The organism is Geobacillus zalihae, from assembly GCF_030414215.1.
GTDB classification, from domain to species: domain Bacteria; phylum Bacillota; class Bacilli; order Bacillales; family Anoxybacillaceae; genus Geobacillus; species Geobacillus zalihae.
The window spans coordinates 1,834,113-2,295,485 of record NZ_CP129217.1 but is presented as its reverse complement, the minus strand read 5'-3'; the positions used below and the strand labels follow the sequence as shown (position 1 = coordinate 2,295,485).

The 461,373-nt window shown below is 50.7% G+C and carries 425 protein-coding genes, 6 tRNA genes, 2 rRNA genes, 10 pseudogenes and 2 CRISPR repeat arrays (2 of these 445 running past the window's edge); of the genes and pseudogenes, 365 read left to right on the top strand and 78 right to left on the bottom strand.

Going from position 1 to position 461,373, the window contains the following annotated elements:
- From QWV57_RS11545 to QWV57_RS11485, 13 genes are all read left to right on the top strand, one after another.
- Window positions 1-1,135, top strand: the 3' portion of a protein-coding gene (locus QWV57_RS11545) for an adenosylcobinamide amidohydrolase (protein WP_020754604.1). Its footprint begins 338 nt before the window's first position; the window shows 1,135 of its 1,473 coding nt (coding positions 339-1,473); its start codon lies beyond the left edge, outside the window; the stop codon is at window positions 1,133-1,135.
- Window positions 1,132-2,103, top strand: coding sequence for an adenosylcobinamide-phosphate synthase CbiB (gene cbiB / locus QWV57_RS11540; protein ID WP_020754603.1), 972 nt, complete (start codon window positions 1,132-1,134; stop codon window positions 2,101-2,103). Before QWV57_RS11545 ends, cbiB begins: the two co-directional genes overlap by 4 nt.
- On the top strand, window positions 2,060-3,130 hold the full coding sequence (gene cobD, locus QWV57_RS11535) for a threonine-phosphate decarboxylase CobD (protein WP_081132539.1): 1,071 nt from the start codon (window positions 2,060-2,062) through the stop codon (window positions 3,128-3,130). Before cbiB ends, cobD begins: the two co-directional genes overlap by 44 nt.
- Window positions 3,127-3,675 (top strand): bifunctional adenosylcobinamide kinase/adenosylcobinamide-phosphate guanylyltransferase, encoded by a 549-nt coding sequence (locus tag QWV57_RS11530; RefSeq protein ID WP_081132540.1) that lies wholly within the window; start codon window positions 3,127-3,129, stop codon window positions 3,673-3,675. Before cobD ends, QWV57_RS11530 begins: the two co-directional genes overlap by 4 nt.
- A complete protein-coding gene (locus QWV57_RS11525) occupies window positions 3,672-4,457 on the top strand; it encodes an adenosylcobinamide-GDP ribazoletransferase (RefSeq protein WP_129447293.1) in 786 nt (261 codons plus the stop codon). The genes QWV57_RS11530 and QWV57_RS11525 overlap by 4 nt, the downstream gene beginning before the upstream one ends.
- Entirely contained in the window at window positions 4,415-5,065 is a 651-nt protein-coding gene (locus tag QWV57_RS11520) for a histidine phosphatase family protein (protein WP_081212529.1), read from the top strand. Before QWV57_RS11525 ends, QWV57_RS11520 begins: the two co-directional genes overlap by 43 nt.
- Entirely contained in the window at window positions 4,999-5,415 is a 417-nt protein-coding gene (locus QWV57_RS11515; protein ID WP_060788833.1) for a bifunctional adenosylcobinamide kinase/adenosylcobinamide-phosphate guanylyltransferase, read from the top strand. The genes QWV57_RS11520 and QWV57_RS11515 overlap by 67 nt, the downstream gene beginning before the upstream one ends.
- 14 nt (window positions 5,416-5,429) lie before the next feature.
- Window positions 5,430-6,008: a cob(I)yrinic acid a,c-diamide adenosyltransferase gene (locus QWV57_RS11510; protein WP_081132543.1), complete on the top strand. Its 579-nt coding sequence runs from the start codon at window positions 5,430-5,432 to the stop codon at window positions 6,006-6,008.
- The gene (locus QWV57_RS11505) at window positions 6,005-6,487 is read left to right on the top strand and encodes an ECF transporter S component (RefSeq protein WP_081132544.1); all 483 of its coding nucleotides are present in this window, start codon (window positions 6,005-6,007) and stop codon (window positions 6,485-6,487) included. Before QWV57_RS11510 ends, QWV57_RS11505 begins: the two co-directional genes overlap by 4 nt.
- Window positions 6,480-7,196 carry an AIR synthase related protein gene (locus QWV57_RS11500; RefSeq protein WP_060788832.1) on the top strand — a complete coding sequence of 239 codons (717 nt, stop codon included), beginning with the start codon at window positions 6,480-6,482 and terminating at the stop codon, window positions 7,194-7,196. The genes QWV57_RS11505 and QWV57_RS11500 overlap by 8 nt, the downstream gene beginning before the upstream one ends.
- 128 nt (window positions 7,197-7,324) lie before the next feature.
- Window positions 7,325-7,867: an RNA polymerase sigma factor SigX gene (gene sigX / locus QWV57_RS11495; RefSeq protein WP_033005303.1), complete on the top strand. Its 543-nt coding sequence runs from the start codon at window positions 7,325-7,327 to the stop codon at window positions 7,865-7,867.
- On the top strand, window positions 7,845-8,945 hold the full coding sequence (locus QWV57_RS11490; RefSeq protein WP_129447295.1) for an RsiX family anti-sigma factor: 1,101 nt from the start codon (window positions 7,845-7,847) through the stop codon (window positions 8,943-8,945). Before sigX ends, QWV57_RS11490 begins: the two co-directional genes overlap by 23 nt.
- 273 nt (window positions 8,946-9,218) lie before the next feature.
- A complete protein-coding gene (locus QWV57_RS11485) occupies window positions 9,219-10,031 on the top strand; it encodes a histidinol-phosphatase (RefSeq protein WP_020754670.1) in 813 nt (270 codons plus the stop codon).
- A 128-nt stretch (window positions 10,032-10,159) separates the two neighbouring features.
- Here the strand turns inward: QWV57_RS11485 and serA are convergent, their stop codons facing one another.
- From serA to QWV57_RS11470, 3 genes are all read right to left on the bottom strand, one after another.
- Window positions 10,160-11,734: a phosphoglycerate dehydrogenase gene (gene serA / locus QWV57_RS11480; RefSeq protein WP_060788830.1), complete on the bottom strand. Its 1,575-nt coding sequence runs from the start codon at window positions 11,732-11,734 to the stop codon at window positions 10,160-10,162.
- Between the two features lie 221 nt (window positions 11,735-11,955).
- Entirely contained in the window at window positions 11,956-12,459 is a 504-nt protein-coding gene (locus tag QWV57_RS11475; RefSeq protein WP_020754674.1) for an inorganic diphosphatase, read from the bottom strand.
- Between the two features lie 176 nt (window positions 12,460-12,635).
- Window positions 12,636-12,884 (bottom strand): ferredoxin, encoded by a 249-nt coding sequence (locus tag QWV57_RS11470; protein ID WP_008879661.1) that lies wholly within the window; start codon window positions 12,882-12,884, stop codon window positions 12,636-12,638.
- Window positions 12,885-13,117: 233 nt separating this feature from the next.
- Between QWV57_RS11470 and QWV57_RS11465 the strand changes: the two genes are divergently transcribed.
- The 5 genes from QWV57_RS11465 (at window position 13,118) to QWV57_RS11445 (ending at window position 17,313) form a co-directional block, all read left to right on the top strand.
- Window positions 13,118-14,164 (top strand): YpbB family protein, encoded by a 1,047-nt coding sequence (locus QWV57_RS11465; RefSeq protein WP_129447296.1) that lies wholly within the window; start codon window positions 13,118-13,120, stop codon window positions 14,162-14,164.
- Window positions 14,152-15,675: a RecQ family ATP-dependent DNA helicase gene (locus QWV57_RS11460; RefSeq protein ID WP_060788379.1), complete on the top strand. Its 1,524-nt coding sequence runs from the start codon at window positions 14,152-14,154 to the stop codon at window positions 15,673-15,675. Before QWV57_RS11465 ends, QWV57_RS11460 begins: the two co-directional genes overlap by 13 nt.
- Window positions 15,659-16,246 (top strand): CPBP family intramembrane glutamic endopeptidase, encoded by a 588-nt coding sequence (locus tag QWV57_RS11455; protein WP_060788378.1) that lies wholly within the window; start codon window positions 15,659-15,661, stop codon window positions 16,244-16,246. Before QWV57_RS11460 ends, QWV57_RS11455 begins: the two co-directional genes overlap by 17 nt.
- 4 nt (window positions 16,247-16,250) lie before the next feature.
- Entirely contained in the window at window positions 16,251-16,757 is a 507-nt protein-coding gene (locus QWV57_RS11450) for a LysM peptidoglycan-binding domain-containing protein (RefSeq protein ID WP_033004833.1), read from the top strand.
- Window positions 16,758-16,866: 109 nt separating this feature from the next.
- Complete coding sequence (locus tag QWV57_RS11445) at window positions 16,867-17,313, top strand: YpbF family protein (RefSeq protein WP_020754064.1); 447 nt, start codon at window positions 16,867-16,869, stop codon at window positions 17,311-17,313.
- Window positions 17,314-17,341: 28 nt separating this feature from the next.
- On the opposite strand, the gene QWV57_RS11440 is transcribed toward QWV57_RS11445, so the two are convergent.
- Genes QWV57_RS11440 through QWV57_RS11430 form a run of 3 tightly spaced genes read right to left on the bottom strand, consistent with a single transcriptional unit; the run spans window position 17,342 to window position 18,432 of the window.
- Entirely contained in the window at window positions 17,342-17,911 is a 570-nt protein-coding gene (locus tag QWV57_RS11440; RefSeq protein ID WP_020754065.1) for a manganese catalase family protein, read from the bottom strand.
- A 33-nt stretch (window positions 17,912-17,944) separates the two neighbouring features.
- Window positions 17,945-18,205: a spore coat protein CotJB gene (locus tag QWV57_RS11435; RefSeq protein ID WP_012820739.1), complete on the bottom strand. Its 261-nt coding sequence runs from the start codon at window positions 18,203-18,205 to the stop codon at window positions 17,945-17,947.
- Window positions 18,202-18,432: a spore coat associated protein CotJA gene (locus QWV57_RS11430; protein ID WP_012820740.1), complete on the bottom strand. Its 231-nt coding sequence runs from the start codon at window positions 18,430-18,432 to the stop codon at window positions 18,202-18,204. Before QWV57_RS11430 ends, QWV57_RS11435 begins: the two co-directional genes overlap by 4 nt.
- Window positions 18,433-18,539: 107 nt before the next feature.
- Here QWV57_RS11430 and QWV57_RS11425 point away from each other — a divergent pair, with 107 nt between their 5' ends.
- The 14 genes from QWV57_RS11425 to rpsA all read left to right on the top strand — a co-directional run bounded on the left by QWV57_RS11425 (window position 18,540) and on the right by rpsA (window position 31,065).
- Window positions 18,540-18,932 (top strand): hypothetical protein, encoded by a 393-nt coding sequence (locus QWV57_RS11425; RefSeq protein WP_033004836.1) that lies wholly within the window; start codon window positions 18,540-18,542, stop codon window positions 18,930-18,932.
- 11 nt (window positions 18,933-18,943) lie between these two features.
- The gene (locus tag QWV57_RS11420) at window positions 18,944-19,747 is read left to right on the top strand and encodes a metallophosphoesterase (protein WP_060788377.1); all 804 of its coding nucleotides are present in this window, start codon (window positions 18,944-18,946) and stop codon (window positions 19,745-19,747) included.
- Window positions 19,748-19,834: 87 nt separating this feature from the next.
- Window positions 19,835-20,425 (top strand): genetic competence negative regulator, encoded by a 591-nt coding sequence (locus QWV57_RS11415; protein WP_033004838.1) that lies wholly within the window; start codon window positions 19,835-19,837, stop codon window positions 20,423-20,425.
- Window positions 20,426-20,597: 172 nt separating this feature from the next.
- Entirely contained in the window at window positions 20,598-21,869 is a 1,272-nt protein-coding gene (locus QWV57_RS11410; RefSeq protein WP_015375281.1) for a Glu/Leu/Phe/Val family dehydrogenase, read from the top strand.
- Window positions 21,870-21,958: 89 nt separating this feature from the next.
- Window positions 21,959-22,951, top strand: a complete 993-nt coding sequence (locus QWV57_RS11405; RefSeq protein WP_015375280.1) for a YpdA family putative bacillithiol disulfide reductase — start codon at window positions 21,959-21,961, stop codon at window positions 22,949-22,951.
- Between the two features lie 370 nt (window positions 22,952-23,321).
- A complete protein-coding gene (locus QWV57_RS11400; protein ID WP_012820743.1) occupies window positions 23,322-24,293 on the top strand; it encodes an asparaginase in 972 nt (323 codons plus the stop codon).
- 88 nt (window positions 24,294-24,381) lie between these two features.
- On the top strand, window positions 24,382-25,059 hold the full coding sequence (gene prsW, locus QWV57_RS11395) for a glutamic-type intramembrane protease PrsW (protein ID WP_015375279.1): 678 nt from the start codon (window positions 24,382-24,384) through the stop codon (window positions 25,057-25,059).
- A 91-nt stretch (window positions 25,060-25,150) separates the two neighbouring features.
- Complete coding sequence (gene sleB / locus QWV57_RS11390) at window positions 25,151-25,945, top strand: spore cortex-lytic enzyme (RefSeq protein ID WP_015375278.1); 795 nt, start codon at window positions 25,151-25,153, stop codon at window positions 25,943-25,945.
- A gap of 15 nt (window positions 25,946-25,960) precedes the next feature.
- On the top strand, window positions 25,961-27,304 hold the full coding sequence (ypeB, locus tag QWV57_RS11385; protein WP_060788375.1) for a germination protein YpeB: 1,344 nt from the start codon (window positions 25,961-25,963) through the stop codon (window positions 27,302-27,304).
- Between the two features lie 154 nt (window positions 27,305-27,458).
- Complete coding sequence (locus tag QWV57_RS11380) at window positions 27,459-28,127, top strand: flagellar brake protein (RefSeq protein WP_013144878.1); 669 nt, start codon at window positions 27,459-27,461, stop codon at window positions 28,125-28,127.
- 52 nt (window positions 28,128-28,179) lie between these two features.
- Complete coding sequence (locus tag QWV57_RS11375; RefSeq protein WP_020754079.1) at window positions 28,180-28,359, top strand: YpfB family protein; 180 nt, start codon at window positions 28,180-28,182, stop codon at window positions 28,357-28,359.
- A 98-nt stretch (window positions 28,360-28,457) separates the two neighbouring features.
- Window positions 28,458-29,132, top strand: a complete 675-nt coding sequence (cmk, locus tag QWV57_RS11370) for a (d)CMP kinase (protein WP_033004840.1) — start codon at window positions 28,458-28,460, stop codon at window positions 29,130-29,132.
- Window positions 29,129-29,722, top strand: a complete 594-nt coding sequence (locus QWV57_RS11365) for a lysophospholipid acyltransferase family protein (protein ID WP_053414682.1) — start codon at window positions 29,129-29,131, stop codon at window positions 29,720-29,722. Before cmk ends, QWV57_RS11365 begins: the two co-directional genes overlap by 4 nt.
- Before the next feature lie 179 nt (window positions 29,723-29,901).
- Window positions 29,902-31,065, top strand: coding sequence for a 30S ribosomal protein S1 (gene rpsA / locus QWV57_RS11360; protein WP_081132666.1), 1,164 nt, complete (start codon window positions 29,902-29,904; stop codon window positions 31,063-31,065).
- 177 nt (window positions 31,066-31,242) lie between these two features.
- On the opposite strand, the gene QWV57_RS11355 is transcribed toward rpsA, so the two are convergent.
- The gene (locus QWV57_RS11355; RefSeq protein ID WP_013144883.1) at window positions 31,243-31,377 is read right to left on the bottom strand and encodes a YpzI family protein; all 135 of its coding nucleotides are present in this window, start codon (window positions 31,375-31,377) and stop codon (window positions 31,243-31,245) included.
- 125 nt (window positions 31,378-31,502) lie between these two features.
- Between QWV57_RS11355 and QWV57_RS11350 the strand changes: the two genes are divergently transcribed.
- The 36 genes from QWV57_RS11350 to ypjB all read left to right on the top strand — a co-directional run bounded on the left by QWV57_RS11350 (window position 31,503) and on the right by ypjB (window position 64,196).
- Window positions 31,503-32,099, top strand: a complete 597-nt coding sequence (locus QWV57_RS11350; protein WP_033004841.1) for a YphA family membrane protein — start codon at window positions 31,503-31,505, stop codon at window positions 32,097-32,099.
- Window positions 32,096-32,998 (top strand): YIEGIA family protein, encoded by a 903-nt coding sequence (locus QWV57_RS11345; RefSeq protein ID WP_020754085.1) that lies wholly within the window; start codon window positions 32,096-32,098, stop codon window positions 32,996-32,998. The genes QWV57_RS11350 and QWV57_RS11345 overlap by 4 nt, the downstream gene beginning before the upstream one ends.
- A complete protein-coding gene (locus QWV57_RS11340) occupies window positions 32,988-33,173 on the top strand; it encodes a capping complex subunit for YIEGIA (RefSeq protein WP_020754086.1) in 186 nt (61 codons plus the stop codon). The genes QWV57_RS11345 and QWV57_RS11340 overlap by 11 nt, the downstream gene beginning before the upstream one ends.
- Window positions 33,174-33,381: 208 nt before the next feature.
- Window positions 33,382-34,692: a ribosome biogenesis GTPase Der gene (der, locus tag QWV57_RS11335; protein ID WP_013144887.1), complete on the top strand. Its 1,311-nt coding sequence runs from the start codon at window positions 33,382-33,384 to the stop codon at window positions 34,690-34,692.
- Between the two features lie 209 nt (window positions 34,693-34,901).
- Window positions 34,902-35,936: an NAD(P)H-dependent glycerol-3-phosphate dehydrogenase gene (locus tag QWV57_RS11330; protein ID WP_020756800.1), complete on the top strand. Its 1,035-nt coding sequence runs from the start codon at window positions 34,902-34,904 to the stop codon at window positions 35,934-35,936.
- Between the two features lie 180 nt (window positions 35,937-36,116).
- Window positions 36,117-36,320 (top strand): DUF2768 domain-containing protein, encoded by a 204-nt coding sequence (locus tag QWV57_RS11325; protein WP_011231703.1) that lies wholly within the window; start codon window positions 36,117-36,119, stop codon window positions 36,318-36,320.
- 17 nt (window positions 36,321-36,337) lie between these two features.
- Window positions 36,338-37,060 (top strand): YphF family lipoprotein, encoded by a 723-nt coding sequence (locus QWV57_RS11320; protein WP_011231702.1) that lies wholly within the window; start codon window positions 36,338-36,340, stop codon window positions 37,058-37,060.
- 156 nt (window positions 37,061-37,216) lie between these two features.
- On the top strand, window positions 37,217-38,695 hold the full coding sequence (spoIVA, locus tag QWV57_RS11315; protein ID WP_011231701.1) for a stage IV sporulation protein A: 1,479 nt from the start codon (window positions 37,217-37,219) through the stop codon (window positions 38,693-38,695).
- Between the two features lie 774 nt (window positions 38,696-39,469).
- Entirely contained in the window at window positions 39,470-39,742 is a 273-nt protein-coding gene (locus tag QWV57_RS11310) for an HU family DNA-binding protein (RefSeq protein WP_008879623.1), read from the top strand.
- 128 nt (window positions 39,743-39,870) lie between these two features.
- Window positions 39,871-40,437 carry a GTP cyclohydrolase I FolE gene (gene folE, locus QWV57_RS11305; RefSeq protein ID WP_013144889.1) on the top strand — a complete coding sequence of 189 codons (567 nt, stop codon included), beginning with the start codon at window positions 39,871-39,873 and terminating at the stop codon, window positions 40,435-40,437.
- Between the two features lie 12 nt (window positions 40,438-40,449).
- Window positions 40,450-40,674: a trp RNA-binding attenuation protein MtrB gene (gene mtrB / locus QWV57_RS11300; RefSeq protein WP_011231698.1), complete on the top strand. Its 225-nt coding sequence runs from the start codon at window positions 40,450-40,452 to the stop codon at window positions 40,672-40,674.
- Between the two features lie 115 nt (window positions 40,675-40,789).
- Window positions 40,790-41,569 (top strand): heptaprenyl diphosphate synthase component 1, encoded by a 780-nt coding sequence (locus QWV57_RS11295; RefSeq protein WP_081132682.1) that lies wholly within the window; start codon window positions 40,790-40,792, stop codon window positions 41,567-41,569.
- Window positions 41,570-41,573: 4 nt separating this feature from the next.
- A complete protein-coding gene (gene menG, locus QWV57_RS11290; protein ID WP_015375273.1) occupies window positions 41,574-42,278 on the top strand; it encodes a demethylmenaquinone methyltransferase in 705 nt (234 codons plus the stop codon).
- Between the two features lie 15 nt (window positions 42,279-42,293).
- Complete coding sequence (gene hepT, locus QWV57_RS11285; RefSeq protein WP_129447306.1) at window positions 42,294-43,256, top strand: heptaprenyl diphosphate synthase component II; 963 nt, start codon at window positions 42,294-42,296, stop codon at window positions 43,254-43,256.
- A 98-nt stretch (window positions 43,257-43,354) separates the two neighbouring features.
- Window positions 43,355-43,804, top strand: a complete 450-nt coding sequence (gene ndk, locus QWV57_RS11280; protein ID WP_013524132.1) for a nucleoside-diphosphate kinase — start codon at window positions 43,355-43,357, stop codon at window positions 43,802-43,804.
- Between the two features lie 72 nt (window positions 43,805-43,876).
- Window positions 43,877-44,647, top strand: a complete 771-nt coding sequence (locus QWV57_RS11275; RefSeq protein ID WP_015375271.1) for a CheR family methyltransferase — start codon at window positions 43,877-43,879, stop codon at window positions 44,645-44,647.
- A gap of 100 nt (window positions 44,648-44,747) precedes the next feature.
- Entirely contained in the window at window positions 44,748-45,914 is a 1,167-nt protein-coding gene (gene aroC, locus QWV57_RS11270; RefSeq protein ID WP_011231692.1) for a chorismate synthase, read from the top strand.
- 2 nt (window positions 45,915-45,916) lie between these two features.
- Window positions 45,917-47,017 carry a 3-dehydroquinate synthase gene (gene aroB, locus QWV57_RS11265; RefSeq protein WP_013144895.1) on the top strand — a complete coding sequence of 367 codons (1,101 nt, stop codon included), beginning with the start codon at window positions 45,917-45,919 and terminating at the stop codon, window positions 47,015-47,017.
- Window positions 47,014-47,394 (top strand): chorismate mutase, encoded by a 381-nt coding sequence (aroH, locus tag QWV57_RS11260; protein ID WP_013144896.1) that lies wholly within the window; start codon window positions 47,014-47,016, stop codon window positions 47,392-47,394. Before aroB ends, aroH begins: the two co-directional genes overlap by 4 nt.
- Window positions 47,395-47,626: 232 nt before the next feature.
- Window positions 47,627-49,153, top strand: coding sequence for an anthranilate synthase component I (gene trpE, locus QWV57_RS11255; RefSeq protein WP_011231689.1), 1,527 nt, complete (start codon window positions 47,627-47,629; stop codon window positions 49,151-49,153).
- Window positions 49,147-50,166, top strand: coding sequence for an anthranilate phosphoribosyltransferase (trpD, locus tag QWV57_RS11250; RefSeq protein ID WP_015375268.1), 1,020 nt, complete (start codon window positions 49,147-49,149; stop codon window positions 50,164-50,166). Before trpE ends, trpD begins: the two co-directional genes overlap by 7 nt.
- Entirely contained in the window at window positions 50,159-50,935 is a 777-nt protein-coding gene (gene trpC, locus QWV57_RS11245) for an indole-3-glycerol phosphate synthase TrpC (RefSeq protein WP_033005824.1), read from the top strand. The genes trpD and trpC overlap by 8 nt, the downstream gene beginning before the upstream one ends.
- A complete protein-coding gene (locus tag QWV57_RS11240) occupies window positions 50,922-51,566 on the top strand; it encodes a phosphoribosylanthranilate isomerase (RefSeq protein ID WP_011231686.1) in 645 nt (214 codons plus the stop codon). Before trpC ends, QWV57_RS11240 begins: the two co-directional genes overlap by 14 nt.
- A 349-nt stretch (window positions 51,567-51,915) precedes the next feature.
- Window positions 51,916-53,130, top strand: a complete 1,215-nt coding sequence (gene trpB, locus QWV57_RS11235) for a tryptophan synthase subunit beta (RefSeq protein WP_015375266.1) — start codon at window positions 51,916-51,918, stop codon at window positions 53,128-53,130.
- On the top strand, window positions 53,114-53,920 hold the full coding sequence (trpA, locus tag QWV57_RS11230) for a tryptophan synthase subunit alpha (protein WP_015375265.1): 807 nt from the start codon (window positions 53,114-53,116) through the stop codon (window positions 53,918-53,920). The genes trpB (QWV57_RS11235) and trpA overlap by 17 nt, the downstream gene beginning before the upstream one ends.
- A gap of 31 nt (window positions 53,921-53,951) precedes the next feature.
- A complete protein-coding gene (hisC, locus tag QWV57_RS11225) occupies window positions 53,952-55,049 on the top strand; it encodes a histidinol-phosphate transaminase (RefSeq protein WP_081212530.1) in 1,098 nt (365 codons plus the stop codon).
- 87 nt (window positions 55,050-55,136) lie between these two features.
- Entirely contained in the window at window positions 55,137-56,240 is a 1,104-nt protein-coding gene (locus QWV57_RS11220; protein ID WP_129447297.1) for a prephenate dehydrogenase, read from the top strand.
- Between the two features lie 27 nt (window positions 56,241-56,267).
- Entirely contained in the window at window positions 56,268-57,551 is a 1,284-nt protein-coding gene (gene aroA, locus QWV57_RS11215) for a 3-phosphoshikimate 1-carboxyvinyltransferase (RefSeq protein WP_015375263.1), read from the top strand.
- A 270-nt stretch (window positions 57,552-57,821) separates the two neighbouring features.
- Window positions 57,822-59,078, top strand: a complete 1,257-nt coding sequence (locus QWV57_RS11210; RefSeq protein WP_301099915.1) for a tetratricopeptide repeat protein — start codon at window positions 57,822-57,824, stop codon at window positions 59,076-59,078.
- A 56-nt stretch (window positions 59,079-59,134) separates the two neighbouring features.
- Window positions 59,135-59,668 carry a ReoY family proteolytic degradation factor gene (locus QWV57_RS11205; RefSeq protein WP_013144907.1) on the top strand — a complete coding sequence of 178 codons (534 nt, stop codon included), beginning with the start codon at window positions 59,135-59,137 and terminating at the stop codon, window positions 59,666-59,668.
- Between the two features lie 88 nt (window positions 59,669-59,756).
- Window positions 59,757-60,212, top strand: coding sequence for a YpiF family protein (locus tag QWV57_RS11200; protein WP_020278315.1), 456 nt, complete (start codon window positions 59,757-59,759; stop codon window positions 60,210-60,212).
- Window positions 60,213-60,356: 144 nt separating this feature from the next.
- The gene (locus QWV57_RS11195) at window positions 60,357-60,866 is read left to right on the top strand and encodes a Rieske (2Fe-2S) protein (RefSeq protein WP_011231677.1); all 510 of its coding nucleotides are present in this window, start codon (window positions 60,357-60,359) and stop codon (window positions 60,864-60,866) included.
- A 3-nt stretch (window positions 60,867-60,869) separates the two neighbouring features.
- Window positions 60,870-61,544: a menaquinol-cytochrome c reductase cytochrome b subunit gene (gene qcrB, locus QWV57_RS11190; RefSeq protein WP_011231676.1), complete on the top strand. Its 675-nt coding sequence runs from the start codon at window positions 60,870-60,872 to the stop codon at window positions 61,542-61,544.
- 49 nt (window positions 61,545-61,593) lie between these two features.
- The gene (locus QWV57_RS11185) at window positions 61,594-62,358 is read left to right on the top strand and encodes a menaquinol-cytochrome c reductase cytochrome b/c subunit (RefSeq protein WP_020755346.1); all 765 of its coding nucleotides are present in this window, start codon (window positions 61,594-61,596) and stop codon (window positions 62,356-62,358) included.
- Between the two features lie 78 nt (window positions 62,359-62,436).
- Entirely contained in the window at window positions 62,437-63,057 is a 621-nt protein-coding gene (gene lhaT / locus QWV57_RS11180; RefSeq protein ID WP_060788465.1) for a lipoprotein heptaprenylglyceryl N-acetyltransferase LhaT, read from the top strand.
- A 350-nt stretch (window positions 63,058-63,407) separates the two neighbouring features.
- On the top strand, window positions 63,408-64,196 hold the full coding sequence (ypjB, locus tag QWV57_RS11175) for a sporulation protein YpjB (RefSeq protein WP_013524124.1): 789 nt from the start codon (window positions 63,408-63,410) through the stop codon (window positions 64,194-64,196).
- 137 nt (window positions 64,197-64,333) lie between these two features.
- On the opposite strand, the gene QWV57_RS11170 is transcribed toward ypjB, so the two are convergent.
- Window positions 64,334-65,206, bottom strand: coding sequence for a YitT family protein (locus QWV57_RS11170; RefSeq protein WP_011231672.1), 873 nt, complete (start codon window positions 65,204-65,206; stop codon window positions 64,334-64,336).
- 160 nt (window positions 65,207-65,366) lie between these two features.
- Here QWV57_RS11170 and QWV57_RS11165 point away from each other — a divergent pair, with 160 nt between their 5' ends.
- The 18 genes from QWV57_RS11165 (at window position 65,367) to nth (ending at window position 81,375) form a co-directional block, all read left to right on the top strand.
- Window positions 65,367-65,702 (top strand): nucleotide pyrophosphohydrolase, encoded by a 336-nt coding sequence (locus QWV57_RS11165; RefSeq protein WP_011231671.1) that lies wholly within the window; start codon window positions 65,367-65,369, stop codon window positions 65,700-65,702.
- Window positions 65,699-66,496, top strand: a complete 798-nt coding sequence (gene dapB / locus QWV57_RS11160; RefSeq protein ID WP_013524123.1) for a 4-hydroxy-tetrahydrodipicolinate reductase — start codon at window positions 65,699-65,701, stop codon at window positions 66,494-66,496. Before QWV57_RS11165 ends, dapB begins: the two co-directional genes overlap by 4 nt.
- Before the next feature lie 31 nt (window positions 66,497-66,527).
- Window positions 66,528-66,962: a methylglyoxal synthase gene (locus QWV57_RS11155; RefSeq protein WP_011231669.1), complete on the top strand. Its 435-nt coding sequence runs from the start codon at window positions 66,528-66,530 to the stop codon at window positions 66,960-66,962.
- A gap of 5 nt (window positions 66,963-66,967) precedes the next feature.
- A complete protein-coding gene (bshB1, locus tag QWV57_RS11150) occupies window positions 66,968-67,678 on the top strand; it encodes a bacillithiol biosynthesis deacetylase BshB1 (protein ID WP_081132670.1) in 711 nt (236 codons plus the stop codon).
- On the top strand, window positions 67,675-68,811 hold the full coding sequence (gene bshA / locus QWV57_RS11145; RefSeq protein WP_011231667.1) for an N-acetyl-alpha-D-glucosaminyl L-malate synthase BshA: 1,137 nt from the start codon (window positions 67,675-67,677) through the stop codon (window positions 68,809-68,811). The genes bshB1 and bshA overlap by 4 nt, the downstream gene beginning before the upstream one ends.
- The gene (locus QWV57_RS11140; protein ID WP_081132671.1) at window positions 68,808-70,022 is read left to right on the top strand and encodes a CCA tRNA nucleotidyltransferase; all 1,215 of its coding nucleotides are present in this window, start codon (window positions 68,808-68,810) and stop codon (window positions 70,020-70,022) included. The genes bshA and QWV57_RS11140 overlap by 4 nt, the downstream gene beginning before the upstream one ends.
- A complete protein-coding gene (locus QWV57_RS11135; protein WP_013144917.1) occupies window positions 69,980-70,969 on the top strand; it encodes a bifunctional biotin--[acetyl-CoA-carboxylase] synthetase/biotin operon repressor in 990 nt (329 codons plus the stop codon). Before QWV57_RS11140 ends, QWV57_RS11135 begins: the two co-directional genes overlap by 43 nt.
- 266 nt (window positions 70,970-71,235) lie before the next feature.
- The gene (gene panB, locus QWV57_RS11130; protein ID WP_011231664.1) at window positions 71,236-72,075 is read left to right on the top strand and encodes a 3-methyl-2-oxobutanoate hydroxymethyltransferase; all 840 of its coding nucleotides are present in this window, start codon (window positions 71,236-71,238) and stop codon (window positions 72,073-72,075) included.
- Window positions 72,072-72,974 carry a pantoate--beta-alanine ligase gene (gene panC, locus QWV57_RS11125; protein ID WP_011231663.1) on the top strand — a complete coding sequence of 301 codons (903 nt, stop codon included), beginning with the start codon at window positions 72,072-72,074 and terminating at the stop codon, window positions 72,972-72,974. The genes panB and panC overlap by 4 nt, the downstream gene beginning before the upstream one ends.
- Window positions 72,956-73,339 carry an aspartate 1-decarboxylase gene (gene panD / locus QWV57_RS11120; RefSeq protein ID WP_011231662.1) on the top strand — a complete coding sequence of 128 codons (384 nt, stop codon included), beginning with the start codon at window positions 72,956-72,958 and terminating at the stop codon, window positions 73,337-73,339. Before panC ends, panD begins: the two co-directional genes overlap by 19 nt.
- Before the next feature lie 47 nt (window positions 73,340-73,386).
- On the top strand, window positions 73,387-76,116 hold the full coding sequence (gene dinG / locus QWV57_RS11115) for an ATP-dependent DNA helicase DinG (RefSeq protein WP_301099914.1): 2,730 nt from the start codon (window positions 73,387-73,389) through the stop codon (window positions 76,114-76,116).
- A 336-nt stretch (window positions 76,117-76,452) separates the two neighbouring features.
- Window positions 76,453-76,623 carry a YpmA family protein gene (locus tag QWV57_RS11110; RefSeq protein ID WP_011231659.1) on the top strand — a complete coding sequence of 57 codons (171 nt, stop codon included), beginning with the start codon at window positions 76,453-76,455 and terminating at the stop codon, window positions 76,621-76,623.
- Between the two features lie 5 nt (window positions 76,624-76,628).
- Entirely contained in the window at window positions 76,629-77,105 is a 477-nt protein-coding gene (locus QWV57_RS11105; RefSeq protein ID WP_013144922.1) for a cell wall elongation regulator TseB-like domain-containing protein, read from the top strand.
- 21 nt (window positions 77,106-77,126) lie between these two features.
- Window positions 77,127-78,308, top strand: coding sequence for a pyridoxal phosphate-dependent aminotransferase (locus QWV57_RS11100; protein WP_020755739.1), 1,182 nt, complete (start codon window positions 77,127-77,129; stop codon window positions 78,306-78,308).
- Between the two features lie 16 nt (window positions 78,309-78,324).
- Complete coding sequence (locus QWV57_RS11095) at window positions 78,325-78,474, top strand: hypothetical protein (RefSeq protein ID WP_014196185.1); 150 nt, start codon at window positions 78,325-78,327, stop codon at window positions 78,472-78,474.
- A gap of 61 nt (window positions 78,475-78,535) precedes the next feature.
- Window positions 78,536-79,831, top strand: a complete 1,296-nt coding sequence (asnS, locus tag QWV57_RS11090; protein ID WP_011231656.1) for an asparagine--tRNA ligase — start codon at window positions 78,536-78,538, stop codon at window positions 79,829-79,831.
- A gap of 67 nt (window positions 79,832-79,898) precedes the next feature.
- Window positions 79,899-80,600 carry a DnaD domain-containing protein gene (locus QWV57_RS11085; RefSeq protein WP_011231655.1) on the top strand — a complete coding sequence of 234 codons (702 nt, stop codon included), beginning with the start codon at window positions 79,899-79,901 and terminating at the stop codon, window positions 80,598-80,600.
- A 103-nt stretch (window positions 80,601-80,703) separates the two neighbouring features.
- The gene (nth, locus tag QWV57_RS11080) at window positions 80,704-81,375 is read left to right on the top strand and encodes an endonuclease III (protein ID WP_011231654.1); all 672 of its coding nucleotides are present in this window, start codon (window positions 80,704-80,706) and stop codon (window positions 81,373-81,375) included.
- A 103-nt stretch (window positions 81,376-81,478) separates the two neighbouring features.
- On the opposite strand, the gene QWV57_RS11075 is transcribed toward nth, so the two are convergent.
- On the bottom strand, window positions 81,479-84,169 hold the full coding sequence (locus QWV57_RS11075; protein ID WP_301099913.1) for a PBP1A family penicillin-binding protein: 2,691 nt from the start codon (window positions 84,167-84,169) through the stop codon (window positions 81,479-81,481).
- Window positions 84,170-84,202: 33 nt separating this feature from the next.
- Entirely contained in the window at window positions 84,203-84,805 is a 603-nt protein-coding gene (recU, locus tag QWV57_RS11070; RefSeq protein WP_011231652.1) for a Holliday junction resolvase RecU, read from the bottom strand.
- A 224-nt stretch (window positions 84,806-85,029) separates the two neighbouring features.
- Between recU and QWV57_RS11065 the strand changes: the two genes are divergently transcribed.
- A complete protein-coding gene (locus tag QWV57_RS11065; RefSeq protein ID WP_013144928.1) occupies window positions 85,030-85,272 on the top strand; it encodes a hypothetical protein in 243 nt (80 codons plus the stop codon).
- A 116-nt stretch (window positions 85,273-85,388) separates the two neighbouring features.
- Window positions 85,389-85,772, top strand: coding sequence for a YppE family protein (locus QWV57_RS11060; RefSeq protein WP_081132673.1), 384 nt, complete (start codon window positions 85,389-85,391; stop codon window positions 85,770-85,772).
- Window positions 85,773-85,853: 81 nt separating this feature from the next.
- On the opposite strand, the gene QWV57_RS11055 is transcribed toward QWV57_RS11060, so the two are convergent.
- Window positions 85,854-86,024 (bottom strand): hypothetical protein, encoded by a 171-nt coding sequence (locus QWV57_RS11055; protein WP_013144930.1) that lies wholly within the window; start codon window positions 86,022-86,024, stop codon window positions 85,854-85,856.
- 119 nt (window positions 86,025-86,143) lie between these two features.
- Window positions 86,144-86,344: a YppF family protein gene (locus QWV57_RS11050; protein ID WP_011231648.1), complete on the bottom strand. Its 201-nt coding sequence runs from the start codon at window positions 86,342-86,344 to the stop codon at window positions 86,144-86,146.
- A 192-nt stretch (window positions 86,345-86,536) separates the two neighbouring features.
- On the opposite strand from QWV57_RS11050, the gene QWV57_RS11045 reads away from it, so the two are divergent.
- On the top strand, window positions 86,537-86,881 hold the full coding sequence (locus QWV57_RS11045; RefSeq protein ID WP_013144931.1) for a YppG family protein: 345 nt from the start codon (window positions 86,537-86,539) through the stop codon (window positions 86,879-86,881).
- A gap of 83 nt (window positions 86,882-86,964) precedes the next feature.
- Here the strand turns inward: QWV57_RS11045 and QWV57_RS11040 are convergent, their stop codons facing one another.
- Together QWV57_RS11040 and QWV57_RS11035 are read right to left on the bottom strand one after the other, a co-directional pair.
- Complete coding sequence (locus tag QWV57_RS11040) at window positions 86,965-87,219, bottom strand: sigma-G-dependent sporulation-specific acid-soluble spore protein CsgA (protein ID WP_015375250.1); 255 nt, start codon at window positions 87,217-87,219, stop codon at window positions 86,965-86,967.
- Window positions 87,219-87,404, bottom strand: a complete 186-nt coding sequence (locus QWV57_RS11035; protein ID WP_011231645.1) for a hypothetical protein — start codon at window positions 87,402-87,404, stop codon at window positions 87,219-87,221. The genes QWV57_RS11040 and QWV57_RS11035 overlap by 1 nt, the downstream gene beginning before the upstream one ends.
- 83 nt (window positions 87,405-87,487) lie before the next feature.
- On the opposite strand from QWV57_RS11035, the gene QWV57_RS11030 reads away from it, so the two are divergent.
- The gene (locus QWV57_RS11030) at window positions 87,488-87,649 is read left to right on the top strand and encodes a hypothetical protein (RefSeq protein ID WP_015375249.1); all 162 of its coding nucleotides are present in this window, start codon (window positions 87,488-87,490) and stop codon (window positions 87,647-87,649) included.
- Between the two features lie 115 nt (window positions 87,650-87,764).
- On the opposite strand, the gene QWV57_RS11025 is transcribed toward QWV57_RS11030, so the two are convergent.
- Entirely contained in the window at window positions 87,765-88,229 is a 465-nt protein-coding gene (locus QWV57_RS11025) for an Hsp20/alpha crystallin family protein (protein ID WP_011231644.1), read from the bottom strand.
- 231 nt (window positions 88,230-88,460) lie between these two features.
- Here QWV57_RS11025 and QWV57_RS11020 point away from each other — a divergent pair, with 231 nt between their 5' ends.
- The 7 genes from QWV57_RS11020 (at window position 88,461) to QWV57_RS10990 (ending at window position 95,674) form a co-directional block, all read left to right on the top strand.
- On the top strand, window positions 88,461-88,583 hold the full coding sequence (locus QWV57_RS11020) for a hypothetical protein (RefSeq protein ID WP_013524106.1): 123 nt from the start codon (window positions 88,461-88,463) through the stop codon (window positions 88,581-88,583).
- A 167-nt stretch (window positions 88,584-88,750) separates the two neighbouring features.
- Window positions 88,751-89,425 carry a response regulator transcription factor gene (locus tag QWV57_RS11015; protein WP_013144934.1) on the top strand — a complete coding sequence of 225 codons (675 nt, stop codon included), beginning with the start codon at window positions 88,751-88,753 and terminating at the stop codon, window positions 89,423-89,425.
- A complete protein-coding gene (locus QWV57_RS11010; RefSeq protein WP_020755752.1) occupies window positions 89,422-90,819 on the top strand; it encodes a HAMP domain-containing sensor histidine kinase in 1,398 nt (465 codons plus the stop codon). The genes QWV57_RS11015 and QWV57_RS11010 overlap by 4 nt, the downstream gene beginning before the upstream one ends.
- Before the next feature lie 16 nt (window positions 90,820-90,835).
- Window positions 90,836-90,991: a hypothetical protein gene (locus QWV57_RS11005; protein ID WP_164832333.1), complete on the top strand. Its 156-nt coding sequence runs from the start codon at window positions 90,836-90,838 to the stop codon at window positions 90,989-90,991.
- Between the two features lie 15 nt (window positions 90,992-91,006).
- The gene (locus QWV57_RS11000) at window positions 91,007-91,561 is read left to right on the top strand and encodes a glycerol-3-phosphate responsive antiterminator (RefSeq protein ID WP_020755754.1); all 555 of its coding nucleotides are present in this window, start codon (window positions 91,007-91,009) and stop codon (window positions 91,559-91,561) included.
- Window positions 91,562-91,720: 159 nt separating this feature from the next.
- Window positions 91,721-93,379 carry a glycerol-3-phosphate dehydrogenase/oxidase gene (locus QWV57_RS10995; protein WP_301099912.1) on the top strand — a complete coding sequence of 553 codons (1,659 nt, stop codon included), beginning with the start codon at window positions 91,721-91,723 and terminating at the stop codon, window positions 93,377-93,379.
- A 108-nt stretch (window positions 93,380-93,487) separates the two neighbouring features.
- Window positions 93,488-95,674: an alpha-galactosidase gene (locus QWV57_RS10990; protein WP_301099911.1), complete on the top strand. Its 2,187-nt coding sequence runs from the start codon at window positions 93,488-93,490 to the stop codon at window positions 95,672-95,674.
- Between the two features lie 64 nt (window positions 95,675-95,738).
- On the opposite strand, the gene QWV57_RS10985 is transcribed toward QWV57_RS10990, so the two are convergent.
- Window positions 95,739-96,521, bottom strand: a complete 783-nt coding sequence (locus QWV57_RS10985; RefSeq protein ID WP_081132678.1) for an EcsC family protein — start codon at window positions 96,519-96,521, stop codon at window positions 95,739-95,741.
- 141 nt (window positions 96,522-96,662) lie between these two features.
- Between QWV57_RS10985 and QWV57_RS10980 the strand changes: the two genes are divergently transcribed.
- Genes QWV57_RS10980 through QWV57_RS10965 form a run of 4 tightly spaced genes read left to right on the top strand, consistent with a single transcriptional unit; the run spans window position 96,663 to window position 101,439 of the window.
- Complete coding sequence (locus tag QWV57_RS10980; protein WP_129447304.1) at window positions 96,663-97,847, top strand: galactokinase; 1,185 nt, start codon at window positions 96,663-96,665, stop codon at window positions 97,845-97,847.
- Window positions 97,844-98,830 (top strand): UDP-glucose 4-epimerase GalE, encoded by a 987-nt coding sequence (gene galE / locus QWV57_RS10975; RefSeq protein ID WP_020756378.1) that lies wholly within the window; start codon window positions 97,844-97,846, stop codon window positions 98,828-98,830. The genes QWV57_RS10980 and galE overlap by 4 nt, the downstream gene beginning before the upstream one ends.
- Window positions 98,831-98,833: 3 nt before the next feature.
- Window positions 98,834-100,360, top strand: a complete 1,527-nt coding sequence (gene galT, locus QWV57_RS10970) for a UDP-glucose--hexose-1-phosphate uridylyltransferase (protein WP_129447305.1) — start codon at window positions 98,834-98,836, stop codon at window positions 100,358-100,360.
- 56 nt (window positions 100,361-100,416) lie between these two features.
- Window positions 100,417-101,439: a LacI family DNA-binding transcriptional regulator gene (locus QWV57_RS10965; RefSeq protein WP_020756380.1), complete on the top strand. Its 1,023-nt coding sequence runs from the start codon at window positions 100,417-100,419 to the stop codon at window positions 101,437-101,439.
- A gap of 16 nt (window positions 101,440-101,455) precedes the next feature.
- On the opposite strand, the gene QWV57_RS10960 is transcribed toward QWV57_RS10965, so the two are convergent.
- Entirely contained in the window at window positions 101,456-101,899 is a 444-nt protein-coding gene (locus QWV57_RS10960) for an Hsp20/alpha crystallin family protein (RefSeq protein WP_033006456.1), read from the bottom strand.
- A 64-nt stretch (window positions 101,900-101,963) separates the two neighbouring features.
- Window positions 101,964-102,254: a protein YoyC gene (gene yoyC / locus QWV57_RS10955; RefSeq protein WP_081212822.1), complete on the bottom strand. Its 291-nt coding sequence runs from the start codon at window positions 102,252-102,254 to the stop codon at window positions 101,964-101,966.
- Between the two features lie 576 nt (window positions 102,255-102,830).
- Between yoyC and QWV57_RS10950 the strand changes: the two genes are divergently transcribed.
- From QWV57_RS10950 to QWV57_RS10915, 8 genes are all read left to right on the top strand, one after another.
- Window positions 102,831-104,389, top strand: a 16S ribosomal RNA gene (locus tag QWV57_RS10950).
- Window positions 104,390-104,651: 262 nt separating this feature from the next.
- A 23S ribosomal RNA gene (locus QWV57_RS10945) occupies window positions 104,652-107,580 on the top strand.
- The 16S and 23S rRNA genes sit together here with 5 tRNA genes alongside, the layout of an rRNA operon.
- Window positions 107,581-107,636: 56 nt before the next feature.
- A tRNA-Gly gene (locus tag QWV57_RS10940) sits at window positions 107,637-107,708 on the top strand.
- A gap of 10 nt (window positions 107,709-107,718) precedes the next feature.
- Window positions 107,719-107,792 (top strand) — tRNA-Arg (locus tag QWV57_RS10935).
- Window positions 107,793-107,894: 102 nt separating this feature from the next.
- A tRNA-Gly gene (locus QWV57_RS10930) sits at window positions 107,895-107,965 on the top strand.
- Between the two features lie 327 nt (window positions 107,966-108,292).
- Window positions 108,293-108,369, top strand: a tRNA-Arg gene (locus QWV57_RS10925).
- A gap of 274 nt (window positions 108,370-108,643) precedes the next feature.
- Window positions 108,644-108,720, top strand: a tRNA-Arg gene (locus QWV57_RS10920).
- 833 nt (window positions 108,721-109,553) lie between these two features.
- Window positions 109,554-112,367 (top strand): tetratricopeptide repeat protein, encoded by a 2,814-nt coding sequence (locus QWV57_RS10915; RefSeq protein ID WP_301099910.1) that lies wholly within the window; start codon window positions 109,554-109,556, stop codon window positions 112,365-112,367.
- Window positions 112,368-112,470: 103 nt separating this feature from the next.
- On the opposite strand, the gene QWV57_RS10910 is transcribed toward QWV57_RS10915, so the two are convergent.
- On the bottom strand, window positions 112,471-113,712 hold the full coding sequence (locus QWV57_RS10910) for an aminopeptidase (RefSeq protein ID WP_013144957.1): 1,242 nt from the start codon (window positions 113,710-113,712) through the stop codon (window positions 112,471-112,473).
- A 349-nt stretch (window positions 113,713-114,061) separates the two neighbouring features.
- Between QWV57_RS10910 and QWV57_RS10905 the strand changes: the two genes are divergently transcribed.
- Entirely contained in the window at window positions 114,062-115,498 is a 1,437-nt protein-coding gene (locus QWV57_RS10905; protein ID WP_129447207.1) for a sodium/proline symporter, read from the top strand.
- Between the two features lie 56 nt (window positions 115,499-115,554).
- Here QWV57_RS10905 and hpaB read toward each other — a convergent pair whose 3' ends face one another.
- Window positions 115,555-117,000, bottom strand: a complete 1,446-nt coding sequence (hpaB, locus tag QWV57_RS10900; RefSeq protein ID WP_033005087.1) for a 4-hydroxyphenylacetate 3-monooxygenase, oxygenase component — start codon at window positions 116,998-117,000, stop codon at window positions 115,555-115,557.
- A gap of 72 nt (window positions 117,001-117,072) precedes the next feature.
- Complete coding sequence (locus QWV57_RS10895) at window positions 117,073-117,573, bottom strand: diguanylate cyclase (RefSeq protein ID WP_015375232.1); 501 nt, start codon at window positions 117,571-117,573, stop codon at window positions 117,073-117,075.
- A 181-nt stretch (window positions 117,574-117,754) separates the two neighbouring features.
- Here QWV57_RS10895 and QWV57_RS10890 point away from each other — a divergent pair, with 181 nt between their 5' ends.
- From QWV57_RS10890 to QWV57_RS10855, 8 genes are all read left to right on the top strand, one after another.
- The gene (locus QWV57_RS10890; RefSeq protein ID WP_015375231.1) at window positions 117,755-118,270 is read left to right on the top strand and encodes a DoxX family protein; all 516 of its coding nucleotides are present in this window, start codon (window positions 117,755-117,757) and stop codon (window positions 118,268-118,270) included.
- Between the two features lie 253 nt (window positions 118,271-118,523).
- Window positions 118,524-120,179, top strand: coding sequence for a class I adenylate-forming enzyme family protein (locus QWV57_RS10885; protein WP_129447208.1), 1,656 nt, complete (start codon window positions 118,524-118,526; stop codon window positions 120,177-120,179).
- Between the two features lie 61 nt (window positions 120,180-120,240).
- Window positions 120,241-121,788 carry an acyl-CoA carboxylase subunit beta gene (locus QWV57_RS10880; RefSeq protein ID WP_015375229.1) on the top strand — a complete coding sequence of 516 codons (1,548 nt, stop codon included), beginning with the start codon at window positions 120,241-120,243 and terminating at the stop codon, window positions 121,786-121,788.
- Window positions 121,789-122,119: 331 nt separating this feature from the next.
- Entirely contained in the window at window positions 122,120-122,404 is a 285-nt protein-coding gene (locus tag QWV57_RS10875) for an autorepressor SdpR family transcription factor (protein WP_015375228.1), read from the top strand.
- Entirely contained in the window at window positions 122,391-123,038 is a 648-nt protein-coding gene (locus tag QWV57_RS10870; RefSeq protein WP_015375227.1) for an SdpI family protein, read from the top strand. Before QWV57_RS10875 ends, QWV57_RS10870 begins: the two co-directional genes overlap by 14 nt.
- A gap of 24 nt (window positions 123,039-123,062) precedes the next feature.
- The gene (locus QWV57_RS10865; protein WP_015375226.1) at window positions 123,063-123,845 is read left to right on the top strand and encodes a YhfC family intramembrane metalloprotease; all 783 of its coding nucleotides are present in this window, start codon (window positions 123,063-123,065) and stop codon (window positions 123,843-123,845) included.
- A complete protein-coding gene (locus tag QWV57_RS10860) occupies window positions 123,842-124,210 on the top strand; it encodes a VOC family protein (protein WP_015375225.1) in 369 nt (122 codons plus the stop codon). Before QWV57_RS10865 ends, QWV57_RS10860 begins: the two co-directional genes overlap by 4 nt.
- A gap of 92 nt (window positions 124,211-124,302) precedes the next feature.
- Window positions 124,303-124,440 (top strand): hypothetical protein, encoded by a 138-nt coding sequence (locus QWV57_RS10855; protein WP_015375224.1) that lies wholly within the window; start codon window positions 124,303-124,305, stop codon window positions 124,438-124,440.
- A gap of 46 nt (window positions 124,441-124,486) precedes the next feature.
- Here the strand turns inward: QWV57_RS10855 and QWV57_RS10850 are convergent, their stop codons facing one another.
- Window positions 124,487-124,669: a small acid-soluble spore protein H gene (locus QWV57_RS10850; protein WP_011231614.1), complete on the bottom strand. Its 183-nt coding sequence runs from the start codon at window positions 124,667-124,669 to the stop codon at window positions 124,487-124,489.
- 207 nt (window positions 124,670-124,876) lie between these two features.
- Here QWV57_RS10850 and bioF point away from each other — a divergent pair, with 207 nt between their 5' ends.
- Window positions 124,877-126,049, top strand: a complete 1,173-nt coding sequence (gene bioF / locus QWV57_RS10845) for an 8-amino-7-oxononanoate synthase (protein ID WP_301099905.1) — start codon at window positions 124,877-124,879, stop codon at window positions 126,047-126,049.
- A gap of 80 nt (window positions 126,050-126,129) precedes the next feature.
- Here the strand turns inward: bioF and QWV57_RS10840 are convergent.
- Both QWV57_RS10840 and QWV57_RS10835 read right to left on the bottom strand, forming a co-directional pair.
- Window positions 126,130-126,203: transfer RNA gene (locus tag QWV57_RS10840), tRNA-Pro, on the bottom strand.
- A 367-nt stretch (window positions 126,204-126,570) separates the two neighbouring features.
- Window positions 126,571-127,032 carry a Uma2 family endonuclease gene (locus QWV57_RS10835; protein ID WP_301099904.1) on the bottom strand — a complete coding sequence of 154 codons (462 nt, stop codon included), beginning with the start codon at window positions 127,030-127,032 and terminating at the stop codon, window positions 126,571-126,573.
- Between the two features lie 135 nt (window positions 127,033-127,167).
- Between QWV57_RS10835 and QWV57_RS10830 the strand changes: the two genes are divergently transcribed.
- The 8 genes from QWV57_RS10830 (at window position 127,168) to QWV57_RS10795 (ending at window position 135,483) form a co-directional block, all read left to right on the top strand.
- The gene (locus QWV57_RS10830; RefSeq protein WP_060788203.1) at window positions 127,168-127,743 is read left to right on the top strand and encodes a Uma2 family endonuclease; all 576 of its coding nucleotides are present in this window, start codon (window positions 127,168-127,170) and stop codon (window positions 127,741-127,743) included.
- Between the two features lie 174 nt (window positions 127,744-127,917).
- Window positions 127,918-128,844 carry a glutaminase A gene (glsA, locus tag QWV57_RS10825; RefSeq protein ID WP_041470525.1) on the top strand — a complete coding sequence of 309 codons (927 nt, stop codon included), beginning with the start codon at window positions 127,918-127,920 and terminating at the stop codon, window positions 128,842-128,844.
- Window positions 128,845-128,857: 13 nt separating this feature from the next.
- Window positions 128,858-129,262: a hypothetical protein gene (locus QWV57_RS10820; protein ID WP_015375219.1), complete on the top strand. Its 405-nt coding sequence runs from the start codon at window positions 128,858-128,860 to the stop codon at window positions 129,260-129,262.
- A 424-nt stretch (window positions 129,263-129,686) separates the two neighbouring features.
- Window positions 129,687-131,003, top strand: a complete 1,317-nt coding sequence (locus QWV57_RS10815; RefSeq protein ID WP_301099901.1) for an ABC transporter substrate-binding protein — start codon at window positions 129,687-129,689, stop codon at window positions 131,001-131,003.
- Between the two features lie 184 nt (window positions 131,004-131,187).
- A complete protein-coding gene (locus QWV57_RS10810; RefSeq protein WP_301099900.1) occupies window positions 131,188-132,495 on the top strand; it encodes a carbohydrate ABC transporter permease in 1,308 nt (435 codons plus the stop codon).
- Window positions 132,496-132,508: 13 nt separating this feature from the next.
- The gene (locus QWV57_RS10805) at window positions 132,509-133,336 is read left to right on the top strand and encodes a carbohydrate ABC transporter permease (protein ID WP_020754412.1); all 828 of its coding nucleotides are present in this window, start codon (window positions 132,509-132,511) and stop codon (window positions 133,334-133,336) included.
- A gap of 245 nt (window positions 133,337-133,581) precedes the next feature.
- Window positions 133,582-134,028 carry a MaoC/PaaZ C-terminal domain-containing protein gene (locus QWV57_RS10800; protein WP_301099899.1) on the top strand — a complete coding sequence of 149 codons (447 nt, stop codon included), beginning with the start codon at window positions 133,582-133,584 and terminating at the stop codon, window positions 134,026-134,028.
- A 159-nt stretch (window positions 134,029-134,187) separates the two neighbouring features.
- The gene (locus QWV57_RS10795; RefSeq protein ID WP_015375214.1) at window positions 134,188-135,483 is read left to right on the top strand and encodes an MFS transporter; all 1,296 of its coding nucleotides are present in this window, start codon (window positions 134,188-134,190) and stop codon (window positions 135,481-135,483) included.
- A gap of 100 nt (window positions 135,484-135,583) precedes the next feature.
- Here the strand turns inward: QWV57_RS10795 and QWV57_RS10790 are convergent, their stop codons facing one another.
- The gene (locus tag QWV57_RS10790; RefSeq protein ID WP_015375213.1) at window positions 135,584-136,021 is read right to left on the bottom strand and encodes a GNAT family N-acetyltransferase; all 438 of its coding nucleotides are present in this window, start codon (window positions 136,019-136,021) and stop codon (window positions 135,584-135,586) included.
- A gap of 204 nt (window positions 136,022-136,225) precedes the next feature.
- The gene (locus tag QWV57_RS10785; RefSeq protein WP_301099898.1) at window positions 136,226-137,122 is read right to left on the bottom strand and encodes an Rpn family recombination-promoting nuclease/putative transposase; all 897 of its coding nucleotides are present in this window, start codon (window positions 137,120-137,122) and stop codon (window positions 136,226-136,228) included.
- A gap of 531 nt (window positions 137,123-137,653) precedes the next feature.
- On the opposite strand from QWV57_RS10785, the gene QWV57_RS10780 reads away from it, so the two are divergent.
- The 5 genes from QWV57_RS10780 to QWV57_RS10760 all read left to right on the top strand — a co-directional run bounded on the left by QWV57_RS10780 (window position 137,654) and on the right by QWV57_RS10760 (window position 142,977).
- Window positions 137,654-138,658: a LacI family DNA-binding transcriptional regulator gene (locus tag QWV57_RS10780; protein WP_301099897.1), complete on the top strand. Its 1,005-nt coding sequence runs from the start codon at window positions 137,654-137,656 to the stop codon at window positions 138,656-138,658.
- Window positions 138,659-138,798: 140 nt separating this feature from the next.
- Window positions 138,799-139,878 (top strand): Gfo/Idh/MocA family protein, encoded by a 1,080-nt coding sequence (locus QWV57_RS10775; protein ID WP_301099896.1) that lies wholly within the window; start codon window positions 138,799-138,801, stop codon window positions 139,876-139,878.
- Window positions 139,879-139,971: 93 nt separating this feature from the next.
- Window positions 139,972-140,721, top strand: coding sequence for a ThuA domain-containing protein (locus tag QWV57_RS10770; protein ID WP_301099895.1), 750 nt, complete (start codon window positions 139,972-139,974; stop codon window positions 140,719-140,721).
- Complete coding sequence (locus QWV57_RS10765; RefSeq protein WP_301099894.1) at window positions 140,718-141,872, top strand: Gfo/Idh/MocA family protein; 1,155 nt, start codon at window positions 140,718-140,720, stop codon at window positions 141,870-141,872. The genes QWV57_RS10770 and QWV57_RS10765 overlap by 4 nt, the downstream gene beginning before the upstream one ends.
- Window positions 141,873-142,005: 133 nt before the next feature.
- Window positions 142,006-142,977 carry a sugar phosphate isomerase/epimerase family protein gene (locus QWV57_RS10760; RefSeq protein ID WP_033017215.1) on the top strand — a complete coding sequence of 324 codons (972 nt, stop codon included), beginning with the start codon at window positions 142,006-142,008 and terminating at the stop codon, window positions 142,975-142,977.
- A 96-nt stretch (window positions 142,978-143,073) separates the two neighbouring features.
- Here the strand turns inward: QWV57_RS10760 and QWV57_RS10755 are convergent, their stop codons facing one another.
- Together QWV57_RS10755 and QWV57_RS10750 are read right to left on the bottom strand one after the other, a co-directional pair.
- Window positions 143,074-143,406: a hypothetical protein gene (locus tag QWV57_RS10755; RefSeq protein ID WP_061580956.1), complete on the bottom strand. Its 333-nt coding sequence runs from the start codon at window positions 143,404-143,406 to the stop codon at window positions 143,074-143,076.
- 69 nt (window positions 143,407-143,475) lie between these two features.
- Entirely contained in the window at window positions 143,476-143,934 is a 459-nt protein-coding gene (locus tag QWV57_RS10750) for a CBO0543 family protein (protein ID WP_301099893.1), read from the bottom strand.
- A gap of 227 nt (window positions 143,935-144,161) precedes the next feature.
- Between QWV57_RS10750 and QWV57_RS10745 the strand changes: the two genes are divergently transcribed.
- Entirely contained in the window at window positions 144,162-145,259 is a 1,098-nt protein-coding gene (locus QWV57_RS10745) for a nuclease-related domain-containing protein (RefSeq protein WP_301099892.1), read from the top strand.
- 2 nt (window positions 145,260-145,261) lie between these two features.
- On the opposite strand, the gene QWV57_RS10740 is transcribed toward QWV57_RS10745, so the two are convergent.
- Entirely contained in the window at window positions 145,262-147,322 is a 2,061-nt protein-coding gene (locus QWV57_RS10740; RefSeq protein WP_301099890.1) for a UvrD-helicase domain-containing protein, read from the bottom strand.
- Window positions 147,323-147,325: 3 nt separating this feature from the next.
- Window positions 147,326-150,160 (bottom strand): PD-(D/E)XK nuclease family protein, encoded by a 2,835-nt coding sequence (locus tag QWV57_RS10735; protein WP_301099888.1) that lies wholly within the window; start codon window positions 150,158-150,160, stop codon window positions 147,326-147,328.
- Between the two features lie 163 nt (window positions 150,161-150,323).
- Here QWV57_RS10735 and QWV57_RS10730 point away from each other — a divergent pair, with 163 nt between their 5' ends.
- The 3 genes from QWV57_RS10730 to QWV57_RS10720 are packed head-to-tail and all read left to right on the top strand — an operon-like array spanning window position 150,324 to window position 152,896.
- Window positions 150,324-150,497, top strand: a complete 174-nt coding sequence (locus tag QWV57_RS10730) for a DNA modification system-associated small protein (RefSeq protein WP_164978015.1) — start codon at window positions 150,324-150,326, stop codon at window positions 150,495-150,497.
- Window positions 150,498-150,512: 15 nt separating this feature from the next.
- Window positions 150,513-152,528 carry a DNA sulfur modification protein DndD gene (dndD, locus tag QWV57_RS10725; RefSeq protein ID WP_301099886.1) on the top strand — a complete coding sequence of 672 codons (2,016 nt, stop codon included), beginning with the start codon at window positions 150,513-150,515 and terminating at the stop codon, window positions 152,526-152,528.
- Window positions 152,525-152,896, top strand: coding sequence for a DndE family protein (locus tag QWV57_RS10720; RefSeq protein WP_231578614.1), 372 nt, complete (start codon window positions 152,525-152,527; stop codon window positions 152,894-152,896). The genes dndD (QWV57_RS10725) and QWV57_RS10720 overlap by 4 nt, the downstream gene beginning before the upstream one ends.
- A gap of 75 nt (window positions 152,897-152,971) precedes the next feature.
- Here QWV57_RS10720 and QWV57_RS10715 read toward each other — a convergent pair whose 3' ends face one another.
- Genes QWV57_RS10715 through dndC form a run of 4 tightly spaced genes read right to left on the bottom strand, consistent with a single transcriptional unit; the run spans window position 152,972 to window position 157,900 of the window.
- Window positions 152,972-154,120 carry a cysteine desulfurase family protein gene (locus tag QWV57_RS10715; protein WP_129447535.1) on the bottom strand — a complete coding sequence of 383 codons (1,149 nt, stop codon included), beginning with the start codon at window positions 154,118-154,120 and terminating at the stop codon, window positions 152,972-152,974.
- On the bottom strand, window positions 154,117-154,470 hold the full coding sequence (locus QWV57_RS10710; protein WP_236612566.1) for a DndE family protein: 354 nt from the start codon (window positions 154,468-154,470) through the stop codon (window positions 154,117-154,119). The genes QWV57_RS10715 and QWV57_RS10710 overlap by 4 nt, the downstream gene beginning before the upstream one ends.
- A 36-nt stretch (window positions 154,471-154,506) precedes the next feature.
- Window positions 154,507-156,528 carry a DNA sulfur modification protein DndD gene (gene dndD, locus QWV57_RS10705; RefSeq protein ID WP_301099885.1) on the bottom strand — a complete coding sequence of 674 codons (2,022 nt, stop codon included), beginning with the start codon at window positions 156,526-156,528 and terminating at the stop codon, window positions 154,507-154,509.
- Complete coding sequence (dndC, locus tag QWV57_RS10700; RefSeq protein ID WP_301099884.1) at window positions 156,518-157,900, bottom strand: DNA phosphorothioation system sulfurtransferase DndC; 1,383 nt, start codon at window positions 157,898-157,900, stop codon at window positions 156,518-156,520. Before dndC ends, dndD (QWV57_RS10705) begins: the two co-directional genes overlap by 11 nt.
- Window positions 157,901-158,304: 404 nt before the next feature.
- Here dndC and trpB (QWV57_RS10695) point away from each other — a divergent pair, with 404 nt between their 5' ends.
- Both trpB (QWV57_RS10695) and tnpB read left to right on the top strand, forming a co-directional pair.
- Window positions 158,305-159,468: a tryptophan synthase subunit beta gene (gene trpB / locus QWV57_RS10695; protein WP_033015484.1), complete on the top strand. Its 1,164-nt coding sequence runs from the start codon at window positions 158,305-158,307 to the stop codon at window positions 159,466-159,468.
- Between the two features lie 209 nt (window positions 159,469-159,677).
- Window positions 159,678-160,790, top strand: a complete 1,113-nt coding sequence (gene tnpB / locus QWV57_RS10690) for an IS200/IS605 family element RNA-guided endonuclease TnpB (protein WP_023633446.1) — start codon at window positions 159,678-159,680, stop codon at window positions 160,788-160,790.
- A gap of 197 nt (window positions 160,791-160,987) precedes the next feature.
- Here the strand turns inward: tnpB and QWV57_RS10685 are convergent, their stop codons facing one another.
- Window positions 160,988-162,190 carry a glycosyltransferase gene (locus tag QWV57_RS10685; protein WP_301099883.1) on the bottom strand — a complete coding sequence of 401 codons (1,203 nt, stop codon included), beginning with the start codon at window positions 162,188-162,190 and terminating at the stop codon, window positions 160,988-160,990.
- Between the two features lie 212 nt (window positions 162,191-162,402).
- Window positions 162,403-164,136 (bottom strand): adenine deaminase, encoded by a 1,734-nt coding sequence (ade, locus tag QWV57_RS10680; protein ID WP_301099882.1) that lies wholly within the window; start codon window positions 164,134-164,136, stop codon window positions 162,403-162,405.
- A gap of 196 nt (window positions 164,137-164,332) precedes the next feature.
- Here ade and QWV57_RS10675 point away from each other — a divergent pair.
- From QWV57_RS10675 to hxlB, 3 genes and pseudogenes are all read left to right on the top strand, one after another.
- Window positions 164,333-164,404: pseudogene (locus QWV57_RS10675) on the top strand (DUF4004 family protein); the annotation flags it as partial.
- A gap of 413 nt (window positions 164,405-164,817) precedes the next feature.
- The gene (gene hxlA / locus QWV57_RS10670; RefSeq protein WP_015375155.1) at window positions 164,818-165,453 is read left to right on the top strand and encodes a 3-hexulose-6-phosphate synthase; all 636 of its coding nucleotides are present in this window, start codon (window positions 164,818-164,820) and stop codon (window positions 165,451-165,453) included.
- Window positions 165,454-165,456: 3 nt separating this feature from the next.
- A complete protein-coding gene (gene hxlB, locus QWV57_RS10665; RefSeq protein ID WP_015375154.1) occupies window positions 165,457-166,014 on the top strand; it encodes a 6-phospho-3-hexuloisomerase in 558 nt (185 codons plus the stop codon).
- Window positions 166,015-166,525: 511 nt separating this feature from the next.
- On the opposite strand, the gene QWV57_RS10660 is transcribed toward hxlB, so the two are convergent.
- Window positions 166,526-167,140 carry a bis-aminopropyl spermidine synthase family protein gene (locus QWV57_RS10660; RefSeq protein ID WP_301099881.1) on the bottom strand — a complete coding sequence of 205 codons (615 nt, stop codon included), beginning with the start codon at window positions 167,138-167,140 and terminating at the stop codon, window positions 166,526-166,528.
- Between the two features lie 159 nt (window positions 167,141-167,299).
- On the opposite strand from QWV57_RS10660, the gene QWV57_RS10655 reads away from it, so the two are divergent.
- Window positions 167,300-168,958, top strand: a complete 1,659-nt coding sequence (locus tag QWV57_RS10655) for an IS1634 family transposase (protein ID WP_160268838.1) — start codon at window positions 167,300-167,302, stop codon at window positions 168,956-168,958.
- 67 nt (window positions 168,959-169,025) lie between these two features.
- Here the strand turns inward: QWV57_RS10655 and QWV57_RS10650 are convergent, their stop codons facing one another.
- The 4 genes from QWV57_RS10650 to hxlR all read right to left on the bottom strand — a co-directional run bounded on the left by QWV57_RS10650 (window position 169,026) and on the right by hxlR (window position 172,000).
- Window positions 169,026-169,463, bottom strand: coding sequence for a hypothetical protein (locus tag QWV57_RS10650; protein ID WP_301099880.1), 438 nt, complete (start codon window positions 169,461-169,463; stop codon window positions 169,026-169,028).
- 287 nt (window positions 169,464-169,750) lie between these two features.
- The gene (locus QWV57_RS10645; protein ID WP_090950147.1) at window positions 169,751-170,422 is read right to left on the bottom strand and encodes a GNAT family N-acetyltransferase; all 672 of its coding nucleotides are present in this window, start codon (window positions 170,420-170,422) and stop codon (window positions 169,751-169,753) included.
- Between the two features lie 15 nt (window positions 170,423-170,437).
- Window positions 170,438-171,112: a GNAT family N-acetyltransferase gene (locus tag QWV57_RS10640; RefSeq protein WP_015375151.1), complete on the bottom strand. Its 675-nt coding sequence runs from the start codon at window positions 171,110-171,112 to the stop codon at window positions 170,438-170,440.
- Window positions 171,113-171,634: 522 nt separating this feature from the next.
- Window positions 171,635-172,000, bottom strand: coding sequence for a transcriptional activator HxlR (hxlR, locus tag QWV57_RS10635; RefSeq protein WP_003252445.1), 366 nt, complete (start codon window positions 171,998-172,000; stop codon window positions 171,635-171,637).
- A 303-nt stretch (window positions 172,001-172,303) separates the two neighbouring features.
- Here hxlR and QWV57_RS10630 point away from each other — a divergent pair, with 303 nt between their 5' ends.
- The 19 genes and pseudogenes from QWV57_RS10630 (at window position 172,304) to QWV57_RS10540 (ending at window position 188,004) form a co-directional block, all read left to right on the top strand.
- Window positions 172,304-173,470, top strand: a complete 1,167-nt coding sequence (locus tag QWV57_RS10630) for an iron-containing alcohol dehydrogenase (RefSeq protein ID WP_015375150.1) — start codon at window positions 172,304-172,306, stop codon at window positions 173,468-173,470.
- 338 nt (window positions 173,471-173,808) lie between these two features.
- Window positions 173,809-175,266 carry a glucose-6-phosphate dehydrogenase gene (gene zwf / locus QWV57_RS10625; protein WP_033006070.1) on the top strand — a complete coding sequence of 486 codons (1,458 nt, stop codon included), beginning with the start codon at window positions 173,809-173,811 and terminating at the stop codon, window positions 175,264-175,266.
- 107 nt (window positions 175,267-175,373) lie between these two features.
- Window positions 175,374-176,276 (top strand): phosphogluconate dehydrogenase (NAD(+)-dependent, decarboxylating), encoded by a 903-nt coding sequence (gnd, locus tag QWV57_RS10620; RefSeq protein ID WP_129447526.1) that lies wholly within the window; start codon window positions 175,374-175,376, stop codon window positions 176,274-176,276.
- Window positions 176,277-176,348: 72 nt separating this feature from the next.
- On the top strand, window positions 176,349-177,686 hold the full coding sequence (locus QWV57_RS10615; RefSeq protein ID WP_033006072.1) for a glucose-6-phosphate isomerase: 1,338 nt from the start codon (window positions 176,349-176,351) through the stop codon (window positions 177,684-177,686).
- Between the two features lie 381 nt (window positions 177,687-178,067).
- Window positions 178,068-179,246, top strand: coding sequence for an RNA-guided endonuclease InsQ/TnpB family protein (locus tag QWV57_RS10610; RefSeq protein ID WP_050367409.1), 1,179 nt, complete (start codon window positions 178,068-178,070; stop codon window positions 179,244-179,246).
- Between the two features lie 499 nt (window positions 179,247-179,745).
- On the top strand, window positions 179,746-181,008 hold the full coding sequence (locus QWV57_RS10605; protein WP_015375143.1) for a glycoside hydrolase family 18 protein: 1,263 nt from the start codon (window positions 179,746-179,748) through the stop codon (window positions 181,006-181,008).
- 274 nt (window positions 181,009-181,282) lie between these two features.
- A complete protein-coding gene (locus QWV57_RS10600) occupies window positions 181,283-181,672 on the top strand; it encodes a DsrE/DsrF/DrsH-like family protein (RefSeq protein ID WP_011231562.1) in 390 nt (129 codons plus the stop codon).
- Window positions 181,673-181,695: 23 nt separating this feature from the next.
- Window positions 181,696-181,809 (top strand): annotated as a pseudogene (locus QWV57_RS18015) (glutaredoxin family protein); the annotation flags it as partial.
- Window positions 181,810-181,999: 190 nt separating this feature from the next.
- The gene (locus QWV57_RS10590; RefSeq protein WP_301099879.1) at window positions 182,000-182,569 is read left to right on the top strand and encodes a class I SAM-dependent methyltransferase; all 570 of its coding nucleotides are present in this window, start codon (window positions 182,000-182,002) and stop codon (window positions 182,567-182,569) included.
- An 89-nt stretch (window positions 182,570-182,658) separates the two neighbouring features.
- On the top strand, window positions 182,659-183,051 hold the full coding sequence (locus tag QWV57_RS10585; RefSeq protein ID WP_060788959.1) for a hypothetical protein: 393 nt from the start codon (window positions 182,659-182,661) through the stop codon (window positions 183,049-183,051).
- Window positions 183,018-183,278, top strand: coding sequence for a metal-sensitive transcriptional regulator (locus QWV57_RS10580; protein WP_013145015.1), 261 nt, complete (start codon window positions 183,018-183,020; stop codon window positions 183,276-183,278). The genes QWV57_RS10585 and QWV57_RS10580 overlap by 34 nt, the downstream gene beginning before the upstream one ends.
- A gap of 103 nt (window positions 183,279-183,381) precedes the next feature.
- Complete coding sequence (locus QWV57_RS10575) at window positions 183,382-183,609, top strand: sulfurtransferase TusA family protein (protein WP_061580947.1); 228 nt, start codon at window positions 183,382-183,384, stop codon at window positions 183,607-183,609.
- Window positions 183,610-183,662: 53 nt separating this feature from the next.
- Window positions 183,663-184,145, top strand: coding sequence for a DsrE/DsrF/DrsH-like family protein (locus tag QWV57_RS10570; protein ID WP_020278578.1), 483 nt, complete (start codon window positions 183,663-183,665; stop codon window positions 184,143-184,145).
- A 17-nt stretch (window positions 184,146-184,162) separates the two neighbouring features.
- Window positions 184,163-184,528, top strand: a complete 366-nt coding sequence (locus QWV57_RS10565) for a rhodanese-like domain-containing protein (protein WP_301099878.1) — start codon at window positions 184,163-184,165, stop codon at window positions 184,526-184,528.
- 12 nt (window positions 184,529-184,540) lie between these two features.
- The gene (locus QWV57_RS10560; RefSeq protein ID WP_033015463.1) at window positions 184,541-184,837 is read left to right on the top strand and encodes a rhodanese-like domain-containing protein; all 297 of its coding nucleotides are present in this window, start codon (window positions 184,541-184,543) and stop codon (window positions 184,835-184,837) included.
- A gap of 21 nt (window positions 184,838-184,858) precedes the next feature.
- Complete coding sequence (locus QWV57_RS10555; protein WP_050367405.1) at window positions 184,859-185,428, top strand: sulfurtransferase TusA family protein; 570 nt, start codon at window positions 184,859-184,861, stop codon at window positions 185,426-185,428.
- 48 nt (window positions 185,429-185,476) lie between these two features.
- Window positions 185,477-186,613 (top strand): MBL fold metallo-hydrolase, encoded by a 1,137-nt coding sequence (locus QWV57_RS10550; protein WP_301099877.1) that lies wholly within the window; start codon window positions 185,477-185,479, stop codon window positions 186,611-186,613.
- Window positions 186,614-186,685: 72 nt separating this feature from the next.
- Window positions 186,686-187,468 carry a sulfite exporter TauE/SafE family protein gene (locus QWV57_RS10545; protein WP_301099876.1) on the top strand — a complete coding sequence of 261 codons (783 nt, stop codon included), beginning with the start codon at window positions 186,686-186,688 and terminating at the stop codon, window positions 187,466-187,468.
- A gap of 149 nt (window positions 187,469-187,617) precedes the next feature.
- Window positions 187,618-188,004 carry a DUF302 domain-containing protein gene (locus tag QWV57_RS10540; RefSeq protein ID WP_301099875.1) on the top strand — a complete coding sequence of 129 codons (387 nt, stop codon included), beginning with the start codon at window positions 187,618-187,620 and terminating at the stop codon, window positions 188,002-188,004.
- A 168-nt stretch (window positions 188,005-188,172) separates the two neighbouring features.
- Here QWV57_RS10540 and desB read toward each other — a convergent pair whose 3' ends face one another.
- On the bottom strand, window positions 188,173-189,291 hold the full coding sequence (gene desB / locus QWV57_RS10535) for a Delta(10) desaturase DesB (RefSeq protein WP_301099874.1): 1,119 nt from the start codon (window positions 189,289-189,291) through the stop codon (window positions 188,173-188,175).
- A gap of 280 nt (window positions 189,292-189,571) precedes the next feature.
- Window positions 189,572-189,985 carry an EamA family transporter gene (locus QWV57_RS10530; protein ID WP_301099872.1) on the bottom strand — a complete coding sequence of 138 codons (414 nt, stop codon included), beginning with the start codon at window positions 189,983-189,985 and terminating at the stop codon, window positions 189,572-189,574.
- Window positions 189,986-190,114: 129 nt separating this feature from the next.
- Between QWV57_RS10530 and QWV57_RS10525 the strand changes: the two genes are divergently transcribed.
- The 11 genes from QWV57_RS10525 (at window position 190,115) to QWV57_RS10475 (ending at window position 203,898) form a co-directional block, all read left to right on the top strand.
- Entirely contained in the window at window positions 190,115-191,680 is a 1,566-nt protein-coding gene (locus QWV57_RS10525) for a plasmid pRiA4b ORF-3 family protein (protein ID WP_014196111.1), read from the top strand.
- 294 nt (window positions 191,681-191,974) lie between these two features.
- The gene (locus QWV57_RS10520; RefSeq protein WP_129447015.1) at window positions 191,975-192,826 is read left to right on the top strand and encodes an HAD family hydrolase; all 852 of its coding nucleotides are present in this window, start codon (window positions 191,975-191,977) and stop codon (window positions 192,824-192,826) included.
- A 185-nt stretch (window positions 192,827-193,011) separates the two neighbouring features.
- On the top strand, window positions 193,012-194,406 hold the full coding sequence (locus tag QWV57_RS10515; protein WP_050572318.1) for a hypothetical protein: 1,395 nt from the start codon (window positions 193,012-193,014) through the stop codon (window positions 194,404-194,406).
- Between the two features lie 318 nt (window positions 194,407-194,724).
- Window positions 194,725-195,567 carry a citryl-CoA lyase gene (locus QWV57_RS10510; protein ID WP_014196107.1) on the top strand — a complete coding sequence of 281 codons (843 nt, stop codon included), beginning with the start codon at window positions 194,725-194,727 and terminating at the stop codon, window positions 195,565-195,567.
- A gap of 9 nt (window positions 195,568-195,576) precedes the next feature.
- Window positions 195,577-197,004: an aldehyde dehydrogenase family protein gene (locus QWV57_RS10505; RefSeq protein ID WP_033006417.1), complete on the top strand. Its 1,428-nt coding sequence runs from the start codon at window positions 195,577-195,579 to the stop codon at window positions 197,002-197,004.
- A 17-nt stretch (window positions 197,005-197,021) separates the two neighbouring features.
- The gene (locus tag QWV57_RS10500; protein ID WP_129447016.1) at window positions 197,022-198,020 is read left to right on the top strand and encodes a zinc-dependent alcohol dehydrogenase; all 999 of its coding nucleotides are present in this window, start codon (window positions 197,022-197,024) and stop codon (window positions 198,018-198,020) included.
- On the top strand, window positions 198,017-199,780 hold the full coding sequence (locus tag QWV57_RS10495; RefSeq protein ID WP_013145031.1) for a thiamine pyrophosphate-binding protein: 1,764 nt from the start codon (window positions 198,017-198,019) through the stop codon (window positions 199,778-199,780). The genes QWV57_RS10500 and QWV57_RS10495 overlap by 4 nt, the downstream gene beginning before the upstream one ends.
- 35 nt (window positions 199,781-199,815) lie before the next feature.
- Complete coding sequence (locus QWV57_RS10490) at window positions 199,816-200,652, top strand: sugar phosphate isomerase/epimerase family protein (RefSeq protein WP_020756275.1); 837 nt, start codon at window positions 199,816-199,818, stop codon at window positions 200,650-200,652.
- Window positions 200,653-200,927: 275 nt separating this feature from the next.
- Window positions 200,928-201,944, top strand: coding sequence for a TRAP transporter substrate-binding protein (locus QWV57_RS10485; RefSeq protein WP_129447017.1), 1,017 nt, complete (start codon window positions 200,928-200,930; stop codon window positions 201,942-201,944).
- A 79-nt stretch (window positions 201,945-202,023) separates the two neighbouring features.
- Window positions 202,024-202,614 carry a TRAP transporter small permease gene (locus QWV57_RS10480; RefSeq protein WP_081132633.1) on the top strand — a complete coding sequence of 197 codons (591 nt, stop codon included), beginning with the start codon at window positions 202,024-202,026 and terminating at the stop codon, window positions 202,612-202,614.
- Window positions 202,615-203,898, top strand: coding sequence for a TRAP transporter large permease subunit (locus tag QWV57_RS10475; protein WP_081132634.1), 1,284 nt, complete (start codon window positions 202,615-202,617; stop codon window positions 203,896-203,898). It begins immediately after the preceding gene.
- A gap of 102 nt (window positions 203,899-204,000) precedes the next feature.
- On the opposite strand, the gene QWV57_RS10470 is transcribed toward QWV57_RS10475, so the two are convergent.
- Complete coding sequence (locus tag QWV57_RS10470) at window positions 204,001-205,317, bottom strand: MFS transporter (protein WP_020756270.1); 1,317 nt, start codon at window positions 205,315-205,317, stop codon at window positions 204,001-204,003.
- Between the two features lie 482 nt (window positions 205,318-205,799).
- Here QWV57_RS10470 and QWV57_RS10465 point away from each other — a divergent pair, with 482 nt between their 5' ends.
- The 6 genes and pseudogenes from QWV57_RS10465 to QWV57_RS10440 form a co-directional block, all read left to right on the top strand.
- Entirely contained in the window at window positions 205,800-206,558 is a 759-nt protein-coding gene (locus tag QWV57_RS10465; protein ID WP_060788389.1) for an IclR family transcriptional regulator, read from the top strand.
- 12 nt (window positions 206,559-206,570) lie between these two features.
- Window positions 206,571-207,344, top strand: coding sequence for a type I 3-dehydroquinate dehydratase (gene aroD, locus QWV57_RS10460; protein ID WP_020755987.1), 774 nt, complete (start codon window positions 206,571-206,573; stop codon window positions 207,342-207,344).
- A gap of 27 nt (window positions 207,345-207,371) precedes the next feature.
- A complete protein-coding gene (locus tag QWV57_RS10455) occupies window positions 207,372-208,571 on the top strand; it encodes a CaiB/BaiF CoA transferase family protein (protein ID WP_301099852.1) in 1,200 nt (399 codons plus the stop codon).
- A 174-nt stretch (window positions 208,572-208,745) separates the two neighbouring features.
- Window positions 208,746-209,783: a LacI family DNA-binding transcriptional regulator gene (locus QWV57_RS10450; RefSeq protein WP_015375118.1), complete on the top strand. Its 1,038-nt coding sequence runs from the start codon at window positions 208,746-208,748 to the stop codon at window positions 209,781-209,783.
- 6 nt (window positions 209,784-209,789) lie between these two features.
- Window positions 209,790-210,356 carry a shikimate kinase gene (locus tag QWV57_RS10445; RefSeq protein ID WP_015375117.1) on the top strand — a complete coding sequence of 189 codons (567 nt, stop codon included), beginning with the start codon at window positions 209,790-209,792 and terminating at the stop codon, window positions 210,354-210,356.
- 45 nt (window positions 210,357-210,401) lie between these two features.
- Window positions 210,402-212,516 (top strand): annotated as a pseudogene (locus tag QWV57_RS10440) (hypothetical protein); the annotation flags it as partial.
- A gap of 135 nt (window positions 212,517-212,651) precedes the next feature.
- Here the strand turns inward: QWV57_RS10440 and QWV57_RS10435 are convergent.
- Window positions 212,652-213,062, bottom strand: coding sequence for a hypothetical protein (locus QWV57_RS10435; protein WP_060788390.1), 411 nt, complete (start codon window positions 213,060-213,062; stop codon window positions 212,652-212,654).
- Between the two features lie 153 nt (window positions 213,063-213,215).
- On the opposite strand from QWV57_RS10435, the pseudogene QWV57_RS10430 reads away from it, so the two are divergent.
- From QWV57_RS10430 to QWV57_RS10420, 3 genes and pseudogenes are all read left to right on the top strand, one after another.
- Window positions 213,216-213,587 (top strand): annotated as a pseudogene (locus tag QWV57_RS10430) (ArnT family glycosyltransferase); the annotation flags it as partial.
- Window positions 213,580-214,074: pseudogene (locus QWV57_RS10425) on the top strand (glycosyltransferase); the annotation flags it as partial. The pseudogenes QWV57_RS10430 and QWV57_RS10425, both read left to right, overlap by 8 nt.
- On the top strand, window positions 214,046-214,450 hold the full coding sequence (locus tag QWV57_RS10420; protein ID WP_015375112.1) for a GtrA family protein: 405 nt from the start codon (window positions 214,046-214,048) through the stop codon (window positions 214,448-214,450). The pseudogene QWV57_RS10425 and the gene QWV57_RS10420, both read left to right, overlap by 29 nt.
- Window positions 214,451-214,541: 91 nt before the next feature.
- On the opposite strand, the gene QWV57_RS10415 is transcribed toward QWV57_RS10420, so the two are convergent.
- Together QWV57_RS10415 and proB are read right to left on the bottom strand one after the other, a co-directional pair.
- Window positions 214,542-215,786: a glutamate-5-semialdehyde dehydrogenase gene (locus QWV57_RS10415; protein WP_015375111.1), complete on the bottom strand. Its 1,245-nt coding sequence runs from the start codon at window positions 215,784-215,786 to the stop codon at window positions 214,542-214,544.
- Window positions 215,783-216,907, bottom strand: a complete 1,125-nt coding sequence (gene proB, locus QWV57_RS10410) for a glutamate 5-kinase (RefSeq protein ID WP_301099841.1) — start codon at window positions 216,905-216,907, stop codon at window positions 215,783-215,785. Before proB ends, QWV57_RS10415 begins: the two co-directional genes overlap by 4 nt.
- A gap of 520 nt (window positions 216,908-217,427) precedes the next feature.
- On the opposite strand from proB, the gene ilvD reads away from it, so the two are divergent.
- The 26 genes and pseudogenes from ilvD (at window position 217,428) to QWV57_RS10280 (ending at window position 242,196) form a co-directional block, all read left to right on the top strand.
- Window positions 217,428-219,107: a dihydroxy-acid dehydratase gene (ilvD, locus tag QWV57_RS10405; RefSeq protein WP_301099839.1), complete on the top strand. Its 1,680-nt coding sequence runs from the start codon at window positions 217,428-217,430 to the stop codon at window positions 219,105-219,107.
- A 248-nt stretch (window positions 219,108-219,355) separates the two neighbouring features.
- The gene (locus QWV57_RS10400) at window positions 219,356-220,411 is read left to right on the top strand and encodes a zinc-dependent alcohol dehydrogenase family protein (protein WP_301099837.1); all 1,056 of its coding nucleotides are present in this window, start codon (window positions 219,356-219,358) and stop codon (window positions 220,409-220,411) included.
- 135 nt (window positions 220,412-220,546) lie between these two features.
- A complete protein-coding gene (locus QWV57_RS10395; RefSeq protein ID WP_301099835.1) occupies window positions 220,547-222,013 on the top strand; it encodes an aldehyde dehydrogenase family protein in 1,467 nt (488 codons plus the stop codon).
- A 265-nt stretch (window positions 222,014-222,278) separates the two neighbouring features.
- Window positions 222,279-223,610: a phenylacetate--CoA ligase PaaK gene (gene paaK, locus QWV57_RS10390; protein WP_074043196.1), complete on the top strand. Its 1,332-nt coding sequence runs from the start codon at window positions 222,279-222,281 to the stop codon at window positions 223,608-223,610.
- A 94-nt stretch (window positions 223,611-223,704) separates the two neighbouring features.
- Window positions 223,705-224,673: a 1,2-phenylacetyl-CoA epoxidase subunit PaaA gene (paaA, locus tag QWV57_RS10385; RefSeq protein WP_301099832.1), complete on the top strand. Its 969-nt coding sequence runs from the start codon at window positions 223,705-223,707 to the stop codon at window positions 224,671-224,673.
- Window positions 224,674-224,685: 12 nt separating this feature from the next.
- Window positions 224,686-225,039, top strand: a complete 354-nt coding sequence (gene paaB, locus QWV57_RS10380) for a 1,2-phenylacetyl-CoA epoxidase subunit PaaB (protein WP_011231529.1) — start codon at window positions 224,686-224,688, stop codon at window positions 225,037-225,039.
- Window positions 225,015-225,848, top strand: a complete 834-nt coding sequence (paaC, locus tag QWV57_RS10375) for a 1,2-phenylacetyl-CoA epoxidase subunit PaaC (RefSeq protein ID WP_011231528.1) — start codon at window positions 225,015-225,017, stop codon at window positions 225,846-225,848. Before paaB ends, paaC begins: the two co-directional genes overlap by 25 nt.
- A gap of 155 nt (window positions 225,849-226,003) precedes the next feature.
- Complete coding sequence (gene paaD / locus QWV57_RS10370) at window positions 226,004-226,480, top strand: 1,2-phenylacetyl-CoA epoxidase subunit PaaD (RefSeq protein ID WP_074043193.1); 477 nt, start codon at window positions 226,004-226,006, stop codon at window positions 226,478-226,480.
- Between the two features lie 24 nt (window positions 226,481-226,504).
- Complete coding sequence (locus QWV57_RS10365; protein ID WP_011231526.1) at window positions 226,505-226,816, top strand: EthD family reductase; 312 nt, start codon at window positions 226,505-226,507, stop codon at window positions 226,814-226,816.
- On the top strand, window positions 226,809-227,585 hold the full coding sequence (locus QWV57_RS10360; RefSeq protein ID WP_074043192.1) for an enoyl-CoA hydratase/isomerase family protein: 777 nt from the start codon (window positions 226,809-226,811) through the stop codon (window positions 227,583-227,585). Before QWV57_RS10365 ends, QWV57_RS10360 begins: the two co-directional genes overlap by 8 nt.
- Window positions 227,586-227,597: 12 nt before the next feature.
- Window positions 227,598-228,371 carry an enoyl-CoA hydratase-related protein gene (locus tag QWV57_RS10355; RefSeq protein WP_074043191.1) on the top strand — a complete coding sequence of 258 codons (774 nt, stop codon included), beginning with the start codon at window positions 227,598-227,600 and terminating at the stop codon, window positions 228,369-228,371.
- Between the two features lie 17 nt (window positions 228,372-228,388).
- Window positions 228,389-229,906 (top strand): aldehyde dehydrogenase family protein, encoded by a 1,518-nt coding sequence (locus tag QWV57_RS10350; RefSeq protein ID WP_301099815.1) that lies wholly within the window; start codon window positions 228,389-228,391, stop codon window positions 229,904-229,906.
- Window positions 229,907-230,156: 250 nt separating this feature from the next.
- On the top strand, window positions 230,157-231,020 hold the full coding sequence (locus QWV57_RS10345) for a 3-hydroxyacyl-CoA dehydrogenase (protein WP_301099813.1): 864 nt from the start codon (window positions 230,157-230,159) through the stop codon (window positions 231,018-231,020).
- Window positions 231,021-231,046: 26 nt separating this feature from the next.
- Window positions 231,047-232,258 carry a thiolase family protein gene (locus tag QWV57_RS10340; protein WP_301099812.1) on the top strand — a complete coding sequence of 404 codons (1,212 nt, stop codon included), beginning with the start codon at window positions 231,047-231,049 and terminating at the stop codon, window positions 232,256-232,258.
- A gap of 209 nt (window positions 232,259-232,467) precedes the next feature.
- The gene (gene paaX / locus QWV57_RS10335) at window positions 232,468-233,325 is read left to right on the top strand and encodes a phenylacetic acid degradation operon negative regulatory protein PaaX (RefSeq protein WP_301099810.1); all 858 of its coding nucleotides are present in this window, start codon (window positions 232,468-232,470) and stop codon (window positions 233,323-233,325) included.
- A 95-nt stretch (window positions 233,326-233,420) separates the two neighbouring features.
- Complete coding sequence (locus QWV57_RS10330) at window positions 233,421-233,672, top strand: IS200/IS605 family accessory protein TnpB-related protein (RefSeq protein WP_080729534.1); 252 nt, start codon at window positions 233,421-233,423, stop codon at window positions 233,670-233,672.
- A gap of 33 nt (window positions 233,673-233,705) precedes the next feature.
- A complete protein-coding gene (locus QWV57_RS10325; protein ID WP_232722165.1) occupies window positions 233,706-233,822 on the top strand; it encodes a transposase in 117 nt (38 codons plus the stop codon).
- Between the two features lie 398 nt (window positions 233,823-234,220).
- The gene (locus QWV57_RS10320) at window positions 234,221-234,580 is read left to right on the top strand and encodes a DUF3221 domain-containing protein (RefSeq protein ID WP_033008036.1); all 360 of its coding nucleotides are present in this window, start codon (window positions 234,221-234,223) and stop codon (window positions 234,578-234,580) included.
- Between the two features lie 57 nt (window positions 234,581-234,637).
- Window positions 234,638-235,645: a trypsin-like serine peptidase gene (locus tag QWV57_RS10315; protein ID WP_100664314.1), complete on the top strand. Its 1,008-nt coding sequence runs from the start codon at window positions 234,638-234,640 to the stop codon at window positions 235,643-235,645.
- 49 nt (window positions 235,646-235,694) lie between these two features.
- On the top strand, window positions 235,695-236,645 hold the full coding sequence (locus QWV57_RS10310) for an NAD(P)H-dependent flavin oxidoreductase (RefSeq protein ID WP_301099798.1): 951 nt from the start codon (window positions 235,695-235,697) through the stop codon (window positions 236,643-236,645).
- A 186-nt stretch (window positions 236,646-236,831) separates the two neighbouring features.
- Window positions 236,832-237,974: a Glu/Leu/Phe/Val dehydrogenase dimerization domain-containing protein gene (locus QWV57_RS10305; RefSeq protein WP_301099796.1), complete on the top strand. Its 1,143-nt coding sequence runs from the start codon at window positions 236,832-236,834 to the stop codon at window positions 237,972-237,974.
- Window positions 237,975-238,204: 230 nt separating this feature from the next.
- Window positions 238,205-238,318: pseudogene (locus QWV57_RS10300) on the top strand (ABC transporter substrate-binding protein); the annotation flags it as partial.
- A 14-nt stretch (window positions 238,319-238,332) separates the two neighbouring features.
- On the top strand, window positions 238,333-239,325 hold the full coding sequence (locus QWV57_RS10295; protein WP_301099794.1) for an ABC transporter permease: 993 nt from the start codon (window positions 238,333-238,335) through the stop codon (window positions 239,323-239,325).
- Entirely contained in the window at window positions 239,300-240,094 is a 795-nt protein-coding gene (locus QWV57_RS10290; protein ID WP_301099792.1) for an ABC transporter ATP-binding protein, read from the top strand. Before QWV57_RS10295 ends, QWV57_RS10290 begins: the two co-directional genes overlap by 26 nt.
- A 39-nt stretch (window positions 240,095-240,133) precedes the next feature.
- Entirely contained in the window at window positions 240,134-241,204 is a 1,071-nt protein-coding gene (gene pdhA / locus QWV57_RS10285; protein ID WP_301099791.1) for a pyruvate dehydrogenase (acetyl-transferring) E1 component subunit alpha, read from the top strand.
- On the top strand, window positions 241,201-242,196 hold the full coding sequence (locus QWV57_RS10280; protein ID WP_301099789.1) for an alpha-ketoacid dehydrogenase subunit beta: 996 nt from the start codon (window positions 241,201-241,203) through the stop codon (window positions 242,194-242,196). The genes pdhA and QWV57_RS10280 overlap by 4 nt, the downstream gene beginning before the upstream one ends.
- 139 nt (window positions 242,197-242,335) lie before the next feature.
- Here the strand turns inward: QWV57_RS10280 and QWV57_RS10275 are convergent, their stop codons facing one another.
- The gene (locus QWV57_RS10275; RefSeq protein ID WP_033006227.1) at window positions 242,336-242,860 is read right to left on the bottom strand and encodes a gamma carbonic anhydrase family protein; all 525 of its coding nucleotides are present in this window, start codon (window positions 242,858-242,860) and stop codon (window positions 242,336-242,338) included.
- A 398-nt stretch (window positions 242,861-243,258) separates the two neighbouring features.
- Between QWV57_RS10275 and QWV57_RS10270 the strand changes: the two genes are divergently transcribed.
- From QWV57_RS10270 to QWV57_RS10250, 5 genes are all read left to right on the top strand, one after another.
- Window positions 243,259-244,749, top strand: a complete 1,491-nt coding sequence (locus tag QWV57_RS10270) for a peptide MFS transporter (RefSeq protein WP_033006228.1) — start codon at window positions 243,259-243,261, stop codon at window positions 244,747-244,749.
- A 195-nt stretch (window positions 244,750-244,944) separates the two neighbouring features.
- The gene (locus tag QWV57_RS10265) at window positions 244,945-246,048 is read left to right on the top strand and encodes an ABC transporter ATP-binding protein (protein WP_301099785.1); all 1,104 of its coding nucleotides are present in this window, start codon (window positions 244,945-244,947) and stop codon (window positions 246,046-246,048) included.
- Window positions 246,045-246,989 carry a carbohydrate ABC transporter permease gene (locus QWV57_RS10260; protein ID WP_301099783.1) on the top strand — a complete coding sequence of 315 codons (945 nt, stop codon included), beginning with the start codon at window positions 246,045-246,047 and terminating at the stop codon, window positions 246,987-246,989. The genes QWV57_RS10265 and QWV57_RS10260 overlap by 4 nt, the downstream gene beginning before the upstream one ends.
- A complete protein-coding gene (locus QWV57_RS10255) occupies window positions 246,986-247,798 on the top strand; it encodes a carbohydrate ABC transporter permease (protein WP_020756023.1) in 813 nt (270 codons plus the stop codon). Before QWV57_RS10260 ends, QWV57_RS10255 begins: the two co-directional genes overlap by 4 nt.
- 17 nt (window positions 247,799-247,815) lie before the next feature.
- The gene (locus QWV57_RS10250) at window positions 247,816-249,135 is read left to right on the top strand and encodes an ABC transporter substrate-binding protein (RefSeq protein WP_301099777.1); all 1,320 of its coding nucleotides are present in this window, start codon (window positions 247,816-247,818) and stop codon (window positions 249,133-249,135) included.
- A 338-nt stretch (window positions 249,136-249,473) separates the two neighbouring features.
- On the opposite strand, the gene QWV57_RS10245 is transcribed toward QWV57_RS10250, so the two are convergent.
- Window positions 249,474-250,661, bottom strand: coding sequence for an IS701 family transposase (locus QWV57_RS10245; protein ID WP_081133251.1), 1,188 nt, complete (start codon window positions 250,659-250,661; stop codon window positions 249,474-249,476).
- A gap of 280 nt (window positions 250,662-250,941) precedes the next feature.
- On the opposite strand from QWV57_RS10245, the gene QWV57_RS10240 reads away from it, so the two are divergent.
- A complete protein-coding gene (locus QWV57_RS10240; RefSeq protein ID WP_014195799.1) occupies window positions 250,942-252,189 on the top strand; it encodes an RNA-guided endonuclease InsQ/TnpB family protein in 1,248 nt (415 codons plus the stop codon).
- Between the two features lie 312 nt (window positions 252,190-252,501).
- Here the strand turns inward: QWV57_RS10240 and QWV57_RS10235 are convergent, their stop codons facing one another.
- Entirely contained in the window at window positions 252,502-252,954 is a 453-nt protein-coding gene (locus QWV57_RS10235) for a hypothetical protein (protein ID WP_020754266.1), read from the bottom strand.
- 235 nt (window positions 252,955-253,189) lie between these two features.
- Here QWV57_RS10235 and QWV57_RS10230 point away from each other — a divergent pair, with 235 nt between their 5' ends.
- Window positions 253,190-254,347 carry a CapA family protein gene (locus QWV57_RS10230; protein WP_060788993.1) on the top strand — a complete coding sequence of 386 codons (1,158 nt, stop codon included), beginning with the start codon at window positions 253,190-253,192 and terminating at the stop codon, window positions 254,345-254,347.
- Window positions 254,348-254,392: 45 nt separating this feature from the next.
- Here QWV57_RS10230 and srtD read toward each other — a convergent pair whose 3' ends face one another.
- Together srtD and QWV57_RS10220 are read right to left on the bottom strand one after the other, a co-directional pair.
- Window positions 254,393-254,986: a class D sortase, LPxTATN-specific gene (gene srtD / locus QWV57_RS10225; RefSeq protein ID WP_068895656.1), complete on the bottom strand. Its 594-nt coding sequence runs from the start codon at window positions 254,984-254,986 to the stop codon at window positions 254,393-254,395.
- Complete coding sequence (locus QWV57_RS10220) at window positions 254,987-256,300, bottom strand: processed acidic surface protein (RefSeq protein WP_301099760.1); 1,314 nt, start codon at window positions 256,298-256,300, stop codon at window positions 254,987-254,989.
- Between the two features lie 199 nt (window positions 256,301-256,499).
- Between QWV57_RS10220 and QWV57_RS10215 the strand changes: the two genes are divergently transcribed.
- Window positions 256,500-256,820 (top strand): hypothetical protein, encoded by a 321-nt coding sequence (locus tag QWV57_RS10215; protein WP_015375079.1) that lies wholly within the window; start codon window positions 256,500-256,502, stop codon window positions 256,818-256,820.
- Between the two features lie 205 nt (window positions 256,821-257,025).
- On the opposite strand, the gene QWV57_RS10210 is transcribed toward QWV57_RS10215, so the two are convergent.
- Window positions 257,026-257,904: an IS982-like element ISGsp1 family transposase gene (locus tag QWV57_RS10210; protein WP_014195983.1), complete on the bottom strand. Its 879-nt coding sequence runs from the start codon at window positions 257,902-257,904 to the stop codon at window positions 257,026-257,028.
- 180 nt (window positions 257,905-258,084) lie between these two features.
- On the opposite strand from QWV57_RS10210, the gene QWV57_RS10205 reads away from it, so the two are divergent.
- Complete coding sequence (locus tag QWV57_RS10205; RefSeq protein WP_020754271.1) at window positions 258,085-259,059, top strand: MBL fold metallo-hydrolase; 975 nt, start codon at window positions 258,085-258,087, stop codon at window positions 259,057-259,059.
- 154 nt (window positions 259,060-259,213) lie between these two features.
- Complete coding sequence (locus tag QWV57_RS10200; protein ID WP_081133183.1) at window positions 259,214-260,191, top strand: bile acid:sodium symporter family protein; 978 nt, start codon at window positions 259,214-259,216, stop codon at window positions 260,189-260,191.
- A 160-nt stretch (window positions 260,192-260,351) separates the two neighbouring features.
- On the opposite strand, the gene QWV57_RS10195 is transcribed toward QWV57_RS10200, so the two are convergent.
- From QWV57_RS10195 to QWV57_RS10185, 3 genes are all read right to left on the bottom strand, one after another.
- Window positions 260,352-261,170 (bottom strand): rhamnogalacturonan acetylesterase, encoded by an 819-nt coding sequence (locus tag QWV57_RS10195; protein WP_081133178.1) that lies wholly within the window; start codon window positions 261,168-261,170, stop codon window positions 260,352-260,354.
- Window positions 261,171-261,260: 90 nt separating this feature from the next.
- On the bottom strand, window positions 261,261-261,653 hold the full coding sequence (locus QWV57_RS10190; RefSeq protein WP_015375075.1) for a CBO0543 family protein: 393 nt from the start codon (window positions 261,651-261,653) through the stop codon (window positions 261,261-261,263).
- Window positions 261,643-262,794: a DUF2515 domain-containing protein gene (locus tag QWV57_RS10185; RefSeq protein WP_060788779.1), complete on the bottom strand. Its 1,152-nt coding sequence runs from the start codon at window positions 262,792-262,794 to the stop codon at window positions 261,643-261,645. The genes QWV57_RS10190 and QWV57_RS10185 overlap by 11 nt, the downstream gene beginning before the upstream one ends.
- Before the next feature lie 85 nt (window positions 262,795-262,879).
- Between QWV57_RS10185 and shc the strand changes: the two genes are divergently transcribed.
- From shc to phaZ, 18 genes are all read left to right on the top strand, one after another.
- On the top strand, window positions 262,880-264,736 hold the full coding sequence (gene shc, locus QWV57_RS10180) for a squalene--hopene cyclase (RefSeq protein WP_060788778.1): 1,857 nt from the start codon (window positions 262,880-262,882) through the stop codon (window positions 264,734-264,736).
- A gap of 230 nt (window positions 264,737-264,966) precedes the next feature.
- Complete coding sequence (locus QWV57_RS10175; RefSeq protein WP_033004998.1) at window positions 264,967-266,217, top strand: esterase/lipase family protein; 1,251 nt, start codon at window positions 264,967-264,969, stop codon at window positions 266,215-266,217.
- 344 nt (window positions 266,218-266,561) lie between these two features.
- Window positions 266,562-267,149 carry a Uma2 family endonuclease gene (locus QWV57_RS10170; RefSeq protein ID WP_033005000.1) on the top strand — a complete coding sequence of 196 codons (588 nt, stop codon included), beginning with the start codon at window positions 266,562-266,564 and terminating at the stop codon, window positions 267,147-267,149.
- 2 nt (window positions 267,150-267,151) lie between these two features.
- On the top strand, window positions 267,152-267,442 hold the full coding sequence (locus QWV57_RS10165) for a 4a-hydroxytetrahydrobiopterin dehydratase (RefSeq protein ID WP_081133181.1): 291 nt from the start codon (window positions 267,152-267,154) through the stop codon (window positions 267,440-267,442).
- Window positions 267,443-267,544: 102 nt separating this feature from the next.
- Window positions 267,545-268,918 (top strand): sigma-54 interaction domain-containing protein, encoded by a 1,374-nt coding sequence (locus QWV57_RS10160; RefSeq protein ID WP_423219847.1) that lies wholly within the window; start codon window positions 267,545-267,547, stop codon window positions 268,916-268,918.
- Window positions 268,919-269,172: 254 nt separating this feature from the next.
- Entirely contained in the window at window positions 269,173-269,859 is a 687-nt protein-coding gene (locus QWV57_RS10155) for a CoA transferase subunit A (protein WP_015375068.1), read from the top strand.
- A 29-nt stretch (window positions 269,860-269,888) separates the two neighbouring features.
- Window positions 269,889-270,548, top strand: coding sequence for a CoA transferase subunit B (locus QWV57_RS10150; RefSeq protein ID WP_041470504.1), 660 nt, complete (start codon window positions 269,889-269,891; stop codon window positions 270,546-270,548).
- A 22-nt stretch (window positions 270,549-270,570) separates the two neighbouring features.
- Window positions 270,571-271,890, top strand: a complete 1,320-nt coding sequence (locus QWV57_RS10145) for a GntP family permease (protein ID WP_020279038.1) — start codon at window positions 270,571-270,573, stop codon at window positions 271,888-271,890.
- A gap of 240 nt (window positions 271,891-272,130) precedes the next feature.
- On the top strand, window positions 272,131-272,910 hold the full coding sequence (locus tag QWV57_RS10140) for a 3-hydroxybutyrate dehydrogenase (RefSeq protein ID WP_015375065.1): 780 nt from the start codon (window positions 272,131-272,133) through the stop codon (window positions 272,908-272,910).
- 34 nt (window positions 272,911-272,944) lie between these two features.
- Window positions 272,945-274,120 carry a thiolase family protein gene (locus tag QWV57_RS10135; protein ID WP_015375064.1) on the top strand — a complete coding sequence of 392 codons (1,176 nt, stop codon included), beginning with the start codon at window positions 272,945-272,947 and terminating at the stop codon, window positions 274,118-274,120.
- A gap of 244 nt (window positions 274,121-274,364) precedes the next feature.
- The gene (locus tag QWV57_RS10130) at window positions 274,365-277,604 is read left to right on the top strand and encodes a BTAD domain-containing putative transcriptional regulator (RefSeq protein WP_015375063.1); all 3,240 of its coding nucleotides are present in this window, start codon (window positions 274,365-274,367) and stop codon (window positions 277,602-277,604) included.
- A gap of 394 nt (window positions 277,605-277,998) precedes the next feature.
- Window positions 277,999-279,243, top strand: a complete 1,245-nt coding sequence (locus QWV57_RS10125) for a substrate-binding domain-containing protein (protein WP_015375062.1) — start codon at window positions 277,999-278,001, stop codon at window positions 279,241-279,243.
- Window positions 279,244-279,331: 88 nt separating this feature from the next.
- Window positions 279,332-280,081, top strand: a complete 750-nt coding sequence (locus QWV57_RS10120) for an ABC transporter ATP-binding protein (RefSeq protein ID WP_015375061.1) — start codon at window positions 279,332-279,334, stop codon at window positions 280,079-280,081.
- Window positions 280,082-280,786, top strand: coding sequence for an ABC transporter ATP-binding protein (locus QWV57_RS10115; protein ID WP_015375060.1), 705 nt, complete (start codon window positions 280,082-280,084; stop codon window positions 280,784-280,786).
- A gap of 18 nt (window positions 280,787-280,804) precedes the next feature.
- Window positions 280,805-281,671 carry a branched-chain amino acid ABC transporter permease gene (locus QWV57_RS10110; RefSeq protein ID WP_015375059.1) on the top strand — a complete coding sequence of 289 codons (867 nt, stop codon included), beginning with the start codon at window positions 280,805-280,807 and terminating at the stop codon, window positions 281,669-281,671.
- 32 nt (window positions 281,672-281,703) lie between these two features.
- Entirely contained in the window at window positions 281,704-282,681 is a 978-nt protein-coding gene (locus QWV57_RS10105) for a branched-chain amino acid ABC transporter permease (RefSeq protein WP_081132892.1), read from the top strand.
- A 35-nt stretch (window positions 282,682-282,716) separates the two neighbouring features.
- Window positions 282,717-283,583 carry an alpha/beta fold hydrolase gene (locus QWV57_RS10100; protein WP_015375057.1) on the top strand — a complete coding sequence of 289 codons (867 nt, stop codon included), beginning with the start codon at window positions 282,717-282,719 and terminating at the stop codon, window positions 283,581-283,583.
- Between the two features lie 14 nt (window positions 283,584-283,597).
- A complete protein-coding gene (gene phaZ, locus QWV57_RS10095) occupies window positions 283,598-284,491 on the top strand; it encodes an intracellular short-chain-length polyhydroxyalkanoate depolymerase (RefSeq protein ID WP_081132893.1) in 894 nt (297 codons plus the stop codon).
- A 254-nt stretch (window positions 284,492-284,745) separates the two neighbouring features.
- Here phaZ and QWV57_RS10090 read toward each other — a convergent pair whose 3' ends face one another.
- Entirely contained in the window at window positions 284,746-285,273 is a 528-nt protein-coding gene (locus QWV57_RS10090) for a YceI family protein (protein WP_015375055.1), read from the bottom strand.
- Window positions 285,274-285,430: 157 nt separating this feature from the next.
- On the opposite strand from QWV57_RS10090, the gene QWV57_RS10085 reads away from it, so the two are divergent.
- The gene (locus QWV57_RS10085; RefSeq protein WP_015375054.1) at window positions 285,431-285,802 is read left to right on the top strand and encodes a MurR/RpiR family transcriptional regulator; all 372 of its coding nucleotides are present in this window, start codon (window positions 285,431-285,433) and stop codon (window positions 285,800-285,802) included.
- 23 nt (window positions 285,803-285,825) lie between these two features.
- Here QWV57_RS10085 and QWV57_RS10080 read toward each other — a convergent pair whose 3' ends face one another.
- The 6 genes from QWV57_RS10080 to QWV57_RS10055 form a co-directional block, all read right to left on the bottom strand.
- A complete protein-coding gene (locus QWV57_RS10080) occupies window positions 285,826-286,725 on the bottom strand; it encodes a response regulator (RefSeq protein ID WP_060788777.1) in 900 nt (299 codons plus the stop codon).
- 29 nt (window positions 286,726-286,754) lie between these two features.
- Complete coding sequence (locus QWV57_RS10075; RefSeq protein ID WP_223813679.1) at window positions 286,755-288,011, bottom strand: sensor histidine kinase; 1,257 nt, start codon at window positions 288,009-288,011, stop codon at window positions 286,755-286,757.
- Window positions 288,012-288,301: 290 nt separating this feature from the next.
- Window positions 288,302-288,952: an amino acid ABC transporter permease gene (locus QWV57_RS10070; RefSeq protein ID WP_015375051.1), complete on the bottom strand. Its 651-nt coding sequence runs from the start codon at window positions 288,950-288,952 to the stop codon at window positions 288,302-288,304.
- Window positions 288,953-288,968: 16 nt separating this feature from the next.
- Window positions 288,969-289,622: an amino acid ABC transporter permease gene (locus QWV57_RS10065; protein WP_014196037.1), complete on the bottom strand. Its 654-nt coding sequence runs from the start codon at window positions 289,620-289,622 to the stop codon at window positions 288,969-288,971.
- Window positions 289,623-289,710: 88 nt separating this feature from the next.
- Complete coding sequence (locus QWV57_RS10060; RefSeq protein WP_081132894.1) at window positions 289,711-290,556, bottom strand: glutamate ABC transporter substrate-binding protein; 846 nt, start codon at window positions 290,554-290,556, stop codon at window positions 289,711-289,713.
- Window positions 290,557-290,584: 28 nt separating this feature from the next.
- A complete protein-coding gene (locus tag QWV57_RS10055; RefSeq protein ID WP_013145090.1) occupies window positions 290,585-291,313 on the bottom strand; it encodes an amino acid ABC transporter ATP-binding protein in 729 nt (242 codons plus the stop codon).
- Between the two features lie 248 nt (window positions 291,314-291,561).
- Here QWV57_RS10055 and QWV57_RS10050 point away from each other — a divergent pair, with 248 nt between their 5' ends.
- The 35 genes from QWV57_RS10050 to QWV57_RS09880 all read left to right on the top strand — a co-directional run bounded on the left by QWV57_RS10050 (window position 291,562) and on the right by QWV57_RS09880 (window position 332,778).
- The gene (locus QWV57_RS10050) at window positions 291,562-292,509 is read left to right on the top strand and encodes an aldo/keto reductase family protein (protein WP_013523972.1); all 948 of its coding nucleotides are present in this window, start codon (window positions 291,562-291,564) and stop codon (window positions 292,507-292,509) included.
- 388 nt (window positions 292,510-292,897) lie between these two features.
- The gene (locus tag QWV57_RS10045; RefSeq protein WP_062898677.1) at window positions 292,898-294,607 is read left to right on the top strand and encodes a sigma 54-interacting transcriptional regulator; all 1,710 of its coding nucleotides are present in this window, start codon (window positions 292,898-292,900) and stop codon (window positions 294,605-294,607) included.
- A gap of 198 nt (window positions 294,608-294,805) precedes the next feature.
- Window positions 294,806-295,993 carry an iron-containing alcohol dehydrogenase gene (locus tag QWV57_RS10040; RefSeq protein WP_081132895.1) on the top strand — a complete coding sequence of 396 codons (1,188 nt, stop codon included), beginning with the start codon at window positions 294,806-294,808 and terminating at the stop codon, window positions 295,991-295,993.
- 201 nt (window positions 295,994-296,194) lie between these two features.
- Window positions 296,195-297,655, top strand: coding sequence for a CoA-acylating methylmalonate-semialdehyde dehydrogenase (locus QWV57_RS10035; protein ID WP_081132896.1), 1,461 nt, complete (start codon window positions 296,195-296,197; stop codon window positions 297,653-297,655).
- A gap of 509 nt (window positions 297,656-298,164) precedes the next feature.
- Window positions 298,165-298,440, top strand: a complete 276-nt coding sequence (locus QWV57_RS10030) for a UPF0175 family protein (protein ID WP_223813678.1) — start codon at window positions 298,165-298,167, stop codon at window positions 298,438-298,440.
- The gene (locus QWV57_RS10025) at window positions 298,433-298,936 is read left to right on the top strand and encodes a PIN domain-containing protein (RefSeq protein WP_081132897.1); all 504 of its coding nucleotides are present in this window, start codon (window positions 298,433-298,435) and stop codon (window positions 298,934-298,936) included. Before QWV57_RS10030 ends, QWV57_RS10025 begins: the two co-directional genes overlap by 8 nt.
- Window positions 298,937-299,076: 140 nt before the next feature.
- Window positions 299,077-300,528 carry a PTS mannitol transporter subunit IIBC gene (locus QWV57_RS10020; protein WP_081132898.1) on the top strand — a complete coding sequence of 484 codons (1,452 nt, stop codon included), beginning with the start codon at window positions 299,077-299,079 and terminating at the stop codon, window positions 300,526-300,528.
- 268 nt (window positions 300,529-300,796) lie between these two features.
- Window positions 300,797-302,887, top strand: coding sequence for a BglG family transcription antiterminator (locus QWV57_RS10015; RefSeq protein WP_301099751.1), 2,091 nt, complete (start codon window positions 300,797-300,799; stop codon window positions 302,885-302,887).
- Between the two features lie 5 nt (window positions 302,888-302,892).
- A complete protein-coding gene (locus tag QWV57_RS10010) occupies window positions 302,893-303,336 on the top strand; it encodes a PTS mannitol transporter subunit IIA (RefSeq protein ID WP_081132901.1) in 444 nt (147 codons plus the stop codon).
- The gene (locus QWV57_RS10005) at window positions 303,336-304,496 is read left to right on the top strand and encodes a mannitol-1-phosphate 5-dehydrogenase (RefSeq protein WP_081132902.1); all 1,161 of its coding nucleotides are present in this window, start codon (window positions 303,336-303,338) and stop codon (window positions 304,494-304,496) included. Before QWV57_RS10010 ends, QWV57_RS10005 begins: the two co-directional genes overlap by 1 nt.
- A 180-nt stretch (window positions 304,497-304,676) precedes the next feature.
- Window positions 304,677-305,373: a CRISPR direct-repeat array (repeat unit 30 nt; unit sequence GTTTTTATCGTACCTATGAGGGATTGAAAC).
- A 100-nt stretch (window positions 305,374-305,473) separates the two neighbouring features.
- Window positions 305,474-306,322 carry an Rpn family recombination-promoting nuclease/putative transposase gene (locus tag QWV57_RS10000; protein WP_081132903.1) on the top strand — a complete coding sequence of 283 codons (849 nt, stop codon included), beginning with the start codon at window positions 305,474-305,476 and terminating at the stop codon, window positions 306,320-306,322.
- Between the two features lie 541 nt (window positions 306,323-306,863).
- On the top strand, window positions 306,864-307,904 hold the full coding sequence (locus QWV57_RS09995) for a Bug family tripartite tricarboxylate transporter substrate binding protein (RefSeq protein ID WP_081132908.1): 1,041 nt from the start codon (window positions 306,864-306,866) through the stop codon (window positions 307,902-307,904).
- A gap of 54 nt (window positions 307,905-307,958) precedes the next feature.
- Entirely contained in the window at window positions 307,959-308,414 is a 456-nt protein-coding gene (locus QWV57_RS09990; protein WP_020756975.1) for a tripartite tricarboxylate transporter TctB family protein, read from the top strand.
- Window positions 308,415-308,427: 13 nt separating this feature from the next.
- On the top strand, window positions 308,428-309,954 hold the full coding sequence (locus QWV57_RS09985; protein WP_301099750.1) for a tripartite tricarboxylate transporter permease: 1,527 nt from the start codon (window positions 308,428-308,430) through the stop codon (window positions 309,952-309,954).
- Window positions 309,955-310,030: 76 nt separating this feature from the next.
- Window positions 310,031-311,641 carry an ATP-binding protein gene (locus QWV57_RS09980; protein ID WP_301099749.1) on the top strand — a complete coding sequence of 537 codons (1,611 nt, stop codon included), beginning with the start codon at window positions 310,031-310,033 and terminating at the stop codon, window positions 311,639-311,641.
- A gap of 13 nt (window positions 311,642-311,654) precedes the next feature.
- A complete protein-coding gene (locus tag QWV57_RS09975) occupies window positions 311,655-312,347 on the top strand; it encodes a response regulator (RefSeq protein ID WP_301099748.1) in 693 nt (230 codons plus the stop codon).
- A 59-nt stretch (window positions 312,348-312,406) separates the two neighbouring features.
- Complete coding sequence (locus tag QWV57_RS09970; protein ID WP_060788327.1) at window positions 312,407-313,342, top strand: AEC family transporter; 936 nt, start codon at window positions 312,407-312,409, stop codon at window positions 313,340-313,342.
- 182 nt (window positions 313,343-313,524) lie between these two features.
- Window positions 313,525-314,353: direct repeats of the CRISPR family, unit length 30 nt; unit sequence GTTTTTATCGTACCTATGAGGGATTGAAAC.
- A gap of 182 nt (window positions 314,354-314,535) precedes the next feature.
- A complete protein-coding gene (locus QWV57_RS09965) occupies window positions 314,536-315,438 on the top strand; it encodes an Rpn family recombination-promoting nuclease/putative transposase (protein WP_301099747.1) in 903 nt (300 codons plus the stop codon).
- Window positions 315,439-316,450: 1,012 nt separating this feature from the next.
- Window positions 316,451-317,467, top strand: coding sequence for a LacI family DNA-binding transcriptional regulator (locus tag QWV57_RS09960; RefSeq protein ID WP_301099746.1), 1,017 nt, complete (start codon window positions 316,451-316,453; stop codon window positions 317,465-317,467).
- 17 nt (window positions 317,468-317,484) lie between these two features.
- Window positions 317,485-319,056, top strand: a complete 1,572-nt coding sequence (gene gntK, locus QWV57_RS09955; protein WP_301099745.1) for a gluconokinase — start codon at window positions 317,485-317,487, stop codon at window positions 319,054-319,056.
- Between the two features lie 114 nt (window positions 319,057-319,170).
- Window positions 319,171-320,520, top strand: a complete 1,350-nt coding sequence (locus QWV57_RS09950; RefSeq protein ID WP_301099744.1) for a GntP family permease — start codon at window positions 319,171-319,173, stop codon at window positions 320,518-320,520.
- A gap of 205 nt (window positions 320,521-320,725) precedes the next feature.
- Window positions 320,726-322,036, top strand: a complete 1,311-nt coding sequence (locus QWV57_RS09945) for a methyl-accepting chemotaxis protein (RefSeq protein ID WP_301099743.1) — start codon at window positions 320,726-320,728, stop codon at window positions 322,034-322,036.
- Window positions 322,037-322,354: 318 nt separating this feature from the next.
- Window positions 322,355-323,611, top strand: coding sequence for an urea ABC transporter substrate-binding protein (gene urtA, locus QWV57_RS09940; RefSeq protein WP_081133148.1), 1,257 nt, complete (start codon window positions 322,355-322,357; stop codon window positions 323,609-323,611).
- Between the two features lie 56 nt (window positions 323,612-323,667).
- Complete coding sequence (gene urtB, locus QWV57_RS09935; RefSeq protein WP_060788316.1) at window positions 323,668-324,567, top strand: urea ABC transporter permease subunit UrtB; 900 nt, start codon at window positions 323,668-323,670, stop codon at window positions 324,565-324,567.
- Between the two features lie 10 nt (window positions 324,568-324,577).
- On the top strand, window positions 324,578-325,636 hold the full coding sequence (urtC, locus tag QWV57_RS09930; RefSeq protein WP_301099742.1) for an urea ABC transporter permease subunit UrtC: 1,059 nt from the start codon (window positions 324,578-324,580) through the stop codon (window positions 325,634-325,636).
- The gene (gene urtD, locus QWV57_RS09925; protein ID WP_301099741.1) at window positions 325,611-326,375 is read left to right on the top strand and encodes an urea ABC transporter ATP-binding protein UrtD; all 765 of its coding nucleotides are present in this window, start codon (window positions 325,611-325,613) and stop codon (window positions 326,373-326,375) included. The genes urtC and urtD overlap by 26 nt, the downstream gene beginning before the upstream one ends.
- A complete protein-coding gene (urtE, locus tag QWV57_RS09920; RefSeq protein WP_301099740.1) occupies window positions 326,354-327,055 on the top strand; it encodes an urea ABC transporter ATP-binding subunit UrtE in 702 nt (233 codons plus the stop codon). The genes urtD and urtE overlap by 22 nt, the downstream gene beginning before the upstream one ends.
- Window positions 327,056-327,139: 84 nt before the next feature.
- Complete coding sequence (gene ureA / locus QWV57_RS09915; protein ID WP_025950867.1) at window positions 327,140-327,445, top strand: urease subunit gamma; 306 nt, start codon at window positions 327,140-327,142, stop codon at window positions 327,443-327,445.
- A 44-nt stretch (window positions 327,446-327,489) separates the two neighbouring features.
- On the top strand, window positions 327,490-327,825 hold the full coding sequence (locus QWV57_RS09910) for an urease subunit beta (RefSeq protein ID WP_301099739.1): 336 nt from the start codon (window positions 327,490-327,492) through the stop codon (window positions 327,823-327,825).
- On the top strand, window positions 327,822-329,531 hold the full coding sequence (ureC, locus tag QWV57_RS09905; RefSeq protein ID WP_301099738.1) for an urease subunit alpha: 1,710 nt from the start codon (window positions 327,822-327,824) through the stop codon (window positions 329,529-329,531). Before QWV57_RS09910 ends, ureC begins: the two co-directional genes overlap by 4 nt.
- A gap of 10 nt (window positions 329,532-329,541) precedes the next feature.
- Complete coding sequence (gene ureE, locus QWV57_RS09900; RefSeq protein WP_095859457.1) at window positions 329,542-329,988, top strand: urease accessory protein UreE; 447 nt, start codon at window positions 329,542-329,544, stop codon at window positions 329,986-329,988.
- Complete coding sequence (locus tag QWV57_RS09895) at window positions 329,981-330,658, top strand: urease accessory protein UreF (RefSeq protein WP_033025553.1); 678 nt, start codon at window positions 329,981-329,983, stop codon at window positions 330,656-330,658. Before ureE ends, QWV57_RS09895 begins: the two co-directional genes overlap by 8 nt.
- 49 nt (window positions 330,659-330,707) lie before the next feature.
- Window positions 330,708-331,322, top strand: a complete 615-nt coding sequence (gene ureG, locus QWV57_RS09890; protein ID WP_011231413.1) for an urease accessory protein UreG — start codon at window positions 330,708-330,710, stop codon at window positions 331,320-331,322.
- Window positions 331,319-332,134 carry an urease accessory protein UreD gene (locus QWV57_RS09885; protein ID WP_011231412.1) on the top strand — a complete coding sequence of 272 codons (816 nt, stop codon included), beginning with the start codon at window positions 331,319-331,321 and terminating at the stop codon, window positions 332,132-332,134. Before ureG ends, QWV57_RS09885 begins: the two co-directional genes overlap by 4 nt.
- Before the next feature lie 20 nt (window positions 332,135-332,154).
- Window positions 332,155-332,778: an urease accessory protein UreH gene (locus tag QWV57_RS09880; RefSeq protein ID WP_047818471.1), complete on the top strand. Its 624-nt coding sequence runs from the start codon at window positions 332,155-332,157 to the stop codon at window positions 332,776-332,778.
- A 109-nt stretch (window positions 332,779-332,887) separates the two neighbouring features.
- On the opposite strand, the gene QWV57_RS09875 is transcribed toward QWV57_RS09880, so the two are convergent.
- Complete coding sequence (locus QWV57_RS09875; RefSeq protein ID WP_074044497.1) at window positions 332,888-333,367, bottom strand: GNAT family N-acetyltransferase; 480 nt, start codon at window positions 333,365-333,367, stop codon at window positions 332,888-332,890.
- Between the two features lie 325 nt (window positions 333,368-333,692).
- A complete protein-coding gene (locus tag QWV57_RS09870; protein WP_301102062.1) occupies window positions 333,693-334,862 on the bottom strand; it encodes an MFS transporter in 1,170 nt (389 codons plus the stop codon).
- A 270-nt stretch (window positions 334,863-335,132) separates the two neighbouring features.
- Between QWV57_RS09870 and dsdA the strand changes: the two genes are divergently transcribed.
- Both dsdA and QWV57_RS09860 read left to right on the top strand, forming a co-directional pair.
- Entirely contained in the window at window positions 335,133-336,512 is a 1,380-nt protein-coding gene (dsdA, locus tag QWV57_RS09865) for a D-serine ammonia-lyase (protein ID WP_301099731.1), read from the top strand.
- Between the two features lie 56 nt (window positions 336,513-336,568).
- On the top strand, window positions 336,569-337,126 hold the full coding sequence (locus QWV57_RS09860; protein ID WP_301099729.1) for a sugar O-acetyltransferase: 558 nt from the start codon (window positions 336,569-336,571) through the stop codon (window positions 337,124-337,126).
- A gap of 59 nt (window positions 337,127-337,185) precedes the next feature.
- Here QWV57_RS09860 and QWV57_RS09855 read toward each other — a convergent pair whose 3' ends face one another.
- The 6 genes from QWV57_RS09855 to QWV57_RS09830 form a co-directional block, all read right to left on the bottom strand.
- Complete coding sequence (locus tag QWV57_RS09855; protein ID WP_301099727.1) at window positions 337,186-337,836, bottom strand: cyclase family protein; 651 nt, start codon at window positions 337,834-337,836, stop codon at window positions 337,186-337,188.
- Between the two features lie 7 nt (window positions 337,837-337,843).
- Window positions 337,844-338,665, bottom strand: coding sequence for a carbon-nitrogen hydrolase family protein (locus tag QWV57_RS09850; RefSeq protein ID WP_301099725.1), 822 nt, complete (start codon window positions 338,663-338,665; stop codon window positions 337,844-337,846).
- Window position 338,666: 1 nt separating this feature from the next.
- The gene (locus tag QWV57_RS09845) at window positions 338,667-340,040 is read right to left on the bottom strand and encodes a purine-cytosine permease family protein (protein ID WP_301099723.1); all 1,374 of its coding nucleotides are present in this window, start codon (window positions 340,038-340,040) and stop codon (window positions 338,667-338,669) included.
- 78 nt (window positions 340,041-340,118) lie between these two features.
- A complete protein-coding gene (locus QWV57_RS09840; RefSeq protein WP_015375007.1) occupies window positions 340,119-341,567 on the bottom strand; it encodes an aldehyde dehydrogenase family protein in 1,449 nt (482 codons plus the stop codon).
- A 30-nt stretch (window positions 341,568-341,597) separates the two neighbouring features.
- Window positions 341,598-342,572 carry an agmatinase gene (speB, locus tag QWV57_RS09835; RefSeq protein ID WP_013523934.1) on the bottom strand — a complete coding sequence of 325 codons (975 nt, stop codon included), beginning with the start codon at window positions 342,570-342,572 and terminating at the stop codon, window positions 341,598-341,600.
- 164 nt (window positions 342,573-342,736) lie between these two features.
- Window positions 342,737-344,125 carry a sigma-54 interaction domain-containing protein gene (locus QWV57_RS09830; protein WP_013523933.1) on the bottom strand — a complete coding sequence of 463 codons (1,389 nt, stop codon included), beginning with the start codon at window positions 344,123-344,125 and terminating at the stop codon, window positions 342,737-342,739.
- Window positions 344,126-344,285: 160 nt separating this feature from the next.
- On the opposite strand from QWV57_RS09830, the gene gabT reads away from it, so the two are divergent.
- The 4 genes from gabT (at window position 344,286) to QWV57_RS09810 (ending at window position 350,391) form a co-directional block, all read left to right on the top strand.
- The gene (gene gabT, locus QWV57_RS09825; RefSeq protein WP_015375006.1) at window positions 344,286-345,632 is read left to right on the top strand and encodes a 4-aminobutyrate--2-oxoglutarate transaminase; all 1,347 of its coding nucleotides are present in this window, start codon (window positions 344,286-344,288) and stop codon (window positions 345,630-345,632) included.
- A 322-nt stretch (window positions 345,633-345,954) separates the two neighbouring features.
- On the top strand, window positions 345,955-347,292 hold the full coding sequence (locus QWV57_RS09820) for an aspartate aminotransferase family protein (RefSeq protein WP_015375005.1): 1,338 nt from the start codon (window positions 345,955-345,957) through the stop codon (window positions 347,290-347,292).
- 146 nt (window positions 347,293-347,438) lie between these two features.
- The gene (locus QWV57_RS09815; protein ID WP_041470498.1) at window positions 347,439-348,857 is read left to right on the top strand and encodes a sodium:solute symporter family protein; all 1,419 of its coding nucleotides are present in this window, start codon (window positions 347,439-347,441) and stop codon (window positions 348,855-348,857) included.
- Between the two features lie 106 nt (window positions 348,858-348,963).
- Window positions 348,964-350,391: an aldehyde dehydrogenase family protein gene (locus tag QWV57_RS09810; RefSeq protein ID WP_301099715.1), complete on the top strand. Its 1,428-nt coding sequence runs from the start codon at window positions 348,964-348,966 to the stop codon at window positions 350,389-350,391.
- Window positions 350,392-350,486: 95 nt separating this feature from the next.
- Here QWV57_RS09810 and QWV57_RS09805 read toward each other — a convergent pair whose 3' ends face one another.
- Window positions 350,487-351,944: an ArnT family glycosyltransferase gene (locus QWV57_RS09805; protein ID WP_063192734.1), complete on the bottom strand. Its 1,458-nt coding sequence runs from the start codon at window positions 351,942-351,944 to the stop codon at window positions 350,487-350,489.
- 188 nt (window positions 351,945-352,132) lie between these two features.
- On the opposite strand from QWV57_RS09805, the gene QWV57_RS09800 reads away from it, so the two are divergent.
- A complete protein-coding gene (locus tag QWV57_RS09800; protein ID WP_301099714.1) occupies window positions 352,133-352,897 on the top strand; it encodes an enoyl-CoA hydratase in 765 nt (254 codons plus the stop codon).
- A 99-nt stretch (window positions 352,898-352,996) separates the two neighbouring features.
- Here the strand turns inward: QWV57_RS09800 and QWV57_RS09795 are convergent, their stop codons facing one another.
- Complete coding sequence (locus QWV57_RS09795; protein WP_301099712.1) at window positions 352,997-354,094, bottom strand: GntR family transcriptional regulator; 1,098 nt, start codon at window positions 354,092-354,094, stop codon at window positions 352,997-352,999.
- A gap of 356 nt (window positions 354,095-354,450) precedes the next feature.
- Here QWV57_RS09795 and QWV57_RS09790 point away from each other — a divergent pair, with 356 nt between their 5' ends.
- The 23 genes and pseudogenes from QWV57_RS09790 (at window position 354,451) to QWV57_RS17970 (ending at window position 381,251) form a co-directional block, all read left to right on the top strand.
- Window positions 354,451-355,842 carry an extracellular solute-binding protein gene (locus QWV57_RS09790; protein WP_435817515.1) on the top strand — a complete coding sequence of 464 codons (1,392 nt, stop codon included), beginning with the start codon at window positions 354,451-354,453 and terminating at the stop codon, window positions 355,840-355,842.
- A 305-nt stretch (window positions 355,843-356,147) separates the two neighbouring features.
- A complete protein-coding gene (locus QWV57_RS09785) occupies window positions 356,148-357,317 on the top strand; it encodes an IS256 family transposase (RefSeq protein ID WP_301099710.1) in 1,170 nt (389 codons plus the stop codon).
- A 173-nt stretch (window positions 357,318-357,490) separates the two neighbouring features.
- Window positions 357,491-358,306 (top strand): carbohydrate ABC transporter permease, encoded by an 816-nt coding sequence (locus QWV57_RS09780; protein ID WP_301099708.1) that lies wholly within the window; start codon window positions 357,491-357,493, stop codon window positions 358,304-358,306.
- Between the two features lie 21 nt (window positions 358,307-358,327).
- On the top strand, window positions 358,328-359,152 hold the full coding sequence (locus QWV57_RS09775; RefSeq protein ID WP_128578077.1) for a carbohydrate ABC transporter permease: 825 nt from the start codon (window positions 358,328-358,330) through the stop codon (window positions 359,150-359,152).
- A 39-nt stretch (window positions 359,153-359,191) separates the two neighbouring features.
- Window positions 359,192-362,326 carry an alpha-mannosidase gene (locus tag QWV57_RS09770; protein WP_301099706.1) on the top strand — a complete coding sequence of 1,045 codons (3,135 nt, stop codon included), beginning with the start codon at window positions 359,192-359,194 and terminating at the stop codon, window positions 362,324-362,326.
- Window positions 362,327-362,520: 194 nt separating this feature from the next.
- Entirely contained in the window at window positions 362,521-363,537 is a 1,017-nt protein-coding gene (locus QWV57_RS09765; protein WP_042380736.1) for a LacI family DNA-binding transcriptional regulator, read from the top strand.
- Window positions 363,538-363,845: 308 nt separating this feature from the next.
- Window positions 363,846-364,868 carry a Gfo/Idh/MocA family protein gene (locus QWV57_RS09760; protein ID WP_301099701.1) on the top strand — a complete coding sequence of 341 codons (1,023 nt, stop codon included), beginning with the start codon at window positions 363,846-363,848 and terminating at the stop codon, window positions 364,866-364,868.
- Window positions 364,869-365,322: 454 nt separating this feature from the next.
- Window positions 365,323-366,720 carry a sugar ABC transporter substrate-binding protein gene (locus QWV57_RS09755; protein WP_301099699.1) on the top strand — a complete coding sequence of 466 codons (1,398 nt, stop codon included), beginning with the start codon at window positions 365,323-365,325 and terminating at the stop codon, window positions 366,718-366,720.
- Between the two features lie 153 nt (window positions 366,721-366,873).
- Window positions 366,874-367,731, top strand: coding sequence for a carbohydrate ABC transporter permease (locus QWV57_RS09750; RefSeq protein WP_435817514.1), 858 nt, complete (start codon window positions 366,874-366,876; stop codon window positions 367,729-367,731).
- A gap of 12 nt (window positions 367,732-367,743) precedes the next feature.
- Window positions 367,744-368,640, top strand: coding sequence for a carbohydrate ABC transporter permease (locus QWV57_RS09745; protein WP_129446864.1), 897 nt, complete (start codon window positions 367,744-367,746; stop codon window positions 368,638-368,640).
- Window positions 368,637-369,749, top strand: coding sequence for an ABC transporter ATP-binding protein (locus QWV57_RS09740; protein ID WP_301099691.1), 1,113 nt, complete (start codon window positions 368,637-368,639; stop codon window positions 369,747-369,749). The genes QWV57_RS09745 and QWV57_RS09740 overlap by 4 nt, the downstream gene beginning before the upstream one ends.
- A gap of 17 nt (window positions 369,750-369,766) precedes the next feature.
- A complete protein-coding gene (locus tag QWV57_RS09735; RefSeq protein ID WP_081157693.1) occupies window positions 369,767-370,591 on the top strand; it encodes an inositol monophosphatase family protein in 825 nt (274 codons plus the stop codon).
- 16 nt (window positions 370,592-370,607) lie between these two features.
- On the top strand, window positions 370,608-371,330 hold the full coding sequence (locus QWV57_RS09730; RefSeq protein WP_301099687.1) for a glycerophosphodiester phosphodiesterase: 723 nt from the start codon (window positions 370,608-370,610) through the stop codon (window positions 371,328-371,330).
- A 26-nt stretch (window positions 371,331-371,356) separates the two neighbouring features.
- Window positions 371,357-372,268, top strand: coding sequence for a hypothetical protein (locus QWV57_RS09725; RefSeq protein ID WP_171355670.1), 912 nt, complete (start codon window positions 371,357-371,359; stop codon window positions 372,266-372,268).
- Window positions 372,269-372,424: 156 nt separating this feature from the next.
- The gene (locus QWV57_RS09720) at window positions 372,425-373,165 is read left to right on the top strand and encodes an MgtC/SapB family protein (protein WP_164977976.1); all 741 of its coding nucleotides are present in this window, start codon (window positions 372,425-372,427) and stop codon (window positions 373,163-373,165) included.
- A gap of 24 nt (window positions 373,166-373,189) precedes the next feature.
- Entirely contained in the window at window positions 373,190-375,124 is a 1,935-nt protein-coding gene (gene iolD, locus QWV57_RS09715; protein ID WP_081157479.1) for a 3D-(3,5/4)-trihydroxycyclohexane-1,2-dione acylhydrolase (decyclizing), read from the top strand.
- An 18-nt stretch (window positions 375,125-375,142) separates the two neighbouring features.
- On the top strand, window positions 375,143-376,069 hold the full coding sequence (gene iolE / locus QWV57_RS09710) for a myo-inosose-2 dehydratase (RefSeq protein ID WP_011231380.1): 927 nt from the start codon (window positions 375,143-375,145) through the stop codon (window positions 376,067-376,069).
- Between the two features lie 18 nt (window positions 376,070-376,087).
- On the top strand, window positions 376,088-376,912 hold the full coding sequence (gene iolB / locus QWV57_RS09705; RefSeq protein WP_301099674.1) for a 5-deoxy-glucuronate isomerase: 825 nt from the start codon (window positions 376,088-376,090) through the stop codon (window positions 376,910-376,912).
- A 37-nt stretch (window positions 376,913-376,949) separates the two neighbouring features.
- On the top strand, window positions 376,950-377,960 hold the full coding sequence (gene iolC / locus QWV57_RS09700) for a 5-dehydro-2-deoxygluconokinase (RefSeq protein ID WP_029761229.1): 1,011 nt from the start codon (window positions 376,950-376,952) through the stop codon (window positions 377,958-377,960).
- A gap of 20 nt (window positions 377,961-377,980) precedes the next feature.
- Window positions 377,981-379,441: a CoA-acylating methylmalonate-semialdehyde dehydrogenase gene (locus tag QWV57_RS09695; protein WP_008880031.1), complete on the top strand. Its 1,461-nt coding sequence runs from the start codon at window positions 377,981-377,983 to the stop codon at window positions 379,439-379,441.
- Window positions 379,442-379,519: 78 nt separating this feature from the next.
- Entirely contained in the window at window positions 379,520-380,407 is an 888-nt protein-coding gene (gene fba, locus QWV57_RS09690; RefSeq protein ID WP_008880032.1) for a class II fructose-1,6-bisphosphate aldolase, read from the top strand.
- 17 nt (window positions 380,408-380,424) lie between these two features.
- Window positions 380,425-380,921, top strand: a pseudogene (locus QWV57_RS18010) (RNA-guided endonuclease TnpB family protein); the annotation flags it as partial.
- A 99-nt stretch (window positions 380,922-381,020) separates the two neighbouring features.
- Window positions 381,021-381,251: a hypothetical protein gene (locus QWV57_RS17970; RefSeq protein WP_356948122.1), complete on the top strand. Its 231-nt coding sequence runs from the start codon at window positions 381,021-381,023 to the stop codon at window positions 381,249-381,251.
- Window positions 381,252-381,511: 260 nt separating this feature from the next.
- Here the strand turns inward: QWV57_RS17970 and QWV57_RS18005 are convergent.
- Window positions 381,512-381,776 (bottom strand): annotated as a pseudogene (locus QWV57_RS18005) (IS1634 family transposase); the annotation flags it as partial.
- A gap of 352 nt (window positions 381,777-382,128) precedes the next feature.
- Between QWV57_RS18005 and QWV57_RS09680 the strand changes: the two are divergent.
- The 14 genes from QWV57_RS09680 to QWV57_RS09615 all read left to right on the top strand — a co-directional run bounded on the left by QWV57_RS09680 (window position 382,129) and on the right by QWV57_RS09615 (window position 401,001).
- Window positions 382,129-383,130, top strand: coding sequence for a substrate-binding domain-containing protein (locus tag QWV57_RS09680; protein ID WP_008880034.1), 1,002 nt, complete (start codon window positions 382,129-382,131; stop codon window positions 383,128-383,130).
- An 18-nt stretch (window positions 383,131-383,148) separates the two neighbouring features.
- The gene (locus QWV57_RS09675) at window positions 383,149-384,936 is read left to right on the top strand and encodes a cache domain-containing sensor histidine kinase (RefSeq protein ID WP_029761232.1); all 1,788 of its coding nucleotides are present in this window, start codon (window positions 383,149-383,151) and stop codon (window positions 384,934-384,936) included.
- Window positions 384,937-384,949: 13 nt separating this feature from the next.
- Window positions 384,950-386,152 carry a response regulator transcription factor gene (locus QWV57_RS09670; protein WP_011887529.1) on the top strand — a complete coding sequence of 401 codons (1,203 nt, stop codon included), beginning with the start codon at window positions 384,950-384,952 and terminating at the stop codon, window positions 386,150-386,152.
- A 284-nt stretch (window positions 386,153-386,436) separates the two neighbouring features.
- Window positions 386,437-387,513, top strand: coding sequence for a multiple monosaccharide ABC transporter substrate-binding protein (gene chvE, locus QWV57_RS09665; protein WP_008880038.1), 1,077 nt, complete (start codon window positions 386,437-386,439; stop codon window positions 387,511-387,513).
- A gap of 73 nt (window positions 387,514-387,586) precedes the next feature.
- Window positions 387,587-389,128, top strand: a complete 1,542-nt coding sequence (gene mmsA / locus QWV57_RS09660; protein WP_011887528.1) for a multiple monosaccharide ABC transporter ATP-binding protein — start codon at window positions 387,587-387,589, stop codon at window positions 389,126-389,128.
- A 1-nt stretch (window position 389,129) separates the two neighbouring features.
- On the top strand, window positions 389,130-390,353 hold the full coding sequence (mmsB, locus tag QWV57_RS09655; RefSeq protein WP_011887527.1) for a multiple monosaccharide ABC transporter permease: 1,224 nt from the start codon (window positions 389,130-389,132) through the stop codon (window positions 390,351-390,353).
- A 119-nt stretch (window positions 390,354-390,472) separates the two neighbouring features.
- Complete coding sequence (locus tag QWV57_RS09650; protein ID WP_011887526.1) at window positions 390,473-391,567, top strand: GntR family transcriptional regulator; 1,095 nt, start codon at window positions 390,473-390,475, stop codon at window positions 391,565-391,567.
- Between the two features lie 91 nt (window positions 391,568-391,658).
- Complete coding sequence (gene araD, locus QWV57_RS09645; protein ID WP_060788488.1) at window positions 391,659-392,345, top strand: L-ribulose-5-phosphate 4-epimerase; 687 nt, start codon at window positions 391,659-391,661, stop codon at window positions 392,343-392,345.
- Between the two features lie 16 nt (window positions 392,346-392,361).
- The gene (locus tag QWV57_RS09640; protein ID WP_060788487.1) at window positions 392,362-394,056 is read left to right on the top strand and encodes a ribulokinase; all 1,695 of its coding nucleotides are present in this window, start codon (window positions 392,362-392,364) and stop codon (window positions 394,054-394,056) included.
- Window positions 394,057-394,072: 16 nt separating this feature from the next.
- Entirely contained in the window at window positions 394,073-395,563 is a 1,491-nt protein-coding gene (gene araA, locus QWV57_RS09635; protein ID WP_060788486.1) for an L-arabinose isomerase, read from the top strand.
- 306 nt (window positions 395,564-395,869) lie between these two features.
- Window positions 395,870-397,192, top strand: coding sequence for an ABC transporter substrate-binding protein (locus QWV57_RS09630; RefSeq protein WP_015374995.1), 1,323 nt, complete (start codon window positions 395,870-395,872; stop codon window positions 397,190-397,192).
- Window positions 397,193-397,314: 122 nt separating this feature from the next.
- Complete coding sequence (locus QWV57_RS09625; RefSeq protein ID WP_041470711.1) at window positions 397,315-398,193, top strand: carbohydrate ABC transporter permease; 879 nt, start codon at window positions 397,315-397,317, stop codon at window positions 398,191-398,193.
- 15 nt (window positions 398,194-398,208) lie between these two features.
- A complete protein-coding gene (locus QWV57_RS09620) occupies window positions 398,209-399,033 on the top strand; it encodes a carbohydrate ABC transporter permease (protein WP_015374993.1) in 825 nt (274 codons plus the stop codon).
- 36 nt (window positions 399,034-399,069) lie between these two features.
- Window positions 399,070-401,001, top strand: coding sequence for a glycoside hydrolase family 127 protein (locus QWV57_RS09615; RefSeq protein WP_015374992.1), 1,932 nt, complete (start codon window positions 399,070-399,072; stop codon window positions 400,999-401,001).
- 300 nt (window positions 401,002-401,301) lie between these two features.
- Here the strand turns inward: QWV57_RS09615 and QWV57_RS09610 are convergent.
- Window positions 401,302-402,158, bottom strand: a pseudogene (locus QWV57_RS09610) (transposase); the annotation flags it as partial.
- Between the two features lie 417 nt (window positions 402,159-402,575).
- Here QWV57_RS09610 and arfA point away from each other — a divergent pair.
- From arfA to QWV57_RS09475, 27 genes are all read left to right on the top strand, one after another.
- Window positions 402,576-404,081 (top strand): arabinosylfuranosidase ArfA, encoded by a 1,506-nt coding sequence (gene arfA / locus QWV57_RS09605; RefSeq protein ID WP_301099648.1) that lies wholly within the window; start codon window positions 402,576-402,578, stop codon window positions 404,079-404,081.
- 65 nt (window positions 404,082-404,146) lie between these two features.
- Window positions 404,147-405,142, top strand: a complete 996-nt coding sequence (locus QWV57_RS09600; RefSeq protein ID WP_301099646.1) for a Gfo/Idh/MocA family protein — start codon at window positions 404,147-404,149, stop codon at window positions 405,140-405,142.
- A 22-nt stretch (window positions 405,143-405,164) separates the two neighbouring features.
- A complete protein-coding gene (locus QWV57_RS09595) occupies window positions 405,165-406,217 on the top strand; it encodes an aldose epimerase family protein (RefSeq protein WP_301099644.1) in 1,053 nt (350 codons plus the stop codon).
- Window positions 406,218-406,242: 25 nt separating this feature from the next.
- On the top strand, window positions 406,243-407,043 hold the full coding sequence (locus tag QWV57_RS09590; RefSeq protein ID WP_015374988.1) for an HAD-IIA family hydrolase: 801 nt from the start codon (window positions 406,243-406,245) through the stop codon (window positions 407,041-407,043).
- Window positions 407,040-408,251, top strand: coding sequence for a sn-glycerol-1-phosphate dehydrogenase (locus QWV57_RS09585; protein ID WP_020755797.1), 1,212 nt, complete (start codon window positions 407,040-407,042; stop codon window positions 408,249-408,251). Before QWV57_RS09590 ends, QWV57_RS09585 begins: the two co-directional genes overlap by 4 nt.
- Window positions 408,248-410,188, top strand: coding sequence for a glycoside hydrolase family 127 protein (locus QWV57_RS09580; RefSeq protein ID WP_301099641.1), 1,941 nt, complete (start codon window positions 408,248-408,250; stop codon window positions 410,186-410,188). The genes QWV57_RS09585 and QWV57_RS09580 overlap by 4 nt, the downstream gene beginning before the upstream one ends.
- 225 nt (window positions 410,189-410,413) lie before the next feature.
- Complete coding sequence (locus QWV57_RS09575) at window positions 410,414-412,135, top strand: sensor histidine kinase (protein ID WP_015374985.1); 1,722 nt, start codon at window positions 410,414-410,416, stop codon at window positions 412,133-412,135.
- Window positions 412,135-412,914: a response regulator transcription factor gene (locus QWV57_RS09570; RefSeq protein WP_041470710.1), complete on the top strand. Its 780-nt coding sequence runs from the start codon at window positions 412,135-412,137 to the stop codon at window positions 412,912-412,914. Before QWV57_RS09575 ends, QWV57_RS09570 begins: the two co-directional genes overlap by 1 nt.
- 104 nt (window positions 412,915-413,018) lie before the next feature.
- Complete coding sequence (locus QWV57_RS09565) at window positions 413,019-414,344, top strand: extracellular solute-binding protein (RefSeq protein ID WP_015374983.1); 1,326 nt, start codon at window positions 413,019-413,021, stop codon at window positions 414,342-414,344.
- A gap of 62 nt (window positions 414,345-414,406) precedes the next feature.
- Window positions 414,407-415,276 (top strand): carbohydrate ABC transporter permease, encoded by an 870-nt coding sequence (locus tag QWV57_RS09560; protein ID WP_301099637.1) that lies wholly within the window; start codon window positions 414,407-414,409, stop codon window positions 415,274-415,276.
- Window positions 415,277-415,290: 14 nt separating this feature from the next.
- Window positions 415,291-416,157, top strand: coding sequence for a carbohydrate ABC transporter permease (locus QWV57_RS09555; protein ID WP_044731453.1), 867 nt, complete (start codon window positions 415,291-415,293; stop codon window positions 416,155-416,157).
- A gap of 115 nt (window positions 416,158-416,272) precedes the next feature.
- On the top strand, window positions 416,273-417,319 hold the full coding sequence (locus QWV57_RS09550) for an aldose epimerase family protein (RefSeq protein ID WP_301099634.1): 1,047 nt from the start codon (window positions 416,273-416,275) through the stop codon (window positions 417,317-417,319).
- Window positions 417,320-417,342: 23 nt separating this feature from the next.
- Window positions 417,343-417,957: a polysaccharide deacetylase family protein gene (locus tag QWV57_RS09545; protein ID WP_015374980.1), complete on the top strand. Its 615-nt coding sequence runs from the start codon at window positions 417,343-417,345 to the stop codon at window positions 417,955-417,957.
- Window positions 417,958-418,029: 72 nt separating this feature from the next.
- Window positions 418,030-420,147, top strand: coding sequence for a glycoside hydrolase family 52 protein (locus QWV57_RS09540; RefSeq protein ID WP_301099631.1), 2,118 nt, complete (start codon window positions 418,030-418,032; stop codon window positions 420,145-420,147).
- 2 nt (window positions 420,148-420,149) lie between these two features.
- Complete coding sequence (locus QWV57_RS09535; RefSeq protein WP_033008791.1) at window positions 420,150-421,145, top strand: endo-1,4-beta-xylanase; 996 nt, start codon at window positions 420,150-420,152, stop codon at window positions 421,143-421,145.
- Window positions 421,146-421,615: 470 nt separating this feature from the next.
- The gene (locus tag QWV57_RS09530) at window positions 421,616-423,265 is read left to right on the top strand and encodes an extracellular solute-binding protein (protein WP_301099626.1); all 1,650 of its coding nucleotides are present in this window, start codon (window positions 421,616-421,618) and stop codon (window positions 423,263-423,265) included.
- 110 nt (window positions 423,266-423,375) lie between these two features.
- Window positions 423,376-424,323, top strand: a complete 948-nt coding sequence (locus QWV57_RS09525) for an ABC transporter permease (protein ID WP_013145187.1) — start codon at window positions 423,376-423,378, stop codon at window positions 424,321-424,323.
- A 14-nt stretch (window positions 424,324-424,337) separates the two neighbouring features.
- Window positions 424,338-425,228, top strand: coding sequence for a carbohydrate ABC transporter permease (locus tag QWV57_RS09520; protein ID WP_015374977.1), 891 nt, complete (start codon window positions 424,338-424,340; stop codon window positions 425,226-425,228).
- 17 nt (window positions 425,229-425,245) lie between these two features.
- Window positions 425,246-427,285, top strand: coding sequence for an alpha-glucuronidase family glycosyl hydrolase (locus QWV57_RS09515; protein ID WP_301099625.1), 2,040 nt, complete (start codon window positions 425,246-425,248; stop codon window positions 427,283-427,285).
- Between the two features lie 15 nt (window positions 427,286-427,300).
- The gene (locus QWV57_RS09510; protein WP_301099624.1) at window positions 427,301-428,812 is read left to right on the top strand and encodes a GH39 family glycosyl hydrolase; all 1,512 of its coding nucleotides are present in this window, start codon (window positions 427,301-427,303) and stop codon (window positions 428,810-428,812) included.
- Window positions 428,813-428,843: 31 nt separating this feature from the next.
- On the top strand, window positions 428,844-429,797 hold the full coding sequence (locus QWV57_RS09505; protein ID WP_020755812.1) for a sugar kinase: 954 nt from the start codon (window positions 428,844-428,846) through the stop codon (window positions 429,795-429,797).
- 15 nt (window positions 429,798-429,812) lie between these two features.
- On the top strand, window positions 429,813-430,463 hold the full coding sequence (locus QWV57_RS09500; protein WP_015374973.1) for a bifunctional 4-hydroxy-2-oxoglutarate aldolase/2-dehydro-3-deoxy-phosphogluconate aldolase: 651 nt from the start codon (window positions 429,813-429,815) through the stop codon (window positions 430,461-430,463).
- 115 nt (window positions 430,464-430,578) lie between these two features.
- On the top strand, window positions 430,579-431,277 hold the full coding sequence (locus tag QWV57_RS09495) for a GntR family transcriptional regulator (RefSeq protein ID WP_013145193.1): 699 nt from the start codon (window positions 430,579-430,581) through the stop codon (window positions 431,275-431,277).
- A 36-nt stretch (window positions 431,278-431,313) separates the two neighbouring features.
- Entirely contained in the window at window positions 431,314-432,729 is a 1,416-nt protein-coding gene (gene uxaC, locus QWV57_RS09490) for a glucuronate isomerase (protein ID WP_301099623.1), read from the top strand.
- Window positions 432,730-432,736: 7 nt separating this feature from the next.
- Entirely contained in the window at window positions 432,737-433,852 is a 1,116-nt protein-coding gene (gene uxuA / locus QWV57_RS09485) for a mannonate dehydratase (RefSeq protein ID WP_301099622.1), read from the top strand.
- On the top strand, window positions 433,828-434,673 hold the full coding sequence (locus QWV57_RS09480; protein ID WP_044731440.1) for an SDR family oxidoreductase: 846 nt from the start codon (window positions 433,828-433,830) through the stop codon (window positions 434,671-434,673). Before uxuA ends, QWV57_RS09480 begins: the two co-directional genes overlap by 25 nt.
- 85 nt (window positions 434,674-434,758) lie before the next feature.
- Window positions 434,759-435,400, top strand: coding sequence for a YesL family protein (locus tag QWV57_RS09475; RefSeq protein WP_021321583.1), 642 nt, complete (start codon window positions 434,759-434,761; stop codon window positions 435,398-435,400).
- 248 nt (window positions 435,401-435,648) lie between these two features.
- Here QWV57_RS09475 and QWV57_RS09470 read toward each other — a convergent pair.
- Window positions 435,649-435,873, bottom strand: a pseudogene (locus QWV57_RS09470) (endo-1,4-beta-xylanase); the annotation flags it as partial.
- A 352-nt stretch (window positions 435,874-436,225) separates the two neighbouring features.
- On the opposite strand from QWV57_RS09470, the gene QWV57_RS09465 reads away from it, so the two are divergent.
- From QWV57_RS09465 to QWV57_RS09400, 14 genes are all read left to right on the top strand, one after another.
- Window positions 436,226-437,020: a Nif3-like dinuclear metal center hexameric protein gene (locus QWV57_RS09465; RefSeq protein ID WP_020755819.1), complete on the top strand. Its 795-nt coding sequence runs from the start codon at window positions 436,226-436,228 to the stop codon at window positions 437,018-437,020.
- Window positions 437,021-437,067: 47 nt separating this feature from the next.
- Window positions 437,068-437,727, top strand: coding sequence for an SGNH/GDSL hydrolase family protein (locus QWV57_RS09460; protein WP_033006097.1), 660 nt, complete (start codon window positions 437,068-437,070; stop codon window positions 437,725-437,727).
- Between the two features lie 44 nt (window positions 437,728-437,771).
- The gene (locus tag QWV57_RS09455; RefSeq protein ID WP_301099621.1) at window positions 437,772-439,379 is read left to right on the top strand and encodes a glycoside hydrolase family 43 protein; all 1,608 of its coding nucleotides are present in this window, start codon (window positions 437,772-437,774) and stop codon (window positions 439,377-439,379) included.
- 92 nt (window positions 439,380-439,471) lie between these two features.
- Window positions 439,472-440,809 (top strand): xylose isomerase, encoded by a 1,338-nt coding sequence (gene xylA, locus QWV57_RS09450; RefSeq protein ID WP_301099620.1) that lies wholly within the window; start codon window positions 439,472-439,474, stop codon window positions 440,807-440,809.
- A gap of 13 nt (window positions 440,810-440,822) precedes the next feature.
- Window positions 440,823-442,322: a xylulokinase gene (gene xylB, locus QWV57_RS09445; RefSeq protein ID WP_301099619.1), complete on the top strand. Its 1,500-nt coding sequence runs from the start codon at window positions 440,823-440,825 to the stop codon at window positions 442,320-442,322.
- 112 nt (window positions 442,323-442,434) lie between these two features.
- Window positions 442,435-442,737, top strand: a complete 303-nt coding sequence (locus QWV57_RS09440) for a hypothetical protein (RefSeq protein WP_060787916.1) — start codon at window positions 442,435-442,437, stop codon at window positions 442,735-442,737.
- Between the two features lie 294 nt (window positions 442,738-443,031).
- Window positions 443,032-444,066, top strand: a complete 1,035-nt coding sequence (locus QWV57_RS09435) for a nitronate monooxygenase (RefSeq protein WP_301099617.1) — start codon at window positions 443,032-443,034, stop codon at window positions 444,064-444,066.
- Window positions 444,067-444,141: 75 nt separating this feature from the next.
- A complete protein-coding gene (locus QWV57_RS09430) occupies window positions 444,142-445,329 on the top strand; it encodes an iron-containing alcohol dehydrogenase (RefSeq protein WP_301099614.1) in 1,188 nt (395 codons plus the stop codon).
- A gap of 221 nt (window positions 445,330-445,550) precedes the next feature.
- Window positions 445,551-445,952 carry an acyl-CoA thioesterase gene (locus QWV57_RS09425; RefSeq protein ID WP_015374955.1) on the top strand — a complete coding sequence of 134 codons (402 nt, stop codon included), beginning with the start codon at window positions 445,551-445,553 and terminating at the stop codon, window positions 445,950-445,952.
- 18 nt (window positions 445,953-445,970) lie between these two features.
- Window positions 445,971-446,375: a DnaA N-terminal domain-containing protein gene (locus QWV57_RS09420; protein WP_301099612.1), complete on the top strand. Its 405-nt coding sequence runs from the start codon at window positions 445,971-445,973 to the stop codon at window positions 446,373-446,375.
- 337 nt (window positions 446,376-446,712) lie between these two features.
- Complete coding sequence (nirB, locus tag QWV57_RS09415; protein WP_301099610.1) at window positions 446,713-449,139, top strand: nitrite reductase large subunit NirB; 2,427 nt, start codon at window positions 446,713-446,715, stop codon at window positions 449,137-449,139.
- A gap of 221 nt (window positions 449,140-449,360) precedes the next feature.
- Complete coding sequence (gene nirD, locus QWV57_RS09410; protein WP_301099608.1) at window positions 449,361-449,663, top strand: nitrite reductase small subunit NirD; 303 nt, start codon at window positions 449,361-449,363, stop codon at window positions 449,661-449,663.
- A gap of 11 nt (window positions 449,664-449,674) precedes the next feature.
- The gene (gene nasC / locus QWV57_RS09405; RefSeq protein ID WP_015374952.1) at window positions 449,675-451,822 is read left to right on the top strand and encodes an assimilatory nitrate reductase catalytic subunit NasC; all 2,148 of its coding nucleotides are present in this window, start codon (window positions 449,675-449,677) and stop codon (window positions 451,820-451,822) included.
- Window positions 451,823-452,021: 199 nt separating this feature from the next.
- The gene (locus QWV57_RS09400; protein WP_060787911.1) at window positions 452,022-453,224 is read left to right on the top strand and encodes a nitrate/nitrite transporter; all 1,203 of its coding nucleotides are present in this window, start codon (window positions 452,022-452,024) and stop codon (window positions 453,222-453,224) included.
- 225 nt (window positions 453,225-453,449) lie between these two features.
- Here the strand turns inward: QWV57_RS09400 and ykzB are convergent, their stop codons facing one another.
- Window positions 453,450-453,587 carry a protein YkzB gene (gene ykzB / locus QWV57_RS09395; protein WP_015374950.1) on the bottom strand — a complete coding sequence of 46 codons (138 nt, stop codon included), beginning with the start codon at window positions 453,585-453,587 and terminating at the stop codon, window positions 453,450-453,452.
- Window positions 453,547-453,762, bottom strand: a complete 216-nt coding sequence (locus QWV57_RS09390; RefSeq protein WP_015374949.1) for a Fur-regulated basic protein FbpA — start codon at window positions 453,760-453,762, stop codon at window positions 453,547-453,549. Before QWV57_RS09390 ends, ykzB begins: the two co-directional genes overlap by 41 nt.
- Window positions 453,763-453,942: 180 nt before the next feature.
- On the opposite strand from QWV57_RS09390, the gene QWV57_RS09385 reads away from it, so the two are divergent.
- From QWV57_RS09385 to QWV57_RS09345, 9 genes are all read left to right on the top strand, one after another.
- Complete coding sequence (locus QWV57_RS09385) at window positions 453,943-454,248, top strand: MerR family transcriptional regulator (protein ID WP_081133016.1); 306 nt, start codon at window positions 453,943-453,945, stop codon at window positions 454,246-454,248.
- Between the two features lie 432 nt (window positions 454,249-454,680).
- Entirely contained in the window at window positions 454,681-454,992 is a 312-nt protein-coding gene (locus QWV57_RS09380; RefSeq protein ID WP_013145220.1) for a PTS sugar transporter subunit IIB, read from the top strand.
- A 1-nt stretch (window position 454,993) separates the two neighbouring features.
- A complete protein-coding gene (locus tag QWV57_RS09375; protein WP_301099596.1) occupies window positions 454,994-455,326 on the top strand; it encodes a PTS sugar transporter subunit IIA in 333 nt (110 codons plus the stop codon).
- 15 nt (window positions 455,327-455,341) lie between these two features.
- Window positions 455,342-456,661, top strand: a complete 1,320-nt coding sequence (gene celB / locus QWV57_RS09370) for a PTS cellobiose transporter subunit IIC (RefSeq protein ID WP_020755838.1) — start codon at window positions 455,342-455,344, stop codon at window positions 456,659-456,661.
- A 26-nt stretch (window positions 456,662-456,687) separates the two neighbouring features.
- Entirely contained in the window at window positions 456,688-458,100 is a 1,413-nt protein-coding gene (locus QWV57_RS09365) for a glycoside hydrolase family 1 protein (protein WP_060787910.1), read from the top strand.
- A gap of 153 nt (window positions 458,101-458,253) precedes the next feature.
- Entirely contained in the window at window positions 458,254-458,967 is a 714-nt protein-coding gene (locus tag QWV57_RS09360; protein WP_033006105.1) for a GntR family transcriptional regulator, read from the top strand.
- 745 nt (window positions 458,968-459,712) lie between these two features.
- A complete protein-coding gene (locus tag QWV57_RS09355) occupies window positions 459,713-460,288 on the top strand; it encodes a YkoP family protein (RefSeq protein WP_033006121.1) in 576 nt (191 codons plus the stop codon).
- A 60-nt stretch (window positions 460,289-460,348) separates the two neighbouring features.
- Window positions 460,349-461,197, top strand: a complete 849-nt coding sequence (locus QWV57_RS09350) for a metallophosphoesterase (protein ID WP_033006112.1) — start codon at window positions 460,349-460,351, stop codon at window positions 461,195-461,197.
- Between the two features lie 171 nt (window positions 461,198-461,368).
- A protein-coding gene (locus QWV57_RS09345) for a Na+/H+ antiporter NhaC family protein (protein ID WP_015374941.1) crosses the window boundary here: on the top strand, window positions 461,369-461,373 show its beginning. It continues 1,501 nt past the right edge of the window; 5 of the gene's 1,506 nt are visible here — the first part of the coding sequence; the start codon lies at window positions 461,369-461,371; its stop codon lies off the right edge, out of view.

The window sequence follows — 461,373 nt, the reverse complement described above, 5'->3', positions numbered from 1 at the left end:
GACGGAGGACGATGAAGCCGCCCTCCGAGACGCGCTTGCGGCCGTCGGCCTGACGGGGAAAATCGATGAACCGCTCGAACGATTGAGCGGCGGCGAGCGGCAGCGCGCCTATTTGGCCCGCGCACTCGCCCAAGAGCCCAAGCTGCTCTTGCTCGATGAGCCGACGAACCATATGGATGTGAGCGGCCAAGTCCGGCTTTTGGACCGGCTCGCCGAAGCGGCGCACGCCCGCGGCTTGACGGTCGTCGCCGTTTTCCACGATATGAATGCGGCGAGCTTGTATTGCGATCGGGTGCTCGTGCTGAACAAAGGGAAAATAGCCGCGCTCGGCGCCCCTGCGGATGTCATGACGCCGGCGTTGCTTGAGGAAGTGTTTGCCGCGCCGATTGTGCGTCTGGCCCATCCGGCGTCGGCAACGCCGATGTTTTCGTTCATGCCGAACAAGAAGCAAGGGGAATCGCCGGTCGGCGGGCTGCGGCTTTCCTTTCTTGATGACGCCGCTGTGCTTACTGCGGCCGCGCCGCTTCGCGTCCTGTCCTCGGCATTGATCGGCGCCGGATTTCAATGGGCGACCCATTTTGTCAACCGCCAAGTCGGGTTGGATTACGATTGCAGTGATGCGGAAGGAGACATGCGCCGCTATTTGGAGCAGCACGGGTTTCCGCCGGAACGAACGGTCGGCATGATGACGGCGGTTGATGTCCGGGATGCTGTTTGGCTTCAGAAAGAAGGGGAAGCGTTTTCGGTTGCGGTCATGGCGACCGCTGGCGTCGGCAATGCCGTCGATGCCGCTCGGGCGTGGCAGCATCAGCCGCTAGCGGCAAGACCGGGGACGATCAACATGGTGGTGGTCATTGACGGAGTGCTGACGGAAGCAGCGTTTGTCCAGGCGGTGATGACAGCGACAGAAGCGAAGGCAAAAGCGCTCGCCGACTGTTCGGTTTGCGACCCGGAAACCGGGACGCTTGCCACCGGTACGTCGACCGATTCGCTCGCTGTGGCGGCGACGCAAACCGGGCAGGTCTTTGCCTATGCCGGAACGGCGACGGAGCTTGGCCGGGCGCTCGGCCGGCTTGTGTATGAGGCAACAGTTGAGGCGCTTGGCCGCTGGGAGAAGCGGAGGAAACGGCGATGACCCATTTGGCCGCATTGACGTTGGCGCTGTTTCTCGATGCCCTCGTGGGCGATCCGCGCTGGCTGCCGCATCCGGTGCGCGGGATGGGAATGATGATTGCGTGGCTTGATCGCCGCTGGAATCAAGGAACAAAGCGGCGGACGAAAGGGGCGGCGGCCGTGGCGGTCGTGTTGGCCGCTGTTTACGGGATATCGGCGTTCATCGTTTATGTGGGCTACGCGCTGTCCGTATACGTAGGGGTGGCGATCGAGGCGGCCCTCATTTTCACCGCCATTGCGACGAAAAGCCTCGCTGAGGCGGCTGAGGATGTGCGCCGGCCGCTGGAAGCAGGCGATCTTCCTGCGGCGCGCCGCGCGCTGTCCATGATCGTCGGCCGCGACACCGAGCGGCTCGATGAAGCCGGCATCACCCGCGCCTGCGTGGAGACGGTGGCGGAAAACACGAGCGACGGCATCACCGCTCCGCTCTTTTATGCGGCCTTGGGCGGTGCGCCGCTCGCGTTATTGTACCGGGCGGTGAACACGTGTGATTCCATGATTGGCTACAAAAATGAGAAGTATCGCGAATTTGGCTGGGCGGCCGCGCGGCTGGACGATGCGCTCAACTACATTCCAGCGCGGCTGACGGCGCTTGTGATGGTGTTGGTCTTTGGCGGCCGCCGCTTTCGTTTGGCGCTGTCGATCTTATTTCGCGATGCCCGCCGCCACCCAAGCCCGAACAGCGGCTGGCTTGAGGCGGCGATGGCCGGGCTGCTTGGGGTGCAGCTCGGCGGAACGAATACATACGGCGGCGTGGTCTCGAGGAGGCCGACGCTCGGTGACCCGGCCGCCCCGCTTCGCGCCGCCCACATTCGCCAAGCGGTCCGCATCATGATTGGAACGGTGCTAGTGTTTACATTATTGCTATGGATTGGGGGGATAATCGTTGCGTTGGCCGGCGCATGGGGCGAATCCGCGCGCGTTGTATGAGCAATGCGGATTGGCCCCTCCAGACGAATACATTGATTTCAGCGTCAATACGAATCCGTACCGGCTGCCGCCGTCAGCTTGGCCGAGCGGTGAGGAGTGGATTCGCTGGGCCGGGGAGTATCCGGATTCGGAAGCGAAGGCGCTCAGGGAGCTCGTTGCCAAGCAGGAGCAGATTCGACCCGGACAAGTGCTGATGACGAACGGGGCAGCGGAGGCGATTTATTTGTTGGCCGCGCTATTTGCCGGTCGGCGCGTCGGCATCTTGGAGCCGACGTTTTCCGAGTATCGGCGCGCCTGTCTCGCTTATGGATGCGATGTGGAGGGATTCGCGGCCGATGAAGCGCGGGGCTTTTCTTATGACTTGGATGAAGCGACTGCCTGGGCAGGCAAGCAAGACATTATCTTTTTATGCCATCCGAACAATCCGACGGGGACGGTGATGGAGGAGGGTGAATTGAGATCACTGGTGGACGCGGCGCACACGGCTGGCACCTATGTAATCATCGATGAAGCATTTTATCCGTTTTGGCGCGGCGGGTTTACGGCGATGCGCTGGTTGGGACGCTATCCGCGCCTCATTGTGCTTCGATCGTTGACGAAAATCCATCACCTGGCCGGCGCGCGCCTTGGTTATGTCGCTGCTGACGAGGCGGTGATCGCTTCGCTGAAAACGCATCAGCCGCCATGGAGCACAAACGGCATCGCCCAACAATTGGCGCTTCGTTTCATGGCGATGGAATCGTTTGTCAAGTGGACGAAAGAACGGATCGCCGCCGAGCGGGAGCGCGTGTTTCGGTCGCTGCCGGCCGGCCGGTATGCCGTCTCGCCATCGGTCGTGAACTTTTATTTGTTGCGTCCGCGTTCAGGGCGGACAGAGGAGCTGTTTTTTCATTTGTTGAAGGAAGGGGTTGTGCCGCGCCATACGATGAATTTCCCGGGGCTTGACGGCCGCTACATCCGGCTCGCCGTCAAAACGCAGGTGGAGAATGACCGGCTGCTTGAGGCGCTTGCGAGGTGGGATGGATGATCGTGTTTGTGAGCGGCGCGGTGCGCAGCGGCAAAAGTGAAGCGGCAGAGGTGTGCGCCATCCGGCTGGCCGCTGGCGAGATGCTTCATTATGTTGCCACTGCCCGGGCCGTCGATGCGGAAATGAAAGAGCGCATTCGCCGCCATCAAGAGCGACGCATGAGGATGGCGGCGTCTTGGGTGGTGTGGGAAGCGCCTGATCAGTTGTTGGCGGCGCTTCGTCCGTCTGATGTTGTCCTTCTCGACTGCTTGACTATGTGGTGGGCGAATGTGTTATTTGCCGGAGATGAATGGAAAACAGAGGAAGGAGCGTTCGCCGCTGCCCGTTGCTTGCTCGACCAAGTGCAGATGTGGGCGGCGGTGTGCCGCGCTGTTGTCATTGTGTCCAATGAGTTGTTTTCTGGCGGCGTGCCGGATGACCTCGGCACGTTCCGCTACATGAAAACGCTCGGCTGGCTTCATCAACAGTTGGTCGCGGAAGCAGAAGCCGCCGCTATGGTGGAATGCGGTCTTCTTCGTGTGAAGAAAGGACAGTGGCCGCAATGAAGCGGGCATGGAATGGCTGGCTGCTGGCGCTGCAGCTGTTTACGATCATTCCGGTCCGGCGTTCGATTGAATGGAATGCCCCACATGTCCGCTGGCTTGTGCGCACCATGCCGTTGGCTGGAGCGCTGCTCGGGGCGCTGGCTGCCTTGGTGTACGGCGTCTGTGCGGCGCTTTCGTTCGGCCCGCCTTCTTTTTTGGCTCTCCTTCTTCTTTGGATTGGCATTTGGCTTGCCGGCGGGCTGCACGCCGACGGCTTTATGGATGTGAGTGACGCCTTTTTTTCGTACCGGGACGCCAAGCGGCGGCAAGAGATCATGTCCGATTCGCGCGTCGGCGCGTTCGCCGTGTTGTCGCTCGTTTGTTTGTTATCGTTCCGCTGGCTGTTTTTGCATGAAGCGATCAAAGCGGGCATTTCCCCTACCCTGTTTATTGCCATTCCACTGCTGTCAAGAGCTGGGGCTGTCTGGCTTCTTTCCGCCGGCAAGCTGGCGAAGCCGACAGGAATGGCGTCAGCGCTTCGCGAATATAGTTCATGGCGCGATGCAGCATGGGCGCTGGGATTGACATGCCTTGTGCTTTTGCTTCTTCCGGCGGCGGGCGTTCCGCTGGCGGTGGTTGCAGTGCTGGCCGCGGTGATGGCGCTTTGTTCCCTCGCGGCAAAGCCGTGGGCGGAAAAGCAGTTTGGCGGCGTGAGCGGCGATGTGCTCGGGGCGTTCATCGAAGGGGGAGAGACGGTGCTATGGGGCGTCATTTGGCTGTTACACTCATCCGCCATGGGATGACGGAACAAAACAGACGCCGAGCGTATATCGGCTGGACGGACGCACCGCTTTCGCCTGAGGAGCATCGCCGGCTGCGCGGCTTGCGGATCGAGTGGCCATGTCCGGTTGATTGTCTCGTGGCAAGCGATCTGCGCCGCTGCCAAGAAACGGCCGCCTTGCTGTTTGACGGCCGCAGGGCGGATTGGTGTACGAGCCGTTGGCGCGAACTTCACTTTGGCGCTTGGGAAGGAAAAACGTTTGCCGAGCTGGAAGCGGAGCCCGCCTACCGCCAATGGCTTGCGTCGCCGTTTTCCGCGGCGCCGCCCGGCGGGGAGCGTTATGCCGACTTCCGAGCGCGCATCGAACAAGCGCTGGCGGAGACGATTGCGTTCGCTGGGCGGATGGGCGCCCGCCATGTGGCGATCGTCACCCACAGCGGCCCGATCCGTTTCGTGCTTGAACAATATGCGCCGGACGTTCGCCCGTTTTGGGAATGGGAGGCGCCGTTTGCCGGCGGGTATACGCTGGAATCGACGATCGAGCGCTGGAAAGGGGGAGAACGGTGCATTTCGTTGTCGGCGGTGCGTTCCAAGGAAAGCGAAAATGGGTGCGGGAACGGTACGGAATAAGCGACGGTGTTCATATCGTATGGCATGACGGCTATCAGGATTCATACGGGTGGCCGGATGGCGCCAAGACGGCGAAAACAGTTGTCTTGGATGGGCTCGAAGCCGCCATCCGCCGCCTTCCGGACCCAGAGGAATGGGAGCGGTTTTTCTGCGCTTGGAAGCAGTGGGAGGAAGGAGCGGCCGGCCGCACGGTCGTCTGGATTGGCACCGATGTGACGCAAGGCGTTGTTCCGGTTGATCCACAAGAACGGCGCTGGCGCGACGCCGTGGGAATGTGCTACCAGCGACTAGCTTCCTTGTGCTGCCGCGTCGACCGCATTTGGTGCGGACTGGCGGAACGATTGAAATAAGGGGGAGAGGAAAAGTGAAATTGTATACGCGAACAGGAGACCAAGGAAAAACGAGTTTAGTCGGCGGGCGCGTCGATAAAGATCATTTGCGCGTCGAGGCGTATGGGACGATCGATGAGGCGAACTCGTTCATCGGCTGGGCGCTGGCCCTGCTCGCTGACGATGAACGGTTTCGCGATCTTTGCGCCGAATTGCAAAAAATTCAGCATGAACTGTTTGACTGCGGCGGCGACTTGGCCATCGTCAACGGCAAGCTGCCGTATAAAGCGACCGAGGAGATGGTTGCCTTTTTGGAGCAGCGCATTGACGCCTATGTCCAAGAGGCGCCGCCGCTTGAGAAGTTTATTTTGCCGGGCGGATCGAAGGCCGCTGCCGCGCTTCATCTGGCGCGCACGGTGACGAGAAGGGCGGAGCGCTGCATCGTTTCGTTGCAAAAAGCGGAGCCGATCAACGACGTTGTTCTGAAATATATGAACCGCCTGTCCGACTATTTGTTCGCTGCCGCCCGGGTTGTGAACGCCCGCTTAGGGGTGAAGGATGTCGAATATGAGCGGAGCGCCATTGTGTTCCGCGACAAGGAGGAGAAGCAATGAGCCGCCGCCTGGCTTGGATGGCTGTTTGTTTGGCGCTTTCGGTCGCCGGGTCGTTCATCAAGCTGCCGACGTTTGTCGGCAGCATCGCGTTAGACAGCGCTCCGGCGCTCGTTGCCGCCGCCATCCTTGGTCCGCGCGCCGGAGCGGCGGTTGCAGGGCTGGGGCACCTTATTTCGGCGGTGGTCGGCGGGTGGCCGCTCGGCCCGTTCCATTGGCTTGTCGCATTGGAAATGGCCGGGCTTGGCGCGCTGTTCGCCGTGCTGCATCAGCGGGGATGGAAAATGGGCAGCGCCGCCGCCTTTTTCATCGGCAATGCGTTGTTAGCACCGCTGCCGCTTGCGGTTTCGTTCGGCTGGCCGTTTGTCCTTGCCGTCATTCCGCCGCTTTCCGCCGCCGCTTTGGCCAACGTGTTGATCGCGCTGGCCGTTGCCCCGGCGGCTGCCCGTTTGATGACGAAGGCGGGGGCGCCGCATGCGTGATGTGCTCTTCCTTCCATTGACTGACGGCAGAGAGCTCGCCATTGCCGCAGACGGCTCGGCGGCGGTCGGGGAGAAGCCGGGCGATGCGGTATATGCTCCCGCGGAGACGGTCGCATATTTTGCCGCCCGCGTCGCCTTGATGGAGCTGCTGAGCGTCGGGGCGGAAGCGAGCGCCGTCATCTTGCAAAACTTCGTGGCTGATGACCGATGGGAAGCGCTTTGCCGCGGCATTGAACGAGCGTGCCATGAACTTTCCCTTCGCCTTCCGGTCACCGGCAGCACGGAATCGAATTTTTCCACCGTCCAGTCAGCGCTTGGCGTGATGGCGGTCGGAACGGTGGCGGCCGAACGGAAGCGGATCGGCGTCACGCCGGAGGGAGCGAAGTTTGCCGTCATCGGCCGCCCGCTCGTCGGCCCGGCTGTGCTGGCGCATCCTCAATGGGTCGCGCCGCTTTCGCTGTTTGTTGAGCTTCTCGCCTCTCCGTCTGTTTATGAGCTCGTTCCGATCGGTTCCAAAGGCATTTACTACGAATGGATGCAGCTGTTGGCCGCCAACGGCCGCCAAGGGCGGGCTTGCGCCTGCCCGCTGCCGCTTTTTGCTTCTGGCGGCCCGGCGACGTCGTTTTTGATCAGCTATGACCGGGCGGCAGAGGGCGCATTGCGGAAGCAAGCCGGCCGCCTCTTTTTTCCGCTCTTTGCCGAGCGATAGCCGGTTCGCTCGGCCGTCTTCCTTTTTCGTCCAAAAAAATGGTTCCCTTTTTGTATGGAACCCGTTATCATGAAGATAACGGAATGGTTCGGCTTTGGTCCATGGAAACGAATAGGGGGAGAGACACGATGGACCCCGTTTTTGAACAGTTGTACGAACAATATCACGATGATTTGTTTAATTTTTTGTTTTACATGGTGCGAAATCGAGAGCATGCCGAAGATTTAGTGCAAGAAGTGTATGTGAAAGTGCTGCGTTCGTACAAACGGTTTAAAGGGCAATGCAGTGAAAAGACGTGGCTGCTGTCCATTGCGCGCCATGTGGCGATCGATTTTTTTCGCAAGCAAAAACGGCGCCAGTGGGTGAAGGCATCGGAGTGGAGCGAGGAGCAGCTCGGCGCCGACGAGCCGATGCCGGAGGAAATCGCGATTCAAAACGAGGAAATTCAACTCATGTACCGCTGCTTGGCGCGCTGCACGGTCGACCAACAGCTTGTGCTCGTCCTCCGGTTCATCCAGTCGCTGTCGATTGCTGAAACGGCGGCTGCGCTCGGCTGGACGGAAAGCAAAGTGAAAACAACGCAGCATCGCGCGTTGAAGGCGCTGAAACAATATATGGAGGAAGAGGCCGAACGGGAGGAGTGGCGGCATGAAAAAATTTCCCTGGAATGAGCGATGCATCGAACATAACCTTGAGCAGCTGCCCTTGGTGAAAGACCGGCGCACAAAAGAGGCTGTTTACGAACGGCTTCAGCGCGCCCAGCGCAAGATGCGCTGGAGACGGCGCTGGCTTCCGGCGGCGTCGATGGCCCTCTTTCTTGCAGTTGTTGCCGTCGGGATGAATGCGGCCGTTCCGGAGCGCGCGGAACAGCAGCAGCGATCCTCGACCGTCAAAATGCTGCGAGCCGGGAGCGCTTCCCCCCAAGTCGAGACGATAATGGCCGCTGATGCGGCGCCGGCACAGGAAGATGCCGGCGTCATGGTGGTCGGCTTGCCTGATGAGGCAAACGGCCGTGTGGTGCCAGTGGCGGTTCCGCTCAGCGGCCGATTGGCCCCCGAAGAGCGGTTCACGGCAGCGCTGCGCGTGCTTGGGCGCTCTCCGCTGCGGGCGGCGTCCGCTTGGTTTAATGGAGTGGTCATTCAGCCGGCCGCCGGGGGGACGGGAGAATGGATGGTGCACGTCCCGGCTCATCACCGCGTGTTTTCGGCCAGCCGCAAAGAGCAGAAGCTGTTTGTCGACGCTCTCGTCGAAACAGCGCGGCAAATGGGGGAGCGGCGCCTCCGCTTTTTCACCGGAGAGAAGGAAGGGCTTGAGTTGCCGGCGCTCGGAATGGTAAAAGCGACAAAAATCAAGGAGCGGCAGCGAATGTATTATAAAAACAGCGCTTCGTTCGGCTATACAGTGCTCGTCCCGGCGCCGGTCAGCGCCCACACGTTTCCGGAGGCGCTGAAGCAGATGAAAACATCGACGATCCGCGGGCTCGAGCCGGCCATTCCGCCGGGAGTGAAAGTGGAGCTGGCTGATATGGATGCGCGGCATGCGACGGTCCGGATTCAGCTGGCCGCTCAGCCGCGTGCGGAGGACGCGGCGCGCATGGCGGAGGCTGTGCTGCTGACAGCGAAAGAGTTTGGCTTCCGTGAGGTGACGTTCGCGGCTGACGGTTTGTCGAACTTGGGCCCGTACCCGGTTGGAACGCGAATCCGCGTGCCGGCCGGGCCGAACGCTCTGTTGATGGCGGCCGGCCGGTAGCCGCCGTTTGCGTCGTTTTGTTACGATCTTCACTTTGTTGTTCTATCGGGGATGATGTTGGCATAAGACATATATGGCGCAAAGAAGGCAAGGAGGGGTGGCAGATGGATGATCTCATGACACGGCTCTTGGCGGTCGCCGGCGTCGCGGTATGCGTCGGGCTGTTGTTTCTCGTCGGCGCGAACGGATGATTGGATGACGATTCGCCAAATGGTTGTCCTTTCTTGCGGTGATGCGTTATAATGAAAAAAACAGCAGGAGGGGAGAAACACTGTGCTGACTGATTATCACAACCATTTGGAGCGGGGGACGCTGACGCTCGATTATTTGCGCCAGTTCACTGATGAGGCTGCGAAAAAAGGCATTCAGCATTTTGGCATTTCCGAGCATGCGTACCATTTTTACCAAACGAAAAACATTTTGTCCAACCCGTGGGTGGAGGCGCGCCGGTGCTACGATATGGCCGACTATGTCCGCCTGTTCCATGAAGCGTGGGATGCCGGAATCGACGTGAAAATGTCGATTGAAATGGATTACACCCCCGGCAAACATGAGGAAATGGCCGCGTTTATCCGCTCGTACGAGTTTGACTATGTCATCGGTTCGATCCATTGGGTCGACGATTTCGGCATCGACTTAGTCGAGTTCCGCCGTGAATGGGAACGGCGCGATTTGTATGATACATATCGCAAATACTTCGATCAAGTCGTAACGCTCGCCGAGTCGAACTTATTTGATATTATCGGCCATTTGGATTTGGTGAAAATTTTTAAATACGTTCCGGAAGATGAAGAGTTTTTGCTTGAGCAATACGACCGGGCGACGACAGCGCTCGCCAATTCGAAAACATGCGTTGAGATCAGCACCGCCGGGCTGCGCAAGCCGGTCGGCGAACTGTATCCCGACCCGCGGCTGTTGAAAATGTGCTACGACAAAGGCATTCCGATCGTGCTGTCATCCGATGCGCACGTGCCGGGCGATGTCGGCGCCGACTTTGACAAGGCGGTCGAACTTGCCCGCAGCGTCGGCTATACCGAACTCATGACGTTCTCGAAAGGCGAGCGGAAAGCGGTGCCGCTCGGTTAAGCGGAATGGACGGCGGAAACAGGCCGCCATGCACAGAAGGCAGCCACAGCGCCTGTTGCAAGGCGCTGCGCCGCCAACGATGAAAAAAGCAGGCTTCCCGTTTGGGAACCCTGCTTGTTTTGTTTTCGTTACGCTTCGAGCCGTTTGACGGTTTCAATATCGTCAATTTGCGCCAGCGCTTGTAATACCGCGTCATCGACCGGTTTGTCGAGCGATAGGATCATCATGGCTTTTCCGCCCGCTTCTTGGCGGCCGACTTGCATCGTGGCGATGTTGACGTTATGCGCCCCGAGCACGTTCCCGACTTTCCCGATCATCCCCGGGCGGTCGTGGTGCTGAATGTAAAGGAGATGGCCTTCCGGCGCGAAATCGATCGTGACGCCGTCAAAATGGACGATGCGGTCGCCGTAGTTCGGCACGTGCGTTCCTTTGATCGTAAACGTTTTGTTCTCGCCATGGACAGTGAGCGAAATGCAGTTTGCATAGCCGTGCGTCTCATCAGAGAATTTTTCGCCGTACGTGATGCCGCGCTCTTTGGCGACCATGGCGGCGTTTACCTCATTGACGGTGGAAGCGACGCGCGGCCGCAGGAAGCCGGCAAGCAAGCTGCGAGTGATGTACGTCGTTTCCAAATCGGCGACCGTGCCGGCGTAGGTGACCGACAACTCTTGAACCGGGATGTTCATAAACTGCGAAGCAATTAAACCGAGCTTTCGGCCTAAATGATAGAATGCTTGAATTTTCTCATAGACGTCTTTCGACAGCGCCGGCAGGTTGATCGATGATGTGACCGGTTGCCCTTCAAAAAAGTGGAGCAGCTCTTCAGCGACTTGGGTGGCGACGTTCAGTTGCGCTTCGACGGTCGACGCCCCTAAATGCGGCGTAACGATGACATTATCAAACGCCAGCAGCGGGTGGTCGCCCGGCGGCTCCTGTTCAAAGACGTCGAGGGCGACGCCGGCGACATGGCCGCTTTCCAAAAACGGAATGAGCGCCTGCTCATCGATAATGCCGCCGCGAGCACAGTTGATTAAGTATACCCCTTTTTTCGTCTTCGCCAAATTTTCCGTGCCAAGCAAGCCTCTTGTTTCTTTCGTCAGCGGTGTATGAACGGTGATGATGTCGGCGGCTGCCAGCACCTCATCAAGTGAATGGATGGAGACGCCGAGCTTCTCCGCCCGCTCTTTCGTCAAAAACGGATCGTAGACGTGCACGGTCATGCCGAACGCCCGCGCCCGCTTTGCTACTTCTGATCCGATGCGGCCGAAGCCGATGATGCCCAATTTCTTGCCGAACAGCTCGTTGCCGACAAACGCCGAGCGGTTCCATTCCCGCGATTTGACCGAAATGTGCGCTTGCGGGATGCGGCGGACGAGCGCAGCCATCATGGCAAACGTATGCTCTGCGGCGGAAATCGTATTGCCGTTCGGCGCGTTAATGACGACGATGCCGCGTTTCGTCGCGGCGTCGACGTCAATGTTGTCGACGCCGACCCCGGCGCGGCCGACAATTTTCAGCTTCGGCATTTTCGCCAACAGTTCTTCCGTCACTTTCGTTGCGCTGCGCACAAGCAAGGCGTCAAACGTGTGCAATTCGTCCTCCGCTTCGCTCACGTTTTTTTGAACGATGTCGATGTGCGCCGATGTGCGGAGCGGCGCCAAGCCTTCTTCGCTAATGGCGTCGGAAACGAGTACGCGAACCACAGCAGGTGCCCCTTTCTGTTTCGAAGATGTTAAATTTCTGATAATTTAACATAGCAAAGCGCTTTCTGTCAATGGAAAGCGAAGAAGTCATACCAATGACAACGCTTTCTGTTTTGGGGAATGTTCGTGTTTCCAAAAGAAAACCGCCCATATCCAAAGATATAGGCGGGATTGTTCGGAAATAGCTGAGGTTCGCGTTGGATGTACAACGCTTCAGGCGATTATTTTTTGTTTTGTTCGTTGTAGCGGGCGATGCACTCATCGATCAATTTCGCCGCAGCTTCCGGCCCTTCCCATGTGCCGATTTCCGTCCGCTTGCCTTGCAAGTCTTTGTACCGTTCAAAGAAGTGGGCGATTTCTTTCAGCTTGTGCTGCGGCAGGTCTTCAATCGAGCGGACTTCATCAAAGCGCGGGTCTTCGACTGGCACGCCGATGAGCTTGGCGTCCTCCTCGCCGCTGTCGACCATGTTCAAAAAGCCGATGACGCGTGTATCGATGACGCAGCCCGGGAATGTCGGATTCGTTGTGATGACCAAAATGTCGAGCGGGTCGCCATCGAGCGCCAACGTATTTTGCAAGTAGCCGTACTCAGCCGGGTAAAACATCGGGGAGTACAAGACGCGGTCGAGTTTGAAAACGCCCCGCTCTTTGTCGAACTCGTATTTGTTTTGGCTGCCGGTTGGAATTTCGATAAACGCTTCGACAATTTTATTTTCGAATGCCACAACCCGTTCCTCCTTTTTTGGTTGTTATGTACGCATGAAAACTCGCCCGCCGGCGCGCAGGGCGGGCAAGACAATCTTATTGTAGCATGTTCCCTTGCGGCGCGCCACTTGTCAAATGGCATTTTTTCACGCTTTCGTCAAAAAACCCTCTTGCCGATTCGGCAAGAGGGGAGATTTCAGTCGAATTTATTTGGATCGCCGTCAAACGGCTCGTCAGCGACTTTGATCGACTCGGTCGGGCAGCCTTCAAACGCATCCATCATATCGTCGATTAAAATGTCCGGCACTTCGACAATCCCTTGGTTGTCGTCAAGCGTGACGTAGGCAATGCCGTCCTCGTCATAATCGTAAATGTCCGGAGCTGCCGCGCCGCATGCTCCGCAGGCAATACATGTTTCTTTATCGACAATCGTATACTTTGGCATAAAAATCGAACCTCCCCAATTTTTTGGAAACGGACGGGTCATCTCCGTGTTGCCTGCTCGGAAATGAACTTTTCACTTTTATAATAAGACCGTTCGCCCCGCTTTTCAACTAAAAAATTGTTCTCCTGTATTTTTACACATATGCCCCTTGTTTATTTTTGTTCCAAAATCGTTTTTTCATTGCAAACGGCTTGTGCGATTTTTGTTACAATAGAGGCGGGGAGGAATCAAAGATGCGGCACGGTTACGCCTCGTTTTTGCTTGCCCACTGCTTGCGCCGCCTAAACGGTGAACGGACGCTGGCAGCGGTGTACCATTTGTTGTCTGGAAAAAAATCAGCCCAGACGCTGCAAGACTGCAAATGGTTTCAACTTGCGCCGTTTTTCGGCACATGGAAAGACGTGACGATGGACCGATTGGAGGAGGCGGCTCTCGTGCTCGTTCGGAAGCAGCGGGCCGCGCCCGTCCATGACCGGACATATATATTGACGGAAAAAGGGCGGCATTGGCTCGATGAACAGGCGGCATGGTTCCCCCGCTATGTGAACGGCTGGCGCTACCATGAGATCGAGCCGCTTTTTTGGCAGCGGCTGTCGCTCATTGGGCAGACGCTGTCCAACCTCTCCCATGGACAGCGTTTTATCCCCATTTGCCGCGACGAGCGGACGCTGTTATGGGTGAAGCAGTATTTGCTGGGCAAGGGATCGCGCCAAACGTTGGCGCGGGCGCTTTATGACGAGCTCACCCGGCTGCTTGCGGCTGTTTCTGAAGAAGCGGCGACGGTGTTTGTGCTCCGGTTGACAAGCGCCCGCCGCATCGGCTGGACGGCGGAGCAAATTGCCGCTTGGCTGCAAAAAGATGTGCTGTATGTGCAGTTTCAGTTTCGCAACGCGCTTCATTATATGATGGCTGAAGCCGAAGCCGGGCGCGCCCCGGTGATGGCCGAGCTGATGGCCGGGCTGGCGCCGGTGCAGCTGACGCAATCGGCGCAAAAAACGTACGAATGGCTGCAAAAAGGAAAGACGATCGACGAAATCGCCGCCCTTCGGCGCTTGAAAAAAAGTACAATCGAGGATCATGTCGTCGAGTTGGCCGCCAATGTGCCCGATTTTTCGATCGCCCCGTTTGTCGCCGCCGAAAGGGCGGCGGCGATCCAGGCCGCGGCGCGGGCGCTCGGGACGCGCAAGCTGAAGCGTATTCGCGAGGCGCTTGGCGGAATAGCGAGTTATTTTGAAATTCGGCTCGTGTTGGCAAAGGAAGTGGGACGTTGGATGAATTAACGAAAACATTGCATGAGCGGTTCGGGCACGCGTCGTTTCGGCCCGGACAGCGCGATGTGATCGAAGACGTGCTCAGCGGGCGCGATGTGCTGGCGATGCTGCCGACTGGAAGCGGCAAATCGCTTTGCTATCAGCTGCCGGCGTATTTCCTCCCGGGGAGCGTGCTCATTGTCTCGCCGCTCGTCTCCTTAATGGAAGATCAAGTCGAGCAGCTGCGCCGGCGCGGTGAAAAGCGCGTTGTCGCGTTCCATAGTTTGCTTGATGCGGAAGAAAAATGGCACGCCCTCACCTCGCTTCCAGATTTTCGCTTTATTTATGCCTCACCGGAAATGCTGCAATCTGAAACGTTTTTGGCGGCGCTCCGGCGCGTGCGTGTTTCGTTGTTTGTCGTCGATGAGGCGCATTGCATTTCACAGTGGGGTTATGATTTTCGCCCGGACTTTTTGAAGCTCGGAGCGGTCCGCCATGCGCTCGGTTCGCCGCCGTGTCTGGCGCTGACGGCGACGGCTACGCCGGAAGTGCAGGAGGACATCATCCGCACGCTCGGGATGGAGCGGGCGCGTCGCCATATTTATTCCGTCGACCGCCCGAACATCGCCTTGGCGGTGGAACGTTGCTTATCGGTTGAGGACAAAGCTGCGCGCTTGGCCGAATGCGCGAAACGGCTCCGAGGACCGGGGATCGTGTACTTTTCAAGCCGGCAGTGGGCTGAAGAAATGGCGCGCCGGCTGGCGCAAAACGGGGCGGGGCGGGTCGCCTATTACCACGCCGGCATGGATGGGGAACAACGGCTGCTTGTGCAGCAACAGTTTTTATATGACGAGCTCGACATTGTTTGTTGCACAAGCGCGTTCGGCATGGGGGTGGACAAAGGAAACGTCCGTTTTGTGCTTCACTTTCATATGCCGGCCCAGCTTGAGGCGTATGTGCAGGAAATCGGGCGCGCCGGGCGTGACGGGGCGCCAAGCCTTGCTGTATTGTTTTACGCGGACGGCGACCGGGCGATCGCCCAGGCGGTCGCCGAAGCGGAGCTTCCCGACTCGGCTGCGCTCCGCGAGTGGTGCCGGCGGCTGCCGGAAGACGCCGTCCGTGGCGGATGGCGCGCTGCGGTTGATGCCGGCGGATTTACGGACATACAAAAACGGCTGTTGGCGTACTTTTTAGAATGGGGACAAACAGCGGCGCCCGAACAGCTGACGGCCGCGGCGAAGGAGCGGCTGTATGAACGGATGGCCGCTGCCATCGAGGCGCGGCGGCGTTGGAAGCGGAAAAAATTGCGCGAAATGGAGGAATGGGTGCACGCCTTTTCATGCCGGCGCGCGGCGATTGTCCGCGCGTTCGGGGAGGAGCTATCGGACAAACCGGATGCTTGCTGCGACAACTGCGGCCTGGAGACGGACCGTTTCATGACGGACGGCCGCCGTCCCGAGGCGGCGCCCGTCCGGCCTTGGCGCGAGGAGCTATGGCATATGTTTTTCGGCGGGAGGCGGCACGATGAGGCGGCAAAGTGAACAAATCAAACAGATGACAGACCGCGAAGTGCTCATCCATCTTTATATTACGCAAGGGTTGCTGCTGCTTTTGGCCGGCGGCAGCTCGCTGTTTTTATTTGCTCGGGAGGAGTGGCGTCGGCTTTGGCAGTTTGAGTTGCGCGATGTGCTCGTGTACGGAGCCGGCGGGGCGGCGTTCGTGCTCGCTGCCGAGTTTTTGGCGATGCGCTATTTGCCGGACGACTGGCATGATGACGGCGGCGTCAATGAAAAAATATTCCGCGGCCGCTCGATTCCGCATCTCTTTTTTTTATGCGCATTCATCGCGGTGACAGAAGAATGGCTGTTTCGCGGCATTGTGCAGACGCATTGGGGGCTCTGGGCGGCAAGCGCCATTTTTGCCGTGCTGCACGTCCGTTATTTGGAAAAATGGTTTTTGTTTATGGTCGTCGTGCTGCTCAGTCTCTTTCTCGGCGTCCTTTACGAACAGACTGACAGCTTATGGGCCGCCATCACCGCTCACTTTTTGATCGATTTTGTGCTTGCTTTACATGTGCGGCTCAAACGGGGGGCAGAGGAAGAAAGGGAGTGAAGCGATGGAAGAAGCATCGGGGCGCCTGGCGCGGAAAAAACGTCCACCGTCAAGCACGGGGGCGCCGCCATCGCGCCTAAAACGGCGGCGGCAAAAAGAGGAGCAAAAACGAAAATACATTCCCGCCCGTTTGCTCGCGTTTTTGTTTTTCACGCTGCCGGCTGCGGTGACGGCTGTTTACTATGCCCAGTCAAAGCCTGGAACGGTCACAGTCGTCCGCCATGAGGAAAGCGGCAGCCGGGAGACGGTGCGCATTATTCAAGAAGATGGCGCGAAGGCGGAACGAACATCAGAGCCGAAGCGCGCCGCGGGTGACGAGGCAAAAAGCGAATCCGACGCGCAGACCATCACCCATGTGGTGGCGGCGAACGAAACGCTTTATAGCATTGCGATGAAATATTACGGCACGCCTACCGCCATGGAGATCATCAAAAAAGAAAACGGCTTGTCAACGAGCCGGCTCGAGCCGGGGCAAACGCTGCGCATTCCACTCCCCGCTCAGACGGAATAAGCGGTTGCGCCCGCCGGCCGAAAAAATGGCCGCGCGCGTTCCCCTTTGTTCTAATCTGTCTGTTGCCCGCATATGATGGACAATAGAATACGGACAAGGGGAGAGCGCCATGACCCGGTTTCCGGATGAATTTTCCCTCGATGAAGTGACAAAAGAAATGTTGCTTGCCGTCATTGAAAAAAAGAAAAAATGGGAGCGGCTTGAAAAGCGGTCGACGCTTTTGCAGGCGGCCGCGTTGGCCGGCTTGGCCGCGTTCCTTCTTTATATCATTGCCAACGCTGCAGCGATCACGGCGTGGAGCGAACGATTCGCCTGGTTTTTTGCCGCCCCGGCCCACATTTTCATCTTGCTCCTGTTATGCACGGTGTATTGGCTGGCTGTTTATTATAAAGGAAAAAGTGAAAAGGCGGAAGACGACTTTCATGCCCTCCGCTGCGAAATTATCCAGAAAAGCATCGATTTATGGAAAAATGAAGAACAATGGAATGGGCGCCACCGGCTGTTTGAATGGCTGAAGCGGGAGTACGACATCAACCTATATTATGAAAACAGCTGAATGGAGGGTCCATCCAGCTGTGTTTTGTTTAGAATATTTTTTTCTGGCTGCGCTCTTCTTTCAAAATTTCCACTGCTTCGCGGAATCGTTGCGCATGGATGATTTCCCGCTCGCGCAAAAAGCGGAGCCCATCGTTTAAATCCGGATCGTCGCTCATGTTGATGATCCATTGGTAGGTGGCGCGCGCTTTCTCTTCAGCGGCGATGTCTTCGTACAAGTCGGTGATAGGGTCGCCTTTTGCTTGAATATACGTCGCCGTAAACGGGTTGCCGGCGGCGTTATGGTAAAAGAGGGCGCGCTCATGATCGACGTAATGAGGCTCAAGGCCGGCTTCTTTCAGCTGCTCCGGTGTCGCGTCTTTCGTCAGTTTGTACACCATTGTCGCGATCATTTCCAAATGAGCGAGTTCTTCGGTGCCGATGTCGTTAAGCAGCCCGATCACTTTCGGGGGCAGCGTATAACGTTGGTTTAAGTAACGGAGCGCAGCAGCGAGCTCCCCGTCCGCTCCGCCGTACTGTTCGATCAAATATTTTGCCAGCCTCGGGTTGCACGTGCTGACGCGGACCGGGTACTGCAATTTTTTTTCATAAATCCACATGATCCGTTCCTCCTTGCGCTCGTGATGGATCAGCTACACTTGCCAAGGCCACGGCGTGTCGTCCCAATTCCACGGGTAGTTCGAATAGCTATGGCCGAACTGCTCAAGCGGGCCGTAGGCGGCTTCAAACTGTTTTTTCAGCTGCTTCCGCTTTTGCGCGAGTTGGTTAAATTGTTGAATCGCCTGGTAATCGGTTGGATGGGTGTCTAAATAAAGCGTGAGCTCAACGAGGGCAAAGTCGACAGCCTGCAGCTCCTCGAGCTGCTCATAATACTCCTTTGGCATTTGTTTCATGAGCCATCACCTTTTGTCTTCGTTTCGTAAGGGCTGTAATACGGGTCGTAAAACACTTGCCAAAGCGTTCCTTTCATTAATGCTTCGCGAAGCGGAAATTGCGGCAAGTTTGGCGGCTGGAATCCGACGTACAAGTTCGGCGCGGTGACGTACGTTTTGACACGGATCGGCGGGCACGGGTCAAACGGGCTGATGTACGGCTCATATTGTTTGCGGGTCGTAAACATAAAACCCCCCCTTTTTTGGCAAAGTTCAGTCTATATGTATGATGGAGCCATGTCGTTCATGCCTGTTTGCCATGACGAATAATGAGGATCGGGTTAAGGAGGAAACCATGGGCCGTCTATCGATGACCGCCATGGCCGCTATTTTGTGCACGTATTTGTTTTTTCGCTGGCTGCCGCCGCTTGAGCCGTTCTCGCTGGAGCGATTTTTGACCGATTTGCTGTTTGCCCCACTGCGGACATGGCTTGCGCTCGTTTGCTTTTGGTTCGGGGCGGCTGCCAACGGGGCGCTCATCCGCGCGGTAGTCGGCGGGACGGTGCGCCTGTTGTCCGGCCGGCGGCTCCGCTTAGGCCAATGGTTGTTCAGCTTGGCGGCGCTCGGCCATTTTTATTGGGCGTTTCGGTTTCATTGGCGGTTGGCGGCGCTTTTTTTCGTTTTTTCCTTTTTTTATGGTATGATGACGATGAGAGACCGCCGGTTGACGAAAGATGACCGGCTTTAGCAGGAGGAAGTATGGTCATCGGGGGAATGATCACGAGTTTTCTTGTTTTGCTTGGTTATATGTGGAAAGAAGCGCACAGCAACCGGGTTCGTCATGTGACGCTGTCATTTCCTCATTTTCCCGACCATTGCCCGCCGCTTACAATTTTTTTTATTTCTGATATTCATCGGCGGGTCGTTTCGTTTCGCATGCTTGAGGAAGTGAGGAGAAAGGCTCACCTCGTCGTGATTGGCGGGGACTTAGTTGAAAAAGGGGTGCCGGAAGCGCGCGTCCGCGAAAATGTGCGCCGGTTGCAAGCGGTCGCTCCCGTTTATTTTGTCTGGGGAAACAATGATGACGAGGTCGACTACGATCTTCAATCATTGCTCGAGGAAGAGCGCGTCCATATGCTCAAAAACAAAGCGAAAGTATGGGAGCACGGCGGTGTGCCGGTCGCGCTCATCGGCGTCGGCGACGTAAGCCGGAAGGAGGCGGATATCGATCGGGCGCTTGAACACGTTCCGCCTCAATCATTTCGTATATTAGCCTGCCATAACCCAGCGATCGTCGCTCGCCTAAGAGAGGAGCAGCACATTTCACTCGTGCTGAGCGGCCATACGCATGGAGGACAAATTCGCTTCTTTTCCATTGGGTTTTATGAAAAAGGAGGGCTCAAATGGCAGGGCAGCACGGCGGTGTTGACGAGTAACGGCTACGGGACGACCGGGGTGCCGCTTCGCCTCGGAGCGCCGGCAGAGACTCATCTCATCACGATTGTGCCCGGAAAACCGACACTCGAGAAAAAATGCTTGTCTAAAACGGGGAAAACGATGTAAACTCATTAATAACAACAAACGAACCAATTGCCGATTGCGTCATACAATAACGGTAAGAGATGGCTCTGTAGGTAAGGAGGGGTGCCGATGCGTCTTGAGCGCTTGACCCACAACAAAATTAAAATTTTCTTGACGTTTGACGATTTGCTGGACCGCGGGTTGACGAAAGACGATTTGTGGAAGGACACGTTTAAAGTCCATCAGCTGTTCCGCGACATGATCGAGGAAGCGAGCGAAGAGCTCGGCTTTGAAGTGAACGGATCGATCGCGGTCGAAGTCTACTCTTTACCGGCACAGGGCATGGTCGTTATCGTCACGAATGAAGGCGACTACGACGACATCGAAGAAGAATTCGCCGACGACTATATCGAAATGCAAGTAACGCTCGATGAGAGCGATGACATATTTTACGAATTCCAAACGTTCGAAGATGTCATCCAGCTCGCTCATCGCCTGCATGCGGTCGGCTGCCTCGACGGCACGCTTTATTCGTACCAAGGCCGCTTTTACTTGCACGTCGCCGAGGAACCGCCGATTCCGCTCGACAACTTTGTCGCCTTGCTGGCCGAGTTTGGCAACCCGGCCACGATAACGATACACCGTGTGCAAGAATATGGGAAACAGTTGATCGAACGGCGCGCCATTGCGCAGCTCGTTCACTATTTCCGGGCCAACTAGGGCGCAGCCAAGACTCCTTTATATGGACAAGGAGTCTATTTTTTCGCGCGAAAGGCTTCCATAAAGCGGTTCGCGCGTTTCATCATTTTTCCTTTGCAGATGCCGACAGAAGGTGTATACTATGACATGGAAGGCGACAAACTATTACAGCGAGCTTATAGGAGGTTTACGTATGGCAGCCGATAAGCATACGGAAGAGAAGGGGCAACAATACGACGTGCTGGCGTCGACACAAATTGTTATACATAGAGCGTTGGAAAAGCTCGGCTATCCGGAAGAGGTGTATGAGCTCTTGAAAGAGCCGATCCGCGTGCTGACCGTTCGCATTCCGGTGCGCATGGACGACGGATCGGTGAAAATTTTTACCGGCTACCGGGCGCAGCATAACGATGCGGTCGGTCCGACGAAAGGCGGCGTGCGTTTCCATCCTGATGTGACGGAACGAGAAGTGAAAGCGCTGTCGATTTGGATGAGCTTAAAGTGCGGCATCGTTGACTTGCCATACGGCGGCGGCAAAGGCGGCATCGTCTGCGACCCGCGCACGATGTCGTTCCGCGAGCTTGAGCGGCTAAGCCGCGGTTATGTGCGAGCCATCAGCCAAATCGTCGGACCGACAAAAGACATTCCGGCGCCGGATGTGTTTACGAACTCGCAAATTATGGCGTGGATGATGGATGAGTACAGCCGAATTCGCGAGTTTGATTCGCCAGGGTTTATCACCGGGAAGCCGCTTGTCCTCGGCGGTTCGCACGGCCGGGAAACGGCGACGGCCAAAGGAGTGACCATTTGCATCCGCGAGGCGGCGAAAAAACGCGGCTTGTCGCTCAAGGGGGCGCGCGTCGTCGTTCAAGGGTTCGGCAACGCCGGCAGCTATTTGGCCAAATTTATGCACGACGCCGGGGCGAAAGTCGTCGGCATTTCCGATGTGTACGGCGCGCTGTACGACCCGAACGGGCTCGACATCGACTATTTGCTTGAACGGCGCGACAGCTTTGGCACGGTGACGAAGCTGTTTAAAAATACGATTTCGAATCAAGAGCTGCTTGAGCTTGATTGCGATATTTTGGTGCCGGCGGCCATCGAAAACCAAATTACGGCCGAAAACGCTCCGCGCATTAAGGCGAGCATCGTCGTCGAGGCGGCGAACGGGCCGACGACGCTTGAGGCGACGGAAATTTTGACGCAGCGCGGCATTTTGCTCGTTCCGGACGTGCTTGCAAGCGCTGGGGGCGTGACGGTGTCGTACTTCGAATGGGTGCAAAACAACCAAGGTTACTATTGGACGGAAGAAGAAGTGGAACAGCGGCTTGAAAAAGTGATGGTCAAAGCGTTCAACAACGTGTATGAAATGGCGCAGACGCGCCGCGTCGACATGCGCCTTGCCGCCTACATGGTCGGCGTCCGCAAAATGGCGGAAGCGTGCCGGTTCCGCGGCTGGGTGTGAGGCGAGCAAGCAGTGATATTTGCAAGCTTTGGTGAAATCCCCTATCATAAGATAGGGGATTTTTTGCTTCATGCGAGGTGGCAAAAACGATGAAAGAGGAGAAAATCATTATTGTCGGCGGCGGTCCGTGCGGGCTGGCGGCGGCGATTGCTTTGCAAGACGCCGGATTTTCGCCGCTGGTGATCGAGAAAGGAAACATCGTCCATTCGATTTATCGGTTTCCGACGCATCAGACGTTTTTCAGCACGAGCGACCGGCTCGAGATCGGCGGGGTGCCGTTTATTACGGAAAACCGGAAGCCGACGAGAAACCAGGCGCTTGCGTATTATCGTGAAGTCGTTGTCCGCAAACAGCTTCGCATCAATACGTTCGAAGAAGTGAAAGCTATTAAGCGCCAGGAAGACGGGACGTTTCTCGTTGAAACCTCAAAAGCGCTATATCGGGCCCGATACGTGGTCGTGGCCACCGGCTATTACGACCATCCGAACTATATGAACGTGCCGGGGGAAGAGCTGCCGAAAGTGATGCATTACTTTAAAGAAGCGCATCCGTACTTCAACACCGACTGCGTTGTCATCGGCGGCAAAAACTCGAGCGTCGACGCGGCGATGGAGCTCGTCAAAGCTGGGGCGCGCGTGACGGTCCTCTACCGGGGCGGGGAATATTCCAAAAGCATTAAGCCGTGGATTTTGCCGGAATTTGATGCCCTTGTGAAAAAAGGCGTCATTCGCATGGAGTTTCATGCCCATGTGAAAGAGATCACGGAAGATGCGGTCATTTACGAAGTGAACGGGGAGACGAAAACGATCAAAAATGATTTCGTGTTCGCCATGACCGGCTACCATCCGGACCATCGCTTCTTGATGAACATCGGGGTGCAGATCGACCCGGAAAGCGGCCGGCCGCATTATGATCCGGAGACGATGGAAACAAACGTGCCGGGGGTGTTTATCGCCGGGGTGATCGCCGCTGGCAACGATGCGAATGAAATTTTTATCGAAAACGGCCGCTTCCATGGAGACGCTATTGCCGCCTGCATCGCCAAGCGCGAACGGGAGGGGTCAGCCAAGCAGCTGCAGTAGCGCTTCTTGGCCAATACATCGACTGGGCATATGACGGCATGCCCTCCTCGAACAATGAACGCTTTGCGGGCAAATGACATTTGCCCGCCGGCGTTCTTGTTCGAGGGAAGAGACAGAAAAGCTTGTGTTCAGCCATATCATTCTTTGGCTCTTCACCAAAAGTTGTACTTGATTTTTTCTGAACATACCCTATTTACGCTTGTGAGGGAAAATCAACAAATCCGTGATTTTGGCACATCTTTGTGCAGGAAACCGCATTGCTTGTCAAGTACATGTTGTGGTGAAGAGCCCATTCTTTGTTTTTTAGTAAAATAATGGATCATCAACACTCGTGTCATGATGCGAAAGCGAGAAAGCGAGGGTGGCTTGCGTGACGAAACGGAAAGTGGTGCTCCTGACAACCGGCGGCACGATTGCGAGCAAGCGAAACGAACGTTCCGGCCGCCTGCGGGCTGGGGCGCTAAGCGGTGAAGAACTCGCGGCGATGTGCCATTTGCCGAAAGAAATTGAAATCATCGTGGAAAGCGTATTTCAATTGCCAAGCATGCATTTGACGTTTTCGCATTGGCTTGAGCTGAAAAAACGGATTGAGGCGCATTTCACCGATCCATCCGTTGATGGCATCGTCGTCACTCACGGAACCGATGCGCTCGAAGAAACGGCCTATTTCCTTGATTTGACGATCGATGACCCGCGGACGATCGTCGTCACCGGTTCGCAGCGGGCGCCGTCTGATTTGGGCAGCGATGTGTACATCAACATCCGCCATGCCATTTACGCCGCGTGCGCCGAGCCGTTGCGTGGGGCGGGGACGGTCGTTGTGTTCAATGAACGCATTTTTGCCGCGAAATACGTGAAAAAAGAACACGCCTCGAACATTCAAGGATTCAACGCTTTCGGCTTCGGCTATTTAGGCATCATTGACAACGATGAGGTGTACGTGTACCAAAAGCCGATCCGACGCGAATATTACAAGCTTGTGCGCCCGCTTCCGCCGGTGGACATTGTGAAATGCTACTTGGAGGCGGACGGCAAGTTCATTAAAGCGGCTCGAGAAAGCGGCGTCGCTGGCATTGTGCTCGAAGGGGTCGGCCGCGGGCAAGTGGCGCCAAAAATGGTCGATGAAATCGTCAAAGCCATCGAAGCGGGGATCAAAGTCGTGGTGACGACGAGCGCCGAGGAAGGGGCGGTGTATACAACGTACGATTACCCCGGCAGCGCCTACGATTTGCATAAGAAAGGGGTTATTCTTGGCAGCGACTATGACGCGAAAAAAGCGCGCATCAAGCTCGCTGTCGCTCTTGCTGCCGACGCCGCCGTTGATGGCTTGTTCGCTTATTAGGCAACAAGCGGCCCAGCAATTCCTCTTTTTTTCTCCCCTGTTTCGTGGTACGATGAAGGTAAAAATGCCAAAGAAACGGGGATCGAGGATGTTTTCGTTGATTTCCGCCGGCGTCGCCCCCGGGGTGGCGCTGCTTAGTTATTTTTATTTAAAGGACGAGTATGAAGCTGAGCCGCTTTCGTTTGTGTTGCGCATGTTTTTGTTCGGCGTCTTGCTTGTGTTTCCGATCATGTTCATCCAATACGTGCTGTCGGCAGAAGGGATCGTCGCGTCGCCGGCAGCCGAGGCGTTTCTTTCCGCTGCGCTCCTTGAGGAGTTTGTCAAATGGTTTGTCGTTTATTTTTTTGTGTATGACCACGACGAATTTGACGAGCCGTATGACGGCATTGTGTACAGCGCCAGCGTCTCGCTTGGATTCGCGACGCTGGAAAACATTTTGTACTTGTTGGCCAACGGAGTGGAGACGGCCATTGCCCGGGCGCTTTTGCCGGTGTCCAGTCATGCGCTCTTTTCCGTCATCATGGGGTTTTATTTCGGCAAGGCGAAGTTTGCCGTAAAAAAGCGCCGCTATTATTTATGGGCGTCGTTTTTGTTGCCGTTTTTCCTTCATGGCGTCTATGACTGGCTGCTGCTCGCCAAAGAGCGTTGGGGCTATTACATGGGTTTGTTTATGCTCGCCTTATGGTGGGCGGCGTTGCGCAAAGTAAAACAAGCGAAAGGATACGCCCGCCCTCAAGCGGTGCCGCCTGTGAAAAGCCAAGCGTAAAAGCTTTGGCTTTTTTCTTTTTTTCGCATAAAAAAGGGAAACGGAAGGAAAATAGGGGTAAAAACGGTGATTGTTGACGGGAGGTTCACATATGGCAAGAAAATGGGTTCTATTCATCGCATTGGCTGTTTGGACATGCATTTACCCATCAGGCCATGCTTTCGCGTTTTCCCCGCAAGTGATTCAGCGTGGAGCAGTTGGCGATGATGTCATTGAACTGCAGGCGCGGCTGCAATACCTTGGGTTTTACAACGGCAAAATTGACGGCGTGTTTGGCTGGCGAACGTATTGGGCGCTGCGCAATTTCCAATACGAATACGGCTTGCCGGTCGATGGACTAGCCGGATCGGAGACGAAACGGAAGCTTGTGAACGCTTCAAAATATTACGAGCAGTTTGTGAAAGAGCAAATCCGCCAAGGAAACGATTTCACCCATTACGGCGGCATTCCGCTCAGCCAGCAGGTGAAAAAACGCGGCGGAGGCGGCGGGCGAACGGTGAAAACGACAGCATCCAATGTGCCGAAAGGGTTTTCGCAAAACGACATTCGGCTCATGGCGAACGCTGTCTACGGCGAGGCGCGCGGCGAGCCGTACATCGGGCAAGTGGCGGTTGCCGCCGTTATTTTAAATCGGCTGGAGCATCCGTCGTTTCCGGATACGGTCGCTGGGGTGATTTTTCAGCCCGGCGCGTTTACCGCGGTCGCCGATGGGCAAATTTGGCTGACGCCGAATGAAACGGCGAAAAAAGCGGTGTTGGATGCGATCAACGGCTGGGACCCGACCGGCGGAGCGATTTACTACTTTAACCCAGCCACGGCGACGAGCGCTTGGATTTGGAGCCGCCCGCAAATCAAGCGGATTGGAAACCATATTTTTTGCAAATAAAAGGAGGGAGACGAGATGGTGCGAAACTTACTGATTGCAGCGCTTGTCGTCGCTGTCGTCGGCACTGGCTACTGGGGCTACCGCGAGCATCAGGAAAAAAACGCGATCTTAATTCATGCGGAAAACAATTACCAGCGCGCGTTTCACGATTTAGCCTATCAGATCGATTTGCTGCATGACAAGCTTGGAGCGACGCTGGCAATGAATTCGCACGCTTCATTGTCGCCGGCGCTCGCCGAAGTGTGGAAAATCGCGTCTGAAGCCCATTCTGATGTCGGCCAACTGCCGCTGTCTCTTTTGCCGTTTAACAAGACGCAAGAGTTTTTATCGAAAATCGGCGAGTTCAGCTACCGGACGGCCGTGCGCGATTTGGAAAAAGAACCATTGACGAAAGAAGAGTATAAGACGCTCGAGGCGCTGTACAAAAGCGCTGGCGCGATCCGCCAAGAGTTGCGCAACGTGCAGCATTTAGTGCTGGAAAACAATTTGCGCTGGATGGACGTCGAACTGGCGCTGGCGACGAACGACGAAAAAGGCGACAACATCATTATTGACGGCTTGAAAGCAGTGGAGAAAAATGTTGATACATTCTCAAGTTCGTCCGAGTTCGGCCCGTCGTTCATCGGCCTCGCCAATGAGGAAAAAGGCTTTGTCCGCGCGAAAGGGCGCCCGATTTCCAAAGACGAGGCGAAACGGATCGCCCGCGAGTTTCTCGGCTTAAAAGGAACAGAGAAAATCAAGGTGACGGACAGCGGCAATGGGGCGGATGAGCGTTTTTACAGTTTAACGATTCACGATCCGAAAACAAAGGGCGACATTTATATGGATGTGACGAAAAACGGCGGATATCCGATTTGGGCGTTAAACAGCCGGCCAATCGGCAAGCCGAAGATCAGCTTGCATGAGGCGGCCAACCGTGGGATGGCGTTTTTGCGACGGCATCAATTCACCGGCTTTGAATTGTACGACAGCACGCAATACGATAATGTCGCCGTGCTGACATTTGTCAAAAGCGAAAACGGCGTCCGCATTTACCCGGAAGCGATCCAAATGAAAGTGGCGCTTGACAACGGCCATGTCGTCGGCTTTACGGCGCGCGACTATTTGTCATCGTCCATTCCGCGTCCGTTGCCCAAACCGACGCTCACCGTCGAGGCGGTGAAGAAAAAGGTAAACCCACATTTGAAAGTGATGGAAGAGCGCCAGGCGGTCATTATGAACGATTTGCAAAAACCGGTGCTTTGCTATGAGTTTTTAGGAACGCTTGGCGATGAAACGTATCAACTGTTCATTAACGCCGCAACCGGCCTTGAAGAAAAAGTCGAGAAGCTTGAAAGCGTGGAGCCGAATTACAGATGAAAACAAAGGGAGGAAAAGCTGGGGCTGTCGGCTTTTCCTCTTTTTTTGGTCAAAGGCAGCCGGACGGTATGGTATAATCGTCATGGGACATCATGCGGGTCAGCGAAACGATCGCCGGTTCGGCAGCTGACTGAAAAGGGGAAAAGGAACCATGATGATCAAAATCGGAGATTCGATCCGGCTTGAGCCGTCGGACGGCTCAGCGCGGCAATACCGAAGCAAAGCGCTCGCCGTTGCTGACGGGGCGGTTCATATCAGCTATCCGATCGATGAACAGAGTGGAAAAACCGTTTATTTGTTGAACGGGATGCAGTTTAAAGCGACTTTTGTCGGGCAAGACGGCGGTTTATACATGTTTGATACCGAAGTGAAGGGAAAAATCCGCGATCCGTTGCCGATGGTCGTCTTGGCTTACCCGGGCGAGGAATACGTCGTGCGCATCCAGCGCCGCCGTTATGTGCGGGTGAAAGCGAATGTCGATGCGGCCGTCCATCCGTCTGACAGCGAGTTCGCTCCGTTTGTGACGATGACGGTGGATATCAGCGCCGGCGGCGCCGCCCTCCTTGTGCCGCCGGCGCACGCTCCGCTTCTTCGCCCCGGCATGGCGGTCGAGCTTTGGCTCGTGTTGGCGATGCGCTCCGGCGAATACCATTACGTGCAAACGAAGGCGTCGATTGTGCGCATGGCTGATGACGAGCGCGGCATGGCGAAAATGTCGGTGGAGTTCACAGACCTCGCCCCCCAAGACCGCGTCCGGCTCATTCGCTACAGCTTTGAACGGCAGCTTGAGGAGAGAAAATGGGAGAACGAACAGAATAAATGAGCTGGGCGCGTGGAATACTGCTAGAAAAAATGGGAAGCAGGAGGCTTGCGCCATGAAACGGATCGAACAGCTGTTGTGGAAGCTTGTCGTCATCCAGGCGATTTGTTTGCTAGTCGCCCAATGGCTTGTGTTGTACACGAAAGCGCCCTTGTATATCGGCAAGGTGTACGAATACGAAGGGGTAGCCAAGCCGGAAAAAACGAAAACAGTTGAAACGGCCGTCGACCGTTGACGGCGGATATGGTACAATGAACATGGAAACATGCAGGGTTTTCCTGCATTTTTCTTTGTGCACTCATCAAGCGATTTTCGGTAAAGCAGGAGGAAATGATGAAACGACGAATCAGCATCGCGATCGACGGACCCGCCGCGGCGGGAAAAAGCACGGTCGCCAAACGGATCGCTAGGCGGCTTTCCTACGTATACATCGATACCGGCGCCATGTATCGCGCGCTGACGTACCGGGCGCTTGCATGCGGCGTCGACATCCATGATGAGCAGGCGCTCCTGTCGCTGCTTCGCGATACATCGATTGAGTTGAAACCGTCGCCGCATGGACAGATCGTCCTAGTCAATGGCGACGATGTGACCGACATCATCCGCGGTGAGGCGGTGACGAATGCGGTGTCGCTTGTCGCGAAGCATCCGCTTGTGCGCGAGGAGATGGTCGCCCGCCAACGCGCCTTGGCGGAAGGGGGCGGCGTCGTCATGGACGGGCGCGATATCGGAACGCATGTGCTGCCGAACGCCGAAGTGAAAATTTTCCTGAAAGCGTCGGTCGAGGAGCGGGCGCGGCGCCGGCATGAGGAAAATCTTGCGCGCGGCTTTCCATCCGATCTTGAAAAGCTGAAAGAAGAGATCGCCCGCCGCGACCGGCTCGATTCGGAACGGGAGACAGCGCCGCTTCGCAAGGCGCCGGATGCGGTGGAAATCGATACGACATCGCTGTCGGTTGAGGAAGTGGTGGAGCGGATTATGGAGATTGTCAACGAAAGGATTGGATGACGGTGGACTTTTATTCATTCGCCAAGGGGATCGTCAAGGGAGTGCTCACCCCTTTTTACCGCATTCAAACGATCGGGATTGAACAATTTCCAAAGGAAGGCGGCGTGCTTCTTTGCGCCAACCATATCAGCAACCTAGATCCGCCGGTCATCGGCATTACGGCGCCGCGGCCGATTCGGTTTATGGCGAAAGAAGAGCTGTTTCGTGCTCCGGTCGTGAAAACGCTCGTCAAAAGCTTGCATGCCTTTCCTGTCAAGCGCGGCATGAACGACCGCCAGGCGCTGCGCACGGGGCTTGAGGTGCTGAAGCAAGGCGAAGTGCTCGGCATTTTTCCGGAAGGGACGCGCAGCAAAGACGGCCGGCTGAAAAAGGCGCTGCCCGGCGTTGGCTTTTTCGCTTTACGCACCGATGCCGCCGTTGTCCCGTGCGCCATTGTCGGCCCGTACCGTCCGTTTGTGCCGCTTAAGGTTGTGTACGGAGCGCCGGTCGATATGGCGCCGCTGCGCGCGCGGAAAGCGAGCCCAGAAGAAGCGGCCGATTACATTATGGATCATATCCGCCGGCTGCTGGAAGAGCATCAGCGGGCATGAAAGGAACAGGCTGTTTGAGGCATCCCTTCCGCCGCCTCAATGAGCATTATAGTACATGTTGATTGAGAAAATATGGTATACTAACTAGAAAAGCGTCCTTATTTTGCCGACAGCCGGCCGCGGCCTCGGCGCGAGGCGCGCTTTTGACAGTTGTCAGTCGATGAAGGAGGGTTTTTGCGATGACAGAAGAGATGAATGTGCAAGTCAATGTGTATGAAGTGGGCGATATCGTCCGCGGCAAAGTGGTGAAGCTTGAGGACAAGCAAGTGCTGGTCGAGGTGGAAAACAGCAAGCAAAGCGGCATCATTCCGATCAGCGAGCTGTCGAACTTGCATATTGAAAAACCGAGCGATGCCGTCGCTGTCGGCGATGAAGTGACGGCCAAAGTCAAAAAAGTGGAAGAAGGAAAAGACGGGGAAGAAGGGTTGCTCATTTTATCGAAAAGAGCGGTGGACGCCGAGCGGGCGTGGGAAGATCTTGAGCGCAAATTTGCAAGCGGCGAAACATTTGAAACAGTCATTAAAGACATCGTCAAAGGCGGTCTTGTCGCCGATGTCGGAGTGCGCGGCTTCATCCCGGCGTCGCTTGTCGAGCCGCATTACGTCGAAGATTTTTCCGATTATAAAGGAAAAACGCTCGCCGTGAAAGTCGTCGAGCTTGACCGCGAGAAAAACCGCGTCATTTTGTCGCATCGGGCGGTCGTTGAGGAAGAACAAGCGCGGCAGCAAAAAGAACTGCTCTCCCGCCTTGAGCCGGGGCAAGTGTTGGATGGCGTCGTCCGCCGCATTGCCGATTTCGGCGTCTTTGTCGATGTCGGCGGGTTTGATGGGCTCGTACATATTTCCCAGCTTTCCCATACGCGCGTCGCTCATCCGTCGGAAGTGGTGAAAGAAGGCGATGTGGTGAAAGTGAAAGTGTTGGCCGTCGATCCGGAGAACGGGCGCCTGTCGCTGTCGATCAAAGAAGCGCTGCCGGGCCCATGGGAAGGCCTCAGCGAAAAAGTGAAACCGGGTGATGTCGTCACCGGGACGGTGAAACGGCTCGCTTCGTTCGGCGCGTTTGTGGAAGTCTTCCCAGGCGTCGAAGGATTGGTGCATGTTTCGCAAATCGCCAACCGCCGCATCGGCTCGCCGCATGAAGTGCTGAAAGAAGGCGACGTGGTGAAGGCGAAAGTGCTCGACGTCAACGAAGCGGATCACCGCCTTTCCCTCAGCATCCGCGCGCTGCTTGAGGAAGAGGCGGCCGCGCCGGCCGAGGATTACAGCCAATACACAAGAACGTCGGAAACGCGCGGCTTTCAGCTCGGCGAAGTGATTGGCGAGCAGCTGAAAAAATTAAAGTAATGCAGAGCCGCAAGATCAACTAGCTGGCAAAACAAAGCGAAAGCTCCCTTCTGTCCGATGGCTTGAGCCATCTGGACGGAGGGAGCTTTTTTGCTTGATTCATTGCAACGGAATTGTGCGGCTGTTGCTCGCATCGGGACAAGGGCGGCCGCAAGGGAAGAGAAGGACCGCTTTTTCTTAATGGCGGTTCCGTTCCCGCGCTTCCTCCGGCGTGTCGAGCCGAGCCGCTCCTTTATAGGAGAGGGACTGATCCCGATCTGACTCGACGCGCCGCGATTGCTTCAGCTTTTTTTCCTGTCGATCTTTTCCCATTTCGCCATGGCTCCTTTCTGCTTCGGTACAGCGATCATTTTTACTATGAACGAATGCTGTTTTTTCTATACAGGAATGAACGTTCATAAAAGATGACATAATGAACATAATAAGGAGTGGAAAAGATGGAAGGAGCTTATTTTTATTTCTTTTTTTGGGCGTTATGGATTGCAGCGACATTTTTGATGAAAAAGACCGTCGAGCGGACGAAGCTGGCTGCATTTTCGCTTTTCATGATCAGTTCGGCCTCGATGACGGTGAAGATCAGTCCCATTCATATGGCGGCGTCCTTTTTTGTGCTTTTTTTCTTCTCTTGTTACGCGGCGGTCACACAGCGGCCATGCGGATGGCTGCGGATGGCGCTGTCAGCGTCCGGCTTGGCGTTTGCCTATGCCGCTTTTCGTCTGCTTGCCTTGTTTGATCCGGTCTGGATTTGGCTTGATGGCCAATGGATGCTTGGCTGGTGGATGGCCTTGATCAGCAGTCTGTTCCACCGCCGCATATCCGCCCGCCTTCTTTGTCTGGCGCTCGGCGGCTGTCAAGGGGAAGTGGTGTACGCCATGTCTATCTTGCGCATGGCGCCGGGTTATGTGCTTGGGTCGTTTTCCTTTTTGGATGCGCTCGCCATTAGCGCATCATCTTTGCTCGTTTGGGAATCGATCCGCTTCTTCTCGCTGCAGCTTGAGGAAAAACGGCCTGTAAGGAGGACGAGGCAGCCGTGAACGAATACACGTTTCCGATTTTATACGGTGTTGCCGCTGGGGTGTTGACGCGGCTTTATTTGTTGCGCACCGATTACCGGCAATATCCGACGTATTTGCACGGTCGGACGATCCATATCGCCTTAGGGGCCATTGCCGCCGGCCTGGGAACGGTCGCCGTGCCGGCGATTATGGAAAAAGAGTTCGCAGCGATCACGTTTTTGGCCTTGGCCGCCTCACAATTTCGCGACGTACGCAATATGGAGCGCAATACGTTGAACGAGTTGGATCAGTATGAGCTGGTGCCGAGAGGAAAAACATACATCGAAGGCATCGCGATTGTGTTTGAAGGGCGGAACTATTTAGTCATTTTCGTCTCCTTTTTATCGACGCTCTTTTATTTAGTATGGGACATTTGGGCCGCGCTTGCCGCCAGTATCATCGGCCTTATGACGGCGCGGCGGTTTATGAGCGGAAGCCGGCTGAAAGACATTGCCGAGGTCCAATATGTCAAGCCGCATTTTGAAGGGGCAGGGCTGTATGTTGACAACATCTATATCATGAACATCGGCTTGCCGGCGCGGCGCGAAGAAATTTTGCGCTATGGAATGGGGTTTATTTTAACGCCGAAAAATTTCAACGCCCGCACGACGATCGCCAATCTTGGGCAGCGGCAGGCGATTTTGCATGATGTATCGACCGCCCTCGGCATTTACCGCGACTCGGGAACGCCGGCGCTCGTGCCGCTCGCCAAGCGCGATTTGAATGACGGACGCGTCGGCATTTTTATTTTGCCGCAAGTCGAGGATGTCGAGAAGGCGAAGGCTGTCATCGAAAACGTGCCGGTGCTTGAGAGCGCCATCCGCATGCCGAAGAAACGGCGTTGGAAGCGGAAGGGGTGGAGCGGCGATGACGCATGAAAAAATAATTTTGGCCGTCATTACGATGAACGGCGGGCGCGTCGCCGGCGGTGCGCCGATCTTTATTTGCCAAACGAAAGAGGAAATGGAACAGATCGCCGCGAATTTAGAGGCGATTTTGGATGGCATCGCCCATGAATTGAGCGAGGGGCTTCTTATTATCGTCAAACATTAGTTGTTGAGCGTTTCGCTTTTTGATAAAATAAAGCAGTTGTAGCCTACCCTGGTTCATCGCTAAAAGATGCACTTGATTGGCAAAAAGTCATTTCCTTCCTAGCCTCGCAGTCAAGTGCCCTTGGCGTTGATGGACCGATGCCCTTCCGAAAAGGGCGTTTTTTTTCAGCGACAAAGGTAAGGAGAAAACGAAGATAAAGGGTGGTAGCATGGCAAATCCAGTCGTGGCCATTGTCGGCCGTCCAAATGTAGGAAAATCGACGATTTTCAACCGCATTGTCGGGGAACGCATTTCCATCGTCGAAGACGTGCCTGGAGTGACGCGCGACCGCATTTACAGCCGAGCCGAATGGCTGAACCATTCGTTTTATTTGATCGATACCGGCGGCATTGACATTGGCGACGAGCCGCTGCTTGTGCAAATTCGCCAGCAGGCGGAAATCGCCATCGATGAGGCGGATGTCATCATCTTTATGACGAACGGCCGGGACGGTGTGACTGCGGCTGATGAAGAGGTGGCCAAGCTGCTCCGCCGGTCGAATAAGCCGGTTGTGCTCGCGGTGAACAAAATCGACAATCCGGAAATGCGTGATTTGATTTACGACTTTTACGCTCTGGGCTTTGGGGAGCCGTATCCGATTTCCGGAGCTCATGGGACAGGGCTTGGCGATTTGCTTGATGCTGTTGTCCGTCATTTTCCAAAGGGCGGTGGACAAGAGTATGAAGAAGACGTCATTAAGTTTTGCCTCATTGGCCGGCCGAATGTCGGCAAATCGTCGCTTGTCAACGCCATTTTAGGTGAGGAGCGGGTCATCGTCAGCGACATCGCCGGTACGACGAGGGACGCCGTCGACACCTCATTTGTGCGCGAAGGGCAGGAATATGTTATCATTGATACGGCAGGGATGCGCAAACGAGGAAAAATTTACGAAAGCACGGAAAAATATAGCGTCTTGCGCGCGTTAAGGGCCATTGAGCGCTCGGACGTCGTGCTTGTTGTGTTAAACGCTGAGGAAGGCATCATCGAGCAGGACAAAAAAATCGCCGGATACGCGCATGAAGCGGGTCGCGGTGTCATTTTGGTCGTCAATAAATGGGATGCGATTGAAAAGGACGACAAAACGATGGTCGAATTTGAGCGGAAGATTCGCGACCATTTTCCGTTTTTGGACTATGCGCCGATTTTGTTCGTATCGGCGAAAACGAAGCAGCGGCTGCATAAGCTCTTGCCGCTCGTCCGGCTTGTGAGCGACAATCATGCGATGCGCGTCCAGACAAATGTGCTCAATGAAGTCATCATGGATGCGGTGGCGATGAATCCGACGCCGACGCATAACGGGCGGCGTCTGAAAGTTTATTACATGACGCAAGTCGCCGTCAAACCGCCCACGTTTGTCGCGTTTGTCAACGACCCGGAACTGATGCATTTTTCATATGAACGGTTTTTGGAAAACCGCATCCGCGATGCATTCGGTTTTGAAGGCACGCCGATTAAAATCATCGCCCGCCCGCGGAAATAAGAAAAGCGGAGGCCGCGCGCCCATCAGCGACACGCGCTGCGGGGCCGGCGAAGAGGCTCGAACCAAGGAAAGCTTGGTTCTGCGTGGGTGGTGTCACAGGAGCGTAAGCCATGTGTCGCCGCCGCGAAAGTCGGACGAACAGGAGCGAAGAGGCGGCGCGATTGCTATTTTTCAAGGTTGCGACAATCGGATAAAGGAAGTGGAAAACGATGGAGAACATCGCCGTATTGGGGGCTGGAAGCTGGGGGACGGCGTTGGCGCTCGTGCTGGCTGACAATGGGCACCACGTCCGGCTCTGGGGTCATCGGACCGAGCAGATCAACGAAATCAACGAAAAGCGGACAAATGAAAAATATTTGCCAGGCGTTCGCCTGCCGGACGCCATTATCGGCTATGACGACCTTTGCGCTGCGCTTGACGACGTTGCGATCGTTGTGCTCGCCGTGCCGACGAAAGCGATCCGTACGGTGCTTGCGGACGTGCGCGCCTGCTTGGCCAAGCCGATCACCATTGTTGCCGTCAGCAAAGGAATCGAACCAGGGACGCATAAGCGGGTGTCGGAAATGGTCGCCGAGGAAATGGGGGAATGGCTTGCAGATGTTGTCGTTCTCTCCGGGCCGAGCCATGCCGAGGAAGTTGTGCTCCGCCACCCGACGACCGTGGCGGTATCGTCGCCCAATATGGAAGCGGCGCGCCGCATTCAAGACATCTTTATGAACCATCACTATTTTCGCGTGTATACGAACCCGGATTTAATCGGCGTCGAAGTCGGCGGGGCGCTGAAAAATATCATCGCCTTGGCCGCCGGCATCAGCGACGGGCTTGGCTACGGGGATAACGCCAAAGCGGCCCTCATTACGCGCGGGCTCGCCGAGATTGCCCGCCTCGGCTGCGCCCTCGGCGCCAATCCGTTGACATTCGCTGGTTTGACGGGAGTCGGCGATTTGATTGTCACGTGCACGAGCGCTCATTCCCGCAACTGGCGAGCCGGCTACATGCTTGGCCAAGGAAAAAAGCTGGACGAGGTGCTTGAGAGCATGGGGATGGTCGTCGAAGGGGTGCGAACGACAAAAGCCGCCTATGAGCTGGCGAAAGAGCTTGGTGTGAAGATGCCGATCACCGAAGCTCTCTATGACGTATTGTTTGCGGGAAAAGACCCGAAAGAGGCGGTCGATTCGCTCATGGCGCGCGGAAAAAAAGAAGAAATGGATGACTTAAACAACATTTTTGCCGAACAAGAATGATGAAAATAGGCCAATGGCGGTACAAGTCGTCTTCGTTCTGCATACAATATGGCGAACCATCATCGGCTTGAGCTTCCGGAAGGGTATGAGGGGATGCTGAAGTAAAGAAAGCCCCGCTTTACTTCAGCTTTTTTTTGCCAATGCTATAATGATAGTTGTCGAAAAAAAGGAGGAGCGTCCATGTCACCGGCGTTAGCGAAAATGTGGATCGCCATCGCCTCGATGGTGTTTATGTTTATTTCCGTCGGCTTCATTTACTTAAGCCGCTACAAAGTCAAGATGAAATGGCTTCGCTTTCTGTTGGCGCTCGTCGCCTACATTCTTTTGATTTTCGCCGGCATCATCATCATTTTCGTCGTATTCAGCGGACCGACACCGCAATAGGCAAAAAGGTGGGAAAGATGAAACGAATCGCTCGCTTGTTGTTGTCATGTATATGTTTGGCGCTGCTTTCCGGCTGCTTGTATCCACAAGAGCGGCTGAAACAAAACCAAATTCCTTACAAAGACCAAGTGGCGGCCGTCCAATCGGCGGTGGATGAGTACCGGAAGGCGACCGGCGGGCTTCTGCCGATTAAAACACGCGACATGAACACGCCGATGTATTTGAAGTATCCAGTCGATTTTCAAAAGCTCGTTCCCCGCTATATGCAGGAGCCGCCGGGAAACGCCTATGAAAGCGGGGGCGTCTTCCAGTATATGATCATCGATGCGGAAACGAACCCGACGGTCAAGCTGCTTGATCTGCGCTTAGCCGAACGCATCCGCGATCTGAAGCTGCGGCTTAGCATGTACACGGACAAGCATAAATATCCGCCGTTTCAAGACGTCGTTGCGCCGGGCGTATTTACGCTCGATTACAAAAAGCTCGGCTATAAAGAGCCGCCTTATGTCGTCAGCCCGTTTTCCGGCAACAACTTGCCGTTTGTCATCGACGGGAATGGAGAAATTTACATTGACTACCGTTCTGATTTGTATGCGGCGTTGAAAAAATATCCGCACCACTACAAGCCGGGTGACGATATTCGCCCGATTTTGACCGACCATTCGCTGTTTGTGCCGGCGTATTCGTTGCCCTATACGATCGACGCCAAGACGAATGAACCGATTTTTTTCACAAAATGAGTCATCTTCCCTTCTCTAGGAAAATACATTCTAGAGAAGGGATTTTTTCTATTTTAGTCATAACCGAATCGGACAACATCATATGCATATAGTGTCCGACTATGCTAGCTCATTCCACTGTTTCTTATAACGACCGAAGGACTGGAGGGGAGTCATTTGGAAAAGGTCGATATTTTTAAAGATATCGCCGAGCGGACCGGCGGCGACATTTATTTAGGGGTTGTCGGCGCCGTCCGCACCGGAAAATCGACGTTTATTAAACGGTTTATGGAGTTGGTCGTGATTCCGAACATTAAAAACGAAGCCGATAAAGCGCGCGCCCAAGATGAACTGCCGCAAAGCGCCGCCGGCAAGACGATCATGACGACAGAACCGAAGTTCGTGCCAAACCAGGCGGTGACGGTGAAAGTTGATGAGGGTCTTGAAGTCAACATCCGTCTTGTCGACTGCGTCGGCTACGCCGTGCCCGGCGCAAAAGGATATGAAGACGAAAACGGGCCGCGGATGATCCACACGCCTTGGTATGAAGAGCCGATCCCGTTCCAAGAGGCGGCGGAAATCGGGACAAGAAAAGTCATCCAAGAACATTCGACGATTGGAGTTGTCATTACGACGGACGGCACGATCGGGGAAATTCCGCGCCAAGACTATGTCGAAGCGGAAGAACGGGTCATTAGCGAGCTCAAAGAAGTCGGCAAGCCGTTCATTATGATCGTCAACACCGTTCGGCCACACCATCCGGAAACCGAGGCGCTTCGCCGCGAGCTCGCCGAAAAGTACGACATTCCGGTGCTCGCCATGAGCGTGGAAAGCATGCGCGAAGCCGACGTGTATAACGTGCTTCGCGAAGCATTATATGAATTCCCGGTGCTTGAAGTGAACGTCAACTTGCCGAGCTGGGTGATGGTGCTGCGCGAAGATCATTGGCTGCGCGAAAGCTACCAAGAAGCGGTGCGCGACACCGTCAAAGACATCAAACGGCTGCGCGACGTCGACCGGGTTGTGCAGCAGTTTGCCGAGTACGATTTCATCGAAAAAGCGGCGCTTGCCGGCATCGAAATGGGGCAAGGGATCGCCGAAATTGACTTGTATGCACCGGATGAGCTGTACGATCAAATTTTAAAAGAAATCGTCGGCGTCGAGATTCGCGGCAAAGACCATCTGCTTCAGCTCATGCAAGACTTCGCCCATGCGAAAGCGGAATATGACCAAATCGCCGACGCGCTGAAAATGGTCAAACAAACCGGCTACGGCATCGCTGCGCCCGCTTTGTCTGACATGAGTCTTGACGAACCGGAAATCATCCGCCAAGGGTCGCGCTTTGGCGTCCGTTTGAAAGCCGTTGCGCCGTCGATTCATATGATCAAAGTTGACGTCGAATCGGAGTTTGCCCCGATCATTGGCACGGAAAAGCAAAGCGAAGAGCTCGTCCGCTATTTAATGCAAGACTTCGAAGACGATCCGCTGTCGATTTGGAACTCTGACATTTTCGGCCGCTCGCTCAGCTCCATCGTCCGTGAAGGCATTCAGGCGAAACTCGCGCTCATGCCGGAAAACGCCCGCTACAAGCTGAAAGAAACGCTTGAGCGCATCATCAACGAAGGCTCTGGCGGCCTCATCGCGATTATTTTATAGAAAAGCGGAGGCCGCGCGCCAAGCTCCCGAGGCAAAATGTTCTCCGCCCGCAGAAGTGCTTGCACTTCGAGGGCGGAGGTTATTTTGCGGAAGGGAGCTAGCGGCCGCAGCTAGACAATAAGAAAAGCGGAGGCGCCGAGATTAGCTCTCGAAGCCAAATGTTCTTCACCCGCAGGGGGTGCTTGCACCCCGAGGGGGAAGGTTATTTGGCAGAAGAGAGCTAGGCGCCGCAGCTAGACAGAAAGAAAAGCGGAGGCCGCGCGCCAAGCTCCCGACAAGGGAGCTTTTTTGATGCCATTTTTTCAGTTGCTAAGTGGCAAAGGGAAAAAATCGCCAAAACCCTTGAGAAATCAGGATTGGCACTTGATTATGGGCATGGCGTTATGGTAATCTTTTATCTGAAATCGTTGTTTTGGTGAAATATGCCTAAAATTGGCCGTTTTTGCGAAAAAAGATGTTGAATTTCCGCGGTCAATTGGTTAAGATTAGGCATGTCACCGCCTGTTGGCGGGAAGAAGGCGGTTTTCCTCGCCCTTGGCTTCGTTTGCGCCCGGCGAAAACAGGAGGAGCCCAAACTGTTGGGAAGGGGCTTCAGCCGGCGGCATAGACGCATCTTAGGCGGACTGTCGCGGGGCAAACATAGAATGATTGGCTGCGCCGGCGCGGCGCGCGGGCCTTCTTGCCGCTGGAATTGGATGTCTATGTATAGAAAAGCAGAAAAGTGTGCACAAATGGTAGTAAACAAGACCAGCCCCTTGGGAGGAGGTGAATGGCATGAACAAAACGGAATTGATCAACGCAGTCGCTGAAACAAGCGGTCTTTCCAAAAAAGATGCGACAAAAGCCGTTGATGCGGTGTTTGATTCGATTACAGAAGCGCTGCGAAAAGGCGATAAAGTGCAATTAATCGGTTTTGGAAACTTTGAAGTGCGCGAGCGCGCCGCCCGGAAAGGACGCAACCCGCAAACGGGCGAAGAAATGGAAATTCCGGCAAGCAAAGTTCCTGCATTCAAACCGGGCAAAGCATTGAAAGATGCCGTCAAGTAAGCCTACATAGCAGGAGCGCAGGAGGGAAGGGCAGGTGATCCACCGGCCCTTCTTTTTTGTTTTTTTTGGCTCCCTATGCTAGAATCGGATTACATGCAGCTTTTATGATGCAGGAGGATGTTGTTTGTATGCCAGAGATCAATTTTGCGCAAATTGAATATGCGGTCCGCCTCATTCTTGAGGCGATCGGGGAAGATCCAAACCGCGAAGGGCTCGTCGATACGCCGAAGAGGGTGGCGAAAATGTATGCCGAGGTGTTCGCTGGGCTGCAGGAAGACCCGAAGCAACACTTTCAAACCGTATTCAGCGAGGAACATGAGGAGCTTGTGCTCGTCAAAGATATTCCGTTTTATTCGATGTGCGAACACCATTTAGTGCCGTTTTTTGGCGCTGCCCACGTCGCCTATATTCCGCGGGAAGGGAAAGTGACCGGGCTGAGCAAGCTCGCTCGAGCCGTTGAGGCGGTGGCGCGCCGCCCGCAGCTGCAAGAGCGCATCACGGCAACGATCGCTGATTCGATCGTCGAGGCGCTTGAGCCGCATGGGGTGATGGTCGTTGTTGAGGCGGAGCATATGTGCATGACGATGCGCGGGGTGAAAAAACCGGGAGCCAAAACAGTGACAACAGCGGTGCGCGGCGTGTTTGAAACAGATGCCAACGCCCGCGCTGAAGTGCTTTCGTTAATCAAAGCGTAAGGAGGGAAGAGGATGTACACAAACAGTGATTTTGTCGTCATTAAAGCGCTCGAAGACGGGGTGAACGTCATCGGGCTGACGCGCGGCGCGGACACAAGATTTCACCATTCGGAAAAGCTTGACAAAGGCGAAGTGTTGATTGCTCAGTTCACGGAACATACGTCGGCGATCAAAGTGAGAGGAAAAGCGTATATTCAAACGCGCCACGGTGTGGTTGAATCGGAAGGGAAAAAGTAAACCGGCAAATTTCTAGCAAACTAGAGCGTTTTCGACAAAATTATGTTATAATGGAGTCCGTCATGGCGGTGCGGATATTTTTTGGGGGACAAGGGTGAGAAGAGTGAATGACATCATGGTGAAATTGGCGTCATTGAAGGAACAAATCGAACGGCTGCTTGACCATTCGTATTTGCGCGCGCATGTGCCGGCGCCGGCTGTTGATGAAGACCGGCTGCTGCTTTCGCTGTCGATGATGATGGATGCTCCGGCGGCGCCAAATGAGCCGGACCGGTGCATCATCGCCATGATGCTCATGCAAATCGCCCTTGACACCCATGATCAGGTGACAGACCGCGGCGGCGATTTGCGGACGCGGCAGCTTGTCGTTTTGGCCGGCGACTTGTACAGCGGGCTTTATTACGACTTGCTGGCGCGCTCGGGCGATGTTGCGCTCATCCGTTTGTTCGCCGAAGCGGTCCGCGAGATGAATGAGCAAAAAGTGCGGCTGTATGAAAAAAAGGTGGAGCGGATCGAGACGCTGTTCGCCGCGGTCGGCACGATCGAGTCGGCGTTGCTTGCGAAGCTTGCCGAGCGCATCGGGGCGCCGCAATGGGGGGGATTTTCCGGCCATTACTTGCTGTTGCGGCGCTTGCTGCTTGAGCAGGAAGCGTTCGTCCGCACTGGGTCATCGATGCTGTTTGAGCAAATGGCGCATATCGCCTTTCCATGGGCCAAAGGGCTGACGAAAGAACAAAAGCGGCATTTGCTTCGCCTTTGCGAGCGTTATATTGACCATTGCAAGGAAGCGCTGCTGGCGGCGAATTTGCCGATGAACGACCTGCTGCGGTTTCGCATGGCGGAACTTGCCGGCGGATTTCAAGCCATCGTCAAAAAGTCGGTGGAAGAAGGGTAGAACGATGCATCAATCGAAAGAAGAGCGAGTCCATCGCGTATTTGAAAACATTTCTGCACATTATGACCGGATGAATTCTGTCATCAGCTTCCGCCGCCATTTGAAATGGCGCGAAGACGTCATGCGGAGGATGAATGTGCAAAAAGGGAAAAGGGCGCTCGACGTTTGCTGCGGAACGGCCGACTGGGCGATCGCGCTGGCTGAGGCGGTCGGGCCGGAGGGGGAAGTGTACGGCCTTGACTTCAGCGAAAACATGCTGAAAGTCGGCGAACAAAAGGTGAAGGCGCGCGGCCTCGGCAATGTCAAGCTCATTCACGGCAACGCCATGCAGCTGCCGTTTCCCGACAATTCGTTCGATTATGTGACGATCGGCTTTGGCTTGCGCAACGTTCCTGATTATATGACGGTGCTTAAGGAAATGCACCGCGTCACCAAGCCGGGCGGCATGACCGTCTGTCTGGAAACGTCGCAGCCGACGTTGTTTGGTTTCCGCCAGCTTTACTATTTTTATTTTCGGTTTATTATGCCGCTGTTTGGCAAGCTGTTGGCGAAAAGCTATGAGGAATACTCGTGGCTGCAGGAATCGGCGCGCGAATTTCCAGGGCGGGACGAGCTGGCCGAGATGTTCCGCGAAGCCGGTTTCGTCGATGTCGAGGTCAAACCGTACACGTTCGGCGTAGCGGCCATGCATTTAGGCTATAAACGATGAGTCAAGGTGAACACCATGAAGTTAAAGGCGATGTATTCGTTTTTAAGCGATGATTTGGCGGCGGTCGAAGAGGAGCTGGAGCGGACGGTCCGATCCGAATACGGGCCGCTCGGGGAAGCGGCGCTCCATTTATTGCAAGCGGGCGGAAAGCGCATCCGTCCCGTTTTTGTCTTGCTGTCCGCCCGCTTTGGCCATTATGATTTCGAACGGATTAAACATGTAGCCGTAGCGCTCGAACTCATCCATATGGCATCGCTCGTTCACGACGATGTCATCGATGACGCCGACGTGCGGCGCGGCCGGCCGACGATCAAGGCGAGATGGAGCAACCGCTTTGCCATGTATACAGGCGATTACCTCTTCGCCCGTTCGCTTGAGCGGATGGCGGAGCTTGACAGCCCCCGCGCTCATCAAGTGCTGGCGAAAACGATCGTTGAAGTGTGCCACGGGGAAATCGAGCAAATCAAGGATAAATACCGATTTGATCAGCCGCTTCGCACGTACTTGCGGCGCATCCGCCGAAAAACGGCGCTATTGATCGCCGCCAGCTGCCAGCTTGGCGCCCTTGCCGCCGGCGTGCCGGAGGCGGTGGCCAACCGGCTGTATTGGTTCGGCCATTACGTCGGCATGTCGTTTCAAATTACCGATGACATTCTCGATTTCACCGGCACGGAAGAGCAGCTCGGCAAGCCGGCCGGAAGCGACTTGCAGCAAGGAAACGTCACCCTCCCCGTGCTGTATGCCCTTTGTGATGAACAGGTGCGGGCAAAAATTACGGCCGTCAACGCGGACACGGATGCCGAGGAGATGGCGGCGGTGCTAGCGGCCATTAAACAGACAGACGCCATCGAACGATCGTATGCGCTAAGCGACCGCTATTTGGAAAAGGCGCTTCGCCTGCTTGGCGAGCTGCCGGCCAACGAAGCGCGCACGCTGCTTCATGATCTCGCCCTCTACATTGGGAAAAGGGATTATTAGCGCTTTCAAGGACGCTGTTGCCAACGGCGGAAAACAATGATACTATGATGGGTGGGAATCCGTTTCCCAGTACATACGACAGTAGAGGTGGAGAGCGAATGGCAGAACGGACATTCATCATGGTAAAACCGGACGGGGTTCAGCGCAATTTGATCGGCGAGATTGTCGCCCGTTTTGAAAAAAAAGGCTTCCAGCTTGTCGGCGCGAAGCTGATGCAAGTGTCGCGCGAACTCGCCGAGCAACATTACGCTGAACATAAGGAGCGCCCGTTTTTCGGCGAGCTTGTCGACTTTATCACCTCGGGGCCAGTGTTTGCCATGGTGTGGGAGGGCGAGAACGTGATCGCCGCCGCCCGGCAAATGATGGGGAAAACGAATCCGCAGGAGGCTGCTCCTGGCACGATCCGCGGCGATTTCGGCTTGACGGTCGGCAAAAACGTTATCCACGGCTCCGACTCGCCGCAAAGCGCCGAACGCGAAATCAGCTTGTTCTTTAAAGAAGAAGAGCTCGTCAGCTATTCGAAACAGATCAATGCATGGCTGTACTGATGCGAAGACCGGCCGCCATTCGGCCGGTTTTTGCCGTTTTTGTACATTGACAGGGGAGAGGGACAGGCGACGATGGACGATTATGCGCAGTTCATTGCCAAAGTAAAGCGAAAAACAGGCATTGACTTATCGCTATATAAGGAAGCCCAAATGAAGCGGCGTTTGGCGTCGTTGTACATGAAAAAAGGGCTAAAAAGCTTTGCCGAGCTGTTTGCAGCGATGGAGAAAGAGCCGGCGCTATGGCATGAATGCTTGGATCGGATGACGATCAACGTCTCGGAGTTTTACCGGAACGCCAAGCGTTGGGAGGTGCTTGAGCACACCATTTTGCCGCGGCTATTGGCGGAAAACCCGCGCCCGAACGTGTGGAGCGCTGCCTGCTCAACCGGCGAGGAGCCGTATACGCTCGCGATGGTGCTCGCAAAACGATTGCCGCTTCACCGCGTGTCGGTGTTGGCGACCGACATTGACGATAATGCGCTCGCCCGCGCGCGCCTCGGTTTGTACAGCGAACGGTCGCTTGTAGAGCTGCCCGAGGAAATGAGAAAAAAGTTTTTTACGAAAGAAGGCGAATATTATAAAATAGACGAAAAGATTAAACAAACGGTCAAGTTTCAAAAGCACAACTTGCTCGCAGATCCGTTTCCGCGCAACATGGATTTGATCGTCTGCCGCAACGTGCTCATTTATTTTACGGAAGAGGCGAAGCGGATGCTGTATCGCAAATTTCACGACGCGCTCCGGACGGGAGGCGTGCTGTTTGTCGGCAGCACCGAGCAGATTTTCAATCCCGGCCTGTACGGTTTTGAAGTCGAAGAGACGTTTTTTTACCGAAAAAAATAGCTCCGCGCCGGCTTCTTTTTTTCCTGAAACTATTTTCATTTTTCGAATTTATGATATATTTTTACTTAAACGCGTTAAAGACCTGAAGGGAGAGACAAACATGCGGTATTTGACGGCAGGGGAATCGCATGGGCCGCAATTGACGGCCATTTTGGAAGGAGTGCCGGCCGGGCTTGAGCTGCGCGCCGAGCACATCAATAAAGAGCTGGCGCGCCGGCAAAAAGGATACGGACGCGGCCGCCGCATGCAGATTGAAAAAGATGAAGTGAAAATCACAGGCGGCGTTCGGCACGGGAAAACGCTCGGCTCGCCGATTGCGCTCGTTGTCGAGAATCGTGATTTTAAACATTGGCAAACGATTATGGCGGTTGAGCCGATTGATGACGAAGCGGAAGTGAAGCGGAAAGTGACGCGTCCGCGCCCAGGGCATGCCGATTTAAACGGCGCCCTGAAATACGGACATCGCGATATGCGCAACGTGCTGGAGCGCTCGTCGGCGCGTGAAACGACGGTGCGCGTGGCGGCTGGAGCGGTGGCAAAACGCATTTTGGAGGAGGTCGGCATCCGCGTCGCCGGTCATGTCATCGAAATCGGCGGCGTGCGCGCAAAGAAGCTCGATTATCGTTCGCTTGAAGAATTGCAGGCAGTGACGGAAGAATCACCGGTGCGCTGCTTTGACCCGGAGGCGGGGCAAAAAATGATGGAAGCGATCGATTGGGCGAAGAAAAACGGTGATTCGATCGGCGGCATCGTTGAAGTGATCGTTGAAGGTGTTCCGGCCGGAGTGGGCAGCTACGTCCATTACGACCGAAAGCTTGATGCGAAAATCGCGGCCGCGATCGTCAGCATCAACGCGTTTAAAGGCGTTGAATTCGGGATCGGCTTTGAGGCGGCGCGCCGCCCGGGAAGCGAAGTGCACGATGAAATCATTTGGAGCCCAGAACAAGGCTTTTCGCGCCGGACGAACCGGGCGGGCGGCTTTGAAGGCGGGGTGACGACCGGGATGCCGATCGTCGTGCGCGGAGTGATGAAGCCGATCCCGACGCTGTACAAGCCGCTTCAAAGCGTGGATATCGAGACGAAAGAGCCGTTTGCGGCAAGCATTGAGCGATCGGACAGCTGCGCCGTGCCGGCGGCGAGCGTTGTCGCTGAGGCCGTTGTCGCCTGGGAAGTGGCGGCGGCGATCGTTGAGCAGTTTGGGCAGGATCGGATGGACTTGATTAAGGAAAATGTGGAACGCGCCCGCCGCTATGCAAAGGAGTTTTGACGATGATCGAACGGACGATTGAAACGGCGACGAAGCGCTATCCGCTTCTTTTGGGCGATGGGGCGGCCCGCGTGTTGCCAAGCTTGCTTCGGTCGCTCTCCTGTCCGCCAGGGACAAAACTTTTCATCGTTACCGACGATACTGTGGCGCCTCTTTATTTGGATGAGGTGCGGGCGTTGCTTGCCGCCGCTGAGTATGACGTGTACGCCTACGTCATTCCAAGCGGGGAGGCGGCCAAGTCATTTGATCATTATTACGCTTGCCAGACAGCGGCATTGCAGTGCGGCCTCGACCGCCGCTCGGTTATCATTGCGCTTGGCGGCGGCGTTGTCGGCGATTTGGCTGGGTTTGTCGCCGCCACCTATATGCGCGGCATCCGTTACATTCAAATGCCGACGACACTCTTGGCCCATGACAGCGCCGTCGGCGGCAAAGTCGCCATCAACCATCCGCTCGGCAAAAATATGATCGGCGCCTTCCATCAGCCGGAAGCAGTTGTGTATGACACCTCCTTTTTGCGCACGCTGCCCGAGCGCGAGCTTCGGTCCGGGTTTGCCGAGGTGATCAAACATGCGCTGATCCGCGACCGCCGCTTTTACGACTGGCTGCGCGCGGAAATCAAGACGCTCGCCGACTTGCGCGGCGAGAAACTCGCCTATTGCATTGAAAAGGGCATTGACATTAAGGCGTCCGTCGTGCGTGAGGATGAAAAAGAAACCGGGGTGCGCGCCCATTTGAATTTCGGCCATACGCTCGGCCATGCGCTGGAAAGCGAGTTAGGCTACGGCGCGCTCACTCACGGGGAGGCGGTTGCGGTTGGCATGCTGTTTGCCGTCTTTGTCAGCGAACGGTTTTACGGCCGGTCGTTCGCTGAGCATCGATTGGCCGACTGGTTCGCCGGATACGGCTTCCCGGTGTCGCTGCCGACAACGGTTCAGACGCGCCGCCTGCTTGAGAAGATGAAAGGCGACAAAAAAGCGTACGCCGGAACAGTGCGGATGGTGCTTCTCTGTGAGATCGGCGACGTGGAAGTGGTGGAACTCGAAGACGACAACCTGCTCACGTGGCTGGACGAGTTTTCCAGACAGGGGGGGAAAGGATGATTCGCGGCATTCGCGGAGCGATTACAGTGGATCGAAATGACGCCGAGGAAATCGTGGCGGCAACGGAAACGTTGCTTCGTGAAATGATCCGCGCAAACGATGTCGCCGCTTCTGATGTGTCGTTTGTGCTCATTTCCGTCACCGACGACATCACCGCCGCGTTTCCGGCGCAGGCGCTGCGCCGTTTGGACGGCTGGACATATGTGCCGGTCATGTGCACGAGGGAAATTCCGGTGCCCGGTTCATTGCCGCGCTGCATTCGCGTCATGATGACGGTGGCGACTGAGAAACAGCAAGAAGAGATCTGCCACGTGTATTTAAAAGGGGCGGTCGTGTTGCGCCCGGATTTGTCGTTGACAAAAAAAACAGAAATGTAATATAGTGAAAATAACCTCTTTGCCCCTGAGACATCGGGGGCGTTAGAAGTGGAGCGAGAGTGGAGAGCGAGCGTAGGGTAGATGAGAATGAGCGAGTTTAGCTGAGGTGAGCGTTTTTTCATTCGCCGACATCTGCCCAAAGACGGTCGTCTTTGGGCGTTTCTTTTCCCTCTCTTTTTTCGCCTCATAAACCCTCATTCTCCGCCCGCTGATCATGAAGGGAGGAGAAGTGATGTCTGCTGATGGGCTGGCCGCTTTTTTGACGGAAGCGAACGAATTTCGAACCATCCCGATTGTGCGCAAATTTGTAGCCGATGTCATTGAGCCGCTCGGCGTGTTTGCCAATTTGCGCGAGGAAGCCGTGTTTTTGCTTGAAAGCAAGGATGACGAATCACCGTGGGCGCGCTATTCGTTCATCGGTGTGGCGCCGTTTTTGACGCTGGAGAGCGAAACCGGCGAAACGTTTTCGGTGAAGGACGAAAACGGGAACGAACAAATCACCGCACCGACGCTGAAAGAAGCGTTTCAATGGGTCGAGCGGACGCTTGCCGTCAAGCCGCTTGCCGAGACGGTGCCGTTTACAGGCGGTGCAGTTGGGTTTTTAGGTTACGATTTCATTTCCGCCATCGAAAAAGTGCCGCGCCACAAAAACCGCGATGTGCCGATGAAGACGGCCTATTTCGTATTTTGTGAATCGCTGTTTGCGTTTGACCAAAAAAAGCGTGAGTTGCTCGTCATTCACTATATTCGGTTGAGCGGCAACGAAACGGAGGAAGAGAAAATCGAAGCGTACCGCGCGGCCGAACGGCGCATGGCCGATCTCGCGGCGAAAGCGGCCCGCCCTCAAGCCGAGCAGCCGCTCTTGCCGGCGGAAAGCGAATCGGGGCGGACCGCCTCGTTTGCCAAAGCGGTGTCCAACTATGACAAAAAACAGTTTTTGCGCGATGTGGAGGCCGTGAAACGGTACATCGCGGCCGGCGATGTGTTTCAAGCGGTTCTGTCGCAGCGTTTCTGCGTGCCGGTTCAAGCCGGAGGCTTTGCCATTTATCGGCTGCTCCGATACATCAACCCGTCGCCGTACATGTTTTATTTCCAGCTTGATGGTGTGGAAATTGTCGGCAGTTCGCCGGAAAAACTGATTCAAGTGCACCGTCGGCGCGTTGAAATCGATCCGATTGCCGGCACACGGCGGCGCGGCCGATCGCCGGAGGAAGACGAGAGGCTGGCTGATGAGCTGTACCACGACCCGAAAGAACGGGCTGAGCATTATATGCTTGTCGATTTGGCGCGCAACGACATCGGCCGGGTCGCCAAGTACGGAACGGTCGAGGTGCCGGTGTTGCTTCAGATCGGCAAATTTTCACACGTGATGCACTTAATTTCCAAAGTCGTCGGTGAACTGGACGACAACGTCCACCCGATCGATGCACTCCTTGCCGCCTTTCCGGCTGGAACGGTGAGCGGGGCGCCGAAAGTGCGGGCGATGCAAATTTTGCAGGAACTCGAGCCGACAGCAAGGGGGCTGTATGCCGGAGCGATTGCCTATATCGGGTTTGATGGCAACATCGATTCGTGCATCGCCATCCGGACAGCGGTCGTGAAAGACGGCTATGCCTATGTGCAAGCCGGCGCCGGCATTGTCGCCGACTCCGTTCCGGAACTGGAGTGGAAAGAGACGCGCAATAAGGCGAGCGCCTTGATGAATGCGATTGAACAAGCGGAACGACTATTTGCGAAAGGGGAGAGGGCCGTATGTTGAAGCAGCTGCTTGTAAAATGTGCGGAAGGGAAAGCGTTGACGGAAGACGAAGCGTATGCGGCGATGAATATCATCATGTCCGGCGAGGCGACGGACAGTCAAATCGCAAGTCTGTTGTCCATGCTCCGCCTGCGCGGAGAGACAGTCGATGAGCTCGTCGGATTTGTGCGGGCGATGCGCGACCGGATGACTGCCATTGAGGCTAGTGATGATGTTATCGATACGTGCGGCACGGGCGGCGATGGGGCGGCGACATTCAACGTTTCCACCGCCGCGGCGATCGTCATTTCATCGCTTGGCGTCAAAGTCGCCAAGCACGGCAACCGCGCTGTTTCGTCAAAAAGCGGCAGCGCTGATGTGCTCGAGCGGCTCGGCATCGACATTCAAACGTCGCCGTCGGCCGCCAAACAGGCGTTGGAAACGAAAGGGCTGGCGTTTTTGTTCGCCCCGCTCTATCACGCGGCGATGAAACACGCCGCCGGGCCGCGGAAGGAAATCGGTTTCCGCACCGTTTTCAACTTGATCGGCCCGCTCGCCAATCCGGCGCGCTGCAAGCGGCAAGTCGTCGGCGTCTATTCGACCTGCTACGCTGAGAAATTGGCGGAGGCGATGCGCCGCCTCGGCTCGGAACATGTGTTGTTTGTCACCGGGCGCGATGGGCTTGATGAATGCAGCATCGCTGCAGAAACGGATGTCGTGGAGTTGAAAGACGGTGCGATCCGCCGCTTTGTCATCGCACCAGAAGACGCCGGCTTGCCGCGCGGCGAGCTTGCCGATGTGCAAGTGCGCGATCCGGAAGAGAGCGCCGCGCTTCTTGAGGCGGTGATGGCGGGAACAGCGCCGGAGAGCGCCATCAATATCGTTGCGCTGAACGCCGGCGCCGCCCTGTATGCCGCCGGCAAAGCTGAAACGATTGCCGAAGGAGTGGCGATGGCGAAAGAGGCCATTTTGTCCAAAACCGCATACGAACAACTGCAACGCCTGCGGGCGAAGGAAGTGATTCATGATGCTTGAGCAAATTTTAGCAGCCAAACGGGAAGAAGTGGAAACGTTGACGCTGCCGGCGCCATTGCCAGAGCGAAAGCGCCGGCCATTTGCGGCGGCGCTCCGTCGGCCGCGGCGGATGCTTGGCTTGATCGCTGAGGTGAAAAAAGCGTCGCCGTCAAAAGGCATCATTCGCCCGGATTTTGACCCGGTGGCCATCGCGAAAGCATATGAGCGCGCCGGTGCCGACGCGATCAGCGTGCTGACGGATGAACGGTATTTCCAAGGGCATCGCCGCTATTTGCGAGCGGTGAAAGAAGCGGTTAACGTTCCCGTGCTGCGCAAAGATTTCATCATCGATCGGCGGCAAGTCGAGGAAAGCGTCCGACTCGGGGCGGATGCGATTTTATTGATCGGCGAGGCGCTCCCGCCGGAAACGCTCGAGGAGCTCTATCATGAAGCGTACAGCTTGGGGCTCGAATGTTTGGTCGAGGTGCATGCGAAAGAGACGCTCGAGCGGATTTTCGATCGGTTTACGCCGGAGATCGTCGGCATCAACAACCGCGACTTGCATACCTTTGTGACAACACTTGAGGCGACCAAAACGCTCGCTCCGCTCATCCCGCCATCGTGCGTCATCGTCAGCGAAAGCGGGATCGGTTCCTTCAATGATGTGAAGACGGTCAAATCGTACGGAGCGCAGGCCATGCTCGTCGGCGAGTCGCTCATGCGCCAAGATGATGTGGAGCGAGCGGTCTACCGGCTGTTTGGGGAGGAAGATGGGGATGATTCGAATTAAATATTGCGGCAACCGTTCGGCTGAAGACGTGCAGGCCGCTATCGCGAGCGGGGCTGATTACCTCGGCTTTATTTTCGCCGAAAGCAGGCGGAACGTCTCTCCGAGTGAAGTGCAGCAATGGCTTGAGCCCCATAAGCTTGGCGCAAAGCAACTTGTCGGCGTCTTTGTCAACGCCCCTGTTAGGCGGATCGCCGCTGTCGCCGCCGAGCTGCCGCTTCATGTCATCCAATGCCACGGCCGTGAAACGCCGGCGGAGCTGGCGGCGGTGAAAGAGGCGGTGCCGCTTTCCGTCTGGAAGGCGATCCACCATGGCGACGGTGCGCTTGCGGCGATGAGGCAGTACGCTGGCATTGCCGATGGCTACGTCGTTGACAGCCGCGCCGCCGGCGCCTGGGGGGGGACGGGCGTCGCTTTTGATTGGGAGGCGGTGCCGCACTATTTGGAAGAGGCGGCCCGCCAAGGCGTGCCGTGCTTCATCGCCGGCGGCATCACTCCGGACAATATCGAGCGGCTGCTTGTCTACCGCCCGGATGGCATCGATATCAGCAGCGGCATTGAAACGGACGGACGCAAAGATCCAACGAAGATGAAACAAATCGAAGAAAAAATAAAACATCACGGGTGTCGATGATCCGTTATGTACGAAAAAACACAGAATGATATGGCTGAACACAATTTTCTGCCTCTTCCCTCGAACAAGAACGCCGGCGGGCGAATGACATTTGCCCGCAAAGCGTTCATTGTTCGAGGAGGGCATGCGGCAGCATGAGCGAGCCGCTTGCCGACTACGGCAGAAAAGCTCGGACTAGAGCCTTCTCAACAGACTTTTTATTGGTTCATCAACACACCTGATAAAAAAATAACAAAGCGAAGGGCCAAAAGACGGCGCTGACGCTCGGACGGTTAACAAACACAGGCACTTTGAAGAAATGCGGCTCTTCGTCTTTCAACTTTTATGAAGGAGAAGGTGGGGTTAGATGATGGAACGCGTTCCGAATGAATACGGCCGGTTTGGCGATTTCGGCGGCAAGTTTGTCCCTGAGACGCTCATGCTTCCGCTTGAGGAAATCGAAGCGGAGCTTGACAAAGCGCTTGCCGATGAATCGTTCAAACAAGAATACATCCGCATTTTGCAGCATTACTCCGGTCGCCCGACCCCGCTCACGTTCGCGCCAAATTTGACACGGCAAGTCGGCGGCGCGAAAATGTATTTAAAGCGCGAAGATTTAAACCATACGGGCGCCCATAAAATCAACAACGCGATCGGCCAGGCGCTTTTGGCAAAACGGATGGGCAAGAAAAAGCTGATCGCTGAAACCGGAGCCGGCCAGCACGGCGTCGCCGCGGCGACGGTGGCCGCCCATTTCGGCATGGATTGCATCGTTTTTATGGGCGAAGAAGACATCAAGCGGCAGGAGCTGAACGTGTTTCGCATGAAGCTGTTGGGCGCCGAAGTCGTGCCGGTGTCAAGCGGCAACCGAACGTTGAAAGATGCGACGAACGAAGCAATTCGCTATTGGGTCGCCCACTGCGACGACCATTTTTACATGATCGGCTCGGTCGTCGGTCCGCATCCGTACCCGAAAATGGTGCGCGAGTTTCAGCGCGTGATTGGCGATGAAGCGAAAGAACAGTTTCTCGCCCGTGAAGGGAAGCTGCCGGATGTCATCGTTGCCTGCGTCGGCGGCGGCAGCAACGCCATCGGCATGTTTTACCCGTTTTTGCAAGATGACGTCCGCCTCGTCGGCGTCGAGGCGGCCGGCAAAGGGATCGACACTCCGCACCATGCGGCGACCATCACAAAAGGGACGAAAGGGGTCATACACGGGGCGATGACCTACCTGTTGCAAGACGAGTACGGACAAATTCTCGAACCGTATTCGATCTCAGCCGGCCTTGATTACCCCGGCGTCGGCCCGGAACATGCGTATTTGGCGAGCATTGGCCGCGTCCGCTACGAAAGCGCGACCGATGCCGAGGCCGTCGCTGCGTTTCAATTGTTGGCGCAAACGGAAGGCATCATTCCGGCCATCGAGTCGGCCCATGCGGTGGCGAAAGCCGTCGAGCTCGCCCGCGAGATGCCGCCGGATGAAACGGTGCTCATTTGCCTGTCCGGCCGCGGAGATAAAGATGTGCAAACGATGATGCGCCATCTTGGTGCGAGGGAAGGTGAAGACATTGCCACTGTCCGTTAATCCGCCGCTATTTATCCCGTTTATCGTTGCCGGTGATCCGGCTCCCGATGTGACGATCGATCTCGCCTTGGCGCTTGAGGAGGCCGGCGCTGACATATTGGAGCTTGGCGTGCCGTACTCCGACCCGCTCGCTGACGGACCGACGATTCAACGCGCCGCCGCAAGGGCGCTTGACGGGGGCATGACGCTGCCGAAAGCCATTCAGCTTATTGGCGAGATGCGAAAAAAAGGGGTAAACATTCCGATTATTCTCTTTACGTATTACAATCCTGTGTTACAATTAGGAGAAGAATCCTTTTTTGCTTTAGCGCGGGAAAATGGCGCCGACGGCGTGCTCATTCCCGATTTGCCGTTTGAGGAAAGCGGTCCGCTCCGCGAACTTGGCGAACGGTTTGGTCTCCCGCTCATTTCGCTTGTTGCGCCGACGTCGAAGCAGCGGATCGAGCGGATCGCTTCGGCGGCGCAAGGGTTTTTGTATTGCGTCTCCTCGCTAGGCGTTACAGGCGTGCGTGAGACGCTGCCGGAGACGCTCGGCGATTTCCTCCGCGAAGTGAAGCGGCATAGCCGCGTCCCGGTCGCCGTCGGCTTTGGCATTTCGGCGCCGGAGCAAGTCGCGATGTTGAAAGAGGTGTGCGACGGCGTTGTCGTCGGCAGCGCGCTCGTGCAAAAAGTCGAGCAGCTGGCTCCGAGGTTGCAGGCGCCGGACGAAAGGGAAGCGGCCGTCGCCGAGTTTGCTGCCTACGCCCGTTCGCTTGCCGCGCCGCTTCGAGAAGCCTATTCTTCGCGCTAAAAGTTCCGAATTGAAGGAGTTGGCGACAATCATGCAAGTAAAGGAATCGCTCCGGGGTCTTTCTCCGTACCAGCCGGGAAAATCGATCGAAGAAGTCAAACGGCAATATGGCTTGCCTGAGATTATTAAACTTGCTTCTAACGAGAATCCGTACGGTTCGTCGCCATCGGCAAAAGCGGCCATCGCCGCTGAGCTTGACCGCCTCGCCGTCTATCCGGACGGCTGCGCCCGCACGTTGCGCGAAAAGGTGGCGAAGCATCTTGGCGTCAAGGAAACACAGCTTCTGTTTGGCAACGGTTCGGATGAGGTGGTGCAAATTCTTTGCCGCGCCTTTTTAGAGCCGGGGGCGAATACAGTGATGGCGGCGCCGACATTCCCGCAATACCGGCACAATGCCATCATCGAGCGGGCCGAGGTGCGCGAAGTGCCGCTTGTTGATGGGCGTCATGATTTGGAGGCGATGCTTGCTGTGATCGATGAAAACACGCGCATCGTCTGGATTTGCAATCCGAACAACCCGACGGGCACGTATGTGAATGACACCGAGCTGCGCGCCTTTTTGGATCGCGTGCCGCGTCATGTGCTTGTCGTCGTGGACGAAGCGTACTACGAATATGCGACGGCGCCCGACTACCCGCAAACGGTGCCGCTTTTAAACGAGTACGAGCAGCTTGTCGTCATGCGCACGTTCTCGAAAGCATACGGGCTCGCTGCGCTCCGCGTCGGCTACGGCGTGGCGAGTGAGACGCTCATCCGCGCCGTCGAGCCGGCGCGCGAGCCGTTTAACACGTCGACCATCGCCCAAGCGGCCGCGGCGGCCGCACTTGACGATCAAGCGTTCATCCGCGCCTGCGTCGAACGAAATCGCGCCGAGCTTGAGCGGTATTATCGCTTTTGCGAGGAGAACGGCCTGAAGTATTACCCGTCGCAGACAAACTTTTTGTTCATTGATTTCGGGTTGGATGGCGACGAAGTGTTCCGCTATTTGCTGGAGCGCGGCGTCATTGTCCGCTCGGGCCAAGCGCTTGGGCTGCCGACCGGCGTGCGTGTGACGGTTGGCACGAAAGAGCAAAACGACCGGGTGTTGGAACTCGTTTCGCAACTGCTTCGGGAAAAACAGCTCGCCTGACCGTTCAGCGGCGGGATGGATAGAAAAGATCGGCCCGTTGCTTTTCAAAAGCAGCGGGCGCACGTTTACATAAAGTAGGTGGGACGATTGGAAGGAAAAGTGTTCATTGTCGGCCTCGGCTTGATCGGCGGATCGATTGCATTGGCGATTAAAAAAGCGCATCCGGAGGCGATGATCATCGGCTACGACGTCAATGAGCGGCAGCTCGGCTTGGCGCGTTCGCTCAAGGTGATCGACGAAGCCGCCCATTCGCCCGAAGACGGATACGGACAGGCGGATTTGATCGTTCTGGCCGTTCCGGTCATGCAGACGGAGGCGCTGCTTTCATCGATGCCGCTCGAGCGGTTGAAGCGCGGCGTGATCGTGACCGATGTCGGCAGCACGAAGCAGCGCATCGTCCAAGGCGCCCGCCGCCTGTTGGATCATGGCGTAGCGTTCATCGGCGGCCATCCGATGGCCGGGTCGCATAAAAGCGGTGTGGCGGCGGCAAGGGCTCATCTGTTTGAAAACGCCTTTTACATTTTGACGCCGACGGACGATGTGCCGCCGCAGCAAGTCGAGGCGTTGAAACAGTGGCTTGCGGGAACGAAAGCGCAGTTTGTCATCTTAACGCCCAAAGAGCATGACCGCATCACTGGCGTAATCAGCCATTTTCCGCATTTGATTGCGGCGAGCCTCGTTCATCAGGCGCGCGAATACGAGTGCGAAAACGCCCTCGTCAGCCGGCTGGCGGCCGGCGGCTTCCGCGACATCACCCGCATCGCGTCGAGCAATCCGGAAATGTGGCGCGATATTTTTATCCATAACAAGCATGAACTGCTTGCGCTCTTTGACCGCTGGATCGCCGAAATGGAGCGGCTGCGTTCGTTTGTCGAAGAAGAAAACAGCATCGCGATTTACCATTACTTTTTGGAGGCGAAACAGTTTCGCGACGGGCTGCCGTCGAGAACGAAAGGAGCGATTCCGTCGTTTTACGATTTGTATGTCGACGTGCCGGATTATCCGGGCGTCATCTCCGAAGTGACCGGCTATTTGGCCGAAGAAAACATCAGCATCACGAACATCCGCATCATTGAGACGCGCGAAGAAATTTACGGCGTGCTCCGCCTCAGCTTCCAAAGCGAAGACGATCGGGCGCGGGCGAAAGCGTGCCTCGCCAAACATACGAACTATGCCACCTATGAAGGGTAGCAAGGAAAAACAATGGAGGGATTTTGCATGCAGTTGCCAACCAACGTGTCGTCGCTCCGAGGAATGATCGAAGTCCCTGGCGACAAATCGATTTCCCATCGCGCCGTCATGCTCGGGGCGCTTGCTTCTGGACGGACGGTGATTGACCATTTTTTGCCTGGGGCGGACTGTTTAAGCACGATCGACTGTTTCCGGAAACTCGGCGTTGACATTCGCCAGGACGGGACGACAGTCGTTGTCGAAGGAGCCGGCCCCGGCGGGCTGCGCGAGCCGGCTGCGGTGCTTGATGTCGGCAACTCGGGAACGACGGCGCGCCTGCTTTTGGGCATTTTGGCCGGCCAGCCGTTTCACGCCTGCCTTGTCGGCGATGAATCGATCGCCAAGCGACCGATGGGGCGGGTGACGAAACCGCTTCGCGAAATGGGAGCGCGTATTGACGGGCGTGAGGGCGGCAATTATACGCCGCTTTCCATCCGCGGCGGCGCGCTTCGCCCGCTTTGCTACACTTCGCCGGTGGCGAGCGCGCAAGTAAAATCGGCCATTTTGCTCGCCGGCTTATTCGCTGACGGCGTGACGTCTGTTGCTGAGCCGCACCGCTCGCGCGACCATACCGAGCGGATGGTTCGGTTGTTTGGCGGTGAAGTGAATGTGGATGGCTTGACCGTCTCGGTGGCCGGTCCGCAACGCTTGCGCGGGACGCACATTTACGTTCCCGGCGATATTTCGTCAGCCGCCTTTTTCCTTGTCGCCGGCGCCATTGTGCCAAACAGCGAAATTACGCTGAAAAACGTCGGCTTAAATCCAACGCGGACCGGCATCATCGATGTGCTTACACAAATGGGGGCGGATATTGCGATTGACAACGTCCGCAACGAGGAAACCGAGCCGGTCGGTGATATTACGGTCCGCACGTCGACGCTTCGGGCGGTCGAAATCGGCGGGGATCTGATTCCAAGATTGATCGACGAAATTCCGATCATTGCCTTGCTCGCGACGCAGGCGGAAGGAACGACCGTCATCAAAGACGCGAGCGAACTGAAGGTGAAAGAGACGAATCGGATCCATACGGTCGTCACCGAGTTGAAAAAACTCGGCGCTGACATCGAAGCAACCGACGACGGCATGATGATCCGCGGCAAAACGCCGCTTTATGCCGACGGGATTGTTGTCGACAGCCATGGCGACCACCGCATCGGCATGATGCTCGCCGTTGCTGCCTGCATCGCCAAAGGGACGGTCCGCCTCGAGCGTTCGGAAGCGGTCGCCGTTTCCTATCCGGCGTTTTTTGCCGACCTCCGTTCGCTGCTGTAAAAGGCCTCCCGCCCCAAGCGGGCGGGCGGTCATATTTTGCGTTGTTCGTTCATATATTGTCAGTGAGAGGAAGGGCTCCGTATTTTTTGAAAGCGGATACATTTCCTGTTTCTGGATGAAAAAACGACGCACCTTCCAGACGGCGAGCGGTTTGGTTGCGGAAACGGCCATGATCGATTATCATCATTCATGTTCCCATTGTAACAGTACATAACGATTTGAATGGCAAAGGCGGATGGCCGCCTGCCGCAAGAGAGGGCTGACGAAACGATGACACGCGTCGAACAAATCATTCGCTTAGTGGAAAACGGAAACGTCGACCAAGCGTTGGCGCTCGTGCCGAAAGTGAAAAAATATGGAAGTGATGAAGAAAAATACGCGCTTGCCGACTGCTTGTACGGATGGGGAATGCCGGAAGAGGCGAAGGAGCTGCTTGAGGAGCTGGCTGCCCGCTATCCGGATGACGGCGACATTCGCCTGTTTTTGGCGGAAGTGTATACGGAGCTTGAAGCCGAAGAGGAAGCGCTCGCCATTTTGTCGGAGATCGACGAAGACGATCCGCAGTTTGTCCGCGCGTGCCTTCTTGCCGCCGATTTGTACGAAATGCAAGGGCTGGCGGAAGTGAGCGAGCGGAAGCTGCGTCAAGCGTACGAGAAAGCTCCAGATGAGCCGATCGTGCAGTTTGCGTTGGCTGAGTTGTATTTTTCGCACGGGGAATACTCAAAAAGCGTGCTGCTTTATGAACAGGTGCGGAAGACGAATAAGGAGATGGCCGGCGTCTTGATCACTGAGCGGATCGCTGAGGCGCTCAGCCGTTCCGGGGAATTCGAGGCGGCGCTTCCGTATTATGAGGAGGCGCTCAATGAAAAAATGGACAGTCGGACGCTGTTCGCCTACGGATTCACCGCGTTGCAGGCCGGCTATACACAAACGGCCATCGATAAGCTCAGCGCTTTAAAAGAGCTCGATCCGGACTACACTCCGCTTTACCTTTATTTGGCGAAAGCGTATGAACAAGAAGGACGGCTCGTGCAAAGCTATGAGACGGCGCTTGAGGGCATCGGCGTCGACGAATGGAACAAAGAGCTCCGCCTTTACGCAGGCAAGCTGGCGCTCAAGCTGAACAAGCCGGAGGAGGCAGAGGAACATTTGAAAAAAGCGCTTGAGATCGATGGCGGGTACATCGAGGCGCTCACGGTTTTATCGGCGCTTTGGCTAAATGAACAGCGCTATGAGGATGTCGTAGCGCTTCTTGAGCAGGCGATGGCCGATGGCGAGTACGATCCGCAGTTTGAATGGGACCTTGGGCGCGCCAAACATCGGCTTGAGATGTACGACGATGCATTAAATCATTACGGCGAGGCATATAATTTCTTTAAGCACAATGTCGAGTTCCTCGAAGAGTACGGATATTTTCTCATCGAGGAAGGAAATCGGGCGGCGGCGAAAGAAATATTTCAACAGATCGTCCGTCTCGACCCAACCCATACGGAGGCGGCGGAGATGCTGCTTGAGCTCGAAGAGTAGGGGAGAAGCGGTGGCCCAACCTCTTTCTTGGAAACCGATCGAGGGGGAAGCGCACAATGACGCACGTATCCGTCAATGAGAAAAAAGAGTTTATCCGTTGGTTTTTAAGCCACTATCAGTTGAAGCGGCGCGAGTGTGTCTGGATTTTAAACTATTTGATGAGCCATGACCAGCTCATGCAAAAGGTGCATTTTGTCGAGAATGCCCAATATTGCCCGCGCGGCATCATTATGTCGACTCACTGCGTCGACGATGTGCCGTTCCGTTTTTACAAAGGCAATGTGATGACAACCGATGCAGAGAAATCGTTCCATGACATCCGTTTAAACCGCGACGAAGATATTTACATTCAACTGAATTTCCGCGCTTCTTTTCACTCGCCGCAATATGTCGCTGTGCTTGAGGAAAACCCGTATGCGCCGAAGCAGGCGCAAGTGAGCGAAAACGACCAGCGCCTCGCCGAGCAGTTTTTGGAACGCTCCATTTACGAATTCCGGCGCGGGCGGCTCATGAAGCTGATCGATGAGGCGCTTGACCGCCATGATGAAGAGGCGTTCCGCCGCCTGACCGATGAATTAAACAAATTGTAAAAACCTTGCCGCCGGCAAGGTTTTTCTTTTGCCGAAAAATATGGTATGGTGATGAAGGGAAGAAACTTTAAGGAAAAGGAGAGTACGAATGAAGTGGACAGGCGAGGACGTCGCCCTCTATGAACGAGAGCGCGACTACATCGACACGGCGCTCCTTCCGCTTTTGCCGGTGGCTTTCGGCCAAGGAGCGAAGCGGCTCGCTTCCGGCGGGGAGCTTGTCGGGCTCATCGCGGCCGAGGTCGAGCGGCAGCTGAAGGGCCGGTTGTTTTTGATGCCGTCGTTTGTGTATTTTGCCGATGAGCCGCGGGCGCTGCTTACCGAAAGGCTGGCGGATTGGACCAACCGGCTTAGGCGGGAAGGAATGAAGCATCTGTTTTATGTGACGTGCGACCGTGCGTGGCAAGAGGGCGAAGAAGCTGACCGCGTTTGGTTCATTCCGGTTGTTCCGCTCGAGAGCATGGGTGAATCGTACAAGCACGAGCTTGTCAGAGAGCAGACCGCCGAGCTGCTCCGCTTTCTCATCGGTCGATGGGCGCAAGAGTAGATGCGGCAAAGTCCGACGTTTTGCCGCCTGCGATATTGACCTTGTCCAGCAATTGAGCTATCATTAGAATGTCCTAGTTTTCCGTATGTGTTATACATACAATCGTCCGGTGCGGACTTGACTTTGCATAGAGGGGGGAAGACGATGAGCGACAACAAACATCGTGTAACGAGACGTCAATTTTTAAACTACACGCTGACCGGGGTCGGCGGCTTTATGGCAGCAGGGATGCTCATGCCGATGCTCCGTTTTGCTTTCGATCCGATCTTGAAGGATGAAGCAGGGACGGAGATGGTCGCGGTAGCAGACGTCAAAGAGATTACGACCGAACCGAAGCGCTTCGACTTTAAAGTGAAGGTGAAAGACGCTTGGTACGAGTCGGAAGAGCCAAAATCAGCATGGGTGTATAAAACGGACAAAGGGGAGATCATCGCCCTTTCGCCGATCTGCAAACACCTTGGCTGTACGGTCGACTGGAACACGGACAAAGAGCATCCGAACCAGTTTTTCTGCCCATGCCACTATGGGCGCTATGAGAAGGACGGCACGAACGTTCCGGGGACGCCGCCGCAAGCTCCGCTTGACCGTTACGAGTACAAAGTGAAAGACGGCAAGCTGTATTTAGGCAAGGCGAAACCAAGAAAGGAGGCGTAATGCGTGTTAAACAAGCTGTATGACTGGGTCGATGAACGCTTAGATATTACGCCTTTATGGCGGGATATCGCCGATCACGAAGTTCCGGAGCACGTCAACCCCGCCCATCACTTTTCCGCCTTTGTCTATTGTTTCGGCGGGCTGACGTTTTTTGTCACGGTCATTCAAATTTTGTCGGGCATGTTTTTGACGATGTACTACGTCCCGGATATTAAAAACGCGTGGGAATCGGTGTATTACTTGCAAAACGAAGTGGCGTTCGGCCAAATTGTGCGCGGCATGCACCACTGGGGGGCGAGCCTTGTCATCGTCATGATGTTTTTACATACGCTGCGCGTCTTTTTCCAAGGGGCTTATAAAAAGCCGCGCGAAATGAACTGGATCGTCGGCGTATTGATCTTTATGGTGATGATGGGTCTTGGCTTCACCGGCTACTTGTTGCCGTGGGATATGAAAGCGCTGTTTGCGACGAAAGTTGGTTTGCAAATCGCGGAAGCGACGCCACTCATTGGCCCGGCCATTAAGACGCTGTTAGCTGGGGACCCAGAAATTGTCGGCGCGCAAACGTTGACGCGCTTCTTTGCCATTCACGTCTTCTTCTTGCCGGCCGCTTTACTCGGCTTAATGGCAGCGCACTTTTTAATGATTCGCAGACAAGGCATTTCCGGTCCGCTATGATCGGTCGGCCCGCGTTTAGAGGTGATAGAAAAAAGGAGGGAACCACGCAATGCATCGCGGAAAAGGAATGAAATTCGTCGGCGATTCCCGTGTTCCCGCGGTGAGAAAACCGAATATTCCAAAGGACTATTCGGAATATCCCGGGAAAACGGAAGTGTTTTGGCCGAACTTCCTGCTTAAGGAATGGTTGGTCGGATCGGTCTTTCTCGTCGGTTTCTTATGCTTGACGGTCGCCCATCCGTCGCCGCTTGAGCGGATCGCCGACCCGACGGACACGACGTACGTGCCGCTGCCTGACTGGTATTTCTTGTTCTTATACCAATTGCTCAAATATTCGTATGCGTCTGGTCCGTATACGGTCGTCGGCGCGATCATCATCCCAGGGTTGGCGTTCGGCGCGCTCTTGTTGGCGCCGTTTTTGGACCGCGGCCCAGAGCGCCGTCCTTGGAAGCGTCCGGTCGCGACCGGGATGATGCTGTTGGCGCTTGCGGCGATGATTTATTTGACATGGGAAGCGGTCGTCACACACGACTGGAAAAAAGCGGCTGAACAAGGGAAAATTCGGGCGGAAGTGAAAATTGACACGAACGCGGAAGGCTATAAAATCGCTCAAGCGAACACATGTACATCGTGCCACGGACAAAACTTGTCCGGCGGCGCTGGTCCGTCGCTCATCGGCACCGGCTTGAAGCCGGAAGAAATCGCGAAGATTGCCAAGGAAGGGAAAGGCAACATGCCGGCTGGCGTCTTTAAAGGAACGGATGAAGAGCTGAAAAAGCTGTCCGAATTTATTGCCGGACTGAAAGCGGAATAATCGTTTCGACACGAAAAAGCTGACTCGCGTTAGTCAGCTTTTTTCGTGCCAACATGAAACCGAGGCGAGGTGCAGATGATGGCATGGCTTTATGCGCTGTTGGCTTCCCGGCCGGTTGTTTGGCTGCTCTTGTTCGTCAACGCGGCCGGCACCATCTATGGATATTATTGGTATCGTTATCAACTTGCCGATACGCCGCCCGTCTTTTTGCCGTTTGTTCCTGACAGTCCGACGGCGAGCCTTTTTTTTCTTGTCGTCCTTGTGGCATGGCTTTTCGGCAGGTCGGCGCCGCTTTTTGAAGCGTTGGCTTTGGTGACGCTTGTGAAGTATGGAATTTGGGCGGTCGTGATGAATGTGCTCGTTTGGCGCGTTACCGGCACGCTGGATTGGGCCGGCTGGATGCTCATCGTTTCGCACGGGGCGATGGCGATCGAAGGAATGCTGTACGCCCGGTTTTATCGATTCCGCTTCCTTCACCTTATGCTGGCGGCCGTGTGGACGCTGCATAACGATATCATCGACTACGTTTTTGGCATGATGCCGCGCTATAGTGTGCTGGCTGACTACGCCAACGAAATCGGCTATTTTACGTTTTGGTTGAGCATCGCATCGATTGCCGCTGCGTATCAGCTTGGCGTCCGCCTCCGGCGCCAGCCGCTTCTGCCGGGCGGCATGTCTTTCCGGCAGGCATCAGAGTAGAGCGTGGAACACAAGGAGGAACGTTGGGCGGCAGCTTTCTATATAGATGCAACGAAGGAGTTTCACATATCCTTGACGGAAAAGCGGTTTGTCCATTTTCGACTGTCGAAGGCAAGCCACAGGCTTGCCTCCGTCACGCCTTGGCGTGACGGAAGACCGAACAACCGCCTGCCCCCCCTAGACCCATATATGGGTCTGGAAGCGGCGTTGTTCGGTCCCCCGACAGTCGATCAAATACTCGGTAAAAGGTGCAAATGGCAAAGCTTCGAATTGCATCTATATAGCAGTTGCCTGGTCTACTCTTGTCCACTCCTTCATACATTGTACTAGTGGATGAGGGAGGGACGATGATGAAGCGAATCGGGCTAGCCATGTTGTTGTCGCTCGCCTTTTTATGGCCAGCGCCCATTGGCGCGGCTGGACAAACAAACGGTTGGGAGCAGTTGGACGATATTTCCGACGAGGCGCTGCAATTGGCGAAAAACGGTCGTTTTGCCGAAGCAAAAGAAGTGCTCCGCTATTTTTCCGAGCGGTTTTTCGCCCTTGGGGCAAAAGAACGGTTGAAATCGGCCGATGAATTGCGGGCGGTGACCGTGACGCACGAGCAGGCAGTCAAGGCGATGACGGCGCCGATCTCCGCGGAAGACAAAGTGGCGGCGATCACCCAGTTTCGCCTTGTTGTTGACGCCATCCATTCGACATACCAGCCGCTTTGGACGGAGATGGAGCCGGCTGTCATGGAGGCGTTTGCCGCGGTCGAAAAGGCGGCACAACAAGGCGAGCAGAAAGCGTATGCCGCTGCCCTCCGCCAGTTGCTTGACCGCTATACATTGATCGAGCCGAGTGTGAAAATCGACGTGCCGCCGGATATCGCGACAAAGGTCGATGATGATCTTGAGGCGTTGCAGGCCGCCGCGTTTTGGCAACGCGGCGAAGACGAGCAGCGCGAGCAACTCGCCGATGCGCGTCAAGATCTTGAAGCGCTGTTTGCCGGGGTGAAAAAGGACGAAGCTGATCCGTCGCTGATTTGGGTGATGATTTCCACTGGCGGAGTGATCGTGTTGACGCTGACGTACGTTGGCTGGCGGAAGTACAAAGGAGAAAAGGAAGAGAAGCGGGCGCGGCAGCCGGAAGACTAAGCACCGGCGCTTTTTGCGAGGGGGAAACGTTTCCCCCTCTTTTTTGTTTTCCCGTCGCTTTGTGCAAGCACCGCCCCGGCACTTTCAAGCGGCGCTTGCCGGGCTTGTCCCGGTTGGGCTTTCGCGCCAGCGGCTTTTCATGGTTCCAGCGGCCGCTTTTGTTCATCGAGCGTAAACCCTTCGCCGAGCACATCATGCACATCGGTGACGGCGACGAACGCATGCGGATCAACGGATATAATGACACTTTTTAAGCGCGGCAGTTCGTTTTTGGCGACGACGCAATACAAGACGTCGCGGTCGCGCTTCGTATACGAGCCGCGCCCTTTGAGCACAGTGACGCCGCGCTCCATCTCTGTCAAGATCCGGTTGGCGATCTCTTCGCTTTTTTCTGAGATGATGGTCGCCCCTTTTGCCGCATAGCCGCCTTCCTGCAGAAAATCAATGACCCGGGCGGCGATAAAGACGGCGACCAACGTATACATCGCCTCGCGGTATGACAGGTAAAGAAGAAGCGACAACGTGATGACGGTGGCGTCAAAGGCAAACATCGTTTTGCCCATGCTGATGCCTTTATATTTATGGACGAGGCGGGCGATAATATCGACGCCTCCGGTTGTGCCGCCGTAGCGGAAAATAATGCCGAGGCCGACGCCGATAAAGACGCCGGCAAACAAGGCGGCGAGCGTCATGTCATGTCGAAGCGGCATATGAATCATGTAGCGTTGAAAGATGGACAAAAAGACGGAAACGGCGACCGTGCCGATGACGGTATAGAGAAACGTCTGGCGGCCGAGCAGCTTCCAGCCGATGAAAAAGAGCGGAATGTTGAGCGCCAAGTTGGTGATCGCTGGATCCAGTCCGAACAAAAAATAAAGAAGAAGCGTAATGCCGGTAAACCCGCCTTCCGCCAAATTGTTTTGCATGTTGAAATGAACGAGCCCGAAGGCGAAAATGGCGGCGCCAAGCAAAATAAACAGGCAGTTTTTGATCTTTAGTCCAAAAATCATACCGTCCCTCCGTCCGCAAAAATAGTCGGCGCCCTTAATTATAGAGGAACTTGTCCATATAGGCAATGACGAGCGAAAACGGACGGAATTGACAGCGGGCGAAAACATTTGTCAAATGCGCCGCTTTTCGCTAACATGAAAACAGGCGAGGTGACAAGCCATGCAGGAGAAAACGATGAAACAAATGCAACAGGAAGTGGATGACTATATCAGTCAATTCAAAGAAGGCTATTTCAGCCCGCTCGCCATGCTGGCGCGGCTGACGGAAGAGCTCGGCGAGCTGGCGCGCGAGGTGAACCATTACTACGGGGAAAAACCGAAAAAGGCGACCGAACAAGAAAAAACGGTGGAAGAAGAGCTGGGCGATTTGCTGTTTGTGCTCATTTGCTTCGCCAATTCGCTCGGCATTGATTTGCAGGCGGCGCACGACCGGGTGATGGACAAGTTTCGCACCCGCGACCGCGACCGCTGGACGCGGAAGGAGGAAGGATCATGACGATTCGCATTGTCATCGCGGGGCCGCGCGGCCGCATGGGCCGAGAAGCGGTTGCGCTCGTGCAGCAAACCGATCACTTTGAACTGGCTGCGGTCATCGACCGCCGTTACGATGGACAAAATTTAGCGGAGATCGACGGATTTTCCGGCGTCAACGCCCCGATTTACACCGATGCGGCCCGCTGTTTTGCCGAGGTGAAGCCGGATGTATTGATCGATTTGACAACGCCGGAAGCCGGAAAGCGGCACACCGAGCTGGCGCTGCGTTACGGCGTTCGTCCGGTCGTCGGCACGACTGGATTTACGCCGGAAGATATCGAGCGGCTCACCAAGCTGGCGGAAGAGAAAGAAATCGGCGCCATCATTGCGCCGAACTTTGCCGTCGGAGCGGTGTTGATGATGAAATTCGCCCGCATGGCGGCCAAATATTTCACTGATGTGGAAATCATTGAATTGCACCATGATCAAAAGCTTGACGCACCGTCCGGAACGGCGTTGAAGACGGCGCAGCTCATTGCCGAAGTGCGACCGTCGAAAAAGCAAGGCCACCCGAACGAAAAGGAAACGCTTGCTGGCGCGCGCGGCGCGGAATATGACGGCATCCCGATCCACAGCGTCCGTCTGCCGGGCTTTGTCGCTCATCAAGAAGTGATTTTCGGCGGCAACGGCCAGACGTTGACGATCCGCCACGATTCGTTCGACCGCCGCTCGTTTATGTCCGGGGTGAAGCTGGCAGTGGAAACGGTGATGCATTTACATACGCTTGTCTATGGGCTGGAGCATATTTTGGAATAGTGTGCAAACTGCGCAAACGGGGGAGAATGGAATGAAAATCGCGTTAATTGCCCATGACCAAAAAAAGGAAGAGATGGTCGCATTTGCGACCGCCTATGCGCCTGTGCTTGCCAACCATGAATTGTACGCCACCGGCACGACCGGCTTGCGCATCCAGGAGGCGACCGGTCTTCCCGTTCATCGCTTCCAATCAGGGCCGTACGGAGGCGACCAAGAAATCGGGGCGATGATCGCCCGCAATGAAATGGATCTGGTCATTTTTTTCCGCGATCCGCTCACCGCCCAGCCGCATGAGCCGGACATCAGCGCATTGATGCGGCTTTGCGACGTCTATGCCGTGCCGTTGGCGACGAACATCGGCACGGCCGAGCTGCTCATCCGCGCGTTGGAGCGCGGCGATTTGGCATGGCGCAGCATTGTGCGCGGCCAAACAAAAGGCGGGGAGGAATCGAAAACAGAAAGGTGACAGCGATGAAGGAAACGTGTGACTTGTTGGCGTTCGGCGCCCATCCGGATGATGTCGAAATCGGCATGGGAGGGACGATCGCCAAATACGTACGCCGTGGGTACCGTATTGTCATTTGCGACTTGACGCAAGCCGAGCTGTCGTCCAACGGCACGGTCGACGAGCGGCAGAGAGAGGCGGCCGAGGCGGCCCGCCGGCTCGGTGTATCCGAGCGGTTCAATCTTGGGCTGCCTGACCGCGGCCTTTATGTCGAGGAAGAGGCGATCCGCCAGATCACAGCGGTCATCCGCCGCTATCGGCCGCGCCTTGTATTCGCCCCCTATTGGGAAGATCGACATCCGGATCACGGGCGATGCGCCCGCCTTGTCGAGGAAGCGGTCTTTTCCGCCGGCATCCGCCGCTATGGCGCCGGAGAGCTTGGCGATGCGCACCGCGTTCGGGCGGTGTATTATTATATGATCAATGCCTTTTGCCGCCCGCATTTTCTCATCGATATTAGCGAAACGATCGATGACAAGCTGGACAGCCTGCGCGCGTACGAAAGCCAGTTTCAAAAACGGCCTGGCTCGGTTGACACCCCGCTGACCAACGGCTACATCGAGATGATTGAAAGCCGCGAGCGCTGGTTCGGTCAACAAATCGGCGCGGCGTATGCGGAAGGGTTTTTGACGAAAACGCCGATTCATCTTTCCAATTTGTTTGAGGAGGAGCGATGAAGCTGAAAATCGGGATTGTTTGCTATCCGACGGTCGGGGGCTCCGGAGTGGTCGCCACTGAGCTTGGCAAGCTGCTGGCGGAGCGGGGGCATGAGATTCACTTTATCTCATCGAGCATGCCGTTTCGTTTGAATAAAGTGTACGGCAACATTTATTATCATGAAGTCAGTGTCAACCAATATTCCGTCTTTCAATACCCGCCGTACGATTTGGCATTGGCAAGCAAAATTGCTGAGGTGGCAAAGCGGGAACGGCTCGATGTGCTTCATGCCCATTACGCCGTTCCTCATGCCGTCTGTGCGGTGTTGGCGCGGCAAATGGTCGGCGAGCTGCCGATCATCACGACGCTGCACGGCACGGATATCACCGTGTTAGGCTATGACCCGTCGCTTTCCGATATGATCAAATTTGGCATCGAGCAGTCGGATATCGTTACGGCGGTGTCTGACGCCCTTGCCCGGCAGACGTATGAACTGCTCGATGTGCAAGCGACGATCCATACCGTCTACAATTTTGTCGATGAACGCGTCTACCGTCGTCGGGAAGCGGGCCATTTACGGCGCGAGTACGGCATTCGCGACGATGAACGAGTTGTGATCCATGTCTCGAATTTCCGGAAAGTGAAGCGTGTGCCTGATGTAGTGCGAGCGTTTGCCATCGTGCGCCGGCACGTGCCAGCCAAGCTCTTGCTTGTCGGCGACGGTCCGGAAATGACCGTCGTCTGCCGGCTTGTGAAAGAGCTTGGGCTGCAAGATGATGTCCGCTTTTTAGGAAAACAGGATAAACTCGAAGAGCTGTATTCGATCAGTGATGTGATGATGCTTTTGTCGGAAAAAGAAAGCTTCGGGCTCGTATTGCTTGAAGCGATGGCGTGCGGCGTTCCGTGCATCGGCACGGCCATCGGCGGGATTCCGGAAGTGATTGAGGATGGGAAAACCGGGTTTTTATGCCCGCTTGGCGATGTCAAAGAGGCAGCAAGACAGGCGATGGCGCTGTTGACAGACTGCCGGTTGCACGCTGAGATGGCAAGACAGGCGGTGCAAACGGTTGAGCGCAAGTTCCGCTCGGCCGACATCGTCGGCCAGTATGAACAGCTGTACGCTTCGCTTGCGGCAAGGAAGGTGAAACGATGAAACCGCCGTTTGAACAGGCGCTCGGCATTATCCGACAATTGAAGCGGCATGGCTATGAGGCGTATTTTGTCGGCGGCGCGGTGCGCGACTTGTTGATCGGGCGTCCAATTGGCGACGTCGATATTGCGACAAGCGCTCTGCCGGAAGAAGTGATGCGCTTGTTTCCGAAAACGATCGACGTCGGTTCGAAACACGGCACGGTCGTCGTCGTGCATGAAGGAACGGCGTACGAAGTGACGACATTCCGCACGGACGGCGATTATGAAGACCATCGCCGTCCGGAGTCGGTGACGTTCGTTCGTTCGCTTGAGGAAGACTTAAAGCGCCGCGATTTCACGATGAACGCCATCGCCATGGATGAACGCGGAACGATCATTGATCCGTTTGGCGGACAAGAGGCGATCGAGCGGCGGCTCATTTGCACGGTCGGGGCGGCGGACGAACGGTTTCGCGAAGATGCGCTCCGTATGATGCGGGCTGTTCGCTTCGTCAGCCAGCTCGGATTTGCGCTCTCTGAGGATACGAAGAGCGCGATTGTCCAAAACGCACCGCTTATGGCCCACATTTCTGTCGAACGGATGACCATGGAAATGGAAAAACTGCTCGCCGGTCCGTTCGTTGCCGAGGCGCTGCCGCTGTTGGCCGATACCGGGCTGTTCGCTTATTTGCCTGGGCTGGCCGCAAAAGAGCAGCTGCTGCGCTCGGCCGCCGCCTTTCGCTGGCCGTGGCTTACAAAGCGCGAAGAGCGCTGGGCGCTTCTTTGCCGCGCGCTTGATGTCAAAGACATCCGTCCGTTTTTGCGCGCCTGGAAGCTTCCCAACAAAGTAATCGATGAAGCTGGCGCCATTTTGGCGGCGCTCGATGATGTCCCTAGGCCGGAGGCGTGGACGAACGAACAGTTGTTTTCAGCCGGCCTCGAGCGGGCGCTATCGGTTGAAGCGGTGCGCGCCGCGCTTTGCGGCGCGCCGTCTGAACCGCATCATGAGGAGCTCCGCCGCCGCTTTGCGGCGCTGCCGATCAAAACGAAAGGGGAGCTTGCCGTCAACGGGAAAGACGTCATTCGCTGGGCTGGAAAACCGGCCGGTCCGTGGGTGAAAGAGACGCTGGATGCCATCTGGCGGGCGGTCGTCAGCAGCGAAGTCGAAAATGAGAAGGAGCGGATTTACGCATGGCTCATGGAGCGCAATCGGACACACGAAAAAAACTGTTAGAGTTGTTTGCCGAAGCGAACGGCGAGTTTTTGTCCGGGCAAAAAATCAGCGAACAGCTCGGCTGTTCGCGGGCGGCGGTATGGAAGCATATCGAGGAGCTGCGCAAAGAAGGATTTGAACTCGAAGCAGTGCGCCGCCTTGGCTACCGGATTATCAGCACGCCGGATAAAGTGACGGCCAACGAAATCCAGCTCGGCTTAAAAACGGAAAAACTTGGCCACACGATCCACTTTTTTGACGAAGTCGATTCGACGCAGCGCATTGCGGCAAGGCTCGCGTATGAAGGGGCGCCGGAAGGAACGCTCGTCGTCGCGGAAGAGCAAAAGGCCGGGCGCGGGCGTTTGGATCGGAAATGGTTTTCCCCAAAAGGGACGGGCATTTGGATGAGCCTCATTTTGCGGCCGGCCATCCCGCCGCAGCGGGCGCCGCAGCTGACGCTGCTTGCCGCGGTGGCCGTCAGCCAGGCGATTCAGGAAGTGACCGGGCTTGTCCCAGACATTAAATGGCCGAATGACATTTTGCTTGACGGCAGAAAGTGCGTCGGCATTTTAACAGAGCTGCAAGCCGACCCTGACCGCGTCCATTCGGTCATCATCGGTATCGGCATCAACGTCAACCAAACGATCGAGCAGTTTCCGGAGGATATCCGGGCCATCGCGACATCGCTGGCCATTGAAAAGGGCGGGCCCGTAAAGCGCGCCCCGCTCATTCAGGAAATTTTGTTCCGGCTTGAGCGGCTGTATGAGCAATATTTGGCGCATGGCTTCCGTCCGATTAAGCTTCTTTGGGAAGGGTACGCCGTTTCGATCGGCAAGCCGGTGACAGCGAGAACGCTGAACGGCGTGATTCACGGCATCGCCCGCGGCATCACCGACGACGGGCTGCTCATCCTTGAAGATGAGCAAAAGAACATCCATTACATCCATTCTGCCGATATTCAGTTCTAATTTGCCACTAGAAAAATTGTAACAATTTTGTTAAAATACAAAGCGAGGAAAAGGGCAGTATCTTTCGCAAGAAGAACTGCACCGAGGCCGACAGCACGAATAGGTGAAGGAAATGATCTGCCTTGATCCTTTTTTGAAGGACTAGGACAGAGGGATGAACGAAACCGACGGCGGTTTTATGGCGTCCTTCTTTCTCAAGGCGGGAAAGAAGGACGTTTTGTTTCGGGCGGTTCATCTCCTCTGCAGTCAAAGAGGAGGGAACGAAAATGAAAGCGAAAACCGATTTTTTCCACATGAAGCAGGCGGGTGAGCCGATCGTGATGGTGACCGCCTACGATTTTCCGTCCGCGAAGCTTGCCGAGCAAGCCGGCGTCGACATGATTTTGGTCGGCGATTCGCTCGGCATGGTTGTGCTCGGGTATGATTCAACGATCCCGGTGACGGTCGATGATATGATCCACCATACGAAGGCGGTTCGCCGCGGTGCGCCGAACACGTTTATTGTCACCGATATGCCGTTTATGTCGTACCATGCGTCCAAAGAAGAGGCGCTGCAAAACGCCCGCCGCATCATGCAAGAGTCAGGGGCGAACGCCGTTAAAGTCGAAGGAGCGGATGAAGTCGTCGATATGATTGCCGCGCTGACGAAAGCCGGCGTGCCGGTCGTTGCCCATCTCGGGTTGACGCCGCAATCGGTCGGCGTTCTTGGCGGCTATAAAGTGCAAGGCAAAGATGCCGAAAGTGCGAAAAAGCTGCTCGATGATGCGAAACAATGCGAGCAGGCGGGAGCGATCGCCCTTGTCTTAGAGTGTGTTCCGAAGCAGCTCGGGGCGGCCATGGCCCGGGAACTCACCATTCCCGTCATCGGCATCGGCGCCGGGGCGGAAGTCGACGGCCAAGTGCTCGTGTATCACGATTTGCTTGGCTACGGTGTCACCCGCGTGCCGAAGTTTGTGAAACAATACGCGTCCATCCAAGAGACGATCGTTGAGGCGTTAGCCAACTACGTCGCTGATGTCAAACTGCGCCAGTTCCCGGAGCCGGCGCACACGTTTACGATGAAGGAAGAAGAATGGGTGGCGCTTTACGGAGGAAAGCAAGGATGATCGTGATGGATCAGATTGCAGCGATGCAGGCGCTCATGCGCCAATATCGCCGTGAAGGAAAGACGATCGGGTTCGTTCCGACGATGGGCTATTTGCATGAAGGGCATACCTCCCTCATCGATCGGGCGCGCGCGGAAAACGACATCGTCGTCCTAAGCGTTTTCGTCAACCCGCTTCAGTTCGGACCGAACGAAGACTTTGCCCGTTATCCGCGCGATTTCGAGCGCGACCGGCGCATCGCCGAACAGCATGGAGTCGACGTCTTGTTCCATCCGGAAGCGGACGAGATGTATCCGGAGCCGCTTACCGTACGAGCGATCGTTCAAGCGCGCGCCGACGTGCTGTGCGGACGGTCGCGCCCCGGCCATTTTGACGGCGTGGCGACGGTGCTCATGAAGCTGTTCAACATTGTGATGCCCGACCGCGCGTACTTTGGGATGAAAGATGCCCAACAGGTGGCGGTCGTCGACGGCTTGATCCGCGATCTCAATTTTCCGATCGAGCTCGTGCCGGTGCCGACGGTCCGCGAGGCGGACGGGCTGGCGAAAAGCTCGCGCAACGTCTATTTGTCGCCGCAAGAACGGAGTGAGGCGCCGGCGCTGTATGCAGCGCTTCAAGCAGCCGCTTCCGCCGTCGAACGAGGGGAGCGGAGCGCAGCGGCCATCCGCCGGATGGTTAGAGAGCATATTGAAGCGCATACGCACGCTGAGATCGATTATGTCGAAGTATGTTCATATCCGGACTTGACGCCGCTTGAGACGCTCGCCGGGACAGTGCTGATCGCTGTCGCCGTCCGATTTGCGAGCGCCCGGTTGATCGACAATATCATGATTGAGTTGCCCAAAACCGGCGAACAAGGGGATGGAAAGGGGGAGCAAGCATGTTTCGCACGCTCATGAACGCCAAAATTCACCGCGCTCGTGTAACAGAGGCCAATCTCGATTACGTCGGCAGCATCACGATCGATGAAGATATTTTGGATGCCGTCGGCATTGTGGCGAATGAAAAAGTACAGGTAGTGAACAATCATAATGGAGCCCGTTTTGAAACATACGTCATCCCCGGTGAGCGCGGCAGCGGTGTCTTTTGCCTAAACGGCGCCGCCGCCCGCCTTGTGCAAAAAGGGGACGTTATTATCGTCATCTCATATGTGCTCGTTCCAGAGGAAAAAATCGCCGCCCATCGACCGAAAATCGCGATTATGGACGAAAACAACCGAATTGTGCAGCTCATCGCCGAAGAGCCGGCGCATACGGTTTTATGAGGGCAAAAAGGGGCTTTCCGCCCCTTTTCGTTTTGAGGTGATCGTTTATGGCAACGCGCTTTGTCATCATTGACTTGGAGACAACCGGAAATGGGCCGAAAAAAGGCGATCGGATCATCCAGCTCGGCATGGCGGTCGTCGAAGATGGCCTGATTGTCGAACGGTTTGCCAGCTTTTTTAACCCGGAACAGCCCATTCCGCTGTTCATTCAGCAGCTGACGAACATCAACGAACAGATGGTCGAAGGAGCGCCGCTGTTTGCTGACAAGGCGGGCGAGATCGCCGCCTTGATGCACGGTGCTTACTTTGTCGCCCATAACGTCGACTTTGATTTGCCGTTTTTGCAGGCCGAGCTTGAACGGGCTGGCTGGCCGCCGTTTGCCGGTCCGACGATCGATACGGTCGAGCTCGCCCGCATCGTGTTGCCGACTGCCGAAAGCTATAAGCTCGGCGATTTGGCGAGGCAGCTCGGCCTTCACCACGATCGTCCGCATCAAGCGGACAGCGATGCGGAAGTGACCGCCAAGCTGTTCATTGCCTTGCTCAAGCGGCTCTCCCGTCTGCCGCTTATGACGCTTGAGCAACTGCGCGGTCTTGCCCGCCACTTGAAAAGCGATATTTACTTGCTCCTTGATGCGGTCATCGCCAAAAAGCGGAACAAGGCGCCGGCCGACCGCGCTGTCGCCGTATACCGCGGCATTGCGTTGAAACAACCGGCGCCGGAGCCAGATGAGAGCGATCGGCGCCCCGCTTTGGCTTCGTTCGCTGCCTTTTGCGAACAGGAGCCGCCCCTTCCGCTTCCCGGCTACAAGCGGCGCGCGGGGCAGTGGGAGATGATGCGGCTCGTTTATGAGGCGCTGTCGACGTCCCAGCACGCGCTCATTGAAGCAGGGACCGGACTTGGCAAATCGCTCGCCTATTTGATTCCCGCTGCTTTTTTTGCCTGTGAGCAGCAAGAGCGGGTCGTCATCAGCACGCATACCCTCCAGCTGCAGGAGCAGCTCATTCGCCGCGATTGGCCGGTATTGCGGCAAATCGCGCCGTTTCCGCTCCGCGTTGCCGTTTTGAAAGGAAAGCAAAATTACTTATCCCTTGACAAGTTCGCTTCGTTTTTGTCGGAGCCGTCTGACACGTACGATGCGGCGCTCTTGAAATGCCAGGTGCTCGTTTGGTTGCTTGAGACCGACAGCGGCGACTTGGACGAATTGAATGTGTCATCCGGCGCCCGTCTCCTATTGTCCGCGCTTGCCATCGGCGAAGAGGAAGACGGCGGGCGGCATCATTTTTTCGCCCGGGCGAAAGAGCGCTCCGAACGGGCGGATGTGGTCATTACCAACCATGCGCTTTTGCTTCATGATTTGACCGGCCCGGCGCCGCTTTTGCCGCCGTTTCGCCATCTGATCATCGATGAGGCGCATCGGCTTGAAGATGCCGCCGCCCGGTGTTTTGGCGAGCAGATTGGCTATGTGTCGTTTCGCCTGCTGACCGCCAAAATCGCGCAGACGATCGCGAAATGGCAAGAAGCAGAACAGGACGCACCGAATGGGGCTCTTGTCCGTTGCCAGCAGCGTCTTGAGGAGCTGCAGTTTGAAGGGGGCGAGCTGTTCCGCCTGTTGCGCCGCTATGCGTTGGACAAAAAGCCAGCTCGCGCTGGACGTTGCCGCTATCGCTTTTCGCCGACGGACGAACAGAGCCGGGCGTGGCAGGCGGCGGTGGAGTTATGCTGGCGCCTGCGCGATTTGGCGGCGGCGCTATCCGCTGAAGCGAAGCCGCTTCTATCCGCTGATACGAGTGGCGATTTCCCACCATCCGCCTTGCTGTCGGCTGATTTGGCGGCTCTCAACCGGCAAATGGCTGCGCTCGTGCGTTTGCTGACCGAAAAGGAGCCGGGTGTCGTCCGGTGGATCGAAGCGGACGAAAAAGGGGCGGCGAACGCTGTCCGCCTTTACTCGCAGCCGGTTGACCTTGCTGACTTTTTCGCCGATCAACTGTTTATGAAAAAACGGAGCGTCGTTTTGACGTCGGCGACGCTCACTGTCCGCGGCCGGTTCACGTATATGGCGGCGCGTCTCGGTCTTGAGGATTTTTATCCACTTTGCCGCTCGTTTCCGTCGCCGTTTCGTTACGAGGAGCAGGCCGCGCTCTTCGTGCCGGCGGACATGCCGCTCGTTTCTGCCGTGCCGCTTGAAGATTACGCCGAAGCGGTCGCCGCTTCGGTGCTTGCGATCGCCCGACGCCTCGGACGGCGGGTGCTTGTGTTGTTCCCTTCGTATGAACTGTTGAAACTGACGGTTGATGCGTTGAAGACGGAGGAAGAAGGCGAGCCGTTTGTTTTGATCGCTCAAGGGGTGCAAAGCGGCAGTCCGGCAAAGCTCTTGCGGACGTTTTTGCAGTTTGAGCATGCGGTGTTGTTTGGGACGAGCAGCTTTTGGGAAGGGGTCGATCTGCCAGGTTCAGCGCTCGATGTGCTTGTCATCGCCCGCTTGCCGTTTGCGCCCCCGGACGATCCCGTGATGGAGGCAAAAAGCGAGCGCATTCGCCTAGAAGGCGGCGATCCGTTTTCCGAGCTGGCGCTTCCTGAGGCGGTGCTTCGTTTTAAGCAAGGGTTTGGCCGCCTCATTCGCACTGAAGACGACAAAGGAGCCGTATTTGTGCTGGATCGGCGGCTTTTGGCTTCCCCGTACGGCGCGGATTTTCTCGCTTCCTTGCCGCCGCTTTCGATGCATGAAGGCGCGCTTTCTGAGCTGCTCGACAAGGCGGAAACTTGGCTTTCTTAAAGCGCGCTTTATGTTTCATAAAGATGGACGAAACGGCGCAATCTAAAGGTGTCAGGCGGCAAAAAACCCCGCATGAAGCGGGGGCAAAGAAGCAAATTGGCGTTGACGGTGTAGGCGGGCAAATTTGTTATGAAATGATCGGACAAACCTGCTATAATAGGGAAGAAGCACAACTGCGATGACAGTTTGCGCCTTGCCGTTTGGATTTGTCGGCTTGGCCGCAGAGGTGCGAAGAAGCACGCCTTTGATGTCACCTTCGCTGTATTTGTATTGTTGCCGGAGCCGCCGGCGTGTATAAGTAACAAAATTTGCGCCGCACAGGAGGAAACGACGAAAATGGAAAGCAAAATCGAAGTGCTCGCTACCGTCAAAGTTCAGCACTCCGACGACTTGTACAAAATTGTCGACTGCTTGAACCGAACGCTGAAGCGCGACAATTTGATGTTTGGCCTTGCCTTGGATGAAAACGACAAGCGCCAGGCCATCTTTACGATTTATCGGACGTGATCACGATGAAAAAGTGGGGTTGGTTCACTCTGCTTTTTTTTGGATTCCTCATTTGGCAGGCATGGTCGATTTATGACGAGGCGATGGCGCCCAAACGGCTGATGGTGGAACATGCGTTGGCGCGGGCGAAGGAAGCCGCCGGGCTTGCTGATGTGAAGAAAGTCTATACATATTATGGCGACGAAGCGTGCACCGTATTCATCGGAAGAACAAAACAAGGGAAAGCGGTCGTCGTTTGGGTGCCTGAAAAAGAGGAGAATGTCGTCGTCAAGGGCGTGGACAGCGGCATCAGCGAGGCGGAAGCGCGCGCCATTTTGCAACGCGACCGCCGACCGCGGCGCATCATCGACGCGACGCTTGGCATGGAAAAAGGCGTGCCTCTTTGGGAGTTGACATATATTGATGCGGAAGGAAGGTATTCGTTTTATTACCTTCACTTTGCGGATGGGGCCTTCCTGAAGAGGTACAGTTTTCAACAGTGAGGACGTGAGGGGGAAGAAGCGATGAAACTGGCAAAACGGGTGGCGTCGCTGACGCCATCGGCGACATTGGCCATTACGGCGAAAGCAAAGGAACTGAAAGCGGCCGGATACGACGTGATCGGCCTTGGGGCCGGCGAACCGGATTTCAACACGCCCCAGCACATTATCGCGGCGGCCATCAAGGCGATGAATGAAGGGCATACGAAATATACGCCATCAGGCGGGTTGCCGGCACTGAAAGAGGAAATCATCAAAAAGTTTGCCCGCGATCAAGGGCTTTCGTACGAGCCGGCGGAAATCATCGTCTGTGTCGGGGCGAAGCATGCGCTTTATACGCTCTTTCAAGTGCTGCTTGATGAAGGCGATGAGGTCATCATTCCGACGCCGTATTGGGTGAGCTACCCGGAACAAGTGAAGCTGGCTGGCGGCGTTCCGGTTTACGTTGAAGGGCTGGAAGAAAACGACTTTAAAATGACGCCAGATCAGCTGAAACAGGCGATTACCCCGAGGACGAAGGCGGTGATTATCAACTCCCCGAGCAATCCGACCGGCATGATTTATACGGCCGAGGAGCTGAAAGCGCTCGGGGAAGTATGCTTGGCGCATGGCGTGTTGATCATTTCGGACGAAATTTATGAAAAATTGATTTACGGCGGGGCGAAACATGTGTCGATCGCCGAACTGTCGCCGGAGCTGAAGGAGCAGACGATCATCATCAACGGCGTATCGAAATCACACTCGATGACAGGGTGGCGCATCGGCTACGCGGCTGGACCGAAAGACATCATTCAAGCGATGACCGATTTAGCAAGCCATAGCACATCGAATCCGACATCGATCGCTCAATATGCGGCCATTGCCGCCTACAGCGGGCCGCAGGAGCCGGTCGAACAAATGCGCCAAGCGTTTGAAAAGCGGCTTGACATCATTTATGACAAGCTTGTGCAAATTCCAGGCTTCACTTGCGTCAAACCGCAAGGAGCGTTTTATTTGTTCCCGAACGCCCGAAAGGCGGCGGATATGGCCGGATGCCGCACGGTCGACGAGTTCGTCGCCGCCTTGTTGGAGGAAGCGAAAGTCGCGCTCGTGCCTGGTTCTGGGTTTGGGGCGCCGGATTACGTCCGCTTGTCGTACGCGACCTCGCTTGAGGCGCTCGAGACAGCGATCGAACGCATCCGCCGGTTTATGGAGGCGCGGGCCTAAGGCGCTTTGCGCCAAGGTGTCAGAGTGGAAAGAAAAAGGGCGGCTTTGTTTGGCGCAAAGCCGCTTTTTCCGCGTCGGTCTGTCGGCTGGCTCCGGGCGGCTGCGCCGAAGGGCGATTGGTGGGGGCAGCATCGTTTTGCGCTGCTTTGGCTGGTCGTTGCCGTGACGCCGACGGAACGGTATAATAGCGAATGATGGACGTGTCGATTATTGGAGGGAATCAGTGCGTGAAAACGACGACGATTGCGGAAGTGAATCAATACGTAGGACAACAAGTGACGATCGGCGCTTGGCTGGCGAACAAGCGCTCAAGCGGGAAAATCGTCTTTTTGCAGCTGCGCGACGGCACTGGCTTTATTCAAGGCGTCGTCGAAAAGGCGAACGTCTCGGAAGAGGTGTTTCAACGCGCAAAAACATTGACGCAAGAAACGTCGCTCTATGTGACGGGCACGGTGCGCATCGACGAGCGCTCCCCATTTGGCTACGAGCTGTCGGTTGCCGATTTGCAAGTCATTCAAGAAGCAGTTGACTATCCGATTACGCCGAAAGAGCATGGCGTCGAATTTTTGATGGACCATCGCCACCTTTGGCTTCGGTCGCGGCGCCAGCACGCGATCATGAAAATTCGCAACGAAATCATCCGGGCGACGTATGAGTTTTTCAACGACCGTGGGTTTGTGAAAGTCGACGCCCCGATTTTGACTGGCAGCGCACCGGAAGGAACGACCGAACTGTTTCATACGAAATATTTTGATGAGGATGCCTATTTGTCGCAAAGCGGCCAGCTCTACATGGAAGCGGCGGCGATGGCGCTCGGCAAAGTGTTCTCATTCGGCCCGACGTTCCGCGCCGAAAAATCGAAAACACGCCGCCATTTGATCGAGTTTTGGATGGTGGAGCCGGAAATGGCGTTTTATGAGTTTGAAGACAATTTGCGGCTGCAAGAAGAGTACGTCTCCTACCTTGTGCAGTCGGTGCTCGAGCGCTGCCGGCTTGAACTCGGGCGGCTCGGGCGCGACGTGTCGAAGCTTGAGCTGGTCAAACCGCCGTTTCCGCGCCTAACGTATGATGAGGCGATCAAGCTGCTTCATGAAAAAGGATTGACTGACATCGAGTGGGGCGATGACTTCGGTGCGCCGCATGAGACGGCCATCGCCGAAAGTTTTGACAAACCGGTGTTCATCACCCACTATCCGACCTCTTTGAAGCCGTTTTATATGCAGCCGGACCCGAACCGCCCCGACGTTGTGCTATGCGCCGATTTGATTGCGCCGGAAGGATACGGGGAAATCATTGGCGGCTCGGAACGGATTCACGATTATGAGCTGCTCAAGCGCCGCCTTGAAGAGCACCATTTGCCGCTTGAAGCGTATGAATGGTATTTGGATTTGCGCAAATACGGTTCTGTGCCGCATTCAGGGTTCGGGCTCGGCTTGGAGCGCACTGTCGCTTGGATTTGCGGCGTCGAACATGTGCGCGAGACGATTCCGTTCCCGCGGCTGCTCAACCGGCTTTATCCGTAAAAAACCCCCTGCAAAAAGGGGGTTTTTTCGCCGCCGTCATGTTATACTATAGTTGAGGTGCATCGGCATGGAAAAGAAAAAGGTGGCCGAATGGCTGGCGCAAGGAAGCATCGCCGTCCCGAAGCTGCTGCTTGGCCACTACAAGCAGCTTGGGTTGGGCGAGGGGGAGCTCGTCTTGCTTTTGCATATGCAGTCGTTTTTCGAAGAAGGCGTCTTGTTTCCGACGCCGGCCGAGCTGGCCGAAAGAATGACGGTCTCGGCAGCGGAATGCATGGAGATGGTGCGTCGGCTCTTGCAAAAAGGGATGATCGCGATTGAAGAGCATACGGATGAACAAGGCATTCGCAACGAAAAATATACGCTTGAACCGCTTTGGGAGAAGCTCGTGCATCATTTGTACACCCAGGCGGCTCAACAGGGGGAACTCGGCCGGCAGGAGGAAGAGGAGAGCTTATACACCGTTTTTGAGCAGGAGTTTGGCCGCCCGCTCTCCCCGTTCGAGTGTGAAACGCTTGCGATGTGGATCGATCAAGACGGTCATGAGCCGGCCATCATTAAAGCGGCGCTGCGCGAAGCGGTGCTGTCGGGGAAGTTGAATTTCCGCTACATCGATCGCATCTTGTTTGAATGGAAAAAGAACGGCATTCGCACGATTGAACAGGCGCACGATTACGGCAAAAAGTTTCGCAAGCCGTCCTCCCGTTCCGCGAGACAGACGGCGGGAGAATTTAAACAGACGATCCCGTTTTTCAATTGGCTCGACTCGTAACGAGAGGCGCTGTCTCTCGTTTTTGTTTGTCCAAAAATGGCCAATCGAACCGGTAAAAGGCGTCGTTTTGTTCGGGCCAATATGGCAATAAGGAGGAGACAAGGTGCTGACAAAGCAACAAATCCGCTACTGTTTGGATGAGATGGCCAAAATGTTTCCAGATGCGCATTGCGAGCTGGTGCACCGCAATCCGTTTGAGCTGCTGATTGCGGTTGTTTTGTCGGCGCAATGCACCGATGCGCTCGTCAACAAGGTGACGAAACGGCTGTTTGAAAAATATCGGACGCCGCACGATTATATTGCGGTGCCGCTTGAGGAGCTCGAGCAAGATATCCGCTCAATCGGCTTATATCGGAACAAAGCGCGAAACATTCAAAAGCTGTGCGCGATGTTGATTGACAAGTACAACGGCGAAGTGCCGCGCGACCGCGATGAGTTGATGAAGCTGCCGGGCGTCGGGCGGAAGACGGCGAACGTCGTTGTGTCCGTTGCGTTCGGCGTGCCGGCCATCGCGGTTGATACTCACGTCGAGCGCGTCAGCAAACGGCTTGGCTTTTGCCGCTGGGACGACTCGGTTTTGGAAGTCGAGAAGACGCTGATGAAAATCATTCCAAAAGAAGAATGGTCGATCACCCACCACCGAATGATTTTTTTCGGCCGCTACCATTGCAAGGCGCAGTCTCCGCAATGTCCGTCATGTCCTCTTCTTCATTTATGCCGTGAAGGAAAAAAACGGATGCGAAAACGGGAGGAAAAAGCGGCAAATCAGAAGTGAACGGAACCGCGAAAGGGCTTGGTGAAGAAGGGCCAGCAGCATGCCGGTCGGTCATGAAAAAACGGATGGCGCAAAAGCCATCCGTTTTTTGGGAATGCAGCTGTTATGGACGGGTGCCAAGACCCGCTCCGGATCCGTTTTTTAACGGCGGGGAGACAGGCGGCGTTCCGCTGTTTGCACCCGTTCCACTGTTCGTTCCGTTCGTTTGGCCGCTGTTGTTCGTTCCTTGGTTGTTTGTTCCATCCGTTTGGCCATTGTTTTGGTTGGCCCCGCCGCTGTTGCCATTTTCTTGTCCGCCGCTTGCGCCGCCGTTTTGTTCATTGTTGTTTCCCTGACCGTTTTCGTTTCCGTTATTCCCGCTGTTGCCTTGATCGGTGCCGCCGTTTTGCCCGCCGCTGCCTTGGCTGTCATCCCCCGGTTGTTGTGGCACGGGAGTTTGATCTTCTCCGCCGGGGACATGAACGCTGGCTATGGCCGGTTTGCTCATTCGTTCGCCGTCTTTTGCGTACACGGCGATTGTGTACGTCCATCCTGGCGTCGGATTGGAAATCGTGATCGAACGGTCTTTTGTGGTGATCGTATTCGTTTGACCTTGGCCATCTTTGACGCGCACCTCGAAGATCGTCTCATCGGTTTGCTCATCGTATGACCACGAAACCGAGATGGCGTTCGCCGCTTGGTCGTACACAGCGGTCAACCCTTTCACCGCCGGCAGTTCTTCCGGCACGTCGTTCGCCGTCTCCGTCGGCTCAGTGCCGCGCACGAACAATTCATACGTAATTTCGCTTTCCGGCGTGTATTTGCCGGCAAGTTTCGGCGGGTTCGTGCCTTTTTTGATCGGCAGTCTGACGACGCTCTCCGGCTGCTTGAAGCTTCCGCTGCCGTCATCGATGTGGGACATTAAGTTTTTCAACAAGTATTTCGGGATTTTTTGTTCCTCTATACTAAGCTTTGCCGTGCTGCTTCGCTTGCTGAAGCCGACCCAAATGGCCGCCGTATAGTTTGGCGTATAGCCGACAATCCAGCTGTCCGGCACATCGTCCCGGTCAAGGCCGAATTTTGCTCCATCTTTCCCATAGTTCGTCGTCCCTGTTTTGCCTGCGAGCTCAAGTCCTGGAACATTGGCCAATTGACCTGTTCCGGAGCGGATGACAGACTTCAGCACGTCCGTGATCATGTAGGCGGTATAATCATGCATCACCCGTTTCGGTTTCGGCTGCAAATCCATTTCCGTGCCGTCCGGGAAGACGATTTTTGTCACGGCATATGGCTTCGTATAGACGCCGTTATTACCAAAAGCAGTGTACGCTCCAGCCATTTGCAGCACCGATACGTAGCGGGATACTCCGCCGATAGCGTAAGGCTCATATACTTCATCAAAGCCCATGCCGAGTCGGTTAGCGAACTCCATCGCCCGCTCTTTGCCGACGGCTTGGAACGTTTTTAATGCCGGGATGTTGCGTGATTTTGCCAGTGCCGTCCGCAAGGTGATCGGCCCCATATATCCCCCGCCGGCGTTGCGGATCGGCGTGCCGTCCGAATACGTATACGGCTCGTCAACAAGAATGTGCGCGGTTGACCATTTTAAATATTCAATCGCCGGGCCATAGTCCAAAATCGGCTTGATCGTTGAACCGGGCTGGCCGACCGGTTGGATTGCGTAGTTGAAGCCGAATTCGATATTGTCGCGATGGCGACCGCCGCCTAACGCGCGAATGGCGCCTGTTTTGGTGTCGACGACGGCGATGCCGGATTGCAAATCCTTCTTATTGGTAAAGTATTTGTCAGAGTTTAATAGCTTTTCTACGTATGTTTGAACGTTTTGATCGAGCGTTGTATAAATTTTCAGCCCATCTTCAAAGACGTTGACGTTCGCCTTATCTGTCACTTCTTTGATCACTTCATCAATGAAGGCGTCATATGGTACGTCATTTTGCGTTTTTTTCCGTTTCGCCAACATCGATTGAATGGGCACTTGTTTCGCTTTTTCCGCTTCTTCTTCGCTGATGAAGCCGTGTTTCGCCATAAGCGACAATACGGTGTCACGCCGTTTTTTCGCTGCTTCCGGATGGTCGTACGGATTATACCGGTTTGGGGCCTGGGGCATGCCAGCGAGCAAAGCTGCTTCCGGAAGAGTGAGTTTTTTCAAGTCTGTCTTGCCAAAATAATATTCGGCGGCGCGAGCGACGCCATAAATGCCGTCTGAATAATAAATTTTGTTCAAGTACATTTCCAAAATTTCATGCTTCGAATATTTTTGTTCCAGCTGCAGCGCGAGCCACGCTTCTTGCGCTTTCCGTTCCAACGTTTTCTTTGATGAAAGGAATGTCATTTTCACGACTTGCTGGGTGATCGTGCTGCCGCCTTCTGCACCAAATCCTTCCTTGATGTTGGCGAGGACGGCGCCGGCCAAGCGGACGATGTCGATCCCGTGGTGTTCATAAAAGCGGGCGTCCTCTGTTGCCAAGACGGCATCTTCAAGCACTTTCGGCACGTCTTTATACGAAATGTACGTTCGCTTGTAGCCGCCAAGCTCCGCTACTTGTTTTCCATTCATATCGTACAAGACGGAAGAAAGCGGATCTTTAATTTTGGCCTCATCCAGCGGAGGAGCGTCCTTAACGAAATAGGCGAAAGTGGCAATACCCCCGATGGCGCCAAGGACCATCATCAGCAATATCGCAATGGCGACGGTTTTCAACCATGACCTTCCTCGTTTCGTTTTCGCTTTCTTCTGTTTGGTCTGTTTCGCTGCCTGCTTTCGTTCTACGCGAGAACGATATTCACCAGACATAAGCAAATCCTGCCTTTCTTACAAGTTTTCACTTCAACGGGTGAAGTACACGTTGTCTACTACACTAATATAATCAATTCTCGGTTGGTAGCCAAGCGGAATGGAATGTCCATGCCGTTCGATCTCTTGTTTCGGAATCGACTTTCGTCCGCCGGCTTCCTGTTTGTTCCACCAAGCGATCAAATGAGAGGCGTCAAGCAAATACGTTTCATTGAGCAAAGAAAAACGCAAAATCGCAAAACAAATGCCGCCGTGGGCGACGACTTGCTCCATATGGCGGATTTGATGAGCGTGGAAATTTTTCAGCGGAAACGCCGTTTTGTTTTTTGTCTCTTTCGCCTCAAAGTCAATGTACTTGCCGCGGTACACACCGTTGTAGTCGGTCGTCGACGCTTGCCGGAAGTAGGCTTCGGTAATGACGGCGGCGCTCCGTTTCGGATAGTCGACGCGCACGATTTGCACCGGGGTCGGCTTTTTATGGATGACCGCGATGCCGCGTTCCCGGTAATATTCATTCGTCGCGTTTAAGTCGTCTTCGAGCGTCATGCCGCGATTGGCATAATCGGCCGCCGGCCGGCGCGCGGCGTTCGGCTTGTTTCCGCGATACTCTTTTCCGCTCGGGTATTTGAGTGCCATCGCGTTCATCTCCTTTGAATGGTTTTTATTATACCATACGCTCCGGTCATATGCGCTCTTTTTCTTTTCCTCCTTTCGACTGAAGGCAAGCGAAGGAGGTCAATGTCGAATGGCGGCTGCTTGCCACTTTCTTTGCCGAATTCGTTCTACTTTTGTCGCCGCAGCAGGAGTCGTCCTTCCCGCCGCGAATGGAATATCATCATGCGAGAAATGGGGGAGAGGGAATGGAAAAACGGCTCGTGAAAAAAGAGGAGATCGAAAAGCAGCTGCAGGAAATAGTTGCACTCATCGAGCAGGTCGATGCGAAAATGGAAAAAGTGATCGCCGATGTCATCGAAGAGCGTTATGCGCAAAATCAAGCGCAGCTCGGGCGCCTTGAAGGGCAGATCGCCGGCGTGGAACAGCGGCTTGAGAAGGAGAAGCAGAGCGCTGCACTTCCGCTTTCGTCGAAATTGTATTTCGTGTAAGCCGGCCGATATGGTATCATCAAACAGAAGCGCATCGCGGCAAAACGCATCCGTTCTCCGGGCCATAGGGCACAGGGCAAACCGGATTTGCCGGCATGGATAAAGGAGGAGGCGCCATGGAAAAAGAGCTTAAGGCGTTGACGAAGCGCCTGCAACAATACAACGAACAGTTGCTTTTGATCGCCCGGCGCGCCCACGAGCAGAACGAGGAGCCGGATTTTTTTGGCGACGTGAAACCGATGGCCGAAGAGGTGCAGGCCGTTGCCGAACGGTGGAAGGACGCCGCTTCCCGCTGGGTCCGCCATGCGCGGCCGAAATATGTCCATGAGCGGCAAATTGAGGCCGCCGCCGACCATATGGCGAAGCTGTGCGTTGAGGCCTTTTATCCATCCGTCCCTGAGCGCCGCATCAAGCAATACAGCCAGGCCGTCGCTTATACGCTGGCGCTTGTCAAGGAACGGCTTGACGACACGAGCGAAGCAGGCAAGGAGAGGTTTTGACGGGGCAGGAGAAAGCGGCCGCACGGAAAAAGGGGCTGACCCAAAACGCGAGTGCGTTTTGGATTAGCCCCCTTTTTTGTTTTATGTGTCTTTGCCTGTTGTGATCGAGACAGGGCCGCCTTCTGCAGTAGCGACGGTGTTGATCTCGTATTCGACCCGCTCCGTATGCTTGGGCGGCGCTGGTTTTCCATGTTTCGGCTTTTCATGGTCATGGCCTTTCAATTTATGGTTAAAGTGGACGCCTCGACCCATCGCCAATCCCCCCTTGTACGACAATTCCTCTCGCCTCTTTAGGGTGGGAAGAAACATCGTTTTTTATGCGTCTTGAGGAACAGGGGCAAAAAAAAGAAGGGAAAAGCTCCCTCATCGTCCTACAGCCCAGCGTATTCCCCTGCTTCATCCGGCTGAGAGGCGCCGGCTTTTTCGAGCTCACGCACGAGATCGCGGTACTCGGCGAGCGAAATTTCCCCGCGCAAATACAGACGGCGGGCAAAATCAAGCAGTTCGTTCGCCTCAGCCGGTTCGCAATGTTTGACCGCCATAAACTTATGCTTTAACTCCGTCACGTTCATTGATGCTTTTCCCCCTTCCCCTTTTTTACATCGTACCATGAAAATAGGGAGAAAGAATGATTTCGGAAAATTAAAACTTCCGACAAGAGGTGACATGTCCGCACACGTCGTCAGGCGTTTGCACATATACTAGTGGCAGCTCGCCTCCTTAGCCTAGGGGGAATCGATTATCAAACATGGGGGAGAGGAGACATGCACCGTTATCCGCGCCCAGTTTCGCCGCCGGTTTATGGACCATACGGCTCAGGCGGCCATTATAGTCCTTATTTTCACTATGGGGTTTCATCCTTCCCATCGGCGCCGGTTCACTGGCCTCATCTTCCGTCCGGCCATGCCGCGCCTCCCTCGTATCCGATGCCGTATCCAAAGCCAGGACCGCTTTTGCCGCCGCCGCGCCCGTCGTTTCTCGCCCAGTTTAAAAACAGCGACGGAACGTACGATATCAACAAAATGATGAGTACCGTGGGGCAAATGATCAATACGGTCAATCAAGTGAATGGCGTGTTGAAAGGATTGCTCGGTACGTTTAAAAAATGAAACCGCGTCATGGCGCGACGGTCGAGCGCGCTTGAAAAAGGGAAACCGCTCCGCCGTTTGCACGGGGAGCGGTTGTCACGTTGTCAAATGAGCAACTCATACACTTCATTGAGCTGATACACGCGCTCATAATCGCGCTCATCCATCGCATAGCGGATTTCATGGGGCAAAATGCGGTCCAAAAAGGCGCTTTCTTCTTGCGTTAAGTCGCGGACAAATTCCCCTTCGCCTCGGTATGGTTTGCTGATCAGTTTTTTGTAAATGCGTTTTGGGGTGTCGCTGTGGTGATCCAAATAGTTGGACAGCACTTCGCGCAAGTAAGCGAGTGTTTGTTCCATCATCGTCCGCCCCCTTCAAAAAAAGAGACAAACTCTTTGCTTGTGTTTGTGCGGCCTTGGACGTACGGATTTTCTTCCGTCACGCGGTCCGGGTCGAGGTTTGTTTTGATGACAAGCATCGGCTCATCCGACGGCTCGTTGATCAGTCGGTCGTTCAATTGTTTGAAATCGGGCAGTTTCGCCATTCGTTTTGCACCTCCTATCAGTAGCGTAGCTTGTCAGCCGAGAAAGTATGTATGCATCGTTTTGACCGCGGCAAGGCAAGCAAATGGCAAACAATAAGGGGGCGGCGGTGACAGACTGCAACGACAACTGGAAGCGGAAAAACAAATACACGAACAACCGTGAGGAAATCGCCAATGAATGGGTGATCAAAAAAGGAACGCCGGAAGAGGGCGAACGTTCCGGAAATTCACTCCATAAACAATAGAAGATGGACAAGAAACAAGCCGCTCCCCATGCAGGGAACGGCTTGTTTCACGCCCAAGCGCGGCGCTGGCCGTTGCCAAAATGGTTTTTGAACGCACACACAGGCTGGATCGTCTTCAATCGATATCGATATATTTCCGTTTTTGCGGCAGCTGGATGGTGAGCGTCCCATTTTGAAACGAGGCTTTCACCTCATGCTCAGCGACCGGATACGGAAACGGAATCAGCCGCGCCACGCGCCGCCGTGCGTGGCGGCGTTCGTATACATGGCCGTGATGATCTGCCGATTCAATGGTTTCATTGTGATCGACGATCAGCTGCAGCCCATCTTCCTGCCATTGCAAGCTGATTTGTTCCCTTTTGATGTCAGGCAGCCGGACAATGATTTGGTAATCGTGCTTCGTCTCTTTCACCTCGATCGGAATGTACGCGGCAGCAAACGTTTGTGCGAAATAGTCATCGAGCGTTTCAAACAGTTTTTGCAGCGGCCGTTCATCAAACCATTGATTCATCATTTTCCGCAAATGATGGAACGGGTGATGGCCTCCCCCATTGGCTGGTGGTTGAAACGATTCATTCATTGCGCTTCCCTCCCTTTTTTCAAAACAGCGAAATGACTCTGTCGGGACGCTGCCGATTGGCAAGGCGATTCACTGTCAATGTATGTACGGAGCGAAAAAAAAGCTACTCCGTACTTTTTTAGGGAGTTTTCATCTTGTTTTAACCCAGATGGAATATAATGACACCACCATCCATGTGATGCACATCAATAACGCTGTCGGTTGCCCGGCGGCGGGAGGAGGGATGGCGCGATGCATTGGGTTCATTGGTTGGTGACATTGTTTTTTTCTGGAACAGCCGTGTCGCTTCTTTCCTATCAAGCGTTGGAAATCGTTCAAGCCATTGTCGATTGGATCGTTGACCGCCACTCGTAAACAGCTGCCTGCGCCGCTTTTGGCCGATTCATTTTTGAGGGCGTCTCGAACAGGCGCCCCATTCCTTTTTTGACTGCTGGCTGTCCGTTGGCGGTGGACGATTTGTTGTGTATAGTGAAAGATGTATAAAATGAAAGCAAACAGCCGCAATGGAGGAGGAGCAGCTGATGAACGGACGTATTTTATTGATTGAAGATGAAGCCGGGCTCGCCCGGTTTTTGGAGCTTGACTTAAAGCACGAAGGCTTTGACGTGCATGTATGCGCCGATGGACGCGAAGGGCTCGAGCTCGCTCTTTCGGAGCAGTGGGATCTCATTTTGCTTGATGTGATGCTGCCGAGTCTCAATGGCATGGAAGTATGCCGCCGCATCCGGGCGGCGAAATCGACGCCGATCATGATGATCACAGCGCGCGATAGCGTGTTTGACCGCGTCATGGGACTCGATAACGGGGCCGATGACTACATCGTCAAACCGTTTGCCATTGAAGAGCTGCTCGCCCGCATCCGCGCCTTGTTCCGCCGCGTTCATCCGGAAGCGAACGCCCAAGTGTTGACGTTTAAAGATTTAGTCGTTGACGTGCAGGCGCGCACCGTGAAAAAAGGAGACGAATTTATTGAGCTGACGAAGCGGGAATACGACTTGCTCGTCGCCTTTATGCAAAACATCAATGTCGTCTTGACGCGTGATGCGCTCCTTGACAAAGTGTGGGGATTTGACGCCGAAGTCGAGACGAACGTCGTTGACGTCTATGTCCGCTACTTGCGGCAAAAGCTTGACGAACACGATAAAGAGCGGTATATCCAAACGGTGCGCGGCACGGGATATGTGATGCGGCCATGAAGAGGGAGGCGATTCGCCGGCTTTCGCTGAAAGGGAAGCTGACCGTTTTGTCGGCCGGGGCGATTTTCATTACGTATTTTGTGTTTACGTTTTTGCAATATCATATGGTCAAACAATGGCTGCTGAAGGAAGAAGAAAAAACGATGGAACAAACGGTGGCGGAAATTGAAACCTATTACGAGGAAAAACGTAATCTATCATGGGAAGGGATTCGCCGCAGCCGCGCGTTTTTGGAAAGGTTGAATGAACGATACCAACTCATTCGCGTCACGGATGAGAAAGGAAACGTCATCGTCTCCGTTTCAAATGGGGCAGCGGTGTCGCTATCGCCGAGCGAGATGCCCGACAAGCGGAAAATGGATGAGCATTTCATCAACAATGAACGGTTTTTGCTGCTCCGTCAGCCGATTCATATCAGCAACTTGCATGGAACGATCGAAATCGCCCGCCGGCTGGCGAGGTTCCAGCAAGTGACCAACACGCTCTTTCTCATCATGACGGCGATCGGCTTTTTGGCCATGGCCGCAAGCGCTGTCGCCGGCCGGTTCGTGGCGCAAAGCTTCGTCCGGCCGTTGCAAACGCTGGCCAAAACGATGGCCGACATCAAAAACAACGGGCTGAAACGGCGCATTGATGTGCCTCCGGCGCGCGATGAAATTGCGGAACTGATGGTGATGTTCAACGGCATGATGGATGAAATTGAGCGGTCGTTCGCCATGCAGCGGCAATTTGTCGAGGATGCGTCCCATGAACTGCGCACGCCGCTCGCCATTTTGCAAGGCCATCTTTCGTTGCTGCAACGGTGGGGGAAGCACAACCCGGAGATTTTGGAAGAATCGCTTGAGGCGGCGATGAAAGAGGCGGAGCGGCTGAAGCGGCTCGTTCTCGAGCTTCTGGACTTGTCGCGCGCCGAGGCGATCACGGTGCCGGATGAGGTCGCGCCGATGGATGCCGCGGCGGCTGTCGGACAAGTCGTCAAAAATTTCCGCGTCTTGCACCCGGACTTCCAATTTCTGATTGACCAGCCGGATAAGCCGATTGCGCGCGCGGCGATGGCGAAGCATCATTTTGAACAATTGCTGTTCATTTTGCTTGACAATGCGGTAAAATATTCTCAGCGAGTGAAACAAATCGCGATTTCCTTGCGCGAGGAAGGGCCGTTTGTGACGGTCGCCGTCCGCGACCATGGCATTGGCATTCCGAAAGACGAGCTGAAAAACGTTTTTTTGCGCTTTTATCGCGTCGACAAGGCGCGCAGCCGCGAACAAGGCGGCGCCGGGCTCGGGCTTTCGATCGCCAAGGAAATCATCGATAAATACGGCGGGCAAATTACAGTGGAAAGCGAGATCGATCAAGGAACGACGGTCGAACTGGCCATTCCGAAAGCGGAATAGGAGGAGAGTGAGAGACATGGGACATTCCCATGGCGAAGAGACGGCAGGCAAAAAAGCGATTCATCACGTCGTCGAGAAGTTCCGCAAGCGCGGGGTGAAAATCGCGACATGCAAACCGCGGACGATGATGTCACTGTCATGCTTAGATGAGATCGACAAAATGAGAGGATGAATCGAAGAAAAGAAAATGGAAGCGAAACAGCGCATCATTCCGGCCATTAAAACGATGAAGCAATTTGACGCCTTTTTGTCAAGCGGTTACACGGTCGGCGTGTTGCTTGAGGTGCATATTGCCCAGTTAAAAAGCATCTTTGCCTATGCGCGCCGGCATGGCAAGGAGTTGATCATTCACGTCGACTTGGTGCAAGGGCTGAGCCATGATGAACATGCGGCGGAATACCTTTGCCAAGAGTTCCGCCCGCATGGCCTCATTTCCACGAAAGCGGGCGTCATTATGAAGGCGCGGCAAAAACGAGTCTTGGCCGTGCAACGCATCTTTTTGCTCGATTCTCATGCGTTGGAGAAAAGCTATCAGCTGATCGCCAAAACGAATCCGGACTGCATCGAAGTCATCCCGGGCGCCATGCCGCACATCATCCGCGAAGTGAAAGAACGGACGGGAAAACCGATTTACGCCGGCGGCCTCATCCGCACGGTCGACGATGTCGAGCGGGCGCTGGAAGCCGGCGCGGCATCGGTGACGACGTCAAATGAAACGCTTTGGCGCCACTACAATGGATAATGCGTTGAGCTGGTCAAATCGGCCGCCGTCTGCTACAATAAAGGTAACAAGTTAATCATCAGTCAGGAGACAAGGAGAGACCACGCATGCATGGTAGGCGTCATGCTTATCGTGTTTGCAATGGTCTCTTTTTGTCTTTTTCAAAAGGAGGAATCATGCATGACGTTCTCAAGCAAACAGCGGAGCGATGTTCTTCAAACGATGAGCGAAAAACAATATGATCTTCTCGTCATCGGCGGGGGGATCACCGGCTCTGGCATCGCCCTTGATGCCATCTCGCGCGGCATGACGGTCGCGCTTGTCGAGATGCAAGATTTCGCCGCCGGCACGTCAAGCCGGTCGACGAAGCTTGTTCACGGCGGCTTGCGCTACTTAAAGCAGTTCGAGGTGAAGCTTGTCGCGGAAGTCGGGCGCGAACGGGCGATTGTGTATGAAAACGGCCCGCACGTCACCACACCGGAGTGGATGCTGCTGCCCATTTACCGCGGCGGAACGTTCGGCAAGTGGAGCACGTCGATCGGCCTTTGGTTGTATGACCGGCTGGCCGGCGTCAAGCAAAGCGAGCGGCGCACGATGCTTAATGCCCGGCAGACGTTGGAAAAAGAGCCGCTCTTAAAGCGCGACGGCCTGATTGGCGGCGGCTATTACGTCGAGTATCGGACCGACGATGCCCGCTTGACGATCGAGGTGGTCAAAAAAGCGGTCGAGCTTGGCGTCGACGCCGTCAACTACGTCAAAGCCGAACAGTTTTTATACGACGAGCGCGGCCGCATCACCGGCGCCCGCTGCCGCGACATGATCGGCGGACGAGTGTATGACATCCGCGCCAAAAAAGTCGTCAATGCTGCTGGACCATGGGTTGATGCGCTGCGCGACAAAGACGGTTCGAAAACCGGCAAACGCCTCCAACTGACCAAAGGCGTCCACATCGTCATCGACCAAAAGCGGTTTCCGCTCAAGCAAGCCGTTTATTTTGACACCCCGGACGGCCGGATGGTGTTTGCCATTCCCCGCGACGGGAAAACGTATGTCGGCACGACCGATACATTTTATGACGATGATCCCGCTCATCCGGCCATGACCGAAGAAGACCGTGATTACTTATTGCAAGCGATTCACTACATGTTCCCGTCTGTCGGCGTCACTGCCGACGATGTCGAGTCGAGTTGGGCCGGCGTCCGCCCGCTCATCTATGAAGAAGGGAAAGACCCATCGGAAATTTCCCGCAAAGACGAGATTTGGACATCGCCATCCGGCCTCATTACGATCGCTGGCGGCAAACTGACCGGCTACCGGAAAATGGCGGAAACCGTCGTCGACCTCGTCGCCAAACAATTGGAAAAAGAAGAGGGAAACACGTTCCGCCCGTGCCAAACGAAACAGCTGCCAATTTCCGGCGGTGATGTCGGCGGCTCGCACCGGCTGCCGGTCTTCATCGCCGAAAAGGCGAAGGAAGCGGCGCGCTATGGGCTGACAGAAGAACAAGGGGCGCGGCTGGCAAAACAGTACGGCACAAATGTCGACCGCCTCTTTGCCTTAAGCAACGAGTACGACCGCTCGTCCGGCTTAACGCGCGAAACGTTCGTCCGCCTCGTCTACGCCATCGAGGAAGAAATGGCGGTCAAACCAGTCGACTACTTCATCCGCCGCACCGGAGCGCTGTTGTTTGATATTGATTCGGTCCGGCGTGAGAAAGAGGCGGTTGTTGCGTTTATGGCGCGGTATTTTGGGTGGACCGAGGAAGAGCGGGACATGTATGGGAAGGAACTCGATCAGGAACTGCGGCGTGCTGTGTTGGCGGAGGAAGGAGAGGAGTGAATGATCCTTTGAAGGAAATGATGAGCGCCTGAATCCAGGGCGCTTTTTTGATGGATTTTTTCGTAAAAATTAAGTAAAATTTAAACAAAAACAAAGCGGGGGAAGAGAATGTCAGTTGCATACAATCCGCAAACGAAGCAGTTTCATTTGCGGGCGGGAAAGGCGAGCTACGTGATGCAGCTTTTCCGCTCCGGCTATTTGGCGCATGTCTATTGGGGAAAAGCGGTGCGCGATGTTCGAGGCGCGCGGGCGTTTCCGCGGCTCGATCGCGCGTTTTCCCCTAACCCCGACCCATCCGACCGCACGTTTTCGCTCGATACGCTGCCACAAGAATATCCAGCCTATGGGAATACCGATTTCCGGGCTCCGGCGTATCAAGTGCAGCTTGAGAATGGCTCGACCGTGACCGATTTGCGCTACAAAACGCATCGCATTTTCAAGGGGAAGCCAAAGCTTGATGGGCTTCCGGCGACGTATGTTGAGCACGAACAAGAAGCGGAGACGCTTGAAATGGTTCTTGAAGATGCGCTGATTGGCCTAGAGGTCACGCTGCAGTATACGGCGTATGAAAAATGGAACGTCATCACGCGCGCGGCCCGTTTTGAAAACAAAGGCGGCGAGCGGTTGAAACTGCTGCGTGCGCTCAGTATGAGCGTTGATTTCCCAACTGCTGACTATGATTGGATCCATCTCCCCGGAGCGTGGGGGCGCGAGCGCTGGATCGAGCGGCTCCCGCTTCTGACCGGCGTGCAAGCGGCGGAAAGCCGCCGCGGCGCGAGCAGCCACCAACAAAACCCGTTTATTGCGCTCGCTGCCAAAAACGCCGATGAACACCAAGGCGAAGTGTACGGGTTCAGCTTGGTGTACAGCGGCAATTTCCTCGCCCAAATCGAGGTGGACCAGTTCCGCACTGCCCGCGTCTCGATGGGCATCAATCCGTTTGATTTTACGTGGCTATTGGAACCGGGCGAGTCGTTCCAAACGCCGGAAGTCGTTATGGTCTACTCCGATCAAGGGTTAAACGGAATGTCGCAAACGTACCACGAACTGTACCGCACCCGCCTAGCGCGCGGCGCGTTCCGCGACCGCGAACGTCCGATCTTGATCAATAACTGGGAAGCAACGTATTTTGACTTCAAAGAGGAAAAGATGATGAATATCGCCCGAACGGCGGCGGAGCTTGGCATCGAACTGGTTGTGCTGGACGACGGCTGGTTTGGCGAGCGCGATGACGACCGCCGTTCGCTCGGCGATTGGATCGTCAACCGGCGCAAGCTTCCAAACGGCTTGGACGGGCTGGCAAAACAAATAAACGAACTTGGACTCCAGTTCGGCTTATGGGTCGAACCGGAAATGGTGTCGCCAAACAGCGAACTGTACCGGAAACATCCCGACTGGTGCCTCCATGTGCCCAACCGCCCGCGCTCTGAAGGACGGAACCAGCTTGTGCTCGATTATTCCCGCCAAGACGTGTGCGACTATATGATTGAAACGATCTCGAACGTGCTTGCGAGCGCCCCCATCACTTATGTGAAATGGGACATGAACCGCCATATGACGGAAATCGGTTCGGCCGCCCTGCCGCCCGAGCGCCAGCGCGAAACGGCGCACCGCTATATGCTTGGGCTCTATCGGGTGATGGACGAGATCACCTCGCGCTTTCCGCACATTTTGTTTGAAAGCTGTTCGGGAGGCGGAGGGCGGTTTGACCCGGGGATTCTCTATTATATGCCGCAAACATGGACGAGCGACAACACTGACGCTGTCTCGCGCCTGAAAATCCAGTACGGTACAAGCCTCGTTTACCCAGTGAGCGCCATGGGCGCCCACGTCTCGGCCGTGCCGAACCACCAAGTCGGGCGGGTGACGTCGCTCAAGACGCGCGGTCATGTCGCGATGTCAGGCAACTTCGGCTATGAGCTCGATATCACGAAATTGACGGAAACAGAAAAACAAATCATCAAGGAACAAGTCGCGTTTTACAAAGATGTGCGCCGCCTCGTCCAGTTCGGCACGTTTTATCGGCTGCTCAGCCCGTTTGAAGGCAACGAGGCGGCGTGGATGTTCGTCTCGGAAGATCAGTCGGAAGCGCTCGTCGCCTACTTCCGTGTTCTGGCGGAAGCGAACGCGCCGCTGTCATACTTGCGGCTCAAAGGGCTTGACCCGAATCAAGACTATGAAATCGAAGGCCTTGGCGTCTACGGCGGCGACGAGCTGATGTATGCCGGAGTGGCCTTGCCGCACCGCTTGGGCGATTTTATCAGCATGATGTGGCGATTGAAAGCCGTTCGATGATAGGGGGAATGATGCGGCCTGAGCGGATGCATCAGCGCGAAACAAACGAATCGAACCCGGCATGTTAGATGCCGGGTTCAAACTGTTTGAGCTTCTCGATGATGCGCCGCTTCCGATAAAGCATCTTCCCGGTTTCGGCGATGTCTTCCATAAACGATTTGTTAAACAGCGAACCGAAAATGACGCCGATGATCGGCACGGCTTGAAACAGCTTTTTCCATCCGTACTGGTCGCGGAACGTCATCATCACTTCCCGCCATCCTTGCAGTTCGGAAAAGACGCGCCCGCGTTCATGGGAGAACGACGAAAGTTCGTCCAAAATCGCTTTTTTCCCGACGATGTCCGCCGCGGCAAACTGCAGGCATTTGACGACAAACACGCGCTCCTCTTTTTCCTTCGGGTCATATCCGTACACGATGGCGATCTCTTGCAGCGTTTTCAGCGCTAAGCCGAGAAGCGCTGGGATGTCCACCGCCAGCGTCAGCGCCCCGCCCATTCCAGTCGCCGCCCCTTGCAGCTGGGCGAACGTGACGCGCGCATCGATCAACTCGTCGCAAACGCGGTCCATCGTCTCGAGCGGCAAGTGCGGCACTTCGGCCAACGACGATACGCCAAGCTTGTCCAATACCTTTCCTTCATTCACCAAATATTGCCCGCCGCTTTGAATATAGCTGCCCAATTCATCAAGCAGCTGCCCGAGTTTTCGATGGATGATTTTGGGGGTCAGTTTATCGAGCACTTGAAATGGCAAGCGGCCGAGCTTTTCCCAAAACCATAGGTCTTTTTGGGAGTGTTCCCAGTGGGTGATGGTTTGGAGTTCTTGTTTCAACATCTGTCGCGTTTCCATCTCCGCTCCGCCTCCTTCCTATATTAAGGTGAATAAATGTTCAAACGATTATACGTATTAAAAAAGATTTCGTTTCGCCGTTGATCTTTAGTAAAATATTAAGTAAAATATTTACTATAAAGACTTGAAGGAGGCCCTTCCATGATCCCTACCTTAAAACAGCAATTTATCGAACTTTTCGGCGGCTTGGGCGAAGGCATCCGCACCTTTTTCGCCCCCGGCCGCGTCAATTTGATCGGTGAGCATACGGATTACAACGGCGGGCATGTGCTGCCGTGCGCGCTCGAGATCGGCACGTATGCGCTTGTCCGGCAAACGGATGAGCCGTTTGTCCGCCTTTACTCCCAAAACTTCCCGGAAACGGGAGTGATCACGGTCTCTTACGATGACTTGTCATACCGGAGCGAGCACGGCTGGGCGAATTACCCGAAAGGGATCTTGGCTGCGTTTCAAGCGTTACGTCCGCTTGAGACCGGATTGGACATTTTGTATTATGGAACGATCCCGAACGGCGCAGGACTGTCGTCATCCGCGTCGATTGAGCTCGTGACCGCGGTCATGCTCAACGAACTGTTCAGGCGCGGGCTTGACCAACTAGAACTTGTGAAAATGAGCCAAACCGTAGAAAATAAATACGTTGGCGTCAATTGCGGCATTATGGATCAGTTCGCCGTCGGCATGGGGAAACAAGATTGCGCCATCCTGTTAAACTGCCAGACGCTCGAGTACCGCTATTTGCCGCTCGTGCTCAACGATTGTTCGATTGTCATCGCGAACACAAACAAAAAGCGCGGCCTGGCGAACTCGGCGTACAACGAGCGGCGGGCGACGTGCGAGGCGGCTCTTGCGAAGCTGCAAAGCGTGCGGAACATCGCCTCGCTCGGCGAGCTGACAAGCGCGGAACTGGCCCGTTATGCACATCTTCTTTCCCCGCTTGAACAAAAACGGGCCCGCCATGCGGTGACGGAAAACGAGCGGACGCTTGAAGCCGCCCGGGCGCTTGAGCGCGGGGATCTCGTCCGCTTTGGCGAGTTGATGAAACAGTCACATTTGTCGCTGCGCAATGATTACGAAGTGACAGGCGTTGAACTCGACACGCTCGTTGAAGCGGCATGGTCGCACGAAGGAACGGTCGGGGCGCGCATGACTGGGGCAGGATTCGGCGGCTGCACGGTGAACATTGTGAAAAAGGCATGCGTTCAAGATTTCATTGAACGGGTCGGAAACGCGTATGCCGAAAAAATCGGTTATGAAGCAAGCTTTTATGTCGTTGAAGTTGGTGACGGGGCGAGAGAACTCACGGGACTGGAGGAGATGAGCCGATGATTTTGGTTTGCGGAGGGGCAGGGTATATCGGCAGCCATGCGGTGTACCGTCTGCTTGAAAAAGGGGAGCGCGTGGTCGTGGTGGATAACTTGCAGACGGGGCACCGGGAGGCGGTTCACCCTGATGCGGTGTTTTGCCAAGGCGATATTCGCGACCGCGATTTTTTGCGCGAGGTGTTTCGCCAGCACGACATTGAGGCGGTCATTCATTTTGCGGCGAACTCATTGGTCGGCGAAAGCATGGAAGAGCCGCTGAAATATTACGACAACAATGTGTACGGCACACAAGTGTTGCTTGAAGTGATGAAGGAATTTGGCGTCAAGCAAATCGTCTTTTCTTCAACTGCCGCGGTGTATGGGGAGCCGAAACAAATCCCGATCGTCGAAACCGACCCGACGGAACCGACGAACGCGTATGGAGAAACGAAGCTGGCGATGGAAAAAATGATGAAATGGGCGGACCGCGCCTATGGCATCCGCTCGATTTCGCTCCGCTACTTTAATGTCGCCGGGGCGTACGGCACGACAATCGGTGAGGACCACAACCCGGAGACGCATCTGATTCCATTGATTTTAAAAGTGCCGCTTGGCCAGCGCGAGGAAATCTACATTTTCGGCGATGACTACGACACGCCCGACGGCACGTGCATCCGCGACTACATTCATGTGCTTGATCTCGTCGATGCCCATTGGCTGGCGCTCGAGAAATTACGGAGCGGGGCAGACAGCGATGTATACAATTTAGGCAACGGCAACGGCTTCAGCGTCAAAGAAGTGATCGAAGCGGCGCGGCAAGTGACCGGACACCCGATCCCTGCCCGCGTCGTGGCGCGGCGGCCGGGCGACCCGGCGCGGCTTGTCGCTTCATCGGAAAAAGCAAAGCGCGAGCTCGGCTGGGAGCCGAAATACTTGTCCATTACGGATATCGTCGCCTCGGCGTGGGAGTGGCACAAAGCGCGGCCAAACGGCTATCGGGGTGTGTGAGCGATGGAACGAATTTGGACGGCGATTGAACAACTGATCCGTTATGCCGAGCAACGCGGCCTTTTAGCGCCGGAAGATGTGGTGTACGCGCGCAACCGCCTGCTGGCAACGCTCCGACTCACGGAATGGCAGCCGGCCGAGGTCAAGGACGTTCCCTTGGCCTCGCCGGCCCCGGTATTGGACGCTATGATTGATTGGGCGTATGAACAAGGATTGTTGGAAACGAATACCACGACCGAGCGCGATATATGGGATGCGAGACTGATGGACTGCGTCATGCCGCGGCCGTCGGAAGTGATCCGCGCCTTTTACGAGCGGTACCGCCGCAGCCCGCAGGAGGCGACGGACTGGTTTTATTCGTTGAGCCAAGCGTCCAATTACATTCAAACGGCGCGCATCGCCAACAATCAGCACTGGAAAGTGTCAACCATCTATGGAGAATTGGATATCACCATTAACTTGGCGAAGCCGGAAAAAGACCCGAAGGAAATCGCCAAATTAAAAGAGATGCCGTCATCCTCGTATCCAAAATGTGTATTATGCAAAGAAAACGAAGGGTATGAAGGAACGTGGCGTCATCCCGCCCGTTCCAATCACCGTGTCATCCCGATCACGTTATTGGATGAACAGTGGTATTTCCAATATTCTCCCTACGTGTACTATCATGAACATTGCATCGTCTTTTCCGCCGAACATGTGCCGATGAAAATGGAGCGGAAGACGCTTGAGCGCTTGCTCGATTTCGTCGAAAAGTTCCCGCACTATTTCATTGGCTCGAACGCCGACTTGCCGATTGTCGGCGGCTCGATTTTAGTGCATGACCATTTCCAAGGAGGGCGTTATCCGTTTGCGATGGAAAAGGCGGAGATCGAAGAGTGTATCCCGCTGCCATCGTTTCCGTCGGTCACAGCCGGCATTGTGCGCTGGCCGATGTCCGTCATCCGTTTGACTGGACCAAAAGAGGACGTGTTGGATGCGGCTGCCTTTTTGTATGAAACATGGCGGACGTACAGCGACCCAAGCGTCGAGATTATGGCCTACAGCGGCGATGTTCCGCACAACACGATCACCCCGATCGCCCGGCGGTGCGGCGATTTGTTTGAGTTGGACATCGTGTTGCGCAACAACCGGACGTCAGCGGAACATCCGTACGGCATTTTCCATCCGCATGAAGAATTGCATCATATTAAAAAAGAAAATATCGGCTTGATCGAAGTGATGGGGCTGGCGGTGCTGCCGGCACGGCTTGCCGTGGAACTGGAGACGCTGGCCGATTATCTCGTGCATCGGACAAAAAAAGAAGACTGGGACGAGTCGATGCATAAACATTGGGATTGGTGCGAAGCCATTCACTCGGCCTATCCGGACATCACGAAGGACAACGTCCATGACATTTTGCGGCACGAAGTCGGACAACGGTTTGTGACCGTGTTGGAACATGCCGGGGTGTTTAAGCGGGACAAGCGAGGGAAGGATGCGTTTCGCCGCTTTCTGCAGCACGCTGTGGAGCGCATGTCGTCTCTTGTTTAAATGCGGCGAAAAAACGCGTTTCATATGAAACATAAGGAAGGGATCGCAAACAGACGATGGCTACGTTAAAAGAAATCGCGGAAAAAGTCGGCGTTTCGGTCGCGACGGTGTCGCGCGTGCTTAATTACGATGCAACGCTGTCCGTTTCCGATGAAACGAGAAGGCGCATTTTTGAAGTCGCCCAAGAGCTGAACTACAAAACATTGCGGGAGCGAAGCCAGCAAGCGCGCGAATCGTTTCGCTTCGGGCTCATTCACTGGTATTCGGAGCGCCAGGAAATCGATGACCCGTATTATATGGCGATTCGCCTCGGAGTGGAAAAAGAGTGTTTTGACCGCGGCATCGAACTCGTCAAATTGTTTAAACAAAACGGTGCCTATCCGATTGAACGGATGGAGGCGCTCGATGGCATCATCGCTGTCGGAAAATTCGGGCCGAAGGAAGTCGAGGTTTTTGCCGCCGGGGCCAAACAAATTGTGTTTGTCGACTGTTCGCCTGATGAGCATCGGTTTGATTCAGTCGTCATCGACTTGCGTCAAGCGACGGTGACAGTGCTTGATTATTTGCTTCGGTTGGGGCATACGAAAATTGGTTATATCGGCGGCCGTGAATATGTCGACGAGGAAACGCCGATCCGCGATGAGCGCGAAGCGGCGTTTTACGAATATTTGTATGTCAAAGGGCTGTATGATTCCCGCTATGTATGGATCGGTGCCTTCACGGCTGAAGATGGCTATCGGCTGATGAAAGAGGCTGTTTCAGGCGGCGACTTGCCGACGGCGTTTTTCATTGCCAGCGACTCGATGGCGATCGGCGCCCTGCGTGCGCTGCATGAAGCCGGGATCGCTGTTCCGGAAGAGGCGGCGATTGTCGGATTCAATGATATTCCGACGGCAGCATTTCTTCACCCGCCGCTTTCGACGGTGAAAGTATACACAGAATTTATGGGTGAAACAGCGGTTGAGCTGCTCATCGAACGGTTGACGACGAAACGAGCGATTTGCAAAAAGGTCGTCGTGCCGACAGAGCTCGTCATCCGCTCAAGCAGCGAGGGCAACGAAAAGGGGAGCGGTCGATAAGCCGCTCCCTTCCGCATTAATGGAACTCGATATCAACGCGTTTTTTCGTTCCTGTCGTTGTTTTCGGGATATGAATGTCAAGCACACCGTTTTTGTACGTCGCGCGAATGTTTTCCGTCGCCGCATCCGCCGGCAGGGTGATCGAACGCTGGAAGCGACCAAAGAAGCGTTCGCGCCGGTGCATATGTTCTTCTCTTACATCGTGGTGGCGTTGAATCGTGCCGCTGATGGTCAACATGTTGTTCTGCACGTCAATGTGCACATCCTCTTTCCGCTCCAGCCCCGGTAAATCGCACGAAACGACGTATTCGTTGGCCGTTTCATGCATGTCGATGCGCGGCATCCAGTGCTGCTCATCCATATGAGTGAACAGCGATGGAAAATCACTAGCAAAAAAGCGGTTCATATCCCGGCGAATCGATTCCAAGTGCCGGAACGGGTCATACGGAATTAACGCCATAACTGCCATCCTCCTTAACAAGAAATGTTTGTTCGCTCAGTAGTGTGAACCGAATTCGTCTGTTTTATGTATGATTGGCTTGCAATTGTTCCATCACCGTCAAATACGCTTGAATGAGTGCTACTTTCATGCCATCCGGCAAGTCAGAAGCGGCCACCCGCTTAACGGCGTAATAAAACTTCACTTCGGACGATTGCCGCACGCGCGGATGCGTCCATTCATCGCGCAGCTCTTGCCTTATCGTTTCATACAAAAGAGTTTGGCTTTCTTGTTCATCAAGCGGTCCGGTCGTCAGCGATCGGTTCGGCCAAAGGCGGCGGTAGCCGTCAAGCAGTGCAGAAAATGGATAGGTCACGGCTGCTTCCCTCCTTAAAAAATATACATAGCGATCCTCGAGGTCTGCTCCTTGCAACATATTCTTTTTAAGAAATTATATCATACAGCAGTCGAAGCGATTCGGGAGGCCAAGTCGAATGTAGATAGTGGGGGCTGGTTTCGTTTGCTGTCGTTGTAAGGCAGTCGAACCGTGGGACGCACGAGGATGGATTGGTTGACAGCCTGCCGTGGGGCGGGTGTTCCCAAAAATCTCCCACCTCTAAGCGTTAGCGTAGGTGGGAGAGCGTTCAACCTAAAAAAGTAGTTGACATAAGGTGAGATAGTGTATAAAATAAAAATCGCGCTTCGACGGAATGTCGGAGTGCAACGATCGAACAATCATGAAATAAAAAAACTATTGACAAATAGTTAACACTGCGTATAATGAATAATTGCCGCGACGAAATGAACGCGGTAATAATTAGAAGAGAATCAGTAGTTGACATTTTTGAAAGATTGTTTATAATAGTAACTGTCGTTCCTTGAAAACTGAACGAAACGAAGCGCGACGAAAAGCGGAGGTCCGCATGGGCCGAAGCAAAAGCCAATCAACTTTCTTTTGGAGAGTTTGATCCTGGCTCAGGACGAACGCTGGCGGCGTGCCTAATACATGCAAGTCGAGCGGACCGGATTGGGGCTTGCCTTGATTCGGTCAGCGGCGGACGGGTGAGTAACACGTGGGCAACCTGCCCGCAAGACCGGGATAACTCCGGGAAACCGGAGCTAATACCGGATAACACCGAAGACCGCATGGTCTTCGGTTGAAAGGCGGCCTTTGGGCTGTCACTTGCGGATGGGCCCGCGGCGCATTAGCTAGTTGGTGAGGTAACGGCTCACCAAGGCGACGATGCGTAGCCGGCCTGAGAGGGTGACCGGCCACACTGGGACTGAGACACGGCCCAGACTCCTACGGGAGGCAGCAGTAGGGAATCTTCCGCAATGGGCGAAAGCCTGACGGAGCGACGCCGCGTGAGCGAAGAAGGCCTTCGGGTCGTAAAGCTCTGTTGTGAGGGACGAAGGAGCGCCGTTCGAAGAGGGCGGCGCGGTGACGGTACCTCACGAGAAAGCCCCGGCTAACTACGTGCCAGCAGCCGCGGTAATACGTAGGGGGCGAGCGTTGTCCGGAATTATTGGGCGTAAAGCGCGCGCAGGCGGTCTCTTAAGTCTGATGTGAAAGCCCACGGCTCAACCGTGGAGGGTCATTGGAAACTGGGGGACTTGAGGGCAGGAGAGGAGAGCGGAATTCCACGTGTAGCGGTGAAATGCGTAGAGATGTGGAGGAACACCAGTGGCGAAGGCGGCTCTCTGGCCTGCACCTGACGCTGAGGCGCGAAAGCGTGGGGAGCAAACAGGATTAGATACCCTGGTAGTCCACGCCGTAAACGATGAGTGCTAAGTGTTAGAGGGGTCACACCCTTTAGTGCTGCAGCTAACGCGATAAGCACTCCGCCTGGGGAGTACGGCCGCAAGGCTGAAACTCAAAGGAATTGACGGGGGCCCGCACAAGCGGTGGAGCATGTGGTTTAATTCGAAGCAACGCGAAGAACCTTACCAGGTCTTGACATCCCCTGACAACCCAAGAGATTGGGCGTTCCCCCTTCGGGGGGACAGGGTGACAGGTGGTGCATGGTTGTCGTCAGCTCGTGTCGTGAGATGTTGGGTTAAGTCCCGCAACGAGCGCAACCCTCGCCTCTAGTTGCCAGCATTCAGTTGGGCACTCTAGAGGGACTGCCGGCGACAAGTCGGAGGAAGGTGGGGATGACGTCAAATCATCATGCCCCTTATGACCTGGGCTACACACGTGCTACAATGGGCGGTACAAAGGGCTGCGAACCCGCGAGGGGGAGCGAATCCCAAAAAGCCGCTCTCAGTTCGGATTGCAGGCTGCAACTCGCCTGCATGAAGCCGGAATCGCTAGTAATCGCGGATCAGCATGCCGCGGTGAATACGTTCCCGGGCCTTGTACACACCGCCCGTCACACCACGAGAGCTTGCAACACCCGAAGTCGGTGAGGTAACCCGCAAGGGAGCCAGCCGCCGAAGGTGGGGCAAGTGATTGGGGTGAAGTCGTAACAAGGTAGCCGTACCGGAAGGTGCGGCTGGATCACCTCCTTTCTAAGGACGAAAAGCGGAGGCTCGCGGGTCGCCGCGATGGGCAAATGTTCTTCGCCTGCAAGGGTGCTTGCACCCGGAAGGCGAAGGTTATTTGACTCCGAGCGGCGGCGAGCCGGAGCTGGACATCAGTCGTTATTCAAAGCAAATCGCGCTTCTGTTTCGTTCAGTTTTGAGGGAACGAGTCATGTTCTCTCAATGACAAAAATCGTTCCTTGAAAACTAGATAACCGGAAACGCAAAGGAAGAAGCCGAGAGCGCTGTAGGTTAAGCTAGAAAGGGCGCACGGTGGATGCCTTGGCACTAGGAGCCGATGAAGGACGGGGCAAACGCCGAAACGCTCCGGGGAGCTGTAAGCAAGCGTTGATCCGGAGATGTCCGAATGGGGGAACCCACTGTCCGTAATGGGGCAGTATCCATGCCTGAATCCATAGGGCATGGAGGGCACACCCGGGGAACTGAAACATCTTAGTACCCGGAGGAGAAGAAAGCAAACGCGATTCCCTGAGTAGCGGCGAGCGAAACGGGAACAGCCCAAACCAAGAGGCATGTCCTCTTGGGGTTGTAGGACCGCTCATTGTGGGAGTGAGAAAGGAACGGGGTAGACGAACCGGTCTGGAACGGCCGGCCAGAGAAGGTGACAGCCCTGTAGTCGAAACTTCGTTCCCTCCCGAGCGGATCCTGAGTACGGCGGGACACGGGAAATCCCGTCGGAAGCAGGGAGGACCATCTCCCAAGGCTAAATACTCCCTAGTGACCGATAGTGCACCAGTACCGTGAGGGAAAGGTGAAAAGCACCCCGGAAGGGGAGTGAAAGAGAACCTGAAACCGTGTGCCTACAAGTAGTCAGAGCGCGTTCATGCGTGATGGCGTGCCTTTTGTAGAATGAACCGGCGAGTGACGATGGCGTGCGAGGTTAAGCCGAAGAGGCGGAGCCGCAGCGAAAGCGAGTCTGAACAGGGCGAAAAGTACGTCGTCGTCGACCCGAAACCAGGTGATCTACCCATGTCCAGGGTGAAGGCCGGGTAACACCGGCTGGAGGCCCGAACCCACGCACGTTGAAAAGTGCGGGGATGAGGTGTGGGTAGGGGTGAAATGCCAATCGAACTTGGAGATAGCTGGTTCTCCCCGAAATAGCTTTAGGGCTAGCCTCGGGATGGAGAGTGTTGGAGGTAGAGCACTGATTGGGCTAGGGGCCCTCATCGGGTTACCGAACCCAGTCAAACTCCGAATGCCAACGACTTATGCCCGGGAGTCAGACTGCGAGTGATAAGATCCGTGGTCGAGAGGGAAACAGCCCAGATCGCCAGCTAAGGCCCCAAAGTGCACGTTCAGTGGAAAAGGATGTGGAGTTGCAAAGACAACCAGGATGTTGGCTTAGAAGCAGCCACCATTTAAAGAGTGCGTAATAGCTCACTGGTCGAGTGACTCTGCGCCGAAAATGTACCGGGGCTAAACGTGCCGCCGAAGCTGCGGGATGACCGTTGGTCATCGGTAGGGGAGCGTTCTAAGGGCGTTGAAGCCAGACCGGAAGGACTGGTGGAGCGCTTAGAAGTGAGAATGCCGGTATGAGTAGCGAAAACAGAGGTGAGAATCCTCTGCGCCGAAAGCCTAAGGGTTCCTGAGGAAGGTTCGTCCGCTCAGGGTTAGTCGGGACCTAAGCCGAGGCCGAAAGGCGTAGGTGATGGACAACAGGTTGAGATTCCTGTACCACCTCCTTCCCGTTTGAGCGATGGGGGGACGCAGGAGGATAGGGCGAGCAGGCGGCTGGAAGAGCCTGTCCAAGCCGCAAGGCTGATCCGTAGGCAAATCCGCGGATTGTAAGGCCAAGCGGTGATGGCGACGGAGTCATCCGGAAGTCCCCGATTTCACACTGCCAAGAAAAGCCTCTAGCGAGGGAAGAGGTGCCCGTACCGCAAACCGACACAGGTAGGCGAGGAGAGAATCCTAAGGCGCGCGGGAGAACTCTCGTTAAGGAACTCGGCAAAATGACCCCGTAACTTCGGGAGAAGGGGTGCTCGTTTGGGTGAAGAGCCCGAACGAGCCGCAGTGAAAAGGCCCAAGCGACTGTTTATCAAAAACACAGGTCTCTGCGAAGCCGAAAGGCGACGTATAGGGGCTGACACCTGCCCGGTGCTGGAAGGTTAAGGGGAGCGCTTAGCGGAAGCGAAGGTGCGAACCGAAGCCCCAGTAAACGGCGGCCGTAACTATAACGGTCCTAAGGTAGCGAAATTCCTTGTCGGGTAAGTTCCGACCCGCACGAAAGGTGTAACGACTTGGGCGCTGTCTCAACGAGAGACCCGGTGAAATTATACTACCTGTGAAGATGCAGGTTACCCGCGACAGGACGGAAAGACCCCGTGGAGCTTTACTGCAGCCTGATATGGAATTTTGGTATCGCTTGTACAGGATAGGTGGGAGCCTGGGAAGCCGGAGCGCCAGCTTCGGTGGAGGCGGCGGTGGGATACCACCCTGGCGGTATTGAAATTCTAACCCGCACCCCTTAGCGGGGTGGGAGACAGTGTCAGGCGGGCAGTTTGACTGGGGCGGTCGCCTCCCAAAAGGTAACGGAGGCGCCCAAAGGTTCCCTCAGAATGGTTGGAAATCATTCGGAGAGTGCAAAGGCACAAGGGAGCTTGACTGCGAGACGGACAGGTCGAGCAGGGACGAAAGTCGGGCTTAGTGATCCGGTGGTTCCGCATGGAAGGGCCATCGCTCAACGGATAAAAGCTACCCCGGGGATAACAGGCTGATCTCCCCCAAGAGTCCACATCGACGGGGAGGTTTGGCACCTCGATGTCGGCTCATCGCATCCTGGGGCTGTAGTCGGTCCCAAGGGTTGGGCTGTTCGCCCATTAAAGCGGTACGCGAGCTGGGTTCAGAACGTCGTGAGACAGTTCGGTCCCTATCCGTCGCGGGCGCAGGAAATTTGAGAGGAGCTGTCCTTAGTACGAGAGGACCGGGATGGACGCACCGCTGGTGTACCAGTTGTCCCGCCAGGGGCACCGCTGGGTAGCTATGTGCGGACGGGATAAGCGCTGAAAGCATCTAAGCGTGAAGCCCCCCTCAAGATGAGATTTCCCACCGCGTCAGGCGGGTAAGATCCCTCGAAGATGACGAGGTCGATAGGTCCGAGGTGGAAGCGTGGCGACACGTGGAGCTGACGGATACTAATCGATCGAGGGCTTGACCTATAAGCGGCTTCTTCCGACGGTTATCTAGTTTTGAAGGAATGAATTCTTCTCATGATGCGGAAGTAGTTCAGTGGTAGAACACCACCTTGCCAAGGTGGGGGTCGCGGGTTCGAGTCCCGTCTTCCGCTTTTCCATCATGCGCTCGTAGCTCAATTGGATAGAGCATCTGACTACGGATCAGAAGGTTAGGGGTTCGAATCCTCTCGAGCGCGTTTATTAACTAACTTCAAAAAAAGATATTGACAAAAAAAACAATTAGCGATTATATTTTTATTGCAGTCGTTTCTAAGACAAGTCCTAATGATATTGATCATGCGGGTGTAGTTTAATGGTAAAACCTCAGCTTCCCAAGCTGAAGTCGTGGGTTCGATTCCCATCACCCGCTTTCCTTTATTTTATCGTGAATATTGTGGAGTATGCTCTGTTGATGATGCTCCAGCAACTTGGCAGGATCGAGCAACGAGCAATAGCTTCTTTGGAACAACTATGAGTTGCCCCGACGCATCGGGCTTCTTCGAGTAAGCTTGTAGAGGAAGGGGCAGCGGAAATAATGAGAGTGTCGTGATTGCTATGTCCCAGTAGCTCAGGAGGATAGAGCAACGAGCAAAGGCTTCTATGAAACAGCTGCGAGTTGTCCCGACGCATCAAGCTTCCTTGAGTAGGCTTGTAGAGGAAGGGACAGCGAGGATATTGGAGTTTCCTAATGGATTGTGTCCCAGTAGCTCAGTAGGATAGAGCAGCGGCCTTCTAAGCCGTCGGTCGGGAGTTCGAGTCTCTCCTGGGACGCCATTTCCATACGAAAAGAACGCGCAAAAGGGCGCTGGAACGAAGTTCCCTGATCGCTAAGTCTATGTGCGAGAGGGGAATTTTTTATTTGGCTAGGGAGCAGACAGCAAGGGATATGGGAGTGTTCTTATTGATGATGTTCCAGTAGCTCAGTAGGATAGAGCAACGAGCAAAGGCTTCTATGAAAAGGCTGCGAGTTGCCCCGACGCATCGGGCTTCTTCGAATCGGCTTGTAGAGGAAGGGGCAGCGGAATAATGAGAGTGTCATGATTGCTATGTCCCAGTAGCTCAGTAGGATAGAGCAGCGGCCTTCTAAGCCGTCGGTCGGGAGTTCGAGTCTCTCCTGGGACGCCATTTCCATACGAAAAGAACGCGCAAAAGGCGCTGGAACGAAGTTCTCCGATCGCCAGGGAAGAAGATTGATTCCATGTGCGAGAGGGGAATTTTTTATTTGGTTATAAGAGCCGACAGTGGGAATATTGGCGTGTTCTGTCGATGATGTCCCAGCAGCTCAGTAGGATAGAGCAACGAGCAAAGGCTTCTATGAAACAGCTGCGAGTTGCCCCGACGCATCGGGCTTCTTCGAATCGGCTTGTAGAGGAAGGGGCAGCGGAATAATGAGAGTGTCATGATTGGTATGTCCCAGCAGCTCAGCAGGATAGAGCAACGAGCAAAGTCATCTTCGAAATGGCTCCGAGTTGCCCCGACGCATCCATCTTCTTCGAGTAAGCTTGTAGAGGAAGGGGCATCGGCCCTAAGCCGTCGGTCGGGAGTTCGAGTCTCTCCTGGGACGCCATTTACATACGGAAGGAACGCACGAAGTAGCGTGAAAAAAAGTCTCCTATTGCGAGCGCCGGATCAGAGGGCGCTGTGATAGGAGACTTTCGTTTTTTGATTAAACATATACGGCGAAATCGCACGGAAATCAATCTCCTATCGCGGTTTAGCTGAATTGTGATGGGAGATTTTTTTCTTCCGTACGCAATAGAACCTCTATTTGTCTGGGCCGGGCTTGCCGACCTTTCTCTCTTTTGGCATCGCACGCTTACTGCGATCGCAGAAGCATTTTCTCGTTAATGGAACAGCTGTGTTTTGTCTCGCAAATGAAAACAAATTGAAACGTTCCTTTCGGCGAAAGTTTGTTAAAATGTATAGGATAGAAATAAAATTCGAAAACGTGCCATACAATGAACATGCATGGCAAATATACGAGTCAGGTGATCGACATGGGGTTTGAACAGCAACTTGTTCATAAAACATTTTACGAGACGCTCGTCGAGGCGGGGGAACGCGACGTTGTCAGCGCGCTTGGCGATATGTTTTTCACGGCGCATCGGGATGGCGCGGATTTGTCGTCGATTCGCTTTGCCCAAGGGGAAGTGTATTTCCACCGCCGCGACTATGAAGCGGCCATTTTTAAATGGGAACAAGTCCATCACGACGATTTGCGCCCGTGGGCGCAAAAAAATATCGCCGACAGCTACTATGAGCTTGGACGGCTCGAGCTGGCCGAGGAGCTGTACCGTTCGATTGAGACGGAAAGCGAAACGTTGCATGCGGAAATCATTTTGCGCCTGTTTTCGCTCTACCGTGAGTTGGGGGAAAACGCGAAAGCGGATGATATGATTAAGCGCGGCGTGACGTTGTATCCGGATTATCCGAACATGACCGAATGGGCGCGCGCCTTTTTCGAGGAGCAAGGTGATTGGGAAAGCGCCCTCGAGCTTGCTTTAGGAGAGGCGGTGCGGACGTCGGCGCGCCGCTGGGCGGACATCTTGACCGGTTATGTGGAACAAGGACATGCGAGAGTGATGGCGCCTGCGCGGTTTTCACGCTGCCTGGCGCTGTTGTACGAAACGGATCGGGTGAAGTTTGAACGGCTTGTGCAGGCGCTATGGAACGGTTATCGGGATGGTGACCTCTATTTTTCGTGGCTCGCAGAGTGGAACCGCCTCTATGATGAGTTGTCGATCGGCCGCGACTACGACTGGAAGCGAATTCCCGGCCTTTTAGGGGAAGCCTATGCAGGATTGATGAAAGGGCCGTACCGATTGAAAGAGTTGGTGGAAGTGGTGCCACCGCTTGTCAAAAGCTGGGTGAGTTTAGCCGACGGTCCGGAGACAGCGGTGGCCGCGGCTGCCTTGTTGGCGTGGAGCGAGAAATTTCCTGAGGCGTTTGAAGAAGAGATGGTCAACGACGCCGCTAAGCGGCTCGTCCATGCGAAACGGCAAGCTGGGGAAGCGGGTGTGTCGCTATTTGAAGAAATTGCCGATTGGGCGGAAGAGCAGCGGGCGGGCTCGCATTTCCGCTTCCGCTGGTTCGTGCGGCAACTGTCCGATTCGCGGACGCATTTCGTTTTGGTCGCTGGGGCGTCGCGCCATGAGCGGCTGGCGTTTTTGCGGACGTTGGTCGGCGAGGCAGCGTTGGCGGCGCCATCTGCGCCGGTGCTGGCGTGGAGAAACGGCGGGGAGATGGAAGTGGCGAAAATCAGCGACGACCAGTTTACCGTTTTTTCGAGCATTGACGAATTTCAACAGGCAACGGGCGGCCGCGGAAGCCGATTCTCCGATGACGCTGTCATTGAATGCACGGCGCCGTTTTCACTCGTGCCGCAAGGGATTGTCTTGTTGGATATCGGCCCGCTCGGTGGACGCGCTTCATCCGACCATGAAGCGCTTGTGTCGTTTTCGCTTGCTGACAGCATTCTTTTTCTTCTCAACGGTGAGGATCCGTTTTCCAGCGCCGATGAACAGTTGATGCTGCAGCTTCGCGAGCGGGCGCCGTCTGCGCCGATGTGCGTTTTGCTTCCTCCGGGCGATGGGATGGTGGATGAAGAGGAGACGGCGAGAATCGTTGAGGAAGTGGAAGCGCACGTTCGTACGATCGTTCCGGAAGCCAATGTCATGGTCTATTCGCCGCATGCGCCAAGCCGCAAGCAACAGCAAGCCCTCGTCGGCTGGCTTGAGGAGATGCGCCGATGCGTGTCCCCTGTCCGCCGCGAGGAAGCGATTTTAACGACGATCCGCCAGTTCATCGCTCATTTGTTCCGGCAGCGAGCCGAGGCGGAAAGTCGACTGGAGGAGCTGGTCGTATGGAAAAAAGAAATGGCGGCCAAACTGAGCGGCGCCATTCATCAGCTTGGCGACCTGCAAGAGGAGAAAACGGCCAAAACGGCAAAGTCGTTCCACACCGTCTTGGCGGAAATGCGGGGCGAGCTGTTGACGGCGATTCCCGATCTGTTGCGCAGCATGGCGGATCTTGTGAGCGAAGAAAGCGATTTTTCCCGCTTGCATCTTGAATTGAACGACAAAGCGAACGAACGGCTTCGCGCTTACCTTGATGAAGAGGCGCTGCCAAAGCTGCGCCGCGCCATGGAACAGTGGATTGCAGCGACGGAAGACGAATTCAACGAATGCCAGGTGTTTTTGCATGAAATGGGCGAAGGGTTTAACGCCATGTTCGGCCAGGAACGGCTCAAGCTCGAATGCGATTTTCGCATTCTCGCCGATTGGCGGCGCGATACGGATCGGTTGATCAACGGGGTGCAAGTGGGCAAGGTGAACGTTTTCTTGCGGAGAACGCCAAGCCAGCTGCTGTTGAAAGGGGCGGGCAAACTGCTCGGCGCCTTTGCGCAAAACAAGGCGATGCTGGCGCAAAAGTATAAGCAGTTGATCCAGACGCAAGATTACGCTGAGGCGGTGGAGGCGATCATCCAGCAGTTGCTGCTGCCGTTTGAATGGTTTGCCAAATCGCTTGAGCGTGATGTCACTCAATTTTTCCATGCGCCATTGACGGCGCTCGATGAAACGTTGAAACGGCTGGAGCTGGAGATCGCTGCCCAGGAAGGCGAGCTCAAACATATGCGCAAAAACCCTGAGGCGTACCGCGACCCGCTCGTGCTCTTTGGCATTCGTTTGCGGCAATGCGAGCAGCTGGCGCAGGCGGCATCTGCCGCTGTGCAATTGCTGCAGGACGAAAACAAACCAATCAGTTCGGTCTAATGGTTCCGTGCAAAACCGTGCTTGAACGGAATAAGGCTGCGCCAACGGTCGGGTCTGGCCGCTCGTTTGGCGCAGCCTTATTGTTTAGAGCTGGTGAAACCGATTACGCCAGTTCGAATGCCCAGTTGCCGCTGCGGAAAATCGGCTCGCGCTTCCCGTCTTTCGTCACGCCGTCAATGTTCAGATCAGCTGAGCCGATCATAAAGTCGACGTGGACGAGGCTGTCGTTGACGCCGCGGCGGTCGAGTTCGTCTTTGGACAATGAAGCGCCGCTCTTGATATTGGTCGGATACGCCTTGCCGAGCGCCAAATGGCAAGCGGCGTTTTCATCAAACAGCGTGTTGTAAAAAATGAGATTGGACAGCGACACCGGCGATTGGTGCGGCACGAGGGCGACTTCCCCGAGGCGGCGCGCGCCGTCATCGGTGTCAAGCAAGTGCTTAAGCGTCTCATATCCTTGTTCGGCGCTGAAGTCGACGACTTGACCGTCTTTGAACGTGAGCGTAAACCCATCGATCACGTTGCCGTTGTAATTGAGCGGCTTCGTGTTGCGCACCGTGCCGTTGACGCCGTCTTTATGCGGCATGGTAAACACTTCTTCGGTCGGGATGTTGGGATTGAAGCGCACGCCGCTTTGACTCGTCGCCGCGCCGCCGTGCCAGACGTGCCCGTCGACGAGCTCGACTGTGAGATTGGTGCCGGGCGCTTCGTAAACGAGTTGTTTGTATTGCTTGTTGTTTAAGTAATCGACGATGCGGGCGAGCCGGTCGTTATGTTCGCGCCAGGCAGCGATCGGATCGTCATGATCGATGCGGGTGATGCGGAAAATCGCTTCCCATAATTTGTCGATGGCTTCTTCATCGCGCAGATCGCCAAATACTTTTTGCGCCCACGCCGGTGTGGGGACGGAAATGAGCGACCAGCAGTTCCGGTCGGCCATAATGGCGCTCCGATAGTTGGCGAGCGCTTGCGCCGCTGTTTTATTGGCGGTCGCGATCCGCTTTGGATCGACGTCTTTTAACAAGTCCGGATTCGGGGCGTAAATGGATAAAAAGGCAGCGCCTTGTTCGGCGAGTTCTTCCATCGCTCTTGCCCGCCACATCGGATATTCGGAAAACGCTTCCTCTGGGGCGTGGTGAAATTTAATGTATGTAAGCGCCTCGTCGTTCCACTCGACATACACATGCTTTGCCCCGGTTTCGTACGCCGTTTTGGCGATTTTGCGGACGAGCGGCGCCGCCTCGAGCGGGGCGTTGACGAACAGCGTCTGCCCGGGCTGAATGTTCACCCCGACTTTCACCGCCAGTTCGGCGTATTTGTCCAATTCCTTCTCCCAACGGTTCATCTTCCTCACTCCTTTTTTGGACTGACTCATCTCCACTTTATTATAATTCCCACCGCCTCGCAACTTAGGGAGCTTTACATGTGGATGCTGTCCGGACGAGAGCGAAACGTTCCGATGTAGGACGCGCCTCATATTGGAATAATAGGATGGGTTGACACATATGTAAAGAGTAAAGAAGGTTCCATGGTGAAGACCACCAACTGTCGTTGTCACCGGCACTATCGTCGCAGCCTGATGATAGTGCCATTTTTATGAAAAGGGGGTGGGATGGCGGAGCAAAAAGAGAGGGACGGACTGACAGATCAGGTGTGCGCCTGTGCAAAACCATACCAAACAGGGAGGAACAGCGATGAATGGCATCATCTTGGCGGAACTCGTGCTGTATTGTCTTGTGATGGCGGCGCTTGGCTATTGGTATGGGAAAAAGGAGATGAGCCATTCCGACTTTTTGCTTGGTGGAAAAAAACTTCCCGGTTGGGCGCTCGCGTTTTCCGAGCGGGCGACAGGCGAATCGGCATGGCTGCTGCTTGGCTACACCGGATTCGTGTTTGCGAGCGGCCTTTCTGCCATTTGGGTGGCTGTCGGTATTGTCATCGGCATTGTGTGCGCCTGGCTCTTTTTAGCCGATCGTTTCCGCCAAGAGGCGGAGCGGTACGGAGCGCTGACCTTGCCGGGCTATTTGGCCAAGCGGTTCGGCGCTCACGGGCGGACGATTTTGTGGCTTTCGACGGTCCTTATTTTCAGTTTTATGATGTTTTACTTCAGCGCGCAAATTGCGGGAGCGGGCAAGACGCTGTTTGCGGTGTTTCATATCGACCCGAAGCTTGGGATGGTCATCAGTGTGGCGATTGTCATCATTTTGTCGTACACCGGTGGATTTGTCAGCGTCGTCTGGACGGATATGATTCAAAGTGTGCTCATGTTGGCCACGCTCGTCATTTTGCCCATTGTGGCGCTCGTGGAAATTTATAGCGGCGGGTTGTCGATCAGTGAAGCGCTCCATCACGCGAAACCGGGCCTCGACTCATGGACGGGGGGAGTGACCGGTGTTGCGCTTGGGCTATTGTTGTTTAACAATTTCGCCTGGTTTTTCGGCTACCTTGGCGGCCAGCCGCAACTAAGCGTCCGCTTCATGGCGTTAAAAGACGCCCGCGAAGCGAAAACGGCGAAGACGGTCGCCATCATCTGGACGCTGTTGGCGTATGGCGGCGCCTTTTTGATTGGTCTGGCGGCGGTCGCGCTTTATCAAAATCAATCTTTCGCCGATGTTGAAACGGTGTTGCCGCACATGGCGCTCGATTTATTGCCGCCGTGGCTCGCGGGAGTGCTTTTGTCGGGTATTTTGGCCGCCATCGTGACAACGGCCGATTCGCAGCTGCTGGTGATCACGAGCTCCATCAGCGAAGATATTGTCCGCCGCTCGCTGCGCCTCCGCCTGTCGGAAAGGCAGCTTGTCGCGCTTTCCCGCGCGGTGGTGGTCATCGCCGGGCTGCTTGGCTTGGTGCTGGCGATGACATCTGAGTCGCTTGTGTATTTCATTGTCAGTTGGGCATGGGCAGGGATCGGCTGCACGTTGTCGCCGGCGATTTTGCTCTCTTTCTTCTGGAAGCGGTATTCCGGCGTCGGCGTCATCGCAACGATTGTGGCCGGTTTTGTCAGCACGGTCATTTGGATTTCTTCTCCGCTTGAGGCCATCGTTAGCTCGCGGTTTACGACATTTGCCATTGCGCTGGCGGCCGGGGTGCTGTTTAGCCTGTTGTTCCCTGACCGGCAACGGACGAAGTAGCCTGCCACGCGGCTGATACGGATGCCTCCCCCGCGCGTCAGGGGGAGGCATCGCCGTCATGGCTGTTCGCTGTCCAAAAACTGACGCACGATCTCGGCGCATGCCTCTCGGTCGTACCGGTGGTAGAACGTCGTTGCAAACCGAGCCGGATCGCCGAAGAAAAACCGCTCATACAGCGTTTGCCGCGTCCCGAAGGCGCTCATCGCCATATCCCAGGCGAAGCGGAACAGCCGCACCCGTTGTTCGGCGGGAAGCGTCGCCGCTTGCAAGTACCGATCCAAATCTGGACGGAGCGGGGAAGAAAAGTCCGCTTCCGTCGGCAGGCAGACAAGCCCGCTGGCGCCAAGCAGCTGAATGATGTCGGCAAAGCGTGGATACAGGCGCTGGTATAAAAAGGCAGCAGCGTAAAGCGGGGCGGCGTCCGGCACCATTGTGCCGCGCCGGTCTGGTTTGGCATGGAGTTCCGAGGCAAGGAGCATTCCCCTGAGCGCCTCCAAAGCAGCGGCGATTTCTCCGATTTTTTCCTGCACATGCTGGTACCCGCCGATTTGGATCGCCTCGCTAAGCAGTTCCACCGCCCCAAGGAAAAACTCGGTTTTGACAATGCGCCGCGCCAACACTTGATGCAGCAGCATAATGGACAGGTGGGTTTCCTCATCCAGTTCTTTGGCAAGCCAGGCGTTTTTGTAGAAAAATACCCGGTCCCAGGGCACAAGCACTTCATCGAATACGACCATGGCATCGATTTCATCAAAGCGCGAGCCAAGAGGGGCGTCAAACGACGAAGTTCCTGCAGCCAACGGCGGCCGGCAAACGAACTTCAGCCCCGGCGTATTGCTCGGGATGGAAAAGGCGTACATGTATTCATCGCCAAGAAGCGTCCCGCCGGCCGGCAAAACGAGCAGTTCATCGGTCATGCCGCCTTGGGTGGCGAGCAGGCGGGCGCCTTTGATGAGGAGTCCGTCCGCTGTTTCACGGACGACTTTGGCGGCGATCGGCCCGCCGTCTTCTTCCATATAGCCGAGGGAGCGGTTCACTTGCGGATTGACGAACGTATGGGTAAAGGACAAGTCATTGGCGACCGCCCGCTCATATAGACGCTCGATATGCTCGGCATAGGACGGGTGCTGCTGTCCAAAAAAGTCAGCCGCAGAGGCAAGTGCCATCACCGCGGTATTCATGTAATCAGGAGAGCGCCCCATCATCCCGGCGGTCAGGCGTGCCCATTCCTGAAACGCCAAGCGCCGGTGTTCGAGATCTTCTTTTGTCATCGGCCGCAAAAACGATGCGCCGGCCAGTTCCCCCGTTGATGTGTGGAATGTCAGCACCGGCTGCTTCGTTGGGTCGTGCTGGGCATCGTATAGACGCGCCTGGCTTCGGATCGCGCCGGCGAAGGCCGGGTGCTCCGACAACTTTCCCACGACCCGCTCGCCGTTGATCCATACATTGGACCGAAGATGGTCAATGCGCTCGATATATTGGGTTCCGTTAATAATGGCCATAGTTTCCATCCCCTTTTTCCGTAAAAGCCGTTTATGACCATTGTATGCGCGCCTAGGAAAAAGGGGAGGGATTCATTCACGGACGAAACAGGCTACTTCCGTCCGGTTGCGCCCGTTTTGCTTGGCCCGATAAAGCGCCTGATCGGCAAGGGAAAGAAGGGACTCCGCGCCTTCATTTGGCTGTGGGACGGCGACGGCGGCTCCGACGCTGACCGTAACAACACAAGCAGCAGGGGAGGAATCGTGCGGAATGGCGAGCCGTTCGACGTTTGCCCGCACCGCCTCAGCGGCAGCCGCTGCTTCGGACGGCGAAGTGTGCGGCAAAATGACGGCAAATTCCTCACCCCCATAGCGCGCTGCCGTCCCGCCGTATTGCTTGGCTGTTTGTTCAAGCGACAAGGCGACTTTGCGCAAACAGTCGTCCCCGCATTGATGGCCGTACGTGTCGTTGAACCGTTTGAACGCATCGATGTCGACCATCATGACGGCAAACGGCGCTTTCTGCCGCTTTGTGCGTTCCCACTCGCTGGCGAGGCGCTCATCGAATGAACGGCGGTTGGCGATGCCGGTCAATCCGTTTTCCTATGGATAAAGACCTAATGCTTAATATTGTGAATGGATCTCGTAGTCATAATTCCACCATAACTTTTTGAATATATTGTGAAATGGTGAGCAAATATGCTCCGCCAGACGAAAAAAACGATTAAGATAAAAGTGTAAAGAACATTTTCTAAAACGAAAGGGGAGAAATACGATGGTTGTCAAATGGTTGCGCGAGCACGTCACAGCGTCGTGGTTGATGATGGTGTTCCGGTTGTATTTAGGGTATGAGTGGGTAATGGCGGGATGGGGGAAAATCACGCAAGGGTTTGACGCCACCGGATTTTTAAAAGGAGCGTTGGCGAAAGCCGCTGGGGAACATCCGGCCGTGCAAAGCTGGTGGGCGGCGTTTATCGAACACGTGGCGTTGCCGAATGTCGGATTGTTCAACGTTCTTGTGCCATGGGGTGAATTTCTCGTCGGGATCGCGCTCATTCTCGGATTGTTTACGACGTTTGCCGCCCTCATGGGAGCTGTGATGAACTTCGCCTTCATGTTCTCAGGCACGACGAGCACGAACCCGCAAATGGTGCTTCTTACCGTCTTTCTCCTCGTCGCCGGGGCCAATGCGGGACGCTGCGGTTTGGACCGTTGGGTGTTGCCATATCTCCGCCATTGGTGGATAAATAAAACGCATCGTCCACACCGTCCGGCTACGGCGCATCAATGACCGCCATCAAGCCGCGTAAGCTGCGCCGGGCTTTCCTCCTTTTCCGAACGGCCGCTCCTTCTCCAACGTGGAAGGGGGTGGTCGTTTGCCGCGTCGGATAAAATGATTGGCTGTTCGAGAAAGGAATTTGGCGAATGACGGCGAAATGATATGCATATGGATGAAGCAGGAGACATGAACAAGTATTTGAAAGCGTTTTCTGCAAGGTAACATACTAACCGTTCAGTATTTTTTATAAGGGATGGTGAAACGAATGAATGAAACACGCCCATACTGGCCGAGCGGGCTGCCGAAGGAACTCCGCTATGAGCTCGGCGAACAGCCGCTCTATGGCTATTTGCGCCATCGCGGCGAACGCGAGGAAAACGAGCCGGCGTACATTTTCTATAACAAGGTGATCACGTGGGGAACCTTGCTCGATCACGTTCACCGTTTTGCCCGCTATTTGCGGGAAAAAGGGGTGGGGAAAGGAAGCTATGTCGCTTTGTACATGCAAAACTGCCCGCAATACATCATCGCTCACTTTGCCGTTCAGCAGCTCGGCGGCATTGTCGTCCCGCTCAACCCGATGTACCGCGAATCCGAGCTCGCCTATTTTTTCGCTGAAGTGCCGCTTGCCGGCATCATCGCCGGAGAGGAAGGAGTGCCGCGCGTTCGACAAGCGGAACAACAAACAGCGCCGTTGTCGTTTACCGTATCGTGCCATTACGGCGAGTACCCTGATCCATCTGGAGAGATCCCACTTTGCGAGGAGGTGCTGCAACCGAAGCAGGCGTGTGAAGGCGTGGATGAGTTCGCCGCCATCATCGCCGCTTATTTGCCGTTTGATGAAGCCGCCCCTATTGACTTATGGAACGATGTCGGGCTGATCATTTTTACCTCAGGGACGACCGGACGGCCGAAAGGAGCGATGCTGACATACGGCAACGCGCTGTTTAAGACGGCTACATCCGCGCAGGCGAACCGGCTGACGGAAAAAGCGGAAGTGCTGATGGCCCATTCGCCGCTTTGCCATATTGCCGGGATGGTGATGGGGTTGAATACCCCGGTGTATACCGGCCACCCGTGCGTGCTGTTCACCCGCTTTGACCCGTTGGCGACGATCAAGGCCATCGAAACGTACAAGGTGACCGCCTGGTACAGCATCGCGCCGATGAACGCTGCTATATTGCAAGTGCTGCCTACGACTTCGGCTGATGTGTCAAGTTTAAAGCGCAATTTGGCCACCAGCTTCGGTCTGCCGGTGACGAAAGACCTTGCCGAGCGGTGGGCGGAAGCGACCGGCGGCTGCCTGTTGTACGAAGCCGCCTACGGGTTGAGCGAGACGCATACGTGCGACACGTTTATGCCGGATGACCGTGTGAAATTTGGATCGTGCGGCATCCCGACATATGAGACGGACATTCGCATCATCGACCCGGAAACGAAACGGGAGCTTGGGCCTGGGCAGTCGGGGGAAATTGTCGTCAAAAATCCAGGTGTCTTTAAAGGCTACTTCCGGCGCGATGACGCGACGAACGAGACGCTGAAAGACGGGTGGGTGTACACGGGCGATATCGGGTATGTTGATGAAGACGGCTATTTGTATTTCCAAGGGCGGTTGAAAGAAATGATCAAAGTGTCCGGCTACAGCGTCTTTCCGGAAGACGTCGAGGCGCTGTTGAACGAACATCCGGCCGTCAAGCAATGTGCGGTCATCGGCGTGCCTGACCCGATGAAAGGGGAAGTGCCGAAAGCGTTTGTCGTGCTTCATGATTCGCGCAAAGGAAAGGTGGCGCCGTCTGAGTTGATCGAATGGGCGAAAGCGCATATGGCGGCGTTCAAGTATCCGCGTTATATCGAATTCATCGATGAATTGCCGGCGACGCCGTCAGGCAAAGTATTGCGAAAGCTGCTTCCAAGAGAATAAATATAGCGGCGGAGTTTGGCGCGGGCCGCCCCGCCTTTTCCGAAAAAAAGGGGGGATCACGGTGGACAATTTGCGGCAATTAACAGACGAACTGATGGCGAAAAAAGCGCGCGCCGTGTTGGGCGGCGGCGAAGAGAAAATCGCCAGGCAACATGAAAAAGGGCTGCTGACGGCCAGGGAGCGGATCAGCTTGCTTGTGGATGCAGGAACTTTTATCGAGTTCGGACAGCTGAACACATCCGATCAGCCCGGCTTGGAAGAAACGACGTACGGGGATGGACTTGTCGCCGGCATCGGCAAAGTGGACGGCCGCCCGGCGGTCATCATCGCCGGGGATAAGACGGTGCTCGCGGGAACGGAGGGGAGCGTTCATTTGCGCAAGTCGCGGCAAATGCATGCGCTGGCCGTAAGAAACGGCTTGCCGATGTTTTTTCTCCATGAAGGCGGCGGGTTGCGCATGCCGGATGGGATGGGCTCGGACGGGATCAGCGACAAATTGTTTCCTCGCGAGCTGCTCACCCACCACCGGCAAGTGCCGACGATGGCGGCAATTTTGGGGGACAGCTACGGCGGGCCGACATGGACGGCGGTCAGCTGCGACTTTGTCACGCAGCTGAAGGGGACGTGCATGGCGATCGCTGGACCGCGCATGCTTGAGTTGGCCAACGGGCAGCGCGTCGCGCCGGAAGAGCTCGGCGGCGTCGACATCCACCATCAATACACCGGACAGATTGACGCCGATGGCAAGACAGAGGCAGAATGCATTGGGCAACTAAAAAGGTTTTTTTCGTACATGCCGCAAAACGCGAACGAGCGGCCGCCGCTGCGGAAGACGGACGATGATCCATACCGGATGGTGGAGGAAGTGTTTTCGATTTTGCCGGACAGACGAAGCCGCGTCTATGATATGCGGCGAATCATCGCCTGTCTTGTCGATGACGGCGATTATTTTGAGTATCAGAAATCATTCGGCAAAGCGCTGATCGCCGCTTTGGCGCATCTAAACGGCCATGTCGTCGGCATCATCGCCAATCAGCCGAGCCAATATGCGGGGGCGCCCGGGCCGCAGGAATGTCAAAAGGCGACGGAATTCATTTGCTTGTGCGACTCATACCATATTCCGCTCATCTTTTTGCATGACACACCGGGGTTTCGCATCAGTGTCGAGGCGGAAAAAGCGAAAATGGCGACGAAAATCATGGTGTGGAATCAGGCGCTGGCGCTATCCACTGTCCCGAAAATCTCCGTTGTCATCCGCAAAAGCATCGGCGCGGCGTACGGCAATATGTGCGGGCCGGGGATGGGAGCGGATGTTGTTGTCGCTTGGCCGAGCGCGGAAATCAATTTCACCGGTCCGGAAGTCGGCGTCAACGTCGTATACGGCCGCGAACTTGAACGCGCCGACCACCCGCACGAGCGGCGTCAGGAGCTGCTCAAGCAGTGGTCGTTTGACAGCTCGCCGTATGGAGCGGCGCGCAAACATTTGATCGATGACGTCATCCATCCAGCAAAGACGCGGAAATTCCTTTGCCAGACACTTGAATATTTGCTGACATCGAAGCGCGAAAAAAGCGAGCGGCTGCTCGCCGCTTGGCCGACGGGGGTTTAATGGAAGTTAATGGGGAATCCCCCTCCGCCAGTGGCGGAGGGGGTGGCGCTGGGCTGTTTCTCTTTCATCGAGGGGCAGCGGTCGGATGCCGCATGTGAGAGGTGAAAAGTCGAAAAATACATTGACAATCCAATGGAAATGGAATATTCTTTAATTAGAAAGATGTCTAAATATCGAATGTTTTTGTCCGTATTTAGATAATTTCCTAAATGTCTAACTATAGACCGGCATGAAAAATCGTTTGCATGTGCCGCGTACGAAGCTGTGATAAACGAAAGATGCCCCTCAGCGGTTCATCCAACGAAAACTCGTTTGCAGGGTGGGATCGCCATTGTCATTCAACGAAGCGTTTAAAGCGATCGCCGACCCGACGCGCCGGAAAATTTTATCCTTGTTGCGGAACGGGGAGTTGACAGCAGGGGAGATCGCTTCGCATTTTGATATGCAAAAACCGAGCGTCTCGCATCACTTGAAAATTCTCAAACAGGCTGATTTGGTGCAAGACCGGCGTGAGGGACAGCATATCTACTACTCTCTGAACACGACGGTGTTTCAAGATTTGCTGCGCTGGTTTTACGATTTTGTCGAAAGGGGAGAGAAACATGTGGAAGAGTAATCGGCTTGCGATCATGCTTACAGTTTTCGCCTATGTCATCAGTCTGGCTGCCATTCCTTATTTGCCGGATCAAGTGGCCATTCACTGGAACGCAGCGGGTGAAGCCGACGGCTTCAGCAACAAATGGTTGGGTGCCTTCCTTCCCCCCTTATTGATGACACTTCTCATCATGTTGATGGGAGTGTTGCCGAAGTTTGACCCGAAAAAAGAAAGTTACGGCCGTTTTCAAAAAAGCTATCGCATTGTCAACGCGGCGCTCGCCTTCTTTTTCTTGCTCCTGCATATCGCAACATTGGCGTACAATCTCGGAGTTCCGGTCGATGTTGGACGGCTTGTGCCGATTGGTGTCGGAGTGCTGTTCATCGTGTTGGGAAACTACATGCCGAAAATCAAACCGAATTATTTTATCGGCATCCGCACGCCGTGGACGTTGGAAAGCGAGGCCGTTTGGAACAAAACGCACCGCCTTGGCGGCAAGGTGTTTATCGCGATGGGGATTTTGTCGATGCTCACCGCGTTTTGGCGCGGAGAGATGAGGGCTGTTTTGTTTCTCGTCATCATCGTTGTCGGCAATTTGTATCTCATCGTTCAATCGTTTCTTTATGAGCAGCAAGAACAGCGCAACCGTTCATAAATAAGCGGCAGGGGGGAGAGGGACGTGGGAATGATCGGTGCGGCGGTGCAGCTTGCCATTTCACTGCTTGTTCCTGTTGGTCTCGCATGGTACGGGAGAAAAAAAGGATGGCTTTCATGGAAAGCGCTCGGCGTCGGGGCTGTTGTGTTTCTCGTTTTCTCACAAGTATTGGAAAAAGCGCTGCACATCGCTGTGCTCGAACCGGGCCGGCCAGCGTTAAAAGGAACAGACAGCGTTTGGCTCTTTGTCCTGTACGCCGCGCTCGCCGCTGGCGTGTTTGAAGAACTTGGCCGCTATGTCGGGTTCCGTTGGCTGCTAAAGCAACATCGCGGATATGGCGATGGTTTATCATTCGGGCTTGGGCACGGCGGGACGGAAGCGGTATTGCTCGGGGCGGTTGGCGCGGTCAATGTCATCGTGCTTGCGAGCTTGATTCAATCCGGATCATTCGACAAAACGATCGCCCCATCGCTTCCGGCAGGACAGGCGGAGCTGATCAAGGAGCAAGTGTTGCACACGCCGTTTGCGATGTACGTGTTAGGCGGCTTGGAACGGCTGTTTGCGCTTACAGTGCACGTGGCGCTGTCGCTCCTCGTTTTGTTTGGGGTGCGGGAGAAGCAATTCCGCTATGTCCTGTACGCCATTTTGATCCATGCGGCGATGGACGTGATGCCGGCGCTTTACCAAGCGAAAGTGGTCACGAACGTTTGGGCGGTCGAAGCGGTGCTGCTTGTTTGGGTGCTCGCCGCTGTTTCGTTCATCCGCCGCATACAACCGGCATTCGAACAGGGAGGGGAAAACCGATGATTCGTGTCAAACGGCTTGACCATGTGCAAATTTGCATTCCGTTTGGCGCCGAAGACGAAGCGCGCGCCTTTTACACCGGTGTGCTTGGTTTTCAAGAAATCGAAAAGCCGGCATCGCTGAAAGGAAACGGTGGGCTTTGGTACAAAGTCGGCGATATCGAGCTCCATATCGGGGCGGAACAACGCGACGGCTACAACAGCAAAAGCCACCCCGCTTTCGAAGTGGAAGATGTGGAAGCGGCGCGCCGTTATTTGGAAGAGCACGGCGTCGCGACGCAAGACGAAAAACCGATCCCAGGAGTGAAGCGCTTTTCATTTCGCGATCCGTTCCGCAATCGGATCGAGCTGTTGGAAAAAATCAGGTGAAACCGTGCTTGAGGCGAGAAGGGCCGCTTTCCCCTTCGCTATCGTAAACCCGTCTCATTTGGGGCATGCTAGGGATGAAGGAGGGGAGGGCGATGAAACGGAAACCGGACAACCAACGCGCCGGGCATCCGGCCCGCGCCGCCGACACACGGACGGCAGGCCGGACAGCGATGAAGGAACAAACGGTGCAAGAGGCCTACAAAGAGCGGGAAGAGCTGACGGCCGATTAAATCAAAAAGCGGGAGAAAGGACGCGTCCTTTCTCTCGCTTTTTTCGTTACGAATGCTCCTCTAAGCTTGCGACCGGCACGCTTTGCTTTTGATTTGGGTTGTCAAGCGGGTGGATCGTTGCTACGCCTTTTTGTTGGTCAACATGCTCAATGTAAATGCGCTGGCCGTTGTACGTGACGTTTGCCATCACCGGCGACGACGCGATTTCTTGCGCCCGACGGACGTCCATTTCCACCACCTCCTTTTTGCCGATAACACGCATAGTATGACATGTCTGCGATTGAACTATGCATGCGGTCGAGGGTGGAAAAGAATAATTTCCAAAACAATGTGCTAAATAATCAATTAACAAAACCGATCATCTTTTCCTAGCCGAGTTGCGGGTTTTAATGTAAACTATTTTTTATAAACAGTTTACATATAAGGAGGGATAGGGATGAAAACCGAACTGACCGTCAAACTGCACGAATGGGAACAAAAAGCGCAAAAACGCCAGCTGCGCCGGGCAGAGGCTTCAGGCGCTACGGTCATCCTGAACGGAAAGCCGATGTTGAATTTAGCGTCCAATAATTATTTAGGGTTGGCGGATGATAGGCGGCTCATCGAAGCGGGCTGCGAAGCGATGCGGGCCTACGGAGCCGGAGCGGGCGCGTCGCGGCTCGTCGTCGGCAATCATCCGCTCTATGAGCGGGCGGAAGCCGCGTTGAAACAGTGGAAAAAAGCAGAGGCGGCTCTTATTTTCAACAGCGGCTACACGGCCAACATCGGCGTGTTGACAGCTTTAATTGGCCGAGATGATCTTGTCTTTAGCGATAAGTTGAACCATGCGAGTTTAATTGATGGCATCCGCTTGAGCAAAGCCGCCTGTTTCCGCTATCGACATAATGACATCGATCAGCTGGAATCATTGTTGAAGCAATCTCCGCCCGCGAAGCGGAAATGGATCGTCACCGATGCCGTCTTCAGCATGGACGGCGATATGGCGCCACTCGAGGAGCTGGTTGAGTTGAAGCGGCGTTACCGTGCCGTTTTGCTCGTTGACGAAGCGCACAGCGGCGGCGTGTTCGGACCGAACGGTGAAGGGCTGCTTCACCATTTCGGGCTTGAGAAGGAAGAGGATGTGATCGCCATCGGCACCTTCAGCAAAGCGCTTGGCAGCTTTGGCGCGTATGTAACAGGAGAGCCGTGGCTGGTCGACTATTTGATCAACAGCGCCCGCAGCTTCATTTTTACGACCGCCTTGCCGCCGGCGGTTCTCGCCGCCAATGAAGCGGCTATTCATATCGTTCAATCCGAGCCAAAGCGGCGCGAGCGGCTGCACGCCCTAAGCGAAAGATTCCGCACCAAGCTGAAGCGGCTTGGGTTTGCCATAGGCAGCAGCGAGACGCCGATCGTTCCGGTGATCGTCGGTCCGAACGACCGGGCCGTGGCCATGAGCGAGCAGCTGCAAGAAGCTGGCATCGCGGCCGTCGCCATCCGGCCGCCGACCGTCCCTGAGGGAACGGCGCGCATTCGCTTTTCCATCACCGCCGCGATGACGGAAGAAGACATTGATATGGCGGTTGACCGTATCGCTTGGGCAGGAAGGCAGATTGGATTGATTTCATAGGGAAAAACGGCGTCACGAGGAGGAAACGCGTGAGAGAACAAAAAAACCAGCCGGACGTTTTTTCGGCTGGTTTCCTTCGATCGGGATGACAGGATTTGAACCTGCGACCCCACGCACCCCATGCGTGTGCTCTACCAAGCTGAGCTACATCCCGAAATGGATGGTGAGACATCTTCAATTATACAAGAAAAGCAGGACAAAATCAATGGCGAATTTTGCGTTGAGTTGGAAAAGGATGCCGTTGAAAGACTAGTGGCATCCTTGTTGCTGACAAGTCTGTTTTTTTCTGTTTTCATGCTCCTTTGAACGTATCTTCCTCTGTCTGTCCGCCCCTGCTTTTGCGACAGAGAATTCGCCATTGATTATACGACAAAGCATGCAAGATGTCCCGCTAAAGAACTCGTGATGGGAAACGAGTTGTTCAGCAGAGACTCTTTTTAAGTTGAGAAACTTTGCAAAATCGACTCGCCTTCCGCCACAAAAACCGCCGATAGGCCAAAAAGAATGGTTTTCCCCGTCTTCTACACGCCTTGGAAAACGAGCGCAGTGTCCATCGTTCCGATCACAGAATCGAACGTTTCTCCGCAGGCGATGATCGTCTCGGCGTATCGATCATGTTCGAGTGTGCACTGACGGATCGTTTTGTTGTATGGGTCGGCGATCCAGTATTCTTCCACTCCGTAGGCGCAGTACAAATCTTTTTTCAGTGTCACATCGATTTTGTAGGTTGACGGGCTGACCACCTCGATGACGATGAGCGGCCGCCCCTTATAGCCGCCGATGATTTTTTCCGGCCGTTCGCAATAGACAGCGACATCCGGCTGGATAAACTCGTTCATCACGTTTCCGTTCTTCTCGAGTTTCACGGACAAGTTGGAAATCGGTTGACATGGGCTTTTTCCTTTGATCACGGAAACAAGATTGTCGCAAACGATTTGATGTTCCCATGACGGGGATGTGGACATGTTGATGGCTTCTTGCACGCTCCTCACCTCTTTTTCATTATACTTGAAACGGTTCTCCTTTGTCTGCAACGGGTTGTGGAGAAAAAGAAAACGCTAGGTTGCCAGGTGGTATTCAAGTATACTAAAAAGAAAAGAGGAAAGGAGGCCGTTTTCATGCGAGCGCCGGGAAAAGGGCAGCCGTTCACTTATGCGCAATATATGTTGCTCGACGAAGATGTACGCTATGAGGTCATTGACGGCCAAGTCTTCAACATGTCCCGCGCTCCGACGCCGAAACATCAGGCCGTGCAACGTGAATTGTTGGTGGAATTTGCGACATATTTGCGGGGGAAAACATGCACCGTATTTGGTGCTCCGATCGACGTTTGTTTGGCGGATCGGGATGATCCGGAACAAATTCGCGAATGGGTTGAGCCAGATCTTGTCGTTGTCTGCGACAAAAGCAAAATTCGCGAAAAACGAATTGTCGGCGTGCCGGATCTCGTTGTGGAGATTATTTCAAAATCGACGGTGCGCAAGGACAAAATTGTCAAATTTCACCGTTATGAGCGGGCAGGGGTGAAAGAATATTGGATTGCCGATCCGATGAATGAGACGATTGATGTCTATGTGCTCGAAGAAGGAAGATTCCGCCATCAAGGGATGTATGTCCGCGATGATACGATTCCTGTCCGTCTGTTTCCCGGATTTGCGATCGAATTAAAAAACGTATTTGCCGAAGAAGAATAAGAAAAACGGCTGCTGTTCAAACAGCAGGTTCAGGCCGCCGACTGGAGGAGAGCGGGGCGGTTTTTGCCGGCGGTCCGCTTGGCGAGGGCAAAGCGCCCCCCCTGTCTGAAATCGCCGCTGTTTGCATCGTTTGGGCATAGAAACGGAAAAAACAGGCGATACTAACGATCGGTGATGCCTGTGTACAGTCAAGAACAATTGGTCCGCTTTGTCGAAGAAGCGAAACAGTACGCCCGCTATGGAAAAGTAGCCGATTACATTCCCGCCTTGGGCAAGGCCGATCCAAATGAACTGTCAGTTGCCGTTTACACCCCGGACGGCAAGGTGGCAAGCGCCGGGGATGTGACGGTGAAAGTGACGCTGCAAAGCATTTCCAAAATTCTTGCCCTGGCCCTTGTGTTGATGGATCACGGAGAAGATGAAGTGTTCCATAAAGTCGGCATGGAGCCGACGGATTATCCGTTTCATTCCATTGCCAAATTAGAGGAAAAGCCTGCCAAGCCGCTGAATCCGATGATTAATGCCGGCGCGCTTGTCGTCACGTCGATGATTCAAGGCGGCTCGGTGTCCGAACGGCTGGAACGGCTGTTGGCGTTTGTTCGCCGATTGGCGGGCAACGAACAGATCGCGTATTCGGAGGAAGTGGCCCGCTCCGAATTTGAAACCGCGTTTTTGAACCGTTCGCTTTGCTATTTTCTCAAGCAGCATCGTATCATTGACGAAGATGTCGAAGAGCTGATGGATTTGTACACGAAGCAGTGCGCCATTGAAATGACGTGCATCGACCTGGCGCGCATCGGCTTGGTGTTCGCGCTTGACGGGCGCGACCCGCATTCGGGCGAGCCGATCATGCCGCTTGATGTCGCCCGCATTTGCAAAACATTTATGGTCACGTGCGGCATGTACAACGCATCCGGCGAATTTGCCATCAAAGTCGGCATCCCGGCGAAAAGCGGCGTTTCAGGCGGCATTCTCGCTGCCGTCCCGGGCCGGTGCGGCATCGGTATTTTCGGCCCGGCTCTCGATGATAAAGGGAACAGCGTGACCGGGGTGAAACTGCTCGAGCGGCTGTCAAAAACGTATTCATTAAGCATTTTCTAAGGAGGAAATCACGATGAAAACATTTACGGTCCAGTTTCACCGCGAAGACGACGTCGAAGCGATGAACGTCGGCAAGTTGAGCCAAGAGGATTTTGACAAGGCGACCGAAGGCGGGACGCGGCATTTGTTTGACCTTGACACCAATATCGGCTATTTCGTCTTTTTCGACGCTGAGGACAACGAAGGCAACGTATCGTATTTAATGCTTCAATATGAAGAAGACAACGAAGACCCGAGCGCGTGCTACAGCTTTGAGCTGAAAGACTTTTACGAATTTATGGCGCTGTATTTGAACGACCTTGAATTCGCCGACGAAGAAGAAATGACGGAAGACGGCGAAGAGGAATACGGACCGATCCACCACCTGGCGCATTTGCTTTATCATATCGTCGAGGAAGGGAAGACGGTGGAGGTGTGAAGGAACATCCCAAGCGAGTTTGCTTGGGGTTCTTTGTTTATAAAGCAAAAAAAGCATTTAGGGACTTGACGAACGATTTTTCGGCAATGTAAGATGATTTTGTAATCGATTACATAACCAAGGTGCAAAAAGAAGCTGGCAAAGCGGGCAGGGTGACCGACGGCCTAGACAGGTTGCTTTGGTTGAACAGGGAAGCATGGGAACACTGCATTCAGCTTCGAGAGGAAAGAAAAAAGCGGACATGAGGGTGTTCATCGTTTTGTATGTAATCGATTACAAAGAATGTGTATAGACAAGCAGTGGGGGATGCCAAGTCAAACGTCAATGGATGTCATGTCCAGGAGGTGATTGGGGCAGTCGAAGCAACCACTATACGCGATGCCATGCGGTGTTTGACAAATCCAAAATTTAAAGGGGGAGAATCATGGTGAAAAAGACACTCAAAACATCGGCTGTTTTGTTAGCGCTTACGATGGGGCTCGCGGCATGCTCCGGCGGCCAAAGCGAGAGCCAGACGGGCCAAGACAGCAAAAACGAAGAAGGGAAAACGAGCCAGTCTGAAAAAGTGAAAATTGTCTATGCCCGCGGCCAAGATTCCACGAAAGCCACCGAAAAAATCATCGAAGCGTTCGAGAAAACGCACCCGAACATCGATGTGGAATTTCGCGAAATGCCGGCTGACACCGGGAAGCAGCATGATGCTTACGTTACGATGTTAAATGCGCAGTCATCGGAAATCGATGTCATGGATCTTGACGTCATTTGGCCGGCGGAGTTTGCACAAGCGGGTTATACGCTGCCGCTCGACCGCTTTATTGAGAAAGACGGCATTGACCTCAGTAAATACAACCAAGGGGCGCTCGCAGCCGGCAACTTCAATGGCAAGCAATGGGCGATGCCGAAATTCATTGATGCCGGCATGCTGTTCTATCGCACCGACCTCGTGCCTGAGGAGAAAGTGCCGAAAACATGGGATGAACTCTTAAAAGAGGCCAAAGAACTGAAAGGAAAAGGCGGCACGAAGTTCGGCTATTTGATGCAGGCCAAACAATATGAAGGATTGGTGTGCAACGCCGTTGAATTTATCGCTTCTTACGGCGGACAAATCGTCGATAAAAACGGGAATGTCGTGATCAACAGCCCGGAAACGATCAAAGGGCTGAAGAAAATGGTGGAAATCGTCAAGTCCGATGTTGTGCCGAGCAACATCACCACCTTCACTGAACCAGAATCGCATACCGCGTTCATTGAAGGACAATCGCCGTTTATCCGCAACTGGCCTTATCAATACGCGCTAGCGAACGACAAAGAACAATCGAAAATCGTCGGCAAAGTCGGCGTGGCTCCGCTTCCGGCCGGAGACAAAGGTTCGGCTGCCGCGCTGGGCGGCTGGATGACCGCGATCAACAAATATTCGAAACATCCGAAAGAAGCATGGGAATTTGTCAAATTTATGACGGGGCCGGAGGGGCAAAAAATTTCCGCGATTTATGGCGGCTTAGCGCCGACGCTTCCGGAATTGTTTAAAGATCCAGATGTCTTAAAAGCCAATCCGTTCTTTGCGGAAGAAGGATTTGTCAATGCGTTGAACGCCGCTGTGCCGCGCCCGGTCGTCCCGAACTACCCGGAAATTTCGGAAATCATCCAAATTAACGTATCCAAAGCGCTGGCCGGGGAGCTGACGGTCGAACAAGCTGTGGCCAATATGGAAAAAGAAATGAAAGCAGCCTTGAATAAGTAAGTCGAATGACTGGGCCGGCGCGCCGCAGCCGATCCGAATCTGGCCAACGCCGGCCAATGCCCCATCAGTTAAACAAAGAGAACGCGATGTTGATTTGCCATTTTTGATTCATTAGCCTTCAGGCCGTCATCTGCCCGGTGCTGAAGGCTAATATCCTTTTCCAAGCAGAAGGGAGAGAACAGCGATGAGGAATGAAAAGCGAATGGAGCGCCTACTAGGCTATTCGCTTGTCGCGCCGGCCATGCTGCTCATTTTGGCGATCGCCATTTGGCCCGTCATCCAGTCCTTTTATTACAGCTTGTTCGACTATCGGCTCAATGACCCGACCAAATCGTCGATTCACTGGAGTTACAGCCTCGATCTGGAAGGATATCTACAAAACTATCCGTTCCTCAAAAGCGCTCTTAAGCAGGAAATGGCGGCTGCGGATGGACAAACGAAACAAACGTTGGCGCAAATAGAACAAAAACTCGCGAAACTGGACGCGGCGATCCGTTCCAACGATCAAGTGGCGAAGCAATATGACAAAGTGAACGAAGTGCTCGACAATTTCGAGACGCCAAGCGATGAGCTGAAGATCGCCGAGCTGGACAAACAGACGGCTGAGCGGCTGACCGACACGGTTCATGATGTCGTAAAGACGCTCAAAGAGATGAAAAAAGCGGGCGAACTGCAGCAGGCGGATAAAGTCGTCGGCTTGGCCGAAGGGCTCGAAGGGGTCGTGATCGAGCCAAACTTTGTCGGCCTCAAGCATTATAAGGACAGCTTCAGTGACATGCGCTTATGGAAAGCGTTATGGAATACGACGTTCTTTACGGTGGTGTCGGTCGCCATTGAGCTAGTGTTAGGGCTCGGAATTGCGTTGCTCATCAATAAGGCCTTTTTTGGCCGCGGGCTTGTGCGGGCGACGATTTTGATTCCGTGGGCGATTCCTACCGCCGTATCCGCGCTTATGTGGAAATTTTTATACGATGGACAAAACGGTATTGTCGCCAAATATTTCGAAACGGTCGGCCTTGTCGACCGGATGGGGGATTTGTTGACGACGGAAGCGGGGGCGATGTTTGCGGTCATTTTTGCCGATGTATGGAAGACAACCCCTTATATGGCGCTTTTGCTGCTGGCCGGGCTGCAAACGATTCCGAGTTCGTTGTATGAAGCCGCCTCGATCGACGGGGCTACCAAATGGCAGCAATTCATCCAAATCACGCTGCCGCTGTTAAAATCAAGCATTTTAGTCGCGTTGTTGTTTCGCACGCTCGATGCGTTCCGCGTGTTCGACCTGATTTACGTCTTAACCGGCGGAGGGCCGGCGAACTCGACGGAAACGATTTCGATTTTAGCGTATAAAGTCATGTTCTCGCAGACGAATTTCGGCGCGGGGTCGGCGCTGGCCGTTATCGTATTTCTCTGCGTAGCCATCATTTCGATGATTTATATTAAGTGGCTTGGGAAGGATTTGCTGTCTGACAGCGCGAGTGTGAAACGATAAGCGAGGTGGGATCATGACGAAAAAAGCAGGTCCGCTCTTTTACGTGTTTTTAGCCCTGTTTGTGTTCTTTGTGATGTTTCCGTTTTTATGGGTGTTGCTCAGTTCCATTAAGCCGCTTAGCGAATTGTTTGGCGACAAAGCGTTCGATTGGTTGACGAGCCATCCGACCTTAAAATCCTATGTATCGGTCTTTGTCAATTACCCGTTTTTGCGCTATTTATGGAACAGCACGGTCGTGGCGACCATTACGACGGTGTATACGGTCTTTGTCGCCGCGTTTGCGGCTTATGCGATCGCGCGCCTTGAATTTAAAGGCAAGACGGTCATTCTCGGCTTGGTGTTGGCTGTATCCATGTTTCCGCAAATTGCCACCATTTCTCCGATTTACATGTTTGTGAAAAAGTTCGGGTTGACGAACAGCTACTTAGGATTGATCATTCCGTATACGACGTTTGCCTTGCCGTTGTCGATTTGGCTGCTTGTCACCTTTTTCCGCAAGATTCCGTTTGACTTGGAAGAAGCGGCGAAAATGGACGGGGCGACGCCGATGCAGACGTATTTTAAAATTATTTTGCCGCTCGCTGTGCCGGGGGTGTTTACGACGTCCATTCTCGTCTTCATTGCCGCATGGAACGAATTTTTATTTGCCTTGACGATCAACACAGCGGAAACATACAAAACCGTTCCGGTCGGCATTGCCATGTTCCAAGGCCAGTATACGATCCCGTGGGGCGAAATTTCTGCAGCCACCGTGGTGGTGACGATCCCGCTTGTGATCATGGTGCTGTTGTTTCAGCGCCGCATCGTTTCCGGGCTCACGTCCGGTTCGGTAAAAGAATAAGGAAGAACAAAGGGTGCCGGCCGGCATCCTTTTGTTTTTGGAAACATGAAGCGCGGAGGGGCAGTTCTATCCGCTCCACTCCGTTCATATGTTAATGACAGACGGGCTAGCGGGGAGGGATGCGTAAAGGCCAAAGATGATATGATTAATATTCAGAATATTAACAAAATAGGCAGTGGCAGCCGCGGAAAGGGGGTGGAATTTGTTTTTACTCTTTTTTGCACCAATCAAGGGGAGGGAAAGGCGTGCGATTTGACCGTCCGTTTGAACAGTATGCGCTTGGCGAGCGCCACCGTTCGCGCGGACGAACGATCACCGAAGCGGATATTGTGCGGTTTGCCGGCGTTTCCGGCGATTTTTACCCGCTGCACATGGATCAGGAATACGCCAAGCGGACGCCATTTGGCGAGCGCATCGCCCATGGGATGTTGACGCTGTCGGCGGCGACAGGGCTGTGGATGATGGAACCGGGAGTGGTTCTGGCGTTTTATGGCATCGATTCACTCCGTTTCGTTCGTCCCGTCAAGATCGGCGATACGATTTACGTGGAATCGGAAGTGAAGCGGTTGACGGAACGGGGCGAGGAAGCCGGGCTCGTCACGGTGCATCAGCGGATTGTCAACCAGCGGGAAGAAACGGTCGTCGATGCCGTTGTGCATGTGCTTGTAGCGCGGGAAGGGAAAGCTCTATGACGGGCTTGTGAAACGTCATGACGGTCTGACAAAGAAACGAGTCCATGACGGTTTGTTTTTGGAAGCGCTAACATTATGTTCGTTTTTTTGCTATCATCCATTTGTTTTTCCGTTTCCATGAGATGCGCGCACTTTGATTGCGTGAAAGGGGTGTTGTGAATGGCTGTAACGATGATGGATACGGTGGAATTGAAGCGTCAAAAAAAGCGGGCGGCGATTTCCAGTGTGGTCGGCACGACGATTGAATGGTACGATTTCTTCCTTTACGGGACGATGGCCGCTCTCGTGTTTCCACAATTATTCTTTCCAGAGGGAGATTCGTACGTCGCCCTGATGCAATCCTTTACCACCTTTGCGTTAGGATTTATCGCCAGGCCGGTCGGCGCCGCGATTTTCGGCCATTTCGGCGACCGCATCGGCCGGAAGGCGACGTTGGTCGCCACGCTGCTGTTGATGGGATTGGCGACGGCGTTGATCGGCCTGATGCCGACCTATGAGCAAATCGGCCTGTGGGCGCCGGTGCTAGTGACCGCGCTGCGTCTCATTCAAGGCATTGGCGTCGGCGGGGAATGGGGCGGCGCAATTTTGATTGCGATGGAGTGGGAAGAAGGCAAACGGCGTGGGTTTATGGCCTCGCTGCCGCAAATGGGCGTGCCGTTCGGGCTGTTGTCCTCTTCCCTTGTGACGACGCTGATGCTTGCGGCTGGCGGCGACAGCTTTTATGCGTGGGGATGGCGCGTTCCGTTTCTCATAAGCTTCCTTCTCATCGCCATCGGGCTGTACATCCGGCTGAAAGTGCTCGAATCGCCGCTGTTCCAAGAAGCGATGAAAAAACAAGAAACGAGCAAGATGCCGGTCGGCGAGGTGCTGGTCAAGCATCCGCGCGAAATTCTATGGTCAGCGCTTGCGCGGGTGATTGAAAACGGGTCATTCTACATTTTTGTCACATTTATCGTCAGCTATGGGACGACATTTTTGGGGATGGAAAAAAGCGTTTTCGTCAATGTGACGATTATCGCTGCGGTGATCAACGCGCTTTCGATCGTCTATTCCGGCCATTTATCCGATCGGTGGGGCCGCCGCCGCGTCTACATGACGGGCACGATTTTGTTGATGCTTTGGGCGTTTCCGTATTACTGGCTGGTCAATACGAAAAGCGTCGGGCTCATCTTCTTGGCGACGGTCGTGGCCATGGTGTTCCACGGCATGCTGTATGGCCCGCAGGCGGCCATGATCGCGGAAAACTTCCCGACGCGGCTTCGCTACAGCGGCGCTTCGCTCGGCTACCAGCTGGCCTCGATCATCGCCGGCGGCCCAGCCCCGCTCATCAGCACGTGGCTGTTGCACAAATACGGCAGCGCCACCGCCATCTCCTTCTATATCGTCGTCATGGGCTTGATTTCACTCGCTGGGGTGAAAATGCTGCAAGACCGTGCGCGCCAGGCGATTGATTAGATGAATCGGACTGAACACCACTATGGGCGCCTTTGCGTTCGGGCAAAGGCGCTTCTTCTTGCCGCCTGCTAAGGATGACGGTGGGCGGGATATGTTTGCCTTACACGTTCATGCTCATGATAATGGTGTGGTGCTTGAATCCGAGTGTTTCATACAGTTTCATCGCTTGATTTCCTGCATATACACGCAAACGAACCTCTGAATATCCATCTTGTTTCAAATGTTCGATGCCGGCTTCTATTAATTTCCTTGCCATTCCCTTTCCTCTAAATTCTTCTAACACAAACAATTCATAGATGAATCCATATCTTTTCCCAGTAAGCAGGTCTTGACTTGCTCCGATTAAAATCCAACCTATCAGATGATTGCCTTCCGTTGCGATCAAATAATAGCTCCCTTTCTGCAATAATGGCTCAATCAGTTGTTTGACTTTTTCATCTGACGGTTTTGCTTCGCCTAATGTGCCTTCGAATAATGCTTGTGGTGTGAGTGATAAAATCGTTTTGTATTCCGAATCGTTTGGTTTTCTAATTTCCATGGAGTTCCCCTCTCCCAATGATTCATAGATGGTTGGTTAGGCTTTTTTAGGCACTGGATCTTCGAAAGTCACGGGCTTCACAAACACGGCGGTCTCCGGGCATCTTTAGGCCATGCTGTTCGTACGACGATCGGTTGGCCGCTTGTCGCCGCCAACCGTCTTCTTTCGGTATTTTCCAGGGCCATCCACTTGCTTTTGATTTCCCTACTTTTCAAGCAATCCCCGAACATCTTCCTCTGGGAGATCCACCAACCGGGCAATGTCTTCCACCGTCATTCCTTTGCGCGCCATGTTGCGAATCAGTTGCTTCATTCCTTGTTTCATTCCTTGCTTGATCCCTTGTTCAATCCCGCGTTTCATTCCTTCTTCCAATCCCTCTTTCCTTCCCTTTTGCTCATAGGAAATGATCAGCTCCAACACTTTTTCTCTTTCTTTCGTTTCCATCGCCTTCACCTCTCTTTGCAGTTGTTGCTCTTCCTCCTCCGACAACTTCACATATGTTTCAAAAAAGCCCAAGAGCAGCCGCTGCCTCGCTTCATCCAGCTCCAATCGCACCAACATGCGCAAAAACTCTTTTTTCAACTCGACTTTCTCACTTTCAGTATACCCCATTTTGCCAAGGAGGGCAGCCGCGATCGGATTGTCATGCCGGATGTAGTCCCGCCAATGTTTCTTGCGCAGCTCCACCGGGAAAAAGCGAAACTGCAGCACGTCGCCAAAGGGAAACTCGATTGAGAACACGGACGGTTCCTCGCGAAGGGCCTCATAGCTGAAGACAGCGATCGGAACGATGCGGGTGCGGTATTTTTCAAACAGACGGCTGAAATAGACAAACATGCGCTCTGGAAACGATGGTTGCACGTAGCTTTGATTCTCCACATGAACGATGATCAGCCCATTTTCCCCTTTCAGCTTCGTCTCGACCAATAGATCGACGCGGTATTTTTCACCTGCCGTGACATCGGTAAACAGTTCTTCGGACAGAAAAGACAAATGGCTGAAATCAATGTGTTCGTGCATGTCGGGGAAAAAGAGGAGAAGAAACTCTTCGAAGAACGTTTGAATCAGCTCTTTGAACAATCGGTCATGGTCAATGGCCATTCGATCACCTCGCTTTGAAACTTTACATCATATTGATTCGTGAGCAGAAGAAAAAATCCTGCATGGAAAAGATAAAAAATGGATCGCTAGGAGGCCGGTGATTTAGTGCAAAATACTTCGGATCCCAGTCGTTTTTCAATTCGAGAAACCTTGCGGAATCAGCTTTCTTTTTTGGCAGAATACCGCTGATTTGCACGTGACAGCGGTTTTTCACCGGCCTTCTAGGAAAAACCTCTGTTTTGTATTTGCTTCCTGTCATACAAGCACCAGCCTGCCAACACTATGAATGTCCTTGAACTTCTTGCTTTTGTCGAAAGAGCGGGGTTGCGCTAGTCTTGGACAATGCCCGGATTCATCATGTGATAAGTCTTTTATAGAGACTGAGATTTGCCCCCCTGTCCCGCCTACGCTTGCGGTTGAAGTGGGAAGCATCGATTCAGCGACGGATCGAAAAAACAATGCTTGACAACCACCCAGTCTTTTCGATACGATGGTGATGTAATCGATTACATAACTGAGAGGACTGCACTGATGGCAAGCATAAAAGATGTAGCGAAGCGGGCAAACGTATCGACGGCCACTGTGTCGCGCGTGCTGCGCAATGCGGGCAACGTCACTGAAGAGACGAGGCAGCGCGTGCTCGAAGCCATTGAAGAGCTGAACTACCAGCCGAACGTGCTTGGCCGGTATTTGCGGCGGATGGAGACGGAAACGGTGCTCGTCGTTGTGCCCGATATTACGAATCCGTTTTTCTCAAAGGTGTTGCGCGGTATTGAAGCGGTCGCCCTCGAGCACGGCTATCAGGTGCTGCTTGGCGATACGCAAAATGACGCCCGTCTTGAGGAGCAGTATTTGAATTTGCTGCCGCAGCGGCAAGTCGACGGGATGATTTTTTTGACCGCCCGCATCCGCAAAGAGCTGGTGGAAGAGATGGCGCGGCAGTTTCCGATCGTCTTGGCGTGCGAGTATTTGGAAGGGACGGACATCCCGACCGTTTCGATCGATAACATCAGCAGCGCCCGCAAGGCGACAGAACACTTGATCCGCCTTGGCCATCGCCGCATCGCCCACCTGTCCGGGCCGATGAACATCATTTTGAGCCGTGATCGGCTGCGCGGCTATCAACAGGCGTTGGCCCAGCATGAGCTTGAGGAGGACGCTGCGCTCGTGCAGGAAGGCGATTTTACCTATGAGTCTGGATATCATTTGACGCTCAAGCTACTCGCCCTTGAGAAGCCGCCGACCGCGATTTTCGCCGCTAACGATGAGATGGCGATCGGGGCGATCAAAGCGGTTCGCCATCGCGGCGGGTGCGTTCCGCACGATGTGGCGGTCGTCGGATTTGACGACATTCAAATGGCCTCGATTTTTGAACCGAGCCTCACGACCATCGCCCAGCCGATGTTTGAGATCGGCCAAAAAGCGATGGAGTTGCTGCTTCGGCTCATTGAAGGAATCGATGTCGAGCGGCGCCAGCTCGTTCTTCCCGACCGGCTTGTCATCCGCGATTCGTGTGGAGGCGGGCGCTCTGTCTGAAGAACTGGACAGAGCGTCCCGTTCCGGTCCTGGGGGACGGGCGGATTTTCTGGCGATGATGTAATCGATTACATCAAGCAAATGATGGGGAAGCGATGGAATATGGAAGCCGCAAACATAAAACGCAAGGGGGAAAAAGCATGGGGAACACGATTCCAATCCGCCTCGGCTTGATTGGAGCTGGAGGCATTTCCAAAGAACACATCAAGGCGGCGCTAAACCTTTCCGAGCGCGTCGTCTTGCAGGCGATTTGCGACGTCAATGAACAAGCGGCCGCGGAGAAAGCGAAAACGTACGGCATCCGTGAAGTGTATCGCGACTACAAGGAACTGCTCGCTTCACCAGATGTCGATGCCGTCATCATTACCGTGCCGAATTTTTTGCACGCCCAAGTGGCGGTCGACAGCTTGCGGGCCGGGAAACACGTGCTTTGCGAAAAGCCGATGGTGACGAAAGCGGAAGAGGCCGACGCCATCATCCGCGCCCGTGATGAGTCGGGAAAACAGTTTATGGTGTCGTTGAACAACCGCTTCCGCCAAGCGGCGCAATGGCTGCATGAGCGAATCCAATCCGGCGCGTTCGGCGAGATTTATTACGCGAAAACAGGCTGGGTGCGCCGCCAAGGCATTCCCGCGTGGGGGGCATGGTTTTTTGACCGCGAGCGCTCCGGCGGCGGTCCGCTCATTGACTTGGGTGTCCATATGCTCGATGTCACGCTCTGGCTGCTCGGGAATCCGAACCCGGTTGCCGTGACGGGGAAAACGTACGCCAAATTTGGTCCGCGCCACCAAGGAGCATGGCCAGGGACATCGTTTGCGCCGAACGCTGCGTATACGGTCGAAGATTTTGCTTCCGCGTTCATCCAGCTCGAAAACGACGCAACCGTGCTGCTTGAGACGAGCTGGGCGTCGCACATTGAAGAAGAGCGGGCGTATGTCGAGTTTCTCGGCACAGAAGGCGGCGTGCGCTGGGAGTGGAACATCGCCGGCAACCGCCAAGAAGTGAAATGGTTCCGCAACGAACACGGCGTTCCGGCCGATGTCACGCTCCATTTTGAGGACCAGGGCGAACGGGTGGCGCTCCTTGACCACTTTGTCACGAGCATCACGGAGGAGACGGCACCGCTTTGCACGGCGGAACAAGGGCTTATGATCGCTAAAGTGTTGGAAGCGATTTACGAGTCGTCCGAACAAGGGCGGCAAGTCCGCATTGAATGGTGAGAAGCGGTGCTGGCTTCCCGCGAGCTGTGAACCAAAAACAAGCCGTCCTTGCCTTTATGAACGCAATCCGAAAAAAACAAGGGGGATCCATGAATGACTACACCCATCCGCGTCGTCGTCTGGAACGAATTTCGCCATGAAAAGAAAAATGAACAAGTAAGAGCGGTTTATCCGGAAGGCATGCATACTGTCATCGCGCGCTACCTGGCTGAAGCGGGATTTGACGCCGCGACCGCTGTCTTGGACGAACCGGAGCACGGCTTGACCGACGAGGTGCTCGACCGGTGCGACGTCCTCGTCTGGTGGGGGCATATCGCCCATGACGAAGTGAAAGATGAGGTGGTCGAACGCGTCCACCGCCGCGTGCTCGAAGGAATGGGGCTCATTGTCCTTCATTCCGGCCATTTCTCGAAAATTTTCAAAACGCTGATGGGGACGACATGCAATTTGAAATGGCGCGAAGCGGATGAAAAAGAGCGTCTCTGGGTCGTCGCCCCGGGCCATCCGATTGTGGAAGGAATCGGACCGTACATCGAGCTTGAGCAGGAAGAAATGTACGGCGAGTTTTTCGACATCCCAGAGCCGGACGAAACGATTTTCATCAGCTGGTTTGAAGGCGGGGAAGTGTTCCGCAGCGGCTGCACGTTCACGCGCGGGAAAGGGAAAATTTTCTACTTCCGCCCCGGCCATGAAACGTATCCGACGTACCATCACCCGGATGTGCTGAAAGTGATCGCCAATGCCGTCCGCTGGGCCGCGCCGGTCAACCGCGGGGAAATCGTTTTCGGCAACGTCAAGCCGCTTGAGCCGATCAAAGCGAAACAAGGAGGGGTGACGCCATGAACCGGATCAACGTCGGCATTATCGGCACCGGCTTTTCCGCTTCTTCCCATATTGAGGCGCTCCGCCGCCTGCCGTTTGTGAACATCGTCGCCATCGCCTCAAGCAGCCAAGAAAAAGCAGAGGAAGCCGCGCGCCGATTCGGGATTCCGAAAGCGTACGGCGACTACCGCGCTTTAATTGACGACCCGGACGTCGAAGCCGTGCACAACTGCACGCGCAACGTCCTCCATTTCCCGATCAACAAGGCCGCGCTCGAGGCAGGGAAACATTTGTTGTCGGAGAAGCCGCTCGCCATGGACAGCGAACAGTCGGCGGAATTGAAGCGGCTCGCTGCACAAAGCGAAAGCCTTAGCGCGGTCTGCTTCAACTACCGCCACTACCCGCTCGTTGTCGAGGCGAAAGAGCGGCTCGCCCGTGAGGCGAAGCGCGTTCATTTCGTGTACGGCGGCTATGTGCAAGACTGGCTCTTGTATGACACGGACTACAACTGGCGGCTCGACCCGGCGCAAAACGGCCCGTCGCGCGCCATCGCCGACATCGGTTCGCATTGGTGCGACACGGTGCAGTATGTGCTCGGCAAGAAAATCGTCGAAGTGTTCGCCGACTTGCGCACTGTCCATCCGGTCCGCTACAAGCCGAAGCAGGAAGGGAGCACGTTTGCATCCGGGCATGCTCAAGACGCCGAACCCGTCCAGATTGACACGGAAGACGGCGGCAGCGTGCTCGTCCATTTTGACGACGGCACCCACGGGGCGTTTACGATTTCCCAAGTGAGCGCTGGCCGGAAAAACCGGCTCTATTTTGAAATCGCCGCCGATGAGATGACGCTCGCTTGGGACCAAGAGCACCCGAACCGCCTCTGGGTCGGGCGCCGCAGCGGCCCGAACGAAGAAATCGTCCGCGACCCGGCGCTTTTGTCGCCGCAAGCCGCCGCTTACGCCCATTACCCGGGCGGCCATGAAGAAGGCTGGCCGGACGGGCTGAAAAATTTGTTCCGTGATTTTTACAGCGCCATCATCCGGAAACAACGCGGCGAGGCGCTTGGGGAACTGCCGTTTGCGACGATCGCCGACGGCCATCATACGATGAGGATCGTCGACGCCATTTTGGAAAGCCATCGCACGAAACAATGGGTGCGGGTGGCGGAATAAGCGGCGTCAGCACCGCGGAGACGTCGGCCTCGTTTCGCTAGCTGGGTGCTAGATGATGCCACAACAAAATGGAACGGCGGAGCCGGCCGCCGACCGGCCGGCTTCACACCGCTAGAAAGGGGAGAAGAACGAGATGAAAGTAGGCGTATTCACCGTCTTGTATCAGCAGCTGCCGTTTGAGGAAATGCTGGACAAAGTCGCCGCCATGGGCATCGAAGCCGTTGAGCTTGGCACCGGCAATTACCCGGGCAGCGCCCATTGCGATCCCGACGCGCTGTTGGATCAGCCGGAAAACATCAAAGCGCTGAAAAAAGCTGTCGCCGACCGCGGCCTCGTCATCAGCGCGTTAAGCTGCCATGGCAACCCGCTTCATCCGGACAAAACGTTCGCGAAACAGTCACATGACACGTGGCGGAAAACGGTCAGGCTCGCCGAGCAGCTCGAAGTCCCGGTCATCAACGCCTTCTCCGGCTGCCCGGGCGACCATCCCGGCGCCAAATACCCGAACTGGGTCACATGCTCCTGGCCGCCGGATTACTTGGAAATTTTAAAATGGCAATGGGAAGAAGTCGTCATTCCGTACTGGCGCGAAGAAGCCGCGTTCGCCAAGGAGCACGGCATCACGCAAATCGCTTTTGAAATGCATCCGGGCTTTGTCGTCTACAACCCGGAAACGCTCCTCAAACTGCGCGAACATGTCGGCGACGCGATCGGCGCCAACTTCGACCCGAGCCACCTGCTTTGGCAAGGCATCGACCCGGTTGAGGCGATCAAGCTGCTCGGCCGCGAAAAAGCGATTTTCCATGTGCATGCGAAAGACACGTACCTAGACGAAGCGAACATCCGCAAAAACGGCGTGCTCGATACGAAACATTACAGCCAAATCCTCGACCGCTCATGGGTGTTCCGCACCGTCGGCTACGGACAAAGCGAAAAAATGTGGCGCGACATCGTCAGCGCCCTGCGCGCCGTCGGCTACGACTACGTGCTGTCGATCGAACATGAAGACATGCTCGCTTCGATCGATGAAGGGCTGTCCAAAGCCGTCGCGCTTTTGAAAAAGGTGCTGTTCAAAGAAGAACTGCCCGAGATGTGGTGGGCGTAAAAAGAAGGCGGCAAGGGAAAATGATCCCTTGCCGCCCGCCGTTTCAGCGTAAGCGCGAAAAAGACCCTCCAACGCCTGCCAAGAGGCGCACCTGCTTTAGACCACTTGCGCCGTCTCGCGGCCAACGCGCCCTTTCATGAACAGCAGCCGGTGCCCGTCCACCGTCAAATCAATCATCGCGCCATCCAACACATCATCGCCTGACTTTTTTCCGTTTGCCTGCAAGTACGCGACCCGGTACCACTTGCGCCCGTACTCAAAATACATGTACCGCCCGCGCCGGAAATCGATCCAAAACTTCACCGCCTCGCCGTTTACGGTCTTCCAGACATACCCCCACGCCCGGTCTTGGCGGATCGGCGCCATTTTTGGACGCGCGGAATTGATGACTTCATAATACAGGCGGTGTTTGATGTCAAACAGCACCATCCCGTTTGCCTCCTTTTGGACATGATACTATATGTATAGCGCCAAACGGGCAAAAATAGACATGCTGGCTCACTCATTTCGTCTCAGCATTCGCCCTGCGAGCAACCGAACGGCCAACGTCAACAGAAACATTGTAACGAGTGAGTATTCCCACTTCCAACCATGATATTCGATCAAATCCGTATGCCGTTCAAAGACAACCTCAAGGGCTGTCAGCACCGCCGCATACCCCGCGCATTGCGCCGCCACACCCGGCCAGCGCGCTCGGCGCGAGGTGGCATAGACGTACACACTGACAACCGGATAGAGAAGATATTCAAAAATGACGCTGTTATTTGTATAAGAAGCAAAAAAACGGACCGGATACTCGAGCAGCCCGGCCCCCGCCACGATCGAACCGAAAAAACTCGCCGCATATGCATTCAGCAAAAACGACACCCATACATCCCGCGCTGGCAAAATGAGGAAACTCAACAACAAAAGCCCCACCCCGACCGCAACAAGCGCCCAAAGAATCCATTGTTCCATGATCGCCTCCTGGATGCGAATGATGTCGATTTTTCTTAGTATGGGATGAGGGAGGGGGGAGTATGTGGGTGTATGGGAATTTCGATTGGGTTCAGGACACAAACGCTGAATTTTGAGGAAGATACAATGATGTTTTGTCTAAAAACAGGAAAGCGGTATAATAAATGCATAAGAAAACTCAATAAAATTTCTATGACGAATGGCATGTTTGAGAGAGGGAAAAGAAAATGGCGTATGTTATTCCAGAATGTCCGACATTTAAAACAAGAGGAGAAGAGAAGCTATTTAATGCTTTAAAAGCAAACCTGGACGATTTATGGACAGTGTATTATGAACCTGTAATTAACGGGAAATATCCGGATTTTGTACTTTTTCACGAATATTACGGCGTTCTTATACTAGAGGTAAAGGATTATACTATTCAGACGATTCGAGAAATTAGGAAGGATTATTGGAAAATATACAGTGATGGGAAGGAGGTCAGTATAAAAAACCCGTTTAGTCAAGCAATTGAGTATCGAAATGAGTTAATAAATCTACTAAGCAAACACAAGGAATTAGTGGAACAGGAAAGAAACTTTCAAGGGAAATTGAAGTTTCCAGTCGCTGTAGGATGTGTTTTTGTAGATTTAACAGCATCTGATATTATCAATTTGTGCATTGACCAAGTGATTCCGCTAGAACAATTGTTTTGTATGGAAGATCTTGAGGACAGTCATGTCTTCAACGAAAAAATCATCGGCATAATGGAAACACTCTTCACCATTAACAGTCTTTCACGAGAAGAAGCCCGCATTGTAAAACAAGTTATTTATCCAGTGATTAAAGTTAATTATTCTGGACAAGTAGATAGATCATGCAAAGAGGAACAACAAACGGGAAAAGAGGAGAAGGAACGAAAAGAAATATTGAATGTCCAATTGATTTCTTTTGAACATTATGTTGATGAATTTTATTATGTTGTTGATCGAGTCCATCATCTTTGCCAAACGGGAGCAGCAAGAAACATAACGATTGCCTATCCATTAAATCGCTTCTTGAGAAGAGGAACAGTAAAGGAGTTTATTAGTGATTTATTAAAAAGCAGAGGGCTTTTGGCAAAAAGAGGGCTGACACTGAAGCTTTTTGAGTTGGAGCAGTTAAGCGACTATTGTAGGAGTGCGGACTATCTCTTTATTGTCGATATTAACTCTATTCGTTCAACTGCTGTTTATGAGCGGCAGCTGAGGCCGATTATAGAGGGAAAGATCTACAACGGTCCTATCATGTTAACGGCGAATAAGCCATCATGGCTGACGAAGAAGCTAAAAAATCGATTAGCGTAACGCTAATCGATTTTTAACCAATTTTGATAGCAAATTTTGCTTTCTGGACAGTTCGCAGAGCCAACGAGTACAAGTTTTTCCTTGGCTCGTGTTAAGGCAACATATAACACTCGCAGTTCTTCCGAATAAATTGAATATTGATTTAAGTTTACGGCTTCCTCATAGTTTTTTGAAACAATTTTTGTGCCTGTTGAATAATATTTTTCATAACAAAATTCGAGCGTCATTTGATCACGATGATATAAAATTTCAGGATTTAGCGCCCGTTGGCTAATGCTTTGATCCAAATTTGGAAGGATCACAATCGGAAACTCGAGTCCCTTAGCCTTATGAATCGTCATCATTGTTACATACCGGTCATCGGAATCAACATCCAAAACATCTGCCTGCGGTTCATCTTTCTTCGCTTGAATCATAGCTGAGAGCCATTGGATGAACTGCCCTAACGTAATGTGTTCATTGAAGCCTAGATCTCTTGCAAGCTGTTTTAATTTTACGAGATTGGCATAAGCTTGTTTCGGATACGCTTTATGGGCAAGGGTAAACTTATAAATATAGTCTAATATTTGTGCCGGAGTAAATTTTGGGATTAACGGCTTTATATTTTTATAAAGTTCGTCGAGTTTATTATGATCATAATTAATAAAAATAGTACCCAATGCCTCAAAAGCGTACTTGCTCATTGTTGGCATGTATAGATATTGGAGCAGCTTCAGGGCATCGATGATTTCCCGGCAGTTGTAAAAATCTCCGCTTCCAATCACCTTGAAAGGAATTTTTTGCTTTGTAAATTCTTTCTCAAATGCTTTAATCTCAAAGTTCTTTCGAAATAACAGACAATAACGGCTAGGATCGTCATTGCTTAATTTTTTCTTCAGCCACTCAGCTACCTTTTTCGCCTGCGATTCCGTCGGATTGCATAGAATCCATTCCGATATTTCGCTAAAGCTTATATGGGCCTCCTCTTCTTTTGGTTTCAGTGGTTCTTGGTAAAAAGTATAATTGCTGCTTTCCTTTTTCTTAATGCGGTCAAAAACGGTGTTGACAAACATTACTAGCGATGGATTGGAGCGCCAGTTTGTTGATAATGTCAGCACCATGCCATCCTTGGCAATCCATTCCTCAATTTTCGAGTATGAGTCGATATCAGCTCCCCGAAACTCATAGATCGATTGTTTCAAATCGCCGACGAGAAATAAGGCAGGGGCATCGTCGGATCCATCGCAAATTAATTTTACCATTTCCGCTTGGTATAGCGATGTATCTTGAAATTCATCAATAAAGATGTATCTGTACTTTTGTTGGATTTTCCGCAATAAACCATAATCGTTTTTGAGTATTTTATAGCAGTACTCAAGAAGATCATCGACGTCTAACGAGTTATATTTAAGTAAATAATTGTGTTCATGAATGCGTTTTAGCAATTCAACCAGTTCTATTTTTAATCTCCTTGTTGTCCGCTCTTCCAACGACGAATAGCGTTTCGTGCGAGTCAGCACTGTCTCAATGTCCAAGCCTTTCGTACGGAGCAATTCATATGACGTGGAAAGTATATCTTTTAACTTATGGACAGGCATAATGTTTAGATGTTCTACAGGCTCGTTATTGGCTCTTTTTTCTTGAATCCAGACTTCGATGACTTCAGTAATGGCCTGTTTATGTGAATCATTTTTTATATGGAAGTTTGGATTAAACAGTACATCATCTAAATAATAAGGGCCAGCCTCACTTAAAATGTTCTTGCAAAACTTATGAATGGTCGAAATTTGGGAAGAGTTGAGCAGTTCAAGTTCATAACGAAACCGTTTCCGCTCGCTTTCCGATGAACAACTGCTCCATTTAGCATAAAGGCGATTTTTTAATCGTGTTTGCAATTCTTCTGTTGCTTTATTCGTAAACGTAATGATCGCCATCTGCGTGATGGATAAAGATGGGTCTTCGCCGATTAACCGAACAATTCGCCGAGTCAACACTTCTGTCTTCCCGGTTCCAGCACCGGCTTTAACTAGAATTTTTCGGCTGTTTGCATCAATCACTGCTTGCTGTTCTTTCGTCAGATTCATGTCTCAGCCTACTCCCTTTTCTTTACAGGCATTTTCAAAAGCGCAGTAGCGGCAGTGCGCTCCAGCTTTTTTAGAAAAGTGGCCTGATTCGATTTGTTGTGCGTAATAGGATAATGATTGTTCTGCCGCACGTTCTTTTCGGCAAAACCTGCTAAGCAAATCAAAGTAATCCTTTTTAACTTGATCGAGCTTTTGCTGTTCATCTCTTGTTTCATTTGCAGAGAATGATAATATCTTCCTCATGTTAGTAATAGAGTAATAATGAGTAATCATTGGATAGGAAACGCGCAATTGACGCTCGCCGACAAATGTATATCCTTTAATTTTCGATTCTTGTCTTTGTTGTGTAATGGATAATGATGCTCGGTTGTAATCTGGGTTTGATAATATTTGGTTAAGCAATCCTTGCAGATGGAAATGAACACGCATTTTTACATCTTCCCAATAACGCTGCGCCATTGGGAAAATCATTTTGATCTCTTTTTCGGCATGAGCAATAATATTCGGCAAGGAACGAGAAATTGCATGCATATTTTCCTTGGATACTTCAGGAAACTGATTTACTAATAAAACAACAGCCTTCTCATACAAAAAAGAAACTGCATAATTTTGAAGATGAAAAGCAGATGAATATACATATTCACGTTCCAAGTTTTTTTCATAGTAAAATCGCCTTGGACAGAGTTGGTAAACTGCAACATCTTCAATCGTGATGATTTTATCCTTAGACATAGGCGGCAGGTTTTGCTCATAAAATGGCAAAGCCTGAGCATCGGAAAGTCTGCCGGCGTCAAATAGCAGACCTTCTTTTTCTAATAGGTTTTCAATGGATGACACGTCATCTGTTTCCACGATTCCGAGTGCTTTAGCTATGTCATATAAGTAATGAGACGGGGATAATTTAATTCCGTCCTCAAATCGCGAATAGCAAATAAAAACAGACTTTTTCGCTGCTTGTAGAGCAGTATAGATATAATATACTGAGCGGTCTGCATAATAACGCAACAAGGAAATTTCATTCGAAAACTTTTGTACAGTGGCGGTGTTTAAAATTTTTCGTTCAATGTCCGCCGACATCGGCCATGCATAAGCAATCCGTTCTGGATACATATGCTGGTTGAATCGGGTAATAAAAACATATTCGTACTTTTGATACTCTACGTTATTTGGTCCGGTGACCAAAACTTTGCTCAGTCGTACTTTTCTTTTATCATTCTCTTTTTCATGCTGCTTGTCATTCAAAACCGCATAAATGCGTCTTGCGAATTCGGAACGAGTAATTGCAAAATGGTTATGAAGAGTCAATTCTTCCACAATTTCCGAAAGCCGCTCTTTGATTTCCTCCTCTATTTCATTTGTATAAGGTGACTCTTCAAAGTAACGAACAATATGGTCAAGATGTTCTGTAAACGTCATATCCGATGCGGACATTAAATCAGAACTGATCGTTGCAATGATTTCAATTATATTTTTTACGTTAATTAATGTGTCCTTGCTAATGTAATATAATGGGTGAGATGTGTAATCATCATTTATTTGATCCTTCGCTGCAATTAGTTCGTCGATTTTGTTGAACCAATCGGGAAATGTTTTACAGTCCTCGAAAAAGGCCTGCAGATCGACGATGCACTGAAATACAGCTTTATCAGGAATCTGTATTAAATCACCTTCAATGAGTTCAAGAACCATGTTTATATCTATAAAATGAGGAAGTTCTAGCACTTCGATACGGTCATCGGTATGGATTTTGAGCAAATTAAAAACGGCTCTCCCATGAGGAAGATGAATCAACGAGCGTTCAGGAACTTCCATTGCAATTCCATAGATTTCGGCAAGTTCTCGAACCGTCGGTCGTAGTTCCATTGGATTCGGTGTAATTAAGGCAATTTCATGAGGTTTTGCTGCTCCTTGTTCGATCAGTTTGCCTGCACGCTCTACAATATAGTCCAGTTCTTCCTCTTCAGAAACGAAACGCAATACTGTTACTGAACGGTCGCTAATCTCATTAACTTTGGAGTGAAAAATGGACTGCGCAAGTTGCCGGACAGTACTATGGGCAATTTGTTCTGATTTGATCGATTTCCACTCTGTCATAGGTGCGAAGTTCACATAGGTTGTTTTAATTGCTTCGAACGCAGGGTTATTCGGAAAGTCTAGGTCGATCGGAATAAAGCAAATAATTTTTTTATCCAGTTTTTGAAAACGGTTGATGAGCATTTGATGTTTTGGCAATATGGGCAAGAAGGCACCATCAAGCAAAAGCATGTCAAAACTTTCAAAGTTATATTCCTGAAGAAGCCGTACACATGCCTGTCCGTAGTCAAGTACACCTTGTTGTGAAAGTTCTGCCAAATAATTTTCATACAAATCGCAAACGAGTTCCCACGATTGTGTAGCATCAAGAGCGCGAATTTCCTCTAGGGATAGGCCGCTTTGCGAAAGTGTAATGAAGCACTCAGAGATATCTTGTAATGAAGATTTCCAAGCAATATTATTAGAGAATGAATGATTTTCTAAAACACGCCCAATTAGTACGGCAGATTCTCGTTTGGACAAAACGGTATATGGTCCAGTTTTGATTAATTTTAGCAAGAAACGGTCCATTTCATAAAGGAAAATTCCTTTTTGTTCTAATGTTTTAGCTACTGTTCGAAAATCAGTTTCATTATTTTGAAATAACTCTTTGTGTTGATTTCTGTAACTTTGCAATCTCTTTCGATACAAAATAAGAGTTGGTACAATATGGAGTATTTTTTTTTGACTGTATAAACTAATCTTTTTATTAAGCCATTTGTCTACGTCGTCTGTATAAGGAGTACAAAGTATTTCCAAGTTCATCCCACCTGTATATATTTTCTAAAAGATATAGTATAATATGAAAATAGGAATTATCAACCTATATTATAAAGCAGTTTTTGCGGCTATGGATCCCATCAATTGTATATTTTTGTGGAACAAAAGACACTAATTTAATCCAAAAGGCATAAAAGGAGGAACAGCAATGCATAAGGATGATGAAAAACTTCTGGAATCTATATGCCAAAAACATGGCATCCATCCTTCCTATCTTAAACAGCTGTTTCTTATTGAGAAAGAATATGCGGATAGAAATATGTACACAAGAAGTGGTATCTATAAGGATATTAAGCGTAAAATTGACGAATGGACGAAATGAGAAGGAGAGAGGGTCATGATTTTTGAGTATATAAAATTTAAAAACTATCGTCCTTATTATGGGGAGCAGATTCTTCATTTTCGCGACCGGAAAAAAGAGCAGTCTTCGGTATACAAGAAAAATATTATATTAATTGGAGGATTAAACGGCCACGGAAAAACGTCATTAATTAACGCGATCTTTATTTGCTTTTATGGCCGCCGCAAATTCAAGGCTAAAGAGTATGAGGAATTGCTTCGAAATGCAGTAAACAAAAAGCATCTTGCCGAGGGGGGGAACGAAGGGTCCGTTGAACTTGCTTTCACCGACCATACGGGGAGCTATGCCATTGAGGTGGTCTTTAATCACCGGGATCTTAAGGAAACTCGTCGCATCTATCAATTAAATGAAGAGATGCAGAAAGTGCGGGAAATTGCCACGACAGAGCAAGCATTTTACGAGTTTATTGACCAACGCATCCCAATGGATGTATCACAATTTTTCATATTCGACGCAGAAAAAATTCGCGATTTAGTCGGCGAACAAGACAGCGCAGAGACGATCCGCGCCATTCAAAAAGTTGTTTCTTTGGAGCTTTACAACCAATTGTTAAAGGACTTGGATCACATATCGAGGGAGTTAGCAAGAGATCTAAAGAAACAAGTGAAAGATAGCGACATTGAAGCGATTCTTGACCGCGCTGAGGAAATAAGTGACAAACTGGATAAATACAAAGATGAAGAAACTAAGATTGACGAACAGTTAACAGTGCTGACTGATCAGGTAAGGCAGCTCGAACGCGAGCGGCGGCAGCTTATTGCGCAATCGAGCGCGACGAAACAAGAATTGAGCCGATGGATTGGCGAGTACGAAGAAAAGGTTAATCAATATCGGGCCTTTTTAAAAAAATTTAAAGAAAAAGAGCTTTATCAGTTGATCTTGCTCCCGGCAATTCGCCAACTAAAACAAAACATAAGAAGAGAACGGGAATATTTAGATGCGAAATATAAAGAAAAAATGCAGTTTGCGCCATACGAGCAGTTTGTTGAGAAACTTCTGGAAGTGAGTGTTTTTCCACCTCTCTTAAAAAGTCAGAAAAACCAATTAAAAGCGAAAGGTAAAGACATTTGGGCCCAACTAAATAACATTCAACGGTCACTTCTTAAAGAAGATGTAAATGTTATTCATGATTTATCGAATAAGGATTATCACTTTTTATTGCAGTACCCTGAAGCGAAAGCGCAGAACATTCGCACGGTTCTCGAGGAAATGAAAAAGGCAGAGGATATGTTGAAAAAGTATAGAGCGCAATTTGATGAGGCTCCTGATGCGGTGGATACAACCGAGCTTGATGAGCAAATTAAGGAATCCCATCAGCAACTTGGAGAGTTGCGGCAAAAAAAGAAAGATGTATTTTCCATTGTTCGTAAGTTGCGTGATGAACACACAAAACTTCAACGAGAAATTACAGAAAAGCAAAAGTTAAGGGACGAGCTCGGGCCGGTCGAGAAAAAAATCCAGTTGTTAAACAAGCTCCGTAGCGCAACACAAGAGTTTATCGACCAAGTGACGTTGTTGAAAGCCAAGCAGTTGAAACTTCAAGTAGAGACGATCATGGAACAAATGTTTCGGAAAAGCGAATTTGGTGAAGTAAAATTCCACCCAGAAAAATTCACGTTAACTATTTACAACAAAGAAGGCCAAGAAGTTGACTTAATGTCACGATCGGAGGGTGAGAAGCAGTTGATTGCCCTCGCGATGATTTGGGCGTTGACGAAAGTATCGGGAAGCCAGATTCCGTTTGTCATTGATACGCCATTAGCTCGCTTAGATAGCATTCACCGGTCTAACCTTGTACAACATTACTTTACGAAGCTAAGCGACCAAGTCATTATTCTATCAACGGATACGGAGATCACAAGCGATTTTTATAGTGAACTTGCTCCGTTTATTGAAAAATCTTATATTTTAAATTTTGATGAGGAAGAACAATATACGAAAATTGAGGAAGGATACTTTTTTGAGAAGGTGAAAAATCCGTGGCTGGTATGAAACTATCAAAGAATGGATTTGAAATTTTACAAAGAGTGATGGCAGAACTCGAAATGGAACGTCCTGACGTGTTAAGACTCGCGTTTGCCAAGGGATTGACTGAATCGGAACTAATTCAGGAAAGAGAAAAAGAGGAGATGGCGAATATCGAGATTCCGGTTTCTGTTATCGCGAAAGGTGATGATATCGTATTGATCAAACATCTATTGATCGATAAAGTGCAGACTCAAATTAATGATGAAGCGTTAGATAAACTCATTGTCAGCTGCATCGAACAAGGGTTAGAAATTATGAATGAGGAATTAAATCAGCTGACAGGGGCGGATAGCTATTTTTTCTATTTATTAGAAAAGCATGGGATTGCATAGGGATGTATAAAAAACAGGGGATGATGAATTTTTTATAATCATCCCCGTTTTTGTTTTAAAGTTTATAGTGGATGTTTAAATAGACAAGCTTTTTACAGCATGATCCAAACAGATGCAAAAACGGTCGATGTCTTCTTGACTGATGTATTTATTCAGCGAGACCCGGAAAGAACTACGGATTTGAATAGCATGAAGCCCCATTTCTTTCAAAACATATGAAGGTTCGTTAATGGAGCAAGCTGAGCCGGTCGAGATCGCAAATTGATCCTTTAAGGTACGAATGATCAACTCATTGCTTACATTAGGGATTGTAAAGTTTAATATTCCAGGAATTTTGTCGATTGGGTGTCCATTAAATTGAATGCTTGGAAACAAATCCTTTAGCTTGTTGACTAAGTACGTTTCTAATTCCATCAACTTCTGATGTTGCTTTTGGTAATTCAGCTTTGCTAGCTCTGCAGCTTTCCCAAGCCCGACTATATTATGGACGCTTAATGTCCCAGATCGGTATCCGTTTTCCTGGTTGCCACCATGGAGAAGGGGAGTGATTTTTGTCCGCAAGCCAAGCTCCTGTTTCCGGATAAAGCAAGCGCCGATTCCTTTTGGACCGTACAGCTTATGAGCAGATAACGAGAGAAAATCGACCGGTGTTTTAGAAAGATCGACCTCAATTTTCCCAACTACTTGGGTTGCGTCTGTATGAAAAAACGCATTCGGATAGTGCGATTTGACATATTGGGATAAAGCGGGGATATGATTCAAAGTCCCGGTTTCATTATTCCCCCACATGATGGATACAAGAATAGTGTCCTCACGCATGGCCTTTTTTAATGTTTCCAGTTGTACTTGTCCAAAAGAATCCACGTCTAAATAGGTGACCTCAAAGCCTTCTCCTTCTAAAAACTTGCACGTTTCTAGGACCGATTTATGTTCAATTTTGGATGTGACAATATGTTTTCCTTTTTTCTTGTAAAAGTGGGCAACTCCTTTTATGACAAAGTTGTTGCTTTCAGTGGCACAACTCGTAAAAATGATTTCATCCGCATCGCAAAAGAGCAGGGAAGCGACGTGGGAGCGCGCTTCCTCTACCGCTCTTTTTGCATTTTCTGCAAGGGTGTAATATTTGCTTGACGGGTTACCATACTCTTCAGTCAAGTATGGCCACATTGCTTTGCTGACTTCCGGATCGATCGGAGTGGTAGCGCTGTTGTCGAGATAAATCATCGTATCATCTCCAACTCAAAGTTTGCTAACCCTTTAATTAACTTTTCATAATTGCCGGCATACTTATACTCATTTTCTAACCATTTAGCCCCGCGGTCCAGATGTTTTTTGATCAAGGACGGAAAGTATTCATCATCTGTGATGGGACGGCCCAGCTGCTGAGCGATCAGCGCTTTGTAAACAAAATCGTACTCCCCCGTCAACGTATTGCGGTTGAATTCCAAGCCGTTAGTATCCGACTCGAACGATTCGATTGGCTCTTTCGACAGCAGGGACAATGCAATAGCCAGACGTGCGAGGACGTTAGGCGTAAGATTTGTGCTGGATTGCAGCTGTTTTAAAATATCCATTGTCTCCTTTGACGTTTTTAGGCGAAACTGCATAGATCAAATCCTCACTTTTTGGAAGAAGTAATGGTTATTAACATGGACTCGGTTTGAACTGCGGTCATAATGTAAAGAAAATTCCCGCTGGATATAAGGTTTCATTTGATTATAGTAGTATTCGTCCACTTCTGTATTCGTTGACAAGATAATGACCTGATTGGCAGCGATAGGCAAATATTTTTGAATTAAGTTTTCTTTATGCGTCCGATCGAGGCGGCCAAACAAGGTGTCCAGTACAAAAGGTATTTGCCGTTTAGACGCTTTTAATAGCGCCCAAAGCAGTGATAAAAAGAATAATTGTGTTTCCCCTGCTGATAAGGAGTGTTTAAATACAGGTTTATTGGAATAGTTTAGCATCGTGATTTCAAACGTTTGCGGGTCAATTCTAAAAGAGTTTAAAAATTGGCCTTTCCGCATCAACGAGTTAAACATTTGCAGGAAATACCGTTCTACTGTTCCTAGATATTTTTTGATCTGTTCCTCCTGATAGCGAGATAAAACGCGGCTCAGCTTTTGACACAGTTCAAAAATGTTTTCATCTTTTTGCGCTTGGCGGATTCGTTTCTGTACTTTTTCTCTCTTAGCAATCAATTCTTGATAAAATTTTTGCGCTTCAAACAGTTTGGCTGTGTTTGCTTCAATTTCATATTTGATTTGTTCATGGAGACGGGTATGCTCGTTTAGTTTGTTGATGATCTCCTTCAGCGACTCGTCTGTAAGACTGTGCTCAATCTGCTTTTTTATCGTATAAATTTCATTTGTCAAATGTTGAATCCTTGCGAACCATTTATCAATCAATTCTCCATCAAAATGACGCACTTGCTTGAACAAATTTCTAATAGTCTGCTTTTGTTCCGAATTCATTTGGTGAATAAATTGGAAACGCTCAAAGTTAATGCCAACCGGTTTCATTGACTGAAACAATTTCTCTTTCATCGCCTCGGTGAAAGAGGACGTTGCTTCTCTTCCATCAAGGTCCGTAATGCGGAAATGGCGCGAAAGCTCTTTAAATAACAGCGGAAGTGTTTCGTTGTTTAACTCTTCTTTCAATGTATTGTACCTCTCGACACGTTCCTCTGCATCAATTTGGGTAACCGTCTGCTGCAAAAGACTCTGCACAATGACAAAAGGAAGCAACTCCGAGGCCGTTTCTTTAATTTTTTCAGAGATCTGTTTCTTTTCTTGCTCCATAAGAAAAACTTGTTCGTTTAGTTTTTCTCGCTCGCGAGCCATCATTCCTCCTTTGGCGGAGAATTCCCGTTGGAGCTCTTGGATAGTTACTTGAATATCTTTTTCCTGTTCTTTCAATTCCGCAATCCGCCTTTCGAGGCTGCGGATCACATGTTCCTGATTGCGGAGATCATATTCGATTTGTGTGTACTCTTTTTGTTCCTGGGTCAGGCTGGTAAATATGTTGTCCTGTTTCAAATACTTAAGCAAGTCTTCCTTTAACGTATCGAACAAGTCTAAGTTGAACAGTGTCATAAATGCTTCTTTTACGTTCTGTTCAAATTGTGCATCGAGGACGTATTGCTGAACTCTTTCACCGTCAAAAAACAAAAAGTCAAACAGGCTTGGCGGCAGGTTGCGCCGCAAGAAGTGATAAAACTCCTCCATTTGGTTGTCGGTAAGCGGAATGCCGTTTTTGGAAATTTGCAGATGCTCCTTTACGGTCTCTCTCGTGAGCTCCCACTGCCGGATTATATAATAATTTTCCGGCTCTCCATTATTATACAGAGTAAAATCTATTTCCACCCCGGCCATTTTGTTGCCTTCGGCTCGGGAATAGATATTGATTTTATCTTTAATAAAATCGATATATTTGGCGTTTGCCGATTTATATCCTAAAAACAGCGGACCGTAAAGCGCCAATTTGATGGCAGACAGGAAGGTCGTTTTCCCTGTTCCGTTCTCCCCCCCAATCAAAATAATGTTGGCGCGCCCCTTTTTGTTTCCAAAGACAAATTCATTTCGTCCGTAATAAATGCCAAAGTTTGTAATCACTAGTTGGTTAATCTGCATAGTCGTCACCTTGTTGTAGTTGATTAAAATGCAGCCATTCTTCATTTAAAATTCGGTTGATATCTTTCAGAATGCCGTATCTATGCTTATACCCATAATGTTGGAATTCAAGATTCACGAGCTTTTGGACAAGCTCAAATTCAACTTCTTCTTCATGGCACAGTTTTTTAAGCAGCTTAATGTCTTCACTCTCAAGAAACTTGCTTTCTTCTATGTCCCAATTCGGACGGTGTCCGTATACTTCCTCGTAAATGGCCAAAACAGAGTCCTCCCAATCTCCTTTTTCAAACCAAATTTTACGAATCTCTTTCAGTTCCTCGATAGTGATCAATTCATATTTTGGCTGAAGAGGATGTTGCAACTGCTTTTCCGTTTCCAATAGCTTTCTTAAAATTTCTTTCCGATGTTCAAGGGTATAAGGACCTAACCCTAACCGTTTGTTGTCCTCATCACCGATCAAATATACTGAACCGTTGGCCCGTTTCTTTTCACGATAATCTTCTTTGTCACGGTTTTCTAGCAGCCAGTTTCGAAACTTTAAGAGCGGCGTTAACCATTCATCACCAGACTCGATAAACCCTTTTAACGATTTATCTTCTTGCACAACTGTACATACCCAGCAACCGAAGCGGCTGTTGCCGCACGAGGGCGTTGAATTGTCGATGACTAATGGACATTCCCCCTGACTGTCTTGGTACAAGGCAAGCAAGTCGGCGTTATCAGCTCCCCAAGGATTTGGCACTTGCATTAAATATGTCCAAACATCGTCTAACGAGAAATCTTCAATCGGCGCATAAACGTAAGAATTAGGGAGTTTAGTATGACGCCGTAAAATTTTCCCTTCAATTTTATGGGTATTCATGACTTGCGCCCTAGTCGAGCTTTCCGATTTCCGCACTCCGAGTACGACAACCGTTTCACCAAACTCTGACACTTTGTTTAAGATGAAGTTGTTGGCTGGATCTATTTTTAAACGGTCTGTACACCACCTGAATTTCTGTCGAGGAGCCGGGTAACCTCGACCGATCAAGTTGACCCAGAAAGTGTTTGTAATGTTTGGCATTACTTTTTCAACATGAATAGGAAGTTCAAGCTCGTTGGCAGCTTTTTTCATTTTCAATAGCTGTGTATCGATGTGTTCAAGTATTTTAGGGTTTTCTACCATCGTATCGGATGAGATAATGTAGACAGGTTTTGTCAATTCATTTTTGCTCATTGATGACAGCGCATAAAAAATAATCTGAACAACAACAGTAGAGTCTTTGCCACCACTAAAGCCCACAACCCAGGGGCGGTCATCCGATTTGTATACTTCCTGAACGTTTTTATACAAATCTTCTTTTTTATGATTTAAAAAATAATGAAGTCCCATTCGCTTATACTCCTTTTTTCAAAAATACAACATAATGCAATCGACAAGAGATTTATGTAACAGGTAGTTTTTGTGTATTGATATAAACTATGTACACATATAGTACGTTGTTCGATAATCATCGGTAATGCAAAAGGGGTCTATTATATTATTTTAAACTATTGATTATATAGATTCAATTTGAAGGTTTGACATTTATATATACATGCAACATGAAGTCCAAAAATCCAACAATATCGCGGCATGGGCAGCGGTCGTTGGATGAAACACCGTTTCGCCATCGTGGATAGATTCGGAAGTCTATTTATTTAAATGTTTGAAAAATATAAATTATTTATTGACTTGCTTGCCAAAACGGTTTATGCTGATGTTATGACTTTTAGAAAGCAGAGGAGAGATGAGCAATGAGTGTAGCGCAGGAAAGAAGAGGGTATTTTGGCGAGTTTGGCGGCAGCTTTGTTCCGCCTGAACTGCAGGAAGTGCTTGACTACTTGGAAGAGCAGTTTCTGAAATATAAAGATGACCCGGAATTCAATGAGGAGTTTCGAACCTATTTGCGGGAGTATGTCGGCCGTGAGAGTCCGCTGACGTTTGCGGCGCGGTTGACGGAGCGGCTCGGCGGGGCGAAGATTTATTTGAAGCGCGAAGATTTGAACCATACCGGTTCGCATAAAATCAACAACGTGATCGGGCAAATTTTATTGGCGAAGCGGATGGGCGCGAAGCGGGTCATTGCGGAGACAGGCGCAGGCCAGCACGGGGTGGCGACCGCTACCGCATGCGCCATGTTTGGCATCGATTGTACCATTTATATGGGAGAAGAAGATACGAAGCGCCAGGCGCTTAATGTGTTCCGCATGGAGCTGTTAGGGGCGAAAGTCGTGTCGGTCTCGAAAGGTCAAGGACGATTGAAGGATGCCGTGGACGAGGCGCTGAACGATCTTGTGCAAAACTATAAGACTACATTTTACTTGCTTGGTTCGGCGGTTGGTCCGCATCCGTACCCGTCGATGGTGAAACATTTTCAGTCGGTTATTAGCGAAGAGAGCAAGCGGCAGATTGTAGAGAAGGAAGGACGTCTTCCGGATGCGGTAGTGGCCTGCGTCGGCGGGGGAAGCAACGCCATCGGGGCGTTCGCCCACTACTTGGATGAACCGAGCGTGCGGCTCATCGGTGTCGAGCCGGAGAAGGCAGCGACGCTAACGAAGGGCGTTCCGGCCGTGTTGCATGGATTCAAGTGTTTGGTGCTCCTTGATGAAAATGGAAACCCGCAGCCGACATACTCGATTGCCGCCGGGCTTGATTACCCGGGCATTGGTCCGGAACATAGCTACTTGAAAGTGTCCGGGCGGGCTGAGTATTATACGGTCACGAACGAAGAAGTGCTTGAGGCGTTTCAACTGCTGTCTAAAACAGAAGGAATCATCCCAGCTCTCGAGAGCGCCCATGCGGTGGCGTACGCTATCAAGCTTGCGCCGACGTTAAGCAAAGACCAAATCATCATTGTGAATTTGTCGGGGCGCGGGGATAAGGATGTTGAGCAAGTGTTTTCCATGTTGCAATCGTGAAGAAAGCAGGCGGTTGTTCACGACGGTGTTCGCGTGAAGCCGCCTGCTTATTTGTGATCATCTTCCGCCGAGAAAATCTCGCTTTTACCCGTAAATGTAAGTCGGGATGAATCCGGGCTTCCTTTGCGAATCTCCCTATTGCCCCCAATGGGCAAAAAGTATACAATGGATGTAAATAGAACAAACGTTCTTTTTGAGGAGGGAGGGCTATGCACAAAGCCTATCGCTTTCGGCTGTATCCCACCCGAACACAGGCAAAACTCCTCAACGAGACGATTGGGTGCTGCCGATTTGTGTACAATCACTTTTTGGCCGAGTGGAAGGAGACGTATGAAACCACGGGAAAAGGACTCGGCTACAACGAGTGTTCCAAACGATTGACAGCTTTGAAGAAAACCCTTCCATGGCTGAAAACCCCTGATTCAACCGCCTTGCAAAACGCACTGCAGCAGTTGGCCGAGGCGTTTGACCGGTTCTTCGAGGGAACGGCGAACGCTCCCCGCTTCAAAAGCAAAAAACACCCGAACCAATCGTACACCGCCCAGTGCAACTACCCAAAGAACGGACGCCCTACGATCGAAGTGGACGGCCATCGGTTGAAACTTCCCAAGCTCGGATGGGTGAAGTTCGCCAAAAGCCGCGAGGTGGAAGGCCGCATTCTCTCCGCCACGATTCGTCGAAATCGAGCGGGGAAGTATTTCGTCTCCATTCTCGTGGAAACGGATATTCCCCCATTGCCCCAAACCGACAAGAAAGTGGGCGTCGATTTGGGGTTGAAACAGATCGTAGTGCTTTCCACAGGCGAAACGATCGAACACCCCCGGTATTGGCGCCGGTATGAAGAAAAGCTCGCCTACTGGCAGCGGGTGATGGCTCGTCGAAAGCCAGGCGGTTCGAACTGGGAGAAAGCCCGTTTGAAAGTGGCCAAGCTTCATGAAAAAATCGCCAACTGCCGGAACGATTTCCTGCACAAACTGTCCACCCGCCTCATCCGCGAAAACCAAGTGGTGTGCGTGGAGGACTTGCGTGTTAGGAACATGCAAAAGAATCGCAAGCTGGCTAAATCCATTTCCGATTCCGCGTGGGGGAGTTTTCTTCGCATGCTCGAGTATAAAGCGACATGGTACGGGCGGACGGTGGTTCGTGTTGCGAGCACGTTTCCCTCGAGTCAATTGTGCTCGTGCTGCGGGCATCGGCACGTCGAGGTGAAATCGCTTGGCATTCGCGAGTGGGTGTGCCCCGCCTGCGGAGCCGAACATGACCGGGACCATAACGCTGCCCGGAATATTCTAAATGAAGGGCTTCGACTGCTGTCGTTGTAGGGCGGCTGAACCGTGGGACGCACGGGGATGGCTTGGCGGACATCCTGCCGCGGGGCGGGTGTTCCCAAGAATCTCCCACCTCGAAATGCGGGCGGGAGAGCGTTCAACTGAACGGAGAGGGATTATAAGGCCGCTTGTTTGCAGCGGCCTTAGTTGAGCGCTTCAATGAGCCGCAGCCTTGGTATCACAGTGAGGCGCTAACTAATCGCCACTCCTGCGCTCGCATATCCCGTGACGGAAGCGGCGATTGAAAGGCCGGAAGTGGTGATGAAAAACGCCATGAGCAGCCGGTCGCCAGTATTGACAGGCACGTTTAATCCGGTGATGATGCCGCTGGCGTTTTGGGCTAGGGAGATGGGATGTTGGTATGCTAACTCGTACTCGCCCATGTAAAAGTAACATACACAAAGCTGCAAGTGGGAAAGCCAAGTCCAACAAGCATGATGAACAAATCCCCAGCTGTCGGAAGGCATTGTGAGCTGAGTGGCTAAATGGTACCAAAATGCGGCAAGCCGATATTGCTTGCGCTGAAGAAAGTAATAGCCGAGCCGGCAGCAGCATTCAGCCCGAGGGGTATCGTATTCGAAAGATTGGTACACATATCGAAATGCCTGTTCTTCATCACCAAGCGCATCAAAACAATCCGCTACCTTTCCGCAGGCGGCGATGCAATCTTCCACCCACCCTTTTTTTGTCTGCAAAAACTGTTCATAATACTGAATGGCCCGCTCGTATTGTTGATGGTCGAACAGTTCGTTGGCGAAGTAAAAGAGATCTCTTGGCGAAAATTCTGCTCCTTGTGCCAACTGCCTTTCATAAATTTGCAAATTTCGATCTGAAGCGCAGCGGTTCGGTTGATGAATAATGGTAATATCGCTGTTGAGAATCGTTCCCCATACTTCTAGATATTCATGAACCACCCCATGCCATCGGAAGCCGTTGGATCGTTTAACGAGACGGTTTCGGCGGACGCTCGAAATCGTCTTTCCATATTCATCTTGGGCAAGGCTGTAAATCATAGTGACGGAGTCGATGTCAGAAGAAAGGGTGCGCTTCAATGTGAGAAATTTGGTCTGCTCTTCTGCCGGCAAGATGTCGTCTGCGTCCAGCCAAAAAATATAGTCCATGGTGGCGTGGGAAAAGGAGAAGTTTCGCGCCGCCGAGAAATCATCGCTCCAAGGAAAGTCGATGACTCGTGCGGTGTAGGAGCGGGCGATTTCTTTCGTGCGATCCGTTGATCCTGTATCCACAATCACGATTTCGTCTACGAGATGTTGGACGCTGTCCAAACAGCGGGCAAGGACGTCTTCTTCATTTTTGACGATCATGCAAAGACTGATGGTGATCAATTTCCTTGCACCTTCCTTTCGGCCATGTTGCTGTTTCACTATATGCATCATGCGGGAACGTGCTTATGCCAATGCCGCACATGGCGCTGTGAAAATCGAGGAAAAAGGGCGGAGTGAAGAAAATCCCTTCATCCCCTTGGCTGATAAATGGAGGAGATGAAGGGACTTGGTTTTTTGGCGGGTCGGCTTTAAGTGGCAGCTTTCTGTAAGGCGGGTGCTCGCCAAATCTTATCGCTTCGAAGCGTCAGCACAAATAGGAGGGTTTAAACCGCTTCAATAGGAATGAATTCCCATTTGTTCACATCAAATAACCCTTGGTCGGTCAGCTTGAGCTCCGGGATGACCGGCAAGGCGAGGAAGGACAGTGTGATAAACGGGTTGAAGGCATGGCTTGAGCCGAGCGAGTCCAGCGCTTCATAGATCTGTTTCAATCCATTTAACACTTCAGTATAATCTTTTCTTGTCATCAATCCGCCGATCTCAAGCGGTAATCCAGCGAGCACCGCTCCGTCTTTGGCGACGGCAAGCCCGCCTTGTTGTTGGCGGAGCTGTTCAATGGCGACGATGAGGTCGCGGTCGTTTGTGCCGACGGCGATGATGTGGTGCGAATCGTGCGCGATCGAAGAAGCGATGGCGCCTGCCTTGAATCCGAAGCCGCGGACGATGCCAAGGCCGATGCCGAGGCCGCGATGGCGTTCGACGACCACAAGCTTCAGCAAATCCCGCTCGATCGACGGGCAGAAAGCCCCTTCCTGGACATCAACGTCCGTGATGAGGTGGTTCGTATGCAAATGGTTCGGGATGATCTCGATGACATGGGCTTTCGTTCCTCTTTTCATCGGGATGCGAAGATCGGTTTCGTCCACTGCTTGGCAACGGATGGAGTGAAGCAATGGCTGTTCAAGGCTTTCTGCCGATCGTTCGGCCGGAAACACCGTCTGTCCATGTTGGGCCACTAGTCTTCCCGCTTTGAAGACGTGGGTGATGTTCAATGTTTCCAAATCCTCAACGAACAAAAAGTCGGCGTCATACCCCGGGGCGACAGCGCCCTTCGTCGACAACCGGTAGCACTCTGCGGCGTTCAGTGTGGCCATTTGGATGGCCAGAAGCGGGTCGAGCCCGGCGCGAATGGCGAGCCGCACATTATGGTCGACGCTTCCTTCGAACCATAAGTCATCAAGATGTTTGTCATCCGTGCAAAACAGAAAGCGGCGCGCGTTGTGCTCAGTGACGGCAGGAAGAAGTTTTTCGAGGTCTTTAGCGACTGATCCTTGGCGAATGAGCACGTACATGCCGCGGCGAATGCGTTCAAGCGCTTCGTCGACGGTGACGCATTCATGATCCGTATGGATGCGGGCGCTTCGGTAGACGTTGATGGCGTTGGCATCAAGGCCGGCCAAGTGGCCGTCGATGAGGCGGTTGGCGTTTGCCGCGAGCGCCAGTTTGTCGAGCATCGACGAGTGTTGTTCCCTTAATGACGGATAGTCCATCACTTCCGCCAATCCGAGAACGCGTTCATCGTTGAAAAACGGCGCCAGTTCCGCGGCGGATAAGACGGCTCCGGCACGTTCAAACGAGGCGGCTGGCACGCACGACGGCAGCATCATATACACATCGAGCGGCGTCCGTTTCGCATCGTCGAGCATAAATTGTATGCCGCGGACGCCAGCGACATTGGCGATTTCGTGCGGATCGGCAATGACGGTCGTCACGCCATGCGGGAGAACGACGCGGGCGAATTCGCTCGGGGGCACCATCGACGATTCGATATGCACGTGTCCGTCAATCAGCCCCGGGCATATATAACGCCCTTCGGCATCGATCGTTTTCCTTCCCTCATAGCGGCCGATGCCGACGATCATCCCTTCCGCAATGGCGAGATCCCCTTCGATGATTTCGCGCGTAAACACGTTGACGATTTTCCCGTTTTTGACAACGAGATCCGCTTCGGTTTGTTTCGCTGCGGTGGCTAGCTGTTTTTGTAAGATCGAATTCATGCTGCTGACTCTCCTTTCCTCATGTCCATCGCCTGATCATCGGCGGAAATTGGTTTCATTGTAATGAGCCAGCTGACAAGTTGTCAACCGCTTTGGTTCGTTTTTTGCCATGCGTATGGCGCTGTTGTTTTCGCCTCTCTTTATAAATGTAACAATGTTATGCTGCAATTAACAAAAGGAAGGGGGTGTGCGGCTCATGGAACAAGAATTGATCTCGAAAAAAGGACTGCTTGAGCTGACGGGCATTTCGTACGGCCAGCTTTACCGCGATATCACAGCATTTTGGCCATGTTCATTTGCCTGAAATGGCCTCAAAACTGTCGAACTCAGGAAATAAAATCCGGCGTTTTAAGGCTGTCTCACAAAGATGAGATAGCCCTTTTTACATATGGCTTGACAAAGAAACAGTTCTTCAGTTAATGCCACAAGCAATGGATAGCATATTGCTTTTCTTATTTTTGGGCCATTTCAAAATAAAATTTGTCTGGAAATGGAGAGCCCCTCTTTCCCAAATAGTATACATAATGAACAATAGTATATTTTTTGATACTATGTAAAAATAAAGTGCGTACTTTTAAAGGCAAAACATACATAGTATACTCATCAGTGTGTAAGAGATAAACACATAAAAATGCTACTGCTTATGCAACCTGCAAAATTTTTATGAGAGGTGAAGGATTCATGGAATTACAATTAGCATTGGATCTCGTAAACATTCCAGAAGCGAAACAATTAGTAAAAGAAGTTGAGGAGTATGTGGATATTGTAGAAATCGGCACTCCAGTTATCATTAATGAAGGTCTTAGAGCTGTAAAAGAAATCAAACAAGAATTTCCTCACTTAAAAGTATTGGCAGACTTAAAAATCATGGATGCCGCCGCATATGAAGTCATGAAAGCGTCCGAAGCCGGAGCCGACATTATCACGATACTTGGAGTTGCTGAAGATTTGTCCATCAAAGGTGCTGTGGAAGAAGCTAAAAAACAAGGCAAAAAAATATTGGTGGACATGATCGGGGTTAAAAATTTAGAAGAACGAGCGAAAGAAGTAGATGGGTTTGGAGTCGACTATATTTGCGTACACACAGGTTATGATCTTCAAGCAGTCGGCAAAAACTCTCTTGAAGACCTTGCCACAATCAAACGTGTCGTGAAAAACGCAAAAACTGCGATCGCAGGCGGCATTAAATTAAACACATTGCCTGAAGTCATTAAAGCAAAACCTGATCTTATCATCGTAGGCGGCGGTATTACTGGCCAAGAAGACAAACGCGCTGTAGCTGCTGAAATGAAAAAAATGATCCAACAAGGTGAATGAATGATGCAAGCTACGCAATATTTAGGAGAAATCATCAAAGAGTTAAATCGGACAGCCGATTTAATCGCCGCGGGAGAAGCGGAAAAATTGGTGAATGAGATTCTCAAAGCAAAGAAAATTTTTGTAGCTGGCGCAGGCAGATCTGGATTTATGTCCAAATCTTTTGCGATGCGAATGATGCACATGGGGCTAGACGCCTATGTCGTAGGCGAAACCATCACCCCTAACCTAGAACAAGACGACATTTTGATCATTGGATCGGGTTCAGGGGAAACGAGAAGTTTAGTTTCCATGGCTGAAAAAGCGAAAAGCTTAGGGGCAACCGTAGCGTTAGTGACCATTTTCCCTGAATCGACCATTGGACAATTGGCTGATATCACGGTCAAATTGCCTGGCTCGCCTAAAGACCAGTCAGATAACGGATACAAAACGATACAGCCGATGGGATCGCTTTTTGAGCAAACCCTCTTGCTGTTTTATGATGCGATCATATTAAGATGCATGGAGAAAAAAGGATTGGACTCCAATACCATGTTCAAAAGACACGCCAATCTGGAATAGAGTATAAGGAATGCTGCGCAGACATCTTTAACCATTCGAAATTTTAAACTATTTAAACGAAATTTTCAACTTAATCACGGGGGAAAGGAGAAAAGGCCGCAAAGCTTTCTTTAAGAAACGCTTTGCGGTCTTTTTTTGATCGGGAGATTGGATTCTTGTGATCGATCCATGATCGTTCATTCCCTTCGTGCACATCAGCCGCTCTCCCACTATCAGCATTCCCTCGATGATCATTACAAATCAAATCGGTTATAGTCGGAACGCGGGGGGGGGGTGCCAAGACTTTTTGCAAAATCGATGACCACTCCTTTCATGGTTGCACGCGGCGTCAAAAACTCTCAAAAGTCTGTTGCCTTCCATAATCCATCGGTAAAATCGTGCGATGGTGGCAAATGTCATTCAGCAAACCTTGAAGAACGCAACTCCGCATGCAGATGTCAGGAAACGGCGAACAAAACGCCCGCCCTCGGCAACGGGTATTCCCGCTGCAGAAGGCGGGCAGTCTTTATCGCTATTCTTTGCCGCAGAACTCTTCGTCGTAATAGAAGTCCTGCTCAAACTCCACCCACCCGAAAAAGAGGGGACGAGGCTCCTCGACCATCTCTAAGCGATAGACGGTGCTGACGTAGAAGGGGATATCGGGTTCTTTGACCGGCACCGGTGCTATGCGCGCCCAGTCTAGGAACACAATATCCTCTAACAGATAGTCTTGGAAGGCGCTCAGCATGTCAGTGATGGCAAAGCCCATGTCAAGGATGCCCTGCTGGATCTGCCGCCATTTCCGCCAAGAGGCCTCCAAGTAAGAGAGTCCAAAATAGCCCGCGGCACCGGGCCCACGCACCCCCTCTGTACAGCGGCTTAGAAAAAGCAGGAGTCCCTTGACGGTGTCGACCGGGTCCGTGAAGAACACATCAAACTGGCCGCGGAGATGGGACGGCAATTCATCCCGCACATCGTAGACCTCGGCGTGGACGTGGTCCCAACCTTGGTCCTGAGCCACATCGCGTACAAAGCGGACAATGCGTTCATCCACGTCCAAGACACAGATGCGCCGCGGCAGCCCCGAGAGCGCAGCTGCAATGCTTGTAAGGTCATCATCGCCCAGCAGCAAAATGTCTCGCCCCATCAGATCTCCCTGTTGGGCCATCAGTGCCAGCCGCCGAACGGTTGTCTCGGGCGTCACATCTCACATTTCGCACCCTCTCGACGAAAATCGGGAGGATTTTTTCGTTCCGATGTCGAATGAATCCTTGACACACAAGGAACGTAAAGGAGTTTTTCTCTTATGAATGTTCAAGTCAAAAAGGTCTATCGCAATTCTTATTTGAATATAATAAGTGCCCTATTCAAGAAACTGGGTCTGCCTCAATTGATTGACCATCTCGTGCCCGTCGATCCGCAGTGCCAAACGCGAGTCAGCGATGCCGTTCAGGCCATCCTCTACAATGTGTTTGACGGCCGGCAAGCCCTTGTTCACTTGGAACATTGGGCTCAGGAGGTCGATTGTGAGAAACTCATCCGTCCCGATCTCCATCCTTCCTGGTTGAACGACGATGCGTTGGCCCGTCATCTCGATCGCCTGTATGAGGCTGGCATTCACAACGTCATCAGCACTTGCTTGATTCATATTTATCGCAAAGAAGGCCTTTCCCTCCGAGCCTTCCACGCCGATACGACGGACAAGACCGTTTACGGCGCGTATGAATCGGCCTCGTTAGAGGCCTTACAAATCACACATGGCTACAACCGCCATCATCGTTGGCAAAAACAGATCGGTTTCGGACTGGTCGGCAACGAGGACGGCATCCCGTTTTACGGCGATGTGCACGATGGCAACCTGCCCGATAAAACATGGAATCCCGAGGTGCTGTCTCGTGTCCATGAACAGCTGAAGCAGGCCAAAATCGAAGACGAATGGATTTACGTGGCCGATTCCGCCGCGATGACGAAAGAGACCCTGGCGCAAACCAAAGCGGCCAACGCCTTTTTGATCACCAGAGGCCCTTCGTCGCTCCGGATCGTGAAAACCGCGCTGGCCGAAGCGGATGCTGAGGACACGACGTGGAGCGATCCCTTTACGTTGGCGGAGAGAAACGGCGCCACGTACCGGGTATGGGAAACGGCCTCGACGTATGAAGGCCACCCCGTTCGGCTGATCGTTGTTGAATCGAGCGCGCTCGACCAGCGAAAAGGAAAGACGCTTGAAAAAGAACGAACCAAAGAAGCGGAGCTTCTTCGCGAGGAACAAGCCCGTTGGGAGCGTCACCCCTTCTCCTGCCGGGAAGATGCCGAACAAGCCTTGGCGTCCCTCAAGGCGTCCCTTCGCCCCCGGTTTCATCGGGTTGAGGCCGCGGTCGAAGAGATCGTACGCCTGAAAAAACGGCGCGGACGGCCGAAAAAAGGGGCGGAACCCGAGGTGGAGACGCTGTATTTCTTGCACCTTGACGTCGAATTCGACCAAGACGCGTGGGAACAGGCGAGACGGAAAGCGTCCCGGTTTGTCCTTGTCACGACCGTTCCGAAGGAATGGAAGGGCCAACCCATGGATGCCCAAGAGATCTTGAAGCTGTATAAAGGGCAGATCTCGGTGGAAATGAACTTCGCTTTTTTGAAAGATCCGTTTTTCACGGATGAGATTTACGTCAAAAAACCAGAACGGGTCGCAGTATTAGGCTATTTGTTTCTGTTGGCCTTGGCTATTTACCGCGTTTTTCAGCGCCGAGTGCGTCAGTTTATTACTCCAGAACACCCGTTGAAGGGTCCTGGAGGCCGCAAGCTGACCCGGCCGACGGGACGGGCGATTTTTCAGCTGTTTCAATATGTGAACGTCGTCCTGTTCAAGCTGCCGGATGGGCGCATCCAACGCTCACTGGATCGCTCCCTTACCCCTGATCAGCGAAGGATTCTGCAGGGATTGGGCATGGATGAGAGCATCTACGTGTAACGTGATACGGAACGACCAGCGATGGTAAAAAAAGGGATTGCCATCGCTCGTTGTGTTGGTCAAAAAGTTATTCTGAAAAACTAAATAAAAAATCCTTTGTTTTGACCTTGTTAGGGTGCGAAATGTGAGTCACATACCCTTGGTCAAAGTCGGGCGTCGCCTTGGGCCGCATGGCTGCGATATCTTGAAAAGCAGCAAGGACGCTGTCAAAAGGCGGCCTCAGAACAATGCCGCGCCCCGCGCAAACCTCACAGCGCTGTTCGGCCACCCGTTCTAGGCCCATAGTTTCTGCCTGACGACGCCCTTTCTCAGTGATCACAAAGCGGTCGCCGTTGTAGGCCGCCAGCTCTCCCTCCAAGAGCGACTGCAGCGCCTTCAGCACTTGGTGCGTCTGGGCTTTCCCTTCCCTCATCAGTTCCCAGTAGGATTTCGGGCCAAAGCAAAGCGCACGAAGCAGAAGCGTGTCGATCCGACGACTTTCCGCAGCAATACCGACTTTCGACATGGGTACCACTCCTTTCGCCCTAAAAGAGTAAAGACCATTCCGCTCCGGCACCCCTTCGTTTTCATCGAAAGGAGCGACATGAAACATAGAAAGCAGCGGTTCAAACGTTTTTGGAACGCTTGCCTTCTTAGCGTGAGGCCTAACGATCATCCGAAAGATAAAGCATCCTTCCCCTTTCCAGCATCGAAATAGCATTTTTGCTGCTTTCGATAGGGAAACGATAAAAGACGCGCTGAAGTTGGAAGAATTTTTTTAAGGTTCCATAAGCATGGTGTTTTTATTAAGGTTTAAATCGGTAATAGCGGTATGGTGTTTTTCGCCTCTAGTTTTTCCATCATTTCATACCAATCCCTTGGTTTGTTCGATAAGACAGAATAATAACGTTTCAAAAACTTCACAACAAGATCCGCTGGAAGTTCATTCACGCTATCGTCCATCGGAAGGAAACAAAGATCAAGCCCGGTTACGGCTTCTCCATCATTGTTCCAAGATGGATGGACATAAGGGAAGTCAAGCCGCTTATATCCCAAATGAGATAATACCTCACGACGAACATATGGATCCATCGGCTTAATCCCGCCAAATTCATAATGCTCCACCCGATAAGGATCATAAATCTCGGCGAACATGCCATACAACTGCTTTCCATTTGCAGCGGCCCAATTTTGCAAATCCTCCAGCCGCTTTTTGGCTAAAAACCGGCCGATCCCCAGTCCTGCTTGGCCGATAATGGTGAAATCTGTCATCGCGACATTTAAATCTTCATAATAACGGTACTCCGTTGCGCCTACTACCTCTCCTTCGTGAACAGCAACGCACACACGAATTCCCGGATCTTCCAGAGGCTCTTTCCACAAATCAAATGCCAATACTTCTTCCGGAGGAAATACATTTTGCATCAATTGATGCATTTTCTTAAACAAAGGGTCTTCAATGCTCGTAATTCTGCGATACTCCATTTTCATCATTCTCCTTTAAGATTTTGCGCGATAAAAAGGATTTTTCCATTCCATCAGTGCAGCATAATTGCACGATTCTTCATCTTCTAAATAGTTCGCCACCACTTTGACAGGTGTGCGGCCGCAGCGAAGCAGGAAGGTAATAACAGGATCTTTCAATTTGCCTTTTACTACCGCTTCGAGATATTGCTCCGCTGTCATCTCATGCGCTTTTTTATGATAGCCAGGCATCCTCCCTCCGCCTAACAGCCGCTCTAGTCCCAAATGAACAACCACTTCATACATGGATAGCATCAGCCATTTTCCCAGCCCCCATTTGCGGTAGGCAGGGCGCACGCCAATATCAACGACATAAAGCGTATTCCCGTTTGGGTTATGGTTACGGATATATCCATGATCCGTGATCTCTTCCCATGTATGGTCCGGATGGCTGGGGTCAAAGTCGACAATAAGCCCTGTCATTGACCCCGCAATTTCGCCATTCACCTCAACACATAAGGCTCCCTCTGGAAAGAGTGTCACATGGTTTTTCAGCTGTTCCGTATTCCACCATAATTCAGACGGGAATGGCGGAGGAAAACTTTCCTGTTGAATGCGGATTAATCCAGGAAAGTCCTTTTCTTCATAATTTCGGATCACCGCTGGAACAGGACGATCTTGGTCAAAGACATAAAACTCCTTTCGATACATTCTTACCCCTCCTCTCTCATTATCCATCTAGCAACGTATCGCCCATTCATGTGGCGATACTGATATTATTAGGCACATCATTCCATTTAACAAGTAGATACTTTCGTGTTACATAGTGTGAAAAATTATACCTAAAAATAAAAAAAAAGAAATTCGGAATATTTTTTCCAGACCTTCCTCGCATTCGAACAGCCATGCCTAGTCCACATTATTGTGTAAAATCCATTCTCCATCCAGTGAACTTGGATCACTGGAAAACAAAAGCACTTTTTTGCCGTTTTTCTTTTTACGCCATTTTCGGGACTCCATCAACAGTCATCAACGCATATACAGAAAAACCAACGGACAGCGGTTCTTTCATAAAGATGGTTGTCCGTTGGTTTTTCGCGTCTAATTATAAAACTTATTGCTTTCCTCATTATCTTTCATGTGTGTATTTCTTTGTTTACCAGCAAAAAAAAGAAAAGTGCATATAACATACACGCAGATCGTTTTCGAAGCTTTCATAACGGAGAAAGCTTTCTACTTGGCTGCTTCATTGATTTTTACTTGCCCCTTTACGACCGTCTCCATATAGTTTTTGCCCCATTCATACATCGCATCAAGAATTGGCATCAAACTTTTTCCATGTTCGGTCAATGAATATTCCACTTTTGGCGGAACAACCGGATAGACTTCGCGATGAACAATTTGATCTTGCTCCAGCTCCCGCAGCTGGTTAACAAGCATTCTTTGGGTGATCCCAGGCATGAGGGCTTTTAGTTCGCTAAACCGCTTCTTTCCCCCTTTTCCTAGATGCCATAAAATAAGCATTTTCCATTTACCGCCAATAACAGCGAGTGTTAATTCTTTTTCACAATTATACGTCTTGCCACAAACGTGTCCCATCATTTCACCCCCATGTTGATTATAACGCGATAGTATACTTTTTGTCACTTTATGATCATAAAGAACATACTTACAAATAAATGTTATATATCTGTTATTTTCACTCATTGCAAATGGTATTCATTCCTTCGGGATAATACAATCCATTCATTGCATCTGGATGCCTTTTATATCATTAAGTATATTTTTTTACACTATATTATATTTTTGTCACTACATGATAATAAAGTGCGTACTTCTCAATAAGTTTTATACACATTATACTAGCATCTGTAAACAATCACGGGTACTGGAGGGAGCAGCATGAATCGTTTTACTATTCCTCGCGATATTTATTTTGGAGAGAATGCTCTCGATGTTTTAAAAACATTGGAAGGAACAAAAGCTGCCCTCGTCATTGGCGGCAGCTCCGTCAAGAAAAACGGAAATCTTGATAAAATTCAGCAACTTCTTTCAGAAGCCAATATAGAAACAAAAGTGATTGACGGAATTACGACAGAACCAACCACCCAAATGGTAAAAAAAGGAGTGCGCATTCTTAATGATTTTCAGCCAGATTGGGTGATCGGGATTGGCGGCGGGTCAGTAATGGATGCGGCAAAAGCGATGTGGTTGTTCTATGAACATCCAGAATTGACATTTGAAGAAGCGACACGTCCATTTAGCCTGCCACGCTTACGCACAAGGGCAAAGTTCGTAGGAATCCCAACGACAAGCGGAAGTGCATCGGAAATATCCAATTTATCGGTTATTACTGATGCAGAAACAGGGGTCAAATATCCACTGGCTGATTTTGAACTGACGCCAGACATGGCGATTATTGATCCGATTATGGTCCAATCCATGCCGAAGCACGTTACAGCCTACAGCGGGATGGACGCAATCACACATAGTATTGAAGCATACGTAGCAAAGCCTCGTACGATTTTCACAGATTCCTTGGCTATTGAAGCAGCTCAAGTACTGAAAGAAAATCTTCTTGCTTCTTACCACGGAGATGCTAAAGCCCGCGAACAAGTTCATTACGCTCAGGCGATGGCTGGAATGGCCTTTGCTAACGCGGTGCTAGGAAATGTGCACAGTCTTTCACACAAAAGCGGCCCAATATTTAACATTCCGCATGGATGTGCCAATGCGATTTATTTACCATATGTAATCCAATTTAATCGCACGGTAGTCGAGGAACGTTATGCAGCAATTGCCAAACGGCTCGGTCTGGATGGGGAAAACAACAAAGAATTGGTGGATTCACTCATTGCTTGGATTCGTGACTTGAATAATAAGATGAATATTCCAAATACACTTCAAGAATACGGAGTGTCCGAAGAAACGTTCACCGCACACGTGGATGAAATGGCGGCCAATGCCGTAAAAGATCCTTGTACAAGCACAAATCCGCGTGAAACTTCTGTAGAAGAAATGAAAAAATTATATATCGCAGCGTTTTATGGTCTAGATGTCAACTTCTAAACAAATAAAAAAAGCAAAGCCTGTCACTAACATTCTTACCAGCGATAAAAAGATCGGATTCCATTGAATCTGATCTTTTTATCCCACCGTTTGCTTTTATATTTATATTACCATAGATGCCTTAAAAAAGGTACTAGGTTATTTTAATCATTTGCCTTTTAGCGGATGTATTTTGTTTAAACGTTCATGCACGACAAATACATGGACAAGACTTTCTCCCTGAAATGGGCATTATTCATAAAAAATACCAATTCAAGCAATGTAGTAAACGTTGTTATATCTGCTCTATCCACTTTATTCTTTTGGGAAAATGTTTCGAAAAGTCAGGGGGGATCACATTGGATTCAATGACCTTTATCTTGTTTGGAGCAACAGGTGATTTAGCGAAACGAAAAATTTTCCCTGCATTATATAATTTATTTCTTGATCAAAAAATGCCGCAGCCATTTTCCATTATTGGCGTAAGCAAAAGAGAATTGTCCGATGAAGCGTTTCAAACATATGTGGAAAATTCGGTAAAAACCTTTTCCAGACGTTTGGCAAATGACCGTTCCAAAATGAAGGAGTTTCTTCGCGCGTTTCGCTATATTTCTCTAGATGTAACGAATGCACAAGGGTATAAAAAGTTGCTTGAAATGGTTCAACAACGGGAAAAAGAATTGAATATTCCTGAAAACCGCATGTTTTATTTATCTGTTGCGCCGGAATTTTTTGATGTGATCGCGTCGAACATCAAGGAAAGCGGATTAGGATCCACAACAGGTTGGAAACGTCTGATTATCGAAAAACCGTTTGGCCACGATATCCAATCGGCCCAAGATTTAAACGAAAAATTAAGCCAAGCTTTCGAGGAAGAAGAAATTTATCGGGTAGATCATTACCTTGGAAAACCGATGGTGCAAAACCTTGAAGCTTTAAAATTCGCCAACCCTGTGTTTCAAGCGATATGGAATAATCAATTTATAGCCAATGTGCAAATTACAGCTAGCGAGACCGTTGGGGTAGAACAAAGAGCAAGCTATTATGATCAAGCAGGCGCCATTCGCGACATGTTTCAAAACCATATGTTGCAACTGTTGATGATGACAGCCATGCACTTGCCAAAACAAATTAGCGCAAAAGACATCCGTAACGAGAAAAGAAAAATTATGGAATCTCTTCGACCAATACAGAAGGAAGAAGTAGGCTTGCACGTTGTTCGCGGCCAATACGGTCCTGGAGAAATCGATGGCAGACCAGTGGTTGGATATAAAGAAGAACCTGGCATCGATGCTTCTTCGACAACGGAGACGTTTGTTGCGGCCCGTCTGTGGATTGATGATGAAAACTGGAGCGGGGTGCCATTCTACATCCGTACAGGTAAAAGAATGAAGGAAAAGTCCACACGTATCGTGATGGAGTTTAAAAATCCATTAAAGGAATGGTACTTGCCAAAAAATGAAGAAACAGCTCCTAATCTTTTGGTGATTCAAATCAATCCGAACGAAGGCGTTTCGCTGCAATTCAATAGTAAAAATGTATTCAACAACGGAAAGATGGAGCCTGTCCATATGGACTTCGCAACGAATCAGAAAGAGGTGCCTGAAGCGTATGAACTCTTAATTTTTGACGCTTTGCACGGCGATTCGACTTTCTTTGCCCATTGGAAAGAGGTCGAACTATCTTGGAAATGGCTGCAACCTATTTTAGAGGCATTTGCGGAAAACCGCCTTCCTCTTTACTCCTATCGTTCAGGATCGATGGGGCCAGAGGCTTCTTATCAATTATTGAAAGAAGACGGATTTTATTGGCGGTAAATAAGCTTTTCCGGAGCAAACCTGAAAACATAATTTCTGGATAAACTAACTATGAAATAGGAATAGCCAATCTTCTTTGACCAAGATATTTTTAGGAGGTAGTCAGCATGAGAGTCGGGCTAGTCGGTTTAGGAAAAATGGGATTAAACTTAGGCAAAAATCTTATGGACCATAAGCACGAAGTAGTGGCGTTCGATATAAATACAAATGCGGTGGAAGAAATAAAAAAATACGGTGCTAAAGGCGCATCCACTTTAAAGGAACTCGCCCTATCATTAGAAAAAACGAGAATTGTCTGGATAATGGTTCCCCACACCGTTGTTGATTCGGTGATTAGTGAAATTGCGCCATTTTTAAGCAAAGGAGACATTGTGATCGATGGTGGCAATTCTCACTATAAGGAATCGATTCGTCGTTATAACGAGCTAAAGGAGATTGGAATTCACTTTATGGATGCTGGAACCTCTGGTGGAGTGGAAGGTGCTCGTAACGGAGCGTGTTACATGGTTGGAGGGGATTCTGAAGCTTGGAACATTGTCGAGCCTCTTTTCCGAGATACCGCTGTCAAAAATGGGTATTTATATACAGGAAAAACAGGCAGCGGCCACTTCTTAAAAATGGTCCACAATGGGATTGAATACGGAATGATGGCTGCCATTGGCGAAGGATTCGAAATATTAGAAAAAAGCGAATTCGATTACGACTATGAAAAAGTGGCGAGAGTGTGGAACAATGGTTCGGTTATTCGTTCATGGCTCATGGAATTAACAGAACGCGCGTTTTCAAAAGATGCAAAATTAGAGGAAATCAAAGGAATTATGCATTCTTCCGGCGAAGGAAAATGGACGGTCGAGACAGCATTAGATCTGCAAACGGCCACTCCTGTCATCGCCATGGCCTTATTGATGCGGTATCGTTCATTAGAAAGCGATACATTTACAGGAAAAGTGGTAGCCGCTCTACGCAATGAATTTGGCGGACATGCTGTAGAAAAAAATGAGAAGAAATAACATAAAATCCCCTTGCAGGAAGGCATACAATGGACATGCGCTGCAAAATAGAATGAGAAAGGAGAAGTGTATATGGCTATCTCTTTTGATTACTCCAATGCCTTGCCATTTATGAAAGAGAGTGAACTACATTATTTAAGCGAATTTGTAAAAGCGGCTCATCATATGCTTCATGAAAAGAAAGGCCCAGGATCCGATTTTCTTGGTTGGGTGGATTGGCCGATTCGTTATGATAAGGACGAATTTGCGCGAATCAAGCAAGCAGCCGAAAAAATCCGCAATCATTCAGATGCTCTTGTCGTCATCGGCATTGGCGGATCTTATTTAGGGGCAAGGGCCGCTGTTGAAGCATTATCCCATGCCTTTCATAACCAAATGAACGATATGACGCAAATTTATTTCGCTGGCCAAAATATCAGTTCCACTTATCTCTCTCATTTATTAGATGTATTAGAAGGCAAGGATCTGTCGATCAACGTCATTTCTAAATCGGGAACAACGACAGAGCCAGCCATTGCTTTTCGGATTTTCCGCGACTACATGGAGAAAAAATATGGAAAAGAGGAAGCAAGAAAACGGATTTACGTTACTACCGATCGCGCAAAAGGAGCATTAAAAAAGCTCGCTGATCAAGAAGGCTATGAAACTTTCGTTATTCCGGATGACATAGGCGGAAGATATTCTGTGCTGACAGCAGTTGGCCTGTTGCCAATCGCCGTCGCTGGATTGAATATTGATCGAATGATGGAAGGCGCAGCATCGGCATATTATAAATATAACCATCCTGATCTTTCAACCAATGAAAGTTATCAGTACGCTGCCGTGCGAAATATTCTCTATCGCAAAGGCAAAGCGATCGAATTATTGGTGAACTATGAGCCATCCCTTCATTATGTATCTGAGTGGTGGAAACAGCTGTTTGGCGAAAGCGAAGGGAAAGATCAAAAAGGACTCTTTCCTGCATCCGTTGACTTTACAACAGATTTACATTCCATGGGGCAATACGTTCAGGAAGGCCGCCGCATTCTGATCGAAACAGTGCTGCAAGTGAAAAAACCGCGAATCGAACTGACGATTCAAGAAGACCCAGAAAATATCGATGGATTGAATTTCTTGGCCGGCAAGACACTGGATGAAGTAAACAAAAAAGCTTTCCAAGGCACGCTATTCGCACACGTAGACGGCGGAGTGCCTAACTTAATTGTTGAACTGGATGAAATGAATGAATACACCTTTGGGGAAATGGTATACTTCTTCGAAAAAGCTTGCGGCATCAGCGGCCATTTGCTCGGTGTAAATCCATTTGACCAACCGGGAGTGGAAGCATACAAAAACAATATGTTTGCCTTACTTGGCAAACCGGGGTTTGAAGCGGAAAAAGCGGCTCTCATGAAACGGCTATCGAAATAGCGTTTTCCTTACAGCTGTTTGAAATAACGCTCTACATGTAAACTGCCTGTTTTCCTGAACTCTGCAGGAGACAGGCAGTTTCCTTTTTTCCTGAAACTTGATGATCCTCCATTATGGAAGGAGAGATGGATTTTCATGCCTGGGTGGGGAGTAAAATTTACTCATGGATGTTTTCTGTGAAAATAATGAATCCATGAGCGGTTATTTTCATGCTTGGGTGGCGAGTAAAAGCTTACTCATGGATGTTTTCTGTGAAAATGCGCCGCCTTGATAAGTCATTTTCATGCCAGGGTGGGGAGCAAGGCTTGCTCATGGATGTTTTTTGTTTCTCCCTTCTCTTTTGATTTTCGATAGAATACAATAAACATAGGAGGTGAAACCATGTATCGAACGCTGAAAACCCGTTTTCGAGCAAAAAAAGAAGTGATTGATAAACTTTTTGAATGCAATCGCATCTCCGCAGAAGTTTGGAATGAGTGTCTTCGTTTGGCGAAAGAACATCATTTGAAAACAGGAAAATGGATAACCAAAACGGAACTGCAAAAAGCAACAAAAGGTCGTTTTCCTATCCACAGCCAAAGCATCCAAGCCGTTGTGCATAAGTATATATTTGCCCGTGACGGAGCAAGAGAAGCACGGAAAAAAGGGGAGAAAACCAAATTTCCGTACAAAAAGAAAAAACACTTCAATACAAAATGGGCAAAAGATGGGTTTGTTTTGCATGAAGACGGGACGTTGGAACTGTCGCTAGGAATTTGGAAACGGAAAAGACAATCTCCTTTGGTGGTGAAAATGGATAAAGAACAAATTCCAAAGGGTCAAGTGAAAGAAATCGAACTCGTTTATGACCGTGGTTTGTGGCTTTGTTTGTTGTATGAAGATGGAAAAGAACCAAAAGAGAATAAAAATCAAAACCGTGTCGCTATTGACCCAGGGGAAATTCACACCATCGCAGCCGTTTGTGAAAATGGGGAAAACCTCATCATCACGGGAAGAAAAATAAGAAGCATCCATCGGTTGAGAAACAAAAAATTAAAAGAACTGCAAAAACTCATGAGCAGATGCAAAAAAGGCTCCAAACAATGGAAAAAGTACAATCGGGCAAAACAATATGTACTTTCGAAATCAGAGGCACAACTAAAGGATGCGTTGCACAAAACCACGAGACAATTTGTTCGTTGGTGTTTGGAAAACCAAGTGAAAGAAGTCGTCATTGGGGATGTCGAGGGGGTACAACGGAACACGAAAAAGAAACGAAACAAAAAGACCAATCAGAAATTATCCAATTGGTCGTTTGGAAAACTATTTGATTATCTCAAATACAAATTGAATGCCGAAGGCATTGAAATGGAGAAAAAGGACGAGAGCTACACATCGCAAACATGCCCTGTTTGCGGGAAGAAGAATAAATCTTCTTCTAGAAATTATACATGTCAATGCGGATACAAACAACACCGTGACATCCACGGAGCGATGAATTTATTTGCCAAAGTATATTATGGCGAAATTCGCCCGTTGGAATTTACGGTCAAACCGTTTACGTATCGACGGATTGCATAAGCAAGAAGTCGTAGATGGCGAGTTCCCGCCCTTGAGTATCGATGATACTCATGTTGCCTGTCGCTCCCAACGGGACGGATGCCAGGCGTTGCCTGCAGATAGGCTGCCGACCAACCTATCACGCATCCACCCCGAAGGGGAAACAGGAAACTCCCACTTCTGTAAGTGGGAGAGGTTCATTGAACAAACGTTCCGGCCGTCGCGCCCGCTTATTTGGTTTTTGGCTTCTCTGTTGCTGCTGATCACCGGATTGTTTGGATATTATTTTTTTACCTTGCTTTAATAGCGGCTTTTTGGCCGCTTTTTATTATCCTAAACCGAGAAGACACCCGCTTCCGCGTGTGAGCATTGGTGTGCGTGGAGGACTTGCGCGTTAGGAACATGCAAAAGAATTGCAAACTAGCCATGTCAAGACAAGGTGCGGTTGCGGTCGATAAGCATATATATATTTATCATGATGCCAGCGCCGAAGCTTTGTTGATTCAACGGGGGGATGGTCATGTTTATCCACATTGTTCAACCTGGAGATACGCTTTTTTCAATCAGCAGGCGATACGATTATCCGCTGGAAAGTCTGCGCCTTGTCAATGGCTTAGTTGAAACGAATATTGTTCCTGGTCAAGCTTTGCTTGTTCCTAGCTATACGTATACAGTGCAGCCAGGAGACACGCTAAGCGCCATTGCACAGAAAGCATTTGTGACGGTCGAACAGTTGCGGGCAGCCAATCCGGCGGTGGATCCGTACAGGATGTATCCGGGAATGAAAATTTATATTCCTGATATTTCCTGGTATCAAGCTATAACGTTAGCCTATTACATTCTCCGCGAACCGAACTTAGATCGGGCGTTCGTGCGAGATTTTGCCCCGTATTCATCGTACATTGCCCTGTTCGAATATCACTTTGCCCCTAATGGCGACATTGTCACTACGCGGGATGACGCCGCAGCGATTGAAACAGCATGGCAAAACCGCGTCACACCCATTGCGGTAGTGACGAACCTAACATCAGAAGGATTTAGTGCGAGACTGGCAAGCCAAGTGCTGAACAATCCGGAAGCAAGGGCGAACTTGGTTGAAAACATTTTTTATTTAGTATCCCGGAAAGGCTATGGCGGCGTCAATATTGACTTCGAGCAGGTTCGCGGAGAGGATCGTGATTTGTTTACGGGTTTTTTGCGCCAGTTGCGTGATCGGTTAAAACCGGCTGGGTATGTTTTGACGATCGCCGTTCCAGCGAAAACGAGCGAGGAGATCCCTTGGCTCAGGGGCTACGATTACGGCGGCATTGGTGCTGTCGTCGACTATATGTTTATTATGGCGTACGATTGGCACCATTTAACAAGTGAACCTGGTCCAGTCGCTCCTATTAGTGAGGTGAGATCGACGCTTCAGTTTGCCGTCGAGCGCGTCCCTCGAAAAAAAATCTTGCTCGGACTCCCTTTATATGGATACGATTGGATCATTCCGTACCAGCCTGGGACATTGGCGGAGGCCCTCTCCAGCCAAGAGGCGGTTTTAACCGCTATGCGTTACCAAGTGCCGATTCAATATTCGTTTCAATATGAATCCCCCTTTTTTCGATATACGGATGAACTTGGAAACATTCATGAGGTATGGTTTGAAGATGTCAGAAGCATAGGACAGAAAATGAAATTGGCCCGCCAATTTCAGATTGCGGGCATCGGTGCATGGGAGTTGGGGCTGCGATTTGCGCCAGGCCCATGGTTGGTGCGAAAGTTTTTTACTGTTCGGAAAGTATAAGAAACACCCATTTCCGTTGGTTGTCTAGTCAGCGGGGAAATCGGGAAAATGGATGCTTCCCGCTTCGTTTGAAGTGGGAAGCGTTTTTTGGAAGCTGGCTGAAAAGTCGTTGCATTGGATTTTGCGTTTTTTTGTTGACAAGAAAACAATGATGCGATAGTATGATTATTGCAATACATATACACGTATATGTATAATACAGCGTGTATATGTGTATAAAATATTATGAGGGTATCGAAATAGAATAGCGACATACGTGAAGGAGGTTGTTGTCATGAAAGTGGCGATTATTGCAGCAAACGGCGGGTTGTTTGATGCGTACAAGGTGTTCAACATTGCGACGGCCGCTGCGGCGGCAGACGCGGAGGTCGGGGTGTTCTTTACGTTTGAGGGGTTGAATCTCATCCATAAAGAAGCGCACAAACAATTGCCGATTCCGGAAGGGAAGGAACATTTTCAACAAGGGTTCCAAAAAGCGAACGTTCCATCGATTGCCGAATTGCTTCAAATGGCGCAAGAGATGGGGGTAAAGCTGATCGCTTGCCAAATGACGATGGATGTCATGGGGCTTGACAAAGACCAATTCGTCGATGGCATTGAAGTAGCGGGGGCGGCGACGTTCCTGCAGTTTGCGAAAGACGCCGATATTACATTGGCCTTCTAATAAGGGAGAGGAGGAAGGAGAATATGGCACAAGTCACTGTCTATACCACAACGACATGCCCGTATTGTGTCATGGCGAAAAACTTTTTGCGCGCCCAAGGGATTCCGTTTAAGGAAGTGAATGTCGAGCTCGATCCGGCTTACAAGGAAATTCGGCAGACCAACATGGGGAAATTGCATCCGACGGAAGAGGAACAACGGGAGATGGAAATCGGTCCAAACCGGTGCGCCGTTCGGTAAAGAGAGAAAGCCGGCGTTTTCCAATGCCGGCTTTTTTCCTCTCTTTGCGAGTATAATGAAATGGAAGTGAGGAATAGGAGGGAAAAGGATGACAGGGCATCGTTTTCATTACGAACATGCTGAACGATTATTGGATCCGAAGCGCAAGGAATGGATCGCCCCGCAACAGGCGATTTCGATGTTGTCTGTGAAACCGGATGACACGGTCGTCGATCTTGGCGCCGGGAATGGTTATTTCACGATTCCTCTCGCGCAGGCGACAAACGGAAAAGTGTACGCGGTCGATGTGCAGCCGGAGATGATCCAGTTATTAAAAAAACGGGCGCAACAGTTTGCGATCACCAACATTGAATATCAGGTGGCGGATGTCGCTTCGATCGCCTTGCCCTCTCATTCGGTGGACAAAGGGATCATGGCATTCGTCTTTCATGAAGTGGAACAAAAAGAAGCCGCCCTTGACGAAATTCGCCGCGTGATGAAGCCAAACGGGCAGTTTCTGTTGATCGAATGGGAGACGATGGAAAGCGAAATGGGGCCGCCGCTCCATGAGCGGATTCCGTCGGAGGAACTGTTTTCCTATGTGAAGCAAAAGGCGGGCAACGTGGAACTTGTCCGTTTTCACCCGGCTGTCTATGGTCTGTTGATTCGCTGGGAATAACCAATTGTTGAGGAAAATATTTCTTATTGTCATTATACCATATAGGGTATATAATGATCATGCATAGGGTGAATAGAGGGGGTGAACCGTTGATCGTTAGCAGTTTGTTATTCTTTCTCATTCTTTTGGGAGCAGCGTTGTATCGACGCTACTATCCTGTCAAACATATCCCATGCCTTCCGGTAGAAGAGGTGCCGGACGGCTTGCTTCTTCTTGACTTGCGCGATTATAATGAAAGCAACGGCTCCATATTTGGCCAAGCGTTGCATATTCCGGTGGCGTATTTGAAACGGCATGTTCGGCATATCCCGCGAAAGCCGCTTCATATCATTGCCCAGGATGCCATCGAAAAAAACGTCGGCATCCGACTGTTGCGCCGCTATGGCTATGAGGTGAAAAGCTATTCGATCACGGCTTGTGATTGTCAAGAAAGGGGGCGAACGAGCCGATGGAATATAACAAAGAGATCAAAAACCGCTTAAAACGGATTGAAGGACAAATTAAAGGCGTCCTTGGCATGATGGAACAAGGGAAAGACTGCAAGAGCGTCGTTTCCCAACTTTCAGCGGCGCGCAATGCCATTGACCGCGCCATTGCCGTCATCGTCAGCACCAATTTGGAACATTGCCTGCGTGAAAGCATGGAAAAAGGAGAAAGCACAGACAGTCTTGTCAAAGAAGCAGTGGAACTGCTTGTGAAAAGCCGTTAATGCGTTGCTCAACAAAAAGATGTTGACAACGTTCTTTTTCTTGTAGTAATATACCCATAGGGGTAATGGTAATAAAACGTATGATATCAAGGAGGTTATCAAAATGAACGCAACGAAAGTATTGGATGCAAAAGGATTGGCCTGCCCGATGCCGGTGGTGAGAGCGAAAAAAGCGATGGACGAATTGCAATCAGGTCAAGTGCTCGAGGTGCACACGACCGATAAAGGGGCGAAAAACGATTTGCCGGCATGGGCGAAAGCGAGCGGCCATACGGTCATTGAGATGAAAGAGGAAAACGGTGTGTTGACGTTCTGGATTCAAAAAGGATAATTTTTTAGGTTTTAATATACCCATATATGTATATTTAGAGAGGAGGCAGCCAGATGACACAGCCGAAGAAAAAGACGACGATCATTTTGTTCAGCGGCGACTATGACAAGGCGATGGCGGCTTACATCATCGCCAACGGCGCCGCTGCCTACGACCATGACGTGACGATCTTTCATACGTTCTGGGGGCTCAACGCCTTGCGGAAAGAGGCGCCGGTTCCAGTGCAAAAAGGGTTTCTTGAAAAGATGTTCGCGAAGATGATGCCGCGCGGCGCGGACCGCATGGGGCTGTCGCGCATGAATTTTGCCGGCATCGGCCCGAAGTTGATCAAAAAGGTCATCAAAAAACATAACGCCATGCCGCTTCCGCAGTTGATCGAGATGGCGAAAGAGCAAGGCGTGAAACTCGTCGCTTGCCAAATGACAGTCGATTTGCTTGGGCTGAAGCCGGAGGAATTGATCGACGGCGTTGAGTTTGCTGGCGTCGCCGCGTATTTGGCTGATGCGTCGGAAGGAAATGTGAACTTATTCATTTAATCAAATGAGGGAATCCTATGTCGCAAACCATCATCAACATCATCCTGTTTGTTTTGCTTGTTTGGTTTTTTGCCAGCCGCTTCATCCCGCCGAAAGGGGTGCGGATGATCACAACAGCGGAATTGAAACGCCGGTTGAAAGAACCTGGGGTGCAATATATTGATGTGCGCACCCCGATGGAGTTTCAGTCTTACCATCTGCCAGGGTTTCGGAACATCCCGCTGCACGAATTGACAGCACGCGTTCACGAACTATCCAAAGAAAAAGAAGTGATTGTCATTTGCCAAAGCGGGATGCGAAGCCAAAAAGCAAGCCGACTGTTAAAGAAAATGGGATTTCAGCACGTGACGAACGTCAAAGGCGGCCTAAACGCCTGGCAGTAGAGGAGGATGATGATGAAAACGATCACGCCAAAAGAGGTAGAAGAGCGGCTTCGCGCGGGAGAATCGCTTCATATCATCGATGTGCGCGAGCCGGAGGAAGTCGCTGCGGGCAAAATTCCAGGAGCGGTCAATATTCCGCTCGGTTTGATCGAGTTTCGCATGCATGAATTGGACAAAAATGAGGAATACATTCTCGTCTGCCGTTCCGGCGGCCGCAGCGGCCGTGCCGCGGAGTTTCTTGACAGCCGCGGTTACCGCGTCATCAACATGACAGGCGGCATGCTCGCCTGGGAAGGGCCTGTCGAATAAGCCGTAAGGAGGGATTCGTTCATGATTAAAGTTGATATGACCGTTGATGCGAAAGGACTGTCCTGCCCGATGCCGATCGTTCGAACGAAAAAGGCGATCAATGAATTGCAACCGGGTCAAGTGCTGGAAGTGCAGGCGACGGATAAGGGATCCAAAGCCGATATCAAAGCATGGGCGGAAAGCACAGGGCATCAATATGTAGGAACAATTGAAGAAAATGGGGTTTTGAAACATTATATCCGCAAGGCAGCAGAAAGTGAAACACGCAACGAAACGACATTCCCTCATGTCGTATCGAATGAACAATTGCAAGAAAAACTTCACGATCCTGATTCGTTTGTCTTGGATGTCCGCGAACCGGCGGAGTATGCGTTTGGCCATATTCCGGGCGCCGTTTCAATTCCGCTTGGGGAGCTCGAGAATCGGATGGCCGAACTTCCGAAAGACAAAACGATTTATGTCGTGTGCCGCACAGGGACACGGAGCGATTTGGCTGCGCAAAAGCTGGCCGAAAAAGGATTTGACCGTGTGCGCAACGTCGTTCCCGGCATGTCGCAATGGAACGGGCCGCTTGATTCCGCTCAATCGTAATGAGCGGCCTTTTTTAACAATCAAATATACATTAGGGGGTATATTAATATGGTGAAAGAAATGACCGTGCAACAAATGACGGAAAAGGTGTTCAACAAAGAATCGCTGTTCATCTTGGACGTCCGCAACGAAAGCGATTTTCGCGATTGGAAAATCGAAGGGGAAAACTTTGACTATTTGAACGTGCCGTATTTTGAATTGATTGATGGGGTTGACTCGATTGTCGACCGTCTTCCGAAAGACAAAGACATCGTCGTCGTGTGCGCGAAGGGCGGATCGGCGGCGTTTGTCGCTGAACAGCTAGAAGAAGCCGGATTTCACAATGTCTACACGCTCGCAGGCGGAATGCAAGCGTGGAGTGAGCATCTCCATCAAGCGAAAGTATACGAAGATGATCAGTTGAAAATTTACCAATTCATCCGCGTCGGCAAAGGATGCCTGTCGTATATGGTCATCTCCGGAAGCGAAGCGCTTGTCGTCGATCCGTTGCGGTTTGTCGATGTGTATGAACAAGTGGCCAAACAAGAAGGGGTGAAGATCACGCATATCGTGGACTCGCACTTGCATGCCGACCATCTTTCCGGAGGCAAGGCGCTGGCCGAACGAACGGGGGCAACGTACTACTTGATGAAAAGCGAGGGAGCGGTGTTTGATTTCGAGCCGCTCGAGCAGCATGACACGATCGACTTTGCCAACGTTCATTTGGAAGTGTTGGCCGTGAAAACACCGGGGCATACGCCAGGCAGCGTCTCGTTCTTTGTCAACGGCAAATGGCTGTTCTCGGGTGACACGATCTTCGTCGGCGGTCTCGGGCGGCCGGACCTCGGCGGCAAAGTGGCGGAATGGGCGGCGGATTTGTATGACACCGTGTACGAAAAAGTCGCGGCCATGGCGGATGATGTGATCGTCTTGCCGGCTCACTACGCGAACTTGGATGAAGAAATCAACGCGGAGGGGTATGTCGGCGATACGTTAGGCCGCATCCGCGCCCGCAATGAGATGATGCAAAACAAACCAAAAGACGAATTTATCGATCTTGTCATCCAAAGCGCCAATACCGAAACCCCGCCGAACTTTGAAGACATTGTCGCCATCAACCGCGGGCTCAAAACCGTGGATATCGAAACAGAGCGGGAGCTTGAGATCGGCCCGAACCGCTGCGCGCTGCATCATACCCATGCCTAAAGAAGCGGCACAGATTGGCAGGGGACGGGGGCGTGCCTCGTCCCTTTTGAAAACAAAAGGGAGGGATGGTCGATGGATGTTTCGCTCGCGTTTCTCATTGTCATCTTTTTAATCGGCTTTGTCGGTTCATTTATTTCTGGGATGGTGGGGATCGGCGGGTCGATTATTAAATATCCGATGCTTCTGTATCTTCCGCCGTTGTTTGGGCTGGCGGCGTTCAGCGCTCATGAAGTGTCGGGAATCAGCGCGGTGCAAGTGTTTTTCGCCACGATCGGCGGCGTGTGGGCGTATCGAAAAAGCGGCTATTTGAACAAATCGCTCATTTTGTATATGGGGGTAAGCATTCTTGTCGGCAGTTTTGTCGGCGGCTATGGCTCGAAGCTGATGAGCGAGGGAACGATTAACGTCGTTTACGGCATCTTGGCGGCATTGGCGGCCATCATGATGTTTGTGCCGAAAAAAGGGATCGATGACATTCCGCTTGACCAAGTGACGTTCAACAAAGGGGTGGCGGCCGCCTTGGCGTTTCTGATCGGCGTCGGGTCCGGCATCGTCGGGGCGGCGGGGGCGTTTTTGCTTGTGCCAGTCATGCTCGTGGTCCTGAAAATCCCGACGCGAATGACGATCGCCACGTCTTTGGCCATTACGTTCATTTCCTCCATTGGCTCTACGTTCGGGAAAATCGCCACCGGCCAAGTCGATTACATCCCGGCGCTCATCATGGTCGTCGCGAGCTTGCTTGCCTCTCCGCTAGGAGCGAAAGCGGGGCAAAAACTAAACACGAAAGTGCTGCAAGTCATCCTTGCCGTGTTGATTTTGGCGACGGCGGTGAAAATTTGGGTGGATATTTTATGATCGAAGCGCTTGAAAGGCGACAGGTCACGGGAAAAGACATGTGAACGCTGGAACTGATCATGTGTCGCCGTCCGTTTTCTGCGTGATGGTGAGCGATCGATTTGGGCATGCTAAACAACGGGAAAACATAACGAAGGGAAGAAGGAGCGATGTTCCATTACACGGTTGACGTGTCAACGGGCATGAACGAAACGATCGAGCGTTTGGAAGAGAACTTGAAACAAGAAGGGTTTGGCGTGCTCTGGCGGTTCAGCGTGACCGAGAAGCTGCAAGAAAAGGGGCTTGATTTTTCCACGCCGATGGTCATTTTCGAAGTGTGCAACCCGCAAGAAGCGGCGCGAGTGTTAAATGAAAACTTGTTGGTTGGTTACTTTTTGCCGTGCAAACTCGTCGTCTATCAAGAGAACGGCACAACGAAAATCGGCATGCCGAAGCCGACAATGCTTGTTGGCATGGTGAACGAGCCGGCGTTGAAGGAAATCGCGGAAGATATTGAGAAAAGGTTGGTCGCTTGCATTGACCAATGCCGTCAGTGAAAAGGAAAAAGGTGTCCCACAGACGGGGCACCTTTTGGTTGTGCACATATAAACGGAAACGCAGGTTTGCCGAAAGAAAAGCGCTCTTTTCCCTTCTCCGCCGCTTCTTGATCGATGATCCAAAAGGAGAATCACATAGGGGGCTGATTGTTGCAAAGCCAATCCTTTCTACAAATTCCCTTGCCCCGCCGCTTTTTTTGTTTTTGCCCGTTTTTTGGCTGCGCGCGGCTGTTTTTCCGTTTCCAGCTCGCGATGCACAATCCGGTCGGGGTTGAGCCCATTGCCGAGCGTGCCGTACACATGGCCTTGCTTCGGCTCGATGAGCTCGTTGTGCTCGTAGTAGACGCGCGGCGTTTTCCAAAGGGCGGCCAACGCTTTTCCCATCGGCATTTCGTGGTAGCGGTCGGGCCACATTTGTTTGATGTGTTTTTTCACGAGCGGGTAGTACTTCGAGCTCATCGCAGGAAAGAGATGATGTTCAGTATGGTGCGAAAAGTGGAAGTGGAGGATATCCACCCACTTTGGCACGGTGACCGACAAACTGTTCGCCAACGGATCGTTGACCGGCACTAACGGATTGAGACGGTGGTTGGTTGAGATATAGCTCATGACGATCGTGTTGGCGACAAGCAGCGGAAGCAAAAAGGCGAACAGCCATTTTTCCCAGCCGACAAGCCATAACAGCCCGAGCCATGTCGTCCAAGGCAAGAAAAATTGAAACAGGACAACCGCGCGGTTCTTCCGGCGAAAGTCTTTGAAAAAGTAAAACAGCATCCGGATCGAGTGAAGGGTAAACATCACGGACAACGAGCTAAAGGCGAAAAAAGCGCGAATCGGAAACGGGATGCGGTATACCCAAGAGAGCAGGCGGCTTTTCGCTAATTTCTCCATGCTTGGCCACGCGTCCGGGTCTTTTTCTTCATGCTGGGTATGCACATGGTGGCTGGCGTTATGCCATTTTCTCCACAACTTCGGGCCGGTGCAAAGCGGCCAAAAGGCGATCGCTCCGAGAAGATCGCGCAGCCAAGGTGTACGGACGACGGTGCCGTGCAAAATTTCATGTCCTAAAAATCCTAACGCGGCAAAACTGAAACCAAGCACAACCGAGATGAGGAGGTTCCATACAGGATGGAGGTGGAAAAGGGACACAGCGAGGATGCCGGCGATGACGAGCCCTACATAAGCCAGACCTCCAAACAAGCGGGACTTCACAGGTTGAAACGCTTTTTTCGGCAAATGCGGGGCTATTTTCGCCGCGTACCAGCCGAACGGGTGAAAATCATTCATTCAGTGATCTCCTTTCAAACTACTCTCCGTTTGACAAGCAGCGGCGAAGCCATTCACACACTCTTGGTCGCAACGAAGACCTTATTTCATAAAGTGATCCCAAAAGCTGTCCTCTATGCCGAAATGATGTGGAGGGGCGAGAAAAGCTCTTGGTCACTATAAGAATTATTGTAACATCTTTTGGATCGTCCTGTCTATAGGCTTGATGGAAAAATACCAAATTTGGGCATGATGGCAATGCTTCCAGAAGAACAGGCTAGACGCTTGAGCAGGCGGCTGGCTAAAACATCATGATCAATGTCCCGATGGTAATGAGCAGCACCCCGATCACCACTTTCGCGGACAGCGGTTCGCCGAGAAACATCGCCGCAAACAAAATCGTCAGCACCAAGCTTGATTTGTCAATGGCTGATACGCGCGAGACATCGCCGAGCTGGATCGCCCGGTAAAAGCAAAGCCACGACAATCCGGTTGCTGCTCCTGAGAGGCAGAGAAACACCCAGCTTTTCGTTGAGATCACTTTGACGCCTTGATGGGCGCCTGTCATCCAGACGATCAGCCATGCGAGCACGAGCACGACAACGGTGCGAATAGCGGTCGCGAGATGGGAATTGACGTTTTCAATGCCGATTTTCGCCAGCACCGATGTCAGCGCCGCAAACACCGCCGCCAGCAAAGCATACACGATCCACATGCACACCCCTTCGCTTTCATTGAGAATTTTTTCATCTATTATACTACGAAAAGAGGGAAGATTTCATCATGTTTCCGTTGATCTGTTATAATAGAGGACAAGACAAGCCAATGAGAAAGGAAGAAGAGAATGATTTATCAACTCAAAGTGCAATTGAAGCATACGCGCCCTCCCATTTGGCGTCGGTTGCTTGTGCCGGGGGAGATGACGTTCGCCGAGCTGCATCGCGTGTTGCAAGCCGCATTCGGCTGGATGGACCAACATTTGCATACGTTTTACATGACAAAGGTCGGCGGAACGGCGCGGCTGGGCATTGAAATCGGCAACGAAGCGGCTGGATGGGACGGCGCCGATTACGATGAGCGGGAGGAAAGGATTGGGCAATGGTTTGTCGAAGAAGGCGACCGCGCCCAATACGTGTATGATTTTGGAGATATGTGGGAGCATGACATCGTTTTGGAAAAGATCGTCGATCCAGTTCCCGACGCGTTGTATCCGTGCTGTATCAAGGCCGTGCGAGTGGGTTTGAAAGAGGACAGCTGGGGAGAAGTGCAAGCCATAGAGGAAGAGATGAGCACAGCGGAGCTGACGGCGAACGTGAATGTGGCGCTCGCCCCGTTTCAACGAAAAGTGGTGAAGGAAGAAGGTGAGGCGAAAAAAACGAAACGAGCCGCAAGCAAAGGCAGAGTCGAAGAAGTGGAACAGGATGTATGGAAAACGCTGTTCGATCAAGCGCTCGCCTACAGGGACTTGGCCCCGTGGACATGGATGGACGATGATCAAATTTTTGCCGTGGTGACTCCTGATGGGGAATCGTTGTATTGTACGGTGATCGGGGCGCTTGGCCAGGAGTACGGCCTTGTCATTTACATCGGTGAGGAAGGGTATGCATGCTTGCAAGATATTTTATCTGGAACGTTGCATCCAAAAGACGCTGTGTTTAAAGAGCGCGCATTGCTCGTGTCGTTCGCGCCCCGAAACGACTTGGAAAGAGACGATAAAGCGATGTTGCGGAAGTATCACATTCCTGTGAGTGGAAAACAGCTGTTGCCGATGTTCCGCAGTTTTGCCCCTGGATATTATCCATGGTTTCTTTCGGAACAGGAAGCGGCATGGGCGGCTATGGCATTGGAACAAGCGGTCGTTGTCGCCGAGCGGCTGCGCGATGGCGAGCTGTCCCTAGCTTTGTCCGCTCGCGGCAACCGATTGTTTGCCCGGATTGCCGAACGGAGAGAAGACGGGCTTCATTGGCGCGACGGCTGGGTGTCGCGCCCGAAGGCGAAGAAAAAGGAAACACCGGTGCTTGAAATCGGAACGGACGAGTTGGAAAAGGTCAAGGCGCTCGATCGCGCCCCGCTGTTTGCGGAGTTTTCGATCGCTTATGTGAACAAGCCGATTCAGGAGCGACGCTGGGAGCGCCCGTATTTTCCGCTGCTGGCGCTGGCTGCCGATGCAGCGAGCGGAGTCATTTTGCATCACCAAGTGTTTCGCGGCCAGCTGGAGGCGAAGACGCTGCAACAAAGTTTTCTTGAATTTGCTCGCGCGCTCGGGCGTGTACCGAGCCATGTGCGCGTCACGAAGGAACACGGTCCGCTGCTGGCCCCGCTTTTGCGCGAGTTGGGTGTGAATATGAGCACAGGCCCAACCCCTCGTTCCGATGAAGTGAGGGAATTGTTTGAACAGTTTGCGATCTAAAGGTCTAGTGATTTAGTAGAAAACACTGTTAGTTCCGGTTGTTTCTTAATTAGAAAACCTTGCGAAATCAGTCTTCTTTTTTGGTGAAATGCCGCTGATTTGCGCGTGGCAACTGTTTTTCACCGGAATTCTAAGAAGAAGCCGATCGTGATGCCGAACAGGAGATGATGGGGGCAGGCGCTGACGTGCGGAGAGAAGAGGGCGGACATTTCCAACTTTCCACTAGCCCCTGCTTCTGTCGGAACACCGTTTTTCCAGCCGCTTTTGGCATGACGAAAGAAAGAGGGATCAGAGATGTTGATTGCACTCGATATGGACGGAACGCTATTAAACGGGGAAGGAAAAATCAGTGAACGAAACCGGGCGGCCATCACTGCAGCGCAGGCGCAGGGCCACATCGTCGCCGTCGTGACAGGGAGGGCGCGCAAAGACGCGCTCGCCCCGCTTCGCGAGGCGGGCATTATCTGCCCGATCGCCAGCTTAAACGGCGCGGTCGTTTCGCTCGAAGACGGCACGGTCATCAGCGAGGCGCCGCTCGAGCGGACAATCGTCCGTCCGACGCTTGAGTGGGTGCGCGAACAGTCCGATTTGTATTGCGAGACGTACACGGGCGATGCGGTCTATGTCGGCCTGCACAACCGCGCCCAATGGGAGGCGCTCGCTTCCGGGATGGCCGATGCGGCGCCAGAGGTGAAGTGGCTCGTGAACAAGCAGTTCCAGCAGGCGCGGGTGATGTATGTTGATGACATCCGCACGGTGTGGGACGACTCGCAGACGGTGATGTATAAGCTGCTGATTTTCGCCCTCGACCGCGAGCGGCTGCGTGATGCAGCGTCGCGATTCGCCGCGCTCCGTGGTGTCACGGTCACCTCGTCGCACCCGCACAATATTGAGATGAACAACGAACGGGCGACAAAAGGCGAGGCGCTCAAACAGCTCGCCGCCCATTACGGCATCGATGTGCGCGACACGGTCGCCTTTGGCGACAGCCATAACGATTTGTCGATGTTTAAGGTCGCAGGCTATCGCGTGGCGATGGACAATGCCGAACCGGAGCTGAAAGCCATCTGCGACATGGTGACGTCCTCCCACGAAGAAGATGGGGTGGCGGCGGGGCTTGAGCGGCTGCTTGCGAAACGGGTGTAGCGGCACCCGTTTTTTTCGATTGGACGTTCACCACATCGCTTTGGATGTAGAGAGGCTCAGGTTTCCGGTGCTTGCCCCGTCTGCTGAAACGTGAATGTGTGCTGTCGGAGAGGGGAATCGTTTTCGCCGCTTATGGACAACAGTCGCATCATCATCTCAACGTATGGCAACGAAAGGGGAGAACAATGACGCACGATCGCATTCAAGACTGGATTGGAATGTGGCGGGTGCCGGTGTATACAGCGGCGGTGGCGCTGTATATGGTGGCCCAGTTTGTCGAGACGGCCCCCGTTCACTATGCTATGGGAGCTGCAGCGCTGTCAGCGTTTATTGTGTCCGCGTTTTTCGCCCGCGGGGTGTACCAGGTGTCGGGAGCTCTGTTTTTTGCATTTGGTGTTGGATTGTTTTTGTTCTATGGCGATGCATGGCCGACGTTTGTCCTGCATTTTGAACGGGTGTTGGGGCTGTTGGCGCTGTTTTTTGTGCTTCCGTTCATGAATACGCTTATTCGCGTCGGGCGGTATGATCAGAGTTTGAGCGAATGGCTGAAGCGGAACGTCGGGGGCGTTTCGTCGCTGTACCGCCGCAGTTTCAGCGTTTGTCATTTGCTTGGGTTGTTTTTGAACATTGCCACAATTCCGCTTCTTGTCAAATCGTTGCGCACCGCGCTGCGAAATGTAGGAGGACGGAAGGCCGAGTCGTTTTATGTTCGGAATTTGCTGCGGGCGTATGCGCTTTGTTTGACGTGGAGCCCGATGGAAGTGATGATCAGCACGACGATTGATTTCACCGGTGTGCACTATTATGAAGTGGCGCTGTTTTTGCTGCTTCTGGCTTTTACGATGGCGATGATCGACTGGGGAACGGCCGCTGTTTCGTACCGATCCATCCCATTGGACAACGGCGAGGAAGCGGGGCGGGAATCAGCGGTTTCGATCGGGAAAAAGGCCGCCCAGCTGCTAGTGGTGCTCGTCGTGTTTACGGTGCTCGTGTCGCTCGTTCAGCGTTGGCTTGGCAAAGGATTTTTGTTTTCGATCGTCTTATTGCTTGTCCCGTTTTGTTTCGGATGGGCGCTGCTTGTGCGCCGGGTGAAGCGGTATGCGGTGATGGCGCTCTGCCATTGGAAAGAGCGGACAGAGGGATTGGGAAACTACTTTTTCATGTTTTTAGGAGCCGGGTTGTTTGTCGAGATGCTGGCCCGGTCTCCGCTGCTCGCTGGGCTTGGAGGCTGGTTTCGCGTCGGGGCGGAACATTCCGTCTGGCTGTATGCGATGATTGCCGCTTATTTTTTCACGACGTCGCTTGTCGGATTTCACCCGCTGGTGAGCTTGACGCTGCTCATGCCGCTGCTTGAGCCGGTGCGGCTGCTTGTTCCGGCGGTGCCGTTGTCGATTGTGCTCATTTGTTGCAGTTTGGCGACGGTCATGTACAGCCCGTACAATATTTCTGTTTCTTTGCTGGCGGAGGAGCTGGGGGACAATCCGTATCGGATCGGCAGGAGGAATGTTCCGTTTGCGCTCGGTTATATGGCCGTAGGAATCGGCATTGCGCTGTTGGCGGAGCGGCTGTTTTTCGGCTGATATCTATGGCGTTGTGGGGTCGTTTCCTTCTTTTTTTTCAAAGAAAGAAGATTTTTAGGTTGACAGCGTTTTCGGCGGAACGATATAATGAGATCGAATCGATTGAATTGTTTGTCATTTCTTTTTTAGATCGATCTAATAAATAGGCGTGCCTAGTTGGTGCGCTCGGGATCGTCTGCTTAAAAATGGAAACAAAGAAGATTTGTTCTGGAGGTTTTTAGATCGATCTAATCTTCATTCTTTTGTTTTAGATCGATCTACTAAAATTCCATTCTTTTAGATCGATCTACAAAGAGCGGCAAAGGGGGATCGACTCGGATGAAGCAGCGAAGTGCGCTCGATATGTACGCCGATGGAGGGGCGTGGTGGGAGACGTCGATCAGCGACGTCCGCAAAAATGAAATTCTCATTCGCGGATATCCGATTGAGGAATTAATCGGCAATGTGTCGTACACGCAAATGTTGTACCTCTTATTATGCGGGGAGATATTGAGCGAGAAAAAGGCGAAGTTATGGGAAAGCGTCCTTGTCGCCGGGGCGGATCACGGCCCGCGCGCCCCGTCGATTGCGGCGGCCCGCATGGCGGCGACATGCGGCATTTCGTTCAACTCGTGTGTGGCGACGGGCATCAACGTGCTTGGTGATGTGCACGGGGGAGCGGTGGAGAAGGCGATGGCGCTGTTTTACGAGACAAATGAGCAAATCGAAATCCGCGGCGGGGAAGGTGCGATGGCCGATGTGATCGGCGAGCGGTTTGAACAGTTTCGCCGTGAAGGGCGGAAGCTGCCGGGATTTGGCCATCAGCTTCATGATGACGACCCGCGCGTCAGACGGCTGTATGCGCTGGCGGGCGAGCTTGTGGAAGAAGGGGAGATCAGTGGACGGTATTTAGCGATCGCGGAAGCGTATCGTTCCCATTTGGAGAAGACGAAAGGGAAGCGGATGACGATGAACATCGACGGGGTGGCGGCGGCGATCCAGTGCGAGCTCGGCGTGCCGGCGGCGGCGGCGAAAGGTGTGTTCGCTCTGTCGCGCGGGATGGGCATTGTCGCCCATGCGTTTGAAGAGTGGCAAAACGGCGTGCTGATCAAAGGACCGTGCCCGAACCGCGATGATTTAGTCCGCTATACCGGACCAGCCAAACGTCATTTGGAAAAGTAGGTGATCAAGATGAGAAAAGCACAGCTGTATATTAACGGGACATGGATCGAAGAACCGCGTGCGGCGGAGCCGGTGAAAAACCCGTATACCGGGGAAGTGATCGGCGAACAGCAGCTGGCGACGCCGGAAGATGTGGACAGGGCGCTCGCCTGTGCGTTTGAAGCAAAAAAAGAGATCGCGAGAATTCCGTCCTATGAGCGAGCGCGCATCTTAAAAAGGGCGTCGATGCTGCTGGAGGAGCGGAAAGAAACGTTTGCCCGCTGGATTTCGGAAGAGCTTGGAAAGCCGCTGAAAAACACGTTGGATGAAGTGTCCCGCTCCATTGAAACGCTTGAGCAGTCAGCTGAAGAAGCGAAGCGTCTGTTTGGGGAAACGATCCCGGGCGACGCCTCGGCGCGCGGGACGAAAGCGGTGGCAGTGACGTTTCGCGTGCCGGTCGGCGTCGTGGCGGCGATTACGCCGTTCAACGCCCCGCTCAATTTGATTTGCCATAAAGTCGGACCCGCGTTTGCGGCGGGCAACACCGTTGTGTTAAAACCGGCGCCGCAGACGCCGCTGATTGCGACAGAACTGTTGAAGTTGCTGCTAGAGGCCGGGCTTCCACCGCGTGCCATCAACATGGTGCTTGGCGGTGCCGAGGTTGGGCAGCAAATCGTGAAAGACGATCGCGTCAACGTCATTTCGTTTACCGGCGGCGTGGTGGCGAGCCGCAACATTTGCGCGTTGGCCGGCATGAAAAAAGTGCTGCTGGAGCTCGGCGGCAATGCGGCGACGATCGTCCATGAAGACGCCGATTTGAAACGGGCGGCCGCGCTTTGCGCGAAAACCGGCTACAGCAATTCCGGGCAAAGCTGCATTTCCGTCCAGCGCATTTACGTACATGAGTCGGTCGTTGAACCGTTCACCGACTTGCTCAAACGGGAAGTCGAGGCGTTGAAAGTCGGCGACCCGCTCTTGCCCGATACGGATGTCGGCTGCATGGTCGATGAGCGGGCGGCGGATCGGGTGATGAACTGGATTGATGAAGCCATCGCTTCCGGCGCGACGCTGGTGTGCGGCGGAAAACGGCGTGGGGCGACGGTGGAGCCGACGGTGCTCTTCAACCCGCCGAAGCGAAGCAAAGTCGTTTGTGAAGAAGTATTCGGCCCGGTCGTCAGCGTCATCCCGTACCGGACGATTGACGAAGCGATTGCAGAGACGAACGATTCTGCCTTTGGCCTGCAAGCTGGGCTGTTTACGAACCGGATGGACATCGTCCATCAAGTGGCGGAGGCGCTTGATGTCGGCGGGGTCGTTGTGAACGGCACCTCGAATTTCCGGTTGGATCATTGGCCGTACGGCGGTGTGAAAAACAGCGGCATCGGCCGCGAAGGCCCGCGTTATGCGATTGAAGAAATGACGGAAATGAAGATGATTGTATGGCAGTTTCCACAGTGATGATGGGTGGTGGCAACATGTTAGCGCTTTATGTGGCGAAGCCGAATGAATTAGAACTGCGGCGCCTCAAGGCCGTCCGTTCCCCACAAGGGGATGAGGTGAAGATCAAGCTCATTTACGGGGGGATTTGCGGATCGGATCTTGGGGTGCTGAAAGGAAAACTTCCGCACGCGAACTATCCCGTTCGCGCCGGGCATGAATTAGTCGGCGTCATTGTCGAAAAAGGCGAACAAGCCGCCTATGACATTGGAACGCGAGTCGTTGTGCTGCCGAACACGTATTGCGGCGCGTGCGATTTGTGCCAAAAAGGGTTGACGAACATCTGCCGACATAAACAATCACTCGGCATCAACACGGACGGCGGATTTTCGCATGAATTCATCATCTCGTCCAAGTATGTGCTTCCTGTTCCTGATGATCTCTCGGATGAAAAGGCGGTGCTTGTCGAACCGTTTGCTGTCGTCGTGCATGCTTTGAGCAAAGTGCGGATCGAGCCCGCCATGCGGGTAGCGGTGATCGGATGTGGCAATGAAGGGATGATGGCGGCCGTCCTCGCCCGCCATTTCGGAGCGGATGTGACGGCGGTCGATGTGAATCCGTTGAAGCTTGAGACGGTGAAAGCGATGGCCGACATCCGCACGCTTGCGCCTGATGCGCTGTCGGGTGAAACGTTTGATGTTGTCATCGAGGCGGCCGGTGCGCGCGAAGCGGTCGAACAGGCGGCGGAGCTTGTCGCTCCAGGGGGGCATCTTGTGTTGATCGGTCTGGCGAATGAAGCGACGTTTCCGGTGGTGCGTCTTGTCCGCAACGAAGTGACCGTGCATGGTTCCATCATCTACCGCTTCCCGGATGACTATTTGCAAGCGATTCATTATTTGCGGACGATGCCGCATCCGATCGAACGGGTCATTTCCCGCATTTTTCCGGTCCGCGACTATGAGCAGGCGTATGAACTGGCGTCATCCGGCAATGCGGGCAAAGTCGTGTTACGTTTCAAGGAGGAGGAAGAGCGATGAAAAAACCAGTAGCCGAACAGTTAGTCCGGTATTTGGAAGACCGCGGCGTTACGCATATTTTTGGGCTTTGCGGCCATACGAACATCGCAGTGTTGGCGGCTTTGGAGCATAGTTCAATCAAGTTCGTCAACGTCCGCCACGAACAAATCGCCGCGCATATGGCTGACGGCTATGCGCGGGCGAAAAAGGAAACGGCTGTCGTTCTCTGCCACGTTGGCCCGGGGCTGACGAATGCGGCGACAGGCGTCGCCAATGCGGCGCTCGACTCCATTCCGATGGTCGTCATCGCCGGTGATGTGCCGAGTCATTATTACGGAAAGCATCCGCACCAGGAGATCAACTTGCACGCTGATGCGTCGCAATATGAAATTTACCGCCCGTTTGTGAAGCGGGCATGGCGGGTCGACCGGCCGGATTTGTTCCCGGAAATTTTGGAAAAAGCGTTCCAGCTGGCGGAGAGCGGCCGCCCAGGGCCGGTGCTTGTTTCCGTGCCGATGGACATTTTCTCCAAAGAAGTGGATGTGGCGCTGTTTGAAAAGCAAAAGCGGCATACGAAAACGCTGCATAAGCCGTCGATTGACGATGAAACCGCGAAACACATCATTGAGAAGCTGATGCAGGCGGAACGCCCGCTTGTGTACGTCGGCGGCGGCATTATGCTGGCGGATGCGGCGGAAGAATTGAAAACGTTTGTCGAACATTTCGATCTCCCCGTTGCGCACACGCTGATGGGCAAAGGGGCGCTGCCGGATGACCATCCGCTGACACTGGGCATGAGCGGATTCTGGGGGACGAAATTCGTCAATGACATGTGCCGCAACGCCGATGTCATTTTGGCATTGGGAACGAGATTTTCCGAAGCTGATTGCAGTTCATGGGAGCCGGAGTACACGTTCAACATTCCGGAAACGAAGCTCATTCATATTGACATCGACCCGAACGAAATCGGGCGCAACTATCCAACGGAACTCGGCATCGTCGCCGATGTCAAGCAAGCGCTTACCGTGTTGAACCGCGTGGCGAAACAAACCGTGCCGCAAGGGCGGACGGACGAGGCGCTGAAAGAACGCATCGCTAACTATAAGGAGGAATTCCGGCGGCAAAACGCGCCGCACATTCAAGACGACAGCTATCCGATGCGTCCGGAACGCATTTTGCATGAGGTGCGGGAAGTGCTGCCGAAAGATGCGATCATCACGACCGATGTCGGCTGGAACAAAAACGGGGTCGGCCAACAGTTCCCAGCGTATGGTGCAGGAACGATTTTGACGCCAGGCGGTTATGCGACGATGGGCTTTGGCGCTCCGGCCGCGCTCGGGGCGAAAATCGCCTGCCCGGACCGCGTCGTCGTGTCGCTCGTTGGAGATGGCGGATTCGGCCAAAACCCGGCGGTGTTGGCGACAGCCGCCGAGGAAAATATCGCCGTTGTTTGGGTCATTATGAACAACTACGCCTTTGGCACGATCGCCGGGCTCGAGAAGGCGCATTTTGGCACGACGCACGGGACGGTTTTCCAAAAGGACGGTAAGCCGTATTCGCCGGATTATGCAGCCATTGCCCGGGCATACGGCGTTGAAGGAGTGAAAATCCGCTCGGCGGAAGAGTTTAAACCGGCGCTCGAGCGAGCCATCCAAGCGAACAAACCGTTTGTCATCGATGTGGAAATGATCAACGTCCCGACGCCGACGTCCGGCCACTGGAATATTATGGACATCTATTCCCCAGGTAAACGTGTTCACCATGTGGCCGTAGAGCGGTAAGGAGAAACCTTCAAGATCGGGGGGAGGGGGAAGATATGGCTAGAACGTTTTCCTTGGCCCATTTGACCGTGCTCGGCTGTCCGCCGCCGGAGATGGCGCACATTGCCGCCCGGGCAGGGTATGATTACGTCAGTTTCCGGATCATCTACATGGGGCTTCCGGGAGAACCGAACTATGCGTTGGCGGAAAATCCACAGCTGTTGCGTGAGACGAAAGCGGCGTTGCGGGACACCGGCGTCAAGCTGCTGGATATCGAACTGGCCCGCATTGACGCTGATACGGATCCAAAACGGTATGAACCCGCTTTGGAAGTGGCGGCTGAACTGGGCGGCCGCCACGTCTTAAGCAGCATTTGGACGGCCGACCGAAGCGCTTACATTGAACAGTTTGCCGAGCTGTGCGAACTGGCGAAGCCATATGGATTGACGGTCGATTTGGAGTATGTGCCGATTGCGGCGGTGACGAATTTGGCAGGAGTCGTCGATGTGTTAAAGACGGTAAAGAAAGACAATGCTGGCGTTATGATTGATTTGCACCATTTTCATCGCGCCGGCGATTCGCCAGAAGCGTTGGAAGCCGTGCCGCGGGAGTGGTTCCATTTTCTCCATCTTTGCGACGCGCCGGGCGAGATTCCGGCGTCAAAAGAAGAGATGACGAGAATTCTCCGCGAAGGGCGGCTGTACATCGGCGAAGGTGGGATCGACATTGCCGGCATTGTCCGTCGCATTCCAGAAGTTCCTTGCTCGATCGAGTTACCAAACATCAAACGTGTCAAGGAGCTCGGCTACGAAGAACATGCACGCCGCTGCCTGCAGTCGGCAAAAGACTATTTTGCCCGCCATATTGCAACGCAAAGCGATCTATCGGCGTGACTAGTCAACAGAGAAATATGGCAGCGCTTCCGATACGGGAGGCTGCCTTATGAACATTACTAATTGACAGAAAATTATATATATTAATTCTATTATTAGAAATAAATGGTTTGCTCATTTGGTTGTTTCCCGCATGACCGGACGCGGTCGAGAGAGAACAGAATGGCCTGCGGCCAAACGGGAATGCGGGTTCAACATACAACACGATGCCAGCCGGTTGATCCGTTCGGCTGCATCAACCATTGCACTATAGAGGAAAGAAGGGGGAAAACGTAATGAAAAAGATGTTGGTGTTGTTGTTTGCCTGCCTGTTGGTGCTTGCGGGGTGCTCATCGAAATCCGAGCCGCAAGGGGGCGGCGCGGCGAAGAAAGCCGAACCGAAAGTGATGAAAATGGCCGTTGCGACATCGAAGGATCGTTCACTGACGAAAGGATTGTACAAATTTGCGGACATCGTGGAAAAAGAAACAAACGGCTCGATCAAAGTGGAAGTGTATCCGGATGGACAGCTCGGGGGAGACGTAGCCGTGTTTGAAGCGCTGAAGATGGGCACGATTCAAGGATCGACGATGTCGACCGGTCCGATCGCTTCATTCGCTCCGCGCATCGGGGTGCTAGACTTGCCGTTTTTATTCAAAGATCGAGAAACCGCTTACAAAGTGCTGGATGGGAAAATCGGCCAAGATTTGCTCAACGATTTGCCGTCTGTCGGCGTGATCGGCTTGAACTATTGGGAAAACGGCTTCCGCCATTTGACGAACAATAAGCGGGAAGTCACAAGCGTGGACGACATTAAAGGGTTGAAAATTCGGACGTTGGAAAATGACCTTCATATTGATTTGTGGAAAGAGTTGGGCGCCACACCGGTGCCGATGGCATTTACGGAGCTGTTTACCGCTTTGGAGCAGCACGTGGTCGACGGCCAAGAAAACCCGGTCGGGAATGTGGCGATCAATAAGTTTTACGAAGTGCAAAAATATTTGACGAAAACCGGCCACGTCTACAACGCAAGTCCGTTGCTCATCAGCAAAAAGTTTTGGGACACGTTGACGGACAAGGAAAAAGACATCATCAAAAAAGCCGCGGAAGAAGCGAGAGACTATCAGCGCAAGCTCAACCAAGAAGAAGATGAGAAAATGTTCGACTATTTGAAACAGCAAGGCATGGTCATTACCGAACTCTCTCCGGAGGAGAGGCAAAAATTTGTCGAAAAAGTGCAGCCCATCTATCAAAAATACGCGCCGAAATTCGGCCAAGATCTCGTGAACGAATTGGTTAACGCAGGAAAATAACCGAATGGCAAAGCCGGCTCTTAAGGGGAGTCCACCCCTTAAGAGTTCTTCCATTCTTGCAGACTTGGAGGGGACAGCGATGAAAAGGATCGGAGCCGTACTGGAGAAGGCGCTGAACGCCTTAATGGCGTTCTGCCTCGCGTTTATGTCCATTCTTGTATTCGGCAACGTCGTGCTCCGCTACGCATTTAACTCCGGCATCACGTGGTCGGAAGAAATGTCGCGCTTTCTGTTCATTTGGATGTCGTTTTTAGGCGCGGTCGGTGCTTTGAAAGACCATGACCATCTAGGCGTCGATACATTGGTGCGGAAGCTGCCGACCGGCGCCAAGCGCGTCGTGTTTGTCATCAGCAATGCGATCGTGCTGTACGTTCTCTATTTGCTGTTGGATGGAAGCTGGAAGATGACGATGAGCGGATTGGAAAGCAAAGCCCCGGCCACCGGTCTGCCGATGGCGTTCATTTATGGGACCGGGCTTGTCGTGAGCATCGGCATGGGCCTCATTATTTTGTACCATTTGTATCAGGCGCTGTTTCGCCCCGGGGCGATTGAGGAGCTGACGAGAATGAAAGAATCGGAAGAAGAAATCATGGCGGCCGCTCCCGTCGAGCACGAAGCGGCAGAATGGGCGCACGGGCGAACGCAAGACGCGGCTGGAGGTGAGCGGTAGATGGCGTTAGTCGTCTTTATCGGGTCGCTGTTAGGGGTCATGGCGCTCGGGATGCCGATCGCGTTTGCGCTCTTGGTCAGCGGCGTCGCCTTGATGTTTTATTTGGACATTTTTGATACGCAAATCATCGCGCAAAACTTGATCAGCGGCGCAGACAGCTTTCCGCTGATGGCGATTCCGTTCTTTATGCTGGCCGGGGAGCTCATGAACGCCGGCGGCATTTCGCGGCGGATCATCCGCTTTGCCATGGCGCTTGTCGGCCATATCCGCGGCGGGCTCGGGTATGTGGCGATCATCGCGAGCGTGTTGTTCGCCGGGTTGTCGGGGTCGGCGGTGGCCGATACAGCGGCGCTTGGGGCGATTCTCATCCCGATGATGGTCAAAGCCGGGTACAACCGCAACCGGTCGGCCGGCCTCATCGCCGCCGGCGGCATCATCGCGCCGATCATCCCGCCGAGCATTCCGATGATCATTTTCGGGGTCACAAGCGGCGTGTCGATCACGAAGCTGTTTATGGCCGGCATTGTTCCCGGGATTTTGCTTGGCATTTCACTGGCCATCTGCTGGTGGTGGGTGACGCGCCGGGATCAAGTCGAGGTGCTCCCGCGCCAATCGGCAAAAGAAATTTGGCGGGCGACCCGCGAGGCGTTTTGGGCGCTGCTGCTGCCGGTGATCATCGTCGGCGGGCTGCGCGGAGGAGTGTTTACGCCGACCGAGGCAGCGGTGGTGGCCGCGTTTTACGCGTTGATTGTCGGCTTGTGCATTTACCGTGAGCTGAAGGTGAAAGACTTGTTTCACGTGCTCGTGGCCGCGGCGAAAACGACAAGCGTCGTCATGTTTTTGGTGGCCGCCGCCATGGTGTCGGCCTGGCTCATTACAGTCGCCAACATTCCGGCGATCGTGACAGATGTGCTCGCGCCGTTTATCGATCATCCGTTGGCGCTGCTTTTGGCCATTAACGCCTTGGTGCTGTTGGTCGGGACGGCAATGGATTTGACGCCGACGGTGCTCATTTTGACGCCGGTGCTCATGCCGATTATTGAAAAAGCAGGCATTGACCCGGTGTACTTCGGGGTATTGTTTATTTTAAACAACTGCATCGGGCTGCTCACGCCGCCGGTCGGCACAGTGCTGAACGTCGCCTGCGGGGTGGCGAAAATCAACATGGAAGACATTATGAAAGGAGTTTGGCCGTTTTTGCTGGTCGAGACGCTTCTGTTGCTGTTGTTGATTTTCTTCCCGTCTCTTGTGACCGTGCCGCTTGGGTGGTTTGCGGGTCATTAAACGGATGGTGTTGCGTTGAGGAGGAGTGAAGGCTTGATTCACCGCACATCCGCAGCATAGAAAGGCGCCTTCGCCGCGTTGGACGAAGGCGCTTCTCTTTCGCTATCGCACTTTTATATGTCCGATGCTTGCGTTTTGCGTTGTGTCCGGCCGAGCCATCGGTTCGATCGGCTCTAAATCGGTCAGCAGGAACAAATAGCTGAAAATGCCGGCGAGCAAAATGAGCGCCGCGACGAGAAACGCGTACATGAACGAGCCGGTCGCTTGAACGATGAATCCCGTCACGATCGGGGCGACAATCGCCATCGAGTTGTTGCCGAACGTCAACAGGCCGGTCAACGTCCCGACCGTGCCTGGCGGTGCAATAAATGTCGGAATGCTGTAGGCAATCGAGGACGTGATGACTAGGCCGCCGAGCGCAATCGAAATGCAAAGGATCGCGATGTTTGGGTTTGTCGTGAAAGCGGCGCCGATGACGGACAGCCCAAGCAGCATGCCGATGACCAAAAACGTTTTTCGTACGCGCGTTGAATGGCCTCCTTTGTTGATAAGCCGATCGACGAGCCATCCGCCGATCGCGATCTCCGAAATCGTGCCGACGATCCACGGAATCGAGGCGTACCAGCCTGATTTCAGCACCGACATGTGCATTTCCGTCGCCAAATAGCCGGGAAGCCACGTAAGAAACAAAAACCACGAGTAGCCATACGCAGCAAACCCGATCAATGTCGCCCATACTTTTTTCTTCGTCAGCAAATATCGAATTGTCTCCCAAACGTTTCCTGAAGTTTCGTCTGATTTTTGCGCTCCGCCTTGGACGATGTAGTTGTACTCTTCTTTCGACAACCGTTTGTCTTCATGTGGGTCGCGGTATGTCGCCCAGAACAGGATGGCGTAAATGAAGCTGAGCACTGCCGTCGTATAGAACCCAGCCCGCCATCCCCACTCGGTGATGATCCAGGCGATGATCGGGGTGCCGATGGCGTTTGACAGCTTCGACTGGGCGTCGTAAAGAGCAATCGCGGTCGCCCGCTCATGGCGCGGGAACCATTGCCCGACTGCTTTGGCGGCTGACGGGAAATACGGCGCCTCCCCGATGCCCAACAAGACGCGTGATAACATGACAAGGCCTTGGCCGCTGGCGATAGCGGTCAAGAAACACGCGATTGTCCAAATGATCGTCCCGATGCGCGTCACCCATTTGACGCCGATTTTATCGAGAATCACGCCGGCCGGGATTTGCAAAATGGCATAAGACCAAGCAAACGCAGACAGCAAAATGCCGAGCTGTCCGGGCGTGAGGCCGAACTCTTTCGCCAGCGGCTGAATGCCGACGGACATGTTGATGCGGTCGAAATAGTTGATAATGACGCCTAACGCGATCAAAAACGCAATCGCCCAACGTCGTTTGTGCTTCATCTTTGTTCACCATCCTTGTGTTGATGCGGGAAAACGCATACAGTGTTAGAGAGAAAAAATAGCGAGTTCCCTTTCAATGGACATCGCGTTTCGATGTTTCATCATCCCATGAAATGATCGATTCCCCAATGTTCGCTGATCATCCCCTTTCTTTGTTCCATTATGTGTAACTCATTTTCTATAAATGGAATTCTTGAATGGATTATAACAAAGTTCGCTCTCGTTTGTCCATAACTTGTTGAAAAATTTGAACTGTTTATGCAATCCGTTCAACCAATGGACGGACAGGAAGACGGGCCATAGCAGCATGTGTGAATATAAAAGAGGCTTCGCCGTCCTTTCCCTTGTTGAAACCGAAAAGGAAGGAAACGCGAAAAAAAGCTTGAACGGCGGTGACCGAAGATGCTAAAATGGGAGTAAGGTTCCACTGAAAGAAATTAAATTCCGTTGAATGGAACGTAAGGAAGGGGGGAGACAAACAGTTGAAGGAAGAAAAAAAGCATGAGGCCGGATTGCGTACGGTGCAGCGGGCCATTGACATCTTGTATTGTTTTACCCTTGAGGAACAAGAGCTATCACTCACGGAAATTGCGAAAAAGATTTCGCTTCCTAAATCGACGACAACGCGCTTGCTCGCTACGCTGGAGCAAAACCGCTTGGTCGTCAAAGATCCGGAGACGTTAAAGTACCGTCTTGGACAAGGATTGTACTATTTAGGATATATTGCCGGCAAATCGATGGAAGTGCGGGAAATCGCGCGGCCTGTGATGGAGCGGCTGCGCGATGAGACGCGGGAGACGGTGAATTTGTATGTGCTCGAACAAGATGCCCGCGTTTGCGTCGAACAGTGCGAGGGGCTTCAGGCGCTGCGTCATATGGTGAGAATCGGCGAACGGCTGCCGCTTTGGGCGGGAGCGGGAGGAAAAGTATTGTTGGCTTATCAATCGCCTGCTTTTCAAGAGCGGATTTTCGCGCAAGTGCCGACAAAGGAACGCTTGGCTCGTCTAGCGGCGGAGCTTGAGGTGATTCGGGAGCGCGGCGTTGCATCCAGCGTCGATGAGCGGGAAGTCGGCTCTGCAGCCGTTGCCGCGCCGATTTTCAATATTCGTGGGGAAGTTCGCGCCTGCTTGTCCATCTCCGGGCCGACGCATCGGTTTGCGCCGGATGTGCTTGGGAAGTTCGAAACGACCGTGAAAGAAGGAGCACAAGCGATTTCAGAAAAACTAGGTTATCGACCATAAGGGGGAGAGCATATGGCGATTTCAAAACGCGCCGTCCGTGTGCGCAATGTCTTGATCGGGGGAGACGAACCGTGCATTTGCGCCCCGGTCGTCGGAGCGGACGCGGAGCAAGTGTTAGAGGAAACAAGGCAAATCAGCGCGAAAAAGCCGCATCTCATTGAATGGAGGGCGGACTTTTTCGAGGCGATTCAGGACGAACAGCAAGTGGCGGCAACGGCGAGAAAGATGCGGGCGATTGCCGGAGACATCCCGATTTTGTTTACGGTTCGTTCCGAACTGGAGGGCGGCCGACCGATTTCCTTGACAGAAGAGGAAAAGCTTCGGTTGTTTGAAACTGTATGCCAAAGCGGCGCGATCGATTTGCTTGATTACGAGCTTGTCCATGAGCCGCATGTCCCCGCAGTCCGGGAGCTGACGCGCCGCTATGGGGTGCGCCTTGTGCTGTCCTATCATAATTTTACTGATACGCCCTCGAAGGAAGAGCTTGTTGCGAAAATGCGCCAAGCTGAGCAATGCGGCGCTGATATCGCGAAAGCGGCTGTGATGCCAAAATCGCGGGGGGATGTGCTCGTGCTGCTGCAGGCGACGGAAGAGGCGCGGCAAGAGGTGGAAATTCCGCTCATCACGATGTCGATGGGGGCATTGGGCGCCATCACCCGCCTGGCGGGCGGATTGTTCGGCTCTGCTGTCACCTTCGCAGTCGGGCGGCAAAGCTCGGCGCCCGGGCAAATTCCGATTGAAGACGTCCGGACCGCTTTGTCGGTCATCATGAAATACAGCCAATAATTGGACCTTTAGGGGGAGGAGAGCATCATGGGGCGTTTGCCGTTGGAAGGCGTCAAAGTGCTCGATGTGTCAACGATGATCGCGGCGCCGTTTGGAGCGGTTTTGCTCGGTGATTTTGGCGCCGATGTCATCAAGGTGGAATTGCCAGGAAAAGGGGATACGCTCCGCCATGTCGGGCCGTTCAAGGATGGGGAGCCGCTCCGCTGGCCCGGACTGGCGCGCAATAAACGGTCGCTCACGTTGGATTTGCGCAAAGAAGAAGGAATGAACATTTTCAAACAGCTCGTCCGCCACGTCGATATTGTCATTGAAAACTTCCGTCCCGGCACGCTTGAAAAATGGGGCGGCGGATATGAAGAACTGAAGCGGATCAATCCGAAGCTGGTGATGATTCGCGTCTCGGGCTACGGGCAAACAGGTCCGTTTCGCGAGAAAGCCGGATTCGGCACGCCGGCGACGGCGTTCAGCGGGTTTACGTATTTGCAAGGGTATCCGGACCGTCCGCCGGTCAGCCCGTCGTTCTCCTTGACGGACTACATTACCGGCATTTATGTGGCGTTTGCGGCGGTGACGGCCATTTACCACCGCGATGTCCATCCGAACGGCGAAGGGCAGATGGTCGATATCGGCCTTTACGAATCGGTGTTCCGCATGATGGAGTTTTTGGTGGCGGAATATGACCAATTGGGCAAAGTGCGCGAGCGGTCGCCGGGATTGTCCGGCCATTCGAGCCCGGCGGGCACGTTTATGACGAAAGACGGGCATTGGGTCGTGCTTGTCACCAGCACCGATTCCACATTCGAGCGGCTGGCGAAGGCGATGGGGCGGGAAGATCTGTTGACGGATGAGAAATTTTGCACAAACGAACGGCGGCTCGCCCATCATGAAGAGACAAACGGCATCGTCGCCGACTGGATCCGCACGAAGACGCGCGATGAATTGCTTCACATTTTGGATGAGCATGGCGTGCCGGTCAGCCCGATTTTGAGCATTAAAGATATTTTTGAGCATCCGCATTACCAAGCAAGGGAAAACATCATCGAAGTCGCCCATCCGCGCCTTGGCAAAATTAAAATGCCCGGCATTGTGCCGAAATTCGAAAAAACGCCAGGCGCCATCCGCCGCACTGCTCCGGATTTAGGCGAGCATACCGAAGAGATTTTGCAAACGATGCTTGGCATGTCCAAGGAAGACATTGAGCGGCTGCGAGAAAACGAGATCATATGAATGAACGAACGGCGGCTTGCCGCCTTCCCGGCTCCTTGCCTTGTGCGAGGCTGCCGGGTTTTTTTGTTTCGAAGTTTGTTTTCCCGGCAGCCCACGCCTTGCATTGACACTGCTTGCCGCCAGCCTTTATACTTTTGATAGGTGAAAGCGACGGTAAAGCAGGTGATTCGAACGGTGTCAGATAAAAAGCGTTCCCGCGTGACGCTCGAACAAGTCGCCAAACACGCCGGCGTGTCGCGGGCGACCGCCTCTCTTGTCGTCCGTGGGAGTCCGAATATTTCGAAAGAAACGCGAAAAAAAGTGCTCCAAGCGATGAAAGAGCTTGGCTACGTCTATGACCGCGTGGCGGCCAATTTGCGTTCGCAGCGTTCGTCGACAGTTGGTCTTATTATCACCGAACTTGACAACCCGTTTTTTTCCGAATTGCTCGTTGGCGTCCATGAGGCGCTCGATCAGGAAGGATATACGGTCATTTTAGGCACGACGTTTGACCGGCCGGAAAAACAAGACGCCTTATTGTCGACGATGCTGGAGCATCGGGTGGGCGGTGTGATCATGAGCCCGGTTCCCGGATGTTCGGCAGAGATGCTCGAGCAGCTGCGGCAGTGGGATATTCCTGTTGTATTGTTTGCCCGTGATGAACTTCCGGCCGGACAGTTTGATTATATTGGGATCGATAATATGGCCGGCGGGCGGATGGCGGTCGAGCATTTGCTCGAAGGCGGCCATCGGCGCATCGCCTTTATCGGTGGGTCTCCGCAATCGTCCGTATGGAAAGCGCGCCGGTCGGGGTACAGTGAAGCGTTGCGTGCGGCGGGCATCGAGATGGATGACACGCTGCTTGTGCCATCGGCGACGACAAGGCAAGGCGGGCGGATGGCGGTCAAACGCCTGTTGCAGCACCCGAACCCGCCGACAGCGCTCTTTTGTTACAACGATGTCGTCGCGTTTGGGGCGATGCTTGGCTTAAAAGAGGAAGGGATCGTTCCAGGGCGCGACATCGCGGTCGTCGGGTTTGACAACATTCAAGAATCGGCGCTGTTTCAGCCGCCGCTCACAACTGTCGCCGCATTTCCTGAGAAGATCGGCGCCTATGCGGCCAAGCAGCTGCATGAACGCATGAGAGGGGATGCGAGTGCACCGAAACGGACGATTTTGCAGCCGGAGCTTGTCATTCGCCAGTCTTCTGGGAAGAGAGAGGAAAAGAGGTGAAGCAGCGTGGAGAGGCAGACGGTCATCCCGCTTCGCGAGCGGAACATTATTTTGATCGGCTTTATGGGGGCGGGGAAAACAACGATCGGGCAGCTTGTCGCGAAGAAGCTGTACCGCGACTTCATCGATGTCGACGCGGAAATCGAGCGGCGGCACGGGATGACGATTCCGGAGATGTTCGCGCAAAAAGGGGAAGCGTATTTTCGGCAGGTTGAGCGCGAGCTGATCGTTGATTTGTGCACGAATACAAGGTTGAAAATTCTTTCGCTCGGCGGCGGCGCGTATTTGCAGGAAGACGTGCGGCGCGCCTGTTTGGCCCACGGCATCGTCTTTTTCCTTGACTTGTCGTGGGAGCATTGGAAGGAAGAGCGGCTGCCGCTTATTGTCGACAGCCGGCCGGTGTTGAAAAACAAAACGTTGGAAGAAGTGGAGCAGCTCTTTTTCCAGCGCCAATCAGCCTATGCGCTCCATCATTCCCGCGTCATTATCAATGAGCTCGAGGCTGAACAGGCGGCGGACCAAATTGTTCAGTCGATTAAATGGACGTGGGATGTGTACGAGCCGAACCGTTGAGAGGATTTAGCCAAGGTATATAAGGAAGATGGCAAGCTGCAGGACGCCGTTCAAACAGCGGAACAAAGCGGCGTCCGCTTGGCGGGAACGGTCGGGCGCGACTATCTTCAAGTATATCGCAATGGACGGTGGGAGCCGCTGCTTATTAAAGGCGTCAACCTCGGCATCAGCAAGCCCGGCGCGTTTCCGGGAGAGGCGAAGATTACGAAGGAAGAATATTTCCGCTGGCTGCAATACATCGGGGCGATGGGCGCAAACGCCATCCGCGTCTATACGATCCACCCGCCGGCGTTTTACGAAGCGCTTTACGAGTACAACCAAATAGCGAAGCAGCCGCTTTATTTGTTCCATGGCGTCTGGATCGATGAAGGGGCGATGCTGCGGACGAAGGATGTGTGGGCGCCCGAAGTGAACGAAGCGTTTCGCACCGACATTCGCCGCACGATTGACCTCGTTCATGGCAAGGCCCGCATTGCAAAACGGCCTGGGCATGCCGGCGGGGTGTACCGATACGACCTTTCCCCGTATGTTCTCGGCTGGATTTTCGGCGTCGAGTGGGATCCGGACGTTGTGGCGGCGACGAACGAAAAACACCCGAAGCAGGGCGACTACCGCGGCAAATACGTGTACACGAAAGGAGCGAGCCCGTTTGAGGCATGGCTGGCCCGCGTGATCGACGAAGCGGTGGCGTATGAAACGGAGACATACGGCTGGCAGCGGCCGGTCAGTTTTACGAATTGGGTGACGACCGACCTCCTCCGCCATCCGGCCGAACCGTTTGTGAAAGAAGATTTTGTTTCCGTCAACCCCAATGTCATGTACGCCACTCACGAGCTGCAGGCCGGGTTGTTTGCATCATATCACATTTATCCGTATTATCCGGATTTTTTCAACCGTGAGGAAAAATACGTCAGCTATGTTGACCAACGCGGCGAGCGCAACAGCTATGCCGCCTACTTGCATGACATGAAGGCGGCGCACCGGATGCCGATTTTGGTCGCTGAATTTGGCGTTCCTTCTTCGCGCGGCATGGCGCATCGAAATGTGCACGGGAAAAATCAGGGGTTTTTGTCGGAACAAGAACAAGGAGCGATCGACCGGAAGCTGTTTGAGGACATCGTCCATGAGCGGATGGCGGGAGGGCTGTTGTTTTCGTGGCAAGATGAATGGTTCAAGCGGACGTGGAACACGATGGATTATGACAACCCGGATCGTCGGCCGTTTTGGCTGAATGCGCAGACGAACGAACAACATTTTGGGCTGCTTCGGTTTGAGCCAGGTCCAAGCGCGGCCGCGATGATTAAAGTTGACGGACGGAAAGACGATTGGACGTTCAATGGAATCCGGCCGGTTTGGACAGAGGGCAAGCGGGCGCTGTACGTCACAAGCGATGAAGGGTATTTGTACGTGCGGCTTGACAGCAGGCGCATCACTGACCGGACGATGGTCTACATGGCGTTTGATACGATTCCACATCAAGGGCAATCGCGCCTGCCAGGCCTTTCTGGCGTCCGGACAGCGGGAATCGACTTTGCCTTGGTCATTCATGGAAAACAGAGCGCCCGTCTGCTTGTCGACAGCTACTATGACACGTTTTACTTCCATTACGGAAAAGAGCTGCATATGATGCCGGCGGCGCCGTACGCCAATCGGAAAGATAACGGCGTCTACCACCCGATTCGCCTGACATTGAACAAAAAATTGGAAGAAACCCGCGGCAAGGCCGTGCCGTTCGACTCATATGAAACCGGGGTGTTGCGGTTTGGCACGGCCAATCCCGACGATGCAGCGTACGATTCACTCGCGGATATTAGCGTCAGCCGCGATGGTGATATGTACGAAATCCGCCTGCCATGGGCGCTTTTGAACGTGACCGATCCGAGCCGGCGCGAGGTGATGGGCGACATGTGGTCGAAAGATGGCTTGAAGAGCCGGCGGATCGTCGCGGGCATCCGTCTCGGTGTGTACGTCGCGGGCGAGGGCAGTTCGTTTTCTTTCCCGGCGATGAACGGGAATGTGCTGCCGGCCGCGCGATTTTATGAGTACACGTGGCCGGTGTGGGAAGCGCCGCGCTATCATGAGCGGCTGAAGCGGTCGTATGAGGTGATGAAAGAGGCGTTTTCACGCGTGAACATCGCAATACAGCAGGGAGCGGAATAAAAAGAAAAGCGCTTGCCTCCTCTCGACATCACGATCATTCATCAAAGCAGGCGCCTGTTCAAACAACAGAAGACAGAAGCCAAACCAACCGTCAAGCAGGAAAGCGCGGGCGGCCGGTTTGGCTTTTTTCGTTTTTTAAGAGATTTCGTTTTGTCCAGCCCGGGAACGGAGTTTTCGTTCATGTTGGAGGGTTTTGCGGGCGAGGAAGTCGACGGTTTCCTGTGTTTCCGACCATTCAAGGCGCCAATAGTTCATTTTCGTTTCCAAGCGCTCAAACCGAGCGTCGGTGCGTTTTTCCAGATCCAAGAGTTTTTGGTGCAACCGGTCTTCCGTTTCGCGAATTTTGGCATACAGCCGATTTTCTGTATCTTGGATCTCCGCGCGCAGTCGGTTTTCCGTGTCTTGAATTTCAGCACGCAGTCGGCTTTCTGTATCTTGGATTTCGGTGCGCAGCCGATCTTCCATTTCCTTCATTTGTTGTTGGATTTTTCCGGAATGCAAGTCGAGCGCCTTTAAAATTTGTTGCACGATGGTGGCTCCTTCCACACGATTCACTTCCTTTCGCCTTTTATCATAGCACACGTCTGCGGTCAGCGAAATGAAAACCTTGTCCATTCGCTCGATTTTTTCACCAAACTTTCACCAACACGGGGTAACGTAACGGCAGGAGACGAAGAACATGACGGAAAGGGAGAGTCGATGAAGAAAATACAATGGAAATGGGATGGATGGATTGCTGCGATCATGGCTTGGTCAGCTTTTTTGCACTTCTATCAAATTGGAAACAGCGGTTCCAATGTGTATTATACGGCGGCGGCGAAAAGCATGGCCGCAAGTTGGAAGGCGTTTTTCTTCGCCGCGCTTGATCCGGAGGGATTCATTACCGTTGATAAGCCGCCGGCGGCGCTTTGGCTGCAGGCGTTGAGCGTGAAAGTGTTCGGAGTGAGCGATTTTAGCGTGCTTCTTCCGGAAGCGTTGGCGGGGGTTGCCTCGACGTGGATGATGTACGTGATCGTCAAGCCGTGGGCGGGGCGGATAGCGGCGCGCTGGGCAAGCTTCGTGTTTTCCTGCTATTGACCGGAAAGTGTGCGATCAGTTACGCTATATGAGAGAGCGGAGCCGGTTTGTTCGGGGGCTGGTAAGCTGGGTCGGCTTCCGGCAGACGGCGGTTGAATACGAGCGGGAGCCGCGTTTCGCCGGCGAGACGAAATACCCGCTCAAAAAGATGATCCGGTTTTCGCTTGATGGCATCACCTCGTTTTCATACAAGCCGTTGAAGCTAGCGAGTTGGCTTGGGTTCTTGATGTCGGCGGCCAGTGTGGTGGGGATGTTCGTTGTCCTTTATCTTAAATGGTTTGCTCATTCAACGGTCGCTGGCTGGGCGTCATTGTTGATGGTCATGCTGCTTGGCAACGGGGTGACACTGCTCATGCTCGGCGCGATTGGCGAATATATCGGCCGGATTTACGATGAAGTGAAAGAGCGTCCGCTCTATATTGTCAACGAAACGTGGGGAGTCGGAACGAAACATGAACGAAAGCCTTCGTATATTCCGTAAAGAAAAACAAGCCGTATGGCGGTTTGGCCTCGTTGGGGTGAGCAATACCGCGGTGGACTTCGCCGTCTTTTTTTTGTTGACTGCTGCAGGCGCTAAGGCGGCGGTTGCCCAAGCCGTTGCCTACGGCGCCGGGATGGCGAACAGCTACATTTGGAATCGGCGTTGGACGTTTCAAGTCAAACGGAAAGCCAATATAAAGGAAGTTTTGCGCTTTCTTGCCGTCAACGGGCTGTCGTTCGGTGCATCGCTTGCCGTTTTGCTGGCCGCGGAACGGCTCGCGCCGCTCTGGCTGGCGAAACTGGCGGCGACGATCGCCGGGATGGCGGTGAACTTTATCGGCAGCCGTTATTGGGTTTTTGTGGAGACGGGAAAATAAGAAAACGATCCGGAAGCCATGCGTTGGGTCCGGATCGTTTTATGCTTTAGAAACTTAGTGAAAAAGGAAGCCGTCTTCGTTGCAGCCATCGTTATGACTCCCGAATTTGCCCCGTCCCGTACACGAGCGATTTCGTTGTCGTGATGGCGACAAGCCCCATCGGACCGCGGGCGTGCAGCTTTTGCGTGCTGATGCCGATTTCCGCTCCGTAGCCGAACTGTTCGCCGTCCGTGAAGCGGGTGGAGGCGTTATGGTACAAGACCGCCGCGTCGACCGCTTGGAAAAAGCGGCGGACGTTCGCTTCGTTTTCGGTGATGATCGCTTCCGAGTGCTTCGTCCCGTAGCGGCGGATATGGGCAATCGCCTCATCGACATCGGCGACGAGCTTAACCGCTAAAATCGGCGCCAAATATTCCGCATGCCAGTCGTCTTCTGTCGCCGGTTTGATGAACGGGTGCGATGACGCGAGGCGGTCGTCGCCGCGCAGCTCGACACCGCGGGCGTGCAGCGCCTCAAGCAAGTCGTCGGCATATGGCCAACGCTCATGGATGAGCACCGTTTCGATGGCGTTGCAGACGGACGGACGCTGCAATTTGGCGTTCAGGACGATGTTGATCGCCATTTGCCGCTCGGCTGATTCGTCGATGAACATATGACAGTTGCCGACGCCGGTTTCAAGCACGGGCACGGTGGCGTTTTCGACGACCGAGCGGATGAGCCCGGCGCCGCCGCGCGGGATGAGCACATCCAAATAATCATTGAGGCGGAACATCTGTTGTGCCGTTTCCCGGCTCGTGTCTTCGAGCAGTTCAATCGCCGTTTCCGGAACGGTCGTCGTGCGGAGCGCCTCTTTCATGACGCGAACGAGCGCTTTGTTCGAATGAAGCGCTGATGAGCTGCCGCGGAGCAGGACGGCGTTTCCGGTTTTCAGGCAAAGGCTGGCGGCGTCGACCGTGACGTTCGGCCGCGCTTCATACACCATGCCGACCACTCCGAGCGGCACGCGCACCGTTTGGATGCGAAGCCCGTTCGGCCGCGTCCACTCGCTGACAACTTCCCCGACCGGGTCGGGGAGGGAAGCGACTTGGCGGACGCCGCCGATGATTTGATCCATTCGTTCGTCGGTGAGCTGCAGCCGGTCGAGCAGAGCCGGTGACAGCCCTTGCTCGCGGCCTTGGGCCATATCTTTTTCGTTTTCTTGCAAAATGAAGGCGCGTTCGCGGTCAAGCGCTTGGGCGATTTGTTCCAATGCGGCGTTTTTTTCCTCTGTTGACAGCATAGCCAGCGTCTGCGACGCGGCTTTCAGACGCTCGGCTTTTTCAAGCAGTTCGGTCATTTGAATACACTCTCCTTTCGCAACGTGACCCAATTGTCGCGGTGAATGACTTCCGGGCGGTGCAAGTACGAGTATTGCCGCGCTTCCTCGCTCGGAAGTCCTTTTACTTTTTCTAAATCGGCGGCGGCATAATACACTTGGCCGCGGCCGATCGTGATCCCTTTCTCATTGACAACATCGACGACATCCATCGCATGAAAGTCGCCGGAAACAGCCGTGACGCCGGCGGGAAGCAAGCTTTTGCCGCGCGCAAGGAGCGCTTCCTCCGCGCCGCTGTCGACGGTGATCGTGCCGGCGACAGGCGCGTGATACGCGATCCATTGCTTGTGCATTTGCATTTGCTTCGGAAATGGGGCGCCGATGTACGTCCCATCACCTTTTCCGGCTAAAATATCGGCGAGTGCTTCTTTGCCTCGCCCGGTGCCGATAAAGACGCTGACGCCGAAGGACAACGCTTTTTGAGCGGCGAGAAGCTTCGAGCGCATCCCACCGGTGCCGACGGCTGAACCGATGCCGCCGGCGGCTTCGATCATCTCATCGGTGATTTCCAGCAAAAAGGCGTATTTTTTCGCCTGCGGATTCGTTTTCGGATTGGCGTCATACAACCCGTTAATGTCGGTAAGCAAAATGAGCGCATCAGCGTGCAAAAAGCCGGCCACGAGCGCCGAAAGCATGTCATTGTCGCCAAATGTCAATTCCTCGATGGAAACGGAGTCGTTTTCATTAATGATCGGCACGGCGCCGTTCTCAAGCAGTGTGGTGATCGTGGCAAACAAGTTGCGGAACCGCTCGCGGCTGTAAAAGTCGCTGCGCGTCAACAACAGCTGAGCGGCCGTAAAGCCGAATTGGGCGAACGCCGAGCTGTATGCCTGCATGAGTAAGCTTTGCCCGACGGCAGCGGCCGCCTGTTTCCCGGCGATCGTCGTCGGGCGCGCTGGGTAGCCTAAGGGTCCGAACCCAGCGGCGACAGCGCCGGACGTGATGAGAATGACGTCATGGCCGAGCTGTTTGAGATAAGCGATCGCCTCAACGTGATCGAACAGTTTGTCATGGCAAAGGCCGCCTTTCGGATCGGTGAGAGAGCTGCTGCCGATTTTGACCACCACGCGCTGCCGTTTCATCGCGTTCCTCCCTCCTTTGCGTGTTGAATGGCATGAGTTGGATCGCCTAGCCGTCCTGCGAAGCGGCCGGCCAATAAAAAACGCTTTTCCTCCTTTTTTGCAAAAGGACGGAAAAGCGTTCCGCGGTACCACCTTTTTTGGCGCACAAAGCGCCCTCCTCTAGCCTGTAACGCAGGCGTGCGGCTTATGTTTGCATAAGCGGCCGTCTAGGGCAGGTTCAACCGGCTTCCCGCGAGGAACCTTCCAGCCTGTGGGTTCCACTCTCTGGCGCGTTCCCTCGGTTTACTAGTCCCGTGCCGTTATCGTTGTTTCATTGTCAAGGATAGCCTTGTGATTTATAGTTTGTAAGAAATTATGACGCCAAATGCTCCGGTTGTCAAGAGGGCCGGCTGATTTTTCTGACTCGTTTTCGCGGAGTAGATAATGAAAGCGCATTCAGAATAAAGATAATTGTCTTTTTATTAGAAAAAGTGGTACAATACTAGCAACCTAGCAATCTGCACGATGGAGGGACCAGGACATGAAAAAGCGGCGCAGCGACATGATCAAAAAAGGATTCGACCGGGCTCCGCACCGGAGTTTGCTGAGGGCGGCCGGCGTGAAAGATGAGGATTTTGACAAACCGTTCATCGCGGTTGTCAACTCGTACATCGACATTATTCCGGGGCACGTTCACTTGCAAGAGTTTGGGAGAATCGTGAAAGAAGCGATTCGCGAGGCAGGCGGCGTGCCGTTTGAAATGAACACGATCGGCGTTGATGACGGCATCGCCATGGGGCATATCGGGATGCGCTATTCGCTTCCGAGCCGGGAAATCATCGCTGATTCGATCGAAACGGTCATTTCTGCGCACTGGTTTGACGGCATGGTATGCATTCCGAACTGCGACAAAATTACGCCGGGGATGATGATGGCGGCGATGCGGCTCAACATCCCGACGATTTTTGTCAGCGGCGGGCCGATGAAAGCCGGTGTGACGAAAGACGGGCGGAAAATTTCGCTCTCGTCCGTGTTTGAAGGGGTCGGGGCGTATTTAGGCGGAACGCTCGATGAGAAAGGGCTCGAAGAACTCGAACGCTACGGCTGTCCGACGTGCGGATCGTGTTCGGGCATGTTTACGGCAAACTCCATGAACTGTCTCGCTGAAGCGCTCGGGCTCGCTTTGCCAGGCAACGGCACAATTTTGGCGGTCGACCCGGCGCGCAAAGAGCTTGTCCGCCAATCGGCGAAGCAGCTCATGTATTTGATCGAACATGACATCAAACCGCGCGACATCGTAACGGAAAAAGCGATCGACAACGCGTTCGCGCTCGATATGGCGCTCGGCGGCTCAACGAATACCGTGTTGCATACGCTTGCGATCGCGAACGAGGCCGGCATCGACTACTCGCTTGAGCGCATCAACGAAATCGCCGCGCGCGTGCCGCATTTGGCCAAACTCGCGCCGGCGTCGGATGTGCATTACATTGAAGACTTGCACGAAGCCGGCGGCGTCTCGGCGGTGTTGAACGAGCTGTCGAAAAAAGAAGGCACGCTTCATTTAGATACGCTGACCGTCACCGGCAAGACACTCGGCGAAAACATCGCCGGTTGCGAAGTGAAAAACTACGATGTCATCCGCCCGATTGACAACCCGTATTCGGAAACGGGCGGGCTCGCCATTTTGTTCGGCAACTTAGCGCCGGATGGCGCCGTCATCAAAACCGGCGCGGTCCAAGGCGGCATCACGCGCCATGAAGGTCCGGCGATCGTGTTTGATTCGCAGGAAGAGGCGCTTGAAGGCATTGCCAGCGGCAAAATCAAGCCGGGACATGTCGTCGTCATCCGCTACGAAGGACCAAAAGGCGGCCCGGGGATGCCGGAAATGCTTGCGCCAACGTCGCAAATCGTCGGCATGGGGCTCGGTACGAAGGTAGCGCTTGTCACCGACGGCCGCTTCTCCGGCGCCTCGCGCGGCTTGTCCGTCGGCCACGTTTCTCCGGAAGCGGCGGAAGGCGGACCGATCGCTTTCATCCAAGACGGCGATATCATCGAGATCGATACGGTGAAACGGACGATCAACGTCAAGCTGTCCGATGAAGAGCTCGAACGCCGGAAAGCGAACTGGAAAGGCTTTGAACCGAAAGTGAAAACCGGGTATCTCGCCCGCTACTCGAAACACGTCACATCGGCGAGCACGGGGGGGATTATGAAGATTTAATTTATGAGATGAGGAAGGCAACGCTTGAATTATCATGAGCGTTGCCTTCCTTATTTTTTTGTTAAACAAATAAGAAAATATAAAAAAAAACTAAAAATTAAAATAAATACATTGAAATCGTATATATTTTTATATATTATAATTTATGGAGGTGATAGATAACATGCTATAGATGTTAAATAAGGAGAACAAGTTTTGTTGAATTTGTGAAACAAAAAGCAATGAAAATGAATAAGGAGGTATAGTGGATGAAAGCTGCTCGTCTCGTTGAATTAAATAAACCTTTGGTTATTCAGGAAATCCCTGATCCTCATCCCGGTCCACAAGATGCTGTTATTAAAGTGCAAGCGTGTGGTGTTTGCCGAAGCGATTGGCATGCGTGGAAAGGAGATTGGACGTGGGTAGGCATCCAACCAGAATTGCCTATTACGTTAGGACATGAATTTGCAGGAACTGTCGAGCAAGTAGGGAGGGAAGTTAAAAATTTTCGTGTGGGAGATCGAGTAACAGCACCATTTCATTCAGGATGTGGTCATTGTGAGTATTGTTTGAGAGGAGCATCTAATCTCTGCGAAAATCTTATGGTATATGGCACGCATACTGGATTCGATGGGGCTTATGCTACCTATGTATTGATAAGAAACGCTGATTTTAATTTAATTCGCTTACCTGATAATGTTGACTGGCTGAGTGCTGCTGCGATTGGTTGTCGATATATGACGGGATATCATGGGGTGATTCGCGGGAAGGTCCGCCCTGGAGAATGGGTGGCCGTGCAAGGGGCAGGCGGTGTTGGATTGTCCGTTATTCAGATTGCTTCTGCTATTGGGGCACAAGTGATTGCTGTTGATATCGAAGAAGACAAGCTTGCAAAAGCAAAACATGAAGGGGCTATTTATACCATTAACGCTAAACGAGAGAATGTACCGGAGGCGATTAAAGAAATCACTCAAGGCGGTGCACATGTCAGCATTGATGCTTTAGGAATTAAAGAAACTGTACTAAATTCTGTTTTATCTTTGCGTAAGGGAGGAAGACATGTTCAAATTGGGTTGACCACTTCGGAGGAAGGAGGATTCGTTTCTTTACCGACTGATATGATAACTTTAATGGAATTAGAATTTTTAGGTAGTTTAGGAAATCCCAATTATGATTTTCGTCAGCTTTTAAATATGGTTTCTAACGGGAAAGTAAATCCGAAAACGTTAGTTACCGAAGAAATTGCCTTAGAAGATGTGTCACGAGTTTTTTCTGATATGAACCAATATCGGACGAAAGGATTCCATATCATCACGAAATTTTAAGACGTCAACCCCTTGTATCAACTACACAGAAAGGTCCATGGAAAACTTTTGATCTTCCACTCGGCCATGAAAAGGGCCAATCAAGGCGCGCGCATCTTTTCATAATCTTACTAGTGTGAAGCGAGGGGAATCGACATGAAAACATATAAACTCTTTATCGATGGAGAATGGGTCGACTCTGTTTCTGGAAAAACATTTGCCTCGATCAATCCAGCAACCAAAGAAATTAACGGAATCGTAGCGGAAGGAGATGCAGCCGATATTGATTTAGCAGTGAAAGCAGCTCGCAAAGCGTTTGAAGGGTCATGGGCCTCCATGGCGCCGAACGAACGTGCACGGCTACTGTACAGGGCGGCCCAAAAGCTATGGGAGAATGTCGACTATTTGGCTGAAGTGGAATCCAATGATAACGGGCTGACGATTAATGAAACGAAACTGATTGCTATTCCCGCTGCGATTGATGTACTTGAATTTTACGCTGGGATGGCGACGAAAATCCAGGGAGACACATTAGCTTCCCCCGCTGATCGGTTCAACTATACCCTCCGCGAGCCGGTCGGGGTGGTCGGGGCCATCGTGCCGTGGAACTTCCCGATCATGCTGGCGATGTGGAAACTCGCTCCAGCGCTAGCGGCCGGGAACACCATTGTCATCAAGCCAGCGGAACAGACCCCGATCAGCATACTGGAGTTGGCGAGACTGCTACAAGAGGCGGGGATTCCGGATGGAGTCATTAATGTCGTCAACGGATATGGGCATACAGCAGGAGCAGCTTTGGCTTCGCACCCTGATGTCGATAAAATTGCTTTTACGGGATCAACCACTACAGGAAGGCTCGTTATGCAGGCGGCAAGCAAACACTTGAAACCGATTTCATTGGAATTAGGCGGGAAATCCCCGAATATTGTCTTCGATGACGCAAATATAGATGCAGCGATTCGAGGATCACTGTTTGGCATTTACTTTGCCCAAGGTCAAGTGTGCGCTGCTGGTTCCCGTCTGTTTGTCCAAGAAACGATTTATGACCGTTTCGTCGATGAATTCGCCCGCAAAGCGCAATCGATTCGTGTCGGCCATCCACTCGATCCTGATACACAAATGGGGCCCCAAGTGTCAGAAGAACAGTTGAAAACGATTGAACGATATGTAGAAATAGGAAAACAGGAAGGAGCTGAACTCGTTACAGGCGGAAAGAGGAATGAACAGTGTGGAAACGGCTTTTACTACACGCCGACGGTATTTGCGAATGTTGACAACCATATGACGATTGCGAGGGAAGAAATTTTTGGGCCGGTTGTATCGATCATTCGGTTCACGGATGAAGAAGATGCGGTGCGGAAGGCGAATGACACGATTTACGGGTTGGCATCAGGGTTATGGACGTCGAATTTAACGCGGGCTCACCGCGTGGCGCGCAAGTTGAAAGCGGGAACTGTTTATGTAAATACCTTCAGTATGCTTGACAGCGCAGCTCCATTTGGCGGGGTCAAACAAAGCGGATTTGGGCGTGAGCTTGGAATGGAGGCGATGCACCTGTATACACAAACAAAACATGTATGGGTGAATTTGAGTGAAGAGTCGTTTAATTGGTATGGAGTATAACACTCAGATGAATGATGAGGGGCGCATAGCCCCCATTTTTTATAAAAGTGAAGGAAATAGGCATTAACAAAAAAGAGAAAAATAGTCTAAATGGCTGAGGCCGCCTCTAATTATTTTTTTAGGGTTTAACTAATCTAAAAGTGTTGACATTTTAAAATATTTGACCTATTTTAAAATTAAATATGATAGTTAAAATATATAACGTTTATAAAACGTTATATATTTTAATTAATGTGAAAGCGCTTTAAAAGAGGGGGCGGAAACGATGATTTTGCATGACATCGAGACGGCCGCACGCAGCGAACTGGAGGCGCTCCAGCTCAAGCGGCTGCGGGCGACGGCGGAGCGTGTGTATGAGCGGGTGCCGTTTTACCGGCAACGGTTTGATGAAAAGGGAGTGAAGCCGGAGGATATTCGCACGCTTGAGGATGTGCGCAAACTCCCGTTTACGACAAAGCGGGATTTGCGGGACCATTATCCGTTTGGTTTGCTCGCGGTCGATCTTTCCCAATGCGTCCGTGTGCACGCATCAAGCGGCACAAGCGGCAAACCGACGGTGGTCGCTTATACAAAGCAGGACATTGACCATTGGGCCGATATTGTGGCGCGAGCGATTGTCATCGCTGGTGGGAAACCGGGGGATGTGATTCACAATGCCTATGGATACGGGCTGTTTACCGGCGGCCTTGGGCTGCATTATGGCAGCGAGCGGCTTGGGGCGGTGACGGTGCCGGTATCTGGGGGCAACACCGACCGGCAAGTGATGATCATTGAAGATTTTCAGCCGACCGTCATTTGCGCCACGCCGTCCTATGTATTGAACATTGCTGAGCGGATGAAAGAGCTGGGCAAAGATCCGCGGCAAACATCGCTGAAATACGGCATCTTCGGTGCGGAACCGTGGTCCGAGGAAATGCGGCGCACGCTTGAAGAGACGTTTGATATGAAGGCATGTGACATTTACGGACTGAGTGAAGTGATCGGCCCAGGGGTGGCGATGGAGTGCCATGAAGCGCAAAACGGCCTCCATATCGCCGAGGACCATTTCCTTGTTGAAGTGATCGACCCGAAAACGCTCGAGCCGGTGGCGGAAGGGGAAGAAGGAGAGCTTGTTTTTACGAGTTTGACGAAAGAGGCGTTCCCGGTCATCCGCTACCGGACAGGCGATATCGCTTCCGTGACGAGAGAGCGGTGTGCTTGCGGGCGGACGACGGCGCGTATGTCGCGGGTCAAGGGGCGGGTTGATGATATGATCATCATCCGCGGCGTCAATGTGTTCCCGTCGGAAATTGAACACCATCTGCTTCGCGTCTCGGAACTGGCTCCGCACTATCAGCTGCATCGTCTCCGCCACGGACATTTGGAAGCGCTCGAGCTGCATGCGGAAGTGACCGATCGTTTTTACAGCGAGGTCGGCGGAGATTTGCAAAGCGAGCAGGCCGCTGCCCTTGTCCGGCGCATTCAGTCATTGTTGAAAACGCACTGTCTCATTTCGATTGACGTCCGTCTCCATTCGCCGAAAACGCTCCCGCGCTCGGAAGGGAAAGCGGTTCGCATCGTTGACCGCCGCCATCTTGAAGCGCCGCAATCCATCTGATAGAGAAAGAAAAAAACGATTGCAAAATATATAACATTAAAATATAATAACGTTAAACAAACGTTATATATTTTAAACGAGAGGTGGATGGGGGATGGCGGCTATGATGACGTTCACCCGCCTGTCAGATGAGGAGAAATACGAACGGTTTATGCAGCGCATCGAGGCGGGGGAAAAAATCGAAGCCGATGACTGGATGCCGGATGAGTATCGGGTGACGCTGATCAAGCTCATTGCGATGCATGCGGTGAGTGAAATTATGGGAGCGCTTCCGGAAAAAGAATGGGTGCCGAAAGCGCCGTCGCTGCGCCGCAAGCTTGGCATCATGGCGAAAGTGCAGGATGAGATGGGGCACGGCCAGCTGCTGCTTCGGGTGGCGGAAGATTTGATGGCCCCGCTCGGCAAAACGCGGGAAGATATTATCGAAGATTTATTGAACGAACGGTTGAAGTTTCATAACGTGTTTCATATGCCAGCGCCGACATGGGCGGACGCCGGGTTGATCGGCTGGCTCGTCGACGGAGCGGCGATTATGACGCAGACGAACATGCTGGATGCCTCATACGGACCGTACGCGCGGGCGCTGAAGCGCATTTGCGCCGAGGAAGTGTTTCACGCCCAGCACGGCGAGTCGATCATTTTGTCGCTCGCCGAAGGGACGAAGGAGCAGAAAGAGATGCTGCAAGAGGCGCTCAACCGTTGGTGGGAGGCGTTGCTCATGTTTTTTGGCCCGCCGACGGCCGATACGACGGGAACTTCGAAGCAAGACATCACGATCAAATACCGCATCCGCACGAAAACGAATGAACAACTGCGTCAAGACTTCTTTACGAAATATGTGCCGCGCATTTGGGCGCTCGGACTGAAGATTCCTGATGAGACCATGCATTTTGACAAAGAGAAGGGTCAATGGATTTACCGGCAGCCGGATTGGGAGCGGTTTAAAGAAATCATCCGCAACAACGGGCCGAAGTCGCAGGAGCGGCTTGAGCTTCGGCGGACGGCGTATAAGCAGAACGCGTGGGTGCGCGAGGCGCTCAGCGCCGTACGGACGGCCGGATGAGGAGGGATGGCCATGGCGGGGAAAGAACAAGGATTTTATCAAGTGTTTGAAGTGTTCAGCCGCAAAGCGCCGGATGCGCCGATGCAGCATCAATTCAGTCTGCTTGCCCCCAATGAGGAGATCGCGCTCGTGATGGCGCAGGAAAACTTTATGCGCCGCGAGCCGGTCGCGGACCTTTGGGTCGTGAAGCGGGACTATATCCGGCGAATGAGTGAGGAGGAAAAAGCAGCGCTCAAGCGGCTTGACAACAAAGATTACCGGTTGACGCGAGGATATGGGGATTTAAAGAAACGATGGCGCAAATATGAGCAAAACGTGCTTGATGAGAAGGAAATTTTGTCATGGAAAGGCGAGATTCGGCGATGAGCGAAAAACCGATTCACTTCCATCCAGACGGTCAAGAGGCGCTTGTCGAGCTATTGTTTCAGCTCGCGGATGATGATTTTTTGCTTGCCTACCGCGGCTCGGAATGGCTTGGGTTGGCGCCGCATATCGAGGAGGATATTGCGTTTTCTTCCATCAGCCAAGATACGATGGGGCATGCGGCCATGTATTATCAGCTGCTTGAAGATCTTGGCTGTGGATCAGCCGACGAACTGGCGCACGCACGTCCGGCTTCGGCCCGGCGCAATGCGGTTTTGCTCGAACGGGCGAACGGCCCGGGGCATTATTTGCGTGAGCCTCGCTATGATTGGGCGTTTACCGTTGTTCGCCAATATTTTTATACGCAGGCGAAGCGCGTCCGTCTCGAGTCGCTGACCAAAAGCAGCTATGCCCCGCTCGCGGAAGTGGCAGCGAAAATTCAAGTGGAGCTGCACTACCATTTGCTTCATTGGCATACGTGGTTTGTCCAGCTGACGAATGCCCCTTTGGAAGCGCGGACGCGAATGACCAAAGCCATTCAGGATGTGGCCGCTGATTTTGCCGGCGTATTGACGCTCGGGGCGAAAGGAACGGAAATGGTGCGGTGGGGGCTGATTGATGAGGAAAAGGTGCTGACGGAAAACACGATTGCCGCGCTGGCGCCGGCGTTTGCCGAAGTGGGGCTTGATTGGCCGATGCCGTTTGGCATGAAACATGGCAACGGCCGCAACGGCGAACATACGCCGGATTTGGACGAAGCGCTGGCGACGTTGTCAGAAGTATACCGCGCCGTCCCGCATGCGATATGGTAATGTCCGCGCCGCTGTTGGCCAAAGTGCGGCGTTGGGCATGACGCCTCTTTGTGACGGCGAAGTGTTTGTTGAAGGAGCAAAACGGCGCAGCATTGGCGGCACTACGCAGCCAAAGCGGGAAAACGGCAGCGGGTTGGAAAATGTGAGGGAGAACCATGACAAATGAAGAGGTTTGGAAAGCGTTAGAAACGGTGAAAGACCCAGAAATTCATTCGATTAGCATTGTCGATCTTGGGATGGTGGAACAGGTTGACGTTCGGGATGAAGCGGTCTCGGTCTGTCTGTTGCCGACGTTTCTCGGGTGTCCGGCGCTTGATATCATCCGCACCCGGGTTGAGGAAGCGGTGAAGCAAGCAGGAGCCTCGGCGGTGACGGTTGAGTTTCTCCGCCATCCGCCATGGACGTCCGACCGGATCAGCGAAGCCGGACGGGAGCGGCTGAAGCAGTTTGGCATCGCTCCGCCGCCGCGGCAAATGCCGTCAGGGGCATGGCAAGTGGCGTGTCCATATTGCGGGGCGGAGCGGACCGTCATGGAAAATTTGTTTGGCCCGACCGCCTGCCGCAGCATTTTCTACTGCAAACAATGCAAAAATCCGTTTGAGGCGATGAAGCCCGTATTAATTTCAGGATAAGAAAAGGGAAAGGGGACGTTCGTGATGTTTAAAATGATCGCCTTGTACAAACAGCCGAAAGATAAGGAGCAGTTTGACGCCCATTATTATGGGACGCATGTGCCGTTGACGGAAAAAATTCCTGGCCTCCGAAAAATCAAGGTGACGAAAATTACGGGGACGCCGATGGGGACGGAGAGCGAGTATTATTTGTTGTGTGAAATGTATTACGATAGTCAAGAGGCGTTTCAAGAGGCGATGAAAACGAAAGAAGCGAAGGCATCGGCAAAAGATGTCATGTCATTTGCCGGCGACCTCGTCACCTTTATGGTCGGTGAGGAAGTGGAACATGAGTGAGTTTGTTTCCATTGCGGCGCGTCAAGAGGGAGCGGTCGGCATCATCGAGCTCGCCCGTCCTGATGTATTGAATGCGCTGAGCCGTCAAATGGTGGCGGAAATCGTTGCGGCAGTGGAAGCGTTTGATCGGAATGAGAAGGTGCGTGTCATTGTGTTGACCGGGCGTGGACGGGCGTTTGCGGCTGGGGCGGATATTCAAGAGATGGCAAAAGATGACCCCATTCGTCTTGAGTGGCTGAACCAGTTTGCCGATTGGGATCGCCTGTCCATCGTGAAAACGCCGATGATCGCCGCTGTGAACGGGTTGGCGCTAGGGGGAGGTTTTGAGCTGGCGCTTTCGTGCGACTTGATTGTCGCGTCGTCGGCGGCCGAATTTGGCTTTCCAGAAGTGAACCTTGGCGTCATGCCAGGTGCGGGAGGCACGCAGCGGCTGACAAAGCTCATCGGTCCGAAGCGGGCGCTCGAGTGGCTTTGGACTGGGGCGCGTATGTCGGCGAAAGAAGCCGAGCAGCTGGGGATTGTCAACCGCGTCGTCAGCCCGGAGCTTTTAATGGAAGAAACGATGCGGCTGGCCGGGCGTCTCGTTGAACAGCCGCCTTTGGCTCTCCGGCTGATCAAAGAGGCGGTGCAGAAAGCGGTCGACTATCCGCTGTATGAAGGCATGCAATTTGAGCGGAAAAACTTTTACCTATTGTTCGCCTCGGAAGACCAAAAAGAAGGAATGGCGGCATTCCTCGAAAAACGAAAGCCGCGCTTCCAAGGAAAATAAGGGGGGCGTTCGATGTACGAAACGATCCGTTATGAAGTGAAGGGACAAGTCGCCTGGCTGACGCTCAACCGCCCTGATCAGCTCAATGCGTTTACGGAGCAGATGAATGCGGAAGTGACAAAGGCGCTAAAACAAGCAGGGGCGGATCCAAACGTCCGCTGCGTGGTGATCACAGGCGCCGGTCGGGCGTTTTGTGCGGGGGAAGATTTGAGCGGCGTGACGGAAGAAATGGACCATGGCGACGTGCTGCGCTCCCGATACGCGCCGATGATGAAAACGCTTCATCATCTTGAAAAACCGGTTGTCGCGGCGGTGAACGGGGCGGCGGCCGGCGCGGGCATGAGCTTGGCATTGGCTTGTGATTTCCGGCTCCTTTCGGAAAAAGCGAGTTTCGCTCCCGCGTTTATTCACGTCGGTCTTGTGCCGGACGCGGGCCATCTGTACTATTTGCCGCGTCTTGTCGGGAGGGCGAAGGCGCTTGAGCTTGCGGTGCTCGGGGAAAAAGTGACCGCCGAGGAAGCAGCTGCGCTCGGACTGGCGACAAAGGTGATTCCTCTCTCTGATTGGGAGGAGGAAGTAAAGCAGTTTGCCGAGCGGCTCTCTGCCATGCCAACGAAGGCGATTGGACTCATCAAACGGCTGCTTCGCGAAAGCGAGGAAACGACGTTTGACCGCTACCTCGAACGGGAAGCGGAATGCCAGCGCATTGCGGGATTGACATCCGACCACCGCGAAGGCGTCAAGGCGTTCTTTGAAAAACGAAAACCACTATTCCAAGGAAACTAAGCAAGGGGGAAAAAACGATGGCGACTGTCAAACAAAAGAAAATGGAACCGATGCCGACCAAACGTGATTTCTATCATTTGATTGTGAACGGGGAGCGGGTCGAAAGCGCTTCGGGAGAGACGTTTGAAGTGACCAATCCGGCCACTGGCGAACCGGTCGCCCGCGTCGCCAAAGGGACGCGCGAGGATGCCGAACGGGCGGTGCAGGCGGCAAGGCAAGCGTTTGACCGTGGGAAATGGCGTCATTTTCCGGTGCAAAAACGGGCGCGCATCTTGTACCAAATTGCGGCCATCATGCGCGAACGTTTCAATGAATTGGTGGAATTGGAAATTTTGAATACCGGAAAAGCACTGTCAGCAGCTCAAGGACAAGTAATGCAAGCCATTGAAGACTTTGAGTTTTTTGCCGGAGCGATCATTGGCCACCGCGGGGCGGTCAACCCGATGCCAGGGGCGTTTCACAACTATACGGAAAAAGAGCCTGTCGGTGTGTGCGCCCAAATCATTCCGTGGAACTATCCGCTCATGATGGCGGCTTGGAAAATCGCGCCTGCCATTGCCGCTGGATGCTCGGTCGTCGTTAAACCGGCGTCGCTGACGCCGCTCACCTGCCTGGTGCTGGCGGAAATTTGCCATGAGGCCGGCGTGCCGGAAGGGGTCGTCAATGTGGTGACGGGCGCCGGAGCGGAAGTTGGGGACTATTTGGTCGAACATCCGCTCGTCGACAAAGTGGCGTTTACCGGATCGACGCCGGTGGGGAAGGAAATTATGGAGAAGGCGTCGAAAACATTAAAACGGGTGACGCTCGAGCTGGGCGGCAAATCGCCGAGCCTTGTATTTGCGGACGCCGATTTGGAAGCGGCTGTCGCCGGCTCATTGTTCGGCATTTTCTACAACAGCGGACAATCGTGCGAGGCGCGCTCTCGCTTGTATGTGCATGAAAGCATTTATGACGCCTTTATGGAATCGTTCGTGGCCAAAACGAAGCAGCTGAAACTCGGCAACCCGTTTGATGCCGGCACGCATGTCGGGGCGATCATCAGCCGCGGGCAGCTGGAAGTGATTGACGAATACGTGCAATCGGCTGTCGCCGACGGAGCGACGGTCGCCGCCGGGGGAAAAGAGGCGGTTGTCGCTGGGTTTGAAAACGGTTACTGGTATGAGCCGACGATTTTGACGAACGTGAACCATCAAATGAAAGCGGTTCGTGAAGAAATTTTTGGACCGGTTGTCGTCGTGATGAAATTCCGCGATGAAGCCGAAGCCATTGAATTGGCGAACGACAGCGACTATGGACTGGCCGCCGCGATTTGGACGAAAGATCATGGCCGTGCCGTTCGCGTAGCGAAACAGCTGCGTTCCGGCATTGTCATGGTCAACAGCCCATTCTCCGCTTTCCCAGGCACGCCGTTTGGCGGCTACAAACAGTCCGGATTTGGGCGCGAGCTGTCTGTCGAGGCGCTTGATTTGTACACAGAAACGAAAAGCGTGCTGTCGTATTACGGTCCGCGTCCGCTTAATCCGTTTGGCGTCTAAGGCTTTCACCGTTTTGCGTTTGCCAATATACGAGAGCGTGTCGCGTCCTTGGACGCAACGTTCAAGTTGCCGCCCTTGAAGGCAAGAGCGAATTCGGGCAAGCGTGGAGAGACACGCCCGCTCGTTTGCCGAGCACCCCGTCGCGCGTGATGGGGTGCCCATTCATTTGACGGCGTCCGCCGCTTGGCGAAAGGCACCGCCGGCTTGATGCATCAGCCGTCATATGCGAAAGCAGGAGAGGGGGAAGACGATGATCGAACGCCTTGTTGTCGTCGGCAGCGGCGTGATGGGGAGAGGCATTGCTTATGTCGGCGCTGTCGGCGGGTTTCAGACGACCTTAGTGGACATTAAGCAAGAACAATTGGAGAGCGCCCAGAAGGAGATTGCTTCAATTTTTGAACAAGCGGTCGCTCGGGGGAAATTGACAACGGGCGAGCGGCAAGAAGCCGAGGCGCGCCTGTCGTATTCGCTTGATTTAGCCGGCGCTGTGCGCCATGCCGATTTGGTGATCGAGGCGGTGCCGGAAAAGCTTGAATTGAAAAAGCAAGTGTTCGAGACGATTGACGCCCATGCGCCGGCGTCGTGCTATTTTGCGACGAATACGTCCACCATGAGCCCGACCGAAATCGGTTCGTTCACGAAGCGGCCGGAGCGGGTGATCGCCATGCACTTTTTCAATCCGGTTCATAAAATGAAGCTTGTGGAAATCATCCGTGGCCTTGAGACGAGCGACGAAACGGCGCAAGTGGCGAAAGAAGCGGCCGAGCGAATGGGAAAAGAGACAGTGGTTGTCAATGAATTTCCGGGATTTGTCACGAGCCGGATCAGCGCCCTTGTCGGCAATGAAGCGTTTTACATGCTGCAAGAAGGGGTCGGGACGCCCGAAGAGATCGACAAGGCGATCAAGCTCGGCCTCAATTTCCCGATGGGGCCGTTTGAGCTCGCTGATTTAGTTGGGCTTGATACGAGATTGAACAACTTAAAATATTTGCACGAAAAACTCGGAGAAAAATACCGCCCAGCGCCGCTTTTGGAGCAATACGTCAAAGCAGGGCGTCTCGGCCGCAAAACCGGCCGCGGCGTCTATGACTATACGAATCGGGAAAACGGCTGATCTGTCGAAAAAGGATGGGGGAGAATATGAACAGAGAAGTTGTGATTGTCGATGCGGTGCGCACACCGATTGGCCGCTACAAGGGCGCGTTGAAAGACGTCAGGCCGGATGATTTGGCGGCTGTTGTCATCCGGGCGCTTATCGAGCGAAATCCGGGTTTGCCGGTCGAACAAATTGATGATGTCGTTTTTGGCAACGCCAACCAAGCCGGCGAGGACAACCGCAACGTCGCCCGCATGGCGGCGCTGTTGGCCGGGCTGCCCATTGAAGTCGCAGGGGTGACGGTCAACCGGCTGTGCGGTTCAGGGCTTGATGCGGTCAATTATGCGGCGCGGGCGATTTTGGCTGGAGAGGCGGATATCATGATCGCGGGCGGCGTGGAAAGCATGACGCGCGCTCCGTTTGTCATGCCGAAACCGTCAAGCGATTTTCCGCGCGGCAACATCGAGATGTACGACACGACGATCGGCTGGCGCTTTATCAACCCGAAAATGCACGAAATGTATGGCACCGACAGCATGCCGCAAACGGCGGAAAATGTGGCGAAGCGATTCGGCATTACGCGCGAGGCGCAAGATGAGTTTGCTTACGAAAGTCAAATGAAAGCGAAACAAGCGATCGAAACGAATCGGTTTGCGGATGAACTCGTGCCGGTCGTTTATCACGACCGGAAAGGCAACCGCGTCGTCGTCGACAAAGATGAGCATCCGCGTCCGGATACGACGTTGGAGAAGCTGGCGAAGCTGCCCCCATTGTTTGAAAACGGCACGGTGACGGCCGGCAACTCTTCCGGCGTCAACGACGGGGCGGCGGCGCTGCTAGTCATGAGCGCAGAGAAGGCGAAGGAACTCGGCCTCAAGCCGCTGGCGGTTTATGTCACCTCGGCGGTCGCCGGCGTTGAACCGGCCGTGATGGGAATCGGTCCGGTTTTTGCGACGCGCAAAGCGTTGCGCCGCGCCGGGTTGTCGCTTGACGACATCGGGCTTGTCGAGCTGAACGAGGCGTTTGCCTCGCAAGCGCTTGAATGCATCCGGCAGCTTGAGCTCGATCGGGCGAAAGTGAACGTCAACGGGGGAGCGATCGCCCTCGGCCATCCGCTTGGCGCGAGCGGCGCCCGCATTTTGACGACATTGATTTACGAAATGCGAAAACGCGGCGTCGCCTATGGCTTGGCGACGATGTGCATTGGCGTCGGCCAAGGAATCGCCACCATTGTGAAAAACGCAGACGAACGGTGAGGGTATTTCGCTAGGCCGGCCTTGTCGCGGCGGTTTGGCGAAATGACGCCGGATCGGGCTGCGGCCGCCCGTTGGCGCGCCGCCGAGAGCCGCCTGCTTTTTAGCGGTGCGGCTCTTTTTTATTCCGTTTGTTTTTCGTCCGTCTTGCCAGCGTGAGAAAAGTTTGTTACGATTATAGTTCGAAAACAAGATAAAGGGAGTTTCATTGGATGAATACGCGCTCACTCATTTTTACCATTTACGGCGACTACATCCGCCGCTACGGCGGTGAAATTTGGATCGGGAGCCTCATCCGCCTCCTTCGCGAATTCGGCCATAACGACCAAGCGGTGCGGGCGGCGGTGTCGCGCATGAGCAAGCAAGGATGGATTCAGGCAGAAAAACGCGGCAATAAAAGCTACTATTCCCTTACGGCGCGCGGCGTCAAGCGGATGGAAGAGGCGGCGCGGCGCATTTACAAAACGCGTCCCGAGCATTGGGACGGGAAATGGCGCATTCTTGTTTACACCATCCCCGAGAACAAGCGGCACTTGCGCGACGAGCTGAGGAAGGAGCTTGTATGGAGCGGATTCGGCACGATTTCCAACAGCTGCTGGATTTCACCGAATGATTTGAAGCAGCAAGTGTACGACTTGATCGACAAGTATGACATCCGCCCGTACGTCGATTTTTTCCTCGCCGAATACGACGGTCCGCATACGAACAAACGGCTTGTGGAAACGTGCTGGAACTTGGACGAGATCAACCAAAAATACGAGCAGTTTATTGCCGTCTACAGCCAAAAATATGTCATTGACAAACATAAAATCGAGCGCGGCGAAATGTCGGATGCAGACTGTTTTGTCGAGCGAACGAAGCTCGTTCATGAGTACCGGAAGTTTTTGTTCATCGACCCCGGCCTGCCGGAAGAGCTGCTGCCGAATGAGTGGATGGGAAGCCATGCCGCCGCCTTGTTTAACGACTACTACCAACAACTCGCCGCGCCGGCCAGCCGTTTCTTTGAAGCGGTGTTTCAAGAAGGGGCGGAGGTTGACAAAAAGGAAGAGAAAGAGATATCGGTGGAATGAACCGGGATGCACGGCGCAACGGCAGCTGGGCATCCCGGTTGCCGTTTATGGAACGTTTGGTATAGAGGAGTGTGAAAGAGGAAAGTTGCCTCCGAATGTGCTGTCTTCATGAAAAAATCACCAATTGCCGGAACGATTTCCTGCATCAGTTGTCCACCCGCTCGATCCGTGAAAACCAAGTGGTGTACGTGGAGGATTTGCGTGTGCGGAGCATGCAAAAAAACGGCAAGTTTGCCAAATCCATTTCCGATTCCGCGTGGGGGCGTTTTCTCAATATGCTTGAGTATAAAACGACATGGTACGGGCGGGTGGTGGCTCGTGTCGCGAGCATCTTCCCGTCCAGCTAATTGTGCTCGCGCTACCGGCATCGGCAGGTTGAGATGAAGTGGCTTGGCATCTGCAAGTGGGTGTGCCCGAACGGCGGAGCCGAACATGACCGGAACCATAACGCCGCCCGAAATATCCTGAATGAAGGGCTTCGTTTGTTGTCGTTGTAGGGAAGTCGAACTGTGGGATGCACGGGGATGGCTTGGTGAACAACCTACCGAAGAGCGGATGTTACCAAGAATCCCCCACTTCGAAACATTAGTGTAGGTGGGAGAACGTTCAAGTTACACTCAAATTATTCTCATTTTCATAAAAATATGGTATTGTTAATGTATAACGTTTTTTTCACGTTTGTTGAATATAATGAATGATGTTTGTCGTTTTCTGATCTTCGTTATCCAATCACAAGGGGGTGATGGACAACATCAGCAACGCCGAGCTGGCTAGTTCGGTATCAAAGACGTGAATGCACTTGGGATCATCAATGTTCATTAGTGTGTTATTCTGTCCTGAAAGGGAAATTTGTTCATAACGATGGACCGGGAAACGAAATTGCTGGGGGGATGGTATGAGGAGATATATCTTGGTGAGTATTATTTTGTGTTCCATAGCATTATTATTCTTCTTTAGTGAATATAGCGCGAATCGATCTCCTAATCAAGCAACTGTTTCAGAAGGTTTTATTATTATGAAAGAAGGGGAGGTCTATTTAGTTGAAGATCAAGATTTTATTCAGGACGACGCCAATAAATTATCAATACAGGAATTAAGAAGAAAATACCATATGAGTAAGTTATGGATTACGGGAGCTGGTGCTTTGGGAGGAATAAAAAACGGGCAAAAGGTCAGAGTGTGGTACTCAGAGGTTTTAGAGTCGTATCCTAGTAAAATCAAAGTTACGAAAATTGAGCCTGTTCAATATAATTGAAACATATAAATTATCTCGGTGCTATAGTTTTGGAATTTTATAAGGGGGCTTACTTTAATGAAAAAAATTGTATTTATCATTTTTGTAATGATTGGGTTTATTATGTCGTCTATAATGAATATCCCGGCAACCGTTCTTGCTCAAAAAAACAGTAATAATGCTTATGACATGATTAATTCAAAAGGTGAAATCATTAAGTATGAAGATTACATGAAAAAGTTAAAGAATTCAAGAGTTTTGGTCACCGAAGGATCAGAAGGAACCGGTGAAGTTCTTCCAAAAGCAGAGATAAATACAGATTTCAAAAAAAGTAAGCCTTACAAATATAATTTAAACCCTGAAACAACATATATCGGTGATAAATCTCCAAATCAATATTTTCCTCAGGTTGTGATTGGTGCTGATGGCCGTGCAAAAGTCTCCAATACTTCAGTCGCCCCTTACAGACAAATTGCGTACATTGAATTGGAATTTAGAGACGGTTGGTATGCTTGCACAGGAACTGTTATCGGAAAAGATAAAGTTCTTACAAATGCACATTGTGTTATGGACGTTGTGAATCAGTCCGGCGCGATAAATGGTTATGTATATCCCGCCATGAATAATAATATATATTCATACGGTGTGTATCAAATAGTAGATTATTATATTACGAGCAACTATATTCAAACAGGAGACCCAACTCAAGACTTTGCAGTTCTTAAGCTTAGCACATATTTAGGAAAAAATATTGGTGATGTAGTCGGATATCTTCCATTAAGACAAGTATCTAACATTCAAGGTACGTCAGTAAAAATTTATGGATATCCAGGGGATAAAATCGAACAGTATAAGGAAATATCTCAATGGGGAATGGCTGGCTCCGTTTCCAAAGAAACCGGTGAGCTTGCATTTTATCAGATTGATACTTATAATGGACAATCCGGTTCCTCTTTACTAAACTCATCAAACGAAATCATTGCTGTTCATAGAGGGAGCTTTCGTATCAATGGTACTACTTACAATGGGGGACCGAAAATGATTAAACCGGTATATGATTTTATTCGAGCAGCAATGCAAAATTAACCATAGGATTAGAAACATGGACTTAATATTTCTAAAAGGTGTGATCATAATGAATGATGTTTGCCGTTTGCTCAATCTTCGCTATCCGATCATTCAAGGGGGGATGGGCAACATCAGCAACGCCGAGCTGGCGAGCGCCGTATCGGAAGCAGGGGGGCTCGGAACGATCGGCGCCGGGACGATGCCGCCTGATGAGGTGGAGGCGCTGATCGTTGAAACGAAGCGGCGCACGAATCGCCCGTTTGCGGTGAACATTCCGCTGCAGGTGACGCCGCACGCCGCGGAAGTAGCCGAGCTTGCCATCCAACATCAAGTGCCGGTCGTTTCCCTTTCCGCCGGCAATCCGGCGCCGTGGATTCCGCGTTTTGCGGAACATGGCATCAAGGTGCTTGTCGTCGTCGCCTCGGTCAACCAAGCGCAAAAAGCGGAGGCGGCCGGGGCGGATGTCGTCGTCGCCGAGGGGTATGAGGCGGCAGGCATCAACTCGCCGCTTGAGTTGACGACGATGACGCTCATTCCGCAAGTCGCCAGCGCCGTCCGCATCCCCGTCGTCGCCGCGGGCGGCATCGGCGATGGGCGCGGGCTGCTCGCCGCCTTCGCGCTCGGCGCCCAAGGGGTGCAGCTTGGCACAAGGCTGGTGGCCACGAAGGAAGCGCCGTTTCATGACGCGTATAAACGGCGGCTTGTCGAGGCGAAAGAAAATGAAACGGTCATCGTCGGCCGCTCGGTCGGGCGCATCCGCCGCATCATGCGCACGCCGTATGTCGAGAAGCTGCTGGAGTATGAACAGCAAGGCATGCCGCTCGAGCAGTTTCAAGAATATACATCGGAGGATCGTCATCGCCGCGGCGCCCTCCTCGGCGATTTCCATGAAGGATTTATCAACGCGGGGCAAATCGCTGGCCTCATCGATGACGTGCCAACGGTGGCCGAGCTGTTTGAACAAATGATGACGGAAGCGAAAACGCAGTGGCAATCATTATCCGAACTGTTTCGCTGATGTACGAAAGACGCCTGTCAAACGGCGTCTTTTTTTGGCGATGAAAAATGGGGTGGCAGAGGGTTGACACGGGTAACCAACATCGTTACTATAAAAATAGTATAACGTTATTATAACGTAATAATATTTTTTGTTATATTAACTTGAAAACGCTTTCAAGCAGTAAAGCAAAGGAGAGGGGACGCGATGAAGGTCATGCTATCGCCAAACATGTCGCAAAGCTTCGATTTGTTTTTCCATATGCGCGAACACGAACAGGTCGTGTTTTGCCACGATGAAGCGACTGGCCTAAGGGCGATCATTGCCATTCACAGCACCGCGCTTGGGCCGGCGCTCGGCGGTTGTCGGATGCATCCGTATGCCACGACGGAAGAGGCGCTCGCCGATGCGCTTCGGCTGTCGAAAGGGATGACGTATAAATGTTTGGCCGCAGATGTCGATTTTGGCGGCGGCAAAGCGGTGATCATCGGCGACCCGCGCAAAGACAAATCACCGGAATTGTTTCGTGCGTTCGGCCAGTTTGTCGAGTCATTAGGCGGCCGGTTTTACACAGGCACCGATATGGGGACGACGCCGGATGATTTCGTGCACGCCATGAAAGAGACGAATTGCATCGTCGGTGTTCCGGAAGCGTATGGCGGAAGCGGCGACTCATCCGTGCCGACGGCCGAGGGCGTCGTGTACGGGATTCAAGCGACAAACCAGGTGGTGTTTGGCAGCCGGCATTTGCAAGGCAAAACGTATGCCATCCAAGGGCTCGGAAAAGTCGGAAAAAAAGTGGCGCTTCGTTTGCTTGAAGAAGGGGCGGATCTGTATGTGTGCGATTTGAACGAAGCGGCAGTCAAAGAGGTCATGGCGTACGGCAAGCAAATCGGGGCGTCCGTCAAGCCGGTGAACGGAACGGATATTTATCGCGTCCAAGCCGATGTGTTCATCCCGTGCGCATTTGGCGGCGTCATCAACGATGACACGATCGCCGTCCTGCGGGTGAAAGCGGTCGTCGGTTCGGCGAACAATCAGCTGGCCGACAAACGCCACGCCCGAATGTTGAAGGAAAAAGGCATCGTATACGCCCCCGATTATATCGTCAACGCCGGCGGCCTCATTCAAGTGGCTGATGAACTGTACGGGGCGAACAAAGAGCGGGTGTTGGCGAAAACGAAAGCGATTTACGATACATTGCTCGCCATTTATGCACGGGCTGAATCAGAAGGAATGACGACGGTTGAGGCAGCCGACCAATTTTGCGAAGAGCGGCTCGAGAAACGCAAACGCCGCAATCATTTTTTCACGCACCAAAAGCGGCCGAAGTGGGATGTTCGCCATTAACGTGCATTCATGCGAAAAGATTTATCTGAAAATAAATAATCGTATTATCATTCGAAATACAAAGTAGAAGAAGTCGTGGGGGGAGAAGGATCATGAACCAGATCGTGTCACGATTGGCCATTCCCATCTTGTTCGGAGCACTCATGCTCTCTGGCTGCGGGGGAGGGGAAAAGACGGCGACCAATGGCGGAAAAGAAAAAGCGGCGGAGAACAAAACGGTTACGATCGGCGTCACGCCGGAATATCCGAAAAAGCTGAAGCTCGTCATCAATAAACAAGCGGCCGAAAAGCAAGGAATCAAACTGAAGCCTGAATGGGATCAAATGGCGGAATACATGGAATGAAAGGATGAGTGCTGTTGCTGGCGTCCATCACGGGAGCAGTGGAATCGGGACTGATTTACGCCATTATGGCGCTGGGAGTGTATTTGTCGTTTCGTGTGTTGGATTTCCCGGATTTAACCGTGGACGGCAGCTTTGTAACCGGAGCCGCGGTGGCGGCGACGTTGATCGTCCATGGCGTCAATCCGTTTGCCGCGACGTGTCTGGCGCTTTTCGTTGGATTCGCCGCCGGGTGTATGACCGGGCTTCTTCATACAGCCGGGAAGATCAACCCGCTTTTGTCGGGCATTTTAATGATGATTGCGCTTTACTCGATCAATCTTCGCATCATGGGGCGTTCAAATGTACCTCTTTTAAATCAAAAGACCGTCTTTACAACCATTCAAGAATGGGGGACGAACATCGGACTTGACGCAGCCGCGGCCAAAACATGGGGAATTCTCCTGTCGATGACATTGCTTGCTCTTTTGTTTAAATGGTTCACCGACTGGTTTTTGCAGACGGAAATTGGGCTTGCGATTCGGGCGACGGGCGATAATCCACGCATGATTCGCAGCCTGTCGGCGAACACCAATTTGCTCATTGTCTTAGGGTTGGGCCTTTCCAATGCCATGGTCGCGTTCTCGGGGGCGCTTGTCGCCCAGTATGGGGCGTTCGCCGATGTCGGGATGGGAATCGGCATGATCATTATCGGCCTTGCTTCGGTCATTATCGGTGAAGCGGTATTGGGAACGAAAACGATCGCGCGGACCACGCTTGCCGTGATCGGCGGGGCGATTCTATACCGCATTGTCGTGAGCCTTGCCTTGCGCGTCCAATTTCTTGAGACGGGGGATGTGAAGCTGATCACGGCATGCATGGTCGTTTTGGCCCTTGTGGTTCCCCAGCTCGTCCGCCAACAACAAGAGAAAAAACGAAAAGAAGCAAAAAGACGAATCCAAGCCGAGGCGGCAGCGGCGGCCGCTGTTGGAAAGGGTGGGGCGGATGTTGCAATTAAACGGGATTTATAAAGTGTTTCATGAGGGGACGCCGGATGAAAAAATCGCCCTTCAAAACATTCACTTAACGCTGCAAAAAGGCGATTTTGTCACCGTGATCGGCAGCAACGGCGCAGGCAAATCGACGTTGATGAATGTGATTTCAGGAGTGATGTTCCCGGATGAAGGGACGATTTGGATCGACGGTCAAGATGTCACGATGATGCCGGAATACGTCCGTTCTCGCTATATCGGAAGAGTGTTTCAAGATCCGATGGCGGGAACGGCGCCGAACATGACGATTGAGGAAAATTTGGCGATGGCGTACGCCCGCAATCAAACGCGCACGCTCCGCCGCGGGGTGACGAAAAAACGGCGCGATGAGTTTCGCGAGCTGCTCGCCACCCTTCATCTCGGATTGGAGGATCGCCTCGGGGCGAAAGTCGGCTTGCTCTCGGGCGGGGAGCGGCAGGCGTTGTCTTTGCTGATGGCGACCTTCACCGAACCGTCCATTTTGCTTCTCGATGAACATACAGCGGCGCTCGACCCAGCGAGAGCAGAGTTGATCACCAACCTAACAAAAGAGATTGTCGAGCGTTACCGCCTGACGACCTTGATGGTCACCCACAATATGCAGCAGGCCATCGATTTAGGAAACCGACTCATCATGATGGATAAAGGGCAGATCATTTTCGAAGTGGATGAGAATGAAAAGAAAAGCTTAACGGTAGAAAAGTTACTCGCAGAATTCCAACGCATTCGCGGGGAACAACTCGCGAGCGATCGTGCGGTATTGAGCTGATCGATCAGCCATTCAAATACCATGGAGAGGAGGAATGGTATGGAACGCGATTTTCCGATTGTGCAAGTATTAAATGAAGAAGGAACGATTGTGCAGCCTGAATATCGTGAACAAATCACGAAAGAATTGACGATGACGATGTACCGCCATCTGATTCGCACGAGAATGGTTGACCGAAAATGTGTCAGCCTGCAGCGGCAAGGGCGCATCGGGACGTATGTGCCGTACGAAGGGCAAGAGGCGTGTCAAGTCGGAAGCGCGCTTGCACTCAACGACGGTGATTGGATGTTTCCGACCTACCGCGATCATGGGGCGATGATGACGTTCGGCCGTTCCTTAACGCAAACGCTTTTATACTGGAAAGGGCGGACGGAAGGGTGTGTTCCACCTGAGGGAAAAAAAATCGTTCCGCCGAGCGTTCCGATTGCCACGCAACTCCCTCATGCAGCGGGGGCGGCGTGCGCCGAAAAATGGAAGGGGACGAAAAATGTGGTGATTGTGTACTTCGGTGATGGAGCGACATCAGAAGGAGATTTCCATGAGGGATTGAATTTCGCGAGCGTTTTTGACGCACCTGTCGTCTTTTTCAACCAAAACAACCAATATGCGATTTCCGTTCCGATCACCCGTCAGATGAAGACAAAAACGATCGCGCAAAAAGCGTTGGCGTACGATATTCCCGGTCTTCGCATCGATGGAAATGACGTGTTTGCCGTGTATTTCAAAACAACTGAGGCGCTCGAGCGGGCGAGAAACGGAGGGGGGCCGACGTTAATCGAAGCGGTGACATGGCGTTATGGCGCCCATACGACGTCGGATGACCCGTCCAGATATCGCGACCAGGAGGAAAGCAAGAAACGGCGCGAAACGACCGATCCGATCAAGCGGGTCGAGCGGTTGATGCAGCGGGAAGGCTGGTGGGATGAAGAGTGGGCAAATCAAGTGCAAGCGGAAGTGGACGCGGAAATCGAGCAGGCGGTTGTGGAAATGGAGAGCTATCCAAAAGCGAATGTATCTGACATGTTTGACTTTGTGTTCGCCCAACCGACATGGACGATTGCGGAGCAGAAAGAAGCGTATCTTCAGTGGAAGCGGGGGATGGAAAGGTGATCACCAAAGTAGGCGTCAAATCGCTCACCATCGTGCAAGCGGTCAATGATGCGCTTCGTACCATGCTAAAAGAGCATGAAGATGTCATCCTGCTCGGGGAAGATATTGGAAAAAATGGTGGTGTGTTTCGCGCCACCGAAGGATTGCTTGAGGAATTTGGTGAGGAGAGGGTGATGGACACGCCGTTAAGCGAGGCAGGATTTACTGGTGCAGCGATTGGAATGGCGCTTGGTGGATTTCGTCCTGTCGTAGAAATTCAGTTTTTAGGTTTTATCTATCCAGCCTATGAACAAATCATGACCCATGCGGCACGCATGCGTGCGCGGACGAGAGGGCATTTTACCGTGCCCTTGGTCATTCGCGCCCCGTACGGCGCAGGGGTGCGGGCCCCGGAAATTCATTCCGACAGCACGGAAGCGCTGTTTACCCATATGCCGGGGATCAAAGTCGTCTGCCCCGCGTCGCCGTACGACGCCAAAGGGCTGCTGATTGCCGCGATTGAAGACCCGGACCCTGTCCTCTTTTTGGAACCGATGCGCAGCTATCGGGCGTTTCGCGAGGACGTTCCGGAAGGAAAATATGCGATTGAAATTGGCAAAGGAAAAAAACTTCGCGAAGGGGACGACGTGACCGTCATCGCCTGGGGCGCTATGGTGCCGGTCGCCATGAAGGCGGCGGAAGAGGCGGCGAAAAAAGGGATTGATGCCGATGTCATCGACTTGCGCACCCTTTACCCGCTCGATAAAGATATGATTGCCGAGTCGGTGCAAAAGACAGGAAGAGCCGTCATTGTCCAAGAAGCGCATGCGACCGGTGGGTTAGCCAATGACATTCTCGCCGTCATCAATGACACATCGTTTTTCTATCAACATGCACCAGTCGAACGGGTGACGGGATTTGACGTTCCGGTTCCGTTTTTCGCCTATGAAGACGATTATTTGCCAACGCCGTCGCGCGTGCTGCACGCGATGGAAAAAGTGATGCGTTTCTAGTTGCATCCGACATGAATCGGAAGCGCAAAGAAAGAGCCATGCCTTTTCGGCTGGCTCTTTTTCTTTCTTCGATAAGCCGTATGACGGCCGCGTCGATCGTTTTTTGCGCAGCCATCTCGTTGATGGGATGGTGCTGATGTTACTCCCGATGATCGGCCAGCTGTTTTCGATACTCTTTTCCTTTTTGCACGTATGTATCAATCGACAGCTGGATGAGCGCAAGGTCTTTGTCCGTCAGTTCACGCACCACTTTTCCAGGCGAGCCGACAACGAGCGAGCGGGGCGGAATCTTTTGGCCGGACGGAATCAACGTGTTGGCGCCGATGATGCACTCTTCGCCGATTTCGGCTCCATCCAAAATCGTCGACCCCATGCCGATGATCGACCGTTTGCGGATCGTGCAGCCATGAAGGATCACATTATGCCCGACCGTCACCTCATCTTCAACGACAAGCGGCGACCCTTCGTACAAATGGCAGGTCGTATTGTCTTGAATGCTCGTTCGGGCGCCGATTGTAATCGGCCCTTCATCTCCGCGCAGGACCGCGTTGAACCAAATCGTCGATTCCGGACCGACAGTGACGTCTCCGATCAAATAGGCTCCCGGAGCAATGAATGCGGTTTCATGAACATTCGGACGTTTTCCGTTATACGGGTATAGCATCCCCACATCCCCCTTCATTTGGTGAACTGTGTCATGATCAGTATAACACATTTTGCACGGGGACGGAAATAAGCGGAATGCACGATATCTTTTTCGAAGAAGCATCGATTCATGTGCCAATTGCGGTGAACACAAAGATGCAGATGAGATGGAAAAGAGGAAATGGTGCTGTTGGGGAAACGACGATTCCCTGTTATTATACATGTCAACGAAAGGCGGAAAAAGGTTGTTTTCGATAACGAAGAAAACGGAAACGAGGGATGTTTTTTATAAATAATATTATTTTTCTTAATTTATTGTTTTATTCACCTTAACTATAAATCATACAAAATTTTTTTGACAATATAAACATAATGAATTATTATATTAAAAGAATTTAAAGGAGGTAAGTAGTGGTTATGTCATCCATTGACAAGCAACAAATCGCTGCCAGCGTTCCCCAGCGCGGCTTTTTCGGCCATCCGAAAGGGTTGTTTACGCTCTTTTTCACGGAATTTTGGGAACGCTTTTCGTATTACGGCATGCGCGCCATTTTAGTGTATTACATGTATTATGAAGTATCGAAAGGCGGGCTCGGGCTTGATGAGCATCTGGCGCTCGCGATTATGTCGATTTATGGGGCGCTTGTGTACATGTCCGGAATCATTGGCGGTTGGCTTGCTGACCGGGTGTTTGGCACGTCGCGCGCGGTCTTTTACGGCGGCCTTCTCATTATGGCCGGTCATATCGCCCTGGCGATTCCGGGCGGGGTGGCGGCGCTGTTTGTGTCCATGGCGCTCATCGTCTTGGGAACCGGGTTGTTAAAACCGAACGTGTCGAGCATTGTCGGCGATATGTACAAGCCTGGCGATGACCGCCGCGACGCTGGATTCAGCATTTTTTACATGGGGATTAACCTTGGTGGCTTTTTGGCTCCGCTTGTTGTCGGCACCGCGGGGATGAAGTATAACTTCCACCTCGGCTTCGGACTTGCGGCCGTCGGGATGTTTCTCGGATTGATTGTCTTCGTCGCGACAAGAAAGAAAAACCTCGGGTTGGCCGGGACGTATGTGCCGAATCCATTGACGCCAGCGGAAAAGAAAAAAGCGGCTTCCATCATGGCCGTAGGGGCGGTCGTGATTGCCGTGCTGCTAGCCATCTTGATTCCGAGCGGCTGGTTCACTGTGGAGACGTTTATTTCCCTTGTCGGCATCTTAGGCATCATCATCCCGATCATCTATTTTGTCGTCATGTACCGCAGCCCGAAAACGACGGCGGAGGAGCGGTCGCGCGTGATCGCGTACATTCCGTTGTTCGTCGCTTCAGCGATGTTTTGGGCCATTCAAGAACAAGGGTCGACGATTTTGGCGAACTATGCGGATAAACGGACACAGTTGGATGTCGCCGGCATTCACCTTTCGCCGGCTTGGTTCCAATCGCTGAACCCGTTGTTTATCATCCTCTTAGCGCCGGTGTTCGCGTGGATGTGGGTGAAGCTTGGCAAACGGCAGCCGACGATCCCGCAAAAATTCGCGCTCGGCTTGTTGTTCGCCGGCCTGTCGTTCATCGTCATCCTCGTGCCGGGGCATTTGAGCGGCGGAGGGCTTGTCCATCCGATTTGGCTCGTGTTAAGCTACTTCATCGTCGTGCTCGGGGAGCTTTGCCTGTCGCCGGTCGGCCTGTCGGCGACGACGAAACTTGCCCCTGCCGCTTTCTCAGCGCAAACGATGAGCCTTTGGTTTTTATCGAACGCCGCCGCGCAAGCGATCAACGCCCAGCTTGTGCGCTTCTATACACCCGAAAACGAAACGGCCTATTTCGGCACGATCGGCGGGGCGGCGGTTGTGTTAAGCGTCATCTTGTTTTTGCTCGCCCCGAGCATTCAGCGGCTCATGAAGGGCGTTCGTTAATATCACGCTGATGTTTGTATCAACAGGGAAAACAGATGATCCAAAAGATTACAAATCTGTGACAGGATGCTCTGTGTTGGCAGAGCTTCTTTTTTTATTCAAAAAATATTTACATAAATCAAAAAATAAGTTCAGATGGTGTTTACAAAAATGGATTACGATGGAATAGAAAAAGAGGAAAGGGGAGAAAAGCGGATGGCGTTTCTTGAGCTGGTCGAGGTGACGAAATCGTATGGAGGCAAAAAGAGCGCGGTCGAGAATGTGAATGTCGCGATTGAATCAGGGGAGTTTTTTGTTCTTGTTGGCCCATCGGGATGCGGCAAAAGCACGATTTTGCGGATGATCGCTGGCCTTGAGCCGCTGACATCAGGATATGTGCTGATCGATGGGCAGGTGGCGAATGATTGGCCCCCTCACGCCCGCCGGTTATCGATGGTCTTTCAAAATTATGCGCTATATCCCCATTTGACGGTGGAGCAAAATATGCGGATTGTCTTGCAGGCGCAAAAGGTGCCGAAAGAAGAACAAGTGAAACGTTGCATGGAAGCGGCGGAATTGCTTGGATTGACCGATGTGCTGCATAGGAAGCCGCGGGAATTGTCAGGGGGGCAGCGTCAACGCGTTGCCTTAGGGCGAGCGATTGTCGCGCAGACTCCGCTTTGTTTGATGGATGAACCGCTCTCCAATTTAGATGCCAAGCTGCGTGCGAAAATGAGGAGCGAGCTTCGACGTTTGCAACGTCAGCTCGGCATGACTGTGATTTATGTCACGCACGATCAGACGGAAGCGATGACCATGGCTGACCGGATGATGATTTTGCATGACGGCCGTCCGCAACAAATCGGCAGTCCGCTTGATGTATACAATAGCCCAGATAACACGTTTGTCGCTTCATTTATCGGAACACCGCCGATGAATTTGGCGGAAGCGCATGTGCTGAACCATTCCCTCTTATTGCAAAACGAGCGGCCCATCCGTCTTCTGCGTCGTTCTTTGCCGAAGGCTGAACGGGTGATCGTCGGACTGCGGCCGGAACATATTGAGCCGGCGGAATCAGGAGAAGAATCTATGGCCGTCAAAGTCAGCCATGTCGAGTGGCTCGGCAATGAAACGTTAGTGACGTTTGAGTTGGCAAAAAATCTTTATTGGACAGCACGATGGAATGGACAATGGCGCATCCGCTTGGGAGAGGTGGTGCCATTGACGTTTGATGAGCAGGATTTCCTGTTTTTCGATGCGTCTGGAAAGCGAATTGGAGCCCCGTCCATCAAGCGGGAGGAGGTGCGGGTTCACCAATGAATGAGCGTGTTTCAACGGTTCCCTCCCCAGCGTCATGGTCGGTCCGGACGAAGCGGGAGGCGCGGCAGGCCGCAATAAAATCGTGGTTGGAAGGGATGGTGTATCTTTGTCCTTCGCTCCTGCTGTTTGGCGTGTTTCTCTTTTACCCGTTGGGGAGAACGATGTATTTAAGCGTGTTTCACACCGATTATCAAGGGCACCCGACGGAATTTGTCGGTTTGGCGCATTTTGTTGCTCTTCTTCAAGATGCATCGTTTTGGCATAGTTTGAAGGCGACGGTTCTATTTGCGGTGCTCACTGTCCCGACGACGGTCGCCGTTTCGTTCGGTTTAGCGTTGCTCGTTCATGAAAAGCGGAAAGGAATCGGGATCTTCCGGACGATTTTTGCCTCTACGATGGGGATGAGCGTGGGAGTCGCTTCGGTGATTTGGATGTTTATGTACAATCCGGCGATCGGGATCATCAATCGTTTGGTGTCTGCGATCGGCGGGACTCCTGTTTCATGGCTTCTTGACCAGGACACGGCATTGTATGCGGTGGCGGCGGCGACGATTTGGATGAATATCGGACTGACCTTTTTATTGTTGCTGGCCGGTCTGCAAAACATCGATCCATCCTTGTACGAAAGCGCCCGCATCGCTGGAATGAGCTATTGGCGGCAGCTGTGGACAGTGACTGTGCCGCTGTTGTCGCCGACGTTGTTTTTTGTCACGACGGTCTCGCTTATTCAAGCGCTGCAAACGTTTGGACAAATTGACTTTTTAACGAAAGGCGGGCCGGTGGAGGCTACGAATGTGTTCGTTTACGCGATTTACCGGGAAGCGTTCGTCAACTATCAGTTTGGTTCCGCGAGCGCGCAAGCCCTTGTCCTTTTTCTCATCATCGCCATCGCCACGTTTTTGCAGTTTCGGTTTGCTGAGAGGAAGGTGCACTACCAATGAAAATAGCGCGGGCAACGGCTCACTATGTGTTGTTATGCCTATGCTCGGTTGTAATCTTGTTTCCAGTGGCTTATGCTCTTCTGATGAGTTTGATGGATGGAGCCGCTATTTTGTCAGGACGCCTATGGCCTGAGAAGGGGACATTGGTCAATTATGAGGCCGCGTTTCAACAGGCTCCGCTTGGGAGATATTTATGGAACAGCTTTTTTGTGGCTTTCATGATTACAGTGGGGCGCCTCATCGTGTCAAGTCTCGCCGCTTTCGCTTTTGTGTTTCTCCGTTTTCCCGGTCGGGATCGGTGGTTTTACGTGTGCATTGCCACGATGCTCGTTCCGTGGGAAGCGACTGTGATCCCAAATTTTTTGACCATCCAAGCGCTTGGCTGGACAAACCATTACGCAGGACTCATCGTGCCGTTTTGGGCGATGGCATTTGGCATCTTTTTATTGCGGCAACAGTTTAAGCAAATTCCGCACGAGCTGTATGAGGCGGCGCAGTTGTCTGGGGTGGGGAATTTCCGCTTTTTTTGCCGCGTCGTGCTGCCGCTTTCAAAAACGAGTTTGGTGACGCTGGCTGTTTACAGTTTTTTGGACGCTTGGAATATGTATTTATGGCCGCTGCTCGTTACAAACGATGACCGTGTCCGCACCGTGCAGATCGGGCTCAAGCAGCTGCAGACGCAAGAGATCGCCAGCAGCTGGGGCGTCGTTATGGCAGCGGCGGTTATCGCGATGCTTCCAACTTTGTTGCTGTTGTTTGCTGGACAGAAGCAATTGCGAAAAGGGCTTATGCAAGGAGCGATTCAATAGCGAGGAGGAGAAACAAGATGAGAAAGGTTTTAGCCAGTTTCTTAGCTTTAATGTTTATTGGATTTGCCGCGGGATGCTCAAGCGAAGATGCGGGCAAAGCGGCGGGAGGCAAAACAGAAGTGGTGTTTTGGCATTCGATGAGCGGGGATTTGGAGCCGGTCTTAAATGACATTGTCGCTGATTTTAACCAAACCCATCCAGAGATTGAGGTGAAGCCAGTATTTCAAGGCACCTATGAGGAGGCGCTGACGAAATGGAATGCGGCAGCAGGGACAAAAGACGCCCCGACGATCATGCAGACGTTTGAAGTCGGAACAAAGCATATGATCGACAGTGGAAAGGTTGTACCAGTGCAGACATGGATTGATAAAGACAAGTATGATGTTTCACAATGGGAGAAAAATATTGTCAATTATTATACAGTCAACGGGCGAATTTACTCAATGCCGTTCAACTCATCCACCCCTGTACTCATTTATAACAAAGATGCGTTCCGCGAAGCCGGGCTTGATCCGGAAAAACCGCCTCTCACCTATAGCGAGTTGAAGGAAGCGGCGAAAAAGCTGACAAAGAAAAAAGGAAAAGAAACCGAACGGTACGGATTCTCGATTTTGAACTACGGCTGGTTTTTTGAAGAAATGGTGGCCGTACAAGGCGGACTGTATGTGAACAACAACAATGGACGGAGCAGTGATGCGACAAAAGCGGTATTCAATGGAGATGAGGGGAAGCGCGTATTTGAGCTGATCCGCGACATGTACCGAGACGGCACGTTTTACAACGCCGGTCAAAACTGGGACGACATGCGCGCCGCCTTCCAAGCAGGAAAAATCGCCATGTATTTGGATTCGTCCGCTGGTGTAAAAACGTTGATCGATAACTCGCCATTTGACGTTGGCGTTTCGTATTTGCCTGTCCCGGATGGCGTGGAACGTCAAGGCGTCGTAATTGGCGGCGCTTCGCTCTGGATGATGAAAGGAAGCAGCGAAAAGGAGCAAAAAGCGGCGTGGGAGTTCATGAAATACTTGACAACCGCTCCTGTCCAAGCTGAGTGGCATGTGCGCACAGGGTATTTTGCCATTAACCCGGCTGCGTACGATGAGCCGCTCGTCAAAGAGGAGTGGGCGAAATACCCACAATTAAAAGTGACGGTGGATCAGCTGCATGAAACAAAATCAACCCCTGCTACCCAAGGGGCGCTCATCACCGTCTTCCCTGAATCTCGGCAACATGTCGTGAAAGCGATGGAACGGTTGTACGAAGGAATCGATCCGCAAAACGCGCTCGATCAGGCGGCGGAAGAGACAAATCGGGTGTTGCAGGAGGCCGGAAACTGACCTGACCAACCGGACAAGCGTCCAGGTGGAGCTGCCGGATAGGCAAATCCAATGCTCGTTCGGGAAACCGATCTCCTTAATCAGTGAAGGGTTCTGCAAGGACCAGGCATGGACAAGGGCATTTACGTGTAATGTCATACGGAACGATTAGCGATGGCAAAAAAGATTGCCATCGCTAATCGTGTTGATCGGAAAGTTATTCTAAAAAATCAAATAAATAATTTTTTCCAAACTGTAGGGTGCGAAATGTAAGTTGTATCGATTTTATTTTCTTAACTGTAGATGAGTAATTTTCATTACAATATTTTCCATTAACAAAGAGACAAACAGGGTAACCCTTAGGCGACATGGAGTTGTTTTTTGACAACATCAATGGGAATATCTTGCTTCGCCGCGTTGTAAATGAACTCAACTAGGCTGTGTCCTTTCCGCGATCGAAGAAGCTCCAGTCCGGCGGAGAGGTCTTGTTGAGATTCGGCTATGCTGTACACGCAAGCCAACAACACGGTGATCCAATACCGTTTGACCGCCCGAACGTGGCGAACACGGTACCCATCAAGCTTCAGCTGGTCTTTTGCCTGCCGGAAAAAGCATTCGATCGACCAGCGTTGGGCATAGTAACGCAAGATGTCTTCGTCACTCAGCTCCCGATCGGTGCTCAAGATGCAATGAAGATGTTCGGGTGTCATCGGCTGAGCAGCCTTCCAAGTAAGCAGCACCACCGCATCATCAAGACCGTTGAGCGCACCTTCGTAGCGGTAGACACGATAGCGCTCGTTCCCCACCGTGACGAGGCGGGTGTCTCGCGGTTCGAGATAGCGGGCGAACTGCTTGGCTTGGACGGCGATGCCTTTCGGGTAGAGAATTCGGTTCGTCTTGAGCATCGCGATGACATGGAATCCCTTTTTCAGGCAGGCTTCGATGAGCTCTTTGGACGGATACCATGAATCCATGAGCACATACACCGGATGATCCGGCTTCACCTTGAGCGAAGAAAGCATCTCCATCGCTAGGTCGACTTTGCTTGTTCCCGCCGCCTTATCATAAAGACGAAACGCGAACGGGAATGCCTGAGTCATGGTGTGTACCATCAGCCAAACGAGCGAATGCCCCCAGACCGATTGATGATCTTTGTGGGAGAAATGCCAATCACACCCTTGAATGGCGTGCGTGGCCCGTGACGAAGGCTTCGTTTTTTGGCAAATGGTATCATCAATCGAAACAAAAAGGGGTTGATTCTCCCGTTTGGCGATTCGCTTGATGCGATGAAGGATCCATTGCTGGAGTTTGCGAAGCAACGTCTCTTCATCCCAAGGGCTTTTCGTGAAAAAATGGCTGAGCGTTGTTCGATGGTTGGGATGAAAACTCCAGTGATGGACATCGGTCAACGTTCCCGAAAATCCCTTGGTCGTCAAGGCATCCACAATATGAACGAGATGCTTGATGACCGGTTTCGAGAAATAAAGCGCCAACCCCAACGCCATGAAAAACTTGTGGATTCCTTGATGATGTGCTAATCTATTCATGAGACATGAGCCTCCTTGTGAATGGTTGGTTAGCACATCTATTTTAACCAAGGAGTCGGGTTCATGTCTCCTTTTTTGTTTGGTTGTAAATTTATGTTAGTAAATTTACTCAACTACAGTTCTTAAATATTGCTTTTTTATCTTAATTAGGCGAGAAGACTCCCACTTCAACGAAGCGAAGCGGAGTAAGTGGGAGAGGAATCGCCTTAACTATATTTTGCTGAAAATAGGATAGATTCAGTAAAATATAGTATAATATAGTTAGATGGGAGGTGAAAAAATGTATTTTTGTATCAAACAACAGCTAAATGGTTTGACCAAAGAAGAATACTTGACTCTTCGAGAACTGTGCCATATTGCCAAGAACATGTACAACGTCGGATTGTACAATGTCAGACAATACTATTTTGAACACAAGGAATTTCTTAATTATGAGAAAAACTATCATCTTGCAAAAACTAACGAAAACTATAAGCTGTTAAACAGCAACATGGCACAGCAAATTTTAAAAAAGGTCAATGAAGCCTTTAAATCTTTCTTTGGTTTGATCAGTCTTGCCAAACAAGGAAAATATGACCACAAGGCTATCAGTATTCCAAAATATCTTAAAAAAGATGGCTTTCATTCACTGATCATTGGCCAGATTCGTATAGACGGCAACAAATTCACGATACCGTATTCTCGCCTATTTAAAAAGACTCACAAGCCTATCACGATAACGATTCCGCCTGTGTTACTGGACAAAAAGATTAAGCAGATTGAAATCATTCCTAAGCATCATGCCAGGTTCTTTGAGATTCAGTACAAATATGAAATGCCTGAAGATCAAAGAGAATTAAATGACCAAAAAGCACTGGCAATTGATTTAGGATTAAACAATTTTGCCACTTGTGTCACATCAGACGGCAGATCATTCATCATTGATGGGCGGAGATTAAAAAGTATAAATCAATGGTTTAACAAAGAAAATGCCAGACTTCAAAGCATAAAAGATAAGCAAAAAATCAAAGGCACCACTCGTAAACAGGCTTTGCTTGCTATGAATCGCAATAATAAAGTGAATGATTATATCAACAAGACTTGCCGTTACATCATTAACTACTGTATTGAAAATCAAATTGGCAAACTTGTCATTGGCTATGCGGAAACATGGCAACGCAATATTAATCTAGGAAAAAAGACAAATCAAAACTTTGTCAATATTCCTCTCGGTAACATAAAAGAAAAACTAGAATATCTTTGTGAATTTTACGGCATTGAATTCTTGAAACAGGAAGAATCATATACGTCTCAAGCCAGCTTTTTTGACGGCGATGAGATTCCTGAATATAATGCCGACAATCCAAAAGAATATAAGTTCAGCGGCAAACGTATTAAGCGCGGCTTGTATCGAACAAAGTCTGGCAAACTAATTAATGCTGATGTCAATGGCGCATTAAACATCTTAAAGAAAAGTAAAGCTGTAGACCTGAGTGTCTTATGCTCTAGCGGCGAAGTGGACACGCCTCAAAGAATAAGGATTGCTTGAAGCAGTCAAACTTCTTTGGAAGCCCCCACTTCAAATTTTCGCTAGAAAATTAAGTGGGGGTAGTTCACCGAGAAGGAGTTAAGCGGCGGTGTCAATTTTCTTGTCTTCTCTCTTATGCAAGGAATCACGTTTGCTGCAGGAGTCTATGTCGTACTAGCAGGCGCACTGGTCACAGGTGCGCCGCCCATGGGGTACATCCTAACCCGATGGGACGGGGTGATGACACCCCCCTAAACTTGGGCGTTGTCCGAACCAGAAATGGATGAGGACGCAAACGATCCAAGAATCCCATGCCTTTAAGCGTGTGGAGTGTCAATCTACTTTCTTCAGCAAATACATCTCCTCCTCCACTTTCGCGATGCGGCCAAGTTGATAATCAAGCCGCTGATGAATGAGGGAGATGTCTTCTTTTGTCGCCATTTGCTCGCGAAGGCGGGAAAGATCGTCTTTTGTGGCCATCTGCTCGCGAATGCCGGCCATTTCTCCGCGGAGGCTGGCGATTTCATGGCGCATGCCGTCTTGAATGCTGTGCTGCTCGAGTTGATTGTCGCGGATCGCTTTGATCATGTCCGTGTTTTCTTTCATCTGCTCTTTCAGCCAGCGCAACTCTTCTTCCTGCTTGTCCATCCGTTGTTCCAGTTTGTCCATTCGTTGTTCAAGTTGGCCCAATTTTTGCTTCACCGTTTGCATGTCTTGCTTCAGGACGGACATGTCATCGACAAGCCCTTGAACAAGTGTGGTTAACTGCCGCAACAGCCCTTCCATGAAGAAACCTCCCTATCGAGAGGGGATTTTGCTTGGGGCGTTTCAATCATGAAACGTGAGGAGTCCGAGATGTGGAAATAGAGGGGAAACGCCTGCAAGCTCATTATATCATGGCTTGGCTAGGCCATCATTCCTAAATTGAGGGAAAGAAAAGGGATAAAGAGGGGGTGTGTTGAATACGTCATTAGCAGAAGTTTTGGCAGTTTGAAGAAAATAGATGGATGGGAGAGGGAGCATGAACGGATGGACGAAGGGGAAAAACGCGGCGCTTCTGTGTATGGCGTCGATCTTTTTATTTTCCTGCGGCAACGCAGCTGATCGCGGCGCCGAGGAAGTGCTGGCGGCGCCAAATGAACCGGCGGGGCAAACCATCGAGCATCCGCCGCTGCCGAGTCCGATCGATAAGATGGTGATAGCGTCAGCCTCTGCCAAACAAGCGGCGCCGAACCCGAACGAAGTGCGCATCACCATCAGCGCGGCGGGCGATGTGACGCTCGGGCGCGATGAAAATTATGGCTATGCGTATTCGTTTGATGAAGAAGCAAAGAAGCACGGCTTGCGCTATTTTACGAAATACATTGAGCCGATCTTCAAAAAGGACGATTTTACGACCGTCAATTTGGAAACGACGCTGACGACCTCGACGCGCAAGGCAAGCAAGACATTTCGTTTCCGCGGCCACCCGAGTTATGCGAAAATCTTAACTTATGGCGGCATTGAGGCGGTGAATCTGGCCAATAATCATACATACGATTACTTGCAAAAAGGATATAACGATACGATCGCCAGTCTAAAAAAAGAAAAGATCGGTTATTTCGGCCGTACGCTTCGGCTCATGAAAACGGTCAAAGGCATTCAAGTCGGGGCGCTCGGCTATGAAGGTTGGAGCAATACCCGCACGTTGCGCAAGCAAATCGCCAACGATATTCGCACGCTTCGGAAACAAGGAGCCGACATCATTCTAGTCCATTTCCACTGGGGAGTGGAACGAAGCTATGTGCCAAACAGCACGCAAAAGGCGCTCGGCCGCTTTGCGATTGACAGCGGCGCCGATTTGGTCGTCGGCCATCACCCGCACGTCGTGCAAGGGATCGAGGAGTACAAAGGCAAATTTATTGTCTACAGTTTAGGGAATTTTATGTTTGGCGGAAACAAAAACCCGAGCGACAAAGATACGTTTGTTTTCCAGCAGGTGTTTTCTTTTCAAAACGGCAAGCGGACGGCCAAAAAAGAAATCCGCGTCATCCCGTTTCGCATTTCATCGGTGACGACAAGGAACAACTACCAGCCGATGCCGTTAGCGGGAGGGGAAGCAGCCCGAGTGAAACGGAAAATTGTCTCGCTGTCGGCGAAAATCAAAAAGCCGACTTGGACCGCGTACGAAGTGAAGTAAAAAAGGATGGCCCTTGTTTCGGCCATCCTTTCGCTTTTTGCAAGGTTAAGAGCGATCATTGATTAAGTTGGCGACGAGCACGTACCGCTGCGGAGCAGGGCCGACGTAGCGGAACGGATAGCACGTGGAAACGGTGAGTGTCGCTTTCGGCTTTGGAACGATGACCGTCCGGTCGTCGGCGTCGACGATGCGCACTTTGCGCACTTTATAGGTGAATGTGCCGGCGGACGTACGGACGATCAAGAGATCGCCTTGGCCGACTTCGCCAAGACGGCGGAAGACCGTGTCGCGATGGCCAGAAAGCACGCAGTTGTCCGCCTCTCCTGGCAGGACACTGCCGGCGTAATGGCCGACCCCTTTTTCCAACTCGTCTTCATCTGTACCGTGGTAAATCGCTAGGCTCATGTTGAGCTTCGGGATGATGAGTTCGCCGATTTGTTCGCCGATTTTGGGCTGTTTTGGGTAGAGTGAACTTTGGATTTGCATCGGCGCAGCGCCTGTTTGTCTCTCTATTTCAACAGACAGCGGTTTGACCGCCTCCAAGCCGTTTTTCCACTTCAAGCCGCTAACGGCGGCTACGGCGATTCCTGCTGCGATCAAGCTTGCTCCAAAAAAGCGCACGAGCCGTTTCCGGTTCATTTATTTCGCCTCGGCTCCTTGGCGGAAGCGGACAAGGAATGCGCCGGCACCGATGAAGGTCAAACCAAAAAGCATATAAGCGGCATACGGGGATGCCGTCTTCGGCAGTTTCGCTCCGGCTTCGGTCCGCTTCAGTGGTTTCGGCGGCGCCGGTTTCACCACTTTTTCGATTTTCGCTGCCTGGCCGCTCTGTTGCAAGTCTTCGCCGATTTCATCGAATATGTCGGAGGCAAACATCTCTTCGGTCACGACAAAATCAGCCAGCAGCTCGCCTTCGGTGCTGTAAATTTCAACAAGCAAATCGTAGCCGTTCGCTGATTCCATTGTCAGCAGCGTCGACAGGCTGAGCAGCTTTTTCTCGCCACCGTTTGACAAATAAAACTTCGCTTCCAGCTGAAATGTGGAAAGCAGGTCGGTCCATACATTGGCGATCTCAGCGATTTGCGTTGGCGATAACTCCGTAACGCTTGTAAAATCGTACGCACCGATCGCCTCAAGCCGTTGACCGATTTCTTCCATTTTCTCGGCGAATTGTGGATCTTCCATATTAAGCGATTCAAAATGGTGATAGAGCTTTTCCAACTCTGCGTCCGTCAAACCAAGCTCGTCTAAATCCGGAAGCAAGTAGTCGATGACGGCCTCCGACAGTTCCTCGACCGTCGCATAATTGTCAAGCGAATCGCCGTTTTTAGACAGCAGTTTTTCCAATTGCGTTTTCGTCATGCCAATTTCTTGTAAAAATTTGTTTAATGTTTCTTCGGTCAACGGCGTCAAATTTCGATAATAATCGACGATATCTTTCAGCTCGCCGATCGAGTGGTAATCGGCCAACGATTCGCCATGCCGATCAAGAAGGGCGATGAGCTCTTCCTTTGTCATTCCGCGTTCGTTTAGAAAGGCGGCCAACGTTTCATCCGTGATCGGAACGGAGTAATCTTTAAACAGTTCGATATATTCTTCCAGATCATTGTAAAATAAAAACACATCAGTAATGGCCTGTGACTCTTCCATTTCTCCATTGTCGATGAGCATTTGTCGAAGCTGTTGTTCGGTCAATCCGTGTTTGGCGAGCAACTGAGCTAAATTTTCTTCCGTGAGCGGCTCGCCGAACTCACGGCGCAATTCGTCCACGCTGTCAAACTCATCGAGCGAATAGCCTTCATAGTCCAAATAATTTTCCAGCTCTTCGACTGTGATCCCTGCTTCATTTAAATACTGCTCTAAAGCTGGATCGTTGCGTTCAATGGCGAACGCTGAAGCTGGCCATACAGTGGCTATGGATGCGGCCAAAGCAAAAGGAACGATGTTTTTCATGTCGTGACCTCCGTTTGTTTGTATATACGAATTCAGTATATAGGGACATGAAAAGGTTGAAAATAGTGAAATATATGGAATTTTTTATATAGAAAGAACTTCCCGTTGGCATCGAATGTTTTCCATGTATGACTTTTTCAGAGGAAACGTATGCTAACCGTTGAACGGGAGCTGTCGAGCAAAAGGAGGTGGAGGTACAATGGACCGCTTATTCCGTCTGTTCCGCGTTCAGCGCGGCCGCGGGTTGTGGAATCCATGGTTGGGGGTTGTTAGACGGCGAAGAAACCATAACGCCATTTGGACGCTCGTCAGCGTAAGCTTAGGAGCGGTGGCAGCCGCGATGTTGGGGGCGAGACAAGGGAGACGCATGGCGCCGATGACGCAAGGACCGATGCGAAACGTGATTCGCGGCCTCAACCGCTGGATGAGCCGGCGGATGGGAACGATGCAGCCTGCTGCGGCGGAGTTTGCCGAAGAAATGGCTTCTTGGCAGATCAACGATCAGAAAAATCCAAAATAATAAAATACAGCGACTCGCTGTATATTGGCCTAGTATTGGATCTATATAAGATGATCTTAACAAGGTGCCCCGATTATATGGAGGGGCGCCTTCTTTGTTTTAGAACCATGGTTTTCAAAGTTGAAAAAGATGAAGGGTTGTAGCATAATATTTTTGTTAACTAAATATTCAGAAATATAAAATAACCCGTGGTGCTAGTTGAGCGTCAGCGCTCAACCAGCCCTAGTGTGACCAAGGAATAAGCCAACAAGATGCCATCGAGTGCCACTTCAAACCCGGCCATGGAATTCGCTCGAATGTCGGTGATCCGGTATTGGTCTACGAGAATCGAAAACACCGTCTCGATGACTTTGCGTTTTTTTTGGATCCATTCTTCCCATGCCTTGGATGGGCCGTGCTTTTGATTGTGTCGAGACGGTGTCCAGAACGCGACTTGGTGTTCTTCGTACAGCTTTTCTCGAAGAGCGTGGCTGATGTACCCTTTGTCCCCAAAGTTGTAGGGATGAGGGATTTGAGTCATCACCGTTTCAGCGGCTTTGACGTCGTGGCAGGACGCTTCCGTCACGACATAGCCCATGGCCAGCCCTTGATTGGTCACTTGAAGATGCAGCTTGAAACCGTAGTACCATTGCTTTTTGGAAGCACAATACCCCATATCTGCGATCCCTCGAAACCGCTTGACGCGCTGCATTCTCACGGGATGGCACAACGGAAGAGGCAAGCTGTCGACGACCGCATAAGCATGGTGTTGGCCACGTTTCGCCAGCTCATGACGGATCCATTTGATGGCGAAACCAAGCGCCCGGCAGCGGCGGTTGTATCGGGAGCGTTCAAGAAACGAGCCGTTTGTGAACAAATTTCCCGTGACAAAACGATGCCAGGCTCGTTCGGAAGAAAAGCCCAGCAGCTTCCCCAAAAGGTGAACCGCCATGACCACTTCGTCTTCTTGCTTGACCAAGTGACGGTTGCGGCGATGAAGATACATTTGAATCAACGACAGTTGGGCAGAAACAAAACAGAAAATAGCGGCATATTGTTTTTGAAGTTTGGCTGGATCTGTAGTAAAATGAAAGTGCTCTTGCATGGGGGATCTCTCCTTTCGAATGTTGGGTGACACTTTCATTCTACTGGAGATCCGCCAGCAAGGGCTATTTTTATGCTTGATCAAGTTTATCTAGCACCACGGGTATAAAATAAAACTAAGTTGTCTTTGTTGTTTGGTGAAAAAAAGAGGTGTTGATGTAAAGAAAAGGGGAGAGAATGGATGACGCAGATTGAAATGGAGCGGATAGGAGATGAAATGTACCGCGTTCCGATCCCAGTCCCATTTCCGATGAAGCATGTTTATTGTTATGTATGCCGAGAAACGGATGGATGGAGCATTGTCGACGTCGGCTTTCGCTATCCTGAGGCGATTCGCGCCTGGGAAGCAGTGTTTCGGCAACTTGGAATCAAGCCGCGGCACGTTCGCGCCATTTACATCACGCATTTTCACCCGGACCATTTCGGCCTGGCTGGGTGGATGCAGCAACAAACGGAAGCGCCTGTATGGATCAGTGAGCCTGATTATGCGATGGCGGAACGAGTGTGGGGGGAAGAGAGTCGCCAGGCGAGCGAAGTGGCTGCGCTGTTTCGCCGCCACGGCGTCCCGAAAGACCTTGTGGCGGACATCGAAGAGAGTATGGAGAAGTTGTCGCTCCGCGTCAGTCCGTTTCCTGTACTAACAGTGTTGGCTGACGATGAAATTGTGCTCGGCCAACGGCAATGGACCGTCATTCCGGTTCCGGGGCACAGCGATGGGTTGATCAGTTTTTATCAGCCAGAGTCGCGCCAGCTGCTTGTCTCTGATCATGTGCTTGACCGCATCACCCCAAACATCGGGGTATGGCCGGGCGCCCATCCGAATCCGCTGCAGCAATATTTCGCTTCGTTGCGCAATGTGGAGGCTCTCCATGTGGAGGTGGCTTTGCCTGCCCATGGCGCTGTCATCCGTCAATTTCGCGAGCGGATCCGTGATATTTTCCGCCATCATGAGCACCGGCTGAAAAAAATGAAAGCGTTGACGGAAAAGGGGCGCACCGCTTATGACATCGCTGATCTTGTGTTCGGCCATAAGCCGCTGACGGCGCACCAATGGCGGTTTGCGGTGGCGGAAACGTTGGCGCATTTGGAGTATTTAGTGTCCATTGGCCAAGTACAAAAAGATGAGCGGAACGGCGTGTTCGTATATGAATCATGATCGTCGTCTGCCATACGGAAAACAGCTGGAATTTTTGTATGTTGAGACAATTCGGTTTTGTGCTTCTCTTTGCACGGCTACGGTGTATAATAGAAAAATGTAGGCATAGGAAATGCGAACGCGTCCTTGAAGGCGAGATGGGGAGATGAAACCGATGTGGCAATCGATCAACCGCCGGCTTGAGAAGGTGTTGCCGCTGCTGACGCCGGCGAGCGTAGTGATCGGTGTATGGCTGTCTAACGAGTTGCACGATTATGCCGCACTTGTGCCGTGGTTGTTTGCGTTTATGACGTTTAGCGGCAGTTTGCGGCTGCGGTTGGCTGATTTGAAAGAGGCGCTTATTCACCCCGGTCCGATCGCGGCGGCGTTATGTTTGCTTCACCTCGTGATCCCGCTTTGGGCGTTTGGGCTTGGGCATTTGTTTTTCGGCCACGATCGGCTGACGGTGATCGGCTTTGTGCTGGCGGCGGCCATTCCGACTGGGGTGACGAGCTTCATCTGGGTGTCGATCGGACGGGGAAACTTGGCGTTGGCGCTGTCCGTCATTTTGATTGATACGTTTTTGTCGCCGGCCGTTGTGCCGCTGACGTTGCTGCTGTTTGCGGGAAGCGCGGTCGAGATCGACGTTTGGCAAATGGTGCTCGGGTTGTTTTTTATGATTATTTTGCCATCGCTTGGCGGGATGTTGGTCAGCGAGCGGTTGTCCGGCCGCGCGAATGAACGGCTGGCGGGGGGATTGGCGCCATTTTCCAAACTGGCGCTTGTGCTTGTTGTCATGATCAATAGCGCGGTTGTCGCTCCGTATTTTGGTCATGCTGACGCTCGCTTGGTTTTCATGGCGTTTCTCGTCTTCGTGATTGCGGGCTCCGGCTATTTCCTTTCTTGGATGGCGGCCCGCTGGTTGAAATTTGCCCCGCCGGACATCATTGCGCTGACGTTTACCGGCGGCATGCGCAACATCAGCGCCGGCGCGGTGCTGGCGATGACTTACTTTCCGCCGCCGGTGAGCGTGCCGGTTGTGCTTGGCATGCTGTTTCAGCAAGTGCTCGCGTCGATGTACCATCGCCTGCTGGACAAAACGTATCATTTGTCGTCGGGCCGTCAGGCGTCGTTTGTCGAAAGCGCCCGGTAGGCGGTCAGCGGCGTCGGGCGAGGGAGTGAAGGGCCAAAAAGATTGCTCATCCGGGATCGGACGGGCATCGGCAGCAAGCCAAAAAAAAGGCGTTGCCGGCGGCAGCAGTTCGCGGATGGGCGATGGATCTGCTGCGGTGGAGGGACGGGGCTGAGCCGGCCTAGCGGCTTGGCGCATGTTCCCGTTCCGGTGAACGGATGAGGTGGCGGCGAAGAGGAAGGTTGAGTTCGACAATTCCTTCCACGACGAGCCGGGCGATTTCCTTCGCCCCTCGCTGGTGAAAGTGGGTGTTGTCGCTGATGCCGTTCGGGTAATTGGGATGTTCGCCCGGTGCGAGCCATAAAAACCACCGTTTCGTCCGCTCCGGACCGAGCTGTTCAAACCGCTGTTTGCTTTTCGCCGTCAAATCGATAACCGGCACGTGCTCTTGTTTCGCCAGCGCTTTCATGGCGGCAGGATAAGGCCCGTGGGAATCGAGCGCTCGTCCGTCGGCGGAAAAGCGCCGCCGCTCGACCGGGGTGATGAGGACAGGAGTCGCCCCTTTGGCGCGGGCGCCGTCAATACACTGTTTCAAATATGCCTGATAGGTGGTGAACGGCTCGGTGTGGCGCGCCGGGTCGTTCACCTTTTCATCGTTATGGCCAAATTGGATGAACAAGTAATCCCCTTTTTTCATCTCATGCAACAGGCGAGCCAACCGCCCCTCCTCGACAAAACTTTTCGCGCTGCGGCCGGAAGCGGCCATATTTTTCACCATGACGTTGTCATCAAACCAATCATCGAGCATTTCACCCCATCCGGCCCGGGGAGCGCGGGAGCGGGGGGCGGCGGCGACGGTCGAATCACCTGCCAAGTAGATCGTTATGACGGCCCGTCCGCCCGTTTTGGATGCTTTTCCATCCGTGTCCGGTTGGGCGATGAGGGCAACGCTGGCGGCGATGACAGCCAAGCAAAGGAATGCGGCTTTTTTTCTTCTCAATCGGATTCCTCCTATCCGGCAGCTGCTCGTCTTTTCGGTTTGTTCCCCGTTATCGTTGCTCGCTGCCATTGCCTTTATGCGCCATTCGTGCTAGTCCACCGTTTGGAATCGGCGGTAAAATTCCCATATTATTGAAAGAAAAAGACCGTAACCGGCAACTGAATACCAATGGCTCCATTCGGCCGTGTGGGTGAACAAACCGTACGTCTCGGCTTTGGCCTCCAATGCGGCCGCCAATGCCGACAATGCAGCGATGAGCCCCATGCGCCCAAGGCGGCTAAGCCGCTCCATGAGGGCAAGAAAGAAGACGGTGCCGAGCGGAAGAACGACGGCCGTAAAGAAAATATCGATCGAAAAGACAGAAGGAAAGGGCCGTTTCGGGAACGCATACAGCCCTTTTCCCACGAAATACAAATCCAAATACGTCCCCGTCCAAGACGCAAGCAGCGCTGAAGCCACGTAGGCGCGGCGGCTAGCGCGCATGAAAGAAGGCGTGTTTGGCGATGATCGCCAGCTCCATTTTTTCGAGCGTTTCACAATAGGCATCCACAATCTCTCCATTCGTCGGTCGTTCCGGTTTGACAAGGTAGCCGACAACGTGCGGGTCGGTAAACCAATCGCCGGGTTCGGCTGCTTCATGGACGACGTTTTTCCACGCGTGACGAAGCTGCGGGCTGTATAGGCGCGGGGCGCCGGGAACGATTCGGCAATCGCGGATGCGGCGGCGGTACGGCTCCCGTGGAAACGATTCGCATACGTCGTTAAACAGCTGCGGCCAATAGTCTTTGCGCGAGCCGGTGTGCGGATGGCGCACCGCCCAGCGCACAGCGTTTTCCAATGTTTCTTCATCGTCAAACAAAATCGAGTACAGCCGTTTGCCGAGCAAAATGCGTTCATGGAGCGACTCAAACTCGTGGAGTGTTTGGCCGATCAAGGCGGTGCCGCCCCGGCCGTCGTCATGCGGAAACAAAATATGGTTGAAGCAGAGTAGTTCCTGCAGTTTAAACTCCAGCGTCTGAAAAACCGTTTGCCGAAAAGCAGGATGTTGAATGACGCGGGATTCCAAATAGCTTTGTTCGTTCACGACTAAGGCGATGGCGAGCGTGTACGGGTCGCCGTGGCGCCAAAAATGGCGCCATATCGTTTCCATAAACGTTGAGACGCCAAGCCATGGCAATAAATAAAATAACGGCTCTCCCCGCTTTTTGCTTTCCTCATACAACAAAAACTGTGGATAAATGTCTTGAAAAATGAGCCAATTGCCGCGCTCCAAAAAGGCGAAAAACGACTGCCGGTCGTCTTCCGAGAGCAGCCTCATGAGCAGTTCCCCTTTTAAGTCGGTCATATTCCAGCCGCCGTTGCGCGACACCATATGCCCTAAAAATGCCCAATGAATTTCGCGATGGCGCAAGTAAAAATCGAGATAGGCCGTTGTCCGGGTGACATTGTTTTCGTTTTGTTCCGCCGTCATCGCCTGGATGCGGCTGATGAGCTGCTGCTCTTTGGCCGTCAGATCGCGTTCTGATATCGTTGTTGCTTCTTTCTTTCTCTTTTTCTTCAGCTCCCGATAAAGATCGACGAGAGAAAGGGGAAGAGACGAGGTTTTTGATTTTCGGCAGCGCATGATGAATCCCCCTCTTGGCGCATCGCGGGTTTGCGAATCGAATAAATATGGAAAGAAGCAGATTTTCGAAAAAGGAAGGCGATGAATAGTGGACGATGAACGGCGCGTGCTCATCGATGCGCTCAAGCAATCGCAAGCGGCTGATGGATCGTGGCGGTTTCCGTTTGAAACCGGTATTTCCACCGATGCCTATATGATCATTTTATTGCGGACGCTCGGAATACATGATGAACCGTTGATTCAAGCGCTTGTCGAACGTATTGAAAGCCGCCAGGACCCGAATGGGGCGTGGAAGCTGTTTGCCGATGAAGGCGACGGCAACGTGACGGCGACAACCGAGGCGTATTACGCCCTGCTTTACTCCGGCTATCGGAAAAAAAACGACCCGCATATGCAAAAGGCGAAAGCGCGCATTTTGGAAATGGGCGGCCTAGAGCGTGTCCACTTGTTTACGAAAGTGATGCTCGCATTGACCGGACAGCACCCGTGGCCAAGACGGTTTCCGCTGCCGCTTGCCTTTTTCCTTCTCCCCCCGTCGTTTCCGCTCAATATGTATGACCTTTCCGTGTACGGAAGAGCGAACATGATTCCGCTTCTCGTCGCCGCGGAGCGACGGTACAGCCGGAGGACGGCAAAAAGCCCAGACTTGTCCGATTTGGTTGTTTCCCGCAACGACTGGCGGCTGCCTGAAAGCCGATCGCTATGGTCGTACATCAAGCGATCTCTCATCGGACTTCCGGACCAGCTGCATCATGCCGCCGAACAGCGCGCCGTCCGTTATATGTTGGATCATATCGAGCCAGACGGAACGTTGTACAGCTATTTCAGCTCGACGTTTTTGTTGATTTTTGCGCTGCTCGCGCTCGGCTATCCGAAAGATGATCCGTATATTCAGCGGGCTATCCGCGGTTTGCGCTCACTGCGGACCGAAATCGATGGGCATACGCATATGCAATATACGACCGCTTCCGTTTGGAACACGGCGTTGGCGAGCTACGCGCTGCAAGAAGCGGGCGTGCCCTTGACGGACCGGACGATTGAAAAAGCGAACCGCTATTTGTTGTCGCGCCAGCATATCCGCTATGGCGACTGGGCGGTGCACAACCCGTACGGTATACCGGGCGGCTGGGGATTTTCTGATGTGAATACGATGAACCCGGACGTTGACGATACGACCGCTGCGCTGCGCGCCATCCGCCGGGCGGCAGCGAAAGAGACGGCGTTTCGCCATGCATGGGATCGGGCGAACCGATGGCTGTTTTCGATGCAAAACGATGACGGCGGGTTTGCGGCGTTTGAAAAGAATGTCGGCAAACGGTTTTGGCGGTATTTGCCGATCGAAGGGGCGGAGTTTTTGTTGATGGACCCATCAACAGCCGATTTGACCGGACGGACGCTTGAATATTTCGGAACGTTCGCTGGATTAACAAAAGACCACCCCGCCGTCGCCCGCGCCGTCGACTGGCTGCTTGACCATCAGGAAGCCGACGGTTCGTGGTATGGGCGCTGGGGGATTTGCTATGTGTATGGCACATGGGCGGCGGTGACGGGGCTTTCGGCTGTCGGCGTTCCAATCGATCACCCGGCGATGCAAAAAGCTGTTCATTGGCTTTTAAGCATCCAAAATGCTGATGGCGGCTGGGGGGAATCATGCAAAAGCGACGGAGCCAAGATGTATGTGCCGCTTGGCGCCAGCACGCCGGTCCATACCGCCTGGGCGCTTGATGCCCTCATCGCCGCCGCCGAGCGTCCGACCGCGGAAATGAAAGCCGGCGTTCGCGCCCTTATTCGCCTTCTCCGCCATCCGGACTGGACGGCTTCGTATCCCGCTGGGCAAGGAATGGCGGGCGCCTTTTACATCCATTACCATAGCTACCGCTACATTTTTCCGTTGTTGGCGCTCGCCCATTACGAGCAAAAGTTCGGGCCGTTTGTGGATTAGCCAACTATCCGTACGAGGGCGTGATGGAACGCTGCCATGACATAGTGCATCACCCTCTCGCTGTCGGCGAGAAACGAAATATGACGGCACAAAAGTGCATTTTTCTCTTTCCCTCATCAGAAAACCCGACAATTGCCGGGATTGAATAGCCTGATTATTTAGTATAGAATATTCAGGTAATTCGGAATAAAGGGGTTCAGTCGATTCGAGGGGAGGAGAAGGAGAGCGTGATGAAATGCTGTCGGATTATGTTTGTGTTGCTCGGATTATGGTTTGTGTTCGGCCTATCGGTCCCGGGAGGGCGGACGGAAGCGGCATCCCTACGCGCCAATGATGCACCGATTGTGCTTCTCCATGGGTTTACCGGATGGGGACGAGAGGAAATGTTTGGATTCAAGTATTGGGGCGGCGTGCGCGGCGATATCGAACAATGGCTGAACGACAACGGTTATCGAACGTATACGCTGGCGGTCGGACCGCTCTCGAGCAACTGGGACCGGGCGTGTGAAGCGTATGCTCAGCTTGTCGGCGGGACGGTCGATTATGGGGCAGCCCATGCGGCAAAGCACGGCCATGCGCGGTTTGGCCGCACTTATCCCGGCCTGTTGCCGGAATTGAAAAGGGGTGGCCGCATCCATATCATCGCCCACAGCCAAGGGGGGCAGACGGCCCGCATGCTTGTCTCGCTCCTAGAGAACGGAAGCCAAGAAGAGCGGGAGTACGCCAAGGCGCATAACGTGTCGTTGTCACCGTTGTTTGAAGGTGGACATCATTTTGTGTTGAGTGTGACGACCATCGCCACTCCTCATGACGGGACGACGCTTGTCAACATGGTTGATTTCACCGATCGCTTTTTTGACTTGCAAAAAGCGGTGTTGGAAGCGGCGGCTGTCGCCAGCAACGTGCCGTACACGAGTCAAGTATACGATTTTAAGCTCGACCAATGGGGACTGCGCCGCCAGCCGGGTGAATCGTTCGACCATTATTTTGAACGGCTCAAGCGCTCCCCTGTTTGGACGTCCACAGATACCGCCCGCTACGATTTATCCGTTTCCGGAGCTGAGAAGTTGAATCAATGGGTGCAAGCAAGCCCGAATACGTATTATTTGAGTTTCTCTACAGAACGGACGTATCGCGGAGCGCTCACAGGCAACCATTATCCCGAACTCGGAATGAATGCATTCAGCGCGGTCGTATGCGCTCCGTTTCTCGGTTCGTACCGCAATCCGACGCTCGGCATTGACGACCGATGGTTGGAGAACGATGGCATTGTCAATACGGTTTCCATGAACGGTCCAAAGCGTGGATCAAGCGATCGGATCGTGCCGTATGACGGGACGTTGAAAAAAGGGGTTTGGAATGATATGGGAACGTACAACGTCGACCATTTGGAAATCATCGGCGTTGACCCGAATCCGTCATTTGATATTCGCGCCTTTTATTTGCGGCTTGCCGAGCAGTTGGCGAGCTTGCAGCCTTAAAACGAGTATTTTGCGAAAAAGCCATCTCGATCGGATGGCTCTTTTTATGGAAAAGTTCCATGGGCAGCGCGCTTTGCCCTCCACCCGGGGATGAAATTCACGCGTCAGTCCTGCATGTTCACGGAAAAGTCTCATGGGCGACTCGCTCCCCTAAACCCGGGGATGAAAATGACTATCAAGAAGTATGCATGTTCACGGAAAAGGTCCATGGGCAACGGTTTGCCCTCTACCCAAGGATAAAAATGACCCATCCCAGCACGTGCATTTTCACAGAAGCGCATTATGTTGTATGACGGCCGCGGATGTCCGATGGTATAATAAGGGTAAAGCAAGCGGATGGGGGAATGGACGTGAAGCCGCCCGAGCGGCAAAAGGAACGGTATACGTATCAAGATTATGTCAAGTGGGACGGACGGTGGGAGCTGATCAACGGCGTGCCCTACAACATGGCACCGACCCCTTCCTTGGTCCACCAGTCTATCGTCGGTGAATTGTATGTCGCTTTGCGGGCATTTTTTCGTGAAAAAGGATGCACGGTTGTCATGGCGCCATTTGATGTACGCCTTGATGAGCAGGCGGACTATGAACAGGCGAAGCATGTCGTGCAACCAGATATCTCCGTCATTTGCGATCAAAGCAAAATGGGCAGCCGAGGCTGCGATGGTCCGCCTGACTTGGTAGTGGAAGTGCTTTCGCCAAGTACAGCGTTGAAAGATCGAAACGAAAAGTATATGTTGTACGAACAGTTTGGCGTCAAGGAATATTGGATCGTCGATCCGCTGCATCGGACGGTGGAAGTGTACGGCCGCGGTGAAAAAGGGTATGAGAGGCGGAGCGTCTTTGGCGAAGGCGATGTGCTCGTCTCGTTTTTGTTCGCTGATTTGACGGTTTCGCTGGCTGGCATATTTCAAAATATAGAGGGTGAGGGATAACGATGCGGTTAACGGAAGAGGAAGTGCAAGCACTGCTTGAAAAAGCGGACGGCTGGAAGCTGGCCGATGAGCGGTGGATTGTGAAAAAATACCGTTTTCAAGACTACTTGCAAGGAATCGAGTTTGTCCGGCGAATCGCCGCGATTTCGGAAGACGCCAACCACCACCCATTCATTTCCATCGACTACAAGCTCATCACCGTGAAACTGTCTTCATGGCGGGCGAAAGGGCTGACGAAGCTCGATTTTGACTTGGCGAAGCAGTATGATGAGGTGTACGAACAGATGAGGTAGCACCAACCAAAAGGTTTGATTTTTCAATTGTCAAAAATAAAAGAAAAACTGTGAGTGTAGATGATAAACTTTTGACAATACCAGTATACGAATGGGAGGGAGATGATGGAGAACAAATCTACAGCCTTTCAGAACGAAATGCTGAAAACCATTATTGACAGTGCTCATGAGGGAATTGTTGTTGTGGATGAAAAAGGGAAAATCATTTATATGAATAAAAGTTATTGCGAGTTTTTGGAAAAAGAGCAGGAAGAGGTCATTGGCAAGCACGTAACAGAGGTGATTGAAAATACAAGAATGCATATTGTTGTCCAAACAGGAAAAGAAGAGAGGGCCGATTTGCAATATATAAAAGGAAACTATATGATTGCCAACCGTATTCCCATTGTGATCAATGGGAAAATCATCGGGGCGGTCGGAACGGTTATTTTTCGCGATATTCATGAATGGAAACGGATGAATAGCCATATTAAAAGTTTGTTGCTGCAATTACAAACGTATTTAGAGGAATGGAAGGAAGACAATGGAGCGAAATATACATTAAGAGATATTGTTTCCCAATCAAAACAAATGGAAATGTTAAAGGAGCGAGTAAAGCGTATTGCTGATAGTGACGTTTCGGTGTTGATTCGCGGGGAAAGCGGCACGGGTAAAGAGTTGTTCGCCCATAGCATTCATCAGTTAAGCAGCCGAAGCCATAAGCCGTTTATCAAGGTCAACTGCGGCGCTATTCCCGAGCACTTACTCGAATCAGAATTGTTTGGATACGAAGAAGGAGCTTTTACTGGAGCGAGAAAAGGTGGAAAAAAAGGAAAGTTTCAGTTAGCTGATGGTGGGACGGTTTTTCTTGATGAAATTGGAGATATGCCATTGCATATGCAAGTGAAATTGTTGCGCGTTTTGCAGGAGAAGGAGATTGAACCGGTGGGGTCAACGAAAACAGTTCCAGTCGATGTACGGATTATCGCTGCTACCAACCGGCCATTAGAAAGGATGATCGAAGAAAAGCGGTTCCGTGACGATCTATACTACCGTATTAATGTTGTACCGATTTCCATTCCCCCGTTGCGTGAGAGGCCAGAGGATATCAGCGCATTGGTGCATCATTTCGTGAATAAGATCAGCAAACGCGCAGGAAAACGAATCACAGCCATCGATGAGAACGTATGGCATATTTTTTCTCAACATTCATGGCCGGGGAACATTCGTGAACTTGAAAATGTCGTGGAAGTGGCTGTTCACTTTGCTGATGGAGAAACGATTACGGTTGAAGCATTACCGGAGTATTTAAGAGCCAATTCCGTATATCAATTGGGAGGAAAAACACTAAAGCAGCTGCTTGAGGAAACGGAGAAGGCAATTATCAAAAAAAGCTTGTCGCTTCATCAAAACGATAAATTAAAGGCAGCTGAGGCTCTAGGGATTAGCAAGTCAACGATGTATGAGAAGTTAAAAAAATATGGTCTGGATGGTTAGTTTTCCGGAATCTTGGAATGTGTTCCGAGATTCCGGATTTTTTGTGAAAACAATACACAGGTGAAGTGGTGTTTGTGGTTGAGTAAGGAGTAAAGTTTTTGTATTTTTATTGAACGAATGTCCGAGTTTTCGGAATAAGGAAAGGGATGTTTAACTCGTTATTCTGTCTTCTCTTATATATTTTGTTGGCATCATTCTTGCTTATCATAGATGAATGAAGGAAGCAATAACATAGATGGGGAGGTAAAACGTCCATGAAGCAGATACATTCTTCTTTTATTGAGGCGGTGAAAGACATTCCGGACGGAGCAACGATTATGGTTGGCGGCTTCGGGCTTGTCGGCATTCCAGAAAACTTAATTCTCGCGCTAGTGGAAACCGGGGTCAAGGAATTAACAGTCATCTCTAATAATTGTGGCGTGGATGACTGGGGACTTGGATTGCTCCTGAAAAATAAACAAATTAAGAAAATGATAGCTTCCTATGTTGGAGAAAATAAGGAGTTTGAACGCCAAGTTCTCAATCAGGAAATAGAAGTTGAATTAATTCCCCAAGGAACGTTGGCAGAACGCATTCGCGCCGGCGGGGCCGGAATACCGGCATTTTATACTCCTGCTGGAGTTGGCACCCCGATTGCGGAAGGGAAAGAAGTACGAGTATTTAACGGCAAAGAGTATATTCTTGAAACGGCGTTAGTTGCTGACTTTAGTTTAGTGCGCGCGTGGAAAGGAGATAAAATGGGGAATTTGATTTACAACAAAACAGCGCGTAACTTTAACCCGATGATGGCGGCAGCAGGGAAAGTTACGATTGCAGAAGTGGAGGAACTTGTGGAAATTGGAGAATTGGATCCGGATCACATTCATACGCCAAGCATTTATGTACAACGATTAGTAGTTGGAAAACAAGAAAAACGGATTGAACGTCTAGTTGTTCGCTAGTATGTCAAAGAAGGGAGCAAGTGAAAACAATGAATAAACAATCCATTCGTGAAAGAATTGCCAAGCGTGCTGAACAGGAGATTGAAAACGGTTTCTACGTCAATTTAGGGATTGGAATACCAACTCTTGTCGCCAATTTTATTCAATCGCATAAAAAGGTGGTGCTGCAGTCCGAAAACGGATTGTTAGGGATTGGACCTTACCCTCTCAAGGATGAGGTAGACCCCGATTTAATCAATGCCGGGAAAGAAACGATAACGGCTATTCCCGGAGCTTGCTATTTTAGCAGTGCCGAATCATTTGCCATGATCCGTGGCGGTCATATCGATGTAGCTATTTTAGGAGGAATGGAAGTTTCGGAAGAGGGTGATCTTGCTAATTGGATGATCCCTGGAAAAATGATTAAAGGCATGGGAGGAGCGATGGATCTAGTGCATGGAGCGAAAAAGATTATTGTTGTTATGGAGCATGTTAGCAAGGATGGAAAACCGAAGATTGTGAAAAAGTGTAGTCTTCCGTTGACAGGAAGGAAAGTGGTCAACCGCATTATTACCGAAAAAGCGGTTATCGATGTGACCGAGAATGGCTTGAAGTTAGTAGAAATTTTGGATGGAAGTAGCGTCGAAGAGATTCAATCTCTGACAGAACCAACATTGATGATCGATGAAACGCTTCTTATTCAGGCATAATTTTGTCTAGGGGTGATCGGGGATGTGGAGCATGATCGGTCTAATTGGGGGATTGGCATTACTCATTTATTTAACCATGAGAGGAATGAATTTATTTATTGCTGCGCCACTATGCGCATTCGTAGTGGCTGTTTTCAGCGGATTGCCGCTATTTCCGCAGTTGGTTGGCGAAGGAGAAGCAAATTTAGTCGGAAATTATATGACGGGATTCTCAAGCTTTATTCAATCTTGGTATCTAATGTTTTTATTAGGCGCCATTTTTGGGAAGTTAATGGAAGACAGTGGGGCCGCTCATAGTGTTTCCAAGTGGATTGTGAATAAGTTGGGAATGAAGCATGCAGCATTAGCCATTGTGATTGCTTGTGCCGTTTTAACATATGGAGGAGTCAGCTTATTCGTCGTGGCATTTTCTGTTTATCCGATGGCTGTGAGCTTGTTTAAGCAAGCCAATTTGCCGCGCCGCTTTATTCCGGCAGCCCTTGCGTTTGGCTCTGTAACATTTACAATGACGTCAGCAGGATCTCCGGAAATTCAAAACTGGATTCCGATTGAATATTTAAAGACATCTCCATACGCTGGCTGGGAAGTTAGCCTTATTGTTGCCATTTTTATGGCCTTGTTCGGTTACTGGTGGTTAAAGAAAATGATCGATAAAGCAGTGGCAAGAGGGGAGAGATTTGTTTCTAGACCAGGTGATCCGGTTGAAGAAGGCCAAGAACTGCCTCACCCCGTTCTCGGTCTCATCCCGCTTTTGGTTGTATTAGTGATTTCGTTTGTATTTCATGATTCCTTAAAACAGTCGGCGCTCATTGTGGCTTTACTTGGCGGTGTCATCGCCACGTACGTATGCAATTATAAGTATTTCAAAAATTTCGGGAATGCTGTCTCCGAAGGAACGATCGGAGCATTAATCGCTTTAGGGAATACAGCAGCGGTGGTCGGTTTTGGCGGTGTTGCTAAAGCGGTTCCTGCCTTTCAGACAGCGGTGGAAACAATTACGAGCATTCCGGGTAACCCTTTAATTGGAGGAGCTATTGCGGTTAGTGTTATTGCAGGAATGACGGGGTCGGCTTCTGGGGGGCAGGCCATTGCGTTGCCGCTCATCGCGCCGCACTATTTGGATATGGGAGTCAATCCGGAAGCATTGCATCGTGTGGTTGCCATTTCTTCTGGAGCGCTTGATTCGTTGCCGCATAACGGATATGTAGTTACAACGATTCGAGCGATTTGTGGGGAAACCCATCAGGATGCCTATAATGCGGTAGGGGCTTTAACCGTGATTGTTCCTGCGCTAGGGACGGTGTTGGCAATCATTTTATTTTCGCTTGGTTTAGGAATCTGAAGAAGTATGCAAAAAGGGAAATTTCGGGCTCTTCACCAAAAGTTGTACTTGATTTTTTCTGAACATACCCTATTTACGCTTGTGAGGGAAAATCAACAAATCAGTGATTTTTGCACATCTTTGTGCAGGAAACCGTATTGCTTGTCAAGTACATGTTGTGGTGAAGAGCCAAATTTCGTTTTATTGAGGCATTGAGGGCACCACGTTTTGATGAAACATCGGTGGGAATAGGGGGATCAGATGGTGGTAAAAGGCAAAGTAATGTTTATTACCGGAGCAGCGAGCGGAATTGGGTATGAAATGGCGAAAACCTTTGCTGAAAACGGCAGTAGAGTCGTGCTGACAGACATCAATAAAACAGCCGTGGAGAAAGCGGCTGAATCGCTGCAAAATAGCGGGTATGAGGCGATTGGCTTAAAGTGCGATGTCACATCTGAAGAAGAGGTTAAAATGGCCTTGGATGAAACGTTGAATCGATTCGGGCGGATTGACATTCTGATTAACAATGCGGGATTGCAGTATGTAGCCAATATTGAAGATTTTCCGACGCAGAAATTTAAACAACTTATTGATGTTATGCTCGTAGCCCCATTCATGGCTATTAAACATGTTTTTCCGACGATGAAGCAACAAAACTATGGCCGTATTATTAACATCGCATCCATTAACGGCTTGGTTGGGTTTGCCGGAAAAGCGGCGTACAATAGCGCGAAGCATGGGGTCATTGGTTTAACAAAGGTGGCGGCCCTTGAAGGAGCACCGTATGGAATTACTGTCAATGCCCTATGTCCAGGATACGTTGATACACCGCTTGTCCGCAACCAATTGAGTGATTTAGCTGCTACAAGAAATGTTCCGTTAGAAAAAGTATTGGAGGAGGTCATTTATCCACTTGTGCCGCAGCGGCGTCTGTTGTCGGTTGAGGAAATTGCAAACTATGCGATGTTTTTAGCGAGCGAACAAGCAAGAGGTGTCACCGGGCAGGCGGTCGTAATCGATGGAGGATATACGGCGCAGTGAAGATTGTATGTGATGAAGAAGGGAGCGACAGAGAATGAGAGAAGTGGTCATTACAGCGGCCGTGCGTACGCCGATTGGAACATTTGGCGGCGTCTTTAAAGACCTGTTGCCGACGGATTTAATTGTTCCTGTTTTAGAGGAAGCAGTAAAACGCAGCCAAATTGAGAAAGACGAAGTAAACGAAGTGATTTTAGGTCATTGCATTCAGAGAACGGATATACCCAATACAGCAAGAACGGCTGCCTTGCTAGCAGGATTCCCTCATACAACAACCGGTTTTACGATTCAGCGCCAGTGCGCTTCTGGAATGCAAGCAGTTATTTCGGCGGCTATGCAAATTCAAGTCGGGCTGAGCGATGTGGTCATTGCCGGCGGTGTTGAATCCATGAGTTCTAGTCCGTATATATTAAAGCAGCATCGTTGGGGAGCGCGTTTACAGCACCAGCAAGTCCGTGATAGCGTTTGGGAAGTTCTTGAGGATCCGATTCACCATGTGATGATGGGAGAAACAGCCGAGAATCTTGCGGAACGGTATGGGATCACAAGGGAGGAGCAGGATGAACTGGCGTTGTTAAGCCATCGGCGAGCTATTTTGGCGATGGAATCGGGATACTTTGATTCTCAAATTGTTCCGATCACGGTAAAAACACGAAAGGAGGAGATAGTCGTAACAAAAGATGAGCATCCACGAGCCGATGTGACGAAAGAAAAATTGGCTTCCTTAAGACCTGTATTCCGAAAAAATGGGACGGTAACAGCAGGGAATGCATCGGGAATTAATGACGGTGCTGCTGCGCTTGTGCTCATGTCTGCCGAGTATGCACAGCAACGAGGGATCGAGCCGCTTGCAAAAGTAGTTGGTTATTCTGTTGCCGGAGTGGATCCTCTAGTGATGGGACGCGGCCCGGTTCCAGCGGTACAAAAAGGATTAGAAAGGGTAAATTGGACGTTAGCGGAAGCCGATTTAATTGAAATCAATGAAGCATTTGCTGCTCAGTATTTAGCTGTAGAAAGGGAACTGCGTTTAGATAGAGATAAAGTGAACGTAAACGGAAGCGGCATCAGCTTGGGACATCCGATTGGATGCACAGGAGCGCGTATTGTCGTCAGTCTTATTCATGAGTTGCAGCGCCGTCAGCTTGAAAAAGGAATTGCCTCTTTATGCGTGGGCGGTGGAATGGGAACGGCGGTGTTTATTGAGGCTTTGTAAAGACTGGGCATAATATTTGTGAGGTGTTCCTAGAGTCAAAAATCGAACAACGAAGGGAGTCCAAAAGCGTCTGCTTTTAGGCTCCCTTGATCTATTTTTTGTTTCTTTCTCCTTTGTGGAGCAATTCACAACAATGGCATGAAAATCGAGTAGGATTTTTTCTGGCAACTGTCGAATAATCCACTATTGAGAATCTAGAGATGTGCTCAGTTCAACAGGAATTGTTCATCAGAGGGGGGATTGAATGAACTATCTATCTTCAGTTATAGAGACAAAGTTTATTCCGCCTTATCTCAAGGAAACGGTGATTGTACGCCCATCCTTGATGAAAAAATTAATTCGTATGAAAAATTATCCCCTCACCATTATTCACTCGGGACCGGGTTATGGCAAAAGTACATCGTTGGCTTTGTTGCTTAGCAATTCATATACACCGTTTTGCTGGTATACGGTTTCAGAACAGGACGATAACTTTTTTCCTTTTCTTATCCATATGGTCTATTGTGTTCGTACGTTATTTCCTGATTTTGGAGTGGAACTGCTGACGGTCCTTGAACAAGAGGCTTCTTCTAACTATGATCAAGAAAAAGTTGAATTTATTTGTTCAAAGTTTATTAATGAGATGAAAGCCCTTCGCGAGGAATTTATCCTTGTACTCGATGATTTTCACTTGCTTGACCGTTCGGAATGGATCAGTCAATGGATGAAACTGTTTATCGTGCACAAGCCAGCGAATGTTCATCTTGTGATCTCAAGCAGAGGCCGCCCTCCTTGGGATATTTTAGAGACGATGAAAGTCAAAGGGGAAATGTTAGAAATCACGGAGAAGGACTTAGTATTTTCGAGAGAGGAAATAGATGTCTTGTTTTCTGATTCCTACGGAATTCCTTTGGACTGGGAGACTGTCGAACAAATCTATACTATGACAGAGGGATGGATCATCGCTATCCAGATGATTTGGCACCAAATGAAAATGAAGCCGGATTATTCATTTTCTAACACTCAATCGGCCTCTATGGATGATTTATTTCGTTTTCTGGCTTTAGAAGTGTTTTTTAAGCAGCCAGACGTGGTGCGTGATTTTTTAGAGCGGACCAGTGTGTTTGAAGAATTCTCGGAATCGGTTTGTCATCTATGGTTTTCAGAGGAAGATACACGTTATATTTTAGACTACTTAATGAGGCAAAATTTATTTATCAATCCGATTAGTGAGGGACGATACCGTTATCACGCATTGTTCCGGGAATTTCTGCAATCACAAATCAGTAAAAAGGCAGACGTTTTTTATCATACTCATCAACAAGCTGCTGATTATTATATTCGTTCGCAAAACTACGAAAAAGCGATCCTTCATTTGTTAGAGATCAAGGAGTACGAGCGGATAGCTGTCATCCTTCAGCCCAACGGCAGATCGATGTTGGAAGAAGGGAAAATCGAGACACTTCTCAAAGTTCTTCTTCAAATTCCCGAACATGTAAAAAACCAGTACTATATGCTTTGGTTTTATCAAGGGGAAATTTATCGATATCGATCACAATACGAAGAGGCCCTCGATTGCTATCGACGGATGGAAAGCCATGCGGAGACAGCAAATGATGAAATAGGTATGGGTTTAGGGGTCGAAGGACAGGCACGGGTATATCTTGATACGGTGCAACCGAGCAAAGCAGATCCATTGTTAAGAAAAGCGGTTTTATTACTAGATCATCCACCCTTGGATTGGCTTGACGGGAATGAGAGAAAACGATCGCTTTACGTTCTCATGGCTGAAAATTTGCTGAATATGGGGAATACTGCGGATGCGGAAAAGTGGTATTTACAAACCAAATCGTTTGAATATGGCACAAAACATCTAAAAATGATTGAATTAGAAGCGCGACTCTATTTAAGAACAGGGCGGCTTAAACAAGCGAAAGAAATCTTGAAAAACTATAGGGAAAAACAAAACCAGCAGTTATATTTATCGAGAGCTCATCGGACCAGTGAAATTTTACTGGCGCTCATTTGTGTGTATATGGGAGAGATCAAAGAAGCCAAAAAACTAGCTGAGTCAGGAATCCTCCAAGGGATCAAATGGAAAGCTCCTTTTGTTGAAGCTTGCGGATGGATGAGAAAAGGACACGCTCTGCAGTTGAATGATGTATATGAACAAAAAATGGCTATTCAGTGTTATGAAACAGCGATCTGTATGATGGATGACATGAACATTTCACGCGGAAAAGCAGAGCCTTGGATGGGATTATGTTTGTTGTATGGAAGAAGCGGATGCTATGATCTAGCGTTGGAATGTGGGATGAGAGCGCTTTCGGAAACGGAAAAGGTCAAGGATATTTGGCTGTCATCATTTATTCTCCTTGCCCTAGGAATCGCATCATATTATGGCGGTGATATTCAAAAAGCGCGACAAATGTTCCACCAGTGTTTATCGATGTTTCGTCAATGCGGTTGCCAATACGGTTTAATGGTTTCATATTTTTGGATCTCGTTGCTTGAATTTGAGCAAAAAAACGAACAGGCATTTCATGCATCCTTTGGACAATGTTTGCATCTTATCGATGAGCAAGACTATTCATTTTTTGTTGAGAAAAAAACATTGTTTGGTCCGAATGACTTGCAAAGCATCGTACCGATGTTAATGAAAGCGAAAAAACAAGGAATTGAAACACACACCGCCAGTCGATTGCTTGAACGCATGGGGATGAAAGATGTTTCTTTTCATCCCGGCTACACCTTGAAAGTTCGCACTTTGGGAGAGTTTAAACTGTTTTTGGGACAGAAAGAAGTGAGTGAACGGGAATGGAAGCGGGAAAAGGCGAAAGAACTGTTTCAATTGTTCATTACCTGGCGTGGCCAGCTGTTGTCGCGAAGCAAAATATTATCTTTGCTTTGGAAGGATAGTCATGAAGCGGCAGCGGAACGGGATTTTAAAGTGGCATTAAATGCGCTAAACAAAGTCATCGAACCCCATCGTAAAGCGCGTTCGGAATCATTTTTTATCGAAAGACGGGGATTGTTATACGGATTAAACAGCAGGGCGGTCATTGAAATTGATGCTGTCCGGTTTCAAACGCTTATCGAAAAAGGTTTGGAAGAGAGGGATCGAGATGCGGCTGCCGAAATGTTAAAGCAAGGGCTCAGTCTATACCAAGGCGATTATTTACCAGACCGTCTTTATGCGGACTGGTGTGCCGAAGAGAGAGAAAGACTGCTCCTTTTATTTTTGAAGGGAGCAGAGCGGTTGGCGCAAATTAACGTATCCAAGGAGAATTTTGATGAAGCGATTTACTGGTGTAATCAAATACTCGCTAGAGATCGTTGTTGGGAAGAAGCCTATCGGCTGCTGATGTACTGCTATTATCGGAAAAACAACCGCGCTTATGCGGTCAAGCTATATAAAAAATGTTGCGAGCAATTGAAAAACGAGCTTGGCGTCGAACCGTTGGAAACGACAAAGCAAATGTTTGAAATGATTACAATGAATTGACGGCTCGCTTGTCTGCGATAATATCGATTTTCATGATCTCACGTTATGGTATATCTCCCCATCTAGTCCTATCTATCATTCATCAAGATCGCAAGCAACGTAACGCGAATTTTTGCTGTTGTAGGGGGAGTTTCCTTCAAGGGGCACAGAGTTGTTTTCCTTATCCATGTGGTTGACGTACGTTCAGTTGCTTCCTGGCTCTAAGTATATTAAGTGCTTAAGGGCTGGAAGCAATTTGTTTTGTTAGTAAGTGTCACACTCGTGAATCATATTTGCCCATGTGTTCCGCCGCTTAGCAGGCGGTTTTTTTATGCAGAGGAGCTTGTAACTGAATTGTAACTGTTTTATTCCATAATACATTCAAACGATGTTGAAACCAAAGGGGGAAGGCGAGTTGAAAAGAAAGAAAAAGTTGTTCAACTGGATGGGGTTGCTGGCTGTTGCTGCACTTCTGTTCGTATCGGCGTGCAACGCCAGAACAACCGGAGGCGATCAGGACGATGGAGAAAAAGGAGGTTCTGTGGGCAAAGGAACGATCAAAATCGGTGTGCTTGCGTCCTTAACAGGTGCGTTGGAGGCGTATGGAAAGCAGACGGTTAACGGGTTCGAGCTGGGACTCGATTATGCGACAAATGGCACTCGGGAAGTGGCGGGTAAAAAAATCAAAGTCATTTACGAAGATACGGAAACGAAGCCGGATACGGCCGTACAAAAGGCGACGAAACTGCTCGAAGACGACGGCGTGGATATCCTTGTCGGTTCCAGTTCGTCAGGGGATACGCTCGCTGTTCTGCCGCTTGCTGAAGAGTACAAAAAGGTGATGATCGTTGAGCCAGCTGTAGCCGACAGCATTACCGGCGCAAACTGGAACAAGTATATTTTCCGCACCGCTAGAAATTCCTCGCAGGATGCGATTGCTGGAGCGCAGGCGATTGCCAAAGAAGGAGTCAAAATTGCTACACTTGCCCAGGATAGTGCGTTTGGACGCGATGGAGTCGCTGCATTTAAAAGAGCCGCTGAAAAATTAGGCGCTCATATTATCTTGGAGGAGTATGCCGATCCGCAAGGAGTGGACTTTACATCGAATATTCAGCGAATCATCGAAAAGAAACCGGATTATTTGTTTGTTATTTGGGCCGGCGCGAATTCTCCTTGGAAACAGCTGTCCGACATGAAGGTGCAAGAAAAAGGCATTAAAATTTCGACTGGCGCTCCGGATATTGCTGCGTTGAAGACGATGGACGGCATTGTTGGTATGGAAGGATTTACAGTGTACCATTACACTCTTCCGAAAAATAAAATTAATGATTGGCTTGTCGAAGAGCACAAAAAACGGTTTAATGGTCAAGTTCCGGATTTATTCACTCCGGGAGGAATGTCTGCGGCGATCGCGATTGTCGAAGCGCTGAAAAAAACAAATGGAGATGCCAGCGGGGATGCGCTCGTGAAGGTGATGGAAGGCATGTCGTTTGACACCCCGAAAGGCAAGATGACATTCCGAAAAGAAGACCATCAAGCGTTGCAGACGCTATATGCCGTTAAACTGGAACGAAGGGAAGGATTTGATTATCCGGTTCCTGTATTGATCAGAGAGCTGACTCCTGAAGAAACGGAGCCGCCGATCATGAATAACCGGTAGTCATCCAAGGGCGGAGAAGGGGTTGATTCACATGCATCGACTGATCAGCCAACCTCCGCCTCCCTGAAATGAGAGGGGAGCTGGGAAAGTGGGAACGATTTTGGAAACGAAACAATTGACGGTTTGTTTCGGAGATCATGTGGCTGTGGACGATGTTAGCATCCAAGTCGAACAGCACCAGTTAAAGTCGATTATCGGTCCGAACGGGGCGGGAAAAACAACGTTTTTTCATTTGTTAAGCGGACAGTTAAAACCAACATACGGACGTGTTTTCTTCAAAGGAGAAGATATCACGAACTTGTCTCCTGCATTAAGGACAAGAAAAGGCATTGGACGATCATTTCAAATTACAAACATTTTTCCCCATCTAACTTGTTTTGAAAATGTCCGCCTTGCTGTTCAATCGAAGGAGAAAGTTTATTTTAACTGGTTTTCGCATGTGAAGCGTTTCAAAGAAATAGAAAGAAAGACATATGAATGGCTGGAGCTCGTTCTTTTGAACCATAAAGCGGGTGAATTGGCCGCTCACCTTGCACATGGAGAAAAGCGGAAGCTAGAAATCGCCATGCTGCTTGCACTAGAGACAGAGCTGCTTCTTTTAGATGAGCCGACGGCGGGCATGTCTCTTGAGGAAGTTCCGAAAATTCTGGAGGTGATTAAAAGAATTAAAGAACAAGGAAATCGAACGGTTTTATTAATCGAACATAAAATCGACATGGTTCTCGATTTATCGGATACGATTATGGTGCTTTTTAACGGGCGGCTGCTTGCTGATGGAAAGCCTGAGGAAATTATCGAAAATGAGCAAGTTCAGTCCGCGTACTTAGGGGGAATGTAAATGGCGCTTCTGAAAGTGGAAGGCGTTCATACGTTTATTCAGCAATATCACATTTTGCAAGGTGTATCATTTGAAGCGCAAGAAGGAAGGGTAACGGTTCTGCTCGGGAGAAATGGGGCAGGCAAAACGACGACATTGCGTTCCATTATGGGATTCTATAAAATCAACCAAGGCACGATCTGTTTTGATGGTGAACCGATTCATACGCTGCCCACTCACGAAATCGCCCGTAGAGGAATTAGCTATGTTCCCGAGGATCAAGGAATTTTTAGCGGATTAACGGTAGGAGAAAACTTAAACATTGCCATGCGGAAAAATGATGAAAACGATATGGAAAGGCTCGATTATGTGTTGAAACTTTTCCCGGATTTAAAAACATTTTGGCATAAAAAAGGCGGCCATTTAAGTGGTGGACAAAAACAAATGCTTGCCTTAGCGAGGGCGTATATTCATGACAGTCGGCTAATGCTCATTGATGAACCAAGCAAAGGGCTTGCCCCGATCATGGTTGAGAAAGTCATGGAATCCATTATACAACTGAAAGAAAAAAGAACAATCGTTCTCGTCGAACAAAATTTTATGATGGCAAGCGCGATTGGCGATGACTTTTACATTATTGACAACGGACGGACGGTGCATAGCGGGCGGATGGAACAATTGAAAGAAGACAAAGAAATGCGCCAACAGTATTTAGGGATTACGTAACAAGGAGGGTGAGATCATATGGACATTATATTCAGTTTAATCATCAACGGCTTGGCGACAGGCATGTTGCTTTTCTTGCTTGCGGCCGGCCTCAGCCTTATTTTCGGCTTGATGGATGTACTAAACTTTGCTCATGGGGCGCTGTTTCTTTGGGGGGCTTACGCCGGGATTTGGATCTATACATTAACCGATAGCTTTTTGCTCGGGATGGTGGCTGCGGTCGCCGCAGGGATTGTTCTTGGATATTTGTTGGAACGGTTCATTATTCTCCCTGTTTATGGAAATCATATTCAACAAATTTTAATCACTTTAGGCGCTATGCTTGTGTTAAGTGAATTGGTGAAAGTATTTTGGGGGCCGAATCAAATCGTGGCACAGCCACCGGAATATTTAGCGGGGAGTTGGGGGATTGGCGATTTCGTATTGATTAAATACAGGCTGTTTGTTATTTTGGTCGGGTTCATCGTATGGATTGCCTTGTTGCTTCTCCTAAACAAAACTAAGATCGGTTTAATTGTCCGTGCTGGTGTGATGAATAAAGAGATGGTACAGGCGTTAGGAATCAATATTCGAAAAGTATTTTTGTTTGTGTTTATTCTCGGGGCATCGATGGCCGGGCTTTCCGGCATCCTCCTTGGGCCGTATTCGGGGGTCATTCATTCGGGGATTGGTTTGGAATACGGAATTTTGGCGTTCATTGTGGTCATCATCGGAGGAATGGGAAGTATGCTTGGTTCGGTATTGGCCTCGGTGCTTGTTGGACTTGCCGGTTCATTTGCAGCTTATTATGTACCAGAGATTTCTGTCGGTGTCAATATGTTGATTATGCTGTTGATTTTGCTGTTTAAGCCGTCAGGATTAGCCGGGGATCAGGGGGCGGTGTAAGAGTGAGTCTGTCAAGGCGTTCCATCTCGTTGATGTGCGTGTTGCTTGTTCTAATCGCGTTGCCTTTTCTTTATGATTCTCGAACATTGCTTATATTGTTTAGCCAAGTTTTTATCTTTGCCGTATTTGCGATGAGTTATGATTTGCTGCTCGGGTATACGGGAGTGGTGTCATTCGGTCATGCCATGTTTTTCGGGATTGGTGCATATACGTTAGCTATTTTCATGAGAAGAATGGACGAATCGACTATGGCTGGCGTGTTTTTGGCCGCTCTCGTGACGCTCATGCTGTCGATGATTCTCAGCTTTACTATTGGTATGTTGACATTAAGGTTAAAAAGCCATTACTTTGCAATGTTGACTTTGGCTGTCGCCGGCTTGCTGATGGTAGTAGCGGAAAAATGGCGGTCCTTGACGATGGGAAATGACGGATTCACTTTTATGGTGCCAGATCCGTTTCGTGATCGACTGTCCTTTTATTTCATTTCCCTCTTGTTTATGGTGATCACTTATTTCTGTTTACAACGGTTTACAGAATCGCCCCTTGGAAGAGTACTAGTGGCGATCCGGGAAAATGAGGCACGCGCGGAATCTCTCGGTTACCGTGTGCTCTATTATAAGGTGATTGTCAATGTGGTGGCCGGCATTTTTGCCGGATTCAGCGGCATTTTATATGCAGTGAGTTTGCGTTTTGTCAATACATCGGTTTTCTCGACTGAGATCACGCTCGATGCGCTGTTAATGACAATCATCGGCGGTGTCGGCACTTTAATCGGGGCCATCATCGGCTCAGGGCTCATCGAATTGGCGAAACATGGTTTGATGGGTCTAGCAAAGGTGCATTGGATTTTTGAACGATGGATGATCTTTTTTGGAATTGTGTATATTCTCGCTGTCATGTTTTTTCCAAAAGGCATTGTCGGGGCATTAGGACAATGGAGAGATCGAAGAAAAAGAAAACAAACGGTTGTACATTCGGTTGCAAAAACGCAGTATGAAAAAACACTTTAGTCCACGGATGGAAAAAGTGAAGGAGATGGAATCTAATGAAAGACAAAAAAATAAAAATCAACGGTATTGATCTTCACCTCGTTGATTTTGGCGGTACAGGCGAAACAATTATTTGTGTCCATGGGTTAACGGCCAACAGCCGTTATTGGGATTCAGTGGCGGAACGTCTGGTGGACAGTTATCGTGTATTAGCCATCGATTTGAGAGGGCGTGGCGACAGCGAGAAGCCGAAATCCGGCTATAATATCCGCCAGCATACTGAAGATATTTTACAAGTTGTTAACCACCTTGGATTAGAGAAAATCATTTATATGGGACATTCCCTTGGCGCATTAATTGGCGCCAGTTTTGCTGCCACCTATCCACAGCGTTTATCTCGCTTGATTCTTGTTGATGGTGGGGTAAATATTGATGAACGAGTATTCGTGAAAATTCGCCCAGCCATTGACCGACTGGATACGGTGTTCCCCGATTTTGACACATATTTGAACGAAATGAAGAAAAATCCTTTTTTTGATGAATGGAACGAATATGTGGAGCAATATTTTTATGCAGATGTCGAGCATCGGTTTGACGGTTCTGTCTGTTCAAAGGTATGTAAGCAAGCGATCATGGAGGAATTGAATATGTTGAAAGAGACATCCATTGATGGATTTTACCAGCACATCAATATTCCAACTCTATTGTTATGGGCTCCCGACTCTTTTAAAGATGGGGAGACGTTTATGGTGACGAAGGAAAAATGGGAACGATTAACATCCTCTTTGCCACATAGTTATTTTGTGGAAATTCACGACGCCAATCATTACTCGATCATTTTATCAAAATATGAGCAACTGGTGGATGAGGTCAAGAAATTTTTGCATGACACTGAAAAGATTTGTTTCCAAAATCAACTCTAAGGGAAGGAAGCAACATGAAACGGATAGGGCTAAAATCAGTTGTATTGCCCAATGGGGAAACGATCGGTTATCGTGAGAGGGAAGGCGGAGAAAAACACGTCCTCCTTGTTCACGGCAACATGGTCTCGTCCAAGCATTGGGATTTGATGTTTGAACAGATGGATGAAACGTATAAGCTGTACGCTATCGATTTGCGCGGCCAAGGAATTTCATCGTACACCTGTCCGATCCACTCACTAAAGGATTTCTCTGAAGACGTCAAGCAATTTGTCGATATGCTTGGCCTTAAAACGTTTTCCCTTGTCGGCTGGTCAATGGGCGGCGGTGTGTGCATGCAATTTGCTGCTGATTACCCGGATCAAGTAGAAAAACTGGTTTTATTGGCTTCCGTTTCTACAAGAGGATATCCATTTTACAAAGTGGATGAGCGCGGGCAACCGATTTTGACGGAACGCTTGAGAACAAAAGAAGAGATCGCCCGTGATCCTTTGCGCAGTGTTCCGATCACTGATGCATACCGAAGAAAGGATAAACATTTTTTAAGGCAATTGTTTAATGCAACGATGTATGTGCATAACCAGCCTTCGCCAGAGAGGTATGAGGTTTACTTAGACGAGGTGTTGATGCAAAGAAATTTGCTTGACGTATACCATGCACTGAATCATTTTAATATCAGTCATTTTGATAATGGCCTAACCAAGGGAACAGGTGAGGTGGATCGTATTGTGGCTCCCACGCTTGTTGTTTGGGGAGAGCATGATCAGGTCGTCACGAAGAGTATGCAGGAAGAGATTGTTCATGATTTTGGCGAGAGAGCCAAGTTTACCATATTATCTAATGCCGGCCACTCACCGTTTACTGATAATCTTGAAGAGTTGTTGCAAGAACTTCAAAGTTTTCTTAGTTAGCGGGATCTATATAGAGCAGGAAGGTGAAAGGGCGAACAAGCCAAAGGCGTCACCGGCCAGGCGGTCGTGATCGATGGCGGGTATACGGCGCAGTAAACTCCCCCTTCGCCTTGCTTGAAGCGGGAGTCTTTTTTCGGGATTGACGATCTAACGTTTTGCCGCATGTCCATGCTGAGTTCAACGCGGCCGTTTTCTCTCGCAACGATAAAACGCCCCCGGCATTTTTAGCGACGGGGGCGTTTCGCTTCGAACGCTCAGCTCAAGGCAAATTCGAAGCTGGCTAGGATTTTGACTTCTTTCCCGACGAGGAATCCGCCAGTTTCGAGCGCGACGTTCCATACCAACCCGTAGTCTTCGCGGTTGATCGTTCCTTCGACATCAAAACCGACCGAGATGCCGCCGGTGAGCGGGTTTTTCACTTGGCCGTTGTATTCGACTTTGAACGTTTCTGTTCTCGTCACGCCGCGGATCGTCAGCTTCCCGGTCACTTCATATTCCGTGTCGGACAGCTTGCGCACGGATTCACTGACAAACGTAATGGTTGGATAGTTCTCGACATCGAAAAAGTCGGCCGAGCGGAGATGGTTGTCGCGGTCGGCGTTTTTCGTGTCGATCGAGGCGGCATCGATCGTCGCTTTGACTTTCAGCGACTCGAGTTCGTTGATGTCGCCTTCGACCTCAACGTCAAAGTTGGTGAATTCCCCTTTCGCTTTGGAGATCATCATATGTCTTACTTGGAAGGCGACAGAGCTGTGCGCTTTGTCGAGTTGGAATGTTGTCATCGCTTTTCCTCCTCTTTATGATTCATATTCGCACCACTATCATAACAAATGTATATCTCGAAATCAAATATTTTTTATTAAAGATTATTAGTATGGAGCACAGGGGGCTTTCCATGATAAGATGAAAGAAAAATGATGTGCGGAAAGGGAGAATAAGATGAATGAAATCGGCCTTTTAGCGAAAATCAAACAGCAAATGGAACGGTTTTCACCGGCGGAAAAAAAGATAGCCGCCTACATTCTCGACCATGCCGAACTCGTGCCGAATATGACGACGAAGGATTTGGCCCAGGCGGCTGACACAAGCGAAGCGAGCGTCGTTTGTTTTGCCTCATTCGTTGCTACTGAAGAGAAGAGCAGTTGGCCTGACGACGGAAAACATTTGACCTGTTTCGCAAGGGGACAGCATCATGATTTAGAAGGCTGGCGATTGAACAGGAAGCGGAGCGTCGTCCCTCGTTTCAAGTTGAGAACCTTTTATAAAACGTCGCTCTTCTTCGCATTCGCGCAACCGCCGGCTTATATATAAAGAAGCAGCTATTTTATGGCCTTTTAGACCCGCTTCAGCTCGAGAAAAAAAGCCGTTAAAAACTTCCGCACATTCATCCGGCATTCCGTCTCCATTTGGCCGCGCTCGAGTTCATTCATCCGCCGGCGGATGTCACCGAAATCAAACAGCCTCGGTGCGAAATGCTCAAACGTCGGGTTCGTGTAGTCAGTCAGGCCGAGGGAAGCGAGATGGGTGAACGCCTGCAGGACGAGGCGGCGGATGCGCTGTTCCATCGCCCGCGCTTCCTTGGCAGTTTCGCCAGGGGGGAGGCCGTATTCCCGCTCGACGAGTTCGGCGTACAGCTCTTTGAGCGGCGGCAGTTCGCGCACAGGCTGGCCTTTTGCTTCCTGTTCTGCCAACCAGCGCACCACGAGAAGCACGTCCGCGCTGCCCGCTTCTCCAGCGACCCCGAGAAGAAGGAGAAGCTGTTCGGCCTGCTGTTCCATGGCGGACGGCTTGGAAACGGCGGTGTCAGCCGTTTGCGGCTCAAGCCCTTTGAGCACTTGACGGATTGACTCGAGCGAGCGGACGGCGGAGAGATGATCGGCGACGCGCTTGAGCACAGACAGCACTTCATAACGGTTGATCGGTTTTTGAATGTACGTGTCAATGCCATGCAAATAGGCTTGGCCGATCATTTCTTTGTTTTCCACTTGCGAGATCATGATGAATGTCCCCGGGAATCCTTCTTGGCGCAGCGCTTTGATCGTCTGAATTCCGTCGCGCCCCGGCATTAACAAGTCAATGAGCACGACGTCTACGTGAAGCAAGTCGGCCGCGCGGACGTTTAGCCCGTCTTCTGCACACCCGACCACCTCACCGAGCCCGGATTCATGAATTAATTTTTCAAGCATCTTTCTGACAACAGGGTCATCTTCGATTAGAAAAAAACGGAGCCCCATCTTCCCGTTCTCTCCCTTCCTTGACTTGCCTATATGACGGCATTTCCTTGCCGATCGGCGTTGCGATCGGAGAACATTTCGGCGGCGGACGGTGTGTCTTGCAGGAGGCGGACTGTCGGCACGGCAAGACGAAATACCGTCTGCCCCGGCTCGCTTTTGACAAGCTGGAGATGCCCCTCAAGTGTTTGGGCGATATCGCGCGCATGGGTGAGACCGATGCCAGTCGACGGGTTGCCGCGCCGGTCGTATTTCGTTGTAAATCCGGGCTGGAAAATCCAGGCGATGTCATCAGCCGCAATGCCGGGGCCGGTGTCTTCCACTTCGATGATCAGCTCGCTTCCGCGGAGACGCGCATGCAAGGTGACGTCGCCTGCCTTCTCAATGGCTTCGACGGCATTGGATACTAAGTTGTTGAGCACGGAAAGAAGCGGATACAGCTGATCGGTCATAAGATCGATATGGCCGTTGTACGAAAAGGTGATCGTTTTTCCGGATAAGTTGGCGTATTTTTCATTGGCGCGAATGACCATGGCGCACAGTTCGGCGATCGGCACGCGTCCGCGCACCGATTGGCGGCCGATGAGCTTAGACAGGCCGGCGAAAATACGTTGCATATCTTTTTTCGTCTCGTGAATATGTTCGGCAAGCTCCAGGGCGACGCGCGGTTCAACGTGTTTTCGTTCGATCAGCCGCGAGTAAAGGTCATAGCTTTGGCGCGTCATGTCTTCCATGAGAGCCATTGATTTTTGCAAGTAAAACATTTCTTCGTATAATCCGCTGCTCACCATCATGAGCCGCTCGAGTTCTTGCTTTCTCGCTTCAGCGAGTGAACGGACATGCTTTGTCACCCACATATTGTAAACGCCAATCACGCAAAAACTGCGCAAAATGGCGAACAACCATAAGACGATGATCGTTTGGCCGCTTAGGGCAAACGGCTCGCCCATCCCATATCGGATCGCTAGTTCACAGGTGTTCGCCAAAAAGTCGAGCGCTGCTCCAACCGTTCCAGCCTGAATCGGTGCGGCCATTCGTTGGCGAAACCGAACAGCAGCCGCCATCATGGAAAAGCTGATATAATACCCCGCTGCCGGGAGATGGGTCAGCAGACTCTCAGAAATCGACATTTCTCCGGTCAACGAGTCCAGAAAGACACGAAACCCAACGACCGCTGCTCCGGTGCTTGCGCCGATGACAAGCGGCGAAAGGGAGCGAAAGGCGACAAGCCCGAGAAAAAAGACGGCGCTGCCGAGTGAGACGCGAAACGGGCTGTCAAACGGGTTCATTTTCATTTCACCGAGAAACGCAGCAGCCGAAAGCAAAAGCAAAAGAAGCCAAAGCGGTTCTTTTTTTGCTGGTGTCAGTGGACGTCACCGCCTTTGTGAAAGTCGTGAACGAATCTCCAATTCTATTATATAACAGGAAAGCGAAAACAACGGATGATTTTCGTGAAAAAATCTTCATTTCCCTTTTGGCGCCTCAACGAGTGATGGAAATGAACGCTCAAGGAGCGAGCGGTGCCGCGAATGGCAAGAAAAAACCGTATGCCCCAGCTGAAGAAGGGGATACGGTTTCCTTATCGCTGGCGGTATTCCAACCGGCGCGAAACGAGCGACAGCGAATAGTTGACGATAAAGTACATGAACGCCACCAGGATGAAAATCGGGATGACGAAATTGACGTTGCGGCCGTTAATGATTTGCGCATGGTTCATCAATTCCGGCAACGAAATGACAATGGCGAGCGACGTATCTTTCAATAAAGAAATGAATTGGCTGACGATCGGCGGAACCATGCGCCGCAATGCTTGCGGCAAAATGATGTACCATAGCGTCTGCCCATACGTAAGCCCCGATGAGCGCGCCGCTTCGATTTGCCCTTTGTCGATTGACTGCAGGCCGCTGCGGACGATTTCCGACAGCATGGCCGATTCAAAAATGACCAAGGCCGAAATGGCGGCGTATAGTTTATCAAGCTTTAATCCGACTTCCGGAAGGGCGAAATACGTAAAGAAAATGATTAATAACAGCGGCAAATTCCGGATCGTTTCGACCAGCACGGCGAGCAGCTGGGAAAGCACTGGGATTTTCGTATAGCGAATGACCCCGATGACAATGCCGAAGATAAAACTCAAAACAATGGAAATGAACGCCACTTCCAACGTGACGAGAAACCCTTGAAGCAAAAACTTCAAATGGGCGGGCGCGTAAGCACCGGCAAAATCCATCATTTGGCCTCCTTTCCTACCGCGCCTTGAGCAACCGGCGCTCTAAGTAGCCGACGCCAAGGCTGAGCGGGATCGTTAAGACGAGGTAAAACAAGGCGACGAAAATATAAACGTCAAAGGTGACGAACGTTTTCGAGGAAATCAAGTCGCCGTAATACATTAAATCCAATCCGGCGATGACGCCAAGCACCGAAGAGTTTTTCACCAAGTTGATGAACTGGTTGCCAAGCGGCGGAATGACGATTTTCACCGCCTGCGGCAAGATGACGTAACGCATCGCCTGTAAGTAGGTCAACCCGGAGGAACGGGCCGCTTCCATTTGTCCTTTCGGAACGGCTTGAATGCCCGAGCGGATCGCTTCGGCGATAAAAGCAGCGGTATACACCATCAGTCCGAGCGTTCCGGCGGTAAACGAGTCAAACCGGATGCCGACGGCGGGCAAGCCCATAAAAAAAACAAAGACGATCAACACAAGCGGGATGTTGCGGATAAATTCCACGTACGCCGTTCCGATCCAATTGAGCGGGCGAATCGGCGCGATGCGGAAAATGGCGATGATAGTCCCCAGGGCCAAGCTGCCGATCAGCGCCAGCACGCTGGCCTTGATCGTATGGCCAAACCCTTGCATGTACAAATCCCAATGTTCAACTAAAATAGAATAGCGCAACAAGGCTAAACGCCTCCTTTCCTCGCTGACTCATGGCCTGTCCTTTGGGCAAACAGGTGGGCGGATATTGTTCCGCCCACCGTTTCGCCTGTTATTGTTGCGGCTTTTTGCCGATCCATTTTTCGTAGATCTTATCGTATTCGCCGTTTTCTTTAATTTCTTTCAAGTATTCGTTGATGACTTGCAGCAGTTCTTTGTCTCCTTTGCGGACGGCGATGCCGTACGGTTCTTCGGTGAACGTTTCATCAAGGACGCGATAGTTCGGATCTTGTTTGGCCATCCCCCAAAGCAGCGCGTTGTCGGTCGTAAGCGCATCGCCTTGGCCGGCTTTCAATGCGGTAAACGCTTCCGCGTAGTTTTCAAATTCAAGCACGTTGACTTGCGGCGCGACTTTGCGGATGTTTTCCGCCGATGTCGATCCTTTCGCTGTCAGAACGGTCATGCCTTTTTTCAAGTCTTTCACGTTGTTGATCGGGCTGTCTTTTTTGACGAGCAGCGATTGCCCGGCCATAAAGTACACATCCGAGAAATCCACTTCTTTTTTCCGTTCCTCGGTGATCGTCATGGTGGCGATAATGGCGTCAATTTCCCCGTTGTTCAGCATCGGGATGCGCGTTTTTGACGTCACTTCTTTCAATTCAATTTTGTTTTCATCGCCGAGAATTTTTTTCGCCAACCCTTTGGCAATATCAATGTCAAATCCTTCGACTTTTCCGGTTTCCGGGTTTTTCAACCCGAATAAGTTCAAATCATATTTGACGCCAACGATGAGTTTGCCGCGTTGTTTAATTTTTTCAAGCGTATTGGTCGCTTTGGCGGTTTCCGACGATGTTCCGCCTTCTCCTTTGTCCGTTGTGCTGCAGCCCGTTAAAGCAACAGCGCTCAATAAGGACGTCAAGGCGACGGCGATCCACCATTTCCATGCTTTCTTTCTCATGAACAAAACCCCCTTTGATTGACCGGAATTAATGGTTTAAAATGCGGCTTAAAAAGACGCGCGCCCGTTCTTCTTTCGGGGCCGCGAAAAACTCCTCAGGCGGCGCTTCCTCTAAAATGCGCCCTTGATCCATAAAGACGATGCGATCGGCCACCTCGCGGGCAAACCCCATCTCGTGGGTGACGACAACCATCGTCATCCCTTCTTTCGCCAGCTGCTTCATGACATCGAGCACTTCGCCGATCGTTTCCGGGTCAAGTGCTGATGTCGGCTCGTCAAACAGCATGATTTTCGGTTTCATCGCCAATCCGCGGGCGATGGCGACGCGCTGCTGCTGGCCGCCGGACAGCGCGGACGGATAGGCGTTCGCTTTGTCCGGAATGCCGACTTTCTCCAAGTAATACATGGCGATCTCGTTCGCTTCTTTTTCAGACATGCCGAGCACTTTGCGCGGCGCCAACGTGATGTTTTGCAAGACGGTCATGTGCGGGTATAAGTTGAAATGTTGAAACACCATGCCGATATTGCGCCGCAGTTCGTTAATGTTGATGTGTTTGTCGTTCACTTTGATGCCGTCTACGATCAATTCGCCGCTTGAGATCGTCTCGAGCCGGTTGATGCAGCGCACGAGCGTACTTTTGCCCGAACCGGATGGCCCGATAATGACGACGACTTCCCCTTGGTTGATCGTCAAGTTAATGTCTTTCAACACATGAAAATCGCCGTAGTATTTGTTGACTTGGTGGAAATAAATCAATAGCCCCCCTCCTTTGTGACAAATTTGTGAATGTTTTTCGAATTGATTGTAAATGCGCATCTACGAAAATCTACGGAAATCTACAAAAATTTTGTGAATCGATTGAAAAAGACGATGATGGACGCAAAGAAGGGGAAGTCATTTTTTGAATAGTAAGGCAAATCTCTTTGCAAATCAGCGATCGAGGATTATAATGAGGACATGAAGAATTTGGCATTGATTGCCGTCAAAAGGAGAGGGGAGCGAAGGTGAAGTATCGAAAACTCGGCCGCACGGGGCTGAAAGTCAGTGAGATTAGTTTAGGCAGCTGGCTTACATATGGAAATTCGGTGGAAAAAGAAACCGCGATCCGCGTCATTGACAAGGCGTACGAACTTGGCATCAACTCGTTTGACACAGCGAACGTCTACGCGCGCGGGGAAGCGGAAAAAATCGTCGGCGAGGCGCTGCGCAAATATCCGCGCGAATCGTATGTCATCGCGACGAAAGTGTTTTGGCCGATGGGCGACGGCCCGAACGACCGCGGCCTGTCGCGCAAGCATGTGTTTGAGCAGCTCCATGCGAGCTTAAAGCGGCTGCAACTGGATTATGTCGATATCTACTACTGCCACCGCTATGACAAAGAAACGCCGGTCGATGAGACGTTGCGTACGATCGATGATCTCGTCCGCCAAGGAAAAGTGCTGTATGTCGGCGTGAGCGAATGGACGGCCCAGCAAATTCAAGAGGCGCTCGGCGTGGCCGACCGCTACTTGCTCGATCGGATCGTCGTCAATCAGCCGCAATACAACATGTTTCACCGTTATATTGAAAAGGAAGTCATCCCGGTGTGCGAACAAAACGGCATCAGTCAAATCGTCTTTTCGCCGCTCGCCCAAGGGGTGCTGACCGGCAAATACAAACGAGGTCAAGCGTTGCCGGCTGACAGCCGCGCCGCTGATCCAAGAGCGAATACGTTTATCCAAGGATTGCTCAATGACGAAGTGTTAACGAAAGTGGAACAACTCGAAAAAATCGCGGCTGAGCTTGGCATTACGTTGTCCCAGCTTGCCCTCGCTTGGGTGCTGCGCCAGCCGAACGTCGCCAGCGCCTTAATCGGCGCCAGCCGCCCGGAACAAGTCGAAGAGAACGTCAAAGCGGTCGATGTCGTGCTCAGCGAAGATGTGCTCGAGAAAATTGAGGGGATTTTGGCGTAAAAGAGGTGAGGGTGTCCCAAAAGGATCGGGACACCCTTTCTTATTTACTTTTACCGCATATAAGGTATAAAACAAATCATTAAGAAACAATATGTTGTGTTTTGTTTAAGGAAAATTACCCTTTTGGGTCAGCCCCATTTTTTGTCATTGGTACGTGTTTCCCTAGAAGGCTGGTGAAAATCAGCCATTTTTCCTAAATCAACGGTTCTCGAGTGAAGAGAAAGATAGCCTTTTATGGAGCTTTCTAATTTGAGAAATCCCATTGTTGAGCCGTATTTCCTGTTCAATCACCATCCTTCTACAGCATTTCCAAGGAAGGAACAGAAGGATTTTTTCACGCCAACGGCGAACGGTACGGAAAGAGGGAAGAACGAAAGGGGAATGGGGAATGGCGAGTGATTGCAGTGCTTTGCCAACCGTCGTTTGTCGCCAAACGTTGCAAGAAGTCATGCAACGGATGGCGGCTCGTGGGCTTGAGTCGGTGAACGTGATCGATGAGCATGGCCGGACGGTGGGGCGGTGCACGTGGCGGATGATGCTGCGGGCGGCGGCGGATGGGCTCGATCGTTCCATGCCGATAGGGGAAGTATTGATGGCATTTTCCGACAAGTGGGAAACGAAACAGGAAGGCGTCTGCGCTGCAATGCCAATGTCCGAAAGCGATTCCAAAGCAACGAATGAGCTCGAGCGACTGCGGCGTGAGTTGGAGGAAACGCACCGTCTGGCTGAGACGATGAAAACGGTGCTGGATGCGGCGTACGAAGGGGTGGTTGTCGTCGATGAGGGCGGCGTGGTTCGTGAAATCAACCGGGCGTATTGCCAGTTTCTCGGCATTCGCCGGGAAGAAGCGATCGGAAAACATGTGACGGAAGTGATCGAAAACACCCGTCTGCACATTTGTGTTCAATCGGGCATTCCAGAAAGAGGATATATTCAAAAAATTTACGGCCAGCCGATGGTTGTGCACCGCATCCCGATTTGGCGGGACGGCAAGGTGATCGGGGCGATCGGGATGCTTATTTTCCAAGGGGTATCGGAAGTATATGAAATTTTCCGGCGCCTGCAGGAGCTGTCGCGTGAGGCAAGCCGGAAGGAGAAGAAAGAAGCGAAACCACAGGAGACGGCCGCCTCCGCCCCGAAAGGAATCGAGCGGATCATTGGCCGCCACCCGTCGATCGCCGCTGTGAAGCAGATGATTCGTCGGGCGGCGCGCGTGCCGTCGACGGTGCTCATTACCGGTGAAAGCGGAACGGGGAAAGAGGTGGTGGCGCGGGCGATCCATGAAGCTGGGCCGCATGCGGACGGACCGTTTGTCAGCGTGAATTGCGCCGCCATCCCTGAGTCGTTGTTGGAAGCGGAACTGTTCGGCTATGAAGATGGGGCGTTCACCGGTGCGAAAAAAGGGGGCAAGCCCGGCAAGTTTCAACTCGCCCATGGAGGGACGCTGTTTTTGGATGAAATCGGCGATATGCCGCTTGCCATGCAGGCGAAAATTTTGCGCGTCTTGGAAGAAAAGAAAGTGGAAAAAGTCGGCGGACTATACGAAACCAAGGTGGACGTGCGCATTATTGCCGCGACGAACAAGCCGCTCGAGGAGATGGTGCGGAATGGAACCTTTCGCGAAGATTTGTTTTATCGGTTGAATATCATTCGCATTCATCTTCCGCCATTGCGCGAGCGGAAAACGGATATTCCCGCGCTGTTGGCTTACCATATGGATCGGATGTGCCGGCAGTTTGGCGTCGCGTTGAAGTCGTTTACCAAAGAGGCCATGGAAGTGCTTGTCCACTATTCATGGCCGGGGAACGTCCGCGAGCTGGTCAACGTCGTCGAATGGCTGATCAGCATGGTCGAAGGGGAAAAAGTAGAACGCGAACACTTGCCGTCTTACTTGTCGACCGTTCAACCGGCAGCCTCGTCTTTGCCAAACGGTGGTGTGAAGATGGCTGATCGGTGGAAAGAAATGGTCTATCAATCGGAACGTGAGCGCATCGCTGCGGCGCTGGTGGCGGCGGGCGGCAACAAGGCGGAAGCGGCAAGGAGGCTCGGCATTCACCGCTCGACGTTATATGAAAAACTGAAAAAATACGGATTATAGACACAACGGCGGAACAGCCGTTGTTTTTGTTGTGATGTCGGATTAGTGTCTGGTTATTGTATGATAGATGTCTTGTTTGTGTCGGTGATGGCGCTTTTGTTTTGAATCGACTTCCTTGTTGCGGTGCGCTTTGTATGTTGGCACGAAACTTGCTTTCTAAAAGAGGTGAAACCGTTATCCAAATCAGGAGGGGACGCGATGTACGAATTGTTGGTGCCCAGCCGGGTTGTGTATGGGCGCAATACGTTCGCCGAAGTCGGCCCACAGGCAAAAGCGCTCGGGACGAAAGCGCTGATCGTCAGCGACCCGGTGATGGAGAAAATCGGCCTTGTCGCCCGTTGCGAGCAATACTTGCAACAGGTGGGGATGACGTTTGCCAAGTACACAGGGGTTGACACGGAGCCGACGGATGTCCATGTGAAGGAAGCGCTTGACGTCTGCCGGAGCGAGCAGTGCGATGTCATTATCGCTCTTGGCGGCGGCAGCAGCATCGACGCCGCCAAAGCGGTGGCGGTGATGATCACGAACGAAGGAACGATCAGCGACTATGTCGGCAATCAGAAACGGTTTACCGAAAAACCGCTGCCGCTCATTGCTATTCCGACAACAGCCGGAACGGGTTCAGAAGTGACGAAAGTGACGGTCATTATTGATACGAAGACAGACGTCAAAATGATGATTTCCCAGCCGGCGCTCCTTCCGGCCGTGGCGATCGTTGATCCGCTTCTCACCATCTCATGCCCGCCATCCGTTACCGCGGCAACCGGTGTCGATGCGCTTTGTCACGCGATCGAGGCGTATATTTCCCGACGCGCCCATCCGGTGACCGATGTGCTGGCGCTCTCTGCCATTGAGGCGATCATCGGCCATTTGCGCCGGGCGTACGAAAACGGCCAAGACATCGAAGCGCGGGAAAAAATGGCGATCGCCGCCATGAAAGCGGGCATGGCGTTTTCCAACGCCTCGGTGACGCTTGTGCACGGCATGTCGCGGCCGATCGGAGCGCTCTTCCACGTGCCGCACGGCGTGTCCAATGCGATGCTGTTGCCAGGGGTGCTTGAATTCACAAAAGACAGCGCCACAGAACGGTTGGCGGTGATTGCCCAGCTCATCAACCCGCAGCTGAAGGACGTTTCCGATGCCGAAGCGGCCGATGCGCTTGTTGAAGAAGTGAAGCAGCTTTGCCGTGATTTGCACATCCCGAATATGAAAACATGGGGCATTGACAAAGCGGCATTCGACAAAGCGGTCGATAAAATGGCGGCTGATGCGCTGGCGAGCGGCAGTCCAAGCAACAATCCGAAAGTGCCGACCCATGAGGAAATCGTCGCCTTGTACCATTATTGTTATGACTATCAGTACGACACCAAAACCGTAAGTTCGTAAATGAGTCCGACGGCTGGGATGGCGATTGCAGGACGCATGACAGCGACCAGCAGCAAACGGACAGCAAAGAACGCCGCTTTTTGGAAGCGTTCAGCCCGCCGGCCGTTTCCGCGAAAGGAAGCGCTCGTCGATCATCCATAGCCCTTGTGTGCGTTCATGAACCAATCTTTTGAAAGATCGACTAGAAAGGTGGTTTCATCCATGAGTTCCGTGACCGAAACGAAAACATTGAAAAATTTTATCGGCGGCCAATGGGTCGCGTCAACATCCGGAAAAGAAGAAATCGTGCCGAACCCGGCGACAGGAGAAGTGCTGGCGAAAGTGCCGCTCTCTTCGCGCGAGGAGCTTGATGCGGCGGTGACGGCTGCGAAAGAAGCGTTCCGCGAATGGCGCAAAGTGCCCGTTCCGCGCCGCGCCCGCATTTTGTTCCGCTACCAGCAGCTCCTTGTCGAGCATTGGGAGGAGCTTGCCCGCCTTGTGACATTGGAAAACGGCAAAGTGTACGAAGACGCCTACGGCGAAGTGCAACGCGGCATCGAATGCGTCGAATTTGCGGCGGGAATTCCGACGCTTATGATGGGCCAACAGCTGCCGGATATCGCGACCGGCATCGAATCGGGCATGTACCGTTACCCGCTTGGCGTTGTTGCCGGCATTACGCCGTTTAACTTCCCGATGATGGTGCCGTGCTGGATGTTCCCGCTTGCCATCGCCTGCGGCAATACGTTCGTGCTGAAGCCGTCCGAGCGGACGCCGATGCTCGCCAACCGTTTGGCAGAGCTGTTCACCGAAGCCGGCCTGCCTGCAGGAGTGTTGAATATTGTTCACGGAGCGCACGAGGTGGTCAACGGCATCCTGGAGCATAAAGACATTAAAGCCGTCTCGTTCGTCGGCTCGCAGCCGGTCGCCGAGTATGTATACAAAACAGCCGCCGCCCACGGCAAGCGCGTTCAGGCGCTCGCCGGTGCGAAAAACCATTCGATTGTCATGCCGGACGCCGACCTCGATATGGCGGTGACGAACATCATCAACGCCGCGTTCGGTTCGGCGGGCGAGCGGTGCATGGCATGCTCGGTCGTCGTTGCAGTCGGCGATATCGCCGATGAGTTGGTCGAACGGCTCAAAGAAGCCGCCGACCGCATCCAAATTGGCAACGGGCTCGACGAAGGCGTCTTTTTAGGCCCGGTCATCCGCGAGTCGCATAAAGAGCGGACGATCAAATACATCGAAATCGGCGAAAAAGAGGGGGCGCTCCTTGTCCGCGACGGACGCCGCGACTCGGCGACAAGCGGAAAAGGGTACTTCATCGGCCCGACGATTTTCGACCATGTCAAACCGGGCATGACGATTTGGACGGATGAAATTTTCGCCCCGGTTCTGTCCGTCGTCCGCGCCCGCGACTTGGACGAAGCGATTGAGATCGCCAACCGATCGGAATTTGCCAATGGCGCCTGCATCTACACCGACAGCGCCAAAGCGATCCGCCAGTTCCGCGAAGAAATCGACGCCGGCATGCTTGGCGTCAACGTCGCTGTCCCGGCGCCCATGGCGTTCTTCCCGTTCTCGGGCTACAAAAACTCGTTTTACGGCGACCTCCATGCCAACGGCCGCGACGGCGTCGAGTTTTACACGAGAAAGAAAATGGTGACGGCGAGATATTAGTAAAATAGGCTGTAAGAGGGTGTCCCAAAAGGATCGGGACACCCTTTCTTATTACCGTATATAGACAATATGTTGTGTTTTGTTAAGGAAAATTACCCTTTTGGGTCAGTCCCCTTTTTATCACCTCGAACCGAGAAGGCCTCAACTTCCAAGCATGAGCGTAAGTGGGGGATGAACCGGCGTCTTCCACCAACGATCTTCCCCTTGCACCAAAAGAACAAAGGAAGGGCTTCGATTGCGATCTTTTTGAGGAAGCTCAACGGTGGGATGCACAGGGATGGCTTAGCTGACAGCTTACCGTATGTTAGGGTGTTCCCGAGAATCCCCTACTTCTCTACGTGAGCGCGGGTGGGGAGTGTTCAATTGAGTCGGTTTCATTTCCGGCGTATTGAGTATGTAGTAAAAATTTAGGGAATGCTATTCGTTCCGTGACAGCATCCAAAAGGCGCGAAGTGTGATAGAATAAAATAAAAAAGGGTGTGAGTTCAATGGCCATGGACTACTTTCAGGTGAACTTGCCGAAAGAGTTTTTGCCCGCCATTAATGAATTGGAAGGCAACACAGTTGAGGCAAAAATAAAGCTTTCATTGGCGATTGGTTTGTTTGTTGGAAAACAGGTGACGCTGGCGAAAGCGGCTGAATTGGCAGGAAAATCCTTAGGGGAATTTATCGATGTATTGCGTTCGAAGGCGATTCCTTGGATGGAATATACGGAGGAACACATCAAAGATGATTGGGACACGGTGCAAAAATTGAGCAAAGAAAATAGGGATCACAATGAGTAGGGTTACGGTTAATTCTACACCGATTATAGGTCTGTCGATCGTTGGTCAATTGACTCTTTTGTCTGACCTATTTGATGGAGTATATGTTCCGGAAGCTGTCTATCAAGAAATTGTTCATCACCATGCCCCACGCCATTATGGAAAAGAGGAGCTCAAACGATTGGTCAGCGAGGGGGTGTTTCGACTATACCATGTAAAAAATCGCAGCCTTGTTGAAAGTTTATATGGAAAATTCCATGCCGGGGAGTTAGAAGTTATTATTGGAGCGAAAGAACTTGGTGCTCAAGTCGTTGTGATTGATGAGCATGCTGCCAGATCCTTGTCGAAACAATTCCTTTTACGGCCTATCGGTACAATCGGAGTTTTGATTCTGGGAAAGAAAAACAGGAAAATAGCGGAAGTCAAGCCGCTGTTAGACACTTTGCTTGAAAATGGATTTTATCTCTCCCAACGTCTCTATCGAGAGGCGTTGTCGTTGGCAGAAGAAACGCCGTAACCCCGCCCGCCGCGCTCGGCTTTTCCTTTTTAACCCCTGTCAACAACCCCCTTGACAAAATCGCGTTTACTTATCATTGAAGGGCCGGTTGTAAGCGTTTTAAGATAAAGATACAGTCAAGCAAAAGGAGGAGCGACGTTATGACGCATACAACCGGAAACGAAACAGGCTTCCGCGTGAAGATTCAGCGGTTTGGCAGTTATTTGAGCGGCATGATTATGCCGAATATCGGGGCGTTTATCGCCTGGGGGCTGATTACCGCCCTATTTATCCCGACGGGCTGGTGGCCGAACGAGACGTTTGCGAAGCTCGTCGGGCCAATGATTACGTATTTGCTGCCGCTGTTGATTGGCTATACGGGCGGCAAAATGGTGTACGACGTCCGCGGCGGTGTCGTCGGGGCGACGGCGACGATGGGCGTGGTCGTCGGTTCGGACATCCCGATGTTTTTAGGTGCGATGATCATGGGGCCGCTTGGCGGTTATGTGATCAAAAAAGTGGATGGATTGTTCCAAGGGAAAGTCAAGCAAGGATTCGAGATGCTTGTCAACAACTTTTCGGCCGGGATCGTCGGCGGCGTGTTGACGCTCCTTGCCTTTAAAGGAGTCGGCCCGGTCATCTCGCTCATCAGCAAAACATTAGCAGCGGGAGTGGAAAAAATCATTGACTGGCATTTGTTGCCGCTGGCGAACTTGTTCATCGAGCCAGGGAAAGTGCTGTTCTTGAACAATGCGATCAACCACGGCATTTTAAGCCCGCTTGGCGTCGAGCAGGCGGCGAAAACGGGAAAATCGATCTTGTTCCTGCTCGAGACGAACCCAGGTCCAGGACTTGGCATTTTGCTCGCGTATTGGCTGTTTGGCAAGGGGATGGCGAAACAGTCGGCACCAGGGGCTGTGATTATCCACTTCTTAGGCGGGATTCATGAAATTTACTTCCCATACATTCTCATGCGTCCGGTCTTGATTTTAGCGGCGATGGCGGGCGGCGTGAGCGGGGTGTTCACGTTTACCATCCTCAACGCCGGGCTTGTGGCCGTGCCGTCGCCGGGAAGCATTTTCGCCTTGCTGGCGATGACGCCAAAAGGGAATTACTTTGGCGTGCTAGCCGGCGTGTTCGTCGCCGCTGCGGTATCGTTCCTCGTCGCGTCGGTGTTCTTGAAATCGGCGAAACAAAACGAAGAGGAAGAAGACTTGGCCAAGGCGGCAGAAAAAATGCAACAGTTAAAGGGGAAACAAAGCCAAGTGGCGGCCGCGTTGCAGCAACAAGAGGAAGTGGCAGCGGCGGTGGCGGAACAGGCCGTCCCTGCACGGGTCAAAAGAATTGTCTTTGCGTGTGACGCCGGAATGGGCTCGAGCGCGATGGGAGCATCGATTTTGCGCAACAAAGTACAAAAGGCCGGGCTCGATATCGAAGTGACGAATACAGCGATCAACCAGCTTCCGGCCGACGCCGACATCGTCGTTACCCACCAAAACTTAACCGACCGGGCGAAAGCAAAATTGCCGAACGCCTACCACGTATCGGTTGAAAACTTCTTAAACAGCCCGAAATACGATGAGTTGATTGAACAATTGAAAAAGAATGCGTAAATCGGCATGAAGCGCAGGGGAATGGCGTTCCCCCTGCGTTTTGTTTTGCGGAATCCGGCTGTTTCGGTGGGGCAGCCAGCGGGTTTCGTTTGGTGCCGAAACAGGAACTGTGAATGTGAAATTAAAATCTGTCAACAATAACAATGACGAAAACGAAACATCTATTCATTGTCAAACAAAGAAAAAAGCCCTTACAATAAGAGATGAAGAACCGATTGGCCAATTTAAACCTGTCAACAATACGATCGAAGATGGGAGGTGAACGGCGATGTACGTATCGGCAAGGGAGCGGAAGCTGCTTGAGCGTTTGTTGGCAAGCGACCGTGATTTGACCGTCGGCGAACTGGCCGAGGAGCTGAATGTCAGCGCCCGTACGGTTCACCGCGATTTGCAAGGGCTCGAATCGGTGTTGCGTCGTTACGGGCTGGAGTTGGTGAAAAAGGCAGGAGTCGGCGTTCGGCTCATCGGAAGGGAAGAAAACAAACAGGCGCTGGCCGCAGAGCTGTTTCGCCTTTCTCATCATGAATACACCCCCGAAGAGCGGCAACTCATGATTTTAATTGCGCTGTTGGAAGCCAACGAGCCAGTGAAACTCGTCACATTGGCCCATGACTTGAACGTCACGGTCGCCACTGTCAGCTTTGATTTGGACAAATTGGAACAAACAATCGAGACGTATGGACTTTCGCTCATCCGCAAGCGTGGATACGGGGTGGAACTGGCCGGTTCAGAATCGGCGAAACGGCGCTTGATGAGCGATTTGTTGTTCCGCCATGTGAATGAACACGAATTTTTGGCGCTCATGAAAGAGACGATCCAAAGGCGCGCTGACGAACCGCTTGATACGATGGCGGAAAAACTGCTCGGGTTCATCGACCGGAAAAAGCTTGCCATCATTGAGCAGCAAATCGAGCAAGTGAAAGAAACGCTCCCGTTTCCGATGGCCGATAGCTCGTACATCGCCTTTGTCGTCCATTTGGCTCTAGCGATCGAGCGCATCAAGCGGGGAGAAGCGATCCACTTCGATCCGCGGGATTTGCAGACGCTTCAAGCGACGAACGAATACGAAATCGCTCGCGTGCTCGCCGAATCGTTGGAAAAAGTCTTTGGCGTTGCCATCCCCAGCGAGGAGATCGGCTATATGACGATGCACTTGATGGGAGCGAAATGGCGCAGCCGCCAAGGGACGATGATGGAGGAGGCAAGTTTGGCGGTTGGCATGAAAGCGCAGCAACTCATCCGCTTTGTCAGCCGCGAACTTGGCGTCGATTTGTCCGCCGACCGCACGCTGTATGAAGATTTGGTCGTCCACTTGAAGCCAGCCCTGTACCGCTTGGAGCACGGGATGGGGGTATCCAATCCGCTGCTTGAGCAAATTAAGCGGGACTATGCGGAGCTGTTCGCCATTGTCGCAGAAGGGGCAAAGCAACTGTTTGGCAACGTCCCGATGCCTGAGGAGGAGATCGGCTATTTAGTGCTCCATTTTGCCTCCGCGCTCATGCGGGAGAAAAAAGGCTGGCGGGTGCTCGTCATTTGTTCGAGCGGGCTTGGGACGGCGAAAATTTTAGCGACGAGGCTGAAAAAAGAGATTCCGGACATTGTTTCGCTGGAACAAGCGTCCGTGTTTGAATGGAAAGAGAAAGATGCAAGCGCGTATGACCTTGTCGTCTCGACCGTGCCGCTGGCCGATGAAGGCGGCCCATACTTCACCGTCAGCCCGATGCTGACGGAAGAGGAAGCGCGGGTGATTCGTGAATTTTTAGAGCGAAAATCGGCCGCTGAAAAGCGGATGAGGAAAGAGTCAATCGCACAGAGAAACAGGCCAGCGCTCGAGGCGATGAAGGCGGTTCGGCGCATCAGCGAGACGGTCGTCCACCTGTTGGACGGTTTTTCCCTCGAGGTGGTCAAGAGGCGCTCTGTTCATGAACTATTGACGGACGCGTGCCGCCGCCTCGAACGAAGCGGCGTCATCGTCGATGCCGATGTCGTCATCGAGGAGCTGCGGCGCCGCGAGTCGCTTGGCGGGCTTGGCGTCCCTGGCACCACATTGGCGCTGTACCACGCTCGAAGCTTCGCGGTTCTTCGCCCATCTCTGACGATGTACCGGCTTGATGCGCCGCAAACGGTGCCCGGCATGGACGGGGAGCCGATGGAGATCAACACGGTTGTGCTGCTGCTCGGGCCGTCAGATGCCGATAAGGAGATGCTCGCTGTGTTAAGCGAGGTCAGCTCCTTGCTCGTGAAGGATGAGCAAAGCCTTGCCGTTTTGGCGCATGGCGGCGAGGAAGAAGTGTATTCACTTGTCAGCGCCCATTTGGAGCAATTTTTTGATCATTACTGGACATCAATGAAGGAGTGAAAACGATGGTAACCCATTCGATTTTAAACAAAGAAAACATTGTGCTAAATGCCCAACCCAAAACGAAAGAAGAGGCGATCCGTCTCGCCGGCGAGGTGTTGGTTAAGCAAGGATATGTCGCCCCGGCATATGTTGATGCGATGCTTGAACGGGAAGAACTGACATCAACGTATATCGGCAACAACGTCGCCATTCCGCACGGAACGGAAGCGGCAAAAGCGCTCGTGAAACAGTCCGGCATTTCGATCGTGCAAGTTCCAGGCGGCGTCGATTTTGGCGGCGGCAACATGGCCACGATCGTGATCGGCATTGCCGGTAAAGACGGCGAACATTTGGACATTCTCTCCCAACTCGCGCTTGTGTGTGCGGAAGCGGATCATGTAGAAGCAATGGCGAACGCCAAAACAGAAGAAGAAATTCTTGCGCTGCTCCATGAGGTGAACGGCTGATGCGGGCCGTCCACTTTGGCGCCGGCAACATCGGCCGCGGCTTTATCGGCAGTCTGCTGGCGGCGTCGGGATATGACGTCGTGTTCGTTGATGTCAATGGACAAATCGTCCGTTTGCTGAAAGAGCGGGGGGAGTATCGCGTCATTGTCGCCGGCGAGCAGCGAGAAGAACAATGGGTGCGCGGCGTCTCGGCGTTGAACAGCCAAACAGAGCGGGAGCAAGTCATCGCGGCGATCGCCGCCGCTGATTTGGTCACGACCGCCGTCGGCCCGCACATTTTGCCGGCCATCGCCCCGGTCATCGCCGCCGGGCTCAAGCAGCGGCTGGCCGCCCGGCAAGCTCCGCTTCATGTCATTGCGTGCGAAAATATGATCGGCGGCACGGAGACGTTGAAGCAGCACGTGTTTGCCCATCTTTCCGAAGCCGAACAACAGCTGGCGGGCGAGTCGGTCGGCTTTCTCAACTGCGCGGTTGACCGCATCGTGCCAAACCAAACGAACGATGATCCGCTGGCGGTGACGGTCGAGCCGTTTTTCGAATGGGCGATTGAAACGCGCAACGTCATCGGCGCGGTTCCGCCGATTCAAGGAGCGCATTTTGTCGCTGACTTAGGGCCGTATATTGAACGAAAGTTATTTACTGTCAACACCGGCCATGCCCTTGCCGCCTACTTAGGCTACCTCAAGCAATACGAAACCGTGCAAGACGCGATGAAAGACAGCGCCATTCGGGCGGATGTCGAACAGGCGCTCAGCGAATCCGGAGCGGTGTTGGTGAAAAAGCACGGTTGGAAGGCAGATGAGCACCGCGCGTATATCGAGACGACGATCGGGCGCTTCATGAACCCGGCGCTGTCCGACGACATCATCCGTGTCGCCCGCTCGCCGATCCGCAAACTTGGGCCGAACGACCGCCTCGTCGCGCCAGCCGTGCAATATTGCGCCTTATTCGGCAACGCCCCGCAAGGCTTGGCTAAAGGAATCGCCGCCCTCCTGCGGTTCGATGATGCCCGCGATGCGGAAGCCGCTGCCCTTCAACAAACAATCGCCCAGCACGGGATCGAAGGCGCGCTTCGGCAATATGCAGGCCTTGAGAGTGGGCACCCGCTTGTGGCGGCGGTGAAGGACGAGTACGGAAGAATGAAGAAAAACAAAAACTGACCGTCTTGCAAATGTCGTCGACCTCCAATCGTGCAAAAATCCCGGGGGATCGACGACAATGTTTTTTGCGTCAAAATCCTACAGCCAACACTGCTGAACGATATTGACAGAATTTTTGAAACGTGATATTCTGAAAACAGCTCAGAGAGAAAAAGCTTGATTTGATGCGTATGGTTTGGGGTTTTTATCGTACCTATGAGGGATTGAAACTTCGACCGGTGCTGTCGGCATAGTGTAAACGAGGACTTGTTTTTATCGTACCTATGAGGGATTGAAACGCAAGTAACCGATTTATAACTGGCTCGACTTCTTCGTTTTTATCGTACCTATGAGGGATTGAAACTACACTCCTTTTATATTTTGTTTAAAAGTAATAATGTTTTTATCGTACCTATGAGGGATTGAAACTTCTTTTTACTCTTTCTGTTTCAAAATAACCATCGATGTGTTTTTATCGTACCTATGAGGGATTGAAACACCGCTTGGGCGGTGGAAACCGACACATTAAGCCGCTTGTTTTTATCGTACCTATGAGGGATTGAAACTTTTCGCGTTTGCAGCGTCTAAATGGTATAGTATCGGGGTTTTTATCGTACCTATGAGGGATTGAAACCGGTGATACGGTAAAAATCAATAACATTGGCCGGATTGTTTTTATCGTACCTATGAGGGATTGAAACAATAATTTGCATGAGTTCCTCATAAGTCAGTTCATGTTTTTATCGTACCTATGAGGGATTGAAACTTTCGTCAAACCACTCATGGATCGCAAGATAATCCTCGTTTTTATCGTACCTATGAGGGATTGAAACCATAAGTAGTTAAATAAAACCCATAGCCGGCTTTTGTTTTTATCGTACCTGCGTGGGACTAAAGCACTATACAGTACAGCACAACTTTTTCTGTTCCCCATGCAGGATTTTCACCCCCTGTTTGCGAATGGATAGAATCGAACACGTTCAAAGAGGGGTGATCGAATGGCCATTGACCATGACCGATTGTTCAAAGAGCTGATTCAAACGTTCTTCGAAGAGTTTCTTCTCCTCTTTTTCCCCGACATCCACGAGCATATCGATTTCCGCCATTTGTCCTTTTTGTCCGAAGAACTGTTTACCGATGTCACGGCAGGCGAAAAATACCGCGTCGATCTATTGGTCGAGACGAAGCTGAAAGGGGAAGACGGGCTGATCATCGTTCATGTGGAGAATCAAAGCTACGTGCAACCATCGTTTCCAGAGCGCATGTTTATCTATTTCAGCCGTTTGTTTGAAAAATACCGCACCCGCATCGTTCCGATCGCTGTCTTCAGCTATGAGGCCCTTCGCGAGGAACCGTCCGTGTTCTCAATCGAGTTTCCCTTTGGCGACGTGCTGCAGTTTCGCTTTTTCCCCGTGGAGCTGCGCAAGAAACATTGGCGGGACTACATCCGGCATGACAATCCGATTGCGGCTGCCCTTCTTGGCAAAATGGGGTATACTGAAAGTGAGAAAGTCGAGTTGAAAAAAGAGTTTTTGCGCATGTTGGTGCGATTGGAGCTGGATGAAGCGAGGCAGCGGCTGCTCTTGGGCTTTTTTGAAACATATGTGAAGTTGTCGGAGGAGGAAGAGCAACAACTACAAAGAGAGGTGAGGGCGATGGAAACGAAAGAAAAAGAGCAAGTGTTGGAGCTGATCATTTCCTATGAGCAAAAGGGAAGGAAACAGGGGATAAAACAGGGAATGAAACAGCTGATCCGCAACATGGCGCGCAAAGGAATGAAGGCGGAAGACATTGCTAGGTTGGTGGATCTTCCAGAGGAAGATGTTTGGGAATTGCTTGAAGAGTAGGGGAATCCAATACAAAAGGTGGGCATCTAACGAGGACAGTTGGCGGTGGCAAAAGAGGTAGAGGAAATCACTGATTCGTAAGTGATCGATTGTAGAAAACGGGCTCTTCACCACAAAGTGTACTTGACAAAGAAAGGCGATTATGATAGAGAAAATCAAAACAGCATTTTTCCTTTTTATACCACACATCTCTTTGAGCAACATTGCTATCATGTTTGTCTTTAAAAGTCAAGTACATCTTTTGGTGATGAACCAGAAAACGGATGATCGTCCGGTCACATGAAAGAGGAGGAACGAACGTCAGAAAGTATGCACTGTACCAACGTTTTATGTACCGTCGGCCTTGAAGGCTGGCGGTCTTTTTTTGTTATGGGGCTCCGGCGTTCCGCTAGGCGTCTTGGCCATATGAGATCATGTCGGCTATATGTCCATGAACAAAATGCACAAAATTCATTTTATTTTCAAAAACTTCACGTTCACCCTGGGGCATGGTAAGGTTGAGTTTGAAAACGTTATCAAAAAACAAGGGGGCAAGGGAGAAATGAAGAAAACGAAATGGTGGGGATTGCTCGCCGCAGGGATGATGACACTGGCTTTGGCGGCCTGTGGGGGCAATGAATCGGCGGGGTCGAAATCGTCCGGTTCAAACTCTGGCTCATCGGCCTCAAACTATCCGACGAAGCCGATTACGATTGTTGCTCCGTCTGGGGCGGGCGGCGGTTGGGATTTAACGGCCCGCGCCATTACGAAAGTGCTCGATGAGACGGGGCTCGTCAAACAAACGATGACGGTCGAAAACAAACCGGGCGGCGGCGGGGCGGTCTTTATGGCTGAGTACGCCACCCAGGATGTCAAAAACGATTACAAACTGTTTGTCAACTCGCCGCCGATTATCATCAACAATCTGAAAAAAGAAGGGAACAGCCCGTTCGGCTACAAAGACACAACCCCGCTCGCCCAGTTGACAAAAGACTTTGGCGCGATTGTCGTGAAAGCAGATTCCAAATTTCAGTCGTTGACCCAATTGCTCGATGCCATTAAACAGGACCCGAAATCGGTCACTGTCGCTGGAGGGTCGGCGCCAGGGTCGATGGACCACTTAGTGGCGATTTTGCCGATCTATAAGTCGGGCATCGATCCAAAATCAGTCAAGTATGTTTCGTACGATGGCGGCGGAGAAGCGATGGCGGCGCTGCTTGGCGGCAATGCGGATGTGATTGCGACGGATGCGTCTTCGGTTGGCGAATATTTGAAAGCCGGCAAAGTGCGGGTGTTGGCGGTTTCGGCTCCAGAACGCCTCGGCGGAGTGCTGAAAGACGTGCCGACGATGAAAGAGCTTGGCGTTGATGCCGAGTTTACGATTTGGCGCGGCGTGTTCGGGCCGAAGGAAATGTCTTCGGAAGCAAAAGCGTTTTGGGAAGAGACATTGAAAAAGCTGTCTGAGCATGAAAAATGGAAAGAAGAGCTGCAAAAGCAAGGTTGGGAGGCAGAGTACCGCAATTCGGAAGAGTTTACGAAATTTTTGCAAGAGCAAGAGCAGCAAGTCGGCGACCTGCTGAAATCGCTTGGCATGCATAAATAAAACGAGGGGGAAGAACATTCTTCCCCTTTTTCGTAAAGAACAGGAGGCAGAGCGATGAACAAAACGGCTGACCGGATCGCGGCGGTGGCGTTTTTGGCTGTGGGCGCCTTGTTTATGGTGGAAAGTTTGCGCATATCGAAAAGCGCCTACGGCAGCGCTGTCGGGCCGAATGTGTTTCCGTTTTTGCTTGGACTTGTGTTGGTTCTCTTAAGCATCAAGTTGTTGTTGGAGACGAGACGTTATTCAGAGGCGACAAGTGAGAAACCGCCGCGGCAATATAAAAAGTTTCTTGTCATTTTCATCGCCGCCATTTTCTATGCGGCGTTGCTTGAAACGGTTGGATATGTGATCACGACATTTCTCTTTCTTGTCATCGGCTTTCAAACGATGGAAAAAGGGGCGCTGTGGAAATCGATCGCCATTGCGGCTGGCTTTTCCCTCGGTGTCTATGGCCTTTATGTGAAACTGCTGCAAGGAACATTGCCGAGCTGGCCGATTTGGTTCCAATGAAAGGAGGGGCATCATGAGCACACTATCGTTTTTGCTTGACGGATTTCAGACGGCGCTTCAGCCGCATAACTTGCTGTTTGCGTTTATCGGGGTGTTGATCGGCACGGCGGTCGGCGTGCTTCCTGGGATCGGGCCGATGAGCGGGGTGGCGCTGCTCATTCCGGTGACGGCGTCGATGACATCGGGCTTGAGTCCCGAACAGGCGGCCGCCAGTTCGATCATTTTGTTGGCCGGCGTCTATTACGGGGCGATGTACGGCGGTTCGACGACATCGATCTTGCTCAATACGCCAGGGGAATCGTCATCTGTGGTGACGACGCTGGACGGCTATCAAATGGCGCGGCAAGGCCGGGCCGGGGCGGCGCTGGCGATTGCGGCGATCGGTTCGTTTGTGGCGGGGATTGTGTCGCTCATCGGTCTTGTATTATTAGCGGAGCCGCTGTCCAATGTCGCCTTGAAGTTCGGTCCGGCGGAGTATTTTTCGCTTATGCTGCTGGGGCTCGCCGCGGTGAGCGGCCTTGCCGGCAAATCGATGACGAAAGCGTGGATCATGACGGTGTTCGGCTTGTTGCTTTCCACGATCGGGCTCGACAACGTCTCTGGCGTCGCACGCTTCACGTACAATATTTCCTATTTGTATGGGGGGCTGGAGTTTTTAACCGTAGCGGTGGGATTGTTTGCGTTGGGGGAAGTATTCAAGTCGATTCTCCACGACGAAATGAACAGCGGGGAAATTGCGAAAATTGGCCGCGTGTTGCCGACGAAAGCGGACTTGAAAGAAAGCGCCGGACCGATCGCCCGCGGGTCGCTGCTCGGGTTTTTCATCGGCGTATTGCCGGGAGCCGGTGCGACATTGGCCTCGTTTTTCTCCTATATTCTTGAAAAGAAAATCAGCAAACATCCAGAAAAATTCGGCCAAGGGACGATCGCCGGCGTCGCGGCGCCCGAGTCGGCGAACAACGGTGCGTCTGGAGGCGCGATGATTCCGCTGTTGACGCTCGGGATTCCGGGGTCCGGGACGACGGCCATTTTGATGGGAGCGCTCATTATGTACAACGTCCAGCCGGGTCCGCTGTTGTTTGATGAACATCCGGCTGTCGCCTGGGGATTGATTGCGAGCATGTTTATCGGAAATGTGATGTTGTTAATTCTCAACATGCCGCTTGTGAAACTATTTGCGAAAATCATCCAAACACCGACGAAGTATTTGTTGCCGCTCATTATTGCCATCTCTGTATTCGGCGTGTATGCGGTGCAAGTGACGACGTTTGATGTGTTTCTGTTGTTGGCATTTGGCTTGCTCGGCTATTGGCTTGCGGAACACGACTATCCGCTTGCCCCGCTTGTGCTGGGGCTTGTGTTGGGGCCGATGATCGAAAACAATATGCGCCGGGCGTTGACGGCATCCAACGGGGACTATCTCGTTTTCGTTGAAAAGCCGATTTCGCTTGTCTTGTTGGTCATCGCCTTGTTGTGGATTGCCGTGCCGTTTTTCATGAAATTACGAGGAAAAACCGTCATTGTCAATGAAGATATGTAATAATAGAAAGAAAGGCTTTCTTCCTTAAGTTGGAGGATGGTCTTTCTTTTCATTTTTCTGTTTGGGGGACAGCACGATGAAACTGCAAACACGGTTGATGATGATCATTTGTTCGCTGCTTTTGTTTGTCATCGTGTTTCTTACGTTTTTATTCCAACATATGTTCGCGGAGACTATCAAACAACAAATCGGCATGCGAGCGCTGAATGTGGCGGAAACCGTCGCGTCCACTCCGCTCGTGCGCGAGGCGTTCCGCGACCCCGATCCGTCCGTGCGCTTGCAGCCGTTTGCGGAGCACATCCGCCAAAAGACAGGGGCGGAATACGTCGTCATCGGCAACCGCCAAGGAATCCGCTATGCTCACCCGCTGCCGGATCGGATCGGCAAACCGATGGTCGGGGGCGACAACGGTGAGGTGCTTAAAGGCAAGGCCATTATTTCAGAGGCGGTCGGTTCACTCGGTCCGGCAATCCGCGGAAAAGCGCCGGTTTTGGATGAAAACGGACATGTGATCGGCATTGTTTCGGTCGGTTTTTTGCTAGAGGATATTCGACAAACGGTGTGGTCATATAGCCTGAAGATTTTTCTCTTCTCTGTTCTTGCCCTTTTGCTCGGAGCGGTGGGGGCCATGGCGATCGCCAAGGCGGTGAAGAAATCGATTCATGGCCTTGAACCGGAAGAAATCGGTTTGCTCTACCAAGAAAAGCAAGCGATTTTAGAGGCGATTCGCGAAGGAATTGTGGCCATCAATCAAGAGGGAACGATTACAATGGTCAACCGAACGGCACTGAAGCTGCTTGGGTATGAGAACGAACGCGATGTGCTGGGAATGCCGATCTTGCAGCTTATTCCCCACTCGAGGCTGCCTGAAGTCATTCGGACGGGGCAGGCGGAATTTGACGATGAAATGGCGTTAGGTGAAGAAACGGTCATTGCCAATCGCATTCCGATTAAAGATAAAGCGGACCGCGTGATCGGGGCGGTGTCGACGTTTCGCAATAAATCAGAACTGTATCGCCTGACAAAAGAGCTGTCACAGCTGCGAAGTTATGCCGATGCTTTGCGCGCGCAAACGCACGAGTTTTCCAATAAGCTGTATTTGATCTCCGGTCTGATTCAACTGGAATCGTATGAGGAAGCGCTTGAACTGATCGCCAAAGAAACCGACTTGCAACAAAACATCGTCCGGTTTGTCATGAAAGAAATTCCAGATCCGATCATCGGCGGTCTGCTGATCGGCAAGTTCAATCGCGCCAACGAGCTGAAAATTGTGTTTGAAATTGATCGGGAAAGCAGTTTCCGTGATGTGCCGTCATGGATGGACCGGGACCATCTGGTAACCATTATTGGGAATGTCGTAGATAACGCCATGGAAGCCGTTCTCCATAACGGAAAGGAAGAGAAACGGGTGGCCGTTTTTTTGACTGACCTTGGCGATGATTTAATTATTGAGGTTGAGGATAACGGATTAGGCATTGACCCAGCTGTAGCGGAACGGATCTACGAGCGCGGCTTTTCAACGAAGGCGGCCGGAGGGCGGGGGTATGGGCTTGATCTAGTGAACCGGGCGTTGACAATGCTCGGGGGGCAAATGACGCATCGATCGGAGCAAGGAGCAGGCACGGTATTTACCATCATGATCCCAAAGCGGCCAGCCCATGTCGGGCGGCAGGACCGCCAAGGCTAGAAGGAGGGAACCGATGTTGCCGATTCGTGTACTGATTATTGAAGACGACCGTCGCATTGCGGAAATCAATCGGCGCTTTGTCGAGAAAGTGAACGGTTATGAAGTGGTCGGCATCGCCACGAACGCTGAAGAGGCAAGGGAATTGACGGAGGTGTTGCGGCCAGACATGTTGTTGCTTGACGTCTATTTTCCCGATATGAACGGCCTTTCGTTTTTGAAATGGGTGCGAGAGCGTTTTTCCGATATCGATATTATTATGATCACCGCAGCACGAGAAGTGGAGGCGCTGAAGCAAGCGCTGCATGGCGGAGTGTTTGATTACATTATCAAGCCGATTATGTTTGACCGTTTTGCGGAAACGTTAAATCGATACAAGGAGTATTATGACAAAATGCAACGGTGGGTGAAAGAGAAAGAGTGGATTGGCCAAGAAGATGTTGATGCATTAATTGGAAGAGAAGAGTCCGTTAAGGACCAGCCCATGTTGCCTAAAGGCATTCAGCCATTGACCCTAGAAAAAGTGTTGGCGGTTGTGAGACAGTGCCCGGAAGGCATCACCGCTGAAGAAGTGGGGCGGCAAATCGGAACCAGCCGGACGACGGCCCGCCGTTACTTGGAGTATCTCGTCTCTGTCGGCCAGGTGACGGCCGATATTGCCTATGGATCCGTTGGGCGGCCGGAACGAGTTTACAAGAAGAAAATGTAGATATGGATTTTCAAAAATGAAACATGCATTATATGGATAAAGAAAGAGAGGAGAGCGTCTTGGCTGTTTTTAGCGGCATTTTATTGCAAGTGATGGTTCCGATGTTATTGATTGTCGGCTTGGGGGCAGGGCTTCACCGCTTCTTTCATCTTGACCTCAATACGTTATCCAAATTGAACATGTACGTCCTGCTGCCGGCAGTCGCATTCATCAACGTGTATGACAGTGAGTTGGATGGAAAAGTGTTGGCGGCCATCTTAGAATTTCTCTTGTTGCAAAACAGCGGACTGATCGTTTTGAGTATGATGATGGCCAAGTTATTCAAATTGGAACGGAGTTTGTCAGCCGTATTTCAAAACACCATTGTGTTGAACAACTCAGGTAATTTCGGCATCCCGGTCAGTCAGCTTGTATTTCATCAACATCCGCTCGGGGCGACGATTCAAATTATGGTGACGATCTTTCAAAATTTCTTGACGAATACATATGGGGTATACCAGTTTGTATCCGGGAATGGAAAAAGAGGGAAATGGACTGCGGAGATATGGAAAAATCCCGTTCTTCACGCGCTGTTGCTTGGCGTAGTTTGTCGATGGCTTCATATCCCCATCCCATCATTTTTATGGGCGCCGCTTCAGCGGGTCGCCGATGCGTTTTTAGCCATCGCTCTCTTTACGTTGGGAGCGCAAATCGCCTACGCCCGTTTTACTGCCTTGCCGCCGCTTGTGTATGTGAGTGTGTTCGGGCGCTTGATTTTGTCGCCGCTGTTGGCTGCGTCTTTGATCTTTCTATTAGGAATGGATGGCGTGACGGCTCAGGCATTGCTCATTGCCAGTTCCTATCCGTGCTCGCGCAATACGGCGCTGTATGCACTCGAGTATGACTGCCACCCAGATTATGCCGCCCAGGCGGTGTTGGTGTCGACCTTGTTGAGCGCCATTACCGTGACAGGCGCAGTATATGCGGCCCGCCTGCTGTTTCCAATTGGCGGATGAAAGCGGGGCAAGCTGTCGTCGATCCCCAATCGTGCAAAAACCCCGGGGGATCGACGACAATGTCTTTTCGCGTCAAAATCCTACAACCAACACGGCTGAACAGTATTGACAGAATTTTTGAAACGTGTTATTCTGAAAACAGCCAAAAGGGGAAAAGCTTGATTTTACGCACATGGTTTGGGGTTTTTATCGTACCTATGAGGGATTGAAACTATTTCCGAGAAACTACAACCTACTACTATCGTCGGTGTTTTTATCGTACCTATGAGGGATTGAAACACGAAGAACACATCGAAGCAGCGAAGCAATTTGTCGGGTTTTTATCGTACCTATGAGGGATTGAAACCCATCACCGTTTACCGCAAGACGTTCCCGCGCGAGCGTTTTTATCGTACCTATGAGGGATTGAAACTGATCACTCCTTTCTATGTGCCTAAAGTTTATTGTAGTTTTTATCGTACCTATGAGGGATTGAAACAAGTCAAGGTCATAGATTCCTGGAACCGCTACGAACGTTTTTATCGTACCTATGAGGGATTGAAACCATCACAAGGGAAGGAAGAAATGACTTGATGAAGTATGTTTTTATCGTACCTATGAGGGATTGAAACCCGTTAAGCCCACGCTTCACTTCGATACTGATTGGGTTTTTATCGTACCTATGAGGGATTGAAACGTGACTTTCTGGGGCTTTTCCCCGCTCCCCTCCGGGCTTGGTTTTTATCGTACCTATGAGGGATTGAAACTCCCAGAAGGGGATATATACCGCTTGATCATTAAGGTTTTTATCGTACCTATGAGGGATTGAAACATTCATAAATTTCATCGATTGGAAAGAGTTCATAAGTTTTTATCGTACCTATGAGGGATTGAAACCATTTTGACTAATAAATAAGCGTAGAAAGGTTCTTTGTTTTTATCGTACCTATGAGGGATTGAAACAAAATCGTGTACCGATGGAACCCGTCAACGATGATGAACGTTTTTATCGTACCTACGAGGAACTGAAACTAGAGGAACTGAAACTATTCCTCGCCTCAGCTGAACCGTTGCTGGGTTCCGCTTGTTTTACGGCTCCACATAGGAAAAGGACAAATGGCACATGCCAAAAAAACGCGGGGGGAAACAAGAAGGAATTCGGCCGCGAAGGGCGAATACAGTACGGTGAATCCGACATTGCCGGGAGGGAAAACGTGGCTAGGAAGCGAATCGATCATGACCGGTTGTTCAAAGAGCTGCTGTCGACATTTTTTGAGGAGTTTTTGCTTCTTTTCTTTCCCGATGTGTACGAGTACATTGACGTTCACCATCTCTCTTTCCTCTCCGAGGAACTGTTCACCGATGTGACGGCCGGAGAGAAGCACCGCGTCGACTTGTTGGTCGAAACAAAGGTAAAAGGGGAAGACGGGCTCGTCATTGTCCATGTCGAGCATCAAAGCTACACCCAGCGGACCTTCCCCGAGCGAATGTTCCTCTACTTCAGCCGCTTGTTTCAAAAATACCGCCGCCGTATTCTCCCGATTGCCATCTTCAGTTATGACGAACAATACGATGAGCCTTCCTCATGGGTCATGCAGTTTCCGTTTTTGACCGTTCTTGACTTCCGCTTTTTGACGGTGGAGCTATGCAAACTGCCGTGGCGCGCGTACATCCGCCATGCCAACCCTGTCGCCGCTGCCTTGCTAAGCAAAATGGGGTATAATGAAGATGAGAAAGTCGACGTGAAAAAGGAATTTTTGCGCATGCTCGTCCGCCTCGAGCTGGATGAAGCGAAACAGCGGCTGTTGTTCGGTTTTTTCGAGACGTATTTGCGGCTATCCGAAGAGGAGGAAGCGAAACTGCGAAACGAGGTGAGCCAAATGGAAACGAAGGAAGCAAAGCGTGTGATGGAGCTCATCGTCTCATACGAACAGCGGGGGATGGAAAAGGGAATCCAACAAGGAATCGAACAGGGGATGAAGCAAGGACGCCAACAAGGGATCGAGGAAGGGAAGCTCGACGTGGTGAAGAGAATGCTGGCGAAAGGGTACGATGTCGACACGATTCACGAACTGACTGGGCTGCCGGTCGAGACGATTGAAAAGGTGAGGCAGTAAGTCGGATGCCCCCTGGCTAGAGCGAACGTCGCCGCCCGCAATGGCGTCAAATCCCTCATAAAGGGCGGCGGCCGTCTTGTTAGAGCCTTCGGACGTTTCGTTCCCAGGGGAGGTTTTTGGAAACGCCGTGTTTTGGGAACTTTTTCGATTTATGAACGGCGTTTTTCTTTTATGATCAGTCTTCTAATTTTTTACCGTTTTCTCACGAATTTAAAAACCATAAAAACAGCTAAAATAACGACACCTATAAAAAGGTAGCCTAAAATAGACGTAATGGTGGTCAGCATGTCCCATTCTCCTTTTTGTTAATTGGTACCGGTATACAATTGTGCTTGTGAAGCTCTAATAAACTCATTATGTTCTTCTGCGGCTTTCACAGATGTTTCAGAAACGCCAAACGATAATGTAGAAAATACTAAAACAAACGACAGGATCATAAAAATTTTCCTCAAAAAAATCACTCCCCTCTAGAAGGCTGGTGATTTAGTGAAAAGTCGCAGAAAACGGATTTCCTTCTCAAATTGAGAAATCCTTTAAAATCAACGCTTTTCGTTCATCCAAAAGCAACTGATTCAGCGAAATCGGTTGTTTTTCACTAGCCTCCTAGAAATGTTTCTTTTTCGGTATAAGACCTCCTAAATCCCTGTCTTAGAGTGTGCATTTTTCAACGATCTTCTATATATTTACATTTCTAATACAATTATAATTTTATTGGAAATTTGGAAAAGAAGGAATTTTATGACCATATTAAAAATAGGTATTTGTTCATAAAAATGAATCAATGCATTGCTTAGTGCAAAATGAAAGTACAATCTATGAAGCCGTTTGGCGCGATCCATTCGGGCGGAATGACATCATTGGCAAGCTGTCACGGCCGTATACCGTTCATTGATTTCTAGGATTTCAAACAAAAACTATTGTAAACCGCTTTCACTTGGTTTATAATAAAGCTAAACCGGTTTATGAAAGCGCTTTTGAACTAAATCGATTTAGTGCGAGAGAGGGATCCCTTTTGAAAAAAGTAACGATGGCCGATGTCGCGAAATTGGCCAACGTTTCGAAAAGTACCGTGTCGCAATACTTAAATAAGCGCTATGAGTATATGAGCGAGGAGACGAGAAAGCGCATCGCCGAGGCGATTGAAGAGCTTGGGTATCAGCCGAACATCATCGCCCGCAGTTTGAAGCAAAAGACGACAGCGACCATTGGCGTGATTGTCTTTAATATGCTTCATATGATGACAACGCAAGTGCTGCACGCCATTGAAGAGGAATGCCAAAAGCGCGGGTTTCAAGTCATTGTCTGCAATTCCGGCGATGATCCGGACAAGGAGAAAACATATGTCGATACGCTGCTGGCGAAGCAAGTGGACGGGCTGATCGTGTTTCCGACAGGAAAGAACGAGGACGTCTACCGCCGTCTTGTCGAGGAACGGTTTCCGCTTGTGTTTGTCGACCGGATGGTGCCGGGAGTGGAGGCGGACAGCGTGCTTCTGGATAACTTCGCTGCCGCGGAGATGGCAGTCGATTATTTCGCTTCCAACGGTTATCGGCGCATCGCTATTGTCACCCCTCCGCTTGTCCCTTACAACGTGCCGCGGATGGAGCGGTTGGAAGGGTTTCGGGCGGCCATGGAGAAAAGGGGATTTGAAGTTGGCGATCAAAACGTCATCGCCGCTGAACCTGCCGCGCTGCCTGGGGAGCTGAAGAAGCGGTTCATGGAATCGGAGCGGCCGAACGCCTTGTTTGCGATCAACGACTTGACGTTGATGGGGGTTTTGCGGTTTGTGAAAGACGCAGGGGTTCGTGTGCCGGATGAGGTGGCGATCATCAACATCGATGATGTACCGTTTGCCGACATTTACACGCCGGCGCTGACGACGATCGCCCAGCCGACGTTTGCGATGGGGAAAAAAGCAGCTGAGCGCGTGTTTGAACAAATGAAAGCGAAAAAAGCCGACGGTCCGCGCGTATTTCGTTTCTCCCCGACATTGATGGAACGGACATCGATCAGGCGGGGGAAGGCATGAAGAAGGGAGGAGAAACGATGGCGATTCACGGGGACGTCGTCATTGGGATTGATATTGGGACGACAAGTACGAAAGCGGTCGTGTTTGACGGGCGGGGGAAGGTGCTGGCTTCTCACGCTGTCGACTATCCGATCATCCAGCCGCATCCGGGGTTTGCCGAGCAGGATCCCGATGAACTGTTCGCGGCGGTCGTTCAAGCGGTCGGGGCGGTGACGATCCGCCACGGCATCCGCCCAGCGCAAGTGAAAGCGATGGGCTTGAGTGCGGCGATGCACTCGATTATGGCGCTTGACGAGTCGGGGCGGCCGCTCACCCGCCTCCTCATCTGGGCGGACAACCGAAGCGTGGCTCAAACGGAGCGGCTGTTGAAAGAGCAAAACGGGCTTGCCATTTATCGGCGGACGGGCACGCCGATCCATCCGATGTCGCCGCTATCGAAATTGCTTTGGCTCAAGGAAGAGCAGCCGGACGTATTTCAGCGAGCACGGCGGTTTGTGTCGGTGAAAGATTATGTGCTGTATCGCCTGTACGGTGACTATGTCGCCGACCATTCCATGGCATCGGCGACGGGTTTATTCCGGTTGGACACGCTCGATTGGGACGAGGAGGCGCTCGCCCTTGTCGGCATTCGCCGCGAGCAACTTCCGCAGCTCGTTCCCGCCACTCACATCATGACTGGGATGAGAAGAGAATGGGCGGAAAAAATGGGAGTCGCTTCGGATGTGCCTGTTGTCATCGGGGCGAGCGACGGCGTGCTCGCCAACGTCGGCGTCGGGGCGGTGCTTCCGGGGGAAGCGGCCATCACGATTGGAACGAGCGGGGCGGTGCGGACGATTGCGGCGGCTCCGACGACGGACGAAAAAGGGCGGACGTTTTGTTATGCGTTGACGCCCGGCTATTGGGTCGTCGGCGGACCGACGAACAACGGCGGAATTTTGCTTCGCTGGCTGCGCGACGAGTTCGGCGCCCAGGAGCGGGAAGTGGCGAAAAAGCTCGGCATCGATCCGTATGACTTGTTGACGAAATATGCCGAACGCGTCCCGCCGGGGGCGGAAGGGCTTGTGTTTTTGCCGTTTTTGTCAGGCGAGCGGGCGCCGCATTGGAACGCGAATGCGCGCGGGACATTTTTCGGCCTCGGCCTTCATCATAAGCGCGAGCATTTCATCCGTGCTGTCATGGAAGGCGTCTGCTTCAGCATTCTCTCTGTCGCCTTGGCCATTCGCGATGTCACGGGGCCGATGACGGAAATCCGCGTCTCAGGCGGATTTGCCAAATCGCCGTTTTGGCGGCAAATGCTTTCTGATATGCTCGGCAAACCGCTCATCGTGCCGCAAACGCATGAAGCGTCGGCGCTGGGAGCGGCTGCGGTGGCGCTTTACGCGTTAGGCGAGCTGCCGTCGCTCGAAACGGTGAAAACGTGGATCGACACGACAGCCCGTCATGAACCAAAGGAAGAACATACGCTCATTTACGCTGAACTGTTTGATTTGTATGCCCGCTTGTATGAGCGGTTGAAAGAGGAGTTTAACATCATCGCCGCGTTTCAACGGCGGAATGGGGAAAAGAGGTCGAAAACGAAATCGGTGTAGCCTTATAATGGGGGCGACTAAATCGATTTATCCCCCCTCTTTTTCTCCGAAAGCTTGAAACCGCTTGCTTTGTATACTAAATCGATTTATCTCAAAGCTAAGGAGGAGTGCATGATGGGAATTGCCATTGTTGTGGCCGCTATTATTGTCTTGTTATTGCTCATTACGGCGGCGAAAATGCATCCGTTTGTCGCCCTTATTTTAGTGTCCGTCGGCGTCGGGCTGGCGATGGGCATGCCGCTTATCGCGCCGTCGCCGGAAACGCCGGGCATCATTGACTCGATCAAGGCGGGGCTTGGCAACACGCTCGGCTTTTTGGCGATCGTTCTGGCGCTCGGGACGATGCTTGGCAAAATGATGGCTGAATCGGGCGGCGCTGAGCGCATTGCGAAAACGTTGATCGACCGCTTCGGCCAAAAACGCGTCCATTGGGCGATGATGGTCGTCGCTTTTTTAGTCGGGATTCCGGTCTTTTTCCAAGTCGGGTTTGTCTTGCTTATTCCGCTTGTTTTTACGATTGCGATGGAAACAGGCATTTCACTGGTCACGATCGGCATTCCGCTTGTCGCCGGTTTATCGGTCGTTCACGGCCTTGTCCCGCCGCACCCGGCGGCGATGGCGGCAGTCGGCATTTTTAAGGCGGATGTCGGAAAGACGATTCTCTATTCAATCATCGTCGGTCTGCCGACGGCGATCATTGCTGGACCGCTGTACGGTAAATGGATCGGCTCGCGCATGTATAAAAAAGTGCCGGCGGAGATTGCCGAACAGCTTGTGCAGCATAAAGAAGCACGTGAGCTTCCTGGCTTTGGCAATACACTGTTCACGATTTTGCTTCCGGTCATTTTGATGTTGATTGCCTCTGTGGCAAACGTGACGCTTGATCAAAAGTCGGAAGCAGCGAAAGTGCTGCGTTTTATCGGCGACCCCATTGTCGCGCTCTTGATCGCGACGGTTTATTCGTTCTTCAGCTTAGGCTACGCCCGCGGCTTCAACCGCGACGCTGTCTTGAAATTTGCCAACGACTGCCTCGGCCCGGTCGCGAACATCCTGCTTGTCATCGGGGCGGGCGGCGCATTCAACAAAGTGCTGCTTGATTCCGGCATCGGCGAACAAATCGCGGAAGTGGCGAAACACTCGCACTTCTCTCCGCTCCTGTTAGGCTGGGGCATTGCGGCGCTCATTCGCGTAGCGACGGGATCGGCGACCGTCTCGATGATGACCGCTGCCGGCATCGTTGCCCCCATCGCGGCTACCATGCCGGGAACGAACGTGGAACTGCTTGTCTTGGCGACCGGCGCGGGTTCGTTGATCTTGTCGCACGTCAATGACTCCGGCTTCTGGATGATCAAAGAATATTTCGGCATGACGGTGAAAGAAACGCTCATGACATGGACGGCGATGGAGACGATTATTTCGGTGGTGGCGTTTGTCTTCATTTTGTTATTGAATATGGTCCTCTAGCCTTTCCAATGCAAGACGCCTGTTTTTTAGGAGAACGGGCGTCTTATTTTTATATGCCCTTTTGTTATATTTTATATTATAATTATGTAATAAAAAATTACATAAGGAGTGACGTCCATTGATTTTTGCGAGACGTGCGGCGCGAAAAACAAAGCGTGAATTGGATCAGCCTCGACATGAGGAAATGCAGGGAGGATCACAACAAATGGCAAGGCAAATTGTCGTGGCCGTCGATCAGCTCAAGGCGGCGATGGAACAGATGAAGATGGCGGCACTTTCGCTGAATGACATTTCCGATTCAAGCCGGAATAGTGCGGCAGAGCTGATGGACCATAGCGAGAAAACGGTGGAGTATACAGAAAAAGTGGCGAAAAAAATGCGGGCAATCGAGGAAGCGGCGAAAGACATTGCTGCCTCTTCAAACGACATTCATGCAAGCAGCCGGCAGTTTTCTGAACAATGGTTGCATTCATGGAATTCATTAGAAACGTTGCAAAAGGAAATTCGAGCATTGCGCTCCCAACATGAAACGTTGTTGAAACAAATGAATCACCTCGTTCATCATTCTCAACGCATCAATCAAATTATATCGGCGATCGGCGAGATTTCGCAGAAAACGAAAATTTTGTCGCTCAATGCCAATATTGAGGCGGCTCGTGCGGGAGAACATGGGCGCGGGTTTGCGGTCGTCGCGCGGGAAATCGGCATGTTGGCGAATCAAACGTCGGAAGCTGTCCAGCAAACACAGGATATTTTGTCCCTTATTCAACGCGAAATCGCAGCGACAACCGATATCGTTCGCGAAGAAACAAAGCAAATCGATGTCGAAGAGAAAGAAATGGAAGCGATTATGTCGTTCCTTCATTCGCTGCATCGACAGCTGAATGATATGACGGACCTCGTCTCCTCTTCTGTCCGGTCAGCGTCTGGACAGTCGGACAGCGTGAAAGAAATCGCCGGCCTGCTTGAAGAAATCGTGCAATTGAGCCGGGAAAATCAACGGTTTGTCGAGCGAGTGACGGCGGATATGAACGAACAGCACGAGAGCGTCGGACAGATTTTGCGCATTAACGAAGCGTTGCAAAAGACAGCGGAGGAGCTGCAACAAACGGTCGGGCGTGATTGGATGAGGGAAACGATTTCTGTCGATGATGCGGTGGTGAAAAACACGATTCAGAAACTATCCGCTTTGCTTCAGTCAGCTCCGTTGGAACAAATGGATGAGGCCATGCATCAACGCGTGCTGGATCGATTTTTATCTGAGAATGGAGAGATTGAGGCTGTCTGGTCGAATCGTCTTGATGGGGCGTTTGTCTATTCGAATCCGCCGGCGGGCTTGGTCAACGCCAAAGTCCGGTCGTGGTTTCAGGAAGCTTGTAGAGGAACAGTGTATGTTTCCGATCCGTATGTATCGGCATTGACGAAACATCTTTGTGTCACGGTGTCCGCTCCCATTACGGATCATAACGGTCAAATTGTCGGAGTCATCGGAGCGGATTTGGCGCTTTCGAAATGAAAGACGCCCTGAAAAGGCGCATGTGTGCCTTTTTGGGGTGTTTTTTGTTTTTAGGCGCGATCAATTGGTTTAGAAATCATGATGCATATTTTTGTGATAATAAATATAACAAAAATATGTAATAAAATATGACAATGTTGTTGAATCAACTATATCTAGGCCTTACACTGCTAATCAAGAACACATCCTCAAGATGGTTTGCACAAAATGGATATCACTCATCACCTTTGAGGAACAAGGGAGGGAGGCCGTTTTGCCAGATGAACGAGGTATAGGGACTCATTGATTTTCAAAATGAATAGGGGGAAGGGTGTGCGAATGAAACCAACATTCATGCGGAAATTATGGTTGCTTTTATGCATCAGCGTTTTTGCCCTGGGGGGATGTGCGGCGTCATCAGCTGTTGATCAAGCCAAAAACGAAAACAAAAAGGATTCGTCTTCGGCTAGTAAAGAAGGCGGTACGGTCAAAGTCGGGATTCTCCATTCGCTGAGCGGAACGATGGCCATCAGTGAAGTGTCGCTGCGCGATGCCGAGTTAATGGCGATCGAGGAAATCAATGCATCTGGGGGGCTGCTCGGCAAGAAAATTGAACCGGTTGTGGAAGATGGGGCGTCGGACTGGCCGACATTTGCCGAAAAGGCGAAAAAATTGCTGCAAAAAGATCAAGTGGCCGCCATTTTTGGCGGTTGGACATCGGCGAGCCGCAAGGCGATGCTTCCGGTTGTGGAGCAAAACAATGGGCTGCTTTGGTATCCGGTGCAATATGAAGGGATGGAGTCGTCGCCGAACATCTTTTACACCGGGGCGACGACGAATCAACAAATCGTTCCAGCGGTCAGCTGGCTCTTGAAAAACCGCGGCAAAACGTTTTTCTTGCTCGGGTCGGATTACGTCTTTCCGCGGACAGCCAACAAAATCATCAAGGCTCAGCTGAAGGCCGAAGGCGGGCAAGTGGTCGGGGAAGAATATACGCCGCTCGGCCATACCGATTATAGCACCATTATCAGCAAAATCAAACAAGTGAAACCGGCTGTCGTCTTCAATACGCTCAACGGCGATAGCAATGTCGCCTTTTTCAAACAGTTGAAAGACGCTGGCATCACACCGAAAGACGTGACGGTGATGTCCGTCAGCATCGCGGAAGAAGAAATACGCGGGATCGGGCCGGATGTGTTGGCTGGTCACTTGGCTGTGTGGAACTATTTTCAGACGACCGATACACCGGAAAATAAGGCGTTTGTACAAAAGTATAAAGAAAAGTACGGGCAAGACCGCGTGACCGATGATCCGATTGAAGCGGCGTATACAGCCGTTCATTTATGGGCCGAAGCAGTGAAAAAAGCCGGCTCCTTTGATGTGGATCAAGTGAAAAAAGCGGCGGCCGGCCTTGAATACAAGGCGCCGGAAGGAACGGTGAAAATTGACGGGGAAACGCAGCATTTATGGAAAACGGTGCGCATTGGTGAAATCCAAGCGGACGGACAATTCAAAGAGTTATGGAATTCCGGTCAGCCGGTGAAGCCGGATCCGTATTTAAAAAGCTACCCATGGGGGAAAGGATTAAGTGAATAGTTGCATGGGGAGGAAGGCATGTCCTTCCTTCTCGCCCAGCGGACATGAGAGGGGGGATGGCGATGTTCATTGACCAATTATTCAACGGGCTGAGCGTCGGTTCGATTTTGCTTTTGATCGCCATTGGGTTGGCGATCACGTTCGGGCTGATGGGTGTCATCAATATGGCGCACGGTGAACTGATGATGGTCGGAGCGTATACGACCTATGTCATCCAGCAATGGTTCACTAGCCATATGCCGCACTCGGCAGGGCTGTATTTTGTCGCCGCCATTCCATTGTCATTTTTGGCCGCCGCTCTGCTTGGATGGGGGCTGGAAAAAAGTTTGATCCGCCATTTGTACCACCGCCCGCTGGACAGTTTGTTGGCGACATGGGGGATCAGTTTGATTTTGCAACAGACCGCCCGTCTCATCTTTGGGGCGCCCAACGTGGCGGTTGTGCCGCCAAGCTGGCTGGATGGCGGAATCCGCTTGTTTGGGGCAGTGTTTCCGTATAAACGGTTGTTTATTCTTTGCCTTGTGTTGGCGATCGTTTTCTTTCTCTATATGTATTTAATGAAAACACGAGCTGGCCGACGCATTCAAGCCGTCACCATGAACCGGTCGATGGCAGCCTGCCTCGGCATTGCCACGCAAAAGGTCGATGCTTACTCGTTTGCGATCGGTTCAGGGTTGGCGGGGGTGGCGGGATGCGCGTTGACCTTGCTTGGGCCGATCGGGCCGACGATCGGCACGTACTATATTGTCGATGCGTTTATGGTCGTCATTTTAGGGGGAGTGGGAAAACTGGCCGGGACGCTGCTGGGGGCATTTGGCATTGGTTTGATTTCGACGTTCGTCGAATATTCCACAAGCGCCACCATTGCCAAAGTCATTGTGTTCGTTTTGATTATTGCTTTCTTGCAATGGAAACCGTCCGGTCTTCTTAGCGTGAGAACGCGGTCGCTCGATTGAGGGGGGGAGCATGGTGAACAAACGTTGGGGATACTGGCTGTTTTTTGCCGCCTTGTTTCTTGCGCCGTTTTATTTGACCGAGTTCCGCTTGTCCCTGCTCGGCAAATTTCTTTGCTTTGCCATCGTGGCGGTCGGCATTTCTCTCATTTGGGGATATACCGGCATTTTGAGCCTCGGCCATGGGGTGTATTTTGGATTGGGTGCTTATTGCATGGCGATGTATTTGAAGCTCGAAGCTTCGCGAGGGCATTTGCCTGATTTTATGGAATGGAGCGGCGTGCGCGAACTGCCGTGGTTTTGGAAGCCGTTTGCGCATCCTATGGTGGCCATCGCCGCCGCGATCGCTCTTCCTACGTTGCTCGCTGCGCTATTAAGCTATTTAACGTTTAAAAATCGGATTAAAGGTGTCTATTTTTCTCTCCTTTCCCAGGCGGTTGTTGTCGTGTTTGTTACGTTGTTTATCGGCAAGCAAGAATGGACAGGAGGAACGAACGGCTTGACCAATTTTTCGACCGTGTTCGGCTTTTCGTTGTCATCGCCGCTCACGCAAATTGTTTTGTATTGGCTGACAACGGCCTGTCTCGCTCTTATTTTCGTCGCGGCGCGCCGCTTGACGTCCGGACGGTTGGGGAAGGTGCTTATCGCGATTCGCGACGCGGAAAACCGGGTTCGTTTTTTAGGATTCAATCCGACCGTCTATAAAGTGTTTGTGTATAGTTTGTCAGCTGCCTTTGCCGGGGTGGCTGGGGCGTTGTTTGTCCTGCAAGTCGGGCTCATTTCCCCGGAGATGATGGGGATTATTCCTTCAATCGAAATGGTGCTGTGGGCTGCTGTCGGCGGACGCCACTCGCTCATGGGCGCGATTATGGGCGCGATCGTCATGAACACGGCGAAAAGCTTTTTAAGCGAAAATTATCCAGATCTATGGCTGCTTTTGTTAGGCGCCTTGTTTGTCGTTGTTGTGCTGTTTGTTCCGAAGGGATTGGCGGGCATTTATGAATCGCTCGCTGCCGTTCGCATCAAAGAAAAAAGGGGGCATGAATGTGAAGCCCGTGTTGATGTGTCGTGACGTCGTCGTTGACTTCGATGGATTTCGCGCTTTGCAAGGTGTTGATCTCGCGGTTTACCCTCATGAAGTGCGGTTTTTGATCGGCCCGAACGGAGCGGGAAAAACGACGCTGCTCGATGTCATTTGCGGGCGGACGAGAGCGACGGACGGCCGAGTGCTGTTTTTCTCCCATGACATCACGAAACGGCCCGAATATGAAATTGTGCAAATGGGGATCGCCCGGAAGTTTCAAAGCCCTTCCATTTTTCCGTTTTTGACGGTGTGGGAAAATATGGAGTTAGCCATGCGACAAGATCGGCGTCTGCGTTCCGTTTTGCGGGCGAAGTTGACTGGAGAAGAGAAAGAAATGATGGCAGCACAGCTAGAGAAAATTGGATTGCTCGATGAACGTCATCGCTTAGCGGGCTCACTGTCTCATGGCCAAAAGCAGTGGTTGGAAATCGGCATGCAGCTCATTCAGCGTCCGCAGCTCCTCCTATTGGATGAGCCGATCGCCGGCATGAGTGCGGCGGAGCGGGAGCGCACGGGGGAATGGCTCCATGAAATGGCCGAACATTGTGCGGTCATTATTGTCGAGCATGATATGGACTTTGTCCGCCGCTATTCCAAACAAGTGACAGTCATGCATGAAGGAAAAGTATTGTGCGAAGGCTCGATGGATGAGGTGCAGCAAAACGAACAAGTCATCGATGTGTATCTTGGAAGGAGGAAAAACGCGTGTTATGCCTCCGGAATGTAACCGCTGGCTATGACGGAAGTGTGGTGCTCGATCATGTTGACATGGATGTTCCTCTTGGCCGGGTGACGGCGGTGTTGGGCAGAAACGGAGTCGGCAAAACGACGTTGATGAAAACGATCATCGGGCTGATTCGCCCGATGTCAGGCGTCGTCGAATGGGAGGGGGAAGATATCACGCGATGGCCGCCGGAGCGGCGGGCGCGAGCGGGGATCGGCTATGTGCCGCAAGGGAGGGAAATTTTTTCGGCGTTGACGGTGGAGGAAAATATTCTTCTCGGGCTGGAAGCGCAGGCCGAAAAAGTCCGTCCTCAGCCGACTCTGGATGAAATGTATGCGCTGTTCCCGATTTTAAAAGAGATGCGCCAGCGAAAAGGAGGAGATTTAAGCGGCGGACAGCAGCAACAGCTGGCCATTGCCCGCGCGTTGGCCGGCCGGCCGAAACTGCTCTTGCTTGATGAACCGATGGAAGGCATTCAGCCCTCGATCGTTGCGTTGATTCATGATGTGATTATGAAAATTGCCAAAGAAAAGCAGGTTGGCATCATATTGGTCGAACATAACGTGGAGCTGGCGTTTTCTTGTGCCGATCGTTTCTATATTTTGGATCGCGGCGCTGTCGTGGCGAAAGGGGATGTCGATGGGGCTGATTTGACTTATATTCAATCGTTTCTTGCTGTTTAAGCAGCAGACAGCGGTGTTAGCGAATGAGAGATTTTTTGAACCTGCGAGTATAGTCGGGAGCATTCAAGAGGGGGGAAGAGATGAGTGAAACTGACTCCGCGTGAACAGGAAAAGCTGCTGATCGTCGTTGCCGCTGATTTGGCGCGCCGCCGGAAAGAGCGGGGCTTGAAGCTAAATTATCCGGAAGCGGTGGCGTTCATTACGTATGAACTGATGGAAGGAGCCCGCGACGGGCGGACGGTGGCGGAGTTGATGCAATACGGCGCAACGATTTTGACGCGCGATGATGTGATGGAAGGCGTCGCTGACATGATCGACGAGATTCAAGTCGAGGCGACGTTTCCGGACGGCACGAAACTCGTCACGGTCCACCAGCCGATCCGGTCGTAATAGCGCCGGCCGATTCCGATGAAGGTGGATAAAGGAGTGATCTTATGATCCCAGGAGAATACCGATTGCGCGACGAACCGATTGCGTGCAACCGGCAAAAGCCGGTTACGAAGCTGACGGTCATAAACCGCGGCGACCGCCCGGTGCAGGTCGGTTCCCATTTTCACTTTTTTGAAGTCAATTCGTTTCTCGAATTTGACCGACAGGCCGCATACGGAAAACATTTGAATATCCCAGCCGGGACAGCGGTCCGTTTTGAACCCGGGGATGCGAAGCAAGTGGAGCTTGTCCCGTTCTCCGGCAAGCGCCGGGTGTACGGATTAAACAATATGGTCAATGGTCCGCTTGATGACAACGGGAAGGAGGGAGCAAGAGAATGAGTTTTTCCATGTCAAGACGGCAATACGCGGATATGTTTGGACCGACGACCGGGGACTGCATCCGGTTGGCGGACACAGACTTATGGATTGAAATTGAGCATGACTATACCGTTTACGGCGATGAAGTGAAATTCGGCGGCGGGAAGGTGATTCGCGACGGGATGGGGCAGCATCCGCTCGCTGTCCGCGACGAAGCGGTCGATTTAGTGTTGACGAACGCCGTCATCGTTGATTACACCGGCATTTACAAAGCCGATATCGGGGTCAAAGATGGAAACATCGCCGCCATCGGCAAGGCGGGGAATCCGCTGTTAATGGACGGCGTCAATATTGTCATCGGCGCCTCAACGGAAGTGATCGCGGCCGAAGGGAAAATCGTGACCGCTGGAGGAGTGGATGCCCATATCCATTTCATTTGCCCGCAGCAAATCGAAACCGCCCTGTCATCCGGCATTACGACGATGATTGGCGGCGGGACCGGACCGGCGACCGGAACGAATGCCACGACGTGCACGCCGGGAGAGTGGAACATTTACCGGATGCTTGAAGCCGCCGAAGCGTTCCCGATGAATCTTGGGTTTTTAGGAAAAGGCAACGCATCGGCGAAAGAGCCGATCGCGGAGCAAGTGCGCGCCGGAGCGGTGGGACTCAAGCTTCATGAAGACTGGGGAACGACGGCGGCAGCGATTGATGCGTGCTTGCGAGTGGCGGATGAGTACGATGTGCAAGTCGCCATTCATACCGATACGTTGAATGAAGGCGGGTTTGTCGAGCATACACTGAAGGCCATTAACGGGCGCGTCATTCATACATACCATACGGAAGGAGCCGGAGGGGGGCATGCGCCCGATATTATGAAAGTCGCCAGCTTCCCGAACATTTTGCCTTCTTCCACGAACCCGACGCGGCCGTATACGAAAAACACGCTCGATGAGCATTTAGATATGTTAATGGTGTGCCATCATTTAGATCCGTCCGTTCCAGAAGACATTGCCTTTGCTGATTCGCGCATCCGCAAAGAAACGATCGCGGCAGAAGACATTTTGCACGACATCGGCGCCTTCAGCATGATCAGTTCCGACTCGCAAGCGATGGGACGGGTCGGTGAAGTCATTTTGCGCACGTGGCAAACGGCCGACAAAATGAAAAAACAGTTTGGCCGCTTGCCGGAGGAAACGGGGCGAGGCGATAATGTTCGCGTCAAACGGTATGTAGCCAAATACACGATCAATCCAGCCATTACGCATGGGATTGCCGAATATGTCGGCTCGGTGGAAGTCGGAAAATTCGCAGATTTGGTCGTTTGGCATCCCGCTTTTTTCGGGGTCAAGCCTGAGCTCGTCATCAAAGGCGGGATGATCGCCTACAGCGTGATGGGCGACCCGAACGCCAGCATTCCGACGCCGCAGCCCGCTCTGTACCGCCCGATGTTCGCCAACTATGGCGCCGCCGTCGCGAAAACGTCCATTACGTTTTTGTCCAAAGCGGCGTTCGAATGCGGCGTCCCTGACAAACTGCGATTGCACAAAATCGTCAAACCGGTTGGAAACATTCGTTCGTTAACGAAACACGATATGGTGTTCAACAACGCCATGCCTCAAATCGATGTCGATCCGCAAACGTATGAAGTGAAGGTCGATGGGCGGCTCATCACGTGCGAACCGGCTGAAGTTGTGGCCATGGCGCAACGATATTTTCTGTTTTGAGGTGATGATGATGATTATTGAAACGATTATCGGCAATATTCAAACCCTCCCTTCTCTCCCCCCGCACATCGAACGGGTGTACATGCCAAGCGACGATTTAGTGAAACGAATCCAGCGGGTCGTGACCGATCACGGGAGGGAACTTGGCATTCGCCTAAAGGAAGCTAAAGAATTGGCGGATGGAGATGTATTGTGGATGGATGACCATAACGCGATCGTTGTTTCCGTTCTTCCCGATGATTTGCTTGTCATCCAGCCTGTTTCCATGAAACAAATGGGGGAGATTGCTCATCAGCTCGGCAACCGCCACTTGCCCGCCCAATTCGAGGAAGGGGAAATGCTCGTCCAATACGACTATTTAGTCGAAGAGCTGCTCCAGCAACTCGGCATCCCGTACAAGAGGGAAAAACGGAAAGTAAAACAAGCGTTCCGCCATATCGGGCATCGCCATGACTGACCAACAGTTGTTGTGGCTGCTGCAGCTCTCCGATTCGAATTTTCCGTCTGGAGCATTTTCCCATTCCTTTGGGTTTGAAACATACATGTACAATGAACAAATTTGCGATGCCAAAACGTTTGGCGATGTGCTTGTCGCTTATATTCAGACCCAGCTGACGTATACGGATGGATTGGCGTGCCGGATCGCCTATGAGCAGTTGGAAGTCGACCGTATGGAAGGACTGCGGCGGCTGAACGACACGCTGTTTGCTCTCTGCTTGGCGAAGGAAACGCGAGAAGGAACGAGAATGATTGGGGGGCGCTTATGGAAACTGTGCCGCGACATTTACGGAGTCGATGAATTGGATGAGATCGTGCAAACGACGCGGTCCATTCATCCGGCCATTGTGTTTGCGGCGGTTGGCCGCAAAATCGGAGCAGCCAAACAAACGACGGTGCTGACGTATTTGTTTGCTTCCGTACAAACGATGGTGCAAAACGCGGTTCGCGGCATTCCCCTCGGCCAGACGGACGGGCAAAAGCTGCTCGTCATGGCGCAGCCATATTTGATTCATGCCGCGAGCATCATCGAGACACTCGACGAAGAGGAGCTCGGGGCGGCAGCCGTCGGCTTGGAAATCGCGCAAATGCAGCATGAACGTCTTCCTGTTCGATTGTTTATGTCGTAAATCTTGTTTGACGTGGAACGAAAGAAGGACAGAGAAGGGAGAATCCAGAATGGAACCGGTACGAATCGGCATCGGCGGCCCGGTCGGCGCCGGCAAAACGATGCTTGTCGAGAAGCTGACGCGGGCGATGCATCGCCGCTTTAGCATCGCGGTCATTACGAATGATATTTATACAAAAGAAGATGCCCAATTTTTAATCAAACATAGCGTCTTGCCGGAAGATCGGATTATCGGCGTCGAAACGGGCGGGTGCCCGCATACGGCCATTCGCGAAGACGCATCAATGAATTTTGCGGCCATTGATGAACTGAAACGGCGCCATCCAGATGTGGAACTCATTTTGATCGAGAGCGGCGGCGATAACTTGGCGGCGACCTTCAGCCCGGAGTTGGTCGATTTCTCCATTTATGTCATCGACGTCGCCCAAGGGGAGAAAATTCCGCGCAAAGGCGGACAGGGGATGATAAAGTCGGATTTGCTCGTGATCAACAAAATCGATCTTGCCCCTTACGTCGGAGCCAGTCTGGAAGTGATGGAACGGGACGCCAAAGCAGCGCGAGGGGCGAAGCCGGTCATTTTTACAAATTTAAAAGAAGAGATTGGTCTTTTTGACGTTGTGGATTGGATCGAAAAACAGGTGCTGCTGGCAGGGCTGGAAGAATGAGCTGGACGGGGCGTTTGCGATGTACAGCGGTCGTGAAAAACGGCCGCACCGTCATTTTGGACAACTATAGTGAAGGGGCGCTGAAACTGATGCGTCCTGTTTACCTCGACCCGGCTCATCCGACGTTATATCTTGTCCACGTGGGCGGCGGGTATGTCGATGGGGATTCATATGATATGGAAATCTTCCTCGAGCCCAGCGCCCGGTTGATGGTGACGACCCAGTCGGCGGCGAAAATCTACAAAACTCCTTCAACGCCTGTAAGGCAGTATACACGATTGTCACTTGGGGAGCAAAGCGTACTTGAATATTTCCCCGACCCGACGATCGCCTATGAGCATGCGCGCTTTTATCAAGAAACGACGGTGTACATCACGCCAAGCTCCACGTTCGTTTATGGCGAAATCATCACACCTGGATGGTCGGAAAGCGGCGAGCTGTTCCGCTATGATTGGATTCGCTCGAAACTGAAGGTGTATCAAGACGAGGCGCTCGTTCTGTTTGATCATCTGTACTTGGACTCGCGGCAGCACTTAACGAGCATGCTGCAGCTCGGCGGCTACACGCATGTCGGATCATTCGTGGCTCTTTCTCCGTTTATCACAAAGGAAGTGTTAGAACAGTTCAACCAATTCATGGAAGAGATGCCGCAAGAGGTTCGCTGCGGTTTTTCAGCGGCGGCCGTTCCAGGCTTTTCTGTACGTATATTGGCGTATGAAACATCGGTCATCGAAGCGATATTCCAACGCGTCCAACAGTTTATTCGCCAACAATGCGGTGAGAAAGCGCCAGTCTGTTGGAGGAAATATTGAGAAGGGAAAGGATGAAGACAATGGGAACGATATGGCCTGTGCTCTTGTTTGGATTGCTGCTTGGAATGAAACATGCGACGGAACCGGATCATGTCATTGCCGTTTCGACCATTGCCAGCCGGACGAAAAAACTGTCCCTTTCATCGCTGGCCGGCATGTTTTGGGGAATTGGCCATACGTTGACGCTGCTCGTTGTTGGGATGGCGATGATCGCCTTTGAGCGGCAAATTCCTGAACAGATTGCTTCTTATCTCGAAATGGGCGTCGGCATCATGATCGTTATTCTAGGAATTGCTAGTTTCCGTTCGACAATGAGGCTGGATCATCATCACCAGGGCGATATTCATCATTTGCATGTGAAATCGACATTGATCGGCATCGTCCATGGTTTGGCCGGCAGCGCCGGAATGGTGTTGTTGACGATGACGACGGTCAAAGGAACTTGGATGGGGCTTGCTTTTATTTTGATTTTTGGCCTAGGAACGGTCATCGGCATGATGCTGTTCACGACGTTTCTCGGGATTCCGTTTGTTTGGATGAAAGCGAAACAGCAAGTCATGAATCAATGGATCGTGAAAACCGTCTCCCTCATCAGCATCGCCTATGGGGTCTATTACATGTATCATATCGCCGCCGAAATTTGACGCTCCTCGCGGCTGGCGTCATAGGTGGAGGGTTGTTCAAAACAAAGAAGCACCGGTCTTGGGAGAAGGCCGGTGCTTCTTTTTCGATGCGGCGTCATCACACCTCGTGTCACACCAGTGGTTTGACCAGCAACAACTCATCTCGAATAGGAATGCCGTCAGGACTTGTTTTCGGAATGTTTGGCTTGATTTGTCGCGCCTTGTCGACAGCGTTGGGAAAGACGTTCACAATTTGATAGCCGCGCTTTTGATAGAAACGAAGGGCATGCAAGTTGTCGTTGGTAGTGATCAGTTGAACAGCCGTGCACCTTTGTTGTCTCGCCCATGCCTCTGCCTCATGCAAAAGGGCGCTGCCGATGCCGCGGTTTTCCATTATGCTGTCTAGCGAGATGATCTCGCATTCGTTTCCACGAATCACAAACGTAATGAGTCCGACGATCCGAGATCCATTCTCAACAGCCGCAAATCCATCCAGCTCGCTGCAGGTATAGATGCCGGTTGAAACAACCATTTGCGGACTTCCCCAATGGTCGTTGAAAAATTGGTTGACGATGGCGCGGTCCAACTGTTTGGTTGGAACGATGTTCAAGGCGCTCCTCCTCCTTTGTGCAGATGATGATTTTCACCCCAATGCATAAGACGTTCACTTCCGTGCGTGAGTTTGACACTCCGCACGCCTAAAGGCGTGGGATTCTTGGGTCGTTCGCGTCCTCATCCATTTCTAGTTCGGACAACGCCCAAATTCAGGGGTGTGTCATCACCCCGTCCCATCGGGTTAGGATGTACCCCAATGGGCGGCGCACCTGTGATCAGTGCGCTAGGTTAGACGGGGCTCGCTTTCATCCCACCCCTCAAGGAGTGGGCTTTCTCGCTGATCTGTAACAGGGGATGTCCACATCCGTCCTCCTCTTGTGTCAAAGGGCCGAGTCTTTTTGCATCATGGCTCGTTGAAACGATTGAAAAACAGCGAAGGAAATGAATGTTAGCACAATCCCTGACATATATGGCAAACTGGACTTTAAGGTGAACAACCAGCCGGCGATCGCCGGACCGCCGATGCGGCCGAGCGAATCGAACGAGGATAAAACGCCTGTTGCGCTTCCTTGGCCGTCCGCCGTATATTTCGTCAACAACGCGGAGACGCACGGGCGGATGACGCCGTTTCCAATGCCGAAAATCGTTAAATAGAGCGCGGCTGTCCAAAAGCTGTGAACGAATAAAATGAGAAAAAAGCCAACTGCTGACAAGAACAGCCCGAAACGAATGACAGCTCCTTCCCCGAATGAGCGGATCAGTTTTCCAAGCAACCCTCCTTGGACGATGGCCCCTGCAAGCCCCATGATCATAAAGATGTAGCCAAGTTCCGTCGACGAAAGTCCCGCTCGTTCAGCGGCAAAGTAGGCGAACGTCGCTTCAAGTCCAGCGAGGGAAAACGTTGTGATCAGCTGCAGTAAGTATAGGCGCGCTACAGGCCCTTGGAGGGCGGCCGCAAGCGAGGGCCGCTTTGTTCGTATATTCGTTCGTTTTTCTCTCGGAAGCGACTCATGCAAGAAAACGAAAACGAATAGAGCGGTCAAGAGCGCCAAGCTGCCTGCCATCCAAAACGGAGCGGTTAAGCTCGCTTTCGAGAACACGCCGCCGATCCCCGGTCCGAAAATGAATCCAAGCCCAACGGCCGCTCCGATCATCCCCATTCCTTTGCCCCGGCCTTCTTCCGTTGTCACATCTGCGACGTACGCCATAGCGGCCGGCATCGTGGCCGCCGATAGACATCCGCCGATGATGCGAGCGGCAAACAACATCCAAAGCTTTGTCGCGACGGCGAGCAAGAAAAACGAAAGAGCCAAACCGAAAATGCCGACAAGCAGCATCGGCTTTCGTCCATAGCGGTCCGATAAATTCCCCCACATCGGCGCAAATAAAAATTGCATGAGCGAATACACGGCCATCAACCAGCCGAGCTGCGTTGGCGTCGCGCCGATTTTTTCCGCGTAAAATGGAAGGACAGGGATAATGATGCCAAACCCGGCCATGACCAAAAACATCACGAGAAACAAAAGCGATAAACCGCGGCGATTGCCCATGATCATCATCTCCACGATATGGTTTGCCTCTTTCATCATAATGGAAAGACAGGCGTTTTTCAAAGCAGATCGCACCTTGCTTGGCCGTTCCGACGAGGCTGGCGATCACTCCTGAATGTCATCCACAACCCATTTTCCTTCCTCCCCATTGACAATGGAAGCGGTTTTCGCGAGACTGGAGGTAAACGGTTCGACAAACAATGAAGCGGACTTTGGACCGGCATCCGCCAAGGGTGCGAAACGACAAACACGCATGGGAGAGGATGGTGCATGATGACCAAAAACGAAATCCAAAAGTGGATAAAGAAATTCCCGCTGCTTAAAACGATCATGGCGGCCGAAGAGGTGTTTTGGCGCAATCCAAAATATCACGCGTTTGCGCAAGCCATTCAAACGATTCCTTTACGCGAGCGCGATGTTAAGGAGGCCGAAGAGCGATTGCGCCGCTTTGCCCCCTACATCGCGAAAGTTTTTCCCGAGACGCGGCCGGCCTATGGCATCATCGAATCCCCTTTAGTGAGGATTCCGAACATGAAACAGCGTTTGGAAAAGATGTTTCAGACCAACATCGAGGGGGAGCTGTTGCTAAAATGCGATAGCCATCTCCCGATTTCCGGGTCGATCAAGGCGCGTGGGGGCATTTACGAAGTGTTGAAACACGCGGAAGATCTTGCGCTCGCAAACGGTATGATCGCCATAGGAGACGACTATGCGGTCATGGACAGCGAAGAATTCCGGCAATTCTTTTCCCGCTATTCTCTGGTCGTTGGATCGACAGGGAATTTAGGCTTGAGCATCGGCATCATCGGGGCGCAGCTTGGGTTCCGCGTCACCGTTCATATGTCAGCCGATGCGAAACAATGGAAAAAAGACTTATTGCGAAGCAAAGGGGTCACCGTCATCGAACATCTCACCGATTACAACAAAGTGGTGGAAGAGGCGCGAAGACAGTCCGCCGAGGATCCAACGTCGTATTTTATCGATGATGAAAACTCGATCCATCTGTTTTTAGGCTATGCGGTGGCGGCGTTTCGGCTGAAAAAGCAATTAGAGGACATGAACATCACGGTTGATGAAAACCACCCGCTCTTTGTGTATCTTCCTTGCGGCGTCGGCGGCGGTCCGGGCGGGGTGACGTTTGGGCTGAAGCTTGTGTACGGCGATCATGTCCATTGCTTTTTCGCTGAGCCGACGCATTCGCCTTGCATGCTGCTTGGGTTGATGACAGGAGAGCACGACCGCGTGTCGGTGCAAGATTTTGGCCTCGACAATAAGACCGAAGCGGACGGGCTGGCGGTGGGGCGGCCGTCGCGGCTGGTGGGGAACATGCTTGAGAACGTCATCAGCGGCGTCTATACGGTGGACGATTCGACGCTTTACCGCTTGCTCGCGGCGATGGTTGAAACGGAGGAAATCTATTTAGAGCCGTCCGCCTTGGCGGGGGTGGCGGGGCCTGTTCGGCTGTTTCGTGATTTGGCGGGGCAAACGTACGTAGAGGCAAACGGTTTGAAAGAAAAGATGAAAAACGCCGTCCATATTGGCTGGGCGACGGGCGGAAGCATGGTGCCAAAGGATGTGATGGAGGCCTATTATCGGGAAGGCGTGCGGATTGAAACCATGACAGGCAACCGTTTTTCCGGAGGGCGATAAGACCCCGCCATTCGATGGAGTTTTGAAACGAATGCATAAAGTGTTGGAGGGATTCGATGAAAACCGAAAAAGAAAAGATGTTGGCGGGACACTTGTACAGCCCCGCCGATTTGGAGCTCGTCAAGGAACGAGAGCGGGCGCGGCGGCTCGTTCGTTTGTATAACGAAACGTTGGAAACGGAATATGAAAAGCGAACCGATCTGCTCAAAGAACTGTTCGGTTCAACGGGAGAACGGCTGTTTATCGAGCCGAACTTCCGCTGCGACTACGGCTACAACATTCACGTCGGTGAAGACTTTTTTATGAACTTTGATGGCGTGATTTTGGATGTATGCGAAGTGCGAATCGGCGACCATTGTTTTATTGGTCCTGGTGTGCACATTTATACGGCGACTCACCCGCTCGATCCGCACGAACGAAATTCCGGGTTGGAGTACGGAAAGCCGGTTGTGATCGGCCATAACGTCTGGATCGGCGGGCGGGCCGTCATCAACCCGGGCGTCACGATCGGCGACAACGCCGTCATCGCCTCAGGGGCGGTCGTGACAAAAGATGTCCCCGCCAACGCGGTCGTTGGCGGAAACCCGGCGAAAGTGATCAAATGGCTCAAATAGCCAAGGCTGCGCCCCGCGCAAAGCATGTGCGGGGCGTTTGGTTGCATCATCCTTCTTTGTTACGCCCACTGCACCGCCACCGCCCGAACAGGCGAACCGTCGCAGCCAGGCAAGGAAAGAGGGAGGGCAATAATATACGGATCATCAAAATCGATTCGCTCGAAGTTCACGAAATTTTCCCCGATCACCCCGTTGGCGCCAAGAATAAGTTCGTGGGCGCGGAACGACGAGCCGTCCGGCGGGTCGATGTTGAGCGCGTCGATGAAAAACGTCCGCACGCCTCGCTCCAGCATCGCTTCAATCACCTCCGGCGCAACGTACGGATGGGAAAAATACCGCTTTGTTCCGGCGTATTGCGACCAGCCGGTATGAAACAACACAATGGTTCCCGGCGACAGCTTCGGGATATACGGAGCGGCATCGGCCATCGTCACCGCTTCGCCTTCCGCTTTCCCCGTGGCATTGATCACGATGCCGCGGCCAAGAAAATAGGTGAGCGGCACGTCATCGAGCCGCCAACCGTGTTCGTAAAAGTGAAACGGCGCATCCACATGCGTGCCGCTATGCGACCCAAGCACAAGGCGGCTGACGTGATAGCCGTCTTGGGCGAACGTCGCCGCCGGTTCGATTTTCGGCTTCGGATCCCCCGGGTACACCGGAGTTTGGGCCGTGATCGGCATGGTGAGGTCGATGAGTTTTTGGATGATCATGTTCTCGTCATTCCCTCCAAATCCATTGTCGGTAAAGGTCGATTCGTCGTTCGTCCATCATGGTGTAAAAGTGTTTCTTTAACGCTTGGCGTTGATTTTGATCGATCATAGCGTGTACGAGCTCTTCCCGTCCATTCATGTTGGCTGCGGCTATTTTCCTTCCATCCGGCCCATAAATAGAGGATAAACCAAAGAAATGGAAAGAAGAAGACGATCCAATTTGATTGCATGCCGCCACATAAACCGTGTTATCGATCGCTCGTGCCATGGCGAATTTTTGAAACGGTGCATGAAAGGGAGATTCCCAAGCACATGGAACGAGAAGAAGCTCGGCTCCATGAACCGCTAAGTATCTTGCTAGTTCCGGAAAAGCCAAGTCCCAGCAAATCATTAGACCAATGCGGCCGAGTTCTGTATCCACCAGCACCGGCTCGGCTCCTTTGGAAAACCAGGCTTTTTCAAAAGGAGTCAAATGGATTTTCCGGTAATTTCCGATACATTGTCCATTAGGATCGATCAACATAAGAGAGTTGTATAGATTTCCTGTATGGTCTTTTTCAACGTACCCGTAGGCCAGATACAATTGAAATGTTTGGGCAAGTTGGCTCATGTGTTGGAATGCAGGACCGTCCCATGTCTGGGCCGCCTCTTTTAGCATTTCTGACAGTACGTAACCAGTGGTGCAAAGTTCCGGGAACAGAAGAAGGCGAACATTAGGGAACTTTCGTTTGCACTCATGGATGATCGTTTCCATTTTGGCCAAGTTGGCGCCAATGTCGCCGTCGGCCGGCATCATCTGCGCCAATGCGATGTCAAATGGTCTGTTCATATCATCCCTCCAAGCGAGTGGGAGATTCAAGCTCGACCGTATTCGTGCTCGCAGATATTTGTTTTGTCCATTTCATCACCCCCCAATAAACAGCTCCCGATAAAAGAAACGTCAGCATGGTGGAGCCGACGGCAAGCGGATGAATGTACGTAAAATAATAGGCGAAGACAGCTCCAACGATATAGGTGATGTAGGCGGCGATGTTGACTCCTTTTTGATAACGATATTGACCTTTTGTGTCGTACAAAATATCTTCTGCGTCGTATACCCCTTTTTTGATCAAAAAGTAATCAACGAGCACAATCGCAAACACAGGAATGAACAACGTGGCAATCAGCATAATGAAGTTAAAGAAATGGGACATCAGCACTTCTTTCAGCAAGGCGCCAAGCGTGCAAATCACTCCCATGATCAACGTCGGTTTCCAAAAGCCTGCGCGCGGGAAGACATTCATGAACGACATCGTGGCGCTGTATAATGCCATGACATTGGTCGAGAGTACAGAAAAGAACACAACGATGGATGCGATCAATCCAAACCCGTAAGCCGCAAGGAGAATCGTTGGATCATACGTCCGTTCCATGTTCGAGGCGATGCTGAAGCCGCTGACGACAGCGCCGAGCCCCATTGCAACAATGGAAGCGACCAGATAGCCAAAATACGTTCCCCAAAAACCGCTTGTTTCGGAGCGGCAGTTGCGGTTGAAATCGCAAACCGTCGACATCCAAGAAAAAGCGGTGGCGATGACGATGTCAAAGGCGATAATCGTGGTGATGGATGGATGTTCGCTCAATTTCATTTCGACTAGTGTCGAAATGTCATAAGTCGTAAAAATTTTATAAAAAACAAGGAAAGATAAAATCAACATGGCAATCGATATATATTTTTCGATTCGTTCCACCCCTCGGTGGCCAAAAATCGTAATGATCACAACAAGAAGTTCCGTCAAGATGACAAATAGGTTGATATTGCTGTATCCAGTGGCGTAATGGACGGCATAATTCAGACTAAGGCCAGCCATATAGGCTTGAATCCAGCTCCAGCCGATTAAAATGATCGTGTTGACAAGGGCGGGAAGGATGGCGCCTTTTTGTCCAAAGGCCGCTCTTGTGATCACCATTGTAGGGAGACCGGTGCGGATGCCGATGTTTCCAGTAAGGGCGAGCGGAATGGCGCCGATCGCCGAACCGACAATAATCGCCAGCATGGCGTTGGAGAAGGAAATGTCAGGAACAAACATCATCCCCGTCATGACCGTCGTAATCACCACATTCGCCGCAATCCAAAGAGTAAACGTGCTAAAAAAATTCATGCTCCGTTCGTTCATCGGGGTCGGCCGAATATCATCATGACCAAATCGTTCTGTCCACTTCATAAGGATTCTCCCTTCTTGATTTTCTATTTTAAATATTCAGAATAATAAACTTGCACCGATTTCGTCCTTAGGACGAAATCAGGAGTGCGATGAATACCATCCGAGTGGTTTGCCATGTTGGCTGATGTTCACATGCTTTGTTTCCGTAAAAGCAGCGAATCCTTGCGGTCCAAGCTCTCGGCCGATTCCGCTTTGTTTCAATCCTCCCCAAGGGGCATCGACATAGGGAGTGTGATAGCTGTTAATCCAAATCGTTCCTGCTCTCAATTTCCCGGCGATTTGTTCCGCCCGTTCGAGATCGCGGCTGAATAGGCCGGCTGCCAGACCGTATATGGTGTCATTCGCCAACTTGATCGCCTCTTCATCATGTTCAAACGGTTGTACGGTTATGACCGGTCCAAAGATTTCTTCTTGGACGATGCGCATATCTTGACGGACATGGGCGAAAACGGCAGGAGTGAGATAATACCCCAGTTCTTTAATTCGTTTTCCTCCCTGCAGCAGTACTCCTCCTTCCTGCAAGCCGATCTGGATATACGTTTCCACTTTTTCTAAATGTGAGGAGCTGATTAACGGCCCCATCTCCGTATGTTCCGCGAAAGGATCGCCAATGCGGAGGGAAGCTAGTCTTTGGGTCAGCTGATCAAGAAACGAATCATAAACGCGTCGTTGAACAAGAATTCGCGAAGCAGCCACACACACTTCTCCTTGATTGAAGAAGGAGGCAAACAACGCCCACTCGATGGTGCTGGCAAGATCCGCATCGTCAAAAATGAGCAGCGGGGATTTTCCGCCAAGTTCCAAAGATACTCGCTTCAAACGGCGAGCGCCTTGTTCGTAAATCCATCGTCCGGTTTTCGTTCCGCCGGTAAACGATATTTTTTCCACATCAGGGTGTGTCACCAATGTTTCTCCAACCGGCGAACCGCCTCCAGGAACAAGATTAAACACGCCTGGCGGGAGACCGATGGAATCGATCAGCTTTGTCAGTTCGATGAACGATAACGGAGTCAGTTCTGATGGTTTAAATACCACTGTATTTCCCGCCGCAAGCGCTGGAGCCAGTTTCCATATTCCTAACAAGAGAGGAAAATTCCAAGGAACAATCAACGCGCATACCCCGATTGGCTCCTCAATGATTTTGCTTGTCGTGCCATCGGTTCTTTTTATTTCCTCGATGGCCCGTTGTTCAACAAAATCGGCGTAGTAACGAAGGCATTGGATTGAATCGCTGACATCGAGGCGCGACTCGCGAATCGGTTTTCCTGTATTCAACGTCTCGATCGAAGCGAATGTTTCTGCGTTTTGTTCCAACAGGTCCGCTAATTGGCGAAGCGCAGCGATCCGTTTTGCTGGATTGAATGGCCAATCGGTATATTGAAAAGCATGACGAGCTGCTTGGATCGCTTCTACGGCTTGTTGTTGGGATGCTTCATTGATTTCTATAATGATTTCCTCATTCGCGGGATTGATGACCGGTCTTTTTTTTCCTTCTCCTTTACTCCATTTTCCGTTGACGTATATCATGGAAGATTGCTCCTTTTCGGCAAGATGGTTTTATGGCGTTGTCGCCGTGGATAGACGGTTAGCCTGCGCCCGCCTTTTCTTTAGCGCCACAAGCGTGATCATTTCATATATAATGGCAGACGCCAATACGGCTGTCATTTCCCCGCTGTCATAAGCAGGCAATACCTCGACGAGATCAAACCCGACAATATTTAACCCGTCAAGCCCTCTTACGTATTCTAATGCCTCATAGCTTGTCGGTCCGCCTACTTCCGGCGTGCCTGTTCCAGGAGCGAATGCCGGATCAACAAAGTCAATGTCATAAGAAACGAAAACCGGTCTGTTTCCGACACGTTGATGGATGCGGCGCATGACTTCCGAAAAGCCGATTTGCCGGACTTCTTTCATCGGAATGACTTCAAAGCCAAGCCGTCGTGCGTCCTCGAGATCATCCGCGCTGTAAAGCGGTCCGCGCATTCCGACTTGAATGGAATGATTGACATCGAGCAGCCCTTCCTCGACCGCGCGGCGGAACGGCGTGCCATGCATATATTTTTCTCCATAGTAATGGTCCCATGTGTCGCTGTGTGAGTCAAAATGAACGAGGGCGACGGGACCAAAGCGTTCGCAAAAAGCCCGCAAGTGCCCCAATGTAATGGAATGGTCGCCGCCCATCAGAATCGGAACGATGTTTTTCTTTAACAATGGCCGCAGCTCTTCGACGATGCGATCATATGTGCGGAGCGCATTGCCCGGGATGACATCAACGTCCCCGTAATCGACGCCAGAACAATAGGCAAAAATATCGATATCCATGTCGGGGTTGTAAGGGCGCAACAGGACGGAAAAATTGCGAATGTGTTGCGGACCATACCGTTGTCCCGTCCGATTCGAGGCTGCCGTATCAAACGGGACGCCGAGCACGACAAAATCAACGTTATCTGTCGTTTTGATTGGTTCTAACCGCATAAAGGTTCGAACGCCGCAAAAGCGGGGCGATTGGGAAGAATCTTTCGGTTTATACATGTCAAGACCTCCTTGGGCAGTGAAAAATAGTTTGTGATATTTAGAAGCAAAAAGTATGCCAAAAAGGGGAAGTAGACAAGAAATACGCAAGCAGGGCTGTTTTGACTGCCATCCTTGCTTGCGTATGTTCAAAAATGAGTGAACACTTGATTCAAAAATGAATCTTAATTCGTTTTTGAATCAATACCATACTTTTTCAGCTTTCGTACGACCGTTGGCTGGCTGATGCCAAGATAATCAGCCATCTCGTATGTTGTTTTGCACTGTTTGACGGCGCGCAGGAGCCATTGCCGTTCCACTTGTTCCATGGCTTCTTTTAATGTCGACGGTTCGTTCCGTTTTTCCAACGATTGATGGATCACCTCTTGATGTTTCTGGATCGAAAAAGGGAGATATTCCGGATAAATGGCCCTCGTTTCAGAAGTAATGACTAACCGTTCGATCATATTTTCCAGCTCACGCACGTTGCCCGGCCAGTCGTACTGAACGAGATGGTCGACGATGGACGGATGGAAATATTTATCCATCTGGTATTTTTCGTTGAATTTTTTCAAAAAGTATTGCGCCAGCATGAAAATATCTTCTTTTCTCTCGCGCAAAGAAGGAACATAAATCGGAATCACATGCAAACGATAAAATAAATCTTGGCGGAACTTCCCTTGCTTCACCATCTGTTCTAGGTTCTGATTCGTCGAGGCGATCAGACGAAAATCGACCGTTCGTTCTTTAATGCCTCCAACGCGTATGACTTTTTTCTCTTGAAGCACTTTCAGCAGTTTCGCTTGCATCGAAAGGGGAAGCTCGCCAATTTCATCAAGGAAGAGAGTCCCTTTGTCGGCCAATTCGATCAGCCCCGGTTTTCCTGTTTTTTGCGCACCGGTAAAGGACCCTTTTTCATAGCCGAACATTTCCGATTCAAACAACGATTCAGGAATGGCGCTGCAATTGACCTCAATAAACGGTTCGTTTCGCCTTGGGCTATGGAGATGAAGGGAACGGGCGAATACGTTTTTTCCGACTCCAGACTCGCCGAGGAAAAGAACCGTCGCATCCGATTGGGCCACGCGGTGCACGAGCTTCCAAATTCGTTCCATCGCCTTGCTTTGGATGACGATATGGTCCGGTTTCAACTCCTCGATTTCCATTTGATAATGTTCCATCTGCTTTCTCAGTTTTTCATAGTCTTCTTTTAAACGCTCCAGTTCTGTTAAATCGTGGGAGAAACTGATCACCCGGACAAGGCGGTTTTGTTGGTCAAATACCGGCACTCCTGTCGCCATGACAACCCGGCCGGTGGCGGTTTGCTGCATCAATTGAACCTCTTTTTTCTCCCGCAATACTCTGGCTGTAACGGAAGGGCAAAAGACGTTTTCTTTTTCTAATTGATAGACCGATTTTCCGACTAAATAAGAGGCGTCCTTTCCGTATATGGACAAGCAATTCGGGCTGGCGCGAAGAACGATCCCGTTTTCGTCTGCGATGACAATATTGTCGTTCGATGATCTCAATATCGCATCCAACTCGAATTCCAACACATCGGCTGTACGTTGCATACTTTCCCTCCTAGCAGTCTGTCAGCGCTTCTATTACTAACTTTATCTAAAGAAGAGAAAAAATCCTCTTTCTTTGTCATATGATTTTCCGTGAAGTTTTTGGCATGTTGTTTGCATGTATGAAAAAGTGAATCATGACATAAGGAACGGAGGAAAAAAGATGAAGGCAAAAACAAAAAAATATATCCAAGTCAAAACAGCGATTCCGGGACCAAAAGCAAAGGAGCTATTAAGAAAAAAAGAAGAGAATGTTCCGCGGGGGCCGTTTCACACCGTACCGACATTTGGGGTAAAAGGAGAGGGGGCTCTCTTAACCGATGTGGATGGAAATACGTTTATCGACTTGGCTGGGGCGATTGGAAGCCTCAATGTCGGCCATTGCCCCCCGAAAGTGGTGGAAGCGATCCAAAAACAAGCGGAGCAGTATATTCATCCATGTTTTCACGTTATGATGTATGAACCGTATGTCGAATTGGCAGAGACATTGAACCGCATCACGCCAGGGAATCATTCGAAAAAGACCTTCTTCTTGAACAGCGGGGCAGAAGCGGTCGAAAATGCCGTCAAAATTGCCCGAAAGTATACTGGGAGAAGAGCCATTCTCTCCTTTGAAAGAGGATTTCACGGACGGACGCTGCTGGCGATGTCGCTCACGAGCAAAGTCAAACCCTATAAATTCGGATTCGGCCCCTTTGCGCCCGATACGTACAAACTGCCTTATCCATATTATTACCGAAAGCCAGCGGGCATGACCAACGAGGAATTGGACGCCGAGCTTTTGCGGCGGCTTGAGGATTTTTTCCTCTCCGACGTTCCGGCAGAAGAGGTAGCCGCAATCATTATGGAGCCTGTACAAGGGGAGGGCGGGTTTATTGTTCCGTCGAAAACATTTGTTCAAGGGGTCAAACGAATTTGTGAAAAATACGGGATTTTGTTTATCGCCGATGAGATCCAGACGGGATTTGGACGAACGGGGAAGATGTTTGCCATTGAACATTTTGATGTGATCCCTGATTTAATCACCATGTCCAAGTCGATCGGGGCAGGAGTGCCGATTAGTGCGGTGACGGGAAGAGCGGAAGTCATGGATGCACCCAACCCGGGAGAAATCGGCGGGACGTACGGAGGCAGCCCGCTCGGCTGCGTGGCCGCTTTGGAAGTGATTCGCATGTTGCAACAAGAACAGTTGGTTGAACGGGCCAATGTCATTGGACAAATCGCCATTGATCGGTTCAGACGGCTGCAGGAGAAATACGAGACGGTCGGGGATGTTCGGGGGCTCGGCGCCATGGTGGCCGTTGAATTTGTCACTGACGCTAAGACGAAAACACCGAATAAGGAGTTGACGGCCGCCATTTTGCGAGAATGCCATCAACGGGGGGTCATCGTCATGGGTGCGGGCCTATACAGCAATGTCATTCGTCTGTTAACGCCGCTTGTCATCACAGATGAACAGCTGGAGGAAGCATTGGATGTCATCGAAGAGGTTATTGCCGAATTGGCATGATTAGTGTCCTGACCAAACTACTCATGAAAACTTCGCTATGCAGTCGAATTTTGGACCGTGCCACCTTTTTGTGGCGCGGTTTTTTATTGAGATTGACCACTTTTACCACGAGAGAATGTTTTTGAAGGGAGAACAATCCGTATTGATGCAAAAATGAATTTTTAATTCAAAAAAAGAATTAGAACAGTTGGGGGGTCGCAGGAAATGAGATGATAGAAACCAGTGCGGATAGCTGACAAAAAATATCGAATAGTCAAAATGGTGGCACAAAACTTGCGAACTACTTTCAATGAACAAATGGTTTGGTCAAAGGGGGATGTACATGACACAGAGCAACTGGATGCCTCTCTTTCACAAAATGCCCGACCTGCTCGCGCCAACGATGGCGAAAGACCATCCGAATCTGCCGGTTGTCAAGGAAGAGGGGTGCTACTATTACGGATTAGATGGAAGGAAATATCTTGATTTTACTTCTGGTATCGCCGTGGCGAATACGGGGCATCGTCATCCAAAGGTCGTGCAGGCCATCAAAGAGGCCGCAGACCGCCTAATGCACGGGCCGAGCGGTGTGATCATGTATGAGTCCATTTTGCGCTTGGCCGAAGAGCTGACGAAAATTTTGCCAGAAGGACTTGACTGCTTCTTTTTTGCCAACAGTGGAACAGAAGCGATCGAAGGTGCGATCAAATTAGCGAAACATGTGACACGGCGGCCATACGTCATTTCATTTACCGGATGTTTTCATGGCCGTTCGTTAGGGGCGCTCAGCGTCAGCACATCGAAAAGCAAATATCGGAAATACTTGCAGCCAAATGGGTTGACGTATCAACTTCCATATGCCAATCCAAAGGATTGTCCAGTTGGGGAGGATCCAGATGTGTATTTTGCCAATAGGCTTGAAAACGACGTGGCTTCTTTGTTTGCCCATCAAGTGACTCCGGAAGAAGTGGCATGCATGATTGTCGAGCCGGTGTTGGGAGAAGGAGGATATATTGTGCCTCCCAAAGGGTGGCTTCACAAGATGAGGGAAATTTGTGATCGCTATGAAATTTTACTTATTTTCGATGAAGTACAGACAGGTTTTGGTCGTACTGGCGAGTGGTTTGCTGCTCAAACATTCGGTGTCACTCCAGACATTATGGCCATTGCCAAGGGCATCGCTTCCGGTCTTCCATTAAGTGCAACAGTGGCTTCGAAAGAATTAATGAAACAGTGGCCGCTCGGCAGCCATGGGACAACCTTTGGAGGCAACCCCATCGCATGCGAGGCGGCGCTGGCGACTTTAGAAGTATTTAGGGAAGAAAAATTGTTAGAAAATTGCAGGGAAGTTGGGGAATACGCGCGAAAAAAACTGGAAGTTTTAAAAAGGAAGCATCCCGTCATTGGAGACGTGCGTTCGATCGGTCTGATGATCGGCATTGAGATCGTCCAGCCGCATACTGGCGAACCGAATGGGGAGGGAGTGATGAATATTTTGAATCGTTGCCTGCAAAAAGGCGTTCTTTTCTATCTATGCGGCAATCAAGGAGAAGTGATTCGCATGATCCCACCGCTGATCGTGACAAAAGAACAGATTGACGAAGGATTAAGCATGCTCGACGAGGCGTTGACCGAATATGAAGCGGAAATCGGTGTGCATTCGTTCGCTTCTGGAAAATGAAAAAAGAGGGGGCACATGTCGATTGCAATTTGGAAATTGGGTGTATTCAGGAACCGATGTCGTGTCTCGTTGAAGGAATGTCTGCCTTTATGAAAGGACCTCGAAGGAGATCGATTTCTGAATTATAAGAGGATGGGGGAATGGTTATGAACGCACTGGATAGTGGGGTTCTCTTATGTTATTTTCTCGTATTGATCGTCGCAGGGATTTTGGGGGCGAAGCGGGCGAAAACCGCCGAAGATTTTGCGTTGGCAGGCCGAAATCTCGGACTATTTGTCTATCTTGGATGTCTGTCTGCTGTGATTTTGGGCGGCGCTTCAACGATTGGGACGGCGAAGTTAGGGTATCAATTTGGGATTTCGGGTATGTGGTTTGTTTTTATGATTGGCTTGGGCATTGCTGTGCTCGGTCTGTTTTTTACAAACCAAATTTACGGCGCCCATGTGACCACGATCAGCGAACTGCTTGGCCGCCGTTACAATCAGGAAACGCGTTTGATCAGCGCGTTGGTTGCCGCGATTTATACGCTGATGGTTTCGGTGACACAAGTCATTGGGATGGGCACCATCATTCATGCTGTTTTAGGTTGGAGCATGACCGTTTCGATGTTAGTCGGCGGGGGGATCGTGCTGTTTTACACGATTCTCGGGGGCATGTGGAGCGTTACGATGACGGACATCATTCAGTTTATCGTCATGACAGTCGGCATTTTCTTCGTAATGCTGCCAATGAGTTTGTCCCATGTCGGCGGATGGACATCGCTTTTGGAGCGATTGCCAGCGTCGCATTTTGATCTGACGTCCATGGGATGGGCAAATATTTTCCAATACTTCTTGCTCTATACGTTAGGAATGGTGGTATCACAAGACATTTGGCAACGGGTGTTTACGGCCAGAACACCGAACATTGCTCGAGGCGGCGCAATATATGCTGGTCTCTACAGCGTTGCTTATGCCGTAGCGTTAAGCGTCATTGGTATGTGCGGGGTGATTGTTTTTCCGAATATGAACGATCCGCAAAACGTATTTGCCAACATGTCATTAGAGATTTTGCCACACGGCTTGTTAGGGCTCATTTTGGCCAGCGTATGTTCTGCTCTCATGTCAACGGCCTCCGGAACATTGCTTGCCTCGTCTACTCTGTTATCGCATGATATTTTGAAGCAATATTGGCTTAAAAATATGAGCGATCGACAGTTTGTCCTTTTGTCCAGAATGATGACGCTAGCGGTTGGGATTGTCGCCATTGTCTTTGCTATTTGGATTCAGGATGTGCTTGTCGCATTGGATGTAGCCTATGCCATTTTGTCAGGCGCCATTTTCGTGCCAGTGGTTCTCGGTTTCTTTTGGAAGCGAGCAACAGCGAAAGCCGGCTTCTATTCGATTGTGATCAGCTCATTGGTCGTTCTCATTGGTTTGGTCGTGGAGGGATTGAGTTCCACCAATCCGATCATGTATGGAATTGGGGTGAGTATCGTTTCGATTGTGGTTTTTTCTTACCTCTTTCCATCCTCCAATCTGAAAGAAGGGAATAAAATGATAGAGGAGCAACAACATGTCCTATAAACGGATCAGAAAAGAGGATTCTAGCAAATTTGCGGCGAAATAAAAAAATGGATTGACACAGGCAATGTTTGGGTTGCGAATACTAGTTTAGGGAAAGGATGGGAACATGGCGGAAAGAAAACAGCTATACATCAACGGTGAATGGCGGGAAGCCAAGTCGTACACTGAGCTGAAATCGCCATACTCACGCGAGACGATTGCCGAAATTCCGACAGCGACAGAAGAAGAAGTCGATGAAGCCATTGCCGCGGCATACGCCGCGCGGCAAACGATGGCGGCCATGCCAGCGCATGAACGAGCCGCCATTTTAGAGCGGGTCGTCGAGCAGCTGAAAGAGCGGCAGGAAGAAGCGGCGAGGTTGATCGCCTTGGAAGCAGCCAAACCGATCACCACGGCGAAAGGGGAAGTCGCCCGCACGATCCAAACGTACAAATTCGCCGCCGAAGAAGCCAAACGCATTCATGGGGAAACACTGCCGCTCGACGCGGCGCCGGGCGGGGAAAATCGCATCGCCTTGACGGTCCGCGAGCCGATCGGCGTCATCGGGGCGATTACGCCGTTTAACTTCCCGATGAACTTGGTCGCCCATAAACTTGGCCCGGCCATCGCCTCGGGCAACACAGTTGTGTTAAAACCAGCCAGCCAAACGCCGCTGTCCGCCTATTTTATCGCCGAATTGTTCGAAAAAGCCGGTTTGCCGAAAGGGGCGCTCAACGTCGTCACCGGAAGCGGCCGCACGGTCGGCGACAAAATCGTCACCGACCCGCGCATCAGCATGATCACCTTCACCGGCAGCCCGGAAGTCGGCATCGCGATCCGCAATAAAGCAGGCTTAAAGCGGGTGACGCTCGAGCTCGGCTCCAACTCGGCCGTGATCGTCGACGAGCAGGTCGATATTGACCGCATCATCCCGCGCTGCGTATTTGGCGCGTTCACGTTCCAAGGACAAGTATGTATTTCGCTCCAGCGCGTCTATGTCCATGAAAAGCGCTATGACGAGTTCGTCGAAAAATTTGTCGCCGCCGCGAAACAGTTGAAAACAGGCGACCCGTTGGATCCAACCACCGATGTATCCGCCTTGATTACGCCAAACGATGTCGACCGGGCGCTCTCTTGGATCGAAGAGGCAAAACAAGGCGGCGCAAACGTCGTCCTCGGCGGCGAGCGCGACGGCAATATCTTGCTTCCGACGGTCATTGTGGACGCCGAACCGACGATGAAAGTGTCTTGCCAAGAAGTGTTCGCCCCGATCGTCTTGATCAACCGCGTCCGTTCGATCGATGAAGCCATTGAACTTGTCAATGACTCGCGCTACGGCTTGCAGGCGGGCATCTACACCGACAACGTCCATACCGCGTGGAAAGCGGCGAAACAACTGCACGTTGGCGGCGTGTTGATTAACGACATCCCAACGTTCCGCGTTGACCATATGCCGTACGGCGGCGTGAAAGAAAGCGGGTTTGGCCGCGAAGGGATTCGCTATGCGATCGAGGAAATGACGGAGTTGAAATTGATTATTTTTAACCAGAATTAAGCGGGATGAGAAGAGATTGGAGTAAAGTTTGTTCCTAAAATTCTAGAAGAATGGTTGCGCAGCCTTGGAGAGAGTGGCACTCCAAGGCTGTATGTTTAAGCGTGCTTTTCCAAAATATATCCCCAACGGTTCGAGGCGAGAACAGACAGGTGGTATTTATGCTCGAGCTGTTTGCTGAACCATGCTTTTTTCACGAGAAGCAGGCTTCGGCTTGTATGCAAGAACGTTTTCAGCCCTCCGTGCCGAGGTTTGAGGTCATTCGCAAGCTCTGCTGTCAAGACCGCATTTTGCGGCCAGCGACCCTTCTCGTGCAACGGATGGTACATAAACAGTTCGTATCCATGAACAGGCATTTGGGCGGTCTGCTGAAGCAATGCCAGTTCGAAATTTGGCTTGGGATGATGGATATAATGTTGAATATTCGTTTCGTAAAACGATGTGACGAACAACAGTCCAGTCAGCAACACTCCCCGCGCTCCCCACGTTCCTTTTCTCCATAATTGACTTGCGCAAATGCCAATCAACATGCAAAGCGGCGGATAGACAGGGAGGATGTACCATCTGATTTTCGTCTTAGCTATGGTAAACATGAGAAGCGGGACGCAAATCCAAAGCAAAATCCCGATCACATCTTCTTTCAATCGATGGTCTGTTCCTTCAAACGCTAAAAGACGAACGCCTTGCATGTAACTGATGACCATGATTCCGACCAAGAGCGCCAGCCACCAAAAGAAAAAATGAACAAGAATGATGCCGTAGTAGGTTTCATCGCCGATATGACCTTCAATGGGCCGAGTGGAGCGCAACAACAAGTCATATCCGATCATTTGTTTAAAAAAACTGAATCCATCATAGTGATAGCGGGCAAAAGCCCAAGCGAGCACAGGAACAACGAAGGTGAGCGCTGCCCTCCACCATGCGCGCCAGCGTCCTGACTCCCACTGCCTAGTGATGAGAAAATATAAGACCATGATCAACAGAATGTTCCCCGCATGCCAACTTTTCGTTAAAAAAGCAAGTGAACAGGCAAGGCCCGCTGCATACAACCATCGCGTCTGCCGTCTGGCGGCCAGCAAAGAAAGGATGGATAACGTAAAGAAGAATACAAAGAGCGAATCCGCATCTCCTGTGCGAGCGCAATGGTTGAGAAGATATTGGGTGCTAGTAGACAAGGCAAGCAATGAGACGATCGCGGCCATGCTTCCAAACCGTTTTTTCACAAATAGCGCAATGGCAACGGCCGTGAGCGTAGCGCAAATGCCAGACATCAGCCGCAAACCAAGCGCGTTCATCCCAACGAGTTTATAGCCAATCATGATCGCCCAGTAGCTAACAGGAGGCTTTAAATTCCAGTAATCAGGATGCCCAAGGTATGTGTTGACGATCAAGTTTCCATGCCTCAGCATTTCGTATGCATTGACGCCATGACGCGCTTCGTCCCAGCTTGAAATCGGGAATGTTCCTAGATGATAAAAGACGTTGTAGACCATCATCGAGAAGATCAACGCCGCCGCTAGATAAAACGAGATGTTTCGTACACTTGGATTTCTCATGCGATCCACTCCTTTATCGGCACGCTGTGCTTCGAAAAAAAGCAACACCGACATAGAAGCTATTACAAGTAGATGAAGATGTCAAGCATGGATGTGTTGGAGAACATGATATTTTTGCCGCCAACAAGGAAAAAACAATCTTCATGGCGAATGAAAAGAAATGAATCATCATTCAGAGGAGGAGAGCCATGGAAACGGTTGTGCTGACATTTGACCAAAACAAAGCGATACTGGAACTGAACCGCCCGCAGGCGTTAAATGCTATGGATGTGCAAATGCTAACGGAACTCGTCGACGCGCTGCGGAAAATCAAGGAAAGTGATGCTTCCGTTGTCGTCATCCGCGGCAAAGGGAGAGGATTTTCTGCGGGTGGCGACATTAAGACAATGCTGGCGGTTGATGACCCGAGCCAATTTCAAACCGTGATGAAAACGATTCAGGAGATGATCATGCTCTTGTATACGATGCCGAAAATCACCGTTTCGCTCATCCACGGCCCAGCGGCCGGCCTTGGATTCAGCTTTGCCTTGGCGAGCGATTACCTCGTCGCCACGAAAGAAGCGCGCCTGGCCATGAATTTCATCGGCATTGGACTCATCCCTGACGGCGGCGGGCATTTCTTCCTGGCACAGCGGGTCGGGACCGCAAAAGCCAAACAGATCGTTTGGGAAGGAAAACAGATGAGCGCCGACGAAGCGCAACACCTTGGACTTGTCGATCTCGTCGTTGACAATGAGGAGCAAGCCGAACAATTCATCGCTTCCTTGCGGGAAAAACCGCTTCAAGCCATGATCGCCACGAAAATGGTGTACGTCGAACAAACAAAAGAAGAGTTGCTTCGCGTGCTCGAACTCGAAACCGACGCCCAACAGCGCATGCGGCAAACCGAAGACCACCGCGAAGGCGTTCGCGCCTTTTTAGAAAAGCGGAAGCCGGTGTTTGGGGGGAGGTAGGAAAATGCAATGATCAACTCCTGCCCAATTACGCTCAAGCGTACTTGGCAGGAGTTGCTTTTAGTTTTCAACGGAAAAAAATTGTGTTAAATCATCTTGTCAGTTAGATTTTACTTTAAACGGTGCAGTCGAACTTCTAACAATAAGTTTTGGAGGCACAAAAATTTGCTGACGTTTTTGTAACGGATTTTCAATTGTCGATATGATTAGTTTTACAGCTTCTTGCCCCAATAATTTTTCTTGTTGCCTCATGCATGTAGGCGGAACCTTGAGAAGATGCGAAAACTCATAGTCATCAAACATGATAATAGATAAATCTTGTGGAATAGTGTAGCCCATTTCTAGGGCTACTTCCATAACTGTCAGGCCATTATTTATCACAAATAGGGCGGTGATGTCTCGATGGTTAGAGAGGAAGTCCCTGATTTTATCCTTATTTGTATTATCGTGCTCCCCAAGTGTAAGATCTAAGAGATACAAGTGATGATCGATGGGAATATTATACTCTGTTAGTGCTTTTTCAAATCCTTTAATTCTGTCCTCGATGCTAGTTGTTCCTTCCGGAATACTAGAGATGATCCCTATTTTAGCATGCCCTAAATCAAGCAAATGCTTTGTTGCCTCGTAGGCGCCTAAAATATTATCCGTGCAGACGCTATTAGCACCAATTCCTCGAAAGTAACGGTCTATAAGGACTAGAGGAAATTTTTCTATCGTTAATTTAAGAATCTCCTCATTATAGGTTTCTCCTTCCGCGGGATAAATGATAATTCCATCTACTCCTAAGCGAAGAACCTCTTTTAATGTTTGCGTCTCGAGTTGCTGTGAATCATATGTTTGGCACAAAATAACACGGTAGCCATGCTGGGAGAGAAGTTTCTCAATTTCACCCACCATAATAGTTATAAACTGGCTATTTAAGCGTGGAATGATACAAGCTATCAGTTTATTCGAGTTCTGTTGAGAAACTTTGTTTTGATAGATGATATTTTCAGAATCTTCTTCTTTAGCCACAAATGAACCTCTGCCTTGAATGCGATAAATAATTCCTTCTTCCACTAAAGAATCTAATGCTTTTTTTACAGTAATTCTGCTAACCTTAAATTGTTCGGCCAGTTCGTTTTCAGAAGGGATTTTATCGTTAGGTTTCCACTTTTTTTGTTGGATATTATCCATAATATACTGACGTATTTGCATATAAAAGGGGATTCTAACTATGGGAACCTCCTCCTTTACTTGATATATAACAAATATACAACTTAGATGAGGTTTTGTAAAGTAAAGAACATATTGTGACTTTCAGCTTAAATATTAAGATAAAAAAGATCGGGGATTTACAATATAACTGAATTGTGTTAATATTCAGTTAGGATGTTGAATATACATTATTATAAAGATTACAAGTTAGGGGTGGTTGCTTGATTGATTAGGGGAAATTAACAAAGGGGGTGATTAGAACTTTAAGTTGTAATTTCTAAAAGGGAAAATACGAATTTTCTATTGGGAAAACAGGTATGATTTCTTTAAATTATGAAAGGGGATTGATGTATTGTATGTTTCTGTCTTTCGCTAAGAGGTTAGTTGCAACGTTTATGGTTTCGCTTGTGTTGATTTTAGGGGCTTGTTCTAATCCATCCTCTAACCAGGAAGGGGATAGCAACGCTAGTAATTCTAAAAACAGTATTGAAATCGCTTTCCGTGACTTCGGTTCCGGAAATACGGGTTTAAAAGAGTGGTTAAATGCTGTAAAAACAGAATTTGACCAAAAACATCCAGGGGTAAAAGTCCGATTTGTACCAATTCAAGCATCGGAAGGAGACTTTTTTGCCAAACTCGCTTTGATGGTAAAGAATGAGCAAACAGCTCCCGATATCGTTACAGAAGATACGTTTATGATTAACTCCGATGCAGCCGCTGGCAATATCGACCCTCTAGATAAATACATTGATCAGTGGGATGACTGGAAAAATTTTAATGACAGGGTCAAGCAAGGAGTAACAGCTGTTGATGGAAAGATATATGGCGTTCCTTATAGTACAGATACACGTGGGCTTTGGTATAACGTAAATATTTTTCGTAAAGCAGGTCTTCCGGTACCATGGAGCCCAAAAAGCTGGGATGATGTGTTAGAGGCCGCAAAAACCATTAAAGAGAAAGTACCGGGGGTTGTCCCGTTCTGGGCAAATTCCGGCAAGGCAACAGGAGAGGCAACGTCGATGCAGACGTTTGAAATGCTTCTGTATGGAACAAATGATACACTTTACAATTTTGATACAAAAAAGTGGGTTGTTAAAAGCCAAGGATTCTTGGATTCCCTCGAGTTTATCCATGAAATTTATTCGAGTGGTCTAGGGCCGGAATTATCACAGGTATTGACAGGGAAAGCTGGGGACATTGTTCAGACAGAGTTAATGCCCAAGGAAAAAGTAGGCATTGTATTGAACGGGAATTGGGTTCCAGGGGTTTGGAGAGAGGGAGGTCCTTCACCTTGGCCGGAAGGGACAAAAGTATATAAACTGACTGCAATGCCGACACAACATGGACAGGATCCGGGTTTTACCTCAATGTCCGGAGGATGGGCACTCTCGATTCCGACTAAAGCTGACAATAAGGATTTAGCATGGGAATTTATTAAGTTGGCTACAAGCGAAAAATATAACAAATTATATGTCCTGAAGCAAGGGGATTTGACCCCACGTACTGATGTTGCTCAGGACCCAGAAGTGCTTAACGCTCCTGGAAGTGTCACAAAAGAAGCCGCTAGCTTTATTAAATTTACACATTTTAGACCTGGGGTAGATAAATATCCAGCGGTTTCTACTGCTATCCAGGCAGCTGTAGAAGCGGTTGCGACAGGGAGTCTTAGCCCTAAAGAGGCGATGGATCAGTATGCAAGGGAGGTTACACGTATAGTAGGATCCGAAAATGTAGAGGTTCGGGAATAATAGAAACGGATATAAAAGTGATCATCTTAAAAGATGATCACTTTTACACCACTTTTTTGGAAGGTGGATGCCTATGGATGCTGAGATGCGAAAAAATATCCATCGAAATATACGACACTTTTCATATGTCCAAAATAAAAGGGACCACCGTTTGATATTGAGGTCGATTTTGTTCTTGTTTCCCGCTTGTTCATTGGATGATGTATAAAATTTTGTGTAAAGCATTTTACTAGATCAAAAGAAAAAAGGTAGGGTATTCTCTGATTTGGACAAAAACACATTCCAGAGAAAGGAGTACCCTACCTATGTCTAAAAGAAATATACCGAATGTCGACTGGGCAAATCAACTGGAAAGCGTCATTCGTCAGTTTGTGAAGGAAAAATTAGAGCTGATTATGCGGGAAGAAATCAAACATTTCCTCGAAATCGAACAGGCTGGAACGCCGAATATGAGAAACGGCTACTATCAGCGAAATCTAGATACGCAATATGGCCGGATTGAGGGTCTTTTGGTTCCAAGAGACCGAAACGGGGAATTTCAAACACAGTTGTTTGCCCCTTATCAACGCCACACCGGCTGGCTGGAGGAAGCCATCATTAGGATGTATCAAAGTGGCATGAGTACACGGGAAATTGGCAAGTTTATCGAACGAATTCTAGGAAATGCTTATTCTCCAGCGACGATCAGCCGGATTACCGATGTCGTGAAGGAAGACATCGAGAAATGGCACAATCGTCCTCTACATCAGCGTTATTCGGTCTTATATTTGGATGGTTTATACGTAAAACTTCGTCGCGAAACCGTGGAGAAAGAAGTCATTTATGTGGTGTTAGGGGTGAACGAAGAAGGATATCGCGAAATTCTTGATTTCTTTGTGGGAGGACAAGAAAGTGCCTATGTATGGCAAGAAATTCTTCAAAACCTCTACCAAAGAGGCGTCAAGGAAGTGCTTCTGGGCGTATTCGATGGTCTTCCGGGGCTGGAGGAAGCTTTTCGCTCGGTTTATCCGAAAGCCGATGTGCAGCGTTGTGTCGTTCACAAAGTACGTAATACCTTACATCGTGTTCGGAAAAAAGATCAATTTGAAGTGGCAGAGGATCTCAAACTGATTTATCGCGCCCCGAATAAGAAGATAGCGTTACAGATGTTTCAACAGTTTGAGTCGAAATGGTCCAGCAAATATCCAAGAGAAGTTCAATCTTGGGCCAATGAGTTGGATGTCCTCCTTACATTTATGGATTATCCAAGCAGTATTCGAAGTGTGATTTACACGACGAATGCCATCGAACGAACGATCAAGGAGATTCGGAAACGCCTAAAGCCGATGAACAGTTTGAGCAGTTTAGAAGCCGCTGAAAAAGTCGTGTATTTGACCATTCAAGATTTTAATGAGAAATGGTCAGGGCGAAAGTTACGAGGATTTGCCGAAGCGCATGAAGCCCTTCAACGAATGTTTGAAGAACGCTACAATTAACCAAATATTGTAAATAAACAAATAAGCAAAGAAAGGGGATTTCCTCTGTCCACACAGGAGACTGAATATTCAGTCTCCTGTGTGGAGAAAATCAGTCCCCTATTCATTCCAAATCCAATTCAGAGATACCCTATTTATCTTGTATTACACAAAATTCTTGACGGTACCGTTCATTGTTAGTGATCTTTTTTATAGGTCCGATTTTGCTAACTTTTTACTTCGCCTTTACCAACATGTCGCTTACTGGTATGACTGCTCAAGCGATAGAGTTTGTCGGTTTTAAAAATTTTATGTATATGTTTTCAGATCCTAACTTCCGAGTGAGTGTTATTAAAACGATAATGTTTCTTGTTTTTTCTGCTGTTATCGGCCAACAAGTATTAGGGTTTATACTAGCCCTATTGATGAAAGAAAGGAATCGCACATTTCGGCGTGTTATAGGGGCTACTGTGCTTGCAGGGTGGGTTACCCCGGAAATTGTGGTTGCATTTGCTTTTTTCGCTTTTTTAAATGAACATGGTACATTAAATACTATGCTCCAATGGATTGGGATTAAACCTATTGCATGGTTATTTACTTTTCCGATGGTTAGTGTGATTATCGCTAATATTTGGCATGGAACAGCATTTTCCATGTTAGTGTTCCAATCTGCTCTCGACAATGTTCCTAAGTCGTTAGAAGAAGCAGCAATTATTGATGGCGCAACAGGATGGCAGAGGTTGTGGAAAATCATTATTCCTGTGATTAAGGGACAAATTGTTACAAATATGATTCTCGTTACATTGCAAACGTTAGGTGTATTTACATTAATTTATGCTTTAACAGGCGGTGGACCTGGAATGGCGACTCAAACCCTTCCTATTTACATGTACAATCAGGCTTTTGTTAATTATCAGTTAGGTTACGGGACGGCTATCTCATTGGCGATGTTACTGATTGGAATAATTGCAAGTTTACTATATATCCGTTTGTTAAAAGTTAAAGTTTAAAGGGAAGAGGCGGGGATGCAGATGACTAAGAGCACATTAGAAAAATTTATCCCATATATTGTACTTAGTTTTATAGGAATAGTGTTTTTGCTTCCTTTGCTGTGGATCCTTTTTGCATCGTTTGATCCCCATGCTACAGTGTCGTTGAGGATTCCGAGAACAATTAGTGTGGAAAATTTCACTTCGGTTTTAACAGATAAGACTAATCAACGCTCTCTTTTAATCGGAGTTTTTCTCTCGCTTGGTCAGTCGTTTATAACAGTAGTAGCCGCTACATTAGCGGCGTATCCGTTATCAAGATACCAGCTCAAGTATAAGAAGCCCTTTCTTTTGACCATTTTATTTATGACATCATTACCGATTACCGCTGTAATGGTTCCGGTGTACCAATTGTTTATGTTTTTGAATTTGCATGATTCGTTGTTAGGCACGATGTTGTTTCTTGCATCCTCCTCGTTGCCTTATGCGATTTGGATGACGAAAAACTTTATGGATGCCGTACCGCTTGAATTAGAGGAATCTGCATGGATAGACGGAGCATCGGTGTTGAAAGGACTTCAAAAGATTGTGGCTCCATTGATGATTCCGGGAATTTGTACAGTTGCTATTTTCACTTTTACTCTAAGTTGGGGGAATTTTTTTGTTCCCTATATCTTAATACAATCACCGGAGAAACTCCCAGCATCCGTAACAATATATCAATTTTTTGGGCAATACGGTTTGGTTGAATATGGGAAATTGGCTGCTTTTTCTCTCATTTATACAATTCCCCCGATCATTCTTTACATGATTAGTCAACGTTTCATGTCAGAAGGGTTTAATTTTGGGGGAGCAACAAAAGGATAAGTGAAATTTGCGACAATAAAATCAAAGGGGAGACTTGATATGTTTTTAACTGAAGAAAAATTGGAAGCTCGTATTAATGAGTTGTCGGAGCATCGCTATCGCGAAGCGATTTTAATTCCTAAGTTTCGCTTTTTGGTAGATGAAAAAGGGGAGGTAGGTGCCCGTCCGCCGGAAACAAAAGAATGGAAGGAAATTAGGATAGGCGATTATTGGAGTGGAAGGGATGTCTATGCTTGGCTTCAAGCTGATATTGATATTCCGGAACAATGGAAGGGAAAGGAGATAGTAGGTCTATTTGATTTTGGCAAAACCGGCGAGGGAAATAACTCAGGATTCGAGTCACTTTTATACTTAAACGGTTCTCCATATCAAGGTGTAGATTCCAATCATATGGAAGTGTTTTTTCCAAAAGGTTCGGCTGGCGCTAAAATAAGTTTAACGTTTCGCCTATGGTCTGGCCTTGAAGGAGGGGGGATTCCGAAATCGCAGGAACATAAGATAAAACGGGCAGAGGTAGCTTGGCTTGATGAGGTTACTGATGATTTGTTTTTCACCGGGAAAGCTATTCTTGGAACGGTGAAAGTTCTTGGTCAGCACTCTCCCGAGCGTCAATTGCTTCTTTCATTGTTGGATCGTGCATTTCGGCAAATTGATTGGTCTAAACCGAAGTCGGATTCATTCTACAATTCCGTCGCCATAGCCCTTGAAATGATTAAAGGTGAATTAAAGAGAATGGAGAAAAAACATCCGGTAACTATTCGTTGTATTGGGCATACACACATCGACGTTGCCTGGCTTTGGCGCCTTAAGCATACAAAGGAAAAGGCTGCGAGGTCATTTTCTACAGTGCTTCGACTAATGGAGAAATACCCAGAGTACATTTTTTTGCAAACCCAGCCTCAGCTATATGAATATATTAAATCGGATTATCCTGAAATATTCGAGCAAATTCGGAAGCGGGTTGCGGAAGGGCGTTGGGAAGCGGGAGGAGCGATGTGGCTAGAAGCGGATTGTAACATTCCCTCCGGGGAATCATTGGTACGACAAATACTTATGGGAACTCGTTTTTTGCGTAAGGAGTTCGGTGTAGAGTGCAAGTATTTATGGCTTCCGGATGTGTTTGGATATAACTGGGCCTTGCCGCAGATTCTTAAAAAATCCGGGATTCATGCGTTTATGACGACGAAAATCAGCTGGAACCAGTATAATCGGATGCCTCATGATACATTTATATGGAGAGGGATTGATGGAAGTGAGATACTTACACACTTTATTACAACTCCTGAGCCCAACAAAAACTGGTGGTTTTACACTTATAACGGGGTAATTACACCTGAGACGGTGCAGGGGATTTGGGAGGCATATAGAGATAAGGCAATTAATCAAGAGTTGCTTTTATCGTATGGTTACGGAGATGGCGGGGGAGGGGTAAATAGAGAAATGTTGGAGATGCGCCGCCGCCTAAACGATATCCCTGGATTGCCGAATGTAGAAACTGGTAGAGCAGATGAATTTTTTGAACGGTTAAACGAAAAAATTAGAAATACGGATCAATATGTACATGTATGGGATGGAGAACTTTATCTTGAGTATCACCGCGGAACCTATACGAGCCAGGCTTACAATAAGAGAATGAATCGAAAGATGGAACTTCTGTACCGTGAGACGGAATGGATGGGAATTGTATCGGCGACGTTAAATTCCGATTGGTCCCGTTATCCTTTTGAACGGTTAAATGAAGGATGGAAAATAATTTTACGCAATCAGTTCCACGATATTATTCCTGGTTCCTCTATTCGTGAAGTCTATGAGGATAGTAGAGAGGAATATGAGAAAGCTGAAAAGTATGCATTAAGTGCTTGGAAAAACCTAAGCGAGAGCATTATAGTCGAGAAGAAAGGGGATACAGTTATAGTGTTCAACTCCTCTCCTTGGGTAAGGACAGATTTAATTCGAATTCCGGTAACTGTAGAGACCGAAAAAGGGATATGGAAGGATGTGTCAGGGAGAGAGTTAAAGGCAGAAAGAGTTGGTGACAATTGGGTTATATTAGTAGAAGATGTTCCGCCTCTAGGATTCAGCACAATTCATTTTTATGCCGGGGAATCGGATGATACTTTGGTTCGAACTATTATGTTCCATATAGGTTCTTCTGAAGTTATTTCACCGTACTACAAAATTAAATGGAATGATAAAGGGCAAATTATCTCCATTTATGATCTTCAGGCCAAACGGGAGGTCTTAGATGAAGGAAAATGTGGAAATGTATTACAAGTGTTTGAGGATAAACCTCTACGCTTTGATGCTTGGGATATTGATATATTTTACCAAGAGAAAAAGCGAGAGGTAGAGGATTTACAACATGTAAGCATAAAGGAAATAACATCGCTTTATGCCGTTATCCATTTTGAGTGGAAATATATGGACTCCATTATCAAACAAGATATGATTCTGTACACACATAGCAGAAGAATAGATTTTAAGACAGAGGTAGATTGGAAGGAACAGAACCAGCTGTTAAAGGTGGCGTTCCCTGTCAAGATCCGTTCTACATTAGCGACCTATGATATCCAATTTGGTAATGTGAAAAGACCTACACATTGGAACACAAGTTGGGATTACGCGAAGTTTGAAACAGTTGCGCATCAATGGGCTGATTTATCAGAAACAGGATATGGGGTTAGTTTATTGAATGACTGCAAATATGGCTATGATATTAAAGATAATGTGATAAGACTATCACTGATTAAATCTGCCACCTATCCAGACTATCAACAAGATCAAGGGTATCACATTTTTACTTACTCCTTACTTCCGCATCAAGGAGACTGGGTAGAAGGCAATACGGTAAAAGAAGCATGGTATCTAAATAATCCTTTAACTTACGCCGTAGGAGAGCCGATTAGAAAAAAATATTCATTGTTTGGTACCAATACTGACAACATTATGGTAGATGTTGTAAAAAGAGCTGAGGATTCCAATCGGATTGTTCTTCGATTACATGAATTTACAGGCAGAAGAAACAAAGTGTATATAACAAGCGATTTGCCCATCTTCGCTTGGCAAGAGTGTGATCTTATGGAAAGGGAGGTAGGGGAAGGAACGATAAGTGAGAAATTGGAATTTGATATAAATCCATATGAAATCAAGACGTTTCTCATAGATCTCAAATAGTATAAATAATTTGTATATTGTTGTTTAAGAAAAATCCCCTTGCTGGTTAGAAATCTTCCTTCTGGCCGGATATAAAGGGGATCTTTTTCTATATTGTATTGAAAGAAAGTGGAAAAACCATTAAAATAACATTAAGAAGAGCAAGCGCTTTACCTAACGAGCTTGACTACAACAGATGGAGAGAATGATGAGCGATGAAAGTAACCATTTACGATGTAGCAAAAAAAGCGGGTGTATCCATTTCAACGGTATCAAGGGTACTCAATAATACCGGGCGCATTAGTGAAAGAACGAGAAAAAGAGTCCTTCGGGTAATGGAAGAGCTGCATTATCAACCGAGCATGGTCGCCTCGGCGTTGACTGGGAAGCGGACAAGAACGATTGGCCTTGTCATCCCTGACGTAGCAAACCCATTTTTTTCTGAAATCGCTCGGAAAGTGGAAGATCGGGGGAGAGAACAGGGATTTAACGTTCTGATGTGCAATACGGATAACAACCCGGAGACGGAAGAAATGTATCTTTCTTTATTGCGCCAAAAAAGCGTGGATGGCATCATTATCGGAACCACAACGAACAATTATACAATGATCAAAGAGCTGTTGGAAGAGAATTTCCCTTTGGTTTTTATTGCCCAAGACATCCCGGAGCTGGCCATTAACGTGGTGAGAGTTGATGATTTTTTAGGGGGATATCAGGCTGTCTCGCATCTTGTTTCCCTAGGACATCAACAGATCGCGATCATGCTTGGGAATTTAAGTCGCACAAGCGATAAATACAGGCTGCAGGCCTATCAGCAGGTGCTTCAGGAGAACGGATTGAAATGCGAAGAATCTTGGATTGTATATACGGACTATTCGATGGCTGATGGAAAAAGGGCGGCGATGGAGCTGTTGCAGTTGACCCCAAGGCCGACAGCGATTTTTGCCTGTTTTGATTCTCTTGCCGTTGGCATTTATCAGGCGGCCAAAGAGTTGGGACTCCGCATTCCCGATGATCTGTCGGTGGTTGGATTTGATAATACGATTTTATCGGCCATTATCGACCCGCCGTTGACGACAGTCGCCCAACCTATTGAAGAAATGGGAAGGCAAGCGGTTGACCTGTTAATTGCTCAAATTGAAGAGACCAATCATACGAAACAGCGGATCATTTTGCCGCCTCATCTAGTGGTAAGGAAATCGGCCTGTCATATCGCTAAAGTGAAATCGTAAGGATGTGAGCAGATTGTTTTTATGAAATAATAGATGTTACCGAAGAAAACGTTGAATTTAATGGAGAAGAACAGCTGTAAATAGCTGTTCTTTTATTTTTTTAATAAAAAATTCTATAAATTTAGAAAAAATACTTGATAAAATAATAGGTTGAGGGTAAAATAAAAAACAAAAGGAAAGCGCTTGCTCAAAAAGTTTGATGGGGATTAGATTGCACTATTTATTATTATTAACGGACATGATAACCATTGTTTTCGATGTATTAGAAAGCGCTTCCCTGTTACAACGGAGATGAGGAGGAGAAAATAATGACTCGGGTGAAAGTAGGAATTTTGGGAGCAGGAGGGATTGCCAAGGTACATACGTCGATCCTAAAGAAAGATGAACGGGTTCAAATTATTGGGGTAGCGGATATTGTGGAAGAAAGAGCCGCTTCATTGGCGAAGGAAGCTGGGGAAGCAAAAGCGGTCAAAAGCCTCGAGGAATTATTTGATCTTGGTGTAGATGCTGTTTACGTGACGACGCCAAACACGATGCATGTTGAGCCGGTACTAAAATGTCTGGAAAACAATGTGCATGTGTTCTCAGAAAAACCGATGGCGACTTCTTTGGAGGGGGCAGAGCAGATCAGGCAAGCGGCTGAACGATCAAAGGCGATTTACAACTTGGGAATGAACCGTCGATATGCGTCGGTGTACAAAAGAGTCAAGGAATTGGTTGATTCTGGGGAGGTAACCCCCTATTTGGCTCATGTAAAAATGAACCGCGGCGAACTGTTAAATCCTCCTTGGACGGCAAACCCGAAGGTGACGGGAGGCTTCTTGTATGAAACTCCTTTCCATTTGATGGATCTATGCCGTTATTTATTTGGTGAAGTACAAACGGTTTACTGCGAAGCAAAACAAAATATTTCGACAGAGGAATTAGATACATTCGCGATTATGATGACATTTGTCTCGGGGACGATCGTCAATTTTGTGACGTATGCTCATGCCGGATGGAGCTTTCCGTTTGAGAGTTTGGAGGTTTATGGGAAGTATAGCACGGTCGCAACCCAAGAACTCGAAAAAGTCATGTATTCCCCAGGGTTGCAGCAGGCGGCGCACATTCATGATTTCTATCAATTATCCATTGAAGAAAAATGGGGATATAAGGAAGAGGATCGTCTGTTTATTGATGCCATTATCCATGGAACAAAGCCTCCGGTGACAGCTGAAGATGGATTCCGCTCGATTCAATTGCTAGAGGCGATTTATGAAAGTGCTAAAAACAACGTTATCATAAATTTAAGGGATAGACAAATAAAAAATCCGAGTATCTTACAAAAATAAGGTTCATCACCACAACATGTACTTGACAGACGATACACTTCTCTGCACAAGTGTATGCAAAACACGACTTGTTTCCTGTTCTTTCTTGGATGCATCAGTAAGGGATGTGATGAAAAAATCAAGTACAACTTTTGGTGAAGAGCCAAAAATAATATAATTGTAGAATTTTTTACATTTAATTAAATTTATCAAAAAACTAAGATAGTAAGATGTATGTACGAGGAGGTGAACTCTTCGAAATCTTAAGCCATCTTTAGAAGGGTGGTGAAAAATAGACATTTCTTTTAAATCGACTATCCTCGGTTGCGAAGAGGAGCAACGTTTTATAAGACTTCTCAATTTGAAACGCGGTATGATGAAGCTACACTTTCTGTTAAATCACCAGCCTTTTAGAAAACTCAATGTCTAAGCGTGAGTTGTCTTTATGGATAAAATTGGGTATGGAGGGAGAAAGGTGAAAAAGAGATTAATATCCAACATTTTGTTTGTGGTATTTATCTGTGTAGTACTAATCATTGCAGGATGTGAACAGCCTAGTCTATCAAAGAAGAGCAGTACAGATGTAGATGGGACTAAAATAGTAACAATTAGAGCTCAGACAGCGGGTGCAGAATTGACAAGAGTTGAGAACCTTGTTAAGGCTGCGGAAATGTTAAATAAGGAATTGAAAGAGCAAGGGAAGGATATACAGGTAAAGGTGCAGACAAGTTCGTTTAATGGTAGCTGGGAAGAATATGCTAAGCAATTTATGCTGGCTTTTAAAGCTAAAAAGGAACCAGATATTTATGCAACAGGACATGAAAATATTGGTTGGTTAGCCGATGGGAATTATATAATTCCGTTAGATGAATTAAAAAAGTCGAAGGAGTATTCGGATGTATTCCCTAAATTATGGGAATCTGTAACTTATAGAGGGCACATTTGGGGCGCTTTACAGGACACAGAGGCGAGGCCTGTTTTCTATAATAAGGATGTTTTAAGAAAGCTTGGATGGAGCGAGGAGGAAATAGATAGTCTTCCAGAGAAAGTTCGTAATGGTGAATTTACATTAGAAGATATGACAAAACTAGCGGAAGAAGCGAAAACAAAAGGTTTAGTTCAATATGGGATTATCCACCGTCCAGTTGATGGGCCTGATTTTCAGGCAATAGCTTATAACTTTGGTGGGAAAGTATATGATCCTGAGGAAAACAAAATTGTATTAGATAAAAAAGCGGTGGAAAAACAATTGAACTACTACTATGAAATCGCGAAGAAAAAACTTATTCCAAGCAATCTTACACAGATGGAGTGGAGTAATATCCACAAAATAGTTGTTAACGGAAAAACTTTATTCTACTATGGCGGAATTTGGAACGTGTTTAACTGGGGGCAAGATAACTTCCATGAAAAGTTAGGAAAAGTTGATGCAAAGTGGGTTAATGATCATCTGGGAATGATGTTAATTCCTGCTGCGGAAAAAGGAGGAAAACCTCTTACTCTTTCCCATCCATTTGTGTATACTGTTTCAGCGCAGACGGAGCATCCTGAACTAGTGAAACGGTTGTTAGAACTTGTGGTTGCTCCTGCACTACAAACGGAACATAATATAAAAACATTTCATCTCCCTGTTACAAAAGGTGGTGCTGAGCATCCAGATTTTAAAGCGGATGTAACACTAGGAAAAGTAGCATACATGTCTGATTATACAACATTTCTCCCAAATCATGAAGGATTTTCTAAATACTCAAAGGCAGTGTTTAATGCTATTCAAGCGGTTGAACTTGGAAAAAAGACGCCTCGGGAGGCATTGAGAGATTTAGAGGTACAGTTGCAGAATGATCTTGGCGATCAGTTAAAAATCGTAGATTAAAATTGAAAGCAAAATGATACCTGGCTCCTGCCAGGTATCTCCCTCTTCACATTCACATTCTCATTCTCGCAGAGATCTTTAATACATCAATATTTTCAGAGGGAGGTTAATGAAGTGGTTTCTTTTTACAAAAAATGGAAAATATCTGCTATCATGCTTGGGCCGTTTATAATTCTTATATTTCTGTTCTTTTTTCTTCCTGTTCTATTGACAGCTATATTAGCATTCACTAGTATGGATTCTTCTATGAAATGGGATTTTAACGGTTTGGAAAATTTCCGGAGTATTATTACTGACCCTAATATTTTGTTGATTGTAAAAAATACAGCAATTTATGTTTTCTTCACATTATTGATTAATGTGTTTTTTGGCTTAGCTTTAGGTATTTTAACAACTTACTTTGTTCAAAGGGAATTCATCGGCCTCACTTTCAGAGCTATTTGGATGCTACCAAGAATTTCTCCACCGGTCGTGTATATACTTCTTTGGTTATGGTTTTTTGACCCTAGTGAATATGGTGTTTTAAATAGTTTGAGATCTTTTTTTGGTATGCCTCCTATTGAATGGCTTTCGGATTACCCGATGATAGCTATTATTTTAGCAAATGGATTGATTGGTGCTTCATTTGGAATGATTATTTTTTCATCTGCCATTAAATCTATTCCGAGAGACTTGTTTCAGGCTGCACAAGTAGATGGCGCTTCACAATGGTCAATTATCAAAGACATCATTATCCCTGCTGTCCGTTGGCCGTTGATGTTTGTTACATTATGGCAATGCTTGTCCTTGCTCACATCGTATGAATATATTCTCCTGTTGACAAATGGTGGACCATTGTTTGAAAGCGAAGTGCTAGCTTTATATTCTTATCACAAAGCTTTTCAAAACTTTGAGTTTGGATACGGGGCTGCTATTTCCCTCGTCCTCGTTTTAATTGCTCTCATCTTTTCGCTTATTACATGGAAAACTTTTGGAATGAAAAAAATGATCAGTTCTTCGAGAATAGAGTAGGGGGTAATAATTATGGAGATAACAGGATATCAAACAGAATCGACGACCATGGTTATATCTTCTTCTAGGTGGAAAAAACGTATTACTTTCATCATTGCCTACGGAGTTTTAGTGCTGACAACGTTGCCTATTATTTTGATGTATTTGTGGCTTTTGGTGAGTTCATTTTTCGAGAAAATGAAATTCGGCTTTATTCCTGTTCATTTTACCTTAGAAAACTGGGAGTTTTTATGGACTAATGTGGAGCATGGAGGGAGCATGCTTCCAAGTATTTGGAGGGCAACTTGGAATTCTTTCGTATTTTCAGGTACCCTTACTATCCTTGAGGTCATTATCGGTGTTATGGCTGGGTATGCTTTAGCTCGGACTGAATTTCCGGGACGTCAAGCGCTAATGAAGACTATATTACTTTTACATGCATTTCCAAGTGTTGCTTTACTGATTGCTGTGTTTTACATTTTAAATTTTATGGGATTGTTCGATTCACTATGGGGGGTTGTTTTAGTTAAGACAGCCTTACAAATTCCGATGACAGCGTGGATCATAAAGGGATTTTTTGATGATGTACCGTGGGATGTGGAATGGGCTGGATTAATTGACGGTTGCAGTCGTTTTAAGGTTTGGTTTTCAATTGTCCTTCCATTGATTAAGCCAGGGATAGCAGCAGTTAGCATTTTTTCATTCTTGTCGGGTTGGTCTGAATTCTTACTGCTGTATACCTTTATTTTAAGTGATGAAAATGTAACCTTGTCGTCTTACTTACAAAAACTTATCAGCGATCCGAATATGGTCAATTATGGGATGTTAAGTGCTGTATCACTGTTTTATATGTTCCCGGTTTTACTGTTTTTCCTTTTTACACAGAAGTCATTGATGCAAATGAGTGCTGGGGGAGGAAAAGGGATATGAAAATTGAACTGAGAAATATTTGTAAATCATTTAACAAAAAAACCAATACTATCGATAACATGAATTTGACGATTAATGACGGGGAGTTCGTTGCTTTGCTTGGACCGAGCGGTTGCGGAAAATCAACGACGATGCTTATGATCGCGGGAATTTATAAGCCAGATAGGGGCGAAATTTATTTTGATGGCCAAATTGTAAATGACTTGGAACCTAAGGATCGGAATATTGGCATGGTGTTTCAAAGCTATGCCTTATATCCGCATATGACGGTTTTAGATAATATTGCATTTCCATTGAAACAACAAAAAGTTCCAAAGGAAGAACGAATAAAACGGGCAAAACGGGCTGCCGAAATGGTACAACTTGAGCATTTATTAGGTCGAAAACCGAGTGAATTATCCGGGGGGCAACAGCAACGAGTTGCTTTGGCACGTGCTATCGTAAAAAGACCCAAAGTATTATTATTAGATGAGCCAATGTCTAATCTCGATGCTAGATTAAAAATCGAAATGAGAGAGGAGATTTCCCGCATCCAAAAAGAATTAGGCATCACAACCATTTTGGTTACTCATGACCAGGAAGAAGCGATGACGATGGCTGACCGTATTGCTGTTATGAAGGAGGGACAGATTATTCAGTACGATACCCCAATGGAATTGTATTATAATCCAAAAAACTACTTTATAGCTCAATTTATCGGAACACCTCCGATGAATTTTCTAAAAGGAAAATTACTGAACAACCAGCTTCATCTACCAAATAGCACTGTTGAATTAGATTGTGAATTTTGGGAGCTCAATAGAAAGGAAACAGAAGTCCATGTAGGTATTCGCCCTTATGATTTAAAATTAGGTAAAAATGGGGATGTTTATATAAAAGGTACTGTAAGTATGGTTGAACTTGTTGGGCATTCAAAAATGATTAGTGTAAAGGTTGGTAATGAACAGGTTCGTTTTTTTGCTGAACCCAATATTAGTATCGAATATGGCTCGGTTATCGAGATATCAACTCAGACCTCATCTATCCATTTATTTGATGCAGTAACGGGAAGAAGTTTAAAAAAACATGGTATGAACAAGGGGCTTGTTAAAGAATCTGTCTATAACTAAAGGAGAGAAATTAAAAAATGGGTGTTAGTGTAAAATGCAGTGTAGAACATGTTTTGTATAACTCAGCGATTGAATACGTATTACAAGCAGGACAATTAATTAGGAGTCATTTGGGAAACAAAGGAAAAATTGAGCAAAAAAAGAATGCCTTTGATCTGGTAACAGAGGTTGATAGACGAAGTGAGGACTTACTTCGGAGAAAGATTCACAAGGATTACCCTAGCCATTGGATTTTATCTGAAGAAAATTGCGGTCAAGCCAACGCATATGAGATGTTTAAAAATCATGATTCGGATTACGGTTGGATCATCGATCCCATTGATGGTACGACCAACTTTATTCATGGCATCCCGTATTTCGCTATTTCGATCGGAGTTGTAAAGGATGGAGAGCCTGTCATCGGCGTTGTGTTCAACCCAGTCACGGATGAACTTTATACGGCAAGAAAGACATTTGGAGCTTATTTGAATGGACGCCCCATTCGGGTTGGAAAAGAATCGACTTTGGCTGAAGCGGTCATAGCAACCGGATTTCAGGCTAGCGATTTTAGATCGGGGTCTCGTGTCGTTCAACAAATAGACCAATTGGCAGGGAGAAGCCGCAATATCCGTCTATTTGGTTCAGCGAGTCTAGATCTATGTTTATTGGCATCTGGAAGGATCACAGGTTTTTGGCATGATGGTCTAAATCCATGGGATACAGCGGCGGGGATCTTAATCTTGACAGAAGCGGGGGGGAAAGCCACAGATAAAGATGGAAATCCTTATCGCCTCTCTCATGATTCACTGATCGCCTCCAACGGGAGAATTCATGGCGAATTAATAGAAACAATAAAATTATAAAAAATGAGGGATTTTGTTGAAAAGACCATTAATTACTGCTCATACTGGTTGCATGAATACGCCGCCTAATTCTATTGAATCTATATTAGAAGGAATAAAAGCAGGAGCGGATATTATTGAAGTGGATGTTCGTGCTACAAAGGATGGGGTTGCTGTTCTTCTGCATGATGAAAAGATTGTAACTCCAAAGGGAGTAAGGAGGGTAGGAGATTTATCGTTTAAGGAACTCCATGATCTCGATAGATCTAGTAGGATTTTTCGGCTCGAGGAGGCTTTATCGATTGTCAAAGAGCATCACCGGATTATTAATCTAGATGTAAAAGAAGATAGTGCTATTGATCCAATGATAGAAACAATTGAAAAACATAAGATGAGAGATTATGTGATTATTTCTGGATGTGAAAGGGAAAGAGCGAATTATTTAAAAAATCATTACCGTTTATATCAAGTATTACTAAATGTAGGTATAAGTTTGTATGAAACCTATAAGGAGGATTATGAATCCTTTATCAGGAAAACGTGTTGGGAAGCTATTGCAGCTTCATGTTGCGGTATAAACATAAACTATCAGTTCTGTGACGAGTCATTGGTTAGTTATGCCACGATTCGTTGTATTCCTGTTTGGGTTTGGACAATCGATGAACCTGATGTAATGAAAAAATTCCTCGATATGGGTGTTTATTCCATAACTACTAATGAAGTAAAAATACTAGTGGAGCTAGGGAACCAAGCGAAATAACTAGGAAACTCCAGGAGGTATTTAAAATGATCGATACGCTTTTATATGAGTGGAAAAAGAGAAATGAGGAAATTACGGGGTTAATCAGGGAAGGAGTTTCTACTAATGATTTCTACCAACTAGCGATTTGCCAATTAGAGTTTCTAAGAAGGGTAATCCCTGATAATGTGAATTATGTATCACGATTAGCGGAGCTCCTGCACTTAGATGGTAATATACGTAGGGCTGGAGAACAGTACCGTCTAGTATTACAGATGGATCCGTTAACTCCGCTTACTGAGAAGGAAACACAGATGATTAGGAAATTTTGTCCAATATTGCTCCTTACCCAGAAAGAATGTTTTCCGTTGAAAGATGTTGTAGCAGTGCATCATCCAACCAAACCAATGATTGGCTATCACTTGTTTTGGGAGGATGACTATGATTTCCCTGATGATTATGAACCGTGCGACCATGAAGAAATTTGGATTGAGTACAATCCTGAAAATGAGACCATAACTAATGTTATGTGTTGGTTCCATTCCCGTGTTCTTAGCTCTAAGGATGCGGTCAAAGAGGCATGGGATAACAATCAAAGAGCCATCATTAGAGTTGAGTGGGGGAAGCATGGTTCTCTTTTATGTGGATGGGAAAGTATGAAAGAGCCACTAACAGGTGTGATGCTAGTTGATTGGCTTAAAGAAACTTATGAACATGTAAAGAAAGGCGGACGAGTACCTTCTCATCCATTAAAGAAATATTGGCCCAAAGGATTTGAGGGTACCTTTGAGGAATATATTGATTTTTCCGTAAGACTAGATCCATTAAATTGGCTTGATAAAAAACCCCTCATGTATAAAACAAGATGGGTAAACGCTGTTATATTTACGCAATGTTTACCTTACAACTTTCATCCTAAAATGGAATGGCCGGATCGTTTTCACAAGTTTCCATTCTAAAAATTTTATATATATTCAAAAATAGGAATTTATCAACAACTAAACTTATGGCAATTAAATTAATAACATGTGAGGTTATCCTTCTAATGGTGATAAGATTTTTGGTTGCGGAAGTTATAATCGTTATACCAAATGACAACTAAGGAGGTGGTTATATTGTTTACAATCTCTACCTATACCATTATAGAGAGAACAGTTTTAGCAGCTATACTTGGTGGTATCGTTGGATGGGAGCGCGATTTAAGGGATAAACAAGCAGGGGTAAAAACCCATCTTCTAGTTTCCGTTGGTTCTGCTTTGATTATGATACTTTCAATTTATGGATTTAATGAAACAATAGGTCACTGGAACGCAAGATTTGATCCAGCGCGCCTGGCTCATGGGGTAATAAGTGGTATTGGTTTCTTGGGAGCAGGGGTAATCATGCGTAAATCAAATAGAGTCTCAGGAATCACCACTGCAGCTACCTTGTGGGTTGTTGCTTCCATAGGCTTATGTGTTGGAGCGGGATTTTATGTACCTGCATTGGTGGGAACGGTGATCATTTTGATAAACGCTTTTGTTCTTCGAGGGATAGAGTCAAAGCTGCTATCATCAGCTAAGGCAATTACAATTCATATAACAGTTAAAGACGGAGATGGAATAGATGCGTTAAAGGAAATATCGAACTTTTTCAGAGAGAGCAAGGCAGTAATTAAACATATCTACTTTTTAGATACAAAGGAGCTGAGTGATAATTTAGTTAATATTACATTCCGATTAAAGCTAAAGAGTCAAGATAATCTTATTGGTTTGCTTACTCATTTGAGGGGAATAGAGGGGGTAGAGAAGGTTGAATGTGATGATATTCATATGAGAGTCAAAGAGGTTTTTAACGAGAAAAGTCTGAGTCTTTAATCCTTTTCAGGAGGGGGGAAGTAAATGAAAACGATCCGCCTAACAACCGCCCAAGCATTAGTCAAGTTTTTAAACCAGCAGTATGTGGAATTCGATGGTCGTGTACAGAAATTTGTCAAAGGTGTTTTTACGATTTTCGGCCATGGTAATGTACTCGGCCTTGGTCAAGCGCTTGAGGAAGATCCCGGAGAGCTCGAAGTGTACCAAGGGCGCAATGAACAAGGAATGGCGCATGCGGCGATTGCCTTTGCAAAACAAAAACACCGTCGGCAAATCATGGCATGCACGTCATCCGTCGGTCCCGGGGCGGCGAATATGGTGACGGCAGCGGCGACAGCTTCGGCGAACCACATTCCGGTGTTATTGCTTCCGGGAGATACGTTTGCGACAAGACAGCCCGATCCCGTGCTTCAACAAATCGAGCACTGGCATGATTTGACCATTTCCACAAACGATGCGTTTCGTGCCGTCAGCAAATATTGGGATCGCATCAGCCGCCCCGAGCAGCTGATGCCGGCGATGATTCAAGCGATGCGGGTACTGACCGATCCCGCCAACACCGGAGCAGTCACCATTGCCTTGCCTCAAGATGTGCAAGGGGAAGCGTACGATTTTCCTGAATCCTTTTTCCAAAAACGGATTCACCGCATTGAACGCCGCGTTCCGGCGAAAGCGGCGATTCATGAGGCGGTGGAGCTCATTCGCAGAAAGAAAAAACCGATCATCATTTGCGGCGGCGGCGTCCGCTATTCGGAAGCAGCGGAAGAACTGAAACAGTTTGCCGAGAAATTTCACATTCCTTACGGGGAAACGCAAGCCGGCAAAAGCGCGGTGGAAAGCGCCCACCCATACAATCTCGGGGGAATTGGCGTCACCGGCAACCTTGCCGCCAATATAATTGCGAAGGAAGCCGATTTGGTCATTGGGATTGGCACCCGTTACACCGATTTTACGACAGGGTCGAAACAGCTTTTCCAACATCCTGAAGTAGAATTTTTGACGATCAATGTCTCGGTCTTTGATGCTTGCAAATTGGATGCCGTCCGCGTAGTGGCAGATGCGAAACTTGCTCTTCTCGCCTTAACCGAAGAGTTGGAGAAAATCGGGTATCGATCCGGCTATACGAATGAAATAGACATCGCGAAAAAGGCGTGGGAAGAAGAGCTTAACCGACTGCATCACGTCCGCTACCGCCAGTCGGGCTTTCAGCCGGAGGTGGCCGGCCATCTCGATGAGGTTTTGACTGAGTATTCCGAGTTTTTCGATTCTTCGTTAACGCAAACGGAAGTCATTGGCGCGATTAACGAGTGGATCGATGACGACGCCATTATCATCGGAGCGGCAGGCAGCTTGCCGGGGGATTTGCAGCGCATGTGGGTGGCGCGCCGGCCCAATACGTATCATATGGAGTACGGCTATTCGTGCATGGGGTATGAGATTGCTGGTGCGCTTGGCGTGAAAATGGCGGAGCCGGATAAAGAAGTCTATGCGATGGTCGGCGATGGCAGCTACTTAATGCTTCACTCGGAGCTTGTAACGAGCATTCAGGAAAAGAAAAAAATCAATGTTCTCCTATTTGATAATGGTGGATTCGGCTGCATTAACAACTTGCAAATGGGTCATGGAATGGGCAGTTTCGCCACAGAATTCCGCTACCGCAACGAAGAAACCGGGCGCTTAGACGGGAGCTTGATTCCGATTGACTTCGCGCAAAGCGCGGCCGGTTACGGGGTGAAAACGTATAAAGTGCACACGCTCGAGCAATTAAAAGAAGCGCTCGAAGATGCCAAACAACAATCGGTGTCGACATTGATCGATATTAAGGTGCTTCCAAAAACGATGACCCATGATTATGAGTCATGGTGGCATGTCGGGGTGGCGGAAGTGTCCCGGAACCCAAAAATTGCGGAGGCATACAAGCGGAAAGAACAACAATTGCAAAGGGCAAGAAAATATTGAACAACTGGAGTGAGAGAGATGGAAAAAACGGTTAATCCTTTTCGTATCGGCATTGCCCCGATCAGCTGGGTCAATGATGATATTCCGGGACTGGGTGATCACTATACCCAAGATCAAGTCTTATCCGAAATGGCGGAGCTTGGGTATGTTGCAACGGAAATGGGGCGCCTCTTTTCCCAAGATCCCCCGTCATTGAGGGCAAAACTGAACCAATATGGCATCGAGCTCGCCAGCAAATTCATCGGCGTGCTCTTTTCAGACCGTTCTCGTCTTGAAGAGGAACTCAAGACGTTCCGGTCTTGGGCGGAATATTTGCACGATATGGGATGCAAGTATGCGATTGTCTGCGAGATGGGGGGATCGATGCACTGGGATCCGCGCCGGGCGCCAGAAGAAAAAACGATTCAACGGCTCACGGATTCCGAATGGGAGTCCCTTGTTGACGGATTGCATCGCGCCGCGCATATATGTCAAGAGCTAGGAATGAAACTTGTTTACCACTTTCACGCGGGAACAGTCGTCGAAACGGCGGAAGAGATCGATCGCTTAATGGAGTTGACGGATCCGAATCTTGTCCATCTCTTGTATGACACAGGGCATGCGTTATATGGCGGATATGATCCAGTTGAACTGTTGCATCGGTATGCGGATCGCATTCAATACGTTCATTTGAAAGACGTAAGGCACGATGTGCTCGAGCTGGTGAGACGGGAACAACTCGACTTTCGCACGGCGGTGTTGCGTGGCATGTTTACGGTTCCTGGAGATGGATGCATTGACTTTGTTCCGATTTTTGCCAAATTGATTGAGATGGACTATAACGGCTGGATCATCGTCGAAGCAGAACAGGACCCGGCTGTGGCGCACCCGTACACGTACGCCAAAATGGCCAAAGAATATATTGACCGCCTTGTTCATCATCTCTTGGCGGCCCAAAAGCGGTAAGGGGGGGAGGATGAAACGATGAGCCGACTGATCATACCAAGCCATTCGCCGAATGAAGAAGGGAACGTCGTCCGCGTAACACCGGAATCAGTGGGGTGGGAGTACGTCGGGTTTGAAGTGTATGTGTTGGCAAAAGGACAAACATTGCGAAAAGAGACGAAGGATCAGGAAGCCTGCCTTGTTCTTCTCAAAGGAAAAGCCAACATACACACAAGACATGAACGGTGGGAAAATATTGGATTGAGAATGGATGTTTTTGAGAAAATTCCGCCATACTCCGTCTATGTCCCGTCCAATGATGTTTATGAAGTGCAAGCATTGACTGATTTGGAATTGGCCGTTTGTTTAGCGCCAGGGAAAGGAACGTATCCAGCCCGTTTGATTCCGCCAAGCGAAGTAGGAGTGGAAATGCGCGGGGCGGGAAACATTGAACGGCGGATACATAATATTCTTCCGGAGTCTAAACCGGCTGACAGCTTGCTTGTCGTTGAGGTATTTACGCCGGAAGGAAACTGGTCGAGTTACCCACCGCATAAACATGACCAACACAATTTGCCGCATGAATCTTATTTAGAGGAAACGTATTATCATCAAATCAATCCGGACCATGGTTTTATGGTGCAACGGGTCTATACTGATGATCGTTCCATTGATGAAACGATGGTCGTGAAAAACGGAGATGTTGTTTTGGTGCCGAAAGGCTATCACCCGGTTTCGGCTCCCCCGGGTTATGAGGGGTATTACTTAAACGTCATGGCCGGGCCCGTACGGACGTGGAAGTTCCGCAATGATCCGGACCATGAGTGGGTGATGGAAAGCAAACTCGCGGCCAAACAGAAGTAGAAACGATCCAAAAAGACGACAGGAAAGAGGCGGTTCGATGAATTTACTCCCATTTGACGAGCAAAAACCGTTGGATTTTATCGCTGTCGGCCGACTATGCATCGATTTAAATGCCAATGAGATTCACCGGCCGATGGAAGAAACGGTGACGTTTACGAAATATGTCGGCGGATCTCCGGCGAATATTGCCATCGGCATGGCCCGGCTTGGCATGAAAACAGGGTTTATCGGCCGAGTGGCCGACGACCAAATGGGCCGATTTATCGTTCAATACTTAAAAAACAATGGCATTGATACATCCCATGTCATTACCGACAAGTCCGGCAGTGTAACAGGCTTGGCGTTCACCGAGATTAAGAGTCCGACCGACTGCAGCATCCTCATGTATCGCGATAATGTCGCTGATTTGAAACTGGAACCGAATGACATTCATGAAGACTATATTCGGCAGGCAAAATGCTTATTGATTTCCGGGACGGCTTTGGCGAAAAGCCCGTCAAGAGAAGCGGTGTTTTTAGCGTTGGAATATGCAAGACGCCATGGAGTCGTTGTCTTTTTCGATTTGGATTATCGCCCTTATACGTGGCAATCCAAAGAGGAAACGGCGATTTATTACAACTTGGCCGCCGAAAAATGCGACGTGATCATCGGCACGAGAGAAGAATTTGACATGATGGAGCAGTTTGCTGTTCATCAGCATGATGACGAGAAAACGGCGCAAAAATGGTTTGATTATCACGCGAAAATCGTCGTCATTAAACATGGCAAAGATGGATCGATCGCCTATACGAAAACAGGGGAAACGTTTGTCGGTACGATTTTTCCGGCGAATATTGTCAAAACGTTTGGAGCAGGCGATTCTTACGCTGCTGGGTTTATCTACGGATTAATGAATGGATGGCCGATTCCAAAGGCGATGGAATATGGTGCAGCTGCTGCTTCGATTGTCATCTCGAGCCATAGTTGTTCCGATGCAATGCCGACGTTAGATCAAATTGAACAGTTCATTCAACAACATAAAAGCAGCTCGACCGCTGCAAAATCATAAATGAAAGGGGATCGACGAACATGACAATGACAACGGGAGTACAAACTTTAAAAAACTATATTGGTGGGCAATGGGTGGAATCTCGTTCTGCGAAGACAGAAGCGGTTCCAAACCCTGCGACAGGCGAAGTGCTCGCTTACGTTCCGATTTCGACCCGCGAGGATTTGGATCGTGCGGTTGCGGCAGCAAAAGAAGCGTTCAAGACATGGAGCAAAACGCCAGTGCCGCGCCGGGCGCGAATCTTATTCAAATACCAGCAATTGCTTGTTGAACATTGGGAAGAGCTGGCCCGGTTGGTGACGTTAGAAAACGGCAAAAGCTACAACGAAGCCTATGGGGAAATTCAGCGCGGAATTGAATGCGTAGAATTTGCGGCAGGTGCGCCGACGCTCATGATGGGAAGACAACTTCCTAGCATTGCGACCGGCATTGAATCAGGAATGTACCGTTATCCAATTGGTGTCGTTGGGGGCATCACGCCGTTTAACTTCCCAATGATGGTGCCTTGCTGGATGTTCCCGCTAGCGATTGCGTGCGGAAACACGTTCGTCCTAAAACCGTCCGAACGCACACCGATGTTGGCCAATCGCCTAGCTGAACTTTTTAAAGAAGCCGGGCTTCCAGATGGAGTACTCAACATCGTTCACGGGGCGCATGATGTCGTGAACGGACTTTTGGAGCATCCAGATGTGAAGGCGATCTCGTTCGTCGGTTCCCAACCAGTCGGCGAGTATGTGTACAAAACAGCAGCGGCTCATGGCAAACGCGTTCAGGCGTTGACAGGAGCGAAAAACCATTCGATTGTCATGCCGGATGCAGACTTGAAAGTGGCTGTCCGTGAAATTATTAATGCGGCGTTCGGCTCGGCTGGAGAGCGGTGCATGGCGGCGTCGGTCGTTGTCGCGGTTGGGGACATTGCTGATGAATTAGTTGAGAGATTAGTAGCGGCCGCAAATGAAATTAAGATAGGCAACGGATTGGAGGAGAGCGTCTTTTTAGGCCCGGTCATTCGCGAAGCTCATAAACAACGGACGGTCAACTATATTGAACTGGGAGAAAAAGAAGGAGCTATTTTAGTGCGCGACGGGCGAAAAGATGCTGCTGTCCAAGGCGAGGGATACTTTATCGGACCGACCATCTTTGACCGAGTCACCACCGACATGACGATTTGGAAAGATGAAATTTTTGCTCCTGTTCTTTCGATTGTGCGGGTTAGCACGTTGGATGAAGCCATTGAAGTGGCCAACAAGTCTCCATTTGCCAACGGGGCATGCATTTACACAAGAGATGGCGGAAATGTCCGTAAGTTCCGTGATGAAATCGATGCCGGGATGTTAGGGGTCAACTTAGGGGTCCCAGCACCGATGGCCTTCTTCCCGTTCTCTGGGTGGAAGAATTCGTTCTACGGCGATCTTCACGCTAACGGCATGGACGGTGTGGAGTTTTATACACGTAAGAAAATGCTCACTGCTCGCTGGTAAGAGCGATGGAAAAACGATCAGGCGCCTTAGGGCGCTTGATGCTTTTTCACGAATGTGTAAACAGAAAGGGGAATCGAAATGCCGCTTGTCTCAATGAAGGAAATGTTACAATGTGCTTTACAGGGAAACTATGCTGTCGGCCATTTTAACGTGAACAACTTAGAATTCGCCCAAGCCATTCTCCTAGGGGCCGAAGAAGAGGAAGCACCCGTCATTTTGGCTGTGAGTCCGGGATATATCGGGCATCTTGGTGGACTCCGGACGGCAGCGGCCATGGTTAAAGAACTCGTGAAAGAATACCGCATTACTGTACCTGTCGCTCTCCATTTAGACCACGGCTCCTCCTATGAGCAATGCCTCGAAGCGATGGAAGCTGGGTTTACATCCGTGATGATTGATGCTTCCCATTTCCCTTTGGAAGAAAATATTTCGATGACAAAAAAAGTTGTTGAGGCGGCTCGGTTTTTTGGTGTCTCCGTTGAAGCAGAGGTCGGAAGAATCGGAGGGCAAGAGGATGACGTAGTGGTCGATGAAGCGGAAGCGATGTACGCCATTCCGGAAGAATGTGAGCGGTTAGTCAAAGAAACCGGAGTTGACTGCCTAGCACCGGCATTAGGTTCGGTTCACGGTCCGTATAAAGGGAAACCGAAATTAGGATTTGCGCAAATGGAACAAATCCAGCGCTTAACTGGCGTGCCGCTTGTGCTGCATGGAGGAACAGGAATCCCCTTGGAGGATATTCGCAGAGCCATTTCGTTAGGAACAGCTAAAATTAACGTCAACACGGAAAATCAATTGGCGTTTACTAGGGGAGTTCGTTCTTTACTCAATGAGAATAACGGCCTGTATGATCCGAGAAAATACCTTGGGGCAGGAAGAGAAGAAGTAAAACAGACCGTAAGACAAAAAATTCGCGAATTCGGTTCGGTAGGGAAAGCGAAAGAAGGGGTGTTGTCTTCATTGTAACGAGAATGATGCACAAGCTGTCGCGCCGGAAGCCAAGCGGTTCGAACAGGCGCAAAGCCCGCTGAAAAGGGGCCAAGCTTCATGAGAAAATCACCAACTGCCGGAACGATTTCCCGAACAAACTGTCCACCCGCTTGATCGGCGAAAATCAAGTAGTGTGCATGGAGGACTTGTGCGTGCCGAACATGCAGAAGAATCGCAAACTGGCCAAACGCATTTCCGATTCCGCATGGGGGACGATCGCTCAGGGGAGTGGAATATATAGCGAAATGGTAGGGGTGGACGGTGATCCGTGTCGGCTACACGTTTTCATCGAGTTAATGGTGCTCGTGGCTGCGGGCATTGGCAGGTGGAGGTGAAATCGTTCAACATCCGTTCGAGGGCGTGCCGAAACTGCGGAGTCGAACGCGACCGGGATCACAACGCTGCTCGAAATATTTTGCAGGAAGGGCTTCGTTTGCAGTTATTGAACTGCGGGACGCACAGGGATGGCTTGGTGAACCGCCTCCCGTAGAGTGGAAGTTCCCAAGAATCTCTCACCTCTAAGTGTTAGCGTAGGCGGGCGAACGTTCAATGTCTAGAAGGGGCGGATAACCCAGAACCGTTATATGCGATTTCCCTTCCGAGAACTTCAATACTACAAGCACAATTTGATGAGCGTTTGCTCGGAGGAATGGTAAAAAGAGCAGGTCAAGTGCTGAGGTGCGATGATTCTGATTGGGACGGAGGATTATATCGAAATACTCCACCTACTGCCAAACCGTTCGAGTTTACAGCTATCCCTTATTACGTATGGGATAACCGGCAGCCGGGTCAAATGATTGTCTGGATTCCTGAAGCATAACAAGATAGTAGAGGGAGTCACGACAAAGGGTGTTTGCTCCTTCTCAGAGAAACAAGAGATATAGAATTATGAATCTGTTGATACGTATATTGTATATTTATAGTAGTGACAAAGGGGTGTCTCGCTGCTTTTGAGACACCCCTTTTGTTTTGGATTTTGATGCTGAGACCCGAGTTCGACAGTGACTAGGCAAACAAATCGCCTCCCAGCCCTTGATACAGAAGGGCTGAGAGGCAATTGGGCATACTTCTAGCGTGTATCTAGGAGCGAGGATGAATGTCTAGGATCTTCAGAGGAGGCTCCAGCCCTAGAGCCACAGAGGTTTTCCTTTGTTTGGTCGTGATCTTTGTACACTGATAGAGGTCACGATATTTTGAAGAAAAATGTCCTAACGTGGAGCGCTGACATTTGTCTCTTACTTTCGGCCACGATTTTACTCTCGATTCGGATCAAGAGGAGGATTAGACCGTGGAGAAGCACGTGAGCATAGATGCAATCCTCCAATTGATGGTACATTGACAGTAACCACGGTTACCCATCGAATGTACATGTCTATATTATAAACAAAAAAACTTTATATTAAAAGGATTAAATTATAAAGCGTGTGCCTATGAAATTCGGCGTTTTTTCCTAGGTTAACCACCGCTAAACCCTTGATATAACGGCATTTCTGGCATTTTCATTTGCCTAAAATGGGCCTCAAACTGTCGAACTCGGGCTGAGACATGACACATGAATAAGGAGCGTTTCCACCTCCCCTATTGCACTTAGAATAAACGTCACCTATACTTAGGGAATAATACGTCATCCCATTGGTTTCGATTGATGAAAGTTTTTATTAAAGAGATTTGAGAATATTGCAGGGGGGAGGGTTAATATGAAAAAATTAGCAATTATTTATGTCTGCTTGATTGGTTTGTTTCTTCTTTATATATATCGCTATCATTTCGAAATTTCTCACCTTCGTTTATCCTCCCAAGAAGAGACGGCATTTCAAGGCCAACCTAACGAAAAATACGTCATGATCACCTTCCAATCAGGAATGGATTATTGGAAGCGCTGTCTCAAAGGGTTTGAAGACGCCGCCGAGGAGTTGAACGTCTCTGTAGAATATCGCGGAGCGACACAGTATGATGTCAATGAACAAGTGACGGTGCTAGAACAGGTGATCGCAAGGAAGCCGGCGGGTATTGCTATTTCGGCGATTAATCCGACAGCGTTGACGAAAACGATCAACAAGGCAGTGGAGAAAGGAATTCCAGTTGTGTTGTTTGATTCGAATGCTTCGGGAAGCAAGGCGTTTTCGTTTTTAGGGACGAATAACTATAATGCTGGAGTGACAGCAGCTCATGAAATGGCGAAACTGTTGGGGAATAAAGGGAATGTCGGGATCATTACTTCGCCTTATCAGCTTAATCACCAAGAGAGAACAAGAGGGTTTGTCGAGACAATTTATCAAAAATACCCACAAATGCATGTGGTGGCTGTAAAAAATGGGAAAGGGGATGTTAGGGCTTCCAAACAGGCGGCGATAGAGATCTTAGAGGATTACCCAGATGTGCAGGGGATCTTCGCAACGGAAGCGAATGGGGGAGTTGGCATGGCCGAGGCCGTTGTGATGTTGAATAAAAAGCATGTAAAATTGATTAGTTTTGATACGGAAAAACAAACGTTAGATTTGGTGAAGAAGGGTGTCATTGCTGCGACATTGGCGCAAGGAACATGGAATATGGGATACTGGTCGTTGCAGTTTTTATTTCAACTTCATCATCGCCTTACGTCTTCTTCGCGGTCAGGGGATTTGCCTCTGCCGGTGTATGTCGATACAGGGATCACGGTTGTTACGAAAGAAAATGTGGATCGTTTTTATGCCAGATAAAGAAGAAATGAGTGATCGATGTTGGGAGTACGAAAACGTTGGCGAGTTCGTCATTGGCCGATACGGTACAAGTTTGTTTCCTTGTTGCTGATTTCTATGATTGTCCCTGCTCTCGGGCTTGGAGGCCTAGTGAGCTGGGCGGTTGACCGAATCATCGAGCGGCAAGTTAACGAAAATACGTTACAGTTAATTAGCCAAGTCAATAGAACATTAGAGTTTTATGTTAATAATATGCAAAATATTACGTATTTAATTGCATTTAATCCTGAGACGAAAGCATTTTTTGACCGCTCCACCTCTAGTGATGAGTATGAGATTCGTCAGTTTTTGCAAGGGATTACAACGTTATATCCTGAAATTGCTGGAATCTTGGTTGTCAACCAATATGGCGATTATATTAGCAATGAAATGTACAGCCGCTCCTCGCAACCGTTGACAGAGGAATCGTGGTATCAGGAGGCGGTTAAAAATAAAGGGATTTTTAAAATGATTGGCCATCCTGGTGGGCGAAATGTCCTTTCCCATGCCAATTATTCAAGCGAAGAGGTCGTATCCGCAGTACGGGCGATTTTAGAGCCTGAGACACAAAAGGTGAAGGGAGTCGTGCTTATTGATTTAAAGCTGCGAGTCATTGCAGAAGCGACAAAAAACGTCCGTCTTGGGAAATGGGGACATTTGCTAGTGATAGATGAGCGAGGCGAGAGTATTTATACTCCAAGCCCATCGCCGCTTCGAACAATTCCGCTGCGATGGGTTCAAGGGAATAGTGGTACGTTTTCGAAAGAAATAAACGGACAACATATCCAGTTGATTTATCAACGCTCCCCGTTTACCAATTGGACGATTATCGGAGTATTTTCTGGCAATGAATCGGCGTTAGAAGTGATGGAAATCCGTTTTTATATCATCAGCTTCATCTTTTTCGTCTGTTTTATTGCGCTCGGCGCCTCGTATTACTTATCTTTTTCGTTATCGCGCCCAATCAGCCAGCTAACAGCTTTTATGAAAAAAGCGCAAGCAGGCGATTTAACGGTCCGTTATCATGATGAACGTATGGATGAAATTGGGATATTAGGCCGAAGCTTCAACCATATGTTGGATCAAATGCAACGTTTTATTTCTTTGGCAGAATGGCAGGAGCGACAGCGTTGGGAAGCGGAGTTGCGGGAGCTGCAGGCCCAGATTAAGCCGCATTTCCTTTACAATACGTTAGATACGATTCAGTGGATGGCGCGAAAAAAAGGGGCGGATGATGTAGCGGAAGTGGTGGGTGCGCTGGCAAAGCTGTTCCGCATCGGGTTGAGCAAAGGAAGGAACATGATTCTTTTCGCTGAGGAGATCGAACATATAAAAAGTTACTTGCACATTCAGAAAGTTCGTTATAAAGATAAGTTAAACTACACATTTGATATTCCTGAACATTTGCAACAGTTCTATGTGTTAAAATTGTTGTTGCAGCCAATTGTGGAAAATGCTATTTATCATGGCATTAAACAGCGAAGAGGACCGGGGCATATTTCGATTCAAGCAGAAGAGCGAGATGGAACGATGTATATTCGCGTGAAAGATGATGGGATTGGAATGTCCCGGGAGCGGCTTGAGGAGCTGCGGAAAAGTCTAACGATTGACTTTACAGCGGGAGATCAGGAAGGCAAGATGAGAAATATAAAAGGATACGGAATGGTCAATGTACAGGCTCGGTTGCAATTAACATTCGGTCCGTCTTATCGGTTGTATATTGACAGTGAAGAAGGGAAAGGAACGACCGTGATGATTGTGCATCCAATGATCATGAACCTCTCCTAGGAGGGACGAAGAAATGTGGAAAGTGCTAATTGCGGATGATGAGATGATTATTCGTGAAGGAATTCGAGAATCGATCGACTGGGCTCAATTCAATATGGAAGTGATCGCGGAAGCGGAAGATGGGGAAGAGGCGCTAGAATTAGCGATAAAACATGAAGTGCACGTATTATTTGTAGATTTGAGCATGCCGATTATGGACGGGCTGACACTTATGAAACATGTGCGAGAGAGGCTGCCGCACTGCCATATGATCGTGATTACTGGTTACGATGAGTTTTCATATGCGCAAGAAGCACTCCGTCTCCAGGTGGATGATTACTTGTTAAAACCAACGGACCCAAAGCAATTGCGCGAAGTAGTGGCGAAGGTGAAAGAGAAACTTGAACGTGAGCATCAGGAGAGAGGATATGTAGAGCTATTAACGAGTCAAGTACAAAAAAATGTCGGGTTGCTTCGCCAGCAATTAGGAGTCGAATGGGTAGAAGGAAGATTGAGGGAAGAGGAAATGATGAGACAGTTGCCTTTGCTTGGCCTTCCATCATTTTGTCCTGTTCAAGTTGTTGTCATTCAATGGTTCTCGTTTAAAAATCAACCCATTATGAACGATCGGGATCGATACATTCTTTTGTTTGCGATAGAAAACATCGTGTCTGAATTGTTGGTGAATCATGAAATGTTGGTTTTTCGCGATTCAAATGGGTTCGTTGTTGTCATAGTTTGGACACCGATTAGTGAAGAACAGCGTAGGGGGATTGAAGCCGCATTAAAGCAATATTTGTACATTGGAGCTAGCGCTTATATGGAAATGGTAGAGGGAGGGGTGACCGGGGTGATTTCGGCGTATGAAAAATGTAAGAGGAAGATGGAGGAAGAAAAGCGTCTTTCTCCGGTTGTCCGCCGCGCCAAACAGTATATACAGACACATTTTAGCCAGTCAGAACTGACACTTGAGTCGGTTGCTCAATTTCTCAATGTCTCTCCCATTTACCTGAGCCGAATGATCAAGCAAGAGCTAGGCATTTCTTTTGTTCACTTATTGACGAAAATTCGACTGACGAAGGCGGTTGAGCTACTTTTATCTACGGAACTACCTATTCACGAAATTGCCGAGCGAGTCGGCTATGATACACAACATTATTTTAGCACGGCCTTTAAAAAAGCGATGGGAGTGCCTCCAAACCAATATCGGAAGATACATCTAGAACGTGAGGCATAGCTAGTAGCAAAACAGATCACGTTTTCTTTTTGCGGGAGCTGACCTCAAAAGCCGCCTGCCTTCCACAGACATACTAGATATCGATTCAAGGAAGATTCATTGTTTACATATGGTAATCAAAAAGGGTGTCCCAATTTGTAGGGACATCTTTCTTTTTTTGAAAACGCTTCAATAAAGTTAAATTTTTATAAAAATCGTTAATTGATTAAAAAGACGTACAATTTAATCAATGATATAGTAAAAGCACGAAGAAAATATACGTACAAATTTTAGGAGGGGGAAAAATGAAAAGGTTTTTATCTACACTAACGTTACTGTTCCTTGTATTGGCGTTGTCTGCATGTGGCGGCATCGGAACGAGTGGCGGAAAGAACGCTGGGTTTGTCGGTATTTCGATGCCAACAAAGTCATCGGAGCGCTGGGTGCGTGATGGGGAAAGTATGGTGAAAGAGTTTGAGAAGCTCGGTTATAAGACGGATTTGCAATATGCTGAAGACGTAGTCGAAAACCAGGTATCTCAAATTGAAAATATGATCACCAAAGGCGTTAACGTGTTAGTCATTGCACCGATTGATGGGGAAGCGTTGACCGACGTATTGGAAAAAGCGAATAAACAAGGGATTAAGGTGATTTCGTACGACCGCTTAATCAAGAATAGCAAGTATGTGGACTACTATGCGACATTCGACAACTTTAAAGTTGGTGTGCTGCAAGGCCAATACATTGAACAAAAGCTAGGTCTTAAAGAAGGAAAAGGCCCGTTCAATATTGAGTTGTTTGCTGGATCTCCAGATGACAATAACGCTTATTTCTTCTTTGATGGAGCCATGTCGATTTTAAAACCGTACATCGATTCAGGAAAGCTAGTGGTAAAAAGCGGTCAAACAAAATTCGACCAAGTTGCAACACTCCGTTGGGATGGGGCGACAGCTCAAGCGCGTATGGATAACTTGCTGAGCGCGCATTATACGGACGCTCGTGTTGATGCCGTACTGTCTCCGTACGACGGTATTAGCATCGGGGTCATTTCTTCCTTAAAAGGGGTCGGTTATGGGACCGCGAGCAAACCGATGCCGGTAATCACGGGACAAGATGCGGAATTGGCTTCAATAAAATCGATTATTGCTGGTGAACAAACACAAACGGTATTTAAAGATACGCGGGAATTGGCGAAAAAAGCTGTTGAGATGGCTGATGCAGTATTGAAGGACAAAAAGCCGGAAGTAAACGACACCAAAACATATGATAATGGGGTAAAAGTCGTGCCGTCTTACTTGTTGGAACCGATTTCCGTCGATCAATCGAATTATGAAAAAGTGCTAGTCGATAGTGGCTATTACAAAAAAGAAGATTTGAAATAAGCTTGAGAGAAAAAGCGGATATAAGGGCTGCTGTCCCTTATATCCGTGCTCTCTTACGAGGAGGCGGGGGAGTATGTGTGCATTTATTTTGGAAATGAGGGGGATTACGAAACAATTTCCCGGAGTGAAAGCGCTTGATAATGTGAATTTAAAGGTGCGAGAAGGAGAAATTCATGCGCTTTGCGGGGAGAATGGGGCAGGAAAATCGACATTGATGAAAGTGTTAAGTGGCGTTTATCCATATGGGACGTATGACGGGGAAATTTTATTTAAAGGAGAAGTATGCAAATTTAAAGATATTAAACAGAGCGAGCAATTAGGGATTGTCATCATCCATCAAGAGCTTGCCCTAATCCCCTATTTGTCCATTGCTGAAAACATTTTTTTAGGGAATGAACGGGCGAAAAAAGGAGTCATTAACTGGAACGAAACGTTTGCACAAACAAAAGAGCTGTTGCAGAAAGTTGGATTGGATGAATCCCCCCACACGTTGGTCGGTCAACTTGGAGTCGGCAAACAGCAATTGGTGGAAATCGCGAAAGCATTATCCAAAGAAGTAAAATTGCTTATTTTGGATGAGCCGACGGCGGCATTGAATGAAGATGACAGTGAAAATTTATTAAACTTGCTTTTAGAGTTTAAAAAACAAGGTTTGTCTGCCATTATTATTTCTCATAAGTTGAATGAAATTGCCAAGGTCGCCGATTCGATCACGATTTTACGGGATGGAAAAACGATTGAAACATTGGATATGAAGCGCGATGAAGTGACCGAGGATCGAATCATTCGCGGAATGGTGGGGCGTGATTTAACGAACCGTTATCCGACAAGAACGCCGAAGATCGGTGAAGTTATATTTGAAGTAAAAAACTGGACCGTACATCATCCTGTTTATCCCGAACGCAAAGTAATTGATAATGTTCATTTGTCAATTCGCAGAGGAGAAATTGTGGGAATCGCCGGTCTCATGGGGGCAGGTCGAACTGAATTGGCCATGAGCATCTTTGGTCGATCATACGGAAAGAAAATCAGCGGTGAGATATGGAAAAATGGGGCCAAAATCGATGTAAGCGATGTTAGTAAAGCCATTGCCAACGGGATCGCTTATGTAACCGAAGACAGGAAAGGAAATGGCCTTATCTTAATGGAAGACATTCGGAAAAATATTACGCTTTCTCGCTTAGGAAAAATCTCGAACCATTTTGTGGTCGATGAAAATAAGGAAATTATTGAATCGGAACGATTCCGTAACCAATTCAAAATTAAAACGCCAAGCGTGTTTCAAAAAGCGGAAGCGCTTAGTGGTGGAAATCAGCAAAAAGTCGTTTTAAGTAAATGGATTTTTGCCGAACCGGATATTTTGATTTTGGATGAACCGACAAGGGGAATTGATGTAGGGGCGAAATATGAAATTTATACGATCATTCATCAGTTGGCGAATGCAGGGAAAGGCATTTTAATGATTTCTTCCGAGCTTCCAGAAATTCTCGGGATGTGCGACCGGATTTACGTGATGAGCGAAGGACGCATCACTGGTGAAGTTGTACGGGAAGAAGCAACACAGGAAAAATTAATGAGACTAATGACAAAAACGGCTATTCGGGAGGGAGTATAAGATGGAAGCACCGATGCAAAAAACAGTACACCAACCTTCAAAGCGGTCAACAAAGGACGAACGGTTAACTTTCAAACAGATGATAAAAAGCAATATGAGAAGCTATAGCATGGTGATCGCTCTCGTCTTGATCATGTTATTGTTTCAATTATTAACGGGAGGCATTTTATTAAGGCCGCTAAATATTACGAACTTAATCTTGCAAAACAGTTATATTTTAGTGTTGGCTGTTGGAATGATGCTTGTCATTATTACTGGACATATCGACTTATCGGTCGGATCGGTGGCAGCCTTTGTCGGGGCTTTGGCTGGCATTCTTATGGTTCAACATCATGTACCGGTTTGGATGACAGTTCTCATTTGCTTAGTGCTAGGAGCCTTGATTGGGGCATGGCAAGGATTTTGGGTTGCCTACGTGAAAATCCCGGCGTTTATTGTGACGTTGGCAGGCATGTTACTGTTTCGCGGGTTGACGATGGTCATTTTAGAGGGGCAATCAATCGCCCCGTTTCCGAAAACATTCCAAAATATTAGTTCAGGGTTTCTTCCAGATCTATTTAATGGGGGATCTCTTCATCTTTTCACTCTTGTGGTCGGTTTAGCGATTTCTGTCTTATTTATCGCATTGGAATGGCGAAAACGAAACGGCCAAAAAAAATACGGCTTTGCGGTCAGTCCTGCCCCGGTGTTTGGGATAAAAATGGCCGTCATTGTTGCCGTTATTATGATCTTCTCTTATATTTTGGCGACGTACGAAGGAATTCCGACAATCTTAGTTATTTTGGCTGCGTTGATCATCGCTTATTCATTTGTCGCTAATCGAACGGTCGTTGGGCGTCACATTTATGCTATTGGCGGCAATGAAAAGGCAGCCCAACTGTCAGGGATTAAAACAAAACGTGTCACTTTTTGGGTGTTTGTGAATATGGGGGTATTGGCCGCTTTGTCCGGACTAATTTTTGCTGCCCGTCTCAACGCAGCGACGCCAAAAGCAGGAAATTTGTTTGAACTCGATGCCATCGCGGCATGCTTTATTGGAGGTGCATCTGCTTATGGCGGCGTCGGTACGATCGGTGGGGCGATCATCGGTGGTCTTGTCATGGGCGTAATGAATAACGGGATGTCCTTACTTGGACTGGGCATCGACTGGCAACAAGCCATTAAAGGACTTGTTCTGCTTGCCGCTGTTGCCTTTGATATTTACAACAAAAACAAAGCTGCGTAAGCAAAACAAAGGGTCAAGCCAATCTGCTTGGCCCTTTGTTATTAAAAATAGATACGAACAAATGAGAATTGCTATAATAAAATTAATTTGTATCTCATTTTTGTCGTTGAGGTGGACTTATGAAGGAGAAAATGGTGCCAAAATATGTGCAATTAAAGCAAGAAATTTTATCTTGGATCGTGTCTGGAAAAATGAAGCCGGATGAGAAAATTCCAACTGAGCATGAAATCGCCAACCAGTTTCAGTTAAGTCGTCATACGGTTCGGCAGGCGCTCGGGGAGCTCGAGAAGGAAGGGTGGCTGTACAAAATTCAAGGGAGCGGCACATTTGTGTCCCGGCCGAAGTCAAAAGAACAAGTGGATACGAAAACCATTGGGATCATCACTACTTATATTTCCGACTATATTTTTCCGCATATTGTCCGCGGGGCGGAGGAGACGTTGCGGGAAAAGGGATACCGTCTTTTGCTGGCCAGTACGAATAATGATAAACAGCGAGAGAAAGAGCAGCTTGAGGAGATGATTCGAGAACCATTAAGCGGGTTGATCATCGAGCCGACCAAAAGTGCACAAGGGAATCCGAATCTAGGCTACTACTTGTCGCTCAATAACCTCCATATTCCGTATGTCATGATTAACGCTCGCTATTTGGAAGTGAGCTGTCCATGCGTGAAAATGGATGATGAGCAGGGCGGATTTTTATTGACCGATCATCTTATTCGTTTAGGGCACCGCCGGATTGCTGGTTTCTTTAAAACCGACGATTTGCAAGGAGTGGACCGTTTGCGCGGCTTTATTCGCGCTCACCAGCAACACGAGATGCCTGTTGCAACAGACTATCTTCTTTCTTATGCAACAGAGGAGAAAATGACAAAACCGCTTGAGGTGGCAAGACAGTTTTTGCAACGCCCAAAAGGGGAGCGACCAACTGCCTTTGTCTGCTATAACGATGAGCTGGCGATTTTACTTCTTGAGGTGATTCGTCAACAAGGATTATCCGTTCCCGATGACCTTTCGATCGTCGGGTTTGATGACTCGACGTTTGCGACAGCGACGGAAGTGAAGTTGACGACGATCCGTCATCCAAAAATGGAAATGGGGATCGAAGCAGCGCAACTGCTTATTCAAATGATCGAACAGCCAACGGCTGAAACGATCAGGGATATTATTTATAAACCTGAGTTAATTGTCCGGAACTCTACTAAAGAAATATAAAAATATGTCCAAAATAAAGAAAAAAGTATGGAAAAATTGTACGTACAAAATTATAATGGAGGTGAAGAGACTTTTATAGGGAGTGGGAGTTATGCTTGAGGAGCTGAAACGGGCTGTATTTGAGGCCAACCTGCAGCTCCCACAATACCGCCTTGTGACATTTACATGGGGAAATGTGAGCGGGATTGACCGGGAGCGCGGGTTGGTTGTCATTAAGCCAAGTGGGTTGGCGTATGACAGACTGACTGCGGAAGATATGGTGGTCGTGAATTTAGACGGCGAGGTGGTGGAAGGACAGTGGAAACCGTCATCGGACACTCCGACCCATCTCTGGCTGTATAAACAATTTCCGGGAATCGGAGGAATTGTGCATACCCATTCGACTTGGGCGACTGTTTGGGCGCAGGCCGGGAAAGGGATTCCTCCGTTGGGGACGACGCACGCGGACTATTTTTATGGGGAAATTCCGTGCACCCGCCCGATGACCAATGAAGAAATTCAAGGGGCTTATGAACTAGAGACCGGAAAGGTGATTACAGAAACGTTCCGTTTCCTTGATCCGCTGCAAATGCCTGGCGTTTTAGTGCATGGGCATGGACCGTTTGCTTGGGGGAAAGATCCAGCGAACGCCGTTCATAATGCTGTTGTTTTGGAAGAGGTGGCAAAAATGGCAGCAAGAACATTCATGCTCAATCCGAACGTACAGCCGATCAGCCAATCGCTGCTTGACCGCCACTATTTACGCAAGCATGGCGTCAATGCTTACTATGGGCAATAAGGGGAGGGAGAACTAGATGGGCCAAAAATATGTCATTGGCATCGACTATGGGACGGAATCGGGACGGGCGGTTCTCGTTGATCTAGATGGAAACGAAATTGCGGATCATGTCACTCCATACCCTCACGGAGTTATCGATGAAGTCCTGCCGGAATCGAACGTACAACTCGAGCCAGACTGGGCGTTGCAACACCCGGGCGATTATATCGAAGTGTTGGCGACCGCTGTCCCGGCCGTCTTGCAAAAGTCTGGAGTTAGTCCATCGGATGTTATCGGGGTCGGGATCGATTTTACGGCTTGCACAATGTTGCCGGTTGATGCCTCCGGAGAGCCGCTTTGCTTGAAACCAGAGTTTAAGCATCGCCCGCACAGCTGGGTGAAACTGTGGAAGCACCATGCCGCTCAGGATGAGGCGAACTTGCTCAACGAGATCGCTGCCAAACGAGGGGAAGCGTTTTTGCCGCGATATGGCGGAAAAATTTCATCTGAATGGATGATTGCGAAAATTTGGCAGATTCTAAACGAAGATCCGGAGATTTACGAACAGACCGACCTTTTCCTTGAGGCGACCGATTGGGTCATTTTCAAAATGACCGGGAATATCGTCCGCAACAGCTGCACAGCGGGCTATAAATCGATTTGGCATAAACAAGATGGGTATCCAAGCAAGGAATTTTTCCGGGCGCTCGACCCGCGGCTGGAACACTTGACAGACACGAAACTGCGCGGTCCGATCGTTCCGCTTGGTACGAGAGCGGGAGTGCTGACGAACGAAATGGCGGCCATGATGGGCCTTCTCCCGGGAACGGCCGTTGCCGTCGGAAATGTCGATGCCCATGCGGCCGTACCGGGTGTCGGGGTTGTCGAGCCCGGCAAGCTGGTGATGGCGATGGGAACCTCGATTTGCCACATGCTACTGGGCACGGAAGAAAAATATGTCGAAGGCATGTGCGGGGTCGTCGAGGACGGCATCATTCCCGGGTATTTCGGTTACGAAGCCGGCCAATCCGCAGTTGGTGACATTTTCGCTTGGTATGTGGAGCAAGGTGTTCCGGCATATGTGAAAGAAGCGGCAGAAAAAGAAGGAGTCGGCGTCCACGAATGGCTTGAGAAGCGGGCTGCTGCCTATCGGCCGGGAGAAACCGGGCTGTTGGCGTTGGACTGGTGGAACGGCAACCGCTCCGTATTGGTCGATACCGATTTAACCGGGCTTATCATCGGCTATACGTTGCTAACGAAACCAGAAGAGATTTACCGTGCGCTGCTTGAAGCAACGGCCTTTGGCACACGCAAAATTATCGATGCTTTCGTTGAAAACGGTGTCAAAGTTGACGAATTGTATGCGTGCGGTGGGCTGCCGCAAAAAAATAAACTGCTCATGCAAATTTATGCCGATGTCACCAACCGCGAGATCAAAATCGCGGCTTCGAAACAAACTCCGGCGGTGGGGGCGGCTATGTTTGCGGCGGTCGCGGCCGGCAAAGAAAACGGTGGATATGAATCGATCGTCGACGCAGCCCAAAAGATGGGGAAAGTACGCGAAGAGACGTTCAAGCCAATTCCAGAGAATGTCGCGATCTACGAGCAGTTGTACCAAGAATATACGAAGCTTCATGACTATTTCGGCCGTGGGGAAAACGATGTCATGAAACGGCTCAAACATTGGAGAGAAACTGCACGGACGGCGAACGAATCGGTGACTTTATCGTAAATGGGGAGGGGCAATCATGCTGTCATTACGTCCTTATGAATTTTGGTTTGTAACAGGAAGCCAGCACTTGTACGGGGAAGAAGCATTAAAGCAGGTTGAAGAACATTCGAGAATCATGGTCGATGGGTGGAACCGCGATTCGGTGTTTCCGTTCCCATTCGTTTTGAAACCGGTCGTCACGACGCCAGAGGAAATCCGGCGCGTTTGCCTTGAGGCGAATGCGAATGAACAATGCGCCGGGGTGATCACCTGGATGCATACGTTCTCGCCGGCGAAAATGTGGATTGGCGGCCTTTTGGAGTTGCGAAAACCGTTATTGCATCTTCATACTCAATTTAACCGCGATATTCCGTGGGACAGCATCGATATGGACTTTATGAACTTAAACCAATCGGCCCACGGCGACCGGGAATACGGATTTATCGGCGCAAGAATGGGAGTCGCCCGAAAAGTGGTGGCCGGGCACTGGGAAGACCCAAGCGTCCGCGAGCGGCTGGCGAAGTGGATGCGAACGGCCGTCGCCTTTGCGGAAAGCCGCCATCTCAAAGTCGCTCGTTTTGGCGACAACATGCGTGAAGTGGCAGTGACCGAAGGGGACAAAGTCGGAGCGCAAATCCAATTCGGTTGGTCGGTCAATGGCTATGGCGTCGGGGATTTGGTTCAATACATCCGCGATGTTTCCGAACAAAAAGTCAACGAACTGCTTGAGGAATATGCCGAGCTGTATGACATTGTGCCCGCTGGCCGCCAAGACGGGCCGGTTCGCGAGTCGATCCGTGAACAGGCGCGGATTGAACTTGGATTAAAAGCCTTCCTGAAAGACGGGAACTTTGCCGCTTTCACGACGACGTTTGAGGATTTGCATGGGATGAAGCAGCTCCCGGGACTCGCCGTTCAGCGGCTCATGGCGGAAGGATACGGCTTCGGCGGCGAAGGCGACTGGAAAACAGCCGCACTCGTCCGGTTGATGAAAGTCATGGCCGACGGCAAAGGGACGTCGTTTATGGAAGATTACACGTACCACTTTGAGCCGGGCAATGAAATGATTCTTGGCGCCCATATGCTCGAAGTATGCCCGACGATCGCCGCAACCCGGCCGCGCATTGAAGTTCATCCACTGTCGATCGGCGGAAAAGAAGACCCAGCCCGCTTAGTCTTTGACGGTGGTGAAGGGGCGGCCGTCAATGCGTCGCTAATCGACTTAGGGCACCGGTTCCGCCTCATCGTCAACGAGGTCAATGCGGTAAAAGTGGAGCACGACATGCCGAAATTGCCCGTTGCGCGCATTTTATGGAAACCGCGTCCATCGCTCCGCGATTCAGCTGAAGCATGGATTTTGGCTGGCGGCGCCCACCATACATGCTTCTCATTTGCAGTTACAACAGAACAACTGCAGGATTTTGCGGAAATGGCCGGCATCGAATGCGTCGTGATCAATGAACATACGTCCGTCTCATCGTTCAAAAATGAATTGAGATGGAATGAAGTGTTTTGGCGGGGGAGATAAGAAATTAGAAAATCGAATGATTTGGCATCCTAGGGCACGGGCTGAGAGCTCGTGTCCCTTCTTGAACCTACACATAACTATATGTTCGTACAATTGTTAAAAATAAATGAATTAAAATTCAAAAAAATATTGACATGTACGAACAAAAAGCGATAATATAAAAACTAGAATACGCTTTCAAGAATAGTTTAATTTCCAAAGCAATCATTATGGGGGTGGTTTTGTACGTACATATAAATTGTTAGTTAGAATTTTTTGTTGTTACTACTGATCTCTGTAATAACTCATGGAAAGGGAGGTTTATTCGTGAGAAAAAAACAGTCAATCATAATGATAATATTACTCACAACATTTTTAATAGTATTAGGAGGATGCAGTTCTAATAATAAAACTGCCCAGGGGGAAGGTGAATCAAAAACTGTAACTCTAAAGTTCATGGGATGGGAGGCTAGCCCATTAGAGACTGAAGCTGTTAAGAAAGGACTCCAAAAGTTTATGGAGGAAAACCCTAACATAAGAGTTCAGTACACACCAATTCCTCAATCTCAATATAGCTCAAAATTATTAACCATGTTGGCAGGCAACGCTGCTCCTGATGTATTTTTTCTAGGCTCTGAGGATTACCGGACCTTTCAGAAAAAAGGAGTTCTTCTAGACCTAACCCCTTACTTTAAAGAAGAGTATTCTATTGATGACTTTATACCTTCAGCGGCAAGTATTATGCAGATTGACGGGAAGATTTTTGGTGTAAGTAGCTGTACAGTATCACCCGTCCTTTTTTACAATAAGAAGTTATTCGACGAAGCAGGAATTCCTTATCCTTCTAGCGATCCCCAAAAGGCTTGGACATGGAAGCAATTTGTAGAGGTTGCTAAAAAACTTACTAAAAAGAACGGAGATAAGGTTGAACAGTTTGGAGTGTTTGGACTCGAAAATAACTACATGACGGTGGCTGAATATTTCTCCAATGGTGGGAGTCCATACAATAACAGTTTTACGAAATCAACCTTTAATACCCCGGAGGTAAAACAAGTTTTACAATCTGTTTTAGATTTAAGAGTTAAGTATGGAGTAGCTCCAGAAACGAGTGTATTAGAAAAAATAGGAATGAGACCAACACAAATGTTACAAACAGGTAAAATTGGTATGCTTATTGATGGTTCTTGGTCATTACAGGAACTGGCGTCCATGAAGTTTCCTGTCGGGGTGGCTCCATTACCAAAATTTAAGGAGGCAGTTACTCACGGTCAAGCTCACGTACATGCTGTTTCAGCTAAAACTAAGTATCCTAAAGAAGCCTGGAAGTTGGTTAGTTTTCTTTCCTCTGAAGAGTATCAAATCCAGCTAGTCAAGGAAGGTCTATGGATGCCTAATCGCAAAGCCCTGTATACAAATGAAGGGATCAAAAAATGGTATAATAAGGAAGTGCATCCAGAAGGTTTTGAAAAGATGGTGACATATTTTGAGAATGCTAAGCCTTATCCTAATGCCTTCCTCTCTAATAACAAGATTACCTCCATTATTACTGAGGAATTAGACAAATTCTATTACAACGGTGAGTCGCTAGACAAGGTGGTTGAGAGGATCGATAATCGTTCAAACGAAGAGCTTAGAAAACAAAGGGATTGAATACGAGCGATAGGGCCCTAGTTTTCCCCTAGGGCCTTTCTAAGAAGAGGGGGGTCAAAATGGATACGCAAAATGATATTCAATTATCTATAAAATTAAGGGCATGGAGTAAAAAAAGTATAATTCTGGGGTTATTTCGCAAAGATATTACATGGGCAATTGTTTTATTGTTTCCTAATTTACTTGGTTTTCTATTATTTACATTTTGGCCTATCATAGCTTCCTTTCTACTCAGCTTTACTGAATGGGATTTACTACAGCCGATCAAGTTTGTGGGCTTACAGAACTATATTAACCTATTTCACGATGAAACTTTTAAAAAAGTTTTTTGGAATACACTTTATTTCACCATTGTATCTGTGCCAGTAGGCATTGTTCTATCTTTATTATTAGCAGTAGCTCTCAATCAAGGACTTAGAGGGATAAAATTTTATAGAACTGCTTATTTTCTCCCTGTTATTTCGTCTATGGTGGCCGTAGCCGTAATATGGCAGTGGATCTATAATCCAGAATATGGTGTTTTAAATTATTTTTTGGGTCTATTCGGTATAGAAGGACCAAGTTGGTTAACAAGTACAAAGTGGGCAATGCCTGCAGTTATCATGACTAGTGTATGGAAAAATTTGGGGTTCAATATGTTAGTTTTTTTGGCTGGATTACAGTCTATTCCGGAGAGTTATTATGAAGCTGCGGATATCGATGGAGCAACTTGGTTTAAGAAGTTTTGGAATATAACAGTCCCCCTCCTTTCTCCAACTACTTTCTTTGTATCAGTGATGTCTGTTATAGGGTCTTTTCAGGTGTTCGATTCAGTATTCCTTATGACCCAGGGAGGGCCTGCAAGGTCAACATCCGTTATGGTTCACTATATTTATGAAAATGCATTTCAATTCTTCAAAATGGGTTATGCTAGTGCAATGTCGTATGTTTTATTCTTTATGATCTCAATTGTTACGCTAGTGCAGTTTTGGCATCAGAAGAAGAAATCTGAAATTTATTAAAAAGGTGCGAGAGTTATGAGAAAAAGTATAACTCAAAGGGTATTAGCACATGTGTGTCTTAGTTTAGGGGCAATTTTTATGATCTTCCCGTTTTTGTGGATGTTGAGTACTTCATTTAAGGATATGAGTGAGGTATTTATATTTCCCCCTAAACCATTTGGGAAAGAAATACATTGGGAAAACTATCTTAGAATTTTTGATCGCTTTCCTTTTGATCTATTTTTTCTAAACAGTCTTAAGATAACAGTTATTGTAGTTATCGGTCAACTGATTACGAGTTCAATGGCTGGGTATGTATTTGCACGTCTTAAGTTTCGTTATCGCGATATAATATTTGGGTTATATCTTGCAACTATGATGGTTCCAAGTCAAGTTACTATGATTCCCACGTTCATCTTGATGCGCTACTATGGATTGGTCGATACTCATGCCTCATTGATTTTACCGGGGCTTGTTTCGGCTTTTGGAACTTTTCTAATGCGCCAATTTTTCCTTACTATTCCATCAGCCTTGGAAGATGCTGCTAAGATAGACGGTTGTACACCATTTGGGATATATTGGAGGATATTCTTGCCGCTATCTAAACCTGCTCTTGCTACTTTAGGAGTCTTTGTCTTTATGGGAACATGGAATGATTTTCTTGGGCCTCTTGTTTTTATTAATTCTTTGGAGAAAATGACATTACCGTTAGGCTTGGCATCTATGCAAGGGATGTATTCTACTGACTGGCCTGTATTAATGGCTGGGACTGTGCTTAGTTTATTACCCGTTATAGTGATTTTTCTATTGGCCCAAGACTTCTTTATTCGCGGTATAACGTTATCAGGATTGAAAGACTAATTTGATTTTAATAATAAAAAATGGAGGATGAGGGGCATGAAACAAAAGGTGAATAATAACATTAACATTAAAATTACTGAAGGGTTTTGGAGTAGATATGTAGATGTTGTTAGAAAAGAAGTTGTACCGTATCAGTGGGAGGCATTGAATGATCTTATCCCTAGTGCTGAACCAAGCCATGCGATTGAGAACTTTCGCATTGCCGCAGGGGAATCGGATGGAGAGTTTTACGGGATGGTTTTTCAAGACAGCGATGTAGGGAAATGGCTCGAAGCGGTCGCGTATTTACTCGAGGAAAAGCGTGACCCGGAATTGGAAGCACTCGCCGATGACGTGATTGAGCTGCTCAGCCGCGCCCAGCAGCCGGACGGTTATCTCAACACGTATTATACGGTTAAGGAGCCTGGAAAGCGATGGACAAACTTGCGGGACAATCATGAACTGTATTGTGCCGGTCATTTGATTGAAGCAGCGGTCGCTTATTTCCGGGCCACAGGCAAACGGCGCTTTTTGGATATCATGTGCAAGTATGCCGATTATATCGGCACGGTATTCGGCCGGGGAGAGGGTCAAATTCCGGGATATGACGGACATCAGGAGATTGAGTTGGCGCTGTTGAAACTGTATGAAGTGACGGGAAATGAGAGCTATCTTAAACTGAGTCAATATTTTATTGACCAGCGCGGACAGCAGCCTCACTACTTTGATTGGGAGAAAAAAGCAAGAGGAGAAACCAAACCGTTTTGGTTTCATGATGATTACCGCTACCACCAAGCTCACATTCCAGTCAGGGAACAAAAACAAGCCGTTGGGCATGCGGTGCGGGCGCTCTATATGTATACCGCCATGGCGGGACTGGCGGCGAAAACGGGAGACGAATCGTTGAAGCAAGCATGCCAAACGTTGTGGGAAAACGTAACGAAACGGCAAATGTATATCACGGGCGGCGTCGGCTCGAGCGCGTTTGGTGAATCGTTCACATTTGATTTTGACTTGCCGAATGACACGGCCTATGCGGAGACGTGCGCATCGATCGCCTTAGTATTTTGGGCGCGCCGCATGCTCGAGTTGGAGACGGATGGGAAATACGCGGATGTAATGGAACGGGCATTATACAATGGAACCATTAGCGGCATGGATTTGGACGGCAAGAAGTTTTTTTACGTCAATCCACTCGAAGTGTGGCCGAAGGCATGCGAACGCCATGACAAGCGCCATGTGAAACCGGTGCGGCAAAAATGGTTCAGTTGTGCGTGCTGCCCGCCGAACTTGGCCCGTCTCATCGCGTCGATTGGCCATTATATTTATTCGCAAACATCAGACGCCTTGTTCGTCCACCTTTATGTCGGCAGCGACATTCGGACGGAACTCGGTGGACGGTCGGTCGAAATCGTGCAAGAGACGAACTATCCTTGGGATGGAACGGTTCGATTGACGGTTTTGCCGGAATCCGCTGGGGAATTTACGATTGGCTTGCGCATTCCAGGATGGTGTCGGGGAGCAACATTAACGATCAATGGAGAAAAAGTAGACATGGTTCCACTGATCCAAAAAGGGTATGCTTATATCAAACGGATATGGAAAAAAGGGGATCAAGTGGAGCTTGTTTTCCCGATGCCAGTTGAACGGATCAAGGCTCATCCTCAAGTGCGCGCCAATGCCGGGAAAGTCGCGTTGCAGCGCGGGCCGATTGTGTATTGCCTGGAAGAAGTTGATAATGGGCCAAATTTAGCGAATCTGTTCCTCCCGCGCGATGCCCATCTGGAAGCGCACTTTGAGCCGGACTTGCTAGAAGGGGTTGTAGTGATCACCGGAACCGCCGAGCGAATGGATGAATCAGCATGGAATGATGAGTTGTATCGGCCGATTGACCCCCAAACCTATCAAGTTCCGTTCCGTGCGATTCCTTATTATGCCTGGTGCAACCGAGGAGAAGGGGAGATGACGGTGTGGGTGAATGAGAAGTAAATTCCGTTGATGAAAGAGGGCTGGCTCAAAACGTGAGTGTGTTTTGACTCAGCCCTTGATCCGCTACAAATGATAGGCGTCCTAGTACATGGACGTGGGCTGTTTTTTGAGAGAAATCCAACTTTTGGGGGAGTTGACCAAAATGGCGGCAATAACATTCATGCCCAGTCCGGATGCAAAGATGATCGGTCGGTCGTTGCTTGATAGTCGCTATTTACGTAAGCGTGGGGCCAATGTTTATTGTTAGGTAATAAAGGGGACAGAGAATGTAGATGGGGAAAAGCCACGAGTGTTGATTATCTAAAACTTAGACATGGTCCTTCCATACATTTGAGCATACTCAAATAAAGCAATGGTGCCCTTGGATATTTCCAATCGAGCGGAATTTGCTTGAAGGAAAATGGAAAATGGAAGAAGTGGAGGAAAGATGGTGCTTCGTTCGTTTGCTTGTTTGACCATAAAGCCGTCTCAACAACAGATATGTGATGAAAATGTCAAACAATTGATTATATACTACGTTTTCGGTTGTACCAAATAATGTTGGGACATTGAGATATTGCTTCATACAACGAAAAAAACACCTCAACGATCCAACTCCCTTGATCCGTATCGGTAATGATTTCGGCAGATAAGTTCAAAATGTTCATCACAACACGAATGTCATGACCACTTGCATCTTGAAAGATCACGTACCCGATGACGCTTGACAGAACGGCATTGTTTCGTTCCTAGCTAACAAGTGAAATCATCTTGAATCGGTAATGATATGCATGGAAGGTGTTTCAGGCTTTTCTTTAACGGATCTCTACATTGTCCTTCACACGAATGAAAAACAGTTGGCGCCGCCCGATAAATTCGCCGATGCATTCTGAAATACGTCCGGCCTTCTACTAGTACCTGTTGGGGGTTCGTCAGTTGTTCCCCCATAGGAACATCGTGGCATAACTCAATCGTTTCCACAACGTCCGTCGGAGATGATGATTCTGGTGAATAAGCCACGTACAGCTTTGTTCCGGTGCGTTCATCGTGATACAGGGTTTATGGAAGGAGTCTTTCCCCAGCCATCATTTCGGGCGAATCCGCCACACACAGCGGCTAGGGAAACAAAGTGAACGGCGGGTTTGGCAGATATACTTGGAAACAATCAGAGCGAATAAAAGTTCGTGATGCCTTAGGGGACTTCTTTGGTTTTTTGGGTACGGCCCATACTTGATGAAAATGAAACAGTTTTGTTTTAGCCAATCTACGGTGAGGATCAAGGCAGCTAAAAACATGAAAAAACGGTGCCGGGGCTGCGAAGGGAGTACGGTTGTTACACAGAAAATGATGGCTAAACTTGTTGAACAAATTGATCCTTCAGCTTTTCGTTCCTGATGATGTTTATGAGAAAAGGGTCAGTATATGCATAAATTGTCCTTCTCTTCAGTACGGCACGACATGTGCTCATAGCGGGTATCTTGTCCACTATCAGGCAAAGTGGAAACAAGGAGTGTTGCCCGTTTCCGGCAAAGCCGAAATGGGGAAGAGAAAAATAGATTGGGAGTATAATAAAAAACAGAAAGGAAGAATCGCAGATGACCGCAAAAAAAGCAACCATGATCATCGAAAAAGACTTCAAAATTGCTGAAATCGACAAACGCATTTATGGCTCATTTATCGAGCACCTCGGCCGCGCGGTATACGGAGGGATTTATGAGCCGGGTCATCCACAAGCGGATGAAAACGGCTTCCGGCAGGATGTCATTGAAATGGTGAAAGAGTTACAAGTACCGATTATCCGTTATCCGGGCGGGAATTTTGTGTCCGGTTACAACTGGGAAGACGGAGTCGGACCAAAAGAAAAGCGGCCGCGGCGTCTTGATTTGGCGTGGAAGTCGGTGGAAACCAATGAAATCGGGTTGAATGAATTTGTTGATTGGGCAAAGATGGTCGGGGCCGAAGTGAATATGGCCGTCAACTTAGGAACGCGCGGCATTGATGCGGCACGCAACTTGGTTGAATACTGCAACCATCCATCGGGCTCGTATTACAGCGATTTGCGCATTTCCCACGGCTATAAAGAGCCGCATAAAATTAAAACATGGTGTCTAGGCAATGAGATGGACGGTCCGTGGCAAATCGGCCATAAGACGGCCGTTGAGTACGGACGAATCGCTTGTGAAGCGGCCAAAGTGATGAAATGGGTGGATCCGACAATTGAACTTGTTGCGTGCGGAAGTTCAGGTAGAAATATGCCAACATTTGCGGAATGGGAAGCGATTGTTCTTGATCATACGTATGAGCATGTCGATTATATTTCCCTCCATCAATACTTTGGAAATCGAGATAATGACACGGCGAATTATTTGGCGATGTCGCTGGAAATGGATGATTTTATCCGTTCGGTTGTGGCCATTGCTGATTATGTGAAGGCGAAAAAACGAAGCAAGAAGACGATTCATCTTTCGTTTGATGAATGGAACGTATGGTATCACTCAAATGAAGCGGATAAGCAAATTGAACCGTGGACCGTCGCGCCGCCTCTGTTGGAGGATATTTATAACTTTGAAGATGCACTTCTTGTCGGCTGCATGCTTATTACGCTCATGAAACATGCCGATCGGGTGAAAATTGCCTGCTTGGCTCAATTAGTGAATGTCATTGCACCAATCATGACGGAAAAGAATGGCCCGGCATGGAAACAAACGATTTACTATCCGTTTATGCATGCCTCTGTGTATGGAAGAGGAGTGGCGTTGCATCCGGTGGTTTCCAGCCCGAAATACGACAGCAAAGACTTCACCGATGTGCCATACTTAGAATCGATTGCGGTTTACAATGAAGAAAAAGAAGAAGTGACGATTTTTGCCGTCAACCGTGATATGGACGATGCGTTGCTGCTCGAATGCGATGTTCGCAGTTTTGAAGACTATCGCGTCATTGAGCATATCGTTTTGGAGCATGAAAACGTGAAACAAACGAATTCGGCGCAGTCGTCCCCGGTTGTTCCGCATCGCAACGGCGACGCTCAGATGTCCGATGGAAAAGTATCGGCGACGTTGCCGAAGTTGTCGTGGAACGTCATCCGTTTAGGAAAATGATAAGGAAATGAAGGCTGGTCTGATGGCCAGCCTCTCCCTTTGAAAACGGGAAGGAGAGACGAAACATGGGGCGTAAAGTTCGCTTTGGTATTATGAGTACAGCGGCCATTGCCAAATACGTGATGATTCCCGCCATTCGTCGGGCGGATTACGCTGAAGTCGTGGCCATTGCGAGTGAGAGCGGGAAAGCTAAACAAGCGGCGAAGGAGCTCGGTATTCCGAAAGCGTATGACAGCTATGACCAGCTGCTTGATGACCCGGACGTCGACGCAGTGTACATCCCGCTTCCAAACAGCCTGCACGCTGAATGGACGATCAAAGCGGCGAAGAAGAAAAAGCACGTGCTTTGTGAAAAACCTGCCGCTTTATGCGCAGAAGATGTCCGGCGCATGATCGAGGTGTGCGAGGAAAATGGCGTTTTATTTATGGAAGCGTTCATGTACCAATTCCACCCGCAGCACGAGCGGGTGAAGCAACTTCTAGCTGCTGGCGAGATCGGCGATGTCAAGTACATGCGCACCCATTTCTCGTTTTACCTGGAAGACCGGGAGACGAATATTCGCATGAACGATGAGCTTGGCGGGGGAAGTCTGTTCGATGTCGGCTGTTATTGTGTGCACTCGACAAGACACATCCTTGGCGCCGAACCTATTGAACTATTTGTTCAGTCCCATTTTGATTCACACCATTCGGTCGATTTGACGACGAACGGTTGGATGAGGATGGAAAACGGTGTTCTTGCGCAGTTCACGTGCAGCTTCGATATGTTCTTCAAAAATGAGTACGAAATCATCGGCACGAAAGGAAACATTGTTGTTTCTCGGGCGTATCGACCGGATGTGGATGATGGAGAGGGACGGATTACGGTCGCAACGGCTGATGGGAACGTACGCGAGGAAACGGTGTCAGGCGATCAATACGCGCTGCAAATCGAGCACTTTTCGCGCTCCATTCTCGAAGGGACGCCGCTGTTGTATTCGCTGGAGCGCATGATCAAACAAGCGCGGGCGCTCGATGCTTGCCGCACATCGATGAAAACGGGAGCGATCGTGCGGTTATAGTTATAAAGGAAGGAGAATCGAGATGAACATTACATACGAAAAGTGGTCCGAACTGAATGGAAACGATATTCTCTTGTTCACCTTGACAAACGACCGCGGCATAAAACTGTCGGCGACAAACTACGGCTGCATCGTGACGGACCTCCGCGTTCCCGACCGGAACGGCAACATCGAAAATGTCGTGCTCGGGTTTGGACGATTTGAACCGTATGTTGAGAACGCCCCTTATTTCGGCGCCGTGATCGGCCGGGTGGCGGGGCGCATTCGCGGGGCGAGCTTCGAACTTGATGGAATCACATATCAACTGGCGAAAAACGAAAACAACAACCACTTGCACGGCGGTTCGAACGGATTCCACCGCGTGCTGTGGCAGGCCGAGCCCGTCCAGCGCGACGATGCAGTGGGCGTCGTCTTTTCGTACACGAGCCCGGACGGGGAGGAAGGGTACCCGGGAACGGTTCATGTTCAAGTGGAATATTGGCTCAACAATGACAACGAATGGACCGTCACGTACCGGGCTCGTTCGGACAAAACAACTTTGCTCAATTTGACGAACCATACGTATTTTAACCTAAGCGGCAACGGCAAGCGCGATATATTGGACCACACGCTGACGATCCAAAGCTCGCGTGTGCTCGAGTTGAATGAGGAGCTGATTCCGACAGGCCGCGTCTTGGATGTCGCCGGCACGCCGTTTGACTTGCGGCAAGGAAAGACGATCCGGGAGGCGGTCGAATCCGGGCATCCGCAAATTGAACTCGTTGGCGGGGGTTATGACCATCCGTTTTGGCTCGATCGGCATCATGACAAAGAGATTGTGCTTTCCGACCCGAAGAGCGGGCGAGTGTTGACGGTGGAGACGGACGAAGTCGGCGTGGTGGTGTATACATCGAACCAGTTGCCGGAAGGGTTGGATCTAGGCGGCGTGCCGTCGCGGAAATATTTAGGCATCTGCCTGGAAACACAAGGGCTGCCGGATGCGGTTCATCATCCGCAGTTTCCGTCGATCGTATTGCCGGCTGGCAAAGAGCGAGCATCAACGACGGTCTACCGGTTTGGTGTGCGGACGTCATAGACGGATAGGAGGCGGATGACTCTTGATGGAGGAAATCGAAGGGGTGTTGATCGATCTTGACGGGACGATATGGAGAGGAAATGAACTAATTCCCCATGCGAATGAGGCGGTTGCCTACCTCCGTTCTCTTGGAAAACGAATCGTGTTCGTCAGTAACCGGGGCAATTGGTCGCGGCGCATGTGCCATGAACGGCTTGGACGGTTTGGAATTGCGGCCGGGGAGGAAGACATCATTTTATCCTCAACGGTAACAGCCCAATTTTTGCGGAAACATTATCCGCTATGCCAAGTTTGGACGTTAGGCGACGAAGGATTGCGTGAAGAGCTGCAGCATCACCAGGTGCCGTTGGCACCGGCTCCGGAAGACGCGGATTTTCTCATCATCACGCTGCATGAAACGATGACGTATCGCGATTTGGATTTGGCATTTCGTGCTGTCCATCATGGGGCGCGAATCATTGCGACCAACATCGATAAAACATTTCCGAGTGAACATGGAAATGCCATTGATGTCGCCGGGATGGTCGGGGCGATTGAAGCGGCGGCGAGCCGAAAAGTGGAACTTGTGTTAGGGAAGCCTTCTTGCTTTATGGTCGAAACCGCTTTGCGCCAGCTGAAGGTGCCTCCTAACCGCTGTCTCGTCATTGGTGACAGCGTGGAATCGGATATTCGCATGGGGAGAATGTACGGTATGAAAACCGCTCTTGTGCTGACAGGAAATACGAAGCGCAACGAATTAGAGGCATGGAGGGAAAAAGAACGGCCGGATTATGTGATGGATTCCATTTATGATATCGTGGGGCTCGGAAAGGAGATCGTGCAGTGAATTCAATAGAAGAAATCGTGCCATTGGTGAAACAATGCGATTGTGGCCACCGTCATTATGACATCCCGATCGAACAGATGGCGGTGGGATGTGACGCGTTTGAGCAGCTCGTTGCTTATTTGCGTCATAAGCGGTATGAGAAGGTGGCCGTGGTGGCCGATGAGCGGACGTTTGCCGCAGCAGGGGAGTCATTGTGTGATGAACTGGAAAACAAATCGATCCGCTATACAATATGCCTCGTGCAACCCGATCAAAATGGGGATGTCATCGCCGATGAACGTTCGATTGTGCAAGTGCTTCTGGAAACGCCCGACGATGTCGATGTTCTCATTGCGGCAGGAGCAGGGACGATTCATGACATTACCCGTTTTAGCAGCTATAAAATGAAGATTCCGTTCATTTCTGTCCCCACTGCCCCATCGGTGGACGGATTTACGTCAATGGGAGCTCCGCTCATCATTCGTGGGGTGAAAAAAACCATTCAAGCACAGGCGCCGGTCGCTGTGTTTGCTCATACGGATGTGTTATCCCGGGCTCCAAAAGAGATGATCGCCGCTGGATTTGGCGATATGGTGGCGAAGTATACGTCATTGGTCGACTGGCAGTTTGCCCACTGGATGGCCGATGAGCCCTATTGTCCATTTGTTCACCAGCTTACCGAACAATCTCTCAAAGCATGTGTCGACCATATTGATGACATTGCCGATGGCGGTGAACAAGGGATTCGTGTATTAATGAATGCGTTGCTGCAGTCGGGCATTGCGATGTTGCTCATGGGGCAATCGTACTCGGCATCGGGAGCGGAACACCATCTGTCCCACTACTGGGAAATGGAATTTTTGCGTCGGAACAAACGGCAAGTGCTGCACGGGGCGAAGGTTGGCGTAGCGACTCCGATGATCATTGAACACTATCAACGCGTTTTTTGGCCGTTATGGAACAAACTAGAAGAACGGCCGAAATCAATAGACGAAACTGCAAGGAAACGACTCAAAGCCAATGCGGCTTCTATTCAGAAACTGCTTGAATCGTTGCCCTCTCCAGATCGTATTCGGGCCATGTTAGAGAAAGTAGGAGGTGCCGCTTTTCCGGAACAACTCGGCATCGATCTTCCGTTGGTTGAACGGAGTCTGCGGGAGGCTCATCGATTGCGTCCGAACCGCTTTACGATTCTCTACTTTTTAAATGAATGGGTTTTAGGAACATGATAGGGGGAATCAAAGTGGAAAAAGCTACAATAAGGGCAAATGTCAACGATCGGTTTTGGAAACGATATATCGATGTCGTCCGGAACGAAGTCGTTCCTTACCAGTGGGAAGCGCTCAATGACCGCATTCCTGATGCTGAACCGAGCCATGCAATCAAAAACTTCCGCATTGCCGCTGGCGAATCAGATGGAGAATTTTATGGGATGGTCTTTCAAGACAGCGATGTAGCGAAATGGCTCGAAGCGGTGGCGTATTTACTCGAGGAAAAGCGCGACTCGGAATTGGAAGCACTCGCGGATGACGTGATTGAGCTGCTTGGCCGCGCCCAGCAGCCGGACGGCTATCTCAACACGTATTATACGGTCAAGGAACCCGGTAAACGTTGGACCAACCTGCGGGACAACCATGAATTGTATTGCGCCGGCCATTTGATCGAAGCGGCAGTTGCTTATTTCCAGGCTACAGGCAAACGGCGCTTTTTAGACATTATGTGCAAATATGCCGACTATATCGGTACGGTATTCGGCCGCGGGGAAGGCCAAATTCCTGGATACGACGGACATCAGGAAATTGAGTTGGCGCTGTTGAAATTGTATGAGGCGACTGGAAACGAGAACTATTTAAAATTGAGCCAATATTTTATTGACCAGCGCGGGCAACAGCCGCACTATTTTGATCAGGAAAAAGAAGCAAGAGGGGAAACGGGGGCATTTTGGTATGACGGCGGGTATCGGTACCATCAGGCGCACATTCCGGTCAGGGAGCAGAAACAAGCTGTCGGGCATGCGGTGCGGGCGCTCTATATGTATACCGCCATGGCTGGGCTGGCGGCGAAAACGGGAGACGAGTCGTTGAAACAAGCATGCCAAACGTTGTGGGAAAACGTGACGAAACGGCAGATGTACATCACAGGCGGCGTCGGCTCAAGCGCTTTTGGCGAATCGTTTACGTTTGATTTTGATTTGCCGAATGACACGGTCTATGCCGAGACGTGTGCATCGATCGCTTTAGTGTTTTGGGCCCGTCGCATGCTGGAACTGGAGATGGACGGGAAGTACGCGGATGTGATGGAACGGGCGCTATACAACGGAACGATCAGCGGCATGGATTTGGACGGCAAGAAGTTCTTTTACGTCAATCCGCTCGAAGTGTGGCCGAAGGCATGCGAACGCCATGACAAACGCCATGTGAAACCGGTGCGGCAAAAATGGTTCAGCTGCGCGTGCTGTCCGCCGAACTTAGCTCGGCTCATTGCATCGATCGGTCATTACATTTATTTGCAAACATCGGACGCATTGTTCGTCCACCTTTATGTCGGCAGTGACATTCAGACAGAAATCGACGGACGTTCGGTCAAAATCATGCAAGAGACGAATTATCCTTGGGATGGAACGGTTCGATTGACGGTTTCGCCGGAATCGGCTGGAGAATTCACGCTTGGACTACGCATTCCTGGATGGTGTCGGGGAGCGGAGGTAACGATCAACGGGGAAAAAGTAGACATTGTTCCGCTGATCAAAAAAGGGTACGCTTATATCCGCCGAGTGTGGCAACAAGGGGATGAAATCAAGCTCTATTTCCCGATGCCGATCGAACGAATCAAGGCTCATCCCCAAGTGCGTGCCAACGCCGGCAAGGTTGCGTTGCAGCGCGGGCCGATCGTCTATTGTTTGGAAGAGATTGATAACGGACCGAATTTGGCAAATTTGTTCCTCCCGCGCGACGCCAAGCTTGAGGCGCACTTTGAGCCGGACTTGCTAGAAGGGGTTGTAGTGATCACCGGAACCGCCGAACGAATGGATGAATCAGCATGGAATGATGAATTGTATCGCCCGATTGAACCCCGAACCTATCAAGTTCCGTTCCGTGCGATTCCTTATTATGCCTGGTGCAACCGTGGGGAAGGGGAGATGACGGTGTGGGTGAATGAGAAATAGACCTATCGATGTTGCTATTCACTGTGTGAAATGATTTGGAAATGAAGATGAAATACCAAGGTGAATGAATGAGCTGGTCGGATGGTTGATGAACCGGACACGACCAGCTTTTTGTTTCGACAATCTTTGTTTGTGTTCTATACAAATTATTTGGAAGCCACTATACTAGTAATTAAAGAGATTTGTCTTTCACATACTCTTTTTCCATTAGGAAGGGACATCGCCATGCTTAGCTACCTAAAAAAATGGAACACGTTGCGAAATCAGATATTGGTCGTATTCCTATTTGTCATGGTGATTGTGCTGTCTCTCGTCAGCATGATCACGCTCAAGCAAGTGTCCCTGTTGATTCGGAACAACGCTGAAAACCAAATCAAGCAGACAGCTATTGAAGCGAGCGGTCGGATTGATTCATTGTTTGAACAGTTGAATACAGCGACAAAGTTTGTGATGACCAATCAAGAAGTTCAACGATTATTTGAACGAATCCATGCGGGAGAGAAAGTGACGTTTCCAGAATTGCAAAAGTTAAAAAGTGTGGTTAATAATATCCAAGCCAACTCTGAGGGCATTTACTCTGTCGAGCTCTATACAGAAGATTTAAAGCAAGTGTTTCCCCTAGACAGTTCTATGAAGATGTTTCAGCGCCTCAGCGTCAAGTGGATTTATGAAGCAGATCGGGCGAAAGGCAGACTTGTATGGATCGGAGAAGATCCGCGAAACCCGCAATTTTATTTAGCGATACGGCGCATTACGTTGATGGAGCGTCATTTTGCCAACGGGGGATACTTGCTTGTGCGAATTTACAAGCCGTATTTCGCGATTACTGAGGTGAACACGGGGCAATACGTATTGGTTTCCGATCCGGAAGGAAAGGTTATTTTTTCAAATAATTCCAGCTTAACTGATGTATCTTCATTAAATCAACGGTCAGCAACGGTAATAAATCAAACCGAATACATGGTAACAAAGCAGTCTTCCAACAAAGGGTTCACCGTTTTCATATTAACGCCTGTCAGTGCCCTGACCAAGGGAGTGAACAGCATTCGGTTTGGGATCATTTTCGCTGGCATTATCGGGATGCTTGTTTACTTTTTATGTTCGCTGCTTCTCTCGACCATTATTACGCGGCCGATCGTTCAATTAACCAAAACGATGAGACTGGCGAATGAGCGGTTATTAACAGTTGATCCGAAAATGGTTACGGTCAATGAGATCAGGGAGCTGAATAGCACCTATAACCAATTGGTGAGAGAAACGAATCATTTGATCAAAATGGTGTATCAAAAAGAGATTGTTCGCAGCCAAAGTGAATTGAAAGCGCTTCAAGCGCAAATCAACCCTCATTTCTTGTACAACACGTTGGAGTCGCTGCGGTGGTCGTTAGAAGAGAAAGGGGAAGAAGAGTTGGCAGATGTCGTTGTGTCCATGTCAGAGCTGTTTCGCTACACCATCAGCCGAAATGTGAACGATGATTGGGTTACATTGAAAGAGGAATTTCGCCATATCGAAAATTATATGGACATTATCAAATTTCGGTTTGGCGATCGCATCAAGTGGCATTTGTCGCTGCCTGAGGAATGGGAAAATGTCAAAATCCCAAAACTGTTGATTCAACCGTTAGTCGAAAACGCGGTCGTGCATGGTTCGGAAAACCGGACAGCCCCTTGTACCATTACCGTGGCTGTCAAACCGGTTTCGGATCGTCATCTTGAGATCATGGTGGAAGATGATGGAGTTGGAATGGATGAAGAAAGGCTCGAGGCGGTGAAACAGGCTATGCATACAGGAGAAGCGAAAGGAAAAGGAATGGCATTGTATAATGTGAAAAAACGTCTCCAACTTTATTACAAGAAAGAAACGAGCGATGGCATAACGATTGACAGCCATAAAAACAAAGGCACAAAAGTCACGATTCGAATTCCCGTTAACGGAGGTGAAAAATGATGCATGAGAAGACCATTTTAGTTGTGGATGATGAGCCGAGGGCGAGGGAAGGGATGAAGCGGTTGTTGGAAAAATGGGCCTCCGGCAAACACCGAATCATAACGGCTGCCAACGGCCAAGAAGCGCTTGACATTTTGCGGCAAGAGCGGGTGCACGTGTTATTGACAGATATTCGGATGCCGGAAATTACCGGGCTTGATGTGTTAGAGGAAATGAGAGAAAAAGACGATTCTCCGGCAGTGATCCTCATTTCTGCTTACCCTGATTTCGATTATGCGCAAAAAGCCATCAGCCTTGGTGTATTAAACTATTTGTTGAAGCCGGTGAAAAAAAGCGAATTATTCGAAGCGGTAGAAAAAGCGATCCACGTTTCCGAACAAAGGGAACGGGAACGGGTAATGAAACAATTGGTTGACGATAAACTCATCGATGCCCTTGACCGTCACCCCCAAACTCGTGAACCGATTCGCGAGGCCATCCAATTTATTGATCGGCATCTAAAAGATGATATATCACTAAAAGAAGTGGCGGAGCACGTCCATTTGAATCCAAGCTATTTTAGCACGCTGTTTAAAGAACAAATGAAACTCACATTCAGCGAATATCTCACAAGAAGAAGAATGCAGCGAGCTAAAGAACTGTTGATGACGACTGATATGGCTGTATCAGAGATTGCGGAAGAGTGCGGTTACAAAACAGCGAAATATTTTATTCATTTGTTTAAGGAAATGGAGGGAAAGACTCCGAGCAGCTATCGAAAAAGTCAAAAAGAAAAGTAATCTAAAAATACTGGTACTTTTCCTAATGGTTGTTGCCTTTTTCCCCCTTCATGATGATGGTAGACTGTATTTGCAAGCAAAGAATAGAAAAGGGGGTACAGTTTATGAAAAAGAAAGCGTTCACATGGTTGGTTTTGCTAATGTTGATGGCGGGGATTGTGCTGTCTGGTTGTTCTTCTTCGTCGAGCGATTCTGCGAGCGAGGGGAAATCCGGAGACGGGAAAATTCATTTGAAGTTTATGCACGACTGGCCAAAAGGCAGTTCAACCGCTTACTACAATCTTGTAGAGGAGATTATTAAAGACTATGAAGCGAAGCATCCGAATGTTCAGATTGATGTAGAGGTATTAAATCCGGATCAATATCGGGATAAATTAAAAGTGTTGGCCGCTTCGAATGAATTGCCTGACGTAGGGTTGACGTGGTCGAACGGTTTTGCCGAACCATACGCCACTGGAGGACAATTTGCGCCGCTAAATGATATTATTGAAAAAGAATTTAAAGACCAGTTTGTACCTGGAACGGTAGAAGCGTATACCTTTAACGGCAAATCGTATGCGCTTCCAATGGAGATGAACATCACGTATATTTTCTACAACAAAGAGATTTTCAAAAAATATGGTCTTCAGGAACCGAAAACCTTTGAAGATTTGAAAAACATTGGGAAAACGTTGATCAAGCATGGGGTGATTCCAGCCACAGTCGGTTCAAAAGACGGATGGCCGGCATCGATGTGGTTTATGTACCTCGCTGACCGGATTGGCGGCCCGACGATTTTGACCGATGTCATTCAAGGAAAAGTGAAAATGTCTGACCCAGCTATTGTCAAAGCGGCAAAAGAAGTTCAAAATCTTGTGGATATGGGGTTCTTTGTCAAAGGGAACACTGCCTTCTCGAATGATGATGCTAAAGGTTATTTCCTAAACGAAAAGGCAGCCATGTTCTTAACGGCCACATGGGAGTTGCCGAACTTTACAACCAGCCCGGATGTGCCGCAAGAGTTTAAAGAGAAGGTTGGTTACTTTAAATTCCCACTGTATGAAGGCGGCAAAGGAACGGACATCAACAGTTATGTTGGCGGTCCTGGGTTAGGTGCATTCGTTGCAGAAAACTCAAAACATAAAGAACAAGCGAAAGATTTTGCGGCTTATCTCGTAAAAGAGTGGGGAAAACGTTCTGTTGAAGGCGCGGGCATTCTTCCGGCTATGAAAGTTGATACAGAAGGACTGGACGTACCACAAATGTATCTTGATGTCCTGAATGATATTAACAATGCAACAAACATTACGACTTGGTTTGACACCCAAGCAAGCCCGAATGTTTCTGAGCTGCACCACGACTTAATGACGGCCCTGTTTGGGAAACAAATCACGCCAGAAGAATTTGCGAAACAACATGATGACGCGTTGGCGGAGGAAGCCAACAAATAAGAATTTTGGGGGCATCTGGAACAACACATGCCCCCTTATTTGTAAAGAAGGAGTTATCAGCGATGAAAAATGTTATGTCCAATAAAACAGCCATCATTCTTTATGTCCTGCCGTCGCTTCTCCTTGTCTTGTTTTTGATTTATATCCCGATTGCGCTGACGGGATATTATGGATTGATGGATTGGAGCGGGGTAGGCCAGATGAAGTTCATCGGCTTGGAAAATTATAAAAAGCTTATTCATGACAAGCTGTTTTGGGAGAGCACCTGGCACTCCGTCTTGTTGGCGTTGTTTTCCGTTCTCAGTTTGATCGGCTATTTAATCGTTTCTTTAATATTGGCGAGCAAAATTAAGGGAGGGAATTTGTTTAGAAAAATTTACATTATTCCCATGCTTATGTCGTCTGTCGCCATCGCTCAACTTTGGATTAAGATTTTTGATCCGATGAATGGGCTGATTAACAGTTTATTGTCTATGTTTGGGATAAAAGAGACTCCACTTTGGTTGGCGGATCCGAATATGGCGCTATATTCGGTTTTCATCCCGATCGTTTGGCAGTATGCGGGGTTTTACATCATTATTATGTATGCGGCTTTGATCAATGTACCCCAAGAATTGATTGAAGCTGCAAGAATCGATGGTGCCAATGCCTTTCAAATTGCCTACAAAATTAAGGTGCCCCTTATTTCTGGGGTGTTAAAAGTATTGGTGATTCTAGCCGTTGTCGGGTCTTTGAAATATTTTGATTTGATTTACGTCATGACCGGAGGCGGCCCGGGGCATGCCACGGAAGTGATTGCTTCTTATATGTATAAAGAAGCGTTTGGGAAATTCAACTTCGGGTATGGAAGTGCGATTGGTTTTGGGTTGCTCATCCTTAGCATGGGAGCGACCTGGATGATTCAAAAAATGTTGAGAGTCAATCAAGAATAAAAGGAGAATTGACCATGAAAGAAAAGAAAATCTTAGATTCCAAGCCTCGTTCTCCTTTACGACAAATCGCAATGGGAATTCTTTACTTTATCTTGGTTGTCGTAGCGCTTCTTCAATTATATCCGTTAGTATGGTTATTCTTATTGTCGTTGAAGACGAATCAAGAAGTATTTGGAATGTCTCCGTTCGCCTTGCCGAAATCTCCACGATGGGAAAATTATATAAATGCTTGGTTTGATGGAGGGATCAACCAATACTTTTTCAATAGTGTCTGGTATACGATCGTCGCTGTTGTATTGACTTTGATTTTAGCCAGTTTTGTCACGTTCGCCTTGACCAGAATGGAGTGGAAATTCAAAGGTGTTGTATTGGCTTTGTTTATGATCGCTTACATGATCCCGCTTCATTCGACGCTCATTCCGTTGTTTAATATTTATAATAAAATGAACTTAATTGATAACCCCATCTCGATTATTCTTTCATATACGACCTTTAACTTGCCGATTACGATTATGATTTTGCTAGGATTTTATCAGTCGTTGCCGCGGGAAATCGAAGAAGCGGCGGTAATGGACGGGTGCTCTGTTCATCGCATTTTTTTCCGCATCACATTGCCGATGACAGCGCCTGTTCTTGCGACTACAGCTATTATCAACATGATTTACAATTGGAATGAGTTTGTGTTTGTCAACACGTTCATTAGTTCGGAAAAATGGAAAACGATCACAGTCGGAGTCAATAATTTTGTCGGCCAATATCTCACCGACTGGGGGGCGATCGGCGCGACTTTGGTGATCAGCATTTTGCCGATTTTGATTGTATACTTATTCTTGAGCGACCGAATTATTGAAGGATTGGTTGCCGGTTCGGTAAAAGGATGATGTCATATGTGATTGTGGTCAAGTTTGTTTGTGTTATATACAAACTAAATGAAATATAGTATGATGAAAATGATCAAATCGTTGCTTTTTCCATCGTTGGAGAGGGGGAGAGAGGTTGCGGATTAGGAAAGAAACATGGTCTCGTTTCAACGGAAAAGAAGTTCTTTTATTTACGTTGACAAACGACCGCGGCATGGAACTGTCCACGACAAACTACGGTTGCATCGTGACGGACCTCCGCGTTCCCGACCGGAACGGCAACATCGAAAACGTCGTGCTCGGGTTTGGACGATTTGAACCGTATGTTGAGAACGCCCCTTATTTCGGCGCCGTGATCGGCCGGGTGGCGGGGCGCATTCGTGGAGCGAGCTTCGAACTTGATGGAATCACATATCAACTGGCGAAAAACGAAAACAACAACCACTTGCACGGCGGTTCGAACGGATTCCACCGCGTGCTGTGGCAGGCCGAGCCCGTCCAGCGCGACGATGCAGTGGGCGTCGTCTTTTCGTACACGAGCCCGGACGGGGAGGAAGGGTACCCGGGAACGGTTCATGTTCAAGTGGAATATTGGCTCAACAATGACAACGAATGGACCGTCACGTACCGGGCTCGTTCGGACAAAACAACTTTGCTCAATTTGACGAACCATACGTATTTTAACCTAAGCGGCAACGGCAAGCGCGATATATTGGACCACACGCTGACGATCCAAAGCTCGCGTGTGCTCGAGTTGAATGAGGAGCTGATTCCGACAGGCCGCGTCTTGGATGTCGCCGGCACGCCGTTTGACTTGCGGCAAGGAAAGACGATCCGGGAGGCGGTCGAATCCGGGCATCCGCAAATTGAACTCGTTGGCGGGGGCTATGACCATCCGTTTTGGCTCGATCGGCATCATGACAAAGAGATTGTGCTTTCCGATCCGGAGAGTGGGCGGGTGCTGACGGTGGAGACGGATGAGGTCGGCGTCGTCGTGTATACGTCAAACCAATTGCCGAAGGGGCTGGATTTGGGCGGCGTGCCGTCGCGGAAATATTTAGGCATCTGCCTGGAAACGCAAGGACTGCCGGATGCGGTTCATCATCCGCAGTTTCCGTCGATCGTATTGCCAGCTGGCCAAGAGCGAGCATCAACGACGGTCTATCGGTTTGGCATCATTTGAATCAATGGAGGAAAGATAGAGGAATGATTGAACATGTAGAGACGCCGCACAGATTGGTCGCCCTGACGTTTGATGATGGACCGAATCCGGTTTATACATTGAACGTGTTGGAGATATTGGAGAAGGCATCTGGAAAAGCGACCTTTTTTATGATCGGAAGCCAGATGGAGAAGCATCCGGAAGTTGTAGAGGCGGTCAAGGCGCAAGGGCATGAAATTGGCAATCATACGTATTCTCACGCTAACCTGACTTCTCTAACGGAAGATGAGGCTTTGAGAGAAATGGAGTGGACGGATGCCATCATTACCGAGATGACTGGAGCGAAGCCCACGATTTTCCGTCCTCCTTATCTTGACTACAATGCAACTGTTGTTTCGATGTGCAACCATTTCGGCTACCAAATGATCGGTGCGCTCAATACGGATGCCCGAGACTGGGAACAACCAGGAGTTGATTATATTGTTCGGAAGAGTCGCCCCCATATAAAAAACGGGAGCATCTTGCTCTTTCATGACGGATTCGGAGATCGTTCACAAACGATCGAGGCTGTCAATATACTCGTATCCGAATTGTATTCGCAAGGTTACAAATTGGTCACGGTCAGCGAATTGTTGGAGCTGCAAGCTGGAAGCAGATGAAAAAGTAGCAGTTCTCTGATGCTCTGATGATTGATCGCATGCATAGTAAGAAAAGGGGAGAGTGAGCTATTCATGCCAACCAATGTATTTTTCAACGCCCATCACTCGCCGGTTGGGGCGTTTGCCAGCTTTACGCTAGGATTCCCAGGAAAAAGCGGAGGACTAGATTTGGAACTTGCCCGACCGCCACGGCAAAATGTCTTTATTGGCGTTGAGTCGCCGCATGAGCCGGGGCTGTATCATATCCTTCCATTCGCGGAAACAGCAGGCGAGGATGAAAGCAAACGATATGACATTGAAAATCCTGATCCGAATCCGCAAAAACCAAACATCCTGATTCCATTTGCGAAAGAGTGGATCGAACGCGAATTTCGCGTTGCCACGGATACATGGAAAGCCGGGGACTTGACGTTGACGATTTATTCACCGGTGAAGGCCGTACCAGACCCGGAAACGGCATCCGAGGAAGAGCTTAAGCTGGCGTTGGTCCCAGCTGTCATTGTCGAGATGACGATCGATAACACGAACGGAACAAGAACACGACGGGCGTTTTTCGGATTCGAAGGCACCGACCCGTATACTTCCATGCGGCGGATCGATGATACATGCCCGCAGCTGCGCGGGGTCGGTCAAGGGCGGATTTTGAGCATTGTATCCAAGGACGAGGGTGTTCGCTCAGCGCTGCATTTTAGCATGGAGGATATCTTAACGGCGACTCTCGAAGAAAACTGGACGTTTGGGCTCGGGAAAGTCGGTGCGTTAATCGTCGATGTGCCGGCGGGAGAAAAGAAAACGTATCAATTTGCTGTTTGCTTCTATCGTGGAGGTTGTGTGACGGCGGGAATGGATGCCTCTTATTTTTACACCCGTTTCTTCCGTAATATCGAAGAAGTCGGTCTTTATGCGTTAGAGCAGGCCGAGGTGTTAAAGCAGCAGGCGTTCCGTTCGAATGAACTCATTGAAAAAGAATGGCTCTCCGATGATCAAAAGTTTATGATGGCGCACGCGATCCGCAGCTACTATGGCAATACACAGCTGCTTGAGCATGAAGGAAAGCCGATTTGGGTCGTCAATGAAGGCGAGTACCGGATGATGAATACGTTTGATCTCACCGTCGACCAGCTCTTTTTTGAATTGAAAATGAATCCGTGGACGGTGAAAAATGTGCTTGACTTCTATGTCGAGCGCTACAGCTATGAGGATCGTGTCCGTTTCCCAGGAGATGAGACGGAATATCCCGGCGGCATCAGCTTCACTCATGATATGGGAGTCGCTAACACGTTCTCGCGTCCGCATTACTCGTCATATGAGCTATACGGGATCAGCGGTTGCTTTTCACATATGACGCACGAACAGCTCGTCAACTGGGTGCTTTGCGCGGCGGTATACATCGAACAAACGAAAGACTGGGCATGGCGCGACCGGCGGCTTACGATCTTGGAACAATGTCTCGAAAGCATGGTGCGCCGCGATCATCCGGATCCAGAAAAGCGGAACGGCGTGATGGGGCTTGACAGCACCCGCACCATGGGTGGAGCGGAAATCACAACGTATGATAGTTTGGATGTTTCCCTCGGCCAGGCGCGCAACAATTTATATTTGGCAGGAAAATGTTGGGCTGCCTATGTGGCGCTCGAAAAGTTGTTCCGCGATGTCGGTAAAGAGGAGCTGGCTGTGCTGGCGGGGAAGCAGGCGGAAAAATGCGCCGCGACGATTGTCAGTCACGTGACGGAGGACGGGTATATCCCAGCCGTGATGGGAGAAGGAAATGACTCGAAAATCATTCCGGCTATTGAGGGGCTTGTGTTTCCTTACTTTACGAACTGCCATGAGGCGTTAAAAGAAGACGGACGCTTTGGAGACTATATTCGTGCGCTGCGACAACATTTGCAATATGTGTTGCGGGAAGGAATTTGCCTATTCCCGGATGGGGGATGGAAAATTTCCTCGACAAGCAACAACTCGTGGTTGAGCAAAATTTACTTATGCCAGTTTATTGCCCGCCGCATTTTAGGGTGGGAATGGGATGAACAAGGAAAACGAGCTGATGCGGCTCATGTTGCGTGGCTCACGCATCCGACGCTCTCCATTTGGAGTTGGAGCGACCAAATTATCGCTGGCGAAATCAGCGGCAGCAAATATTATCCGCGCGGCGTGACGAGCATTTTATGGTTGGAGGAGGGGGAATGAAGATGAACAGCTCCCTCCCCTCCCTCCGCGATGTATTCGCGAATGATTTCCGCATCGGGGCGGCGGTCAATCCTGTGACAATTGAGATGCAAAAACAGTTGTTGATCGATCATGTCAACAGTATTACGGCAGAGAACCATATGAAGTTTGAGCATCTTCAGCCGGAAGAAGGGAAATTTACCTTTCAGGAAGCGGATCGGATTGTGGATTTTGCTTGTTCGCACCGAATGGCGGTTCGAGGGCACACACTTGTATGGCACAACCAGACTCCGGATTGGGTGTTTCAAGATGGTCAAGGCCATTTCGTCAGTCGGGATGTGTTGCTTGAGCGGATGAAATGTCACATTTCAACTGTTGTACGGCGATACAAGGGAAAAATATATTGTTGGGATGTCGTCAACGAAGTGGTAGCCGACGAAGGAGACGAGTTGTTGAGGCCGTCGAAGTGGCGACAAATCATCGGGGACGATTTTATGGAACAAGCATTTCTCTACGCTTATGAAGCTGACCCAGATGCACTGCTTTTTTACAATGACTATAATGAATGTTTTCCGGAAAAGAGAGAAAAAATTTTTGCACTTGTCAAATCGCTGCGTGATAAAGGCATTCCGATTCATGGCATCGGGATGCAAGCGCATTGGAGCTTGACTCGCCCGTCGCTTGATGAAATTCGTGCGGCCATTGAACGATATGCGTCCCTTGGCGTTGTTCTTCATATTACGGAACTCGATGTATCCATGTTTGAATTTCACGATCGTCGAACCGATTTGGCTGTCCCGACGAACGAAATGATCGAACAGCAAGCAGAACGGTATGGGCAAATTTTCGCTTTGTTTAAGGAGTATCGCGATGTTATTCAAAGTGTCACATTTTGGGGAATTGCTGATGACCATACATGGCTCGATAACTTTCCAGTGCAGGGGAGAAAAAACTGGCCGCTTTTGTTCGATGAACAGCATAAACCGAAACCAGCTTTTTGGCGGGCAGTGAGTGTCTGATGATATTGCTTCACGTCGCGGCGAAGAGGGGAACAGCAAATAAGGGTTCCTCTCTTTGTGAATAATTAAAAGATTTCAGAAAATCATTGAATGTAAGTGGACTTTCCATTATAATAGGAAGCAGAACTAGTATACTAGTCATACTAGTAGTAGAAAAGCAAACGGCAAATCATGAAGCTGATTGACATTTTGACTATATGAACAGGGATGTCAATCGAGAATTCATTCTTCTGTTTGTCTGGAATCATGAGGGCGGCATTACAGCCATTTTGTAGGATGCGTCGTTTCAAACTAGTATACTAGAATGTTTGTAGAGCGGTGAGGAGTTGGGGTGCAATGATCTGAAATCGCTTTCCCAATAAAACCTTGAAAGGGGGGATTGAGACGGGGAATCGTTATGTTTTCTTTATCAAAAAGAATGTGATCGCAGCCAAGGGGGATTTTGAGACAATGGGATTGGAGGGAGAAATATGCTAAAAAAAGCGTTTGCGGCTTTAACCGCAACTGCACTGGCGGTTGGAATGCTTGCAGGATGTACGGACAGCCAATCTTCTTCGTCCAACGAGTCTGGAGATTCAAAAGAGAAAAATGGCATTGTAACTATTACAACTGTCCGCACATTAAAGGATGATACGAAATTTCGAGAGGGAGAGGATTTGAACAACAATCCTATCACACGATGGTCGGAAAAAGAATTGGGGATTAAATGGAAAACATTGTGGACAGCTCCAAACGATGAACAGTATCACAATAAAATTCGCTTAGCTTTATCTTCTGGACAGAAACTGCCTGACGTATTTAAAGTGTCAGACGGGCAGTTGATCAATGATTTAATTCGTTCTGGAAAAGTAATGCCAGTCGATGAAGCGATTGAGAAATATGCGTCACCGAGATTGAAAAAGATTTATGAGCAATTTCCGGAAGCGTTTTATCCGGCGACTGTCGATGGAAAGCGCTACGGAATTCCGCGGTTCTCTGGAGGCAATGGTTCTGACTCCTTGCTTTGGATTCGCAAAGATTGGCTTGATAAGTTAGGTCTTCAGCCGCCTAAAACAATCGAAGATCTCGAAAAAATCATGGACGCGTTTGTCAATAAAGACCCTGACGGCAATGGGAAAAAGGATACGATTGGCTTGACGCTGGCCAGCAAAAACGGATTGGCGACTTGGTTGGCCGACGGAAGCTTTATTTTCGGTGCTTATGGCAACTATGAACCTGGTTCATGGTCAAAAGGCGAAGATGGGAAGCTTGTCTATGGATCGGTACAGCCGTCTATGAAAAAAGCGTTGGCTAAGCTGAATGAATGGTATCAAAAAGGATACTTGGACAAAGAAGTTGGCATTTTGGACGAACAGACGGCGATCAAAAGCTTTGTCGCTGGAAAATCGGGAATCATTTCTGCTCCTCCTTGGGCTGCTGGATGGCCAATCGCAGATGCGTTGAAAAATAATCCAGGAGCCATTGTGGAACCATACCCACTGCCGAGTGGTCCGGATGGCAAAATCGGCCGGCGTGGCGAGGGATTGGTTACAGGCATGTTTTTGTTCAGCAAAGACTTTAAACATATGGATAAATTCTTCCAATACTTAGATGAAGCATACGCCTATGTGTATAATGACTCGAAATATTTTAAATACGGGTTGGCGGAAGGTTATGACTATGTGATGAAGAACGGCAAGCCCGTTTATGATGACAAGGAAATTCCAGGAGGAAGATTGGATCCAGGGGCTTATTTCATTACGGAAGCCATTCCGACCGTTCCGTACATGCTGTATGATCTAGTCGAGGAGTTGTATACAACGAAGCGTCAACCGAAAAACGCCTATGAGTATACACGAATTGTATCTTTAGGTGAGTCGTTTATGAAAGCGGCTACAATCGTCAACCAACAAAATCAATACCGCATTGAAAACGAGTTTACAGGCCCGCCCACTAAAACGATGCAAAAACGCGGAGAGTTTTTGACGAAAATGGAACGTGAAACATTTGCCAACATCATTTACGGACGGGCGCCGCTCAGTGCATTTGATGACTTTGTGAAAAAATGGGAAGAATCTGGGGGCAAAGAAATTACAAAAGAAGTGAATGAATGGTATCAATCGGTAAAAGGAGCAAAGTAGCGGTTTCAACGATGGTGGGGTGCGGACGGGGGCGAGCAGTGAAAGAGAATTTACATCGATGTCCGCACCTGCTTTTTTGCAAGAGATGACGCCGGAAGGAGGAAACGGGTATGCAGTCGGCCGTCGATGTCAAAGGACAAACAACAGCGGTGGAAGCAAAGAGAGTTCAGAAAAGAAGAGGAACGTGGCAGTTGCATGTTATGTTGCTTCCTGCCCTCATCATTGTGTTGATTTTTCAATATGTTCCGATGCTAGGACTGGTCATGGCTTTTCAAGATTATGAGCCTTGGCTTGGCTTTTTGCGTTCTCCTTGGGTTGGTCTCGAGCATTTTAAAACGATGTTTGAATATGAAGACGCTCGTCAAGTCATATGGAATACATTGGTCATTTCAACATTAAAAATCATCTTTAACCTCGGTGTGCCTTTGGCGTTTGCGTTGCTTCTCAACGAAGTATACGTGATGAAGTTTAAGCGGACGGTTCAAACGATCGTGTATTTGCCGCACTTTTTGTCATGGGTGATTCTGGGCGGGATCTTGATTGACATGCTTTCTCCTGAAGGGGGGATTGTTAACCGTTTTTTATCAATATTCGGTGTTAAGCCTATTTTCTTTCTTGGAGACAACGATTGGTTTCGTACCGTTGTTGTCGTTACAGATGTGTGGAAAGAATGCGGATTTAACACGATTGTATTTTTAGCTGCCCTTACTTCCATTAACCCGTCGTTGTATGAAGCGGCTATCGTGGATGGAGCCAACAGGTGGCAACAAACCATTTACATTACATTGCCTTCCATGTTGCCGATCATCATTGTGGTTGGAACGTTGTCACTCGGAAACATTTTAAATGCCGGGTTTGATCAAATTTTAAACTTGTATAATCCGCTTGTTTACAAAACGGGTGATATCATCGATACGTATGTTTACCGTGTCGGCCTTTTGAACGGGGATTTTAGTTATGCGACAGCCGTTGGATTGTTTAAATCCGTCATCAGTTTTATTCTCGTGGTCACAGGGTATCGTCTCGCTTATAAGTATGCCAACTATAAAATCTTCTAAGGGAGGGGAGGTCTATGCATCATCACTACCAAAAAAGCTTGTCTTATAAACTATTCACGGTGTTTAACTATACTCTTTTAACGATCATTGCCGTTCTTTGCCTTTTGCCTCTCATCCATATTTTAGCCGTCTCATTCAGCGGCAGTGCAGCGGCGACCGCTAATCTGGTCGGACTGTGGCCCGTTGACTTTACGTTGGACGCTTATGAGAAAACGATTGGGAATGAAAATTTTTTGCGTTCCCTTTGGAATTCGTTTTTGCGTGTTGTATTGGGAACAGTCATTTCCATGGGAGTCATGTTATGCGCTGCCTATCCGCTGTCCAAAAGCGATGACGCCTTTCGTGGCCGGAAACTCTATATGTGGATTTTTGTGTTTACGATGTTGTTCCATGGCGGTCTCGTTCCGACTTATATGGTGGTGACGAAGCTCGGGTTGACAGATACGATTTGGGCGTTGATTTTACCGCCAGCTGTCAGCGCCTTTAACTTAATTTTGCTGGTGAACTTTTTCCGCACTTCGGTGCCGAAATCGCTTGAAGAGGCCGCTTTAATGGATGGCGCAAATCATTTTACGATTTTTTGGAAAATTTATTTGCCGATTTCGGTGCCTGCCATTGCGACGATTTCGCTCTTTACGATGGTTTTTCATTGGAACTCATGGTTTGATGGGTTGATTTATATGTCCGATGTGAAACATTACCCGTTATCTACGTTCTTACAAACGATTATTGTTCAACAGGATTTTACGAAAATGAGCGTCGATGCAGAAACATTGAAAAACTTATCTGAACGAACAGTGAAGGCGGCACAAATCTTCATCGCAGCTTTGCCGATGCTGATTGTTTATCCGTTTGTGCAAAAGTTTTTTGTGAAAGGGATTGTGTTGGGGGCGGAAAAAGAGTAACAGGAGGAGAATTTGACATGACGGCGGGATACGAACCTTGTTGGCTGCGGTATGAGCGGAGGGATCGATATAGTCGATTGCGGTTTGAGGAGATTGTGGCGAAAAGAACATCGCCCATTTTTCAAGCAGCCGTGGAAGAACTCCAAAAAGGGCTTCGTTCGATGATGGAGATTGAGCCGCAAGTGGTGCAGGAAGTAAATGAAACAGCTAATTCGATTTGGCTTGGGACGCTTGAAGATGAAGAGTACGAGCGGCCATTAGAGGGAACGCTTGTTCATCCGGAAGGGTATGTGATTCGATCGGATGTCGACGATAGACCGTTCCGTATCTACATTATTGGGAAAACAGATGCTGGTGTGTTGTATGGTGTCTTTCATTTCCTCCGATTATTGCAAATGGGTGAGAACATCGCCCAATTGTCTATCATCGAGCAGCCAAAAAACCGGTTGCGCATGATCAATCATTGGGACAATATGGATGGCAACATCGAACGCGGATATGCTGGACGGTCGATTTTCTTTGCCGATGGCCAATTTGTGAAACAAAACCAACGGATAAAAGATTATGCACGATTGCTGGCTTATGTGGGTATTAACGCCATCTCCATCAACAATGTCAACGTACACAAAACAGAAACGAAACTCATCACCGATCACTTTTTGCCTGACGTGGCGGAAGTAGCGGATATCTTCCGAACCTACGGAATCAAAACGTTTTTGAGCATCAACTACGCAAGCCCCATTGAGGTAGGAGGGCTTCCAACAGCAGATCCACTTGACCCCGAGGTGCGACGGTGGTGGAACGAAACGGTTAAACGCATTTATCAATATATTCCTGATTTTGGCGGCTTCGTAGTCAAGGCGGATTCCGAGTTCCGCCCTGGCCCCTTTACATACGGCCGCGATCACGCGGAAGGGGCAAATATGTTGGCAGAGGCGTTGGCGCCATTTGGGGGGCTCGTCATTTGGAGATGCTTTGTCTATAACTGCCAGCAAGATTGGCGTGATCGGACGACCGATCGGGCAAAAGCCGCATATGATCACTTTAAGCCATTGGATGGACAGTTTCGTGAGAATGTCATCTTGCAAATTAAAAACGGCCCAATGGATTTTCAAGTAAGGGAGCCGGTTTCTCCGTTATTTGGCGCCATGCCGAAAACCAATCAAATGATGGAGGTTCAAATCACTCAGGAATATACGGGACAGCAAAAACATTTATGCTTCTTGATTCCACAGTGGAAAGAGGTGCTTGATTTTGATACGTATGCCAAGGGAAAAGGGTCGGAAGTAAAAAAGGTAATTGATGGATCGCTATTTGACTATCGATACAGCGGGATCGCAGGGGTATCTAATATTGGCAGTGACCCAAACTGGACTGGGCATACGTTGGCCCAAGCAAACTTGTATGGATTTGGGCGGCTCGCTTGGAATCCGGATTTGTCTGCCGAAGAAATTGCTAACGAATGGGTTGTGCAAACGTTTGGGGACGATTCACAAGTCGTCGAGACGATCAGTTGGATGCTTCTATCTTCGTGGAGAATTTATGAAAACTACACCTCTCCGCTTGGCGTCGGCTGGATGGTGAACCCAGGGCACCATTATGGTCCTAATGTGGATGGCTATGAATATTCGCATTGGGGGACGTACCATTATGCCGACCGCGACGGGATCGGTGTTGACCGGACGGTTGCTACGGGAACAGGATATACGGCGCAATACTTTCCGGAAAATGCAGCGATGTATGAGTCGCTCGACACTTGTCCGGATGAGCTGCTCTTGTTTTTCCATCACGTTCCGTACACTCATCGGCTGCATTCAGGGGAAACGGTCATTCAACATATTTACAATACTCATTTTGAAGGGGTTGAGCAGGCGAAACAGCTGCGGAAACGATGGGAACAACTGAAAGGGAAAATCGACGAAAAACGGTATCATGATGTATTGGAACGATTGACGATCCAAGTGGAACATGCTAAAGAATGGCGAGATGTCATCAATACGTACTTTTACCGGAAGTCAGGAATAGACGACCAATACGGGCGGAAAATTTATCGGTGAATAGGGGAGAGGAGCATGAAGGTTGTAAACGTGCCAAGCAACGGGAGGGAGAAGTTTAAAAAGAATTGGAAATTTTGCGTTGGCACCGGGCGGCTCGGCCTTGCTTTGCAAAAGGAGTATTTGGATCACTTGAAACTCGTGCAAGAGAAAATAGGGTTTCGATACATCCGCGGTCATGGCTTGCTTTCCGATGATGTCGGAATTTATCGAGAAGTCGAAATCGATGGGGAAATGAAGCCGTTTTATAACTTTACGTACATCGACCGGATTGTTGATTCGTATTTAGCGTTGAATATCCGGCCGTTTATTGAATTTGGATTTATGCCAAAAGCGCTTGCTTCGGGAGACCAAACAGTTTTTTATTGGAAAGGCAACGTTACACCCCCGAAAGATTATAACAAGTGGCGTGATCTCATCGTAGCGGTCGTTTCCCATTTCATTGAGCGATACGGGATTGAGGAAGTGCGGACATGGCTGTTTGAAGTATGGAATGAACCTAATTTAGTGAACTTCTGGAAAGATGCCAACAAACAGGAGTATTTTAAGCTGTACGAGGTGACAGCCCGAGCGGTAAAAAGCGTTGATCCTCATTTGCAAGTTGGGGGACCGGCCATTTGCGGAGGAAGCGATGAATGGATTACGGATTTTCTCCACTTTTGCGCCGAACGGAGGGTGCCTGTTGATTTTGTCAGCCGCCATGCCTATACATCGAAGGCGCCGCATAAGAAAACGTTTGAATATTACTATCAAGAGCTTGAGCCGCCAGAAGATATGTTGGAGCAATTCAAAACGGTGCGCGCCTTGATTCGCCAGTCTCCGTTTCCGCATTTGCCATTGCATATTACCGAATATAATACATCGTACAGCCCCATCAACCCGGTTCATGATACGGCGCTCAATGCAGCATACATTGCCCGTATTTTAAGTGAGGGGGGAGATTACGTCGACTCGTTTTCATATTGGACGTTCAGTGATGTGTTTGAAGAAATGGACGTTCCGAAGGCGTTGTTTCACGGTGGGTTCGGTCTAGTTGCGCTTCACTCGATTCCCAAACCGACATTTCATGCGTTTACGTTCTTTAATGCTCTAGGTGATGAGTTGCTGTATCGCGATTCCGAAATGATTGTGACAAGGCGGAAAGATGGATCGATTGCCGCAGTGCTTTGGAATTTAGTGATGGAAAAAGGGGAAGGATTGACAAAAGAAGTGCAGCTGGTGATTCCAGTTTCATTTTCCGCTGTTTTTATCAAGCGGCAAATCGTCAATGAGCAGTACGGGAACGCGTGGAGAGTTTGGAAACAGATGGGGCGTCCCCGTTTTCCAAGCCGTCAAGCGGTGGAAACGTTGCGTCAAGTGGCGCAGCCTCATGTGATGACGGAGCAGAGACGGGCAACGGACGGTGTGATTCATTTATCTATTGTCCTATCAAAAAACGAGGTGACATTAATCGAGATTGAGCAAATTCGAGATGAGACAAGCACATATGTCGGCTTAGATGATGGTGAAATAACATCGTATTCTTCATGAAAGATTACCAAAATGGTTTTGGAGGGACGAGATGGACGTAGTCACCATTGGCGAATCGATGGCCGTATTTACACCAACAAGTGTCGGCTTGATGAGACAGGCGACCACCTTTACTATGCGGATTGGCGGAGCGGAATCCAATGTCGCTGTCGGCCTTGCTCGATTAGGCCATCGTGTAGGATGGATCAGCAAGGTCGGAAGCGATGAGTTTGGAAAGGCGATTTTGTCTTTCCTGAAAGGTGAGGGAGTGGATGTCAGCCGGGTAAAAATGGATGGGGAAGCGCCGACCGGCATTTACTTTAAGGAACAAAGACGTCCAAACGATACGCGGGTGTATTACTATCGCAAAGGATCAGCGGCGAGCAGGCTGACGCCTGCCGACTTGGATGAGAAATATATCGCAGAGGCAAAGTATTTGCATATTACGGGAATCACTCCGGCGTTAAGCGAGAATTGTCGTGAAACGATCTTTGCCGCCATGGCGATCGCTCGTCGTCACGGGGTGAAAATCGTTTTTGATCCGAATTTGCGGTTGAAACTATGGAATGAAGCGGATCGGGCCAAGGAAGTGATGCTTCGCATGGCAGCTGAATCAGATGTGGTTCTCCCTGGAGAAGCTGAGGCATCGTTTTTATTCGGAAAACATTCGGTTGAGGAATGGGGAAGCCGGCTGCTTGACATGGGCGCTTCGCTCGTTGTCATTAAACTAGGCGCAAATGGGGCGCATTATTTTACGAATGCGCATCATGAGTATGTTCCAGGGTTTCCTGTTGAAAGGGTAATCGACCCTGTCGGTGCTGGGGATGGGTTTGCCGCTGGGCTGCTATCCGGACTGCTTGAAGGACTTCGTTTAACAGAAGCGGTACAGCGAGCGAATGCAGTCGGCGCGCTTGTGACAATGGTCGAGGGGGATGCTGATGGCATGCCGGAACGCGATGACGTCGAGCGCTTGATAAATCAGCGACGGGAAGATGTTACGCGATAAAGGAGATGAACCTACATGAAGGTAGTCCAAATGATTCGAGAGATTGGCATCATTCCAGTCGTCCGCGGTGCGACGGTTGATACTGTTCTTCCGCTGTCATTGGCTTTGCGGCAGGGAGGCATTCCAATCATGGAAATTACGATGGAAACAGCTGGGGCTTTGGCCGCGTTGGAAAAGGCTGCAAGGGAACTGAAAGATATGTTGATCGGTGCGGGAACGGTGCTGGACGCTGAAACAGCACAGAGGGCGATTTCAGCTGGGGCGCGGTTTATCGTTTCTCCCTTCCTTTCTATTGATGTGATTCAGGCGGCAAAACAAAATCGCGTTGTCAGTATCGCAGGAGGATTGACGCCGACCGAAATTGTGAATGCTTTTCAGCACGGGGCTGATATGGTGAAAGTATTTCCTGCTCATGTGTTTGGGCCAAACTATATTCGAAGCATAAAGGAGCCGCTCCCCCACATCCCCCTCATCGCAACTGGAGGAATCAATCTGAAAACGGCTGGAGAGTATATAAAAGCGGGAGTGGATGCCATCGGTGTCGGGAACTCGTTAGTGAAGGTTGAAGGGGCATTGGAAAACGATCAGTGGAAGATCATTGCCGAACGGGCAGCTCAATGGGTCTCGATTGTGCACAAGGTGAGGGGAGAGAATGCGGGTGAATGAATCGCTGAGAAATTTGACAGGAAATATGTTCTTTCCTACATTGGAAGAAAACACATGATCATGGATGTACTTTCTCACTGCCATACTAGTATATAAGAAAAAGGGGAATCGCAAGGTGATCTTTACTGCCCAACAAAGCCAACAAATTAAAAGTTCTGTCAGGGGTTCGGCGCGCGACCAGTTGTACGAGATGCTAAAGGAAAAGATTTTGCGCCTTGAGTTGGAACCAGGAACAAAAATTTCCGAAAAGGAAATTGCTGAGCAATTGCATATTAGCCGCACCCCGGTGCGGGAAGCATTTCTCAAACTGGCGCAAGAAGAATTGCTTGATATTATTCCGCAAAGCGGAACCATTGTTTCGCGCATCAACTTGGAACATGTGGAGGAAGGGCGCTTTATCCGCGAGGTTGTCGAGAAAGAAGTGGCCGTTTTAGCTTGTACGAAATTGCGTCAAGATCATCTATTTGAAATGGAGAAGAATATTGCGATGCAAGAGTTGTGTGCCGAAAAAGGAAATTTTCTTGAGTTGTTTGAGCTTGATGAAAAGTTCCATCAGCTCATTTACGATGGCTGCCGAATGTCGCGCTCGTGGAAAATGGTGCAAAGTTTAAACAGTCATTTCAATCGTTTGCGTGTACTGAGACTATCATCCGATCTTGATTGGGACATTATTATTTCCCATCACAAGCAAATTTATCGGTTAATTGCGAATAAAGAAGCAGAGAAAGTGCGTCAGGTGATGGAAGAGCATTTGCGGCTTGTCGAAATTGAAAAAGACGTACTAAAAAGGCAGTATCCTCATTATTTTGTATAAGTTGTTGGAAGTTTCGCTTTGCGGGAGGGAGACAGTGTGCAGCCGTTCATTCATGAAAATTTTTTGTTGCAAAACAAGCATGCTGAAGTGTTATACCATGACTATGCGAAATCATTGCCGATTATTGATTATCACTGCCATTTGAGCGCAAAAGAGATTGCGGAAGACCGGCGGTTTCATGATATGACGGAGCTTTGGCTCGAGGGGGATCATTACAAATGGCGGGCGATGCGGGCGATGGGAGTCGAAGAAAAGTATATTACCGGAAACGCCTCTCCAGAGGAAAAGTTTCAAGCATGGGCGAAAACGGTGCCGTATTGCATCGGGAATCCACTCTATCATTGGACACATTTAGAGCTAAAACGCTATTTTCAAGTGGATGCTCTTCTGAATGAGCGGACGTGGCGCGAAATTTGGGATCATTGCAACGCTTTATTGAGACAGGAAGGATTCTCAGCCCGCTCTTTCATGGTCAAATCTAATGTGGAGTGGATTGGGACAACGGACGATCCGCTCGATGATTTAGCTGATCATCAAGCAATTGCCCAAGATCCATCATTTCCAGTAAAGATTGTTCCGTCTTTTCGTCCTGATGCAGTCATTGAAATCAACCGCCCTTCGTTTTTAGACTATGTGGGAAAGCTAGGGGAAGCAGCTGGCCTGCCGATTCATGATTACGATCAGCTGCTGCAAGCCATTGAAAGCCGAGTGCGTTATTTTCACGAGAAAGGATGCCGGATGGCTGATCACGGCTTAGAATCGATGCCGTATTCAGAATGCGGTTGGAAGGAAGCAAACGATATTTTTCAAAAACGAAAAAATGGATTTGTCCTCAGCCGTGAGGAGGAGGAAAAATATAAAACTTTCACTTTATGCTTCTTAGCCCGATTGTACCACTCACTTGGTTGGGTGATGCAGCTGCACATCGGTTCGATTCGAAATACAAATGAAAAGATGTTCCGGCGTCTTGGTCCGAATACAGGATATGATTCGATTCATGACTTTTTCCTTGCCCAGCCGTTAAATGCCTTTCTTAATGAGCTAGAGCGTCGCGATCAACTGCCAAAAACGATTGTGTACACATTAAACCCTGCTTATAACTATATTGTCGCCTCAACGGTCGGCAATTTTCAATCAGAAGGAGTAAAAGGGAAAGTTCAATTTGGCGCAGCTTGGTGGTTCAATGATCATCAAGATGGCATCATCAGACACTTGACGGATCTTGCCAATGTCGGTGTGTTCAGCACGTTTGTCGGAATGTTGACCGATTCAAGGAGTTTTGTGTCTTATGTACGCCACGAGTATTTTCGCAGAATTGTATGCAATTTGATCGGTTCATGGATTGAAAAAGGAGAGGTGCCGCAAGACTATGATTTTTTAGGGAAAATCGTTCAAGATGTATGTTACTTCAACGCGAAACAATACTTTCAAGTCGGCGTGAGTGGGGGATGAGATCAGAATGAAAATGACGTTTCGCTGGTTCGGAAAGGAACATGATACTGTTTCATTAGATCATATTCGGCAAATTCCAGGAGTTGAAGGAATCGTTGGAGCTCTATATCATATTCCAGTCGGGGAAGTATGGCCGCTTGATGATATATTGGAACTCAAACGGCAGGTAAATGAAAAAGGATTTCATCTTGAAGTCATTGAGAGCGTCAACGTCCACGAAGATATTAAACTTGGTTTACCCTCGCGAGATCGATATATTGAAAACTATAAACAAACGATTCGCAACTTGGCGAGAGCAGGAGTGAAAGTGATTTGTTACAACTTTATGCCGATTTTTGACTGGACCCGTTCTGATTTAGCCAAAAGGCGGCCTGACGGGTCGACGGTGCTCGCCTATGAGAAACAAAAGATTGAACAAATCGATCCAGAGGAAATGATCCGCCGCATTGAAAGCGGAGCGAACGGGTTTTTGCTTCCGGGATGGGAACCGGAACGCTTGAAAACAATCAAGTCTCTTTTTTCGCTATATAAAGGGGTAACCGAAGATGATCTATTTGACCATTTGCGTTACTTTTTGGAACAAATCGTTCCAGTAGCGGAAGAGTGTGGCGTTCGGATGGCTCTTCATCCTGATGATCCGCCCTGGTCAGTGTTCGGATTGCCGCGGATTGCGACCAATAAGGAGAATTTGGATCGAATCGTTCATATGGTCAACAGTCCAGCGAACGGGTTGACATTATGCTCCGGATCGCTTGGAGCCAATCCGGCCAACGATGTTCCGGACATTTTCCGCCATTTTTTGCGAATGGGACGAGTGCCATTTGCTCATGTACGGAATGTCGAAATTCACGCGAACGGCGATTTTGAGGAAACGTCTCATCGCAGTTGCGACGGTTCGTTGAATATATGCGAGATCGTGAAAGCGTTGCATGAAGCTGATTTTCAAGGGTACATTCGACCAGATCACGGCCGAATGATTTGGGGGGAACAAGCTCGTCCAGGTTACGGGTTGTACGACCGGGCGCTTGGCATTATGTACTTGCTTGGCATTTGGGATAGTTTGGAGAATGAAAAAAAGAAGCAGGAAGGTGAGAAGGCATGCTCCCGATCCATCCAAGTTTAAAAGGCAAGGTAGCGGTTGTAACGGGCGGGGGTGGGGTATTGTGCAGCTGCATGGCGAAAGAGCTGGCCCGCCAAGGAATGAAAGTGGCGCTTTTAAACCGAACGCTCGAGAAAGCTGAAAGAATCAAGAATGAAATTGAAGAGCGAGGAGGTGAGGCGCTGGCCATTTCGTGCGATGTTCTGGATGTTGAACGCGTCAAACAGGCGGCAGAAATGGTAGCGGACGTTTACGGGCCGTGCGATGTCCTGATTAATGGGGCAGGCGGAAACCATCCGCAGGGCATTACGACAAAGGAAATACTCGAGTTGCAGGATCTAGAGAATCAAGACATTACAACGTTTTTCGATTTGACGACAGAAGGGTTTTCCTATGTTTTTGATTTAAATATTCTTGGGACGATCATCCCGACGCAGCATTTTCTCAAACAGATGGTGGGCAGAGGGGGAACCATCATTAATATTTCCTCGATGAGCGCTCCGCGGCCGATGACGAAAGTGCCGGCGTACAGTGCGGCTAAAGCGGGAATTGAAAACTTCACGAAATGGTTGGCTGTGCATGTCGCCGAGATCGGGGTTCGCGTCAATGCGATTGCCCCGGGGTTCTTTTTGACGAAACAAAATGAACATCTTTTGAAACATCCTGACGGATCGTATACAGAGCGGACGAAAAAAATTTTGATGCATACACCGATGCGGCGGCTCGGCAAGCCGGAAGACTTGCTGGGGACTTTGCTTTGGCTTGTGGATGATCAAATGAGCGGATTTGTCACTGGAACGACTGTTCCTGTTGATGGCGGCTTTTTGGCTTATGCCGGAGTTTGAAGGGAGGGTAAACAAAGCCTCCCCTCTTTTTTTGACTTATGATATACTGGTAAAAAACAAGAAAAGAAGAAAAGGTGGATGAATTATGCGCACCGGCTTGCTGGATGGAAAGTTGTATCGAGCTTGTGAATGGATTACAAGACTTGCATACATCAATCTATTATGGTTTGTCTTTACCGTCCTTGGACTTGTCATTCTCGGCATTGCGCCGGCGACGGTGGCGCTGTTTACGATCGTAAGGAAGTGGCTTCTCTTTCACGATCACGATGTTCCAGTGCTGAAAACATTCGTTCGTACGTATAAAGGTGAATTTTGGCGGGCGAACCGGATTGGGCTTTTGTTGATGGCGGCAGCGTATATTTTCTATATCGATCTTTTATACCTCGCTCACGTGCCAATAGAATGGAGATTTCCGTTTTCTGTTGCTTTGCTGATCATTTTCATTTTTTATACAGTGACGCTTTTATATGTATTTCCGATCTATGTGCATTACGAATTGCGCTTTTGGCAATATATCAAATATGCCTTTCTCATTGGAATGGCCAATCCACTCATGACGCTCGTGATGCTGATGAGTGTTGGGGTCTTGTTCGTCTTATTGATGTATATTCCGGGGCTGATCCCGTTTTTCAGCATCAGTTCGCTCGCCTTGGTGGTGATGAGCGGCGCATTGCGTGTATTTCGCAAAACAGAGGAAAGGCTGGAGGTCAGGAAACAAGGGGGGTGATATGAACACTTTCCCTTAAGAGTAAATATAGAAAAAGGTCCATTATGGCTTAAAAGAAGCTGAAGCGGACTAAGGAGTTGTCAACACAAGCGATCAAAAAGGGCTGGCTTAAAAGGATGTCTGTCCTCTCGATGAAACACCGGATATAGAAGTGAATTCGTTCAATACGGTATATATAGAAAGAGGATGCCTCGTTGCTGTTGAGACATCCTCTTCTTTGCTGGAGACACCTATGTGCTTTTGGCTGTCTATTTGTGGTCGATAATAGCCCAATATGCGGGTTTGACTTTGTAATCCGGTCCAAAAACGAACGGCGCATCTTTTCCTTTCCCTTTTTCCACTTTTGCGTACGGAGCGTTCGGTTCAACCACAACATTCCCGTTGGCGTCATAGTACACATCCGCGCGGCTGTCGAGCCACGTATGATTGTCGGCGATGCCCCAGAAGGTGACGTTGCTAATTTTATCGCTCAAATAATATGGTTGGAAGCTCGGTGATGTAACGGCAGCGAATATTTGTCTCAACAGTGAAAACGGACAGCACTCTTTTTACTGGATGATGATGTACGAATGGCATACTTGAAAGTTAAAAAAATTCTGTATATAATTAGTTTGAATACAAAACATACTTAGTTGCAATGTTTTTAGCCGTTATTTTCGAGAAGGAGAAACAAAATAAGATTTTAGAGTAGCGGAACGATATCTTCAGAGAGTCAGAACAAAGTAGTCTAAAATTAAAATCGTTGCTTACCACTTATTTTTCATGAATAAACATGGAGAAGTGGATTTCATAACAGCTGACGTAACAGGCGAGAGGAGCAGAATTATGGCAACTACTGTTCAAGATGTGATAGAGCGATTAACGGCATCGGTTGGGAAAATTCCCAATACCGTGGATACTCTTCAGTATGGCGACCCTAACATGGAAGTGAAGGGGATTGCAACGAGCTTCATGCCTACATATCGTGTGATCCAACAAGCCGTCTCAATGGAGGCCAATCTGCTCATTACTCATGAAGGATTATTTTATAGCCATACTGACAACACCGACATGATGCAAAAGGATCCGGTACATCAGGAAAAGATTCGTTTGATCTGCGAGTCGGGCATTGCGATTTACCGATTTCATGATTATTGGCATCGGCATCAACCGGATGGCATCATGGTCGGTTTCATTCGCGCTTTGGGGTGGGAGTCATATGTTTCTAAATATTTGCCGGCCGCTGCGATTGTAGCGATTCCCTGCATGACGGCAAAGGAAGTGGCTGAATATGCGAAGGAAAAATTGAGCATTCCATTTGTACGTATCGCTGGAGATTTATCTGCGCCATGCACCCGCATTGGAATATTGGTGGGGTATCGAGGCGGCGGGGCATTGTCGATTCCATTGTTTGAACAGGAACATCTCGATGCGATTATGTATGGAGAGGGGCCTGAATGGGAGACGCCGGAATATATTCGGGATGCCGTGTACCAAGGAAGACAAAAGGCGTTGATTGTACTGGGACATGCGGAAAGCGAAGAGCCAGGCATGAAGTATTTGGCCGAATGGCTAGGGGAGCAGTTTCCGGATATCCCCGTCCATTTTCTTCGAGAGCGACCGATTTTTCAGGTGATTTGAATAGGACTTCAAATTTGAATAGGACTTCAAGGGAGGAAAAGAGGAGAATGAAAATCGGCTCTGGCGAAAAATTGCTCTTTATTGGTGATTCGATCACTGATTGCGGCCGCGCTCGGCCAGAGGGAGAAGGATCATTCGGAGCGTTGGGCACGGGATATGTCGCTTATGTGGATGGTCTCTTGCAAGCGGTTTACCCCGAACTAGGCATTCGCGTCGTCAATAAAGGTGTCAGCGGCAATACGGTGCGGGATTTGAAAGCAAGATGGAAAGAAGATGTCATCGACCAAAAGCCAGACTGGGTATCGATCATGATCGGTATTAACGATGTTTGGCGGCAATATGATTTGCCGTTCATGAAAGAAAAACATGTATACTTGGATGAATATGAAGCGACGCTCCGCAGCCTTGTGCTCGAGACGAAGCCGCTTGTGAAAGGAATCATTTTGATGACACCGTTTTATATCGAAGGAAATGAACAGGATCCGATGCGCCGAACAATGGATCAATATGGCCGTGTTGTCAAGCAAATTGCGGAAGAAACAAACAGTTTATTCGTCGATACCCAAGCAGCTTTCAATGAAGTATTAAAGACGCTTTACCCGGCTGCGCTCGCTTGGGATCGGGTTCACCCGTCCGTTGCGGGACATATGATTTTGGCAAGGGCGTTTTTGAGGGAGATTGGGTTTGAGTGGGTTAGGTCTAGATAATAAATTAATCATACATACATCCTTAGAAAGGGGGACGAGTACAATTGTCCAAAATCAAAAATCCTATTTTAACCGGCTTCCATCCCGATCCATCCATTTGCCGGGCGGGAGATGACTATTACATTGCCGTTTCGACGTTCGAATGGTTCCCGGGGGTGAGAATTTATCATTCGAAAGATTTAAAGAATTGGCGTTTGGTGGCGCGGCCATTGAATCGGTTAAGCCAATTGAATATGATCGGAAACCCGGATTCCGGGGGCGTTTGGGCGCCGCATTTGTCGTACAGCGACGGGAAGTTTTGGCTCATTTATACGGATGTGAAAGTTGTCGAAGGCCAGTGGAAGGATGGGCACAACTATCTTGTGACGTGCGACACGATCGATGGTGAGTGGTCGGATCCGATTTATTTAAATAGCTCTGGGTTTGACCCGTCTCTCTTTCACGATGAGGACGGAAGAAAATACTTGGTGAATATGTATTGGGATCACCGCGTCGGCCATCATCCGTTTTACGGGATTGTGCTTCAAGAATACAGTGTGGAACAGAAAAAATTGGTTGGTGAGCCGAAAATTATTTTCAAAGGAACGGACTTAAGAATTACAGAAGGGCCGCATTTGTATAAAATCAATGGTTATTATTATTTATTGACGGCGGAAGGGGGAACGCGGTACAACCATGCGGCGACGATTGCCCGGTCGCGCTCTCTCTATGGTCCGTATGAGGTGCATCCCGACAATCCGCTGATTACGTCTTGGCTTTACCCGCGCAATCCGCTGCAAAAGGCCGGCCATGCGTCGATTGTCCATACTCATACGGATGAGTGGTTTCTCGTGCACTTAACCGGCCGGCCGTTGCCAAGAGAAGGACAGCCGCTGCTGGAACACCGCGGCTATTGCCCGCTCGGACGTGAAACAGCGATTCAGCGGCTTGAATGGAAAGATGGATGGCCCTATGTGGTCGGAGGAAACGGGCCTTCGTTAGAAATCGACGGGCCGAACGTTGAGGAAGTTCCGTGGGAAAAAGATTACGATGAAAAAGATGATTTTGATGGTGATACATTAAATCACCATTTTCAAACATTACGAATTCCTTTAGGGGAAGACATCGCTACCTTAAAGGCTCGTCCGGGACATTTGCGGCTGTACGGAAGAGAGTCGCTTACTTCCCGGTTTACACAGGCGTTTGTCGCCAGACGATGGCAGCACTTTCATTTTGTTGCCGAGACGAAAGTGTCCTTTCGCCCCACAACCTTTCAGCAATCGGCTGGTCTAGTAAACTATTACAATACGCAAAACTGGACGACGCTTCAAATCACATGGCATGAGGAAAAAGGACGGATTCTTGAATTGATGACATGCGACCATCTCGTGGTTGATCAACCGTTGCGGGGACGGGAGATTGTCGTTCCTGATGACGTTGAGTATGTGTATTTACGGGTAACCGTGCAAGCGACAACGTACAAATACTCTTATTCTTTCGATGGAATGAATTGGATTGATCTTCCTGTCACGTTTGAATCATATAAACTGTCGGATGACTATATCAAAAGCCGGGCTGCGTTTACCGGAGCGTTTGTGGGCATGCATTGTCGGGACGGTTCGGGGCAAAACAACTATGCGGATTTTGACTATTTTTTGTACAAAGAATTATAGAATACTTTGTTTATATGATAGACAAACAAATATGAAAGCGTTATAATAAAACTGAAACAAATCATTCTCGCTTATTTAAGGAGGACTTGGACATGGCGTATTTCCCGAATATCGGCACCATTCCATATGAAGGACCAGAGTCGCGCAATCCGTTGGCGTTTAAGTTTTATAATCCGGAAGAAAAAGTCGGCGACAAAACAATGGAGGAGCATTTGCGTTTTTCGGTCGCGTATTGGCATACGTTCACGGGGGATGGATCGGATCCGTTTGGCGTCGGCAATATGATTCGCCCGTGGGACAAATACAGCGGCATGGATTTGGCCAAGGCGCGCGTGGAGGCGGCGTTTGAACTGTTTGAAAAGCTGAACGTTCCGTTTTTCTGCTTCCATGATGTCGACATTGCGCCAGAAGGGGAAACGCTCAGCGAGACATACAAAAACTTGGATGAAATCGTCGATATGATTGAAGAATACATGAAAACAAGCAAAACGAAGCTGCTGTGGAATACGGCGAACTTGTTCAGCCATCCACGCTTCGTTCATGGGGCGGCGACATCGTGCAACGCCGATGTGTTCGCCTATGCGGCGGCGAAAGTGAAAAAAGGGCTCGAGATCGCCAAACGGCTCGGAGCGGAAAACTACGTGTTTTGGGGCGGCCGGGAAGGTTATGAGACGCTCTTGAATACGGACATGAAGCTGGAGCTTGACAACTTAGCCCGCTTCTTGCACATGGCGGTCGACTATGCGAAAGAAATCGGCTTTGACGGCCAGTTTTTGATCGAGCCGAAGCCGAAAGAGCCGACGAAGCATCAATACGATTTTGATGTGGCGACGGCGTTGGCGTTCTTGCAAACATACGGGCTCAAGGATCATTTCAAATTCAACATTGAAGCGAACCATGCGACATTGGCCGGGCATACGTTTGAGCATGAGCTGCGCGTCGCCCGCATTCATGGCATGTTGGGCTCGGTCGATGCGAACCAAGGCGATACGCTGCTCGGCTGGGATACGGACGAGTTCCCGACCGATTTGTATGCGACGACGCTGGCGATGTACGAAATTTTGCAAAACGGCGGCCTTGGGCGCGGCGGCTTGAACTTTGACGCGAAAGTACGGAGAGGCTCGTTCGAACCGGAAGATTTGTTCTACGCTCATATCGCCGGGATGGACAGCTTTGCGATTGGTTTGAAAGTCGCTCATCGCTTGCTGGAAGACCGCGTGTTTGAACAGTTCATCGAAGAGCGGTACAAAAGCTATACGGAAGGCATTGGCCGCGAGATCGTCGAAGGAACGGCGGACTTCCACAAGCTGGAGCAATACGCGTTGCAGCTTGGCGACATTCGCAATACGTCCGGACGTCTTGAGCGCTTGAAAACGTTGCTGAATCAATATTTGCTCGAAGTCAGCGCGCCGAGTGGATCTCGTTCGTGAAAGAGGGATGAGCGTGGAATATGTCATTGGCGTCGATTTAGGAACAAGTGCGGTGAAAGTGTTGCTTGTCGACCGCAATGGGCAAGTCAGAGGGGAATGGACCGAGTCCTATCCCCTCTACCAGCCGCATTCCGGCTATAGTGAGCAGCGCCCGGACGATTGGGTGGAGAAGACGATTACGGCGTTGCGCCGCGTTTGGGAAACGGCGGGCATTTCTCCGGAGTCGGTCGTGGGCTTGAGTTTTTCTGGGCAAATGCACGGGCTTGTGCTACTTGATGGCGACGGGAATGTCGTGCGCAACGCGATTTTGTGGAATGATACGCGAACGACGGAAGAGTGTCGGATCATTGAAGAAAAGGTCGGCCGCGACCAGCTGCTTTCCATTGCCAAAAATGAGGCGCTGGAAGGGTTTACGCTGCCGAAACTTCTGTGGGTGAAAAACCATGAACCCGAACTGTACGAGCGGGCGCGGGTGTTTTTGTTGCCGAAAGATTATGTCCGCTTCCGCTTGACCGGGCACATGGCGATGGATGTATCGGATGCGGCGGGGACGCTGCTGTTGGATATCAAAACGAAAACGTGGAGCGAGGCGATCGCCCGTGCGGTCGGCGTCGATCTCACGCTTTGCCCGCCGCTTGTCGAGGCGACGGCGTTCGTCGGGACGCTGCGCCCGGAGGTGGCCGAGCAGACGGGGCTGCCGGTATCGGTGAAAGTGTTTGCCGGCGGGGCGGACAACGCCTGCGGCGCGGTTGGCGCGGGCATTTTGGCAGAAGGCCGCATGATGTCGAGCATCGGCACGTCCGGCGTTGTGCTTGCCTATGAACAAAGTGGGGAAAAAGACTTCGCTGGACGAGTGCATTACTTCAACCATGCCGAGCCAAATGCTTACTATATCATGGGCGTGACGCTGGCGGCGGGCTACAGCTTTGACTGGTGGAAGCGGACGTTTGCGGAAGACGTGCCGTTTGCCGAGATCGTCAAGCGCGCTGCCGAGTCGCCGATCGGTGCGAACGGCTTGTTGTTTACGCCGTATTTGGTCGGCGAGCGGACGCCGCATGCGGACGCCGATATTCGCGGGTCGTTTATCGGCATCGACTCGCGGCAGACGAAATGGGATTTCGCCCGCGCGGTCATGGAAGGGATTACGTTCTCGCTCAACGAGTCGGTGGAGATCATCAAAGCGAGCGGCAAAACGATCGACTCGGTCGTCTCGATCGGCGGCGGAGCAAAAAGCGTCGAGTGGCTGCAAATCCAAGCTGATATTTTCGGCCTGCCGGTTGAGAAGCTGAAAAACGAACAGGGGCCGGGGCTCGGCGCCGCGATGATCGCGGCCTGCGGCGTCGGCTGGTTCGATTCGCTCAAGCAATGCGCGGATGCGTTCAAACAAGTCGAATCCGTCGTCGAACCGCGGCCGGATGCGGTCGCCCGATACAAAGAGCTGTTTGCGATTTATCGCGATGTATATCCGCGTACGAAAGAACTGGCGAAACGGTTAAAGGTGTTTCGGCCGTGACGACAAACTCCCTAAACCAGTGGATGGTTTGGGGAGTTTTTTTGATCGGGCTAAGAGGCAGGACAACCCGCCATGCTTGTTGAAAGAAGAACTGAAAAGGGGGAAGCGAAACATGGACATTCGAAAAGAGTTCGAACATCTTCAATATTTCTTTGACTCGTATTACAATCAGACGTTTTATAATGCTGAATTGGAAGAACAGTTGCTGCAATTTCTAGCGGATGAGCCGAAATGGGTGGTTCGTGCCTTGAAGTTGGAAGTAGAGAAACTCGAACGCATCCATCATCGCAGCGATACGGAGACATGGGCAAAAATCGAAGAACTTGTCCATGAAAACAGCATGCGCTATTTTTCGTTTGAGGACGGCAAAATGTTTATCGAAGTGGCCAGCCGTTTGTTAAAAGATGTTGAATAAAGCGACCAATGCACAAACAAGCAGCCCGTTTGTTGGACGCCGGGGAACAGCGATTGGACATGGTTCGTGTCCGTCTATTGATCGAACCGCGGATAACATCTGTTTTTTGATAGCGGATAACATCTGTTTTTTGATAATAGTATTTGAGGTGTGAAACGGACTATGCTGGCCGGGTAGCTGCTGGCATCGTCAGACGCAAAGATTCGTTTGCCAAGGGGCAGGAAATCCCTGCACAAAGCGCGAAAAAAATAGGAGAGGGGCAAAACGGTTTTAGCTGAAAGAAGGGAGATACACATGTTCTCTACACTTCCCATCCCGATCATTCAAGCGCCGATGGCAGGCGGAGTGTCGACGCCCGCGCTGGCCGCGGCGGTGTCGAACGCCGGAGGGCTTGGGTTTTTGGCTGGCGGGTACAAGACAGCGGAGGCCATGAGGAAGGAAATTCACGAGCTGCGGACGTTGACGGATCGGCCGTTTGGGGTAAATGTGTTTGTGCCGGGGGACAAAACAGTGGATGAGGAGGCGGTCGAACGGTACCGTGTAGCACTGGCGGCGGAGGCGGAGCGGTTTGGGGCGTCAGTCGGCGAGCCGAAATGGGAGGACGACGACTGGGCGGCGAAGCTTGATGTGCTTCTTCAGGAGCGAGTGCCGGTTGTGAGCTTTACATTTGGTTGCCCGGACAAAGAAGTGATCGCTGCCTTGCAAAAGGCGGGATCGTTTGTGATCGTGACGGTCACGGCGGTGGAGGAAGCCGAAATGGCCGCTAAAGCTGGGGCGGATGCGCTTTGTGTGCAAGGGGCGGAAGCGGGCGGGCATCGGGCGTCGTTTGGCAACGATCTGAACAAGTGTGGGGCGCTTGAGTTGTTTCCGCTGCTGGCCCGAGTGCGGGCGGCGGTCCGGGTTCCGCTCGCGGCGGCGGGCGGGATCATGGATGGGCGCGGCATTGCGGCGGCGCTTAAAGCCGGGGCGAGCGCGGTGCAGCTCGGGACGGCGTTTTTGCGCTGTCCGGAAAGCGGGGCGCACCCGCTTCATAAACAGGCGCTTGCCGATCCGCGGTTTGTGGAGACGGCCGTGACGAGGGCGTTTACCGGCCGGCCGGCGCGCGGGCTTGTGAACCGGTTTATGGCGGAGTATCGCGCCATGGCGCCGGCGGCGTATCCGCATGTGCACCATATGACAAAACCGCTGCGAGCTGCAGCCGCCAAGGCGGGCGATCCGGAGGGAATGTCGCTTTGGGCCGGGACGGGATATCGGCTGGCGCGGGAACTTCCGGCGGCGGAGCTTGTCGAAGAGCTGAAGCGGGAGCTCGAGGAAGCTTGGCAAGCATAGGAGTTTCGTTATGCGGATGGAAAGAAAACGCGTTCATTCTTCCGAAAAAATGTTGAATAAGGGGGAGAGAAAACCATGACCGCATCCCGCATCGTCTTTCCGCCGCTCAGCTATGTCGGCTGGGGGGCGCTTGGCCAGTTAGTTCCAGAAGTAAAAAGGCTTGGAGGCACACACGTGTTGGTGATCACCGATCCAGCGCTTGAAAAAATTGGCCTCGTCGAGCAAGTGACGTCCCCGCTCCGGCAAGCAGGGTGCAGCGTGCATGTGTATACGGATGTTGTGCCGGAGCCGCCGCTTGAAACGGGGGAAAAGGCGGTGGCGTTTGCCCGCGGCGGAGAGTTTGATCTCGTCATCGGGGTCGGCGGCGGCAGCGCGATGGATTTGGCGAAACTGGCGGCGGTGCTGGCTGTCCACGAAGGATCGGTCGCCGAGTATTTAAACTTGACGGGGACGAGAACGCTTGAGAAAAAAGGATTGCCGAAAATATTGATTCCGACGACATCAGGCACCGGGTCGGAGGTGACGAACATCTCCGTCTTGTCGCTAGACACGACGAAAGATGTCGTGACGCATGACTACTTGCTGGCCGATGTGGCGATCGTCGACCCGCAGCTTACGGTTTCCGTCCCGCCGCGGGTGACGGCGGCGACTGGGATCGATGCGCTCACCCATGCGGTCGAGGCGTACGTGTCGGTCAATGCGAGCCCGACGTCGGACGGCTTGGCGCTTCAGGCGATGCGCCTCATTGCCCGCTCATTGCGCAAGGCGGTGGAACATGGAGCGGACCAACAGGCGCGCATCGATATGGCGAACGGCAGCTACCTGGCTGGGTTGGCGTTTTTCAACGCCGGGGTGGCGGGCGTGCATGCGCTCGCGTATCCGCTTGGCGGGCAGTTTCATATCGCCCATGGTGAATCGAACGCCGTGCTCTTGCCGTATGTGATGGGCTACATCCGCCAAAGCTGCACGAAACGAATGGCGGACATGTTAAACGCCCTTGGCGGCAACTCAAGCTTTTTATCAGAGGAGGAGGCGTCGCGCCGCTGCGTCGAGGAGCTCGAGCGCCTCGTCGCCGATGTCGGCATTCCGAAGACGCTCGGCGGTTTTGGCATTCCGGAAAGCGCATTAGAAAGTCTGACGAAGGACGCCGTCCAGCAAAAACGGCTGCTCGCCCGCAGTCCGATGCCGCTTTTGGAAGCCGACATCCGCGCGATTTACCAAGCGGCGTTTGCCGGGGCGATCGTGGAACCGAACAACCAGTGAGAACACAAAAACAGGGGCTGCTTCAGGCTCCTGTTTTTTCTTTGGCTGTTGGAAATAGGGTCTCGCTCCTCAGGTTGGATCCCCTTCCGCTCAAGGGGTGACGTTTTTCACGTTTTCTTGATGGTGAAGCAGGAATTTCCACGTCGTGAAGCGAACACATATACATCAGCCGCCGAAATTCGACAAAAGACGATTCCAGTTCTTGTGAAGGGAGAGCGTTTATGTTTACGACTGTCATTACGCCGCGTGTGTCGGAGACGGACGGCGTCGGCCATATTAACAATACGACCGTGCCCGTTTGGTTTGAAGCGGGGCGGCATGAAATTTTCAAGCTGTTTACGCCTGATTTGTCATTCAAACGTTGGCGGATGGTGATCATCCGTATGGAAGTCGATTATGTCAACCAAATGTATTATGGGCAAGATGTGACCGTGTATACCGGCATTGAACGCATCGGCAACACAAGCCTCACGATTTATGAAGAAATCCACCAAAACGGGGTGGTGTGCGCCAAAGGGCGGGCGGTGTATGTCAATTTCAATTTTGACACCCGGCGGCCCGAGCCGATTCCGGATGACATTCGGGCGAAATTGCGCGAACATGTATGGCAGCCAGGCGAGTAGACGAAAGGGGGTGAGTGCGTGAAGGAGCATCATCTTTGGGAGCAAGTGAAAACGAAGCTTGCGCAAAAGCTGCCCGGCCCGTCGTTTGACACGTGGTTTGCCTCGACGTCGGCGACGGTGGATGACGATTGGCTCATCATCGAATGCCTCAACGACATTCAATGTGAATGGCTGCAAACAAGATACGGCGAACTCATCAGTGAAACCGTCCGCGAAGTGTTCGGCCGCGAGATGCGCATCTTCGTCTCTGTCCACGGCGAGCGGCAGAAAATCGAAGAGCGGCTCGAACAGCGGAACGGCGTTCCCATGACCTTTCGCCAATATATGACCCAGCTTGAGAAGCAAGTGGATGAGCTTGAGCGGCGCATTGACCACTACGCGCGCATCATCGATGAACTGCTGGAATCCCGTCCGATTCACTGATGATCCCCTAATGAGCAACCTCCAATAAGAAGCGGCCTCCGCGCCATCAAGCGGAAGGTCGCTTTTTTATGTTATAAAAAGTTACATATTTCCGACAAATACGTATATTAATCTGATTTTTTATATGTTTTTTTGTTAAAATCGCGTTATATAATCTCACATAAAAATGCATGCTTCATGTTTGACGTGATATGATGGGCACAGCCAAGGCAAAGGGGAAATTGTGAGGGTGATGCGAACAAGAACGGTCGGATTATGGGAGCTGTTGGTGATGACGATTTGGCTTTGGCTGCATCGATGACGATAAACAAGGTAACGAAGATGGAGGGATGGCGACGTGAGACGAAAACTCGTGTTAATCGGCAACGGCATGGCAGGGGTTCGCTGCATCGAGGAGATTTTAAAACTTGACCGCGAGGCGTTTGAGATCACGATTTTTGGCAGCGAACCGCATCCGAACTATAACCGCATTTTGTTGTCGAAGGTGCTGCAAGGAGATACGCGCCTTGATGACATTACGTTGAACAGTTGGGAATGGTACGAACGAAACGGCATTCGGCTGTTTGCCGGCGAAACGGTGACGGAAGTCGACATCAAGCGGCGGCTTGTTCGGACCGACCGTGGGCGGGTAGTCGAATACGATGAATTGATTTTCGCGACGGGGTCGAATCCGTTTATCTTGCCGGTGCCGGGGGCGGATTTGCCCGGGGTGACGGCGTTTCGCGATATCCAAGATTGCGAGCGGATGATCGAATATGCGAAGACATACAAAAAAGCGGCGGTCATCGGCGGCGGCCTGCTTGGATTGGAGGCGGCGCGCGGCCTGCTTCACTTAGGAATGGATGTCGATGTCATCCATATTTTCGACTATTTGATGGAACGCCAGCTTGATCCGACCGCTTCCAAGCTGCTGCAGCGGGAGCTGGAGAAACAAGGGATGAACGTTTTGCTTCGCAAGGAGACGGCCGAATTGTTCGGCAACGGCCGTGTGGAGGGAGTGCGGTTTAAGGACGGTACGTCCATTGCCGCCGACTTGGTGGTGATGGCGGTCGGTATTCGTCCGAATGTTGATTTAGCGCGGAGAAGCGGCATTGAAGTGAATCGAGGGATCGTTGTCAATGACTACTTGGAAACGAGCGTGCCGCACATTTACGCGGTCGGTGAATGCGCGGAACATCGCGGTGTTGTGTATGGGCTCGTCGCTCCGCTTTATGAGCAGGGGAAAGTGCTGGCAGAGGCGATTTGCGGCCGAAAAGGAAAGCCGTACGAAGGATCCGTCGTCTCGACCCAACTGAAAGTGTCCGGTGTCGACGTGTTCTCGGCTGGTGAATTTATGGATGGCGAAGGGACGGAGTCGATCAAACTGTATGACGAAGCGCGCTCGGTGTACAAGAAAGTCGTCGTTCGCCAAGGGAAAATCGTTGGGGCGGTGCTGTTTGGCGATACGAGCGAAGGAAGAAAACTATTGGATATGATCCAGCGCGGTGATTCGCTTGAGGCGCTTTCTCTTTCGTTATTGGCGCCAGCTTCATCGGGAGGAAAAGAAAGCCTTGTGGCGACGATGGCGGATACCGATGTCGTCTGTGGCTGCAACGGGGTGACAAAAGGCGCGATTTGTCAGGCGATTGCCGAACACAGGCTTAAGACGGTCGCCGAGGTGCGCGACTATACGAACGCGTCTCGCTCGTGCGGCGGATGCAAAGGGCTTGTCGCCGAGCTGCTTGAGCATATGCTTGGTGAAGAAGCGAACCGGTATGCGGTGAAAGAAACGATCTGCGGCTGCACGGACCTAAGCCGCGAGGAAGTGGTTGCAGCGATCAAAGAAAAGCGGCTGATGACGGTCAAAGAAGTGATGAGTGTATTGGGATGGAAAAACGAGGAAGGGTGTTCGAAATGCCGTCCGGCGCTCAATTATTACCTGGGCATGTTGTATCCGGGCGAGTACGATGAAGAAGCGGAATCCTTGTTTGTCAATGAGCGGCTGCACGCCAACATCCAGGCCGACGGCACGTACTCCGTTGTGCCGCGCATATATGGCGGGGTGACGACAGCCGAACAGCTGCGGAACATCGCCGATGTCGCGGAAAAATACAACGTGCCGATGATTAAGATCACCGGCGGGCAGCGCATTGACTTGCTTGGGGTGAAAAAAGAAGATTTGCCGCGCATTTGGGCCGATCTCGGCATGCCGTCAGGCTACGCCTACGCCAAGGCGCTTCGGACGGTGAAAACGTGCGTCGGCAAGCAGTTTTGCCGCTTTGGGACGCAAGATTCGACCGGGCTTGGCATTCGGATGGAACAAACATTTGAGCGGCTGAAAACGCCGCATAAAGTGAAAATGGCCGTCTCCGCCTGCCCGCGCAACTGTGCGGAATCGGGCATTAAAGATGTCGGCGTCGTCGGCGTCGAGGGCGGATGGGAGATTTATGTCGGCGGCAACGGCGGCACCCATTTGCGTGCAGCTGACTTGCTTTGCACGGTCAAGACGGAAGACGAAGTGATCGAGATGACCGGTGCTTTTTTGCAATATTACCGCGAGTCCGCGCATTATTTGGAACGGACGTCCAAATGGGTCGAGCGCGTCGGGCTTGAGCATATCCGCGAAGTGTTGTTCGATGTGGAAACGCGCCGCGCGCTGCTTGAGCGGCTTCACAAAGCTCTTTCCGCGACAACAGATCCGTGGCGGGACATCGTCGAAAACGAGAGACTGCAGCAACTGTTGTTCCGCGATATCGGCGACAAAGAGCCGGTGCCGGTGGAATGAAGGGGGATGACGGCGGGCGGAAAAAGTTGATGTTCCGCCGCCTGGATTGATCATGGGTTAGGATCAATGCTGGAACGAAGAGAGGGAAATGATGGCCATCGTCCAGCCGGAAACGAGGTTTTCGTTTGCGAAACGACGATTTTACGTTGTTGTTCATGAAAGTTTGTAAAGGAATGGCCAAACAGGATCAGACATCGATGCAGGGGGAGGACGAAGAGAGGATGAAGGTGGAAGTGGGAACATTGGAACAGTTGCCGAAGCGGCTCGGAAAATGCGTGCAGGTCGGGAATCGTGAGCTGGCGTTGTTCCGGACGGGTGACGATCAAGTATTTGCCGTTGAAAACCGCTGTCCGCATCGAGGAGGCGATTTGTCACAAGGTATTGTGAGCGGCGAGTTTGTGTTTTGTCCGCTCCATGATTGGAAAATTTGCCTGAAAGACGGCCGGGTGCAGGCGCCGGATGAAGGGTGTGTCAAAACGTACCGCGCGGCGGTGAAAGACGGCTTGGTATATGTCGAGCTGTAGGAAGCGGGGGAATGGCGATGACGAACGAATTGCTGCGCTACTTTCGCGCCAAGGAAAAAGAACGGGCGTCAGAAACGGCTGCCGCGACGCAATGTCCGTTTTGCAGCGTCCAGTGCACGCTTCAGCTGGTGGAGGAGCGGATTGTAGAGCGGCGCCGCTACAAGGCGGTCCCGACCGACAACCCGACGTCCAACGGCCGCCTTTGTTTAAAGGGGATGAACGCCCACCAGCACGCTTTGCATCCCGAGCGGCTGTTGGTTCCGCTTGCGAAAGTGGACGGCCGGTTTGTGCGGGTCCGTTGGGAGGAGGCGCTTTCGCTGATCGCGGAACGAATCATCTCCATTCAGAAGGAAGATGGAGTCGATGCGTTTGCTGTTTACGGCGGCGGATCCTTGACGAACGAGGAGGCGTATTTGCTCGGGAAATTTGCCCGCGTGGCGCTCAAGACGCGGCACATCGACTACAACGGCCGTTTTTGCATGTCGGCGGCCGCGGCCGCGATGAACGACGCGTTTGGTCTTGACCGCGGGTTGACGAATCCGCTCTCCGACATTCCACTCGCCCAGACGATCATTTTGGCTGGGACCAATGTCGCCGAATGCCAGCCGACGTTGATGCCGTATGTTTACGAAGCGAAGAAGAACGGCGCTTTTATCATCGTGGTGGATCCGCGGGAAACGAAAACGGCGGCGTTGGCGGATCTGCACCTGCCGCTCAAGCCCGGAACGGATGCGGCGCTGGCCGTCGGCATCGGGAAAGTGCTGCTTGACGAAGGATATATCGATGAAGCGTTTGTGCGCGAGCGGACGGTTGGGTTTGCCGAATGGAAACAGCACATAGAAGCAGTGGAGATGGATGAGATCGTCCGGCTGACTGACGTGCCGGAAGAGAAGATTCGCTTGGCGGCGCGAAAGTACGGGGAGGCGGCCGATGCGATCGTGCTCACGGCGCGCGGCTTGGAGCAGCAGACGGACGGCTATGCGGCGGTCAGACAGTGGATCAACGTCGTGCTGGCAACCGGAAACATCGGCCGTCCTGGCTCTGGGTTTGGCTCGATCACCGGACAAGGGAACGGGCAGGGCGGGCGCGAGCATGGACAAAAAGCCGATCAGCTGCCGGGCTACCGAAGCATTGAGCATCCGCAACACCGGCGGTATATCGCAAGCGTATGGGGCGTTGCGCCGGATGAGCTGCCGCGAAAGGGGGTGTCAGCGTATGAAATGATGCAAAAGATCGATGCGGGCGAGATCACCGGGCTGTTGGTCATGGGGTCGAACCCCGTCGTCTCGAGCCCGAATGCGGCGTTTGTGGCCAAAGCGATGCAAAAACTGAAGTTTCTTGTCGTTGCGGATATGTTTTTGTCCGAAACAGCCGAGCTGGCCGATCTCGTGCTGCCTGTTTCGTCGTATTTGGAAGACGAAGGCACGGTGACGAACGTCGAAGGGCGGGTGTGCTTTCGGCCGGCGGCTCGGAAGCGTCCTGGGGAGGTGAAACATGATTGGGAAATTTTATGCGCGATTGCGCACAAGCTTGGCAAGGGCCGCTTCTTCCCGTTCACGTCAGCCGAAGAGATTTTCAACGAACTGCGGTTGGCGAGCCGCGGCGGCAAAGCAGATTATTACGGTGTGACGTATGAGCGGCTTCGGCGCGAACGTGTCTACTGGCCTTGCCCCGATGCGCATCATCCTGGGACTCCTCGGTTGTTTACGGAACGGTTTGCTCATCCGGACGGCAAGGCTCGGTTTGCGGTTTTGCCGTTTCGGCCGGAGAAAGAGGAGACGGATGAATGGTATCCGCTTTATTTAACGACCGGACGGGTGCTTGCTCATTATTTGAGCGGAACGCAAACGCGGCGGAGCCCGGCGCTTTCGGCGCGGCAGCCGGAGGCGGTCGTGGAAATCCACCCGAGGACGGCCAAACGATACGGGATCGGCCCAGGGATGCTTGTGCGCATTGAAACGCGCCGCGGTGCGGCGGTCGTCCGCAGCCGATACAATGACCAAATTCGCGAGGATACGATTTTTGTCCCGTTCCACTGGAGCGGCCTTGGGCAAATCAACAACGTCACATCCGATGAGCTCGATCCGCATTGCCGCATGCCGGCGTTTAAGCGGTGCGCAGCTCGGGTGCGGCCAGTGGTCGATTTAGGGAGAAATTGACTTGTGTGGTTCATTTCGCCGGAAAAAGCGCTCTCTTTTCCGTCCGCGGCGGGGAATCATCCCCAGCGGGGCGCGCGGACCGAGACGCGCCATAAGAAAAAAAACTTCCCAGCAATACGGCGGGAAGTAGGTGGAGAAATCGCTTTCATTTCCATTTTAGCATAACGAACATTCTGTGCCAAGGGGGAGTTGGGGGAAGATGGCGAGGAAATCGTTTTGGCGCGTCGGGCATGCGCCGACGCTATTGTCGTCGTTTCTCTATTTTGATATTAGTTTCATGATTTGGAACTTGCTTGGTGCGCTCGGGGTGTTTGTCGCTGAACAGTTTGCGCTCACACCGGCGGAAAAAGGGCTGATGGTCGCCATTCCGGTGTTGGGCGGGGCGCTGCTTCGCATTCCGATGGGGCTTTTGGCAGACCGCTGGGGCGGGAAGCGGGCCGGTCTGCTTGGCATGGCGGTGACGGCTATGCCGCTTGTGTGGGGCTGGCGGTTTGCAGATCAGATGTCGGATGTGTATGCGCTCGGATTTTTATTAGGGGTGGGCGGAGCCAGCTTCGCTGTTGCCTTGCCGCTCGCGAGCCGCTGGTATCCGAAAGAGTATCAAGGGCTGGCCATGGGGATCGCCGGGGCCGGCAACAGCGGGACGGTGCTGGCGACGCTGTTTGGTCCGCGCCTGGCGGAGATGTATGGTTGGAACGCGGTGTTCGGGTTGGCGCTCGTACCGCTTGTTGTCGTCTTCCTTTTGTTCGCTTGGCTGGCGCGTGAATGTCCAACAGCGGTGAAGCCCATTTCCTTGCGTGAATACCGAGCAGTCCTCCAGCGAAAAGAAGCATGGCTGTTTTGTTTCTTCTACAGCTTGTCATTCGGCGGATTTGTGGGGCTGACGGGTTACTTGGGCATTTTCTTCTTTGATGAATACGGCATCAGCAAAGTCACGGCCGGCGATTTCGTCACCGCCGTCGTGTTTGCGGGCAGTTTCATCCGGCCGATTGGCGGCTATATCGCCGACCGGATCGGGGGAATGCGGCTTCTTTCCTTGTTGTTTGCCGCTGGGACTTTGTTGCTGGCTTGCATCGGTACATTGCCGTCTCTTTTCGTCCTGTTCGGATTGATGGTTGCTCTTTTCCTTTGTTTTGGCGCGGCGAACGGTGCGTTGTTCCAAGTTGTTCCGACGTGGTTTCCGAAAGAGGTTGGCTTGTTGACGGGCATCATTGGCGCCGCTGGCGGACTGGGAGGGTTTTTGCTGCCGAACGTGCTCGGGGTGATGAAGCAGTGGACCGGTTCTTCGGCGTATGGGTTTTGGATGCTGGTCTTCGTTTTCATGGCCGCGGTAATGGCTGCTCGCCGCCTTCAAGGAACTACGGTTGCGGTCGAATCGTTCTCTCAAAAAGCAGCAGAATGAATAGGGTAACCCAAAGAGACGCTGCAAACTTTCAAAGGAAATCGTTTGATTGAACGAAAAAACTGGTGGAACACAGTCCTTTCTTTAGGTTGACAAAGAGGGGGGGTTCGCGGCGTTTCTTAAGTTTTTCCAGCCTTGGCGCTGATTTCGGAAGGATTTCTATTGAAGAATGAGGGTGAAAAAAGGTGCCCGTGAAGAAATTCAGGGCACTTTCGCATGATCGTTTTATAATCGATTTTGCAAAAATCGAAGCAGCTCATCCGCTTGATTGCCGATGAGGGCGATCAGCTGTTCAAACATCGCATCGCGCTCGAGGTCAAGTTCAATGATGCGCTTGGCCAGTTCGAGGGCTTGTTTGTCCATGGCGGCGTCCTCCTTCGATCGTCTGGGCGGGGTGGAATCGTTCATATTCGCGGCGCAGTTCGGCCATTGTCCACTCTTCGAGACGCTCGCGGTCGGCGGCTAAGCCGAACTGCATCAGTCGTTCGATGTAAAATTGCTTTTTCTTCCGCACGGCGCTTCTCATCCATGTCCCCATTCGATTCCCTCCCTGTTTTTACCTTTACCATATCATCTTTTTCTTCAGCATACAGCAAATGTGTTAAGCACATTTACAGGAAATTTAAAAAATATGTTAATTTTATTTACAAAAGTTAGCGGGCTAACATCATTTTTTGTATAATTACGTTAGAAAATATAACGAATTGAGGTGAGGAGTATGACAGCTCATCCGCAAGAAGATCACTACAAATACAAAAAAGTCATTTCGATCGGGGTTGTCAGTGAACTGACCGGGCTGTCGCAGCGGCAAATTCGTTATTACGAGGAACGGAAGCTGGTGTTCCCTGACCGTTCGAAAGGCATCCGCAAATATTCGTTCGCTGATGTGGAGCAGTTGATGAAAATCGCCAATCAGCGCGAGGAAGGGGTATCGACGTGGGAAATCCGTCAGGAAATGACGAAAGAGCTGCGTGAGCGGATGTTGAAAGGGCAAATGAATGCGCATTTTCGGATGCATTCCTAGAAGGCAGGTGAAAAATGGCTGTCACGCGCAAATCAGCGGCATTTCGCCAAAAAAGAAAGATGGCCTCGCAAGGTTTCTCTAATTGAAAAACGTCTGGGATCAGCAACTTTTTGTACTAAATCACCAGCCCTCTAGGGGTTCGGACAGATTCGAATTTTGGATGCATCCCTGCTTGGAAGCAGAGCATGCGGAAAACCGCCTGGCCGTGTGCCAACAGGATGTAAACACAGCGGCGTTTGTCCAATAATAAGAGCATAGTTGCTTGGCGCGCACAGAGATTCGTGCGCGCTTTTTTTGTTGCAGGATCAAAAGGTTGGTTTAAAAATATTAATCTTTTTTATTAAATGACTAGACAAATAAATATAAATGTATATAATTTAAATTGAAAACGATATCATTTGTTTTACTCAATGCAAAGAGGAGGAATGAACCATGAAACGGATTTTATTGGCGTGCAGTTCTGGAATGTCGACAAGCTTGCTAGTGACGAAAATGCAGGAGTATGCCAAATCCGTCGGTGAGGAGGCAGAGATTTGGGCGGTCGGCCAAGATCAGGCGAAAAAAGAGATGGCCAAAGCTGATGTCGTCCTTATTGGTCCACAAATGAGCTTTTTGAAAGGGGAATTGCAAAAAGAAGCGCAAAAATATGGCATTCCAGTCGATGTCATTGACATGGTGGCTTATGGGATGGCGGATGGCAAAAAAGTGTATGAGCAGGCATTAAAATTGATGGGGGACAAGTAAGATGGAAAAAATCGATGTCAATCAACTCACCAATGAACAAGTCGCTTTCCAGCTGATTTTGCATAGTGGCAAGGCCCGCAGCAAAATCGTCCAAGCCATCCGTGAATACCGGACAGGACAGGTCGAAGAAGCGGAGCGGCTGATTCAAGAAGCAGAGCAAGACTTAAGCATAGCTCATGATGTTCATTTTCAACTTATTCAAAAAGAAGCTGGCGGCGAGCAACCCAATATTACATTGCTTCTCATGCATGCGGAAGACCATGTCATGTCAACGCTGGCGATGAAAGAGATTGTAAAAGAAATGCTCGCACTGTTGAAGGAACGAAACGTGTGAAGGGAGGATGGCGGCATGAACCAAGCATTATTCGAAAAACTAAGCAAAATTCTCGTTCCGATCGCGGGAAAGTTGAACAATAGCCGTTATTTACAAGTGTTGCGCGATGCATTTATGTTGGCGTTTCCGTTGACGATTTTCGGTTCAATCGCAGTTGTCATCGCCAACTTGCCGTTTTTGGACAAGGTGATGAGTGAAAACAGCCTCAATACACTCAAGGAGATGCTCGGCGTTGCTCCAAATGCAACGATGGGCGTGATGACGATTTTCGTTGTATTCGGCATCGGCTACTATTTATCGAAAAGTTATGAAGTCGAAGGGGTTTTTGGCGGTGCGATCGCGTTAGCTTCTTTTCTCTTGTTGACGCCATTCGTTTTGCAGGTTGAGGGGAAAGAGGCTGTGCAAGGAGTCATCCCGCTCGACCGCCTAGGAGCGAAAGGGATGTTTCTTGGCATGATTACCGCATTTACTGCTGGTGAAATTTACCGGAAGGTTGTACAAAAAAATATTACAATCAAAATGCCGGCCGGGGTGCCGCCGGCGGTTGCGAAGTCGTTTGCGGCGTTGATTCCGGCGGTGGTCACCCTGACCTTCTTCCTCGTTGTCAATATCATTGTAACACAAATTTTTAAGACAAACATGCATGATGTCATTTACAATGCAGTGCAAGCACCGCTTGTCGGGCTGGGAAGCGGCATTATTGCAACGATGATCGCGATTTTTGTCACGCAAATTTTGTGGTTTTTCGGGCTGCACGGGCAAATCATCATTAACTCGGTGATGGATCCGATTTGGAACACACTGTCGCTCGAAAACTTAAATGCGTATACAAAAACGGGGGAAGTTCCGCATGTCGTCAGCAAACAGTTTATTGAAATTTACACGGTCGGCATGGGCGGAACGGGAATGACGCTCGCTGTCATTTTCGCCATCTTGCTCTTTATGAAGAGCAAGCAAATGAAGCAGGTGGCGAAGCTCGGGCTCGGACCCGGAATCTTTAACGTCAATGAACCGATTATTTTCGGCTTGCCGGTTGTGATGAATCCGCTCGTCATCGTCCCATGGATTTTGGCGCCGATGGTCGTCACGTTGGTGACCTATTTGGCAATGTCCTCAGGCCTTGTACCCCCGCCTAACGGCGTAGCGGTGCCATGGACGGTGCCGATTTTCATCAACGGCATTATGGCGACGAACTCGCTGGCCGGCGGATTGCTGCAAGTGGTCAATTTCCTGATTGTGCTTGTCATTTGGTTTCCATTCTTAAAGTTCATTGACCGGATGAACTTGCAAAAAGAGCGGGAAGAGGGGCAAGACGCTGCGAAAAGTGCATCATAACGATACAGCAAATGAGGTGAATCGCGATGGAACAACGATTAAAGCAACCAATCACGTATCGCTTTCCTGCCGGATTTTGGTGGGGAAGTGCGACATCCGCGACGCAAATCGAAGGAGCGGCAAACGAAGGGGGGAAAGGGAAGAACATTTGGGATCATTGGTATGAACAAGAGCCTCACCGCTTTTTTCAAGGCGTCGGCCCAGAAGTGACATCCGATTTTTATCATCGTTACAAAGAAGATATTGCGTTAATGAAGGAGATCGGCCATAATTCATTCCGGTTTTCCATTTCATGGTCGCGCTTGATTCCGGATGGGGTTGGTGAGGTCAACTCGGAGGCGGTGCGGTTTTACAATGCGGTCATCGATGAATTGCTGGCGAATGGGATTGAACCGTTTGTGAATTTGTACCATTTTGATATGCCGCTGGTGATGCAAAACATTGGCGGATGGGAAAATCGCGAGGTTATCGATGCTTATGCCCGCTATGCCAGCCTTTGCTTTCAACTGTTTGGCGATCGGGTGAAAACATGGTTTACGCACAATGAACCCATTGTCCCTGTAGAAGGCGGGTATTTGTACGATTTCCACTATCCGAATGTAGTTGACTTCCGCCGCGCCGTGCAGGTGGCTTACCATACGATGATCGCCCATGCCAAAGCGGTTGCCGCCTTCCGCAGGGCGGCGATACAGGGTGGAAAGATCGGCATTATTTTGAATTTAACGCCGTCTTATCCGCGCAGCCAACATCCGGCTGATGTGAAAGCGGCGCATATCGCTGATTTGTTGTTTAACCGCAGTTTCTTGGATCCTGCGGTAAAAGGAGAATACCCGCAAGATTTAATCGAGCTGTTGGCTGAACACCGTTTTTTGCCGGTGACGGAAGTCGGTGACCGCGAACTCATCAAAGAAAATACGATCGATTTGCTTGGCATCAACTACTATCAACCGCGCCGCGTCAAGGCGAAAGAAAATATGCCAAATCCGGAAGCCCCGTTTTTGCCTGAACGGTTTTTCGACTACTATGCCATGCCGGGGCGGAAAATGAACCCGTATCGTGGTTGGGAAATTTATGAAAAAGGAATTTATGATATTTTAATCAATATTAAGGAAAACTATGGAAACATTGAGTGCTTTATTTCCGAAAATGGCATGGGCGTTGAAGGAGAAGAACGGTTTCGTGATGAAAGCGGCATGATTCATGACGACTACCGGATTGAATTTATTCGCGAGCATTTAAAATGGGTGCATCGCGCGATTGAAGAAGGGGTCAATGTGAAAGGATACCACCTTTGGACATTTATGGACAACTGGTCGTGGACGAATGCCTACAAAAATCGGTACGGATTGGTCGCTGTTGACCTGGACAATCATTTGAAACGGACGATTAAAAAGAGCGGCTACTGGTTGAAAACAGTGGCGGAAAACAATGGGTTTTAAGTGAAAGAAAAGGCGTCCCGGACAGCGGGGCGCTTTTTGTCGGTCGGGAAACCAGGACGGCGAAATCGGTGAAGGAGAAAGCCGCATTGAGTATTGTGCAAACAGATGATTGTTCGTACAATGAAAATAGGATAATGACAAGGGATGAAAACGATGCCGAAATATGAGCAAATTTCGAATGAGATCCGCAGACGAATTAAAGAGGGAGTGTATTCCCTAGACGCGCCGATTCCAGACGAAATCTCGCTCGCCGAGGAGTTTGGCTGCAGCCGGATGACGGTAAAGCGGGCGCTTGATGTGCTCGTATCCGAAGGGCTGTTGTATCGAAAGCGCGGTCATGGCACGTTTATTGTAAAATCCGCCATGCTTGACGGATTGGTGAATGTCGTCAGCAACGAAACACTTGGCTTGACGAGTTTATTGAAAGGGCGAAAGGTGACAAGCCAAATCATTACGTTCGAAGTATTGTTTCCATCCGATGAAGTAGCCGCCCATTTGTGCATTGACACGAACACACCGGTGTACCACTTGATTCGGCTGCGCAATGTTGATGGGGAGCCGTACGTCATTGAACGGACGTATATGCCCGTCCATTTGATCCCGGGGCTCAATGAAACGGTGCTTCATGGCTCGATTTATCGTTACATCACTCACGAGCTCGGCTTAACGATTGCAGGGTCGCACCGGAAAATCCGCGCAGATAAACCGAATGAGCTTGATCGCCAGTACTTGCAGTGCGCGCCCGACGATCCAGTGCTGGAATTGGAGCAGGTTGGTTTTTTGAACAACGGGGAGCCGTTTGAATACTCGTTTTCCCGCCATCGGTATGACAAATTCGTATTCGTCACGGTAAGCACCCGCCGCTAAATGACGCCTGCTTTCGCGATCCGGGGAAGGCAGGCGCATTTTGGTGCCGTTCAGGGGGGGCTCTTTCTGTCTTTCTTCATAAAAGGTTGGTGACAACCAATCTTTTTATTTAATTCGGGTGGTAGTTGATCAGAAAGAAGAGCAGATCTGACAATGTTTCTCCAATTGAAATAGGGTTGGAATGATCCGCCTTTTGCATGAAATCACCACCCTTCTAGAAAGCTGGTGATTTAGTGAAAAGTCGCAGAAAACGGAATCTCTTCTCAAATGGAGAAGTCCTGTAACATCAACGCTTCTCTTTCAGCCGAAAGCAACGGGTTCGGCGAAATCGGTCGTTTTTCACCAGTCCTCTAGAGGGCCGGTGATTTAGTACAAAATGCCGCTATTCCATCTTTTTCTCAATTAGAGAAGCCTTGCGAAATCAGCCTTCTTTTTTTGGTGAAATGCCGCTGATTTGCTCGTGGCAGCCGTTTTTCACCGGCCTTCTAGGGCACAAGGCGCTTTCTGACACATCTTTTGTTTGATCGAAACAGCTGTGGTGCTTGATTCATTCGGAACGGCGGCTAAAAACTGCTTGTACAGGGGAAGTGTTCGATTAGGGCGAGGAAACAGAGATGTGACTTCAGTACGCGCGTCTCCCGACTGGTCATGCAGCGATCTTTTCTCCTTTTTTCTCCATTTATAATGCCGCTCGATCGATTCCATAATGTAAATGGATAGAACGAGCAGGGGAAGGATGCCGCCAATGAGAAGCAAAGCGACGCAGTGGCTGTTGTCTGTATGGGGACTGATGGATCCACTCTATTATGCATGTTCCCGCCTTGAATATGCTGGTGGGAAAGAGAACGGCTGTCGTTCCATTTTTCGCGTCCGTTTGCTTCGATACAAGGGTGAAACCATTCACCTTTCGGACGGAACGACGATTGCGGCCAATGACTGGCTGTTGAAAATTCACCTTCATAATGTTCGTCTGCTTCGCGAACTGATGCAGTATCGAAGCGATATTCAAAAAGGACGTTATATTTTCGAACAAGTGAAGGCCAGTTTGCCGTATGTTGCCCATTATCTTTACCATCACGAACAGTCCGCCAGCATAAAAGGGATTATCGGCGTGACGATGTTAAACAAAGGTTGTGAGAGACTCGGATTTGATGTCATTAACATTGGCAATTCATTTTACCGTTGGTTTAAAATGGCATCCCATTGGCCGATGATGACAGTGGCCCAACACCGTCTCATGCCGCTTGTCCGTCCGCCGAAATATTTGGTGATGTCAAAGGGAAAATTGTTTTCGTTGTACGGCTGCCATCTCATCCACTAACTCCCTCTTTCTTCTCTCCTCCATTTCACTATAATGGGTATCGAGGGAGGAGAGAAGACGATGACATTCTTTTTTGTTTTTCTTGCAATCTTGTCATTGCTTGCTTTTGTCATTCGCAAAGCCCACCGCAATACGTATGAAGCGGTTTTGCATAAAGTCCAAGTCGGTCGTTCAGAGGATGGAGATGGAGCCCTTCGGATTTTGCAGCTATCGGATTTGCATCTTGAAAAACTGTCGATCACCCCGGACGATTTATACGAAAAGCTGAAAGAGGAAGCGATCGATTTGATCGCGTTGACGGGCGACTTTTTGGACCGTGAGGAAAGCATCGCCAAGCTCGGTCCGTATTTGGCCGCGCTGAATGCATTGAAACCGACGTACGGCATGTATGCGGTGTTTGGCAACCACGATTACGTGCTGCAAGGCGAACCGTTTGCGCGCTTGAAAGCGACGCTTGAGGCGCACGGCTGCGTCGTCTTGCAAAACGAGACGAAAACGATCACCGTCAACGGTCAAACCGTCAATATCATCGGCATCGATGACTTTTACACGGGGCGCAGCGACATCGAAAAGGCGTATGCGGGCGTGAAAGACGGCATCAACCTTGTGTTGACGCACGATCCGGACATCGTGCCGCATATGAAAGACTATCATTTTGACTACTTGTTGTCCGGCCATTTCCACGGCGGACAAATTCATTGGCCAAAGCCGTACCATTTGGCGAAAATGAGCAAAACGCTCACCGAGCGGAACATGATCAAAGGTTATCATGAATGGGAGGGAAAACCGTTTTATATCAACGAAGGGCTTGGGCAAACCGGGGTGAACATCCGGATCGGCTCGAAGCCGGAAGTGACGCTCCACTTGTTGGCGCTGCCGTCCCGAAGAGAAGCGGTGAAAGCTGTCTAATTGGCAGCTTTTTATTTTTTTAGGTAGGAAAGCGGTTTCGCTTGCGCGTGCCACCATGCGGCGCGCTTTTTGTGTAGACTCGTCTCCCCGTTGTTGGGGGAAAATCAATGACAGTTTGCATAGACAAGGGAAACCATCGCCATACTTTTTAAAGAAAGGAGTGAATGGCCAATGGA

What these genes read in the sequence shown, in the direction of transcription:
- QWV57_RS09850 (WP_301099725.1), bottom strand. Translation starts at nt 338,665, where the DNA reads ATGAACAGACCATTTGACATCGCATTGGCGCAGATGATGCCGGCCGAC.
- speB (WP_013523934.1), bottom strand. Translation starts at nt 342,572, where the DNA reads ATGTATAAACCGAAAGATTCTTCCCAATCGCCCCGCTTTTGCGGCGTT.
- hpaB (WP_033005087.1), bottom strand. Translation starts at nt 117,000, where the DNA reads ATGGCCATTATTAACGGAACCCAATATATCGAGCGCATTGACCATCTT.
- QWV57_RS09475 (WP_021321583.1), top strand. Translation starts at nt 434,759, where the DNA reads ATGCGCACCGGCTTGCTGGATGGAAAGTTGTATCGAGCTTGTGAATGG.
- QWV57_RS09880 (WP_047818471.1), top strand. Translation starts at nt 332,155, where the DNA reads ATGGGAACGATATGGCCTGTGCTCTTGTTTGGATTGCTGCTTGGAATG.
- QWV57_RS10220 (WP_301099760.1), bottom strand. Translation starts at nt 256,300, where the DNA reads ATGAAAAACATCGTTCCTTTTGCTTTGGCCGCATCCATAGCCACTGTA.
- QWV57_RS09795 (WP_301099712.1), bottom strand. Translation starts at nt 354,094, where the DNA reads ATGCAAATACGTCAGTATATTATGGATAATATCCAACAAAAAAAGTGG.
- QWV57_RS09790 (WP_435817515.1), top strand. Translation starts at nt 354,451, where the DNA reads ATGTTTCTGTCTTTCGCTAAGAGGTTAGTTGCAACGTTTATGGTTTCG.
- galT (WP_129447305.1), top strand. Translation starts at nt 98,834, where the DNA reads ATGGAACGAATTTGGACGGCGATTGAACAACTGATCCGTTATGCCGAG.
- QWV57_RS10740 (WP_301099890.1), bottom strand. Translation starts at nt 147,322, where the DNA reads ATGAATCTGACGAAAGAACAGCAAGCAGTGATTGATGCAAACAGCCGA.
- QWV57_RS10080 (WP_060788777.1), bottom strand. Translation starts at nt 286,725, where the DNA reads ATGGGGCTCCGTTTTTTTCTAATCGAAGATGACCCTGTTGTCAGAAAG.
- folE (WP_013144889.1), top strand. Translation starts at nt 39,871, where the DNA reads ATGCCAGAGATCAATTTTGCGCAAATTGAATATGCGGTCCGCCTCATT.
- iolB (WP_301099674.1), top strand. Translation starts at nt 376,088, where the DNA reads ATGAGCCGACTGATCATACCAAGCCATTCGCCGAATGAAGAAGGGAAC.
- QWV57_RS09375 (WP_301099596.1), top strand. Translation starts at nt 454,994, where the DNA reads ATGGAAAAAATCGATGTCAATCAACTCACCAATGAACAAGTCGCTTTC.
- QWV57_RS09565 (WP_015374983.1), top strand. Translation starts at nt 413,019, where the DNA reads ATGAAAAAGAAAGCGTTCACATGGTTGGTTTTGCTAATGTTGATGGCG.
- QWV57_RS11005 (WP_164832333.1), top strand. Translation starts at nt 90,836, where the DNA reads ATGGGACATTCCCATGGCGAAGAGACGGCAGGCAAAAAAGCGATTCAT.
- QWV57_RS11355 (WP_013144883.1), bottom strand. Translation starts at nt 31,377, where the DNA reads ATGGGAAAAGATCGACAGGAAAAAAAGCTGAAGCAATCGCGGCGCGTC.
- QWV57_RS10910 (WP_013144957.1), bottom strand. Translation starts at nt 113,712, where the DNA reads ATGAACCGTTGGGAGAAGGAATTGGACAAATACGCCGAACTGGCGGTG.
- QWV57_RS10610 (WP_050367409.1), top strand. Translation starts at nt 178,068, where the DNA reads ATGTATCGAACGCTGAAAACCCGTTTTCGAGCAAAAAAAGAAGTGATT.
- QWV57_RS11420 (WP_060788377.1), top strand. Translation starts at nt 18,944, where the DNA reads ATGGTCATCGGGGGAATGATCACGAGTTTTCTTGTTTTGCTTGGTTAT.
- QWV57_RS10310 (WP_301099798.1), top strand. Translation starts at nt 235,695, where the DNA reads ATGAATGATGTTTGCCGTTTGCTCAATCTTCGCTATCCGATCATTCAA.
- QWV57_RS10750 (WP_301099893.1), bottom strand. Translation starts at nt 143,934, where the DNA reads ATGGAACAATGGATTCTTTGGGCGCTTGTTGCGGTCGGGGTGGGGCTT.
- mmsA (WP_011887528.1), top strand. Translation starts at nt 387,587, where the DNA reads ATGTGTGCATTTATTTTGGAAATGAGGGGGATTACGAAACAATTTCCC.
- QWV57_RS09725 (WP_171355670.1), top strand. Translation starts at nt 371,357, where the DNA reads ATGATCGATACGCTTTTATATGAGTGGAAAAAGAGAAATGAGGAAATT.
- QWV57_RS11015 (WP_013144934.1), top strand. Translation starts at nt 88,751, where the DNA reads ATGAACGGACGTATTTTATTGATTGAAGATGAAGCCGGGCTCGCCCGG.
- QWV57_RS10360 (WP_074043192.1), top strand. Translation starts at nt 226,809, where the DNA reads ATGAGTGAGTTTGTTTCCATTGCGGCGCGTCAAGAGGGAGCGGTCGGC.
- bshA (WP_011231667.1), top strand. Translation starts at nt 67,675, where the DNA reads ATGAAGCTGAAAATCGGGATTGTTTGCTATCCGACGGTCGGGGGCTCC.
- QWV57_RS09555 (WP_044731453.1), top strand. Translation starts at nt 415,291, where the DNA reads ATGAAAGAAAAGAAAATCTTAGATTCCAAGCCTCGTTCTCCTTTACGA.
- QWV57_RS09365 (WP_060787910.1), top strand. Translation starts at nt 456,688, where the DNA reads ATGGAACAACGATTAAAGCAACCAATCACGTATCGCTTTCCTGCCGGA.
- QWV57_RS09870 (WP_301102062.1), bottom strand. Translation starts at nt 334,862, where the DNA reads ATGGGCAATCGCCGCGGTTTATCGCTTTTGTTTCTCGTGATGTTTTTG.
- bioF (WP_301099905.1), top strand. Translation starts at nt 124,877, where the DNA reads ATGAAAACCGAACTGACCGTCAAACTGCACGAATGGGAACAAAAAGCG.
- QWV57_RS09480 (WP_044731440.1), top strand. Translation starts at nt 433,828, where the DNA reads ATGCTCCCGATCCATCCAAGTTTAAAAGGCAAGGTAGCGGTTGTAACG.
- QWV57_RS11170 (WP_011231672.1), bottom strand. Translation starts at nt 65,206, where the DNA reads ATGATTTTTGGACTAAAGATCAAAAACTGCCTGTTTATTTTGCTTGGC.
- QWV57_RS11200 (WP_020278315.1), top strand. Translation starts at nt 59,757, where the DNA reads ATGAAGTGGACAGGCGAGGACGTCGCCCTCTATGAACGAGAGCGCGAC.
- QWV57_RS10785 (WP_301099898.1), bottom strand. Translation starts at nt 137,122, where the DNA reads ATGGCCATTGACCATGACCGATTGTTCAAAGAGCTGATTCAAACGTTC.
- QWV57_RS10590 (WP_301099879.1), top strand. Translation starts at nt 182,000, where the DNA reads ATGACAGGGCATCGTTTTCATTACGAACATGCTGAACGATTATTGGAT.
- QWV57_RS10490 (WP_020756275.1), top strand. Translation starts at nt 199,816, where the DNA reads ATGGCTAGAACGTTTTCCTTGGCCCATTTGACCGTGCTCGGCTGTCCG.
- QWV57_RS09505 (WP_020755812.1), top strand. Translation starts at nt 428,844, where the DNA reads ATGGACGTAGTCACCATTGGCGAATCGATGGCCGTATTTACACCAACA.
- QWV57_RS11295 (WP_081132682.1), top strand. Translation starts at nt 40,790, where the DNA reads ATGGTGAAATTGGCGTCATTGAAGGAACAAATCGAACGGCTGCTTGAC.
- glsA (WP_041470525.1), top strand. Translation starts at nt 127,918, where the DNA reads ATGCCTGTGTACAGTCAAGAACAATTGGTCCGCTTTGTCGAAGAAGCG.
- QWV57_RS10330 (WP_080729534.1), top strand. Translation starts at nt 233,421, where the DNA reads ATGTGCTGTCTTCATGAAAAAATCACCAATTGCCGGAACGATTTCCTG.
- QWV57_RS09465 (WP_020755819.1), top strand. Translation starts at nt 436,226, where the DNA reads ATGGCAACTACTGTTCAAGATGTGATAGAGCGATTAACGGCATCGGTT.
- QWV57_RS10265 (WP_301099785.1), top strand. Translation starts at nt 244,945, where the DNA reads ATGGCGTTTCTTGAGCTGGTCGAGGTGACGAAATCGTATGGAGGCAAA.
- QWV57_RS09540 (WP_301099631.1), top strand. Translation starts at nt 418,030, where the DNA reads ATGCCAACCAATGTATTTTTCAACGCCCATCACTCGCCGGTTGGGGCG.
- QWV57_RS10555 (WP_050367405.1), top strand. Translation starts at nt 184,859, where the DNA reads ATGATTAAAGTTGATATGACCGTTGATGCGAAAGGACTGTCCTGCCCG.
- QWV57_RS10480 (WP_081132633.1), top strand. Translation starts at nt 202,024, where the DNA reads ATGAAAAGGATCGGAGCCGTACTGGAGAAGGCGCTGAACGCCTTAATG.
- QWV57_RS10320 (WP_033008036.1), top strand. Translation starts at nt 234,221, where the DNA reads ATGAGGAGATATATCTTGGTGAGTATTATTTTGTGTTCCATAGCATTA.
- QWV57_RS11000 (WP_020755754.1), top strand. Translation starts at nt 91,007, where the DNA reads ATGGAAGCGAAACAGCGCATCATTCCGGCCATTAAAACGATGAAGCAA.
- gntK (WP_301099745.1), top strand. Translation starts at nt 317,485, where the DNA reads ATGGCGATTCACGGGGACGTCGTCATTGGGATTGATATTGGGACGACA.
- QWV57_RS10240 (WP_014195799.1), top strand. Translation starts at nt 250,942, where the DNA reads ATGTATTTTTGTATCAAACAACAGCTAAATGGTTTGACCAAAGAAGAA.
- QWV57_RS09525 (WP_013145187.1), top strand. Translation starts at nt 423,376, where the DNA reads ATGCAGTCGGCCGTCGATGTCAAAGGACAAACAACAGCGGTGGAAGCA.
- QWV57_RS09515 (WP_301099625.1), top strand. Translation starts at nt 425,246, where the DNA reads ATGACGGCGGGATACGAACCTTGTTGGCTGCGGTATGAGCGGAGGGAT.
- dndD (WP_301099885.1), bottom strand. Translation starts at nt 156,528, where the DNA reads ATGCAGATTAACCAACTAGTGATTACAAACTTTGGCATTTATTACGGA.
- QWV57_RS10110 (WP_015375059.1), top strand. Translation starts at nt 280,805, where the DNA reads ATGGACATTATATTCAGTTTAATCATCAACGGCTTGGCGACAGGCATG.
- QWV57_RS10960 (WP_033006456.1), bottom strand. Translation starts at nt 101,899, where the DNA reads ATGGCGTTAATTCCGTATGACCCGTTCCGGCACTTGGAATCGATTCGC.
- ureG (WP_011231413.1), top strand. Translation starts at nt 330,708, where the DNA reads ATGGAACCGGTACGAATCGGCATCGGCGGCCCGGTCGGCGCCGGCAAA.
- QWV57_RS10215 (WP_015375079.1), top strand. Translation starts at nt 256,500, where the DNA reads ATGGACCGCTTATTCCGTCTGTTCCGCGTTCAGCGCGGCCGCGGGTTG.
- QWV57_RS10510 (WP_014196107.1), top strand. Translation starts at nt 194,725, where the DNA reads ATGAAGCAGCGAAGTGCGCTCGATATGTACGCCGATGGAGGGGCGTGG.
- QWV57_RS09860 (WP_301099729.1), top strand. Translation starts at nt 336,569, where the DNA reads ATGAAAACCGAAAAAGAAAAGATGTTGGCGGGACACTTGTACAGCCCC.
- QWV57_RS11425 (WP_033004836.1), top strand. Translation starts at nt 18,540, where the DNA reads ATGGGCCGTCTATCGATGACCGCCATGGCCGCTATTTTGTGCACGTAT.
- QWV57_RS09740 (WP_301099691.1), top strand. Translation starts at nt 368,637, where the DNA reads ATGAAAATTGAACTGAGAAATATTTGTAAATCATTTAACAAAAAAACC.
- QWV57_RS11185 (WP_020755346.1), top strand. Translation starts at nt 61,594, where the DNA reads ATGCATCGCGGAAAAGGAATGAAATTCGTCGGCGATTCCCGTGTTCCC.
- QWV57_RS10205 (WP_020754271.1), top strand. Translation starts at nt 258,085, where the DNA reads ATGACGCAGATTGAAATGGAGCGGATAGGAGATGAAATGTACCGCGTT.
- menG (WP_015375273.1), top strand. Translation starts at nt 41,574, where the DNA reads ATGCATCAATCGAAAGAAGAGCGAGTCCATCGCGTATTTGAAAACATT.
- QWV57_RS10250 (WP_301099777.1), top strand. Translation starts at nt 247,816, where the DNA reads ATGAGAAAGGTTTTAGCCAGTTTCTTAGCTTTAATGTTTATTGGATTT.
- QWV57_RS10805 (WP_020754412.1), top strand. Translation starts at nt 132,509, where the DNA reads ATGACGAAAAAAGCAGGTCCGCTCTTTTACGTGTTTTTAGCCCTGTTT.
- urtB (WP_060788316.1), top strand. Translation starts at nt 323,668, where the DNA reads ATGGCGATGTTCATTGACCAATTATTCAACGGGCTGAGCGTCGGTTCG.
- QWV57_RS09425 (WP_015374955.1), top strand. Translation starts at nt 445,551, where the DNA reads ATGTTTACGACTGTCATTACGCCGCGTGTGTCGGAGACGGACGGCGTC.
- QWV57_RS10260 (WP_301099783.1), top strand. Translation starts at nt 246,045, where the DNA reads ATGAATGAGCGTGTTTCAACGGTTCCCTCCCCAGCGTCATGGTCGGTC.
- QWV57_RS11205 (WP_013144907.1), top strand. Translation starts at nt 59,135, where the DNA reads ATGACGCACGTATCCGTCAATGAGAAAAAAGAGTTTATCCGTTGGTTT.
- QWV57_RS09400 (WP_060787911.1), top strand. Translation starts at nt 452,022, where the DNA reads ATGGCGAGGAAATCGTTTTGGCGCGTCGGGCATGCGCCGACGCTATTG.
- QWV57_RS10710 (WP_236612566.1), bottom strand. Translation starts at nt 154,470, where the DNA reads ATGGATATTTTAAAACAGCTGCAATCCAGCACAAATCTTACGCCTAAC.
- QWV57_RS09385 (WP_081133016.1), top strand. Translation starts at nt 453,943, where the DNA reads ATGACAGCTCATCCGCAAGAAGATCACTACAAATACAAAAAAGTCATT.
- iolE (WP_011231380.1), top strand. Translation starts at nt 375,143, where the DNA reads ATGGAAAAAACGGTTAATCCTTTTCGTATCGGCATTGCCCCGATCAGC.
- celB (WP_020755838.1), top strand. Translation starts at nt 455,342, where the DNA reads ATGAACCAAGCATTATTCGAAAAACTAAGCAAAATTCTCGTTCCGATC.
- QWV57_RS10685 (WP_301099883.1), bottom strand. Translation starts at nt 162,190, where the DNA reads ATGATGCATATAGTGAAACAGCAACATGGCCGAAAGGAAGGTGCAAGG.
- QWV57_RS11500 (WP_060788832.1), top strand. Translation starts at nt 6,480, where the DNA reads ATGCGTGATGTGCTCTTCCTTCCATTGACTGACGGCAGAGAGCTCGCC.
- gabT (WP_015375006.1), top strand. Translation starts at nt 344,286, where the DNA reads ATGAAGGCAAAAACAAAAAAATATATCCAAGTCAAAACAGCGATTCCG.
- QWV57_RS11045 (WP_013144931.1), top strand. Translation starts at nt 86,537, where the DNA reads ATGCACCGTTATCCGCGCCCAGTTTCGCCGCCGGTTTATGGACCATAC.
- QWV57_RS11525 (WP_129447293.1), top strand. Translation starts at nt 3,672, where the DNA reads ATGAAGCGGGCATGGAATGGCTGGCTGCTGGCGCTGCAGCTGTTTACG.
- QWV57_RS09440 (WP_060787916.1), top strand. Translation starts at nt 442,435, where the DNA reads ATGGACATTCGAAAAGAGTTCGAACATCTTCAATATTTCTTTGACTCG.
- QWV57_RS09895 (WP_033025553.1), top strand. Translation starts at nt 329,981, where the DNA reads ATGACTGACCAACAGTTGTTGTGGCTGCTGCAGCTCTCCGATTCGAAT.
- xylA (WP_301099620.1), top strand. Translation starts at nt 439,472, where the DNA reads ATGGCGTATTTCCCGAATATCGGCACCATTCCATATGAAGGACCAGAG.
- cmk (WP_033004840.1), top strand. Translation starts at nt 28,458, where the DNA reads ATGAAACGACGAATCAGCATCGCGATCGACGGACCCGCCGCGGCGGGA.
- QWV57_RS11410 (WP_015375281.1), top strand. Translation starts at nt 20,598, where the DNA reads ATGGCAGCCGATAAGCATACGGAAGAGAAGGGGCAACAATACGACGTG.
- nirD (WP_301099608.1), top strand. Translation starts at nt 449,361, where the DNA reads ATGAAGGTGGAAGTGGGAACATTGGAACAGTTGCCGAAGCGGCTCGGA.
- QWV57_RS10600 (WP_011231562.1), top strand. Translation starts at nt 181,283, where the DNA reads ATGAAAGTGGCGATTATTGCAGCAAACGGCGGGTTGTTTGATGCGTAC.
- QWV57_RS10395 (WP_301099835.1), top strand. Translation starts at nt 220,547, where the DNA reads ATGAAAACATATAAACTCTTTATCGATGGAGAATGGGTCGACTCTGTT.
- QWV57_RS11375 (WP_020754079.1), top strand. Translation starts at nt 28,180, where the DNA reads ATGAAACGGATCGAACAGCTGTTGTGGAAGCTTGTCGTCATCCAGGCG.
- QWV57_RS10420 (WP_015375112.1), top strand. Translation starts at nt 214,046, where the DNA reads ATGAACGAAAGCCTTCGTATATTCCGTAAAGAAAAACAAGCCGTATGG.
- aroC (WP_011231692.1), top strand. Translation starts at nt 44,748, where the DNA reads ATGCGGTATTTGACGGCAGGGGAATCGCATGGGCCGCAATTGACGGCC.
- hisC (WP_081212530.1), top strand. Translation starts at nt 53,952, where the DNA reads ATGCAAGTAAAGGAATCGCTCCGGGGTCTTTCTCCGTACCAGCCGGGA.
- QWV57_RS10650 (WP_301099880.1), bottom strand. Translation starts at nt 169,463, where the DNA reads ATGTCGAAAGTCGGTATTGCTGCGGAAAGTCGTCGGATCGACACGCTT.
- QWV57_RS10365 (WP_011231526.1), top strand. Translation starts at nt 226,505, where the DNA reads ATGTTTAAAATGATCGCCTTGTACAAACAGCCGAAAGATAAGGAGCAG.
- QWV57_RS11055 (WP_013144930.1), bottom strand. Translation starts at nt 86,024, where the DNA reads ATGGGTCGAGGCGTCCACTTTAACCATAAATTGAAAGGCCATGACCAT.
- QWV57_RS10870 (WP_015375227.1), top strand. Translation starts at nt 122,391, where the DNA reads ATGTGGAAGAGTAATCGGCTTGCGATCATGCTTACAGTTTTCGCCTAT.
- QWV57_RS10000 (WP_081132903.1), top strand. Translation starts at nt 305,474, where the DNA reads ATGGCCATTGACCATGACCGATTGTTCAAAGAGCTGATTCAAACGTTC.
- QWV57_RS11020 (WP_013524106.1), top strand. Translation starts at nt 88,461, where the DNA reads ATGCATTGGGTTCATTGGTTGGTGACATTGTTTTTTTCTGGAACAGCC.
- prsW (WP_015375279.1), top strand. Translation starts at nt 24,382, where the DNA reads ATGTTTTCGTTGATTTCCGCCGGCGTCGCCCCCGGGGTGGCGCTGCTT.
- panB (WP_011231664.1), top strand. Translation starts at nt 71,236, where the DNA reads ATGAAAGCGAAAACCGATTTTTTCCACATGAAGCAGGCGGGTGAGCCG.
- QWV57_RS10140 (WP_015375065.1), top strand. Translation starts at nt 272,131, where the DNA reads ATGGTGGTAAAAGGCAAAGTAATGTTTATTACCGGAGCAGCGAGCGGA.
- ykzB (WP_015374950.1), bottom strand. Translation starts at nt 453,587, where the DNA reads ATGGACAAACAAGCCCTCGAACTGGCCAAGCGCATCATTGAACTTGAC.
- QWV57_RS10720 (WP_231578614.1), top strand. Translation starts at nt 152,525, where the DNA reads ATGAAACTATCAAAGAATGGATTTGAAATTTTACAAAGAGTGATGGCA.
- QWV57_RS10025 (WP_081132897.1), top strand. Translation starts at nt 298,433, where the DNA reads ATGAGTAGGGTTACGGTTAATTCTACACCGATTATAGGTCTGTCGATC.
- QWV57_RS10350 (WP_301099815.1), top strand. Translation starts at nt 228,389, where the DNA reads ATGGCGACTGTCAAACAAAAGAAAATGGAACCGATGCCGACCAAACGT.
- QWV57_RS11505 (WP_081132544.1), top strand. Translation starts at nt 6,005, where the DNA reads ATGAGCCGCCGCCTGGCTTGGATGGCTGTTTGTTTGGCGCTTTCGGTC.
- QWV57_RS09430 (WP_301099614.1), top strand. Translation starts at nt 444,142, where the DNA reads ATGACCGCATCCCGCATCGTCTTTCCGCCGCTCAGCTATGTCGGCTGG.
- QWV57_RS10860 (WP_015375225.1), top strand. Translation starts at nt 123,842, where the DNA reads ATGATTCGTGTCAAACGGCTTGACCATGTGCAAATTTGCATTCCGTTT.
- QWV57_RS09355 (WP_033006121.1), top strand. Translation starts at nt 459,713, where the DNA reads ATGAGAAGCAAAGCGACGCAGTGGCTGTTGTCTGTATGGGGACTGATG.
- QWV57_RS10560 (WP_033015463.1), top strand. Translation starts at nt 184,541, where the DNA reads ATGAAAACGATCACGCCAAAAGAGGTAGAAGAGCGGCTTCGCGCGGGA.
- aroB (WP_013144895.1), top strand. Translation starts at nt 45,917, where the DNA reads ATGATCGAACGGACGATTGAAACGGCGACGAAGCGCTATCCGCTTCTT.
- urtA (WP_081133148.1), top strand. Translation starts at nt 322,355, where the DNA reads ATGAAACCAACATTCATGCGGAAATTATGGTTGCTTTTATGCATCAGC.
- QWV57_RS09830 (WP_013523933.1), bottom strand. Translation starts at nt 344,125, where the DNA reads ATGCAACGTACAGCCGATGTGTTGGAATTCGAGTTGGATGCGATATTG.
- QWV57_RS10005 (WP_081132902.1), top strand. Translation starts at nt 303,336, where the DNA reads ATGCGGGCCGTCCACTTTGGCGCCGGCAACATCGGCCGCGGCTTTATC.
- rpsA (WP_081132666.1), top strand. Translation starts at nt 29,902, where the DNA reads ATGACAGAAGAGATGAATGTGCAAGTCAATGTGTATGAAGTGGGCGAT.
- QWV57_RS10530 (WP_301099872.1), bottom strand. Translation starts at nt 189,985, where the DNA reads ATGTGGATCGTGTATGCTTTGCTGGCGGCGGTGTTTGCGGCGCTGACA.
- QWV57_RS11430 (WP_012820740.1), bottom strand. Translation starts at nt 18,432, where the DNA reads ATGTTTACGACCCGCAAACAATATGAGCCGTACATCAGCCCGTTTGAC.
- QWV57_RS10190 (WP_015375075.1), bottom strand. Translation starts at nt 261,653, where the DNA reads ATGCGCGCTAGCCGCCGCGCCTACGTGGCTTCAGCGCTGCTTGCGTCT.
- trpC (WP_033005824.1), top strand. Translation starts at nt 50,159, where the DNA reads ATGCTTGAGCAAATTTTAGCAGCCAAACGGGAAGAAGTGGAAACGTTG.
- panC (WP_011231663.1), top strand. Translation starts at nt 72,072, where the DNA reads ATGATCGTGATGGATCAGATTGCAGCGATGCAGGCGCTCATGCGCCAA.
- QWV57_RS10135 (WP_015375064.1), top strand. Translation starts at nt 272,945, where the DNA reads ATGAGAGAAGTGGTCATTACAGCGGCCGTGCGTACGCCGATTGGAACA.
- QWV57_RS11310 (WP_008879623.1), top strand. Translation starts at nt 39,470, where the DNA reads ATGAACAAAACGGAATTGATCAACGCAGTCGCTGAAACAAGCGGTCTT.
- QWV57_RS09785 (WP_301099710.1), top strand. Translation starts at nt 356,148, where the DNA reads ATGTCTAAAAGAAATATACCGAATGTCGACTGGGCAAATCAACTGGAA.
- QWV57_RS11440 (WP_020754065.1), bottom strand. Translation starts at nt 17,911, where the DNA reads ATGTGGATTTATGAAAAAAAATTGCAGTACCCGGTCCGCGTCAGCACG.
- QWV57_RS11155 (WP_011231669.1), top strand. Translation starts at nt 66,528, where the DNA reads ATGAAAATCGCGTTAATTGCCCATGACCAAAAAAAGGAAGAGATGGTC.
- QWV57_RS09580 (WP_301099641.1), top strand. Translation starts at nt 408,248, where the DNA reads ATGATAGGGGGAATCAAAGTGGAAAAAGCTACAATAAGGGCAAATGTC.
- QWV57_RS09805 (WP_063192734.1), bottom strand. Translation starts at nt 351,944, where the DNA reads ATGAGAAATCCAAGTGTACGAAACATCTCGTTTTATCTAGCGGCGGCG.
- QWV57_RS10090 (WP_015375055.1), bottom strand. Translation starts at nt 285,273, where the DNA reads ATGACAACATTCCAACTCGACAAAGCGCACAGCTCTGTCGCCTTCCAA.
- phaZ (WP_081132893.1), top strand. Translation starts at nt 283,598, where the DNA reads ATGAAACGGATAGGGCTAAAATCAGTTGTATTGCCCAATGGGGAAACG.
- QWV57_RS11365 (WP_053414682.1), top strand. Translation starts at nt 29,129, where the DNA reads ATGACGGTGGACTTTTATTCATTCGCCAAGGGGATCGTCAAGGGAGTG.
- ypeB (WP_060788375.1), top strand. Translation starts at nt 25,961, where the DNA reads ATGGTGCGAAACTTACTGATTGCAGCGCTTGTCGTCGCTGTCGTCGGC.
- dinG (WP_301099914.1), top strand. Translation starts at nt 73,387, where the DNA reads ATGGCAACGCGCTTTGTCATCATTGACTTGGAGACAACCGGAAATGGG.
- QWV57_RS11050 (WP_011231648.1), bottom strand. Translation starts at nt 86,344, where the DNA reads ATGAACGTGACGGAGTTAAAGCATAAGTTTATGGCGGTCAAACATTGC.
- QWV57_RS10755 (WP_061580956.1), bottom strand. Translation starts at nt 143,406, where the DNA reads ATGGTGCTGTTTGACATCAAACACCGCCTGTATTATGAAGTCATCAAT.
- QWV57_RS10520 (WP_129447015.1), top strand. Translation starts at nt 191,975, where the DNA reads ATGTTGATTGCACTCGATATGGACGGAACGCTATTAAACGGGGAAGGA.
- iolC (WP_029761229.1), top strand. Translation starts at nt 376,950, where the DNA reads ATGAATTTACTCCCATTTGACGAGCAAAAACCGTTGGATTTTATCGCT.
- paaB (WP_011231529.1), top strand. Translation starts at nt 224,686, where the DNA reads ATGGCGGGGAAAGAACAAGGATTTTATCAAGTGTTTGAAGTGTTCAGC.
- QWV57_RS10775 (WP_301099896.1), top strand. Translation starts at nt 138,799, where the DNA reads ATGGGGAACACGATTCCAATCCGCCTCGGCTTGATTGGAGCTGGAGGC.
- QWV57_RS10255 (WP_020756023.1), top strand. Translation starts at nt 246,986, where the DNA reads ATGAAAATAGCGCGGGCAACGGCTCACTATGTGTTGTTATGCCTATGC.
- tnpB (WP_023633446.1), top strand. Translation starts at nt 159,678, where the DNA reads ATGCACAAAGCCTATCGCTTTCGGCTGTATCCCACCCGAACACAGGCA.
- QWV57_RS10735 (WP_301099888.1), bottom strand. Translation starts at nt 150,160, where the DNA reads ATGAACTTGGAAATACTTTGTACTCCTTATACAGACGACGTAGACAAA.
- QWV57_RS09745 (WP_129446864.1), top strand. Translation starts at nt 367,744, where the DNA reads ATGGAGATAACAGGATATCAAACAGAATCGACGACCATGGTTATATCT.
- QWV57_RS11320 (WP_011231702.1), top strand. Translation starts at nt 36,338, where the DNA reads ATGAAACGAATCGCTCGCTTGTTGTTGTCATGTATATGTTTGGCGCTG.
- sleB (WP_015375278.1), top strand. Translation starts at nt 25,151, where the DNA reads ATGGCAAGAAAATGGGTTCTATTCATCGCATTGGCTGTTTGGACATGC.
- QWV57_RS10985 (WP_081132678.1), bottom strand. Translation starts at nt 96,521, where the DNA reads ATGGAAACGCGACAGATGTTGAAACAAGAACTCCAAACCATCACCCAC.
- QWV57_RS11030 (WP_015375249.1), top strand. Translation starts at nt 87,488, where the DNA reads ATGGCAAACAATAAGGGGGCGGCGGTGACAGACTGCAACGACAACTGG.
- QWV57_RS10200 (WP_081133183.1), top strand. Translation starts at nt 259,214, where the DNA reads ATGTGGCAATCGATCAACCGCCGGCTTGAGAAGGTGTTGCCGCTGCTG.
- QWV57_RS10345 (WP_301099813.1), top strand. Translation starts at nt 230,157, where the DNA reads ATGATCGAACGCCTTGTTGTCGTCGGCAGCGGCGTGATGGGGAGAGGC.
- QWV57_RS10400 (WP_301099837.1), top strand. Translation starts at nt 219,356, where the DNA reads ATGAAAGCTGCTCGTCTCGTTGAATTAAATAAACCTTTGGTTATTCAG.
- QWV57_RS09985 (WP_301099750.1), top strand. Translation starts at nt 308,428, where the DNA reads ATGAGCACACTATCGTTTTTGCTTGACGGATTTCAGACGGCGCTTCAG.
- ureC (WP_301099738.1), top strand. Translation starts at nt 327,822, where the DNA reads ATGAGTTTTTCCATGTCAAGACGGCAATACGCGGATATGTTTGGACCG.
- hxlR (WP_003252445.1), bottom strand. Translation starts at nt 172,000, where the DNA reads ATGGGACACGTTTGTGGCAAGACGTATAATTGTGAAAAAGAATTAACA.
- QWV57_RS10185 (WP_060788779.1), bottom strand. Translation starts at nt 262,794, where the DNA reads ATGCGCTGCCGAAAATCAAAAACCTCGTCTCTTCCCCTTTCTCTCGTC.
- nasC (WP_015374952.1), top strand. Translation starts at nt 449,675, where the DNA reads ATGGCGATGACGAACGAATTGCTGCGCTACTTTCGCGCCAAGGAAAAA.
- QWV57_RS10245 (WP_081133251.1), bottom strand. Translation starts at nt 250,661, where the DNA reads ATGAATAGATTAGCACATCATCAAGGAATCCACAAGTTTTTCATGGCG.
- ndk (WP_013524132.1), top strand. Translation starts at nt 43,355, where the DNA reads ATGGCAGAACGGACATTCATCATGGTAAAACCGGACGGGGTTCAGCGC.
- bshB1 (WP_081132670.1), top strand. Translation starts at nt 66,968, where the DNA reads ATGAAGGAAACGTGTGACTTGTTGGCGTTCGGCGCCCATCCGGATGAT.
- paaD (WP_074043193.1), top strand. Translation starts at nt 226,004, where the DNA reads ATGACAAATGAAGAGGTTTGGAAAGCGTTAGAAACGGTGAAAGACCCA.
- QWV57_RS10455 (WP_301099852.1), top strand. Translation starts at nt 207,372, where the DNA reads ATGGGGCGTTTGCCGTTGGAAGGCGTCAAAGTGCTCGATGTGTCAACG.
- QWV57_RS11405 (WP_015375280.1), top strand. Translation starts at nt 21,959, where the DNA reads ATGAAAGAGGAGAAAATCATTATTGTCGGCGGCGGTCCGTGCGGGCTG.
- QWV57_RS09650 (WP_011887526.1), top strand. Translation starts at nt 390,473, where the DNA reads ATGAAGGAGAAAATGGTGCCAAAATATGTGCAATTAAAGCAAGAAATT.
- QWV57_RS09675 (WP_029761232.1), top strand. Translation starts at nt 383,149, where the DNA reads ATGTTGGGAGTACGAAAACGTTGGCGAGTTCGTCATTGGCCGATACGG.
- QWV57_RS09695 (WP_008880031.1), top strand. Translation starts at nt 377,981, where the DNA reads ATGACAATGACAACGGGAGTACAAACTTTAAAAAACTATATTGGTGGG.
- iolD (WP_081157479.1), top strand. Translation starts at nt 373,190, where the DNA reads ATGAAAACGATCCGCCTAACAACCGCCCAAGCATTAGTCAAGTTTTTA.
- QWV57_RS10105 (WP_081132892.1), top strand. Translation starts at nt 281,704, where the DNA reads ATGTGCGTGTTGCTTGTTCTAATCGCGTTGCCTTTTCTTTATGATTCT.
- QWV57_RS10275 (WP_033006227.1), bottom strand. Translation starts at nt 242,860, where the DNA reads ATGCTATACCCGTATAACGGAAAACGTCCGAATGTTCATGAAACCGCA.
- QWV57_RS10540 (WP_301099875.1), top strand. Translation starts at nt 187,618, where the DNA reads ATGTTCCATTACACGGTTGACGTGTCAACGGGCATGAACGAAACGATC.
- QWV57_RS10730 (WP_164978015.1), top strand. Translation starts at nt 150,324, where the DNA reads ATGCATAAGGATGATGAAAAACTTCTGGAATCTATATGCCAAAAACAT.
- paaX (WP_301099810.1), top strand. Translation starts at nt 232,468, where the DNA reads ATGAATACGCGCTCACTCATTTTTACCATTTACGGCGACTACATCCGC.
- trpB (WP_015375266.1), top strand. Translation starts at nt 51,916, where the DNA reads ATGGAACGCGTTCCGAATGAATACGGCCGGTTTGGCGATTTCGGCGGC.
- QWV57_RS11110 (WP_011231659.1), top strand. Translation starts at nt 76,453, where the DNA reads ATGGAAAGCAAAATCGAAGTGCTCGCTACCGTCAAAGTTCAGCACTCC.
- QWV57_RS10145 (WP_020279038.1), top strand. Translation starts at nt 270,571, where the DNA reads ATGTGGAGCATGATCGGTCTAATTGGGGGATTGGCATTACTCATTTAT.
- QWV57_RS11530 (WP_081132540.1), top strand. Translation starts at nt 3,127, where the DNA reads ATGATCGTGTTTGTGAGCGGCGCGGTGCGCAGCGGCAAAAGTGAAGCG.
- QWV57_RS09810 (WP_301099715.1), top strand. Translation starts at nt 348,964, where the DNA reads ATGGCGGAAAGAAAACAGCTATACATCAACGGTGAATGGCGGGAAGCC.
- QWV57_RS10270 (WP_033006228.1), top strand. Translation starts at nt 243,259, where the DNA reads ATGTCATCCATTGACAAGCAACAAATCGCTGCCAGCGTTCCCCAGCGC.
- QWV57_RS10815 (WP_301099901.1), top strand. Translation starts at nt 129,687, where the DNA reads ATGGTGAAAAAGACACTCAAAACATCGGCTGTTTTGTTAGCGCTTACG.
- QWV57_RS09980 (WP_301099749.1), top strand. Translation starts at nt 310,031, where the DNA reads ATGAAACTGCAAACACGGTTGATGATGATCATTTGTTCGCTGCTTTTG.
- QWV57_RS10575 (WP_061580947.1), top strand. Translation starts at nt 183,382, where the DNA reads ATGAACGCAACGAAAGTATTGGATGCAAAAGGATTGGCCTGCCCGATG.
- ade (WP_301099882.1), bottom strand. Translation starts at nt 164,136, where the DNA reads ATGAATTCGATCTTACAAAAACAGCTAGCCACCGCAGCGAAACAAACC.
- QWV57_RS09500 (WP_015374973.1), top strand. Translation starts at nt 429,813, where the DNA reads ATGAAGGTAGTCCAAATGATTCGAGAGATTGGCATCATTCCAGTCGTC.
- QWV57_RS10615 (WP_033006072.1), top strand. Translation starts at nt 176,349, where the DNA reads ATGGCTATCTCTTTTGATTACTCCAATGCCTTGCCATTTATGAAAGAG.
- QWV57_RS09770 (WP_301099706.1), top strand. Translation starts at nt 359,192, where the DNA reads ATGTTTTTAACTGAAGAAAAATTGGAAGCTCGTATTAATGAGTTGTCG.
- ilvD (WP_301099839.1), top strand. Translation starts at nt 217,428, where the DNA reads ATGAAAAAGCGGCGCAGCGACATGATCAAAAAAGGATTCGACCGGGCT.
- QWV57_RS11195 (WP_011231677.1), top strand. Translation starts at nt 60,357, where the DNA reads ATGAGCGACAACAAACATCGTGTAACGAGACGTCAATTTTTAAACTAC.
- srtD (WP_068895656.1), bottom strand. Translation starts at nt 254,986, where the DNA reads ATGAACCGGAAACGGCTCGTGCGCTTTTTTGGAGCAAGCTTGATCGCA.
- recU (WP_011231652.1), bottom strand. Translation starts at nt 84,805, where the DNA reads ATGGCACTCAAATACCCGAGCGGAAAAGAGTATCGCGGAAACAAGCCG.
- QWV57_RS10015 (WP_301099751.1), top strand. Translation starts at nt 300,797, where the DNA reads ATGTACGTATCGGCAAGGGAGCGGAAGCTGCTTGAGCGTTTGTTGGCA.
- QWV57_RS10230 (WP_060788993.1), top strand. Translation starts at nt 253,190, where the DNA reads ATGAACGGATGGACGAAGGGGAAAAACGCGGCGCTTCTGTGTATGGCG.
- QWV57_RS11210 (WP_301099915.1), top strand. Translation starts at nt 57,822, where the DNA reads ATGACACGCGTCGAACAAATCATTCGCTTAGTGGAAAACGGAAACGTC.
- QWV57_RS10500 (WP_129447016.1), top strand. Translation starts at nt 197,022, where the DNA reads ATGTTAGCGCTTTATGTGGCGAAGCCGAATGAATTAGAACTGCGGCGC.
- QWV57_RS11075 (WP_301099913.1), bottom strand. Translation starts at nt 84,169, where the DNA reads ATGTCTGGTGAATATCGTTCTCGCGTAGAACGAAAGCAGGCAGCGAAA.
- QWV57_RS10990 (WP_301099911.1), top strand. Translation starts at nt 93,488, where the DNA reads ATGTCAGTTGCATACAATCCGCAAACGAAGCAGTTTCATTTGCGGGCG.
- QWV57_RS10045 (WP_062898677.1), top strand. Translation starts at nt 292,898, where the DNA reads ATGGCGAGTGATTGCAGTGCTTTGCCAACCGTCGTTTGTCGCCAAACG.
- QWV57_RS09950 (WP_301099744.1), top strand. Translation starts at nt 319,171, where the DNA reads ATGGGAATTGCCATTGTTGTGGCCGCTATTATTGTCTTGTTATTGCTC.
- QWV57_RS10340 (WP_301099812.1), top strand. Translation starts at nt 231,047, where the DNA reads ATGAACAGAGAAGTTGTGATTGTCGATGCGGTGCGCACACCGATTGGC.
- QWV57_RS11340 (WP_020754086.1), top strand. Translation starts at nt 32,988, where the DNA reads ATGACGCATGAAAAAATAATTTTGGCCGTCATTACGATGAACGGCGGG.
- QWV57_RS09435 (WP_301099617.1), top strand. Translation starts at nt 443,032, where the DNA reads ATGTTCTCTACACTTCCCATCCCGATCATTCAAGCGCCGATGGCAGGC.
- QWV57_RS11380 (WP_013144878.1), top strand. Translation starts at nt 27,459, where the DNA reads ATGATCAAAATCGGAGATTCGATCCGGCTTGAGCCGTCGGACGGCTCA.
- QWV57_RS10165 (WP_081133181.1), top strand. Translation starts at nt 267,152, where the DNA reads ATGCGGTTAACGGAAGAGGAAGTGCAAGCACTGCTTGAAAAAGCGGAC.
- QWV57_RS10545 (WP_301099876.1), top strand. Translation starts at nt 186,686, where the DNA reads ATGGATGTTTCGCTCGCGTTTCTCATTGTCATCTTTTTAATCGGCTTT.
- QWV57_RS10915 (WP_301099910.1), top strand. Translation starts at nt 109,554, where the DNA reads ATGAACATGCATGGCAAATATACGAGTCAGGTGATCGACATGGGGTTT.
- QWV57_RS11025 (WP_011231644.1), bottom strand. Translation starts at nt 88,229, where the DNA reads ATGAATGAATCGTTTCAACCACCAGCCAATGGGGGAGGCCATCACCCG.
- QWV57_RS09390 (WP_015374949.1), bottom strand. Translation starts at nt 453,762, where the DNA reads ATGGGGACATGGATGAGAAGCGCCGTGCGGAAGAAAAAGCAATTTTAC.
- QWV57_RS10130 (WP_015375063.1), top strand. Translation starts at nt 274,365, where the DNA reads ATGAACTATCTATCTTCAGTTATAGAGACAAAGTTTATTCCGCCTTAT.
- QWV57_RS11415 (WP_033004838.1), top strand. Translation starts at nt 19,835, where the DNA reads ATGCGTCTTGAGCGCTTGACCCACAACAAAATTAAAATTTTCTTGACG.
- QWV57_RS09510 (WP_301099624.1), top strand. Translation starts at nt 427,301, where the DNA reads ATGAAGGTTGTAAACGTGCCAAGCAACGGGAGGGAGAAGTTTAAAAAG.
- QWV57_RS11100 (WP_020755739.1), top strand. Translation starts at nt 77,127, where the DNA reads ATGAAACTGGCAAAACGGGTGGCGTCGCTGACGCCATCGGCGACATTG.
- QWV57_RS10175 (WP_033004998.1), top strand. Translation starts at nt 264,967, where the DNA reads ATGAAATGCTGTCGGATTATGTTTGTGTTGCTCGGATTATGGTTTGTG.
- desB (WP_301099874.1), bottom strand. Translation starts at nt 189,291, where the DNA reads ATGAATGATTTTCACCCGTTCGGCTGGTACGCGGCGAAAATAGCCCCG.
- QWV57_RS10605 (WP_015375143.1), top strand. Translation starts at nt 179,746, where the DNA reads ATGTTTATCCACATTGTTCAACCTGGAGATACGCTTTTTTCAATCAGC.
- QWV57_RS10040 (WP_081132895.1), top strand. Translation starts at nt 294,806, where the DNA reads ATGTACGAATTGTTGGTGCCCAGCCGGGTTGTGTATGGGCGCAATACG.
- QWV57_RS11275 (WP_015375271.1), top strand. Translation starts at nt 43,877, where the DNA reads ATGGACGATTATGCGCAGTTCATTGCCAAAGTAAAGCGAAAAACAGGC.
- QWV57_RS11470 (WP_008879661.1), bottom strand. Translation starts at nt 12,884, where the DNA reads ATGCCAAAGTATACGATTGTCGATAAAGAAACATGTATTGCCTGCGGA.
- QWV57_RS10020 (WP_081132898.1), top strand. Translation starts at nt 299,077, where the DNA reads ATGACGCATACAACCGGAAACGAAACAGGCTTCCGCGTGAAGATTCAG.
- QWV57_RS09350 (WP_033006112.1), top strand. Translation starts at nt 460,349, where the DNA reads ATGACATTCTTTTTTGTTTTTCTTGCAATCTTGTCATTGCTTGCTTTT.
- QWV57_RS10155 (WP_015375068.1), top strand. Translation starts at nt 269,173, where the DNA reads ATGAAGCAGATACATTCTTCTTTTATTGAGGCGGTGAAAGACATTCCG.
- QWV57_RS10855 (WP_015375224.1), top strand. Translation starts at nt 124,303, where the DNA reads ATGAAACGGAAACCGGACAACCAACGCGCCGGGCATCCGGCCCGCGCC.
- QWV57_RS10070 (WP_015375051.1), bottom strand. Translation starts at nt 288,952, where the DNA reads ATGGATTTTGCCGGTGCTTACGCGCCCGCCCATTTGAAGTTTTTGCTT.
- QWV57_RS11065 (WP_013144928.1), top strand. Translation starts at nt 85,030, where the DNA reads ATGGAAAAACGGCTCGTGAAAAAAGAGGAGATCGAAAAGCAGCTGCAG.
- QWV57_RS11445 (WP_020754064.1), top strand. Translation starts at nt 16,867, where the DNA reads ATGACCCGGTTTCCGGATGAATTTTCCCTCGATGAAGTGACAAAAGAA.
- QWV57_RS10850 (WP_011231614.1), bottom strand. Translation starts at nt 124,669, where the DNA reads ATGGACGTCCGTCGGGCGCAAGAAATCGCGTCGTCGCCGGTGATGGCA.
- QWV57_RS11350 (WP_033004841.1), top strand. Translation starts at nt 31,503, where the DNA reads ATGGAAGGAGCTTATTTTTATTTCTTTTTTTGGGCGTTATGGATTGCA.
- QWV57_RS09765 (WP_042380736.1), top strand. Translation starts at nt 362,521, where the DNA reads ATGAAAGTAACCATTTACGATGTAGCAAAAAAAGCGGGTGTATCCATT.
- QWV57_RS10715 (WP_129447535.1), bottom strand. Translation starts at nt 154,120, where the DNA reads ATGATTTATCTCGACAACAGCGCTACCACTCCGATCGATCCGGAAGTC.
- QWV57_RS11135 (WP_013144917.1), top strand. Translation starts at nt 69,980, where the DNA reads ATGGCTCATGGAGCGCAATCGGACACACGAAAAAAACTGTTAGAGTTG.
- QWV57_RS11490 (WP_129447295.1), top strand. Translation starts at nt 7,845, where the DNA reads ATGAAAAAATTTCCCTGGAATGAGCGATGCATCGAACATAACCTTGAG.
- QWV57_RS10525 (WP_014196111.1), top strand. Translation starts at nt 190,115, where the DNA reads ATGATTTATCAACTCAAAGTGCAATTGAAGCATACGCGCCCTCCCATT.
- QWV57_RS11010 (WP_020755752.1), top strand. Translation starts at nt 89,422, where the DNA reads ATGAAGAGGGAGGCGATTCGCCGGCTTTCGCTGAAAGGGAAGCTGACC.
- dapB (WP_013524123.1), top strand. Translation starts at nt 65,699, where the DNA reads ATGACGATTCGCATTGTCATCGCGGGGCCGCGCGGCCGCATGGGCCGA.
- QWV57_RS09885 (WP_011231412.1), top strand. Translation starts at nt 331,319, where the DNA reads ATGAGCTGGACGGGGCGTTTGCGATGTACAGCGGTCGTGAAAAACGGC.
- QWV57_RS09575 (WP_015374985.1), top strand. Translation starts at nt 410,414, where the DNA reads ATGCTTAGCTACCTAAAAAAATGGAACACGTTGCGAAATCAGATATTG.
- QWV57_RS10890 (WP_015375231.1), top strand. Translation starts at nt 117,755, where the DNA reads ATGGTTGTCAAATGGTTGCGCGAGCACGTCACAGCGTCGTGGTTGATG.
- QWV57_RS10075 (WP_223813679.1), bottom strand. Translation starts at nt 288,011, where the DNA reads ATGAACCCGTTTGACAGCCCGTTTCGCGTCTCACTCGGCAGCGCCGTC.
- cbiB (WP_020754603.1), top strand. Translation starts at nt 1,132, where the DNA reads ATGACCCATTTGGCCGCATTGACGTTGGCGCTGTTTCTCGATGCCCTC.
- QWV57_RS10770 (WP_301099895.1), top strand. Translation starts at nt 139,972, where the DNA reads ATGACTACACCCATCCGCGTCGTCGTCTGGAACGAATTTCGCCATGAA.
- QWV57_RS10810 (WP_301099900.1), top strand. Translation starts at nt 131,188, where the DNA reads ATGAGGAATGAAAAGCGAATGGAGCGCCTACTAGGCTATTCGCTTGTC.
- dsdA (WP_301099731.1), top strand. Translation starts at nt 335,133, where the DNA reads ATGATGACCAAAAACGAAATCCAAAAGTGGATAAAGAAATTCCCGCTG.
- dndD (WP_301099886.1), top strand. Translation starts at nt 150,513, where the DNA reads ATGATTTTTGAGTATATAAAATTTAAAAACTATCGTCCTTATTATGGG.
- QWV57_RS10965 (WP_020756380.1), top strand. Translation starts at nt 100,417, where the DNA reads ATGGCTACGTTAAAAGAAATCGCGGAAAAAGTCGGCGTTTCGGTCGCG.
- proB (WP_301099841.1), bottom strand. Translation starts at nt 216,907, where the DNA reads ATGAAACGGCAGCGCGTGGTGGTCAAAATCGGCAGCAGCTCTCTCACC.
- QWV57_RS09615 (WP_015374992.1), top strand. Translation starts at nt 399,070, where the DNA reads ATGAAACAAAAGGTGAATAATAACATTAACATTAAAATTACTGAAGGG.
- QWV57_RS09600 (WP_301099646.1), top strand. Translation starts at nt 404,147, where the DNA reads ATGGGGCGTAAAGTTCGCTTTGGTATTATGAGTACAGCGGCCATTGCC.
- QWV57_RS10010 (WP_081132901.1), top strand. Translation starts at nt 302,893, where the DNA reads ATGGTAACCCATTCGATTTTAAACAAAGAAAACATTGTGCTAAATGCC.
- arfA (WP_301099648.1), top strand. Translation starts at nt 402,576, where the DNA reads ATGACCGCAAAAAAAGCAACCATGATCATCGAAAAAGACTTCAAAATT.
- QWV57_RS09545 (WP_015374980.1), top strand. Translation starts at nt 417,343, where the DNA reads ATGATTGAACATGTAGAGACGCCGCACAGATTGGTCGCCCTGACGTTT.
- aroA (WP_015375263.1), top strand. Translation starts at nt 56,268, where the DNA reads ATGCAGTTGCCAACCAACGTGTCGTCGCTCCGAGGAATGATCGAAGTC.
- lhaT (WP_060788465.1), top strand. Translation starts at nt 62,437, where the DNA reads ATGGCATGGCTTTATGCGCTGTTGGCTTCCCGGCCGGTTGTTTGGCTG.
- QWV57_RS10305 (WP_301099796.1), top strand. Translation starts at nt 236,832, where the DNA reads ATGAAGGTCATGCTATCGCCAAACATGTCGCAAAGCTTCGATTTGTTT.
- QWV57_RS09590 (WP_015374988.1), top strand. Translation starts at nt 406,243, where the DNA reads ATGGAGGAAATCGAAGGGGTGTTGATCGATCTTGACGGGACGATATGG.
- QWV57_RS10885 (WP_129447208.1), top strand. Translation starts at nt 118,524, where the DNA reads ATGAATGAAACACGCCCATACTGGCCGAGCGGGCTGCCGAAGGAACTC.
- panD (WP_011231662.1), top strand. Translation starts at nt 72,956, where the DNA reads ATGTTTCGCACGCTCATGAACGCCAAAATTCACCGCGCTCGTGTAACA.
- QWV57_RS10470 (WP_020756270.1), bottom strand. Translation starts at nt 205,317, where the DNA reads ATGAAGCACAAACGACGTTGGGCGATTGCGTTTTTGATCGCGTTAGGC.
- QWV57_RS11240 (WP_011231686.1), top strand. Translation starts at nt 50,922, where the DNA reads ATGATTCGAATTAAATATTGCGGCAACCGTTCGGCTGAAGACGTGCAG.
- QWV57_RS09945 (WP_301099743.1), top strand. Translation starts at nt 320,726, where the DNA reads ATGGCAAGGCAAATTGTCGTGGCCGTCGATCAGCTCAAGGCGGCGATG.
- paaA (WP_301099832.1), top strand. Translation starts at nt 223,705, where the DNA reads ATGGCGGCTATGATGACGTTCACCCGCCTGTCAGATGAGGAGAAATAC.
- araA (WP_060788486.1), top strand. Translation starts at nt 394,073, where the DNA reads ATGCTGTCATTACGTCCTTATGAATTTTGGTTTGTAACAGGAAGCCAG.
- sigX (WP_033005303.1), top strand. Translation starts at nt 7,325, where the DNA reads ATGGACCCCGTTTTTGAACAGTTGTACGAACAATATCACGATGATTTG.
- QWV57_RS10820 (WP_015375219.1), top strand. Translation starts at nt 128,858, where the DNA reads ATGAAAACATTTACGGTCCAGTTTCACCGCGAAGACGACGTCGAAGCG.
- QWV57_RS10495 (WP_013145031.1), top strand. Translation starts at nt 198,017, where the DNA reads ATGAAAAAACCAGTAGCCGAACAGTTAGTCCGGTATTTGGAAGACCGC.
- QWV57_RS11520 (WP_081212529.1), top strand. Translation starts at nt 4,415, where the DNA reads ATGGGGCGTCATTTGGCTGTTACACTCATCCGCCATGGGATGACGGAA.
- hxlB (WP_015375154.1), top strand. Translation starts at nt 165,457, where the DNA reads ATGCAAGCTACGCAATATTTAGGAGAAATCATCAAAGAGTTAAATCGG.
- QWV57_RS11330 (WP_020756800.1), top strand. Translation starts at nt 34,902, where the DNA reads ATGGAGAACATCGCCGTATTGGGGGCTGGAAGCTGGGGGACGGCGTTG.
- hxlA (WP_015375155.1), top strand. Translation starts at nt 164,818, where the DNA reads ATGGAATTACAATTAGCATTGGATCTCGTAAACATTCCAGAAGCGAAA.
- paaC (WP_011231528.1), top strand. Translation starts at nt 225,015, where the DNA reads ATGGAAAGGCGAGATTCGGCGATGAGCGAAAAACCGATTCACTTCCAT.
- QWV57_RS09380 (WP_013145220.1), top strand. Translation starts at nt 454,681, where the DNA reads ATGAAACGGATTTTATTGGCGTGCAGTTCTGGAATGTCGACAAGCTTG.
- QWV57_RS11085 (WP_011231655.1), top strand. Translation starts at nt 79,899, where the DNA reads ATGGAAAAGAAAAAGGTGGCCGAATGGCTGGCGCAAGGAAGCATCGCC.
- QWV57_RS09620 (WP_015374993.1), top strand. Translation starts at nt 398,209, where the DNA reads ATGAGAAAAAGTATAACTCAAAGGGTATTAGCACATGTGTGTCTTAGT.
- QWV57_RS10115 (WP_015375060.1), top strand. Translation starts at nt 280,082, where the DNA reads ATGGCGCTTCTGAAAGTGGAAGGCGTTCATACGTTTATTCAGCAATAT.
- QWV57_RS09680 (WP_008880034.1), top strand. Translation starts at nt 382,129, where the DNA reads ATGAAAAAATTAGCAATTATTTATGTCTGCTTGATTGGTTTGTTTCTT.
- QWV57_RS10160 (WP_423219847.1), top strand. Translation starts at nt 267,545, where the DNA reads ATGATGGAGAACAAATCTACAGCCTTTCAGAACGAAATGCTGAAAACC.
- QWV57_RS10485 (WP_129447017.1), top strand. Translation starts at nt 200,928, where the DNA reads ATGAAAAAGATGTTGGTGTTGTTGTTTGCCTGCCTGTTGGTGCTTGCG.
- QWV57_RS10325 (WP_232722165.1), top strand. Translation starts at nt 233,706, where the DNA reads ATGAAGTGGCTTGGCATCTGCAAGTGGGTGTGCCCGAACGGCGGAGCC.
- QWV57_RS10630 (WP_015375150.1), top strand. Translation starts at nt 172,304, where the DNA reads ATGAATCGTTTTACTATTCCTCGCGATATTTATTTTGGAGAGAATGCT.
- QWV57_RS10780 (WP_301099897.1), top strand. Translation starts at nt 137,654, where the DNA reads ATGGCAAGCATAAAAGATGTAGCGAAGCGGGCAAACGTATCGACGGCC.
- QWV57_RS09750 (WP_435817514.1), top strand. Translation starts at nt 366,874, where the DNA reads ATGCTTGGGCCGTTTATAATTCTTATATTTCTGTTCTTTTTTCTTCCT.
- QWV57_RS09760 (WP_301099701.1), top strand. Translation starts at nt 363,846, where the DNA reads ATGACTCGGGTGAAAGTAGGAATTTTGGGAGCAGGAGGGATTGCCAAG.
- trpE (WP_011231689.1), top strand. Translation starts at nt 47,627, where the DNA reads ATGTCTGCTGATGGGCTGGCCGCTTTTTTGACGGAAGCGAACGAATTT.
- QWV57_RS09815 (WP_041470498.1), top strand. Translation starts at nt 347,439, where the DNA reads ATGAACGCACTGGATAGTGGGGTTCTCTTATGTTATTTTCTCGTATTG.
- QWV57_RS09595 (WP_301099644.1), top strand. Translation starts at nt 405,165, where the DNA reads ATGAACATTACATACGAAAAGTGGTCCGAACTGAATGGAAACGATATT.
- trpD (WP_015375268.1), top strand. Translation starts at nt 49,147, where the DNA reads ATGTTGAAGCAGCTGCTTGTAAAATGTGCGGAAGGGAAAGCGTTGACG.
- QWV57_RS10790 (WP_015375213.1), bottom strand. Translation starts at nt 136,021, where the DNA reads ATGGAAATTAGAAAACCAAACGATTCGGAATACAAAACGATTTTATCA.
- QWV57_RS10745 (WP_301099892.1), top strand. Translation starts at nt 144,162, where the DNA reads ATGGCGTATGTTATTCCAGAATGTCCGACATTTAAAACAAGAGGAGAA.
- QWV57_RS10100 (WP_015375057.1), top strand. Translation starts at nt 282,717, where the DNA reads ATGAAAGACAAAAAAATAAAAATCAACGGTATTGATCTTCACCTCGTT.
- QWV57_RS10515 (WP_050572318.1), top strand. Translation starts at nt 193,012, where the DNA reads ATGACGCACGATCGCATTCAAGACTGGATTGGAATGTGGCGGGTGCCG.
- QWV57_RS10475 (WP_081132634.1), top strand. Translation starts at nt 202,615, where the DNA reads ATGGCGTTAGTCGTCTTTATCGGGTCGCTGTTAGGGGTCATGGCGCTC.
- QWV57_RS11165 (WP_011231671.1), top strand. Translation starts at nt 65,367, where the DNA reads ATGCAGGAGAAAACGATGAAACAAATGCAACAGGAAGTGGATGACTAT.
- QWV57_RS10905 (WP_129447207.1), top strand. Translation starts at nt 114,062, where the DNA reads ATGAATGGCATCATCTTGGCGGAACTCGTGCTGTATTGTCTTGTGATG.
- ureE (WP_095859457.1), top strand. Translation starts at nt 329,542, where the DNA reads ATGATTATTGAAACGATTATCGGCAATATTCAAACCCTCCCTTCTCTC.
- QWV57_RS10035 (WP_081132896.1), top strand. Translation starts at nt 296,195, where the DNA reads ATGAGTTCCGTGACCGAAACGAAAACATTGAAAAATTTTATCGGCGGC.
- QWV57_RS09570 (WP_041470710.1), top strand. Translation starts at nt 412,135, where the DNA reads ATGCATGAGAAGACCATTTTAGTTGTGGATGATGAGCCGAGGGCGAGG.
- QWV57_RS09640 (WP_060788487.1), top strand. Translation starts at nt 392,362, where the DNA reads ATGGGCCAAAAATATGTCATTGGCATCGACTATGGGACGGAATCGGGA.
- QWV57_RS09560 (WP_301099637.1), top strand. Translation starts at nt 414,407, where the DNA reads ATGAAAAATGTTATGTCCAATAAAACAGCCATCATTCTTTATGTCCTG.
- QWV57_RS11450 (WP_033004833.1), top strand. Translation starts at nt 16,251, where the DNA reads ATGGAAGAAGCATCGGGGCGCCTGGCGCGGAAAAAACGTCCACCGTCA.
- QWV57_RS11325 (WP_011231703.1), top strand. Translation starts at nt 36,117, where the DNA reads ATGTCACCGGCGTTAGCGAAAATGTGGATCGCCATCGCCTCGATGGTG.
- QWV57_RS10765 (WP_301099894.1), top strand. Translation starts at nt 140,718, where the DNA reads ATGAACCGGATCAACGTCGGCATTATCGGCACCGGCTTTTCCGCTTCT.
- QWV57_RS10150 (WP_041470504.1), top strand. Translation starts at nt 269,889, where the DNA reads ATGAATAAACAATCCATTCGTGAAAGAATTGCCAAGCGTGCTGAACAG.
- QWV57_RS10580 (WP_013145015.1), top strand. Translation starts at nt 183,018, where the DNA reads ATGGAATATAACAAAGAGATCAAAAACCGCTTAAAACGGATTGAAGGA.
- QWV57_RS11040 (WP_015375250.1), bottom strand. Translation starts at nt 87,219, where the DNA reads ATGGAACAAACACTCGCTTACTTGCGCGAAGTGCTGTCCAACTATTTG.
- QWV57_RS09845 (WP_301099723.1), bottom strand. Translation starts at nt 340,040, where the DNA reads ATGAAGTGGACAGAACGATTTGGTCATGATGATATTCGGCCGACCCCG.
- hepT (WP_129447306.1), top strand. Translation starts at nt 42,294, where the DNA reads ATGAAGTTAAAGGCGATGTATTCGTTTTTAAGCGATGATTTGGCGGCG.
- QWV57_RS10830 (WP_060788203.1), top strand. Translation starts at nt 127,168, where the DNA reads ATGCGAGCGCCGGGAAAAGGGCAGCCGTTCACTTATGCGCAATATATG.
- mtrB (WP_011231698.1), top strand. Translation starts at nt 40,450, where the DNA reads ATGTACACAAACAGTGATTTTGTCGTCATTAAAGCGCTCGAAGACGGG.
- QWV57_RS09910 (WP_301099739.1), top strand. Translation starts at nt 327,490, where the DNA reads ATGATCCCAGGAGAATACCGATTGCGCGACGAACCGATTGCGTGCAAC.
- QWV57_RS09460 (WP_033006097.1), top strand. Translation starts at nt 437,068, where the DNA reads ATGAAAATCGGCTCTGGCGAAAAATTGCTCTTTATTGGTGATTCGATC.
- QWV57_RS11060 (WP_081132673.1), top strand. Translation starts at nt 85,389, where the DNA reads ATGGAAAAAGAGCTTAAGGCGTTGACGAAGCGCCTGCAACAATACAAC.
- QWV57_RS10290 (WP_301099792.1), top strand. Translation starts at nt 239,300, where the DNA reads ATGTTGCAATTAAACGGGATTTATAAAGTGTTTCATGAGGGGACGCCG.
- fba (WP_008880032.1), top strand. Translation starts at nt 379,520, where the DNA reads ATGCCGCTTGTCTCAATGAAGGAAATGTTACAATGTGCTTTACAGGGA.
- QWV57_RS10570 (WP_020278578.1), top strand. Translation starts at nt 183,663, where the DNA reads ATGACACAGCCGAAGAAAAAGACGACGATCATTTTGTTCAGCGGCGAC.
- mmsB (WP_011887527.1), top strand. Translation starts at nt 389,130, where the DNA reads ATGGAAGCACCGATGCAAAAAACAGTACACCAACCTTCAAAGCGGTCA.
- QWV57_RS10995 (WP_301099912.1), top strand. Translation starts at nt 91,721, where the DNA reads ATGACGTTCTCAAGCAAACAGCGGAGCGATGTTCTTCAAACGATGAGC.
- QWV57_RS10565 (WP_301099878.1), top strand. Translation starts at nt 184,163, where the DNA reads ATGTCGCAAACCATCATCAACATCATCCTGTTTGTTTTGCTTGTTTGG.
- QWV57_RS10795 (WP_015375214.1), top strand. Translation starts at nt 134,188, where the DNA reads ATGGCTGTAACGATGATGGATACGGTGGAATTGAAGCGTCAAAAAAAG.
- QWV57_RS09520 (WP_015374977.1), top strand. Translation starts at nt 424,338, where the DNA reads ATGCATCATCACTACCAAAAAAGCTTGTCTTATAAACTATTCACGGTG.
- QWV57_RS10655 (WP_160268838.1), top strand. Translation starts at nt 167,300, where the DNA reads ATGAATGTTCAAGTCAAAAAGGTCTATCGCAATTCTTATTTGAATATA.
- der (WP_013144887.1), top strand. Translation starts at nt 33,382, where the DNA reads ATGGCAAATCCAGTCGTGGCCATTGTCGGCCGTCCAAATGTAGGAAAA.
- QWV57_RS11465 (WP_129447296.1), top strand. Translation starts at nt 13,118, where the DNA reads ATGCGGCACGGTTACGCCTCGTTTTTGCTTGCCCACTGCTTGCGCCGC.
- QWV57_RS09995 (WP_081132908.1), top strand. Translation starts at nt 306,864, where the DNA reads ATGAAGAAAACGAAATGGTGGGGATTGCTCGCCGCAGGGATGATGACA.
- QWV57_RS11105 (WP_013144922.1), top strand. Translation starts at nt 76,629, where the DNA reads ATGAAAAAGTGGGGTTGGTTCACTCTGCTTTTTTTTGGATTCCTCATT.
- QWV57_RS09820 (WP_015375005.1), top strand. Translation starts at nt 345,955, where the DNA reads ATGACACAGAGCAACTGGATGCCTCTCTTTCACAAAATGCCCGACCTG.
- paaK (WP_074043196.1), top strand. Translation starts at nt 222,279, where the DNA reads ATGATTTTGCATGACATCGAGACGGCCGCACGCAGCGAACTGGAGGCG.
- QWV57_RS10170 (WP_033005000.1), top strand. Translation starts at nt 266,562, where the DNA reads ATGGACGTGAAGCCGCCCGAGCGGCAAAAGGAACGGTATACGTATCAA.
- QWV57_RS09360 (WP_033006105.1), top strand. Translation starts at nt 458,254, where the DNA reads ATGCCGAAATATGAGCAAATTTCGAATGAGATCCGCAGACGAATTAAA.
- QWV57_RS09800 (WP_301099714.1), top strand. Translation starts at nt 352,133, where the DNA reads ATGGAAACGGTTGTGCTGACATTTGACCAAAACAAAGCGATACTGGAA.
- QWV57_RS09535 (WP_033008791.1), top strand. Translation starts at nt 420,150, where the DNA reads ATGAACAGCTCCCTCCCCTCCCTCCGCGATGTATTCGCGAATGATTTC.
- QWV57_RS10640 (WP_015375151.1), bottom strand. Translation starts at nt 171,112, where the DNA reads ATGTATCGAAAGGAGTTTTATGTCTTTGACCAAGATCGTCCTGTTCCA.
- urtC (WP_301099742.1), top strand. Translation starts at nt 324,578, where the DNA reads ATGGTGAACAAACGTTGGGGATACTGGCTGTTTTTTGCCGCCTTGTTT.
- QWV57_RS10980 (WP_129447304.1), top strand. Translation starts at nt 96,663, where the DNA reads ATGATCCCTACCTTAAAACAGCAATTTATCGAACTTTTCGGCGGCTTG.
- QWV57_RS09855 (WP_301099727.1), bottom strand. Translation starts at nt 337,836, where the DNA reads ATGATCATCCAAAAACTCATCGACCTCACCATGCCGATCACGGCCCAA.
- QWV57_RS09735 (WP_081157693.1), top strand. Translation starts at nt 369,767, where the DNA reads ATGGGTGTTAGTGTAAAATGCAGTGTAGAACATGTTTTGTATAACTCA.
- QWV57_RS10550 (WP_301099877.1), top strand. Translation starts at nt 185,477, where the DNA reads ATGGTGAAAGAAATGACCGTGCAACAAATGACGGAAAAGGTGTTCAAC.
- uxuA (WP_301099622.1), top strand. Translation starts at nt 432,737, where the DNA reads ATGAAAATGACGTTTCGCTGGTTCGGAAAGGAACATGATACTGTTTCA.
- QWV57_RS10355 (WP_074043191.1), top strand. Translation starts at nt 227,598, where the DNA reads ATGTACGAAACGATCCGTTATGAAGTGAAGGGACAAGTCGCCTGGCTG.
- aroD (WP_020755987.1), top strand. Translation starts at nt 206,571, where the DNA reads ATGGCGATTTCAAAACGCGCCGTCCGTGTGCGCAATGTCTTGATCGGG.
- QWV57_RS09670 (WP_011887529.1), top strand. Translation starts at nt 384,950, where the DNA reads ATGTGGAAAGTGCTAATTGCGGATGATGAGATGATTATTCGTGAAGGA.
- araD (WP_060788488.1), top strand. Translation starts at nt 391,659, where the DNA reads ATGCTTGAGGAGCTGAAACGGGCTGTATTTGAGGCCAACCTGCAGCTC.
- chvE (WP_008880038.1), top strand. Translation starts at nt 386,437, where the DNA reads ATGAAAAGGTTTTTATCTACACTAACGTTACTGTTCCTTGTATTGGCG.
- QWV57_RS10210 (WP_014195983.1), bottom strand. Translation starts at nt 257,904, where the DNA reads ATGCAAGAGCACTTTCATTTTACTACAGATCCAGCCAAACTTCAAAAA.
- pdhA (WP_301099791.1), top strand. Translation starts at nt 240,134, where the DNA reads ATGGAACGCGATTTTCCGATTGTGCAAGTATTAAATGAAGAAGGAACG.
- QWV57_RS10645 (WP_090950147.1), bottom strand. Translation starts at nt 170,422, where the DNA reads ATGGAGTATCGCAGAATTACGAGCATTGAAGACCCTTTGTTTAAGAAA.
- QWV57_RS09530 (WP_301099626.1), top strand. Translation starts at nt 421,616, where the DNA reads ATGCTAAAAAAAGCGTTTGCGGCTTTAACCGCAACTGCACTGGCGGTT.
- QWV57_RS10660 (WP_301099881.1), bottom strand. Translation starts at nt 167,140, where the DNA reads ATGGGGCGAGACATTTTGCTGCTGGGCGATGATGACCTTACAAGCATT.
- QWV57_RS10235 (WP_020754266.1), bottom strand. Translation starts at nt 252,954, where the DNA reads ATGGAAGGGCTGTTGCGGCAGTTAACCACACTTGTTCAAGGGCTTGTC.
- QWV57_RS11140 (WP_081132671.1), top strand. Translation starts at nt 68,808, where the DNA reads ATGAAACCGCCGTTTGAACAGGCGCTCGGCATTATCCGACAATTGAAG.
- gnd (WP_129447526.1), top strand. Translation starts at nt 175,374, where the DNA reads ATGAGAGTCGGGCTAGTCGGTTTAGGAAAAATGGGATTAAACTTAGGC.
- QWV57_RS10085 (WP_015375054.1), top strand. Translation starts at nt 285,431, where the DNA reads ATGAATGAAATCGGCCTTTTAGCGAAAATCAAACAGCAAATGGAACGG.
- QWV57_RS10505 (WP_033006417.1), top strand. Translation starts at nt 195,577, where the DNA reads ATGAGAAAAGCACAGCTGTATATTAACGGGACATGGATCGAAGAACCG.
- QWV57_RS11455 (WP_060788378.1), top strand. Translation starts at nt 15,659, where the DNA reads ATGAGGCGGCAAAGTGAACAAATCAAACAGATGACAGACCGCGAAGTG.
- ypjB (WP_013524124.1), top strand. Translation starts at nt 63,408, where the DNA reads ATGAAGCGAATCGGGCTAGCCATGTTGTTGTCGCTCGCCTTTTTATGG.
- QWV57_RS11035 (WP_011231645.1), bottom strand. Translation starts at nt 87,404, where the DNA reads ATGGCGAAACTGCCCGATTTCAAACAATTGAACGACCGACTGATCAAC.
- trpB (WP_033015484.1), top strand. Translation starts at nt 158,305, where the DNA reads ATGAGTGTAGCGCAGGAAAGAAGAGGGTATTTTGGCGAGTTTGGCGGC.
- QWV57_RS10415 (WP_015375111.1), bottom strand. Translation starts at nt 215,786, where the DNA reads ATGACCGAACTGCTTGAAAAAGCCGAGCGTCTGAAAGCCGCGTCGCAG.
- QWV57_RS10315 (WP_100664314.1), top strand. Translation starts at nt 234,638, where the DNA reads ATGAAAAAAATTGTATTTATCATTTTTGTAATGATTGGGTTTATTATG.
- QWV57_RS09840 (WP_015375007.1), bottom strand. Translation starts at nt 341,567, where the DNA reads ATGATATACGTCAACGGAAAATGGAGTAAAGGAGAAGGAAAAAAAAGA.
- galE (WP_020756378.1), top strand. Translation starts at nt 97,844, where the DNA reads ATGATTTTGGTTTGCGGAGGGGCAGGGTATATCGGCAGCCATGCGGTG.
- dndC (WP_301099884.1), bottom strand. Translation starts at nt 157,900, where the DNA reads ATGGGACTTCATTATTTTTTAAATCATAAAAAAGAAGATTTGTATAAA.
- QWV57_RS09990 (WP_020756975.1), top strand. Translation starts at nt 307,959, where the DNA reads ATGAACAAAACGGCTGACCGGATCGCGGCGGTGGCGTTTTTGGCTGTG.
- QWV57_RS09975 (WP_301099748.1), top strand. Translation starts at nt 311,655, where the DNA reads ATGTTGCCGATTCGTGTACTGATTATTGAAGACGACCGTCGCATTGCG.
- QWV57_RS10760 (WP_033017215.1), top strand. Translation starts at nt 142,006, where the DNA reads ATGAAAGTAGGCGTATTCACCGTCTTGTATCAGCAGCTGCCGTTTGAG.
- aroH (WP_013144896.1), top strand. Translation starts at nt 47,014, where the DNA reads ATGATTCGCGGCATTCGCGGAGCGATTACAGTGGATCGAAATGACGCC.
- QWV57_RS09775 (WP_128578077.1), top strand. Translation starts at nt 358,328, where the DNA reads ATGACTAAGAGCACATTAGAAAAATTTATCCCATATATTGTACTTAGT.
- QWV57_RS11435 (WP_012820739.1), bottom strand. Translation starts at nt 18,205, where the DNA reads ATGAAACAAATGCCAAAGGAGTATTATGAGCAGCTCGAGGAGCTGCAG.
- QWV57_RS10060 (WP_081132894.1), bottom strand. Translation starts at nt 290,556, where the DNA reads ATGAGAAAGAAAGCATGGAAATGGTGGATCGCCGTCGCCTTGACGTCC.